Origin of the sequence: Mycobacterium fragae (assembly GCF_002102185.1) — a bacterium.
GTDB classification, from domain to species: Bacteria; Actinomycetota; Actinomycetes; order Mycobacteriales; family Mycobacteriaceae; genus Mycobacterium; species Mycobacterium fragae.
Map to the genome: position 1 here is coordinate 1 of NZ_LQOW01000026.1, position 378137 is coordinate 378137.

The 378137-nt window shown below is 65.6% G+C and carries 383 protein-coding genes, 5 tRNA genes and 7 pseudogenes; 218 read left to right on the forward strand and 177 right to left on the reverse strand.

Going from position 1 to position 378137, the window contains the following annotated elements; translation table 11 throughout:
• Nucleotides 1-71, forward strand: a pseudogene (locus AWC06_RS23035) (WXG100 family type VII secretion target); the annotation flags it as partial.
• Between the two features lie 122 nt (nt 72-193).
• Here the strand turns inward: AWC06_RS23035 and AWC06_RS14355 are convergent.
• On the reverse strand, nt 194-682 hold the full coding sequence (locus AWC06_RS14355) for an inorganic diphosphatase (RefSeq protein ID WP_085198675.1): 489 nt from the start codon (nt 680-682) through the stop codon (nt 194-196).
• A gap of 109 nt (nt 683-791) precedes the next feature.
• Here AWC06_RS14355 and dacB point away from each other — a divergent pair, with 109 nt between their 5' ends.
• The 4 genes from dacB to hpt are packed head-to-tail and all read left to right on the forward strand — an operon-like array spanning nt 792 to nt 4772.
• Nucleotides 792-2177 carry a D-alanyl-D-alanine carboxypeptidase/D-alanyl-D-alanine endopeptidase gene (gene dacB, locus AWC06_RS14360; RefSeq protein WP_139820067.1) on the forward strand — a complete coding sequence of 462 codons (1386 nt, stop codon included), beginning with the start codon at nt 792-794 and terminating at the stop codon, nt 2175-2177.
• Nucleotides 2174-3223 carry a zinc-dependent metalloprotease gene (locus tag AWC06_RS14365; RefSeq protein ID WP_085199009.1) on the forward strand — a complete coding sequence of 350 codons (1050 nt, stop codon included), beginning with the start codon at nt 2174-2176 and terminating at the stop codon, nt 3221-3223. Before dacB ends, AWC06_RS14365 begins: the two co-directional genes overlap by 4 nt.
• Nucleotides 3202-4164 carry a tRNA lysidine(34) synthetase TilS gene (gene tilS / locus AWC06_RS14370; protein ID WP_085198676.1) on the forward strand — a complete coding sequence of 321 codons (963 nt, stop codon included), beginning with the start codon at nt 3202-3204 and terminating at the stop codon, nt 4162-4164. The genes AWC06_RS14365 and tilS overlap by 22 nt, the downstream gene beginning before the upstream one ends.
• 26 nt (nt 4165-4190) lie before the next feature.
• Nucleotides 4191-4772 carry a hypoxanthine phosphoribosyltransferase gene (gene hpt, locus AWC06_RS14375; RefSeq protein WP_085198677.1) on the forward strand — a complete coding sequence of 194 codons (582 nt, stop codon included), beginning with the start codon at nt 4191-4193 and terminating at the stop codon, nt 4770-4772.
• 2 nt (nt 4773-4774) lie between these two features.
• Here the strand turns inward: hpt and AWC06_RS14380 are convergent, their stop codons facing one another.
• The gene (locus tag AWC06_RS14380) at nt 4775-5473 is read right to left on the reverse strand and encodes an SIMPL domain-containing protein (protein WP_085198678.1); all 699 of its coding nucleotides are present in this window, start codon (nt 5471-5473) and stop codon (nt 4775-4777) included.
• Between AWC06_RS14380 and AWC06_RS14385 the strand changes: the two genes are divergently transcribed.
• Nucleotides 5472-6455 (forward strand): SCO6745 family protein, encoded by a 984-nt coding sequence (locus AWC06_RS14385; protein WP_227371201.1) that lies wholly within the window; start codon nt 5472-5474, stop codon nt 6453-6455. The two genes, AWC06_RS14380 and AWC06_RS14385, sit on opposite strands and share 2 nt — an antisense overlap.
• Here AWC06_RS14385 and AWC06_RS14390 read toward each other — a convergent pair.
• Nucleotides 6449-7039, reverse strand: a complete 591-nt coding sequence (locus tag AWC06_RS14390; protein WP_085198679.1) for a TetR/AcrR family transcriptional regulator — start codon at nt 7037-7039, stop codon at nt 6449-6451. The two genes, AWC06_RS14385 and AWC06_RS14390, sit on opposite strands and share 7 nt — an antisense overlap.
• Before the next feature lie 87 nt (nt 7040-7126).
• On the opposite strand from AWC06_RS14390, the gene AWC06_RS14395 reads away from it, so the two are divergent.
• Nucleotides 7127-8041, forward strand: coding sequence for an SDR family oxidoreductase (locus tag AWC06_RS14395; protein ID WP_085198680.1), 915 nt, complete (start codon nt 7127-7129; stop codon nt 8039-8041).
• Nucleotides 8038-8673: a carboxymuconolactone decarboxylase family protein gene (locus AWC06_RS14400; RefSeq protein WP_085198681.1), complete on the forward strand. Its 636-nt coding sequence runs from the start codon at nt 8038-8040 to the stop codon at nt 8671-8673. Before AWC06_RS14395 ends, AWC06_RS14400 begins: the two co-directional genes overlap by 4 nt.
• Here the strand turns inward: AWC06_RS14400 and AWC06_RS14405 are convergent.
• The 3 genes from AWC06_RS14405 to AWC06_RS14415 are packed head-to-tail and all read right to left on the reverse strand — an operon-like array spanning nt 8670 to nt 11865.
• The gene (locus AWC06_RS14405) at nt 8670-9689 is read right to left on the reverse strand and encodes a zinc-binding dehydrogenase (RefSeq protein ID WP_085198682.1); all 1020 of its coding nucleotides are present in this window, start codon (nt 9687-9689) and stop codon (nt 8670-8672) included. The two genes, AWC06_RS14400 and AWC06_RS14405, sit on opposite strands and share 4 nt — an antisense overlap.
• The gene (locus AWC06_RS14410) at nt 9689-10882 is read right to left on the reverse strand and encodes an LLM class flavin-dependent oxidoreductase (RefSeq protein WP_085198683.1); all 1194 of its coding nucleotides are present in this window, start codon (nt 10880-10882) and stop codon (nt 9689-9691) included. The genes AWC06_RS14405 and AWC06_RS14410 overlap by 1 nt, the downstream gene beginning before the upstream one ends.
• Entirely contained in the window at nt 10879-11865 is a 987-nt protein-coding gene (locus AWC06_RS14415) for an alpha/beta fold hydrolase (RefSeq protein ID WP_227371202.1), read from the reverse strand. The genes AWC06_RS14410 and AWC06_RS14415 overlap by 4 nt, the downstream gene beginning before the upstream one ends.
• Before the next feature lie 271 nt (nt 11866-12136).
• On the opposite strand from AWC06_RS14415, the gene ftsH reads away from it, so the two are divergent.
• From ftsH to AWC06_RS14500, 17 genes and pseudogenes are all read left to right on the forward strand, one after another.
• Nucleotides 12137-14470 (forward strand): ATP-dependent zinc metalloprotease FtsH, encoded by a 2334-nt coding sequence (gene ftsH / locus AWC06_RS14420; RefSeq protein WP_085198685.1) that lies wholly within the window; start codon nt 12137-12139, stop codon nt 14468-14470.
• Between the two features lie 15 nt (nt 14471-14485).
• Nucleotides 14486-15103, forward strand: a complete 618-nt coding sequence (gene folE / locus AWC06_RS14425; protein ID WP_085198686.1) for a GTP cyclohydrolase I FolE — start codon at nt 14486-14488, stop codon at nt 15101-15103.
• Nucleotides 15100-15933, forward strand: a complete 834-nt coding sequence (gene folP, locus AWC06_RS14430; protein WP_139820068.1) for a dihydropteroate synthase — start codon at nt 15100-15102, stop codon at nt 15931-15933. Before folE ends, folP begins: the two co-directional genes overlap by 4 nt.
• A complete protein-coding gene (gene folB, locus AWC06_RS14435; protein WP_085198688.1) occupies nt 15926-16327 on the forward strand; it encodes a dihydroneopterin aldolase in 402 nt (133 codons plus the stop codon). Before folP ends, folB begins: the two co-directional genes overlap by 8 nt.
• Nucleotides 16324-16848 carry a 2-amino-4-hydroxy-6-hydroxymethyldihydropteridine diphosphokinase gene (gene folK, locus AWC06_RS14440; protein ID WP_085198689.1) on the forward strand — a complete coding sequence of 175 codons (525 nt, stop codon included), beginning with the start codon at nt 16324-16326 and terminating at the stop codon, nt 16846-16848. Before folB ends, folK begins: the two co-directional genes overlap by 4 nt.
• Entirely contained in the window at nt 16848-17324 is a 477-nt protein-coding gene (locus tag AWC06_RS14445) for a DUF3180 domain-containing protein (RefSeq protein ID WP_085198690.1), read from the forward strand. The genes folK and AWC06_RS14445 overlap by 1 nt, the downstream gene beginning before the upstream one ends.
• 139 nt (nt 17325-17463) lie before the next feature.
• Nucleotides 17464-17920, forward strand: a pseudogene (locus AWC06_RS23985) (DUF6779 domain-containing protein); the annotation flags it as partial.
• 1184 nt (nt 17921-19104) lie between these two features.
• On the forward strand, nt 19105-19992 hold the full coding sequence (locus AWC06_RS14455) for a Rossmann-like and DUF2520 domain-containing protein (protein WP_085198691.1): 888 nt from the start codon (nt 19105-19107) through the stop codon (nt 19990-19992).
• Nucleotides 19989-20924 (forward strand): pantoate--beta-alanine ligase, encoded by a 936-nt coding sequence (gene panC, locus AWC06_RS14460; protein WP_085198692.1) that lies wholly within the window; start codon nt 19989-19991, stop codon nt 20922-20924. Before AWC06_RS14455 ends, panC begins: the two co-directional genes overlap by 4 nt.
• Nucleotides 20924-21331 (forward strand): aspartate 1-decarboxylase, encoded by a 408-nt coding sequence (gene panD / locus AWC06_RS14465; protein ID WP_085198693.1) that lies wholly within the window; start codon nt 20924-20926, stop codon nt 21329-21331. The genes panC and panD overlap by 1 nt, the downstream gene beginning before the upstream one ends.
• A gap of 2 nt (nt 21332-21333) precedes the next feature.
• On the forward strand, nt 21334-22149 hold the full coding sequence (locus AWC06_RS14470) for a type III pantothenate kinase (RefSeq protein ID WP_085198694.1): 816 nt from the start codon (nt 21334-21336) through the stop codon (nt 22147-22149).
• Between the two features lie 116 nt (nt 22150-22265).
• Nucleotides 22266-23765 (forward strand): lysine--tRNA ligase, encoded by a 1500-nt coding sequence (gene lysS / locus AWC06_RS14475; RefSeq protein WP_085198695.1) that lies wholly within the window; start codon nt 22266-22268, stop codon nt 23763-23765.
• A 116-nt stretch (nt 23766-23881) separates the two neighbouring features.
• Nucleotides 23882-24217 carry a histone-like nucleoid-structuring protein Lsr2 gene (lsr2, locus tag AWC06_RS14480; protein WP_085199013.1) on the forward strand — a complete coding sequence of 112 codons (336 nt, stop codon included), beginning with the start codon at nt 23882-23884 and terminating at the stop codon, nt 24215-24217.
• 233 nt (nt 24218-24450) lie between these two features.
• Complete coding sequence (clpC1, locus tag AWC06_RS14485; RefSeq protein WP_085198696.1) at nt 24451-27003, forward strand: ATP-dependent protease ATP-binding subunit ClpC; 2553 nt, start codon at nt 24451-24453, stop codon at nt 27001-27003.
• A gap of 187 nt (nt 27004-27190) precedes the next feature.
• Nucleotides 27191-27406 (forward strand): CbtB domain-containing protein, encoded by a 216-nt coding sequence (locus AWC06_RS14490; protein WP_085198697.1) that lies wholly within the window; start codon nt 27191-27193, stop codon nt 27404-27406.
• Between the two features lie 8 nt (nt 27407-27414).
• Nucleotides 27415-28206 carry a CbtA family protein gene (locus AWC06_RS14495; protein ID WP_085198698.1) on the forward strand — a complete coding sequence of 264 codons (792 nt, stop codon included), beginning with the start codon at nt 27415-27417 and terminating at the stop codon, nt 28204-28206.
• Nucleotides 28203-28757, forward strand: coding sequence for a histidine phosphatase family protein (locus tag AWC06_RS14500; protein ID WP_085198699.1), 555 nt, complete (start codon nt 28203-28205; stop codon nt 28755-28757). The genes AWC06_RS14495 and AWC06_RS14500 overlap by 4 nt, the downstream gene beginning before the upstream one ends.
• On the opposite strand, the gene AWC06_RS14505 is transcribed toward AWC06_RS14500, so the two are convergent.
• On the reverse strand, nt 28754-30121 hold the full coding sequence (locus tag AWC06_RS14505) for a serine hydrolase (RefSeq protein WP_085198700.1): 1368 nt from the start codon (nt 30119-30121) through the stop codon (nt 28754-28756). The genes AWC06_RS14500 and AWC06_RS14505 overlap by 4 nt on opposite strands.
• Nucleotides 30096-30413 carry a mycobilin-forming heme oxygenase MhuD gene (gene mhuD, locus AWC06_RS14510; protein ID WP_085198701.1) on the reverse strand — a complete coding sequence of 106 codons (318 nt, stop codon included), beginning with the start codon at nt 30411-30413 and terminating at the stop codon, nt 30096-30098. The genes AWC06_RS14505 and mhuD overlap by 26 nt, the downstream gene beginning before the upstream one ends.
• 23 nt (nt 30414-30436) lie before the next feature.
• Between mhuD and AWC06_RS14515 the strand changes: the two genes are divergently transcribed.
• A complete protein-coding gene (locus tag AWC06_RS14515; protein WP_085199014.1) occupies nt 30437-31201 on the forward strand; it encodes an alpha/beta fold hydrolase in 765 nt (254 codons plus the stop codon).
• Here the strand turns inward: AWC06_RS14515 and AWC06_RS14520 are convergent.
• A complete protein-coding gene (locus tag AWC06_RS14520; protein ID WP_085198702.1) occupies nt 31181-32083 on the reverse strand; it encodes an HhH-GPD family protein in 903 nt (300 codons plus the stop codon). The genes AWC06_RS14515 and AWC06_RS14520 overlap by 21 nt on opposite strands.
• On the opposite strand from AWC06_RS14520, the gene AWC06_RS14525 reads away from it, so the two are divergent.
• Nucleotides 32082-32705: a carbonic anhydrase gene (locus tag AWC06_RS14525; protein WP_085199015.1), complete on the forward strand. Its 624-nt coding sequence runs from the start codon at nt 32082-32084 to the stop codon at nt 32703-32705. The genes AWC06_RS14520 and AWC06_RS14525 overlap by 2 nt on opposite strands.
• Here AWC06_RS14525 and AWC06_RS14530 read toward each other — a convergent pair.
• Nucleotides 32702-33367 carry a response regulator gene (locus AWC06_RS14530; RefSeq protein WP_085198703.1) on the reverse strand — a complete coding sequence of 222 codons (666 nt, stop codon included), beginning with the start codon at nt 33365-33367 and terminating at the stop codon, nt 32702-32704. The genes AWC06_RS14525 and AWC06_RS14530 overlap by 4 nt on opposite strands.
• 1 nt (nt 33368) lies before the next feature.
• Entirely contained in the window at nt 33369-34565 is a 1197-nt protein-coding gene (locus AWC06_RS14535; protein WP_085198704.1) for a sensor histidine kinase, read from the reverse strand.
• Nucleotides 34566-35119: 554 nt separating this feature from the next.
• Between AWC06_RS14535 and AWC06_RS14540 the strand changes: the two genes are divergently transcribed.
• From AWC06_RS14540 to AWC06_RS14550, 3 genes are read left to right on the forward strand one after another with little or no spacing between them, the layout of a single operon-like run.
• Nucleotides 35120-35461, forward strand: a complete 342-nt coding sequence (locus AWC06_RS14540; RefSeq protein WP_139820070.1) for a hypothetical protein — start codon at nt 35120-35122, stop codon at nt 35459-35461.
• Nucleotides 35454-38309, forward strand: a complete 2856-nt coding sequence (locus AWC06_RS14545; protein WP_085198705.1) for an MMPL/RND family transporter — start codon at nt 35454-35456, stop codon at nt 38307-38309. Before AWC06_RS14540 ends, AWC06_RS14545 begins: the two co-directional genes overlap by 8 nt.
• A 20-nt stretch (nt 38310-38329) precedes the next feature.
• On the forward strand, nt 38330-39133 hold the full coding sequence (locus AWC06_RS14550) for a hypothetical protein (RefSeq protein ID WP_169715358.1): 804 nt from the start codon (nt 38330-38332) through the stop codon (nt 39131-39133).
• On the opposite strand, the gene disA is transcribed toward AWC06_RS14550, so the two are convergent.
• Genes disA through AWC06_RS14565 form a run of 3 tightly spaced genes read right to left on the reverse strand, consistent with a single transcriptional unit; the run spans nt 39130 to nt 42268 of the window.
• Entirely contained in the window at nt 39130-40230 is a 1101-nt protein-coding gene (disA, locus tag AWC06_RS14555; protein WP_085198706.1) for a DNA integrity scanning diadenylate cyclase DisA, read from the reverse strand. The two genes, AWC06_RS14550 and disA, sit on opposite strands and share 4 nt — an antisense overlap.
• A 2-nt stretch (nt 40231-40232) precedes the next feature.
• The gene (radA, locus tag AWC06_RS14560; RefSeq protein ID WP_085198707.1) at nt 40233-41648 is read right to left on the reverse strand and encodes a DNA repair protein RadA; all 1416 of its coding nucleotides are present in this window, start codon (nt 41646-41648) and stop codon (nt 40233-40235) included.
• Between the two features lie 32 nt (nt 41649-41680).
• A complete protein-coding gene (locus AWC06_RS14565; protein WP_085198708.1) occupies nt 41681-42268 on the reverse strand; it encodes a copper chaperone PCu(A)C domain-containing protein in 588 nt (195 codons plus the stop codon).
• Between the two features lie 272 nt (nt 42269-42540).
• Between AWC06_RS14565 and carD the strand changes: the two genes are divergently transcribed.
• Genes carD through AWC06_RS14595 form a run of 6 tightly spaced genes read left to right on the forward strand, consistent with a single transcriptional unit; the run spans nt 42541 to nt 47455 of the window.
• Nucleotides 42541-43029 carry an RNA polymerase-binding transcription factor CarD gene (carD, locus tag AWC06_RS14570; protein ID WP_085198709.1) on the forward strand — a complete coding sequence of 163 codons (489 nt, stop codon included), beginning with the start codon at nt 42541-42543 and terminating at the stop codon, nt 43027-43029.
• 23 nt (nt 43030-43052) lie between these two features.
• Nucleotides 43053-43727 (forward strand): 2-C-methyl-D-erythritol 4-phosphate cytidylyltransferase, encoded by a 675-nt coding sequence (gene ispD, locus AWC06_RS14575; protein WP_085198710.1) that lies wholly within the window; start codon nt 43053-43055, stop codon nt 43725-43727.
• Nucleotides 43724-44200 carry a 2-C-methyl-D-erythritol 2,4-cyclodiphosphate synthase gene (gene ispF, locus AWC06_RS14580; RefSeq protein ID WP_085198711.1) on the forward strand — a complete coding sequence of 159 codons (477 nt, stop codon included), beginning with the start codon at nt 43724-43726 and terminating at the stop codon, nt 44198-44200. The genes ispD and ispF overlap by 4 nt, the downstream gene beginning before the upstream one ends.
• A gap of 22 nt (nt 44201-44222) precedes the next feature.
• On the forward strand, nt 44223-45635 hold the full coding sequence (gene cysS, locus AWC06_RS14585) for a cysteine--tRNA ligase (protein WP_085198712.1): 1413 nt from the start codon (nt 44223-44225) through the stop codon (nt 45633-45635).
• Nucleotides 45625-46557: a 23S rRNA (guanosine(2251)-2'-O)-methyltransferase RlmB gene (rlmB, locus tag AWC06_RS14590; RefSeq protein ID WP_085198713.1), complete on the forward strand. Its 933-nt coding sequence runs from the start codon at nt 45625-45627 to the stop codon at nt 46555-46557. The genes cysS and rlmB overlap by 11 nt, the downstream gene beginning before the upstream one ends.
• 7 nt (nt 46558-46564) lie before the next feature.
• On the forward strand, nt 46565-47455 hold the full coding sequence (locus tag AWC06_RS14595) for a glycerophosphodiester phosphodiesterase family protein (protein WP_085198714.1): 891 nt from the start codon (nt 46565-46567) through the stop codon (nt 47453-47455).
• Here AWC06_RS14595 and AWC06_RS14600 read toward each other — a convergent pair.
• Entirely contained in the window at nt 47452-48693 is a 1242-nt protein-coding gene (locus tag AWC06_RS14600) for an SLC13 family permease (RefSeq protein WP_085198715.1), read from the reverse strand. The two genes, AWC06_RS14595 and AWC06_RS14600, sit on opposite strands and share 4 nt — an antisense overlap.
• 91 nt (nt 48694-48784) lie before the next feature.
• Between AWC06_RS14600 and AWC06_RS14605 the strand changes: the two genes are divergently transcribed.
• A complete protein-coding gene (locus AWC06_RS14605) occupies nt 48785-50044 on the forward strand; it encodes an MFS transporter (protein WP_085198716.1) in 1260 nt (419 codons plus the stop codon).
• Here the strand turns inward: AWC06_RS14605 and AWC06_RS14610 are convergent.
• Complete coding sequence (locus tag AWC06_RS14610) at nt 50041-50961, reverse strand: MBL fold metallo-hydrolase (RefSeq protein WP_085198717.1); 921 nt, start codon at nt 50959-50961, stop codon at nt 50041-50043. The genes AWC06_RS14605 and AWC06_RS14610 overlap by 4 nt on opposite strands.
• Nucleotides 50961-51722, reverse strand: coding sequence for a LamB/YcsF family protein (locus AWC06_RS14615; protein WP_085199017.1), 762 nt, complete (start codon nt 51720-51722; stop codon nt 50961-50963). Before AWC06_RS14615 ends, AWC06_RS14610 begins: the two co-directional genes overlap by 1 nt.
• A 42-nt stretch (nt 51723-51764) precedes the next feature.
• On the opposite strand from AWC06_RS14615, the gene AWC06_RS14620 reads away from it, so the two are divergent.
• Entirely contained in the window at nt 51765-52844 is a 1080-nt protein-coding gene (locus tag AWC06_RS14620; RefSeq protein ID WP_085198718.1) for an Rv3575c family transcriptional regulator, read from the forward strand.
• A 4-nt stretch (nt 52845-52848) separates the two neighbouring features.
• Here AWC06_RS14620 and kstR read toward each other — a convergent pair whose 3' ends face one another.
• On the reverse strand, nt 52849-53454 hold the full coding sequence (gene kstR, locus AWC06_RS14625) for a cholesterol catabolism transcriptional regulator KstR (RefSeq protein WP_169715359.1): 606 nt from the start codon (nt 53452-53454) through the stop codon (nt 52849-52851).
• A 252-nt stretch (nt 53455-53706) separates the two neighbouring features.
• On the opposite strand from kstR, the gene AWC06_RS14630 reads away from it, so the two are divergent.
• A complete protein-coding gene (locus AWC06_RS14630; protein ID WP_085198720.1) occupies nt 53707-55818 on the forward strand; it encodes an acyl-CoA dehydrogenase family protein in 2112 nt (703 codons plus the stop codon).
• Between the two features lie 481 nt (nt 55819-56299).
• On the opposite strand, the gene AWC06_RS14635 is transcribed toward AWC06_RS14630, so the two are convergent.
• The 3 genes from AWC06_RS14635 to AWC06_RS14645 all read right to left on the reverse strand — a co-directional run bounded on the left by AWC06_RS14635 (nt 56300) and on the right by AWC06_RS14645 (nt 58411).
• Complete coding sequence (locus AWC06_RS14635) at nt 56300-56722, reverse strand: hypothetical protein (protein WP_139820071.1); 423 nt, start codon at nt 56720-56722, stop codon at nt 56300-56302.
• Between the two features lie 71 nt (nt 56723-56793).
• The gene (locus AWC06_RS14640) at nt 56794-57324 is read right to left on the reverse strand and encodes a hypothetical protein (RefSeq protein WP_139820072.1); all 531 of its coding nucleotides are present in this window, start codon (nt 57322-57324) and stop codon (nt 56794-56796) included.
• Between the two features lie 22 nt (nt 57325-57346).
• Complete coding sequence (locus tag AWC06_RS14645) at nt 57347-58411, reverse strand: ferredoxin--NADP reductase (RefSeq protein WP_085198722.1); 1065 nt, start codon at nt 58409-58411, stop codon at nt 57347-57349.
• A 149-nt stretch (nt 58412-58560) separates the two neighbouring features.
• On the opposite strand from AWC06_RS14645, the gene hsaA reads away from it, so the two are divergent.
• The 5 genes from hsaA (at nt 58561) to AWC06_RS14670 (ending at nt 62457) form a co-directional block, all read left to right on the forward strand.
• Nucleotides 58561-59745 carry a 3-hydroxy-9,10-secoandrosta-1,3,5(10)-triene-9,17-dione monooxygenase oxygenase subunit gene (gene hsaA, locus AWC06_RS14650; protein ID WP_085198723.1) on the forward strand — a complete coding sequence of 395 codons (1185 nt, stop codon included), beginning with the start codon at nt 58561-58563 and terminating at the stop codon, nt 59743-59745.
• On the forward strand, nt 59745-60617 hold the full coding sequence (gene hsaD, locus AWC06_RS14655) for a 4,5:9,10-diseco-3-hydroxy-5,9,17-trioxoandrosta-1(10),2-diene-4-oate hydrolase (RefSeq protein WP_085198724.1): 873 nt from the start codon (nt 59745-59747) through the stop codon (nt 60615-60617). The genes hsaA and hsaD overlap by 1 nt, the downstream gene beginning before the upstream one ends.
• Entirely contained in the window at nt 60617-61522 is a 906-nt protein-coding gene (hsaC, locus tag AWC06_RS14660) for an iron-dependent extradiol dioxygenase HsaC (protein ID WP_085198725.1), read from the forward strand. The genes hsaD and hsaC overlap by 1 nt, the downstream gene beginning before the upstream one ends.
• Nucleotides 61519-62085 carry a 3-hydroxy-9,10-secoandrosta-1,3,5(10)-triene-9,17-dione monooxygenase reductase subunit gene (gene hsaB / locus AWC06_RS14665; RefSeq protein WP_085198726.1) on the forward strand — a complete coding sequence of 189 codons (567 nt, stop codon included), beginning with the start codon at nt 61519-61521 and terminating at the stop codon, nt 62083-62085. Before hsaC ends, hsaB begins: the two co-directional genes overlap by 4 nt.
• 114 nt (nt 62086-62199) lie before the next feature.
• Nucleotides 62200-62457 carry a hypothetical protein gene (locus AWC06_RS14670; RefSeq protein WP_085198727.1) on the forward strand — a complete coding sequence of 86 codons (258 nt, stop codon included), beginning with the start codon at nt 62200-62202 and terminating at the stop codon, nt 62455-62457.
• Between the two features lie 3 nt (nt 62458-62460).
• On the opposite strand, the gene AWC06_RS14675 is transcribed toward AWC06_RS14670, so the two are convergent.
• Nucleotides 62461-63708: a hypothetical protein gene (locus tag AWC06_RS14675; protein WP_085198728.1), complete on the reverse strand. Its 1248-nt coding sequence runs from the start codon at nt 63706-63708 to the stop codon at nt 62461-62463.
• Between the two features lie 207 nt (nt 63709-63915).
• Here AWC06_RS14675 and AWC06_RS14680 point away from each other — a divergent pair, with 207 nt between their 5' ends.
• From AWC06_RS14680 to AWC06_RS14690, 3 genes are read left to right on the forward strand one after another with little or no spacing between them, the layout of a single operon-like run.
• Nucleotides 63916-65103, forward strand: coding sequence for an FAD-dependent oxidoreductase (locus tag AWC06_RS14680; RefSeq protein WP_085198729.1), 1188 nt, complete (start codon nt 63916-63918; stop codon nt 65101-65103).
• 4 nt (nt 65104-65107) lie between these two features.
• Nucleotides 65108-66199, forward strand: coding sequence for a methyltransferase (locus tag AWC06_RS14685; RefSeq protein WP_085199019.1), 1092 nt, complete (start codon nt 65108-65110; stop codon nt 66197-66199).
• Between the two features lie 14 nt (nt 66200-66213).
• Nucleotides 66214-67038: an arylamine N-acetyltransferase family protein gene (locus AWC06_RS14690; protein ID WP_085198730.1), complete on the forward strand. Its 825-nt coding sequence runs from the start codon at nt 66214-66216 to the stop codon at nt 67036-67038.
• On the opposite strand, the gene AWC06_RS14695 is transcribed toward AWC06_RS14690, so the two are convergent.
• Genes AWC06_RS14695 through fadD3 form a run of 5 tightly spaced genes read right to left on the reverse strand, consistent with a single transcriptional unit; the run spans nt 67035 to nt 72775 of the window.
• Nucleotides 67035-68201, reverse strand: a complete 1167-nt coding sequence (locus tag AWC06_RS14695) for a pyridoxal phosphate-dependent aminotransferase (RefSeq protein ID WP_085198731.1) — start codon at nt 68199-68201, stop codon at nt 67035-67037. The genes AWC06_RS14690 and AWC06_RS14695 overlap by 4 nt on opposite strands.
• 10 nt (nt 68202-68211) lie before the next feature.
• Nucleotides 68212-69171 carry an acyl-CoA dehydrogenase IpdE2 gene (gene ipdE2, locus AWC06_RS14700; protein ID WP_085198732.1) on the reverse strand — a complete coding sequence of 320 codons (960 nt, stop codon included), beginning with the start codon at nt 69169-69171 and terminating at the stop codon, nt 68212-68214.
• The gene (locus AWC06_RS14705; protein ID WP_085198733.1) at nt 69168-70124 is read right to left on the reverse strand and encodes an acyl-CoA dehydrogenase family protein; all 957 of its coding nucleotides are present in this window, start codon (nt 70122-70124) and stop codon (nt 69168-69170) included. Before AWC06_RS14705 ends, ipdE2 begins: the two co-directional genes overlap by 4 nt.
• Complete coding sequence (locus AWC06_RS14710; RefSeq protein WP_085198734.1) at nt 70121-71254, reverse strand: acyl-CoA dehydrogenase family protein; 1134 nt, start codon at nt 71252-71254, stop codon at nt 70121-70123. The genes AWC06_RS14705 and AWC06_RS14710 overlap by 4 nt, the downstream gene beginning before the upstream one ends.
• Nucleotides 71255-72775 (reverse strand): 3-((3aS,4S,7aS)-7a-methyl-1,5-dioxo-octahydro-1H-inden-4-yl)propanoate--CoA ligase FadD3, encoded by a 1521-nt coding sequence (gene fadD3 / locus AWC06_RS14715; protein WP_085198735.1) that lies wholly within the window; start codon nt 72773-72775, stop codon nt 71255-71257.
• Nucleotides 72776-72822: 47 nt separating this feature from the next.
• Here fadD3 and ipdE1 point away from each other — a divergent pair, with 47 nt between their 5' ends.
• The 4 genes from ipdE1 to fadA6 are packed head-to-tail and all read left to right on the forward strand — an operon-like array spanning nt 72823 to nt 76502.
• Nucleotides 72823-73983 (forward strand): acyl-CoA dehydrogenase IpdE1, encoded by a 1161-nt coding sequence (gene ipdE1, locus AWC06_RS14720; protein ID WP_085198736.1) that lies wholly within the window; start codon nt 72823-72825, stop codon nt 73981-73983.
• The gene (gene ipdF / locus AWC06_RS14725; protein WP_085198737.1) at nt 73980-74768 is read left to right on the forward strand and encodes a (5R,7aS)-5-hydroxy-7a-methyl-1-oxo-2,3,5,6,7,7a-hexahydro-1H-indene-carboxyl-CoA reductase; all 789 of its coding nucleotides are present in this window, start codon (nt 73980-73982) and stop codon (nt 74766-74768) included. Before ipdE1 ends, ipdF begins: the two co-directional genes overlap by 4 nt.
• Entirely contained in the window at nt 74765-75343 is a 579-nt protein-coding gene (gene kstR2, locus AWC06_RS14730; RefSeq protein ID WP_085198738.1) for a TetR family transcriptional regulator KstR2, read from the forward strand. The genes ipdF and kstR2 overlap by 4 nt, the downstream gene beginning before the upstream one ends.
• Before the next feature lies 1 nt (nt 75344).
• The gene (fadA6, locus tag AWC06_RS14735) at nt 75345-76502 is read left to right on the forward strand and encodes a steroid 3-ketoacyl-CoA thiolase FadA6 (RefSeq protein WP_085198739.1); all 1158 of its coding nucleotides are present in this window, start codon (nt 75345-75347) and stop codon (nt 76500-76502) included.
• A gap of 87 nt (nt 76503-76589) precedes the next feature.
• On the opposite strand, the gene ipdC is transcribed toward fadA6, so the two are convergent.
• The 4 genes from ipdC to echA20 all read right to left on the reverse strand — a co-directional run bounded on the left by ipdC (nt 76590) and on the right by echA20 (nt 80098).
• Nucleotides 76590-77657: a (3aS,4S,5R,7aS)-5-hydroxy-7a-methyl-1-oxo-octahydro-1H-indene-4-carboxyl-CoA dehydrogenase gene (gene ipdC, locus AWC06_RS14740; RefSeq protein WP_085198740.1), complete on the reverse strand. Its 1068-nt coding sequence runs from the start codon at nt 77655-77657 to the stop codon at nt 76590-76592.
• Between the two features lie 85 nt (nt 77658-77742).
• On the reverse strand, nt 77743-78483 hold the full coding sequence (gene ipdB / locus AWC06_RS14745; protein ID WP_085198741.1) for a cholesterol ring-cleaving hydrolase subunit IpdB: 741 nt from the start codon (nt 78481-78483) through the stop codon (nt 77743-77745).
• Nucleotides 78480-79358 carry a cholesterol ring-cleaving hydrolase subunit IpdA gene (gene ipdA / locus AWC06_RS14750; protein WP_085198742.1) on the reverse strand — a complete coding sequence of 293 codons (879 nt, stop codon included), beginning with the start codon at nt 79356-79358 and terminating at the stop codon, nt 78480-78482. Before ipdA ends, ipdB begins: the two co-directional genes overlap by 4 nt.
• Complete coding sequence (gene echA20, locus AWC06_RS14755; RefSeq protein ID WP_085198743.1) at nt 79355-80098, reverse strand: (7aS)-7a-methyl-1,5-dioxo-2,3,5,6,7,7a-hexahydro-1H-indene-carboxyl-CoA hydrolase; 744 nt, start codon at nt 80096-80098, stop codon at nt 79355-79357. The genes ipdA and echA20 overlap by 4 nt, the downstream gene beginning before the upstream one ends.
• A 64-nt stretch (nt 80099-80162) precedes the next feature.
• Between echA20 and AWC06_RS14760 the strand changes: the two genes are divergently transcribed.
• Nucleotides 80163-80942: an SDR family oxidoreductase gene (locus tag AWC06_RS14760; RefSeq protein ID WP_227370957.1), complete on the forward strand. Its 780-nt coding sequence runs from the start codon at nt 80163-80165 to the stop codon at nt 80940-80942.
• Between the two features lie 14 nt (nt 80943-80956).
• On the forward strand, nt 80957-81862 hold the full coding sequence (locus AWC06_RS14765) for an SDR family oxidoreductase (protein WP_085198744.1): 906 nt from the start codon (nt 80957-80959) through the stop codon (nt 81860-81862).
• On the opposite strand, the gene AWC06_RS14770 is transcribed toward AWC06_RS14765, so the two are convergent.
• The 4 genes from AWC06_RS14770 to AWC06_RS14785 are packed head-to-tail and all read right to left on the reverse strand — an operon-like array spanning nt 81859 to nt 84318.
• Nucleotides 81859-82314 carry a nitroreductase family deazaflavin-dependent oxidoreductase gene (locus AWC06_RS14770; protein ID WP_085198745.1) on the reverse strand — a complete coding sequence of 152 codons (456 nt, stop codon included), beginning with the start codon at nt 82312-82314 and terminating at the stop codon, nt 81859-81861. The genes AWC06_RS14765 and AWC06_RS14770 overlap by 4 nt on opposite strands.
• A 1-nt stretch (nt 82315) precedes the next feature.
• The gene (locus AWC06_RS14775) at nt 82316-82774 is read right to left on the reverse strand and encodes a nitroreductase family deazaflavin-dependent oxidoreductase (RefSeq protein WP_085198746.1); all 459 of its coding nucleotides are present in this window, start codon (nt 82772-82774) and stop codon (nt 82316-82318) included.
• Between the two features lie 9 nt (nt 82775-82783).
• Nucleotides 82784-83158: a DUF8021 domain-containing protein gene (locus AWC06_RS14780; RefSeq protein ID WP_085198747.1), complete on the reverse strand. Its 375-nt coding sequence runs from the start codon at nt 83156-83158 to the stop codon at nt 82784-82786.
• Nucleotides 83158-84318, reverse strand: coding sequence for a steroid 3-ketoacyl-CoA thiolase (locus AWC06_RS14785; protein WP_085198748.1), 1161 nt, complete (start codon nt 84316-84318; stop codon nt 83158-83160). The genes AWC06_RS14780 and AWC06_RS14785 overlap by 1 nt, the downstream gene beginning before the upstream one ends.
• Nucleotides 84319-84437: 119 nt before the next feature.
• Between AWC06_RS14785 and AWC06_RS14790 the strand changes: the two genes are divergently transcribed.
• The 7 genes from AWC06_RS14790 (at nt 84438) to AWC06_RS14820 (ending at nt 91321) form a co-directional block, all read left to right on the forward strand.
• Nucleotides 84438-85703: a cytochrome P450 gene (locus tag AWC06_RS14790; RefSeq protein WP_085198749.1), complete on the forward strand. Its 1266-nt coding sequence runs from the start codon at nt 84438-84440 to the stop codon at nt 85701-85703.
• Nucleotides 85703-86716, forward strand: coding sequence for an acyl-CoA dehydrogenase family protein (locus AWC06_RS14795; RefSeq protein WP_085198750.1), 1014 nt, complete (start codon nt 85703-85705; stop codon nt 86714-86716). The genes AWC06_RS14790 and AWC06_RS14795 overlap by 1 nt, the downstream gene beginning before the upstream one ends.
• Nucleotides 86701-87864: an acyl-CoA dehydrogenase FadE29 gene (fadE29, locus tag AWC06_RS14800; protein ID WP_085198751.1), complete on the forward strand. Its 1164-nt coding sequence runs from the start codon at nt 86701-86703 to the stop codon at nt 87862-87864. The genes AWC06_RS14795 and fadE29 overlap by 16 nt, the downstream gene beginning before the upstream one ends.
• The gene (locus tag AWC06_RS14805; protein WP_085198752.1) at nt 87861-88817 is read left to right on the forward strand and encodes a bifunctional MaoC family dehydratase N-terminal/OB-fold nucleic acid binding domain-containing protein; all 957 of its coding nucleotides are present in this window, start codon (nt 87861-87863) and stop codon (nt 88815-88817) included. The genes fadE29 and AWC06_RS14805 overlap by 4 nt, the downstream gene beginning before the upstream one ends.
• Complete coding sequence (locus tag AWC06_RS14810) at nt 88814-89215, forward strand: MaoC family dehydratase (RefSeq protein ID WP_085198753.1); 402 nt, start codon at nt 88814-88816, stop codon at nt 89213-89215. Before AWC06_RS14805 ends, AWC06_RS14810 begins: the two co-directional genes overlap by 4 nt.
• Entirely contained in the window at nt 89215-90375 is a 1161-nt protein-coding gene (locus AWC06_RS14815) for a lipid-transfer protein (protein WP_085198754.1), read from the forward strand. Before AWC06_RS14810 ends, AWC06_RS14815 begins: the two co-directional genes overlap by 1 nt.
• Nucleotides 90376-90481: 106 nt before the next feature.
• Complete coding sequence (locus AWC06_RS14820) at nt 90482-91321, forward strand: hypothetical protein (protein WP_085198755.1); 840 nt, start codon at nt 90482-90484, stop codon at nt 91319-91321.
• A gap of 59 nt (nt 91322-91380) precedes the next feature.
• Here the strand turns inward: AWC06_RS14820 and AWC06_RS14825 are convergent, their stop codons facing one another.
• Entirely contained in the window at nt 91381-92250 is an 870-nt protein-coding gene (locus tag AWC06_RS14825) for a MaoC family dehydratase (RefSeq protein WP_085198756.1), read from the reverse strand.
• 1 nt (nt 92251) lies between these two features.
• Nucleotides 92252-93910, reverse strand: coding sequence for a 3-oxosteroid 1-dehydrogenase (kstD, locus tag AWC06_RS14830; protein ID WP_085199021.1), 1659 nt, complete (start codon nt 93908-93910; stop codon nt 92252-92254).
• Nucleotides 93911-93982: 72 nt separating this feature from the next.
• Here kstD and AWC06_RS14835 point away from each other — a divergent pair, with 72 nt between their 5' ends.
• From AWC06_RS14835 to AWC06_RS14865, 7 genes are all read left to right on the forward strand, one after another.
• Nucleotides 93983-94768, forward strand: a complete 786-nt coding sequence (locus AWC06_RS14835) for a 2-keto-4-pentenoate hydratase (RefSeq protein ID WP_085198757.1) — start codon at nt 93983-93985, stop codon at nt 94766-94768.
• 20 nt (nt 94769-94788) lie between these two features.
• Complete coding sequence (locus tag AWC06_RS14840) at nt 94789-95703, forward strand: acetaldehyde dehydrogenase (acetylating) (RefSeq protein WP_085198758.1); 915 nt, start codon at nt 94789-94791, stop codon at nt 95701-95703.
• Nucleotides 95700-96755 carry a 4-hydroxy-2-oxovalerate aldolase gene (gene dmpG / locus AWC06_RS14845; RefSeq protein WP_085198759.1) on the forward strand — a complete coding sequence of 352 codons (1056 nt, stop codon included), beginning with the start codon at nt 95700-95702 and terminating at the stop codon, nt 96753-96755. The genes AWC06_RS14840 and dmpG overlap by 4 nt, the downstream gene beginning before the upstream one ends.
• A gap of 18 nt (nt 96756-96773) precedes the next feature.
• On the forward strand, nt 96774-97076 hold the full coding sequence (locus tag AWC06_RS14850) for a hypothetical protein (protein ID WP_085198760.1): 303 nt from the start codon (nt 96774-96776) through the stop codon (nt 97074-97076).
• An 87-nt stretch (nt 97077-97163) separates the two neighbouring features.
• Nucleotides 97164-98303, forward strand: coding sequence for a hypothetical protein (locus AWC06_RS14855; protein WP_085198761.1), 1140 nt, complete (start codon nt 97164-97166; stop codon nt 98301-98303).
• A gap of 2 nt (nt 98304-98305) precedes the next feature.
• Nucleotides 98306-99088: an SDR family oxidoreductase gene (locus tag AWC06_RS14860; protein WP_085199022.1), complete on the forward strand. Its 783-nt coding sequence runs from the start codon at nt 98306-98308 to the stop codon at nt 99086-99088.
• A complete protein-coding gene (locus AWC06_RS14865; RefSeq protein WP_085198762.1) occupies nt 99088-100233 on the forward strand; it encodes a sulfotransferase family protein in 1146 nt (381 codons plus the stop codon). The genes AWC06_RS14860 and AWC06_RS14865 overlap by 1 nt, the downstream gene beginning before the upstream one ends.
• A gap of 25 nt (nt 100234-100258) precedes the next feature.
• On the opposite strand, the gene AWC06_RS14870 is transcribed toward AWC06_RS14865, so the two are convergent.
• From AWC06_RS14870 to AWC06_RS14885, 4 genes are read right to left on the reverse strand one after another with little or no spacing between them, the layout of a single operon-like run.
• Nucleotides 100259-100600 (reverse strand): nitrile hydratase accessory protein, encoded by a 342-nt coding sequence (locus tag AWC06_RS14870; protein ID WP_085198763.1) that lies wholly within the window; start codon nt 100598-100600, stop codon nt 100259-100261.
• Nucleotides 100597-101217 (reverse strand): nitrile hydratase subunit alpha, encoded by a 621-nt coding sequence (nthA, locus tag AWC06_RS14875; protein WP_085198764.1) that lies wholly within the window; start codon nt 101215-101217, stop codon nt 100597-100599. The genes AWC06_RS14870 and nthA overlap by 4 nt, the downstream gene beginning before the upstream one ends.
• Complete coding sequence (gene nthB / locus AWC06_RS14880; protein ID WP_085198765.1) at nt 101214-101942, reverse strand: nitrile hydratase subunit beta; 729 nt, start codon at nt 101940-101942, stop codon at nt 101214-101216. The genes nthA and nthB overlap by 4 nt, the downstream gene beginning before the upstream one ends.
• On the reverse strand, nt 101908-102195 hold the full coding sequence (locus tag AWC06_RS14885; protein ID WP_227370958.1) for a hypothetical protein: 288 nt from the start codon (nt 102193-102195) through the stop codon (nt 101908-101910). Before AWC06_RS14885 ends, nthB begins: the two co-directional genes overlap by 35 nt.
• A gap of 105 nt (nt 102196-102300) precedes the next feature.
• On the opposite strand from AWC06_RS14885, the gene AWC06_RS14890 reads away from it, so the two are divergent.
• Complete coding sequence (locus AWC06_RS14890; RefSeq protein WP_085198767.1) at nt 102301-102885, forward strand: TetR/AcrR family transcriptional regulator; 585 nt, start codon at nt 102301-102303, stop codon at nt 102883-102885.
• Nucleotides 102886-102887: 2 nt separating this feature from the next.
• Here AWC06_RS14890 and AWC06_RS14895 read toward each other — a convergent pair whose 3' ends face one another.
• Both AWC06_RS14895 and AWC06_RS14900 read right to left on the reverse strand, forming a co-directional pair.
• Nucleotides 102888-103352, reverse strand: a complete 465-nt coding sequence (locus AWC06_RS14895) for a hypothetical protein (protein ID WP_085198768.1) — start codon at nt 103350-103352, stop codon at nt 102888-102890.
• Nucleotides 103349-104491, reverse strand: coding sequence for a 3-ketosteroid-9-alpha-monooxygenase, oxygenase component (locus AWC06_RS14900; RefSeq protein WP_085198769.1), 1143 nt, complete (start codon nt 104489-104491; stop codon nt 103349-103351). Before AWC06_RS14900 ends, AWC06_RS14895 begins: the two co-directional genes overlap by 4 nt.
• Nucleotides 104492-104604: 113 nt before the next feature.
• Here AWC06_RS14900 and AWC06_RS14905 point away from each other — a divergent pair, with 113 nt between their 5' ends.
• Nucleotides 104605-105129 carry a gamma carbonic anhydrase family protein gene (locus tag AWC06_RS14905; protein WP_085198770.1) on the forward strand — a complete coding sequence of 175 codons (525 nt, stop codon included), beginning with the start codon at nt 104605-104607 and terminating at the stop codon, nt 105127-105129.
• Between the two features lie 4 nt (nt 105130-105133).
• Here the strand turns inward: AWC06_RS14905 and AWC06_RS14910 are convergent, their stop codons facing one another.
• The 5 genes from AWC06_RS14910 to AWC06_RS14930 are packed head-to-tail and all read right to left on the reverse strand — an operon-like array spanning nt 105134 to nt 109659.
• On the reverse strand, nt 105134-105553 hold the full coding sequence (locus AWC06_RS14910; protein ID WP_085198771.1) for a nuclear transport factor 2 family protein: 420 nt from the start codon (nt 105551-105553) through the stop codon (nt 105134-105136).
• A complete protein-coding gene (locus AWC06_RS14915; RefSeq protein WP_085198772.1) occupies nt 105550-106422 on the reverse strand; it encodes a TIGR03619 family F420-dependent LLM class oxidoreductase in 873 nt (290 codons plus the stop codon). The genes AWC06_RS14910 and AWC06_RS14915 overlap by 4 nt, the downstream gene beginning before the upstream one ends.
• Before the next feature lie 5 nt (nt 106423-106427).
• Entirely contained in the window at nt 106428-107597 is a 1170-nt protein-coding gene (locus AWC06_RS14920; protein WP_085198773.1) for a thiolase domain-containing protein, read from the reverse strand.
• Entirely contained in the window at nt 107597-108661 is a 1065-nt protein-coding gene (locus AWC06_RS14925) for a thiolase domain-containing protein (protein ID WP_085198774.1), read from the reverse strand. Before AWC06_RS14925 ends, AWC06_RS14920 begins: the two co-directional genes overlap by 1 nt.
• An 8-nt stretch (nt 108662-108669) precedes the next feature.
• Nucleotides 108670-109659 carry a Zn-ribbon domain-containing OB-fold protein gene (locus AWC06_RS14930; RefSeq protein WP_085198775.1) on the reverse strand — a complete coding sequence of 330 codons (990 nt, stop codon included), beginning with the start codon at nt 109657-109659 and terminating at the stop codon, nt 108670-108672.
• Between the two features lie 46 nt (nt 109660-109705).
• Between AWC06_RS14930 and AWC06_RS14935 the strand changes: the two genes are divergently transcribed.
• The 3 genes from AWC06_RS14935 to AWC06_RS14945 are packed head-to-tail and all read left to right on the forward strand — an operon-like array spanning nt 109706 to nt 112690.
• Nucleotides 109706-110737, forward strand: coding sequence for an LLM class F420-dependent oxidoreductase (locus tag AWC06_RS14935; protein WP_085198776.1), 1032 nt, complete (start codon nt 109706-109708; stop codon nt 110735-110737).
• Nucleotides 110738-110780: 43 nt separating this feature from the next.
• Entirely contained in the window at nt 110781-111497 is a 717-nt protein-coding gene (locus AWC06_RS14940; RefSeq protein ID WP_085198777.1) for an acetoacetate decarboxylase family protein, read from the forward strand.
• Nucleotides 111494-112690: a cytochrome P450 gene (locus AWC06_RS14945; protein WP_085198778.1), complete on the forward strand. Its 1197-nt coding sequence runs from the start codon at nt 111494-111496 to the stop codon at nt 112688-112690. The genes AWC06_RS14940 and AWC06_RS14945 overlap by 4 nt, the downstream gene beginning before the upstream one ends.
• Nucleotides 112691-112701: 11 nt before the next feature.
• Here the strand turns inward: AWC06_RS14945 and AWC06_RS14950 are convergent, their stop codons facing one another.
• Both AWC06_RS14950 and AWC06_RS14955 read right to left on the reverse strand, forming a co-directional pair.
• On the reverse strand, nt 112702-113541 hold the full coding sequence (locus tag AWC06_RS14950; protein ID WP_085198779.1) for a hypothetical protein: 840 nt from the start codon (nt 113539-113541) through the stop codon (nt 112702-112704).
• 104 nt (nt 113542-113645) lie between these two features.
• Nucleotides 113646-114446, reverse strand: coding sequence for a crotonase/enoyl-CoA hydratase family protein (locus AWC06_RS14955; protein ID WP_085198780.1), 801 nt, complete (start codon nt 114444-114446; stop codon nt 113646-113648).
• Between the two features lie 60 nt (nt 114447-114506).
• On the opposite strand from AWC06_RS14955, the gene AWC06_RS14960 reads away from it, so the two are divergent.
• Genes AWC06_RS14960 through AWC06_RS14975 form a run of 4 tightly spaced genes read left to right on the forward strand, consistent with a single transcriptional unit; the run spans nt 114507 to nt 119464 of the window.
• Nucleotides 114507-116150, forward strand: coding sequence for an acyl-CoA synthetase (locus AWC06_RS14960; RefSeq protein WP_085198781.1), 1644 nt, complete (start codon nt 114507-114509; stop codon nt 116148-116150).
• A gap of 36 nt (nt 116151-116186) precedes the next feature.
• On the forward strand, nt 116187-117023 hold the full coding sequence (locus tag AWC06_RS14965; RefSeq protein WP_085198782.1) for an amidohydrolase family protein: 837 nt from the start codon (nt 116187-116189) through the stop codon (nt 117021-117023).
• On the forward strand, nt 117020-118576 hold the full coding sequence (locus AWC06_RS14970; protein ID WP_085198783.1) for an acetolactate synthase large subunit: 1557 nt from the start codon (nt 117020-117022) through the stop codon (nt 118574-118576). Before AWC06_RS14965 ends, AWC06_RS14970 begins: the two co-directional genes overlap by 4 nt.
• A 21-nt stretch (nt 118577-118597) precedes the next feature.
• Entirely contained in the window at nt 118598-119464 is an 867-nt protein-coding gene (locus AWC06_RS14975) for an amidohydrolase family protein (RefSeq protein WP_085198784.1), read from the forward strand.
• Nucleotides 119465-119495: 31 nt separating this feature from the next.
• On the opposite strand, the gene AWC06_RS14980 is transcribed toward AWC06_RS14975, so the two are convergent.
• The 10 genes and pseudogenes from AWC06_RS14980 to AWC06_RS15025 form a co-directional block, all read right to left on the reverse strand.
• Nucleotides 119496-120002, reverse strand: a complete 507-nt coding sequence (locus tag AWC06_RS14980) for a cupin domain-containing protein (RefSeq protein WP_211281970.1) — start codon at nt 120000-120002, stop codon at nt 119496-119498.
• A 44-nt stretch (nt 120003-120046) separates the two neighbouring features.
• Complete coding sequence (locus AWC06_RS14985) at nt 120047-120892, reverse strand: TauD/TfdA dioxygenase family protein (RefSeq protein WP_085198785.1); 846 nt, start codon at nt 120890-120892, stop codon at nt 120047-120049.
• Between the two features lie 11 nt (nt 120893-120903).
• Nucleotides 120904-121239, reverse strand: coding sequence for a hypothetical protein (locus AWC06_RS14990; RefSeq protein WP_085198786.1), 336 nt, complete (start codon nt 121237-121239; stop codon nt 120904-120906).
• A complete protein-coding gene (locus tag AWC06_RS14995; protein ID WP_085198787.1) occupies nt 121232-122503 on the reverse strand; it encodes an aromatic ring-hydroxylating oxygenase subunit alpha in 1272 nt (423 codons plus the stop codon). The genes AWC06_RS14990 and AWC06_RS14995 overlap by 8 nt, the downstream gene beginning before the upstream one ends.
• 12 nt (nt 122504-122515) lie before the next feature.
• Entirely contained in the window at nt 122516-123259 is a 744-nt protein-coding gene (locus AWC06_RS15000) for an SDR family NAD(P)-dependent oxidoreductase (protein WP_085198788.1), read from the reverse strand.
• A pseudogene (locus tag AWC06_RS15005) lies at nt 123252-123500 on the reverse strand (2Fe-2S iron-sulfur cluster-binding protein); the annotation flags it as partial. The pseudogene AWC06_RS15005 and the gene AWC06_RS15000, both read right to left, overlap by 8 nt.
• A 172-nt stretch (nt 123501-123672) precedes the next feature.
• Nucleotides 123673-124125, reverse strand: coding sequence for a MarR family winged helix-turn-helix transcriptional regulator (locus AWC06_RS15010; protein WP_085198790.1), 453 nt, complete (start codon nt 124123-124125; stop codon nt 123673-123675).
• Nucleotides 124126-124133: 8 nt separating this feature from the next.
• Entirely contained in the window at nt 124134-125372 is a 1239-nt protein-coding gene (locus AWC06_RS15015; protein WP_085198791.1) for a metal-dependent hydrolase family protein, read from the reverse strand.
• Nucleotides 125369-125698, reverse strand: a complete 330-nt coding sequence (locus tag AWC06_RS15020; RefSeq protein ID WP_085198792.1) for a hypothetical protein — start codon at nt 125696-125698, stop codon at nt 125369-125371. Before AWC06_RS15020 ends, AWC06_RS15015 begins: the two co-directional genes overlap by 4 nt.
• Nucleotides 125695-126963: an aromatic ring-hydroxylating oxygenase subunit alpha gene (locus AWC06_RS15025; protein WP_085198793.1), complete on the reverse strand. Its 1269-nt coding sequence runs from the start codon at nt 126961-126963 to the stop codon at nt 125695-125697. Before AWC06_RS15025 ends, AWC06_RS15020 begins: the two co-directional genes overlap by 4 nt.
• A gap of 97 nt (nt 126964-127060) precedes the next feature.
• Here AWC06_RS15025 and AWC06_RS15030 point away from each other — a divergent pair, with 97 nt between their 5' ends.
• Nucleotides 127061-128473 carry an aldehyde dehydrogenase gene (locus AWC06_RS15030; RefSeq protein ID WP_085199024.1) on the forward strand — a complete coding sequence of 471 codons (1413 nt, stop codon included), beginning with the start codon at nt 127061-127063 and terminating at the stop codon, nt 128471-128473.
• Between the two features lie 15 nt (nt 128474-128488).
• Here the strand turns inward: AWC06_RS15030 and fadD17 are convergent, their stop codons facing one another.
• From fadD17 to AWC06_RS15045, 3 genes are read right to left on the reverse strand one after another with little or no spacing between them, the layout of a single operon-like run.
• Nucleotides 128489-129994 carry a long-chain-fatty-acid--CoA ligase FadD17 gene (gene fadD17, locus AWC06_RS15035; RefSeq protein ID WP_085198794.1) on the reverse strand — a complete coding sequence of 502 codons (1506 nt, stop codon included), beginning with the start codon at nt 129992-129994 and terminating at the stop codon, nt 128489-128491.
• Between the two features lie 3 nt (nt 129995-129997).
• Nucleotides 129998-131095, reverse strand: a complete 1098-nt coding sequence (locus tag AWC06_RS15040; RefSeq protein ID WP_085198795.1) for an acyl-CoA dehydrogenase family protein — start codon at nt 131093-131095, stop codon at nt 129998-130000.
• A gap of 9 nt (nt 131096-131104) precedes the next feature.
• Nucleotides 131105-132286, reverse strand: coding sequence for an acyl-CoA dehydrogenase family protein (locus AWC06_RS15045; protein ID WP_085198796.1), 1182 nt, complete (start codon nt 132284-132286; stop codon nt 131105-131107).
• Between the two features lie 202 nt (nt 132287-132488).
• Between AWC06_RS15045 and AWC06_RS15050 the strand changes: the two genes are divergently transcribed.
• The 12 genes from AWC06_RS15050 (at nt 132489) to AWC06_RS15105 (ending at nt 144289) form a co-directional block, all read left to right on the forward strand.
• On the forward strand, nt 132489-132680 hold the full coding sequence (locus AWC06_RS15050; protein ID WP_045377263.1) for a ferredoxin: 192 nt from the start codon (nt 132489-132491) through the stop codon (nt 132678-132680).
• A gap of 13 nt (nt 132681-132693) precedes the next feature.
• Nucleotides 132694-133605 carry a 3-oxoacyl-ACP reductase gene (locus AWC06_RS15055; RefSeq protein WP_085198797.1) on the forward strand — a complete coding sequence of 304 codons (912 nt, stop codon included), beginning with the start codon at nt 132694-132696 and terminating at the stop codon, nt 133603-133605.
• 264 nt (nt 133606-133869) lie between these two features.
• Nucleotides 133870-134634: an MlaE family ABC transporter permease gene (locus AWC06_RS15060; protein ID WP_085199025.1), complete on the forward strand. Its 765-nt coding sequence runs from the start codon at nt 133870-133872 to the stop codon at nt 134632-134634.
• 4 nt (nt 134635-134638) lie between these two features.
• Nucleotides 134639-135481, forward strand: coding sequence for an MlaE family ABC transporter permease (locus AWC06_RS15065; protein WP_085199026.1), 843 nt, complete (start codon nt 134639-134641; stop codon nt 135479-135481).
• Nucleotides 135482-135489: 8 nt separating this feature from the next.
• The gene (locus tag AWC06_RS15070; RefSeq protein WP_085198798.1) at nt 135490-136692 is read left to right on the forward strand and encodes an MCE family protein; all 1203 of its coding nucleotides are present in this window, start codon (nt 135490-135492) and stop codon (nt 136690-136692) included.
• A complete protein-coding gene (locus AWC06_RS15075; protein WP_085198799.1) occupies nt 136692-137738 on the forward strand; it encodes an MCE family protein in 1047 nt (348 codons plus the stop codon). Before AWC06_RS15070 ends, AWC06_RS15075 begins: the two co-directional genes overlap by 1 nt.
• A complete protein-coding gene (locus AWC06_RS15080; protein WP_085198800.1) occupies nt 137728-138804 on the forward strand; it encodes an MCE family protein in 1077 nt (358 codons plus the stop codon). The genes AWC06_RS15075 and AWC06_RS15080 overlap by 11 nt, the downstream gene beginning before the upstream one ends.
• Nucleotides 138801-140216: a virulence factor Mce family protein gene (locus AWC06_RS15085; RefSeq protein WP_085198801.1), complete on the forward strand. Its 1416-nt coding sequence runs from the start codon at nt 138801-138803 to the stop codon at nt 140214-140216. The genes AWC06_RS15080 and AWC06_RS15085 overlap by 4 nt, the downstream gene beginning before the upstream one ends.
• A complete protein-coding gene (locus AWC06_RS15090; RefSeq protein WP_085198802.1) occupies nt 140213-141364 on the forward strand; it encodes an MCE family protein in 1152 nt (383 codons plus the stop codon). The genes AWC06_RS15085 and AWC06_RS15090 overlap by 4 nt, the downstream gene beginning before the upstream one ends.
• Nucleotides 141364-143076: a virulence factor Mce family protein gene (locus AWC06_RS15095; protein WP_085198803.1), complete on the forward strand. Its 1713-nt coding sequence runs from the start codon at nt 141364-141366 to the stop codon at nt 143074-143076. The genes AWC06_RS15090 and AWC06_RS15095 overlap by 1 nt, the downstream gene beginning before the upstream one ends.
• 14 nt (nt 143077-143090) lie before the next feature.
• On the forward strand, nt 143091-143807 hold the full coding sequence (locus tag AWC06_RS15100; RefSeq protein WP_085199027.1) for a mammalian cell entry protein: 717 nt from the start codon (nt 143091-143093) through the stop codon (nt 143805-143807).
• Nucleotides 143807-144289, forward strand: coding sequence for a mammalian cell entry protein (locus AWC06_RS15105; RefSeq protein ID WP_085198804.1), 483 nt, complete (start codon nt 143807-143809; stop codon nt 144287-144289). The genes AWC06_RS15100 and AWC06_RS15105 overlap by 1 nt, the downstream gene beginning before the upstream one ends.
• A gap of 9 nt (nt 144290-144298) precedes the next feature.
• Here AWC06_RS15105 and AWC06_RS15110 read toward each other — a convergent pair whose 3' ends face one another.
• From AWC06_RS15110 to AWC06_RS23310, 3 genes are read right to left on the reverse strand one after another with little or no spacing between them, the layout of a single operon-like run.
• A complete protein-coding gene (locus tag AWC06_RS15110; RefSeq protein WP_085198805.1) occupies nt 144299-144862 on the reverse strand; it encodes a hypothetical protein in 564 nt (187 codons plus the stop codon).
• Nucleotides 144863-144902: 40 nt separating this feature from the next.
• Nucleotides 144903-146336, reverse strand: coding sequence for an alpha,alpha-trehalose-phosphate synthase (UDP-forming) (locus tag AWC06_RS15115; protein ID WP_085198806.1), 1434 nt, complete (start codon nt 146334-146336; stop codon nt 144903-144905).
• Complete coding sequence (locus AWC06_RS23310) at nt 146337-146501, reverse strand: hypothetical protein (RefSeq protein WP_169715360.1); 165 nt, start codon at nt 146499-146501, stop codon at nt 146337-146339.
• Between the two features lie 95 nt (nt 146502-146596).
• On the opposite strand from AWC06_RS23310, the gene AWC06_RS15120 reads away from it, so the two are divergent.
• Both AWC06_RS15120 and AWC06_RS15125 read left to right on the forward strand, forming a co-directional pair.
• Nucleotides 146597-147532, forward strand: a complete 936-nt coding sequence (locus AWC06_RS15120) for an enoyl-CoA hydratase (protein ID WP_085198807.1) — start codon at nt 146597-146599, stop codon at nt 147530-147532.
• Between the two features lie 181 nt (nt 147533-147713).
• Nucleotides 147714-148544 (forward strand): SDR family oxidoreductase, encoded by an 831-nt coding sequence (locus AWC06_RS15125; protein ID WP_085199028.1) that lies wholly within the window; start codon nt 147714-147716, stop codon nt 148542-148544.
• Here AWC06_RS15125 and AWC06_RS15130 read toward each other — a convergent pair.
• Nucleotides 148527-149420 (reverse strand): NAD(P)-dependent oxidoreductase, encoded by an 894-nt coding sequence (locus AWC06_RS15130; RefSeq protein ID WP_085199029.1) that lies wholly within the window; start codon nt 149418-149420, stop codon nt 148527-148529. The two genes, AWC06_RS15125 and AWC06_RS15130, sit on opposite strands and share 18 nt — an antisense overlap.
• Nucleotides 149421-149516: 96 nt before the next feature.
• On the opposite strand from AWC06_RS15130, the gene AWC06_RS15135 reads away from it, so the two are divergent.
• Entirely contained in the window at nt 149517-150791 is a 1275-nt protein-coding gene (locus AWC06_RS15135; protein WP_085199030.1) for an amidohydrolase family protein, read from the forward strand.
• Here AWC06_RS15135 and AWC06_RS15140 read toward each other — a convergent pair.
• Nucleotides 150788-151383 (reverse strand): annotated as a pseudogene (locus AWC06_RS15140) (PaaI family thioesterase). The gene AWC06_RS15135 and the pseudogene AWC06_RS15140 sit on opposite strands and share 4 nt — an antisense overlap.
• Before the next feature lie 100 nt (nt 151384-151483).
• Between AWC06_RS15140 and AWC06_RS15145 the strand changes: the two are divergent.
• Nucleotides 151484-152158, forward strand: a complete 675-nt coding sequence (locus tag AWC06_RS15145; RefSeq protein WP_085198808.1) for a PadR family transcriptional regulator — start codon at nt 151484-151486, stop codon at nt 152156-152158.
• Here AWC06_RS15145 and AWC06_RS15150 read toward each other — a convergent pair whose 3' ends face one another.
• The 5 genes from AWC06_RS15150 to AWC06_RS15170 are packed head-to-tail and all read right to left on the reverse strand — an operon-like array spanning nt 152159 to nt 157309.
• A complete protein-coding gene (locus AWC06_RS15150) occupies nt 152159-153904 on the reverse strand; it encodes a 3-ketosteroid-delta-1-dehydrogenase (RefSeq protein ID WP_211281971.1) in 1746 nt (581 codons plus the stop codon).
• Nucleotides 153873-154949: a hypothetical protein gene (locus AWC06_RS15155; protein ID WP_085198809.1), complete on the reverse strand. Its 1077-nt coding sequence runs from the start codon at nt 154947-154949 to the stop codon at nt 153873-153875. The genes AWC06_RS15150 and AWC06_RS15155 overlap by 32 nt, the downstream gene beginning before the upstream one ends.
• A gap of 47 nt (nt 154950-154996) precedes the next feature.
• Nucleotides 154997-155980: an alpha/beta hydrolase gene (locus AWC06_RS15160; RefSeq protein WP_085198810.1), complete on the reverse strand. Its 984-nt coding sequence runs from the start codon at nt 155978-155980 to the stop codon at nt 154997-154999.
• Nucleotides 155977-156816: an SDR family NAD(P)-dependent oxidoreductase gene (locus AWC06_RS15165; protein WP_211281972.1), complete on the reverse strand. Its 840-nt coding sequence runs from the start codon at nt 156814-156816 to the stop codon at nt 155977-155979. Before AWC06_RS15165 ends, AWC06_RS15160 begins: the two co-directional genes overlap by 4 nt.
• A gap of 4 nt (nt 156817-156820) precedes the next feature.
• On the reverse strand, nt 156821-157309 hold the full coding sequence (locus AWC06_RS15170) for a nuclear transport factor 2 family protein (RefSeq protein ID WP_085198812.1): 489 nt from the start codon (nt 157307-157309) through the stop codon (nt 156821-156823).
• 100 nt (nt 157310-157409) lie between these two features.
• On the opposite strand from AWC06_RS15170, the gene AWC06_RS15175 reads away from it, so the two are divergent.
• Both AWC06_RS15175 and AWC06_RS15180 read left to right on the forward strand, forming a co-directional pair.
• Entirely contained in the window at nt 157410-159338 is a 1929-nt protein-coding gene (locus AWC06_RS15175; RefSeq protein ID WP_085198813.1) for a flavin-containing monooxygenase, read from the forward strand.
• A complete protein-coding gene (locus tag AWC06_RS15180; protein WP_085198814.1) occupies nt 159335-160222 on the forward strand; it encodes an SDR family NAD(P)-dependent oxidoreductase in 888 nt (295 codons plus the stop codon). Before AWC06_RS15175 ends, AWC06_RS15180 begins: the two co-directional genes overlap by 4 nt.
• Here AWC06_RS15180 and AWC06_RS15185 read toward each other — a convergent pair.
• The 7 genes and pseudogenes from AWC06_RS15185 to AWC06_RS15215 all read right to left on the reverse strand — a co-directional run bounded on the left by AWC06_RS15185 (nt 160219) and on the right by AWC06_RS15215 (nt 166669).
• Nucleotides 160219-160845: a Dabb family protein gene (locus AWC06_RS15185; RefSeq protein WP_085198815.1), complete on the reverse strand. Its 627-nt coding sequence runs from the start codon at nt 160843-160845 to the stop codon at nt 160219-160221. The two genes, AWC06_RS15180 and AWC06_RS15185, sit on opposite strands and share 4 nt — an antisense overlap.
• Nucleotides 160838-161185, reverse strand: a complete 348-nt coding sequence (locus AWC06_RS15190) for a hypothetical protein (protein WP_085198816.1) — start codon at nt 161183-161185, stop codon at nt 160838-160840. The genes AWC06_RS15185 and AWC06_RS15190 overlap by 8 nt, the downstream gene beginning before the upstream one ends.
• Nucleotides 161178-162098, reverse strand: a complete 921-nt coding sequence (locus AWC06_RS15195) for an alpha/beta hydrolase (protein WP_085198817.1) — start codon at nt 162096-162098, stop codon at nt 161178-161180. The genes AWC06_RS15190 and AWC06_RS15195 overlap by 8 nt, the downstream gene beginning before the upstream one ends.
• On the reverse strand, nt 162095-162928 hold the full coding sequence (locus AWC06_RS15200) for an IclR family transcriptional regulator (protein WP_085198818.1): 834 nt from the start codon (nt 162926-162928) through the stop codon (nt 162095-162097). The genes AWC06_RS15195 and AWC06_RS15200 overlap by 4 nt, the downstream gene beginning before the upstream one ends.
• Before the next feature lie 173 nt (nt 162929-163101).
• The gene (locus AWC06_RS15205; protein ID WP_085198819.1) at nt 163102-164568 is read right to left on the reverse strand and encodes an FAD-dependent oxidoreductase; all 1467 of its coding nucleotides are present in this window, start codon (nt 164566-164568) and stop codon (nt 163102-163104) included.
• Nucleotides 164565-165472: pseudogene (bphC, locus tag AWC06_RS15210) on the reverse strand (biphenyl-2,3-diol 1,2-dioxygenase). The gene AWC06_RS15205 and the pseudogene bphC overlap by 4 nt, the downstream one beginning before the upstream one ends.
• Nucleotides 165473-165484: 12 nt before the next feature.
• Nucleotides 165485-166669, reverse strand: a complete 1185-nt coding sequence (locus AWC06_RS15215; protein ID WP_085198820.1) for an acyl-CoA dehydrogenase family protein — start codon at nt 166667-166669, stop codon at nt 165485-165487.
• Between the two features lie 177 nt (nt 166670-166846).
• Here AWC06_RS15215 and AWC06_RS15220 point away from each other — a divergent pair, with 177 nt between their 5' ends.
• Genes AWC06_RS15220 through AWC06_RS15235 form a run of 4 tightly spaced genes read left to right on the forward strand, consistent with a single transcriptional unit; the run spans nt 166847 to nt 170908 of the window.
• Nucleotides 166847-168442 carry a flavin-containing monooxygenase gene (locus AWC06_RS15220; RefSeq protein ID WP_227370959.1) on the forward strand — a complete coding sequence of 532 codons (1596 nt, stop codon included), beginning with the start codon at nt 166847-166849 and terminating at the stop codon, nt 168440-168442.
• Nucleotides 168443-168458: 16 nt separating this feature from the next.
• A complete protein-coding gene (locus AWC06_RS15225) occupies nt 168459-169235 on the forward strand; it encodes an SDR family oxidoreductase (RefSeq protein ID WP_085198821.1) in 777 nt (258 codons plus the stop codon).
• Between the two features lie 18 nt (nt 169236-169253).
• Nucleotides 169254-170045, forward strand: coding sequence for an SDR family NAD(P)-dependent oxidoreductase (locus AWC06_RS15230; protein ID WP_085198822.1), 792 nt, complete (start codon nt 169254-169256; stop codon nt 170043-170045).
• Nucleotides 170042-170908, forward strand: a complete 867-nt coding sequence (locus AWC06_RS15235; protein ID WP_085198823.1) for an alpha/beta fold hydrolase — start codon at nt 170042-170044, stop codon at nt 170906-170908. Before AWC06_RS15230 ends, AWC06_RS15235 begins: the two co-directional genes overlap by 4 nt.
• 2 nt (nt 170909-170910) lie before the next feature.
• Here AWC06_RS15235 and AWC06_RS15240 read toward each other — a convergent pair whose 3' ends face one another.
• Complete coding sequence (locus AWC06_RS15240; protein ID WP_085199033.1) at nt 170911-172446, reverse strand: LCP family protein; 1536 nt, start codon at nt 172444-172446, stop codon at nt 170911-170913.
• A gap of 269 nt (nt 172447-172715) precedes the next feature.
• On the opposite strand from AWC06_RS15240, the gene AWC06_RS15245 reads away from it, so the two are divergent.
• From AWC06_RS15245 to AWC06_RS15255, 3 genes are all read left to right on the forward strand, one after another.
• Complete coding sequence (locus tag AWC06_RS15245) at nt 172716-173474, forward strand: DUF732 domain-containing protein (protein ID WP_085198824.1); 759 nt, start codon at nt 172716-172718, stop codon at nt 173472-173474.
• Between the two features lie 192 nt (nt 173475-173666).
• Nucleotides 173667-173957: a WGxxGxxG family protein gene (locus AWC06_RS23890; RefSeq protein WP_085198825.1), complete on the forward strand. Its 291-nt coding sequence runs from the start codon at nt 173667-173669 to the stop codon at nt 173955-173957.
• A gap of 235 nt (nt 173958-174192) precedes the next feature.
• Nucleotides 174193-174268: transfer RNA gene (locus AWC06_RS15255), tRNA-Thr, on the forward strand.
• A 60-nt stretch (nt 174269-174328) separates the two neighbouring features.
• On the opposite strand, the gene AWC06_RS15260 is transcribed toward AWC06_RS15255, so the two are convergent.
• Complete coding sequence (locus AWC06_RS15260) at nt 174329-175048, reverse strand: hypothetical protein (protein ID WP_085198826.1); 720 nt, start codon at nt 175046-175048, stop codon at nt 174329-174331.
• 130 nt (nt 175049-175178) lie between these two features.
• On the opposite strand from AWC06_RS15260, the gene AWC06_RS15265 reads away from it, so the two are divergent.
• On the forward strand, nt 175179-175898 hold the full coding sequence (locus AWC06_RS15265) for a response regulator transcription factor (protein ID WP_085198827.1): 720 nt from the start codon (nt 175179-175181) through the stop codon (nt 175896-175898).
• A gap of 47 nt (nt 175899-175945) precedes the next feature.
• Nucleotides 175946-177379: a sensor histidine kinase gene (locus AWC06_RS15270; protein ID WP_085198828.1), complete on the forward strand. Its 1434-nt coding sequence runs from the start codon at nt 175946-175948 to the stop codon at nt 177377-177379.
• 3 nt (nt 177380-177382) lie between these two features.
• On the opposite strand, the gene AWC06_RS15275 is transcribed toward AWC06_RS15270, so the two are convergent.
• A complete protein-coding gene (locus tag AWC06_RS15275) occupies nt 177383-177787 on the reverse strand; it encodes an HIT family protein (RefSeq protein ID WP_211281973.1) in 405 nt (134 codons plus the stop codon).
• Nucleotides 177788-177938: 151 nt separating this feature from the next.
• Between AWC06_RS15275 and AWC06_RS15280 the strand changes: the two genes are divergently transcribed.
• Nucleotides 177939-178475: a YceI family protein gene (locus tag AWC06_RS15280; protein WP_085198830.1), complete on the forward strand. Its 537-nt coding sequence runs from the start codon at nt 177939-177941 to the stop codon at nt 178473-178475.
• Here the strand turns inward: AWC06_RS15280 and AWC06_RS15285 are convergent.
• The 9 genes from AWC06_RS15285 to AWC06_RS15325 form a co-directional block, all read right to left on the reverse strand.
• Nucleotides 178472-179344, reverse strand: coding sequence for an SDR family NAD(P)-dependent oxidoreductase (locus AWC06_RS15285; protein ID WP_085198831.1), 873 nt, complete (start codon nt 179342-179344; stop codon nt 178472-178474). The genes AWC06_RS15280 and AWC06_RS15285 overlap by 4 nt on opposite strands.
• 17 nt (nt 179345-179361) lie before the next feature.
• Nucleotides 179362-181359, reverse strand: coding sequence for an oxidoreductase (locus AWC06_RS15290; protein WP_085198832.1), 1998 nt, complete (start codon nt 181357-181359; stop codon nt 179362-179364).
• A 77-nt stretch (nt 181360-181436) separates the two neighbouring features.
• Nucleotides 181437-182564 carry an NDMA-dependent alcohol dehydrogenase gene (locus AWC06_RS15295; RefSeq protein ID WP_085198833.1) on the reverse strand — a complete coding sequence of 376 codons (1128 nt, stop codon included), beginning with the start codon at nt 182562-182564 and terminating at the stop codon, nt 181437-181439.
• Nucleotides 182565-182621: 57 nt separating this feature from the next.
• Nucleotides 182622-183164 carry a nuclear transport factor 2-like protein gene (locus tag AWC06_RS15300; protein ID WP_085198834.1) on the reverse strand — a complete coding sequence of 181 codons (543 nt, stop codon included), beginning with the start codon at nt 183162-183164 and terminating at the stop codon, nt 182622-182624.
• Between the two features lie 2 nt (nt 183165-183166).
• Nucleotides 183167-183373, reverse strand: coding sequence for a ferredoxin (locus AWC06_RS15305; RefSeq protein WP_085198835.1), 207 nt, complete (start codon nt 183371-183373; stop codon nt 183167-183169).
• Nucleotide 183374: 1 nt separating this feature from the next.
• Nucleotides 183375-184718, reverse strand: a complete 1344-nt coding sequence (locus tag AWC06_RS15310) for a cytochrome P450 (RefSeq protein ID WP_264479853.1) — start codon at nt 184716-184718, stop codon at nt 183375-183377.
• A gap of 11 nt (nt 184719-184729) precedes the next feature.
• Complete coding sequence (locus AWC06_RS15315) at nt 184730-185548, reverse strand: SDR family oxidoreductase (RefSeq protein WP_085198837.1); 819 nt, start codon at nt 185546-185548, stop codon at nt 184730-184732.
• Nucleotides 185549-186751, reverse strand: coding sequence for a cytochrome P450 (locus tag AWC06_RS15320; RefSeq protein ID WP_085198838.1), 1203 nt, complete (start codon nt 186749-186751; stop codon nt 185549-185551).
• An 82-nt stretch (nt 186752-186833) separates the two neighbouring features.
• Entirely contained in the window at nt 186834-187391 is a 558-nt protein-coding gene (locus AWC06_RS15325) for a TetR/AcrR family transcriptional regulator (protein ID WP_211281977.1), read from the reverse strand.
• Between the two features lie 185 nt (nt 187392-187576).
• Here AWC06_RS15325 and AWC06_RS15330 point away from each other — a divergent pair, with 185 nt between their 5' ends.
• From AWC06_RS15330 to purD, 5 genes are all read left to right on the forward strand, one after another.
• Nucleotides 187577-189043 carry an aldehyde dehydrogenase gene (locus AWC06_RS15330; protein ID WP_085199034.1) on the forward strand — a complete coding sequence of 489 codons (1467 nt, stop codon included), beginning with the start codon at nt 187577-187579 and terminating at the stop codon, nt 189041-189043.
• A gap of 76 nt (nt 189044-189119) precedes the next feature.
• Complete coding sequence (locus AWC06_RS15335; protein WP_085198840.1) at nt 189120-189869, forward strand: SDR family oxidoreductase; 750 nt, start codon at nt 189120-189122, stop codon at nt 189867-189869.
• Entirely contained in the window at nt 189866-190717 is an 852-nt protein-coding gene (locus AWC06_RS15340; RefSeq protein WP_085198841.1) for an NAD(P)-dependent oxidoreductase, read from the forward strand. Before AWC06_RS15335 ends, AWC06_RS15340 begins: the two co-directional genes overlap by 4 nt.
• An 8-nt stretch (nt 190718-190725) precedes the next feature.
• Nucleotides 190726-191163: a carboxymuconolactone decarboxylase family protein gene (locus tag AWC06_RS15345; RefSeq protein WP_085198842.1), complete on the forward strand. Its 438-nt coding sequence runs from the start codon at nt 190726-190728 to the stop codon at nt 191161-191163.
• Between the two features lie 18 nt (nt 191164-191181).
• Nucleotides 191182-192450: a phosphoribosylamine--glycine ligase gene (gene purD, locus AWC06_RS15350; protein WP_085198843.1), complete on the forward strand. Its 1269-nt coding sequence runs from the start codon at nt 191182-191184 to the stop codon at nt 192448-192450.
• Here purD and AWC06_RS15355 read toward each other — a convergent pair.
• Nucleotides 192447-194030, reverse strand: a complete 1584-nt coding sequence (locus AWC06_RS15355; RefSeq protein WP_085198844.1) for a gamma-glutamyltransferase family protein — start codon at nt 194028-194030, stop codon at nt 192447-192449. The two genes, purD and AWC06_RS15355, sit on opposite strands and share 4 nt — an antisense overlap.
• A gap of 3 nt (nt 194031-194033) precedes the next feature.
• Entirely contained in the window at nt 194034-195542 is a 1509-nt protein-coding gene (locus tag AWC06_RS15360) for a FadD7 family fatty acid--CoA ligase (protein ID WP_085198845.1), read from the reverse strand.
• A 42-nt stretch (nt 195543-195584) separates the two neighbouring features.
• Between AWC06_RS15360 and oxc the strand changes: the two genes are divergently transcribed.
• Nucleotides 195585-197303: an oxalyl-CoA decarboxylase gene (gene oxc / locus AWC06_RS15365; RefSeq protein WP_085198846.1), complete on the forward strand. Its 1719-nt coding sequence runs from the start codon at nt 195585-195587 to the stop codon at nt 197301-197303.
• On the opposite strand, the gene AWC06_RS15370 is transcribed toward oxc, so the two are convergent.
• Both AWC06_RS15370 and AWC06_RS15375 read right to left on the reverse strand, forming a co-directional pair.
• Nucleotides 197269-197763, reverse strand: coding sequence for a hypothetical protein (locus AWC06_RS15370; RefSeq protein WP_085198847.1), 495 nt, complete (start codon nt 197761-197763; stop codon nt 197269-197271). The two genes, oxc and AWC06_RS15370, sit on opposite strands and share 35 nt — an antisense overlap.
• Nucleotides 197760-198122 carry a cupin domain-containing protein gene (locus AWC06_RS15375; RefSeq protein ID WP_211281974.1) on the reverse strand — a complete coding sequence of 121 codons (363 nt, stop codon included), beginning with the start codon at nt 198120-198122 and terminating at the stop codon, nt 197760-197762. Before AWC06_RS15375 ends, AWC06_RS15370 begins: the two co-directional genes overlap by 4 nt.
• A 145-nt stretch (nt 198123-198267) precedes the next feature.
• Between AWC06_RS15375 and AWC06_RS15380 the strand changes: the two genes are divergently transcribed.
• Together AWC06_RS15380 and AWC06_RS15385 are read left to right on the forward strand one after the other, a co-directional pair.
• Nucleotides 198268-199017, forward strand: a complete 750-nt coding sequence (locus AWC06_RS15380; protein WP_169715361.1) for a helix-turn-helix domain-containing protein — start codon at nt 198268-198270, stop codon at nt 199015-199017.
• A 69-nt stretch (nt 199018-199086) separates the two neighbouring features.
• Complete coding sequence (locus AWC06_RS15385) at nt 199087-199950, forward strand: alpha/beta fold hydrolase (RefSeq protein WP_085198849.1); 864 nt, start codon at nt 199087-199089, stop codon at nt 199948-199950.
• Here the strand turns inward: AWC06_RS15385 and AWC06_RS15390 are convergent.
• Nucleotides 199922-200467, reverse strand: a complete 546-nt coding sequence (locus tag AWC06_RS15390; RefSeq protein ID WP_085198850.1) for a TetR/AcrR family transcriptional regulator — start codon at nt 200465-200467, stop codon at nt 199922-199924. The two genes, AWC06_RS15385 and AWC06_RS15390, sit on opposite strands and share 29 nt — an antisense overlap.
• Nucleotides 200451-200897: an SRPBCC family protein gene (locus AWC06_RS15395; protein ID WP_085198851.1), complete on the reverse strand. Its 447-nt coding sequence runs from the start codon at nt 200895-200897 to the stop codon at nt 200451-200453. The genes AWC06_RS15390 and AWC06_RS15395 overlap by 17 nt, the downstream gene beginning before the upstream one ends.
• 80 nt (nt 200898-200977) lie before the next feature.
• On the opposite strand from AWC06_RS15395, the gene AWC06_RS15400 reads away from it, so the two are divergent.
• Nucleotides 200978-202153 (forward strand): thiolase family protein, encoded by a 1176-nt coding sequence (locus AWC06_RS15400; protein WP_085198852.1) that lies wholly within the window; start codon nt 200978-200980, stop codon nt 202151-202153.
• On the opposite strand, the gene AWC06_RS15405 is transcribed toward AWC06_RS15400, so the two are convergent.
• A complete protein-coding gene (locus AWC06_RS15405; protein ID WP_372457991.1) occupies nt 202150-202896 on the reverse strand; it encodes a TetR/AcrR family transcriptional regulator in 747 nt (248 codons plus the stop codon). The two genes, AWC06_RS15400 and AWC06_RS15405, sit on opposite strands and share 4 nt — an antisense overlap.
• A gap of 47 nt (nt 202897-202943) precedes the next feature.
• Nucleotides 202944-203855, reverse strand: a complete 912-nt coding sequence (locus AWC06_RS15410) for an alpha/beta hydrolase (protein ID WP_085198854.1) — start codon at nt 203853-203855, stop codon at nt 202944-202946.
• 58 nt (nt 203856-203913) lie between these two features.
• On the opposite strand from AWC06_RS15410, the gene AWC06_RS15415 reads away from it, so the two are divergent.
• Both AWC06_RS15415 and AWC06_RS15420 read left to right on the forward strand, forming a co-directional pair.
• Nucleotides 203914-204543, forward strand: a complete 630-nt coding sequence (locus tag AWC06_RS15415; protein WP_085198855.1) for a TetR/AcrR family transcriptional regulator — start codon at nt 203914-203916, stop codon at nt 204541-204543.
• 38 nt (nt 204544-204581) lie between these two features.
• On the forward strand, nt 204582-205973 hold the full coding sequence (locus AWC06_RS15420; RefSeq protein ID WP_085199037.1) for an APC family permease: 1392 nt from the start codon (nt 204582-204584) through the stop codon (nt 205971-205973).
• Here the strand turns inward: AWC06_RS15420 and AWC06_RS15425 are convergent.
• Nucleotides 205909-206766, reverse strand: coding sequence for a DUF429 domain-containing protein (locus AWC06_RS15425; protein WP_085198856.1), 858 nt, complete (start codon nt 206764-206766; stop codon nt 205909-205911). The genes AWC06_RS15420 and AWC06_RS15425 overlap by 65 nt on opposite strands.
• Before the next feature lie 41 nt (nt 206767-206807).
• Here AWC06_RS15425 and purB point away from each other — a divergent pair, with 41 nt between their 5' ends.
• The 3 genes from purB to AWC06_RS15440 are packed head-to-tail and all read left to right on the forward strand — an operon-like array spanning nt 206808 to nt 210459.
• Complete coding sequence (purB, locus tag AWC06_RS15430; RefSeq protein WP_085199036.1) at nt 206808-208226, forward strand: adenylosuccinate lyase; 1419 nt, start codon at nt 206808-206810, stop codon at nt 208224-208226.
• Nucleotides 208223-209470, forward strand: a complete 1248-nt coding sequence (locus tag AWC06_RS15435; RefSeq protein WP_085198857.1) for a cytochrome P450 — start codon at nt 208223-208225, stop codon at nt 209468-209470. Before purB ends, AWC06_RS15435 begins: the two co-directional genes overlap by 4 nt.
• Nucleotides 209467-210459 carry a tellurite resistance/C4-dicarboxylate transporter family protein gene (locus AWC06_RS15440; RefSeq protein WP_085198858.1) on the forward strand — a complete coding sequence of 331 codons (993 nt, stop codon included), beginning with the start codon at nt 209467-209469 and terminating at the stop codon, nt 210457-210459. Before AWC06_RS15435 ends, AWC06_RS15440 begins: the two co-directional genes overlap by 4 nt.
• Before the next feature lie 7 nt (nt 210460-210466).
• Here the strand turns inward: AWC06_RS15440 and AWC06_RS15445 are convergent, their stop codons facing one another.
• Both AWC06_RS15445 and AWC06_RS15450 read right to left on the reverse strand, forming a co-directional pair.
• On the reverse strand, nt 210467-211324 hold the full coding sequence (locus AWC06_RS15445; RefSeq protein WP_085198859.1) for a type IV toxin-antitoxin system AbiEi family antitoxin domain-containing protein: 858 nt from the start codon (nt 211322-211324) through the stop codon (nt 210467-210469).
• Nucleotides 211325-211385: 61 nt separating this feature from the next.
• A complete protein-coding gene (locus AWC06_RS15450; RefSeq protein WP_085198860.1) occupies nt 211386-212018 on the reverse strand; it encodes a hypothetical protein in 633 nt (210 codons plus the stop codon).
• A gap of 62 nt (nt 212019-212080) precedes the next feature.
• Between AWC06_RS15450 and AWC06_RS15455 the strand changes: the two genes are divergently transcribed.
• Nucleotides 212081-212974 carry a phosphoribosylaminoimidazolesuccinocarboxamide synthase gene (locus AWC06_RS15455; RefSeq protein WP_085198861.1) on the forward strand — a complete coding sequence of 298 codons (894 nt, stop codon included), beginning with the start codon at nt 212081-212083 and terminating at the stop codon, nt 212972-212974.
• On the forward strand, nt 212971-215118 hold the full coding sequence (locus tag AWC06_RS15460) for a S9 family peptidase (RefSeq protein WP_085198862.1): 2148 nt from the start codon (nt 212971-212973) through the stop codon (nt 215116-215118). The genes AWC06_RS15455 and AWC06_RS15460 overlap by 4 nt, the downstream gene beginning before the upstream one ends.
• Here AWC06_RS15460 and AWC06_RS15465 read toward each other — a convergent pair.
• A complete protein-coding gene (locus AWC06_RS15465) occupies nt 215047-215493 on the reverse strand; it encodes a DoxX family protein (RefSeq protein ID WP_085198863.1) in 447 nt (148 codons plus the stop codon). The two genes, AWC06_RS15460 and AWC06_RS15465, sit on opposite strands and share 72 nt — an antisense overlap.
• A gap of 92 nt (nt 215494-215585) precedes the next feature.
• On the opposite strand from AWC06_RS15465, the gene AWC06_RS15470 reads away from it, so the two are divergent.
• Nucleotides 215586-216149, forward strand: coding sequence for a TetR/AcrR family transcriptional regulator (locus AWC06_RS15470; RefSeq protein WP_085198864.1), 564 nt, complete (start codon nt 215586-215588; stop codon nt 216147-216149).
• Here the strand turns inward: AWC06_RS15470 and AWC06_RS15475 are convergent, their stop codons facing one another.
• Nucleotides 216150-217733 (reverse strand): DHA2 family efflux MFS transporter permease subunit, encoded by a 1584-nt coding sequence (locus AWC06_RS15475; protein WP_372457992.1) that lies wholly within the window; start codon nt 217731-217733, stop codon nt 216150-216152.
• 83 nt (nt 217734-217816) lie between these two features.
• On the opposite strand from AWC06_RS15475, the gene AWC06_RS15480 reads away from it, so the two are divergent.
• The 3 genes from AWC06_RS15480 to AWC06_RS15490 all read left to right on the forward strand — a co-directional run bounded on the left by AWC06_RS15480 (nt 217817) and on the right by AWC06_RS15490 (nt 220770).
• Nucleotides 217817-218305, forward strand: coding sequence for a glutathione peroxidase (locus AWC06_RS15480; RefSeq protein ID WP_085198865.1), 489 nt, complete (start codon nt 217817-217819; stop codon nt 218303-218305).
• An 80-nt stretch (nt 218306-218385) separates the two neighbouring features.
• On the forward strand, nt 218386-219090 hold the full coding sequence (locus AWC06_RS15485; RefSeq protein WP_085198866.1) for a DUF2334 domain-containing protein: 705 nt from the start codon (nt 218386-218388) through the stop codon (nt 219088-219090).
• Between the two features lie 27 nt (nt 219091-219117).
• Nucleotides 219118-220770: an FAD-binding dehydrogenase gene (locus tag AWC06_RS15490; protein ID WP_085198867.1), complete on the forward strand. Its 1653-nt coding sequence runs from the start codon at nt 219118-219120 to the stop codon at nt 220768-220770.
• A gap of 14 nt (nt 220771-220784) precedes the next feature.
• Here the strand turns inward: AWC06_RS15490 and AWC06_RS15495 are convergent, their stop codons facing one another.
• Nucleotides 220785-221423 (reverse strand): MBL fold metallo-hydrolase, encoded by a 639-nt coding sequence (locus tag AWC06_RS15495; protein WP_085198868.1) that lies wholly within the window; start codon nt 221421-221423, stop codon nt 220785-220787.
• 32 nt (nt 221424-221455) lie between these two features.
• Here AWC06_RS15495 and AWC06_RS15500 point away from each other — a divergent pair, with 32 nt between their 5' ends.
• From AWC06_RS15500 to purQ, 3 genes are all read left to right on the forward strand, one after another.
• Nucleotides 221456-222130, forward strand: a complete 675-nt coding sequence (locus AWC06_RS15500) for an ATPase (protein WP_085198869.1) — start codon at nt 221456-221458, stop codon at nt 222128-222130.
• A 62-nt stretch (nt 222131-222192) separates the two neighbouring features.
• Complete coding sequence (gene purS / locus AWC06_RS15505) at nt 222193-222432, forward strand: phosphoribosylformylglycinamidine synthase subunit PurS (RefSeq protein WP_085198870.1); 240 nt, start codon at nt 222193-222195, stop codon at nt 222430-222432.
• Nucleotides 222429-223103: a phosphoribosylformylglycinamidine synthase subunit PurQ gene (gene purQ / locus AWC06_RS15510; protein WP_085198871.1), complete on the forward strand. Its 675-nt coding sequence runs from the start codon at nt 222429-222431 to the stop codon at nt 223101-223103. Before purS ends, purQ begins: the two co-directional genes overlap by 4 nt.
• On the opposite strand, the gene AWC06_RS15515 is transcribed toward purQ, so the two are convergent.
• The 10 genes and pseudogenes from AWC06_RS15515 to AWC06_RS15560 all read right to left on the reverse strand — a co-directional run bounded on the left by AWC06_RS15515 (nt 223070) and on the right by AWC06_RS15560 (nt 230987).
• Nucleotides 223070-223696, reverse strand: a complete 627-nt coding sequence (locus AWC06_RS15515; protein ID WP_085198872.1) for a methylated-DNA--[protein]-cysteine S-methyltransferase — start codon at nt 223694-223696, stop codon at nt 223070-223072. The genes purQ and AWC06_RS15515 overlap by 34 nt on opposite strands.
• Entirely contained in the window at nt 223693-224166 is a 474-nt protein-coding gene (locus AWC06_RS15520) for an RNA polymerase sigma factor (RefSeq protein WP_085198873.1), read from the reverse strand. Before AWC06_RS15520 ends, AWC06_RS15515 begins: the two co-directional genes overlap by 4 nt.
• Complete coding sequence (locus tag AWC06_RS15525) at nt 224163-224672, reverse strand: methylated-DNA--[protein]-cysteine S-methyltransferase (protein WP_085198874.1); 510 nt, start codon at nt 224670-224672, stop codon at nt 224163-224165. The genes AWC06_RS15520 and AWC06_RS15525 overlap by 4 nt, the downstream gene beginning before the upstream one ends.
• Nucleotides 224673-224750: 78 nt before the next feature.
• A complete protein-coding gene (locus AWC06_RS15530) occupies nt 224751-225434 on the reverse strand; it encodes a haloacid dehalogenase type II (RefSeq protein WP_085198875.1) in 684 nt (227 codons plus the stop codon).
• 34 nt (nt 225435-225468) lie between these two features.
• The gene (locus AWC06_RS15535) at nt 225469-225900 is read right to left on the reverse strand and encodes a VOC family protein (RefSeq protein WP_085198876.1); all 432 of its coding nucleotides are present in this window, start codon (nt 225898-225900) and stop codon (nt 225469-225471) included.
• Nucleotides 225900-226778 (reverse strand): DUF427 domain-containing protein, encoded by an 879-nt coding sequence (locus AWC06_RS15540; RefSeq protein ID WP_085198877.1) that lies wholly within the window; start codon nt 226776-226778, stop codon nt 225900-225902. The genes AWC06_RS15535 and AWC06_RS15540 overlap by 1 nt, the downstream gene beginning before the upstream one ends.
• Nucleotides 226779-226881: 103 nt before the next feature.
• Nucleotides 226882-227856 (reverse strand): zinc-binding alcohol dehydrogenase family protein, encoded by a 975-nt coding sequence (locus AWC06_RS23895; protein ID WP_169715366.1) that lies wholly within the window; start codon nt 227854-227856, stop codon nt 226882-226884.
• A 402-nt stretch (nt 227857-228258) separates the two neighbouring features.
• Nucleotides 228259-228528 (reverse strand): annotated as a pseudogene (locus AWC06_RS23900) (TMEM175 family protein); the annotation flags it as partial.
• Between the two features lie 104 nt (nt 228529-228632).
• A pseudogene (locus AWC06_RS23990) lies at nt 228633-230044 on the reverse strand (TetR/AcrR family transcriptional regulator).
• Between the two features lie 70 nt (nt 230045-230114).
• Nucleotides 230115-230987: an alpha/beta fold hydrolase gene (locus tag AWC06_RS15560; RefSeq protein WP_085199041.1), complete on the reverse strand. Its 873-nt coding sequence runs from the start codon at nt 230985-230987 to the stop codon at nt 230115-230117.
• 143 nt (nt 230988-231130) lie between these two features.
• On the opposite strand from AWC06_RS15560, the gene AWC06_RS15565 reads away from it, so the two are divergent.
• Nucleotides 231131-232864, forward strand: coding sequence for an MOSC and FAD-binding oxidoreductase domain-containing protein (locus AWC06_RS15565; protein ID WP_085198879.1), 1734 nt, complete (start codon nt 231131-231133; stop codon nt 232862-232864).
• A gap of 79 nt (nt 232865-232943) precedes the next feature.
• Here AWC06_RS15565 and AWC06_RS15570 read toward each other — a convergent pair whose 3' ends face one another.
• From AWC06_RS15570 to AWC06_RS15585, 4 genes are all read right to left on the reverse strand, one after another.
• Nucleotides 232944-234437, reverse strand: a complete 1494-nt coding sequence (locus AWC06_RS15570; RefSeq protein WP_085198880.1) for a dihydrolipoyl dehydrogenase family protein — start codon at nt 234435-234437, stop codon at nt 232944-232946.
• 205 nt (nt 234438-234642) lie between these two features.
• A complete protein-coding gene (locus AWC06_RS15575) occupies nt 234643-235383 on the reverse strand; it encodes an SDR family NAD(P)-dependent oxidoreductase (RefSeq protein WP_085198881.1) in 741 nt (246 codons plus the stop codon).
• Nucleotides 235384-235452: 69 nt separating this feature from the next.
• A complete protein-coding gene (locus AWC06_RS15580) occupies nt 235453-236250 on the reverse strand; it encodes a family 1 encapsulin nanocompartment shell protein (protein ID WP_085198882.1) in 798 nt (265 codons plus the stop codon).
• The gene (locus tag AWC06_RS15585) at nt 236251-237261 is read right to left on the reverse strand and encodes a Dyp-type peroxidase (RefSeq protein WP_085198883.1); all 1011 of its coding nucleotides are present in this window, start codon (nt 237259-237261) and stop codon (nt 236251-236253) included.
• Between the two features lie 48 nt (nt 237262-237309).
• On the opposite strand from AWC06_RS15585, the gene AWC06_RS15590 reads away from it, so the two are divergent.
• Together AWC06_RS15590 and AWC06_RS15595 are read left to right on the forward strand one after the other, a co-directional pair.
• Nucleotides 237310-238578, forward strand: a complete 1269-nt coding sequence (locus AWC06_RS15590; protein ID WP_085198884.1) for a M18 family aminopeptidase — start codon at nt 237310-237312, stop codon at nt 238576-238578.
• A 14-nt stretch (nt 238579-238592) separates the two neighbouring features.
• Nucleotides 238593-238943 carry a VOC family protein gene (locus AWC06_RS15595; RefSeq protein ID WP_085198885.1) on the forward strand — a complete coding sequence of 117 codons (351 nt, stop codon included), beginning with the start codon at nt 238593-238595 and terminating at the stop codon, nt 238941-238943.
• Here the strand turns inward: AWC06_RS15595 and AWC06_RS15600 are convergent.
• Nucleotides 238940-239170: a hypothetical protein gene (locus tag AWC06_RS15600; protein ID WP_085198886.1), complete on the reverse strand. Its 231-nt coding sequence runs from the start codon at nt 239168-239170 to the stop codon at nt 238940-238942. The genes AWC06_RS15595 and AWC06_RS15600 overlap by 4 nt on opposite strands.
• A 104-nt stretch (nt 239171-239274) precedes the next feature.
• Here AWC06_RS15600 and purL point away from each other — a divergent pair, with 104 nt between their 5' ends.
• The 3 genes from purL to AWC06_RS15615 are packed head-to-tail and all read left to right on the forward strand — an operon-like array spanning nt 239275 to nt 243975.
• Nucleotides 239275-241569, forward strand: a complete 2295-nt coding sequence (gene purL / locus AWC06_RS15605) for a phosphoribosylformylglycinamidine synthase subunit PurL (protein ID WP_085198887.1) — start codon at nt 239275-239277, stop codon at nt 241567-241569.
• A gap of 4 nt (nt 241570-241573) precedes the next feature.
• Nucleotides 241574-243340, forward strand: coding sequence for an alpha/beta hydrolase (locus tag AWC06_RS15610; RefSeq protein WP_085198888.1), 1767 nt, complete (start codon nt 241574-241576; stop codon nt 243338-243340).
• The gene (locus tag AWC06_RS15615) at nt 243340-243975 is read left to right on the forward strand and encodes an Rv0804 family intramembrane glutamic endopeptidase (RefSeq protein ID WP_085198889.1); all 636 of its coding nucleotides are present in this window, start codon (nt 243340-243342) and stop codon (nt 243973-243975) included. The genes AWC06_RS15610 and AWC06_RS15615 overlap by 1 nt, the downstream gene beginning before the upstream one ends.
• On the opposite strand, the gene AWC06_RS15620 is transcribed toward AWC06_RS15615, so the two are convergent.
• Entirely contained in the window at nt 243951-244781 is an 831-nt protein-coding gene (locus tag AWC06_RS15620) for an enoyl-CoA hydratase/isomerase family protein (protein WP_169715362.1), read from the reverse strand. The genes AWC06_RS15615 and AWC06_RS15620 overlap by 25 nt on opposite strands.
• A 103-nt stretch (nt 244782-244884) precedes the next feature.
• On the opposite strand from AWC06_RS15620, the gene AWC06_RS15625 reads away from it, so the two are divergent.
• The gene (locus AWC06_RS15625; protein ID WP_169715363.1) at nt 244885-245787 is read left to right on the forward strand and encodes a winged helix-turn-helix transcriptional regulator; all 903 of its coding nucleotides are present in this window, start codon (nt 244885-244887) and stop codon (nt 245785-245787) included.
• Here the strand turns inward: AWC06_RS15625 and AWC06_RS15630 are convergent.
• On the reverse strand, nt 245784-246224 hold the full coding sequence (locus AWC06_RS15630; protein WP_085198892.1) for a PPOX class F420-dependent oxidoreductase: 441 nt from the start codon (nt 246222-246224) through the stop codon (nt 245784-245786). The two genes, AWC06_RS15625 and AWC06_RS15630, sit on opposite strands and share 4 nt — an antisense overlap.
• A gap of 64 nt (nt 246225-246288) precedes the next feature.
• Here AWC06_RS15630 and AWC06_RS15635 point away from each other — a divergent pair, with 64 nt between their 5' ends.
• Entirely contained in the window at nt 246289-246681 is a 393-nt protein-coding gene (locus AWC06_RS15635) for a sterol carrier family protein (protein WP_085198893.1), read from the forward strand.
• Here AWC06_RS15635 and AWC06_RS15640 read toward each other — a convergent pair.
• Entirely contained in the window at nt 246655-247272 is a 618-nt protein-coding gene (locus AWC06_RS15640) for a TetR/AcrR family transcriptional regulator (protein ID WP_085198894.1), read from the reverse strand. The two genes, AWC06_RS15635 and AWC06_RS15640, sit on opposite strands and share 27 nt — an antisense overlap.
• A gap of 61 nt (nt 247273-247333) precedes the next feature.
• Between AWC06_RS15640 and AWC06_RS15645 the strand changes: the two genes are divergently transcribed.
• From AWC06_RS15645 to purM, 3 genes are all read left to right on the forward strand, one after another.
• Nucleotides 247334-248893: a phytoene desaturase family protein gene (locus AWC06_RS15645; RefSeq protein ID WP_085198895.1), complete on the forward strand. Its 1560-nt coding sequence runs from the start codon at nt 247334-247336 to the stop codon at nt 248891-248893.
• A gap of 158 nt (nt 248894-249051) precedes the next feature.
• The gene (gene purF / locus AWC06_RS15650) at nt 249052-250617 is read left to right on the forward strand and encodes an amidophosphoribosyltransferase (RefSeq protein ID WP_085198896.1); all 1566 of its coding nucleotides are present in this window, start codon (nt 249052-249054) and stop codon (nt 250615-250617) included.
• A gap of 36 nt (nt 250618-250653) precedes the next feature.
• Nucleotides 250654-251736, forward strand: a complete 1083-nt coding sequence (gene purM / locus AWC06_RS15655; protein ID WP_085198897.1) for a phosphoribosylformylglycinamidine cyclo-ligase — start codon at nt 250654-250656, stop codon at nt 251734-251736.
• A 9-nt stretch (nt 251737-251745) separates the two neighbouring features.
• Here purM and AWC06_RS15660 read toward each other — a convergent pair whose 3' ends face one another.
• Together AWC06_RS15660 and ygfZ are read right to left on the reverse strand one after the other, a co-directional pair.
• Nucleotides 251746-251937, reverse strand: coding sequence for a DUF3073 domain-containing protein (locus tag AWC06_RS15660; protein WP_085198898.1), 192 nt, complete (start codon nt 251935-251937; stop codon nt 251746-251748).
• 135 nt (nt 251938-252072) lie between these two features.
• Nucleotides 252073-253167, reverse strand: a complete 1095-nt coding sequence (gene ygfZ, locus AWC06_RS15665) for a CAF17-like 4Fe-4S cluster assembly/insertion protein YgfZ (protein ID WP_085198899.1) — start codon at nt 253165-253167, stop codon at nt 252073-252075.
• Nucleotides 253168-253304: 137 nt separating this feature from the next.
• Here ygfZ and AWC06_RS15670 point away from each other — a divergent pair, with 137 nt between their 5' ends.
• The gene (locus tag AWC06_RS15670) at nt 253305-254165 is read left to right on the forward strand and encodes an aminodeoxychorismate lyase (RefSeq protein ID WP_139820085.1); all 861 of its coding nucleotides are present in this window, start codon (nt 253305-253307) and stop codon (nt 254163-254165) included.
• A 262-nt stretch (nt 254166-254427) separates the two neighbouring features.
• On the opposite strand, the gene AWC06_RS15675 is transcribed toward AWC06_RS15670, so the two are convergent.
• From AWC06_RS15675 to lmeA, 8 genes are all read right to left on the reverse strand, one after another.
• The gene (locus AWC06_RS15675) at nt 254428-255975 is read right to left on the reverse strand and encodes a sensor domain-containing protein (protein ID WP_085198900.1); all 1548 of its coding nucleotides are present in this window, start codon (nt 255973-255975) and stop codon (nt 254428-254430) included.
• A gap of 75 nt (nt 255976-256050) precedes the next feature.
• Nucleotides 256051-256728, reverse strand: coding sequence for a heme-binding beta-barrel domain-containing protein (locus tag AWC06_RS15680; protein WP_085198901.1), 678 nt, complete (start codon nt 256726-256728; stop codon nt 256051-256053).
• A gap of 160 nt (nt 256729-256888) precedes the next feature.
• The gene (locus tag AWC06_RS15685) at nt 256889-257191 is read right to left on the reverse strand and encodes a DUF1416 domain-containing protein (RefSeq protein ID WP_085198902.1); all 303 of its coding nucleotides are present in this window, start codon (nt 257189-257191) and stop codon (nt 256889-256891) included.
• A gap of 1 nt (nt 257192) precedes the next feature.
• Nucleotides 257193-258026 carry a sulfurtransferase gene (locus tag AWC06_RS15690; protein WP_085198903.1) on the reverse strand — a complete coding sequence of 278 codons (834 nt, stop codon included), beginning with the start codon at nt 258024-258026 and terminating at the stop codon, nt 257193-257195.
• 21 nt (nt 258027-258047) lie between these two features.
• Entirely contained in the window at nt 258048-258530 is a 483-nt protein-coding gene (locus tag AWC06_RS15695) for a DUF4395 domain-containing protein (RefSeq protein ID WP_085198904.1), read from the reverse strand.
• A gap of 84 nt (nt 258531-258614) precedes the next feature.
• Entirely contained in the window at nt 258615-258713 is a 99-nt protein-coding gene (locus AWC06_RS23995; protein ID WP_372457989.1) for an Ms5788A family Cys-rich leader peptide, read from the reverse strand.
• Between the two features lie 20 nt (nt 258714-258733).
• Entirely contained in the window at nt 258734-259144 is a 411-nt protein-coding gene (locus AWC06_RS15700) for a TlpA family protein disulfide reductase (RefSeq protein WP_085198905.1), read from the reverse strand.
• A complete protein-coding gene (lmeA, locus tag AWC06_RS15705; RefSeq protein ID WP_085198906.1) occupies nt 259141-259947 on the reverse strand; it encodes a mannan chain length control protein LmeA in 807 nt (268 codons plus the stop codon). Before lmeA ends, AWC06_RS15700 begins: the two co-directional genes overlap by 4 nt.
• 216 nt (nt 259948-260163) lie before the next feature.
• Between lmeA and AWC06_RS15710 the strand changes: the two genes are divergently transcribed.
• The 6 genes from AWC06_RS15710 to pstB are packed head-to-tail and all read left to right on the forward strand — an operon-like array spanning nt 260164 to nt 265736.
• Nucleotides 260164-260931: a winged helix-turn-helix transcriptional regulator gene (locus AWC06_RS15710; RefSeq protein ID WP_085198907.1), complete on the forward strand. Its 768-nt coding sequence runs from the start codon at nt 260164-260166 to the stop codon at nt 260929-260931.
• Nucleotides 260928-261863, forward strand: a complete 936-nt coding sequence (gene mshD / locus AWC06_RS15715; RefSeq protein ID WP_085198908.1) for a mycothiol synthase — start codon at nt 260928-260930, stop codon at nt 261861-261863. Before AWC06_RS15710 ends, mshD begins: the two co-directional genes overlap by 4 nt.
• Entirely contained in the window at nt 261860-262957 is a 1098-nt protein-coding gene (gene pstS, locus AWC06_RS15720; RefSeq protein WP_372457990.1) for a phosphate ABC transporter substrate-binding protein PstS, read from the forward strand. Before mshD ends, pstS (AWC06_RS15720) begins: the two co-directional genes overlap by 4 nt.
• A gap of 53 nt (nt 262958-263010) precedes the next feature.
• Entirely contained in the window at nt 263011-264036 is a 1026-nt protein-coding gene (gene pstC / locus AWC06_RS15725) for a phosphate ABC transporter permease subunit PstC (RefSeq protein WP_085198909.1), read from the forward strand.
• Entirely contained in the window at nt 264033-264947 is a 915-nt protein-coding gene (pstA, locus tag AWC06_RS15730; RefSeq protein ID WP_085198910.1) for a phosphate ABC transporter permease PstA, read from the forward strand. The genes pstC (AWC06_RS15725) and pstA (AWC06_RS15730) overlap by 4 nt, the downstream gene beginning before the upstream one ends.
• A 12-nt stretch (nt 264948-264959) precedes the next feature.
• Nucleotides 264960-265736, forward strand: a complete 777-nt coding sequence (gene pstB / locus AWC06_RS15735) for a phosphate ABC transporter ATP-binding protein PstB (RefSeq protein ID WP_085198911.1) — start codon at nt 264960-264962, stop codon at nt 265734-265736.
• A gap of 5 nt (nt 265737-265741) precedes the next feature.
• On the opposite strand, the gene phoU is transcribed toward pstB, so the two are convergent.
• The 5 genes from phoU to AWC06_RS15760 all read right to left on the reverse strand — a co-directional run bounded on the left by phoU (nt 265742) and on the right by AWC06_RS15760 (nt 271695).
• The gene (phoU, locus tag AWC06_RS15740; protein ID WP_085198912.1) at nt 265742-266422 is read right to left on the reverse strand and encodes a phosphate signaling complex protein PhoU; all 681 of its coding nucleotides are present in this window, start codon (nt 266420-266422) and stop codon (nt 265742-265744) included.
• A gap of 99 nt (nt 266423-266521) precedes the next feature.
• Nucleotides 266522-268576 (reverse strand): LCP family protein, encoded by a 2055-nt coding sequence (locus AWC06_RS15745; protein WP_085198913.1) that lies wholly within the window; start codon nt 268574-268576, stop codon nt 266522-266524.
• Nucleotides 268577-268856: 280 nt separating this feature from the next.
• Entirely contained in the window at nt 268857-269990 is a 1134-nt protein-coding gene (gene dusB / locus AWC06_RS15750; protein ID WP_085198914.1) for a tRNA dihydrouridine synthase DusB, read from the reverse strand.
• Between the two features lie 6 nt (nt 269991-269996).
• A complete protein-coding gene (locus AWC06_RS15755) occupies nt 269997-271010 on the reverse strand; it encodes an acyl-ACP desaturase (protein WP_085198915.1) in 1014 nt (337 codons plus the stop codon).
• Between the two features lie 100 nt (nt 271011-271110).
• Nucleotides 271111-271695: a TetR/AcrR family transcriptional regulator gene (locus AWC06_RS15760; protein WP_085198916.1), complete on the reverse strand. Its 585-nt coding sequence runs from the start codon at nt 271693-271695 to the stop codon at nt 271111-271113.
• Nucleotides 271696-271764: 69 nt separating this feature from the next.
• On the opposite strand from AWC06_RS15760, the gene AWC06_RS15765 reads away from it, so the two are divergent.
• Complete coding sequence (locus tag AWC06_RS15765) at nt 271765-272793, forward strand: oxygenase MpaB family protein (protein ID WP_085198917.1); 1029 nt, start codon at nt 271765-271767, stop codon at nt 272791-272793.
• A gap of 6 nt (nt 272794-272799) precedes the next feature.
• On the opposite strand, the gene AWC06_RS15770 is transcribed toward AWC06_RS15765, so the two are convergent.
• Together AWC06_RS15770 and AWC06_RS15775 are read right to left on the reverse strand one after the other, a co-directional pair.
• On the reverse strand, nt 272800-273009 hold the full coding sequence (locus AWC06_RS15770) for a zinc transporter Slc39a7 (protein WP_085198918.1): 210 nt from the start codon (nt 273007-273009) through the stop codon (nt 272800-272802).
• Between the two features lie 5 nt (nt 273010-273014).
• Nucleotides 273015-273404, reverse strand: a complete 390-nt coding sequence (locus tag AWC06_RS15775; protein ID WP_085198919.1) for an ArsR/SmtB family transcription factor — start codon at nt 273402-273404, stop codon at nt 273015-273017.
• A 102-nt stretch (nt 273405-273506) separates the two neighbouring features.
• On the opposite strand from AWC06_RS15775, the gene AWC06_RS15780 reads away from it, so the two are divergent.
• Nucleotides 273507-274403: a class I SAM-dependent methyltransferase gene (locus AWC06_RS15780; protein ID WP_085198920.1), complete on the forward strand. Its 897-nt coding sequence runs from the start codon at nt 273507-273509 to the stop codon at nt 274401-274403.
• A 3-nt stretch (nt 274404-274406) separates the two neighbouring features.
• Here the strand turns inward: AWC06_RS15780 and AWC06_RS15785 are convergent, their stop codons facing one another.
• Nucleotides 274407-275510 carry a F420-dependent hydroxymycolic acid dehydrogenase gene (locus AWC06_RS15785; protein WP_085198921.1) on the reverse strand — a complete coding sequence of 368 codons (1104 nt, stop codon included), beginning with the start codon at nt 275508-275510 and terminating at the stop codon, nt 274407-274409.
• A 64-nt stretch (nt 275511-275574) separates the two neighbouring features.
• Nucleotides 275575-275650 (reverse strand) — tRNA-Lys (locus AWC06_RS15790).
• 123 nt (nt 275651-275773) lie between these two features.
• On the opposite strand from AWC06_RS15790, the gene AWC06_RS15795 reads away from it, so the two are divergent.
• The 5 genes from AWC06_RS15795 to AWC06_RS15815 all read left to right on the forward strand — a co-directional run bounded on the left by AWC06_RS15795 (nt 275774) and on the right by AWC06_RS15815 (nt 277702).
• Nucleotides 275774-275847, forward strand: a tRNA-Glu gene (locus AWC06_RS15795).
• Nucleotides 275848-275883: 36 nt separating this feature from the next.
• Nucleotides 275884-275957, forward strand: a tRNA-Asp gene (locus AWC06_RS15800).
• Nucleotides 275958-275986: 29 nt separating this feature from the next.
• Nucleotides 275987-276063: transfer RNA gene (locus tag AWC06_RS15805), tRNA-Phe, on the forward strand.
• A 58-nt stretch (nt 276064-276121) separates the two neighbouring features.
• A complete protein-coding gene (locus AWC06_RS15810) occupies nt 276122-276814 on the forward strand; it encodes a M15 family metallopeptidase (RefSeq protein ID WP_372458101.1) in 693 nt (230 codons plus the stop codon).
• Between the two features lie 75 nt (nt 276815-276889).
• Nucleotides 276890-277702, forward strand: a complete 813-nt coding sequence (locus tag AWC06_RS15815) for a class I SAM-dependent methyltransferase (RefSeq protein ID WP_085198922.1) — start codon at nt 276890-276892, stop codon at nt 277700-277702.
• Here the strand turns inward: AWC06_RS15815 and AWC06_RS15820 are convergent.
• Nucleotides 277686-279209 (reverse strand): amidase, encoded by a 1524-nt coding sequence (locus tag AWC06_RS15820; protein ID WP_085198923.1) that lies wholly within the window; start codon nt 279207-279209, stop codon nt 277686-277688. The two genes, AWC06_RS15815 and AWC06_RS15820, sit on opposite strands and share 17 nt — an antisense overlap.
• Nucleotides 279210-279307: 98 nt before the next feature.
• On the opposite strand from AWC06_RS15820, the gene AWC06_RS15825 reads away from it, so the two are divergent.
• Genes AWC06_RS15825 through AWC06_RS15840 form a run of 4 tightly spaced genes read left to right on the forward strand, consistent with a single transcriptional unit; the run spans nt 279308 to nt 283271 of the window.
• Nucleotides 279308-280885, forward strand: coding sequence for a methylmalonyl-CoA mutase family protein (locus AWC06_RS15825; protein ID WP_085198924.1), 1578 nt, complete (start codon nt 279308-279310; stop codon nt 280883-280885).
• On the forward strand, nt 280886-281311 hold the full coding sequence (locus tag AWC06_RS15830; protein ID WP_085198925.1) for a cobalamin B12-binding domain-containing protein: 426 nt from the start codon (nt 280886-280888) through the stop codon (nt 281309-281311).
• The gene (locus tag AWC06_RS15835) at nt 281296-282252 is read left to right on the forward strand and encodes an LLM class F420-dependent oxidoreductase (protein ID WP_085198926.1); all 957 of its coding nucleotides are present in this window, start codon (nt 281296-281298) and stop codon (nt 282250-282252) included. Before AWC06_RS15830 ends, AWC06_RS15835 begins: the two co-directional genes overlap by 16 nt.
• Nucleotides 282249-283271, forward strand: a complete 1023-nt coding sequence (locus AWC06_RS15840) for a CaiB/BaiF CoA transferase family protein (RefSeq protein WP_085198927.1) — start codon at nt 282249-282251, stop codon at nt 283269-283271. Before AWC06_RS15835 ends, AWC06_RS15840 begins: the two co-directional genes overlap by 4 nt.
• Here the strand turns inward: AWC06_RS15840 and AWC06_RS15845 are convergent.
• Genes AWC06_RS15845 through AWC06_RS15855 form a run of 3 tightly spaced genes read right to left on the reverse strand, consistent with a single transcriptional unit; the run spans nt 283268 to nt 285684 of the window.
• On the reverse strand, nt 283268-283717 hold the full coding sequence (locus AWC06_RS15845) for a TIGR03618 family F420-dependent PPOX class oxidoreductase (RefSeq protein WP_085198928.1): 450 nt from the start codon (nt 283715-283717) through the stop codon (nt 283268-283270). The two genes, AWC06_RS15840 and AWC06_RS15845, sit on opposite strands and share 4 nt — an antisense overlap.
• Before the next feature lie 2 nt (nt 283718-283719).
• Nucleotides 283720-284673 carry an alpha/beta hydrolase gene (locus tag AWC06_RS15850; RefSeq protein WP_085198929.1) on the reverse strand — a complete coding sequence of 318 codons (954 nt, stop codon included), beginning with the start codon at nt 284671-284673 and terminating at the stop codon, nt 283720-283722.
• Between the two features lie 3 nt (nt 284674-284676).
• On the reverse strand, nt 284677-285684 hold the full coding sequence (locus tag AWC06_RS15855) for a ferredoxin--NADP reductase (RefSeq protein ID WP_085198930.1): 1008 nt from the start codon (nt 285682-285684) through the stop codon (nt 284677-284679).
• A 99-nt stretch (nt 285685-285783) separates the two neighbouring features.
• On the opposite strand from AWC06_RS15855, the gene AWC06_RS15860 reads away from it, so the two are divergent.
• The 4 genes from AWC06_RS15860 (at nt 285784) to AWC06_RS15875 (ending at nt 289970) form a co-directional block, all read left to right on the forward strand.
• Nucleotides 285784-287187, forward strand: coding sequence for a class I adenylate-forming enzyme family protein (locus AWC06_RS15860; protein ID WP_227371045.1), 1404 nt, complete (start codon nt 285784-285786; stop codon nt 287185-287187).
• Nucleotides 287165-288070, forward strand: coding sequence for an acyl-CoA dehydrogenase family protein (locus AWC06_RS15865; protein ID WP_085198932.1), 906 nt, complete (start codon nt 287165-287167; stop codon nt 288068-288070). Before AWC06_RS15860 ends, AWC06_RS15865 begins: the two co-directional genes overlap by 23 nt.
• Nucleotides 288057-289139 (forward strand): acyl-CoA dehydrogenase family protein, encoded by a 1083-nt coding sequence (locus AWC06_RS15870; protein ID WP_085198933.1) that lies wholly within the window; start codon nt 288057-288059, stop codon nt 289137-289139. Before AWC06_RS15865 ends, AWC06_RS15870 begins: the two co-directional genes overlap by 14 nt.
• Before the next feature lie 63 nt (nt 289140-289202).
• A complete protein-coding gene (locus AWC06_RS15875; protein WP_085198934.1) occupies nt 289203-289970 on the forward strand; it encodes an enoyl-CoA hydratase/isomerase family protein in 768 nt (255 codons plus the stop codon).
• A 90-nt stretch (nt 289971-290060) separates the two neighbouring features.
• On the opposite strand, the gene AWC06_RS15880 is transcribed toward AWC06_RS15875, so the two are convergent.
• Nucleotides 290061-290822, reverse strand: coding sequence for an SDR family NAD(P)-dependent oxidoreductase (locus AWC06_RS15880; RefSeq protein ID WP_085198935.1), 762 nt, complete (start codon nt 290820-290822; stop codon nt 290061-290063).
• A 78-nt stretch (nt 290823-290900) separates the two neighbouring features.
• Between AWC06_RS15880 and AWC06_RS15885 the strand changes: the two genes are divergently transcribed.
• Nucleotides 290901-292040, forward strand: coding sequence for a thiolase family protein (locus AWC06_RS15885; protein WP_085198936.1), 1140 nt, complete (start codon nt 290901-290903; stop codon nt 292038-292040).
• Nucleotides 292041-292047: 7 nt separating this feature from the next.
• Nucleotides 292048-292908, forward strand: a complete 861-nt coding sequence (gene meaB, locus AWC06_RS15890) for a methylmalonyl Co-A mutase-associated GTPase MeaB (RefSeq protein ID WP_085198937.1) — start codon at nt 292048-292050, stop codon at nt 292906-292908.
• Here meaB and AWC06_RS15895 read toward each other — a convergent pair.
• The gene (locus tag AWC06_RS15895; protein ID WP_085198938.1) at nt 292875-293510 is read right to left on the reverse strand and encodes a class I SAM-dependent methyltransferase; all 636 of its coding nucleotides are present in this window, start codon (nt 293508-293510) and stop codon (nt 292875-292877) included. The genes meaB and AWC06_RS15895 overlap by 34 nt on opposite strands.
• A 51-nt stretch (nt 293511-293561) precedes the next feature.
• On the opposite strand from AWC06_RS15895, the gene AWC06_RS15900 reads away from it, so the two are divergent.
• Nucleotides 293562-294419: an SDR family oxidoreductase gene (locus AWC06_RS15900; RefSeq protein ID WP_085198939.1), complete on the forward strand. Its 858-nt coding sequence runs from the start codon at nt 293562-293564 to the stop codon at nt 294417-294419.
• A 17-nt stretch (nt 294420-294436) separates the two neighbouring features.
• Here AWC06_RS15900 and AWC06_RS15905 read toward each other — a convergent pair whose 3' ends face one another.
• The 4 genes from AWC06_RS15905 to AWC06_RS15915 all read right to left on the reverse strand — a co-directional run bounded on the left by AWC06_RS15905 (nt 294437) and on the right by AWC06_RS15915 (nt 298502).
• Entirely contained in the window at nt 294437-296023 is a 1587-nt protein-coding gene (locus tag AWC06_RS15905) for a FadR/GntR family transcriptional regulator (RefSeq protein WP_085198940.1), read from the reverse strand.
• Nucleotides 296024-296108: 85 nt separating this feature from the next.
• Nucleotides 296109-297431 (reverse strand): phytoene desaturase family protein, encoded by a 1323-nt coding sequence (locus AWC06_RS15910; protein ID WP_227371046.1) that lies wholly within the window; start codon nt 297429-297431, stop codon nt 296109-296111.
• Nucleotides 297418-297618, reverse strand: a complete 201-nt coding sequence (locus AWC06_RS24000; RefSeq protein ID WP_139820075.1) for a 4Fe-4S binding protein — start codon at nt 297616-297618, stop codon at nt 297418-297420. The genes AWC06_RS15910 and AWC06_RS24000 overlap by 14 nt, the downstream gene beginning before the upstream one ends.
• A gap of 23 nt (nt 297619-297641) precedes the next feature.
• Nucleotides 297642-298502, reverse strand: a complete 861-nt coding sequence (locus tag AWC06_RS15915; protein WP_085198942.1) for a mycofactocin-coupled SDR family oxidoreductase — start codon at nt 298500-298502, stop codon at nt 297642-297644.
• A gap of 88 nt (nt 298503-298590) precedes the next feature.
• Here AWC06_RS15915 and AWC06_RS15920 point away from each other — a divergent pair, with 88 nt between their 5' ends.
• The 7 genes from AWC06_RS15920 to AWC06_RS15950 all read left to right on the forward strand — a co-directional run bounded on the left by AWC06_RS15920 (nt 298591) and on the right by AWC06_RS15950 (nt 303654).
• Entirely contained in the window at nt 298591-299814 is a 1224-nt protein-coding gene (locus AWC06_RS15920; RefSeq protein ID WP_227371047.1) for a cytochrome P450, read from the forward strand.
• Between the two features lie 43 nt (nt 299815-299857).
• Nucleotides 299858-300571, forward strand: a complete 714-nt coding sequence (locus AWC06_RS15925) for a hypothetical protein (protein ID WP_085199047.1) — start codon at nt 299858-299860, stop codon at nt 300569-300571.
• On the forward strand, nt 300568-301404 hold the full coding sequence (locus AWC06_RS15930) for a hypothetical protein (protein WP_085198943.1): 837 nt from the start codon (nt 300568-300570) through the stop codon (nt 301402-301404). Before AWC06_RS15925 ends, AWC06_RS15930 begins: the two co-directional genes overlap by 4 nt.
• Nucleotides 301405-301466: 62 nt before the next feature.
• Complete coding sequence (locus AWC06_RS15935; protein WP_085199046.1) at nt 301467-301988, forward strand: cytochrome c oxidase subunit 3; 522 nt, start codon at nt 301467-301469, stop codon at nt 301986-301988.
• A gap of 3 nt (nt 301989-301991) precedes the next feature.
• Entirely contained in the window at nt 301992-302288 is a 297-nt protein-coding gene (locus AWC06_RS15940; protein WP_085198944.1) for a cytochrome C oxidase subunit IV family protein, read from the forward strand.
• A 29-nt stretch (nt 302289-302317) separates the two neighbouring features.
• Entirely contained in the window at nt 302318-303196 is an 879-nt protein-coding gene (locus AWC06_RS15945) for an SDR family NAD(P)-dependent oxidoreductase (RefSeq protein WP_085198945.1), read from the forward strand.
• Nucleotides 303193-303654 carry a nuclear transport factor 2 family protein gene (locus AWC06_RS15950; protein WP_085198946.1) on the forward strand — a complete coding sequence of 154 codons (462 nt, stop codon included), beginning with the start codon at nt 303193-303195 and terminating at the stop codon, nt 303652-303654. Before AWC06_RS15945 ends, AWC06_RS15950 begins: the two co-directional genes overlap by 4 nt.
• Before the next feature lie 19 nt (nt 303655-303673).
• Here AWC06_RS15950 and AWC06_RS15955 read toward each other — a convergent pair whose 3' ends face one another.
• Nucleotides 303674-304543: an SDR family NAD(P)-dependent oxidoreductase gene (locus tag AWC06_RS15955; protein ID WP_085198947.1), complete on the reverse strand. Its 870-nt coding sequence runs from the start codon at nt 304541-304543 to the stop codon at nt 303674-303676.
• Nucleotides 304540-305805 (reverse strand): cytochrome P450, encoded by a 1266-nt coding sequence (locus tag AWC06_RS15960; protein WP_085199048.1) that lies wholly within the window; start codon nt 305803-305805, stop codon nt 304540-304542. The genes AWC06_RS15955 and AWC06_RS15960 overlap by 4 nt, the downstream gene beginning before the upstream one ends.
• Nucleotides 305806-305990: 185 nt before the next feature.
• Between AWC06_RS15960 and AWC06_RS15965 the strand changes: the two genes are divergently transcribed.
• Both AWC06_RS15965 and AWC06_RS15970 read left to right on the forward strand, forming a co-directional pair.
• The gene (locus AWC06_RS15965) at nt 305991-306989 is read left to right on the forward strand and encodes a zinc-dependent alcohol dehydrogenase (protein WP_264480099.1); all 999 of its coding nucleotides are present in this window, start codon (nt 305991-305993) and stop codon (nt 306987-306989) included.
• A 23-nt stretch (nt 306990-307012) separates the two neighbouring features.
• On the forward strand, nt 307013-307387 hold the full coding sequence (locus AWC06_RS15970; RefSeq protein WP_085198949.1) for a nuclear transport factor 2 family protein: 375 nt from the start codon (nt 307013-307015) through the stop codon (nt 307385-307387).
• Here AWC06_RS15970 and AWC06_RS15975 read toward each other — a convergent pair.
• Both AWC06_RS15975 and AWC06_RS15980 read right to left on the reverse strand, forming a co-directional pair.
• On the reverse strand, nt 307384-308997 hold the full coding sequence (locus tag AWC06_RS15975) for an FAD-dependent oxidoreductase (RefSeq protein WP_085198950.1): 1614 nt from the start codon (nt 308995-308997) through the stop codon (nt 307384-307386). The genes AWC06_RS15970 and AWC06_RS15975 overlap by 4 nt on opposite strands.
• A gap of 11 nt (nt 308998-309008) precedes the next feature.
• Entirely contained in the window at nt 309009-309674 is a 666-nt protein-coding gene (locus AWC06_RS15980; protein WP_227371048.1) for an IclR family transcriptional regulator, read from the reverse strand.
• Nucleotides 309675-309777: 103 nt separating this feature from the next.
• Between AWC06_RS15980 and AWC06_RS15985 the strand changes: the two genes are divergently transcribed.
• The 17 genes from AWC06_RS15985 to AWC06_RS16065 all read left to right on the forward strand — a co-directional run bounded on the left by AWC06_RS15985 (nt 309778) and on the right by AWC06_RS16065 (nt 329286).
• Nucleotides 309778-310644 (forward strand): alpha/beta fold hydrolase, encoded by an 867-nt coding sequence (locus tag AWC06_RS15985; RefSeq protein WP_085198952.1) that lies wholly within the window; start codon nt 309778-309780, stop codon nt 310642-310644.
• Complete coding sequence (locus tag AWC06_RS15990; RefSeq protein ID WP_085198953.1) at nt 310625-312313, forward strand: bifunctional 3-(3-hydroxy-phenyl)propionate/3-hydroxycinnamic acid hydroxylase; 1689 nt, start codon at nt 310625-310627, stop codon at nt 312311-312313. The genes AWC06_RS15985 and AWC06_RS15990 overlap by 20 nt, the downstream gene beginning before the upstream one ends.
• A complete protein-coding gene (locus tag AWC06_RS15995; RefSeq protein ID WP_244899100.1) occupies nt 312261-313181 on the forward strand; it encodes a 3-carboxyethylcatechol 2,3-dioxygenase in 921 nt (306 codons plus the stop codon). The genes AWC06_RS15990 and AWC06_RS15995 overlap by 53 nt, the downstream gene beginning before the upstream one ends.
• Complete coding sequence (locus AWC06_RS16000) at nt 313148-314902, forward strand: FAD-binding protein (RefSeq protein ID WP_372458103.1); 1755 nt, start codon at nt 313148-313150, stop codon at nt 314900-314902. Before AWC06_RS15995 ends, AWC06_RS16000 begins: the two co-directional genes overlap by 34 nt.
• A 5-nt stretch (nt 314903-314907) precedes the next feature.
• Nucleotides 314908-316245, forward strand: a complete 1338-nt coding sequence (locus AWC06_RS16005; RefSeq protein ID WP_085198955.1) for an LLM class flavin-dependent oxidoreductase — start codon at nt 314908-314910, stop codon at nt 316243-316245.
• A gap of 3 nt (nt 316246-316248) precedes the next feature.
• Entirely contained in the window at nt 316249-317079 is an 831-nt protein-coding gene (locus AWC06_RS16010; protein WP_085199050.1) for a coniferyl-alcohol dehydrogenase, read from the forward strand.
• Nucleotides 317067-318056, forward strand: a complete 990-nt coding sequence (locus AWC06_RS16015; protein WP_085198956.1) for a cyclase family protein — start codon at nt 317067-317069, stop codon at nt 318054-318056. The genes AWC06_RS16010 and AWC06_RS16015 overlap by 13 nt, the downstream gene beginning before the upstream one ends.
• A gap of 12 nt (nt 318057-318068) precedes the next feature.
• Entirely contained in the window at nt 318069-318653 is a 585-nt protein-coding gene (locus AWC06_RS16020) for an NADPH-dependent FMN reductase (RefSeq protein ID WP_085198957.1), read from the forward strand.
• Nucleotides 318654-318663: 10 nt separating this feature from the next.
• A complete protein-coding gene (locus tag AWC06_RS16025; protein WP_085198958.1) occupies nt 318664-319482 on the forward strand; it encodes an alpha/beta fold hydrolase in 819 nt (272 codons plus the stop codon).
• A gap of 205 nt (nt 319483-319687) precedes the next feature.
• The gene (locus AWC06_RS16030; protein ID WP_139820087.1) at nt 319688-320404 is read left to right on the forward strand and encodes an MlaE family ABC transporter permease; all 717 of its coding nucleotides are present in this window, start codon (nt 319688-319690) and stop codon (nt 320402-320404) included.
• A gap of 1 nt (nt 320405) precedes the next feature.
• The gene (locus AWC06_RS16035; RefSeq protein WP_085198959.1) at nt 320406-321284 is read left to right on the forward strand and encodes an ABC transporter permease; all 879 of its coding nucleotides are present in this window, start codon (nt 320406-320408) and stop codon (nt 321282-321284) included.
• Between the two features lie 5 nt (nt 321285-321289).
• Nucleotides 321290-322516: an MCE family protein gene (locus AWC06_RS16040; RefSeq protein ID WP_085198960.1), complete on the forward strand. Its 1227-nt coding sequence runs from the start codon at nt 321290-321292 to the stop codon at nt 322514-322516.
• Nucleotides 322513-323553: a virulence factor Mce family protein gene (locus AWC06_RS16045; RefSeq protein WP_085198961.1), complete on the forward strand. Its 1041-nt coding sequence runs from the start codon at nt 322513-322515 to the stop codon at nt 323551-323553. The genes AWC06_RS16040 and AWC06_RS16045 overlap by 4 nt, the downstream gene beginning before the upstream one ends.
• A complete protein-coding gene (locus tag AWC06_RS16050; RefSeq protein WP_085198962.1) occupies nt 323550-325100 on the forward strand; it encodes an MCE family protein in 1551 nt (516 codons plus the stop codon). The genes AWC06_RS16045 and AWC06_RS16050 overlap by 4 nt, the downstream gene beginning before the upstream one ends.
• Nucleotides 325097-326623: a virulence factor Mce family protein gene (locus AWC06_RS16055; RefSeq protein ID WP_085198963.1), complete on the forward strand. Its 1527-nt coding sequence runs from the start codon at nt 325097-325099 to the stop codon at nt 326621-326623. The genes AWC06_RS16050 and AWC06_RS16055 overlap by 4 nt, the downstream gene beginning before the upstream one ends.
• Entirely contained in the window at nt 326620-327732 is a 1113-nt protein-coding gene (locus tag AWC06_RS16060) for a virulence factor Mce family protein (RefSeq protein ID WP_227371049.1), read from the forward strand. The genes AWC06_RS16055 and AWC06_RS16060 overlap by 4 nt, the downstream gene beginning before the upstream one ends.
• Nucleotides 327733-329286, forward strand: a complete 1554-nt coding sequence (locus AWC06_RS16065; RefSeq protein ID WP_085198965.1) for a virulence factor Mce family protein — start codon at nt 327733-327735, stop codon at nt 329284-329286.
• Nucleotides 329287-329348: 62 nt separating this feature from the next.
• On the opposite strand, the gene AWC06_RS16070 is transcribed toward AWC06_RS16065, so the two are convergent.
• From AWC06_RS16070 to AWC06_RS16080, 3 genes are all read right to left on the reverse strand, one after another.
• Nucleotides 329349-330239, reverse strand: a complete 891-nt coding sequence (locus tag AWC06_RS16070; RefSeq protein ID WP_085198966.1) for a metal-dependent hydrolase — start codon at nt 330237-330239, stop codon at nt 329349-329351.
• 22 nt (nt 330240-330261) lie between these two features.
• Nucleotides 330262-331116, reverse strand: a complete 855-nt coding sequence (locus AWC06_RS16075) for a metal-dependent hydrolase (protein WP_085198967.1) — start codon at nt 331114-331116, stop codon at nt 330262-330264.
• A gap of 103 nt (nt 331117-331219) precedes the next feature.
• A complete protein-coding gene (locus AWC06_RS16080; RefSeq protein WP_139820076.1) occupies nt 331220-331912 on the reverse strand; it encodes a TetR/AcrR family transcriptional regulator in 693 nt (230 codons plus the stop codon).
• Nucleotides 331913-332078: 166 nt separating this feature from the next.
• Here AWC06_RS16080 and pstS (AWC06_RS16085) point away from each other — a divergent pair, with 166 nt between their 5' ends.
• A complete protein-coding gene (gene pstS / locus AWC06_RS16085) occupies nt 332079-333191 on the forward strand; it encodes a phosphate ABC transporter substrate-binding protein PstS (protein WP_085198969.1) in 1113 nt (370 codons plus the stop codon).
• A 45-nt stretch (nt 333192-333236) separates the two neighbouring features.
• The gene (locus tag AWC06_RS16090; RefSeq protein WP_085198970.1) at nt 333237-335216 is read left to right on the forward strand and encodes a serine/threonine-protein kinase PknD; all 1980 of its coding nucleotides are present in this window, start codon (nt 333237-333239) and stop codon (nt 335214-335216) included.
• A 15-nt stretch (nt 335217-335231) separates the two neighbouring features.
• Here the strand turns inward: AWC06_RS16090 and pstA (AWC06_RS16095) are convergent, their stop codons facing one another.
• The 3 genes from pstA (AWC06_RS16095) to pstS (AWC06_RS16105) are packed head-to-tail and all read right to left on the reverse strand — an operon-like array spanning nt 335232 to nt 338284.
• A complete protein-coding gene (gene pstA, locus AWC06_RS16095) occupies nt 335232-336137 on the reverse strand; it encodes a phosphate ABC transporter permease PstA (protein WP_085198971.1) in 906 nt (301 codons plus the stop codon).
• Nucleotides 336134-337108: a phosphate ABC transporter permease subunit PstC gene (pstC, locus tag AWC06_RS16100; protein WP_085198972.1), complete on the reverse strand. Its 975-nt coding sequence runs from the start codon at nt 337106-337108 to the stop codon at nt 336134-336136. Before pstC (AWC06_RS16100) ends, pstA (AWC06_RS16095) begins: the two co-directional genes overlap by 4 nt.
• A 48-nt stretch (nt 337109-337156) precedes the next feature.
• The gene (pstS, locus tag AWC06_RS16105) at nt 337157-338284 is read right to left on the reverse strand and encodes a phosphate ABC transporter substrate-binding protein PstS (protein WP_085199052.1); all 1128 of its coding nucleotides are present in this window, start codon (nt 338282-338284) and stop codon (nt 337157-337159) included.
• Nucleotides 338285-338478: 194 nt separating this feature from the next.
• On the opposite strand from pstS (AWC06_RS16105), the gene AWC06_RS16110 reads away from it, so the two are divergent.
• The 10 genes from AWC06_RS16110 to AWC06_RS16155 all read left to right on the forward strand — a co-directional run bounded on the left by AWC06_RS16110 (nt 338479) and on the right by AWC06_RS16155 (nt 349253).
• Nucleotides 338479-339294: an SDR family oxidoreductase gene (locus tag AWC06_RS16110; RefSeq protein ID WP_085198973.1), complete on the forward strand. Its 816-nt coding sequence runs from the start codon at nt 338479-338481 to the stop codon at nt 339292-339294.
• A 45-nt stretch (nt 339295-339339) separates the two neighbouring features.
• Nucleotides 339340-340002, forward strand: coding sequence for a TetR/AcrR family transcriptional regulator (locus AWC06_RS16115; RefSeq protein WP_085198974.1), 663 nt, complete (start codon nt 339340-339342; stop codon nt 340000-340002).
• Nucleotides 339999-340193, forward strand: coding sequence for a ferredoxin (locus AWC06_RS16120; protein ID WP_085198975.1), 195 nt, complete (start codon nt 339999-340001; stop codon nt 340191-340193). Before AWC06_RS16115 ends, AWC06_RS16120 begins: the two co-directional genes overlap by 4 nt.
• Before the next feature lie 3 nt (nt 340194-340196).
• A complete protein-coding gene (locus AWC06_RS16125; RefSeq protein WP_085198976.1) occupies nt 340197-341441 on the forward strand; it encodes a cytochrome P450 in 1245 nt (414 codons plus the stop codon).
• Nucleotides 341442-341619: 178 nt separating this feature from the next.
• Nucleotides 341620-342681, forward strand: coding sequence for an amidohydrolase family protein (locus tag AWC06_RS16130; protein WP_211281979.1), 1062 nt, complete (start codon nt 341620-341622; stop codon nt 342679-342681).
• Between the two features lie 19 nt (nt 342682-342700).
• The gene (locus tag AWC06_RS16135; RefSeq protein WP_085198978.1) at nt 342701-343936 is read left to right on the forward strand and encodes a M24 family metallopeptidase; all 1236 of its coding nucleotides are present in this window, start codon (nt 342701-342703) and stop codon (nt 343934-343936) included.
• Complete coding sequence (locus AWC06_RS16140) at nt 343926-345065, forward strand: M24 family metallopeptidase (protein ID WP_085198979.1); 1140 nt, start codon at nt 343926-343928, stop codon at nt 345063-345065. Before AWC06_RS16135 ends, AWC06_RS16140 begins: the two co-directional genes overlap by 11 nt.
• Nucleotides 345058-346008 (forward strand): enoyl-CoA hydratase/isomerase family protein, encoded by a 951-nt coding sequence (locus AWC06_RS16145; protein ID WP_085198980.1) that lies wholly within the window; start codon nt 345058-345060, stop codon nt 346006-346008. The genes AWC06_RS16140 and AWC06_RS16145 overlap by 8 nt, the downstream gene beginning before the upstream one ends.
• A 3-nt stretch (nt 346009-346011) precedes the next feature.
• Nucleotides 346012-348456: a CaiB/BaiF CoA-transferase family protein gene (locus tag AWC06_RS16150; protein ID WP_227371050.1), complete on the forward strand. Its 2445-nt coding sequence runs from the start codon at nt 346012-346014 to the stop codon at nt 348454-348456.
• Nucleotides 348453-349253, forward strand: coding sequence for an SDR family NAD(P)-dependent oxidoreductase (locus tag AWC06_RS16155; RefSeq protein ID WP_085198981.1), 801 nt, complete (start codon nt 348453-348455; stop codon nt 349251-349253). The genes AWC06_RS16150 and AWC06_RS16155 overlap by 4 nt, the downstream gene beginning before the upstream one ends.
• On the opposite strand, the gene AWC06_RS16160 is transcribed toward AWC06_RS16155, so the two are convergent.
• Nucleotides 349250-350329, reverse strand: coding sequence for an NAD-dependent epimerase/dehydratase family protein (locus AWC06_RS16160; protein ID WP_085199054.1), 1080 nt, complete (start codon nt 350327-350329; stop codon nt 349250-349252). The genes AWC06_RS16155 and AWC06_RS16160 overlap by 4 nt on opposite strands.
• Before the next feature lie 152 nt (nt 350330-350481).
• On the opposite strand from AWC06_RS16160, the gene AWC06_RS16165 reads away from it, so the two are divergent.
• From AWC06_RS16165 to AWC06_RS16175, 3 genes are read left to right on the forward strand one after another with little or no spacing between them, the layout of a single operon-like run.
• A complete protein-coding gene (locus AWC06_RS16165; protein ID WP_085198982.1) occupies nt 350482-351297 on the forward strand; it encodes a lysophospholipid acyltransferase family protein in 816 nt (271 codons plus the stop codon).
• A 4-nt stretch (nt 351298-351301) separates the two neighbouring features.
• Entirely contained in the window at nt 351302-352927 is a 1626-nt protein-coding gene (gene fadD12 / locus AWC06_RS16170) for an acyl-CoA ligase FadD12 (RefSeq protein ID WP_085198983.1), read from the forward strand.
• A complete protein-coding gene (locus tag AWC06_RS16175; RefSeq protein ID WP_085198984.1) occupies nt 352920-354155 on the forward strand; it encodes an alpha/beta hydrolase in 1236 nt (411 codons plus the stop codon). The genes fadD12 and AWC06_RS16175 overlap by 8 nt, the downstream gene beginning before the upstream one ends.
• Here the strand turns inward: AWC06_RS16175 and AWC06_RS16180 are convergent.
• The 5 genes from AWC06_RS16180 to AWC06_RS16200 form a co-directional block, all read right to left on the reverse strand.
• Nucleotides 354152-355588, reverse strand: a complete 1437-nt coding sequence (locus AWC06_RS16180) for a WS/DGAT/MGAT family O-acyltransferase (protein ID WP_085198985.1) — start codon at nt 355586-355588, stop codon at nt 354152-354154. The two genes, AWC06_RS16175 and AWC06_RS16180, sit on opposite strands and share 4 nt — an antisense overlap.
• 71 nt (nt 355589-355659) lie before the next feature.
• The gene (locus AWC06_RS16185) at nt 355660-356487 is read right to left on the reverse strand and encodes an SDR family NAD(P)-dependent oxidoreductase (RefSeq protein WP_085198986.1); all 828 of its coding nucleotides are present in this window, start codon (nt 356485-356487) and stop codon (nt 355660-355662) included.
• A 30-nt stretch (nt 356488-356517) separates the two neighbouring features.
• Nucleotides 356518-357357, reverse strand: a complete 840-nt coding sequence (locus AWC06_RS16190; RefSeq protein WP_085198987.1) for a mycofactocin-coupled SDR family oxidoreductase — start codon at nt 357355-357357, stop codon at nt 356518-356520.
• A 26-nt stretch (nt 357358-357383) separates the two neighbouring features.
• The gene (locus AWC06_RS16195; RefSeq protein WP_085199055.1) at nt 357384-358583 is read right to left on the reverse strand and encodes a cytochrome P450; all 1200 of its coding nucleotides are present in this window, start codon (nt 358581-358583) and stop codon (nt 357384-357386) included.
• Between the two features lie 201 nt (nt 358584-358784).
• Nucleotides 358785-359450, reverse strand: a complete 666-nt coding sequence (locus AWC06_RS16200; protein ID WP_085198988.1) for a TetR/AcrR family transcriptional regulator — start codon at nt 359448-359450, stop codon at nt 358785-358787.
• A 197-nt stretch (nt 359451-359647) separates the two neighbouring features.
• On the opposite strand from AWC06_RS16200, the gene AWC06_RS16205 reads away from it, so the two are divergent.
• The gene (locus AWC06_RS16205) at nt 359648-360823 is read left to right on the forward strand and encodes an acyl-CoA dehydrogenase family protein (RefSeq protein ID WP_085198989.1); all 1176 of its coding nucleotides are present in this window, start codon (nt 359648-359650) and stop codon (nt 360821-360823) included.
• A 16-nt stretch (nt 360824-360839) separates the two neighbouring features.
• On the opposite strand, the gene AWC06_RS16210 is transcribed toward AWC06_RS16205, so the two are convergent.
• The 7 genes from AWC06_RS16210 to AWC06_RS16240 are packed head-to-tail and all read right to left on the reverse strand — an operon-like array spanning nt 360840 to nt 366495.
• On the reverse strand, nt 360840-361607 hold the full coding sequence (locus tag AWC06_RS16210; protein WP_085199056.1) for an acyl-CoA dehydrogenase family protein: 768 nt from the start codon (nt 361605-361607) through the stop codon (nt 360840-360842).
• A 38-nt stretch (nt 361608-361645) separates the two neighbouring features.
• On the reverse strand, nt 361646-362734 hold the full coding sequence (locus AWC06_RS16215; RefSeq protein WP_085198990.1) for an acyl-CoA dehydrogenase family protein: 1089 nt from the start codon (nt 362732-362734) through the stop codon (nt 361646-361648).
• Nucleotides 362731-363162, reverse strand: a complete 432-nt coding sequence (locus tag AWC06_RS16220) for a nuclear transport factor 2 family protein (protein ID WP_085198991.1) — start codon at nt 363160-363162, stop codon at nt 362731-362733. Before AWC06_RS16220 ends, AWC06_RS16215 begins: the two co-directional genes overlap by 4 nt.
• Nucleotides 363134-364360 (reverse strand): metal-dependent hydrolase family protein, encoded by a 1227-nt coding sequence (locus AWC06_RS16225; protein WP_085198992.1) that lies wholly within the window; start codon nt 364358-364360, stop codon nt 363134-363136. Before AWC06_RS16225 ends, AWC06_RS16220 begins: the two co-directional genes overlap by 29 nt.
• Before the next feature lie 3 nt (nt 364361-364363).
• Entirely contained in the window at nt 364364-364699 is a 336-nt protein-coding gene (locus tag AWC06_RS16230; RefSeq protein ID WP_085198993.1) for a hypothetical protein, read from the reverse strand.
• On the reverse strand, nt 364683-365960 hold the full coding sequence (locus AWC06_RS16235) for an aromatic ring-hydroxylating oxygenase subunit alpha (RefSeq protein ID WP_085198994.1): 1278 nt from the start codon (nt 365958-365960) through the stop codon (nt 364683-364685). Before AWC06_RS16235 ends, AWC06_RS16230 begins: the two co-directional genes overlap by 17 nt.
• Before the next feature lie 4 nt (nt 365961-365964).
• Entirely contained in the window at nt 365965-366495 is a 531-nt protein-coding gene (locus AWC06_RS16240) for a carboxymuconolactone decarboxylase family protein (RefSeq protein ID WP_085198995.1), read from the reverse strand.
• Nucleotides 366496-366756: 261 nt separating this feature from the next.
• Between AWC06_RS16240 and AWC06_RS16245 the strand changes: the two genes are divergently transcribed.
• From AWC06_RS16245 to AWC06_RS16300, 12 genes are all read left to right on the forward strand, one after another.
• A complete protein-coding gene (locus AWC06_RS16245; protein ID WP_085198996.1) occupies nt 366757-368055 on the forward strand; it encodes an amidohydrolase family protein in 1299 nt (432 codons plus the stop codon).
• A gap of 122 nt (nt 368056-368177) precedes the next feature.
• On the forward strand, nt 368178-369344 hold the full coding sequence (locus AWC06_RS16250; protein ID WP_085198997.1) for an acyl-CoA dehydrogenase family protein: 1167 nt from the start codon (nt 368178-368180) through the stop codon (nt 369342-369344).
• Nucleotides 369344-370102: an SDR family NAD(P)-dependent oxidoreductase gene (locus tag AWC06_RS16255; RefSeq protein WP_085198998.1), complete on the forward strand. Its 759-nt coding sequence runs from the start codon at nt 369344-369346 to the stop codon at nt 370100-370102. Before AWC06_RS16250 ends, AWC06_RS16255 begins: the two co-directional genes overlap by 1 nt.
• Nucleotides 370102-371298, forward strand: coding sequence for a CaiB/BaiF CoA transferase family protein (locus AWC06_RS16260; RefSeq protein ID WP_085198999.1), 1197 nt, complete (start codon nt 370102-370104; stop codon nt 371296-371298). The genes AWC06_RS16255 and AWC06_RS16260 overlap by 1 nt, the downstream gene beginning before the upstream one ends.
• Nucleotides 371291-372097, forward strand: coding sequence for an enoyl-CoA hydratase/isomerase family protein (locus AWC06_RS16265; protein ID WP_085199000.1), 807 nt, complete (start codon nt 371291-371293; stop codon nt 372095-372097). The genes AWC06_RS16260 and AWC06_RS16265 overlap by 8 nt, the downstream gene beginning before the upstream one ends.
• On the forward strand, nt 372090-373244 hold the full coding sequence (locus AWC06_RS16270) for a thiolase family protein (protein WP_085199001.1): 1155 nt from the start codon (nt 372090-372092) through the stop codon (nt 373242-373244). The genes AWC06_RS16265 and AWC06_RS16270 overlap by 8 nt, the downstream gene beginning before the upstream one ends.
• A 3-nt stretch (nt 373245-373247) precedes the next feature.
• Nucleotides 373248-374408, forward strand: coding sequence for an acyl-CoA dehydrogenase family protein (locus AWC06_RS16275; RefSeq protein WP_085199002.1), 1161 nt, complete (start codon nt 373248-373250; stop codon nt 374406-374408).
• A gap of 94 nt (nt 374409-374502) precedes the next feature.
• Nucleotides 374503-375108: a TetR/AcrR family transcriptional regulator gene (locus tag AWC06_RS16280; RefSeq protein WP_085199003.1), complete on the forward strand. Its 606-nt coding sequence runs from the start codon at nt 374503-374505 to the stop codon at nt 375106-375108.
• The gene (locus AWC06_RS16285; RefSeq protein ID WP_085199004.1) at nt 375105-375611 is read left to right on the forward strand and encodes a hypothetical protein; all 507 of its coding nucleotides are present in this window, start codon (nt 375105-375107) and stop codon (nt 375609-375611) included. The genes AWC06_RS16280 and AWC06_RS16285 overlap by 4 nt, the downstream gene beginning before the upstream one ends.
• A 102-nt stretch (nt 375612-375713) precedes the next feature.
• Nucleotides 375714-377000 carry a cytochrome P450 gene (locus AWC06_RS16290; RefSeq protein WP_085199005.1) on the forward strand — a complete coding sequence of 429 codons (1287 nt, stop codon included), beginning with the start codon at nt 375714-375716 and terminating at the stop codon, nt 376998-377000.
• On the forward strand, nt 376997-377185 hold the full coding sequence (locus AWC06_RS16295; RefSeq protein WP_085199006.1) for a ferredoxin: 189 nt from the start codon (nt 376997-376999) through the stop codon (nt 377183-377185). The genes AWC06_RS16290 and AWC06_RS16295 overlap by 4 nt, the downstream gene beginning before the upstream one ends.
• Before the next feature lie 72 nt (nt 377186-377257).
• The gene (locus AWC06_RS16300) at nt 377258-377494 is read left to right on the forward strand and encodes a DUF1330 domain-containing protein (RefSeq protein ID WP_244899106.1); all 237 of its coding nucleotides are present in this window, start codon (nt 377258-377260) and stop codon (nt 377492-377494) included.
• A gap of 12 nt (nt 377495-377506) precedes the next feature.
• Here the strand turns inward: AWC06_RS16300 and AWC06_RS16305 are convergent, their stop codons facing one another.
• A complete protein-coding gene (locus AWC06_RS16305) occupies nt 377507-377983 on the reverse strand; it encodes an Rv1419 family lectin (protein ID WP_085199008.1) in 477 nt (158 codons plus the stop codon).
• Nucleotides 377984-378137 lie beyond the last annotated feature (154 nt).

The following is a 378137-nucleotide window of genomic DNA, read 5'->3' on the forward strand; positions in this document are numbered from 1 at the left end:
GCACCCATGAGACCAACACCACCTCGATGCTGGCCCGCGACCAAGCCGAAGCCGCCAAATGGGGCGGCTGACCGCAATCGCCTGAACCGAGCTCAGTGCCCGCGTTACGGGCGGCCCGCCGATCTGCCGACTGTGCGAATTCATACGTCCGCAGCGGCGAGTCGCGTATGAAACCGCACAGCCGGCGCCGAGCTCAGTGCCCGCCGGTCTGGAATCGCTCGATTGAGCGCTGCACTTCGGCTTCGGCGTCGGCGCGGCCTACCCAGTTGGCCGTCTTGACGAACTTGCCCGGCTCCAGCGCTTTGTATTGCGAGAAGAAGTGTTTGATGACGTCGAGCTCGAACTCGGGAACGTCATCGATGTCTTTGATGTGATCCCACCGGTGATCACCGGCCGGCACGCAGAGGACCTTGTCGTCGCCGCCGGCCTCATCGGTCATCTGGAACATGCCGACCGGGCGCGCCTCAACCGACACTCCGGGGAACAGCGGCTCAGGCAGCAACACCATTGCGTCGAGTGGGTCACCGTCCTCGCCGAGGGTGTTCTCGATGAACCCGTAGTCGGTCGGGTAGACCATTGAGGTGTACAGGTAGCGATCCAGGCGAACCCTGCCCGTTTCGTGATCGACCTCGTATTTGTTCCGCTGCCCCTTCGGGATCTCGATGATCACTTCGAATTGCACCGTCGCAGCTCCTTCGCCTGGGTGGTCACTGCTCGTCGCTGACACCCTAGCCGCACCGCATAGCGCCGCGGCCGGTTGGGCACAATAGGGCCAGACAGTCAGGAGAGCAATGCGTCCCACTCAGTGGCGGCCGTCCACGCACCTGATCGTGGGAGTGGGCGTGCTGGCGATAATTGCCGCCGTGGTGGCGGGAACTGCCATGCTCACCGCAAGCGGTCGCAGCGCGAGTGGTGTCCAGTCGGCACCGGCGCCGCCGTCGGTCACCGCCAAGCCGGCCATCGTGCCAGTGCCCGCCACTGCCCCGATGCCGACCGCGAGCGGGCTGGCGCGAACCCTGGCCGCCGTGGTGGCCGACCCCAATCTCGGCATGCTCGGCGGACGGGTCACGGATGCGATGACCGCCGAAGAACTCTGGCAGCAGCAGGACACCGTGCCGCTGCGGCCGGCATCGACGAACAAAACGCTCACCACCGCGGCCGCGCTGCTGGCGCTGGACCGCGATGCGCGGGTCACCACCCGCGTCGTCGCCGCAAACCAGCCGGACACCATCATTCTGGTGGGCGGCGGAGATCCGACTCTTTCCGCCGCTCCGCCCGGGCAGGACACCTGGTATCACGGTGCGGCCCGGATCAGCGATCTGGCCGATCAAGTTCGCGGCAGCGGCGTGACGCCGACGGCGGTGCAAGTGGACACCTCACTGTTCAGCGGCCCGACCATGGCACAGGGCTGGGACCCGGGCGACATCGACGGCGGCGATATCGCGCCGATCGAGTCGGTCATGCTCGACGCCGGCCGTATCCAGCCGACCACCGTCGAGTCGCGACGGTCGCTGACTCCGGCCCTGGACGCGGGACGCGCGCTCGCCGAGGCGCTCGGGATCGATCCGAAGCACGTGACCATCGCCGGCCATCCCGCGCCGGCCGGCGCGCGACAGCTGGCCGCCGTCCGGTCGGCGCCGCTGATCCAGCGGCTGAACGAGATGATGAACGCCTCCGACAACGTGATGGCCGAATGCATCGCCCGCGAGGTGGCCGCGGCCATGCACCGCCCGCTGAGCTTCGCCGGAGCCGTCGACGCGGTAACCAACCGATTGGCCACCGCGCACATCGACACCAGCGGCACCGCTTTGCAAGACTCCAGCGGACTGTCGGTCGACGACCGGCTGACGGCCAAGACCCTCGATTCCGTCGTGCAGGCGGCGGCCGGGCCGGATCAGCCGGCGCTGCGGCCGCTCTTGGATGTGTTGCCGATCGCCGGCGGCAGCGGCACGCTGTCCGACCGCTTCCTCGACACCGCCCCCAACACCGGACCGGCTGGCTGGCTGCGGGCCAAAACCGGTTCGCTGACAGCCGTTAACGCGTTAGCTGGAGTGGTGACCGACAGCAGCGGACGGGTGCTGACCTTCGCGCTGATCTCCAACGACGCCGGCCCGACCGGCCGAACGGCGATCGACGCCGTCGCGTCCACCCTATGGTCGTGTGGATGCGCAAGGTGACCTCGTCACCGGAGCTGACCGTCGGGCGCGCTGTCGACTGGCGGTTCGCGGCCACGGTCGGGGAGTGGCTTGCCCGCCCGGGCCCGCCGTCCACCGACTACACCCGAAACCAGGTGGTCGACAACCTGGCCAGCGCCGCCAAGGCGGCCGAACCGCCGGTGCGCGACGTGACCGGTCTGCACACCAACGGCGCGGTGCCCGACGCCCGCATCGTCGACCGGCCGGGGTGGATCCGGGCCGCGGCCGAGTCGATGCGGGTGATGACCGGCGGAACCGACAAGCCGCGCGGGCTGGTCACCGGGCGGGTGACCGGCGCGCAGACCGGCGCGGTGCTGGCGTTCGTCGCATCGGGCATCCTCGGCCAGTACGACCCGTTTAACGACGGCGGCTGTCTGCTGCTCGTGTATCCCAACGTCATCGCGGTCGAACGCCAATTACGGGTCGAGCCTTCCGATTTCCGGCTATGGGTATGCCTGCATGAGGTCACCCACCGGGTGCAGTTCACCGCCAACCCGTGGTTGTCCGGTTACATGTCGCAAGCGCTCGCCGTACTGACCCAGGAAAGCGGCGACGACGTGGCCCAGGTGATGGGCCGGCTCGCCGATTTCGTCCGTGGCCGCGGCGAATCGTCGCGCGACGAGCCCGACGCAAACTCTTCCGGGATTTTGGGATTGCTGCGCGCCGTGCAGTCCGAGCCGCAGCGCCGAGCCCTCGATCAGCTGTTGGTGCTCGGTACCCTGCTCGAGGGTCATGCCGATCACGTCATGGACGCAGTGGGCCCTCTGGTGGTGCCGTCGGTCGAGACCATCCGGCGCCGCTTCGACGAGCGTCGTCACCGCAGGCAACCGCCGCTGCAACGGCTGCTGCGGGCGTTGTTGGGCATCGACGCGAAGTTGAGCCAGTACACCCGCGGCAAGGCATTCGTCGAGCACGTGGTGGACCGGGTCGGGATGGATCGGTTCAACACCATCTGGACCGGTCCGGACACGCTTCCCCTGCCAGCCGAGATCGAAGACCCGCAACGATGGATCGACAGGGTGCTGTAGGCGAGCTGCACGCGGCCGTCGCGGCATTCGCCAAGGAATACCTGGCCACCGCCGACAGCTGGTGCGTGGCGCTCTCCGGCGGCCCGGACTCGTTGGCGCTCACCGCCGTCGCAGCGGACATGCTGCCGACCACGGCGCTGATCGTCGACCATGGTTTGCAGGCCGATTCGGCCGCTGTCGCCGCCACTGCGCAGACGCAGGCCCTCGACCTGGGATGCGTTGCCGCCCAGGTCCTTTGCGTGCAGGTCGGCGGGGACGGCGGTCCGGAGGGCGCCGCGCGCAACGCGCGCTATGGCGCGCTGCAGACCGCGCGTGGCGACCGCCCTGTACTGCTCGCCCACACCCTCGACGATCAGGCCGAAACCGTGTTGCTCGGACTGGGCCGCGGCTCTGGTGCCCGCTCGATGGCCGGGATGCGCCCGTACGATCCGCCGTGGTGCCGGCCGCTGCTGGGCGTCCGGCGCAGCGTGACGCACGCAGCATGCGCAGAGCTGGGGCTCTCCGCCTGGCAGGACCCGCACAACGCGGATCGCCGCTTCACCCGGACCCGGTTACGCCACGAGGTGCTGCCGCTGATGGAAGAGGTGCTGGGCGGCGGCGTCGCCGAGGCGCTGGCTCGCACTGCGACCGCCTTACGCGAGGACACCGAGCTGATCGACGCGCTGATCACCCAGGCGATGACCACCTCGGCCAGCGATGACGGACTCGACACCCGGGCGTTGGCGGCACTGCCAGATCCCTTGCGCCGCGGCGTCATTCGCCGTTGGCTGCTAGCCGGCGGCGCGATCGGCCTGACCGACAAGCAGATCCGCGGGGTGGACCGGCTGATCACCGCCTGGCGTGGCCAGGGCGGGGTGGCGGTCGGGTCCAGGCTGCGCAATACGCGGTTGGTCGCCGGGCGACACCACGGCGTGCTGACGCTACGACGGGAGGCCGTCTAGAGGTCTGCACTCCGGCATGGCACGCTGTGGTCGTGGCGGCTGATTCGGGCGAGCTGTACCCGGGGGACATCAAATCGGTGCTGCTCACCAAGGAGCAGATCCAGACCCGCACCGCCGAGCTCGGTGCTCAGATCGGCGCGGACTACCGCGACCTGGCCGACGGCCAGGACCTGTTGCTGATCACCGTGCTCAAGGGCGCGGTCCTGTTCTGCACGGATCTGGCCCGGGCGATTCCGCTGCCCACCCAGTTCGAGTTCATGGCCGTCGCCTCCTACGGGACGTCGACGTCGTCGTCGGGCGTGGTGCGCATCCTCAAGGACCTCGACCGCGACATCAACGACCGGAACGTGCTGATCGTCGAGGACGTCGTCGACTCGGGGCTGACCCTGTCGTGGTTGTCGCGCAACCTGGCCACCCGGCGGCCGCGGTCGCTGCAAGTGTGCACGCTGCTGCGCAAACCCGACGCCCTGCGAGCCAACGTGGATATCGCCTACGTGGGCTTCGACATCCCCAACGAGTTCGTTGTGGGATACGGCCTGGACTACGACGAGCGCTACCGCGACCTGCCCTACATCGGGACCTTGGACCCGCGCGTCTACCAGGACTGAGGCTACTTCAGCTCCCAGACCGCGGTCACCGAGAAGTTCACCGTCTGCTGGCCGGGCTCCAGCGGAACATTGGCGGGCATCGCCCCGCGCGGTGGCGCGGGAGGCGCGGTCGGCGCGGCGCCCGGCTCCGAGATCGAGATGACCCTGCCCAGCTTGAGCCCGGACAGCTGCGCGTACTGCTCGGCCCGGGCCTTGGCATCGTCGAACGCGCGCGCACGCGCGTCCTTGACCAGCTGCGAGTCGTCGGCGATGGAATAGCCGACCGAATTGATCCGGGTAGCGTCCCCGCCGGCATCGACGATTACGGCCAGCACCCGCGAAGCCGAGTCGGCCGGATGGATCTTGACCCGGATCGAGTTGCTGGCGCGGTACCCGCTGATCGTTCCCTCGGTGCCCAAATACTCGGGCTGCAGGCTGACCTCGGTGGTACTGATGTTTTTGCGGTCCACGCCGGCACCGGACAGCGCGGTGATGACCGATTGCTGACGTTCGTTGGTGCCGTTCATCGCGGTGGTCACGTCGGGCGCGGAGAACTCGATGCCGACGTCGGCGGTCAGCGTGTCTGGCACGCCTTGGACCTGACCCGAGCCGACGACGGTCACCTGGCGTGGATTCTGTCCGACCGGGCCAGGGCCGCTGTCGCATGCGGACAGTGTGGCCGCTGCGGCGACGAGGCCCGTCGCGAGTACGAGGCGCCACATGACTGGCACCCTAGCCGACGTCGACTGTGCGGGTCCTGTAAGCGGATTCGGCGATTTCTTGACCACAACCGACACAATCGACGAGATTCGAGTCATGCCCATCGCCCCGGCAAGAGCGCTCGCCAGCGTGATCGAGCCGTTCGCGGGGCAGGTGTACTTCGCCCCTGAATGCCACGCGGGCTACGCGGCGCTCGGCTTCGGGCCAAGTCCCGGGACGACGGGCGAAGTCGCGATGCCGGACGGCCAGGCATACTTCTGCAGCCGTGGTTCGGTGATGGGACAGGTTCCCGGTGAGGTGGTTGCGGCGGCCTTCGCGGTGTTCAACCCTGCGGTCGTGGTGCCGGCCGTCGACGCCGGTTGGCGGCTGACCGACGCCGCAACGCTCTGCGCGGCTCGAACCGACGGCGCGGTGTGTCAGCTTCGGCGTGTCCTCGGCGCTCGCCCTGACGGCCTCGACCGTGTGTTGGAGTTGCTCCGACGCGCGTCGGAGCAGCTGCCGTTGGCGGGCAAGCCGCTTTTTGCGGGTCTCGTCGGCCAGGGCCTGCCCGGCGAAGCGCTGGCCGACGCCTGGCGTCTCGCCGATGAGCTGCGCGAGTACCGCGGCGATGTCCACGTGAACGTCTGGACCGCAGCTGGTTTCGATGCTGTGGAGATCGGCCTGTTCACCGAGCTCTTTTGGGGATTGCCGCTGCGCAGCTACATACGAACGAGGGCCTGGACCGACGATGACCTCGCCGCGGGTGAGGACCGGCTTCAGTCACGCGGGCTGATCCGCGACGGCTCGTTCACCGATGCCGGCCGGGCAGCTCGGGAGTCGATCGAGGCGGCCACCGACGAGGGGTGCGCGCCGATCATCGCCGCGCTGGGCGACGACCTCGACGAGCTGGTCGGCTTCTTGGCCGAGTGGTCGCGGCAGGTGCAATCAGCGGGCGGCTACCCCGCGAAAGGGCCGCATGATCTTGCTGCGCTCGCGAATCACTGATCAGGCGTGACCGCTGCGTCCAGGTCGCCAGTGAGGTAGTGCTGCAGCACCGGGGTAAGCGTCCGCGCCAGCGTCTCGGCGTCGATCTCCACCACGGCCGGCAGTTCCAGGATGTAGCGGCAGTACGCGAGGCCCAGCACTTGGGTACTCACCATCGCGGCGCGCCGGCGAGCGTCCGGCGCGTCGCCCGTCAGCTCGCGGACGAATTTGAGTAGCTGACCCTCGAAAATGCGCCGGAATTGTTCTGCCGCACCCTTGTTGGTGCCTGCCGAGCGCAGCAACAGGCGGATCAATTCGTCGGACAGTTCGCCTTCCCAGCGAGCGATCAGATGGTGGGCGAGCGTTTCGCCGACGCGGTGCTTTGACAGTTCCGACGGTTGCGGCAGGTGCAGGTTCACATCGACAGCCGCGGCGAACAATCCCTCCTTGCTGCCGTAGTAGCGCATCACCATGGACGGGTCGATGCCGGCCTCCTTGGCCACCGCGCGGATCGTTGTCGCCTCATAGCCCCGGCTGGCCAGCAGCTGCCGTGCCGCTTTCAGGATCGCCGTCCTGGTTGGTTCGGATCGCTGGGTGAACGCCATGCCAACTAACGTAGGCCAACATCGTTGGCAAGCACGAGAAGTTCAAGGCTATTGACTGCCAACAGCTGTTGGCCTACAGTTGTTGGCATGAACACGGAAAGCGTATTGGTGACCGGCACGTCGAGCGGTATCGGGCGTGCCACCGCGTTGGCCCTGGCTGCCGAGGGCTATCGCGTGTTCGCCGGGGTGCGGCGCAACACAGATGGTGAGTCGCTGGTGAACAGCGCTCACCTTCTTCGAGGACAAATCGTCCCGGTCATCCTCGATGTCACGGATGCCGCGTCGATCGCCCACGCGGCGGCCACGGTCGCCCGCGCGGTCGGCAGCCGAGGGCTCGCGGGCTTGGTCAACAACGCCGGCATCGGCATGACCTGGCCGGTCGAAGCCATCCCGCTGGACGAGTTGCGCTGGGCATACGAGGTCAATGTGTTCGGCCAGGTCGCGGTCATCCAAGCATTTCTTCCCCTGCTGCGCGCCGGTGCCGGACGGCTGATCAACATTGGTTCGATCGGCGATCGGCTCAGCCTGCCGTTCGGCGCGCCGCTCATCTCATCGAAGTGGGCGCTGGCGTCTATCACCGAGTCGCTACGACTTGAGCTGCGCCCCTGGGGTATTCACGTCGTTCTGATCGAACCGGCATCCATCCGTACCGAGGCTGTCGACAAGGTCGACGCGGACGCGAAACGCGTGCTCAGCCAGATGAACGACACCGACCGTCGCCTCTATGCCACGGCGTATGAGTCGATGACGACGCGCGCAATGGCGCGGGAGCAGCACGGCAGCGACCCAAGTGTGGTGGCGCGCGTCGTGCTGCGAGCGCTTACCGCTCGTCGGCCCCGCACCCGCTACCTCGTCGGCAAAGACGCCTACCGTCTGGCGTTCATAGCCCGCTGGGTTCCGGATCGGCTATTCGACCGAATCCGTATCAAGCTCTTCGGGCTGCCGGAACGATTCGGCAGCGCGGATCACCAGACCGGCCCAGTGATAGGAGCATTGCGATGAAGTTGGCGAATCAGGAAACGGTCGCAGCGATGGACGCCGACTTCGGGGAAATGGCTGTCCAGGTCGGCCAGCATGCCTGGGGCATCGCTGATCTGACGATGCGAGAACGGGCATTCGTGTTCGTCGCCGCAGACCTATGCGCCCACAACCTCGGTTTCCCATTGTTGACCCATGTCGAAATGGCTCGCTCGCAAGGTGTTTCCGTGGCGTCGATCCGCGAAGCCGTGCGCCACCTCGCGCCGTATGTCGGATATCCGACTGCGGCCGAGGCGCTGATGGCGCTCGCCGAGATCGACGACGGAGACGAGCGTGTCACGCGCGGCGAAGTTTTCGAACTCGACGGGAACACGCTGCAGCGACTCACCAGCCTCGATGCCGACTTCGCCGGCTTCTTCCAGGGGCAGTTCAAGGATCGGTGGGGCCGGGCGGATCTCTCGGTCCGCGAGCGAGCGCTGTGCACGATTGCCACCGACGTCCTCAACGGCACTCTCGACGAGTCGTTTCGCCTGCACGTCGAGCTGGCACTCGGCCACGGTGCCGAGATGGCACAGGTCCGCGCTGTGCTTCTCCTGGTCGCGGAATTCGGGATCGCGAAGGCGTGGCGGGCCTATCGCGCTCTCAACGAGATCTAAGGCGTGACCAGTATCTTGCAGTGCCGCGCGGGGTCGGCCAGGTCGTCGAACGCCTCACCGACGCCGTCCAGACCCACGTCACCGGTGATCACCGGCGCGACGTCGATCTCGCCCTCGGCGAGCGCGCGCAGCGAGGCGGCGAATTCGGTTGGATCATAGGCGAGAACGAACTGCACGTTGATCTCTTTGGCGATGGCGAAGAACGGATGCACGGTGTCGGGCTCCATGCACACGCCGACGATGATCAGCCGGGTGCCGTGTGCGGCCCGCCGCATCACGTCGTCGATGATGCCGGGCACCCCGACAGCCTCGAACACCACCTTCGGAGTAACGCTGTCGAACGGCGAGGCCTGCGCCGGATCGATGGTCTCGTGCGCCCCCATCGCGGTGGCTAGTTCCCGTCGCTTCGGTGAAAAGTCTGCCGCAGCAATGGTTTCGACGCCGCGGGCGCGCAGTGAAGCGATCACGGCGATGCCTATCGGACCGCAGCCGAGCACCAGCGCCGTCTCGCCGCGCTGGATTCCGGACTTGTTGACGGCGTGCAGCCCGACCGCCATCGGTTCGGTCAACGCCGCGTGTTTGGGGTCCAGCCCGTTGGGGATCGGCAACAGGAACGGCGCCGAGAGCAGCATGCGTTCGGCGTAGCCGCCTACGGTGTTGTTGCTGTAGACGATCGGTTCCACGCCTTTGGCGGACATCAGCACGGGAACCGAGGTCACCAGGGTTCCCGGTGGATGGGTGTCGGTGTCGGGGCCGGCTTCGAGCACCTCGGCGCTGAATTCGTGACCCATGAACACGTCGTTGCTCAAATCGACGTGCATGGCGCCGCCGCCGAAACTGCTTGCCATCTCATCGCTCAGCGACAACACTTCGGCGCCGTGGGCGGCGAAATGCAGATCTGAGCCGCAGATTCCACAGGACCGCACGGCGACCAAGACCTGGCCCGGTTCGGGGATGGGGTCGGGTACGTCGTCTCGGTAAACCATCCGGCCGCCACGTAGCACCGCGGCGCGCATCAGTTGTTCTCGCTTTCCATCTTGAGTTCGTCGGTGTGTTCGGTGATCGCCTTGACGACGGCCTCACCGGCACGGCCCAGCAGTTGCTCACGCATGCCCTTGGCCCACTCGTGCGATGCACGTGGCGCTTCCAGCTGACCCTTGAAATGCGGAATCACCTTGCGGGCGAACAAATCATAGGAGTGATAGGTTGCCTCCGGCGATGCCCAGTCGTGGCCGAGCAACAAGAACGTGCCGAATCCGCCCGACCGGTCCACCAGATCCTCGATGTAGCCGATCGCGTCGTCGGGTGTGCCGATGCAGCAATTGCCCTTGGCGGCATAGTCTTCGACGAACTCGCGGGGTGATTGCGCGCCCTCGACCAGGTTGGCCAGCGGCACGAAGCCGGCTGCACCGAAGTACTTCGCGAAGTCTTGCAGGCCGTAGATGCAATCGTCGATCGCCTGCTCGCGGCTGTCGGCCAGATGCACGATGCCCAGCACCCGCCAGCCCGCGCGGTCCGGCTCGTCGTGCCCGGCCTTTTCCGCTTGCTCGCGCACCACCTCCCAGGTGTTCTCCAACGCCGCATAGCCTCCGGGCACCGACATCGACAGCGAAAGCAGCGACGTACCCAGCTTGCCCGCCAGTCGCGGGCCGGACGGTGAAATCATTGCCGCCGTGGAGATTTCCGGATACGGCCAGGTGTAAGGACGGATGTGCAACTGCGCGTCGCGAAGCGTGAACCAGTTGGAGTGGCGGTTGATCCGCTCACCGGGTGCGGCGCGGAACAGCGCCAGGATCGCCTCGAGCGACTCCTGCATCATTTGTCGCTGCTCGACCGGATCGATGCCCATCATGTAAGCGTCCGACGGCAGCGCCCCCGGACCGGTGCCGAACATCACTCGCCCGCGGGTCAGATGGTCCAACAGCACCCAGCGGTCGGCCACCATCAGCGGATGGTGATAGGGCAGCGAGACGACCCCGGTGCCAAGCCGGATGTGTTTGGTCCGCTCGGCGGCGGCGGCGATGAACACCTCCGGGCAGGCGATCAGCTCGTAGCCGCCGGAGTGATGTTCGCCGAACCAGGCCTCGTCGAACCCGAGACGATCGAGTGCCACCACTCGCTCCATGTCGTATTCGAGTGCGACCGTGGGCGATTGGCCGGTCGGGTGAAACGGGGTGATGAAAACCCCGAAGTTCAGCGGGCGATTCATGACAGCTCTCCACCTGACTTCAAACCACACAAGAAGTCCAGCAGCGCCTGGTTGACCTCCTCCGGGCGTTCCTGCTGCAGCCAGTGTCCGGCGCCCTCGATGATCACTTCGCGGTAGGGGCCGGTCACCACCTCGGCCGCCCGCTCACGGCGCATGAATCCCAGCACCGGGTCGTCGGCGCCGGCGACGAACAGCGCCGGCACGGTGATCGTCGGGGCCACCGCGTCAGCGAGGAGCTCCCAGTTGCGGTCCAGGTTGCGATACCAGTTCAGCCCGCCGGTGAAGCCCGTGCGCGAGAACTCGGCGACGTAGTGGTCGAGCTCCTCGGCGCTGATCCAGCTCGGCAGGCCGTCGGGCTCGGGCAGTCGCTCGACGAACCCTTCCGGTCCCGGTCTGGCCATCCGCAGGCCGGCAGCGCGGTCGTGACCTGTCAGGCCGCCCATCATGCGCCGAATGGTCTTGGCCGGGTCGGCGCCGAGCTCGGCGTCGGCCACGCCGGGCTCCTGAAAATAGAGCATGTAGAAGAAGTGCTCACCGAAGGCCTTCCGAAATGCCTCCGTCGGCGGCACTTGTGCGCGCGGTACCGGCGGGACACTCAAACCGACCACACCCGCCACCCGGTCGGGGTGCAGTTGCGCGGAACTCCACGCCACCGGGGCACCCCAGTCGTGACCGACGATCACCGCCCGCTCGGCGTCGACGTCGTCGAGCAAGCCGATCACGTCGGCGGACAGCTCGGCGATGTTGTAATCCGCGATGTCCTCGGGCCGGGTCGACCGGCCATAGCCGCGCTGGTCCGGAGCCAGCACGTGGTAGCCGGCGGCCGCCAGGACCGGAATCTGGTGGCGCCAGGAATAGGCGAGTTCGGGAAAGCCGTGGCACAACACCACGACGGGCGCGCCGGGCTGGCCGGCTTCGACGGTATGCAGCTGCACACCATTGGTATCGATGATGCGTTCGGTGATGGGAACGGTGTCAGGCACGGTCTCACCAAAGCACACGCTGGGTTCCGCCGAAAGGAGTAGTCAGCGAAGCGGGCGGGAACCGTCATTCGTTGGTCATGACGACGACCCTGTGCCCGGCTCCGCCGAGCTGGCGACCCTCACCCGGCAAGATGGTGGCGGCCCGTCCCCCGCAAGCGGGAGGTGCCCCCAGCGCCCGGCTCCGCCGACCTGGCGACCGCCACGAGCGGTAACCTGGACTATTCCAACTGCGTGTATCGGGAAGGACCTGGCCGACCACGGCCGATGATTGATGAACCGGAAAAACGTGATCCGCACACTCACGGCGATCGCTGTGGTGTTGCTGCTTGGGTGGTCATTCTTCTACTTCAGTGACGACACGCGCGGCTACAAGCCGGTCGACACCTCGGTGGCGGTGACCCAAATCAAGAGCGGCAACGTCAAGAGCGCGCAGATCGATGATCGTGAGCAACAGCTGCGGCTGACGCTGAAGAGCGGCAACAGCGGCACCGACGGGTCCGACAAGATCATCACCAAATACCCGAGCGGCTACGCCGTACCGCTGTTCGACTCGTTGAGCAGCAAGGACGCCCAGGTCAGCACCGTCGTCAACCAAGGCAACATCCTTGGCTCGCTGCTGATCTACGTGCTGCCGCTGCTGCTCCTGGTCGGCCTGTTCATGATGTTCTCCCGCATGCAGGGCGGCGCCCGGATGGGCTTCGGCTTCGGCAAATCACGGGCCAAGCAGCTTTCCAAAGACATGCCCAAGACCACCTTCAACGACGTCGCCGGCGTCGACGAAGCCGTCGAGGAGCTCTACGAGATCAAGGATTTCCTGTGTAACCCGTCGCGGTATCAGGCGCTCGGGGCCAAGATCCCCAAGGGCGTGCTGCTCTACGGGCCGCCCGGAACCGGCAAGACGCTTCTGGCTCGCGCGGTCGCAGGCGAAGCGGGTGTGCCGTTCTTCACGATCTCGGGCTCCGATTTCGTCGAGATGTTCGTCGGCGTGGGTGCCTCCCGGGTGCGGGATCTGTTCGATCAGGCTAAGCAGAACAGCCCGTGCATCATCTTCGTCGACGAGATCGACGCGGTGGGCCGCCAGCGCGGCGCCGGGCTGGGTGGTGGCCACGACGAACGCGAGCAGACCCTGAACCAGTTGCTGGTCGAGATGGATGGGTTCGATCCGCGGGCCGGTGTCATCTTGATCGCCGCCACCAACCGGCCGGACATCCTCGACCCGGCGCTGCTGCGGCCAGGGCGCTTCGACCGCCAGATCCCGGTGTCCAACCCCGACATCAACGGCCGCAAGGCGATCCTGCGGGTGCATGCGAAGGGCAAGCCGATGGGCCCCGACGCCGACCTGGACGGGCTGGCCAAGCGCACCGTCGGAATGACCGGCGCCGATCTGGCCAACGTCATCAACGAGGCCGCGCTGCTCACCGCCCGCGAGAACGGCACCATCATCACCGGCCCCGCCCTCGAGGAGGCGGTCGACCGGGTGATCGGCGGGCCGCGCCGCAAGGGCCGGGTCATCAGCGAGCTGGAGAAGAAGATCACCGCTTACCACGAGGGCGGGCACGCCCTGGCGGCTTGGGCGATGCCGGACATCGAGCCGATATACAAGGTCACCATCCTGGCCCGCGGGCGCACCGGTGGGCACGCGGTATCGGTACCCGAGGACGACAAGGGCCTGATGACCCGTTCGGAGATGATCTCCCGACTTGTTTTCGCGATGGGCGGGCGCGCGGCCGAGGAACTCGTGTTTCGCGAGCCGACGACGGGCGCGGTCTCGGATATCGAGCAGGCCACCAAGATCGCGCGTGCGATGGTCACCGAATTCGGGATGAGTTCCAAGCTCGGCGCGGTCAAATACGGCACCGAACACGGTGATCCGTTCCTGGGACGCACGATAGGCACCCAGCCCGACTACTCGCACGAGGTCGCCCGCGACATCGATGAAGAGATCCGCAAGCTGATCGAGGCGGCCCACACCGAGGCGTGGGAGATTCTCACCGAATACCGCGACGTGCTCGATGCCCTGGCCGGTGAGCTTCTGGAAAAGGAAACCCTGCACCGACCCGAGCTGGAGGCGATCTTCGGCGACGTCGAAAAGCGGCCCCGGCTCACCATGTTCGACGACTTCGGCGGCCGCATTCCGTCGGACAAGCCGCCCATCAAGACGCCCGGTGAGCTGGCCATCGAGCGCGGCGAGCCGTGGCCCCAGCCGGCGCCGGAGCCGACCTTCAAAGCCGCCATCGCGGCGGCGACGCGGGACGCCGCGCAGGCCGAAGCCGATCGAGCCACCAATGGCGCCAACGGTTCTCACGTCGCGCCGGGCGGTCCCAATGAGGATCGTGGCGTTCCACCGCAGCGCCCGACCCAGCCCGACTACGGCGCGCCGGCCGGTTGGCACGCTCCCGGATGGCCACCGCCGCAACAACCCCCGGGCTACTGGTACCCGCCGCAATCCCCGACGCCGCCGCCGCACTATGCGGGCCACCCGGGTCAGCCGTATCCGCCGTATCCGCCGTACCCGCCACCCGCTGCGCCCGCACCGGAGGGGGGCCAGCCCGCCGATCCACCGAGCGGTGACCCGAGCCGGTCCAACCCGCCCGCGCACGGCTGAACGAACGGGGCTTCAATGGCTTCAACCGCACGGCCGAATTCCCGAACAGTGACCTTGCGCACCCCGGTTTTCGACCAGGCGCGCGCCGAGGCCGCGATCCGCGAGTTGCTCTACGCGATCGGAGAGGACCCGGATCGGCACGGGTTGGAGGACACCCCGGCCCGGGTCGCACGGACCTATCGCGAGATGTTCGCCGGTCTCTACACCGACCCGGACAGCGTGCTGGACACCACGTTCGACGAACAGCATGACGAGTTGGTGATGATCAAGGACATTCCCTTGTACTCCACCTGCGAACACCATCTGGTGGCGTTTCACGGTGTGGCGCACGTAGGTTACATCCCCGGACACGACGGCCGAGTGACCGGATTGTCCAAGATTGCACGTTTGGTCGATCTGTACGCCAAGCGGCCACAGGTGCAGGAGCGGCTTACCGCGCAGATCGCAGACGCACTGATGCGCAAGCTCGATCCGCGGGGGGTCATCGTCGTGGTCGAAGCCGAACACCTGTGCATGTCCATGCGCGGTGTCCGTAAGCCGGGCGCGGTCACCACGACGTCGGCTGTACGCGGACAATTCAAGTCCGACAGTGCATCTCGAGCCGAAGCGCTGGAACTGATCTTGCGCAAGTGAGCACCGCACGCGTTCAAGTCATGGGGGTGGTGAACGTCACCGATGACTCGTTCTCGGATGGCGGGCGCTACCTGGACGCTGATCGCGCCGTCGAGCATGGCCTGGAATTGACCGCCGAGGGTGCGACGATCATCGACGTCGGAGGCGAGTCGACTCGACCTGGCGCGGTCCGGGTCGACGCGCGCGTTGAGACTGCCCGCGTCGTGCCTGTCGTCAAAGCGCTTGCTTCACAAGGTATTACAGTCAGCATCGACACGATGCACGCCGCTGTGGCGCGGGTGGCACTGGAAAATGGCGCCAAGATTGTCAATGACGTGTCCGGCGGGCGCGCCGATAAGGCCATGGCCCCGCTGCTCGTCGAGGCCGGTGTGCCGTGGGTGCTGATGCACTGGCGGTCGGTATCGGCTGAGCGTCCGCACGAGGTGCCGCACTACCGCGATGTCGTGGCCGAAGTGCGCGCCGACCTGCTCGCCGGCGTCGACGACGCAGTGGCCGCGGGCGTGGATCCCGCGAAGGTGATCATCGATCCCGGTCTCGGATTCGCCAAGACGGCCCAGCACAATTGGGTGTTACTGCACGCGCTGCCGGAGCTGGTGGCCACCGGTGTCCCGGTGCTGCTGGGAGCTTCTCGCAAACGGTTCCTGGGAACGCTGCTGGCCGGTCCCGACGGCGCCGTGCGACCACCCGACGGACGTGAGACCGCTACCGCGGTGGTCTCCGCGCTGGCCGCGCTGCACGGCGCCTGGGGTGTGCGGGTGCACAACGTGCGTGCCTCGGTCGACGCGCTCAAGGTGGTGACCGCTTGGAGCCAAGGGGTGGCGGATGGCTGATCGAATCGAGTTGCGCGGCTTGACCGTTCGCGGTCGGCACGGAGTATTCGAGCACGAACGCGCGCAGGGCCAGGACTTCGTCGTCGACATCACCGTCTGGATTGACCTGGTCGACGCCGCCACCAGCGACGACTTGGCAGACACCTATGACTATGGGGCACTCGCTCAGCGGGCGGCCGATATCGTAGCCGGGCCGGCGCGCAACCTCATCGAAACCGTCGCCGGCGAGATCGCCGAGGATGTGATGAACGACAAGCGAGTTCACGCGGTCGAAGTGACAGTGCACAAACCGCAGGCCCCGATTCCGCACACCTTCGCCGATGTGGCGGTGGTGGCACGCCGGTCACGGCGCGGCGGCCGTGGTTCCGTGATTCCCGCCGGAGGCGCCCGGTGAGTCGCGTGGTGCTGTCCATCGGATCGAACCTTGGTGACCGACTGGCCCGGTTGCAGTCAGTGGTCGACCGGCTGGGCGGTTCGGTGCGGGCGATCTCGCCGGTCTATGAGACGGCGGCGTGGGGTGGTGTCGAACAGGGCCCGTTTCTCAACGCGGTGGTGATCGCCGAGGACGCCGCGCTCGACGGGCACGGCTGGTTGCGTTGCGCTCAAGAGATGGAGCGAGCGGCCGATCGGGTGCGCGGCCAGCGCTGGGGTCCGCGCACCCTCGACGTGGACCTGATCAGCTGTTACGACGACGGCACGGAGGTGTTTTCCCTGGGCGACGGTCTGACGCTGCCGCATCCGCTGGCCCATCTGCGGGCCTTCGTGTTGGTTCCATGGCTGGCGGTCGACCCCGATGCCCAGCTGACGGTGGCCGGCGGTAAGCGGCCGGTCGTCAAGCTGCTGGCCGAATTGGATCCGGCCGATCGCGCTGGTGTCCGGATGACCGATCTGGTGCTCAAGCCGCAGGCCGGCTGATGGGGCCGACGAGGAAGCGTGACCTCACGGCGGCGGTCGTCGGCACCGCTGTGGTCGGGTACCTGCTCGTCGTCCTGTTGTACCGCTGGTTTCCACCGATCACGGTGTGGACGGGGTTGTCGCTGCTTGCGGTTGCCATCGCCGAGGCGCTGTGGGGCCGCTACATCCGGGCCAAAATCAGCGACGGCGAGATTGGCGACGGGCCGGGCTGGCTGCATCCGCTCGCGGTGGCCCGCAGCCTGGTGATCGCCAAGGCGTCGGCATGGGTCGGTGCACTGGTTACCGGCTGGTGGATCGGCGTGCTGGTGTACCTGCTGCCGCGGCGGTCGTGGCAGCGGGTGGCCGGCGAGGACACCGCCGGCACAGCGGTCGCGGCGGTAAGCGCGCTGGCTTTGGTGGTCGCCGCGCTGTGGCTGCAACATTGCTGCAAGTCGCCGCAGGATCCGACCGAGCACGGGGAGGGCGCCGAAAGTTAGCTTCGCGCGGCGACATCCCTGACGCGAGCACCCCGGATCGGGGCCTTCCGCTTGCCGGGAGACGCGGACAATCGGTCCAGGTGAGAATCGCCGGAGTACGGCGACACGCGCAATGACCTCGGCCCGGTACAGTCGGGCCATGACCGTTCTGTCCCGCGGCGCTCGGGTCCGGCGCGGCGGCCGCAGGCCGGGTTGGCTCCTGCTGACGGCGTTGCTGGTCCTCGCCATCGCGGCGAGTTCCGCACTCGTTTTCACCAACCGCGTGGAGCTTCTCAAGCTCGCCGTGATCCTGGCGCTGTGGGCCGCGGTGGTCGCTGCATTCGTGTCGGTGATCTATCGCCGGCAAAGCGACGTGGACGCGGCCCGGGCGCGAGACCTCAAGCTGGTTTACGACTTGCAACTGGACCGGGAAATCTCGGCCCGCCGCGAGTATGAGCTGACGGTGGAGTCTCAGCTGCGTCGCGAGCTGGCAACCGAACTGCGTGCCCACGCGGCCGAGGAAGTGGCGGCGTTGCGGGCCGAGCTGGCGGCGCTGCGCACCAATCTGGAGATTCTCTTCGACGCTGAGCTCAACGATCGGCCGGCGTTGGAGACTGAACGCAGGACTGTGCGTGGTTACAGCGACTGGGATCGCGACAACGAAACCGCACGCGAACGCATCAACCGCGTCACCTCCGTGCGAGCTGAAGAGCCCCCCAGGCGGACGGACGACGCGATCATCGACGTGCCCGAGGAACCGCTGGCTCCGCCACCGCGACAGCCCGCGGCCCCGAGCTACGACCCCGCATACTCCTACCAGCCTCCCGAGGCATATCGGACGGCTGAGCGGTGGAGCGCCCCCGATCGGTTCCAGCCTGAGCCGGCGCGGCGTCCCCGCAGTCGCCACGAAGCACCGCCGCCCTACGAGCCGCCACCGCAGCCCGCGCCTCCGCGCTACGAGCCTGCGGCGCAGGAGGTCCCCCGGTACGAGGCGCCACCACCGCCCGAGCCCCCGCGCTACGAGGCACCCCCACAACCCGAGGCGCCGCCGCAATACGAGCCACCCCCGCAATACGAGCCGCGATTCGCACCTCCCCCCACGCCGCCACAGCCGATACCGGAGCAGCCGCAGCCCGGATGGTCGCCACCTACTGAGGCGCCTCGACGTCAGGATTCGGCCAGCGAGTGGCGGCCGATTGGCGCAGAGGGACAGTGGTCGCCCCCGGGAACTCCTGGCAGCAGTTGGATCACCGAGTCCGATGACGCCAGGACCGGGCCGGAGGAGAAGGCGATCTTTGAGCCCCCGCCCGCGCAGCGGCGCGGTCGGCATGCCAGGACCGCCGAGCCGATGCCGGGGCAGGCCGACGAGCCCACATCCGATTGGGGCGATAGCGGTCGCCGCGCGCGGGCCCGTCATTACGCCGAAGACGCCGACTCTGCTTTCGGCGGGTCCGCGACACCGGCGCCCGCAATGTCGCCGGCCCCGCCTCCGACGCCACCGCCACCACCCGCGCCGGCGGACAAAGCCCCGGCGATGTCGCCGCCGGCGGCTCCGGCGGCGCGGCATCGCAGCACCGATTCCTTCGATACCGACGGCCCGCCGACCGGCAGCCAGTCGGTCGCCGACCTGCTGGCGCGGCTACAGGCCACCCCGACCGGAGGTGGCCGGCGTCGCCGCCGCGAGGAGTGAGCAAAGCCACTTCGCGGATTTGAGCGCCGCCACGGTAGAGTCTTGATGACCGTCCGGTACCCGCGCCGCGGGACTGGAACGAACTAACAAACTTGCGAGGCTTCGTCTGCGATGGTGCAGTTCGACGGGCTGCGCCCGGCCCGGCTCAAGGTGGGCGTCATCTCCGCCGGCCGGGTGGGCACCGCCCTGGGGGCCGCCCTGGAGCGCGTCGACCACGTCGTTGTGGCATACAGCGCCGTTTCCCGGGCGTCGCGGCAGCGCGCCGAACGCTGGTTGCCTGACACGCCGGTGTCCCCCGTACCGGATGTTGCCGGCAACGCCGAGCTTCTGCTTTTGGCCGTGCCCGACACCGAACTGGCGGGGCTGGTCTCCGGTTTGGCCGCCACCTCGGCGGTGCGGCCGGGCACTATCGTCGCGCACACCTCGGGTGCCAACGGCATCGGCGTACTGGCACCCCTGACCGACTGCATACCGCTGGCCATCCACCCGGCAATGACATTCACCGGCTCCGACGAGGACATCTCCCGGCTATCGGACACCTGCTTCGGGATCACCGCGGCCGACGAGGTCGGGTACGCGATCGCGCAGTCACTGGTGCTGGAGATCGGCGGCGAGCCGTTCCGGGTCCGAGAAGAGGCGCGCACGTTGTATCACGCCGCCCTGGCCCATGCCGGCAACCACATCGTCACGGTGCTGGCAGACGCAGTGGACGCCCTGCGGGCCGCGTTGCCCGGAGAACTCGGCCTCGACGACCCCGACGGCATTGCGGAACGGGTGCTCGGGCCGTTGGCGCGAGCGGCGCTGGAGAACACGCTTGAGAGCGGGCAGGCCGCGCTCACCGGTCCGGTCGCACGGGGTGACGCGGGCGCCGTCGCCGATCACCTGAACGCGCTGGCCGCAGTCGACCCGCAGTTGGCGGAGGCGTACCGGGTGAACGCCTTGCGCACGGCACAGCGAGCGGATGCTCGCGATGAAGTCTTCGAGGTGTTGGCACGGTGACGATCAACGGTGCGCCGACGTTCACCGCCGGCCAACTCAACGTATATCCGGACCCATGTGATGTCGCCGACGTCAGCCGGGCGCTGCGGCATACCGGCCGGCGGGTGATGCTGGTGCCCACGATGGGCGCCCTGCACGACGGCCATCTTGCCTTGGTCCGCGCCGCCAAACGGGTGCCCGGCGCTGTGGTGGTGGTGTCCATCTTCGTCAACCCGCTACAGTTCGGCGCCGGCGAAGACCTCGACGCTTACCCGCGGATCGTCGACGACGATTTGGCGCTGCTGCGCGGCGAAGGCGTTGAGATCGTGTTCACCCCAAGTGTTTCGGCCATGTACCCGGACGGACGCCGCACCGCCGTGCAGCCCGGACCGCTCGGGTCCGAACTCGAGGGCGCCGCCCGGCCAAGCCATTTCGCCGGCGTGCTGACCGTCGTGCTGAAACTGTTGCAGATCGTGCGGCCCGATCGGGTCTTCTTCGGCGAGAAGGATTATCAGCAGCTCGTCCTGGTACGCCAGATGGTCGCCGACCTCAACGTCGACGTGCGGGTTGTCGGCGTGCCGATTGTGCGTGAATCCGACGGCCTGGCGATGTCTTCGCGCAATCGCTACCTCGCCCCGGCGCAGCGGGAACTGGCGAGCGCTCTGTCGGCGGCGCTGTTGGCAGGCACACATGCCGCGCCGGCCGGTGCGGATGCCGCGCTGGCGGCGGCGCGCGACGTGCTGGCGAAAATCCCCGCGATCGACGTCGACTATCTGGAGGTCCGCGACCCTGCACTGGGGCCCGCTCCGACCAGCGGCTCCGGCCGGTTGTTGGTCGCGGCCCGGCTCGGCACGACCAGGCTTCTCGACAATGTCGCAATCGAAATCGGAACTGCCGTCGGCATCGACGGGCGCGAGGCGACCGGACATTACGAAACATCCTGGAGGAACTGATGTTACGGACAATGCTCAAGTCGAAGATCCACCGGGCAACCGTCACGCAGGCGGATCTGCATTACGTCGGCTCGGTGACCATCGACGCAGACTTGATGGACGCGGCAGACCTGCTCGAGGGCGAGCAGGTGACCATCGTCGACATCGACAACGGGGCTCGGTTGGTCACCTACGCCATCACCGGTCAGCGTGGTAGTGGGGTGATCGGAATCAACGGGGCCGCAGCGCATCTTGTACATCCCGGTGACTTGGTGATCCTGATCGCCTACGCAACCATGGACGACGCCGAAGCCCGCACCTACCAACCGCGGATCGTGTTCGTCGACGCCAATAACCGGCCGACCGACCTCGGCCACGATCCGGCGTTCGTGCCTGACGACGCCGGCGAACTTCTTTCCCCGCGGTAGTCGTGCTCCTCGCGATCGACGTTCGCAACACGCACACCGTCGTCGGGCTGCTCTCCGGCTCCAAAGAGCACGCGAAGGTGGTGCAGCAGTGGCGAATACGCACCGAGTCCGAAATCACCGCCGACGAATTGGCGTTGACCATCGACGGCCTGATCGGGGACGACTCCGAACGGCTCACCGGCGCCGCGGCGCTATCCACTGTTCCGTCGGTGCTGCACGAGGTGCGGATCATGCTCGACCAGTACTGGCCGTCAGTGCCGCACGTGCTGATCGAGCCCGGCGTGCGCACCGGTATCCCGCTGCTGGTCGACAACCCGAAAGAGGTCGGTGCCGATCGAATCGTCAACTGCCTGGCGGCTTTTCAGAAATACGCCACCGCTGCCATCGTGATCGACTTCGGTTCGTCGATCTGCGTGGACGTCGTGTCAGCCAAAGGTGAATTCCTCGGCGGCGCCATCGCGCCCGGCGTTCAGGTCTCGTCCGACGCCGCCGCGGCGCGCTCCGCGGCATTGCGGCGGGTGGAACTGGCCCGGCCGCGTTCGGTGGTCGGCAAAAACACCGTCGAATGCATGCAGGCCGGCGCGGTTTTCGGTTTCGCCGGGCTGGTGGAGGGCTTGGTCCAACGCATCCGCGACGACGTGGACGGTTTCGCCGGCGACGATGTCACGGTGGTGGCCACCGGGCATACCGCTCCGCTGCTGTTGGCCGAACTGGACTCCGTCGACCACTACGACCCGCATTTGACTCTGCACGGGCTGCGGCTGGTCTTCGAACGCAACCGGGACAACCAGCGCGGGCGGCTCAAAACGGCCCGCTGACCGCCGGTCTCCTCAAGTGTGCGTCCTGGGCGCCGACACGCCGACGGGCAGCGCCTTCAGCGCACACTCGAAGCCGTGAACGCACACTCGACGCCCGATCATTAAGCTGGCACGTCGTGAGCGCCGCCGAGTCCGACATTCCCGAGCAGTATCGGATCCGCCGGGACAAGCGGGCTCGGCTGTTGGCGGAGGGCCGCGATCCATACCCCGTGGCCGTCGCGCGCACCCAAACGCTGGCCCAGATCCGGGCCGCCTATCCCGACCTGCCCGCCGATGAGGCCACCGGTGACATCGTCGGCGTCGCCGGCCGGGTCATTTTCATTCGCAATTCGGGCAAATTGTGTTTTGCGACACTTCAAGAGGGCGACGGCACCCAATTGCAGGTGATGCTCAGCCTCGCCAGTGTCGGTCAGGAAGCCCTCGACGCGTGGAAGGCCGACGTCGATATCGGCGACATCGTCTGCGTGCACGGCGAGGTGATCAGTTCACGCCGCGGCGAGCTGTCCGTTCTCGGCGATTCCTGGCAAATGGCGTCGAAGGCGCTGCGGCCGCTGCCCGTCGCCCACAAAGAGTTGAGCGAAGAGTCGCGGGTGCGCCAGCGCTATGTCGATTTGATCGCCCGGCCCCGGGCGCGCGACGTCGCCCGCCAGCGGATCGCCGTCGTCCGCGCAATACGCGCGGGATTGGAGCGGCGCGGCTTTCTCGAAGTCGAGACGCCGATCTTGCAGACTTTGGCCGGCGGCGCAGCGGCCCGACCGTTCGTGACACACTCCAATGCCCTTGACATCGATCTTTACCTGCGCATCGCGCCGGAACTGTTCCTGAAGCGTTGTGTTGTCGGCGGGTTTGACAAGGTCTTCGAACTTAATCGAGTGTTCCGAAACGAAGGCGCCGATTCCACCCATTCCCCGGAATTCTCCATGCTGGAGACCTATCAGGCGTATGGCACCTATGACGATTCCGCCGTTGTCACCCGTGAGCTTATTCAAGAGGTAGCCGACGACGCGATCGGTACCCGAGAACTCCCGATGCCTGACGGCAGTGTCTATGACATCGATGGAGAATGGGCCTCGATACAAATGTATCCGTCCCTTTCTGAAGCGCTCGGGGAAGAGATCACGCCGGAAACGACGGTCGACCGCTTACTCGGCATTGCCGACGCGCTCGGCGTCGAGGTTCCCGCCGACCGCGGTTATGGGCACGGCAAGCTCGTAGAGGAACTGTGGGAGCACACCGTCGGCGCCAAATTGACCGCGCCCACCTTCGTTAGGGACTTTCCTGTAGAGACAACGCCTTTGACCCGCCAGCATCGCAGCATCCCCGGTGTCACGGAGAAGTGGGATCTGTATCTGCACGGGGTCGAGCTCGCCACCGGATACTCGGAATTGATCGACCCGGTGATACAGCGGGAGAGATTCGCCGCACAAGCGCGCGCCGCGGCCGCCGGCGACGACGAGGCGATGGCACTCGATGAGGATTTTCTCGCCGCCCTCGAGTATGCGATGCCGCCGTGCACTGGAACGGGAATGGGTATCGATCGGTTGTTGATGGCATTGACTGGACTGTCAATTAGGGAGACAGTTTTGTTCCCTATTGTCCGGCCGTACACTAACTGAACTACTCTCAGCTTCTTGGTATTGAGAAATGGGTGTAGTTATGGCAGATTGATGCCACGGGGTGGTCGGACTACGTGCACAGTATGTGCACAGGAAGAAAGCGCGAGGGTGAGCCCATGGCAAAGAAAGTAACCGTCACGTTGGTCGATGATTTCGACGGCGAGGGCGCGGCCGATGAAACGGTCGAATTCGGGCTCGACGGCGTGACCTATGAGATTGATCTTTCGGCGAAGAATGCGACGAAACTGCGCGGCGACCTGAAGAAGTGGGTTGAAGCCGGCCGGCGGGTCGGCGGTCGGCGGCGTGGACGGTCGTCGGGCCGGGGCCGCGGCGCGATAGACCGCGAGCAGAGTGCGGCCATCCGGGAATGGGCCCGTCGCAACGGGCACAACGTTTCGACTCGGGGCCGCATCCCCGCCGACGTCATCGACGCATTCCACGCCGCGACCTAATACCGGACGCGCTTTCGCTGGCGGCGAACTGATCGCCTCTCGATGCGGGAAACGTTTCGGAGTATTTCCACGTTGCTCTGTTGCGGCTGGGTTAGCTACAGGTAACTCCGGGCATCTTGGTGTTGCGGGAGCGACGGCGAGGTAGGAACCCCGGCCAGCCGCCCATTACAGTGGATGGCAGGTACGCGACGCCAACCGCTGTACCGATGGTGAGGGAGAGCAGGTAACCACCAATGTTTGAGCGATTTACCGACCGTGCCCGCAGGGTCGTCGTCCTGGCGCAAGAAGAGGCCCGGATGCTCAACCACAACTACATCGGCACTGAGCACATCCTGCTGGGCCTCATCCACGAAGGCGAAGGCGTAGCGGCAAAGTCACTGGAGTCGCTGGGAATCTCGCTGGAAGGCGTTCGCAGCCAGGTCGAGGAGATCATCGGCCAGGGCCAGCAGGCGCCGTCCGGGCACATCCCGTTCACCCCGCGCGCCAAGAAGGTGCTGGAGCTTTCGCTGCGCGAGGCGCTGCAGCTCGGCCACAACTACATCGGCACCGAGCACATCCTGCTCGGCTTGATCCGTGAAGGCGAGGGCGTTGCCGCCCAGGTGTTGGTCAAGCTCGGCGCCGAGCTGACTCGGGTGCGTCAGCAGGTCATCCAGCTGCTGTCCGGCTACCAGGGCAAGGAGACCGCTGAGGCCGGCACAGGTGGTCGGGGCGGCGAATCCGGCAGCCCGTCCACATCGCTGGTGCTCGACCAGTTCGGCCGCAACCTGACGGCTGCCGCAATGGAGGGCAAGCTCGACCCGGTCATCGGCCGCGAGAAGGAAATCGAGCGGGTGATGCAGGTGTTGAGCCGTCGCACCAAAAACAACCCGGTGCTGATCGGCGAGCCCGGCGTCGGCAAGACCGCCGTCGTCGAGGGCCTGGCGCAGAACATCGTGCACGGCGACGTGCCCGAGACGCTGAAGGACAAGCAGCTCTACACGCTGGACCTCGGTTCACTGGTCGCGGGCTCACGGTATCGCGGTGACTTCGAGGAACGCCTGAAGAAGGTGCTCAAGGAGATCAACACCCGCGGCGACATCATCCTGTTCATCGACGAGCTGCACACGCTGGTCGGGGCGGGCGCCGCCGAGGGCGCAATCGACGCCGCGTCGATCCTGAAGCCCAAGCTGGCCCGCGGCGAACTGCAAACCATCGGCGCCACCACGCTCGACGAGTACCGCAAGTACATCGAGAAGGATGCCGCGCTGGAGCGCCGCTTCCAGCCGGTGCAGGTCGGCGAGCCGACGGTGGAGCACACCATCGAGATCCTCAAGGGTCTGCGGGACCGCTACGAGGCGCACCACCGGGTGTCCATCACCGACTCCGCGATCACGGCCGCTGCCAGCCTGGCCGACCGGTACATCAACGACCGGTTCCTGCCGGACAAGGCGATCGACCTGATCGACGAGGCGGGTGCGCGGATGCGGATCCGCCGGATGACGGCTCCGCCAGACCTGCGCGAGTTCGACGAGAAGATCGCCGAAGCGCGCCGCGAGAAGGAGTCCGCGATCGACGCGCAGGACTTCGAGAAGGCGGCCAGCCTCCGCGACCGTGAAAAGCAACTGGTGGCCCAGCGCGCCGAGCGTGAAAAGCAATGGCGCTCTGGTGATCTCGACGTGGTCGCCGAAGTCGACGACGAGCAGATCGCCGAGGTGCTGGGCAACTGGACCGGTATCCCCGTGTTCAAGCTCACCGAGGCCGAGACCACCAGGCTGCTGCGCATGGAAGACGAGATCCACAAGCGCATCATCGGCCAGGAGGACGCGGTCAAGGCCGTCTCCAAGGCGATCCGTCGTACGCGCGCCGGGCTGAAGGACCCCAAGCGTCCGTCTGGTTCGTTCATCTTCGCCGGCCCGTCCGGGGTGGGTAAGACCGAGTTGTCCAAGGCGCTGGCCGAGTTTTTGTTCGGCGACGACGACGCGCTCATCCAGATCGACATGGGCGAGTTCCACGACCGGTTCACCGCGTCGCGGTTGTTCGGCGCACCGCCGGGATACGTCGGCTACGAGGAAGGTGGCCAGCTCACCGAGAAGGTGCGGCGCAAGCCGTTCTCCGTGGTGCTGTTCGACGAAATCGAGAAAGCACACCAGGAGATCTACAACAGCCTGTTGCAGGTGCTCGAGGACGGCCGGCTCACCGACGGGCAGGGTCGCACGGTCGACTTCAAGAACACCGTGCTGATCTTCACGTCCAATCTCGGCACGGCGGACATCTCCAAGGCGGTCGGTCTGGGCTTCACCCAGGGTGGCGGTGCCAACGACTACGAGCGGATGAAGCAGAAGGTCAACGACGAGCTGAAGAAGCACTTCCGCCCGGAGTTCCTCAACCGCATCGACGACATCATCGTCTTCCACCAGCTGACTCGCGAAGAGATCATCCGGATGGTCGAGCTGATGATCAACCGGGTCGAAAAGCAGCTCAAGAGCAAGGACATGGCGCTGGAGCTGACCGACAAGGCCAAGTCGCTGCTCGCCAAGCGCGGCTTCGATCCGGTGCTGGGTGCCCGTCCGTTGCGGCGCACGATCCAGCGCGAGATCGAGGACCAGCTTTCCGAGAAGATCCTGTTCGAGGAGGTCGGGCCGGGCCAGATCGTCACCGTCGACGTGGACAACTGGGACGGTGAGGGCGCCGGCGAGGACGCGAAGTTCACCTTCACCGGTACCCGTAAGCCGGCCGAGCCGGTCGAGCCGGACCTGGCGAAAGCCGGCGCGCATGCCGCCGGCGGCCCAGACACCCCCGCGCAGTAGCACCTAACCTCGCCGAGTGGCCAGTTAATCGCCTGTGCCGGGCAGGCCACGGTCTACACTGACCCGTGTTGTAGACGGGTAGCGGAATCTGGTGAGACTCCAGAACGGTCGCGCCACTGTACACAGTCAGACCCGCGGCCCGTCACCAGCACTCAGCAGGGACGCGTGATCCCAGAAGGAGTCAACTGTGGCCAATCCCCAGACAACTGGTCTCCAGGTCCGGTCTTTAGATCTCTCGGCAGCACGTGCGGCACTTTGGCTGGCGGGTACAGCTTTCCTGGCGTTGTTGGCGCTCTACTTTGTCGGTATCGACCAGGGTGCGGTGTCACTGTTCGGCAGTGACTCACACGTGCACGAATTCGTGCACGACGCACGGCATCTGCTCGGTTTCCCCTGCCACTGAACCGCCGCGTGGAGAAGCGTCTGATCGCGCGCGGTCTCCTCGCGGGGGTGGCCGGCGCAATATTGGCTTTCGTGTTCGCCCGCGTCTTTGCCGAGCCCGTTATCGCGCGCGCAATCGACTATGAGGACGGCCGCGCCCACGCGGCGTCCGCCCAAGGCGTACATGAACACGGCGTTGAGTTGTTCACCCGAGGGGTTCAGGTCAACGCGGGCTTGGGTTTCGGCGTGCTGATTTTCGGTGTAGCGATGGGCGCGCTGTTCGCCGTTCTGTTTTGTGTTGTCTACGGACGTGTGGGAGAGGTTGGGCCGCGGGCACTTTCGGTTCTGCTCGCGGTGGGATCATTCGCCGCGGTATACCTGGTTCCTTTTGTGAAGTATCCGCCCAATCCGCCAGCCGTGGGGCACGCGGACACCATCGGCGAGCGCACGGGTTGGTATCTGCTGATGGTTCTGACATCGGTGGTGCTTGCCGTCGCTGCGGCGTGGCTGGCCCGGGCGCTCGCGAGTCGAGTTGGCGCGTGGAACGCCGGGCTGATCGCGGTTGGGCTCTACACGCTGGTGGTGGCCGTGGTGATGTTCCTGCTGCCGACGGTGGACGAGACACCCGAACCGATCCGAGACGCACAGGGGGTGATCGTGTTCCCCGGGTTTTCCGCCGACGATCTGTACGACTTCAGGCTGGCTGCGCTGGGCACTCAACTGGTGCTGTGGGCGACCATCGGCCTCGTGTTCGCGACGCTCGCGGGGCGACTGCTGGGCGAGCGAGCGGAGAGCGGACGGGCGACGAGTATCGCGGCGTGACCGAAGTCGTCCGGCTGACGTTGGTGTCGCATGCGATGACCGATGCCATGGCAGCCGCGCGATTTCCTGCCGACGAACCGCTCAACGATGTCGGTCGTCGGCAGGCCGCGGCGGCGATTGGCATTGACCTCGACCGAGCAGCCCGGCAACTCGCCGGACCCGAGCAGCGTGCGCAGCAGACCGCGAAGCTGCTGGGTCTGCGGGCGGCGGCGGAACCGCGTTTAGCCGACCTCGAGTACGGACAGTGGTGCGGGGAGGAACTCAGCGATGTCGAGTCCGAAGCGCTGCAGAGCTGGCAGACCGATCCGGCCCAGGCGCCACCCGGGGGCGAATCGATCGTCACCCTGATCGACCGGGTTGCCGGTTGGCTGGATTCATTGACCTCCAACACGTTGCCGACGGTGGCAGTGACGCATCCCGCGGTGATTCGGGCGGCGATCCTGTTTGCACTTGACGCCCCACCGAAATCGTTCTGGCGCCTCGACATTGCGCCAGTCAGTCGCACAGTTATGCATTTCCGAGGGCAAGCCTGGACGCTTCGGTTGCCTTAGCGTTGCACTGGCAGCAGCGCGAACACCTGTTTGACGATCTTCAGCATCCAGCCGGTCACGGTCGGCCCATGGTCGCGCGCCCAATTCAGTTGGAAACTGAGCACCCACGGCTGGCCCGTCCGGTCGACCGCATACCAGCTGAACGTCAGGTCCCCGGGCAGTCCGCCCGCTTTGGCGCCGACGTAGGGCCATTCACGTCGGTCCAGGTCGACACCCGGGACGGCGGCCAAGATCTGCTTGACCGGCGCGGCGGCGCCGACCGCACCGGCCTGAAGCGCCACGTGCACCCGGCAGATGTCCTCAGCGCTGCCATACCATTCCGCGCCGTAACCCGAAGCCGGGGTGTGCGCGCGCTCCGGATCTGGTTGGTAGGCAAGGGAATCAGCGTGTTGGAGCAATTCGGCGCGGGCTTGCGCGGTGGTGGCGTGCTTCCACTGCTCGCGCAGATCCGGCCGCCCCCAGGCGACCGAGAACAACTCGTACATCGTCGGAAACGGCGTCATGGCGGCCGGATCGTGATGGCCCGCGTCGGCCAGCGCTCTTTCCACGGCGTGGGTGCCGACAATCCCGATCAGCATGTCGGTGGCCATGTTGTCGCTGGTGGCGATCATCTTTTCGGCCGCTTTGCGCACCGAAACATGCGCTCCGACAGGCAGTTCCATTCCGGAGCCGACCGCCTTGCCCTTGTCGGTGACCGTCAGCTGATCATCCCAGGACAGCGTGCCGGCCTTTACCGCCTCGGCCACCGCGTAGAGCACGTACAGCTTGAAGATCGACGCCAGCGGTAGCGATTGCGCGGTATTGGTGCCGGCCACCCGGTCGCATTTGCCGTCGTTGACCTTCGCGGCCTGCCAGGAGTAGCGGGCGCCGGTCTTGGTCAACGTGGCGTCGAGATCGCGCCAGGAGGAGATTTTCGGCGTCCGCGTGGTGACGTCGAACCCGTCCACCAGGGTGTTGTCGTCGGTGTGTATCCGCACGGACTGCTGCGCGCCGTAGGAGGAGGTGAGCCGCAGCGTGGCAGTTCCCGCACTGATGTCGACGCCTCTCAGCGTGAACGGCCGGTCCCACCAGAGTTCTTCCATGGTGGCCTCGACCTGTTCGACCATGTCGGGGGCGGCGAGGGTGCGAACGCCGACCGGGCCGATGGGCCAGTCCGAGTTCAGCATGTCGACGGTCTGCTGGGCTCGCAGGCCGGGTGGGGTTCTGATGTCGATCCGTACGCCGGGGTCCGCCGCGTGTGCGGACGGAGTCGGCGGCGGGGCGCAACCGGGAGCCAGGGTGGCGACCAGCGTGGCGGCGGCCGTCAGCGCGGCGACGCGGTGCCCGACCCGGCGCGGATTACGCCTTCTGGCCGGTTCCGGCAACGTCCAACACAACCTCGAATTCCAGCAGCGACGCCCCTGTTGCCACCGGATTGGCCCGGTGGCCGGCGTGGGCCTCGATCGCGGGCCCGGTCGCCCACGCCTGAAAGGCCTCTTCGGACTCCCACTGGGTCACCACGAAGTAGCGGTCTTCGCCCTTGACCGGGCGGAGCAACTGAAAGCCGAGGAAGCCCGGCGAGTTCTCGACGGCGTGCGCGCGATGGGCGAACCGCTTCTCCAATTCGGGGCCCGCGTCCGCGGGTACCTCGATTGCGTTGATCTTCACCACTGGCATGCCGCTAGGCTACCGTGCCGGTCGTGCCCGACGATCTGCTGACCCATCGCGGTGGGCGCGGCGAACCGCTGGTACTGACGCATGGACTGATGGGTCGGGGCAGCACCTGGTCGCGGCAGCTGCCGTGGCTGGCCCGGCTGGGAAGCGTCTACACCTATGACGCGCCCTGGCACCGCGGTCGCGACGTCGCCGACCCCTACCCGATCAGCACCGAACGGTTTGTGGCCGACCTCGGTGACGCGGTAACCGCCCTGGGCAGGCCGGCGCGGCTGGTCGGGCATTCCATGGGCGCGATGCACTCCTGGTGTCTGGCCGCAGAACGCCCCGAACTCGTTTCGGCACTGGTAGTCGAGGACATGGCACCGGACTTCCGCGGTCGCACCACCGGCCCGTGGGAGCCGTGGCTACACCAGTTGCCGGTCGAATTCCATTCTGCCGAACAGGTATTCGGCGAATTCGGTCCAGTCGCAGGACGCTATTTCCTGGAGGCGTTCGACCGGACACCGACGGGCTGGCGGCTGCACGGTCACACCTCACGCTGGATCGAGATCGCGGCCGAGTGGGGCACCCGCGCCTACTGGGACCAGTGGAGGGCGGTACGGGTGCCGGCGCTACTCATCGAGGCAGGCAACTCGGTGACGCCCGCTGGCCAGATGCAGGCGATGCATGAAAAGGGCTATCAGACAACATATTTGCGAGTACCTGAAGCGGGGCATCTGGTTCACGACGAGGCGCCGGAGGTATACCGCGAGGCGGTGGAGTCGTTCTTAACGATGTTCGCCCACTAACGCGAACCTGCCGTCAGATGTCCGGGTCACCAGGCCGTCGGCGAGCAGCGAATCCAGTGCCCGCTCGCGCTGGCTGGTATCCGTCAGCCAGGCCAGGTCCAACTGCGCCCGGGTGACCGGAGTATCGCTGTCCCGCAGTACATCTAGCAGCCGGCCGCGCACCTGGCGGTCGGTTCCGGCGTACGGTTGCGGGCGGCGCGCCGGGCCTGACGCCGGGGGATAGCCCGCCAGCCGCCACCGACACGCGGTAAGCGGGCACAGCCCGCACCGCGGCGCTCGCGCGGTGCACACCGTCGCGCCCAGCTCCATCAGCGCCGCCGAAAACCTGTGCGCTGATCCGTCGTTGGGCAGCAGCGCCGAAACGTCGGCATGGTCGCGGACCGTCGAGGACGCACCGGCGTCGGCGCGACCGTGCACCGCCCTGGCCACGACTCGGCGAACGTTGGTGTCCACCACCGGCACCGGCTGGCGGTAGGCGAAGCACGCCACCGCCCGCGCGGTGTAGCTGCCGACGCCGGGCAGCGTCAGCAGCGTGCCGACGTCGTCGGGAACGACGTCGGCATGGTCGCGGGCGATCACCGTGGCGCACTCGTGCAGGCGTTTGGCCCGCCGCGGATAGCCCAGCTTGCCCCATGCCCGCAGCACATCGGCCGCGCTGGCCGCCGCCGTCGCCGAGGCCGTCGGCCACCGCAGCACCCACTCGCGCCAGATCGGCAGTACCCGGGCCACCGGCGTCTGTTGCAGCATGAATTCGCTGACCAGGATCTGCCACGGGGTGACGCCCGGGTCGCGCCACGGCAGGTCGCGACGCGACCTGTCGTACCAGTCGAGGAGTTCGGCCGGTGAGAGGTTCATCCCCGGGTACGGCAGAATGTGCGCCATGCCCAATACCAGTCCGATAACCGCGTGGAAGGCACTCAAAGAGGGTAACGGGCGGTTCGTCGCCGGCCGGCCCGAGCATCCCAGCCAGAGCATCGAACATCGGGCGAAACTGGCCGAGGGGCAAAAGCCCACCGCGGTGGTGTTCGGCTGCGGGGACAGCAGGGTGGCCGCCGAGATCATCTTCGATCAGGGTCTGGGCGACATGTTCGTGGTCCGGACGGCCGGGCACGTCATCGACTCCGCCGTGCTGGGCTCGATCGAGTTCGGGGTGACGGTGCTCGAGGTGCCGTTGATCGTGGTCCTGGGCCATGACAGCTGCGGTGCGGTCAAGGCGACGCTGGCGGCGCTCGACGAGGGGGTGCTGCCCGGAGGGTATGTGCGTGACGTGGTCGAGCGGGTGACGCCGTCGATCTTGCTGGGCCGCCGCGAGGGGTTGACCCGCGTCGACGAGTTCGAGGCGCGCCATGTGGCCGAGACTGGATCGCAGCTGCTAGGGCGTTCGGCGGCGATCGCCGAACGGGTGGAGGCCGGGTCGCTGGCGATCGTGGGCGTCACCTATCACCTCGCCGACGGTCGCGCGGTGTTGCGCAATCAGATCGGCGACGTCGGGGAGCAGTTTTAGGTTCCGTATCGCGGTGTGACGACGCCGTGGTCGTAGGCGTAGACGATCGCCGCGGCCCGGTCGCGCAGGTCCAGCTTGACGAAGATGCGACCGACATGGCTTTTCACCGTCAGCTCGGAAATGCAGAGTTCGTCGGCGATTTCGGCGTTCGAGCAGCCCTGCCCGATCAGCCTGAGCACGTCGCGCTCGCGTGCCGTCAGCTCTGCCACGGTGTCGGAACGGTGTTCGCCGGCCGCCCGGCGGTAGGTGCTCAGCACCCGTGCGGTGACCGCGGGGTCGAGGTAGCTGTCGCCCTGGGCAACCGCCCGCACCGCGCGGATCAGCTCCTCGGCAGATGAGTCCTTGAGCACGAATCCAGACGCGCCGGCGCGCAGCACGCTGGACAGCAACTCGTCATCGTCGAATGTGGTCAGCGCCAGCACCGGCGGCGAGCCTGCAGCAGCAAGCTTGCGAGTGGCTTCGATGCCGTCGACCCGTTTCATCCGCAGATCCATTACCACCACATCAGGATGGTGTTCGGCCACCGCGGCCGGAACCTCGTCGCCGTCAGCGCATTCCGCGACGACAGTGAATCCGTCTTTGCGGCGAAGAATCCGGCGCAGTCCGGATCGGACCAGGTCCTGGTCGTCGACCAGCAGCACGCTGATATCAGGGATGCCCATGTCAGTGTGCACACCGCCGCGACGGCGGACTCGAATCGGTGAGCGGAATTTCGGCCCGCACCGACCACCCTTCGCTGCATGGGCCGGCGTCGATCGCGCCGCCGAGCAGCTCGACCCGTTGACGCATGCCCGCCAGCCCCCTGCCATCCCGTGACACCGCGCCGACTGCGACCGGCGTTTCGTTGACGATGGACAAAAGCGCCGCGGACGGCGAAATCGCCAGTCTCACAGTTGCTTTGGAGGCAGGAGCGTGTTTGGCGATATTGGCCAGCGATTCCTGGGTGATGCGGTATAGGGCCAGCCCGACCGCCGCCGATACCTGGTCGTGTCGGCCTTCCGTGTGGAGTGTGACCGGCAGCCCCGCCTGGACGAAGTCGTCGATCAGGTCGCTGATATCGGCGATGGCGGGTTCTGGAGCGATTTTCGCCGGACCGACCTCCAGCAGCCCGACAGTTCGCCGGATGTCGGTCATAGCCTGGCGGCCCAGCCGCTCGGCGTCGGTCAGCGCGTTGACCGCATCGTCGACATCGCCGTCTTCTTGTAACGCGTGCCGCGCCCCGGTCACATGCAACAAGGTGACGGAAAGCGAATGCGCGATGACGTCGTGCACCTCACGGGCGATTCGGCGCCGCTCGTCGGCCGCCGCGTGTTCGGCCAGGTGCGTCTGCATCTCCTGTTGCCTGACGATCAACTGTGCCTGTGTCCGCATCAGGTATCCGATCAGCCAGCCCACCGCGACGACGCTCAGATACAGGGCCAGCCCGTCCATGCGGTGCGCCGCCGACGCCGTTGCCAACAGCGCCACCGCCGAACCGAAGGCAAGCGACGCCCACACCACGCCGGCCAGGGCCGCAACGCATCCCACCATCATCACCAAAAGCAGCGGAGAGAAATCGCTCGTGACGGGTGTCGACGTGGCGAACAGCAGGATGACGGCGGCCGTGAACGAGGTCACCCAGACCAAGCCCGGGCTGTATTTGACTCCCGACACGAAGACCAACAGCAACGGCGAAATCCCAACCAGTGCCGCGATCCCGCATGCCGCCAAGTCGGATTCGGGCCGCTGCAGCGTCGAACCGATCAAGACGAACACGGTGACAGAGTCGGTCGCGATGCCGAAGGACCAGGAAAACCCCGGCGGTATCAGCTCACTGCGCTCGCTGATCCGAGCGCGCACATAGTCGACCACGTGCATCATCGACCCATCCTAGAAGGGTTCGACACGGTGCACATCCTGCCGTGGGCGGACCACGACTGCGACCGTAGTAGGACATCGAAAAGGGAACCGCGGCACGACGACGCACGCGTGGAATGTCCTTAGCGTCGTTGACATGCCGTGGACGCACCTGCACAAGCGGACCTTGATGGCCGAGGTAATCGATCGCGCCGCCGAAAACCTTGATGCAAACGGCCATTGCTGCGAGATCGACTGATCGAGGAGGCACCCAAATGGCGGTCATACCAGTCACACGAACCAAGACATACGAGAATGAAGTGGTTTCCGAACCGCTTGTACCGCTCGTCGACATTCGGATACCGCCGGCGCCGGAAGCCATCGCCGAAGAGGACAGCGGTGGAAGCCAAGCCGCCGCACGGCCAACTCTCAGGATTTCGCCGCTTGATCTCCGCGCGCCGCGACACTATCCAGCGCGCTTGGGTTTTCTGGAACCCGCTGCGACGGAACGAGCAATAGATCCGAGTTTTCGGGTAACCAGAAGCGCCGCGACGCCGATAACGACCGCAGTGGCGAAAATGTCCAATCCACGCCTGCTGATGCTCGCCGTCGGGCTCTTGCTGCTGATCGGTGGTCTGTTCGCACTGCGGTACCCCGTCTTTCTCGGCGACTTCGACCAGTGGGGCTTCCAAATCAATTGCGGCAGTGGGCTCGGCAGCGCTTTCAGCCAGGCCATGCTCGCGGACTCGGCCGGAACCCATTTCGCCGATCGATGCGACACTGCCATAGCGGTGCGTCGTGCCTGGAGCATCCCTTTGGCGGTGGCCGGAGGGCTATTCCTCAGCGCACTGCTGATCAGCCCGTCGCGAGCCCGTTCGGTCCGCATGCGGGCCCAGCGCGACGAGCAGACAGTTGCCTGACGTACTCATTCCCGCCGCCCGGTTCATCAGCCGTCACGCCGCAACGATCGTGATCGGGTGGGTCGTCGTGGCTGGGCTGGCCAATGTGCTGGTGCCGCAACTGGAGCGGGTGGTCGCCTCGCACTCCCGGTCCTTCATGCCGATGACCGCGGCAAGCTCGACCGCGTCCACGCGGTCGGCCGAGTTGTTCGGCATCGCACCAAGCAACAACATCAATTATGTTGTGCTGGAACGTGATCAACCGCTAAAGCCCGCCGACCGCCGTTATTACGACGCGCTGGTGTCCGCGTTGCGGGCCGACAACACGCACGTCAACGCGATCACCGACCTGTGGGCGATGCCGCTCACCGAATCCGCCGCAAAGAGCCGTGACGGCCATGCGGTCAACGTGATGCTGCGGCTGTCGGGGATGCTGGGTACCTCGGCAGCCGCCGACTCGGTCGCCGCCGTCCGCCGGACAGCCGCCCGGCTGGCGCCACCGGCGGGGTTGCATGTCTACGTCACCGGGCCGGGTGCCACCATCTCCGACGAGTTCGCCGCGATCGACCGGCAGATGCTGTTGATCACCGCGGCGACGATCGCGGTGATCCTGGTGTTGTTGCTGATCGTCTACCGCTCGCCGGTCGCCGCGGCCATTCCGCTGATCTCGGTTGGCCTGGCGCTGGCCGTCGCCCGGCCGATCGTGGCCTTGTTGGGGGTGCACGGCCTCGTCGAAGTGTCGTTGTTTTCGGTGGCGCTGATCGCGGCAATGCTGCTCGGCGCGGGAACCGATTACGCGATCTTCTTGATCGGTCGCTACCACGAGGGCCGCCGAAGCGGAATCGACTCGGCGGCCGCGCTGCAGCGGGCGTACCGCGGGGTCGCACCGGTCATCGTGGGTTCCGCGCTGACCATGGCGGTGGCGCTTGCCTGCCTCAACCTGGCCAAGGTCGGTATGTTCCGAAGCGTCGGAATGCCGTGTGCGATAGGCATTTTGACCGGCATGCTGGCGGCTCTTACGCTGACTCCGGCGTTGATCGGTTTGGCCGGGCGGCGTGGCTTGCTGGAACCCGGGGGATCGATTGTCGCGCGCCGCTGGCGGCGTATCGGGGTGATCGTCGCGCGCTGGCCCGGCCCGGTTCTGGTGGCCAGCGGCCTACTCGTCCTCGTCCTGGCGTTGCCGCTGGCCGGCCTGCGGCCGGGCTGGGACGAACCGGCGGCCACTCCCGCGGGCACCGATTCCAGTCGCGGTTATCAGGCGATGGACCGGCACTTTCCGGCGAACCAGCTGTTTCCCGATGTGGTGACCGTCGGCGCTGACCACGATCTGCGCAACCCGGAGGGTTTGATTGCCATCGAGCGAATCACCAGCCAGATCATGGCGATACCGGGTGTGCGGATGGTGCAGTCGGCCAGCCGACCGTCTGGCACTGTGCCCGAGGAGGCAACCCTGAGCCACCAGGCGGGACTGCTTGGCAAGCAGTTGGGCGCCGGTATCGATTCACTGATCGAGCGGGTTGCGCGGGTGGGCGACCTGGATGCCATGTTGTCGCGGATGGGGGCGACGCTGGACCAGATGAGCCGCGGATTGGCCGGCAGTGCGGCCGGTCTACGCGAAATCGGCTCGGGCGCTGACGATATGCGTGCCGGCATGGACGGTCTGCAGACCAGTGTTACCACTGTGTCGACGTACCTGGACCCGCTGCGGCGCTTCGTCAAGGACACTGGGGACTGCCCGGCGAACCCGATCTGCTCGGCCGTGCAGCGGGTTGTGGAACCCGTCGACAGTGTCGTCCGCAGCTCTGGCGAATTATCCAGCGGCGCAGTCAAACTGACGTCAGGGTCGGGCGCTGCGACGACAGGCTTGGCAGGGTTGCCGCAGACTCTGCAGTCGATGCGCGACGTGCTCGGTCAGGCGCGTGCGGCGACCGGCGAGCTGCGAAACAGCGTGAGCGCGCTGGGTCCGCAAGTGCGCCAACTCACCGACTACCTGTCCGAACTCGACACCAGTTTCCGCGGCAGTGGTGGCGGCGGCTTCTACCTGCCCTCGCGCGCGTTGTCGGACCCGAGGTACGTCGAAGCGCTGAAAGACTTGATGTCTGCCGACGGGCGGGCGACCTACCTGCTGGTGTTCGGCGACCGGCAGGAGTGGGGCGCCGACGGCGCTCGGCGTACCGAACAGGTCCGGACCGCGGTGGCCGAAGCGACGAAGGAGGGCACGCTGACCCCCACCGGGGTTGATCTGGCCGGGGTCGGGCCGGTGACCAGCGATCTGGAGGTCTTCGTCGCGCACGACTTCAAGTTGCTTGTGGCAGCGACCCTGGCGCTGATCTTCCTGATCGTCGCGGTGATGCTGCGCAGCCCGGTGGCGGCCGCGGTGGTGATGGGCACCGTGATCGTCTCCTACGCCTCGGCGGTGGCCGTCAGCGGCTTGGTGTGCGGACACCTGCTCGGCCAGGAAATGCACTGGGCCGTCGCACCGATCTCGTTCATCGCGCTGGTGGCCGTCGGCGCCGACTACAACCTGTTGCTGGCGATGCGGATTCGGGAAGAGGCCCGCGCGGGCATCGGGATCGGCATCGTGCGTGCCTTCGCCGGCACGGGTGGGGTGGTGACCACGGCCGGGATTGTCTTCGGGATAACGATGTTCGCCCTGATGGCGAGCACCGTGCAGCCCGTCGCGCAGACCGGTCTGACGGTTGGGATCGGACTGCTGCTGGACACCCTGATCGTCCGCACTTTCTTGACGCCGTCGCTGGTGGCGCTGCTGGGACGCTGGTTCTGGTGGCCTCGCATGGTCGTGGAGCGGGTCACCGTCCGCCGGACCAGCCTCGCGACACGCCGAGAATGGTCGGACGCCTTGCGGTGACCTGGGCTTACGGTGTGAACGTGCTGGATCTGGAACCGCATGGCCCGTTGCCGCCGGAGATTTACTGGCGACGCAGGGGGTTAGCACTGGGCATTGCGGTACTCGTGATCGGAATTGTGGTCGCGATCATCGTGGCTGTGTTGAGCGGCAGCGCCGGTGCCAACACCGCCAACCCCGCCGCCACCAACAAGCCCGGCGCGCCGCCCGCGAAGTCACCCATTGTGCAGCCGCAGGTCGAGAAGCCGGTTACGCCGCCGAGCGCGCAGAATCAGGCCCCGACAGAGACCGCGACGGCCGCGGTACAGCCACCGCCGGTGCTCAAGGAAGGCGACGACTGCCCCGACTCCACGTTGGCGGTGAAGGGGCTGACCAACGCGCCGCAGTACGTCATCGGTGACCAGCCGAAATTCACCATGGTCGTAACCAACATCGGGTTGGTCGCCTGCAAGCGTGACGTCGGGGCCGCGGTGCTGGCCGCCTACGTCTACTCGCTGGACAACAAGCGGCTGTGGTCCAACCTGGACTGCGCGCCCTCCAACGAAACCCTGGTCAAGACGTTCGCGCCCGGCGAGCAGGTGACAACCGCGGTGACCTGGACCGGCATGGGGTCGGCGCCGCACTGTCCGCTGCCGCGCCAACCGATCGGACCCGGCACCTACAACCTCGTCGTGCAGCTCGGCAACCTGCGATCCGCAGCAGTCCCATTCATCCTGGCGCCATCCCCGCCGCCGGGCGCCCCGCCGGCGCCGGGCGCACCCCAGCCTGGAGCGCCGGGCCCCGCACAAACCGGCCCGCCGCCCGGTCCGCCGGCACCCGGCGGCTAACTGATCGTCGACTCGGCCAGGTGCGACAGGCCCTCCCGCACCTGCCTGGCCCATATGGCGCCGATCCCTTCGACCGCCTCCAGGTCGCCGGCGCTGGCCGCCAGCAGGCCCTGCAGCGAGCCGAACTCCCGCACCAGCCGATCGACGTGGGCGAACTGCAACCGCGGGATACCGGACATCGCCCGATAGCCGCGCGGACTCATCGCCGAATCCTGGGCTTCTGCCGTCGACGGGTATCCGAAAACCTTTGCCAGAGCGGTGAAGTCGAGGAGCTCGGTGTCGGATAGCGCATCCAGCTCGTCGAGCGTGGCCGCAACCTCGGCCTTGGACAGCGGCTCGGGGTTGGCGTGGTAGTCGCGCACGATCAACTCCCGCGCTGTGTCATTGCCGCCGAGCAGCTCCTCGAGCTGCAGCCGCAACTGTCGTCCATCGGTGCCCAGTTCGACGACTTCGTAGTCGATCACCAGACCGATCCGGCGGACCAGCTCGAGTCGCTGCACCACTGTCATCACGTCACGCAGCGTGACGAAATCCTCGATCTCGGCGGCCGAGAGTTGCCGGCTGACCTCGTCGAGCCGGATTTTGTAGCGTTCGAGCGTCGCGATGGCCTGGTTGGCCCGCGACAGGATGGTGGCCGAGTCGGCCAGCACGTGGCGTTCCCCCGCGACGTAGACGGTCACGATGTTCATCGAATGGCTGACCGAGATCACCGGATAGCCGGTCTGGATAGCGGCCCGCTCGGCCGAGCGGTGCCGGGTCCCGGACTCGTCGGTGGGTATCGACGGGTCGGGCACCAGCTGCACGTTGGCCCGCAGGATCCGGCTGCCGTCGGTGGACAGCACCACGGCGCCGTCCATCTTCGACAGCTCGCGCAGCCTCGTCGGGGCATACCGGACATCCAGGGAGAAGCCGCCGTCGCAGATGGCTTCCACACTGTCGTCGTGACCGAGCACGATCAGCGCACCTGTCCGGCCGCGCAGAATGCGCTCCAGGCCGTCGCGCAGCGCAGTGCCCGGCGCCAGCCGCGCCACGGCCTCACGCAAGGTGGGACGCGGCGCCGGAGCTGCTCCGTTGGTCGCTGCTTTGCCCGCTGCCATCGCTAGTCATTGTGCCTGTGGGGCGCCACCTCCAGTGCGTTTACCACGAAAGATGTGTTGCTGCGGTGCTCGGCGATGTCCAGCATGTGCTCGAGCGCCGTGACGATGGTGGGCGCCTCGAGCGCATGCAACCCCACCGGCAGCGCCCCGCAGCCCGGCGGGATCAGCGCGGTGGTGAACCCTTGCCGGGCTGCTTCGGCCAGTCGGCGGTCCATCCCACTGACCCTGCGCAGATCGCCGGCCAAACCGACTTCGCCGATCATCACCGCGGTGGCCGGCAGCGGCAGGTTGACGTACGCGGATGTCAACGCGATGGCCACCGCCAGGTCCGAGGATGGATCGGTCAACCGCATGCCTCCGACGGTGGACAAGTACACGTCGTTGGCCGCGACCTTCAGGCCGGCGTGTTTTTCCAGTACCGCAGCGATCATCGCCGCGCGGGCATGGTCAATGCCGCTGACGGCCCGTCGTGGTGAGCCGCCCGATGGTGTTGCCAGCAGTGCCTGGACTTCGCCGACCAGCGGCCGCTTGCCGTCGAGGCTCACCGTGATGGCGGTGCCCGGAACCGGGTCGGCCCGCTGGTCGAGGAAGAGCCCAGACGGGTCGGTCACACCTTCGATTCCGTTGTCCTGCAAGAGAAAACAGCCGACCTCGTCGGCCGCTCCGAAACGGTTCTTCACACCACGGACCATGCGCAGCAGCGAGTTGTGGTCGCCTTCGAAATGCAGCACCACGTCGACAAGGTGTTCCAGCGAACGGGGCCCGGCGATGGTGCCGTCCTTGGTGACATGCCCGACGAGGATCAGTGCCACGCCGCTGGCCTTCGCCGCGGCGGTGAGCGCGGTGGTGACTGCGCGCACCTGGGTGACTCCGCCGGCGGTGCCGTCGGCCTCGGTGGTCGACATGGTCTGCACCGAGTCCACGACGACCAGCGTGGGCTGCACCACGTCGATGTGGTTGAGCACGGCGTGCAGGTCGGCCTCGGCGGCCAGGTACAGCTCGTGATGGCTGCAGCCGGTGCGGTCGGCGCGCATCCGGATCTGGCCCCGCGACTCCTCGCCGGACACATACAGCGCGCGCCGGCCGGACTGCGCCCATTCGTGGGCGACCTTGAGCAGCAGCGTGGACTTGCCCACTCCCGGATCGCCGGCCAGCAGGGTCACCGAGCCGGGCAACACCCCGCCGCCCAGCACGCGGTCGAGTTCTGCGACTCCGGTCGGGCAGTGCCGGGCGCCGCGCGGCTCAATGGAACTGATCGGCACCGCAGCCGGCGACGCGACCACCGAGAGCCGAGCCTTGCCGCGAAGCGCAACCTCGTCGACGCTGCCCCAGCTGCCGCACTCCAGGCAGCGTCCCACCCACTTGGCGGTGACATGGCGGCACTCCGAGCAGCGGTACTGCGAACGTGCTTTGGTCACCCGGCGACGGTATCCGCCGGGTACGACAGATCTCAGGAATGTTCGACGGGGGCCGGCGCCTCCGTCTGCCGCGGGGCCAGCCCCGCAGAAATCGGCACCGCCAGGCTGGCGCGGCCGGCCTTCTCGAAATCGAAGGTGAAGTTGTAATTCAGGCCGTTGCTGATCGGCTTCGTCAGCGCCACTGTGGCCTTGGCGTTTGCGGCGGCCTCGACGGCCTCCAGAGCCTTTTTGTCCTGACCGTGCGGAGTCCCGACGAACAGCGTGCCACCGGCGGGCAACCGGGAATCGCCGGTCACCGTCACCGTGCCGATGTCGCTCGTGATGCCGACCAGTCTGTCGGGGACGTCAGGCGACAGGTTGGCGGCCACCAGCACCAGCTCCACGGGCTTGCCCGGCCGCAGGAAGTCACCGGTCTGCGTGGCCTGAATGTGGACGTTGCGCAGTGCCACGTTCTTGATCGTCGTCGAGCTGCCGTCGACGGCCGACGCCTGGATGGCGGTCTGCGAGATCTGACCGGTACCGCACCCGGTGAGAGCGAGCGCGCCGACCAAGCCACCCGCCGCCAGCGCGGCGACCGCCGTCGAGAGCCGGATCGAGTGGCGGTTCTCGAAGCGATTCACTCACAGCCTCCTGCTCGGCGCGCGCGGTTCGACTATGCACAGTAGTAGGTCGGCCCCGCGGGCGGTAGCTGAGGCCGCAGGAGAGGGGCTCAGCGCGGCGCAGTAGGATCTTCGAGTGCCCTGCGCCGGGTTCCCAAAAGATCGCTGCCAAGCACGATTTCGCCACTCTGTCAACCCCCATTCTTCACGTGCGGTGCCCCTGACCTGCACCGTTGCCTCGCACGTGTCGGGGCGCCGTGTTAGCATGGAGAAACGAAAGGGGCTCTAAACAGATGATTTTTAAGGTCGGAGACACCGTTGTCTATCCACACCACGGTGCTGCGTTGATCGAGGCGATCGAAACCCGGACCATCAAAGGGGAACAAAAGGAATATCTCGTCTTGAAGGTGGCGCAGGGAGACCTGACGGTACGGGTGCCCGTCGAGAACGCCGAGTACGTGGGCGTACGCGATGTCGTCGGCCAGGAAGGTCTCGACAAGGTGTTCCAGGTGTTGCGGGCGCCGCACACCGAAGAGCCCACCAACTGGTCCCGCCGCTACAAGGCCAACCTCGAAAAACTCGCCTCCGGTGACGTCAACAAGGTCGCCGAGGTAGTGCGTGACTTGTGGCGCCGTGACCAGGAGCGTGGCCTGTCCGCCGGAGAGAAGCGGATGCTGGCCAAGGCCCGGCAGATTCTGGTCGGGGAGCTGGCGCTGGCCGAAAGCACCGACGACGCCAAGGCGGAGACCATTCTCGACGAGGTTCTGGCCGCCGCATCCTGAATCCCTGAGGCACGGGGGCCGGGGTGACTAGCACGGTCGCGGTAGTCCCGGCCGCTGGCTCGGGGGAGCGATTGGCCGCCGGCGTTCCCAAGGCGTTTTTTCATCTCGATGGCCGCACGCTGGTCGAACGCGCCGTCAGCGGCCTGCTGCAGTCCGGTGTCGTCGACCGCGTCGTGGTGGCGGTGCCGACCGACCGCACCGACCAGGCGAAGCTGATCCTCGGGCATGACGCGACCGTCGTGGCCGGCGGGGCTACCCGCAGCGAGTCGGTTGGGAACGCCTTGATGGCGGCCGGACACCCCGATTTCGTGCTGGTGCATGACGCGGCACGGGCGCTGACGCCGCCCGAGCTGGTCGTGCGGGTGGTCGGGGCGCTACGGGCCGGGCATTCTGCCGTCGTGCCCGTACTCCCGGTGTCCGACACCATCAAGGCCGTCGACGCCAACGGCGTGGTCCTGGGTACCCCCGAGCGGGTCGGCCTGCGAGCGGTGCAGACCCCGCAGGGCTTCGCGACCGAACTACTGCTGCGCGCCTACCAGCGGGCGGGTCAGCTCGGTGGTGCCGATTTCACCGACGACGCGTCCATGGTCGAGAACATCGGCGGCCAGGTGCAGGTGGTCGACGGCGACCCGCTGGCGTTCAAGATCACCACTCGCTTGGACCTGTTGTTGGCGGAAGCGATCGTGAGCCGGGCATGACCAACCGGATCGGCCTGGGCACCGATGTGCATGCAATAGAACGCGGTAGGCCCTGCTGGCTGCTGGGCCTGCTGTTCCCCGACGTCGACGGGTGCGCCGGGCACTCCGATGGCGACGTGGCCGTGCATGCGCTGTGCGACGCGTTGCTGTCGGCGACTGGGCTGGGCGATATCGGCGACGTGTTCGGCGTCGACGACCCCCGCTGGCGCGGCGTGAGCGGGGCCGACATGCTGCGCCACGTCACAGACCTGGTCGCAGGCCAGGGCTATCACGTCGGAAATGCGGCGGTGCAAGTCATCGCCAACGGCCCTAAGATCGGCCCGCGCCGTGCCGAGGCGCAGGAATTGCTTTCCGGCTTACTCGGGGCGCCGGTATCGGTGTCGGCCACCACGTCCGACGGGTTGGGCCTGACCGGGCGCGGCGAAGGCCGCGCCGCCATCGCCACGGCGCTGGTGGTGCGAACTTCCAGCTAGAGCCCCGGTAAGCTGGCACGTCGTGACCGATCGCGCCAAGCTGCGGCTACACGACACGGCAACCGGTGCCGTGCGTGATTTCGTTCCGCTGCGGCCCGGGCATGTCTCCATTTACTTGTGCGGCGCCACCGTGCAAGGTTTGCCGCACATCGGTCATGTGCGCAGCGGGGTGGCCTTCGACATCCTGCGTCGTTGGCTGATGGCGCGGGGCTGCGACGTCGCGTTCATCCGCAACGTCACCGACATCGACGACAAAATCCTCAACAAGGCCGCCGCCGCGGGCCGGCCGTGGTGGGAATGGGCGGCCACCTACGAGCGTGCGTTCACCGCCGCTTACGACGCGCTCGGCGTCTTGCCGCCGTCGGCCGAGCCGCGGGCCACCGGTCACATCACCCAGATGGTCGAGCTGATCGAGCGGTTGATCGAATCCGGCAACGCCTATACCGGTTGCGGCGACGTCTACTTCGACGTGCTGAGTTTCCCCGAGTACGGCCAGCTCTCCGGGCACAAGATCGACGACGTGCATCAAGGTGAGGGCGTCGCTACCGGCAAGCGTGATCAGCGGGACTTCACGCTGTGGAAGGGCGCGAAACCCGGGGAGCCGTCATGGCCCACGCCATGGGGGCGCGGGCGTCCCGGCTGGCACACCGAATGCGTGGCAATGGCTCGCGAGTATCTGGGTGCTGAGTTCGACATCCATTGCGGCGGAATGGATTTGGTATTCCCGCATCACGAGAACGAGATTGCTCAAAGCCACGCGGCCGGCGACAAGTTCGCCCGGTACTGGTTGCACAACGGCTGGGTCACCATGGGCGGCGAGAAGATGAGCAAGTCGCTGGGCAACGTGTTGTCGATTCCGGCGATGTTGCAGCGGGTCCGTCCCGCCGAGTTGCGTTACTACCTGGGCAGCGCGCATTACCGCTCGATGCTGGAGTTCTCCGAGGCCGCGTTGCAGGACGCGGTCAACGCGTACGTCGGGATCGAGGACTTTCTGCATCGGGTGCGCAACCGGGTGGGCGCCGTTGAACCCGGGCAGTGGACGCAGCGGTTCGCCGCCGCCCTCGACGACGACCTGGCGGTGCCGGTCGCGCTCGCGGAGGTGCATCATGCGCGGGCGGACGGCAACCGGGCGCTCGACACCGGCGACCACGAGGGCGCGCTGGCTCAGGCGGCCGCTATCCGCACCATGATGGGCATTCTCGGCTGCGACCCGCTCGACGAGCGCTGGGAGTCCCACGACGAGACCTCGGCCGCGCTGGCGGCCGTCGACGTGCTGGTGCGTGCCGAGCTGCAACGGCGTGAGCGGGCGCGCGAGCAGCGCGACTGGAAGCTCGCCGACGAGATCCGGGATCGGCTCAAAGATGCCGGTATCGAGGTCACCGACACCGCCGACGGCCCGCAGTGGTCGCTCGGAATCCAAGCGGATGGCCGGTAATTCGCGCCGGCGAGGGGCCGTGCGCAAACCTGGCACCAAGAAGGGACCGACCGTCGGCTCCGGCGGCCAACGCCGCCGCGGGCTCGAAGGCCGCGGCGCTACTCCGCCCGCGCACATGCGGCCCCATCATCCGGCAGCCAAGCGGCTCAAGGCGCAACCGCGCCGGCCCGCTAAACGCACTGGCGACGAGGCCGAGACGGTGCTGGGCCGTAACCCAGTACTGGAATGCCTGCGCGCAGGGGTTCCCGCAACCGCGCTCTACGTCGCGCTCGGGGCACAGGCCGACGAGCGACTCGCCGAATCCGTAACGCTGGCAGCCGATTCCGGGATCGCGATCCTCGAAGTTCCGCGCACCGACCTGGACCGGATGACCACCAATGGCCTGCATCAAGGGATCGCTTTACAGGTGCCGCCCTACCAGTATGCCCACCCCGACGACCTGCTCGCCGCCGCCATGGACGCCCCGCCCGCGCTGCTTGTCGCGCTGGACAACATCTCCGATCCGCGAAACCTGGGCGCGATTGTGCGGTCGGTGGCGGCGTTCGCCGGTCACGGGGTGTTGATTCCGCAGCGACGCTCCGCCTCGGTGACGGCGGTGGCCTGGCGGACCAGCGCGGGCGCGGCAGCCCGGATTCCCATCGCCCGGGCTACCAATCTGACTCGGACACTGAAGGATTGGGCTGATCGCGGTTTGCAACTTGTCGGGCTGGATGCCGACGGTGACACCGTCCTCGACGACCTGGACGGCACCGATCCCCTTGTGGTGGTGGTCGGTTCGGAAGGCAAGGGCCTTTCGCGGCTGGTGCGCAAGAACTGCGACGCGGTCGTATCGATTCCGATGGCCGCGCCCGCCGAATCGCTGAACGCGTCGGTGGCAGCGGGCGTGGTGCTCGCCGAAATCGCCCGCCAGCGCAGGCGTTAACGCGGCGATGTCTTCTCGGCTGCGAGTCCTTGTGCTGGCGGCTGTTGTTCTTCTCAGCACTCCGATCCAGGCGGCTGCGCAGCAACCCGGCTTCGACGTGGTGGCCCATCGCGGTGGCGCCACTGCACTCGAAATCGGGGTCAGCACCTTGGAATTCGACATCGGCATCACCAAGGACCGTCAACCGGTGGTATGGCACGACCAGGACCTGCAGCTGCAAAAGTGCGCCGACGTCGGGCCCGCGGAACCCGCCGACCCGCAATATCCGTACGTGGGAAAGCTCGTGCACGACCTCACTTTGGCGCAAATCCGCACGCTTGACTGCGGCGAGCGGATCGCGACCCTTCCGGAGATTTTCGCGCTCACCGACTCGTATCGGGCCGACGTGCGCTACGACATCGAAACCAAAGTGGATCCCGAGCAGCCGTCTGCCACGGCCAGTCCGCAGGAGTTCCTCGACGTGATACTGGCGGCCGCCCGAACGGCCGGCAAGACCGACCGCGTCGAAATACAAAGCTTCGACTGGCGAATACTGCGGATGGTTCGTCAGGCGGAACCGTCCATTCCGGTGGTGGCGCTGTGGAACGAGGAGACGTGGCGACCGGATTCGCCGTGGCTGGCCGGAATCAACCCTGCCGTCGTCGCCGATCCCGTGGTCGCCGCCACCCTCGTCGGTGCCAGCATGCTGTCGCCCGTCTACACATTGGCCGACCCCGCCCTCATCAACCGGGCACATGCATTGGGGCTCAAGGTCATTCCGTGGACGATCAACGATGCCGCCACCATGCGCACCCAGATCGTCGCCGGCGCCGACGGCATCATCACCGACGATCCGGCAACGTTGCGGGCCGTGATGGCCGAACTCGGCATGCCGTTGCCGCCGGCATACCGCCGCTAAATGCCGAGCAGGCGTACACCGGCCCACAACGCCAGCACCGCAGCCACCAGCGCCGCGGGCACCGTGCACAGGCCGAGCCTGGTGTATTCGCCGATGCTGGCCGGAACGCTGTAGCGGCGTAATACCCGACGCCACAACAGATTCGACAACGAGCCCACGTAGGTCAGGTTGGGGCCGATGTTCACCCCGATCAGCACCGCCAGGATCGCCGGCGGCCCGCTTCCCGCCACTAACGGCAGCAACACCAGCGTCGCGGGTAAATTGTTGACGACATTCGCTAGAACGGCGGCGACCACGGCGATACCCAGCAGCGCGGTCAGCCCGGAACCGGACGGCAACACCGTGCCCATCCGATCACCCAGCCCGTTGCGCATGACGGCCTGCACCACGACGCCCAGCGCCAGCACGAACACCAAGAACGGCACGTTCACCGCCCGTACGATCTCCACGACCGAGGTGTGCCGACGGCCCAGGCTGCGCACCGCCATCACCGACGCGCCGGCCAGCGCCGCCCACGCCGGAGCCACACCCGCCGCCTCGGCGATCGCGAACCCGCCTAGCGTCAGCGCCACCACCACCAAGGCGAACACCGGCACTTGCGGCGGCGGCCCGAGCTGGCCGCAATCCGGCTCCACATTGAGATCACGGCGGAAAAACCAGCGGAAGACCACATAGACGGCGGCCACCGCGGCCAGCCACGGCAGCGCCATCACCAATGTGAACTTGAAAAACGACAAGTCCGCGAGGTGGAAGGCCAGCAGGTTGGTCAGGTTGGACACCGGAAGCAGCAGTGAGGCGGCGTTGGCCAGGTGCGCCGTCGCATAGGCGTGCGGACGCACCGGCGCCCGCAGCCACCGGACCGTGGTCAACACCACGGGTGTCAGCAGCACAACGGTGGCATCCAGGCTCAGCACCGCGGTGATGGTGGCGGCGACGACGAACACCTGCCGCAGCAGGCGCTGTGAGCCGACATGGACACGCGCCAACGCCGCCCCGGCGGCCTCGAAAACGCCTTCGTCGTCGCACATCTTGGCCAGCACGAGCACCGCGCCCAGAAATGCGACCACCCTCGAAAGCCCGGCAACCTCCTGGGCCGCCTGGTGGACGGAGATCGCGCCGATCGCTATCAGAAAGGCAGCCGCCGGAACCGCAGCGAACGCCTCCGGCCATCCCCGTGGCCGCGCCACTGCAAATCCAAGAACGACGGCAAGCAGCAGCAGGCTGACGATCAGGGGCAAGGTACTCGGCCGTTTCGGGTCGCTGGTTCTTAGGCGGCCGCCACGTCGGCCGGCAGGCACGGACGGGCGACATCGGTTAACGTACCTGCCCATGCCGAAGTCGGGTGCTGTCGACGAGCTTCCGCGACGAACGGTGCACGCGCTGGATCTGCTGTCGTTCTCGTTGGCCGATGTCCGTGATGGCTTGGGCCCGTACCTGTCCATCTACCTTCTGCTGACCCACCATTGGGACCAGGCCTCGATCGGGTTCGTCATGGCGGTCGGGGGCATCGCCGGGGTCGTCGCGCAGACGCCTGTCGGCGCGCTGGTCGACAAGACGACCGCCAAACGCGCTCTGGTCATCGGCGGTGCGATTGCCGTCGCCACATGCGCATTGGCGATGCCGCTGCTGCCCGGCTTCTTTACTATCTCGTTCCTGCAAGCGGCCACCGGGATCGCCGGCTCGATTTTCAATCCGGCGTTAGCGGCGATCACGCTGGGCATTGTCGGGCCGCGGCTGTTCTCCAGACGCGTCGGACGCAATGAATCCTTCAGGCATGCCGGCACCGCCGCGACCGCCGCCATCGCCGGCAGCCTCGCCTACTTCCTCGGTCCGATAGTGGTCTTTTGGCTGCTGGCCGCGATGGCTGTGCTGAGCGTCGTGGCCACGCTGCGAGTACCGCATGATGCGATCGACCATGACGTCGCGCGCGGAATGGACAGGACGATCGGGGAGCCGCACAGGCAGCCGTCGGGATTCGCCGTGCTGCTGCACAACCGCAGACTGTTGATCTTCGCCGCGGTGGTCTTTACCTTCCACTTGGCCAACGCGGCCATGCTGCCGCTGGTCGGCCAGCAGTTAGCGCTGCACGACAAGGATGTCGGCACGGCGTTGATGTCTGCATGCATCGTCGCCGCGCAGGTCGTCATGGTGCCGGTGGCCTACCTCGTCGGCGCCAACGCCGACGCGTGGGGACGAAAGCCGATCTTCTTGGTCGGATTCGCCGTCTTGACCGTTCGTGCCTTCCTGTACCCGTTATGGGACAACCCGTACTGGCTTGTCGGTGTGCAGTTGCTCGACGGGATCGGCGCCGGCATATTCGGGGCGTTGTTCCCGTTGGTGGTCCAAGATGTCACGCACGGCACTGGCCGGTTCAACGTCAGTCTGGGGGCGATAACCACAGCGTGGGGCGTCGGCGCTGCGGTGTCGAACTTCGTCGCAGGCGCGACCGTGGTCGCCGCCGGTTACGGAGTGGCGTTCATGTCACTCGGAGCGATCGCCGGTGCAGGCTTCGCCATGTACCTGATCGCGATGCCCGAAACGGTGGCGACGAGCGTTGGCGTCGCGGCGCCGAAGCAAAAAGTCCCTTAGCCCCAAGGGTCTTCGCGACGCCACACCGTCGGCATATCCAGGGCGATGCCGTCCTGCTCGGCCAGCTTGCCCAGGACGCCGATCGAGACATCCAAGTCGTCTCCCGCATAGGGCAACGCGCGCAACGGCTTTGACAGCGGCTGGAAGAAGTCGTCCCAATGGATCAACACCACACGGCGCGCACCGACTGTGCGCACCGTCTCCGACCAGTAGTCGACGAGGTACTGCTCGGGCTGAAGCCCGAGCTGGCCCACGCCGAGATAGACGACCTCGGCGCGCTGGCCGGCCAGCGCCCCCTTAACGAAGCCGGCGCTGCCCTGGATCAACATCCGCCGGCCCGTCGGCCTGTGATGCACCAGCGTCGACCACGCATCCCCGCACCGGTAAGCCGACGCCCTGACCGGCGGTACCACCGGCGCGGTGATCTCGCCGGGAAACCGATCGGGTGGGCAGTGGTGCGACTCGATCAGCGTCACCTCGAAGGCGCCCAACACAATTGGCTCTCCCGGGACGGCGACCACCAACCGGTCTTCGGCAAGGCCGTAGCCCCGGCCGACGTTGGCCGCCGATTCGCCCCCGACCAGTTGTGCGCTGGTGCGGTCGGCGACCAGCGCGGAATCCAACGCGTGATCGATGTGCGTGTGGACAGGGATGACCGCCTCCAGACGTGTCACGTTGGCGCGGGCCAGGCACTCGTCCACCCGTGCGGCCGACGGCGCCACCTTGCCCAACGCCACCCGCTTCAGGGAGGGCCGCGAGAAGTAGCCGTCGGTCATCAACGCCGAAGAGCCGTCGTCGAGCAGCAACGTCGATACGCCGATCCACGTCACGGCCAGTGGCGCAGCGGGTTTGGCGGCCGGGACGGTGAACCGGTGCGAATGCCGAGTGATGTCCGGACGCCCGGGCCGCGCCCGCATCAGCAGAACGCCTTCACGTCGATGCCATCGGCCTTGAGCCGATCCCGCACCGCCGATGCGATCTGCACCGCGCCCGGCGAATCGCCATGCACGCAAACCGATTCCGCTTGCACCGCGACCGCTGAACCGTCGACCGCTGCGATGCGGCCGGTGGTCACCATCGCCACCACCCGTTCGGCGATGGCCGACGGATCGTGCAGCACCGCGCCCGGCTCCCGCCGCGAGACCAGCTGGCCGTCCGGGCGGTAGGCGCGGTCGGCGAATGCCTCCGCCACGGTGCGCAAGCGCCGCCGGCGCGCCTCGTCGAAAAACACCGAACCCGCCAGGCCCAGCACCGGCAACGTGGTGTCCACCATGCGTACCGCCTCCGCGACGGCGGCGGCCTGCTCACGGTTGGTCACGATCGTGTTGTACAGGGCGCCATGGGGTTTGACGTAGGAGACGGTGGAGCCGGCGGCGCGGGCGAGCCCCTGCATTGCGCCAATCTGATAGATGACATCGGCGAGCAGGTCCTCGGGCGCGACGTCGATGAAGCGTCGGCCAAACCCGGCCAGGTCGCGATAGCTGACCTGTGCGCCGATGCGCACACCGCGCTCGGCGGCCATCCGGCACACCCGCAGCAGGCCGGCGGGGTCGCCGGCGTGGAAACCGCACGCGACGTTGGCGCTGGTGACGATGCCGAGCATGGCCTCGTCATCACCGAGTTGCCAGACGCCGAAGCCCTCGCCCAGGTCCGCGTTGAGGTCGATTCCGGTTGAGATGGACGCCACGCTGTCACAGTAGGCGCTGTAGCGTCACAGAGCATGTCTAGGAGTCCCACGCCACGGCGGCGGGCGACTCTGGCATCGTTGGCGGCTGAGCTCAAGGTTTCGCGCACAACCATCTCCAATGCCTACAACCGGCCGGATCAGCTCTCGGCGGAGCTGCGGGAACGAGTGCTTGCCACGGCCAAACGGATGGGCTACCCCGGACCCGACCCGGTGGCGCGATCGCTGCGCACCCGCAAGGCCGGTGCGGTCGGTCTGGTGATCACCGAACCGCTCACCTATTCTTTTCGTGACCCGGCGGCGCTGGATTTCGTTGCGGGACTGGCACAGTCGTGCGAAGAGCTCGGTCAGGGGCTCATGCTGGTGGCGGTCGGCCCGAGCCGCAGCGTCGCGGACGGGGCCGCTTCGGTGCTTGCGGCAGGGGTCGACGGCTTCGTGGTGTACTCGGTGGCCGGCGACGATCCGTATCTGCAGGTCGTGCTGCAACGGCGCCTGCCGGTGGTGGTGGTCGACCAACCCAAAGACGTTCCCGGCGCATCCCGGGTCGGCATCGACGACAAAGCGGCGATGCGCACGCTCGCCGACTACGTGCTCGGCCTGGGTCACCGCGAGATCGGGGTGCTCACGATGCGGCTGCGTCGCGACCGTCGGCAGGGTCTGGTTGACCGCAAACGGCTGGCGTCATCGACGTTTCAGGTGCAAAGCGAACGCGTAGCCGGGATCCGCGATGCGATGGCCGCGGTCGGCGCCGACCCGGAATCGTTGACCGTGGTGGAAAGCTCCGAGCACACCCCGGCATCGGGCGGGCAGGCCGCAGAAATCGCGCTGCAGGCCAACCCGCGGATCACTGCGCTGATGTGCACTGCGGACGTGCTGGCGTTGTCGGCCATGGATTACCTGCGCGGCCGCGGCAAGTACGTCCCGGGTCAGATGACGGTCACCGGGTTCGACGGCGTGCCCGAAGCGATCGGCCGTGGGCTGACCACGGTGACGCAGCCGAGTCTGCAGAAGGGCCGCCGCGCCGGCGAGTTGTTGCACGCCGGCAACATCCACCCAGAAGTCGAGGTGTTCGAGACCGAGCTGATCCGCGGGCGCACCGCCGGGCCCCCGGCTTGACCGCTCAGGTCGCTTGGCTCTCCCCGTTGCCGATCAGCAGCCGCACCGCGAGGTCCAGTCGCTTGCTGACGTCGGTGGCCGACGCTCTTCGGGTGAGCCACGCCAACAGGTTGTTCGTCCACACGTCCGAGATCACCCGGGCGATGTGGTACTGGTGCTCGGTCGGTTCGCCGTCGGCCATGGCGCGAGCGAACATCGAGTCGATGAGCTTCTCGACGTGATCGACCTCGCCCGCGGCGGACGCGTCGGCGAAGACGTATGCACGGGTCATGGCCTCGGTCAGCAGCGGGTTGCGCTGCATCGCCCGGTTGAGCTTGCTGACCATGAAGTTCAGCCGCTCGTAGGGCGTTGCGCCGGTCAGTGTGGACCGGTCGGTCTTGGCGTCGATGCGCTCGAACTCCCGGCCCAGCGCCGAGACCAGCAGATGCACCTTCGAGGGGAAATACCGATAGAGCGTGCCCACCGCCACATTCGCGCGGTCGGCCACGGCGCGCATCTGGACTGCCTCGTAGCCGCCCTTGGAGGCGATGGCCATCGTCGCGTCCAGGATGCGTTTGCGACGCTCCCGTTGCGCTTCGGAGCCGAGCTCGGATTCGGCAAGTACCGCCACGTTCATGACCTCACGGGGCTGCGCGTCCGAAGAGCGGCCCGAGTTGGCGTTCGCTGGCCCCGATAGTTGGGGGGACATGTGACGGGCAGCTCCTTCTTCTTCGTTCCCGCTCGAAACGATACGCATGCCGAGCGCGAATTTCCCACCTCCGTGCGGCCGGGACACCGAGGTGTCCTGCTGCGATGGCGTTCGACTTGACGGTCGATCGCTGGCACTATTAGAACACGTTCTAGTCAACCGAGGAGCCTTAACGTGCCAGCCACCATCACCGACGAACAGTTCGCGGCACGTGAGCTGGTGCGCGATTGGGCTGCCGGCGCAGCACCAACCGCCGCTATCCGCGACATCGAGCAGGGCAAGCCCGAGGCGTGGCGGCCGGTTTTCGACGGTCTGGCCGATCTGGGGCTCTTCGGCGTCGCGGTGCCCGAGGACTGCGGCGGCGCCGGCGGCAGCATCGAGGATCTGTGCGCGATGGTCGATGAGGCTGCCAAAGCGCTGGTGCCGGGACCCGTCGCGACCACAGCGCTGGCCACCCTGGTGGTGACCGACCCGCGACTGCGCGCCGCGCTGGCGTCGGGTGAGCGCATCGCCGGGGCGGCGCTGCACGGCGAGCTGGAGTTCGATTCCGCCGCCTCGCTGGCGTCGGGCAGCCTGCCGTGGGTGCTGGGCGCCGACAAGGAGGGCCTGCTGTTGGTACCGGCGGACGGCAGCTGGCTGATCGTCGACGCCTCCGCCGACGAGGTCGTGATCGAACCGCTGGGCGCCACCGACTTTTCCCGGCCGCTGGCGCGGGTAGTGCTGACGTCGGCGCCCGCCACTGTGCTCGACGCATCGCCGGATCGGGTGCGAGACCTGGCCGCGACCGTGCTCGCTGCCGAAGCCGCTGGAATCGCCCGGTGGGCGCTGGATACCGCCGTCGCATACGCCAAGGTGCGCGAGCAGTTCGGCAAGCCGATCGGCAGCTTCCAGGCGATCAAGCACATCTGCGCCGAAATGCTCTGCCGTGCCGAGCAGGTGGCGGTGGCCGCCGCCGATGCTGCCCACGCCGCCGCCGATCCGGATCATCAGCAGTTGTCGATCGCCGCGGCCATCGCAGCAGGCATCGGCATCGACGTGGTCAAGGCCAACGTCAAGGACTGCATCCAGGTGCTAGGCGGCATCGGCATCACCTGGGAGCACGACGCACACCTCTACCTGCGTCGGGCTTATGGCATCGGGCAGTTCCTCGGCGGCTCGGCGCGCTGGCTGCGCCGCACCGCCGAGTTGACCCAGGCGGGTGTGCGTCGGCGCCTCTCCATCGACCTGAGCGAAGTCGCAGACCTGCGGCCGCAGATCGCCGCAGCCGTGGCCGATGTCGCGGCGTTGCCGGAGGACAAGCGCCAGGCGGCGCTGGCCGAGGCGAGGCTCTTGGCGCCGCACTGGCCGGCGCCGTATGGTCGCGGCGCCGGACCGGCCGAGCAGCTGCTGATCGACCAGGAGATGTCGGCTGCCGGTGTGGACCGCCCCGACCTGGTGATCGGGTGGTGGGCCGCGCCGACCATCCTCGAGCACGGCACGCCCGAACAAGTGGAGCGCTTCGTGCCGGCCACCCTGCGCGGCGAAATCTTTTGGTGCCAGCTGTTTTCCGAGCCGGGAGCAGGCTCGGATCTGGCGTCGCTGCGCACCAAGGCGGTGCGAGCCGACGGCGGCTGGAAGCTGACCGGGCAGAAGGTGTGGACATCCTCGGCACACAAGGCGCAGTGGGGCGTATGCCTGGCTCGCACCGATCCGGACGCGCCGAAACACAAAGGCATCACCTACTTTCTGGTCGACATGAGCTCACCGGGCATCATGATTCGGCCGCTGCGGGAGATCAACGGCGCCTCGTTGTTCAACGAGGTCTTTCTCGACGACGTGTTCGTGCCCGACGAGATGGTCGTCGGCACCGTGAACGACGGCTGGCGGCTGGCCCGCACCACGCTGGCCAACGAGCGGGTCGCGATGGCGCAGGGCACCGCGCTCGGCAATCCGATGGAGGAGTTGCTGGCCGCGGTGGCCGAAATGGAACTCGATGTCGCCCAACAGGATCGGCTGGCGCGCTTGATCGTTACCGCGCAAGCCGGCTCGCTGCTCGACCAGCGCATCGCGCAACTCGCCGTCGGCGGTCAAGACCCCGGCGCGGAATCCAGTGTGCGCAAACTCATCGGGGTGCGTTACCGGCAGGCCTTGGCCGAGTACCGGATGGATCTGACCGACGGGGCCGGCGTCGTCGAGGACAAGTCGGTGCACGACTTCCTCAACACCCGCTGCCTGACCATCGCCGGGGGCACCGAGCAGATTCTGCTCACTCTGGCCGCCGAGCGCCTACTCGGTCTGCCGCGCTGACTATCCTCCGCGAGATTGCCGCCATGGTCGTGATTTTCGTTGAATAGCGACCCTGGACGCAATTTCAATGCAGCAGTGGCGCGATAGGCTGACTCGATGAGGCAGGTCATTGTGCTCGAGCGCGGTACGGCGAAGTCCAGTTGGCCGACTGAGGACGTCCTCGGTCTTGGTTCCGGGACAGATGGACTGAAGATGACGTCTGAAAGCAGATTTGCAGGTATAGGCGCTTATTTGTACGGCGAATATACGGTAAGCGGATACTTGGAGTTGAGATCGGATTTCTGAGTCGACTCCAATTGCCCACTCCACGAAATGAAGAGGAGACTTCCGACGGATCCCAGTGCTTCCGGCGGTCTTCCGGATGGCTCGACGCTGACGAGCCGGCCGACTAATAACGGTTCGAGATTGTGCCGCCTGTCCCGTACGGAGGAGACCGCCCCCAGCACTGAGCGCCAACACGCACTTACTCGGTGCAGCGCAACTAGATCGCGGCGAGAATTGTCACCTGAATGCCGACGCCGAAGACCGTGGTCTCGCTGCCGGCTGCGGCGCTGTCCACGCTCACCAGAGCGTCAAATTCGACCCGCACCCTTCCGGCCTCTTCATCGAATCCGGCTTCCACGCCCGTGATCTGCCATGAGTTCAACTTGACGTCGCCATTTGTGGACAACCCGGACAGCGATGCCGTCGCAATGGCCTGGCGAAATTGTTGGACGGTTAGTTGCGGACCCACGTTGACGAAAAACGTCCCCTGTCGTGTCTCGGCGACTCCTGCTGCCGGGGTGGCAGCGATGAGGCTGAATAGCGCCAATCCCGTCGTGACGAAGAGACGATTCGCCCCCGCGGGTCCAGCCACTTGGGCTTCCAAAGTCTGGTCGCTGGTCAGCGTAGCGGCGGTAGCCATGACCTCTCCTTTGCGTGTTCGCACGTGCGCCATCCGTGATCGCGTCAGGCGTGTCGCAGAAGATTCGGCACTCAGGCGAACGTCGTCTGCGCGCAGGTACTGGGCGAGGTCAGGTTGACGCCGGGATAGACCACCTGAATGTGCGTGCAGACAATGACATTCACGTCGGTCTTCGGTTGCCCGGTGTGCCAGTCGGTCGAATCGATCCGGCCGCTCGTCTGGTACTTCTCCGGCGGCCCCTCGCCCATGTAGATGGTGGTGATGACGTCCGTGCCGCCTTGTTTCATCACCCGCTCGTACTGGCCGGTGGCATGGGCGTCGAGGTAGGCCAACCGATTTGTCGATCGGATTTCGGTGGACTGGCGAGCCCATAGTCCGGGCGGAAACCCGGTCACCCCGTCCGGCGTGCGCAAGTCGGCTCCGACGGTGAAGTCGCAGCTGCCCGTCCCGGCATGGCAATCGAGCGTGTTGTGCGTCTCCAGCTGGGTCCCCTCATCGACGGGAAACAGCGTGGTGGCGGTATTGCTCGCCGCCGACGACGTCGGCGCCAGTGCCAGCACGAGCACGACGCCTGCCAATCCGGTCGTCACCCGCTTGATCATCACCAGAACCTAACCCTCGCGGCTATTCGTCGTAAGTGACTTCGACCGAATCGGTTTCCGGCCGGGACTGGCAGGCCAGGATGAGACCGTCGTCGAGGTCCTGCTGCTCCAGGACGTCGTTGACCTCCATGTTCACCTTTCCGCGGCGCAGGCTGCAGGCGCACGCTCCGCAATGGCCTTCCCGGCAGGAGAACGGCGCATCCAGGCCTGCGTCCAACAGCACGTCGAGCAGCTTGGCGCCGCGCGGCCATGACACCGTGTGCGTCTGGCCGTCGAGCTCGACCACCGCGGTGGCCGGCGGCTCGTCACCCTCGTCCTCGACTTTCGCCGCGGCGAACGGATCGCTCTCCAGCGACTTGAACACCTCGAGATGTACTTGGGCCGCAGGCACTTTCAGCGTGTCGAGAGCTTCCCTCGCGGCCTCCATGAAGGGGCCGGGCCCGCAGATGAAGGCCTGCCGGTCGGTGTAGGGGGAGACCAGTTGCGCCAGGGCGGTGGCACTCGGCAACCCCTGCAGCGACTCCAGCCAGTGCACGACGGTCAGCCGGTCGGGGTATTTGGCGGCCAGTTCGCGCAGGGCGTCGCCGAAGATCACCGAGCGGTCGTCGCGGTTCGCGTAGAGCAGTACCACCTGCCCGCTGCCCTCCGACAACGCCGACTTGCAGATCGAGATGATCGGGGTAATGCCGCTGCCGCCGGCGATCAGCAGGAAATCGTCGTCGAGCGTCTTGGGCACGAAGTTGCCCGACGGGGCGAGCACGTGGATCCGCATCCCGGGGTGGGCATGGTCGCACAGCCAGTTCGACGCGTACCCGCGGCCGTCCCGCTTGACGGTGACGGTCAGCGCGTCGTCGGTGAACGGGGAGCTGCACAGCGAATAGCAACGCGCCACCGATCCGGTGCGGTCGCTGGGGACGCGCAGGGTGAGGAACTGGCCCGGGGCATAGCGCAGCCGTTCGGCCGGGATGTCGGCCCCTTCGGGCACCGCGAACACCAGCGAGCGCGCGTCGTCGGTCTCAGCGACGACGTCGGCGATCTCCAGCTCCAGGACGTGGCTGCCAAGCGGCTCGTCCGCGACGGCGTCCATCACCACGGAGCCCCACCTTCCGTCATAACTAGAACAGGTTACAGAAAAGACGCCACCTATCGCTACCAGCCGCAGGAATACCCTGCTCGACACAAATCGGAACGTGTTCTAGTCTCTGTGGTAAGTCGGCACTCCCGGGAGGCAACGCAGTGACGTCCATTGAACAACGTGACGCCCAGTCGGTCTTAGACGGCATAGAGGAGCTGCTGCCCAAGCTGCGGCAGCGGGCTCAGGAGACCGAGGACCTGCGCCGGTTGCCGGACGCCACCGTCAGCGAGCTTCAGGAGATCGGTTTCTTCCGGTTGCTGCAGCCCAAGCAGTGGGATGGGCTGGAATGCGACCCCACGCTGTTCTACGAGGCGGCTCGCCGCCTGGCCAGTGCCTGCGGGTCCACCGGCTGGGTCGGCTCAATCGTCGGCGTCCACAACTGGCACCTGGCATTGTTCGACCAGCAGGCCCAGGAGGAGGTCTGGGGCGAGGACACCAACGTACGCATCTCGTCGTCGTATGCACCGATGGGTGCCGGGGAAGTGGTCGACGGCGGCTACCGCGTCAACGGCTCGTGGAACTGGTCGTCGGGTTGCGACCACGCCACCTGGACCTTTGTCGGCGGTCCGGTGATCAAGGACGGTCGACCCGTGGACTTCGGCAGCTTTTTGATCCCGCGCAGCGAGTACGAGATCGAGGACGTGTGGCACGTCGTCGGGCTGCGCGGAACCGGCAGCAACACGCTTCACGTCAAGAACGTCTTCGTGCCCCGACACCGGTTCCTGTCCTACAAGGCGATGAATGACCACACCGCCGGCGGGCTGCAGACCAACACCGCGCCCGTGTACAAGATGCCTTGGGGCACAATGCATCCCACCACAATCACCGCGCCGATCGTGGGGATGGCGTACGGCGCGTACGAGGCGCACGTCGAACATCAAGGCAAGCGGATCCGCGCGGCGTTCGCCGGCGAGAAGGCCAAGGACGACCCGTTCGCCAAGGTCCGGATCGCCGAGGCGGCCAGCGACATCGACGCGGCGTGGCGGCAGCTGATCGGCAACGTCGGTGACGAATACGCGTTGCTGGCCGCCGGCAAGGAGATTCCGTTCGAGCTGCGCGCCCGCGCCCGCCGTGACCAGGTACGCGCGACTGGCCGCGCGATCGGTTCGGTCGACCGGCTCTTCGAGGCGTCCGGCGCCACTGCGCTGGCCAATACGGCCCCCATTCAGCGGTTCTGGCGCGACGCACACGCCGGCCGGGTGCACGCGGCCAACGATCCGGAGCGTGCGTACGTCATCTTCGGGAACCACGAGTTCGGGTTGCCGCCCGGCGACACCATGGTCTGATGACCACGACTGAGGAGCTGACCTTCGAGTCGACCTCGCGCTATGCGGAAGTCGACGTAGACGGCCCGCTGAAGCTGCACTACCACGAGGCGGGCGTCGGCAACGACCAGACGGTGATACTGCTGCACGGCGGCGGTCCCGGCGCATCGAGCTGGACAAACTTCTCCCGCAATATCGCCGTGCTGGCGCAGCGCTTTCATGTCCTGGCTGTCGACCAGCCCGGCTACGGCCACTCCGACAAGCGCGCCGAGCATGGACAGTTCAACCGTTATGCCGCAGCGGCTCTCAAGGGCCTGTTTGACCATCTCGGCATCGAGCGCGCTCCGGTGGTCGGCAACTCGCTGGGTGGCGGAACCGCGGTCCGGTTCGCACTCGACTACCCCGACCGTGCCGGACGGCTGGTGCTGATGGGCCCCGGCGGGCTCAGTGTCAACCTGTTCTCCCCCGACCCCACCGAGGGGGTCAAACGGCTGAACAAGTTCGCTTTTGAGCCCACGCGCGATAACCTCGAGGCGTTCTTGAAGGTCATGGTCCATGACCGCAAGCTCATCACTCCGGAGTTGGTGGATCAGCGTTTCGAACTGGCCAGCACACCGGAATCTCTGGCCGCGACGATCGCGATGGGAAAGTCGTTCGCCGGAGCCGACTTCGAGGCCGGCATGATGTGGCGCGAGGTGTACCGGCTGCGCCAGCCGGTGCTGCTGATCTGGGGCCGTGAGGACCGGGTCAACCCGTTGGACGGTGCGCTGGTGGCATTGAAGACCATTCCGCGTGTGCAACTGCACGTTTTCGGGCAGTGTGGACACTGGGCGCAGGTGGAGAAGTTCGACGAGTTCAACAGGCTGACCATCGATTTCCTGGGAGGTGCGTGATGAGTATCCGGTCACTGGGTTATCTGCGCATCGAGGCAACCGACGTGGCGGCCTGGCGGGAGTACGGCCTGAAAGTCCTCGGCATGGTCGAGGGCAGCGGAGCATGCGAGGGCGCGCTGTATCTGCGGATGGACGACTTCCCGGCCCGGCTGGTGATCGTGCCCGGTGAGCACGACCGGCTCTCGACAGCCGGCTGGGAATGCGCGAACGCCGAAGGCCTGCAAGAGATCCGGAACCGGCTCGACGTTGAGGGCACGCCGTACAAAGAAGCCACCGCCGCCGAACTGGCAGATCGGCGGGTCGACGAGATGATCCAATTCCAGGATCCGTCGGGTAACTGCTTAGAGGTCTTTCATGGCGCCGCGTTGGAGCACCGCCGGGTCGTCAGCCCCTACGGGCACAAGTTCGTCACCGGCGAGCAAGGCCTGGGGCATGTCGTGCTGTCCACCCGCGACGACGCCGAAGCCCTGCACTTCTACCGCGACGTGCTCGGCTTCAAACTGCGCGACTCCATGCGGATGCCGCCGCAACTCGTCGGTCGTCCTGCCGACGGGGCCCCGGCCTGGCTGCGGTTCTTCGGCTGCAACCCCCGCCACCACAGCCTGGCGTTCCTGCCGATGCCCACCCCGAGCGGCATCGTGCATCTGATGGTCGAGGTGGAGAACTCCGACGACGTCGGGCTCTGCCTGGACCGCGCGCTGCGCCGCAAGGTGCCGATGTCGGCGACGTTGGGCCGGCACGTCAACGACCTCATGCTGTCGTTCTACATGAAGACGCCGGGCGGCTTTGATGTCGAATTCGGTTGTGAGGGCAGGCAAGTCGACGATAACGACTGGATCGCCCGGGAGAGCACAGCGGTGAGCCTGTGGGGCCACGACTTCACGGTAGGTGCCCAGGGACAGTGACCGCGGCGCCGATTGATGCACGCACGTTCCGCAACGTGCTGGGTCAGTTCTGCACCGGGATCACGATCATCACCACCGTGCACGACGACGTCCCGGTCGGCTTTGCGTGTCAGTCGTTCGCCGCGCTGTCACTGGAGCCGCCGCTGGTGCTGTTCTGCCCGACCAAGGTGTCACGCTCGTGGAAGTCCATCGAGGCCAGCGGGAAATTCTGCGTCAACGTGCTGACCGAGAACCAGAAGGACATTTCGGCGCGATTCGGCTCCAAGGAGCAGGACAAGTTCGCCGGAATCGACTGGAGCCCATCGCCGTTGGGGTCACCCGTCATCGACGGGTCACTGGCCTACATCGACTGCACGGTCGCCTCGGTGCATGACGGCGGCGACCACTTCGTGGTGTTCGGTGCGGTGAAATCGCTGTCGGAGGTTCCGATGATCAAGCCGCGGCCGCTGCTGTTCTATCGCGGCGACTACACCGGCATCGAACCCGACAAGACCACGCCGGCGCAGTGGCGCGACGACCTCGAGGCATTCCTCACCACGACCACCCAGGACACCTGGCTTTAGCCCGCCGTGCTACTGATCCGGCGCCGATCGTGCGGTTTCATACACGACACGCCGCGGGCGTATGAAAACGCACACTCGCGGGTACTGTCGGTGGAGTCCCTTAGAGTCGCACACATGTTCGAATCATATGAATTGCCGCAGCCAGACGAGATCAGCGGGTTGGACGAGCTCGGCTTGGTCGATGCGATGGCTGTCGCGGCGCTGATGGAGTCGGCGGCGCTCGAGGTGCGCCTCGCTGCTATCGGAGAGATGTACGCGCGGCTGCGCCCCTCCCCGAACACGCGGCCGAGGCCACCGGGCCCACAGGCCGCGCTTCGGCCCTCGCCGAATCGTCGACGACGCCGGAACCGCAAGAGAAAACGTCGTCGCTAGGGACTACCCGTGCCAGCGGGCCTGGTGGTCGGCGTGCGTCGGCAAGTAGGCGCCTGGTCCGAAGAACTCGTCGTAGAAGTCGGTGTCCAGGTGTTGCGCCTGTAGGTACATCAGCACGTGCACGGTCGGCACGGTGCCGGGCAGCTTGCCGAAGGCGTCGTAGATGTAAGACGCCTCGACGGTGACCACCTCCTGGATCCCCTCCGGAGGCAGCGCGGAGGCGCGCACCTTCGGTGTGTCCGACCATGGCCCCGGGGTGTCGGGGTGAAACGGCCCACCGGGTCCGTACTTCCGCGCGACGAGCTTGTTCACACCAGCCGCCACCGACGGCACGTGCGGCGGACTCAGCGTCTCGAAGTATCCCGGCAGGCCGGTGACATTCGGGAAGGGCCAGCGTTCGTCGTGGTCGGCGATGAAGCCCAAGCCGCCCAAAACCGACAGCCGGTCGAGCCCGTCGTAGGTCCAGCCGCCCAGGCCCATCGCCTGCAGCGCCAGCACGCCGGTGTTGGTGGCGATGGCCAGCTCCGCACTCGCCTCGGTGAGCGTGTACTGCTCGACGAACGACACTGGAATCGGGTCGTCGGCGTGCGGCAGCGCGGAAAACCGTTCCAGGCCGGGGATATTGCGGCCGTTGACGTCATCGACGATCAGGTAGCCGTTGGCCGCGAAGAACCACAGGTTTTCCATCAGGTGCTCGGCGAGGTCCGCCACCGGGAATGCCAGCAGGCTGCCCGGATGGTTGCCAATCCACAGGTTGTGGCCCTCCATGTGCGGTTCCTCGCGGGGCAGTTGGAGCCGAGTGTCCGAAATGCGCACATAGGACTCCGCGGTGTGGCTGATCCACTCCTCGATGCCGTCGAACTGGCGCGGTTGCTCGTCGCGGCTGGGCAACATGAAAGTCCCGGTGTCATCGGTGAAGAACAGCTGGCTGGTGTGGAAGCCAGCGGCCGACGGGAACGTTCGACCGGTCGCGCTGCCGGAGTAGTTGGGCAACGATGGCGCATAGCTGGGGTTATGGGTGATGCCGAAGTGCCAACCGGTGACCCCGCCGGTGACCGAAACCATCAGCGCGCGTTCGACTTCCGACAACGGTTGTACCGGCCGACGGCTGTTGTAGGCCAGCGCTCCGGCCGGTATCCGCCCGCCGACCGGGAATCTCCGCGACCGCCGCCCGGTGATCGCAGCGAACAAGGGGAACTGTGCCACCTCGGCCAGCGCGGCCCGCTCGTGATCGGAGATAGCCAGACTCATGCTGACTTTCTCATCGCCATGACCACATTGTGTCGCGCCGCCGTGAACTTCCCGGCGAGGTTCAGCGTGTTAGCAGTAGGAGGTCTGAGATGAGTCACTTGCTGATGGTCTACCTGGCAGCAGGCGCGCCGTTCGCCGGGCTGGGCTTGGTCAGGCTGCAAGCGCGACTCGAGCGGTGGGACTACCAGCGCCACGCAGAGGACTAGCGTGCGGTCGCTTCGGGTCCTTGTCGTCGGCGCCGGTGTCAGTGGGATATCCGTTGCCCGGGGGCTGTTGCGCGACGGGCACGACGTCACCGTCTTCGACCAGCGACCTGACGTGAAGCCTGGCGGCGGCGCGGTGACCATCTGGTCCAACGGCGCGACGGTTCTACAGCAGCTGGACGTCGATATGGACGGGGCCGGTCAGCTGCTCTCGGCAGTTCAGGTGCTGACATCGACGGGCCGCCGGCTCACCACCCTGGACATAACCGCGATGACGAACCGGCTGGGCGCGCCCGTTCGGATGGTCCCGCGGCGAGTCCTCTTGGAACGCCTGCTGCAAGGCTTTCCGGCCGATCGAATCCGTTGCAACCGCCGCGCGGTGCGAGTGCTCAATCGACATGAAGGGGTGCGGGTCGAGTTCGACGACGGCAGCTCGGCCGAGGGAGATCTGTTGATCGGTGCCGATGGGCTGCACTCGATGGTCCGAGACGTCGTCGGTGCGCGACCCGCGAAGCCGACGGGATGGTGTAGCTGGCAGGGCCTGGCGCCCCTTGCGGACATTGCGGACAGGCGAGTCGCAACGATGATTGTCGGCAAGCACGGGAACCTCGGCCTGTGGCCGGCCGGAGGCTCACATGTGCAGTGGTGGTTTGACTTACCGTGGTCGCCGGGCTTCGTCAGGCCCCAACGTCCGATCGAGATGATCCGTTCCCATTTCGTCGGGTGGTCGGAGGACGTTGATCGCCTACTCGGGACGTTGACCGACGATGACTTGACCCCTTCGCCGTTCCCGCATTTTCGGCATCCGATTCCCCGCGCGGGCCGGGGCGCCGTGACGTTGCTCGGCGATGCCGCACACACGATGCCGCCGACTCTCGCGCAGGGCACCAATCAGGCGCTGCTCGACACGATGGTGTTGTGCAAGGCGCTTTCGGACTTCCGCAACAGAAGTCTCTCGAGCGCCTTGCGGTGGTACGAGGACACCAGGCGACGCAAGGTCAAGGCCGTGTCATGGGTTACCACGCAGCAGGTGTCGCGGCCTGAGCCGGTGCTAAGACCGGTGGCAATGATCTCCGACCGGCTGATGACCTGGGGACTGACGACGTTCCTGAGCTGGGTCAGCCACCGCGGGATCTCAGCGGAGATCAGCCGCAATCTCGGTGCCGCGACGGCCCCCGATCTTGTGGGCTGAGGCGATGTCGACGACGGTAAGGGTTCCGCCCGCCACGCTGGCTCGTGTTGTCGAGTGGACACGTCACTACTTGTATCGCCTCAATCAACGGCTGGCGCCCGCGCCGGCGGCGATGATGGAGATGATCATCGCCACCTGGACGTCACAAGCCGTCACTGTCGCAGCCCAACTCGGCGTCGCGGATGCCCTGGCCGACGGACCGTTGGCGATCGAGGATTTGGCGGGCCGGGTGGGCGCGGACGCGGACGCGCTGAGCCGGCTGCTGCGGGCGTTGATCAGCCGCGGGGTCTTTCGGCGTCGCCGCGACGGCCGCTATGAGCTGAACTCCCTTGCCGACACCTTGCGTTCAGACGCGCCGGTGTCGATGTCGTGGGCGGCGCGGTTCTACGGGTCACAGGAGCAACGCGAACGTTGGACCCTGCTAGTGGATGCCGTCCGGACCGGGACTGCGGTGGTCCCGGCATTGCGCGGCAAGGAAAGCTTCGACTACTTCGCCGAACAGCCCGAGCTCGCTGACCTGTTCAACCGGACCATGACGAGTATTTCGGAGTTGACCGACGCGTCGGTGGTCGCCGGCTACGACTTCAGCGCCTACCCCACGATCGTCGACGTCGGCGGCGGTCAGGGACCATTGCTTGCCGCGATCCTGGCGGCGGCACCAGAATCGCGGGGCGTCCTCTACGACCTGCCGCACGTCGTCGCCGGCGCCCCGAGCATGTTGCGCAAGCACAACGTCGCCGATCGGGTCTGCATCGCGGAGGGGACATTCTTCGACAGCATCCCAGGCGGCGGCGACGCCTACATCCTGAAAAACATCATGCACGACTGGCCCGATGAGAAGGCGGTGCAGATCCTGCGCAACATTCGCGCGGCCGCCGGCCCCCGGGCCACGGTGTTGCTGGTCGAACTGGTCATCCCCGACCACGACCGTGACTTCCCCGGGAAATGGGCGGATCTGGAGATGCTGCTGAACTTGGCGGCCCGCGAACGCACCGCCGCGGAATACGGCGACCTCCTCCGCCAAGCCGGATTCCGGATGACGCGGGTGGTGCGAACCGCCTCACCCCTCAGTGTCGTCGAGGCGCGGGCCGCGTAACCTCAACGACCGATATGACAGTGGATCTGGCCGGATACTTCAATCGAATCAACTATCGCGGGGCTGCCGACCCGACGCTCGATGTGCTACGGGAGCTGGTGACCGCCCACACCACATCGATTCCGTTCGAAAATCTCGACCCGCTGATGGGCGTACCGGTCGACGACCTCAGTCCAAAGGCGCTGAACGACAAGCTGGTTCACCGGCGTCGCGGCGGCTACTGCTACGAGCACAACGGGCTGATGGGTTACGTGTTGAAGGAACTCGGCTTCGGGGTTCGCCGATTCGCCGGGCGCGTGGTGTGGATGCGCGAGCCGAACTCGCCCGTGCCCCCACTGACACACACCCTGTTGGAAGTGACGGTGCCCGGCGACCATGGGCCTTACCTGGTAGACGTCGGTTTCGGCGGCCAGACACCGACATCTCCCATCCACCTGGAGGCCGGCAACGTCCAGCAGACAATGCACGAGCCATACCGTCTCGAGCACTCCCGCGACGGGCTGATCCTGCAGGCCTTGATCCGCGGCGAGTGGCAGCCGCTCTACCAGTTCGCCACCCGGACCGCCCCGCCAATCGATCTGCAGATGGGAAGCTGGTTTGCTTCCACCCATCCGTCGTCGCACTTCGTGACCGGCCTGACCGCCGCGCTGGTCACAGCCGACGAGCGATGGAACCTGGCCGGCCGGAATCTGGCCGTCCACCGTCGCGGAGAATCCGAGAAGATCCGCCTCGACGACGCCGCCTCGGTGATCGCTACGCTGAATGACCGATTCGGCATCAACACCGCAGATGTGGGCGAACGCAGCGCGCTCGAAGCACGTCTCGACGAGGTCTCCTAGCGACGCGGCAGCCACCGCCCGATGCGGCGCAACGCCTCCTCGATGTCGCTGGTCGGCCCGGCGAAAGAGAGCCGGACGAAGGAATCGCCGCGAGTGGTGTCGAAGTCGATGCCCGGCGCGATCGCAACCCCGGTGTCGGCCAACAGCTTTGAACAGAACGCCATTGAGTCTGCGGTGAAATCCGAGACGTCGGCATAGACGTAGAACGCGCCGTCGGTGGGTGCCAGCCGGTCGATACCGATTTCGCGCAGACCATCGAGCAGCATCCGGCGATTGATGGCGTACTGGTGCAGATGCCCGTCGGCTTCTTCGACGGCTTCCGGGGTGAACGCGGCGACCGCGGCATACTGTGACAGCACGGGGGGGCAGATGGTGAAGTTTCCGGTCAGGCGGTCCACTGCGCGGCGCAGCTCGAGCGGAACGAGCAGCCAGCCCAGCCGCCATCCGGTCATTGCGAAGTACTTGGAAAAGCTGTTGACCACCACCGCATCTCGCGATGTCTGCCACGCGCAGCTGGTCTGCGGCGCGCCCTGGTAGATCAGCCCGTGGTAGACCTCGTCACTGACCAGCCGCACGCCGGCGTGCTCACACCAGGACGCGATCGCTGCCAGCTCGTCGGGCGGGATGACTGTCCCGGTCGGGTTGGCCGGGCTGGCCACCACCACTCCCTGCACGGGCGGATCGAGCTCCGCGAGCATCCGTGCTGTGGGCTGGAACCGGGTCTCGGGTCCGCATTCGAGATCGACGACCTCGCACCCGAGCGCGGCCAGAATATTGCGGTAGCAGGGGTATCCGGGACTGCTGACCACCACCCGGTCGCCGACGTCGAAGCAGGCCAGAAACGTCAACAAAAATCCACCCGACGAGCCCGTCGTTATCACCACATCGTCGATATCGACCGTCAGGCCGTGCCGATCCTGATACGACGCCGCAATCGCGGCGCGCAGCTCCGGGATTCCCAGTGCCACCGTGTATCCGAGCTGGTTGAGATGCAGCGCCGCCGCGGCCGCGGCGCGCACCGGCTCGGGGGCGCCCGCACTGGGCTGTCCCGCTGACAGATTCACCAGATCGCCGTGGGTGCGCCGGCGCTCGGCCGCCGCCAGCCAGACGTCCATCACGTAGAACGGCGGGATCCCAGCACGTAGTGCGACGCGGTCGGTCATGTCTGCCAAGCTAGAACACTTCTTCTTCCAGCCGGCGCAGGTGTTCGCGTGCCGGACCGAGCAGCTGCGAACTGCTATGCGCCCGTTTGAAGTACAGCTGCATGTCGTGTTCCCAGGTGATTGCGATACCACCGTGGAGCTGTATGCCTTCGGCGGCCACCCTGTTGAACGCCTCGGTGGCCGCGACCCGGGCGAGTGCTGCCGATGTGGCAGATGGCTCCGCTATCGCGTCGTGCACCACGGCGCGAGCTGCCTGCACCGCCACGTAGAGATCGGCCATCCGGTGCTTGAGCGCCTGGAAGCTACCGATCGGCCGGCCGAACTGCACACGTTCCTTGCTGTAGGCGACGGTCAGGTCCAGACAGCGGGCGGCCGCGCCAATCTGCTCCGCGGCCAGCAGAATCGCCGCGATATCGGCGATACCGGGGTCCGCACCCAGCGGCGCAGTGCTCTGCGGTGTGAGTCGGGCCAGCCGGCGGGTGGGATCCATCGTGGTGACCGGCTCCGCGCCGAACGTGGTCCACCTGGTGAGTTTGCCTGGATGGTCTGGCGAGCTGGCCGCGATGACGATGTCGGCGACGTCGCCGTTGACGACGTAGTCGGGGTCGAAAACCACGGCACCGATCGCCGCGCCTTCCGCCAACGGCCCCAGCGCGTCGGCGTCGGGATCGTCGGCGGCGAGCAGCGCCAGTTCAGCCAGCGTGGTGCCCAGCAGCGGGGTGGGAACCAGCCCGCGGCCAAGCTCTTCCAGGACGACGGCCGCGTCTCCGAGATAGCCGCCGGCACCGCCGTATTCCTCGGGCACCACCAGCGCGGCGGCGCCGACCTGCTCGCACAGCAGTCGCCACAGGGATTCGTCGTAGCCGCGCGCCGATTCCATCGCCGCTCGCACCGCCTCAGGACCGGCATGCTTGGCGACCAGCGCCGCAACGGTCTCGCGCAGCAGCTCCCGTTCGTCAGTTGTGGTCATGTCAATGCCTCCAGTACCCGTCGCCGATGCACGGCCGGCTCGCCCCAGGCCGGTCGTAGCGCCTGCACCCGCAGCAGCCACAGTGACAAGTCGTGTTCGGCGGTGAACCCGATGGCGCCGTGGGTCTGCAGCGCGGAGCGGGCAGCCAGCAACGCCGCGTCAGCAGCCGCAGCCTTGGCCGCACTCACATCGCGAGCGGTGTCGGGGGACTCCGCCGCCAGCGACAGGGCCGCGCCGTACACGAGCGGGCGGGCCAGCTCGACCGAGATGCGCACGTCGGCCAGCTTGTGTTTGATCGCCTGGTACGAGCCGATCACCCGGCCGAACTGTGCGCGTTGCTTTGCGTAGTCGACGGCCGCGTCCAGCAGTGCCTGCCCGGCGCCGACGAGTTGTGCAGCGGTGGCCAGCGCGCCGAACTCGTAGGCGCGCGCAACATCGGCATCCCAGGCCGCGCCGGTGGCCGTCACGTCGAAGAGCCGACGGCTGGGGTCGACGGACTCGTGCTGCTCACTAGCCTGCGCCTCGCTGACCCCTCCTGACTCGGCGATCAACACCAGCCCGGCGGCATCGGCGTCGACCGCTCGCGGCACCTGCGGCGGTAGCGCGACGGTGACGATCAGCTCACCGCCGGCCAGCGCAGCGCACCGTTCGTCGTCTGCCAGCAAAACCGGTGCTACCGCGATGGATTCGGTGATCGGACCGGGCACACACCAGTGTCCCAGCCGCTCCAATGCGACGACGAGGTCGACCGGGTGTGCGTCGAGGCCGTCGAACCGTTCCGGCACCAGTAAAGCGGTGACGCCCAGATCGGCCAGCTGCGCCCACACCTTGCGACCGGGTGCGGTGTCGCCGTTGGCCCATGCGCGCACCGCGCCCGGCACGTCCGCTGCCGCGAGTGCCGCGTCGATGCTCCCCGCGAAATCACGCTGCTGCGCGTCAAGTTCAAAATTCATTTCGTCTTCTCCCGAGGCAGGCCCAGCAGCCGCTCAGCGATGATGTTGCGCTGAATCTCGTTGGTGCCCGCGTAGATCGGGCCGCCTAGCGCGAACAGCAACCCGTCGGTCCACGAGCCGGCCAGCTCGCCGTCGGCGCCACGGATGTCCAGCGCGGCCTGGTGCACCGCGACGTCCAGGTCCGACCAGAACACCTTGGTCACCGACGACTCCGCGCCGAGTTCACCGCCGCCGGCCAGGCGGGTCACCGTGCCGAACGTGTGCAGCCGGTACGCCTGCGCCTTGATCCACGCGTCGGCGACCTGATCGCTGAAAGCGCTGTCGGCGTTGGTCTTCCACAGCTCTGTTAGTCGTTCGGCAGCGGCCAGAAACCGCGCCGGGCTGCGCAGCGACATGCCGCGCTCGTTGCTCGACGTGCTCATCGCGGCCCGCCAACCGTCGTTCACCTGGCCGATCACATCGTTGTCGGGCACGAACACGTCGTCGAGGAAGATCTCGCCGAAACCGGTATCGCCGCCGAGCTGGGCGATCGGTCGTACGGTAATCCCGTCGGCCTTGAGGTCGAACATGAAATACGTCAGGCCGCGATGACGCTCGGCCTCCGGATCGGAGCGGAACAATCCGAAAGCTCTGTCGCCGAACGGCGCCCGCGAACTCCAAATCTTCTGGCCGTTCAGCAGCCAGCCGCCGTCGGTCTTCGTCGCCGTTGATCTCAGCGATGCCAGATCGCTGCCCGACTCGGGCTCCGACCAGGCCTGTGCCCAGATCTCCTCGCCGCTGGCCATTTTCGGCAAGATCCGATCCAGCTGTTCCTCGGTGCCGTGCGCGAACAACGTCGGCGCCAGCATCGAAGTGCCGTTGGCGCTCGCCCGACCGGGCGCGCCGGCGCGAAAGTACTCTTCTTCGAATACGACCCACTGCAACAGGCTGGCGTCGCGGCCGCCGTATTTGCGTGGCCAGGTGATCACCGACAGGCCGGCGTCGTATAGCACTCGGTCCCACCGACGATGCTGCTCGAAACCTTCCGCGGTGTCGTAGGACTTGGTGGGAAACGACTCTTTGTTGGCCGCAAGGAACTCGCGCACTTCGCGCTGGAATTCACGCGTTTCGTCGTCGAAATCAAGGTCCATCTATGGCATCTCTCGCAGTACCGGTTTGACCACCTTGCCGCCCGCATTGCGCGGCAGCGTGTCGACAAACCTCACCGAACGGGGGGCTTTGAAATTCGCCAGGTATTGGCGGGCGTGGGCGATCACCGCCTGCTCGTCGAGCTCGCATCCGGGCCGCGTCACCAGGAACGCCCGGCCGACCTCGCCGAGGCGGTCATCTGGCACGCCGATCACCGCGCAGTCCAGCACACCGTCCAGGCGGGCCAACACCTGCTCGACCTCGGCCGGATAGACGTTGAAGCCGCCGCAGATGTACATGTCCTTGAGCCGGTCGGTGATCTGCAGATTGCCTGCGGCGTCGAGCTTTCCGATGTCGCCGGTATGCAGCCAGCCGGCGGGATCGATCGCCTCCGCGGTGGCCTGCGGGTCGTCGAGATAGCCGAGCATCACGTTGGGCCCGCGCAACAGCACCTCACCGCGATCGCCGATCCGTAGCTCGAAGTCGGCGATCGGCCGACCGCACGTGGTGGCCACCGTGACGGCGTCGTCGTCGGCGCGGCACATGGTCCCGAAGCCGTTGGATTCGGTGAGGCCGTAGGCGGTCAGCACGATGTCGATGTCGAGCTCGGTCTGCATCCGCTCGACCAATACCACCGGCACCGCGGCCGCACCGGTGACCGCGAACCGCAGCGAGCTCAGGTCGTAGTCGTCACGGGCGGGATGGTCGAGCAGCGATTGGTAGATGGTCGGCGGTCCGGGGAGCACTGTGATCCGGTGCTCGGCTACCGCGCGCATCGCCTGCTCCGGGTCGAACGTCAGTTGCGGGATCAGGGTCGCGCCGGTCTGCAGGCAGGCCAGGATGCCCGCTTTGTAGCCGAAGTTGTGGAAGAACGGATTGATGCACAGGTAGCGGTCGTCGCTGGTCACCTTGCCGCAGGCCGCCCAGGCCGCCGAACCGGCCAGCGATTGCCGATGCGCACACAGCACACCTTTGCTGCGGCCGGTGGTCCCGGAGGTGAACAGAATGTCGGAGACGTCGTCGGGGTTGACTGCGGCGGCGCGCGCATCGGCGGCCTGTAAGTCACTACCGCCGGCGACGAACTCGTCCCACGTCCCGTCGTCGGCGTCTACCGGGACCCGAACGATGTGACGTAGTTCGGGTAGCGCGCCACGGTCCAAGGCGGTGACCTTGTCCGCGCCGAGGAACTCACCCATTGCCACCAGCAGCGGGGCGCCGGTGCGGGCCAGGATGTCGGTGGCTTCGGCCGCGGTGTATCGGGTGTTCAGCGGCACCACTGCGGCGCCGGCGTAGTGAGTGGCCAAGCATGCGACAACCCAGTGCCAGGTGTTCGGCGACCAGATCGCCACCCGGTCGCCGGCGCCCACACCGAGCTTGATCATCGCCGCCGCGGCTCGGCGCACCTCGTTGCGCAGTCCGGCGAAAGTGAGGGTGCGATCGGGTGTGACCAGCGCATTGTGGTCGGGGAGATCGCGCGCGATGCGGTCCAACACCGCAGGAATGGTCTGCGGCGCGCTCGACATCGACAACTCCTTTAGCAAGCAAGTGCTTGGTAGGTTAGCCTACAGGGGTGCAGGACGTCGAGGAGTTCCGGGCTGAGGTCCGTGACTGGCTGACCGCAAACCTGGTCGGTGAATTCGCCGCGCTCAAGGGTCTCGGCGGGCCGGGTCGCGAACACGAGGCCTTCGAGGAGCGGCTCGCTTGGAACCGGCATCTGGCGAAATCCGGCCTGACCTGTTTGGGCTGGCCGGTCGAGCACGGCGGCCGCGGCCTGTCCGTCGCGCACCGGGTGGCGTTCTACGAGGAATACGCGATCGCCGACGCGCCCGCCAAGGTCAACCACTTCGGGGAGGAACTGCTCGGCCCGACATTGATCCAGTACGGCACGCCCGAGCAGCAGCAGCGGTTCTTGCCGAAGATCCTCGACGTCACCGAGTTGTGGTGCCAGGGCTACTCCGAGCCCGGCGCCGGCAGCGATTTGGCCAACGTGTCCACCACCGCGGTGCTCGACGGCGACCAGTGGGTGATCAACGGGCAGAAGGTGTGGACGTCGCTGGCGCACTGGGCGCAGTGGTGTTTCGTGGTGGCCCGCACCGAGAAGGGCTCCAAGCGGCATGCTGGTTTGTCCTATCTGCTGGTGCCACTGGATCAGCCCGGGGTGCAGATCCGCCCGATCGTGCAGCTGACGGGCGACTCGGAGTTCAACGAGGTGTTCTTCGACGACGCCCGCACCGACGCCGATCTGGTGGTCGGCGCCCCGGGCGACGGGTGGCGGGTCGCCATGGGGACGCTGACCTTCGAGCGTGGCGTGTCCACCCTCGGCCAACAGATCGTCTTCGTGCGCGAGCTGAACGGCGTCGTCGAACTCGCCAAACGCACTGGTGCTGCTGACGATCCGCTGATCCGGGAACGGCTGACCCGGTCTTGGGCAGGCCTGCGGGCGATGCGCTCGTACGCCCTGGCCACCATGGACGTCGAGGGAGGCGGCCAGGCCGCCGGGAAAGATAACGTCTCAAAGCTGTTGTGGGCCAATTGGCATCGGGAGCTCGGTGAGATTGCGATGGATGTGCGGGCCAAGGCGGGCATGGTGTTGGCCGACGGTGATTTCGACGAGTGGCAGCGCCTCTACCTGTTCACGCGGGCCGACACCATCTACGGCGGGTCGAACGAGATTCAGCGCAACATCATCGCCGAGCGGGTGCTCGGCCTGCCCCGGGAGGTCAAGGGATGACGCTCGCCGTCGCACCGAAAGAGGTTGACGGACACGGACTTCTGACCGACAAGGTCGTGATCGTCACGGCGGCGGCCGGCACGGGAATCGGATCGGCCACCGCCCGGCGGGCGCTCGTCGAGGGTGCCGACGTCGTCATCTCCGATCACCACGAACGACGGCTGGGCGAGACGGCTCAAGAGCTGTCCGCGCTCGGGCTGGGCCGGGTGGAGCATGTGCTGTGCGACGTCACCTCCACCGCGCAGGTCGACGCGCTGATCGCTTCTGCGACTGCGCGGATGGGCCGAATCGACGTGCTGGTCAACAACGCCGGGTTGGGCGGCCAAACCTCGGTGGCCGACATGACCGATGAGGAGTGGGACCGCGTCCTGGATGTCACGCTGACGTCGGTGTTCCGTGCTACCCGTGCGGCGCTGCGCTACTTCCGCGACGCCGGCCACGGCGGGGTGATCGTCAACAACGCCAGCGTCCTGGGCTGGCGGGCGCAGCATTCGCAGTCCCACTATGCGGCGGCCAAGGCCGGGGTGATGGCGCTAACCCGGTGCAGCGCAATCGAAGCCGTCGAATACGGAGTGCGGATCAACGCGGTCTCGCCCAGCATCGCCCGGCACAAGTTCTTGGACAAAACCACCTCGGCGGAACTGCTCGATCGGTTGTCGGCAGGCGAGGCGTTCGGACGCGCAGCAGAGCCGTGGGAGGTGGCGGCCACCATTGCGTTTCTGGCCAGCGACTACTCCAGTTACCTGACTGGAGAGGTGATTTCGGTCTCGAGTCAGCACCCATGAACAGACGCGACGAACTTCTGGAACTGGCCGCCGCGATGTTCGCCGAACGCGGCCTGCGGGCGACGACCGTGCGTGATATCGCCGACGGCGCAGGCATCCTGTCCGGCAGCCTCTACCATCACTTCGCCTCCAAGGAGGAGATGGTCGACGAGGTGTTGCGGGGTTTCCTGGACTGGCTGTTCGGCCGCTATCAGGAAATCATTGACACGCAACCAAATCCGCTGGAGCGCCTCAAGGGACTGTTCATGACGTCGTTCGACGCGATCGAGCACCGACATGCCCAGGTCGTCATCTACCAGGATGAGGCGAAGCGGCTGTTGTCGCAGCCCCGCTTCTCCTACATCGAGGACATGAACAAACAGCAGCGCAAGATGTGGGTCGACGTGCTGCACCAGGGCATCGAAGAGGGTTACTTCCGACCGGATCTCGACGTGGACCTGGTTTACCGTTTCATCCGCGACACCACCTGGGTGTCGGTGCGTTGGTATCAACCCGGCGGACCGCTCACCGCGGAGCAGGTGGGTCAGCAGTATCTCGCCATCGTCCTTGGCGGAATCACCAAAGAAGGAGTCTGAAATGGCTGGAGTTTCCCAGGCCTACGTTATCGACGCGGTGCGTACCGCGGTCGGCAAGCGCAATGGATCGCTGGCCGGCGTGCATCCGATCGACCTGGGTGTGGCCGCTTTCCACGGCCTGTTCGACCGTGTCGATGTCGATCCGGCCGCCGTCGATGACGTGATCGTCGGATGCGTGGACGCCCTCGGCGGACAGGCCGGCAACATCGGGCGCAACGCCTGGCTTGCGGCCGGCTACCCCGAGGAGGTGCCCGGTGTCACCGTTGACCGGCAATGTGGATCCAGCCAGCAGGCGATTTCGTTTGGTGCCCAAGCGATTATGTCCGGGACGGCGGATGTGATCCTGGCCGGCGGCATTCAGAACATGAGCCAGATCCCGATCGCCTCGGCCATGGTGGTCGGCAAGGAGTTCGGTTTCACCTCGCCCACCGGCGAATCGAAGAATTGGCTGCATCGTTACGGCGACCAGGAAATCTCGCAGTTCCGCGGCGCGGAGTTGATCGCCGAGCGATGGAACCTGTCCCGCGAGGAGATGGAGCAGTTCGCGCTGACCAGCCATGAGCGCGCGCTCGCAGCGATCAGGGGCGGGCATTTCGACAACGAGATCGTGGCAGTCGGCGATTTCCGGATCGACGAGGGCCCGCGAGAGACGTCGCTGGAGAAGATGGCCGCCCTGAAGACTCTGTCGGAGGGCGGCCGGCTGACCGCGGCGGTGGCGAGCCAGATTTCCGACGGCGCCAGCGCGGTACTGCTGGCCTCCGAGCAGGCGGTCAAGGACCACAAGCTCACCCCGCGGGCCCGCATCCACCACATCAGTGCCCGCGGTGCGGATCCGGTGTTCATGCTGACCGGGCCGATTCCGGCCACCCGCTACGCGCTGGAAAAGACCGGGCTCTCGATCGACGACGTCGACACCGTCGAGATCAACGAGGCCTTCGCGCCGGTCGTGCTGGCGTGGCTCAAGGAGATCAAGGCCGACCCGGAGAAGGTCAACCCCAACGGCGGGGCGATCGCGCTCGGGCATCCGCTGGGCGCCACCGGGGCCAAGCTGTTCACCACCATGCTCAACGAGCTGGAGCGCACCGGCGGCCGGTATGGCCTGCAGACGATGTGCGAGGGCGGCGGCACCGCCAACGTCACCATCATCGAACGACTGTAGGGGCGCTCATCGCGTCGAGTGTGGGGGTTATGCACGGCATTTCGAGGATTTCTGTCCACAACCCACACACTCGGCGTCGGTGAAGGGTTACTCCACCAGCGCGGATGCGGCCTGCAGATGCTTGATGGCGTCGGCGACGATTGTCTGGATCAGCTCGGCGCACGACGGCAGGTCGTCGAGGATGCCGGCCACCTGACCGGAGGCCAGCACCCCGGCCTCGGTATTGCCCTCCACCAGACCGGCTTTCAGCAGCATCGGGGTGTTGGCCGCCATCACTACCTGCGACCAGGTCAGGTCCTTGCCGTGACGCATTGCCAGGCCGTCGGCGATCATCGACCGCCAGGTCATCTGCGACATCTTCTTGAACTTGGCGGCGTTGCGCATCGCAGCAGTGAAGCCCCTTGCCCGCGAACCGCTTTCCAGCTTCTCCACCAGCCCGGTGCGCAACACGCGGTGCGGCATGCCATCGACGCGGGTGGTGACCACGGTGCCGTCCAGAGCCGCCTCCAAATAACGCTGCTTGACTGCGTCGGGCACGGTGGAATCCGAGGTGAGCAGAAACCGGGTACCCATCGCGACACCGGCTGCGCCGTAGCACAATGCGGCGGCCAGCCCCCGCCCGTCGAAGAACCCGCCCGCGGCGACGACGGGGATGTCTGTCTCTTTCAAGGCGTCCAGCACCGACGGCAGCAGCAGGGTCGTCGCGACAGGACCGGTGTGCCCGCCGCCCTCGCCGCCCTGCACGATCACGGCGTCGGCGCCCCACGCCGCCACCTTGCGCGCATGTTTGGCCGCGCCGATCGACGGAATCACCACCAAGCCGGCGTCTTTCAGCCGACTGATCAACTCCTGCTTGGGGGCCAAGGCGAATGATGCCACCCTGACGCCTTCTCGGAGCATCAGATCCACCCGGTCGTCCGCGTCGGCGGCGTCGGCGCGGATGTTCACGCCGAACGGCTTGTCGGTCGCCGCCTTCACCTTGCCGATGGCCGTTGCCAATTCATCTAGCGTCATGGTGGCCGACGCCAGGATGCCCAGCCCTCCAGCGTTGGCGGTGGCGGATACCAGCCGCGCGCCGGCTACCCAGCCCATTCCCGTTTGAACCACCGGGTGCTCGACACCGATCAGCTCGGTCAGCGGCGTGCGCAATTTCATAGCCACCGCCGACGATGCAGTGGGGGCACCCCCAGCCGCGAAGCGGCGAGGGGGACGAAGCGATGAGGAGGAGGCGGAATAATCATTAACGTATCTCTCGGTCGCGCAATGCTTTCGGGTCGATGACTTCGCGGATCAGGCGCAGTTCCTCGTCGGTCGGTAGCCTGGTCTCTTCCGCCTCGCCGAGACCGTGCACCTCGAACGAGGTGGCTTCGCGGACGTCATCGGCGGATACCCCGGGGTGCAGGCTCAGCGCCCGCATCGACCGGTCGGGCGCGGTGAAGTCGAACACGCCGAGGTTGGACACCACGCGATAGACCCCGGTGAACCGGAAGGCGGGATTGTCGGCGTCCACCTTGTCGTATCCGATACCGCAGACCACGTCGACGGCCTCACAGAACACCCGTTTCGAATGGTTGCCGACCCAGTAGCTGGTCGCGTGATTGATCGCGTTGCCGGGTGCACCGCGTACCCCGAACATTTGACGGGTCGGATGCTGTAGCGGCCCAAACGCTGAGATGTTCTGATTGCCAAAGCGGTCAACCTGATTGGCGCCCATCACCACATGCCGCCGTCCCCAGGCCAGCGTCTCGAACACCCGGCCAAAAGGCATCCAGCCCTCGACGGCTCCCGACCCGCCCAGCGCGGGGGTGTCAGCCAACAGCTGGGCCTCGCCGTCGGTGAGCAGGATGTCGGGCGAGAAGGTCAACCGGGCCAGCCGCGCGCCGACAGAGGCCATGTTCGTCATCGGGCTGACCATGATCTCGCCGGCATCGCGGAACAACTCGGCGCAGGCGACGGCGCACACCTCGGCTCGGGTGCTCATGATGATGCTCCAAATTTGCGCACGGCCTCCTGGTAGTCGGCCTCGTTACCGGACAGGTACTCCGCGACGAACCGCTGCCAGCCTTCGTCGGTCGAGGCGGCTTCGGCGTAGTGCCGCTGGAACTTTTCATCGCGCCCGTAATCCGGTGCCGCCGTGGTGAAGTGGGCGCCTCCGGGGGCTTCGACGACGGCGTCGACCATCATCCGATTCACCAGTAGCGCCTGCGGAGGAACCGCCTTGACCAGCTCCTCGGTAGGCACCAGGCGCTCCACCGACAGGTACCGCTGCTCGGCGGCCATCAGGAAGAGGTCATCGAAGTAGGGGTCGATGCCGGTGTAGGCGGCATTACCTTGCGGGTCACCAAGATTGAGATGCACGAAGGCCGCATCGAGGCGCAGCGCCGGCATGGCGATCAGCGTCTCGTGGCCGCCACCCGGAGACGGATACGGTGAGGTGACGGTCTTCAGCTCACCCTCGAAGAAGTCCGGCACCGAACTGCCCAGCCCGGCGCGAATCGGCAAGAACGGCAATCGTTGCGCCGCTGCCTGCAGCCCGCAGCGCAGCATGCCCTCGTCCATTTCCCGGGCTTCGATCGCGCCGCTGGTGCGTGCGCGTGCGAACCAGGGATCGTAGAACGGCGGCGAGTCCAGCGAGACGAAGCCGTAGTACACGCGGCGCACCTTGCCTGCCGAGCACAGCAATCCGATGTCCGGCCCGCCGTAGGTGACCACGGTCAGATCGGTGACTTCGCTGCGCAGGATGGCGCGCACGAACGCCATCGGTTTGCGCCGTGATCCCCAGCCGCCGATCCCGATGGTCATGCCGCTGCGCAAACCGGCGACGGCGTTGTACAGGGTCGTCAACTTGTTGCTCATGACTTCTTCACAAACGCGTCGCGGTGCTCGTCGGAAACCCCGGCGAGGTTGAGTTCGAAGGTAAAGCCCTGTTCCATGCGGTAACTGGTGTTGACCCGCTGCACGTCGATGAAGTTCAGCGCCTCCTTGGCCGCGCGGATAACCCGGGTGTCCTTGGCGGCGATGTCGCGGGCGACCCGTAATGCCGCCTCGTCCAACTCGTCTCGGGGCACTACTTCGTGCACCGAGCCGAAGTGGTGCAGGGTGGCGGCGTCGACGGTGGCCGCCGTGAAGAACAGTCGTCGCATCATGTGCTGTGGCACCAACCGCGACAGATGGGTGGCCGCTCCGAGCGCACCGCGTTCCACTTCGGGCAGTCCGAACGTCGCATCGTCAGAAGCCACGATGACATCGGCGTTGCCAACCAATCCGATGCCGCCGCCGACGCAGAATCCGTTGACCGCGGCGATCACCGGGACCGCGCATTCGTACACCGCCCGAAATGCCTCGAAGCAGCCGCGGTTCGCGTCGATAAGTGCGGTGAAGCCTTCAGTGCGCTGCATCTCCTTGATGTCCACCCCGGCATTGAAGCCGCGGCCCTCGGCCCGCAGGATCACCACGTGGGTGTCGGGATTGCCGCCCGCGGCGGAAAGCGCGTCGGCGAGTTCGAACCAGCCACGCGAGGGTATGGCGTTGACCGGCGGGAAGTCGACCGTGATCGCGACTATGCCCGGTTCGGTGAGTTTCGAGGTGATCGGCATGGCACTTTCCTGAGGACCTGTGGACGATTTACCTAAGCAAGCACTTGCTTGGTACGCTAGCACAGTGACCCGCGCCGAAGGAGACCCCGTGATCAACTTCGGGCTGGCAGGACGGGTGGTGCTGGTAACCGGCGGGGTTCGCGGTGTCGGCGCCGGCATCAGCGCGGTCTTCGCCGAGCAAGGCGCGACGGTGGTGACCTGCGCGAGACGCCCGGTCGAGGGGCTGCCCTACGAGTTCCACAGCTGCGACATCCGCGACGACGACGCGGTCAAGGCGATGATCGACGCGGTGTTCGATCGGCACGGCCGGCTCGACGTCGTGGTCAACAACGCCGGCGGCTCGCCGTATGTGCTGACTGCGGACTCCAGCGCGAAGTTCAACCGCAAGATCATCGAGCTCAACCTGATCGGCGCGCTGTCGGTTTCACAGCACGCCAACGACAAGATGCAAAGCCAGCCGCAGGGCGGGTCGATCGTCAACATCACCAGCGTCAGCGGCCGCCGCCCAACACCGGGTACCGCTGCCTACGGAGCGGCCAAGGCGGGCCTGGAGAGCCTTACCCAGACGCTGGCGGTGGAGTGGGCGCCGAAAGTGCGAGTGAATGCGCTTGTGGTCGGCATGGTGGAGACCGAACAGGCCGACCTGTTCTACGGCGACGCCGCATCGATCGCCGCGATTTCAAAGAACGTGCCGCTCGGCCGACTGGCCAAACCCACCGATGTCGGTTGGCCTGCAGCGTTTTTGGCGTCGGATGCAGCGTCGTACATCAGCGGCGCCACCTTGGAGGTGCATGGCGGCGGCGAACCGCCGCCCTATCTGGGCACAACGAGCGCGATCAAGTAGAGGAGACAACGGATATGGGGTTGCTCGACGGGCGGGTGGTCATCGTCACCGGAGCGGGCGGCGGTATCGGCCGCGCCCATGCGCTTGCCTTCGCGGCCGAAGGTGCACGTGTCGTGGTCAACGACATCGGGGTGGGCCTGGACGGTTCGCCGGCGAGCGGCGGCAGCGCGGCGCAGAGTGTAGTCGACGAAATCACCGCGGCCGGAGGCGAAGCCGTCGCCAACGGGTCCGACGTCTCCGACTGGAATCAAGCGGCGAGCCTCATTCAGACCGCCGTGGGTACCTTCGGCGGACTCGACGTGCTGGTGAACAACGCCGGCATCGTGCGCGACAGGATGATCGCCAACACCAGCGAAGAGGAGTTCGACGCCGTCATCGCCGTGCACCTCAAGGGCCACTTCGCCACGATGCGCCACGCGGCCTCGTACTGGCGCGGTTTGTCCAAGGAGGGGAAAACCGTTGAGGCACGGATCATCAACACCAGTTCCGGTGCCGGCCTGCAGGGCAGCGTCGGGCAGGGGAACTACAGTGCGGCCAAGGCCGGCATCGCGGCGATGACGCTCGTCGCCGCCGCCGAAATGGGTCGTTACGGCGTGACCGTCAACGCGATCGCGCCGTCTGCCCGCACCCGGATGACCGAGACCGTCTTTGCGGAGATGATGGCCAAGCCCGACGAGGGGTTCGACGCGATGGCGCCGGAGAACGTTTCACCGCTGGTGGTGTGGCTGGGCAGCAGCGAGTCAAAAGACGTGACGGGCAAGGTCTTCGAGGTCGAGGGCGGCATCATCCGCGTCGCCGAGGGGTGGGCGCACGGTCCGCAGGTCGACAAGGCCGCGAGGTGGGATCCGGCCGAACTCGGACCCGTCGTCGCAGATCTGCTGGCCAAGGCGCGGCCGCCGGTTCCGGTCTACGGCGCCTAGCCCGCCGGTTCGCAGACCACCAACGGGATCACCCGGTCGGTGGCATCCCGATATCCGCGATAGGGCGGGTACAGCTTGATCAGCGCCGGCCAATAGCGGCGGCGTTCGTCGTCGGTCGCGTCACGGGCGATCAACTTCATCTGCTCGGCACGGATCTGCACTTGCACCTCGGGATTGTCTTTGAGGTTGCGATACCACGCCGGGTTCTCGGCGCGACCGCCGAACGACGCCGGCAAGATCACTCGGTCGCCGTCGCGCAGGTACAGCGTCGGGGTGGTGCGCGCCTCGCCCGACTTGCGACCGGTGGTGGTCAGTAGCGCCGCCGGAAACCACAGCAACCTGGCGCCGAGTCGACCGTTGGTCCGTCGATATACCCAGATATGAGCGCGGGCAAAGTATTTGAGCAGCAGCGCGAGAAAGCGTGAGTTGCGAATCCACCGCCGCTGCGTCACGTCACCGGGCGGGATCGCAGATGACGATCGGGATCTTCCGGTCGGTCCACGACTGGTAGTCGTCGTAGGAGGAGTACATCTGAACCAGTTGCGGCCAATAGTAGGAGCGTTCCTCGTCGGTCGCGTCGCGTGCGACGAGTTCGAGCACCTCTTTTTTGATCTGCACCGAAACCTTGGGATTGGCCTTGAGGTTGAGATACCACATCGGGTTCTTCTCCCGGCCGCCATGGGAAGCCACCACAATCACGCGGTCACCGTCGCGTAGATACAGCAGCGGGCTCACCCGCGGCTGACCGGTCTTGCGGCCCGTGGTGGTCAGCAATGCGACCGGCGCGCCCTGCAGAAACTTATTGCCGATCCTGCCGCCGCTGGCCTTGTACAGCCACGTATTGATGCGCGACATCCATTTGATGATGACGCCGGTGCCCGACGAGTTAAGCGCGCGCGGCGGATTGGCCATCGGTGATCCCTATCGCTGAATGAACGGGCGGAGGTGCGCCCTGATGTGGTGGATCATGCCATCCTCGGCCGGGATCACGAACGTCTCGTCGATGTGCACGCCCACCCGCCGCCCGGCGAGCGACGGCTTGGTGACCAAGTCGAAGCGCGCCCGTACTTCGTCGCCGTCGACGCGGAACCCGGGCGTCGTCGCCGCCGCGATGACCCGATACTGCGGGCCGCGATTCAGGCTGCGGCGCAGATGGTTTCCGGAGAAGCCGGTCTTGATGCCGATCTCGATGCGGGTGCAGTCCGGGGCGAACGGAACCGAGTCGCCGTCGTGGCTGACGAGCGCGTCGATGTAGGACTGGGCCGCGGCGATGCGGTCGTCGTCGGAGACTCCCACTAGATGCGCTCGATAATGGTGCCCGTGGACAGCGCGCCGCCGGCGCACATGGTGATCAGCGCCGTGCTCTGATCGGAACGCTCCAACTCATGCAGCGCGGTGGTGAACAGCCGGCTGCCGGTGCAGCCCACCGGATGGCCCAGCGCGATCGCGCCGCCGTTGACGTTGACGCGCGCCATGTCGGCGTTGTGCACCCGCGCCCAGGACAACACCACCGAGGCGAATGCCTCGTTGATCTCGACGATGTCGATGTCGCCCATCTTCATGCCGGCCTTCTCCAGCACCTTCGCGGTCGACTGCACCGGGCCGTCGAGGTGGTAGTACGGTTCGGCGCCGACCAGTGCCTGGCTGACGATCCGCGCGCGTGGCCGCAAGCCCAGCGCTTTTGCCTTGTCTTCATCCATCCACAGCACCGCCGCCGCGCCGTCGGAGATCTGCGACGACGTGCCCGCGGTGTGGATGCCGCCCTCGAGCACCGGCTTGAGCTGGCTCAAGCCCTCCAGCGTGGTGTCCCGCAGACCCTGGTCGCGGCTCACCATGTGCCGCTCACTGGTGGGCTGCTTCTGGTCGTCGAGCACCGGCGCCTCGATCGGTGAGATCTCGCGGTCGAACCGGCCCTCGTCCCAGGCCTGCTTGGCATGTTGCTGTGAGGCCAGTCCGAACTCGTCAATATCGGCGCGGGTGATGCCGCGACGCTTGGCGATGCGCTCCGCCGCCTCGAACTGGTTCGGCAGGTCGATGTCCCACGACTCCGCCCGCCAGTTGCGGTCGGGACCGGCGTTGGCGCCCAGCCCGACGCGGCTCATCGCCTCGATTCCGCAGGCGATGCCGACGTCGATGGCGCCGGTCGCGATCAGGCCGGCGATCAGGTGGTTGGCTTGCTGTCCGCTGCCGCACTGGCAGTCGACGGTGGTGGCGCCGACGTGTTCGGGCAGGCCTGCGGTCAGCCACGACGTGCGGGTGATGTTGTTCGACTGCTCCGCGTATTGGGTGACGCAGCCGCCGATGAGCTGCTCGACATCGCCGGCGTCGATACCCGCCTTCTGCACCAGCGCCTTCTGCACCGCGCCCAGCAGCTCGGTGGCATGCAGCCCAGACAACCATCCGGCGCGTTTGCCGATGGGGCTACGGGTGGCTTCAACGATTACCGGGTTACCCATGACCGTCAGGCTAGAACACGTTTCATTACTCTGACAAGCGACGATGCTTTAGCGCCTTTTGTCTGCGGTGGAGCCATGTTTTACTGGCACTAGAACACGTTGCATTGAGGAGCGGACTGATGCCCACTTCGAATAGGGCCCCCAACATACCCCCCGGGTTCGACTTCACTGACCCCGACATCTACACCGAGCGGCTGCCGATGGAGGAGTTCGCCGAACTGCGCAGCTCAGCGCCGATCTGGTGGAACGCGCAGGCCCCGGGTAACGGCGGCGGCTTCCACGACGGCGGCTTCTGGGCGATCACCAAACTCAACGACGTCAAGGAGATATCGCGGCGCAGCGACGTCTTCTCCAGTTACGAGAACGGGGTGATCCCGCGGTTCAACAACGACATCGCCCGCGAGGACATCGAGGTCCAACGGTACGTGATGCTGAACATGGACGCCCCGCATCACACCAGGCTGCGCAAGATCATCTCCCGCGGTTTCACGCCGCGCGCTGTGGAACGGCTGCGCGACGAGCTCCACGAGCGCGCGCAGAAGATCGCCAAAGCCGCGGCCGCCGCGGGTTCCGGCGACTTCGTCGAGCAGGTGTCCTGTGAGTTGCCGCTGCAGGCGATCGCGGGTTTGCTGGGTGTGCCCCAGGAGGACCGCGACAAGCTGTTCCGTTGGTCCAACGAAATGACCGGCAACGACGACCCCGAGTACGCCGACATCGACCCCAAGGCGAGCTCGGCCGAGCTGATCATGTACGCGATGAAGATGGCCGAGGAGAAGGCCAAAAACCCCGGCGACGACATCGTGACGCAGCTGATCGAGGCCGACATCGAAGGCGAGAAGCTCTCCGACGACGAGTTCGGCTTCTTCGTGGTGATGCTCGCGGTCGCGGGCAACGAGACCACCCGCAACTCCATCACCCAGGGCATGATGGCGTTCGCCGACCACCCCGATCAGTGGGAGCTCTACAAAAAGGAACGCCCGGAGACCGCCGCCGACGAGATCGTGCGCTGGGCCACCCCCGTCACCTGTTTCCAGCGCACCGCGCTGGAGGACTACGAATTGTCGGGCGTGCAGATCAAGAAGGGCCAGCGGGTGGTGATGTTCTACCGCTCGGCCAACTTCGACGAAGAGGTCTTCGAGGACCCGTACACGTTCAACATTCTGCGCGACCCCAACCCACACGTCGGGTTCGGCGGCACCGGCGCCCACTACTGCATCGGTGCCAACCTGGCGAAGATGACGATCAACCTGATCTTCAACGCGGTCGCCGACAATATGCCGGACCTCAAACCGATTTCGAAGCCTGAGCGGCTGCGGTCCGGGTGGCTCAACGGCATCAAACACTGGCAGGTGGACTACACCGGCAAGTGCCCGGTGGACCACTGATGGACTTCACGCCGGACCCGGCGCAGCAGGCTGTCGCCGATGTCGTCACATCGGTCTTGGACCGAGACAGTACGTGGGAGGCGCTGGTTTCCGGCGGAGTGACGGCGCTGCCGGTACCGGAGCGGTTGGGCGGTGACGGCGTCGGCCTGCCCGAGGTGGCGACGGCGCTGACCGAGATCGGTCGCCACGGCTTCGTCGGCCCCGCACTGGCCACTCTCGGTTTCGGTGCGCTGCCGTTGCTGGACCTGGCCTCCGACGACCAGCAGGACCGCTACCTCGCCGGCCTGGGCAAGGGTTCGGTGCTCACCGCCGCGCTGAACGAACCCGGCACGGCGTTGCCGCCGCGACCCGCGACGACCTTGGCGCACAATCGGCTGTCCGGCAACAAAATCGGTGTCGGCTATGCCGAGAAGGCGGAGTGGATGGTGGTGACCACCGACAGCGCCGTCGTCGTGGTGTCACCCAAGGCCGACGGCGTACACCTGACGAAGACACCGACTTCCAACGGATCCGACGAGTATGTGGCGACGTTCAGCGATGCGGAGGTCGACAGTGTGCTGACGGGAGCGACCGCGCACCGTGTCAACCAACTGGCGTTGGCGGCCGTCGGCGCCTACGCGGCCGGCCTGGTCGCCGGTGCGCTGCGGTTGACCGCCGATTACGTGGCCAACAGACACCAGTTCGGCAAGCCGCTGTCGACCTTCCAGACCGTCGCCGCGCAGCTTGCCGAGGTCTACATCGCGTCGCGGACCATCGATTTGGCGGCGACGTCGGTGATCTGGAGGCTTGCCGAGGGACGTGACGCCGACCAGGATCTGGATGTGCTCGGCTACTGGATTGCCTCGCAGGCGCCGCCCGCGATGCAGACTTGCCACCACCTGCACGGCGGAATGGGCATGGACATCACCTATCCGATGCCGCGGTACTACTCCACGATCAAGGACCTGGCCAGGCTGCTGGGCGGGCCTTCTCATCGCCTGGATCTGGTAGGAGCGCAATGTTCATCGACCTGACTCCGGAGCAGCGCCAGCTGCAAGCCGAAGTGCGGCAATACTTCTCGAATCTGATCTCGCCCGAAGAGCGCAAGGAGATGGAGGCCGACCGGCACGGCAAGGCCTATCGCGCGGTGATCCGCCGGATGGGCCGCGACGGCAAGCTCGGTGTTGGCTGGCCAAAGGAGTTCGGCGGCCACGGTTTCGGTCCGATCGAGCAGCAGATCTTCGTCAACGAAGCCCATCGGGCCGATGTGCCGTTGCCCGCCGTGACGCTGCAGACAGTAGGCCCCACACTGCAGGTTTTCGGCAGCGAGATGCAGAAGAAGAAGTTCCTGCCGGCCATCCTGGCCGGCGAAGTCCACTTCGCGATCGGCTACACCGAGCCGGAGGCCGGAACCGATCTTGCATCGTTGCGCACCACCGCCGTTCGACACGGCGACGAGTACATCGTCAACGGGCAGAAGATCTTCACCACGGGTGCCCACGATGCCGACTACATCTGGTTGGCCTGCCGCACGGACCCGGATGCTGTTAAGCACAAGGGGATTTCGATCCTCATTGTCGACACCAAGGATCCCGGTTACTCCTGGACACCGATCATCCTGTCCGACGGGGCCCACCACACGAATGCCACCTACTACAACGACGTCCGCGTGCCCGCCGACATGCTGGTCGGCGAGGAGAACGGTGGATGGAGGCTGATCACCACCCAGCTCAACAACGAGCGGGTGATGCTCGGTCCGGCAGGTCGGTTCGCCGGCATCTACGATCGCGTGCACGCGTGGGCGTCCAAGCCGGGCGGCGACGGCGTCACACCGATCGACCACGACGACGTCAAGCGAGCGCTTGGCGAGATCCATTCGATCTGGCGGATCAACGAATTGCTGAACTGGCAGGTGGCGGCGGCAGGCGAGGACATCAACGTGGCCGATGCCGCTGCGACGAAAGTATTTGGTACCGAACGAGTTCAGTATGTCGGTCGGCTCGCCGAGGAGATCGTCGGCAAGTACGGTAATCCCGCCGAGCCGGACACCGCTGAGCTGCTGGAGTGGCTGGACTCGCAAACCAAGCGCAACCTCGTGATCACGTTCGGTGGTGGCGTCAACGAAGTCATGCGCGAGATGATCGCCGCGTCGGGCCTGAAAGTTCCGAGGGTGCCTCGATGACCGACATGCACGCCATCCAGGAAAAGGTGGCACAGGTCAAGGCAGCGGGCAAGAGCAAGTCGCGCGCCGGCCGGGATCCGGTGAATCGGCCGATGATTCATCACTGGGTCGACGCGATGGGTGACAAGAACCCGATCTACGTCGACGAGGCGGCCGCTCGGGCGGCGGGGCATCCCGGAATCGTCGCGCCACCGGCCATGATTCAGGTATGGACGATGATGGGGCTCGGCGGAGTCCGCCCCGACGACGACCCGCTGGGACCCATCATCCGGCTGTTCGACGACGCCGGCTATATCGGTGTGGTCGCCACCAACTGCGAGCAGACCTATCACCGGTATCTGCAGCCGGGCGAGGAGGTCAGCGTCAGCGCCGAGCTGACCGATGTGGTCGGCCCCAAGCAGACCGCGCTGGGCGAAGGGTATTTCATCAACCAGCACATCACCTGGCAGGTGGGTGACGAGGACGTCGCCGAAATGAATTGGCGGATCCTCAAGTTCCGGCCGCGTGAGGGCGAGAAGCCGGCAGTGCCGGACGACCTCGATCCGGCAGCGATGATGCGCCCCTCGTCGTCGAAGGACACCCAATTCTTCTGGGACGGTGTGAACGCACACGAATTGCGGATTCAGAAACGCGTCGACGGCAGCCTGCAGCACCCGCCGGTGCCCGCCGTGTGGCAGGACAAAGACGCGCCGATCGACTACATCGTGGCCAGCGGCAAGGGGACCGTGTTCAGCTTTGTGGTGCACCACGCACCGAAGGTGCCCGGACGGACCCTGCCGTTCGTCATCGCGCTGGTCGAACTCGAGGAGGGTGTCCGGATGCTCGGCGAGTTGCGGGGGGCCGATCCCGCAAGTGTGCAGATCGGAATGGCTGTACGCGCAACCTATCTCGACTTTCCCGAGAGTGACGCCGGGCCGGCCTGGACGCTGTATGCCTGGGAGCCCGACGCATGAGCGCACCGGTTGTCGAAGTGGGCACAGTGCTGCCCGAACTCAAGCTCTACGGCGATCCGACGTTCATCGTGTCGACGGCGATCGCAACGCGTGACTACCAGGATGTGCACCACGACCGGGACAAGGCGCAGGCGAAGGGATCCAAGGACATCTTCGTCAACATTCTCACCGACACGGGGTTGGTGGAGCGGTTCATCACCGACTGGGCCGGGCCATCGGCAATCATCAAGTCGATCGGGCTGCGGCTGGGCGTGCCATGGTATGCCTATGACACGGTGACATTCTCCGGCGAGGTCACGGCCATCGAAGATGGCCTGATCACCGTGAAAGTGGTGGGCCGCAACAGCCTTGGCGACCACGTCATCGCAACCGCGACGCTGACGATAGGCGGTGCGTAGTGCTATCGGGTAAAGCCGCGATCGTCGGAATCGGTGCCACCGACTTCTCCAAGGACTCTGGCCGCAGCGAGCTCCGGCTGGCGGCCGAGGCGGTGGCCGACGCCCTCGACGATGCCGGGCTCAGCCCCTCCGACGTCGACGGGCTCACCACGTTCACGATGGACAGCAACACCGAAATCGCCGTCGCCCGCGCGGCCGGAATCAGTGAGCTGAAGTTCTTTTCCAAGATTCACTACGGCGGCGGGGCGGCGTGCGCGATTGTCCAGCAGGCGGCGATGGCCGTCGCCACGGGGGTGGCCGATGTCGTAGTGGCGTACCGGGCGTTCAACGAGCGCTCCGGCATGCGATTCGGCCAGGTGCAGTCCCGGTTGACCGAGAACGCGGATTCCACCGGTGTCGACAATTCGTTCTCCTACCCGCACGGCCTTTCCACGCCGGCCGCGCAAGTGGCGATGATCGCCAAGCGCTACATGCACCTCTCCGGTGCGAGCAGCCGAGACTTCGGCGCCATCTCGGTGGCCGACCGCAAGCACGCCGCCAATAACCCCAAGGCCTACTTTTACGAAAAGCCGATAACCATTGAAGACCACCAGAATTCGCGGTGGATAGCCGAGCCGCTGCGGCTACTGGACTGCTGCCAGGAGACCGACGGCGCGGTGGCGATCGTGGTGACGTCGCCGGAGCGCGCGAAGGACCTCAAGCATCGGCCGGTGATCATCCAGGCGGCGTCGCAGGGCTCCAGCCCCGACCAGTACACGATGGTCAGCTACTACCGGCCCGAGCTCGACGGCCTGCCCGAGATGGGGCTGGTCGGCAAGCAACTCTGGGAGCAGTCCGGCCTGAAGCCAACCGACATCCAGACCGCCATCCTCTACGACCACTTCACTCCGTTCACGCTGATCCAGTTGGAGGAGTTGGGATTCTGCGGCTGGGGCGAGGCGAAGGACTTCATTGCCGACGGGGCAATCGAGATCGGTGGGCGGCTGCCCATCAACACCCATGGCGGGCAGCTCGGCGAGGCCTACATCCACGGCATGAACGGAATCGCCGAGGGCGTGCGCCAATTGCGCGGCACCTCGGTGAACCAGGTACCGGACGTCGAGCATGTGCTCGTCACCGCCGGCACCGGCGTCCCCACGTCGGGCCTCATCCTGGGCTAGCTGGCGCCCTTCGCGCCGAGCGTAACGCCCTGGCGAAATCTCGCCAGAAATCCCGCCCTAGCGTTACGGTCGCGGCCCTGTCAGTACGTGGTTGCACACTATGTGCATGGGGGATCCATTCATCGGAAGCGAGGCGCTCGCTGCAGGCAGGCTGACCCGGCATCAGCTTCGCACTCGATTCGTCGCGCTTCACCAAGACATCTACATTGGCAAAGATGCCGAACTGACGCCAGTGCTTCGGGCGAAGGCGTGCTGGTTGCGATCGCGGCGTCGCGGAATTCTCGCCGGTTACTCGGCGTCCGCCTTGCATGGGGCACGGTGGATCGACTCATGGCGACCAGCGGCGATTATCGACTCCAACCGTCGCCGCGTATCCGGCATCGAGGTGTGGGAGCAGGCAATTGAGCCCGACGAAATCTGCATCATCGACGGGATGCGAGTCACGACGCCCGAGCGCACCGCCCTCGACCTCGCCTGCACGTACCCCGTCGACGAAGCCGTCGCGGCTATCGACTCACTGGCCCGTGCCACTCACCTCAAGCTGGCCGACGTCGACCTCCTTGTCGAGCGCTACACGGGCCGTCGCGGCATCAGGCGCGCCCGCGTCGCGCTGGACCTCGTCGACGCTGGTGCGGAATCGCCGCGGGAAACGTGGTTGCGGCTCATTCTCATTCGTGCGGGCTTTCCCCGTCCGCAGACACAGATCCCCGTTCACAACGAATACGGCGTATTGATCGGGGAGGTCGACACGGGATGGGAGAACATCAAGGTCGCCGCCGAGTACGAGGGGGACCACCATTGGAAGAGCCGTCGGCATTTCGTGAAGGACGTCAGGCGACTCGAGGCATTGACAGAGGCAGGTTGGATCATCGTACGTGTGACAGCGGAAGATACCCAAGCCACCGTCGTACGCCGCGTGGCCGCCGCACGTGGCCGCCGACTGTAACGCTACGGCGGAATCTAATGGGAAATGCCGCCATGGCGTTCCGCTCGGCGGGAAGGGGACTACGTGGGGACCAGCTCGACGCCGCTGAGCACCACGGCGTTCTCGCGCGACGGCGCGACGACGCTGGCCAACAGCCGGCCGTCCTCCTTCCAGACGGCGGCTCGTAACGTCTCGCCGGGATACGCCACACCGGCGAACCGCGCGCCGTAGGAGCCGACGGCGGCGACGTCGGCGTCGAGCAGCGCGTCGACGATGGCCTTGCAGGCCATGCCGTAGGTGCACAGGCCGTGCAGGATGGGACGCGGAAAGCCTGCGGCGGAGGCGAATTCGGGATCAGAGTGTAGCGGGTTGCGGTCGCCGCAGAGCCGGTACAGCAGTGCCTGTTGCGGCAACACGGGCATGTCCAGTTCGAGATCGGGCGCCCGATCCGGCGGGTTCGCCGACGACCCGCCCCCTGAAGGCCCACGCTCACCGCCGAAACCGCCCTCGCCGCGGGCGAATATCGAACGACGCTGGGTCCACAGCGGGTGACCATCCAAATCCGTCACCGTGGTCTCCGACCAGATCACCGCGGCCTTGCCCTTGTCCCAGATATCGGTGAACCGGGTGACGGCCCGGGCGGAGCCAGACGGTGGCAGCGGCGCCGGCGCCGTGACTTGCTCACTGGCGTGCAGGACCTTGCTCAGCTCGATGTCGATGCCGGGAAACTTGACGGTCGGCGGCTTGGTGGCGTGAAAGGTGGCCGCCACGTTGCCGAATGTAGGCAGTACCTGCGGCGTGTCATCGACGAGATAGCGCAGCTCGCGAGGATCCACCGGATCAGCACCGGCACCCAGCGCTAAGTGGTAGAGCTGCACATCGCTGCTGCTCCAGGAGAATTCGAGCGGCTCCAGCTCGGCGGCGAGTGCGGCGTCGACATTGATCGGCATATCAGGCCTCCCCTGCGATGTGCAATGCCGCGAGGTAGCCGAACGTCATCGCCGGGCCGATGGTGCCGCCCGGGCCCGGATAGGTATGTCCCATCACCGGAGCGCTGACATTGCCTGCGGCGTAAAGACCTTCGATGACGCTGCCGTCGTCCCGCAATGCGCGGCCATGGACGTCGGTGCGGATACCTCCCTTTGTGCCCAGGTCGCCGGGCACCATCTTGGCGGCGTAGTACGGCGGGTGGCTGAGCTCGCCGAGGTTGGGGTTGGGCTTGTTGGTCGGGTCGCCGTAATAGCGGTCATAGGCACTCTCGCCGCGGTGATAGTCCTCGTCGACGCCTGAGCGCGCGAAGCCGTTGAACCGCTGCACAGTCGCAACAAACTCATCGACCGGCAGTCCGGCCTTCCCGGCCAGCTCCTCCAAAGTGGACGCCTCGACGATGACGCCCGATTCCAGCCACTTACGCGGAAGGCGTTGTCCGGGCTGCAATCCCGCGAAGATGTAGCGGTCCCGATAGCGCTGGTCGAACACCAGCCAAGCCGGGATGTTCTCGCCCGGACCGGGACCCTGGCCGAATTCGCCGCCGTACATGTGGTGGCACGCCTCGACGTAGGGCATCGATTCGTTCATGAATCGCTTGCCCGACATGTTGACGATGATCGACCCGGGGGAGTTGCGCTCCGACAACGCGAACCACGGCGCACCCACCAGCGGGACCGTCGGGCCCCACCAGGCGTCCTCCATGATGTCGAGGGCAGCGCCGAGCTTTTCCGCGGCGAGGATGCCGTCGCCGGTGTTGGCTTTGGCGCCGACCGTCCACTCGGTGGTGATCGGCGCACGCTGGTATTTGACCCGCATCTGCTCGTTGTGCTCGAACCCTCCGCACCCGAGGATCACCCCGCGCCGAGCCTTGATCAGCTCGCCGTCGTTGACGTAAACGCCGCGCACCGCACCGCCTTCCACGTATAGATCGGTCAGCGCGGTGTTCAGTTGGACCGGAACGCCTGCCTGTCGCAGACCGATCCGCAACGGCCCGATCAGCGCGCGGCCCATGCCGACGAGATGCTTCCCGGTCGCCTTCGCCCACATCGTGCGCGCACCCACCCGTATGCTGCGCAGCACACCCCGGGGATGACGCTTGAGCTGGTTTAGTCGCACGTAATCCTGTTGCATCACAACGACATTGAGGGGCACCTTGCCGTACGGCGGCTCCAGCCCGGCCAGATCGGGCCCGAGCTTTTTGGCGTTGAACGGCTTCGGCTCGATGGAACGCCCGCCGGGCCGCCCGCCCGGGGCCTCGGGATAGTAGTCGGAGTAACCGGGCACCCAGCACATCTTCAGCGGCGTGTGCTTCAACACGAACGACAGCATCTCGGGCCCGCGCTCGAGATAGGCGTCGATGCGTTCCGGTTCGACGATGCCGCCGATGATCCCGTGCAGATAAGTGCGGGCCGCTTCCGGGGTGTCCGTGACGCCGTCACGCCTGAGGACCTCGTTGTTCGGAATCCAGACGCCGCCGCCCGAGCGCGCGGTGGAGCCGCCATAGTGCACAGCCTTCTCGATGACTATTGTCGAGAGACCTCGGTGAGCGGCGGCCAGCGCAGCGACCATGCCGGCGCCGCCGCTCCCGACCACGACGACGTCGAACTCCTGAGCTGTCATGTAGAACACGTTATAGAATTGCCAGGGCTGGGCGCTACTGGCCCGGTCACACCAACGAGGGGACTTCGGCTGATGATCCCGGTTGCCACCCGTGATGTGCTGGCCGCCGACCTCGCGCAGGCCGAGCGGAGCCGCCAGCCGATCGCGCCGCTGACGGCCGCGCACCCCGAGATCGACGTCGTGGACGCCTACGAGATCCAGCTGATCAACATCCGTCAGCGGGTCGCCGAAGGGGCCCGCGTGGTGGGGCACAAGGTGGGCCTGTCGTCGCTGGCGATGCAGCAGATGATGGGCGTCGACGAGCCGGACTACGGCCATCTGCTCGACGAGATGCAGGTGTTCGAGGACATTCCGGTCAAGGCGGACAAATACCTCTATCCGCGGGTAGAGGTCGAAGTCGGTTTCGTCCTGGCCCACGACCTGCCCGGCGCGGACTGCACCGAGGACGACGTGCTCAAGGCGACGGAAGCGTTCGTCCCGGCGATCGAGCTCATCGACACCAGGATCACCGACTGGAAGATCGCGCTGTGCGACACCATCGCCGACAATGCCTCATCGGCCGGCTTCGTGCTCGGCGCGGCGCGGGTGTCGCCCAACGACGTCGACATCAAAGAGATCGACGCCGTTTTGACCCGCAACGGCGAGGTGGTGGCCAAGGGTCGCAGCGACGCGGTGTTGGGCAACCCGGTGACCGCGGTGGCGTGGCTGGCCCGCAAGGTGGAAAGCTTTGGTGTGCGGCTGCGAAAAGGTGACATCGTGCTACCCGGTTCGTGCACCCGGGCCATCGACGCCAGGTCGGGCGACAATTTCGTCGCCGACTTTGCCGGCCTCGGGTCCGTCCGGTTGTCGTTCGAATAATTCGAATAAGAGGAGCGTTCATGCCGTCCAAGGCCTCGGTCGCAATCGTCGGGTCGGGCAATATCAGCACCGACCTGCTGTACAAACTGCGGCGCTCGCAGTGGCTGGAGCCGCGTTGGATGGTCGGCATCGACCCGGAAAGCGAAGGGCTGGCGCGGGCGCGCAAGCTCGGTCTGGAAACCACTCATGAAGGCGTCGACTGGCTACTGGCCCAGCCGGACAAGCCTGACCTGCTGTTCGAGGCGACCAGCGCCTACGTGCACAAAGCGGCAGCGCCGAAATATGCCGACGCCGGCATCCGGGCCATCGACCTGACACCCGCGGCGGTCGGCCCCGCGGTGATTCCGCCGGCGAACCTGAGGGAGCACCTCGACGCGCCGAACGTCAACATGATCACCTGCGGCGGACAGGCCACGATCCCGATCGTCTACGCGGTATCCCGGGTCGTCCAAGTGCCCTACGCCGAGATCGTCGCCTCGGTCGCATCGGTGTCGGCCGGCCCGGGCACCCGGGCCAACATCGACGAGTTCACCAAGACCACCGCCCGCGGCGTGGAGACCATCGGCGGCGCCCAACGCGGCAAGGCGATCATCATCCTCAACCCGGCCGACCCGCCGATGATCATGCGCGACACCATCTTCTGCGCCATCCCCGACGACGCCGACCGCGACGCGATCGCCACATCCATCCACGACGTGGTCGCCGAAGTGCAGACCTACGTGCCGGGCTACCGGTTGCTCAACGAGCCGCAATTCGACGAGCCGTCGCTCAACTCCGGCGGCCAAGCCCTGGTCACCACCTTCATCGAGGTCGAGGGAGCCGGCGATTACCTGCCCCCGTATGCGGGCAACCTGGACATCATGACTGCGGCGGCCACCAAGGTCGGCGAGGAGATCGCCAAGGAAACGCTGTCGGTTGCAGGAGGTACACGATGACCGGCATTTGGGACGTCCGCATCACGGACACCTCACTGCGGGACGGCTCGCACCACAAACGCCACCAGTTCACCAAGGACGAAGTCCACGCCATCGTCACCGCCCTCGACGCCGCCGGCGTGCCGGTCATCGAGGTGACCCACGGCGACGGGCTGGGCGGATCGTCGTTCAACTACGGGTTCTCCAAGACACCCGAGCAAGAGCTGATCAAACTGGCCGCCCAGACCGCTAAAGAGGCCAAGATCGCGTTTTTGATGCTGCCCGGCGTCGGCACCAAAGAGGACATCAAAGAAGCCCAAGACAATGGCGGCTCGATCTGCCGGATCGCCACCCATTGCACCGAAGCCGACGTGTCCATCCAGCACTTTGGCTTGGCCCGCGAGCTGGGCCTGGAAACCGTCGGGTTTTTGATGATGGCGCACACCATCCCACCGGAGAAACTGGCCGCCCAGGCCCGCATCATGGCCGACGCCGGCTGCCAATGCGTCTACGTGGTGGACTCCGCCGGCGCGCTGGTCCTCGAGGGCGTGCGCGACCGGATCGCGGCGCTGGTCGCCGAGCTCGGCGACGACGCCCAGGTCGGGTTCCATGGGCATGAGAACCTCGGCCTGGGGGTGGCCAACTCGGTCGAGGCCGTCCGGGCGGGCGCCAAGCAGATCGACGGGTCGGTGCGCCGGTTCGGGGCCGGGGCGGGCAATGCTCCCGTCGAGGCGCTGATCGGGGTCTTCGACAAGATCGGCGTCAAGACCGGCATCGACTTCTTCGACATCGCCGACGCCGCCGAGGACGTGGTGCGCCCCGCGATGCCGGCCGAATGCCTGCTCGACCGCAACGCGCTGATCATGGGTTACTCCGGTGTGTACTCCAGCTTCCTCAAGCACGCCGTGCGGCAATCCGAACGCTACGGCGTGCCCGCCCACGAGCTGCTGCACCGAGCCGGTCAGCGCAAGTTGATCGGCGGCCAGGAAGACCAGCTCATCGACATCGCGCTGGAAATCAAACGCGAGCACTCAAGCGGCGCCGCACGGCACACACAGGCCACCACAAGCTAGCGCGAGTAGCCTGGCCGCATGAGCGCTTCCAAGACATTCGGCCCACGTCGCCGCGGGCTGTACGGCCTGCTCGCCGGCGGGCTACTCACTGCGACCGCCGCGACGGTGATCGCGCTGCCTGTGGCTAGCGCGGATCCCCCGTGCAACCAGACCGTCGGTAACTCCATCGACCAGTACCTGCAGCGCCATCCTGACCTTCACGCGCAGCTGCAGGCCAGGTCGCAGGCGGAGGGCGGTAACGGCAACGTCATCGATTACCTGAACCGGCATCCGGATGTGCGGCAGCATCTGATCGACCTGTCGCAGCAGTGCGCACTGTAGTGAGTCGGCCTCGTCTTTGAACGCCGCGGCTGGCACGCGGAATGTTCGCCCATTGACGAAAATTAGAACACGTTCTAGCGTCAAGGCGTGTCCGCTGATCCTGTCTCTGGCCCCCTCACCTCCGCGATCGCCGAGGCCGAAGCGCTAGTCGCCGCCGCACCGCACATCGAGACCGAAGCCGACCTGCTCGAAGGACTGCAATACCTTGCCGGCTGTGTGGCCGCCTGCACGCACATCGCGTTCGACTACGAGCGCGATCACCCATTTCTGCTGTCGGGCACCGGACCGTTCACCAAGATGGGCTTGGACAACCCGGACACCCTCTATTTCGGCTGTCGGGTCCAGCCCGACCGGGATTACCTCGTCACCGGCACCCGCGGCACCACCACCGATCTGAGCTTCCAGCTGCTCGGCGGTGAGTACACCGACGACAACGTGCCCGCCAGCCAGGCCGCGTTCGACGACCGTGAACTCGAGATCGCCGCGGACGGCAGCTTCGAATGGCGGTTCAGGCCGACTGCGCCAGGTCAGCTGGTGATCCGCGAGGTCTACGGCGACTGGTCGCAGCGCCGCGGCACGGTGGCTATCCAGCGGCTGGACACCGCGGGCACCGCGCCACCGCCTCTGACCCGCGCCACGATTGAAAAGCGTTACGCCACAGCGGGAAAACAACTTGTCAGCCGGGTCAAGACGTGGCTGCAGTTCCCGCAGTGGTTCTACCTCAACATCCCGGTCAACACCATGGTGGCGCCGCGGCTGACGCCCGGCGGCCTGGCGACGCAGTACTCCTCGGCCGGGCATTTCGAGCTCAAACCCGATCAGGCTCTGGTGATCACGCTGCCGGTGACCGACGCGCCCTACCTCGGTTTCCAGCTGGGCAGCATGTGGTACATCTCGCTGGACTACATCAACCACCAGACCTCGCTGAACGCCACTCAGGCCCAAGCGGATCCGGACGGAAAGATCCGCATCGTCGTCGCCGACCAGAACCCCGGGGTCACCAACTGGGTCGAAACGCTGGGGCATCGCCGCGGATTCCTGCAGTTCCGATGGCAGCGGGTGTCACGTCCGCTCACCGAGGCAGACGGGCCCACTGTCGAACTCGTCGATATTGACACGGTTTCCGCAGTCCTGCCGTACTACCAGGACAACAAGATTTCCGACGACGCCTGGCGTGCGCGAATCGCCCAGCGCCAGAGCCAAATCGCGAACAGAATGCTGGGGTGATGATGTCGGGGTTGCTGGACGGCAAAATTGTGGTGATCAGCGGCGTGGGCCCCGGACTGGGCACCACGCTGGCGCACCGATGTGCGCGTGACGGTGCCGATCTGGTGCTTGCGGCTCGCAGTGCCGATCGCCTCGACGATGTCGCCAAGCAGATCATCGATACCGGGCGACGGGCGGTCGCGGTGCGGACCGACATCACCGACGACGCTCAGGTGAGCAACCTTGTCGACGCCACGCTGGAGGCATACGGCAAGGTCGACGTGCTGGTCAACAACGCGTTCCGGGTGCCGTCGATGAAGCCGTTGGCGGGCACCACATTTCAGCACATCCGGGACGCCATCGAGCTCAGCGCGCTCGGGGCCCTGCGGCTGATTCAGGGCTTCACCCCTGCATTAGCGGAGTCGCAAGGCTCGGTCGTGAACGTCAACTCGATGGTGATCCGCCACTCGCAGGCGAAGTACGGGGCTTACAAGATGGCCAAATCCGCGCTGTTGGCCATGTCGCAGTCGCTGGCAACAGAGCTCGGCGAAAAGGGCATCCGCGTCAACTCCGTTGCGCCCGGGTATATCTGGGGCGACACGCTGCAGGCCTACTTCGAGCACCAGGCCGGCAAGTACGGGACGACAGTGGAGCAGATCTACCAGGCCACTGCGGCGAACTCCGACCTCAAACGGCTGCCCACCGAGGACGAGGTGGCGTCGGCGATTCTTTTCCTGGCCAGCGACCTGTCCAGCGGCATCACCGGGCAGACCCTCGACATCAACTGCGGGGAGTATCACACCTGATGGCCGATCGAACCGATGTCGGCACCGTCGAAGAATTGCACGCATCGGCCAGCAAGCTGATCGGCCTCGACGACTTCGGCAGCGACGACGACAACTACCGCGAAGCCCTGGGCGTCCTGCTGGACTCTTATCGGCGGGAAGCCGGGCTTACTGTGTTGGGCAGCAAGATGAACCGGTTCTTCCTGCGCGGCGCGCTGGTGGCGCGGCTGCTGTCGGAAGCTGCGTGGAAGCAATACCCGCAGCACGCCGACGTCGTCATCGAACGGCCGATCTTCGTGACCGGGCTGGTGCGCACAGGCACAACAGCGCTGCATCGGCTACTCGGCGCCGACCCGGCGCATCAGGGGCTGCACATGTGGCTGGCCGAGTTCCCGCAGCCGCGGCCGCCCCGCGACACCTGGGAGTCGAACCCGCTGTACCGCCAGCTCGATGCGCAATTCACCAGGCACCACGAAGAGAATCCGGGATACACCGGCCTGCACTTCATGGCCGCATACGAGCTGGAGGAATGCTGGCAGCTGCTGCGCCAATCGCTGCATTCGGTGTCCTACGAGACGCTGGCGCATCTACCGAGCTACTCGCAGTGGCTGTCCCGCCAAGACTGGACGCCGTCATATCGGCGGCACCGCAAGAATCTTCAGCTGATCGGACTCAACGACGTCGAAAAGCGTTGGGTGCTGAAGAATCCCAGCCATCTGTTCGCGCTGGATGCGTTGATGGCGACCTATCCGGACGCGTTGGTGGTGCAGACCCATCGGCCGGTCGAGACAATCATGGCCTCGATGTGCTCGTTGGCGCAGCACACCGCGGAAGGGTGGTCGACGACGTTCGTCGGCGCCCAGATCGGCGCTGACTCAATGGAAACCTGGTCGCGTGGACTGGAGCGGTTCAACACAGCACGTGCAAAATATGATCCGGCACAGTTCTACGACGTCGACTACAAGGATCTGATCGCCGACCCGATGGGCACGGTGGCCGCCATCTACCGCTACTTCGGCATCGAATTAACCGACGAAGCCCGGCAGGCCATGAAGGACATCCACGCCGAGAGTCAGACCGGGGCGCGCGCACCCAAGCACACGTATTCGCTTGCCGACTACGGGCTTACCGTCGAAGAAGTCAAAGAGCGTTTCGCCGGACTGTAAGCCGATCAGATCACAGCAGCCGCTGCTAGTGGTGGTGGTCGTGAGCAGCCAGCGCGACTGTTCTGTCGTGAAGTTCGGACTGGGTGAGGAGTCCGCGACGGCACAGGACGTGTTCTAGTGCGGCCAGCCATCGCTGGTAGTAGTCCCACTCTTCTGCGTGCTGCGGCTGGCTCTCCCATTGCCGGATCTCGGCGATAAGTTGTTGGTGGAACTCACGCCAATAGAACCTGCCCGCGTCGGAGAGGGCGACAGCGAGCGTGAAAACCGTGGCTTCCCACGGCGCGGAAAAGATCAATTCGCCGTTGACTCGCGGAAGCGCGGCGTGGCCCGGCGCATCGAATGGCTTCATCATTGCGTGTCGAGTCATGGACGGGTCTTGCTTCCGGCCGGGTCAGCGATGACAGCTGCGCCGACCATCGAATCGCGCGTGATGATAGTTACGAGATCGTCGATGCTCCAGTCCTCGGTGTGGGCGGGCCGCCGCGGTAGCACCATGTACCGAGTTTCCGCGGTCGAGTCCCACACGCGGATTTGAGTCAACGCGGGTAAATGCACTCCGAACTCGGCGAGGACCGTGCGAGGCTCGATCACCACGCGGGCACGGTACTCGGGAGATTTGTACCAGGTCGGGGGCAGCCCGAGCACTGTCCACGGGTAACACGAGCACAGCGTGCAGACGATCATGTTGTGGACATGGTCGGTGTTTTCCATGACGATGAATTCGGTTGGGGCGGTGAGGCCCAATTCCTCCAGGGCGGCGTTGCCATCGGCCAGTAACCGCCTTTTGTATTCGGGGTCGCTCCAGGCTCGGGCTACCACGCGTGCACCATTGAGTGGCCCGACATCGTTTTCGAGCGTCGCCGCAACCGCATCGACTGCCGCGCGTGTAATCAGTCCCTTTTCCAGGAGCAGCGATTCGATCGCGCGGGCGCGCAGGGCAGGATCCGATTGTCCCGCTTCTGCTTGGCGGTCTTGATGATTCATGCCGCGTCCAGGTAGCTTTCCCACAGCCCAAGCTGCACTTTCAGATTGGCCTCGGCCGTATCTCCCCACAGATCGTGACTGTCAAAGCTCACGGTGTAGACGTACTGGGGGTTTTCTCCCATTCCATGTGCGTCGGTGTCGGCAAAGACGGCGGCCGGATGGATCCTGGTGATTCTGCCGCGACGACCGCGCACGTAGCGGGGCAGTCTGGTATGCCCACGGGGATGGATGTTGCGCGCAATGACGTCATCGCCCACAGCGAAACGCGGTGGGTAGTCAACCTGCCGGCGGTTACCCGGTTCACCACCGCGCGTCGGCGGTCCCGGCGTCCCGGCGGGCTGAGCTCCGCCGCTGCTGCTCTGCACGTTTCTGCTGTCTTTCGCGCTAGCGAGTTGCTCAACACGATCGCGGATCTCGTCTCGCTCCAAGAGCATGCGTTGCACCAACGCGTTTTCCAGCCCATCAAGGTGGCGCTCGAAGTAGCTGTCTTGCAAGTAAAGAAGGGGCGGCAGGCTCTCGATGGCATAGCGCAAAACACCACCGCCGCCGAGGTGGCCGGCGACCAGCAACACCATTGTCATGGCTTCCACGCGCCCCTCCCACGGAGCGTGAAACACCGGCTCGTTCTGTGGGCGCGGAATAGTCCCGAAGGATTGCATTCCGCCCTGGTCATGTTGCCCGTTCACCACGTCATTGAATTTCTTGCCGCCCGAACCACACACCATCCGGGGCGCCTATTGCGCCGGCCTTTTCGCGGGCGATCGCCAACTCCGTGGAAACCGCGAATGTCCGCGCCTGGTCGAAATCTGCCATGTCCATCACCACGATGACGGTGTTCGGATCGTCGGCGTCGACGTAGGTCCCGGTTACCACCAAACCGTGCGCACGCCGCACGGCGTCCAACTCGGGATCACGGAACACAGCGTTCCACTGTCCGACACTGTTGACCTTTTGTTTGACGAGCATTACTCCGGCCATTGTGAACCCTCAATCATCAGCGAAATGTCTACATTCGTAGACATACGATGATAGCGCTGTGCCGCTAAGATGTCTACAGCCGTAGACACACTCTTGGAGGGCGCCATGGCGCAACAGGTTGGCGGCGAGCAGCCGCGGTATCGCGACGCTTCGGCTACCCGCAACCGACTATTGGAGGCGGCCAAGCAGCAGTTCTTGCAACGTGGTTATCGAGGCACCTCGTTACGCTCGATCGCCGCCCAGGCCGGCGTGGACGTGATGCTCATCCGCCGCTACTTCGGCTCCAAACAGCAGCTCTTCACTCAGGCGACCGATATCTCGGACAACGTTCCCGCCGCTCGCCGGGCCCCCGATGACGCGGTAGGACAGCTCCTGATCGAACGTGTGCTGCAAGCCCGCCGCGATATCGACGCCCCGCTGTTCGCGCTGCTGCGCTCCAGCGGGGACCCCGAGGTTGTCGCGCGGCTTAACCAGCAGATCGAAACCGGCCTCACTCGCAACCTGTCCGGCCGTATCACCGCCGACCAACCGCGACTTCGCGCCGACATGGTCACCGCTCTGCTGTTGGGCATCGGCGTGCAGCGCGCCCTGCTACAGAAAAAGCCGATGGCCACCGCCCACGACGATGACATCGCGGCCGTGTTTCTCGAGGCCTTCGAAACGATCACCAAACTGCCCCAAGGCCGTTGAGCTCAGCCGTCGCCGGGGGGCGGCGCAGTCGACACCGGGTCCAAACATCCTTCGGCAACGGCATGTTCGATGCTGTCGGCCAGCCTCGGGCAGGACTTGGTGCGCGCGCTGTCCCCACCGGACGCGCGCAGTTCGGCGAAATAGGCGCAGCGCTGCGACGCTTCGGTATTCCACTGCACCGCGGTGTGTCCGGGGCCGAGCTTCTTGACGTTGACCGTGACGTGACAGAACCGGCAGTCCACCGGTTGCAGGCCCGAGGTCAGGTACCGCTCCCGGTCGGCCTGCGTAGCATCCCGCACCGCGGCGGCGCGTTGCGGGTCGTCGGCGAAAGCCGGTGCCTTAGACCAGGATCCGCGGCGTCGCCCCTGGGCGGCGGGTGGTGGCTCGTCATGGCTGTCGTGATCGCCGCGCAGCGCCAACATCGACCGAGCCAGCTGGTCGACGTCGGGCGGCTGCTCGCCTGTCATGCCGTGGGCTGCTCCTCGGCCTGCCGCTTGAGGTTCTCCTCGACCTCCACGTGCCACTTCTCGTTGGCGACCGTGGTATCCACCTCGATCTCGAAGCGGTCGGTCATATCCGGGCTGACGTCGGCGACGTCGACATAGAACTGCTGATACCACCGTCGCATCTGATAGACCGCGCCGTCCTCCTCGACCAGCAAGGGGTTGTCGATGCGGGTCTTGTGCTTCCAGATCTCAACATCCTGTAAAAAGCCCTTGCTGACGCCCTCAGTGAACGTCTTGGCCAGCTTCTCAGTCATCTTCTCGTCCAAGCCCTTTGGCTTTTCGACGATGACGCCCCACTGCAACACAAACGAGTCCTGGGTCACCGGGTAGTGGCAGTTGATCAGGATCGACTCGGCCTTGTAATCGCCGTAGGTGTTGTGCAGCCAGTTGATCATGAACGACGGCCCGAAGTAGGACGCCTCCGAATCCAGGTGCGCCTCACCGTACGTGGTGCCCATGTCGTTGACGTCGGGGCGGCCGACATTATGCAGGTACTGCGAGGCGATGTGGCCCTCGAAGACGTTCTTGAAGTACGTCGGCAAACCGAAATGGATGTAGAAGAAGTGCGCCATGTCGGTGACGTTGTCGATGATGTCGCGGCAGTTGGAGCCCTCGATCAATATCGAGTTCCACCGCCAGTCGGTCCACTCGTCGCTGGCCGCCTCCGGAATCTCGGGGATCCGCACCTCGGGTTGCGGCGGGTTGCCCTCGTGGTCGTGCCAGACGAACAGCAGCCCACCACGCACGTCGGTGTGCCATGAGCGGGTGCGCGCCAGCCGCGGCGTGCGCTTGGCGTAGGGCACCAGCTTGCACTTGCCGTCGCCGCCCCATCGCCAGTCGTGGAATGGGCATGCGATTTCATCGCCCTTGATGGTGCCCTGTGACAGGTTGCCACCCATGTGGCGGCAGTAGCCGTCGAGGACGTGTAGCTCATCGTGAGAGTCGGCGAACACGACGAGATGGGTGCCGAAAGCCTCGATGCCGTGCGGCTGACCGTCCAGGTAGTCCTTGACCGGGCCGAGGCAGTGCCAGCCGCGGGCATACCTGTCGGGCAGGGTGCCGGCGTCGATCTCGCGAATACCGGCCGTCTCGGTAGCCATGACGCCTCCAAGTTCATCAGCTTCTAACTAGAACACGTTACAGTTTTGTACCGGTATCGCGCAACGAGAGCGGCGTTGACGACGGCATACCCGACCTGGGGTATATCTGAACGATGCCGCTGTTTTCATTCGAGGGCCGATCACCGAAGGTCGATCCCACCGCGTTCGTCGCCCCAACCGCCAGCGTGATCGGCGACGTCACGATCGAGGCAGGGGCGTCGGTGTGGTTCAACACCGTCCTGCGCGCCGACTATGCGCCGGTCATCGTGCGTGAGGGCGCCAATGTGCAGGACGGATCGGTGTTGCACGCGCCACCCGGCATTCCGGTCGACATCGGCCCGGGAGCGACGGTGGCGCATATGTGTCTCATCCACGGGGTTCACGTCGGCGCCGAGGCGCTGATCGCCAATCACGCCACCGTGCTCGACGGCGCGGTGATCGGCGCACGCAGCTTGATCGCGGCACATTCACTGGTGGTGGCCGGCACCCAGATTCCAGCCGAAGTGTTGGTGGTGGGATCCCCAGCGAAGGTCAAGGGCCCGATCGCGGGCACCAGCGCCGAGACGTGGGTGAATGTCAACCCCCAGGCGTATCAGGATCTGGCCCGGCGCTATCTGACGGGCCTGGAGCCGATTTAGCGGTCTATACCGGTCGGGCGGTCGCAGCAGCGCGGTCCAATTCCCAATACGCGCGCAGTGCCACCAACTGGCCGTCGTCGTTGGCCTTGTAGGTGAAGACGCCGTCGGCGGTGATTTGGTGTCCGCCCATCGTGATCACGATGTTGCCGACGTTGGCTTCCTCGTTGCCGCACTGGTAGGTGTCGCGGAAGTTGAACTCGATCTTGTCCGTCGGTGCAATCGCCTTGTCCCAGAACGCTGAGATCGCGTCGCGACCGCGGTGCCCTTTGCCTTCCGGATCGAAATGCGACGGCCCGATGGGGTCTTCGACGATGGCATCGTCGGCGAACACCGCCAGCCATGCTTCTTTGTCCCTGGTCTCGACCGCCTCGCGTGAGCGCCGTCCGGCGGCGTGTGCGGGACGCTCGGTCTGTGTCTCTGTCATTTGTCCTGCCATCCGGATTGAATGTATTTGTCGGCGAAGCGTTTCAGCGAGTCCAGCTTGTCCTGCAACGGCGCGTCCGGGCGTCGAACCCACGGCATGACGATGTAGTCGGTGACGCCGATCTCGGCGAGATCGCGGTGCCCGTCGATGCCGAACCGGTCGATGCAGACCGCCTGGTATTCGAACGGCTCGGCGTCTCGGCCGTATTCGGCGCGTAACGCGCTCAGCTTTCCGATGGTGTCGGCCAGCTGGTCGCGGGTCATCATGGCGCTGGTCCAGCCGTCGCCGACCCGGGCGGCACGCTTCAGCGCGACCTCGGTGTGGCCGCCCACGTAGAACGGCACCGGCTGCGACGGAGCAGGGCTCATCTGTAAGCGGTCGAAATCGTAGAATTCGCCGTGGAATTCGACCATGCTGCCGCCCAGCACCAGTTTCATGACCTCGATCATCTCGTCGACACGGGCGCCACGGCGCTGATACGGCACGCCACACCACTCGAATTCCTCAGGCGCCCAGCCGATTCCCACGCCCAGCGCAAAGCGGTTGTTGGTCAGATTCGCCACCGAGCCGACCTGGCGTGCCAGCAGCAACGGATTGCGAGAGCCGAGCTTCATCACGTTCGTGTAGAACCGCAGCTTCGATGTGACCGCGCCCATCGCGCCGGCGGCGATCAGCGGGTCCACGATGGGCGTGTCCGCAGTCCACATCCGCGACCCGTCAGGTGTGTACGGATAGTCGACCGACTGCTTTTCCATGTAGAACAACGAGTCCGGCAGCGCCATCGCATCGAAGCCCACCTCTTCGGCGGTCTTGGCGAGCTCGACCAGCTCGTCGATGGGCGCCATCCAGATACTGCAGGAGTACTTCATCCTCGTCACGGCTTATCGGCCCCCACCACCCACATCGAGTAATACTGCGAACCGCCGCCGTAGGCGTGGCCCAACGCCTTGCGGGCATTCGGCACCTGGTGCGCCCCGGCCTTGCCCATCACCTGAATTGCGGCTTCGGCGAAGCGGATCATGCCCGATGCGCCGATCGGGTTCGACGACAACACCCCGCCGGAAGGGTTCACCGGGAGCCGGCCGCCGATCGCGGTCTCACCGGCCTCCGTGAGCTTCCATCCTTCGCCCTCGGGCATGAACCCGAGGTTTTCCAGCCACATCGGCTCGAACCAGGAAAACGGCACATAGATCTCGGCGGCGTCGATCTCGTCGATCGGGCTGGTGATGCCGGCCGCTTTCCACAATGCTGCCGCACAGTCGCGGCCCGCCTGTGGGTTGACCTGGTCGCGACCCGAGTAGGCCAGCGGTTCGGTGCGCAGCGCGGTCGCATGGATCCAGGCCACCGGATGTCCGTCGGCGACGCGGGCGTCGGCGGTCTGCTCGTCGCCGATGACCAGCGCGCAGGCGCCGTCGGAGGAGGGGCAGGTTTCGTCGTATCGGATGGGATCCCAGAGCATTTGCGACGACATCACCTTCTCCAGCGTGATGTCGGCTTGCTGCAGATGCGCCAGCGGGTTCTTGGCGCCGTTCAGCCGATCCTTGACCGCCACCATCGCGCCGATGTGGGTCGGCGCGCCCGAACGGCGGATGTAGGAGCGTACGTGCGGAGCGAAATAGCCACCGGCGCCCGCTCCGACAGGCTTGGTGAACGGCACCGGAATGCTCAACGCCCACATGGCATTTGACTCCGACTGCTTCTCCCAGGCCATCGCCAGCACGCGGCGATACCTGCCGGACTGCACTAGGCTGGCTGCCACCACACCGGTGGACCCGCCCACCGAGCCGGCGGTGTGCACCCGGATCAGCGGCTTGCCACTAGCTCCCACCGCGTCGGCCATGAACAGTTCGGGCATCATGACGCCCTCGAAAAAGTCCGGCGCCTTGCCCACCACGACGGCGTCGATGTCGTCGAACGTTAAACCGGAATCGGCCAGTGCCTTGTCAATCGCCTCCCGTACGAGGCCGTTCATCGAGACGTCGTGGCGCTTGGCGACGTACTTGGTCTGCCCGGTGCCGAGTACTGCGGCGATTTGCCCGGCCATCAGTTCCAACCTTCCATGACGGCGACCAGGTTCTGCTGCAGCGCCGGTCCGCTGGTCGCATGCGCCAGCACCCGCTGGGCCGATCGGTCCCAGATGTGCTGTGCGGCAAAGCCGATCCGCTCGAGCCCGGCGACGAACATCGGGTTGGCCGCCAGCGGCCCGCCCGAGGGGTTGACCTTCGTCGACGACGGCAGCCCGATGGCCTCGGTGAGGATGAGCTGCTGGTGGGTGAACGGCGCATGCAGCTCCGCGATTTCGATGGAGGCGACGTCACCGTTGGTCGCCGTTCGCGCCGACGTGGCCGTCGACGGCGACACCGTCAGGTCTCGGGCACCCAACACGGGAGTCTCGATGCGATGGTCGATGCCAGTGATCCAGGCAGGGTTTTCCCGGAGTTCGCGGGCCCGGTCGCCAGCCGCCAACACGATCGCGGCTGCCCCGTCGGTGATCGGCGCGATGTCATGGCGACGCAGCGGATCGGCGAAGAACGGTCGCGTCAGCAGTTCGTCGATGCTCTTGGCGGGCTTTTCCGAATCGGTCCGCTGAGCGCAAGCAAACGAATCGAGCGCGACCTGCGCCATCTGCTCAGCCGTCCACTTGCCGGCGTCCAATCCGAAGCGGGCCTGCAAACCCGCCAGCGACACCGAATCCGGCCACAACGGCGCGACGGTGTAGGGGTCGGTCTGCCGCGACAGGATGCGGCGCAGCACCCCGGCCGAGGATTTGCCGAAGCCGTAGACGAGCGCGGTGTCCACCTCACCGGTGAGCAGTTTGATGTACGCCTCGAACAACGCCCAAGCCGCGTCCATCTCGACATGCGACTCGTTGATCGGCGGCACCGCGCCGATCGAGTCGATCGCCGAAATGAACGAAAAAGCGCGTCCAGCAAGGTAATCCGATGACCCAGAGCACCAAAAACCGATATCGGCGCGTGCGATGCCCAGGTCGGAATAGAGCTGGGCGAAACACGGCATCAACATCTCGACGCCGTTGGTGGTGCCGTCGGTGCGGCGTACGTGTGGGGCGTGGGCGAACCCCACCACCGCTACATCACGAGTAGTCATAACAGCCTTTACAGGTGGTGTTTGTAGGTGTCGTAGTCGGCGTCCGGTTCGCCGGTCGGCCGGAAATGGGAGATGTTGTCGATGCCCAGGCCCCATTCCTCACGCGGCTTCCACACCGCTTCGACCCGCATGCCCATCCGCACCTCGGAGGCGTCGATGTCGGTAACCAGGTGCAGGAACGGAATATCGGCTCCGTCGAGCAACACATAGGCCGCCACGTAGGGAGGTTTGATGCGCTGGCCGGCGAACGGGATGTTGATGATCGCGAACGTCGTCACCGTGCCCTTGTCCGGCAGCTCGACGTAGTTGTCGAGGGCCAGGCCGGTGGCGGGGTCGACTTCGCGCGCCGGGAAGTACAGCTTGCCGTCCTCGCCGGTCCGTGCGCCCAGCAGCTTGCCTTCCTGCAGCGCCCGCAGATAGGCGCTTTCCGGATGCGATGCGGTGTGCTGGATCTCCAGCGTGATCGGTGTTTCGATCATCGTCACCGGGTCACGGTCGTCCGGCTGGCCTTCCGGTTCGGTGTCCTCACCCAGCTCGAAGTAGGCGATGTCGGTGATGGCGCCGGCCGGTTCGTCGGCCCAGTGCACGTGCACCCGGGCGCCGGTGCTGATGGCCTCGGCGCTGCCCGCGTCCACGGCGTGCAGCAGCGGGGTGTCGGCGCCGTCGAGCGTGATCAGCGCCCAGGCGAACGGACGGTCCAGCGGCTGGCCTTCCAGTGGGTGCGCTTGCCAGGTCCAGGACTCGACGGTTCCGACGGCCGACACCGGTACCATCTCGCCCAGCGGTTCGTAGGTGACCGGGTCGTATTCGGCCGGCGGCACATGCACCCGGCCATCTGATCCGCGCACTCCGAGGATGCGGCGCTCGCGTAGTGCGGTGAAAAACTTGCCCAGCGTGGGACCGACCGAACGGGTGTAGTCGAAGGACAACGTCAGCGGCGCCGAGAGAGGCGGCTCAGGGTGGTCGATCAGGGACGGGCTGCTTGAGCTTGCTGTCACGCCTTCGAGTAGAACAGGTTCTAAGAATCTGAGCAAGGAGCCGGAGATGAAGCTGGGACTGCAACTGGGATATTGGGGCGCTCAGCCGCCGGAGAATGCCGCCGAGCTGGTGATCGCGGCCGAGGACGCCGGCTTCGACGCGGTGTTCACCGCCGAGGCGTGGGGATCGGACGCCTACACGCCGCTGGCCTGGTGGGGAGCGTCTACCCGGCGGGTGCGGCTGGGCACCTCGGTGGTGCAGCTGTCTGCGCGCACCCCGACCGCGTGCGCGATGGCGGCGCTGACCCTGGACCATCTCTCCGGTGGCCGGCACATGCTGGGGCTGGGCGTCTCGGGTCCGCAGGTGGTAGAGGGCTGGTACGGCCAGTCGTTTCCCAAGCCGCTGGCCCGCACTCGCGAATACATCGACATCGTCCGCCAGGTGCTGGCCCGGGAGAAGCCGGTGACCAGCGACGGCCCGCACTACCCGCTGCCGTTGACCGGCGAGCGGACCACCGGCCTGGGCAAGGCGCTCAAGCCCATCACCCATCCGCTGCGGGCCGACATCCCGATCCTCTTGGGCGCCGAAGGCCCGAAGAACGTCGCGCTGGCCGCTGAGATCTGCGACGGCTGGCTGCCGATCTTCTACGCCCCGCGGCTGGCCGATATGTACAACGAATGGCTCGACGAGGGATTCGCCCGGCCCGGGGCACGGCGCAGCCGTGAGGACTTCGAAATCTGCGCGACCGCGCAGGTGGTGATCACCGACGACCGGGCGGCGGCGTTCGCGGGGATCAAGCCGTATCTGGCGCTCTACATGGGCGGCATGGGCGCCGAGGACACCAACTTCCACGCCGACGTCTACCGCCGGATGGGCTACGCGGAGGTGGTCGACGAGGTCACCAAGCTCTTCCGGTCGAACCAGAAGGACAAGGCGGCCGAGATCATCCCCGACGAGCTCGTCGACGACGCCGTGATCGTCGGCGACTTCGACTACGTGCGTAAGCAGATCACGGTCTGGGAGGCCGCGGGTGTCACGATGATGGTGGTCACCGCGCGCAGCCCGGAGCAGGTCCGCGAGCTCGCAGCGTTGACCTAGACGGGTATTGCCGGACCGATAGAACACGTTCTAGATTGGCCGGATGACAGCCTCGCAGTACACCATCGCAGGCACCGTGTTGACCATGCCGGTGAACATCCGCAAGGCGACCCAGCGCATGGCCGTGTTCTCGGTCGACGCCGACGCCGCGCAACGGACGATCGACTACAGCGGCCTGAAGGTGGCCCGCTTTCTGCCCGGCCGCGCCGCCGTCGCCCTGGTGCTCGCGCACTTCATCGACGGTGACCTCGGCGAGTACCACGAGCTGAGCACCAATGTGATGGTCAATCAGCCCGGGTCCACCGTGTCCGGTTTTCGCGCACTGCAGTCCGCCTTCATCCATCACATGCTGGTCGACCAAAGCTTCACTCTCGAAGCGGGGCGAACGATTTGGGGATTCCCGAAAGTGATGGCTGACTTCAGAATTCGAGAGGCTGACCGGTTCGGCTTCGACGTGACCGTCGACGGCCAGCTCGTGGTCGACATGGAATTCCAACGCGGCCTGCGGGTTCCGTCGGCACTGACCTATCGCGAGCAGCAGTTGCGCTCGTACTCCCATCGCGACGGTCATACATTGGAGACGGGGTTCAGCATGTCCACCGTGGGTTCGCGTTATCGGCCCGGCGGGGTGCGGCTACGACTCGGCGATCACCCCTATGCGAAAGAGCTTGCGTCGCTTGGCTTGCCTAAGCGAGCGATGCTGTCGACTTCGGCTGCCAACGTGCAGATGTCATTCGGTAATGCCCAGGAGATCTCATGACTTCGACCAGACCGGACGTCGATCTCACCGACGGCTCCTTCTACGCGGGCGACTATCGGTCCGTCTACCGCTGGATGCGGGAGAACGAACCCGTCTTCCGCGACCGCAACGGGCTGGCCGCGGCGTCGACGTACCAGGCGGTGATCGAGGCCGAGCGCAACCCGGAGTTGTTCTCCAACGCCGGCGGCATCCGGCCCGACCAAGACCCGATCGAGATGATGATCGAGATGGACGATCCGCAACATCTGTTGCGGCGCAAGCTCGTCAATTCCGGTTTCACCCGCAAGCGCGTGAAAGATCTGGAACCCAAGATCATTTCACTGTGCGACACGCTTATCGACGCGGTCTGCGAACGCGGAGAGTGCGACTTCGTCTGGGACCTGGCCGCGCCGCTGCCGATGGCGGTCATCGGCGACATGCTCGGTGTGCGTCCTGAAGAACGCCAGATGTTCCTGAAGTGGTCCGACGATTTGGTCAGCTTCCTGAGTAGCACTGCGTCGCCAGAGGGTGTCCAGGCCAGCATGGAAGCCTTCGCCGCCTACAACGAATACATGATGGGGATGATCTCGGCCAGGAAAACGCAACCGACCGACGATCTGGTCAGCGTCTTGGTGCACGCCGAGGTCGAGGGGTCGCGCCTGGAGGACCATGAGATCGTCGTCGAGGTTGTGCTGCTACTTGTCGGCGGCGACGAAACCACCCGTCACACGCTGTCCGGCGGCATGAGGCAGCTGCTGCTGCACCCCGATCAGCACAAGCGGCTCGCCGCGGACCTGGGATTGCTGCCGAACGCGATCGAAGAGATGCTGCGCTGGACGGCACCGGTCAAGAACATGGCCCGAACGGTCACCGCTGACAACGAGTTTCACGGCACCCAGCTGCATCAGGGTGAGAAGATGATCCTGTTGTTCGAGTCGGCGAACTTCGACGAAAAGGTATTCGACGATCCGGAGACCTTCAACATCGAGCGCTATCCGAACAATCATCTGGCGTTCGGATTCGGGACGCACTTCTGCCTGGGCAACCAACTCGCCCGGCTCGAGCTGTCGATCATGTTGACCCGACTGCTGCAACGCCTTCCCGATTTGCGGCTGGCGTCGGATGCGGAGCTGCCGCTGCGGCCCGCGAACTTCGTGTCCGGTCTGGAGAAAATGCCGGTCGTGTTCACCCCTAGCGCGCCGGTGGGCAACTAACTCGCCGAGCTTCACGTTCGGCGTTCCCATGCCGATGAGACCCGCCGGATGATGCCGCCTTCCGTATCCTCGGCGGTCACCCGGATGTCGATCCATCCCAACTCCATGACCGCTTCCGCTCGCCTGATGTCGTGGTTGAATTGTCGGCGATCTGTGCGATGGTGGTCACCCTCATAGTCGACGGCCAGTTTGATGTGTTCCCAACCCATATCGACGACGGCCACGAGCTGGCCGTACTGGTCGTAAACCGGGATCTGCGTCTGCGGCGGAGGAAAGCCGGCCCGAATGAGTGACAGCCGCAACCACGTTTCCCGCGGGGATTCGGCACCGGGATCGACGAGCGGCAGCGCGATGCGGGCGTGTCGTATGCCGCGGCGGCCCTTGTAGCGCTCGGCGAGCAATTCGACGTCGGCCATTTTCAGGTGTGTGGCCCGGGCAAGCGCATCGATGGCGGCGACCGCCTTGCCGACGGGATAGCGGCAGGCCAGATCAAGAGCGGTGCGGGCCGGACTGGTGACCGGTATCCCATCGACCATCTGCGCCTCGTCCTCCTCGAAGCGATCCGACCATGTGCGGATGCCATTTGGCGGACGCCGATAGTCGTACAACAGCTCAGCCGGAGCATGATCGTCGACCCACTTGGCACCATGCATCGCTGCCGCTGACTGGCCGGCGATGATTCCGCGGCGACGAGACCACATCCAGGCGGCGCGAGCGCGCAACGCAGCCGTGAGTTCGGTGTCGGCTCGGACATAGACGTCTGGATGGATTGCGACGTATCTGCTTCGCAGCGCGTGTCGCGTCAGCCGACCGCGCGCCAGGGCTTCGCTGCCTATGAATGGTTCCCCCATGCCGGCAGTGTGGCTTCCGGCACCGACAGTGTCGCCAACGTGCATTCAGGGCGGAAAATCCGCGGATTTTCCGCCCTACGTACACGCTCGGCGACAGAGGGAGGTTAGCGGCCCTTGAATTGGGGCTTGCGCTTCTCCTTGAACGCCAGTGGGCCTTCCTTGGCGTCCTCGGACACGAACACCGAGATGCCAAGCTGAGTGTCGATTTTGAAGGCCTCGTTCTCGTGCATGCCTTCGGTTTCCCGGATCGCGCGCAGGATCGCCTGCACGGCGAGCGGGCCGTTAGCCGAGATGACGTCGGCGATCTCCAGCGCCTTGTTCAGCGCCTCGCCGTCGGGAACGACATACCCGATGAGCCCGATCTCCTTGGCCTCCGAGGCGGTGATGTGCCGACCGGTCAGCAGCAGATCGCAGGCCACGGTATAGGGGATCTGCCGTACCAGCCGTACGGCCGACCCGCCCATAGGGTACAGACTCCACTTGGCCTCCGAGATGCCGAACTTGGCGCTCTGGCCGGCGACCCGGATGTCGGTGCCCTGCAGGATCTCGGTGCCGCCGGCGATCGCCGGCCCCTCGACGGCGGCGATCAGCGGCTTGGTCAGCCGGCGACCCTTGAGCAGCGCGTCGATGCGTGACGGGTCATAGCTGCCGTCTTTGAACGAGTCGCCGGGCGGCTTGGCGGTCGCCGCCTTCAGGTCCATGCCCGAGCAGAAGTAACCGCCGGCGCCGGTCAGGATGCAGCAGCGGATGTCGGGATCGTTGTCCACGCGGTCCCACGCCTCGACCATGGTCGAGAGCATCTCGGTGGAAAGCGCGTTGCGGGCCTCGGGCCGGTTCAGTGTCAGGATCAGGGTGTGTCCGCGCTGCTCAATGAGGGCGTCGGCCGTTTTCTCAGACTCGCTCACGAGTGTCCGCCTTCCTGTGCGCTGGCCTCAGACTTGTCAGGAAATGTAACACGTTCTAATTTGGGGTCCGTGGCCCTGAATATTGCCGACCTCGCCGAGCACGCCATCGACGCTGTGCCTGACCGTGTCGCCCTCATCTGCGGCGACGACCAGCTGACGTACGCACAGCTGGAAGAGAAGGCCAACCGCCTGGCTCACTACCTACTGGACCACGGCGTCAAGAAGGACGACAAGGTCGGACTTTACTGTCGCAACCGCAACGAGATCGTGATCGCGATGCTCGGCATCGTGAAGGCCGGGGCCATCCTGGTGAACGTCAACTACCGCTACGTCGAGGGCGAACTGCGCTACCTGTTCGACAACTCGGACATGGTTGCGCTGGTCCACGAGCGCCAGTACTCCGACCGCGTCGCCAACGTGCTGCCCGAAACCCCGAACGTCAAGACCATCCTCGTCGTGGAGGACGGAAGCGACAACGATTACCAGCGTTACGGCGGCGTCGAGTTCTACTCCGCGATCGCGCAGGGTTCACCCGAACGCGACTTCGGCGAACGCAGCGCCGACGACATCTACTTGCTCTACACCGGCGGCACCACCGGCTTCCCGAAGGGTGTGATGTGGCGCCACGAGGACATCTACCGGGTGCTCTTCGGCGGAACCGACTTCGCGACAGGCGAATTCGTCAAGGACGAGTACGACCTGGCCAAGGCCGCCGCCGAGAATCCGCCGATGGTCCGCTATCCGATACCGCCGATGATCCACGGCGCCACCCAGTCGGCGACCTGGATGTCGCTCTTCTCGGGTCAAACCACCGTGCTGGCACCGGAATTCAACGCCGACGAGGTGTGGCGCACCATCCACAAGCACAAGGTCAACCTGCTGTTCTTCACCGGGGACGCGATGGCGCGGCCGCTGCTCGACGCTCTCCAAAAAGAGAATGACTACGACCTGTCGTCGCTGTTCCTGCTCGCCAGCACCGCGGCGCTGTTCTCGCCGAGCATCAAGGAGAAGCTCCTCGAGCTCCTGCCCAACCGGGTCATCACCGATTCGATCGGCTCCTCGGAGACCGGCTTCGGCGGCACCAGCGTCGTCGCCAAGGACGCGCCGCACAGCGGTGGCCCGCGAGTGACCATCGACCATCGCACGGTGGTTCTCGACGACGAGGGCAACGAGGTGAAGCCCGGCTCGGGTGTGCGCGGCTTCATCGCCAAGAAGGGCAACATCCCAGTCGGTTACTACAAGGACGAGAAGAAGACCGCCGAGACCTTCCGCACCATCAACGGCGTCCGATACGCCATCCCCGGGGACTACGCGCAGGTCGAGGCCGACGGAACGGTCACCATGTTGGGCCGCGGCTCGGTATCGATCAACAGCGGTGGCGAAAAGATCTATCCCGAGGAGGTCGAGGCAGCGCTCAAGGCGCACCCCGACGTCTTCGACGCGTTGGTGGTCGGCGTGCCCGATCCCCGTTACGGCCAGCACGTGGCTGCCGTCGTGCAAGCCCGGCCGGGATGCCGGCCGTCGCTGTCGGAGCTGGACAGCTTCGTGCGCTCCGAAATCGCCGGATACAAAGTGCCGCGCAGCCTTTGGCTGGTAGACGAGGTCAAGCGCTCACCGGCCGGCAAGCCCGACTACCGCTGGGCCAAGGAGCAGACCGAGGCGCGGCCGGCCGACGAGGTGCATGCCGCACACGTGACTGCCTAAATCCGAGCGGTCGACTCCGTCTACAGTCGATACGCGATGACGATCGATGTGTGGATGCAGCATCCCACCGCACGGTTCCTTCGCAGCGACATGCTGGCCTCGCTGCGGCGATGGACGGGTGGGGCGATACCTGAGACCGACGTCCCGATCGAGGCAACCATCGCATCCATGGACACGGCCGGCGTCGACCTCGGGCTGCTCAGCGCCTGGCGCGGACCGGGCGGCCAGGACCTCATCTCCAACGATGAGGTCGCGGAATGGATTCGATTGCACCCCAACCGGTTTGCCGGTCTGGTCACCGTCGACCTCGATCGTCCGATGGCGGCCGTGCGCGAGCTGCGCGCTCGCATGCGTGACGGCGGATTCGTGGGGCTGCGAGTGGTTCCCTGGTTGTGGGACGCGCCGCCCACCGATCGGCGCTACTACCCGCTGTTCGCTGAGTGCGTCGAGCTCGGCGTCCCGTTTTGCACCCAGGTCGGTCACACCGGGCCGCTGCGACCGTCGGAGACCGGACGTCCGATTCCCTACATCGACCAGGTCGCCCTCGACTTTCCGGAGCTGGTCATCGTGTGCGGGCACGTCGGCTATCCGTGGACCGAGGAGATGGTCGCGGTCGCTCGTAAGCATGAGAACGTCTACATCGACACGTCTGCCTACACCACCAAGCGGCTGCCGGCGGAGCTCATCCGATTCATGAAAACCGATACCGGGCAGCGGAAAGTGTTGTTCGGCACCAACTACCCGATGATCGCGCATTCGCATGCGCTGGCAGGCCTCGGCGAACTCGGGCTCGATGACGAAGCTCGGCGGGACTATCTGCACGCTAACGCCGAGCGGGTCTTCGGGCTCACGCAAGGGGAGTCGCGGAAATGAACGGTGCCCGTGCGCTGATCAACACTCTGGTCGACGGCGGAGTCGACGTGTGCTTCGCCAACCCCGGTACGTCCGAAATGCACTTCGTGGCTGCGTTGGACGCCGTTCCTCGGATGCGTGGCGTGCTGGCCCTGTTCGAGGGTGTCGCGACCGGGGCGGCCGACGGCTATGCGCGCATCGCGGGCCGGCCCGCCGCGGTGCTGCTGCACCTCGGGCCGGGACTGGGCAACGGTCTGGCCAACCTGCACAACGCCCGTCGCGCGCGGGTGCCGATGGTGGTCGTCGTCGGCGATCACGCCACCTATCACAAGAAGTACGACGCCCCACTGGAATCCGACATCGACGCGCTGGCCGGCAGCGTCTCGGGTTGGGTAAAGCGCACCGGTAGTAGCGGCGATGTCGCCGCGGATGCCGCCGAGGCGATCGCGGCGAGCCGGGCAACCCGGCGGATTTCGACGCTGATCTTGCCGGCCGACGTTTCCTGGACCGACGACGCGCAAATCCCTGACACAGTGTCGCAGCCGACGACGCTGGCCGATGTCGACATGGACGCGGTCGGGTTGGCTGCCAAGGTATTACGGTCGCAAGAACCCTCGGTGATCCTGATCGGCGGCGATGCCACCGGCAGGCCGGGGTTGACGGCGGCCGCCCGCATCGCCGCGGCCACCGGAGCCCGCTGGTACTGCGAGACATTCCCGACGCGGTTGGAGCGCGGCGCCGGTATCCCCGCCGTCGACCGGCTCGCCTACTTCGCCGAGGCCGTCGCGGCCCAACTCGACGGCGCCAAACATCTGGTGCTGGCCGGGGCGGCATCGCCGGTGTCGTTTTTCGCCTACCCGGGCAAACCCAGCGACCTGGTTCCCGAGGGCTGCCAGGTGCATGTGCTCGCCGGCCACACCGGCGCCGCCGATGCGCTGGCAGCGTTGGCCGACGAAGTGGCGCCCGGCACGACCGCCGCCGAGGCCGCGCCGTCACGTCCGCAGTTGCCGACCGGTGCGCTGACCGCCGCCTCGGCGGCCGACGTGATCGGCGCACTCATGCCGGAACAGGCGATCGTCGTCGACGAGTCCAACACGTCGGGCCTGCCGCTGCCGGCGGCCACCGCAGGCGCGCCGGCACACGACTGGCTGACCCTGACCGGCGGGGCCATCGGCTATGGCATCCCAACGGCGGTGGGTGCGGCGGTGGCCGCGCCCGACCGGCCGGTGCTGTGCCTGGAATCCGACGGATCGGCGATGTACACGATTTCGGGACTGTGGACGCAAGCGCGGGAGAACCTCGACGTGACCACCGTGGTCTACAACAACGGCGCCTACGACATCCTGCGGCTCGAGCTGCAGCGGGTCGGCGCGGAGGGCGCGCCCGGGCCGAAAGCTCGCGAACTGCTCGATTTAAAGCATCCCCCAATGGATTTCGCCAAGCTCGCCGAAGGCATGGGGGTCGCGGCGCGCCGAGTCACCACGGCCGAGGAGTTCGCCGACGCCCTGCGCGCCGCTTTCGCCGAAACCGGCCCGCATCTGATCGACGCGGTGGTGCCGTCGATACTGGGCTGAGATGGTAGATCGGAGGATCTGATGGCTGGCAATGCCGGGTTGCCGGTGTTCGACACCATGATCGGCTTTCCTCACGAGGGTTCCGGCCAATACGACTTCATCCGCAAGCAGACCAAGGACCGCGAGTCGCGCGAGACGTTCGAATTCCCGGTCGAGTACATGTTCAAAGACGTGCCGAAAGACCTGCCGACCAGCGATCCCGTCGCGGTGACCGTGCATGAGATGGACCGCTTCGGCATCGAGAAGGGTTTGATCGTCGTCGGCGACGAGACTTCGCGGCTGGCCTTGAAGCGATACCCGGATCGGTTCGTGCCCTCGGGCTCGGTGAGCGATCCCAACGACGTGATGGGGTCGGTTAAAGCCATCCACCGTGCGCACGACGAAATCGGGATCCGCGCCACGTCGGTTTTCCCCGCGGGCACCTTTCCGCAGGTTCCCATCGACGACCCGAAGATGTATCCGATCTACGCTGCCTGCGTCGAGCTCGGCATACCCATCTTCGTGTGCGCCGGTGTGCCCGGGCCGCGGGTGCCGTTCGCCCCGCAGGACGTCGCGCGCATCGACGTCGTGATGTTCGACTTTCCCGACCTGGTCTTCGTGACACGCCACGGGTGTGAGCCGTGGGAGGAGCTGGCGGTCAAGCTAATGCTGAAGTGGCCCAACCTCTATTACTCGACATCGGCGTTCGCGCCCAAGTACTACCCCAAGGCGATCATCGACTACGCCAACACCCGTGGGGCGGACAAGGTGCTCTACGCCGGGTACTTCCCGATGGGGTTGTCGCTGGAGCGAATCTTCACCGAAATGCCCGACGTCCCGCTGCGCGACGAGGTGTGGCCGAAGTTCTTGTATGACAACGCCGCCCGCATTCTGGGTATGAATGGTTGACCGTCGATCACGGGTCGGCATCCGTGGGGTGTCACAGCGTGGGGGGCGGACCCACGATCTCGATGCCGTACGAACTGGCCATTGCCGCAAGGGCGGCCGGATCGGGCGGCAACTCCTCGGGCGGCATCGTGGCGGTGTCCGTGGCAGGAGTTCCGACTGCGAGCGTGAACCTGTCAAAGCCGGCCGGCGTATGCAACGTAAGGAACCGGGCCTGCGGACTGGTCACCACGAACGCATGCGGCAGTTGCCGGGGCAGGAACGCCGCTGCGCCCGCTCCCGCGGCACGCGTTTGGCCGCCGACCTCGATGCGCACTTCGCCGTCGATGACGAAGAATGTCTCCTCGTCGGCTAGGTGACGATGCATCGGACTGCTGTAGCCACGCCCACCCTGGTGTTCGAGAATCGCTAGGCTACCGGCTGTTGCGTCCCCGCCGGCGCGGACGCGGACCAGAGCACCCAGAAACCACACGGCCTGCTGAACATCCGGCGTCATGATCGCCGGGTTACCCGGCGAATGGGCGTCATTCCACACGGTCACGCCTTAATCAGACACCCGGGAACCTGGTCATGTCGACGAATTGGCTACTGGATCGGTTCGTCGCCGAGCACCGTGGTGCGCAGCATCTCTCGCGGCGAGTGTGGTTCATAGGGCGCGGCGCGGTGCAGCACGCCGCGGTTGTCCCAGATGACCGTGTCACCAACCGACCAGCGGTGGCTGTAGACCTTTTCGGGCACGGTGGCGCGGTCGAGCAGTTCGGCCAGCAGTGCGCGGCCCTCGTCGAGGTCCATGCCGGCCACGTAGTCTGCCGACGCGCCAAGCACCAGCGACTTGCGACCGCTGGTATGCGTCCAGACCAGCGGATGTTCGTGGGTGCGGCGCGCCCGCCACCGCGCCAACTGCTCGGAGCTCGGATCGGGGGTGACGCGTCGTTGCGAGGCTTCCAGGGAATGAACGACTTTCAACGAGCCGTAGCGCTGCTTCTCGGCGTCAGTCAACGCGTCATAGGCGGCGTAGGAGCTGGCGAACTCCGTTTCCCCGCCGGATTCGGCGACCTGTACCGCCGATAACACCGTGGCTTTCTGTGGGCATTCGTCGCCATCGGGGGTGCAGCCGTCGATGTGCCAGTCGAACGTGGCGCGCAGATACGCCGCCGACGAGTTCTTCGCCGGGTTCAAGGTGATCGGGTAGATTCCCGCCACCGGGTGATGGCCGTCGGAGGAGTGGTCGACGGCACCGAGCCGGCGGCAAAACGCAACTTGCGCTTCGGGATTGAGATGTAGCCGGGGAAAGACCAGCACACCGTTGTCTTCCAGTGCGTCCAGCACCGCTTGCGCGAGCAGGTCGTCGGTGGCCAGTCGGTCCGGATCGATGCCGGTGACTTCGGCGCCCACCGAAGCGGTGAGCTTGTTGACGGTCAGCAGACTCATCGCGTGTCCTTTCAGGGCACCGGCTCGCTGATGCGGGTCATGACCGCGTCGGCGGCGTCGGTGGGCCTGACCTGATGCATGATCTCCACCGACATCGCGATCATGATCAGCGAATAGATCAGGTGCAGCAGGTTCAGAGCGTCCTCGGGCAGGTCGTCGAGCGAGAACTTGTCGCAGTACTCGATCGCCTCTTCCAGCCGAGGAAAGAACGCGTCGTAGAACTCCCGCATCTCGGCCATGCTGCTGGCCATCCGCCTGTCCCAGCGCTCGGCTTCGGTTGGCAGGCACCAGGTCTCGGCGTACGGCTCCAGCTCGGCGAAGGCGCTGGGCAGCATCGGGTCAGCCATGGCTGGCCCCCACCGGCGTGCGTTCGGCCTGATAGGTGGCCACCCAGTCACCGACCGCCTTGTGCAGATGGCGGACCAGGATTTCCTGGTCATTGAGCGGGAAGTCGTCGATGATCCCGGTTTCCAGCGCGGCCTGGGTGCCACCCAGCATGCCGGCGTCCTGTAGCGCGAACTCTTTGAGCACCACCGCGGCGACTTCGTGTTCGATGCGTTCACGCACGCTGCGAGCGGGGTGAAACGCGGTGTAGGCCTCGAATCGGTGGGTGTTGTGCGACGTCGGCCAATACCGGTAGAGCAGGTACCAGCCGCCGTAGATGAGGATCTCCACGTTCGGGAAGATCTGGAAGTTGCTGATTCCCCAGGGCTCGATGCCGCCCGGGTTGAGCCCGGCAGGTAACTCACCGAGGTCGGGCGTTCGCCACGGGCCGACAAGCCCACTGCGCGTTGCCCGTTCGATCGGATACATGTATTCCGGTGCCAGCAGCCAGCGGCGGGTGCCCGCCGTGGACACCAGACGGTGCGGCCCGTCGATCTGGAAGTGCGCGCACTCGAACCCGGCGTTGGGATCGCGCACCTCGGGGGGAACCTGCTGGGGATGCAGCGAGGGCACGTGGTAGTACTCCTGGAAGGCGTCGGCGAAGATCTTCCAGTTGCTGTTGTTGTCGGCGACCCAGTCATAGCGTTCGGTGAGCTTGTCGAACGGATAGCCGTCCAGGGCGGTGATCATCGGGCCGAGGAATTCCCGCAACGTTTGCCGCGGCTCGGCGTCGAAGTTGACGAAGATGAACCCGTTCCAGACGTCGCAGTGCACCGCGCGCAGACCGTAGGAGTCGCGGTCGAGGTCGAAGAACTCCGACTCCTGCTTGACGAACGTCAGCGCACCGTCGAGGTCGTAGCGCCAGCCGTGGTACTTGCAGGTGAACTGGCGGCACACTCCTTTGGTCTCTTCGTTGGGAAAGTCGTTCCACACCAGTTTGTTTCCGCGGTGACGGCAGACGTTGTGGAACGCGCGGACCGTCTGGTCCTTGCCCTTGACCACGATGATCGATGTGCCCGCCGCCGCAATGTCTTTGGTGAAGTAGCTGCCGACGCGGGGGAGTTCCTCGATGCGGCCTACATTGAGCCAGGCGCGCTTGAAGATAGCTTCTCGTTCGAGCGCATAGAACTCCGGTGATGTGGAATCGCGAAACGAAATCGGGCCGATGCCCAGGTCCGGGTAATGTTCGGTCCAGCTGCCTTCTGCTGGTTTAGGCCATCGCGCCATGCGAACCTCCTGTCACATCACTGCTCCGCCGTTGACGCCGAGTACCTGCCCGGTGATGAAGCCGGCCTCCTCCGAGCACAAAAACCCGACGGCAACCGCGATGTCGGCACCAGTGCCCAAGTGCCCCATCGGGATTCGTCGAGCCAATGTGTCGCTGGACGGCAGCTTGCCCTGCTCCTGGGACTGGTGCTGCATCGGGGTTTCGATGCCCGACGGGGGAATGTTGTTGACGGTGATGCCGGCCGACGCGTATTCGTGCGCCAACGATTTGGTCAACGTGATCACTGCGCCTTTCGAGGCGGCGTAATGGGCCATGCCAGGAGAGCCGCGCTGGGCCGACGACGACGAAATCATCACGATGCGGCCCCAGCCCGCTGCCACCATGTCCGGCAGCGCCACCTGGCAGCAGTGAAACGTCCCGGTGAGATTGACATCGATGATGCGCTGCCACGACTCCGGGGTGATATCGGTGAACGGGGCGAAGTCCACCATGCCCGCGCTGGTGACCAATATGCCCACCGGGCCAATCTCGCTGCGCACCTTGGCGAACGCCTCCTCGACCGCAGGCCGGTCAGTGACATCGACGGCCACGCCGAGCGCGCTAACTCCGCCGGCGCGCAGCTCGTCGGAAACGCGCTGCGCCGCTTCACCGTTGATGTCCAGAACCGCAATCTTGTGTCCGCGACGGCCGAGCTCATGGCAGGTCGCCTCACCCATACCGGACGCACCGCCGGTCACCACCGCAACCCTATTCATAGATCACCCGGACCTCGGGACTGGTCGGAAGCGACTGACAGGTGAGCACCCAGCCCTCGGCGACTTCCTCGTCGGTCAGCGCGTCGTTGTTGAACATCCGCACGCTGCCTTCCACCACGCGGGCCATACACGTTGCGCACGAACCACTTTCACATGACGACGGCGGGTTCAGGCCGGCCAAGCGCGCGGTCTCCAGCAGCGTATTTCCGTCTCGGTAGCTCACCGTGGTGGTCCGTCGGTCGATGCTGAAGGTCACCTTCTCCGTCGTCGGGCCCGTCATGTCGCGCTCCACCGTCTCGGTATCGGCCTCGCGCCCCGTACCCGCGTATCCCATCCCGGCGAGAGTATCAAGTACTTGGCCTTATATCAAGTACTTGACATATCGCTGCCTGTGTGGCGAGCAGCGGCGCTAGTCAGGACTCGGTGTGATCGCTGAACAGTGGGTTGCCGGTGCCCTGCTCGACCACGCGGGCCAACAGATCGTGCAGCAGCCGCTGCTCATCGGCATCGAGGACACCGAACACCCGCTCATGCGCAGCCAGTGCGTCCGCCAGCACGGCGGCGACCACCGCCCGGCCCTGATCGGTGAGGTAGGTCTGCAAGATTCGTCCGTGCTGCGGGTCTTGCTTGCGTTCCACCAGGCCGCGGCGTTCCAGCGCGGTGATCGCCAGCTGCACGCCCTGCGGACTTATCAGCAACCGGCGCGCCAACTCCGCCCCGGATAGCCCCGGCTCATTGGCCAATTGGCGCATCAGGCCGATCTGAGCGGTGGTCACCCCGTGGCTGCTGATCGCGTCGTTCACCGTCTTCAGCGAGAAGTGAAAGGCCTGCTTGAGCAACCACAGGATGTTGTCGGTGAGCTCCATGCTGTGTCCTAAGGCTGCTTGTGGATGTGGCCGTTCTTCATCACGAACCGCACGTCGAGGGTGGTGGCGATGTCGCGCGACGGGTCACCGGGCACCGCGACGACGTCGGCGAGGTAGCCGGGTGCGAGCCGGCCGAGTTCGTGGTCGGCCTCGATGAGTTCGGCGCTGGTCACGGTGGCGGCGCGGATCGCCTGCATCGGTGTCATGCCGCGGTCGACCAGCGCGCAGAGTTCCTTGGCGTTCTGGCCATGCGGGATCGCCGGCGCGTCGGTGCCGCAGGCGATCCGCACCCCGGCGGCAATCGCCTTGGGCAGCATCGCTTTCGCTTGCGGGAACACCTCGGAGGCTTTCTTGCGTAGCTCGGGTGCGACCCGGTCGACGGCCATGGCCTCGGTCAGATAGGTGGTCGACACCAGGAAGGTGCCGTGATCGACCATCATCTGGATGGTGTCATCGGTGGCCAGGAAACCGTGTTCGATGCAGTCGATTCCGGCCTTGATGCAGGCGCGGATGGCGCTGTCACCGATCGCGTGGGCGGCCACCCGGATCCCGGCGCGGTGCGCCTCGTCGGCGATCGCGGCGAACTCCTCGTCGGAGTACTGCTGCGATCCCGGTGACGTGCTGTGCGACATCACTCCGCCGGAGGCGGATACCTTGATTACCTTGGCGCCGTGGCGGATCTGGTAACGCACGCATGCGCGCACATCGGGCACCCCGTTGGCGATGCCTTCGGCCACCGACAGCGGCATGATGCCCGGGGCCAGGCGCTGAAACACCGTCGGATCCAGATGACCGCCATACGGTGTGACCGCATGCCCGGCCGGGACAATTCGGGGGCCGATGTGCCAGCCCGCGTCGATCGCGCGCTGCAGCGCCACATCCAGTAGATAGCCGCCGGTCTTGACCATGAGGCCCAGATTGCGGACGGTGGTGAATCCCGCGTCGAGTGTGGTGCGGGCGTTCACCGCGCCGCGCAGTGTGCGGTATGCCGGGTCGTCTTGGACGCCGTGCATCGGGGTCGGCAAGCCTTCCGGTCCGCCGGGTCCGCCGATGAGCAGGTTGAGTTCCATGTCCATCAGCCCGGGCAGCAGAGTTACGTCGCCGAGGTCGACGTCGAGAGCCGAATCCGACGGTGGCTCAGCCGGATTCACCGAGCTTATCCGGTCGCCGTCCACCACGACCACCGCCGGGGAGCGGACCTCGCCGGCGTCGACGTCCGCCCAGCGGGCGGCCCGCAAAACGATCACGGCACGGGTTCGCAGACGCAATCCAGAGTCGACGCACCGGAATCGGGAACCCGCGGCTGCTTCCAGCATTCGACCGGGAAGGACACCATGATCATCGAATACAGCAGGTGCATCAAGTTCATGACGTCCTCGGGCAGGTCGTCGAGGCTGAACTTGTCGCAGTAGGCCAGCGCGTCTTCCGCGCGTGGGGTGATCGCGTCGTAGAAGGCCTGCATTTCGGCCATCGAGCTGGTGAGCCGCTTGTGGTAGCGCTGCGGTTCGGTTGGCAGACACCAGTCGGAAAACGGCTCCAGGTCAGTGAATTCGGGTGGCAGCTTGCCGGTCATGAGACCCCCACGGTGTGGCGGCGGTAGTCATCGACCCAGGTCGCGGTCTCGTGGTGCAGGTGCCGCAGCAGCACCTCCTGATCGTTGAGCGGGAAGCGGTCGACTGCGCCCGATTCGATCATCGATTGGGTCGCTTCCAGCGTGTTGGCGTCCTGCAGGCCGTATTCCTTGAACGTCACCGCTGCCAGCTCTTGCGCGACCCGCTCTCGGGGAGTGCGCGGCGGCGGGAAATACAGTGTGCCCTCGAAGATGTGGCTGTTATACGCCGTGGGCCAGTAATGGTAAGTCAGATACCAGCCCTGCCCCCAGATGAGGATCACGAAGTTGGGGAAGAGCTGAAACGAGTCCAGCCCCCACGGGTTGCAGTTGGCCGGGTTGACGCCGGCGGGCAGCTCGCCGAGATCGGGGCTGTCCCATGGTCCGAAAAGCCCACTGCGGCAGATGTCTTCGATCGGCTTGCGCATGTCGGCGTCCATTTCCCAGGCCCGCACACCCGAGGTGCTGACCAGCCGATGCGGCCCGTCGATGCGGTAGTGCGGGGCCTCGAAACCGGCCTCCGCCGCCGCCTTGGAATACTGGCTGGGCGACTGGTTCGCGTGCAACACCGGAGCGTGATAGAACTCCTGGAACGCATCCATGTACAGCTTCCAGTTCGCCTTCACTTCCGAGCGGTAACACCACCGCGAGGTCAGCTGGCCGAACGGATAGCCTTCCAGCCCGGTGATCATCGGGCCCAGGAAATCCCGCAGCGACTGCTCGGGCCGGTCGGCGAAGTTGACGAAGATGAAGCCTTCCCACACCTCGCAGTGCACCGGCACCAGTCCGTAGCGTTTCTTGTCCAGGTCGAAGAACTCACCCTCTTGCGGGACGTGGGTCAGGTTGCCGTCCAGGTCGTAACGCCAGGCGTGGTACTTGCAGCGGAACTGGCGGCAGAAGCCGCTGGTCTCCTCGAGCGGCATGTCGTTCCACACCAGCTTGTTGCCGCGGTGTCGGCAGATGTTATGGAAGGCTCTGATCTCGCCGCGGGTGTTGCGGACCACCACGATCGACGTGTTGGCGACCTTAAGCTCCTTGGTGAAGTAGCTGCCATTGCGTGGAAGCTGTTCTGCCCGACCGACATTCAGCCACGCCCGCTTGAAGATTGCCGCCCGCTCGAGCTCGTAGAATTCCGGCGAGATGCAATCCCCGTAGGACACCGGGCCGGTCCCCAGCTCGGGATAATGCTGTGTCCAGCTGCCTTCCGGTGGCTTGGGGAATCGAGCCATGCGCCGACGGTATATGCTCGGAAAGGCAATCGCAAGTAATTGATATTCGGCGGCGGAGGTTGGCGTGCGGCGGCGAGACGAGCTCTTCATCGGTGGAATGTGGACCGCGCCGAGCAGCGATGCCGTCATCGAGGTGATCTCGCCGGCCACTGAAGAACCCGTCGCCCGGGTGGCAGCCGCCGCGCCAGCAGACGTCGACGCCGCGGTCGCCGCTGCGCGGACGGCGTTCGACGACGGGCCATGGCCGCGGCTGGAGCCGGCCGAGCGCATCGCCGCGGTGCGGCGGCTGGCCGGACTGTACGGCGAGCGGCGTTCGGAGATGGCCGAACTCATCACCACCGAGATGGGTGCTCCGATCAGTTTCGCGCAGCGGGCTCAGGTCGGGCTGCCGTGGATGATGATGAACGCGTTCAGTGATCTGGCCGAAGGCTTTCCGTGGCAGGAGACCCGTCGCGGAAGCTACGGCGCCGACATTCGGATCCGGCGGGAGCCGGTCGGTGTGGTCGCCGCGATCGTGCCCTGGAACATGCCGCAGTTCCTCATCGTCACCAAACTGGTGCCCGCGCTGCTGGCCGGATGCACCGTGGTGCTCAAACCGGCACCGGAAACGCCACTCGACGCGTTGCTGTTGGCCGAACTTCTGCAGCAGCTCGAGCTGCCGCCCGGGGTGGTCAGCGTGCTGCCCGGCGGGCGCGAGGTCGGCGCATACCTGGTGGCGCATCCGGGCGTGGACAAGGTGTCGTTCACCGGATCCACCGGCGCGGGTAAACAGGTGGCCACCGCCTGCGCCGCCGACTTGAAACGGGTCAGCCTGGAGCTCGGCGGCAAATCCGCGGCGATCGTGCTCTCCGACGCTGAGCCGGGCGCCGTTGCGGCCGGAATCCGGTCGGCCAGTTTGTCCAACAGCGGCCAGATCTGTAATGCGCTCACCCGAATCCTGGTGCCCGGCAAGCGAAGTGACGAGTTCGTCGACGCGCTTGCCGCCGAGATGCAAACGCTGCGAGTGGGTGACCCGAGCGACTCGGCAACCCAGTTGGGTCCCCTGGTCGCACAGCGGCAACAACAGCGGGTCACCGGCTACATCGAGACGGGTCAGGCCGAGGGCGCGCGTGTGGTCACCGGCGGCACCGGTATGCCCGACGGCCTCGAGCGGGGCTGGTATGTGCGGCCCACCTTGTTCGCCGGCGCCGACAACGCCATGCGCATTGCGCGGGAAGAGATCTTCGGCCCGGTGCTGACCGTTATTGCATACGACGACGAGGACGAGGCGGTGCGCATCGCCAACGATTCCGACTATGGGCTGGCCGGCTCGGTATGGACCGATGACAGCGAGCGCGGGGTGGCGCTGGCAGCCCGCATTCGCAGCGGCACGTTCGGAGTCAACCAGGGCTACACCATGGACCCATGCGCCCCCTTCGGCGGTGTCAAATCCAGCGGCTACGGCCGGGAATTGGGCCGCGAAGGCATCGAGAGCTACCTCGACACAAAGTCGATTTCGGTGGCCGGTTAGCCACGGCGATCGCAGTTAGCGGCGGATCGTGAACACCGGGTCGGCGCAGTCGACGCCCTGCGCCGACAGCTCCCGCTTGAGCACCTTGAACGTCGCAGTGCGCGGCAGCATTCTGCTGACCCGTACGTATGACGGCCACTGCTTCGGGCCGAGATCAGGCTGCTCGCATAGGAATTCGCGGAACTTGTCGGCGTCGAATTCGGCGCCCGGCGCCAGCACCAGCGCCGCCATCACCTGGTCTCCGACGGCCGGGTCGGGCACCGCATACACCGCAACCTCGGTCACGTCGGGGTGGCGCAGCAGCACCCGCTCGATGGGCGCTGTGCCCAGGTTTTCCCCGTCGACTCTTAGCCAATCACCAAGCCGGCCAGTGAAGTACGCGTAGCCGGCCTCGTCGCGGTAGCCCAGGTCGCCGCTGTGATAGACGCCTCCGGCCATCCGCTGCGCATCGGCCTCCGGATCGTTGTAGTAGCCCTCGAAACGACCCGGCCCGCCGACATTCACCAGCTCGCCGATCACTCCCGGCGGGCACGGCTCGCCGGTATCGACGTCGATGATCTCGATCCCATCGGGCAGTGGGCCCAGAGCGCCCGGCGGGGTATCGGGGGTGTGGCTGATCGCCACGCCGCCTTCGGTGGAGCCGAACCCGTCGATGACGACACAGCCGAACCGTCGGGCGAAACGCTCGACATCGGCGGGCGCGCCCTCGTTGCCGTACACCGCCCGCAGTGGGTTGTCGGCGTCGTCCGGCTGCTCCGGAGTAGCCAGTACATACGACAACGGCTTGCCGACATAGTTGGCATATGTGGCGCCGTAGCGGCGGATGTCCGGCAGGAACTGCGAGGCGGAGAACTTGCGCCGCAATACAAGTGAGCCGCGACAGGCCAACGCCACCGACCATCCCACCAGCACCGCGTTCGAATGGAACAGCGGCATCGATGCATAGCAGATGTCGTCCGGGCCGAGACTGAAGCGCTCGGTCATCGTCACGCCGGCGATACCGACCTTGCCCTGGCTGCATTTGACGGCCTTCGGGTCACCGCTGGTGCCCGAGGTGAAAATCAGCATGAACAGGTCATCGGGCCGGGCCGTCCGGAAGCGCACCTGGGCGTCCCGGTGTGCCGCGACCTCGTCGGCCCATTCGGCGGACTCGACGTTGATGTGCTCGATTTCGCCCAGCGTCGCAGCGGAATTCGAGTCGGCAAGCACCAGTTGGCAGTCGGCGTGGGCGATGTCGCGGGCCAGCGCGGTGCCGCGGCGCACCGGGTTGAGCCCTACCGGCACGATGCCGGACATTGCGGCGGCCACCAGCACGGCCGAGAAGAACGGAGTGTTCTCCAGCAGTACGCCGACGTGCGGCCGCTGCGTCGGGTCGAGCCGCCCGCCCAGCGCCGCCGCGACCGCGGCGCCGTGGCGCAGGTGGTCACGCCAGCTGGTGAACGAGTCCTCGAAGTAGACGCCGCGATCGTCGACGTCGACCAGCGGCGCCAGCAGCTTGGTGACGGTGGGTAGATCGCTCACAACTCAGGCGGGGGTATCCGCCAGTTCGCGGCCGATCTTGCGCAGCGCGCCGGTGGCACTGCCCAGCTCGAACTCGGTCTGCTTGGCGGCCAGGAAGTAACGATGCACGGGGTGGTCGATATCGATGCCCACCCCGCCGTGCACGTGAACGATGGTGTGCGCCACCCGATGCCCGGCGTCGGCGGCCCAGAACGCCGCGGTGGCCACCTCGGTGTCGGCCGGCAAATCCTCACTGAGCCGCCAGGCCGCCTGGGTCAGTGTCAACCGCAGTCCCTTGACGTCGATGTAGCCGTCAGCAAGCCGCTGGCCGACCGCCTGGAAGCTGCCGATCGGGCGGTCGAACTGCTCACGGGTGCGTGCGTATTCGGCGGTCAGCTGCAACCCGCGGTCCAGGACGCCGAGCTGAAAGGCGCTGCGGCCCAGGGCGGCATGCGTGGAAATCCAGCCCAGCACTTGGTCGCCGCCGACCTTGCGTGTCTCGTCCAGTTCGACGCCGTCCAGCCGCAGGTGCCCGACGCTGCCCCGGCCGGTGGTCTCCAGCGCCGTCACGGTCACGCCAGGATCCGCAGCTGAAGCCACGAAAACAGCAGTCCCGGAATCGGTTTCGGCCGGGACCAAAAACGCGTCGGCCACCGGACCGTACCCGACCTGGGTGCGTGTTCCGGTCAGCCGGTAGCCGTCGCCGGAACGCGAGGCCTGCACCGGGCCGTCGCCCATCTCGCCGTCGGTCGCGACGGTGAGGATCTTGTCACCGCTCACCGCAGGCGCGCCCCACTCCTGCTGTAACGCTTGCGAGCCGAATCTGGCCAGCGCACCGGCGCCCAGCACCACCGACTCCAGATACGGCACGGCAGCCAGCCCGCGGCCCAGGGCGACCAGCACGGCCGTCTGCTCAAGTACGCCATAACCGCCACCGCCCAACGACTCCGGTGCCGCGGTGGACAGGATATCGGCGTCGATCAGCTTGCGCATCAGGTCGCGGTCGAACCGTTGCTCGAGCCCGTCGAGCTCACGCTGATGCTCCGGCGTACACACCGCGTCCACGATCGTGGTCACCAGATCGCCGAGGTCTTGCGCCGCTTCGGTTGTCGAGAAGTCCATGAGAATCCTTTACCGGTTGGCTCGGGGCAGACCCAGCGCCACCATGCCGATGATGTCGCGTTGGACTTCATTGGTGCCGCCGCCGAAGGTCAGAATCAAGCACGCGCGGTGCATTCGCTCCACCCGGCCGCGCAGCAGTGCGCCCGGTGAATCCTGTCGCACTGTCGCGCCCGTGCCCAGCACCTCCATCAGCAGCCGATACGCCTCGGTGGCGAGTTCGGTGCCGAACACCTTGGCCGCCGACGCGTCCGCCGGCGACGGCGCGGCGTCGTCCGATGACGCCAGCTCCCAGTTGATCAGCTTGAGCACCTCGACCTTGGCGTGTACCCGGGCCAGATTGAGCTGCACCCACTCCGAGTCGATGAGCCGAGCGCCGCTGGCGTCCTTGGTGTTCTGCGCCCATTCGCGAACCTGGTTGAGCGCCATGATGATCGGCTGCGCGGACACCAACGCGACGCGTTCGTGGTTGAGCTGGTTGGTGACCAGCTTCCAGCCGCCGTTCTCCTCACCGACCCGGTTGGCCACCGGCACCCGGACATCGGAGTAATAGGTGGCGCTGGTGTCGGGCCCGGCCATCGTGTGCACCGGCGTCCAGGAGAAGCCCTCGGCGGTCGTCGGCACGATCAGCACCGAAATCCCGCGGTGCTTCTTGGCTTCGGTGTTGGTGCGCACCGCCAGCCATACATAGTCGGCGTACTGGATCAGGCTGGTCCACATCTTCTGGCCGTTGACCACGTAGTCGTCGCCGTCGCGCACCGCAGTGGTCCGCAGGTTGGCCAGGTCGGTGCCGGCGCCGGGTTCGGAGTAGCCGATGGCGAAGTGCAGCTCGCCCGCCGCGATCTTGGGCAGGAAGAACTTCTTCTGCTCCTCGCTGCCGAAGGCCATGATCGTCGGGGCGACGCTGTTGATGGTCAGGAACGGCACCGGGGCCCCGGCGATCGCCGCTTCGTCGGTGAAGATCAGCTGATCCATCGTCGACCGAGCCTGACCGCCGTACTCCTTGGGCCAGCCCAGCGCCAGCCACCCGTCGCGGCCCATCTGCGCCACCGTCTCGCGGTAGACATTGCCGCTGCCGATCTCGCCGGACGTCGAGTTCAGTGCCTCACGCCGCTCAGGGGTGATCAGCTTGGCGAAGTACGACCGCAGCTCGCGACGCAGGTCCTCCTGCTCCGGCGTATAACTGATGCGCATTTCGCCGCCCTCCGGTCTATCTGCCGAGCGTCGAGTTATCGGGCCCAAATTGGCCCATTCCGCCCAACAACTCGACGCTCGACGGGCTTTAAGGCTACCCGTTCACCAACCCTGGTTGTAACACGTTCTAGTCTGGGGGTCCAGCGAGCCGTCGTCGTATGGTGGGTCATACGTCCTGGAGGTCACGTTCAAGGAGGATGCCGTGCGGGTGATAGTGGACCGCGATCGGTGTGAAGGTAACGCGGTATGCATGGGAATCGCGCCGGATATCTTCGAGCTCGACGACGAGGACTACGCGGTGGTGAAGACCGACCCGATTCCCGCCGACCGGGAAGCGCTGGCCGAGCAGGCGATCGCTGAATGCCCGCGCGCTGCCCTCAAACGCGAAGACTAGAGGTATTCATAAATTGACTAGCAGCACGAACGCGACCGATCTGTCCGGAAAGGTCGCGGTGGTCACCGGTGCGGCCGCGGGCCTGGGCCGCGCCGAGGCGATCGGCTTAGCCCGGGCCGGCGCGACCGTCGTCGTCAACGACATCGCCGCGGCGCTGGACGGTTCCGACGTGATCGACGAGATCACCGCCGCCGGTTCCAAGGCCATCGCCGTCACCGGGGACATCAGCCAACGGGCGACCGCCGACGAGTTGGTCAGCTGCGCCGACGGGCTGGGTGGGTTGAGCATCGTCGTGAACAACGCGGGGATCACGCGGGACCGGATGCTGTTCAACATGTCCGACGAAGAATGGGATGCCGTGATCGCCGTGCACCTGCGCGGTCACTTTCTGCTGACTCGCAATGCGGCCACGTATTGGCGCTCCAAGGCCAAGGAATCCGGCGGATCGGTGTACGGACGCATCGTCAACACTTCGTCGGAGGCGGGGCTGGTGGGTCCGGTCGGACAGGCGAACTACGGCGCGGCCAAGGCGGGCATCACGGCACTGACGCTGACGGCGGCGCGGGCGCTGGGCGGCTACGGCGTCTGCGCCAACGTGATCTGCCCGCGGGCGCGAACCGCGATGACTGCCGACGTCTTCGGGGAGGCGCCCGAGCTCGGCGACGGCCAGATCGACCCGCTCTCACCCGAGCACGTCGTCACCCTGGTCCGCTTCCTCGCCTCCCCGGCAGCCGAAAAGGTCAACGGCCAGGTTTTCATCGTCTACGGACCCCGCGTGACGCTGGTGTCGGCGCCGAGTGTGGAGCGCCAGTTCGCTGCCGAAGCACCGGCATGGGACCCGCAGCAGCTCAGCGCAACGCTGCAGGACTACTTTGCTGAGCGTGATCCGGAGCGGACCTTCGCGGCAACCGGGCTGATGGAGTAATACTCCGGTAAACAGGACATTCGTACCGCTGTTCGCAGACTAGAACACGTTTCAGAATGGCCTGCGTCACAATCGCTCTGACCTCGCCAAACTTACTAACTTTTGTCTAATTTGCTGTCCTTTGACACTGCGAACTTGTTCTAGTTACTATGATCCGGCTCTGGCGGAGCAGCGTCTGACGAGAAGGAGATAAACCGGCGGCCGCGGGGGCGGACAGGCTTCGCGGTGGCGTTGCAGACCCCCCAACCCGAGAAGGGAACCAGGTTGATCGAACAGCTTGCGGTTCCGGCCCGGGCCGTGGGCGGGTTCGTCGAAATGTCTTTGGAGACCTTCCGCGCTACCTTCCGCCGTCCTTTTCAGTTCCGCGAGTTCCTCGATCAGACCTGGATGATCGCCCGCGTCTCGCTGATCCCGACCCTACTGGTCGCGATCCCGTTCACCGTGTTGGTGGCGTTCACGCTAAACATCCTGCTGCGCGAGCTCGGCGCCGCCGACTTGTCCGGTGCGGGGACGGCATTCGGAACCATCACCCAGCTCGGACCCGTCGTCACCGTGCTGGTAGTGGCCGGCGCGGGGGCCACCGCAATCTGCGCCGACCTCGGCGCCCGCACCATCCGTGAGGAAATCGACGCCATGCGCGTGCTGGGCATCGACCCGATCCAGCGGCTGGTGGTGCCCAGGGTGCTCGCCTCAACGTTCGTCGCACTCCTGCTCAACGGGTTGGTGTCGGCCATCGGCATCGCCGGCGGCTATGTGTTCTCGGTGCTCTTGCAGGGCGTCAACCCGGGGGCCTTCGTCAACGGTCTGACCGTGCTGACCCACCTTGGGGAGCTGGTCCTCTCCGAAGTCAAGGCGTTGCTGTTCGGTGTCGTCGCCGGCCTGGTCGGCTGCTATCGCGGGCTGACTGTCAAGGGCGGGCCGAAGGGCGTCGGCGTCGCCGTCAACGAGACCGTGGTGTACGCGTTCATCTGCCTGTTCGTGATCAACGTGATCATGACGGCGATCGGTGTCCGAGTACTGGCCCGGTGAGCAAATGAGCTACGACGCCACGCTGCGCTTTCGCCGCTTCTTCTCCCGGTTCGCCGGGCCGGTGGACACCTTCGGCGAGCAGGCCCTGTTCTACGGCGAATCGATGCGCTACATCCCGAATGCGTTCGGCCGCTATCGGAAAGAGACGATCCGGCTGATCGCCGAGATGACGTTGGGCACCGGCGCGCTGGTGCTGATCGGCGGGACCGTCGGCGTCGCAGCGTTTCTGACGCTGGCGTCCGGCGGCGTCATCGCGGTTCAGGGCTACGAGTCGCTGGGCAATATCGGCATCGAGGCGCTGACCGGATTCCTGTCGGCATTTCTCAACGTCCGCATCGTCGCACCGGTGGTGGCGGGTATCGCACTGGCCGCCACCATCGGCGCAGGCACCACCGCCCAGCTGGGCGCGATGCGGGTCGCCGAAGAGATAGATGCAATCGAGTCGATGGCCGTGCACTCGGTGTCTTACCTGGTATCCACCAGGCTGATCGCGGGCCTGATCGCGATCGTCCCGCTGTATTCGCTGGCGGTGCTGGCTTCGTTTTTCGCCGCCCGGTTCACCACGGTGTTCATCAACGGGCAGTCGGCGGGCCTGTATGACCACTACTTCAGCACGTTCCTTATTCCCACCGACCTGTTGTGGTCGTTCCTGCAAGCCATCGTGATGTCGATCGGGGTGATGCTGATCCATACGTACTACGGCTACAACGCTTCTGGCGGCCCGGTCGGTGTCGGTCTGGCGGTGGGCCAGGCGGTGCGGACGTCGCTGATCCTCGTCGTCGTCATCACTTTGTTAATCTCGCTGGCCGTCTACGGCGCCTCCGGTAATTTCAATCTCTCCGGGTAAGGGGGACGATGGCGAGCACCAATGCGCGACGCACACATGTCAGGCTGGCAGCCACGCTGCTGGCCTGTCTGTTGGTGGCGTTCGGGGTGCTGACCTACCTGTCCTACAACGCGGCGTTTACGTCGACCGACACCGTCACCGTCACCGCGCCGCGCGCCGGGCTGGTGATGGAGCGCGACGGCAAGGTCAAATACCGCGGGATTCAGATCGGCAAGGTCAAGAACGTCAGCTACTCCGGCGATCAGGCGCAGCTGACGCTCGCCATCTACAGCGGCGAGATGCGTTTCATTCCCGCCAATGCGGCGGTGCACATCGCCAGCAACACGATTTTCGGCGCCAAGTCGGTGGAGTTCATTCCGCCCAAGTCACCGTCGCCGACCTCGCTGCGTCCGGGTGCCCACGTGCAGGCCTCGGCCGTCTCGCTGGAAGTCAACACGCTGTTTCAGTCCCTGATCGAGCTGTTGCACAAGATCGACCCGATCGAGCTGAACGGGACGCTGAGCGCGTTGGCCGAAGGACTGCGCGGGCACGGCGATGACCTGGGCACGTTGCTGTCCGGCCTGAATACTCTTACGCGGCAGACGAATCCGAAGCTGCCGATGCTGCAACAGGATTTCCAGAAGACCGGAGTTGTGGCCAATATCTACGCCGACGCGGCGCCCGACCTGGTCACCGTGTTCAACAACACGCCGACGATCGCCAGGACCGTCGTGGACCAGCAGGGCAACCTGAATGACACCCTCTTGGCGACGATCGGCTTGTCCAACAACGCCTATGACACGCTGGCGCCGGCCGAGCAGAATTTGATCGACGCCATCAAACGGCTGCGCGCCCCGCTCAAGGTCGCCGGCGACTATTCGCCGGAATTCGGCTGCCTTTTCGCGGGCATCGAGCGGGGCATCGAAGAGTTCGCGCCGCTGCTGGGTGTCAACAAGGCGGGGCTGTTCACGTCGTCGAGTTTCATCCTGGGCGCGCCGTCGTACACGTATCCGGAGAGTTTGCCGATTGTCAACGCCTCCGGCGGCCCGAATTGCCGTGGCCTGCCTGATATCCCGACCAAGCAGACCGGCGGGTCCTGGTTCCGCTCGCCGTTCCTGGTCACCGACAACGCCTACATCCCCTACGAGCCGTTCACTGAGATGCAAGTGGATGCGCCGTCGACACTGCAGTTCCTGTTCCACGGCAGCTTCGCAGAACGGGACGACTTCTGATGGCCGCCTACGAGTCACACCGTTCGATGATGATCAAGGTCGGTATCTTCACCGTGACCATGCTCCTGGTGGCCGTCGGCCTGGTGGTGATCTTCGGTGAGTTCCGGTTCGGCCCGGAGTACACGTACCACGCCGACTTCATCGACGCCACGCGGTTGAAGTCGGGCCAGAAGGTTCGCATCTCCGGGGTGCCGGTCGGTTCGGTCAAAGACGTCAAGCTCACCCCGAACAACAGGGTGGTCGTGACCTTCGGAGTCGACAAGCGCTACACGTTGTACTCCTCGACGCGGGCGGTGATCCGCTACGACAACCTGGTTGGTGACCGGTTCCTCGAAATCACCTCGGGGCCCGGCGAATTGCGCAAGCTGCCACCGGGCGGGACCATCGACCAGCAACACACCCAGCCAGCACTGGACCTCGACGCGCTGCTGGGCGGATTGCGTCCCGTGCTCAAGGGTCTGGACGCCGACAAGGTCAACACGATCAGCAGCTACGTGATCGAGCTGCTGCAGGGCCAAGGCGGCGCACTGTCCAACCTGCTGGCCAACGCGAACGCGTTCGGCTCAACGTTGGGTGCCCGCGATCAGGTGATCGGTGATGTGATCAACAACCTCAACGCGGTGCTGACCACTGTCGACCAGAAGGGCGCGCAGTTCTCGGCCAGCATCGACCGGTTGCAGCAACTGATCACCGGGCTGGCGCAGGGCCGTGACGCGATCGCCGGCGCGATACCGCCGCTCGCATCCACCAGCTCGGATCTGACCGAGCTGCTGAAGCGCTCGCGTCGGCCGCTGCAGGGCAACATCGAGAACATCCGGCCGATCGCTACCGAGCTAGACGACCGGAAAGCCGAGGTGAACAACGACATCGAGCAGCTGGGTGAGGACTACCTGCGGCTGTCAGCGCTCGGTGCCTACGGGGCGTACTTCAACATCTACTTCTGCTCGGTGACGATCAAGATCAACGGACCGGCCGGCAGCGACATCCTGATCCCAATGGGCGGCCAGCCGGATCCCAGCAAGGGGAGGTGCGCTTTTGTCAAATAGCGCAGACCGCAGACAACGTAGCGAGCGAGACCCGCTGCGAACCGGCATCTTCGGCGTGACCCTGGTGGTCCTGATCGTGTTGGTGGCCTTCGGCTACACCGGATTGCCGTTCTGGCCGCAGGGCAGGCCGTACACGGCGTTTTTCACCGACGCCGGCGGCATCAGCCCCGGCAACGACGTCTATGTGTCGGGTATCAAAGTCGGACAGGTGAAGTCGGTGGCGCTGGCCGGTGACGCCGCCAAAGTGTCGTTCACGGTGGACCGCCACGTCGCGGTCGGCAATCAGTCACTGGCTTCGATCCGCACGGACACCATCCTGGGTGAGCGTTCGATCGCGGTGACCCCGGCCGGCAGCGGCACGGCGACCACCATCCCGTTGAACCGGACCACCACACCGTATGCTCTCAACTCCGCGCTGGAGGACCTCGGCCGTAACGCGGGCCATTTGGACAAGCCCGAGTTCGAGAAGTCGCTGCAGGTCCTCACCGACGCGCTGCACGACGCCACGCCTCAGCTGCGCGGCGCGCTGGACGGGGTGACATCGCTGTCGCGCACGCTCAACCGTCGTGACGAGGCGCTGGAAAGCCTTCTGGCACATGCCAAGTCGGTGACCGCGGTGCTGGCCGAGCGGGCCGACCAGGTGAACAAGCTGATCCTCGACGGTAACCAGTTGTTCGCCGCGCTCGATGCGCGTCGCGCCGCGCTGGGCGAGCTGATCGCCGGCATCGACGACGTTTCCCAACAGCTCTCCGGCTTCGTCGCCGACAACCGCAAGGAATTCGGTCCGGCCCTCTCCAAGCTCAACCTGGTGCTGGACAACCTCAACGAGCGGCGCGACTACATCAGCGAGGCACTGAAGCGGCTGCCGCCCTATGCGACCACGCTCGGCGAGGTGGTGGGCTCCGGTCCCGGTTTCAACGTCAACGTGTTCAGCGTGTTGCCGGGACCGTTGATCGCGACGATGTTCGACGCCGTCTTCCAGCCAGGCAAGCTGCCGGACAGCTTCGCGGACTACTTGCGCGGGCTAATCCAGGAGCGGTGGCGGATAAGGCCGCAGTCGCCATGACGCTGTTCTCCGCCATCGAGGAGCGTCACCGCGGCCTGCGGCTGGCGCTGGTCGTCGTGCTTGCCTTATTTATTGCAGCGGGCGCCTATTTGGTGTGGCCTTCGCGGACCGGCAACAAGATCACCGGTTACTTCACCTCCGCTGTCGGGCTCTATCCGGGAGACGAGGTCCGCGTTGTCGGGGTACCGGTGGGCAAGATCGACTCGATCGAACCCCGCGCAGAAGACGTGAAAATCACCATGTCGGTTGACCGGGGCGTCAAGATTCCCCAGGGTGCCCGGGCGGTCATCATGTCGCCCAACCTGGTTGCGGCGCGGTTCATCCAGCTCGCACCCGCCTACACCAGCGGGCCGGTTATGCCCGACGGGGCGAGCATCGACTTGTCGCACACGGCGGTCCCGGTGGAATGGGACGAAGTCAAGTCGGCGCTGAACGACCTGGCCAAGCAGCTGAGTCCGGCGATCGGACAGAAGCAGGGGCCGCTGGGCAAGCTGATCAATCAGGCCGCCGACACCTTCGACGGCAACGGCGACTCATTCCACGCCGCACTGCGCGAACTCTCACAAGCCGCTGGCAGGCTGGGGGATTCGCGCACCGATGTCTTCGGCACAGTCAAGAACCTGCAGGTGCTGGTCAACGCGTTGTCGAAAAGTAACGAACAGATCGTCACGTTCTCCGGACACGTGGCCTCGGTGTCACAGGTGCTCGCCGACAGCTCAACTCATCTCGACCAAACGTTGGCAACGCTCAACCAGGCGCTCACGGACGTCAAAGGCTTTCTGCACGAGAACAACTCGACGCTGATCGGAACGGTCAACAAACTCAACGACTTGACCAAGGTGTTGAGCGACCAAAGCGAGGACATCGAGCAGGTGCTGCACGTCGCGGGGCCGGGGATCGCCAACTTCTACAACATCTACGACCCCGCGCAGGGCACGCTGAACGGCCTTTTGTCGATCCCGGAGTTCTCCAACCCGGTGCAGTTCATCTGCGGCGGCTCCTTCGAAACCGCCGCGGGACTGTCCGCGCCGGACTACTTCAAGCGTGCCGAGATCTGCCGGGAGCGGTTGGGCCCGCCGCTGCGTCGACTGACGGCGAACTACCCGCCGATCATGTTCCACCCGATCAACTCGATCACCGCCTACAAGGGCCAGATCATCTATGACACCCCGGCCACCCAGGCCAAGGCGCAGACACCGATTCCCGAGCTGACCTGGATACCGGCACCCGGCGTTCATCCGCCCAACCCGGCGGATCTGCAGGCGTTGTTGGTCCCGCCCGCCCCGACCAACGCTCCCGGGCCCGGCGCACCCGCGCCGGCGTCGGTGCCGTTCGGTCCGCGGCCCGGTCCGCCGCCGGCCGCGCACGGGCCCGGCGCGCCGCTACCGGCAGAGCAGGGGGCCGGCAGGTGAACCGAATCACGTTGCGCGCCAGTGCTATCGCGGCCGGTGGGATGCTGCTCGCCGGCTGTCAGTTCGGCGGGCTGAACTCCCTCGCGTTGCCCGGCACCGCCGGTCACGGGCGCGGCGCCTACTCGATCACGGTCGACTTGGCCGACGTGGCAACGCTTCCGCAGAACTCCCCGGTGATGATCGACGACGTCACCGTCGGCAGCGTGTCCGGAATCCAGGCGAAGCAGCGCCCGGACGGAAGCTTCTATGCCGCAGTCAAGTTGGCGCTGGACCGCAAGGTGGTATTGCCGGCGAATTCGACGGCCAGGGTGGCACAGACCTCGCTGCTGGGCTCCCAGCATGTCGAGCTGGCCGGCCCGACGAAGCAGCCGCCGGTGGGCAGGCTTTCCGACGGTTCGACCATCCAGGAGTCGCACACCAGCCGTTATCCCACCACCGAAGAGGTTCTTTCGGCGCTCGGTGTAGTGGTCAACAAAGGCAATCTCGGTGCGCTGCAAGAGGTCACCGACGAGACATATAAAGCTGTCGCGGGCCGCGGAAGCCAGTTCACCAACCTGGTCCCACGGCTCGCCGACCTGACTGCAGGCTTGAACAAGCAAGTCAACGACATCATCGCCGCTCTCGACGGGTTGGACCGGTTCTCGACGATCCTGGCGCACAACAAGGACAGCCTCGGGCGAGCACTGGATTCGCTGCCGGATGCACTGCTGGCGCTCAACAAGAACCGCGACAACATCATTCAGGCTTTCGCCGCGCTGAAGAAGGTGGCGACGGTCGCGTCGCATGTGCTGGCGGAAACCAAAGTGGATTTCGCCGAGGACCTCAAAAGCCTCTACTCGGCCACCAAGGCGTTGGCCGACAACCGCAAGAACTTCGTCACATCGCTGCAGCTGTTGCTGACGTTCCCCTTCCCGAACTTCGGCATCAAGCAGGCGGTGCGCGGTGACTACCTCAACGTGTTCACCACCTTCGACCTCACTGTGCGCCGGCTCGGCGAGACGTTCTTCACCACGTCGTGGCCGCTGGACCCGAACATGCTGCACATGCACGACGTCATCACTCCGCCGGACTTCCTGATCGGCGAGATGGCCAACTTGTCTGGGCAGGCCGCTGACCCGTTCAAGATTCCGCCGGGAGGGCAGCACTGATGCTGGACCGCCTGACCAAAGCCCAGCTGGCCATCTTCGGGGTGGTCACCGTGATCACGCTTACCTTGATGGCGATCTTCTACCTGCGGCTGCCGGCCGCGCTGGGCATCGGCACCTACAGAGTGACCGCGGACTTCGTCGCCGGCGGCGGCCTGTACAAGAACGCCAACGTCACCTACCGCGGCGTTGCCGTCGGCCGGGTGGAGTCGCTGGGTCTGAACCCGCACGGCGTCGACGCCGTCATGCGGCTGAACAGTGGCACCGCCGTCCCGTCGAACGTCACCGCCACTGTGAAGAGCGTGTCCGCAATCGGCGAGCAGTACATCGACTTGGTGCCGCCCGACCACCCTGCAGCGACCAAGCTGCACAACGGATCTCGCATCGACCAGCACAACACCGCGATCGGCGAAGACATCGCGACTCTGCTGCGCCAGTCCGAGACGCTCGTCAACAGCGTCGCCGACACCCGGCTTCGGGAGCTGCTGCACGAGACGTTCATCGCGTTCAACGGAACTGGCCCGCAGCTTGCTCGCCTGATCGAATCGTCTCGGTTGCTGGTGGACGAGGCCAACGCCGCCTTTCCGCAGACCTCGCAGTTGATCGATCAGGTGGGACCGTTCCTGCAAGCCCAGATCCGCTCCGGTGACGACATCAGGTCACTGGCCGACGGGCTGGCCCGGTTCACCTCCGAGGTGCGGCAGGCCGACCCGCAGCTACGCGCGCTGCTGGCTGTGGTCCCGCCCGCGGCCGACGAGGCCAACACGGCCTTTACCGGTATCCGCCCGTCGTTCCCGATGCTGGCGGCCAGCCTGGCCAACCTGGGCCGGGTCGGCGTCATCTACCACAAGTCGATCGAGCAGCTGCTGGTCGTGTTGCCGGCGCTGTTCGCGGCGATCACCACTGCCGCCGGCGGTGAACCCCAAGACGAGGGCGCCAAACTGGATTTCAAGATCGACATCGACCCGCCGCCCTGCAACACCGGATTCATTCCGCCGCCGTTGATCAGGACCCCGGCCGACGAGACCGTGCGGGAAATCCCCACCGACATGTACTGCAAGGTGGCTCAGAACGACCCCACCACCGTGCGCGGTGCACGCAACTACCCCTGCCAGGAGTTCCCCGGCAAGCGGGCACCCACCGTGGCGCTCTGCCGCGACCCGCGGGGCTACGTGCCGATCGGCACCAACCCATGGCGCGGACCGCCGATCCCGTACGGCACCCCGGTGACGAACGGGCTGAACATCTTGCCGCCCAACAAGTATCCGTTTATCCCGCCGGGCAGCGACCCGGATCCGGGCGCACCGATCGTGGGGCCGCCCCCACCGGGTGTGGTGCCAGGGCCCGGCCCGGCCCCGAATCAGCCGTTCCCGACGCCGCCGCCACCCAACACCGGCGGGACCGATGGCCGGCAGGCGTGGATACCGCCGGCGCCGTACCCGCCGCAGCCGCCCATGATTCCGTTCCCGAAGGCGGTGCCGGCGCCCCCACCGCCGGTAGGCCTCAACCCGCCGCCGCCATTCCCGCCGCCGGAGAAACCGTGGGGACCCCCGCCCGGGCCGGTGCCGCAGGCCAGCGGTGCGGCCTACACCACGTACGACCAGAGCACCGGGACTTTCCAGGACCCGGCAGGTGGCACTGGTATCTTCGCGCCCGGCAGATCATCGAGCGCCGAGAACTGGGTGGACCTGATGCGCGATCCGAGGCAGTTGTGACGGAGACGGAGCCGATCGCAAGCGCGGCGGAGCCGGGCGCAGCGGGTCGGCGACCAACAAGCCCCGAGCCGACGACGCGACGCGCGCGCCGGCGGGCTTCGCGCGCCGCGGGGCCGACGGGTGCGGAAGCAACCACCAGCACGGTTCGTGTCGAGGCACCGGCCGAGCCGGTCAAGCGGCGAAGCGCGCCGCTCGGTCCGCCGCCGCGACGGCCCGCGAACACCCGCTTGGTGGGATGGATCAGCCTGGCGGTCGCGGTGGTGGGGATTGCCGTGCTGGCCGCGGGGGTGGTCGCGCTGTGGTTGCAGCAGCGGCACGCCGATGCCGCGCAGGCTCGCGACCAGCGTTTCGTCGACACCGCCACCCAGACCGTGGTCAATATGTTCAGTTACACGCCGGACACCATCGATCAGAGCGTCGGCCGCTTCTACGACGGCACCAGCGGGCCGCTGCGGGGCATGCTCAGTTCGAACAACAACGTCGAAAACATCAAGGCGCTGTTCCGCGACACGAATGCGACTTCCGAAGCCGTCATCAACGGCGCCGCGCTGGAGGGCATCGACAGCGTCACCGACAATGCTTCGGTGCTGGTGTCGGTGCGGGTCACGGTGACCGACATCGACGGCGTCAACAAGCCGTCGATGCCCTACCGGATGCGCGTCATCGTGCACGAGGACGACAACGGCCGGATGACCGGCTATGACCTGAAGTATCCGGAGGGAGGCAACTGATGCGGTGGTTGATTGCCGCCGTCGTCGGCCTGCTGACCACCGCCTTCGTCGGGTTGGCCGCGGCCGGGGGCTGGTTCTACTGGGATCGGGTCGAGACCGTCGGCGAGCAGGCGGCGCGGGCGGCGCTGCCAAAACTGGCCAAGGACAAGATCCCCCAAGTGTTCGGCTACGACTACCAGACCGTCGAGCGCAGCCTGTCAGATGCCTATCCGCTGCTGACGCCGCGCTATCGGCAGGAGTTCGAGAAGAGCGCCACCGCGCAGATCATCCCGGAGGCGAAAAAGCGGGAGGTGGTCGTGCAGGCCAGCGTCGTCGGCGTGGGAGTCATGGAAGCCAAACGCAATTCGGCATCGGTGATGGTCTACATGAATCGCACGGTGACCGACAAATCGCGCCAACCGGTCTACGACGGCAGCCGGCTGCGTGTCGACTATCAGCGCGTCGACGGCAAATGGCTGATCAACTACATCACGCCGATCTGATCTGATCGTTCAGCGGCACTGCCCGATCTCGTTGCAGTTCAACGGATAACGCTCGACCGGGGATGGTAGCGGCGACTGGAACGCCAGCGAGAACGGTGTCTTGGTCATCGCCGGCTGCATGCCGCAGACGGGACCGTGGATGCTGGTGTGCGTACCGGCGAGCGTGACGTCATCGAACGCGTAGGTTTCGGTCGACGCCGCGGTGCTGCCGTCCGGGCACATCACGCCATCAGACTTGGAGACCTGGAAGGTCCACAGGTCGCTGGTCAGCCGGGCCCTGCCGCTGTAGTTCGACAGCTTTTCCTGACGGCTGATCACCCGCGGCGTGGTGCTCACGACGTTCAGAGCGCACAGGTCTGCCCAGATGACCGGGTCGGTGAAGTCGGGAATAGCCCGCTGGCGGGAGGGCGCGTCGCACAGCGCCGAGATCTTCCACGTCGTAGTCGGTACCCCCGCTTCGTTGAAGCTGTACATGCCGTCTGGCGGGGGGCCCAGCGCCTTGGCCGGGCTCGCGGATCCCACCGCGACAAGAGCCAAGGCGGCAGCGGCGATCAGGGCGCGGGAGATGATCACCGGGCGATTATCGCAGCGCGTGTGCGGCGACACCACCGGTTCAGGTGTTCTCCGGATGCGCCTCGGCCAGCGCATCGAGGAACGACCGGGCCCAGCGGTCGACGTCATGGGCAAGCACCTGGCGTCGCAGCGCGCGCATCCGCCGCCGCCCCTCCTCAGCGGGCTGGTTGAGCGCCGCCTCGATTGCGTCCTTGACCCGCTCGGTGTCGTGCGGGTTGACCAAATACGCCTGGTGCAGTTCGGCTGCGGCGCCGGTGAATTCGCTCAACACCAGCGCGCCGCCCAGGTCGCTGCGGCAGGCGACGTACTCCTTGGCAACCAGGTTCATACCGTCCCGCAGCGGGGTGACCAGCATGACGTCGGCGGCGACGAAGAACGCGATGAGCTCGTCGCGCGGAACCGGGCGGTGGATGTAGTGCACCACCGCATGGCCGACTTCGCCGTATTCGCCGTTGATGTGGCCGACCTGGCGTTCGATGTCGCTGCGCAGGATCTGGTAACTCTCCACGCGTTCGCGGCTCGGGGTCGCCAGCTGGACCAGCACGGTGTCGTCGCGTTTGGCCCGGCCCTCGGCGAGCAGCTCGGTGAACGCCTTCAGCCGGACGTCGATGCCCTTGGTGTAGTCGAGTCGGTCGACGCCGAGCAGGATCTTGCGGGGATTGCCGAGTTCCGACCGGATCTCGCGGGCCCGCCGGCGGATATTGCGGTCACGTCCCTTGTGGTCGAGGTCGGCGGAGTCGATGGAAATGGGGAATGCGCCCACCCGGACGGTGCGAGACTCCAGCTCGACCTCACCGAACCGCGACCGCACGCCGACAGCCCCGCGGGAGGTGTTCGCGCCAACCAACCGTCGTGACAGAAACAGGAAATTCTGAGCGCCGCCAGCCAGATGGAAGCCCACCAGGTCGGCGCCCAGCAGACCTTCGATGATCTCGGTGCGCCAGGGCAGCTGCATGAACAGCTCGACCGGCGGAAACGGGATGTGTAGAAAGAACCCGATGGTCAGATCGGGCCGCAGCTCGCGCAGCATCTTGGGCACCAGCTGCAGCTGGTAATCCTGCACCCAGACGGTGGCCCCCTTAGCGGCGGCGCGTGAGGTGGCTTTGGCGAACCGGTGGTTGACGTCGACGTAGCGCTCCCACCATTCCCGGTGATAGATCGGTTTGACGATGACGTCGTGATACAGCGGCCACAGGGTGGCGTTGGAGAATCCCTCGTAATAGGAGGCGACGTCGTCGGCGGAGAGCCTTACCGGGTGCAGACGAAGGTCCTCGGCCTCGATCGGCTCCTCGTCGCCGTCAACGATCCCCGGCCAGCCGACCCAGGCCCCGCGCCGACGGCGCAGCAGCGGCTCGAGCGCGGTGACCAGGCCGCCGGGACTGCGTTTCCAGGTGGTACTGCCGTCCGGCAGTCGCTCCATGTCGATCGGCAGTCGATTGGCGACCACCACAAAGTCGGAGTCCCCGGAGGGCATTTAGGTCTCGATTTTCGCCGGTCCAATACCGAGCATCGACAGGAAAACGCGGCATTCATCGGCGTCGTTTGCGTAGGCGGCTACGACACGTCTGGCCTGCCTTGCGGTGCTGTCCGTCAGCGGCTCCACATCGTCAATGTCACGAGGATCAGATTTAGCGGGCATGACATAACTGTATGCGACATGCTCAACCCGCTGACACGCGCGTTACGCGCTGGCCGTAATGTGTAAGCGTCTAACGGCGGCGAATGAGGTGGCGAATGGCAGTCTCCAACGATGCGGGCACCAGCGCTGTCAACGGCGAGTCTGCCGAGCTGGTGGCTTACGAAACGCTCGACGAGGGCCGCATCGCCCGGATCTGGCTCAATCGGCCCGAGGCGCACAACGCCCAGAGCCGCGGCCTGCTGGTTCAACTCGACGAGGCGTTTTGTCGCGCCGAGGCCGACGACGACGTTCGGGTGGTGATTCTGGCCGCACGCGGTAAGAACTTCTCCGCCGGCCACGACCTGGGCTCAGAGTTGGCGTTGGCGGAGCGGGCGCCCGGACCCGGACAGCACCCGACCTTCCGGGGTTACGGCGCCACCCGCGAACCGATCGCGGAGAAAACCTTTCTGCAGGAATGGCACTTTTTCTTCCAGAACACCTGCCGCTGGCGCGATCTGCGGAAAATCACCATTGCCCAAGTCCAGGGCAACGCGATCTCCGCGGGTTTGATGCTGATCTGGGCGTGCGATCTGATTGTCGCCGCCGACAATGCGAAGTTCAGCGACGTGGTCGGTGTCCGGATGGGGATGCCCGGCGTCGAATACTACGCTCACCCTTGGGAATTCGGTCCGCGCAAAGCCAAAGAGCTACTGCTGACCGGTGATTCGCTGGACGCCGACGAGGCATACCGGCTCGGCATGGTGTCCAAGGTCTTTCCGGTTGATGAGCTCGAGGACAAGACGTTGGAGTTCGCCCGGCGCATTGCCGAGCGGCCCACGATGGCGGCGCTGCTGATCAAGGACTCCGTCAACGCCGCGTCCGACGCGATGGGATTCACCGAGGCCCTACGGCACGCGTTCCATGTTCACGAGCTGGGGCACGCGCATTGGGCGGCGCGCAATGAGAACAGGTATCCGGTCGGGCTGCCGCCCGATGTGGAGGACTGGCGCACGGCGAAGCCGTCGAAGCTGGCCCGCCGCGATGTGCCTTAGGGCCGGCCTTAGTCACATCTGTCACGTGAGTCTCTCCGCCAAGGGATGTACGTTGTGCCCGCCTCAGAGCGACTTCTGCTGCTAACCGGATGAGTTGTCGCTCGAAGGCGGGCAAATAGTCGTCCCGCGCTCCCCGGAGCCTGGTGTGGCAGGTGTGACTGTCTATGGTTCGATGGCGACCGTGCATCTTTCGTTCGACGACCGGACCTATCTGGTCACCGGCGGCGGCAGCGGAATCGGCAAGGCGGTGGCCGCCGGCCTGGTCGCCGCCGGCGCCTCAGTGATGATCGTCGGCCGCAACGCCGACCGGCTGGCGTCGGCCGCCGACGAGATCGGGGCCGCCAACGCCAAAGGCGCGATCAGATACGAGCCGGCCGATGTCACCAATGAAGACGAGACCAAGCGGGCCGTCGACGCCGCCGCGGCATGGCACGGCCGGCTGCACGGTGTGGTGCATTGCGCGGGCGGATCGGAGACCATCGGGCCGATCACCCAGATCGACTCCGAGGCGTGGCGACGCACCGTCGACCTCAACGTCAACGGCACCATGTACGTGCTCAAACACGCTGCGCGCGAACTGGTGCGAGGCGGCGGTGGGTCATTCGTCGGTATCTCCTCGATCGCGGCCAGCAACACCCACCGGTGGTTCGGCGCCTACGGCGTCACGAAATCGGCGGTCGACCACCTGCTGATGTTGGCCGCCGACGAGCTGGGTGCGTCCTGGGTGCGGGTCAACGGCATTCGACCCGGGCTGATCCGCACCGATCTGGTCGCCGCGATCACCGAGTCGCCGCAACTGAGCGAGGACTACCGCATCTGCACCCCGTTACCGAGGGTGGGCGAGGTCGAAGACGTCGCGAACATGGCGATGTTCTTGCTCAGCGATGCGGCCGGCTGGGTCACCGGACAAATCATCAACGTCGACGGCGGGCACCTGCTGCGACGTGGCCCGGACTTCACCGCGATGTTGGAGCCGGTGTTCGGCGCCGACGGATTACGCGGGGTGGTCTGACCCGACGCCCGCGTCCCGACGAGCGAGGGTGGCGATCGCCGACCAGTCCAGGTGTGCACCACCGTCAGCCAGCAGCGCGAGGAAACGATCGCGCAACAGGCTGGCCACGGGCATCGGAACGGCCAGTTCCTCGGCGGCGGCCAGGGTCAACCGGATGTCCTTGAGCCCCAGCGTCGCGGTGAACCCGGCCGGCTCGAATTCGCCGCGTGCGATCAGCCCACCGTAGGTCGCATATGCCGGTGCACCGAACAGCGTCGACGTGATGATGTCGATGTAGTGCAACGGATCCACCCCGGCCTTGCCGACCAGCGCGACGGCCTCGCCGAGCGACTCGATGACCGAGGCGATGAGAAAGTTGCCGGACAGCTTCACCAGGTTGGCGGCGGGTTGTTGCTCGGAGACCACGAAGGTCCGCTGCCCGATGGTGTCGAAAACCGGAGCCAACATCTCGAGGGCCGGCGGCGCTCCGGCCGCGATGACGAAAAGCTTTGCGGCAGCGGCAGCTTCGGGCCGACCGAAAACCGGTGCCGCGACATACTGCTGCCCGGCGGCGGTGTGCGCGGCGGTCAGGCGTTTCGACAGCTCCACGCTGATCGTGCTCGACGAGACGTGGGTCGCGTCGGGCGCCAACGAGGCCAGCACGCCCTGGTCGCCGAAGACGACGTCCTCGACGGCGGCGTCGTCGGCCAGCATGGTGATCACGACGTCACCGCCGCAAGCTTCCGCGACAGTGCGCGCCGGTGTTGCGCCCTGCCTGGCCAGCGCGTCCGCCTTGGCTGCGCTGCGGTTGTAGACCGTGACGGTGTTGCCGGCGCTGACGAGGTTGGCGGCCATGCCCTGGCCCATCTTGCCCAGGCCGATGAATCCGATGTCCATGGCTTCCACCATGCCCGCTCAATGAGACGAGGGCTTGCCAGTGGTCGGGTCGAGGCGGAACGCTGGTCTTAACCTGCACTAGCGCTGGAGGACATGATGGCTACAACCTGGGACACGATCGATCGATACGTCGTCATATCCACGGACACCCATGCGGGAGCCGATCTCCACGACTACAAGCCGTATCTGCCCATCCGCCTGCACGACGATTTCGACGCATGGGCCAAGACGTACGTCAGCCCGTTCGACGATCTGATCATCGCCACCGCCGCCAGGAACTGGGACAACGAGCTTCGGATTGCCGACATGGACGCCGACGGGGTGGCTGCCGAGGTGCTGCTGCCCAACACCGTTCCGCCGTTCTTCCCGACCACTCCCAACATCACCATCAGCCTGCCCCGGACCCGCGACGAGTTCGAGAAGCGTTGGGCCGGCGTGCAGGCCCACAATCGCTGGCAAGTCGATTTCTGCTCGCTGGCCCCGGACCGGCGGCGCGGGTTGATTCAGATCTTCCCCAACGATGTCGATCTCGCCTTGGAAGAGATTCGCTGGGGTGCCGGGCAGGACTGCTTCGGCGGAGTGCTCATCCCGCCCGTCTCGCCCGGTGACCCGCAGGTCGCCCCGCTCTTCCATACACGCTACGAACCGATCTGGGCGCTGTGCGCCGAACTAGACCTGACGGTGGTGCAGCACGCGGGCGCTGGAAGTCCGGAGATGCCGATGGACCAGCCGGCATCTAACGCGGTGTTGATCACCGAGATGGCGATTTGGGCCAACCGGACGCTGGGCCACCTGATCCTGGCCGGGGTATTCGAGCGCTATCCGACGCTGCGGTTCGTGCCGACCGAGCAGGGCACCCTGTGGGTGCAGCCACAACTGGCCGTCCTGGACGCGATGGTGCCCACCATGAAGTCCGAAGCCCACAACCGCACCTACGGGATGTTCGGCGGGTCGTCCGTCGACGAGCTGACCATGACCCCGAGCGAATATGCCCAGCGCAACGTCTATCTGGCCAGCGAGCTCGCCCCCTTCGATGCCGCGATGATCGACTTCATGGGAGCCGACCACATCATGTGGGGCAGTGACTATCCCCACGAGGAAGGCTTCACGCCACATTCCAAACTGGCCATCCGCTGGGCGCTGCACGACAAGCCGGAGGAGGTTTGCCGAAAGATATTGGGCGGCAACGCGGGTCGGCTATACCGCTTCGACCTCGATGCGCTGGCATCCGTCGCAGCCAAGATCGGGCCCACGGTCGCCGAGGTGCATACGCCCCTCGAAGACACCGGCTATCGTGCCCCGGCCGCTTTCGGCTACCGGCCATTCGAAGGCGGGCTAGCGCTGAAGCGCCTGGCTCCGGCGCGCAGCTAGCTCTCGCGAGGGTGGATGAACACGCCGTCGGCCTGGACGGTGATGCCCTGTGCGTCGGCAATGTGGCCGACGGCGAACGTCTTGGCGCCCTCCGCGCGGGCGACGCGCGCCTCTGCTCGTAGTGAGCCGAGCGGCGTTCCTCGCAGATAACGCACACAAAGAGTTCCGGTATAGGCGGGCTTTCCGGGCTTATGCGCCGTCGCGCCCAACACGTGATCGAGGATCATCGCGCACACACCGCCATGCACGTGACCGGCGGACCTTCGTAGGCCGCACCGAGTGTGAAGTCGGCCCACACCAGCCCGTCGGTTTCGTGGTGGATCACCAGGGGAGGGGCGACGGGATTGCGCAGGCCGATCATGATGTTGCCCCATGCCATCGGCTGACCGTCGCCGGCCTGCTGCACACCGAATGAGCCCGGCATCAGCGCCTTGCTCAATTCTTCAGTGGCGCAATCAATCTTCGCCTTGGCGGTGGTGAGAGTTGCTGCGTCGACCTGTGTCCTGATGGTGGCATCGATGAGGCGGCGCACCGAATCGGCGAGCGACCCGTATAGCGACGGCAACTTCGCGAGTTCCTCGTTGGAGGTCACGGGAGCAAGCTTGCGCGGTGGGGTGCTCACTCGGCAATGCGGTGTCCCGGCCAGTGGTTAGTCGCCGACACGCGGCTGCTCCCGGTTGTAACCTGGGCAAATGGATGGCAGCAATGCACCGGGAAAGCCGAATCTTGCGGCGACCAGCTGGGCGCTGCTCGGCATGCTGTCTTACGAGTATGAGCTTTCTGGCTATGACATCCGAAAGTGGATCGACTGGAGCATGCGTTTCTACTACGGCAGCCCGGCCTACAGCCAGATCTACTCTGAGCTCAAAAAGCTGGAGCGGCTGGGGCTGGTGACGTCTCGTGTGGAGAACACTGGCGGCACGCGGAACCGCAGGCTGTACAAGATCACTGAAGCCGGCCTGGACGCGGTGACCCGTTGGGCAAACGAGGCGCCGGTCGACCCACCCACGCTCAAGCATGGCCCGTTGCTGCGGGTGACGTTGGGACATCTCACCAGCCCCGCACGGCTGAAGGAGGTGCTGCAGGAACACGTGGCGTATGCCGACGAGATGCACCGCAAGGCCGCGAAGGACGCTCGGTGGGCCGGCGCCGATCCGTCCTGGGCATACGCCCGCGTCGCATTGGAATGGGCGGAGCGGTATTACGCGAATGAGCGGGAACTTGCACTGAAGATGATCAAAGAACTTGACGAGGCTGAAGCCGCCTTCCCCCAGCCCGGGAAAGGTGGCCGGACCAAGATCCCTTGGCCCACACCGGAATTCTGGTATGAGATCGAAAAAAAGGCCGATGCCGAGGAGCCGGACTGATCAGGCCCCCGCGGCATCGCGGGCGGCGACGTAGCCGTACACCAATCCCTGGGCGATGGTGGCGCCGGCGCCGGGATAGGTGGTTCCGAATGCGTTGGCCGCGGTATTCCCGATGGCGTATAAGCCTTTGATCACGCTTCCGTCCTCGCGCAGCACCCGAGCGTGATCGTCGGCTCGCAGACCACCGCAGGTGCCGAGGTCGCTGAGCACCATCTTCACGGCATAGAACGGCCCGTTGTCGAGGGCGCGGAGATTGGGGTTCGGACCGATGGTGGGATCGCCGTAGTACCGGTCGTAAGCACTGCTACCGCGGTGGAAGTCCGGGTCGTATCCGGCGCGCGATAGCTCGTTGAATCGGGCGATCGTTGTCATGAACTGTGATTCGGAAACACCGATCTTGCAGGCGAGTTCGGCGAGGTTATCCGATCGATGAGCGATGCCTGCGTCGTACCATGCCTGTGGAATCGGCGTACGCGGAAACAGTTCGCCGGCAAACACATAGCCGTTGCGGTACTGCTGGTCGAATACGATCCACAGGGATTCGACCGGATTTCCTGAGCGCTCCCGTTGCAGTAGGCACTGCCCGAACGACATGTAATCCGTTGCCTCGTTGACGAACCGGCTGCCGTTCTGGTCGACGATCAACGAGCCCGGCAGCGCTCGTTCGGCCAGCATCACCAATGGGGCTTTGCCCGGTAGCGGCGCGACGGCCGGGAACCACCACGCCTGGTCCATGAGGTCGATTGCGGCACCGACATCTTGAGCGGCGTGGATTGCGTCACCGGTGTTGGTCTCCGCGCCCAGACTCATGTGCTCGCCGAGGGATTCGGACTGAAACTTGCGTCGCATAGCCATGCTGTGGTCGAACCCGCCCGCAGCCAAGACGACGCCGCGCCGCGCGGTGATGGTGACCTCGCGCCCGTTGTGGGCGACCACTGCGCCGGTGACCCGCCCGCCATCGCTCGTCAACCGCTGCAGCTCGGTCTCGATCCAAATCGGGATCCCCGCACGCAGAACACCGGCGAACAGTCCGGCCGCCAGAGCCTGCCCCCCCGCGACATAGCGTCGGCCAAGCAGCAGTCCGCCCACTCCTTGGGCGAGCCGCTTGACGATGGTCGGCAGGCCCCTCCGCGGAACCCGGGCCATCAAGTTCATCCACCGGTAGTCAGCGGTGGTGGTGGGCATGGGGACCTTGGGCTCCATTAGCCCGGGTCGCAGCCGGGACCGATATTCGCCGAGCATCGCGGCGTTGAGCGGTCGGCATTCGCAGGTCCGCCCCGCCGCGGTTCCACCCGGCGCTTCGGGGTGGTAGTCCGAATAGTCCTTGGCCCATGCGAACCGGATCGGTGTGGTGCGTCGCAGCATCTCGACGGTCCCGGTCACGTTACGCAGGTAACCGGCCGATCGTTCGGCCGGCGCCGTGCCTGCAACCACCGAGCGGAGATATATCTCGGCCCGCTCCACGCTGTCGCCGGCACCCTTCTCGTCGAGGATCGGGCTGGCCGGCAACCACAACGCGCCGCCCGAGCGGGCGGTCGAGCCGCCGACATAGGACGACTTCTCAACGATCAAAACCGTCAATCCGCATTCGTGGGCGGCCAGTGCTGCTGCCATTCCAGTGCCCGAGCCAACGACCAGAACGTCGACCACCGTGTCGCCGACCGGCATACCGACAGGGATCGTCGCTGGCGCAGCAGTCGTCACCACGATGACATTAGGCGAGCTGGAATGCGCTGATCGGCGCATCGTCCGGATAGCTCGACGGACCGCCGAGGTCGTAGGCCTCATTGAGGGTGCGGATGAACTCCGGATCATGCAGCGGTTCGTCCGGCATCGCAAGTTCGATGCCTCGAGCGTTGACGTCCTTGACCAAGGTATCGATTGCCTGCTCGATGGTCAGGTCGTCGGAGCCCTCCATGTTCTTCTTGAGCTCGTCGAAGTCAGAGAACACCTCCGCCGACCAGTGCACGAGGAACCGCAGCTGATTGGTGTGATGGCGGGCGATCACCTCGTCGCCGTTCTTGAGCAACCAGTGGTCTCGGTCGTCGGGATCACCGTCGAACACCGTGTCGAAGGCCAACCCAGCTGGAATCTGTTGGTCCAGCGGTCCATTCGCCTCACCGCGGTGCACCATCATCTCGTTCTGCACCACGACGCCGCGGTTGTTGATCGGCGGCAGGACACGCTTGGGCGCCTTCAGCGGCCCCTCAGGCCAATAGGTGAATCCGCTTCCGGCGTCGAGCGAGAACCAGGTGATCACCTGCGCCATCTTGATCAGGTAGTCACCAAACAGGCCGGACTTGCCCATCACGCTGGTGAGCCACGTGGGGGCATTCTCGTGTCGCACGCCGCGGAAGCTCGGCGAATCCAGGTGTCCCGGATCGCGATTCGCGCACGGCCCGTTGATGTTGAACAACATCAACTGCGGTTTGGCGTACTCGGCGTTCCAGTAGTCCTTCGCCATCTCCAGGAATCGCGGGTTGTAGAAGCAATCGTGCAGTTGGGGATATAGCACCGCGCCGTAGTTGGCCAGATACCCGCGAAATGTCGGGGTGAGGAACAGGTCCAGCGAGGGGGTGAACCCGTCGGGAAAGGCGCCGCTCATGGTCGCGATGAGCTCGTCAGCCGAGGCGAAGTGTTGCGCGATGATCAGCTTCCACGGCCCCTCGGTGCGAACGACGTCAAGCAGACGCTCGCGTTGGTCGGCGGTGTAGACGTTGTCGATCTCGCGAGGCGGTGCGGCCGGACGCAACACGTCGGAAAGCTCCATCCGCCGCTCGTCGCTGAGCATCAGCTGTCTCCTCTCCCGGTTATGGGTTGGGGTGATTGTGTGCAGCGTCACGGCTCGGTGGCTGCGTGATGTCCGGTGATCGGGACGTCAAACCTGAGCGGGTTGGCGAACTTCGCCCGCAGCAATGCCCCGATTTCGGCGATGGCGAGCCGCCCGCGCGCAGTCGCGTCAGACCGCATGAGAAACCCGTGGTACATCCCCGGGTAACGGGTGGCGATGGTCTGCACACCCGAGTCGCGCAAGCGTGCCGCGTAACGCTCACCCCAATCCCGGATCGGGTCGCAGCCCCCGGTCACCACGATCGCCGGCGGTAGGCCGGACAGGTCGGTGGCGTAGGCCGGAACGAGGTAGGGGTCGCGAGGCGGCCCCCCGGTGCCGTCGGCGAGGCCGTGCAGGTAATCGATGTCGTCGCGGGTGAGCATCGGCGCATCGGCCAGTGAGGTGATCGACGGTGCGGCCATGTCGCGATCCAGTCCGGGGTACAGCAGCACCTGCGCAAAGATCGGCGGCCCGTCACGGTCACGCGCGGCCAGCGCCACCGCCGCCGCCAGCGACCCGCCCGCACTGTCCCCGATCACCGCCAATCGGGCCGCGTCGACCTCGAGATTATCGGCGTTTCGCGACACCCACTCGAATGCGGTGTAGGCATCGTCGAACTGCGCGGGCGGGGGTGACTCGGGGGCCAGCCGGTAGTCGACGGCCACCACGGTGGCCGCGGAGGCCGATGCCAGTGCCCGCGCCAGCGGTTCGAACGAGTGGTTGGAACCCATGACGAGGCCGCCACCGTGTAGGTATACGAGTACCGGGCCGTTGGAATGCCATGTGGGACGGTAGATCCGGATTGGGATCGGCCCGGCCGGCCCGGTGATGGTGGCGTCGGTGGTGCTGGCCATTTCGGGCATTGCGTCGGGCGGTGGCGCAGACTCGATCGCGGCACGAACGGCAGCCAAGCCCCGTTGGCGCATCGGCGGGATATCGCCGAAGGAGGCCACCCGGGCGGCGGCGTCGGGATCCAACTTGGGTTTCGTCATTTCAGCGCCGGAGGATGTTGTGCAGCAAGCGCGTTCGCTCGTTCTGTCATCGCGGTCGCGACGGACTCCTGGGTGAGCAGGTAGAAGCGGCCCGCGGCGGCCTGTTCAAACACGGTCTCAGCCGCAGCCAACGGATCCATGGCCTGCGCCCTGATGTCGAGCATGGCCGCGCGCTGAGACTCGGCAGCGGTCACGTCGCAGCCGTTATTCGGATCGACTCCGCCCGCTGACTCGAAGATGTTCGATGCCACCGCACCGGGCAGTACGGCCTGCACATGAATGTGGTGGTCGTGCCCGGCCGATTGGACATCCAGACGCAGGCATTCGGTCAACGCGAGCACCGCGTGTTTGCTCATGATGTAGGGCGCCTGCAACGGAATCGCCACGACCCCGCCGACCGACGACAGGTTCCATACCCACGCCTGCTCGTCGGTTGCCATCATCTTCGGCAGAAACGACCGCACGCCGTAGAACACTCCGCTGAGGTTGATGTCGACGACGCGTTGCCAGTTGCCGACGGGCGTGTCCCACAGATAGCCGAACTGTTCCACTCCGGCGTTGTTCACCAATAGGCGCACCGGGCCGACATCCCGGTATGTCTTCTCGGCGAGCTGCTGCACGGCGTCCGGATCGCGCACGTCGCACACGATGTCAACCGCCGAGCCTCCCGCCGCACAGAGTTCGTCGCGCAGTGCGGCGATGGCGCCGGCGTCGATATCGGCCAGAACCACGCTCATACCCAACCGAGCGGCGTGTCGCGCCAGCCCGGCGCCAATCCCGGCGCCGGCTCCCGTGATGACGGCGACGCCGTCAGAGAAAGTTTCGCGAGCAGCCACCGGCCTAGGAAGCAGTACTACCGGCAGCGGTGTCCGCAGTGAGCTCGGACAGCAAGGCCGAATTGGTGGTGTCGAGAACGATGTGCATCTCGGTGAACTCCAGCCCGTTCGAGCCGCGACGCACGGCAACGTCGGCCACCCCGCTGGACACCGCGAACGGCACGAAGTTCGCAATCTGATTCACCAGGATGTAGAACCGCGCGCGGGTCAGGTCACCATCGGTGCCCGTGCGGTGCACGTTGCTGGCGTGGTGGCGCAACGGGTAAGGGCTCTGCTTGCGATGCTCAGACAGCCACGCCAGCACTGTGTCACGGCCATGTAGTTCGGGCGACATCAATTCTTCGAATGGGCTGGCGCCCGAATCACTTCGAGTCAGATAATGCACATTCTCGGCGTAGCGGGTTGCCAACTCGTCGTAATGTGCTTCGTCGTAGTGATACCAGAAGCCAGCTATGAACTCCTGCAGTTCGGACAGCGTGATGTCGTCGGTCATGGCGCGAGTCAACTCCGCTGCGGTCCTGGCAACACCTGTGGTGCCCGGTCAGCGGGACACCGCTGGCTGTAAGTCTCTCGCCGCTTCGATACTCGACGCCATGAGCGTCGCCACGGAATCGACGTCGCCCGTCGACCCGGTCCCTCCTGACCCCGACGAGCTTCGGAAGAACCTGCGTCAGGCCGATCCGGGTGTCCTGGTGGCGGTGCTGGCCCAGCTCACCGGCGACCCATCGGTGATCGATGCCTACGCGCCGAAGATCTCGCACGTCCCCGACCCGCCCGAGCGGGCCGGCGTGACCGACTCCGATACGGCGGAGGCGCTGGTGAACGCAGTCGTCGATGCGCTGAGCCAGCCCCGGCGCGCCGACGCGCTGCCCGCCGACGACCGTGTCCTCTTCGCCCGATTGCTGCCCTTGGCGCTGGGCTGCGAGGTGGACGACGAGCATGTGGACCTGCTGCTCGAGCAGGGCGGCTTCCAGCGGTCGCAGCCGACGTTGCCGCGCACGGTGGCGATCCCCGACACCGTGAAGCTAGCCATCATCGGTGCCGGTATCGCTGGGATCAGCGTCGCTCTGGCAGCCGCCGAGGAGGGCGTGTCCTATCAGATCTTCGACCGCAACGCCGAGGTCGGCGGAACCTGGCTGACCACCACGTACCCGGGCATCGGCGTCGACACGCCGTCGGCGTATTACTCACTGTCGCGTGAGGTGAACGCGGACTGGAGCAGCTACTACCCGCAAGGTGCGGAGTATCAGGCCTATTTGGTGGCCTTGGCCGACAAGCACAAGCTGCGCGAGCACACTCGGTTCCGCACCGAGGTAGATGCGCTGTGGTGGGACGACGATCGCAGGCAGTGGCAGATCCGCTCGGTCGACGCCGACGGGCAGCGCGACGTGAGCTACGCCAGCGTCGTGGTCACCGCGGCCGGCTACCTCAACCGCCCGCGATGGCCCGATGTCAAGGGTCGGGATACGTTCGCGGGCACCAGCATTCACTCTGCTTTGTGGGACTCGTCGCTGGACCTCACCGGCAAGAAGGTGGCGATCATCGGGGCGGGGTGCACCGCCGTGCAGATCGTCGACGCGTGCGTCGACCAAGTGGAGCACCTGACGGTGTTCCAGCGTCAGCCGCACTGGGTGGCACCTCGGAAACGGCTGACCGACGAGGTGCCCGCACATCGGCGTTACCTGGGGCGGCACCTGCCGTACTACGCGAAGTGGAACCGCCTGAAGTCGTATTGGGGAACGGCGGACAACAACCACCCGGTCATCCTGCAGGACCCGGAGTGGGCCAAGGACCATCTATCCATCTCCCCGGCCAACGATGTGCTGCTGCAACTGTGCTTGGAGTACATCGAGCAGACGTTCGGCAAAGACACCGAGCTGGCGAAGAAGGTCACCCCGGACTTCGCCCCGTACGGCAAGCGGATCATCCGCGATCCCGGCGGGTACTACGCGGCGTTGACGCGCGAACACGTCGACGTGGAAGTGAGCGAACCGGCCGAGATCAACGCGAAAGGCATTGTCACCCAAGATGGTCGGCAGATCGACCTCGACGTCATCGTCTATGCCACCGGTTACTACCTGGACTTCCTGTCCACTATCGACATCCGTGGCCGCGACGGTAAGAGGTTGGTCGACGAGTGGGGCGACAGCCCGCGCGCATACCGCGGCGGAACGGTTCCCGGCTTCCCCAACCTGTTCACCATGTCGGCGCCGAACTACAGCCCGGGCCACGGTGCGGGCGCGAATTTCTCGATGGAGGTGCTGGCCCACTACATCATCGAATGCCTGCAGCTGATGGCGCTGCGCGGCGCCACCACCATGGAGGTCACCCAGCAGGCTTACGACGAGTACGTCGCGGCGATCGATGAGGCGATGAGCCGCACCGTGTGGTGCCACACGCCGAACGCGCACACCTACTACCGGTCGGGTTCGGGGCGGGTGGTGGTGGCCACACCGTACCGGCTGGTCGACGTCTGGCATCAGCATCGCGCGCCGATCGAGGAGCACTTCACGCTGCGATGACGCAATTACTCACTGGCAAAACAGCATTGGTGACCGGCAGTAGCCGCGGAATCGGACGCGCGATTGCTCAGCGGTTGGCCGCCGAAGGTGCGACCATCGCGGTCACGGCGCGCGCCCGCACGCCATCGGAGTCCATTCGGGCGGGGGCGTCGACCGCGCTGCCCGGTACCATCGACGAGACCGTCGCCCTGATCGAAGACGCCGGCGGAACGGCGTTCGGACTGACCGCCGACCTCGAGGATGCCGAGTCACGCGACGGGTTGGTCGACGCGGTGGTCGACCGCACCGGCCGCATCGACATCCTGGTCAACAACGCTGGTTTCGCCGACTACGCGGTGGTCGAGGACATGTCGCTGGAGACGTTCGACCGGACCGTCGAGCACTATCTCCGGACACCGTTCGTCCTGACCAAGGCTGCCGTGCCACACATGCGCAAACAGGGCGGTGGGTGGATAGTCAACATCGGCTCGGTCACCGGTGTAGCCCCAATTCGGCCCTACCGGGAATACAACAAGTCTTCCGGCGACGTCGTCTATGCGTCGTGCAAGGCCGCCCTTCATCGCTTTACTCAGGGTGTGGCCGCCGAATTACTCGACGCCAACATCGCCGTCAACTGCGTGAGCCCATCCACTGCGGTCCGCACACCCGGTGCAGCACAACTGATTCCAGAGTCTTTTCCCACCGAGCCGGTCGAGTATCTGGCCGAGACCGTGCTCGCGATGTGCCATCTGCCCGCTGTCAAGCGCACTGGCTTGGTGGCGTTCAGCCTGCACTACTCGTGGTCGCAGCGGCTGCCGGTGCACAGCCTCGACGGTAAAGACGAGCTGCCGCCAGTCGAACCGCCCGCCAACGTTAATCCGAACATCCTGGCCGCGGGGATCTAACTCAGCACCGGGCGGGGCATGGCACAGAAGCTGTGGCACACGCGATCCCGGATGATCACGTCCGGGCATTCCGGGTCGAACCACCGGTCGACGACCGCCCAGTGGATCGGATGCATCAGGTAGGGGCCCATCAAACCGTCGACATCGCTGAACTCCTGCTCGAACACATGAGTCCACTGTGCCGTTCCGATCGCATCGTCGACACGGTTCAGCTGCCACGCCCGGATCGCCGGTATGTAGCGGGGCATCGAGCGCAGCTCGTCTTCGAAGCGTGCGACGGTCCCGGGGTCTGTATCCGGCTGCACGCGCAACAACAGGGTGCGATACACGGTGCCGGCGTCACTGCCGTTGCGCGTCGGGACACCCGAATAAGCAGCTCCGTTGACCCGCGTGATCGAGAGAGCCTCGAGGCTAGCATCGAAAGTGCCTGCCGCCGATAGCCATTGACTTATGGAGTCGAACCTCAAGTGGACCAGGATATCGCCGCCATTACGAGATCCGGGCAGCGTCGGCTCGACGAGCTGGCGACGTGCGCGGGTCGCTTCGGCCGCGGCGCGCACGGACCCGAGGACGTGGTCATGCTCTGTGTCGGAGACGTCGACAAGGCGCGTGACGCTATACATCGCAGAGGCCGTCGACGTCATCGGCGGCCGCGGCGACCGACCGCGACCGTTCCACAACCAGTTCGCCTATCCGGCGCCACCATTCGCCCAGTTCCGGATCCGGCCGGCCCTTCCACGTCATCTCCCACCATGCCTGGACGCTGGGCAGCGTCCAGGTGATGGTGACGGTATTCGGTTGTTCCTCGAGCCAGATCGGGGGACTGACAAGGACGTTGCGCAGCGTCATGCCGCGGGAGCGGGCACCGGGCGCATATTCGGCGAGGTATGTGTCGACGAAATTCCTGGCGCATCCGGGCTTGGTCACCACCCTGTCGATGACGAACACCCGACCGTCAGCCATGGCAATCTGAGCGAAGCAGTCGGGTCAGTTCCAGGCACGCCTGCTTCCGGGCTTCATGCGCGATGTCGAGCATCGGCATCGTCATGAACCCGTGGATGGCCCCGTCGAAGGCGCATCGCGCCGTGGCCACGCCCGCTGCGTCGAGCGCCTGAGCGTAGGCGATGCCCTCGTCGCGAAGCGGATCGTGACCGGCGACGACCACCACTGCTGGCGGTAGTCCTTTCAGGTTCGCCCGCAGAGGCGAGGCGTACGGATGCCCCCGGTCGGGCAGGGCAGGCACGTACTGGTCCCAATACCACTGCAGCGCAGGCTTCGGATTGTAGAAACCCTTGCCGAACAAGCGATACGACTCGTTGTCGAAGTCGGCTGCAATCACCGGATAGAGCAACATCTGACACCTAAGCAGGGGACCGCCGCGGTCGCGCGCCATCAACGCGGTGACAGCGGCCAGGTTTCCTCCCGCGCTGTCCCCGCCCACCACAACGGCTTCCGCGTTGTCGGCCGCCCATCGGGTGACCGCGTAGACGTCCTCAGCTGCGGCCGGCCATGGATTCTCCGGAGCCAGCCGATAGCCCACCGAAATCACAACGGCAGGAAAAAGATTCGCGAGGTCGCGGCACAGCTCGTCGTGGCTGTCGAGATCGCAGAACACGAAACCACCGCCGTGTGCATACACCAGAATCGGCAGGCGACCGTCGTCACCGCGGCAAGGCCGGTAGATACGGACCGGGATCTCGCCGTCGGGGCCCGCAATGGTCTCGTCGCGGACCTCGGCGACGGGCTTGCGTTGCATCGGCGGAACGAACCGGGAACGGATGATCGCCCTGGCCCGAGCGCCGGTCATGGTGTGGACAGGCGGGAAGCCGGCGTCGAGCTGCTCGATCAGCTCGGCGATTTGCGGATCGAGGTTCACGCGTACTGCAAGGCGGGCCGCGACGCCGCGGTCGGGCGCCGGGGCAGCAATGGCCGCAACGGCTGCAGGGTCGGGGCAACCCGCTGTGGGCCGCCCTCGACGTTGCGCCAGATGCCCATCGCGGTCATCCGTACCGGCGCGGCCAGACGTCGATCGAACATCATGCGATTCATCGGACCGCACACCGACACCGCGGCGACGGCCTCGCCGGGGCTGCCGATGGGGGCGGCGACACAGCCGAACCCGAGCAGCGACTCCTCGCGCTCGAACGCGACGCCGTGGGCCCGCACCTTGGCCAGTTCGACTGCAAGTTGCGAGCTGCTGGAGATCGAGTACTTGGTCTTGCGGGCATGCAGATCCACCGCGGCGTCCTCGTCGCGGTAGGCCAGGATCGCCTTGCCGACGGCGGTGCAGTGCGCCGGCTGCCGGCCGCCGACCCGGGTGGGGATCGCACCGATCGTCCGCTCGCCGATCTTCTCGAGGTAGACAACGTCGGAGTCATCCAGCACCGCGAGGTGCACGACGAGTCCGGTGGCGCGGTGCAGTTCGCCCAGCAACGGGGTGGCCGCCCGCACGAGGCGGTCCTGGTGCACCGCCAAGGAGCCCAGCTCCACCAGCCGCATGCCGAGCTCATAGTCGCGGCCACTGCGACGCAGCCAGCGCAGCTGCACCAGGCGGTCGAGCATCCGGTGCGCGGACGAGCGGGGCAAGCCGGTGCGGCGAACGATCTGGGCCAGCGTCAGCCGTCCCGGTCCGTCGAATGCATCGAGGACGAGGGCGATGCGATCGATGACCGCGCTCGGGGTGGTTGTTTCGACAGGCGCTGACATGGGCCCTCCAAGGCCGGGTATATCTGGCTGCTATATGACTGTTAGTAATATAGGTTTATATCACAGCTGTGTGACCGCTGTCACGCGAACGTGAAAGGCCCGCGAGCGTAGCGTCCTGGCGGACTTCAACGCGATATTTCGCCGTAGCGTTACGCTCGCCGGCTCAGCGCAGGTCAGCCCTTGGTTGCTGAGCGACCGGCACGGCGGCCGTAGAAGCTGCCGTCCCCGAGCGAAATGCCGCTGGCGTAACCCCAAGCGGCCAATCCGGCGGTCGAACGGCCCGCGGCGAAGAGGCCGGGGATCGGCTCACCGCTGACGTGCAACACCTCGGCATCCAATGTGGTGGCGAGCCCGCCCAACGTGAAGCCGCCGGTGTTCTCCCGCAGATCGATGGCGCCGACCGGGGAACCGATCGGCTTCACCCATTCGGGCTTCTTGTGCAGGAGTGGATCTTCGCCACGAGCTGCGCTCTCGTTGTAGGCGGCCACGGTCGCCTGCAGCGAATTGGGGGCCAACCCAATGTCGCGTTCCAGGTCGGCAACGGTGTCGGCCACCCAGGTGGGCTGTCGCAACATGAACTGAGGCGACCACGAAGCCATCGCCTCCTCCTGGGCATCGCCGTCGATGATGAGGTAGGCGATGTTGTCCTGCTGGTAGAGGGTGAGCTGCCCGATCCGCCCGGGGTAGGTGTCCTCTGGGACATAGCGTTGACCCCGGCCGTTGACCAGAATGCCGCGCACCAACTGTTGCGGGTCGATGAAGATCGCCACCTCGGTAGCGTCCATGTGCGCGAGGTCGGCGCCCAGCGCCTGCGCCATCCGGATGGCCTGCCCATCATGTTGTTCGATCGACGCGGCCGGGCGTCCGGCGATCCGCGGCGCATAGCGCGTCACCATTTCCTCGTTGTAGGCGAAGCTTCCCGTCGCGAGCACCACCCCGGTACGCGCCCGAATCGTCATATCGGTGCCGTATTGGCGGGCGCGGATCCCGACCACTCTGCCGTCGGATTCAATGATCAGGCGCTGAACCCGCACGTCGTAAATCGCCCGCCCGCCCGCCGCCGTGGCCGTCTCGACGAGTGGCTTCATCAGCATGTAGCCGGCGCTGGCTTCGCCCTGCTTCTTGTTCGACATCTGGGGGACGTGCCCACGCGGGGCGGGGTTGGCAATGGTATTGAACGGATAGGAATTTTCGCCGCCGCTGTACATCAACCCCTGGTCGCCCATCGGTTCCCAGCCGGGCTCCGAGAAGAACTCCGCTTTGAACGCCACACCGCAGCCGACGAGCCAGTCGAAGTGGGCGACGCTGCCGGCGCAGTAGTCGGCGATGCGGTTCTCGTCGGCGCCGGGTCCCATCGCCGCGTTGAGGAACGCCGCCATGTTGTCGACGGAATCATCGAAGCCGCAAGCCTTTTGCAGCGCTGTGCCGCCGCCGAGGTAGATGAATCCGCCGGCCATCGCCGCGGCGCCGCCCCAGGATCCGGTGCGCTCCAGCACGAGGACGTCGGCACCGGAGCGGGCCGCTTCGACCGCGGCGGCGGCGCCGGCGACCCCGTAGCCGGCGATGACTACGTCGGCCTCGTAGTCCCACGACGTGATCGACGACGCCGCAACGGGTGTGACATCGGTGTCGGGTGTCATAACCGCATCGCCGCAGGCATCTCGCCGACCCACTGGTGGCCCCAGTAGCTGTCCGCCGTGATTTCCTCTGCGGTGTAATACGTTTCATCGACCCGCATGCCGTCGGTGCCGAATTCGATGTCCCAGTCGCCGGGTGCGCGGACGTAGAACGACACCATCTTGTCGTTGGTGTGGCGCCCGAGGGTGGAGGACAGCTGGAAGCCCTCGGCGTTGACACGGTCCAGTGCCTGACCCACGGCGTCGAGGGTGTCGACTTCGACCATGATGTGGACCAGGCGCGGGTCGCGCTGGTGTGCGGCGGGGACAATCGCCAGGCTGTGGTGTCGCTCATTGATACCGAGGAAGCGCACCCGTACCGGGCCAAACTCTTTGGGCAAAGGTACCCGGAACGCGCCGCGGGAACGGAAACCCAGTACGTCGGTGTAGAAGTCGAACAGCCCGTTGGGATCGGTGGCCGGTACGACGACATGGCCCATTCCCTGATCGCCGGTCACGAATCTCGCGCCGAACGGGGTGACGACGGGGCTGTGGTCGAGCACCGCGCCGTGGAACACCTCGAGCGTGGTGCCGGCGGGGTCCTCGAAGGTGATCACCTCTTCCACCCTGCGGGCCTCGGCCTCGTCGGTGGAGAGCTGCTTGGACGGCACCCCGGCACCGTCGAGGGTGGCCTTGACCCGCTGCAATGCCGGGTGGTCGCGCACTTCCCAGCCGACGGTGAGCACCCGGTCGGACTCGTCGGGCACCACGATGAGCCGGGCGGCGCGCTCGTCCATCCGCAGATACAGCGCCGAAGGATTAGGCCCCTTGCCTTGCGCGAAACCCAGGACGTCGAAAGCGAACTGCCTCCAGCGCTGATGTCGTTGGTCGAAATGGTGATGTAGCCAAGGCTTTTCAGGTCGCTCACTTGTGCATTCTCCTAGATCAGCGCTCGCAGCGGGCCCTCGGGCGGATCGATGCCCAGCGAGCTCAGCGCCGACGCGTGATACACCGTGCCGGGGACATGGATGGCATGCAGGTGGCCGACGTGCACGTCGCGCCAGTAGCGCTGCAGTGGCTTGTCCATACGGGCGGCGTTGCCGCCCGAGCGGGCGAAGATCTCGTCGACGGCCGACACGGCGCGCCACACCGCGCGAACTTGTGTGCGGCGGCCGGCGGCGCGGTCTTCGAACGACACCTCCTTGCCGGCAGCAACAATGTCGTAGATGCGGTCGACGTTCGCGAGCAGCTCCTGGCGGGCGGCGTTGATGTCGGCCGCCGCCTCGCCGATCGCGTACATGACGTAGGGGTCGTCCTTGATCGCGGTTCCGGTGGCGCCGACGCGCTCACGCTGGTAGTCCAGGTGCGCGGCCAGCGCTCCCTCGGCGATGCCGATGGTCGCCGCAGAGATGCCCAACGGGAACATCGTCGACCACGGCATCAGATACAGCGGCTCGGTCATGCCGGCCTCGCGTTGGGCGGTGCCGTCCATCACCTTCGTCGCATCCATCGTCCGGTAGGTCGGGACGAACGCGTCCTTGACGATGATGTCTTTTGAGCCGGTGCCGCGCAGCCCGACGACGTTCCACGAGTCTTCGACGATCTCGTAGTCCTTGCGAGGCAGGATCATGTGCAGCATCTGGGGCGGCATCAGCGGTACACCCTTGTCGTCGCCGAGCATCGCTCCGAGGATGATCCAGTCGCAGTGGTCGGTACCCGAGCTGAACTGCCAGCGGCCGTTGAAGATGTAGCCGCCGTCGACCGGCTTGGCGACACCCTGCGGGGCGTACGGGGACGCCATCCAGGTGTCGACATCGTCGGCCCAGATCTCGGCGGGCACTTTCGGATCGGCATAGGCCAGTTGGTACGGGTGCACGCCCACCACGCCGACGATCCAGCCGGCGGCCGGATCCAGTGCCGCGGTGGCCATCGTCGTCTCGGCCCACTCGCGGGGGTGGACCTCAAACCCTTGGTAACTCTTGGGCTGCAGCAGCCGGATGACGCCGGCGCCTTTCATGATCTTGACCGTCTCGTCGGTGAGCCGGCCGATCCGCTCCGCTTCTGCTGCCTGCTCGCGCAACTGGTCGGCCGTCGCCATGATCCGATCAAGTACCCGCTCGCTCATGTTTGTCGTCCTTACCTGTGGGGGCTTAGTAATGGTCTACCTCAGTCCGTGCCAAACGGAAGGCGATCCCGGTGAGCGGAAAAGTTATTACCAGCTAAGCGGACGAATGCAGCCGCGGCGTCCGGTGACTGGGAAGCAACTCGTTGCGGACGAACACATGGGGCATACGATCCCATCGTGACCCTTGATGCCGTGGTTGTCGGTGCCGGATTCGCCGGCCTGTATGCCTTGCACAAGCTGCGCTCGCAGGGCCTGTCGGTACGCGTGTTCGAAGCGGCCCCTGACATCGGCGGCACCTGGTACTTCAACCGGTATCCCGGGTGCCGCTGTGATGTCGAGAGCGTCGATTACTCCTACTCGTTCTCCGACGAACTGCAGCAGGAGTGGAACTGGACCGAGAAGTATGCGACCCAGCCCGAGATCCTGCGGTACCTCAACTGGGTCACAGACAAACTCAACCTGCGACAGGACATCACCTTCAACACCCGTGTCAGCTCCGTGGTGCTCGATGAGCAAACACTGCACTGGACCGTGACCACAGACAGCGGTGAGATCGTCACCGCCCGGTTCTGCCTGATGGCCACCGGTCCGCTGTCTGCCGCGTTGACACCCGATTTCCCGGGGCTGGACACCTTTGCCGGCGAGGTGTACCACACCGCCCGTTGGCCGCACGAACCTGTCGATTTCACCGGCAAGCGTGTCGCGGTGGTCGGCACCGGATCCTCGGGTATCCAATCGATTCCGGTCATCGCCGAACAGGCGGCACAACTTTATGTATTCCAACGCACGCCCAACTTCAGCATTCCGGCGGGCAACAAGCCGCTGAGCGCCGAGGACATGGCGGAAATCAAGGCGAAATACGCTGACCGGCGCAGACTTTCATGGCGAAGCGGCGGAGGCTCGCCGCATATCGCACATCCGAAAAACACGATGGAGGTATCCGCCGAAGAGCGTCGAGCTGCGTTTGAAAGACGTTGGCAGCTAGGCGGTGTGCTGTTCTCCAAGACCTTCCCGGACCAGATGAGCGACCCGGTCGCGAACGAAGAGGCAAGGAAGTTCTACGAGGAGAAGATTCGTGCCGTCATCGACGATCCACAGACCGCCGACTTGCTGATCCCGAACGACCATCCCATCGGAACCAAGCGTATCTGTACTGACACCAACTATTTTCAGACCTTCAACAAGCCGCATGTCAAGCTGGTCAGCGTGCGCAAAACGCCGATCGTGTCGGTCGACGCGACCGGGATCGATACCACCGATGCCCGTTACGACGTCGACGCGATCGTCTTGGCTACCGGTTTTGACGCGATGACCGGTGCACTGGCAAAGATCGACATCGTCGGCCGCGGCGGGGAGGTGCTGCGCGACGACTGGAAGGACGGTCCGCGGACGTATCTGGGTCTCGGCGTCGACGGTTTCCCCAATCTGTTCATTCTCTCCGGACCGGGGGCGCCGGGCGTGCTGGCCAATATGGTGCTCCACGCCGAAGCGCACGTGAACTGGATCGCCGACTGCATCGCCCACCTGGACGCGCACGGCTACACCGCCATCGAGGCCAGCCCTGAGGCGGTGGACAACTGGATTGCCGAGTGCGCGCAGCGTGCGCAGGCAACGCTTTTCCCGAGGGCGAACTCCTGGTACCTGGGCGCCAACGTTCCCGGCAAGCCGCGGGTGTTCATGTTGTTTACCGGTGGATTCGCTGTCTACAACGAGATCTGTGCCGAGGTGGCCGAGGCGGGCTACAAGGGCTTCAACCTGATCAAGGCGTCCTGATGCCGGACTGCTTGACATGAGCGGTAATTCAGCACAACTGGTCGACAAGGTCGTCATCGTCAGCGGTGGTGCTCGAGGTCTCGGGGCCGCGTTCGCGCGCCACATTGTCTCGCGCGGCGGCAGCGTCGTCGTCGGGGACCTACTCGATGACGTCGGCGAGCAGCTGGCGAACGAGCTTGGGGCACAGGCGCGTTACGTTCACCTGGACGTCACCGATCCCGGGCAGTGGGCGGACGCCGTGCAGTTCAGCATCGCCGAGTTCGGTCTCATCAACGGCCTGGTGAACAATGCCGGTGTGTCGACCGGGCAGTTCATCGAGCACGAGCCAGTCGAGCACTTCCGGGCGGTTCTGGAGGTGAACTTGGTCGGAGTGTTCAACGGTATGCAAGCGGTGATCGCGCCGATGCGTTCGGCGGGCGGTGGCTCGATCGTCAACATCTCTTCTGCGGCCGGGCTGTTCGGTCTGGCGTGTACCGCCGGCTACGGCGCCTCGAAGTGGGGTGTGCGGGGGCTCACGAAGATCGCCGCCGTCGAACTTGGTGGCGACCGTATCCGGGTCAATTCGGTGCATCCCGGTATGACCTATACCCCGATGACCGCACACGTCGGCATCCAGGTCGGCGAAGGCAACTACCCGAACACGCCGATGGGCCGGGTCGGCCTGCCCGAGGAGATCGTCGGCGCCGTGGGCTATCTGCTATCCGACGAGGCCGCCTATGTCACCGGGGCGGAGATCGCCGTGGACGGCGGCTGGACCGCCGGGCCAACCGTCAAATACGTAATGGGCCAGTAGACACCGACGGGAGTTCAGATGAAGCGACTAGAGGGCAATCGGATCCTGGTGACCGGCGCCGCCTCGGGCATCGGGCAAGCCACGACCCTGCGCCTGCTGGACGAGGGCGCTGCGGTCGTCGCCGCCGACATTTCCACCGACGGCCTGGACAAGACCAGGGCCCGCGCCGGAGAGTCCGGCGTCGGCGACCGACTGACCACCTTGGAGATGAATGTCGGGGACGAGAAGTCGGTTATCGACGGTGTGCGCTCGGCGGTGGACACGTTGGGGGGTCTTGATTCGCTGGTCAATGCCGCGGGCATACTGCGCGCCGCGCACACCGAGCAGATGGATTTGCAGCTGTGGAACCAGATCATCGGGGTCAATCTGACCGGGACCTTCCTGGTGGTCCGTGAGGCGCTGCCCACGCTGTTGCAGAGTCCGCGCAGCGCGATCGTGAACTTCAGCTCCACCTCGGCCTCGTTCGCGCATCCCTATATGGCCGCGTACGCGGCGAGCAAGGGCGGGGTCCAATCATTCACCCATGCGCTCGCGCTCGAGTACGCAAGTAAAGGCCTGCGCGCGGTGTGCGTCGCGCCGGGCAGCATCAAGTCCGGAATCACCGATGCCACAGCCGGATACCTACCGCCGGACAGCGATTGGTCGCTGTTGGCCAAACTGTCACCGATCATGCCCACCACGCTGGAATCCAGCGGCGCCGGGATGGCCGATCCTTCCGTCGTCGCCGGCGTCATCGCGATGTTGGTGTCCGAGGACGGCGCGTTCATCACGGGCACCGAGATCCGCATCGACGGCGGGACGCACGCGTGACAGCCGACGTCACCTACGAAGGTACGCTTCGCGAAATCGCCACCGACGCAGGCGTTCTGCGCTATCACGAGGCCGGAGACGGGCCGCCGCTGCTGATGCTGCACGGCTCCGGGCCTGGGGTGACCGGATGGCGCAACTTCCGCGGCGTGGTTGGCACGTTTTCCGAGTTCTTCCGATGCCTGATCCTGGAATTCCCCGGCTTCGGGGTCAGCGACGATTTCGGCGGGCACCCGATGGTCACCGCGTTCGATGCGGTTGTGCGGTTCGTCGACGCGCTCGGCTTGCAGGTTGTCGACATCATCGGCAACTCGATGGGCGGCGGTATTGCGCTCAACTTCGCGATCGCCCATCCCGAGCGGGTGCGCCGTTTGGTGACCATCGGCGGCATTGGCCGCAACGTGTTCAGCCCGGCTCCGGCGGAGGGCATCAGGCTGCTGCAGGAGTTCACCGAAGAGCCCACCCGGGATCGCCTGGTTCGCTGGTTGCATTCGATGGTCTATGACCCGGCGGTGGTAACCGACGAGCTCATCGAGGAACGGTGGACCCATGCCACCGACCCGCAGACGCTGGCCGGGGCGCGCCGGATGTACAGCAGGGAAGCGTTCGCGCAGATGACCAAGGCCATGGAGTCGTCCAAAGGGCCGCCGCCGTGGGCGGTGCTGCATCGGGTCAAGGCACCGACGCTGATCACCTGGGGCCTCGACGATCGGGTCAGTCCGCTGGACATGGCGCTGATCCCGATACGCACCATCCCCAATGCCGAATTGCACGTGTTCGCCAACTGCGGACACTGGACGATGATCGAGGCGAAAGACGCCTTCGAGAGCGTCGTGCTGGCGTTCCTGTTACGTAAAGCTTCCTAGCGTCAGTTCACACAGGGCACGCCGCCGCCGCCGATCGGTGCGCCTTCATCGGGAGGCGGCTCGCTGCTGCTGGTGGTGGTGGTCGCGCTTGATCGCCCGTAGCCGCCGGAAACCGTTGACGCCGTGGTGGTTTCGTCTTCTGCTGGTATAGAGAAGTCGTCGTCGACGATGACTTGGATATGGTCGGCCTTGAGTTTGGGGTCCGGCCGGTCGGGAGCTTCGATGCCGAGCAGTGTGGCCACGCTCTGCGCGTCGGCGTCGGCGCCGGGTCCGTACTTGATCGCCGTGCTGGTGGGTTCGCCGGAGCGGCGGTCGCGCACCGAGCGCACGGTGTAGCCGTCTTTCTTCAGCATGTGCGATACGTCGCTGGCGAGTCCGCTGATGCTGCCGGCGTTGATCACGTCCACGACCGTGTCCGGGTTCGGCGCCGTGGTGGTCATGGTGGTGGCGGGCGAGGTGTCGCCGAAGGCCGCGGCGACCTCGGCCTTGATCGCGGCAGGGTCGACGATGTTGACGTCCTGGCCGTTGATGGTGTCGTAGCGCAGCACGGGCAGTGTCCGGTATTCGACATCGCCGCCGGCCAGCGCACCCATCCGGCGGAACTGGTTTTCATCCCAGCCTCCGGACAACACGACGTCTTTGCGCGCCACCGCCATCAGGCTCTTGAGCCTGCTCAGATCGGTGAACGTGCCCGAATCCTGCAGTTGTCGCATCACTGAGGAGAGAAACGCCTGCTGACGGTGGGTGCGGTCGAGGTCGCCGTTTTCCAGGCCGTGACGCTGACGGACGAATGCCAGCGCCTGCTCGGCGTCGAGCTTCTGGCGTCCGGCGGGGAAGTCGGCGCCGGAATACGAGTCGTACACGGCGTGCTTCAAACACACTTCCACGCCGCCCAAGCTCTTGGTCAGGTCATAGAAACCGGCCAGGTTGATTTCGGCGAAGTAATCGATGGGTACACCGGTCAGGTTGCGCACGGCGCGCAGCGTCGCGGCGCGACCGGCTTCGCGCCCTCGGGTCTCGAGCTCTTTCTGGTTGCTCACTCCCTGATCCATGAGCTTTTGCTCGGTGTAGCTCTTAGTGAGCCCGTACGCCTCTTTGATCTTGATGTGGCTGTAGCCGGGTACGCCGCTGAACGGCACGTAGTCGTCGCGGGGGATCGAGAAGGCGGCCACCCGGTCGTCGGCGCCGACATGGGCGAGGATCAAGGTGTTGGTGTTGTAGCCGCCGTCCTCTGAGTCGCCGGCGTGCAAGTGTTTCAGCACCGCCCAAGGCAGGTCGTTGCCATCCTGATCTTTGCGCGAATCCAGTCCGATGAGCAGGATGTTCATTGCGCCGCCGCTGGATTTCGGGTCGTCGGAACCCAGGGCTTGGGAGACGGTGATGCCGCCCAGCACGCCGTGGGCCATCCACCATCCCGACCCCGTCGCGAGCAGCGCAAGCGCCGCCACCAGCGCCAGGCAACCGCGGAGCGTCGTGTGGCGCCTCCGCACTGCTGCCGATGTGGCGCGGTGGCGGTGTTTGCCGCTGGATCGCTGCAGGTCTCCCACCACAACCTCGACTGTGAATGCCCGCCCCCGGTCGCAAATTCTGCGCGGACAAGATTCAGTGCTTGCCGTCCAGTATGCGGCAGATTGCTGGTCAGCGCGCTATGAGACTGGTAACGGGCCAGCTTGGCGGGCCCGCTAAAGCGGCGTCTAGCAGGGCGAACGCCACGATGGTCACAACAGCAGAAACAGTCCCGCAGTCCCCCTGGCAAGATACGAGGGAACGTGATAACCAAAGCGCCGAGCCGCCCTATGCTCAGTAAATGCGCGATCGCGAGACGATCGACTCAGAACTGCGGCGCATCGCCAGTCTGCGCCGATCGATTCGTGAACAGGGCGGTCAGCCGTCCTACGGACAGGCCGACAAACTGCTCGACGAGCGCTTAGCGGCGGCATCCGGGGCGTTTGAAGCGTGGGACGCCGAGGTTGTCGGCGACGCACCATCGCAGAACAACCGCACGCGGCACCGGCATACGGTTGCGCTACACCGCTTGAGCGTGCTCGCGGCGATGCCGCTATCTCTGGTGGCCGCGGTCGCCGTAGTAGTGGTGATATTCGCGGTCCGCCACCCACACACGGCGGCGCAGCCGACGATCATCCCGCCGTCGGTTGCCCCACCACCGCCAGCTGCCCCACCCAAGCCGCCTGCGCCCCCAGCATCCGCTCCGCCGTTAGCCATCGTCGACCGGGCGTTTATCGACGCGTTGAAACACGATGGCCTGCCGATTCCCAGCCCCGATTACGTGATGAGCCACGGACACGCAGTCTGCGACTTCCTCGCGCACCAACCCAACGTCGCGGATGCCGTTGCCTTCGTACAGCGAACGTCGATATGGGACGCCGATCAAAGCGCCAACTTCACTGCTGGTGCGATCGTCTCGTACTGCCCTCAGTACGAATCCGCAGGCCCGAGTGACGACATGCAGCAGACATTTCAGGATGCGATCTCTAATCTGCAAGCCATCGAAGGTGACCTGCAGGGCATCCACGATGATCTGCAGGGCATCCCGGGCCACGGGTAATGGGCAGAGCCTCCTGTCAGGATTGGACTGAGGACTGCTCGGTTTCGGCTCGGTGCGGTGTGGGTATAGGGCGCAGCGACGCCGAAGATGGACGCCGAAGATTTCTTTCGCGCTCCAGCCGGAAGGACTTCAGCCACTGGTCCAGTTGGCGTCTCCTTCGCTTTCCTACCTACTGACGTTTGGAGATTTGTCATGCGGAAAATCCTTGCTATCACTGCTGCCACTGGGGCGCTCTTGCTCGGTGGTGCTGGTATTGCCAACGCCACTACCCCGAGCACGCCGCCATCGTCGTCGACTACGACGACGGTGGCACAGACCGGCGACGCCGATAACAACAACCACAGCGACAAGACTGGGTTGTGGGGCCTCCTAGGCCTTGCTGGACTGGCTGGACTGGCCGGACTAACGCGGCGCCGCAACGAGGCCAACGCAGGTGCGAGTACCACCGTGCCGGGCACGTGCGGACAAACCCCGCGCGCGTAGCCGATTTGGTCCGACGCCCCCGTCAAGGCGACCTTGCCTGGCGGGGGCGTCGGGACGGAGCCTCCTGTCAGGATTGAACTGACGACCGCTCGCTTACCAAGGCGCTCCGTCCGCGAGCTTCCGCCCGATAGGACGACACCGACCGCACTGGCTCGCACCTGCGCCTTGAGTCGGCGCGCAGCTTCGACGGCATCACCCCGTCGTAGACTCGTCACGGCTCATCGAGCCGGCATCGGCCGCGTTAGCTCAGTTGGTAGAGCGTCGCCCTTGTAAGGCGAATGTCGAGAGTTCGAGTCTCTCACGCGGCTCCAGTCCTGTCGGCGCTGCGGGATAGCGTCGTCTTATGTCGATCACCTGTCTCGGGTGGCCGCTCACTCCGTGCCGGGGCCTGGGCGATCGTGGTCGACGACGCGCTGCGAACGCACCGGGCGCGGCGAGGACCGGCGCGTCGGGCGGCGCGGCAGCAGCGGAATGCGTTCCGCGATGTTGCTCAGCGGGTTGACCACCATGGTCAGCGAGATGACCGCTTCCTGCAGGGTGGCGATGGCAGGCTCCAGCGCCTCCATCCCGGGGGCCAGCCGGCTGAGGGTGTCGGCGAGGTCGGCGAGCTGCTCGAGCGGCCCGTGCCTGGCCGTCAGCTTGTCGATCAGGCCGCCCTTGGCGAGCAGTCGATCGGCCAGCCCATCCTCGGCCACTAGCCGTTCGATCAACCCGTCATCGGCGACCAGCTGGTCCACCAGTCCACCCGGCCTCAGCGCCCGCTCCAGCCCGCCGCCCTCCTCGGTGAGCCGGTCGAGCAGCCCGCCGGGCGCTGTGACCAGGTCGACAACCCCGCCCGGACGCAGCAGCCGGTCGACCGGCCCGTCGGTAGCAAGCGCGCGCCCCAACGGGGCGTCGTGGTCCAGTAACTTGGCCAGCTGATTCGCCCGGGCAAGCGCATCCTCGATGCCACTCTGGGGGCCCACCTCACCCAATGTTCGGTGCGCCAGGCCAAGCGCCGACGTTGCAACGGCCAAACCCGCGTCGGCGGCGGCGAGTCCGACCCGCACCGGCGCGACCGCGAGGCTCACCAGGCTTTTGCCAAGGTTCATCCTGTGAGTCTATGCACGCAGGCATCGCCATACACGGCATCTCCCGGCGATCCCCCGACACATCAAACTCACAGTAATTACACAGGCATCTTGGAGGATGTCGTAAATTAAGTGCGAGGGAATTGACTACATGGCATCGCCAACCGCAGATGAAACCACACCGGAGGCGCGGGTCCTCGTCGTCGACGACGAAACCAACATCGTCGAGCTGCTTTCGGTGAGTCTGAAATTCCAGGGCTTCGAGGTCCATACCGCCACCAATGGTCCGGCGGCGCTGGATTTGGCCCGCGAGGTGAAGCCGGATGCGGTGATCCTCGACGTGATGATGCCCGGCATGGACGGCTTCGGGGTGCTGCGCCGGCTACGAGCCGACGGGATCGACGCGCCCGCACTGTTTCTCACCGCCCGCGACTCGCTGCAGGACAAGATCGCGGGGTTGACCCTTGGCGGCGACGACTACGTCACCAAGCCGTTCAGCTTGGAAGAGGTCGTCGCGCGGTTGCGGGTCATCCTGCGCCGCGCGGGCAAAGGCATCACCGAGCACCGAAATGCCCGGCTGACATTCGCAGACATCGAACTCGACGAGGACACCCATGAGGTGTGGAAGGCCGGCAAGCCGGTGTCGCTGTCGCCGACGGAGTTCACGCTGCTGCGCTACTTCGTGATCAACGCCGGCACCGTGTTGAGCAAACCGAAGATCCTCGACCACGTCTGGCGCTACGACTTCGGCGGCGACGTCAACGTCGTCGAGTCCTACGTCTCGTATCTGCGCCGCAAGATCGACACCGGCGAGAAGCGCCTGCTGCACACCCTGCGCGGTGTGGGATATGTCCTGCGGGAGCCCCGATGAGCATGATTGCGCGGCGGGACAGCGCACCCTAGGCGAAGAATAGGGCGATGCCGAAACGACCTCGGGCAGCACTGCCGTTACGGGTTGGACTGGTCGCCGCCACCCTGCTGCTGGCCGCGTGCGGGCTGCTGGCGTCGGGGATCGCGGTCACCTCGATCCTGCGGCACAGCCTGATCAACCGCGTGGACCAGAACTTGGACGACGCGTCGCGCGGCTGGGCACAGGCACCGCGGGGGATCCCACCGGTCCGTTATCCGGGTCCGAACGCCGACCGCCCGCCGTCGAACTTCTACGTGCGTAGCATCGCCGCGGACGGGCGTACCTGGACGGTCGTCAACGACAGCAACGCCGAGCCTGCGTTGCCCGAGAACAACGACGTGGGTCCCGATCCGACGACCGTCGGATCGGTCGACAATTCCGGCGTGCAATGGCGCGCGGTATCGGTGCGCGGGCCGCGGGGCCGGCTGATCACCGTCGCCTACGACCTTTCCGACATCCAGCACACGGTCCGCGCATTGGTCTGGCTACAACTCGGCATCGGCGCGGCCGTGTTGCTCGTGCTCGGGGCGGCCGGATATGCCGTGGTACATCGCAGTCTGCAGCCACTGATAGAGGTCGAGCAGACGGCCGCCGCGATCGCCGCCGGTCAGCTGGATCGCCGTGTCCCCGAACGTGATTCGCGCACCGAGGTCGGTCGGCTTTCCTCGGCGCTCAACGGGATGCTGGCGCAAATCCAGCGAGCGCTCGCATCGTCTGAATCCTCGGCGGAGAAAGCCCGCACTTCAGAAGAACGGATGCGGCGGTTTATCACCGACGCCAGCCACGAACTGCGTACTCCACTGACCACCATTCGTGGCTTCGCGGAGTTGTATCGCCAGGGCGCTGCGCGCGACACCGAGATGCTGATGTCGCGAATCGAGAGTGAATCGCGGCGGATGGGCACCCTCGTCGAAGATCTGCTGCTGCTGGCCCGGCTAGATGCGCAACGGCCGATCGAGCGGCGCCGGGTGGACTTACTCGCACTGGCCAGTGATGCTGTGCACGACGCACAGGCGATCGCCCCGAACCGCAAGATCACCTTGGATGTGCTCGACGGTCCCGGTACCCCGGAAGTCCTCGGCGACGAGGCCCGGCTTCGTCAGGTGCTGAGCAATCTGATGACCAATGCGATGCAGTACACGCCGGAAGCCGCCGACATCACCGTGCGGGTCGGCACCGAAGGTGACGACGCGGTGTTGGAGGTCATCGACAAAGGTCCCGGCATGAGTCAGCAGGATGCGTCGCGCGTCTTCGAACGGTTCTATCGCACCGACGCATCGCGCACGCGAGCCAGCGGCGGTACCGGGCTGGGCCTGTCGATCGTCGACTCGCTGGTCCAGGCGCACGGCGGCAGCGTCGCGGTGACCACCGCGCCGGGTCAGGGCTGCCGCTTCCGGGTCAGCCTGCCGCGCATCGCCGACGTGCCCGCCCACGTGGGCTGACTCTCACGTCAGCTCGGCGAGGGCTGCCTTGATCTTGGCCTGCGCTTCGTCCAGCGATTGCGCAGATGGATTGCGATCGACGTTGGCAAAGCCGAAATCGCTCAGGCTGCGGGTCGGGAAGACGTGCACGTGGAGGTGAGGAACCTCCAGCCCGGCGATGATGACGCCGGCCCGCGCGGCGTCGAACGCCCGGCAGACGGCCTTGCCGATCAGCTGGGCCACCGCCATGACCCGGGCGAATACCGGTTCGTCGACGTCCTGCCATTGATCGATCTCGGCTCGCGGGACCACCAGCGTGTGCCCTTGCGTCATCGGCTCGATGGTCAAGAATGCGACGATCTCGTCGTCCTCGTACACGAATCGGCCCGGCAGTTCCCCGTTGATGATCTTGGTGAAGACGGTGGGCATGAGCCCAAGCATATGAGCCGCCCAAGCGCCCCTCGCGGTTGGTACGGTCAACACGCCACCGAAGTGGGACTATCGTCTAACGAAAGTGGCGCGTATGCCGACGGGTTGACGGCACTGTGCAATCAACCCGCGCTCACATACAGGAGATGACATGTCTGCTGTTACAACATTTCTCAGCAGCGCCGAATCGGTCGGCGCGTGGAACCTGGTGCCGGAACAGTCGACCATCCGGTTTGAGAACAAGACGATGTGGGGCGCGATGAAAGTCCGTGGCGCGTTCACCGAGTTCAGCGGCGGCGGCCAGATTCAGGACGGTCAAACCGTTTCCGGCCGAATCGAAGTCAAGGCCGCGTCCGTAGACACCGGACTGCACACGCGCGACGAGGACCTGCGTTCGGCGAGTTTCTTCGACGTCGAGAAGTACCCCAACATCACCGTCGTGGTCTCTGGTGGGCAGCCCGCCGGTGATGACACCGTCCGCCTTGATGCCGAGCTGACCGCCAAGGGCATCACAGCGCCAATCCCGCTTCAGGCCCACGTGGAGGTGCTCAGCGACAACGAGGTGTGCCTGACAGCGCATACGACTGTCCAGCGCAAGCAGTTCGCGGTGGAAGGGAACATGTTTGGCATGGTGGGCGCGAAGACGACGCTGAAGGCCAGCCTGGTATTCCGGCGCGCTGCCGCCTAGCTGCGGTTGATCAGCCCGGCCAGTTCGGTCACCGACCAGGGCGGTGCGTCGTGATGGTCGCGGTATCCGATCGGTGTGGGAGCGGGTCGCGGAAAGCGTCCGACGAAACCGCCTGAGGCGACAAAGATTTCGCCGGTCACCCGCTCTGCGAGATCGCTGGCCAGATAGGCGTAGATCGGGGCGACGTAATCCGGTGTCGCTACGTCAAGCGACCCTTGCATGGAGACGTCGTCGAGCAGCCCTCGCCGATTCAGTTCGGTGATGTGGGCTTCATACGCCGCACCGGTGGACAGCCGCGTCTTGGCGCCGGGGCACACCACATTGGCCCGTACCCCGTGCTCTTTGAGTTCTGCGGCAATCGCCAGTGTGAGACTGTTGACCGCACCCTTGCCGGCCGGATACCCGCTGCCGCCGTAGTCACCGAGGAACGCGACCGAGCTCGTGTTGATGATGCTGCCGCCGCCTTGCGCGACCATCTTTGGTGCGGCCGCGCGGCAGGTCGCGAAGACCGTGCCCAGGTGCGCGTCGAGAAGCTCGGCAAACTGCGCGGCGCTGATGTCGAGGATCGACGAACCCGGCGGTTCCGCGATGCCGGCACAGTTCACCAGGATGTGGATGGCACCGAATTCGTCAATACACTTGTCCACCAACGATTCTGCGGCCGACTGGTCGGCCGCTGAACCGGGATGAGCCACGGCGTGGCCGCCGTCCGCGGCAATTTTGTCTGCGGTGGCCCGGGCCGCATCGGCGTCCCGGCCATTGACCACCACACCCGCGCCGTGACGCGCCAGTAAAGCAGCCACGGCCGCGCCGATACCCCGCGACCCGCCGATGACGACGGCGCCGCGGTCGGCTAGCAGTGGACTCACTCGGCCGCTCCTAATCTCTAGACGGCGCAGGCGGCGCGGGCGCCTTCTTCGGTGGCTTTGCGGATCAGGCCCAAGCCGGTGCAGTCGCCGGCGGCGTGCACCTGAGCGTCCGGCACGGCAGTCATCAGGGCATCGAACAACGCGGTGTCGGCTTCGGGTGTGCCGGCTAGGACGACGGTATCGGCCGCCAGCGCACGGGTGCTCCCACCGGCAGGCGTGAATTGCACGCTGTCCGAAGTGATCCGTTCGACTGGGGCGTGGACGTGGACGGTGACACCCAGCCGGTCGAGACGATCCATGTGCTCGGTCCTGCGTTTGTTGCCGACCTCGGGCGCTATCATCTTGCCGCCCTCCAGGATCGACACGAAACGGCCCCGGCCCGCGAGGAATTCGGCAAGTTCGAGGGCGACCAGGTCGCCACCGATGATCGCAACGCGACGGCCAAACGGCATCCACGCCCGAGTGGCTGCCCGCATGAGCGTCGGGCGGATCAGCTGCTGCCTACGCCCGGCGAACATCTCCCGCAGTTTCGGCCCGGTCCGAACGTGCGGTAGCCGGGAGCCGGGGATCTCGGGGACGACGACGCGGCCACCAGTAGCCACGACAACGGCTTCGGGTGCGAGTGTGACCACGTCGCTCGTTGAAACAGCATGGCCTAGCTCGACTTTCGTATCCGAAGCCCTGACTTCGTCACGCAGATATCGAAGGAACGGCTCGTTCTCGGGATGCAGTACCGCCGCCCAGAGCAGCGCACCGCCCAGCTGGCCGTTGCGCTCAAACAAAGTCACCCGGTGCCCGCGTTCGGACGCCACGCGGGCGGCTTCCAAACCGGCGGGCCCGCCGCCGATCACCACCACGTTTTTGGCTCTCGCCGTGCGCATCGTCGCCAATTCGCGTTCCTTGCCGGTGCGCGGATTCACGGCGCAGTCGACGGAGAACCGCAGTTCCATGGCATCGATGCAGTTTTCGCAAGAGATGCATTTGCGAACTCGATGCGCCTGACCGGTCCGCAGCTTGTGGAGCAGGTCAGGGTCGGCGAGCAGTGGGCGGCCCATCGCAATGAAATCAGCGCGGCCGTCGGCCAGGATCTGTTCGGCCCGCTTCGGGTCGTGAATGCGGCCCACCGCGATCACCGGCACGTCGACCACCTCTTTGACTGCCGCCGCTGCACCGACGTTGAGTTCGTCGCCGTCGTCAGACCCGTTGACCATGCCGGTCACCAGCCGGTCGATCACACCCCCGCTGACATGAAAAGCATCGACTCCAGCTGCCACCAGCTGCGGTGCCACTTGCGCCGTTTCGTAAATCGGGCGGCCCCCGGCGACGCGCTCGTATCCGGAAATCCGCAGCGTGATCGGCAGCGCGTCGCCGACTTCGGAGCGAATCGCGGCCAGCGTCTCGAGCACTATCCGGATGCGGCCTCGCACCGAATCCCCCCGGTAGTCATCGGTACGTCGATTGCGTTGCGGGGCAAGGAACGAGCCAAGCAGCATATAACCGTGCGCGGCATGCAGCTTGATGCCGTCGTAGCCCGCTTCGGCGGCCCGGCGCGCCGCGGTCTTGAACAGGTCGAGCACCTCGGTGAGTTGCTGCACGCTGATCTCGGCCGAGGGCCGCCCAGTCAGATACGACGGGATCACGGACGGCCCAAGCGATGTCACACCGTGCATTTCCGGACCCAGGCCGTCCGGACCGGCATGCACGACCTGCGGCTGAATCTTGGCGCCGTGTTCGTGCACCGTCTCCACCAGTGCCCGGTGGGCGTCTACCGCCGCGTCGGTGCCCAGATGCAAACCGCCAGGTGTTTCCGGATGCCGATGGTCAATCCCGGTGGCGCCGACCGTGATCAGGCCGACGCCCCCTTGAGCCCGTGCGGCGAAATAGTCGCGAGTGCGCTGCGAGGGCAGCCCGTCGGGCGTACCGTACATGGTCTCCATCGGCGACATCACCAGGCGGTTGCGCACCGACATGGCGCCGATCCGTCCCGGCTCCAGCAGATGTCGGAAGGTGCTCACCGATACCGCCGACTGGCCACTTATTGCACGCTTTTCGCGTTAACGCGTGTCATAACTGGCCACTCGGCAGCAAAAGATCATCTGTCAGCGTCGGTATAGCGGATGACGCCGCGAATGTTCTTGCCGTCCAGCATGTCCTGGTAGCCGTCGTTGATCTGCTCGAGCTTGTACTGACGGGTGATCATGTCGTCGAGATTGAGCTTGCCCGCCTTGTACATCGCCAGCAATTGCGGGATGTCGTACTGCGGGTTGCCGCCGCCGAAGATGGTGCCCTGCAGGTTCTTCTGCATCAAGGTCAGCATCGCGAGGTTCAGGTTCACCTGATTGTCCAGCAGGCTACCGATAGCGGTCACCACGCACGTGCCGCCCTTGGCGGTCATGATCATGTAGTTTTCGATGTCGGCGCCCTTCAGTTCACCGACCGTGACGATCACCTTCTTGGCCATCAGACCGTAGGTGACCTCCATGATGCCCCCCAGCGCGGATTCGATGTCCGGATAGACATGGGTGGCACCGAATTTCAGTGCCTGGTCGCGCTTCCACTCCACGGGGTCGATAGCGAAGATGTAGCGGGCGCCGGCGTTGACCGCACCCTGCAGCGCGGACATGCCCACGCCGCCGATGCCGACGATGGCGACGTCGTCGCCGGGCCGGATGTCGGCGGTTCGAGTGGCCGAGCCATAGCCGGTCGTCACGCCGCAACCCACCAGGGCGGCCACCTCGAAGGGCACCGACGGGTCGATCTTCACCACCGAACTATTGTGCACGACCATGTACGGCGAGAACGTCCCCAGCAGCGTCATCGGGTAGACGTTCTGACCGCGGGCCTGGATGCGGAACGTCCCGTCGGATACCGCTGCGCCGTTGAGCAGGTCGGCCCCCAAGTCGCAGAGGTTGCGCATACCCGACTGACACGTCGGGCACTTGCCACAGGACGGGATGAACGACAACACGACGTGATCGCCCTCGGCCAAGTCCTCGACTCCAGGACCGACCTCGGTGACGATCCCCGCGCCCTCGTGACCGCCGAGAACCGGGAAACCGCCCATCGGGATGCCGCCGGTCACCAGGTGGTGGTCGGAATGGCACATCCCGGCCGCTTCCATCTGGATCTTGACCTCGTCCTTGCGCGGGTCGCCGATCTCGATTTCCTCGATCGACCATGGCTGGTTGAACTCCCAGATCAGCGCGCCCTTTGTTTTCACCGCGAACCTGCTTTCAACTAGTTGGTGGGGGCCTGAGCGACAGCGTAGTGACGTGGGTCACCACAGCGGAACGGGGGCCTTACCTAGGGGGTAGTAGCCGGGCAGCTTCTCACCGGCGAGGCTGCGCTCGATGCGCTTTTGCATGCCTGCCGACAACTTTCCGTCCTTCATCAGCTGCATGTACAGCGCCTGGACGTGACCGAAGTCGAAGAAGTCGCGCTGCCACTCGATGAGCTGGTCGGCGTTGAGCCGAAACCAGCTGCCGCCGATTCCGTAGATCTCCTGCCGGCCGTCGCCGTCGACGACCACCTGCTTCCAGAAGCCGACGATCTCTCCCTGCTGGTCGTCGATGATGACCTTCTGGTACGGGTACTGCCAGTTCTCCAGGCCCTCCATTTCCCAGCCGAGAGCGATGTCGCGGATCTCGTCGATCCCGACGCACATGACGTCTTCCTTGGGCCCGATGTTCCAGCCGTAGGTGGCGTCGGGAGCGTAGAAGTCGGCCAGCGGCTTCCAGTCGCCCGCTTTCTCGCAGTCCTTGTTGGCCTGTAGCCAGCGCTGCACCCACTCGTCGAGCTCTGAACGCGCAAAGGACGCCATTGTCAGCCTTCTTTCTCTTCGATGGACAAAGCCTGGGTAGGACAGGCCCACACGGCTTGCTCGATCTCCTTGCGGGCTTCCTCGGGCGGCTCGTCGTCGAGGATTTCGACCTGGCCGCGTTTGGGCACCCGGAAATAGTCGGGCGCTTCCAATTCGCACATGGCATGGCCCTGGCACAGATCCAGGTCGGCTTTCACCTTGTAACCCATCTCAGCTCCTGCGGCGGTAGCGCACCTTGGCCGGCTGAGCCAGCTGCACCACCATCTTGGAATGATCGTTGCGGTAGCTCTCCGACGGCTGGGTCATCTCGAATTCGTACTCGCGCAACAACACCGAGAAGATCGCCTTGATCTGCATGGTGGCGAACGCGGCCCCCACGCAGCGGTGCCGGCCCGCGCCGAACGGTATCCAGGTCCACCGGTTGATCAGGTCTTCCTGACGCGGTTCCTGGTAGCGTTCCGGCACGAAGTCGTCCGGGTCGGGGAAGTCTTCGGGGATCCGGTTGGAGATCGCCGGTGAGGCTGCGACGAAATCGCCCTCGTGGATGGGGTAGCCACATACTTCGAATTCGCCCTTGGCCACCCGCATCAGGATGATCAGCGGAGGATGCAGCCGCAGCGTCTCCTTCAGCACGTTCTCCAGCTGCGGAATCTGGCGCAGCGCATGGAAACTCACCGACTGACCGTCCGCGTAGAGTTCTGCGAGCTCCTCGATCACTCGTTCATAGACATCCGGGTGGCGCATCAGCTCTATCAGCGTCCAGGATGCGGTGCCCGAGCTGGTGTGGTGACCGGCGAACATCAGCGAGATGAACATGCCGGTGATCTCGTCGGCGGAAAACCGGGGATTGCCGTCCTCGTCCTTGATCGACACCAGGACATCGAGCATGTCGCGGTCGCCCTTGTCGGCCGGAGGATTGGCGATCCGCTGGTTCATGATCTCTTGAACCAATGCCACCAAGCCTATTCGGGCTTCGTCGCGACGACGGAAGCTTTCGATCGGCAGATACGGGTCGACATAGCACAGCGGGTCGGTGCCGCGTTCGAGTTCGTGGTAGAGGTTGGCGAACCGGAAGTCGAGCTGCTCACGGAACTTCGGACCGATCAGGCATGCGGTCGAGGTGTAGATGGTCAACTCGGCAAAGAAGTCCAGCAGGTCGATTTCGCCGGTGTCGCCCCAATTCTCGATCATCCGGTGCACTTCGCGCTCGATCGTGACGGCGTGACTCTTCATGTGCTCACCACGCAGCGCGGAGTTGTGCAGCATCTCCTTGCGCCGCTCCGGGCTGGCGTCGAACACCACGCCCTTGCCGAAGATCGGCGTCATGAACGGATAGGCCTCGGCCTGGTCGAGATCCTCGTCGGCCGAACGGAAGAAGAACTCGTTTGCTTCCGCCCCGGACAGCAGCACGACTTGCTTGCCTGCCAATTGAAACCAGCCGACGTCGCCGCACTCGTCGCGGACACGTCGCATCAACCCGATCGGGTCGGTGCGGAACTCCTCGAGATGGCCGTGCTCCTGCTCGCCGCCGGATACCCGCCGAACTTCTTTCAGCTCTTGACTTGTCACGACTCCTCCGGATACTTCAGCTGCTTGCGTTCCGCGGGCGCACTGGCCAACGGCGCCTCGGGTTGAATCTCCATCGATGTGATGAACCCGCCGCGCGGCGTTTCGGCGACGAACGCGATCGCCCTGGCCAGGTCGGATGCCCGCAGGAAGTAGTCGTGGCGGGCCTGCCCCCATTTGGCCCAGTCTTCGAGCATCGGACCGATCGACTCGGGCGGCAGGCTCCAGCCCATGCCGGTCTTCGTCGGACCGGGGTGCACTATCGAGGCGCGCACACCTGTGCCTTCGAGTTCCATTTGCAGGTTGGCGACCATCGCCACCAGCGCCGCCTTCGCCGCGCCGTAGGCGCCCATGTGTGGACGCTGACGCAGCGCGACGTCCGACCCGACGAAAATCAGGTCGCCGCGTTGACGTTCCAACATTCCCGGCAACACGGCAGTGGTCAACCGGTTGGCGCCGATGAGATGGATCTGCACCTGCGATTCGAAGACGTCGGTGCTGATCTCATGCAGACGACCGAAGAAGGTGTCGCCGGCGCCGGTGACCAGCAATTCGATGTCGCCGAGTTGCTCGGTTGCCTGGTGCACAAACGATTTGACCGATTCCGGTTCGGTGACATCGAGATGCAGCGCCACGGCCTCACCGCCGTCGGCGCGGATCTGGTCGACGAGCTCCTGACATTTCTCGACGCGGCGGGCGCCCAGCGCGACCGGAAAGCCGCGGCCCGCGAGTTCGACAGCCGTCGCAGCGCCGATGCCCGACGACGCGCCGGCGACGATGGCGGGACGGCGGGCGGGATGTGGTTCGAAGCGGGGCATTTACGCGGTCTCCACGGTCATCGGCAGGGAAGCGAATCCGCGCACGTTACTGGAATGCACACGCACGGCATTCGCCTCGTCCACCTGGTAGTCACGGACTCGACGCAACAGCTCGGTGAGCGCCACCCGCGCCTCCATCCGGGCCAGATGCGCACCCAGGCAAAAGTGCGCGCCGCTACCGAAACTGACCAGCTTCGAGCCGATGTCGCGCCCGATGCGGTAGTCGTCGGGATTGTCGAACACCCGATCGTCGCGGTTGGCTGAGCCCGGCAGCAGCAACAGCACGTCGCCTTCGGGAATCGTGTTGTCGTAGAGCGTGAGCTCTTGCGCCACGGAACGAGCGAGGATTTGGCTGGACGTGTCGTAGCGCAGCGTCTCCTCCACCCACAGCGCAACCCGTGAGTGGTCGGCGAACACACCGGCCAGCTGATCCGGATTGCGCGCCCCCCAATATGCGGCATTGGCAAGCAGTTTGGTGGTGGTCTCGTTGCCCGCTACCACCATCAAAAACAGGAACGCCATGATCTCCTCGTCGGTGAGGCGGTCCCCGTCGATCTCGGCCTCCAACAATGCCGACGTCAAGTCCTCGGACGGCTTCTTGCGGCGTTGGTTGACCATCTCGGCGTAGTAGACCAGCAGATCGGCCGATGCTTGCATCGCTGAGGCCGGTACGTCGGCCAAGCCATCCTCGCGGTGCATCACGCCGTCGGCCAGCTCGCGGATGTGGGCCCGGTCGGGCTCGGGCACGCCCATCAGTTCCGAGATCACGTCCATCGGCAGCTTGCCCGCGAATTCGCTCACGAAATCGAAGGTTTCGTTCTGCAATGCCGCATCCATGTGCATGCATGCCAGCTCGACCACCCGCGGCTCAAGCTCACGGATTCGGCGCGGGGTGAAGCCCTTGGACACCAGCGTGCGCAACCGCAGATGGCCCGGATCGTCCATGGCCAAAAACGACATCACCCGGTTGGCATCCCGGTTGCGCGATACCGGATCCAGGGAAACGCCATAGGCATTCGACAGCGCGGTGCTGTTGCGGAAACCCTGCAACACATCGTTGTGGCGCGACAACGCCCAGAACTTCAACTCATCGTTGCGGTACAGCGGGGCCTCGTCGCGCAGCCGCCGGTAGTACGGATACGGGTCTTCGTGGAAGTCGTAGTCGTAGGGATCGAGCAGCAGCTCGGGCGTCTCGATGGTCATCAGCGCCGCTCCTCCTCATCGCGTCGTCCCCCTCGCCGCTGTGCGGCTGGGGGTGCCCCCACTGCATCGTCGCCGGCGCGGCTCATCGGTCTCTCGTTTCCAGAATCATGCTCACCACGTATGCGAGCCGGTCGGCGATCTGGTGATAGGTGTAGGCCCCGCTGGCGGCGTTGACCAGCGCGCCGAAAAAGGTCATTTCGAGCGCGGCCACGGTGCGGGAATCGGCATCGGGTCCGATGGCTGAGGTGATGCGGCGATGGATCTCGGCACCGATCCGGTCACGCACCTGTCGCACCGCCGGGTCGGCGCCGCCGCCGAGCAACGCCGTCGTGCACGCGGCGGCGACCTCGGGCTCGTCGGCCACCACCAGCGCCAGGTGGCGCAACGCCTTGTCCACCCGCGTCGGCATCGGTTCGTTGACGTCGGTGAAGAACGGGACCTGTCGCACCAGATCCAGGTACACCTCGGCGATCAGGTGGTTCTTCGACGAGAAGTAGGTGTAGGCGGTCGCAGGGGCCACTTTGGCGCGGGCGGCCACGGCGCGCACCGTCAAGTCGGCATAGGACTTCTCCCGCAGCACCTCGACGCCCGCGGCAAGGACCTTGCGGAAGGTCTCTTCCTGCCGACGGTTGCGTGGCATCTCCGTGATCGAGACCACTGCATCACTGGACACTTGTCCAAGTTATCCGACATAGCCGATGCGAGGCAAGCCCGCAGGACAAATACGTAGAAGACGCAGGGCACTTGCCGCGCTGCCCCGCGGCGGCTATGGTTCGACTGGACTATTCCGGACAAGTGTCCACCGTAATGTGGCGGGAGCTGAGGATGGCATTACTGGCCGACGGCGCGAGTGCTCTGCTCATCGACGGCAAGCTGACGAGCGGCAGTGCGGGAACCTTCCCGACGGTCAACCCGGCGACCGAGGAAGTACTCGGGACCGCGGCCGACGCCGACGCCGAAGACGTGGGCCGCGCTGTCGAGGCGGCGCGGCGGGCCTTCGACGAAACCGATTGGTCGCGCAACACCGAATTGCGCGTCCGGTGTGTGCGGCAGCTGCGTGATGCGATGCAAAAGCATATAGAAGAGTTGCGTGAACTGACGATCGCTGAGGTCGGGGCGCCGCGGATGCTCACGGCCATCGCTCAGTTGGAGGGCCCGGTCAACGATCTGGAATTCGCAGCGGACACCGCCGAGTCATATGAGTGGAACCAGGATCTCGGTGAGGCGTCCCCGATGGGCATCCCGACTCGCCGCACCATCGCCAGGGAAGCGGTCGGTGTGGTCGGGGCGATCACCCCGTGGAACTTCCCGCACCAGATCAACCTGGCCAAGCTGGGCCCGGCGTTGGCCGCCGGCAACACCGTCGTGCTCAAACCCGCGCCGGACACTCCCTGGTGTGCGGCGGTGCTGGGCGAGCTGATCGTCGAGCACACTGATTTTCCGCCCGGCGTGATCAACATCGTCACCTCCAGCGACCACGGTGTGGGGGCGTTGTTGGCCAAAGACCCTCGGGTGGACATGATTTCATTCACCGGCTCGACGGCCACCGGCCGCAGCGTGATGGTCGACTCCGCGATGACCATCAAGAAGGTCTTCCTGGAACTCGGCGGCAAGTCTGCGTTCGTCGTGCTCGACGACGCCGACCTGGCCGGTGCCTGCTCGGTGGCGGCGTTCTCGGTGTGCATGCATGCCGGGCAGGGGTGTGCGATCACCACCCGGCTGGTGGTCCCGCGCGCCCGTTACGACGAGGCGGTCGCGACGGCGGCGGCCACCATGTCGTCGATCAAGCCTGGCGATCCCACCGACGCCGGCACCGTGTGTGGTCCCCTGATTTCGGCGCGGCAGCGCGACCGGGTGCAGGGCTACCTGGACCTGGCTGTGGCAGAAGGCGGTTCGTTCGCGTGCGGCGGCGGCCGCCCGGCGGATCGCCCCACCGGATTCTTCATCGAGCCCACCCTGATCACCGGGCTCACGAACGACGCGCGGGTGGCTCGAGAGGAAATCTTCGGGCCGGTGCTCACAGTGATCGCCCACGACGGTGACGACGACGCTGTTCGCATCGCCAACGACTCTCCATACGGGTTGTCCGGCACCGTGTTTGGCGCCGACCCTGAGCGCGCGGCCGCGGTCGCGTCGCGGCTGCGGGTGGGCACCGTCAACGTCAACGGCGGTGTCTGGTATTCGGCAGACGCGCCGTTCGGCGGCTACAAGCAATCCGGCAACGGCCGCGAGATGGGGCTTCTCGGTTTCGAGGAGTATTTGGAAGCCAAGCTTGTCGCCGTTGCCGTCTAACGTGCCGAGTGTGGACTTATGACACGCCACGGCGCGAAAAACGTGCAATAACCCCACATTAGGCGGAGAGGGAGAGATGAGATTCGACGGTAAGGTGGCCATTGTCACCGGAGCGGCGCAAGGCATCGGGCAGGCGTATGCCCAGGCGTTGGCTCGTGAGGGCGCCGCCGTGGTGGTCGCCGACATCAACGCCGACGCGGCGCAGGGCGTGGCCAAGCAGATCGTCGCCGACGGCGGCAAGGCGATTCACCTTCCGGTCGACGTGTCCGATCCGGATTCCGCCAAGGCCATGGCCGATGCCACGGTCGCCGAGTTCGGCGGGATCGACTATCTGGTCAACAATGCCGCGATCTACGGCGGCATGAAAATCGACCTGCTGCTGACGGTGCCGTTCGACTACTACAAGAAGTTCATGAGCGTCAACCTCGACGGCGCGCTGGTGTGCACCCGCGCGGTGTACAAGAAGATGGCCAAGCGGGGCGGCGGCGCGATCGTCAACCAATCATCGACCGCGGCGTGGCTGTACTCCAACTTCTACGGCTTGGCCAAGGTCGGGATCAACGGGCTGACCCAGCAGCTGTCCCGCGAATTGGGCGGGATGAACATCCGTATCAATGCGATCGCGCCGGGCCCGATCGACACCGAGGCCACCAAGACCGTCACACCCGGCGAGCTGGTCAAGGACATGGTCAAGCAGATCCCGTTGTCCCGGATGGGAACTCCGGAGGATCTGGTCGGCATGTGTCTGTTCCTGTTGTCGGACGAGGCTTCGTGGATCACAGGACAGATCTTCAACGTCGACGGCGGACAGATCATCCGATCATGAGCGAGAACATGCGGCTCGGGTACATCGGCCTCGGCAACATGGGCGCACCGATGGCGAAGCGTCTGGTCGACTGGCCGGGCGGCCTCATCGTGTTCGACATCCGCACCGACGCGATGACACCATTGGCCGAAGCCGGCGCCACATTGGCCGACAGCGTGGCCGACGTCGCCGCCGCCGAGCTCATCAGCGTCACGGTGCTCGATGACAAACAGGTGTGCGAGGTGGTAGGCGCTCTCGCACAGAATGCCAAGCCCGGCACCGTGATCGCGATCCACTCCACAATCAGCGACACCACCGCCGTCGATCTTGCCCGCGAATTGCAACCACAAGGCATTCACATCGTCGACGCTCCGGTCAGCGGTGGGGCAGGGGCCGCCGAAAAGGGTGAGCTGGCAACGATGGTGGGCGCCGAGCGCGAGGTATACGAGCGCATCAAACCTGCATTCAAGCAATGGGCCTCGATGGTGATCCACGCCGGTGAGCCGGGCGCCGGGACGCGAATGAAGCTCGCGCGCAACATGTTGACGTTCACCTCGTACGCAGCGGCCTGCGAGGCGATGAAACTGGCCGAGGCTGCCGGGCTGGACCTGCAGGCGCTGGGCCGGGTAGTGCGCCACACCGACGCCCTCACCGGCGGACCGGGGTCGGTGATGGTGCGCGAGGATATGAAACCCATTGAGGCGGACAGCTTTCTGTATCAGCCGTTCCTGCATGCGCGCGAATTGGGCGAGAAGGATCTGAGCCTGGCGCTGGCGTTGGGCAAGACCGTGTCGGTGGACTTGCCGCTGGCAGAGGTGGCTTTTCAGCGGCTGGCTGCCGGACTTGGTGTGCCGCATGCGAACAAATAGGAGAAGCCATGGACGAGTTGCGTCGCAAGGGCCTCGAGAAGATGAACGAGGTCTACGGCTGGGAGATGCCCAATGTTGAGGGTGACGCGTACTTTGACCTGACCGTCGATCACCTCTTCGGCACTATCTGGAGCCGGCCGGGATTGTCGATGCGCGACAAGCGCATCATGACCTTGACGGCCGTGACCGCCGTTGGGAACCGCGACCTGGCCGAGATCCAAATCAATGCCGCACTGCTCAACGAGGAACTCACCGAGACTGAACTCAAGGAGATTGCCGTCTTCCTCACCCACTATCTCGGTTTCCCGCTGGGTTCGGCGCTCAACGGCGCGGTCGACGCCGTCGTGGCAAAGCGCAAGAAGGCCGCGGCAAAGGGGGCCGGAGAGGACAAGAAGGCCAATGTCAAGGATGCGTTGAGGATGCACTCCGGTAACACCCGCGACTAGCAGCTAAAGTGGCGTTTCGTGCGCGTCCTGGTGATCGGCTCCGGTGCCCGCGAACATGCCTTGCTGCTCGCCCTCGGCAACGATCCCCAGGTCGACGCGCTGGCCATCGCCGCCGGCAACGCGGGCACCGCCGTAATCGCCGACCAGCACCAGGTCGACATCACCTCCGGCGATGACGTCGTCGCGGTGGCCCGCGAGGTGCGCGCCGACCTGGTGGTCATCGGCCCGGAGGTCCCGTTGGTGCTCGGCGTGGCCGACACCGTGCGCGAGGCCGGCATCGCGTGTTTCGGGCCCAGCAAGGCCGCGGCACAGATCGAAGGCTCGAAGGCGTTCGCAAAAGACGTGATGGCGGCGGCCGGTGTGCGCACCGCATCGAGCGAGATCGTCGACAACCCAGCACGTTTGGACGCGGCGCTGGACCGGTTCGGACCGCCGGCCGATGAAGCCGCCTGGGTGGTCAAAGACGACCGGCTGGCCGCGGGCAAGGGCGTGGTGGTGACACCGGACCGCGATGCCGCCCGCGCCCATGCTGCCGGGCTGCTCGAAGCGGGGCATCCCGTGCTGCTGGAGTCCTACCTCGACGGCCCCGAGGTGTCGTTGTTCTCCCTTGTCGACGGCCAAACCGTGGTCCCACTGCTGGCCGCCCAAGACTTCAAGCGGGTCGGCGACGGCGACACCGGACCCAACACCGGCGGCATGGGTGCCTATGCGCCGTTGCCGTGGCTACCCAACCACGTCTACCAAGCAATGGTCAGCGAGATCGTCGAACCCGTTGCGGCCGAACTGGTCCGGCGCGGCAGTTCGTTCACCGGGTTGCTCTACGCCGGGCTGGCGATCACCTCTAACGGCCCGGCGGTGATCGAATTCAACTGCCGCTTCGGCGATCCGGAGACGCAATCCGTGCTCGCACTGCTTGATTCACCGCTCGGCCAGCTACTTTACGCCGCAGCCACCGGTGATCTGGCCAGCTTCGGCGAATTGCGTTGGCGCGACGGCGCGGCGGTCACTGTGGTACTGGCGGCCGAGCACTATCCAGGCCGGCCGCGGGTCGGCGATGTAATCGTCGGTTCTGAGGCCGAAGGCGTGCTGCACGCGGGAACGGCCCGGCGCGACGACGGCGCGATCGTGTCATCAGGCGGCCGAGTGCTCTCCGTGGTGGGCACCGGGGCCGATCTCTCGGCGGCTCGCACGGCCGCCTACGACATCCTCAATTCAATCCGGTTGCCCGGCGGCCACTTCCGCACCGACATCGCGCTGGCCGCCGCGGAAAGCAAAATCCGCGTCTAGAAACCTGCGGCCTGGCCGTCCCGGCGGGGGTCGCTCACCGCAAGATAGCCATCATCGAGCCGCCAGATCGCCTGGCAGCTGCCGAACTGGTTGTAGTCATCCACGGTGACAAGCTGATGACCACGCCGATGCAATTCGTCCAGCGTTGACTGCCGAAAACCCTTCTCGCAGTACACTTGCAGGCCGTGCGCCCAACGAAAGCGCGGGCCGTCGCAGGCCGCCTGCGGATTCTGGCCGTGGTCGACGATGCGCGCCGCCACCTGCACATGACCCTGCGGCTGCATCGGACCGCCCATCACCCCGAAACTCATCACCGGAACGCCGCCCTGGGTCATAAAACCCGGGATGATGGTGTGGTAAGGACGCTTGTTGGGCCCTACGCGGTTCGGATGGCCCGGCGTTGCAACGAAATCCGCACCGCGGTTCTGCAAGGCGATACCGGTGCCCGGAACCACCACGCCGGAGCCGAATCCCATGTAGTTCGACTGGATCATCGACACCATCATCCCGGAGGCGTCAGCGGCGGTGAGATAGACGGTTCCTCCGCTCGGTGTCCCGGCGGATGCCGGCTTGGCTCGATTCCGGTCGATCAGCGCCGCCCGCTGCCGCAGATAGTCCTTGTCGAGCAACTGCTCCGGGCGCAGCGGCATGTGGCCGCTGTCGGCGACATAGGCCTGTGCGTCCGCGAAGGCCAGCTTCATGGCTTCGATCTGCAGATGCACACTGTCGGCGGAATCGACTGGGAACGAGGACATGTCGAACTGCTCGAGAATCCCCAGCGCGATCAGGGCGACGATGCCCTGGCCGTTGGGCGGTATCTCGTGGATGGTGTATCCGCGGTAGTCGGCGCTGATGATGCCGACCCAGTCGGCGCGATGGGCAGCCAAGTCGCTGGCTTGCATGACACCGCCATGGGCCTTCGCGTGCGCCTCTAGTTGCGCCGCCAGTTCCCCGCGATAGAACGCCTCGCCGTTGGTTGCGGCGATCTTCTCCAGCGTGGCGGCATGGTCGGGCAGGCTGACCAGCTCACCCGCGTTCGGCGCCCGCCCACCGGGCATGAACGCGTCGGCGAATCCCGGCTGGGCCTCGAACAGCGGCACCTGCTCCGCCCATTGCGCCGCGACTGTCGGCGACAGCACAAAGCCGTTGCGGCCGTACGATATTGCGGGCTCAAAGAGCCGTTCGAACGGCAGCTTGCCGAACTTGGCGTGCAACTCCACCCAGGCCGACACCGCACCAGGAACAGTGACCGAATTCCAGCCGAGCGCAGGAACACCGTTGTCGCCGAAGTATTCCGGCGTCCACGCCGCGGGTGAGCGGCCTGAAGCGTTCAGCCCGTGCAGTTGCCTGCCGTCCCAGACGATGGCGAACGCGTCGGCGCCGATGCCGTTGGAGACCGGTTCCACCACGGTGAGAGTTATCGCGGTGGCGACGGCCGCATCCACCGCGCTGCCACCCTCGGCGAGCATCCGCAGACCCGCCTGCGCGGCAATCGGTTGCGATGTACACACGACGTTCCTGGCCAGCAGCGGCTTGCGCGGCCAGGCATACGGCAGCTTCCAATCGAACGGGACACTCACCGGTCAGTCTCCGGACCCGAACTGCTGCGCCACTGCGCGACGGTCTATCGAGCCTTTGGCGGTATGCGGCAACTCGCCGGTCAGCGTGATGTCGGCCGGCACCTCGAACCGGGCGAGCCGTTCGCTGCAGAATTCGATGAGTTCCGCCGTCGTCGGCGTAGCGGACGGATCGGGCACGATCGCCGCGGCCACGGTCTCCCCGTAGAGCGGGTCCGGGACGCCGAACACGGCCGCCTCCACCACCTTCGGGTGACTGGCCAGCACGCCCTCGACGCGCTCCGGCGATATCTTCTCCCCGCCTCGGTTGATCAGCTCCTTGATCCGGCCGCGTAGCGTCAGCTCGCCCTGGTCCGACAGCGACCCTAAGTCGCCCGTATGCAGCCAGCCGTCGGTGAAAGTGCTTGCCGTCGCCTCTGCATTGCCGAGATAACCCCGCACGACCGTGCGGCCGCGTACCCACACTTCCCCGACAGCACCCGGCGGGAGCGAGTGCCCGTCGTCTCCGACGATCTGGATCTGCGCACCCGTCGAGCGGCCGACGAGGCCGGATGGCAGCTCCGTGTGGTCATCACTGGTGCTGGACACCTGGTGCGTGCACTCGGTCATGCCGTACGCACTCAGCACAGGTGCTGCGAACCTGGCGCGCAGCTCTCGCGCCGTCTCCGGACTCAGCGCCGCGCTACAGCTGCGCAGAAAGCGCAGCGACGGCTGTTCGGTTTCCGTGCGCTGCAAGACAATTTGGTGAATGGTCGGCACCGCGGTGAACCAAGTAGCGTGTGCGGCGCGGACGTCGTCGGAGAAGGTGTGCGCGGAAAACCGCCCCCCGGCGGGAATCAGCACACGTCCACCGGAGGCCAGTGTCGATAGCAACGCGGCGATCAGCCCGTGGCCGTGGAACAGCGGCATCACCGCGACGGTCGCATCATCCGGGCCGAGCCCGTAGGTGCCGACGACGCCGCGGATCGAGCACGCGATGTTGTCATGGGTCCACGGCACCAATTTCGGTGAGCCGGTGGTGCCGCCGGTGAACATGATCAGCGCGTCGTCGGCCCGCAACCCCTCGGGTGTGTCACTCGTCGGCGATGGTGCCGGCGTGGGGTCGAGGTGCACGGCGTTTTCGGTCAGCGAAACTCGCCAACACGGGAATGGCGGCTCCCCGGTCTCGGCTGCGTCGACCAAGACGACCCGCGCCCCCGTCGCGGTGACGCGGGCACGCTGCTCGGCGACGGGCAACGCCGGATCCAACGGGACGGCAACCAGGCCCGCGGCCGAAGCCGCCAGCAACCCGACGACGAACTCCGCGCTACTGGGCGCCCGCAACGCCACCCGGTCGCCGGGTTGCAGTCCGGCTTGCGTCAGCTGCCCGGCCAAGTCGTCGACAAACCGGACGAGGTCACCGTAGGTGATCGGCGTGCGATCGGCAGTGACGACGAGTGCGATCGCCTCCGAGCGGCGCCGCGCCGCCGTCTGAAGCAGATCGGCGATGGATGGGCTCTCGGCTGCGGACGTCATTAATCACACGCTAGTCGTCCGTGCAGATGCCACAGTGGACACATGACCACGTCATCCGCATCCGAGCTGACCGACGGTTTCCACGTCATCGTGGACGCCCTGAAGCTCAACGGAATCGACACCATCTACGGGCTGGTCGGAATCCCGATCACCGATCTCGCGCGTCTTGCCCAGAAATCCGGTATCCGCTTCATCGGTTTCCGGCATGAGACCTCCGCCGGCAACGCCGCGGCCGCCGCCGGGTTTCTCACCCGGCGCCCCGGCGTCTGTCTGACCGTCTCAGCGCCGGGCTTCCTCAACGGCCTGGTTGCGCTGGCGAACGCCACGACGAACTGCTTCCCGATGATCCAGATTTCGGGATCGAGCGAGCGCCCGCTGGTGGACCTACAACGGGGCGACTACGAGGAACTCGACCAGCTCAGCTCGGCCCGGCCGTTCGTGAAGGCGGCATACCGGATCGCGCGGGTGCAGGACATCGGCTTGGGCGTCGCTCGCGCGATTCGCAGCGCGGTCTCCGGGCGTCCGGGTGGGGTATACCTCGACATTCCGGGCACCGTACTGAGTGAGGCCATCGACGCGGCGGCGGCCGCCGGCACGATCTGGCGTGTTGTCGACCCTGCTCCGCCTCAACTGCCGGCCCCCGAGGCGGTCGATCGCGCGTTGGGCATGCTGGCACAGGCACAGCGGCCGCTGATCGTGCTCGGCAAGGGTGCGGCATATGCCCAGGCCGACAATGTGATTCGGACATTCGTCGAAACCACTGGCATTCCCTATCTGCCGATGTCGATGGCCAAGGGGCTGCTGCCGGACTCGCACCCGCAGTGCGTCGCGGCGGCGCGCTCGCTGGCGCTGTCGCGTGCGGACGTGGTGATGCTGGTGGGCGCTCGGCTGAACTGGCTGCTGGGCCATGGCGAGTCACCGCCGTGGTCGGCCGACGCCGAGTTTGTCCAAGTCGATATCGCGGCCGGCGAATTCGACAGCAACCGTCCGATCGCGGCGCCGCTGGCCGGCGACATCGGCTCGGTGATGTCGGCGCTACTCGACCGCATCGATGCACATCGGATTGTCGCGCCGACCGCGTGGACCGATGAGCTGGCCGAGCGCAGGGCCCATAACGACGCCGCCATGCGCAAGCGGCTGGCCGAGGATCCGCACCCGATGCGATTCCACAATGCGCTGCGCGCCGTTCGCGATGTGCTGCAACAGCATCCGGGGGTGTATTTGGTGAACGAGGGTGCCAACGCGTTGGACGTCGCGCGCAACGTGATCGACATGCAGCTGCCGCGCCACCGGCTTGACAGTGGAACATGGGGCGTGATGGGCATCGGCATGGGCTACGCCATCGCCGCCGCGGTTGAGACCGGCGAACCCGTGGTGGCGATCGTGGGTGACAGCGCGTTCGGGTTCAGCGGCCTGGAATTCGAAACGATATGCCGCTACGGGTTACCGGTCACCGTCGTCATCCTCAACAACGGCGGGGTCTATCGCGGTGACGAGCCGCCGGTCAACAGGCGAGTCTCCGGGACCGACCCCGCACCCACGGTGCTGAGCGCCGCCGCTCGTCACGAGTTGATCGCAGAAGCATTCGGCGGCAAGGGTTATCACGTCACGACTCCAACCGAGCTGCAGTCCGCACTGACCGAAGCGCTGGCATCCAACGGGCCGGCGATCATCGATTGCGCACTTGACCCGGCCGCGGGGACCGAGAGCGGACATCTGACCAGTCTCAATCCGAAGAGCGCGTCGGCAACCTCGACCTGAAATCCGTGGCAACGTATCCGAGGGTGGCGGCCAGAACCGCGAACTTGATGAGCGCCGCGATTTGCGCGCGCCGCGCGTGAACCGCAACGCTCGTGTGGTTGAGCACTTTGAGCAGCGAGACTCCCTCCACTGCATCGCCCGCGACGGCGACAGCCACGATGGCGGGCAAGGCTGCCGGATGGCCGCGACGCCGGCGTGCGCGGTCGACGAGTAGCGCCATGAGCGTGCCGTAGGTTGCCATGTATCCGAAGTCGAGCCACGTGGATAACCGTGCGGCCCGCTGACCGTCGCTGCCCCAGCGGGTCATGATTTCCTCTGCTCGAGCCTCACTACCGGCCACCTCAAATGGAATAATCCCGGGACCGCCGGTCGCGCGCATCCGCCGTTCCACCATCAGCATGACTGTTGTGTAGATGACGAAGGCGACGGTAGCTGCCGCGAGACGTTTTGTTGCGGTCATTTCGACACGGCTTCGTGCGCGGTTTCAGCACGCGGGGTGATAGCCACCAGATCGCCCGGTTCCTCGACGGTCAGGCGATGCCACTGCCCGGCAGGCACGACGCAGCAAGTTCCGGGAGACAGCGCCCTGGGCGCGCCCTCTCCGTCGGCGTGATCTCGCATGTGAACGGTGATCGCGCCGGAGAGTAGATACAGCAGTTCGTCGCCGAGCGGGTGTCGCTCCCAGACGTGTGAATGCACCGCGTCGTTGCTGTCGGCGTGAAACGCGGCCACCGTCCACAGGCCCCAGTCGCCGGACACCCCGCGCTGGCGTTCAACGACGGCGCCGCCATCGCGGAGCTCCATCAGGTTGGAGAACATGTCGATTACGCTCAACTCGCCTCCCATGGTGCCTTCGAAGAAGTATGACGTGATCGGGTCGCGATCGCATGTACGGATCCGTCGTAATTCCCAGGCCGATGTACCATTTCGTATGCGTGTCTGGGACTTAGGGCCGGGTCGGCTGATGGTCTCTGGCGCGTTCCGCGACCTTGCCCCCCACCACCATGCGGCGGTTCAGATCGGAGTCGGCACAGGTGGTCCGCTGGTGGTGAGCGGCGCCGAAGGGGGCCAGCGCACTTGCCGACTGGTTGTGATCAGGAGCGGCACCCGGCATGCGGTGCGCTCAGATGCGCGATCCACGGCGCTGACGATCTACCTCGGACTGCAAACGCGGCAAGGCGTCGTGCTGAACTCGTTGAGCCGTGACCGATCGCGACGCAGTGGTGTATGGATCGTCGAAAGCGGTGAAGAGCTCGCCGACGCGACGGGCGCGTTGTTGACCACCAAAGGTCCGCGTGCTGCGGCCGACTTCCTGGTCGGTGAACTTTGCAGTTTGTCGGACGCGGGCTCGGGAAGCGGAGCATCCATTCACCCGCAGTTGCGTCAGGCGATCGACCTCATTTCCAGCAACGTTCCGGCGACCATCGATCTTGTATCAGTCGCTGGCGCGGTGGCGTTGTCGCCGGATTACCTCGGGCGACTCTGCAGACGCCAGACTGGAGCGTCCTTTTCGGCCACCGCCCGATGGGTGCGGCTACTGACCGCGTTTCGCTACCTCTCCAAGGGTGTGCCCATCACCGATGCCGCCCATCTTGCGGGATTTGCCGACGGTTCACATGCCAACCGGGTGTGCTGGGAAATGACCGGTGCGGCCCCGAGCGACTTCGCACGAGCGCTCGCGGCTTCGCGCCTGCCGACGCCGCTGGCCGGCTGAGAAGACGACGGATCTGTACAAGCGAGCGCGAACCGGTCGCTTCATGCTTGAAGCGACCGAGGAGAGCGAATGTTGGACGACTCAGCTACCGCACCGCTTGTCACCGATGCGCGGGATCACCTGGTAAGCGTCGGCGGCAACAACATCCACGTCGTTGAAAATGGTCCAGGCGAGGGGCCGGCGCTGCTGTTGATCCACGGCCATGCGGGTTCGACAGCCTGGTGGGGCCAGATGATTCCGTGGCTGGCCGTCGATCACCGGGTCATTCGCCTCGACCTCCTTGGACACGGTCGATCTGACAAGCCAGCCGACGGCTACACGATGTCGGAACAAGCGCGAGTCGTCGGCTCGGTGCTGACACAGCTGGGTGTGAACCGCGTTATCGCGATCGGACACTCCACCGGAGCTGTGGTTGCGACCGCGCTCGCTGAGCAGCGGCGCGACATCGTGACTGCGTTGGTGCTCATTGATACCGGTCCCAACGTCGACGCTTTTCTCTGGCCGGGCGGTCTTGGCGAGCTGGTGGAGGTTCCGGTGATCGGACGGCTGGTGTGGGCGCTTCGGAACCGGTTCACCATCCGTAAAGCCCTAAGCTCGGCGTTTACCCGTGAGGTCGACATTCCCGTACAGATCATTGACGACGTACGCCGGATGAGGCACCGCACCGTCGCCACCACACCAAAAGAGACCAAGGCATTTCTCGCCCAGCGCAGTCTCCCAGACCGGTTGCGCGAGTTGATGATCCCGACGTTGGTGATTTTCGGAGTGGAGGACCGGCGGTGGCGATCGTCCTCGGCTGGCGAATTCAGTGTCGTGCCGCATGTCAACGTCGAGTTGTTGGCCGGTGTCGGCCACACCCCAATGCTCGAAGATCCCGGCCGTACCGCTGAGCTGATAACGAGCTTCATCCAGACCGGCGGACGAGATCGATGAAGGCCTGGGCCGCCGCGTTCACACCCTTGTCGTCGTCGGTGGCAATCAGATCCAGCAACAGCCCCCGTATGACGGCCAAGCCTAGTCGCGGAAGGGCCGGATCGATTGTGCCATCGGTCATTACGTCGACTTCGTCCAGCCAGGCCCCGATGGCCCCGGGGATCATCCGCGTGTACGGATCCTCACCCTGCGCTCCTCGCGCATAACACTCGAAGAAGAGTCGCTCGAACGGACGCAGCTCAGGCCGTCGGACGTCGTCCCACATCGCGGCCAGCCCTTCGGCCGGCTCGGTTGGCAGGTCGCGCAGAACGTTCCGCTGGCGACGCTCGACCTCCTCGACGATCGCCAGCAGCAGCTCGCTGCGAGAGCCGAAGTGGTGCAGCAGCATTCGGTGGCTGGTGCCTACCGCTTCCGCTACATCGCGCAGCGAGCGGTCCCCGATCCCGCCTGACGCGAACTCCTCGATGAGCGCGTCGAGTAGTTCGCGGCGCCGCTCGACGTCAGGAGACCGAGCCATCAATTCGCAGACGCTGCTCACTTCGCGCCTTCAGGCCCTGCGCTTCGAGTTCGAGATAGCGCCTGGTTATTCCGCGCATGAGTCTGCCCACCAGTGCGCCGACGGGGCCGCGCTGATCGATCTGCTGCCGAACGACGGTGCGGTTGTCGCCGGCGGCGACAACGTCGTGACGGGCAAGGGCTGAGCCACCCGGGGATCGCTGCACCCAGGTCCACGAGGCGCCCGGGACCACCTCGGTGACCTGCCACACGAGCTTGGGCATTCGTGGCTGCTTGATCTCGAACCGCTTGCCGGCCGCGAGACCCGGCCCATCGATGGCGACCAAGCGGGTGACCGATGCGGTCCATTCCGGCCAGCGCTCGACGTCGCTGAAAACATCCCAGACAAGCGAGGCCGGTGCCTCGATCTCGATGCTGCTACCCGTAGTCATGTACCAAATGGTACACGAATACGTAAGGTTCGCCAGTCCCGTTTATCGTTGCCACTACGGTAGTTGATACGGTTGACCCCATGCCCAAGCCCGTCATCGTCAGTGCCGTCCGGACCGCCATCGCGACGTCGTTCAAAGGCTCGTTGGTCAACACGCCTGCCGAGGTGCTCGCGACCACCGTGCTCACCGAAGCAGTCCGGCGGTCCGGGGTCGGGCCGACCGACATCGACGACGTGATCTTCGCCGAATCGCATTACGGCGGCGGCGATTTGGCGCGTTACGCAACGGCGGCCGCGGGCATGGTCTCAGTGCCGGGGCAGGCAGTCAACAGGCACTGCGCGGGCAGCCTCACCGCGGTCGCCAACGCGGCCGCCCAGATCGCCTCGGGCGTCGAGCGTGTGGTCGTCGGCGGGGGAGTGCAATCGCTGTCGATGGGCCCGCTGATGAAGTGGCGCATCCCCGGGCCGAACCTGGAATTCGAGGACCGCTGGATCCCTCCTACCCATGTCGAGGCGCCCGACGCGCCCACCCGGGACATGTCGATCACGGTGGGGTGGAACACCGCCCAGGCGGTCGGGATCACCCGCGAAGAGATGGATGCCTGGGCCCTGCGGTCGCATCAACGCGCCATCGCCGCGATCGACAGCGGCGCGTTCGTCGACGAGATCGTGCCGTTGAAAATCAAAGGCCCCGAAGATGCGTTGCTCGACTTCAGCGTCGACGAACATCCCCGCCGCGACACCAGCATGGAGAAGCTGGCGTCGCTGAAGGTGCTGCACCCCGAGATCGAGGGGTTTTCGATCACCGCCGGCAACAGCAGCGGCACCAATGACGCGGCCGCCGCCCTGGCGCTGGCCGACGACGGTTTTGCCCGATCTTCCGGCTTGAGCGTGCTGGGCTCGGTCAAGACCTGGGCCTCGGCCGGCGTCGACCCGAGGGACACCGGTCTGGGCGCGGTACGGGTGATCGGCAAGGTGCTGGATCGGGCGGGCCTGTCCCCCAACGACGTGACACTGTGGGAGATCAACGAGGCATTCGCCTCGGTCCCGATCGCCGCGTGCCGCGAGTACGGCCTGGACGAGGATCGGGTCAACGTCTACGGCAGCGGATGCAGCCTGGGCCATCCCATCGCGGCGACCGGAGCGCGGATGCTCACCACGCTGGTGCATGAATTGGGCCGCCGCGGCGGCGGGATCGGCGTGGCGGCGATGTGCGCGGGCGGCGGCCAAGGCGGCGCCGTCGTCGTCGAGGTCTAGACCGCTTCCCGACGTGACTCGATGAGTCGGCTGGCGTGATCGAGAATGCAGTTCAGGCCGTAGTCGAAGTTGATGTCGTCGGCCGCGCCGATGCGGTGGCCCTTCGCCGTCAGCTCGGCGATCAGCGGCATGGTGTCCGGATCGATCACCCGACTTCCGCTGCCGTGACGGGGTTCAGCGCCGCCGGACTTGTCCTGCAGCCGTTCCAATACCGCCGAACCGCGGGTGTGAACGGAGATGCTGGCGTAGGTATCGAACGCGTCCTCGGCTGACAGGCCAGCCTCCACCAGCGTTGCCACCGCCTTCTCGAGCTTCTGGAAGGCTTCTACCGTTGCCTCACGCCCGAAGCTGCCGCGGATCAGGATCAAGTCGCAGAGGATCGGATTGCTTCGGAAAGTCTGCCGCATCTTGTGGGCGTGCTTGTAGAGCGAGTCCCGCCAGTCCTCGCCTTCGACGAATGGCGTCGCGAAATCGTATTGGCCCAGGGCGCGATCGGTCATCGCGTTCAGCAGATCGTCCTTCTTCCTGAAGTACCAGTAGATGCTCGTCACGCCGACGTCGAGATGCTTGGCCAAAAGCGGCATGCTCAAGCCGTCAACTGAGACCTGTGCGGCGACTTCGAATGCGCCGTTGATGATTTCGTCGACGCTGATCGATCCGCGTTCTCGCCGCTGCCGCTTGTCCGCGACTGCCTGCCTGGCCAACTGGTTAACCTCCCCGTCTGTAACGCGATATCGTAACAGATATGGTAAGCCTTCTGGTAGCGCTCGCGGTCGACGGGCGAATAGCTTTACGCAGCCAGAAGCGGTGCAATCCAGGTCAGCTCGGCGGGTAGCTGCGCGCTCCAGAAAGACGCGTCGTGCCCGCCCGGGGAAAACCCGCCCGACGGCGGATGGGGCAGCTGAGCCACGAATTGCCGTGTCGCGCTGTAAAACGGATCGCTGTTACCGCAGTCCACCCTGATCGGAATGGAGCCCAATGCGGGCATCCCGAATACCGAGTTCGCAGAAAAGTCATCGGGGCCGTCGAACGCGCCCGGCGCGGCCGCACCGGGGGACATCCACAGCGCCGGGCTCACCGCGCAGATCGCCGCAGTGCGGGCCGGCCCCAGCCGGCCGCCGAGCAGTAATCCGCCGTAGCCGCCCATCGACCAGCCCAGAAACGCCACCCGCGAGGTATCCAGACCCTTTCCATCCAGCATCGGGATGAGCTCGTTCAGCACCATTGCGCCCGAATCCTCGCCGGAACCCCTTTTGTGCCAGTAACTTCCGCCGCCGTCGACGGCAACCACCGCGAACGGCGGCAGGCCGGCGTCCACGGCTTGGGCCAGGCCCTGCTCCACGCCGCCGGCCATCACACTGGCCGCATCACTGCCCTTGCCGTGCAGCGCGATGACCGGCCGCAGTGCCTTGGTCTGACCCGGTGGCCGCGCGATCGCCCAATTGGTGGCGATCCCGCCGCGTGCCGCCGACACGAATGAACCGGTCGTCATTGTCGGAGCTGCCGCGGGCGCCGGAGCCGGCTCGCGTGGCGTCGGCGGTGCGAGCGGCACGCCGCTGCCCGTCATCGTCACCGGTGCGCTCACCGCGGGCCGCGCGGGAAGCAGCCTGTCCAGCGCATAGGCGCCGAGCGCTCCGGCGGCCGCACCGGCGCCGAGGCGCAGCACAGCGCGACGGCTCAAGTCAGGCATGCGGGCCATCATAAGAGGCCCGAAAGGGCTTTGTCCGAAAGGGCAATGCGGCACCAGGTCGACTGGCAGCATGACAGTGGTGACGGCAGCTGTCACTCCCAAGGGTGAACGTCGACGGTTCGCGCTGGTCAGCGCCGCCGCGGAGCTGCTGTGCGAAGGCGGATTCGAGGCCGTCCGGCACCGGGCGGTGGCCCGCCGCGCCGGTCTGCCGCTGGCGTCGACCACCTATTACTTCTCGTCGCTCGACGACCTCATCGCCAGCGCGGTCGCCCATGTCGGGATGCTCGAGGTGGCGCAGCTGCGGGCCAAGGTCGCCAGCCTGTCCCGTCGCCGCCGCGGCCCCGAGACAACCGCCGACGTGCTGGTCGACCTGCTCATCGGTGACGAATCGGGCCCACGGCTCACCGAACAACTGATCTCGCGCTACGAGCGCTACATCGCATGTGCCCGGCTGTCCGCGCTACGCGATATCCAACGGCGCAACCTGCGCCAGCGCGTCGAAGCCATTGCCGACGCGGTCGAGCGGTCCGGACGCTCGGTGCGCCTCGAGCTGATTTCGGCGTTGATTTGCGCGGTCGACGGCGCGGTCGTGTCCGCCTTGGTCGACGACCGACTGGATCCGCGGGTTGCTGCTCGTGCCACAGTGATCGACATCATCGACGTGTTGGCGCCCTTCGACCGTCGACCCGTACAGATTTGACCGAGACGGTCGAGCGGCAGCCACGACTGCGCCGGGTGATGGGACCCGGAATGCTGCTGCTGTTCATCGTCGGTGACATCCTGGGCACCGGCGTGTACGCGCTGATCGGTGACGTGGCGGCCGAAGTCGGTGGCGCAGCATGGGTTCCGTTTCTGCTGGCCTTCCTGATCGCGGCGATGACCGCGCTCAGCTACCTGGAACTGGTCACCAAATACCCGCAGGCGGCAGGGGCGGCGCTGTACGCGCAGAAGGCCTTCGACAACCAGTTCTTCACCTTCGCGGTGGCCTTCGTGGTGATGAGCGCCGCAATCACCTCGGCGTCGACCGCGGCGCGGTTTTTCGCGGCCAACTTCTTTACCGCATTCCATTTCGATTGGGGCACAACAGGCATCGTCGTCATTGCCATGCTGTTCGTTGCGCTGTTGGCCGCGGTGAATCTGCGCGGCGTGGGCGAGAGCGTAAAACTCAACGTCGGACTCACCTGCATCGAGGTCAGCGGGCTGCTTCTGGTGATTTTCGTCGGCCTGTGGGCTGTCGCGGGCAGCGAACACGTCGACTATTCCCGCATGGTCGCCTTCGATACCGGCGACAAGAATCTGTTTTTGGCCCTCACCACCGCGACGTCGTTGGCCTTCTTTGCGATGACCGGTTTCGAGGACTCGGTCAACATGGCCGAAGAAACCAAGAACCCGGTCAAAACCTTTCCGAAGGTTCTGCTGTCGGGGCTGAGCATCACCGGCGTTGTCTACATGATCGTGGCAATCGTGGCCGTCGCACTCGTGCCGGTCCCGGCCCTGAAGGCCAGCGAGACCCCGCTCGTCGAGGTGGTTCAGATCGGGGCGCCCGGCTTGCCGATCAAAGACATACTGCCGTTCATCTCGATGGTGGCGGTCTCCAACACCGCCTTGATCAGCATGCTGATGTCGAGCCGCTTGATCTATGGGATGGCGCGCCAGCGGGTGCTGCCACCGATTCTCGGCACGGTCAGCCCGGCCCGTAGGGCGCCGTGGGTCGCGATCCTGTTCACCACGACAATCGCGCTGGGCCAGATCCTCTATGTCACCGCGTTCGCCAACACCGACGCCATCGAGGTGCTCGGCGGTACGACGTCGCTGCTGTTGCTGGCGGTGTTCGCGACGGTCAACGTCGCGGTGCTGGTGCTGCGCCGCGACGTGCGAGCCCCCCGTAAAAAACTCAGCCACTTCAGGACCCCGACCGCGTTGCCGGTCATCGGCTGTTTGGCTTCTCTGTATCTGGTGACGCCGCTGTCCGGCCGCCCCGGCCAGCAATACCTGTTGGCCGGCATCTTGATCGCGACCGGCGTGGTGCTCTCGGGAGTGACTCTGCTGGTCACCCGTCGGCGCGCTAACCGTCGAGCTGTCGACGGATCGCGGTCAGCATCCGCTGCGCCTCCTCGAGAAGCGCAGTGACCTGCGCGAGACGCTGGCGCAGTTCCTCGTTGTCCGGCGCTGCGGGCGCACGCCGACGTGGTGCAGGCGCCAGATCCGGTGGCAGCGTCGGCGTGATGATGTAGCCGGTCGCGAAGTCGCCGTAGACGGTGACGTCTTCGGGCCGGTGATACCAATACAGCGCGACGTACGCGCAAATCACGGCGTCGACGGGATCTTCGTCTCTGTCCAGCTGCCCGGGTCGCGTCGCGGCGGCAACCCGTTTGCGCAACTCCACCCAGGACACATTGTGATTCACCCGCAGCCGCGGCGTCGCCTTGTCGAGCCCCTCGATCAGGGTCATCAACTGCAGCAGGTCACGCTGCCGATCCTCGAACGCGCCCCGCTTGTACTTCAGGGTCTTCGGTAACCCGAACAACGCGATCGTCGCGGGGTGAGGATAGACCTCGATCGCCCGTCGCATCGACCTCGATGCGGGATCGACGTCGAGACCGAGCGCCGTCGCGATCTGGGCGCCGCGGGGACTGCTGAATTCCGGCTTTTCGGTGTATGCGGGACGAGCTCCCGCCTCGAACCGCTGGAAGTCGTGGTTGAGCGCGGTCTCGCAAGGCCGGTATCCGGTTGGGTTCTTCACGATCAGCGGCGCATCGATCGCCACCAAACAGTCGTCGCTGACATACCGCGCCACCGCATCTTCGATGCTGATGTCGTCTTGCGCGGTCCCGATGTGAAGGAGCCGGCCGCCGGAATCGACAGCTGCCACGCCGGTGTGGTGTTTCTCGCCCCAGGCGAGATCGAGCCCAACGAAGTGCATGCGCCTACTGTGCCTGATCCGTCGCCGTAAGCTGTGTGTTCGTGACGATCCCCAATGTTCTGGCCGGCCGCTACGCCAGCGACGAAATGGTCGCGATCTGGTCGCCGGAAGCCAAAGTGGTCGCCGAGCGGCGGTTATGGCTGGCGGTGCTGCGGGCGCAGGCGGAACTGGGCGTGGACGTGCCCGCGGTGGCGATCGCTGACTACGAACGGGTGCTCGACGACGTCGACCTGGCCTCGATCAGCGCCCGCGAGCGGGTGCTGCGCCATGACGTCAAGGCCCGCATTGAGGAATTCAACGCGCTGGCCGGCCACGAGCAGGTGCACAAGGGCATGACCAGCCGCGATCTCACCGAGAACGTGGAGCAGCTGCAGATCCGCCGGTCGCTGGAACTGGTGTTCTCCCACGGCGTCGCGGTGGTGGCCCGGCTGGCCGAGCGAGCCGTGAACTACCGCGATCTGGTGATGGCCGGGCGCAGTCACAATGTCGCCGCGCAGCCCACCACGTTGGGCAAGCGCTTCGCCAGCGCGGCGCAGGAGACCCTGCTCGCGTTGACCCGGCTACGAGAGTTGATCGACCAGTATCCGCTGCGCGGCATCAAAGGACCGATGGGCACCGCACAGGACATGCTCGACCTGCTCGGCGGTGATGCCGCGAAGTTTGCCGAACTCGAGCGGCGCGTCGCGGACTTCCTGGGATTCACAACGGTTTTGAGCAGCGTCGGGCAGGTATATCCGCGTTCCCTGGACCACGATGTGGTCTCCGCGTTGGTGCAGCTGGGCGCCGGGCCGTCATCGCTGGCGCACAGCATCCGGCTGATGGCCGGGCACGACCTGGTCACCGAGGGTTTCGCGCCGGGCCAGGTGGGCTCGTCGGCGATGCCACACAAGATGAATACTCGCAGTTGCGAGCGGATCAACGGGCTGCAGGTGGTCCTGCGCGGCTACGCGTCGATGGTCGCCGAACTGGCCGGGGCGCAGTGGAATGAGGGCGACGTGTCGTGCTCGGTGGTGCGCCGGGTGGCGTTGCCGGACAGCTTCTTCGCCGTCGACGGGCAGATCGAGACGATGCTGACGGTGCTCGACGAGTTCGGCGCCTACCCCGCGGTCATCCAGCGCGAGCTGGAGCGCTACCTGCCATTTCTGGCCACCACCAAAGTGTTGATCGCCGCGGTGCGTGCCGGTTTGGGCCGAGAGGCCGCGCACGAGGTGATCCGTGAGCACGCCGTGGCGGCCGCGCTGGCGATGCGGGAACACGGCACCGAGCCCGACCTTTTGGACCGGCTTGCGGCCGACCCCCGGCTGCCGCTGGACCGGGCCGCACTCGACGCCGCACTGGCCGACAAGCAGGCATTCGTCGGAGCCGCCGGCGACCAGATCGACGCGGTGGCCGCCGCGGTGGACGCACTGGTCGCCCGCTATCCGGATGCCGCCAAGTACACGCCGGGGGAGATCCTGTGACTCTGGCCGGCGCGCTTTCAAGCATCGACTTCACCGATCTGGACAACTTCGCCAACGGTTTTCCGCACGACTTGTTCGCCCTGCATCGGCGTGAGGCGCCGGTGTACTGGCACAAACCGACCGACAACACCCCCGACGGAGAGGGCTTCTGGTCCGTCGCCACCTACCCGGAAACCATTGAGGTGCTGCGTGATCCGGTGACGTACTCGTCGGTCACCGGGGGGAAGCGACCGTTCGGCGGAACGCTGCTGCAGGACCTGGCCATCGCGGGCCAGGTGCTCAACATGATGGACGACCCGCGGCACTCGAAGATCCGGCGACTCGTCAGCTCGGGGCTGACACCGCGGATGATTCGGCGAGTCGAAGACGACCTGCGGGCCCGGGCGCGACGGCTGCTGGGCGCCGTGGTGCCGGGCGATCCGTTCGACTTCCTGGTTGACATCGCCGCCGAACTGCCGATGCAGATGATCTGCATCTTGCTGGGAGTGCCTGAATCCGAACGACATTGGCTGTTCGAGGCCATCGAGCCGCAGTTCGACTTCGGCGGTTCGCGCAAGGCGTCGCTTTCGCAGCTGTCTGTCGAAGAGGCCAGCTCGCGGATGTACACGTACGGCCAGGAGTTGATTGCATCGAAGCGTGCCGAACCGACCGACGACATGTTGTCGGTAGTGGCGAACGCCATGCTCGACGATGCAGAAGAGCCGGCCCTGTCGGATCTCGAGGTGTACCTGTTTTTCAGCCTGCTGTTCAGCGCCGGGGCCGAGACGACGCGCAACGCGGTCGGTGGCGGGCTGCTGGCCCTGGCCGAGCACCCGGAGCAATTGCGTGCGCTGCGTGACGATCTCGACATGCTGCCGACCGCAGTCGAGGAGATGGTTCGGTGGACCTCGCCCTCGCCGTCCAAGCGGCGCACGGCCACCCGCGACGTCACGCTGGGCGGACAGGCGATCCAAGCGGGACAGAAGGTCCAGATCTGGGAGGGCTCGGCCAACCGAGATGCCAGCGTGTTCGACCGTGCCGACGAGTTCGACATCCGCCGTAAACCCAACCCGCATCTGGGCTTTGGCCAGGGCGTGCACTACTGCCTGGGCGCCAACCTGGCTCGGCTGGAGCTACGGGTCCTATTCGAGGAACTGCTCTCGCGCTTCGGTTCCGTGCGCGTCGTGCAGCCCGTCGAATGGACTCGCAGCAACCGGCACACCGGCATCCGGCATCTGGTCGTCGAGTTGCTCGGCGATTCGTGAAGATTCGGCTCTCCGATATCGAGCCGACGCCGGATGTATTCGCCGCGGTGATGGCTACCGGCATCCTGTCGATCGCCGCGCGTAATCACCACTACACCACGCTCAGCGACACGCTGGGCGTCGTGGCCTCGGTCGGACTCGTGGTCCTCGTTGTGGTTGTCATTGTCGCCGCCGTCGCGAAAAGCCGAATGGTGTTCTGGGACTTCAGAGATCCCGATGTCGGGCTGCGGTTGTTCACGTTCGTGGCCGCGTGCGCGGTGCTCGACAGCCGGTTGTCGTCCAATGTGGTGGTGCTGTGGATACTCGGCGTTGTTGCGCTGGCTGCTTGGCTGATCTTGATAGCGCTCACCGCACGCAATATGTGGGCGCACCGCTGGGTGTCGTTGCGAGACCATGCTCACGGCGCGTGGGAGCTGGCCAGTGTGGGCACCTCGGGCTTGGCCATCGTGATGGCGGAGGCGTCCTACTACATCGGTCACCGTTGGTGGCTCGTGGTCGCGGTGCCGATCTGGTTGGCGGCGATCGGTACCTACGCCCTGATGACCTGGCTGATCCTGTGGCGCGCCATCGCCGAGCGGCAGGACCGCGACGGCATCGAGCCCGACAGCTGGATCATGATGGGCGGCCTGGCGATTGCGACGCTGGCCGGCGATCATCTCGAACCGCAGCTCTCCGGATGGCTGGCCGCGGCGGTGCAGGCAGTAACCGTGGTGACCTGGGTGGCGGCCACGCTGTGGATACCGCCGCTGATCTACTTCGGGCTCCACCGCATCAGCCGCCGGCCTGAGGTGCTGCAGTTCGCCGGGGTCTGGTGGTCGCTGGTGTTCCCGCTGGGCATGTATTCCGCGGCCACCCACGCCATGGCCGACGAACTCGGTGTGCGGGCGATGCAGACGGTGTCGTTGGTTTTCTTCTGGAACGCCTTCGCGGTGTGGCTGATTGTGGTGGTCGCCGGTCTTCTGCGATTTCGGCGCGCTTTCTTGCGCTGAGCGACCATTATCGCGCCGAAATCGCAGAACGGATCTGGGCGAGGACTCGCTGCGGATACTCGACGAGGTCCAGCCAGGTGAAACGCAGTACGTGCCAGCCAAGCAGGGAGATAGCGTTCTGTCGCTCTCGGTCCTGCTGAAAATCTTCCCTGTCGCTATGGAAGGCCCAGCTGTCGACTTCAATGGCGACCTTGGCTTCCGGGAATGCGACATCGACGCGGTATCGGCCGACCGGATAATTGGCGACCCATCCCGTAATGCCCGCATCGCGCAGTAACTTCACGAGCAGCCGCTCGGCGTGCGAGCGCGCCCCGTCGCTGGCTGCTTGCAGCATCCGCCGAGCGGCCGGCGAGCCGTAGCGTCCTTTGTTGCGTAGGTGTGCACGCCATAGCTCAGGCAACTCCGCGCAGCGTTGCAGCGCTCGGTCCATGACCGCGGGGCCGCCGCCGCGGCGCGCCGCCGCTTCCACCACCGTCAACGCGAGGCCGGTAACCCGTAACCCTCTGCGTTCCACGATGTCGGCCGGCGCGAGGTCGCGCCGTCTGACCCGGATGCCCCGACGTGCCCGACCATGCGAATTCCGGGGCATGGTCACCTCGATGATCGTCGGCGTGAACGTGACAAGCTCATGCCACCAAGCGGCGGTCAGGCCGCTCGCCACGGCTTTTTGACCGTAACTCCACACTGCCGCCCGGATCCGCGTAGCGGTGGTAAACGGTCGGTCGTCGACGAAGTACACACCCGGGCCACAGCGACGCCAGTGTCCGGATCGCAACCGTCGGCTGATCGCAGCGTCGCTCAGTCCGCAGCCGGTGGCCTGCGAACGGGTGATCAGGCCGTCCTGACGGCGCAGAAAATCGTCCACATTAGACGGACGCAGTCGTCACGTCTCGCGTTGCAAGCGATTTCGGCGCGATTATCGTCGCTCAGCGCACAGATCCGCGCCGAAATCCCCGGATGCCCGCCGACCGCACCTCGATCCCGGCCAATCCATGGATGGCCTCGGCATCCTCACGGCGCCATGCACCGACCGGGTCGGCGCTCACGGCGGTGAGCCGGCGCAGCGGCCGGTTGGCCAACGCCCGCAGCGCCAGCAGCTGTTCGCCGGCCGGTGTGGTGGCGAGGGCGGTGACTGTCCATTTGCGTCGGAAAAACCGCAGCCGCAGCACCAACCAGGGCACCACCAGCGCGAGGGCCGGCGGCGCGGCAACCGCCATGGCAAGCACCACCGCCAGCCAGGTCGCGGTGGTGTCCAGGTTGTGCCCGGCACCGGCGATGTCGAGGGCCGCCTTACTGGCCGCGGTGAGCGGCTTGCTGACAGCATCGCCCACCAGCGGGATGCGATCAGCGCTATGGCCGGCCGACTCGAGGTTGTGGGCGACGCCGCTCGCACCGTGATCGAGTTGGTGTCCCACCCCGGCGATGGTGGATACCGCGTGGTGTACGGCCAAACCGACGAGCACCCACACAAACGTCCATATGACGACGGCGACGTCGCTGAACAACTGGGCCAGCAGCCGGCCGGGGGTAGCGGCGTAGGGGACAATGCGCGATCTCATAGCCCCGATCCCAGCACAGCAGACCTTCCAGGTCTGCATTGTCGCCCGGCTACGCTGGCCCGGTGCGTCCCGCTCTATCCGACTATCGGCACCTGGCCAGCGGCAAGGTCCGTGAGCTCTACCGCGTCGACGACAAGCACCTGTTGTTTGTCGCGACCGATCGGATTTCGGCGTTCGACTATGTGCTCGACAGCACGATTCCCGACAAAGGCCGCATTCTGACCGCGATGAGCGTGTTCTTCTTCGACTTCGTCGAGGCGCCCAACCACCTGGCCGGCCCGGCCGACGATCCGCGCATCCCCGACGAGGTCCTCGGTCGCGCGCTGGTGGTGCGAGAGCTCCAGATGCTCCCGGTGGAATGTGTTGCCCGCGGCTACCTGACCGGCTCCGGGTTGTTGGACTACCAGAAGACCGGCAAACTCTGTGGTATCCCGTTGCCGCCAGGGCTGGTCGAGGCCAGCAAGTTCTCCACACCGCTGTTCACCCCGGCGACGAAAGCCGAACTGGGACAGCATGATGAGAACATCCCGTTCGCCCGGGTGATCGAGATGCTGGGTGCGGTCCGCGCCAATCAGTTGCGAGATCGTACGCTGCAGATCTATGTGCAGGCCGCCGATCACGCACTGCGGAGGGGAATCATCATCGCCGACACCAAATTCGAGTTCGGGATCGACGCCCACGACAACCTGGTGCTCGCCGACGAAGTCTTCACACCCGACTCCTCGCGGTACTGGCCGGCCGACGAATACCGGGCCGGGGTGGTGCAGACGAGTTTCGACAAGCAGTTCGTCCGTAACTGGCTGACCAGTCCCGAGTCCGGCTGGGACCGCGCTGGATCGGTGCCTCCGCCGCCGCTGCCGCAGAGCATCATCGACGCCACCCGCGCCCGCTATATCGAGGCCTACGAACGTATTTCCGGGCGATCGTTCGACGACTGGATCGGGCCACGGGCATGAGCGACTCGATCAAGCCGCCAGTCGCCAAACGGGTGGAGAGCCGGCGAGAGTTTCACGGCGACGTCTTCCTCGATCCGTACGAATGGCTGCGTGACAAGTCCAACCCGGAAGTGACCGCGCACCTGGAAGCCGAGAATGACTACGCCGACCGGACCACTGCCCGGCTTGAGCCGTTGCGGCAGAAGATTTTCGACGAGATCAAGGCACGGACCAAGGAAACCGACCTATCGGTGCCGATCCGGCGCGGTGACTGGTGGTACTACGCCCGCAGCTTCGAGGGAAAGCAATATGGTGTCCAATGCCGTTGCCCGGTAACTGACCCCGATGACTGGCATCCGCCGATCTTCGACGAGCACACCGAGATCCCCGGCGAACAGGTGCTGCTCGACGAGAACGTCGAAGCCGAGGGCCACGAGTTCTTTTCGCTGGGCGCAGCCAGTGTCAGCCCCGACGGCAATGTGCTTGCGTACTCCGTCGACGTGGTCGGCGATGAACGGTATACGTTGCGGTTCAAAGACCTACGCACCTTCGAGCAGTACCCAGATGAGATAGTCGGCATCGGCGCGGGCGCGACCTGGGCCACCGACAACAAAACCGTCTACTACACCACGCTGGACGCGGCTTGGCGACCGGATGCGGTGTGGCGGCATCGGCTCGCCTCAGGTTTGCCGGCCGAGAAGGTGTATCACGAACCCGATGAGCGGTTCTGGCTTGCGGTGGGGCGCACCCGCAGCGACGCGTACATACTGATCGTGTCGGGGTCGGCCATCACCTCGGAGATTCGCTACGCGGACGCTGCCGATCCGCACGCGGAATTCGCTACCGTGTTGCCCCGTCGTGACGGCGTGGAGTATTCGGTGGAACACGCGGTCGTCGGCGGCGAAGACCGATTTTTGATACTGCACAACGACGGCGCGGTGAACTTCACGCTGGTCGAGGCTCCGGTCGGCGACCCCGCCGCGCAACGCATCCTGATCGGCCACCGGGACGACGTCCGGCTCGACGCCGTCGACGCCTTCGCCGGACATCTGGTGGTCAGCTACCGCCGTGAGGCGCTGCCGCGAATCCAGCTGTGGCCCATCGAGGGCGACGTCTATGGACGGCCCGAAGAGATCACTTTCGAGTCCGAGTTGATGTCAACAGGGCTGGGTGCCAACCCGAACTGGGACTCACCCAAGCTGCGGATCGGTGCGGGTTCATTTGTCACCCCCGTACAGATCTACGACTTGGACCTGATCAGCGGCGAGCGCACACTTCTGCGTGAGCAGCCGGTGCTCGGCGACTACCGCCGCGAGGACTACGTCGAACGTCGCGATTGGGCATACGGATCCGACGGCGCCCGGATTCCGATCTCGATCGTGCACCGCGTCGACATTGAATTTCCCGCCCCGGCCCTGCTTTACGGCTACGGCGCATACGAGATTTGCGAGGACCCACGCTTCTCCATTCCCAGGCTGTCGCTGCTGGACCGCGGGATGGTTTTCGTCATCGCGCATGTCCGCGGCGGTGGCGAGATGGGCCGCCTGTGGTACGAGCACGGCAAGCTGTTGGAGAAGAAGAACACCTTCACCGACTTCGTCGCTGTCGCAAACCATCTGGTGAATTCCGGGCTGACTGGGCCAGAGCAGCTGGTGGCACAGGGTGGCAGCGCGGGCGGCTTGCTGATGGGTGCGGTCGCCAACCTGGCACCCGATCTCTTCGCCGGAATCCTGGCGCAAGTACCGTTCGTCGACCCGCTCACCACCATTTTGGATCCATCGCTGCCGCTGACCGTTACCGAGTGGGATGAATGGGGGAACCCGTTGAAAGATCGCGACGTCTACCACTACGTGAAGTCGTATTCACCGTACGAGAACGTCGCCGCCCGAAAGTATCCACCGATTCTTGCGATGACTTCCCTCAACGACACCCGGGTGTACTACGTCGAGCCTGCGAAGTGGGTTGCGGCGTTGCGGCACAGCAAAACCGACGGTAATCCCGTGCTGTTGAAGACTCAGATGGCTGCCGGCCACGGTGGTATCAGCGGGCGCTACGAGCGCTGGAAAGAGGTGGCGTTCCAATACGCCTGGGTGTTAGCTGCTGCCGATCGCGACCACTATGGCAGCGGCCAGGTAGACGATCTCCTCAGCGGTGCGCAGGGGTAGCTGCGTCGTCATCGACTTGGGCGGATCCGGCATCCGCGCCGCGTAGACGTTGGCCGGAAACATCCCCAGCATCAATAGCAGCAGGCAAACGGCTGCCGGAGTGCGGGTGACCGGAAGCAGCAGGCCGACGGCGCCAAGGAACTCCAGTACGCCGGTGATGGTGACCAGCAGACCTCGCGCCGGCAGCTGCGGCGGCACGATCGCAATCAAGTCGCCGCGCAGCGGCGCCACGAAGTGGGCGACCGCGGTCAGGACGAACATCGCCGCCAGCCCGACGGCGATCGCTTTGATCCAGCCGTCCACATAGTGGACGCCGAGCCAGCCGACGATCCGGGCGACGATGCTTCCCGCCACCAAGGTGATCAACGGAGCCATCTCCGCCTCCAATCTAGACGATGACAAGTTTTGTACCGACCAGCGTAAGCGCGGAACTAGTCAGTGTCAAGTTAGTCCGCTATGCTGGGGTTATGACTCGACCGACCTACCACCACGGCCACCTGCGGGCGGCCATCCTGACCGAGGCGGCGCGGCTGGTGGCCGAACGGGGCGCCGACCGGGTGTCACTGCGCGAGTTGGCCCGGGAGGCGGGCGTATCGCATGCCGCGCCTGCGCACCACTTCAGCGACCGGCGGGGCCTGTTCACCGCGCTGGCCGCGCAAGGGTTCGAGCTACTGGCCGCCGCGCTGAACAATGCCCGCCCCAGATTCCTCGATGCCGCGCTGGCGTACGTGCGGTTTGCCATCGACCATCCCGGCCACTACCGGGTTATGTTCGACAAGTCGCTGCTCGACGCCTCCAACCCCGACCTGGCCGCCGCCGAGGCGGCTGCCGGCGCTGAGCTTTCCCGGGGGGTGGCGTCGCTGGGCGACCGACACGCCAAAGCCGATCCCGCCGGTGCGGAGCTGGCGGCTTGGTCGCTGGTGCACGGGTTTTCGATGCTGTGGCTCAATGACGCGGTGGACGCTCGCACAAAGGCCGCCGATCCGATGGCCAGCGTGGAGCGGATCGCGACGATGCTGTTCGACGACTGATCAGGCAATCATTGGCGGCTGGTCGGCCGCAACCGGTCTCTTGGGCAGAAACGCCGCCGGGATGACCGCCAACATCGCCAGCACAGCAGCCACCACAAACACCGCGGTGTAAGCGTGTGACAAGTCGTGCAAAACGTTACTCATGAAGTCGGGGGGGAGGGCCCGCCCGGGATATGGCGTCGGGGCAGGCACCACCCCATGTCGCGCAGCGCCCTGTTGCAGCATCGCGAGTTTGTTTGCCGCGGAGATGTTTTTGCTGTGATTGAACTCGTTGGTCAGGATTACCGACATCAATGCCGAGCTGATCGCCCCGGCCACTTGGAGATTGACGTTGATCAGCGCCGAACCCCGCGCGATCTGATGCCGAGCCAGCGACTGCACCGCGGCCGCCGCCAGCGGCATCGTCGTGCAACCCAGGCCCATGCCCATCAACACCAGCCCCACCAGCAGAACCGGTAAGTAGCTCGCCTGGGTCCAGACGCCGTATCCAAAGGTGGCCATACCCGCGGCGATCAGGCTGACGCCGACGAGCACGATCTTGTCCGGACCACGCCTGTCCAACAACGTACCGGCAATCGGCATGGCCACCATTGCGCCGAGCCGCTCGGGCATCATATGGATCCCGGACTGCAGCGGCGTTTGATGCAGCAGCTGTTGAAAACAGCTCGGGATAAGCAGCCCAGCGCCGAAAAGCGCTGCCGCGGAAAGCAACATCGCCATGTTGGCGGCGGTGACTTCCCGGTTCTTGAACAGCCGCAGGTCGATCAGTGGGTGGTCTGCACGGTACAACGCGTGCAACACGAACGCGGTGATCAGCACCAGACCGATGGCTGCCGGCATCCACACATGGCGGTCGGCCACCGTGCCGCGGCCGGGTATGGATGACACGCCGTACAGCAACGTCGCCAGGCCGGGCGAGAGCAGCAGCATGCCGACGAAGTCGAATGCCTCCGACGGTGTCCCACGATCCCGGGGGAAGACGATCGCCGCCAGGATGAATGCGGTTACGCCGATCGGCAGATTGATCCGGAAGATCCACTCCCAGCTGTAAGTATCGATCAGCCAGCCGCCCAGAATCGGCCCGCAGACCGGGCCGAGCAGCATCGGTATCCCCAGCACCGCCATCAGCCGGCCGATCCGTTTCGGACCTGCCTCGCGGGTCAGGATCGTGAACGCAAGCGGCATCAGCATGCCGCCGCCGAGGCCCTGCACCACCCGAAATGCGATGAGAAGCGTAATATTTGGCGCCATCGCGCATAGCAACGAGCCGGCGGTGAACGCCAGCAGTGAGCCCATGAACAGCCGCTTGGTGCCGAATCGGTCGGCCGCCCAACCGGCCAGTGGGATCACGGTGGCCAGCGCGAGCGTGTAGCCGGTCATCGTCCAGGCGACGACGGCCTGAGTGGACGCGAACTCGGCGATGAAGGTGCGCTGGGCGACACCCACAACCGTGCTGTCCATGATCGCCATCACCATGGCAAGGACGGCCACGCCGGCTATCCGGAGCAGGCGGGCGTCGAGCGTGTCCGGATAGGTCGATTCGTCGTCGGTCACCCGCTGCTCCCGGCGGTACGGGGTATCCACGTGATCGACCACGGGATCAGCCTAAACGACAAACTAGATAGCCCATTGAGCTACTTTGCCCTGGGCAAGTAACGTCTGGGGTCATGACCGTGACCGAAATCGCGTTGACCACCCTCGATGGCCGTCCGATGTCGCTGGCCGATTACGGCGATCGCGCCGTGCTGGTCGTCAACGTGGCCTCCAAATGCGGGCTGACACCGCAGTACAGTGCGCTGGAAAAGCTTGCCCGGAACTACGCCGAGCGCGGGCTGACGGTGCTCGGAGTTCCGTGCAACCAGTTCATGGGTCAGGAGCCCGGCACCGCCGAAGAGATCCAGAACTTCTGTTCCACGACCTATGGTGTGACGTTTCCACTGTTAGCCAAGACCGAGGTCAACGGGCCGGGCCGGCATCCGCTGTATGCGGAACTGACCAAGACACCCGACGCGGGCGGACAGGCCGGCGACGTGCAATGGAACTTCGAGAAGTTTTTGATCGCCCCTGGTGGAACAGTGGTCAACCGGTTTCGCCCCCGAACGGTGCCCGACGCGCCCGAGGTCATCGCCGCGATCGAGGCCGTGTTGCCGAATTAGCTGGTCGCAACGACCGGCTCGATGCCTGGTGTCTGCATGGATGTCACCATTTGGACACCTGGCATCGTCAAAATTGTGGTGTGTCTGGGAAATTGATCGTCTCGGTCTCCGAGATCGGTGAACGCACCCTCGCCGACGTCGACGCCTTCTGCGCGGAGATGGACGCCAGGGCGGTGCCGGTGTCGTTGCTGGTGGCGCCGCGCCTCAAAGGCGGCTACCGGCTTGACCGTGATCCGCGCACCATCGAGTGGTTGGCTGACCGCCGCGCCGGTGGTGACGCCATCGTGCTGCACGGCTACGACCAGGCCGCCACCAAAAAGCGCCGCGGCGAGTTCGCGGCCCTGCCGGCGCATGAGGCCAATCTGCGGCTGATGGCCGCCGACCGCGTGCTCGAGCACGTCGGACTGCGCACCCGGCTGTTCGCGGCACCGCGCTGGAATGTCTCGCACGGCACAGTCAAGGCATTGCCGCGCAATGGTTTTCGACTGCTGGCCGACCTGCACGGAATCACCGACTTGGTCCGGGACACCACTGTGCGTGCCCGGGTGTTGGGCATCGGCGAAGGCTTCCTGTCCGAGCCGTGGTGGTGCCGGATGCTGGTGCTCTCGGCCGAACGCGTCGCCCGACGTGGTGGCATCGTCCGGGTCGCGGTGGCAGCCCATCATCTGCGTAAGCCTGGGCCGCTACAAGCGATGCTGGACGCGGTCGACCTCGCGCAGATGCATGGCTGCACACCGACCGTCTACCAGTGGCGGGCCGATCACGCGGTGCTCGACGCCGCCTGATCACTGAGGTCGCTACTGTGTAGCGCCATGAGTGATACCCGAGCTGATGTCATCGTCGTCGGGGCGGGCCTGGCCGGCCTGGTGGCCGCCTGCGAGGTGGTGGACCGCGGTCTGCGGGTGCTGATCGTCGATCAGGAGAACAGCGCGAACTTCGGGGGGCAGGCCTTCTGGTCGTTCGGCGGGTTGTTCTTCGTCGACAGCCCCGAACAGCGCCGCCTGGGTATCCGGGACAGTCATGAGCTCGCCCTTCAGGATTGGTTGGGTACCGCGGCGTTTGACCGGCCCGAGGACTACTGGCCGAAGCAATGGGCCCATGCCTACGTCGATTTCGCGGCGGGCGAGAAACGAAGTTGGCTGCGGTCCCGAGGCCTGCGAATCTTTCCTCTGGTGGGTTGGGCCGAGCGCGGAGGTTATGACGCGCGCGGGCACGGCAATTCGGTGCCCCGGTTTCACATCACGTGGGGCACAGGGCCGGCGTTGGTGGATATTTTCGCGCGCCGGCTGCTGGGCCGGTCGACGGTGCATTTCGCGCACCGCCACCGGGTGGACGAGCTGATCGTCGAGGGCGAGGCGGTGACCGGGGTTCGGGGTAGCGTGCTGGAGCCTTCGGAGGAACCGCGCGGTGTGCCGTCGTCCCGGAAAGTGGTGGCGGAGTTCGAGTTCCACGCACCGGCGGTAGTCGTCACCAGCGGTGGTATCGGCGGCAACCATGACATGGTGCGGGCCAACTGGCCTCAGCGGATGGGCCGGGTCCCGGAGCAACTGCTCAGCGGGGTTCCGGCCCACGTCGACGGGCGGATGATAGGTATCGCCGAGAAGGCCGGCGCCCGGGTGATCAACCGCGACCGGATGTGGCATTACACGGAGGGCATCACCAACTATGACCCTGTCTGGCCGCGGCATGGCATCCGGATCATTCCGGGGCCGTCTTCACTGTGGCTGGACGCCAACGGCAAGCGCCTGCCGGCGCCGCTGTATCCGGGCTTCGACACGCTCGGCACGCTGGAGTACATCGCCAGGTCGGGCCAGGACTACACCTGGTTCGTGTTGAACGCCAAGATCATTGAGAAGGAATTCGCGTTGTCCGGCCAGGAACAGAACCCTGATCTGACCGGCCGCAGTGTGCGTGAGTTGCTGCGCAATCGGGCGCGGTCGGGTGCACCGAGCCCGGTACAGGCGTTCGTCGATCGTGGCGTCGACTTCGTCAGCGCCGACTCGTTGCGCGAGTTGGTGTCCGCGATGAACAAGGCGCCCGGTGTGCTGCCACTGGACTACGCGACGGTGGCAGAGGAGGTCACCGCCCGCGACCGCGAAGTGGCCAACCGCTTCACCAAGGACAGCCAGATCACGGCGATCCGCGCTGCCCGCGGCTACCTGGGTGACCGACTCGGCCGAGTGGTGGCCCCGCACCGTCTGGCGGATCCCAAAGCGGGCCCGATGATCGCTGTCAAGTTACACATCCTGACACGAAAGACGTTGGGCGGGTTGGAGACTGACTTGGACTCACGCGTGCTGAAGGCCGATGGCACCCCGTTTGACGGGCTCTATGCCGCCGGCGAGGTGGCCGGTTTCGGCGGCGGCGGGGTACATGGTTACCGGGCCCTGGAGGGGACCTTCCTGGGCGGATGCATCTTCTCCGGTCGCGCCGCCGGCCGCGGCGCCGCCGGCGACATCGCCTAGTTCGGCTCCCGCGGTCAGAAGGTGACCGCGCTTTCTTCGGGCAGCACTTGGAAGTCGGTGTCGGTCATCTCGCTGAGCCGGCCGTAATAGATACCGCGGGCATCGGGAGCGATGATGCCCTGGTGGATGGGCACGGCGCGGGCCGGCGCCACCGCCCGCAAGTAGTCGACTGCCTCGGAGATCTTCATCCAGGGCGCCGCCGCGGGAGTGGCCAACACGTCCACCGGTTCGTCCGGGACAAACAGCGCGTCGCCGGGATGCATGAACCGCGCCGCATGGTCGCCGTCACCCACCAGGTACGAGATGTTATCCACCACTGGGATTTCCGGGTGGATGACGGCGTGACGGCCGCCCAGCGCGCGGATGGTCAGTTCGCCGACCGACAGCTCGTCGCCGACTTGCACCGGCCGGCAGGGTTCACCGAGTTGAGCGGCCGTCTGCGGGTCCGCATAGAGCGCAGCGTCCGGATTGGCCTCGCGTAGCGCGGGCAGTCGCGCCTGGTCCACGTGATCGGGGTGCTGATGGGTGATCATGATCGCGGACAGGCCGGCGATGCCCTCAAAACCGTGCGAGAAATTTCCCGGGTCGAACAAGACGGTGGTGTGGCCGAAGTCGGCGAGTAGACAGGAATGGCCGAAATGCGTGAGTTGCATGTCTACGATTGTGCGCTCAGGGGGTACCTGCAATGCGCGTAGTCCTGGCCACGATGTTGGTAGCAAGCGGCCTGGTGGCCGCGCGGGTGTCGGCGGTCGTCGCTCACGCCGATCCCGAGACCTGCCCGCCGGTATGCGACCGGATCCCGGACACGGCATGGATCGCCCCGTCGGCAATACCGCTGAACTCGACGTACCGCTGGCCGTCGTTGGCGGGGGCGGCGGTGCCGATGACCGGGACGACGTCACCGCGGTTCCGGTTCGAGGAGGTGTGTGCCGCCCCGGCGTTCGCCCAGGACACTCGCAACTCCGCGGTCGCGTCCCGCGCGACGGTGGCCAATCCGCAGGGACAATGGCAGCTGCAGGCCCAAATCCTGCACTGGCGCGGCGACACCTGGCTCGGCGGCCAGCTCGCATCCTCAGTTTTCAATGCTGCCGTCGCCGCCCTGCGCGGTTGCCAGCGCGGGGCGCCGGCCCAGTCCCCGTCGGTCACCACTGACGAGCCCAATCGGCTGGCCGCGGTGATCAGCGGCCCGGTGGTCATGCACACCTACCTGGTCTCGCACCCGCAGAGCAGCACACTCAGCGAACTGACACTGTGGTCGTCGGGGCCTCCCTCGGTGCCGTGGCCGGTGATCTCCGACTCCGGAGTCCTGGACGCAATGACGGGACCGGTATGTGCGGCCTACATCGCCTCGTGTCCGTAAGGCGACCTGGTCCGCTATCGGTAGAGTTGGCGCCGAAGCAGCAGATCACAGGAGGAGCGCCGGTGGCCCGGGTGGTAGTGCATGTGATGCCCAAGGCCGAGATTCTCGACCCGCAGGGTCAGGCGATTGTCGGCGCACTGAGTCGGCTAGGGCATGCCGGCGTCTCAGATGTACGGCAGGGCAAGCGTTTTGAGCTCGAAGTAGACGACAGTGTCGACGATTCTCAGCTTGCCGAGATCGCCGAATCTTTGTTGGCCAACACCGTGATCGAAGACTGGACCGTGAGCCGGGAACCGCAGTGACGGCACGTATAGGCGTCATCACCTTTCCGGGCACGCTGGACGACGTCGACGCCGCCCGCGCGGCGCGCTCCGTCGGCGCCGAGGCCGTCAGCCTGTGGCACGCCGATGCCGACCTCAAGGGTGTCGATGCGGTGGTGGTGCCTGGCGGGTTTTCCTACGGCGACTACCTGCGGGCCGGCGCCATCGCCCGGTTCGCACCAGTGATGGATGAAGTGATTGCCGCCGCCGGTCGCGGACTGCCGGTATTGGGTATTTGCAACGGTTTTCAAGTCTTGTGTGAGGCCGGGTTGTTGCCTGGTGCGCTGACCCGAAACGCCGGGCTGCATTTCGTGTGTCGAGACGTGTGGCTGCGGGTCGCGTCGACGGCGACGGCATGGACGTCGCGGTTCGAGCCGGACGCCGACCTGCTGGTCCCGCTGAAGTCCGGCGAGGGCCGCTATGTGGCGTCCGAGCGGGTGCTCGACGAGTTGGAAGGCGAAGGCCGAGTGGTGTTTCGATACCACGACAATGTCAACGGCTCGCTGCGCGACATCGCTGGCATCAGCTCAGCCAACGGGCGCGTCGTCGGGTTGATGCCGCATCCCGAGCATGCCATCGAAGCGCTGACCGGGCCGTCCGACGACGGCCTGGGTTTGTTCTATTCCGCGCTCGATTCTGTTCTGGCCGCATAACCTTCCAGATCGAGCAGCGCCCGCTTGGCAGCGGGGCCGCCCCGGTAGCTGCCAATCCTCCCGTCGGTGCGGATGACCCGATGGCACGGTACCACCACCGGGATGGGGTTGGTGGCGCAGGCCGTCCCGACAGCGCGAACAGCGTTGGGAGAACCGCAAAGTCGTGCCAGGGCGGCATAGCTGGCGGTGGTGCCGTAATCGACGTCGACTGCAAGATGACCCAGCACCGTGCGGCGAAATCCCTTGGACAGCTGCCAATCCAACGGGACATCAAATATGTGGCGGCGTCGGGAGAAATACTCGTCCAGTTGACGTGCAACGGCATCGAGACGTGACGGTGCCCGCAGCAGTCGTGAGCTGATGCGGTCGGCGAGGTCTTGCAGCACCGCGTCGTGTCCTTCGCTGCTGAATGCCACCCGCACCAGCCCGGCCGGTGTCGCGGCGATCAACAGTGGGCCAACAGGTGAGTCGACCGTCCGGTATGCGACGTCGAGCACATCGTGGGTGTCCGCGGCCGCTGCCAGACGTGCGTGCAGACGAGCGATGTCGTCGTCGTCGACCGGATACAGGGCGGAGAAGTCAACCGTGGTCATGATGGGGCTCCAGGTCGGTAGGTGCGTCGCAGCGTCGCGATCCCGTCCGCTGCTGCACGCCGCGCAGCGGAGGTGGTGCTGTCGAGTATCGCGGCGATCTCGGCGTAGGGGAGGCCGGCCAAGTAGTGGTAGGCCACCGCCTGTCGTTGTTTGGTGGGCAAAGCGGCGACCGCGTCGGTCAGGTCGAGCTGATGCTCGGCGCGGTCTCGCGATGGCGGTTCCGGCGGGTCCGGGACCGGTATTGCCCTTCGGGAGGTGGCGCGGATGATGTCGATTGCCTTGCGGTGGGCGATCGTGACCAGCCACGCCTCCAGGTTGGCGTCGGCGGGCAGGTCGGGATACGCCTTCATCGCCGCCAGGAAGGTGTCGGACCAGGCGTCGTCGGCATCGGCGTGGCCGAGGACCGCGCGAGCGACCCGCAGCACCGTCGCGCCGTGCTGGGCGACGACCTTCTCGAACGGCGGCTTCATCCAGGGATGGCCTTCTCCAGCTCGAGCAGGTATCGCTTGCGGTCCAGGCCGCCGGCGTAGCCGGTGAGTTTGCCCGTCGATCCGAGCACTCGATGGCAGGCGATGAAGATCGACAGCGGATTGTGGCCGACAAAACCACCGATGGCGCGTGCGCTGATGCCGCCGCCGACCATGCGAGCCAGTGCGCCGTAGGTCGTGGTCTGGCCGTAGGGGATCTCGGCGAGCAGCCGCCACACACGCCGGGCGCGCTCGCTGCCGCGTGGATCGAGCGGCAGGTTGAATTCCCGGCGCTCGCCGAGGAAGTACTCGGTCAGCTGGACGATGGCCTCATCGAATCCATGATCGTCGCCTGCGTCGACTCGTGGTCCGAACGATGCCGGATCCGGGCGGGTCCAGTGCCCGGGAAAATACAGACCGGTCAGGCCGTGATCGTCGCGCACCAGCGTCAATGGTCCGATCGGTGAGCCGACGATGACATGACGCGCCGAAGCGGTGGCTGACGACATGAGAACTCCTCCGGACATTTCGACTGAATTGCTATCTACTGAAGAAGACGTTTGACGCGCCGGGTTTGTGAGGTCGCCTTACGACGTGCATAGTTGCCGCGCCAAATCGCGCAGATCATTTGCGACGACGGTCGGCTGCGGCAAGCCCTGCACCGGCAGCGCCGCGTTGCCACGCCGGGTGATCAGCGCGCCGGCGAATCCGGCTGATTGCGCGCCGACGGTATCCCACGTGTGGGCAGCGACCATCATGCATTCGGCCGGTGTCACCTTGAGCTGCTCGCATACGTATCGGTAAACGGTGGGCGCGGGCTTGAAGGCGCGGCAGGCATCGACGCTGAACCGTTGCTCGAAGAACTCGGCCAACCCGGCGTGTTCCAGTGCGGTTGGACCGTCGGGGTTGGGCGGCGAGTTCGTCAGAGTGACTAAGCGAAAGCCGTTGTCGCGCAGCGCCCTGAGCCCGTCTTCGACATCGGGGTGCGCCGGCATCGTAAGCATGGCGTCCTTGAGGCTACGCGCGTCGTCGTCGGTGATATCCACGTCGTGGGTCCCGGCGAGCATCCGTAGCACTCCCTGGCCCAGGGTGGGGAAGTCGATGTAGCGGCCCGACAACGTCGTGGTCATCGAGTACATGACGAGTTGACCGAACCATTCGCGCAGTACCCGTGGATCGCCGAAGATGCGTTCGAAAATCGGCGCCATGGAATCGATGTCGATGAGTGTTTCGTTCACATCGAACACCAGAACTGACGGGGCGGCGGTCATCGTCCCATCATCCCCCAGGCCACCGAGCTAGCAGTCAGCTTGGCCGATAGCCTCGCTCCTGCAGCACCCACGCATTGCCGTCGAGATCACGAAAGTCGGCGAAACTCGCATAGTCGGCATGGTCCGGGTCGACGCCGTCGAGGAAGTCGCCGCGCCAGCCACCCTCGGTGTTCTTGTGGCGGATGTCGCTGACACTCACGCCGCGCTCGGTCAGTTCGCGGCGGCCGTTCTCGATGTCGGCCACAACGAGGTACAGGCCACGCACCGAACCGGCCGGCGCATCGGTCAATCCGACGCCGAATTGGATTGAGGTGCTTGACCCTTCCGGCGTGAGCTGAATGACGCGGAAGTCGGGTGTGGGTGCGTAGTCGACGTCGAGGTTGAATCCGACCTGGTCGCGATAGAACCGTAGTGCCTGATCCGGATCCGAGACCGGCAGAATCACGACTTCCAGCGATGCTTTCATCAGTGCTCCTGGTGAGAGCGGTTTTGCAGGATCTCGTCCGGGTCTAGTCCCCGATCAATGCCGTGCGAGACGACAGTCTGGCCGGGTTCGAGGTGCAGCTGGGTGTCGTCGAGGTAGACGTCGATCTTGTCGGGTTCGAATGACACCATGTTGCTCACCCGTCCCACCTCCGGCCAGGCGTGGGTGTAGGACCATGCCGCGCGTTTGTGGTTACCGACGTCGTAGTAGCTGGCGAGTCCCTTGTAAGGGCAGAATGTTTGTCCGTCAACGGATTCCAGCGCAGAGTCATCGACGTCCTCGCGCGGGACATACCAACGCGGTGCGAAACCGGATTCGTAGAGTGCCAGCGGCCGCCTTGTGTCGGCAACTACCCGATCTCCGTCGCGGACTACGAGGTGGCGTGTGGTCGACCGGATGTCAATGCGGTGATAGGCGTCTGTGGCGTGTCCGACGATGCGGTCATCTTCTTCGTAGAAGGCGTCCATTCCACGCCACGCAAACGCCACCCGCCCTTCCAGCGCGGCGGCGTACGACGGTAAGGCGGTGTAGCGCCAGGCGGCGTGGTTGGCCTTGCGGTCCGCCACCCCAACCGCGAACCATGCCACGGTCCCCAGCTCGGGATGCTCGGTGGTCCGGTCCTCCGCGAACAGGATGTTGGGCTGGATGTCCGTTTCTGGGAAGTAGGCCACCGGGTAACGGCCGGGTTCATGCAGGAGCACAACGTCGTCGCTGTCGACGATCCACTGGTCGGCGAAACGCACTCGCATCCGCCGCCGCAGCGGCTCGGCATAGAGGAGCCGCTCTGGCAGCGGCTCCGGTGTGAGGAAATGTCCTACCGACCCCGTGGCCAACGGGCCTTGTTGCCATGCCAAACCCATGCTGGTGTCCTTCCTTCCGAGGCCGCTATGGACTGGGACGCCCAACCCATAATTATGGGCTAGCCGGCCCAGAGGTGTCCAGAGGTTGGTGGCATGGGAGGACTCATTCGATGACGACAACCATCTTTCCGCCAGCTTCACCGGCCTCCATGATCCGGTGTGCTTCACGAATCTGCTCGAAGGAGAAGACTCGGGACGGATGCGCGTCGAGTTGGCCGTTGGCCACCTGCGCTGCGATGTCTTGCAGCGGCACGTCGGACAGCGGGAATCCGGGGCTACCGAACATAAAGCTGCCGAAGAAGGACCAATTCACGCCGCTTGGCATGCGTGCCAGCGGGTTGAAGTCGCCGATCGGGTCCAGGCCGCCAAGCCATCCCGCCAGACAGGCGGTGCCCCCGCGGCGCAGCAAGTCCAGCGAGTCGAGGATGGTGCTGTTGCCGACGAGGTCGAGCACGGCATCGATTTGTTTGGCTTCCGCGATTTGAGCAGCCAGCACAGGTGATTCCAACTCGACTCGTGCGGCGCCCAGTCGCTCGAGCATGGGAGAACGCGCGCGGCTGCGGGTCGTGGCGATGACGCGTGCGCCAGCGGCGACGGACAGTTTGAGCGCGGCCTGGCCCAACGACGATGTCGCCCCGCGTATCACCAGCGTTTGCCCTTTACCGAGTTTGAGGTTGCGGAACAGGCATGTCCATGCGACCGCGTAGGTTTCCGGTAGAGCCGCCAGTTGCGACCACGGCAGCTCGGAGTCGATGCAGGCGACGTTCGCCGCACGTACACGGGTGTATTCGGCGTAGCTGCCGTTGATGGTTCGTCCCAGCCCACCCATGAGTGCGGCCACCTTGGCGCCGACCGCGAACTCGCCGCCCGGGCAGGAGTCGACGGTGCCGACGCATTCGATGCCGCTGACTTCGGCGGCTTCTGGCCATTCCCCTCGGCGCATATGCATTTCGGCGTGGTTGATGCCGAACGCCCGGACTTTGATGACGACCTCGCCGTCCTTGGGTAGCGGTTTGGGGATCTCGGTGTAAACCAGGCTGTCGAGTCCGCCGAACTTCTCCAAGACGATCGCGCGCATGGTTTCCCCGCCTGGTTGCTCCCGCACCACCGCAGGCGCCGTGGCCAGGGAGTCGGGCGGCGGTGATGCCGCAGCTTCTGGACGCGAATCCGCGGTAACGCCAGGGAGATCCGGCCGTAGATAGCCGACCAGGCAGAGACAAATCAATGCCATGGCGATCACCGGCCATTTGAGCGCAACCAGGGCTGCCGCTGCGAACACGCCGATCGTCACAAACGATCTCATCCGCAGCAGCCGGCGCATGCGGCGCGAAATATCCTCATGGGCCGGTCGATCGATCGCTTCCCAACACAGCGCGACGTAGGTGATGTTCACCAGGACGAATACCGCCGCGTAGAGCGCCACCGGTGCAGCCGCCAGCCTGCGATCGGCGATCCACTCGGTCGTGAACGGAATCAGCGACACCGAGAACAGGTGCGCGAAGTTCGACCACACCAGCTGCGGCGTCGCCGCCTCCGCATAGCCGAACAAGTGATGGTGGTTGACCCAGACAATGGCGATGAACACGTAGCTGACGACATAGCTCAGACCCGTAGGCCACTGCGTGAATAAGGCACTGAAGCTGTCGGAGCTTGGCGGGATGAGCTTGAGAACCAGGATCGTGATGAGCACCGCGAACACACCGTCCGAGAAGGCTCTTACCCGGTCCGGACTAGTCTGTCGCGTAGCCACCGCTACTCCCTATCGCTCTAACCTTTGTCCCATGTTGGACCGCCTTCGAATGCTATAGAAGGGGTTTCTCGTGGGTTGGCCGCACGACAACGGCAAGGTATCCGTCAGCCCTTGCGCTTGCGCCGCGAAGACCCGGGTGCGGATCTGTCCGACTTACCCTTTGGGGCGAAGGAACGCACATACTCGACCGCGGCATTGAGCGCCGTGCGCAGCGGTTCTGGGTCGTCGGTGGCATACGTGAGCAAGGCTCCACCCTGGTGCGCGGCAAGCAGCGAAGCCGCGAGGTGTCGCGGGTCGGCATCGGGACGCAGATCGCCGCGGCGGCGCATCGCGATGAGTCCGTTGCGAAATAACCCAAGCCATTGGTCGTAGCCGGCGGCGAGATCGTCGTGGATCTCGGCGTCGGCTTCGATCAGCTCGCCGGCCAGCGAGCCGTAGACGCACCCACCGCGGCGATAGACGGCCTCGACGTCGGCGATGTTGGCGTCGACCCACGCTTGCAGCGCCTCGAAACTGTCCAGGGCAGCCAACTGCGGTTGAGTATGAAATTCCCGCACGTCGTTGCGGCGTGTCGCGATTACCTGGCGGGTCAGATCACGTTTGTTGTGGAAATAGTGCGAGATCTGCGATCCGCTGACGGCTGCTGTATTGCGCACCTCATCGATGCTGGTCCGTGCAACACCGCGCTCGAACATGAGCCGGGCCGCGACGTCAACGATGCGTGCACGAGTCGCGCGTCCCTTGCTGGTGAACCGTGCTGCGGTGTCGTCGGCCACGTTGCCTCCGCCTTCGGCACTGATTAGGCAATGGATTTCGCTGCCGTCGTGGGCTGGGCAGCGTTGCGCCGGCCACGCGGACGTCGCGGTGGGCGTGGGACTCGTTCGGCGGGGTCGGTGGCGAACATGCGTAGGTAGTTGACCGCGAATCGCACCGCATCGGCGTGCGGCCAGTCCTGCCGATATGTGAACGTCAACGTGGCCCCGCCCTGGTGAGCGGTCACGATGACCAAGGCGAGCTTTCGCGGGTCGGCATCAGCGACCAGAATGCCGTGATCCTTCATTTGTTGAATTGACTGCTCCAGCAGTTCAATCCACTGCCGGTAGCCGGCCGCGACGGTGCCGCGGGTGGCGCTGTCGGACTTCACCAACTGTCCAGCGAGCGCGTGGTATGTGGGTGTACCCGAGTACCCGATGCGTCGCAGATAGCGCAGGTTCAGGTCGGCCCAGCGCTCGAAGTCGTCGAACGTGTCAAGCTTTCGAAGCTTGGGTTGGCGGTGAAAGTCGAGCACCACATGGATCTGACGGGCGACGACCGCGCGGATCAGCGCCTGCTTGTCGGTGAAATAGTGGGCAAGCTGCGAGCCGCTTACCGACGCGGCCTTGCGCAGGGCATCCATGTTCAACGCCGACAGGCCGTCGCTGATGATAAGTCCCGCGGCTGTTTTCACGATCCGATCACGGGTGGCCCGGCCCTTGGCGGTCAAGCGCTGGTTCTCTTTCGGATCGGCATGAACCATGGCTGTCAGGTTAACGCCTCGGCGGTGCCAATTATGGGATCTTCAACCCATATGTCGGCACTGCGTCCGGTCAAGCAGTTCCGTGCACTTTGGCGAGGAACGGGCGAATCAACCCAGTCACCTCGTCTAGCGCCGACTCCAGCAGGAAATGTCCTCCCTCGAGCAGATGGATCTCGGCATCGGGTAAATCCTCGGCGAAGGCTTCTGCACCGGCCGGACCGAATATTTCGTCGCCGCGACCCCACACCGCGAGCAACGGCACTTTGCTGGCGCGGAAGTACTCATGCAGCCGCGGGTATAGCGCTGAGTTGCTGGCATAGTCCCGCAGCAATTTGAGTTGCACCTCGTCGTTGCCGGGTCGGGATATCAATGCGTAGTCGTGATACCAGGATTCGGGGTTGACCAGTGTCTCGTCGGGCACTCCGGTGACGTATTGCCAGCGGGTGGCCTCAAGGGTCAGAAACTGCCGGACCGGGGCCTCGGTTTCGGCGGTCTGCTCCGCTTGGTACGCGGTCACGACCTTCCAGAAGCTCTCCACGAAGCCGGCGTCGTAGCCATTGCCATTTTGAGTGATGATCGCGGTGACCGCGGCGGGGTCATCGACGGCAAGCCGCCAGCCGATCGGGGCACCGTAGTCCTGCACGTACATCGCGTATCGATCGATCGCCAATCCGCGCAGCAAGCCTCGTGTCAACCCGGTCAGGGCACCGAAGGTGTAGTCGAATTGCTCTACGGTCGGCGCGTCAGATAGACCGAAGCCCAAGTGATCCGGGGCGATCACGTGGTAGCGGTCGGCCAGTGCGGGAACTAGATCACGGAACATGTACGAGCTGGTTGGAAAGCCGTGCAACAGGACCACTGCGGGCGCATCCGCAGGCCCGGCTTCGCGGAAGAACAGCCGATGTCCGTCGACGGTGAGATAGCGATAGTGCACGGCCGCCATGAGCGATGCCTCCTGTGCGGTTGACCAGTTTTCTGGGTTGTGCATCCCAGTATGTCCCTGTGAGTGTCGGCCGCACAAGGCGTTGACCTACGCTGTGAAGCGTGACTATTCTGGGATAGCTAACCCATTCTGGGGGAGGTTCGATGGCCACGCTGGTTTCGGTGAACGTGGGCATGCCAAAAGACGTGCAGTGGCGTGGTAGGACCGTGTACACCGGGATCTGGAAGACACCGGTCGACGGGCCGGTGATGGCGCGCCGTCTCAACCTCGACGGCGACGGGCAGGGTGACCTCGCTGGACATGGCGGTGAGCAGCGCGCCGTGATGGTCTATCAGGTCGAGTCGTACGACTACTGGAAGACGTATCTGAATCGCGACGATCTGCAGCCCGGTGACTTCGGCGAGAATTTCACGGTGACCGGGCTTGCCGATGGCGAAGTCTGCATCGGCGACCGTTATCGCATCGGCGATGCGGAATTCGAGGTCACCCAGCCGCGGGTGACGTGCTTTCGGGTCGGTATGCGTCTCGGCGAGCCGGAAATGCCCAACCTGCTTGTCTCCCACCATCGTCCGGGCTTCTACTTCCGGGTCATCACCGAAGGGGAGGTTCGAGCCGGCGACGGCATTGTCCGGACTCGCCGGGGCCGCCACGAGCTGAGCGTCGCCGATGTCGACGCCCTGCTGTATCTGCCTGACCGCAATGCCGAGCAGCTACGCAAGGTGGTCGAGGTTCCGGCGTTGAGCCCCGGCTGGCAGCAGTCCTTTCAGGACATGCTGGCAAGCGCAACCGGCGCGGCTGCGACCGCCCCGCCGGTCGCGGTGGAACCGGGATGGCGCGGATTCCGACCGTTGCGCGTGAGTGCCGTACGTCGGGAAAGCCCGACTGTGATGTCGATTCGCCTCGAGGCCGACGACCACACCGCGCTGCCGCCGCCGCTTCCCGGGCAATACCTGACCGTCAGAATTCCCGACACCGGCGAGCCGGCACCAATGCGCAGCTACTCGCTGTCGGGAGATCCGGCGGCGGGGGAGTACCGGATCAGCGTCAAACGCGAGGAGCATGGCCAGGTCAGCCGTTGGTTGCACACCCACATCGAAGCCGGCTCGATTCTCGAAGCCGCCGCCCCACGTGGCGACTTCTACCTCACGGATGCCACTACCCCGGTGGTGCTGATGTCAGCGGGAATCGGGATTACGCCGGTGCTGGCCATGCTGCACGCACTGGCCGTTGCGCACAGCACGCGCCCAATCTGGTGGCTGCACACCACGCGCAACAACGCAACCCATGCGTTCGCCGGCGAGGTCGCTGCGTTGCTGAAGTCGCTTCCGAATGCGCAACAGCATGTCTTCTATACACACGGCGAGAAGTCCGAAGCATTCATCACCTGCGGCCGTCTCGACCGCAAGGCGATTGCCGCGCTGGGTCTCCCAGCTGACGCTGCTGTTTACCTCTGCGGCCCAGCGCAATTCATGACGGACATGCGCGATGCCTGCACCGAGGCGGGAATCGACGCCGGGCAGATCCACACCGAGCTATTCGGTGCCCTGCCGCCGATCAACCCCGGCATCGTCGGACCGCCACAGCGCAAGCGACCACATGCACCTGCGGGCACGCCGGGAACCGGGCCATCGATCACCTTCGCCCGCAGCGGGCTCGCTGTGAACTGGTCACCGGATTACCGCAGCATCCTCGAACTGGCGGAAGCCTGCGACGTACCAACCCGTTTCTCGTGCCGAAGTGGGGTTTGCCACGTGTGTGTCACCGGAGTCGTTGCCGGCACAACCGCATACGTACAGACCCCTTTGGAGGAGCCCGGCGAGGGAGAAGTCCTCATCTGCTCAGCCGCTCCGAGCAGCGACCTCGTCCTCGACCTCTAGTTCGCCAGCGTGCGCAGTTGTACGGCATCTGCGGCGTGTCGGCGTACAAACACGCACACTCGCGCCAAAGCAAACCCGGCTAGGTGCCGGTATCGGAATCCCGGTAGGCCTCAAGGAGTCTCAGCCACACTTCGCTGATCGTTGGGAAGCAGGGCACGGCATGCCACAACCGGTCGATGGGAACCTGGCCGGCGACGGCGATAGTGGCGGAGTAGAGCAGCTCGGCAACGCCGGGACCGACGAATGTCACACCGAGCAGATAGCCGTGATCGAGATCGACCACCATCCGCGCGCGACCGGCGTCGCCATCGGCATAGAGGTAGGCTCCCGTGACGACATCACCGATTTCGACGTCAACGGCACGCACCCGGTGTCCGGCCTGCTGGGCTTGCTCGGCGGTGAGGCCGACGGCGGCGGCTTCGGGGTCAGTGAAGAAGACCTGCGGAACCGCATGATGGTCGGCGGTGGTGGCATGGAGGCCCCATGGGGAGGTGTCTAGCGACCGGCCTGTTGCTCGCGCCCCGATCGCGGCACCGGCGATCCGGGCTTGGTATTTGCCCTCGTGAGTCAGTAAGGCTCGATGATTGACGTCACCACATGCGTAGAGCCACCCTTCGTCGATAGCCCGCACTCGACAGGTGTCGTCGACGTCGAGCCAGCTGCCCGGGCTCAGGCCCAGGGTCTCCAGACCGATATCGTCGGTGAGCGGTGCGCGGCCCGTCGCGAACAGCACCTCGTCGACTTCCAAGTCACTGCCGTCGTCCAATTCCAGAGTCACCGGTCCGTCAGCGCCCAGCCGGCGAAGCCGCGTGACCGACACATCCGTGCGGACGTCTACACCTGAATCGATGAGTCCACGGCCGACGAATTCACCGACGAAGGGTTCCATCCGGGGCAGCAGTTGGGATCCGCGCGCCAGCAGAATGACTGAAGCGCCCAAACCCTGCCAGGCACAGGCCATTTCGACACCAACGCCGCCGGCGCCTACCACTGCAAGCCGGCCCGGCACCGAGCTGCTGTCGGTGGCGTGTCGGTTAGTCCATGGTCGGACTTCGGCGATGCCCGGCAAGCCGGGCAGGGCAGGGCGGCTTCCGGTGCAGATCACGACGGCATGCCGGGCAGTGAGGCCTACAGCGTCGCCGCTGGGCGTGGTGACGGTGACTTTTCGGGGTCCGTCCAATCGCCCGTGGCCGCGTACCAGGGTTGCGCCGATTCCGGCCACCCAATCGGCCTGGCCGGTGTCGTCCCAGTCGGTCACGTAACGGTCGCGGCGTCCGAAGACTCCTTGCGTGCTGATCGAACCCGTGATCGCCTGTCGCGCTCCGTCGACGCGGCCGGCGTCGGCTACGGCGACGACGGGACGCAGCAGCGCCTTACTGGGGACACAGGCCCAGTACGAGCATTCGCCGCCGACGAGTTCGCGCTCGACCACCGCGACACTTAAGCGTTCCGCCCGCGCACGGTCGGCCGCGTTCTGTCCGACCGGTCCGGCACCGAGCACAACCACATCGTAGAAATCGGCGGCTGGATCAGTCGGCTGTGCGATGCCTTGGTCCTGGCGTGGTCCCGCCATCTCGAAAGTCCTTTCAATCTCGTGGTTTTCAATCTCTGCGCGATGGCGAGCTGTCCGGCCAACTCGGGTGGTCGGCGGCGCGCTGCACCCAATGCCACTGCGCGGCCACCTAACATCGGCCTGCCGGTGGAAGCACCCGAAAAAAGGTGCTCATCTGCTCGACTGGCCACTTAGTGAATTGGTCATAGATCTGTGAGCGTCTGCGCTACGGGGAGATTGCCAGCTGTCCGCCGGTCGCGTGCAAGACCTCGCCATTAATGTAGCTGGCCGCCGGCGAGCTAAGAAATGAGACTGCGCTGGCGATTTCGCGAGCCACGGCCGCCCGGCCCAGCGCGGTGGTTGCGGCCAGCGCATCCGTGAGTCCAGGTGTGACGGCGGTACCCGGTGTGTCGGTGGGACCGGCCGCCACCGTGTTCACCCGCACGCCGGACGGGCCGAACTCGTCTGCCCACACGCGGGTCAGCAGCTCGATCCCGGCCTTGGTGGCTCCGTAGATCCCGGCGCCGCGCGCCGGCACGGACGCGGCGAGCGTGCTGAGGTTGACCACAGCGCCCTTCCCCCGCGCGGCCATCGCCGGCACCAGCTTCTGCACCAGGATGTAGGGAGCTCGGAGGTTGAGGTTCACATGCTCATCGAAAACCGCGTCATCGGTGTCTGTTGTGGCACCGAACTTGTAGACGCCGGCGTTGTTGATCAAGATGTCGACCGGGCCCGCCTCGACGGCCAGCCGGCGCACATCATCGGGATTGGCGAGATCGGCAGCGACGAAACGTGCTTTGCCCCCTGAGTTTTGGATCTCCTCGACCACCTTGGCACCGCGTTCGGCGCTGCGCCCGTGCACCACCACATCAGCGCCGAGTTCCGCGAGCTGCAGCGCGATTGCCCGGCCAATCCCGGACGTTGCACCCGTTACCAGGGCGGTGGAACCGGCCAGTGTTGCTTCCATCGGACCTGCCTCTCGGGGAGGGCTTGATTGACTTCCCCGCCAACGACCAGTCTTGCGCCTTTATTCCGGCTACGTGCCAAGGCAAACCGCCGCCTCGGCGGTGTAGCACAGGAACGTCATTGTCTCCTGCAGGTACACCTGCACGGTGTCGGCATCGTGGGACAGGTAACCAATCGCCACGTCGGTACCCAGCTGCAAGTCGAAATCCCCGCCGCGGGTGGTCAGCACGAAGGCGCCGTCGATAGCGGGCGCCCAGATGATGTCGCCGTCTACCAGCCGGCGCAAATGCTCACGGATCGGGTAGCCGTGTTCGGTGGTCTCGCTGACCTTGGTGTAGGAGTCAGCCGACAGCAATACCGAATACGGCCCGTCGACACCGGCCAGGCGCAGTCCCGACAGCGCCTGGGAGATCACATCGGGGAAGTCGCGAACGTCCGCGGGCAACTGCAACGCCTGGTTGGAGCTGCAGCTACGGATGCCCTCAATTGACGCCTCGGGATAGCCTTCGAAAATGGCTCGGTCTTCGACGAAGGCCAGCTTCTTGGCGGCGTCCTTGACGGGATCCCAGTCCGAGTCCTGTGAACCACGCTCCACGTCGTCGATCTCCGAGCGCGAAAGCGTGAATGGAACCCTTAGCCGCACAAGCGGTTTGCTGGCGCGCAAATGCGCAACGACGCCCTCGGTGGGGGCCTTCACATCGGTCAGCCGACCGCTGCCGATTGCCGCCGCCGTCGGTCCGCCCGGCTCGCTCACGTCCACTACCCGCCGACCCGCGATATGGCGTTTGAACGTCCGCGACGCCTCCAATTCGATTTCCGCCCAAGCGGCTTCGGTGATCGGCGCTAGTTCGCGGTAGAGGTTGTTCATCTAAGAATTTCCTTTCAGACTGCCGATCGCCAACGAGCCATCCCGCGATCCGGAATCCACCGCGGGTGCCGCAGCACTCGGCAACGGCGGCGGATCGTCGAGGAAGTCGACGGTGGGAGTGAAGAACATTCCACCGGTGACGGCGGTGGAGAAGTCCAGGATGCGGTCGGTGGTGCCCGGCGGATCGCCGAGGAACATGTTGCGCAGCATCTGCTCGGTCACCCACGGATTGCGCGAATAGCCGATGAAATACGTGCCGAATTCGCCCTTGCCGACCTCGCCGAACGGCATGTTGTGGCGCACGATCTTGAGTTCGTTGCCGTCGTCGTCTTCGACCTTGTTCAGCGTGAGGTGAGAGTTGGCGGGCTTGTCATCGTCGTCGAATTCGATGTCCTCGAGCTTGGTTCGGCCGAACGCGCGTTCTTGCTCGGTGACCGACAACGAGTTCCAGCCCGCCATGTCGTGGACGTACTTCTGCACGTGGACGTAGCAGGAGCCGGCGAAGTCCGGGTCTTCGTCACCGATCTGGGTGGCGCTGACGGCCAATGGCCCGTCGGGGTTCTCGGTGCCGTCGACGAAGCCGAGCAGATCGCGGTTTTCGAAGAACCGGAAGCCGTGCACTTCGTCGACGACGGTCACCGCTCCCGCCATCGCGTCGATCAGCCTGGTGGCCAGCTCGAAGCAGACGTCCATCGTCTCGCCCCGGATATGGAACAACAGGTCGCCGGGCGTGGCGGGGGCGGCGTGCCGCGGACCTTCCAACTCGACGAATGGATGCAATTCAGCGGGCCGCGGGCCGGCGAACAACCGGTCCCACGCGTCGGAGCCGATCGATGCGACCACCGACAGGCGTTTTGCTGGATCGCGGAATCCGATTGCGCGCACCAGCCCCGAGATGTCCGGCAGCGCATCGTGCACCGTCGCTTCGCCGCCCTCGTCGATCGTGACAACCAAGAAGATCGCGGCCGGGGTCAACGGTGCGAGAACCGGCTGCGGTTGCACATCGGGCACGCTTCGACCCTAACGTCCCGGTCGATGCCGTGATGAAAAGATGGGGACATGGCGGCGACGGCAAAGGACCTGTGCGAATTCATCGACGCGTCGCCGTCGCCATTTCACGTCTGCGCCACGGCGGCGGAAAGGCTGCGCGGCAACGGCTACACACAGCTCACCGAAACCGACCTGTGGCCGCGCGCCGGCGGCCGATTCTTCACGGTGCGGGCGGGTTCCTTGCTGGCCTGGGACAGCAGCAGCGACTCGGCTGATCCAGGTCAGCCGTTTCGCATCGTCGGCGGCCATACCGACAGCCCGAACCTGCGGGTCAAACAGCATCCCGACCGTGAGGTCGCCGGATGGCAGATGGTAGCGCTACAGCCGTACGGGGGTGCCTGGCTGAATTCCTGGCTGGACCGCGACTTGGGTATCAGCGGTCGGCTGTCGGTGCGCGACGGCGCCGATATCACCCACCGGCTGGTGCGGATCGACGAGCCGATCCTGCGGGTGCCGCAGCTGGCGATTCACCTGGCCGAGGACCGCAAGTCGGTCACGCTGGACCCGCAACGCCACGTCAACGCGGTGTGGGCCGTCGGGGGGACCCGCCGCTCGTTTCTCGGATATGTCGCCGAGCAGGCCGACGTCGATCCCGGCCAAGTGCTGGGTTTCGACCTGATGACCCACGACCTCACACCGTCGGCGTTGTCCGGGGTGGACGAGCAGTTCGTCAGTGCACCCCGGCTGGACAACCAGGCTTCTTGTTACGCGGGCCTGGAGGCATTCCTCGCCGCTGAACCACGCGGATATCTGCCCGTGTTCGCGCTATTCGACCACGAGGAAGTCGGCTCCACCTCCGATCACGGCGCCAACTCCGAGCTGTTGCTGTCCACGTTGGAACGCATCGTGCTCGCCGGCGGCGCAAGCCGGGAAGACTTCCTGCGCCGGCTGCCGGGATCCACGATGGCTTCTGCCGACATGGCACACGCCACCCACCCGAACTACCCGGACCGGCATGAGCCCGGGCACCTCATCGCGATCAACGGCGGCCCGGTGCTCAAGGTGCAACCGAATCTGCGCTACGCCACCGACGGCCGCACCGCCGCGGCGTTCGCGTTGGCCTGCCAGCAGGCCGGTGTGCCGTTGCAGCGCTACGAACATCGCGCCGACCTGCCCTGCGGGTCGACGATCGGCCCGATGGCATCGGCGCAAACCGGCATCCCGACCGTCGACGTGGGCGCCGCCCAGCTGGCCATGCACTCCGCGCGAGAACTGATGGGCGCCCACGATGTCGCCGCATATTCGGCTGCATTGCAGGCGTTTCTGTCGCCGGGCTGACTTACCATCCGGGTATGGCACTCAAAACGGAGATGGTTACGTTCGACTGCGCTGACCCGGCGAAGCTTGCCCAATGGTGGGCCGAGCAGTTCGACGGAAAAACGCAGGAGCTGATTCCGGGCGAATTCATTGCGGTGATTCGCTCCGAAGGCCCACGGCTGGGCTTTCAGAAGGTGCCCGACCCTACCCCGGGGAAAAACCGGGTGCATCTCGATTTCAGCGCGGCCGACGTCGACGGCGAAGTTTCGCGGCTCAGCGCCGCCGGCGCCACCGAGGTCGGCCGGCACAGCATCGGCGAGAACTTCCGATGGGTGGTGATGGCCGACCCCGGCGGCAACCTGTTCTGTGTGGCCGGGAGTAGCTAGAGCCGCTTGGCGAGCAGGTGCTCGGCGAGCTCGGCGCCCTTACGGCTGTCCGATTGCGCCTTGCGGAACAAGTCGGCCACTTCCTTGTCGCCGTCGCGCTCGGCGTCCTGGATGTAGGTCTCCAGCCGCAGCGCGTTGTCCAGGCACTTCTCGGTGTACCAAATCAGGTTGTAGTTCTTGTCTTTGGTGCCGGTGACATGTCCGGTCTCAGCGGTCCCAGTAGTCATTCGGTCCTCCTGTGGTGATTTCTCGGACTCTGTGCGGCTACCCGTCAGCGCGACATGCAAACGTGCATCCCGGCCCCCTGAACCGCGGAATCTAGACTGTCTCCGTGACGTCTGGGCTCACTCACGCGGTCGATACCGTCGAGCGGGCTGCGGGCACACCTGACCAGCCCCAGCCGTTCCGCGAATTGGGCCTCAAAGACGACGAATACCAGCGGATCCGCGACATCTTGGGCCGCCGGCCCACCGACGCCGAGCTGGCGATGTACTCGGTGATGTGGAGTGAGCATTGCTCCTACAAGTCCTCGAAAGTTCACCTGCGCTACTTCGGTGAGACCACTACCGACGAGATGCGCGCAGGCATGTTGGCCGGCATCGGCGAGAACGCCGGCGTCGTGGACATCGGTGACGGCTGGGCGGTCACCTTCAAGGTGGAGTCGCACAACCACCCCTCCTACGTCGAGCCCTATCAGGGCGCGGCCACCGGGATCGGCGGCATCGTCCGCGACATCATGGCGATGGGCGCCCGCCCGGTCGCGGTGATGGACCAGCTGCGCTTCGGGGCGCCCGACGCACCGGACACCCGCCGGGTGCTGGACGGAGTGGTGCGGGGCATCGGCGGTTACGGCAACTCGCTGGGCCTGCCCAACATCGGCGGCGAGACCGTGTTCGACGCCTGTTACGCCGGTAATCCGTTGGTCAACGCACTATGCGTCGGCGTGCTGCGAACCGAAGATCTCCATCTGGCCTTCGCCTCGGGCACCGGCAACAAGATCATCCTGTTCGGGGCGCGCACCGGGCTCGACGGTATCGGCGGCGTTTCGGTGCTGGCCTCGGACACCTTCGGCGGCGACGAGTCCGGACCTGGCCGCAAGAAGCTGCCGTCGGTGCAAGTCGGCGACCCGTTCATGGAGAAGGTGCTCATCGAGTGCTGTCTGGAGCTCTACGCGTCCGGCCTGGTCGTCGGAATCCAGGATCTGGGCGGAGCCGGAATAGCCTGTGCCACATCGGAGTTGGCGTCTGCCGGCGATGGCGGCATGACCATCGAACTGGACACCGTCCCGTTGCGCACGGCAAACATGACGCCTGCCGAGGTGCTGTGCAGCGAGTCGCAGGAGCGGATGTGCGCGGTGGTCGCCCCGGAGAACGTGGAGGCGTTCCTCGCGGTGTGCCGCAAATGGGAGGTGCTGGCCACGGTGATCGGCGAGGTCACCGACGGCGACCGGCTGCGGATCACTTGGCACGGCGAGACCGTGGTCGATGTCCCGCCGCGTACGGTGGCCCACGAAGGCCCCGTCTACCAGCGCCCGTTGGCCCGACCGGAGTCACAGGACGCGTTGAACTCCGACCGGTCGAGCCGGCTGCCGCGGCCGGTCACCGGTGACGAACTGCGTTCGACTTTGCTTGCGCTGCTGGGCAGTCCGCATCTGTGTAGTCGTGCATTCATCACCGAACAGTACGACCGTTACGTGCGCGGCAACACCGTGTTGGCGGAGCACGCCGATGGCGGAATGCTGCGCGTCGACGAATCGACCGGCCGCGGCATCGCCGTGTCGACCGACGCGTCCGCGCGATACACCATGCTGGATCCCTACATCGGCGCCCAGCTCGCCCTCGCCGAGGCGTACCGCAACGTCGCCGTCACCGGCGCCACCCCGGTAGCCGTCACCAACTGCCTCAACTTCGGCTCACCCGAAGACCCCGGCGTGATGTGGCAGTTCTCCGAGGCGGTGCGAGGTTTGGCCGATGGCTGTGCGGCGCTTGGCGTTCCGGTGACCGGGGGTAACGTCAGCTTCTACAACCAGACCGGGTCGACGGCCATTCTGCCGACGCCAGTAGTCGGCGTGCTCGGCGTGATCGACGATGTGAGCCGGCGTCTTCCCACCTCCTTCGGCACCGAGCCGGGCGAGACGCTGATGCTGCTCGGGGATACCCGCGACGAATTCGACGGATCGATTTGGGCGCAGGTCACCGCCGGCCATCTCGGCGGACTACCGCCCGCGGTCGACCTGGCCCGCGAAAAACTGCTGGCCGATGTGCTGACCGCGGCCTCCCGCGACGGGCTGGTGTCCGCCGCCCACGACCTCTCCGAAGGCGGCCTGGCACAGGCGCTGGTCGAATCGGCGCTCGCGGGCGAAACAGGTTGCCGCATCGTGCTTCCCGAAGACACCGATCCATTCGTGATGCTCTTCTCCGAGTCGGCGGGCCGAGTTCTGGTGGCCGTGCCACGCACCGAGGAAAGCCGGTTCACCTCGATGTGTCAGGCGCGGGGCCTGCCCGCCGCCCGCATCGGCGTCGTCGACCCAGGGTCGGACGCAGTAGAGGTTCAGGGTCTGTTCACCGTATCCCTGGCCGAGCTGCGCAGGACGTCGGAAACCGTGTTGGCGACCCTGTTCGGATGACGGCATGACCACCCCCGTCGACGCCGTCACCGGCGAATCGGTCGGCGGGCCGGCCGAAACCCGCACTCACCATCCGTTGCTGGTGTGGGCATGGAGTCTGCTGCGGCTGAAATTCGTCGGAGTGGCATTCGGCGCGTTGTTCTTCTGCTTGTCGCTGACGCCGTCGTTGCTGCCGCGCGACTGGTTATTTCAGGGGCTGATCGGGGGCATCAACGCCGCCTTCGGCTACGGCCTGGGTGTGGTGCTCGGCAAGGCCGCCTACCGCGTCGTGCTGCGCAGCGCCCGGTGGTGGCCGCCGCCTCCGCGGGTGCTGTTCTGGATGAAGGCCGCAGTCGTCGTGATCGCACCGACGGCGTGTGTGCTGATGCTCATCCCGGCCGCCTCCTGGCAGCGGCAGGTGTCGGCGCTGATGGGCATCGCCGGGCCGACGACGCTGGGCTACCTGCGCACGTTGGTCGTCGCTGCCGCCGTCGGTGCTCTGCTGGTCTCATCGTTCCGGGTGATCATCGACGCCAGCAAGCTGCTCGCCCGGATGCTCATCCGGCGATGGCACTTACACGATGAGGTGGCGCTGTTCATCGGCACCGCGATCGTGGTGGCGTTCCTGGTCGCGCTGTTCGACGGCGTCGTCGTCCGCGGGTTCTTCGCCGGCGCGAACGCGGTCTTCCAGCCCCAGGACGCCGCCACCCGCGCCGGCCTGTCCCAACCGATGCTCCCCGAAAAGTCCGGCAGCCCGGCGTCATTGGCGCCGTGGGACACGCTCGGCTTCCAGGGACGCAACTTCGTCGCCACCGGTCCGCACGCAGCAGAACTCACCCGGCTCAACGGGCGCCCCGCCAAGGAGCCCATCCGGGTGTATGCCGGGCTGCACACGGCCCCCGACGACCAGAGCCGGATGGATGTGCTCGTCGCAGAACTGCGGCGCACCGGCGCATTCACCCGCAAGCTGCTGGTGATCGCCCCGACCACCGGCACCGGCTGGATCGACCCGGTAGCAGCCAGCTCACTGGAAATGATGTACAACGGCGACACCGCGATCGTCGGTCTGCAGTACTCATATCTGCCGAGCTGGATCTCGTTTCTGGCTGACCGGCAGAAGTCCATGAATTCCGGCCGGATGCTGATCGACACCGTCCACGACCAATGGCAGCAACTCCCGCCGGACCACCGACCGAAATTGCTGCTGTACGGAGAAAGCCTGGGTTCGATGGCCGGCCAAGCCGCATTCGGATTCCTACCCGACATCAGCAGGATGGGATTCGATGCGGTGCTGTGGGTGGGGCCGCCACATGAAAGCCCGTTGTGGCATGCGCTGATCGTGCGGCGCGACCCTGGCACCACCGAGGTGCAGCCGCGTTACGACAACGGCCGAACCGTGCGGTTCTCCGAGTCCATCGATCCCGCAGACATCTCCCGGGTGGCGGCACCTCGATGGGATGGCACCCGCGTGCTGTTTCTGCAGCACCCCTCCGATCCGGTGGTCTGGTGGTCACCCGATCTGCTCTTCAGCCGGCCGGCCTGGCTCGTCGAACCGCGCGGCCGAGACCGCACCGCAGCGATGCGCTGGTATCCCGTGGTCACCTTCTGGCAGGTCAGTGCGGACCTGACGGAAGCCGAGGGAGTGCCCGGCGGGCATGGCCACAACTACAGCAACGGCATCTTGGATGGCTGGGTCGCGGTAGCCCCGCCGGACGGCTGGACTGCAGCCGACACCGAGCGCATGCGGGCCGCGCTGAAAATGGCCGAAATCGCTGACGGACCGCAAACATGATGCGGCGCCGAGGTTTTGGCCGCGGATGGAGCCTCGGGCTGGCCGGAGCACTGGTCGGCTGGAGCTTTCTCGGCCCCCGACTACCCGCGCCGTGGCGGATGCCGCTGCAGGCCGGCCTTGCCGGCCTACTCGTCATGTTGACCCAGGCGCCGCTGGGACTGCGCCCGCCGTCGCTATGGCGGGGGTTGCGCCTGGGGCTGGTGGCCGGCTCGGCGGCGGCGACGGGTGTGTTCGCGACGACATCCGTTCCGGCAGTTCGGCTTTCGATGGTTGGCCGCGAGCTGCCGCCGTCGGCGTCGGCCTGGTTGGCCTTACAGATACCGCTGGGCACGGTGTGGGCCGAGGAGGCCGCATTCCGGGCGGCGCTGGCCACCGCCGGTTCCGGCGCTTTCGGGGCGAGGGGCGGACGGATGCTGCAAGCCGCCGCGTTCGGTCTCTCCCACATCGCCGACGCACGGGCGACCGGTGAGCCGGTGCTGCCCACGGTGCTGGCCACCGGCGGCGCGGGCTGGGTATTCGGTTGGCTGGCCGAGCGTTCCGGCAGTTTGGCCGCGCCGATGCTGGCGCACCTGGCGATCAACGAGGCCGGCGCTGCGGCGGCGCTGGCGATTCAGCGACGGCCAGGTATTTCCTGATTTTGCTTGCCGCCTCGGTCTTGCCAAAAGTCCCTCGACAATTCGCGCCGCCGTGCGCGCGCGTCCCGATCGGTGAATTCGGCGATGCCCGTCGTGCCCGAGAACGGCATGATCGGGACTTCGAACGCGAGCGCGCCTGAGACGTGCAGGTCGGCGCTCTTGTTCATGATGAACTTGGTGCGCCGCACCGTCAGCGGATGCTTGCGCAGCATCACCTGGCACAGCGCCTCGACCTCGGCAGTGAGATCCTCGGGGGTCACGACCCGGTTGACGAGGTCGTAGCGCTCCGCGGTTGCAGCGTCGAACAACGCGCCAATCAGGTTCCACTCCTTGGCCTTACGTCGACCGGCGAATCGGGGCAGCCGCGATGTGCCGCCCCAGCCCGGGGTGATGTCCCAGTCGATCTCGGGCATGCCCCATCGGGACCGATCGGTGGCGATGACGAAATCGCACACCAGCGTCAGTTCCAACCCACCGCCCGTGCACACCCCGTCGACCGCGGCGACTGTGATCGGGGTCAGGTCCTCGATGATCTGCACCGTCTCCTGGTACAGCCGCACCTGCCAGTAGGGGTCCTCGGGACCCCAGGTGTTGAACTCGGCGATGTCGTCGCCGGCGCAGAACGTGTCGCCGGCGCCGCGGAGGACGAGAATGCGGCAGTCGCGGTCGCCGCGAACCTGCCGGACGGCTCGGTTCAGTTCATCGGAGAGCACCCGGTCCAGGGCGTTGTGCTTCTCCGGCCGGTTCAGCGTGATGGTCGTGATCGGCCCCGATCGGGCGAATAACAGGTTCTGGTAGTCGGGCATCGTCATTTCCTCCGCCGATGGCAGTAACTTGCATAACGAGACTTTTGTCACCTTAGCCGGTGGCCGTCTCGTTATGCAAGTAATCCTGGATATCCTTGGCGCTATGCGTGAAATCTCCGGGCCGGCCGAGCTGGACTGCTCGGTGTTCGGTGCGGTCGAGACCATCGGCGACGCCTGGTCATGGATGGTGTTGAGCGAGGCGATCATTGGCGGCGTCAGCCGGTTCGACGGATTCCGGCGTCGACTGGGCATCGCGCGGTCGACGCTCAGCGCGCGGCTGTCTCGCCTCTGCGCGAACGGTCTGATGGAGCGCCACGAACAGGAGTACCGACTCACCGAAATGGGGGACGACTTCATCGCGTGCATCATGACCGCGATGGCCTGGGGCGAACGGTGGTGTGACGACTCTGGCGAGGTCCCGGTGCACGCCTCCCACCGGGGATGTGCCGCCCGGATCCACGGTGAACTGCGCTGCGGGCAGTGCCGGGAGTTGGTGCACGCCCGCGACGTGAGGTTTGACCGACGCCCCCGCCCGATGGCCGGGCTGCCGCTGCGGCGTCAACGGACACCGGATCTGCAGCTGTTGCACCGGGTGGGCCCGAGTTCGGTCGCAGCGACGTTGCAGGTGACGGGTGACCGTTGGAGCGCACTGCTGATCCGCGAATCGTTTTACGGGTCAACGCGATTCGATGAGTTCCAGCAGCGTTTGAGCATCGCGACGAACATCCTCACCCAGCGCCTGCGGCGGCTTGTCGAACTTGGCATCCTCACCAAGGCCGCTTACCGGGAGCGGCCCGCCCGCGACGAATACCGGCTGACGGAGAAGGGTCTGGACCTCTATCCGGTGCCGCTATCGATGCTGGCCTGGGGCGACCGCTGGGTCTTCGCCGGCCGGTCTCCGGTGCGGCTCGTGCACGAGAACTGCCGTCGCAAGCTCACACCGATTCTGACCTGTAGCGCGTGCGCCGAACCAATCTCGCGCGCCGACATCTCGTTCTCGGCCTAGTCGGGCGTAGCCGGCACATCGCGGCTATCGACTACCAGCTTGTGCGGCTCGGTCTCGGTGTCGTCGATGCCGAAGCTGATGATGCGGCGCGGGGTGATCCGAATGATCGCGGTGTCGATCGCGTCGCCGTTGGGCTCGGCGCGTCGTTCGTCCGATACGGCCTGTTCGGCGATGCCCCGGATCTCCAGACAGCGCACGCGCCACGGGTTGCGCGACACGATGTCGTCGATCACCAGCGCGACGGTGTTATTGGTGGCCACGTTGCGGAACTTGCGGCTCTTGGACATTCGGTAGCCGTGGATGTCGATGGTGCCGCGGTCCTCGTTGTAGCTGAAGCCGACCGGACTGTTCTGCAGTGTGCCGTCGGGTTGGATGGTGGCCAGCCGGGCGAGCTCGGCAGTCTTCATGTACTCGATTTCGTGCGGTTTGAACGACATGACACCGAGGTTAGGACCTCAACATTAGTTGAGGTCAAGCATTGATGGTGTGCGACCCTTGGGTATGGCCGCCCGTCGCAAAGCCGATCCGGCGAAGACCCGCGAGGCGGTCAGTGCCGTCGAAGCGTGGCTGCGCGACGACACCCGCCCCGAGCCGGACCGCGCCGACCTGGCTACTGCCGTTCGCCTGACCGCGCGGACGTTGGCCGAACAAGCCCCCGGCGCCAGCGTCGAGGTCCGCATTCCGCCTTTCGTTGCCGTCCAATGTGTTTCCGGCCCACGACACACCCGGGGCACACCGCCCAACGTCGTCGAAACCGATCCGCGGACCTGGCTGCTGCTCGCCACTGGGCTGTTGTCGGTCGACGACGCCAGCGCCGCCGGGGCGCTGCAACTTTCGGGCTCGCGCGCCGGCGAGATCCAGGCGTGGCTACCGCTGGTGCGCCTGGCCGGATGAATGTGACAACGGAGCAAGACCGGACCGGATCAGGTCCAGGCTGGCGGCCACCGTCTCACCCAGGTCACCGATGCATCCGTTGCGACCCCAATTCTCCACGGCCGCAACAAGTGCCGCGGCCAACGTGGAGCCGGTCACCTCGGCGACCAAATCGAGGTTGGGTACATGTGAATAGCGCTGCTTGACGAATTCGGTGAGCACCTTGGCGAACGACGACTGCACCACCCGAAGGTGGGCGGCAATACGGTCTGCGCTGATCAACTCCACCCGGGCCATCGCGGCCTGCCGGACCACCTCCAGATCGTGTGGAAACGTTTCGACGCTGGCCCGGACCGCGTCAAACAGCGATTCCGAGGCGGGACGCTGCGCCAACGCCTCCGCCAGCCATTCCAGTTGAGTTTCGTAGTCCTGAAACAGCACCGCTTCCTTGGTCGGGAAATGGCGGAAGAAGGTGCGTTCGGTAACTCCGGCTTCCCGCGCCAGCTCGGTCACCGTCACATTGGCGAAGCCCTTACGCGCGAAACTCGCCAGCGCGACCCGGCGAAGCGCCTCGTGCGTCGAGCGCCGCCGCAGCTCATGACGGTTGGCCATGCCACGAGTATGTCAGTACTGACGTCTTCCAAAGATGTCAGTACTGACATATTCTTGCCGGATGACTGATTACGACGCGATCGTGGTCGGAGCCGGCCACAACGGCCTGACCGCCGCCGCGATCCTGCAACGCACGGGACTGAAGACGGTGTGCCTGGAGGCCAACACCTACTGCGGGGGCATGGCGGCCACCGTCGAGCTGATCGACGGATTCCGCTACGAGATCGCGGGTTCGGTGCAGTTCCCGACCGCCAGCCAGATCACCAAGGACCTCGGCCTCGACGCACTGCCCACAATCGATCCGGACGTGATGTCGATCAACATCGGCGAGGCCGGTGAAGAGCCGATGATCTTCTATCGCGACCCCATTGCGCTGATGGCCCACCTCGGCGAAAAACACGGTGCCGAGGCGATCGCGGGAATGGCCGACTTGATCGCCTGGAGCCAGGGCCCCGCACGGGCGCTCGGCCGCTTCGAGGTGCGCACACCGCCCAAGACGCTCGACGAGATGTACGCCTGTGCGGCAAGCGAAGCCGAACGCCGAGCCATCCACGAAATGCTGTTCGGGTCGGCGATGGACGTGATCGACCGCTACCTCCCCGACAAGGACAAGCATGCCGTGATGCGGGGAATGCTGGCGTTCCTCGCCGTGAACTCGACTTACCGCGGGCCCTACACCCCGGGCAGTGCCACCTGCCTGGCGTTCGCCTTGGCGGTGCCTGACGAGGGCGCCGCGATGATGACCAAGCTCGCGGGGGGCATCGGAGCGCTCACCGAGCATCTGCGGGAACTCTTCGTGGCACACGGCGGCGAGATCCGATTCCGCGCCAAGGTCGAGCAGATTCTGGTTGACGACGAGCGGGTGACCGGGGTGCGGCTGCGTGATGGTACGACGATCACCGCGCCGGTGGTGGTATCCAACCTGTCTCCTGACGTCACCCTCACCGAGCTGCTTTCCCCGGAACACCTTCCGGCAGAACTCATTTCGCGACTATCCGGACGCGACCACCGCGCCTCGTTCGTGCAGATTCACTTCGCGCTCGACGGTCTGCCCGAATTCGCGCCGCCCTACGAGCTGTTGAACGAGCCCGGCATGCAGCAGTCCATCGGAATCTTCGGCTCACCCGAGGAACAGCAACGGCAATGGGAGATGTGCCGGCAGGGCGTCATCCCGGACAATCCCTCATTGGGTATGCAGATTCCGTCCTGCCTGGACGCCGGTCTGGCGCCACCGGGCAAGCACGCCGCGAGCGCGTTCGCCTACGCATTCCCCGTCGAAGTCAGTCGGGATCAGCACGGCCACCTCAAAAACGAGATGGCCCAACGGGTTATCGACAAGATCACCCGCTACGCGCCCAACTTCAAGGACATCGTGATTCGGCACATCACGTTTGCGCCCTACCACATGCAAACCATGTTCGGAGCGCCGTCCGGCGACTTCTGTCACGGCCTGCTGCACCCCGATTTGATGGGACCAAACCGTCCCGGACCAAAGGGGTTCATCGACCTGCCCATTCCGATCGGCGGGCTCTACCTCGCCGGTGCCGGGTGCCACGGCGGGCCGGGCATCACCTTCACCCCCGGCTACAACGCCGGTTATCAGGTACTCGACGATCTGTGACCCTTGTGGCCTATGTGACCGCTGAATCCTGCTGGGAACCGTCTGCGGCCGATGTCCGTTTGTAAGATGCGCAACACGCTCGCCCGATTCGGTGACATGACCGTCGTTTCCGTAGACTCCGTTATGTCACCAACCGCGCCCCAGGGAGCAGCCCCACCGTGACCGGCCAGCAGCCACTTCCTCTCGACACTCACGAAAACCCGCCTGGCGAAGAATGCGGCGTATTCGGCGTCTGGGCTCCCGGGGAGGAAGTCGCCAAGCTCACCTACTACGGTCTGTACGCGCTGCAGCACCGGGGCCAGGAGGCCGCCGGCATTGCCGTCGCCGACGGATCGCAGGTGCTGGTGTTCAAGGACCTCGGCCTGGTCAGCCAGGTTTTCGAGGAGCAGACGCTGGCGGCCATGGAGGGCCACGTTGCCATCGGGCACTGCCGCTACTCCACCACCGGGCAGACCACCTGGGAGAACGCTCAGCCGGTGTTCCGCAACACCTCCGCCGGCACGGGGGTTGCGTTGGGGCACAACGGCAATCTGGTGAACAGCACGGAGCTGGTCGCACGCGCCCGCGCCGCCGGGTTGGTCGCGACGCGCGGCGCCGCTCCTGCCACAACGGACTCCGACATCCTGGGCGCGTTGTTGGCGCACGGCGCAGCTGATTCCAGCCTCGAGCAGGCGGCGCTGGAGCTGCTGCCCACGGTGCGCGGTGCGTTCTGCCTGATCTTCATGGACGAGAACACCCTGTATGCGGCCCGCGATCCGTACGGGGTGCGGCCGCTGTCGCTTGGACGGCTCGACCGCGGCTGGGTGGTGGCCTCGGAAACCGCCGCGCTCGACATTGTCGGGGCTTCGTTCGTCCGCGACATCGAACCGGGCGAGCTGCTGGCCATCGACGCCGACGGCGTGCGGTCGATCCGGTTCGCCAACCCCCGCCCGAAAGGCTGCGTTTTCGAGTACGTCTATCTGGCGCGGCCAGACAGCACGATCGCCGGCCGGTCGGTGCACGCCACGCGGCTCGAGATCGGTCGTCGGCTGGCCCGTGAGTGCCCGATCGACGCCGACATGGTGATCGGCGTTCCCGAGTCAGGCACCCCCGCCGCGGTCGGCTATGCGCAAGAGTCCGGCATCCCGTTCGGGCAGGGCCTGATGAAGAATGCCTACGTCGGGCGAACTTTCATTCAGCCGTCGCAGACCATCCGCCAACTCGGGATCCGGCTGAAGCTCAACCCGCTCAAGGAAGTCATCCGCGGCAAGCGGCTCATCGTCGTCGACGACTCCATCGTGCGGGGCAACACTCAGCGCGCGCTGGTGCGGATGCTTCGCGAGGCCGGCGCCGTCGAGGTGCATGTGCGGATCGCCTCACCGCCGGTGAAATGGCCCTGCTTCTACGGCATCGACTTCCCGTCGCCGGCGGAGCTGATCGCCAACGCCGTCGAAGACGAGGACGAGATGCTCGAAGCAGTGCGGCATGCCATCAACGCCGACACGCTCGGATACATCTCGCTGCGTGGCCTGGTCGCCGCGACCGAGCAACCCACCTCGCGGCTGTGCACGGCCTGCTACGACGGCAAGTATCCGATCGAGCTGCCCGGCGAGACGGCACTGGGCAAGAACGTCATCGAGCACATGCTGGCCACCACCGCACGTGGAGCCGGTGTGCAACCCGACATTGCGGCCCCAGACGTGTCCCCGGAGGAGGAGCAGGCCGCGGTGCTGCGCCATCCGTAGCCCGTCGGTCGGCGAGGACCGGTAGCCTTTATCGCGATGACCGCGCGCGCAAAAGACCCGGGTTCCCACGGCGTCACCTATGCATCGGCCGGAGTGGACATCGAAGCCGGTGAGCGCGCCGTAGAACTGTTCAAGCCGCTCGCGTCGAAGGCCACCCGGCCTGAGGTGCGCAGCAAGCTGGGCGGATTCGCGGGGTTGTTCGCGCTTCGGCGCGACTACCGCGAACCGCTGCTCGCGGCCTCGAGCGACGGCGTGGGCACCAAACTGGCGGTCGCGCAGGCGATGGACAAGCACGACACCGTCGGACTGGACCTGGTCGCGATGGTGGTCGACGACCTGGTGGTCTGCGGCGCCGAGCCGCTGTTCCTGCTGGACTACATTGCTTTGGGCCGGATAGTGCCCGAACGGCTCAACGCGATCGTCGCCGGGATCGCCGACGGGTGCATGCGCGCGGGATGCGCGCTGCTGGGCGGCGAGACGGCCGAACACCCCGGGCTAATCGAACCAGACCACTACGACCTGTCGGCGACGGCAGTGGGTGTGATCGAGGCTGACGACGTGCTGGGACCGGAGCGCGTCAAGCCCGGCGACGTCATCATCGCGATGGGGTCCTCCGGTCTGCATTCCAATGGATACTCGCTGGTCCGTGCCGTCCTGCTGGACATCGACCGGATGAACCTGGCCGGCTATGTCGAGGAGTTCGGCCGCACGCTGGGCGAAGAGCTACTCGAGCCCACTCGCATCTACGCCAAGGATTGTCTGGCACTGGCCGCCGAAACCCATGTCCGCACGTTCTGCCACATCACCGGCGGGGGGTTGGCCGGCAACCTGGAACGGGTCATCCCGCACGGGCTGGTCGCCGAGGTCGACCGCGGCACCTGGACGCCGGCGCCGGTATTCACGATGATCGCGCAGCGCGGCCGGGTCACCCGTGCGGAAATGGAGAAGACGTTCAACATGGGGGTGGGCATGGTCGCCGTCGTCGCGCCGGAGGATACCGACCGCGCGCTGGCCATCCTCACTGCCCGGCATTTGGACTGCTGGGTGCTGGGAACGGTCAACAAAGGCGGGAAGGGCAGCCCGCGAGCGAAGCTCGTGGGGCAACACCCGCGGTTTTAGAGAGCTGGTTTAGCGGCGCCAGTCGTCGTCATCGCTCCACGGGTCATCCGACAGTCGGCCGTCGCCGTCGAAATCGCTGGAGTCATCGGCACCCGACCCGGACAGCTCGCGCTGAAGCCGCTCGAAATCGGTCTGCGGGGAGCTGTACTTCAGTTCTCGAGCAACCTTGGTCTGCTTCGCCTTAGCCCGGCCGCGGCCCATGGGGGAACCCCCTCGCGCAATAACGGAGCGGCCCAATGAGAAGGCGGCTCCGATCTTTGTCTTTATTGTCCTGTCGACAGCTTACCGTGCGTCCGCTGGTTGCGTGCTGGTGCGCCCTGCTCGACCCCGGCACGGTCAGCGGACCGTTCCCCGCAAGCGCTCCACGGCCACTCGTCCAGCACCCGGCATGTCGAGCGCCGGCAGGGAATCGGCGTCGATAACCGCGGCCACCTGCGCATCACCGCCGGTAACCAGAGCGGTGTCGGCGGGCAGTCCGCGTTTGAGCAACGCCAGCGCCACCGGGCCGAAGTCGATGTGCTCGACCACGGTTCCAAGCCTGCCGACCGCACGACCGCCGGCCAGCACCGCATCGCCCGTGGACGGCCGGTCCACCGAGCCGTCCAGGTGCAACAACGCCAGCATCCGCGGCGGTTTGCCCAGGTTGTGCACCCGAGCCACTGTCTCCTGCCCGCGATAGCAGCCCTTGTCGAGGTGAACGGCTCCTACTCCGGGGCCCCCGATCCAGCCCACCTCGTGCGGGATGGTGCGCTCATCGGTGTCGACCCCGAGCCGGGGGCGCACTGCCGCCACCCGGTGGGCTTCATACGTCCACACCCCTGCCGAGCGGACGCCTGCCATGGTCAAACGACGGTGCCACTCACTGGACTCTGTGCGCTCGATGAGCAGGTCCAGCTCGAACTGGCCCTGCCGCGCGCTAGTCATTCGCCGGACAAAGCCACCGCCGTCCAATGGCACCGCGGTCATCTCGGCGGGCAAAGCGTCGAGTCCCAGCGCGTCGAGCACCGGCCGTTCAGCCAGTCGCGGCCCCAGCAGCGACAGCACCGTAAGCTCGGCGGCCGCCGGGGTGACCTCCGACCAGAACACCATCTTGCGCAGGTAGTCCAGCAGTGGGTCGCCCCGCCACGGCTCGGTGTCGAGATAGGTGACACCGCCCAGCTCGGTCTGGATCCAGTGATCCTCGACCCGGCCCTGCCCGTCGAGGCTGAGGTTCTGTGTGCTGGCGCCGTCGGGAAGCTCGCTGACGTGCTGCGTGGAGATGGTGTGCAGCCAGGTCTGCCGGTCGGCACCGGTCAGTGTGAGCACAGAACGGTGTGACCGATCCACCAGCACGGCGTCGGCCTCGGCGGCGCGCTGCTCGCCCAGCGGATCGCCATAGTGCCAGGCGACGCCGGCGTCGGGCCCGGTATCAGGGGCGGGAACTGCGGACACATCCCAACTCTACGGCCCGCTACCCGGCTGCAATGACTCGCGAATGTGATGCCAGCGTCACACTCGGCGACGAGCGTGAGTCCAGCTTCACGTTCGTGGACGGGTTAGGCTTTTCGACCATGACGAGCCACTCGGGCGTGGTCGTCACGCTCGACGGCGAGATTCATCCGCCGGGGACGCCACTACTGTTCGCCGACGACCTCGCCGCGGTGCGCGGCGACGGCGTATTCGAAACCCTGCTCGTGCGCGACGGCGGTGCCTGCCTGGTCGAGGCGCATCTGGAGCGGCTGAGCTACTCGGCAAGACTGATGGATCTGCCGGAGCCCGATTTGCCGGCCTGGCGGCGTGCGATCGACGTGGCGGTTCAGCAGTGGGCTGGGGGCACCGCCGACGAGGGTGCGATGCGGCTGGTCTACAGCCGTGGCCGGGAACGCGACACCGTGCCCACCGCTTACGTGACGGTCAACCCGGTTGCTGACCGCGTGGCCACTGCGCGTCGCGACGGGGTGGCGGCGGTGACGCTGTCCCGCGAACTGCCCTCTGATGGCGGGGGCGCGATGCCCTGGCTGCTGGCCGGCGCCAAGACCCTGTCGTACGCCGTCAATATGGCCGCGCTGCGGCACGCCGCGCGGCAAGGCGCGGGTGATGTCATCTTCATCAGCTCGGACGGTTACGTTCTGGAAGGCCCCCGCTCGACCGTGGTGATCGCCACCGAGATCGGTGGGGCGACTGGCTTGCTCACTCCGCCGCCCTGGTACCCGATTCTGCGCGGAACCACCCAACAGGCACTCTTCGAGGTCGCGCGGGCCAAGGGCTACGACTGCGACTACCGCGCCCTACGTGTGTCGGATCTTTTTGCTGCCCAAGGGATTTGGTTGGTCTCCAGCATGACGCTGGCCGCGCGCGTGCATACCCTCAACGGCCACGCGCTGCCGCGCGCCCCGATGGCGGCGGAATTCGCCGAATTGGTCGACGCCGCCATTGTCAGCGATCGCTGAATTCAGTTGTCTCCCGTGCCGGTGGGCGGGTACGGTCGGCCGTACACAGGGAAGGAGGTGGTCCGCGAAATTGATTGCGTTATGGACATGTGAGGTGGCTGCGCGCTAAGCAGCGCCAGGCTGGAAAGACCCGGCATTATCTGCTGGCGAATTCCCCGCAGCCACCCGGCCCCCGAGCCCCCGGTCTGTCCAACCCGGAACTACGGCTCGGGGGCTGCCCATTTCTGGGCCCAAATACCGCTCGCGGCAGGCGATCTGGGCGCTACGACGTCACGTTGGCAGCCATCTGATCGGCGATCTGGCCGGCTTCGTTGGTGATGTCGGGCGCGCATGCCTGGACATCGATGACCACCTGGGATACCGCGCTCAGCACACGCTGACATACGTGCCCGCCCGCTGCCTGTGTGTGTCGCTGCACAATCCTGGGCGGGGCGCCGTTGACGGGCCCGAAGTTCCACTGGACCGTCTGGTTGCCGTCGGTCACGGTCACCGTTTGGCCACCGCAGGCTGTCCAGTTACCCGCAGATGTCGTCACGAACGCCTGCGCGCTTTGGGCGGACGGAAAATTCACCACCGCTTGGTAAACGCGGTGCGGATCGGTGGTGTCCGCAGTGCGCAATGCCTGGCCGCGCACGCCGGTGTAGCCAGTGTTCTGATACGTCGGGGCTTCGATGGGGTCGAGTGCCCCGAGACAAGCCGGGTTCGACAGTGACCCCTGAGGGGTGCGCATCACCTGGGTGCGCTCGGCGGACTGCATGCTCGGCACGCCCATGATGGTGCTGACGTCTGCTGCGCCGAGCAGAATCGACTCCAGGTCGCCGGACGGTGCGGCGGTCGGCGTCGGTGCCATCTGATTCCGCGCGGGTGGCGGTGTCGGCCGGTGGATGACGAACACCGAAATCAGCACGATTGCAACGATCGCCGACAGCCCGGCGGCGCCCGCGATCACCCAGCGCTTCCGGGATCCCGTGCTCGCATCACCGTCCTGCGACGGCGCGGCGGGCCCCGTGGGCACCCGTGGTCGCGGGGCCGGCGGCTGCGGCTGAGGGGTGGGCGCGGATGGCGGCGGCGTTCTAACCGGCGGGGTGGTGCGGGCGACCGGGTGCTCGTGTTGTGGGCGCGGTCTTGGCGGCGGTGGCTGGGCGGCGGATGACTTCGTATCGACCGACGCCAGCAGGGCGTCGATTTCGGTTCGGGTGCGGTAAGTGACGTCGTGTCGGTCGCGCAGCATGCGCAGCAACCGGGCGATGTCGCGCCGAGCGGTGGGATCGCCGCCGTCCTCATCGAGTCCGGATTTGAGTTCGGCCAGCAGGTGAGTCTGCTGGCGTGGGTCGAGCTCTCGTTCGGCGAGCGTGCTGGACAGGCGCATCAGGTAGGCGAACGGCACCGGCGGCTCGTCTGGCAGCGGTGAGGGTAACGGCGGGTTCTGGGCCGCCAGTGTGTGCACCGCGGTGACCAACTGGATGCCGCTGTCAACGGTCGGGTTGCGGTAATCGATAATCTGCAGCGCGGCAAGGGGATTGGCCCGCATGCTGTCGACTGCGCCGATCTGGACGGGAAGGATCGGTCGCTGCAGGGCCTGCGCATAGCGCAGCTCGGCCTGGCAGGGCTTGGACTGCAGCGAGTGATTCGACAGCGCGAAGATAAAAACCTCACACGAGCGGATCTGCTCCAAGATTGCGTTCCACCAGGTTTCGCCTCCGCCGAGATCCTCGTCGAACCAAACCTGTTGGCGGGCCCGGCGAAGCGCGGTCGTCAGCGCTTCGATGGCCGATCGGTCTTGGCTCGAGTAGCTGACGAATAGCCCCATTCGCACTCTCTCCTAGGGCACAGTGGGCTAACAGGGCAAATCTGTGATGCGACGATAGCGCATCCGCCGGACGTGCTAGCCGGCGAACCGCGAAAGCCGCGCCGACAGATGCGGTACCAACCCGCCGTCGGCATCCACGCGTTCTTCGACGTAAGCCAGATCGCCACCCTCGACGATGCCGTAGAGCCGCTTGGCGCCGCCGACCAGCACGCCCGATCTACTGCGTGCCAGCGCGTCGGTGACCAACTCCCACGACGACTGGGTGCGCGGCGACCCGTAGAACAGTTCGACATAACCGGCGGAGTGCGCCAGCAGCAGCTCGATCGCCTGTGATTCGGTGGGGTCGTTGGGGTCGTTGACGAACCGCCAGTAGCCGGTTTCACGCAAGCCGGGGCCTTGGTAGTCGCCGGCCTCGGTGATTCGCCACGACCGGGCCTCCCAGTTCAGGTAGTCCCCGCCGTCGTGCGATACCACGATCTGCTGGCCGAACCGGTAGTCGCCGTCGCTTCCGCGCCCCTCTCCTTCACCGCGCCACACCCCCACCAAGGGGAGCAACGCAAGCAGGGCATTGTGCAGGTTGGCGCCTTCCCGCAGGTTTGCGGTATCCGCGGGGGCGGGCAGGTCGTCGAAGACCGGGATGTTGCGTGCTGCAGTCACTTTCGCGCGTTCGGCGGCCGCCGCGACTGCACGGTCTCCGGAAGTGGGGGAACGAAGCGGTCCGGCGGGCCTGTCGGGGCGTTCGGCCTCAGTCACGAGTCGTCGGTGATCAGTCGATAGAGCGCATACAACGCAAACCATGCGATCACGACGACGGCCGCGACCAGCATGATCTCGAAGAACAGCACCACGGCGACAAGTCTAGTCGCCGGCGCCGGCGCGCCATCCGCCGTCACGACGCGAGGCGCCGCGAGGGTCAGGCGATCTTGACGTCGACCTCGTGGATACCGGCGCCGGACGGCGTGATCACCGCGTCACCGTTGCCGGCCGCCGACAGCGCGCGCAGCGTCCAGGATCCCGGTGCGGCGAAGAACCGGAAGTCACCGGTGGCGGACGCGACGACCTCCGCGGTGAACTCGTCGGACTCGTCCAGCAGGCGCACGAAGGCGCCGCCGACTGCCTGGCCGGAGCCGTCCACGACGCGGCCGGTGATCACCGTCTCCTTCTCCAGGTCGACGCCGGCCGGCAACGTCTGTCCTTGCTTCGGTGCAGAGCACATATCAGCTTCCCAACTCGATCGGGGCCCCCACCAGGGAGCCGTATTCCGTCCAACTGCCGTCGTAGTTCTTGACATTCCTGTGGCCGAGCAATTCCTGCAAAACGAACCAGGTGTGCGATGACCGTTCGCCGATTCGGCAGTAGGCGATGGTCTCCTTCGATCCGTCCAAACCGGCCTCGGCGTACAACTTGGCCAGGTCCTCGTCGGATTTGAAGGTGCCGTCCTCGTTGGCGGCCTTGCTCCATGGCACGTTGATCGCGCCGGGGATGTGGCCGGGCCGCTGGCTTTGCTCCTGGGGCAGGTGCGCCGGCGCCAGGATCTTGCCGGAGAACTCGTCCGGTGAACGGACGTCGACCAGGTTCTTGACGTTGATGGCGGCGAGGACCTCGTCGCGGAATGCCCGGATGCTGTTGTCGGGCTGCTTGGCGGTGTAGCTGGTGGTCGGGCGGTTCACCTTGTCGGTGGATAGCGAACGGCCGTCGAGCTCCCACTTCTTGCGGCCGCCGTCGAGCAGCTTGACCTTCTCGTGGCCGTACAGCTTGAAGTACCAGTACGCGTAGGCGGCGAACCAGTTGTTGTTGCCTCCGTAGAGGATCACGGTGTCGTCGTTGGAGATGCCGCGGTCACTCAGCAGCTTGGAGAACTGCTGGGCGTCGACGAAGTCACGCCGGACCGGGTCTTGCAGATCGGCGCGCCAGTCCAGCTTGACGGCGCCGGCGATGTGGCCGCCGTCGTAGGCGCTGGTGTCTTCGTCGACCTCGACGAAGACGACGCCAGGGGTGTCGAGATTGCTCTCGGCCCAGTCAGCGGAGACCAGGACGTCGGAGCGTGCCATGAGGAGTTTCCTTTCGGTTGCTCAGCGGGAAGGTGCGGGGGTGCGCAGGCGGGCGACAAGGGGGTAGAGCTGGCAGCCCAGGCAGATGCCGAAGGCCGCATTGAGGAAGGCCGCGGCCAGCGCGGCCGCGGTGGCGATGATGCCGAGCAGCGTAAGGCCGGCGGCGAATCCCACCACGCCGATGGCCGCGAAGATGAAGCCGACCAGTTGGGCGAACTTCAGCGGGGCCACCGGCTCCCGCTCGCGGACCGGGCCCAGCCGCGGCGCCACGGCCCTGGCGAACACCAGGCCGTAGGGATGCCGTTGCGGCCCGCCCACCGCGCCGATGGCGAACACGACGGCCTGCAGCGCCAGAATCACGGCGGCGGCCGGCGCGCTGACCCCGGAGGCGAGCAGCACGATCACCAGGACCGCGGTGGTGATCCAGGCGACGAATCGGGGACCGCGAACATCGACCTGGCCGATAGTGCCGGTGGTCGTCCCGGTGGTCTTGGTACTCGACACGGTTCTCCTAGCTGCTTCGGTTGCACGGGAAGGGGGGCACGCCAGAATGGCTGCTCCGAGCGCGGCGCGGGGAAGCGCGGCTACTCAGCCACTACAACAACAGCAGCAGCCCGCGATGCGGCACAGATCGACTGCGCGACGCTTGGTGAGCAAGAGCTCGAGGCGGGCGAACACGTCAGACACTTTACCCAATGGCCCGGCCGTCAAGCCAACAGCGGGGTCAGCGCCGAGCGCAGGTCATCGGCTCTCGGCACACCCGCGGTGCGGTACCGTTGGCGACCCTCGGCATCGAAGATGAACGTGGTCGGCAGTGACAGCACCGAAAGACGTCGCGCCGCATATGGATTGGCGTCCAAGTCGATCTCCACGTGTGCCACGTCACCCAGGTCCCCGCAGACCTGATTGACCACTCGTCGCACCCGGGCGCACGGCGAGCACCAGGCGGCGCTGAAATGCACGACGGTCGGCCCGGTGCGGGAAAGGCCGAGGTCGCTGGTGTCCAAGCCGGAGCCGGGATCGGTTGGCCGCATCTGGCCGGCGCGGCGGTTCAGCAGCCACCCGGCGACGGCGGCCAGCGCCAATGCGGCCACGGCCGCCACCACTGCAACGGTCATGACTGGTTAAACCCGTCGAGGGTGACCGTTACTCCCCTGGTGATGCCCTCGATGATGACCTCCGACCCGCGCACCCCCTGGCTCGTCGGCGCCACCCCGAACGGCAGCCTCTGGTCGGGCAGCCGGCTGGTGAACGCGGCCAGCACGGCGGCGCGCTTGTCGTCCGGGACCTTCTGGTTGGCGGTGTCCGGGCCGGTCAGCACGCCGGTGGGGGTGAACACCAGCGTGGTTTGGTCGGGACCGGCCACGGACAGGTCCATTGCGACGCTGACCCGTTTGTCGAAGTGCGCCGATTTCGGCGTGCCGGTGAACACCAGACCGTGGCTGCCGGAGATACCGGATTCGGTGGTGCCGCCGGTGGCGTCGTTGGTTTCCTGCTGCGGTGCCTCGACCATCAGGTCGCGGATGCCCATGTAGCGGCCGAGGTGCAGCGAGTCGATGATGATCCGGCTCTCCAGCTTGCCGACGGGCAGCTTGGCGTTCGGCCGGATCAGCCAGGATGCGTCGGTCAGGTCGATCGAATGCATGGTGGCCTCCAGCGTGGCCTTGCCCACCAGCGGACGGTCCACGGCGCCGGCCTTGATCTCCAGCTCGTCGTAGTGCTGCCGCATCGCCTGCGGGATGACCGGAAACCCGAGGATCGCGACGAACGGATCGAAGCCCAGGTGTGCTGTGTCGCGCAGGGTACGGGCCAGCCGGTACTCGGCGTAAATGGTGGTCCCGAAGTCCACGCCGGCGGCGCCGACGAGCACGACCACGACAGCCAGCAATGCGGCCCCCGCCCCGACCAGCACCTTGCGCACATACGCATTGTCCCGTACCGCCCGCTGGGCACGTCTGGGTCTGCATCGTCGGCGCGCTGGGGTGAATTGCGCGCCTCCTCCTCAGACCGTCCCGGTCTGCATCGTCGGCGCGCTGAGGACCAGGTAGCACGCTATCGTTAGATGACCTGGCCGCTAACTACATACATCTCGCCGTGAAGCTGGGAGACGCCTTTCCCACGACGCTGGAGGGGCTTTTTGGATCTACTGCTGCTGACCGCAGAGCCGCATCCCGATGTGGTTCTGCCGTCGCTGTCGCTGCTCGCCCACACGGTGCGGACGGCGCCGGCCGATGTTTCCTCGCTGCTGGAAGCCGGTAGCGCGGACGTGGTGATCGTCGATGCGCGCATCGACCTGTCGTCTGCGCGTGGGCTGTGCCGGCTGCTGGGCTCGACGGGTCGGTCGATTCCGGCGGTGGCGGTGGTGAGCGAGGGCGGGTTGGTGGCGGTCAATGCCGACTGGGGACTCGACGAGATCCTGCTACCGAGCACCGGACCCGCCGAGATCGACGCACGGCTGCGACTACTTGTCGGCCGCCGCGGCGGGCTTCACGACCAGGAGAGTGTGGGCAAGATCAGCCTCGGTGAGCTGGTGATCGACGAGGGCACCTACACTGCCCGACTGCGCGGACGTCCGCTGGACCTCACCTATAAGGAGTTCGAACTGCTCAAGTACCTCGCCCAGCACGCCGGACGGGTGTTCACCCGCGCGCAGCTGCTGCACGAGGTGTGGGGCTACGACTTCTTCGGCGGCACCCGTACGGTCGACGTGCATGTCCGCCGGCTGCGGGCCAAACTCGGGCCGGAGTACGAGTCGCTGATCGGCACGGTACGCAACGTGGGTTACAAGGCGGTCCGGCCGGCCCGCGGTCGACCGCCGAGCAGCGAGGCCGATACCGCCGATGACAGTGAACCTGACGCCGATAGTCGCCAAGAGCCGCGGTTCGATCCGCTGCGCAGTCAGTGACGCCACTTCAGTGGCACGCGGGCTTGACCGCGGAGGTGCAGCAGCAAGTACGTGAACTCGTGGCGGCGGCAAGCGAATTCGATGGAGTGGCACCTGTCGGCGAGCAGGTCCTGCGGGAGCTCGCGCATCAGCGCACCGAGCACCTACTGATCGCCGGACCGCGCCCGGACAACGGCGGCGACGCGATCATCGGCTACTTGAACCTGTCGTCGTCGCAGGACGATTCGTTCGGCATGGCGGAGTTGGTGGTTCATCCGCGGGCCCGCCGACAAGGTCACGGCGCTAGGTTGATACATGCCGCGTTGTCCAAAACCGGTGGGCGGAACCGGTTCTGGGCGCACGGAACCCTGGAGCCGGCCCGGGCGACGGCATCGGCACTCGGCCTCATACCCGTTCGCGAACTCATCCAGATGCGCCGCTCGCTGAACGACGTCGGACCGCCGGCGCTGCCCGACGGAGTGCGTATCAGGACCTATGCCGGCCCCGCCGACGACGCCGAGTTGCTGCGAGTCAACAACGCGGCATTCGCGGGGCACCCGGAACAAAGCGGCTGGACCGCAGCCGATCTGGACGAGCGGCGCGGCGAACCGTGGTTCGACCCCGACGGGTTATTCCTGGCCTTCGACGAACAGACGGGAAGCCTGCTCGGGTTTCATTGGACCAAGGTGCATCACGATGACGCGGGCCTGGGCGAGGTTTATGTGGTCGGTGTCGACCGCTCAGCGCAAGGCAGCGGACTGGGTGCAGTGCTGACATCGGTCGGGGTGGCATACCTGGCGCGACGGCTGGCCGGCGCGGCTCAACCGACGGTGATGCTCTATGTCGAGTCCGACAACATCGCTGCGGTCAAGACCTATCGACGCCTGGGTTTCACTCAGCACAGTGTCGACACCGCCTATGCTGCGGTCACAGCGGAAAAGCGAGATCGGTGAAGCTCGACACAGCGGCCAGGATGTTGGCGGTGGCGGTGACCGGCCTGATGTTGGCCGGCTGCGGCAGCGACAGCAATATCCAGGGCGCGTCGTCCACCTCGGCGGGCCAGGTGAGCTGTGATGGCAAGCGCGATCTGACCGCTGAGGGCTCCACCGCTCAGCAGAATGCCATCTCGTTGTTCAACAAAGACTGGGGTCAGCGATGTCCGGGCAAGAACCTGGCGTACAACCCGACCGGGTCGGGCGCCGGGCGTGAGCAATTCATCGCCGGCCACGTCGATTTCGCCGGCTCCGACTCGCCCCTGACCGAAGACCAGATCGATCCGGCGACCAAGCGCTGCAACGGAAATCCGGCCTGGCACCTGCCGATGGTGTTCGGACCGATCGCCATCGTCTACCACCTCGACGGCGTCGACCCGCTCGTCGTCAACGCGGAGCTGCTGGCCAAGATCTTCAGTGGCGCGATCACCAACTGGCGCGACCCGGCCCTGATGGCACTCAACCACGGCGTCGCGCTGCCCGACTTCAAGATCACACCGATCTACCGGTCAGACTCCTCGGGTACCACCGACAACTTCCAGAAGTACCTGGCAGCGGCCGCCCCGCAGAGCTGGACCAGGGGCGCGGGCAGCGAGTTTCAGGGCGGCGTGGGCGAAGGTGCGCAAAAATCCGCCGGCGTCATCCAGGCCGTGCAATCCACGTCCGGGGCCATCGGGTACGTCGAGAAGGGCTTCGCCGATCAGGCCCGCGCACCGTACGCCCGCATCGACGACGGCAGCGGCGCGGTGGCGCTTACCGACGACGCGGCTCGCAACGCCATCGACAACGCCGCGTTCGCCGGCAAGGGCAACGACCTGAAACTCGACCTGAAGTCCCTCTACAGCACCCAAGAGGCCGGTGCCTATCCATTGGTCCTGGCCACCTACGAGATCGTGTGCTCAAAGGGCTACGACCCGGCCACCTCCGCCGCGGTCAAGTCGTTTTTGACCGTGGCCACCAGCGACGGCCAGAACGGTCTATCGCCGGCCGGGTATGTTCCGTTACCGGATAAGTTCAAACAACGCCTGGTCACCGCGATCAATGCGGTCCAGTAACCTCCAGCATTTGAGATGGGCTGCAGAGCCGGGAGCGATCGAGGGGAGCACCCGTGACAACGCCGAATCCCGCCGGTGCCGGTTCGGGTGACGTCGTTGCCGCGCCTTCCCTCGAACCGCGGCGGTCGCCCACGCTGCCTTGGGGCAGCAGCAAACCTCGTCTCGGCGACCGGTTGTTTCGCGGACTGTCGGAGGGCTCGGGCGTCCTGATCGTCGTGTTGATCGCGGCGATCGGACTGTTCCTGCTGTGGCGCGCGATCCCGGCCCTGGCGCGCGACAAAGAGAACTTCTTCAGCTACGGCGGCAACTGGGTCACCACCGACACATCGGCGATGCGTTTCGGCATCTTCGACCTGTTGCAGGTGACGGTGTTCGTGGCGCTGTTCGCGCTGATCCTGGCGATGCCGGTCGCGTTGGGTATCGCAATCTTTCTCACCCAGTACTCACCGCGCCGGCTCGCCGCGCCACTGGCCTACATGGTCGACTTGCTTGCCGCGGTCCCGTCGATCATCTACGGGGTATGGGGCTTGTACGTGCTGGCGCCACGGCTGCGACCGGTCGCGACCTGGCTCAACGAGCATCTGGGCGGGTTTTTCCTGTTCGCCACCGGCAACGCGTCGGTGTCCGGTGGCGGCACCATCTTCACCGGCGGGATGGTCGTCGCGGTTATGATTCTGCCGATCATCACCGCGGTCACCCGCGAGGTGTTCGTCCAGACGCCACAAGGCCACATCGAAGCCGCCTTGGCGCTCGGGGCCACCCGGTGGGAAGTGGTCAAGACCGCTGTGCTGCCGTTCGGGCGCTCCGGGTACATCAGCGGCGCCATGCTGGGCCTGGGCCGAGCGCTGGGTGAGACGGTTGCCTTGCTGATCATTCTGCGCGGTACGCAGGCGGCGTTCGGCTGGTCGTTGTTCGACGGCGGCTACACCTTCGCGACGAAAATCGCGGCCACGGCGGCGGAGTTCAACGACCAGTACAAAGCGGGGGCCTACATCGCCGCCGGATTGGTGCTCTTCCTGCTCACCTTTGTCGTCAATGCGCTGGCGCGAGCCGCTGTCGCCGGTAAGGGCACTCGATGACGTCGATCCTGGACCGCCCCGTCAAGGCCCGCACATTCGCGGGAGTCAGCCTGCGTCGGCGGGCCACGAACAAGCTCGCGACCGTGCTGGTGACGCTGTCGGTCGCGCTGGCGCTGGTGCCACTGCTGTGGGTGCTTTACTCGGTGGCCGCCAAGGGTCTCAGCGTCGTCGGCTCCAGCGTGTGGTGGACGCATTCCCAAGCCGGCATGACGGCATTCGTGGCCGGTGGCGGTGCCTATCACGCCATTGTCGGTACGGTCATGCAGGGCCTGGTGTGCGCGGTCATCTCCATCCCGATCGGCGTTTTCGTCGCGATCTACCTGGTCGAATACAGTGGTGAGAGCCGGATGGGCAAGCTGACCACGTTCATGGTGGACATCCTCACCGGCGTGCCCTCGATCGTGGCGGCACTGTTCATCTATGCGCTGTGCGTCGCCACGCTCGGCTTCCCCCGGTCCGGTTTCGCGGTATCGCTGGCGCTGGTGCTGTTGATGCTTCCGGTGATCGTGCGCGCGACCGAGGAGATGCTGCGGATCGTTCCCGTGGACCTGCGCGAGGCCAGCTATGCGCTGGGCGTTCCGAAGTGGAAAACGATCACCAGAATCGTGCTTCCAGCATGCTTGTCGGGCATCATCACGGGCATCATGTTGGCGTTGGCGAGGGTGATGGGTGAGACCGCCCCGCTGCTGATCCTGGTGGGCTACTCACAGGCGATGAATTTCGACATGTTCACCGGTTTCATGGGGACGCTGCCAGGCATGATGTACGACCAGACGTCGGCCGGTGCGGGCTCCAACGCGGTGCCCACCGATCGACTGTGGGGAGCCGCCCTGACGCTGATTCTGCTGATCGCCCTTATTAATGTGGGAGCCAGGGTGGTCGCGAAAGTCTTTGCACCCGAGAAAGTCTAGGCAGGAGTTGCGGTGGCTAAGAGGTTAGACCTCAAGGACGTCAATATTTATTACGGCGCCTTCCACGCGGTCGCCGACGTTTCGCTATCCGTTCTGCCTCGCAGCGTGACGGCGTTCATCGGTCCGTCCGGCTGCGGCAAGACGACCGTGCTGCGCACGCTGAACCGAATGCACGAGGTGATTCCCGGCGCCCGGATGCAGGGCACGGTCCTGCTCGACGACGACGACATCTACGGCCCCGGTATCGATCCCGTCGGTGTGCGTCGCGCCATCGGGATGGTGTTTCAACGGCCGAATCCGTTCCCTACCATGTCGATTCGCGACAACGTGGTGGCGGGCCTGAAGCTGCAGGGTGTCCGCAATCGCAAGGTTCTCGACGACACAGCCGAATACTCGCTGCGGGGCGCCAACCTGTGGGAGGAGGTCAAGGATCGGCTGGACCGGCCGGGCGGGGGGTTGTCCGGTGGTCAGCAGCAGCGGTTGTGTATCGCGCGGGCCATCGCCGTGCAACCCGATGTGCTGCTCATGGACGAGCCCTGCTCGTCGTTGGACCCCATCTCGACGATGGCCATCGAGGATCTGATCGCGGAGTTGAAAAAGGACTACACCATCGTCATCGTCACCCACAACATGCAGCAGGCGGCACGGGTCAGCGACCATACCGCGTTCTTCAACCTGGAGGGCGTCGGAAAGCCGGGCCGGCTGGTGGAGATCGACGACACCGAGAAGATTTTCTCCAACCCCACCCAGAAGGCCACCGAGGACTACATCTCCGGCCGGTTCGGCTAGGTCGACTATGGCCTCGTCGGGCGCTGTTTGGCCACCGCGTCGCCCTCGGGGAATTCACCGGTCGCCTGGAAGATGACCCGACGCGCCACCTCGACGGCGTGGTCGGCGAAGCGTTCGTAAAACCGGCCCAGCAGCGTCACGTCGACGGCGGCGGCCACCCCGTGTTTCCACTCCCGATCCATCAACACGGTGAACAGGTGCCGGTGCAGGTCATCCATCGCGTCGTCTTCTTCGCGGATCCGCGCGGCTTTCTCTGGGTCGCGCGACAGCAGCACCTCCTGGGCGCTGTTACCCAATTCCACTGCGACGCGGCCCATCTCGGCGAAATAGCCGTTGACTTCCTCGGGTAGCGCGTGTTGCGGGTGGCGACGGCGAGCGATCTTGGCGACGTGCAGCGCCAGCGCTCCCATCCGGTCGATGTCGGCGACCATCTGGATGGCGCTCACGATCGAGCGCAAATCGCCGGCGACGGGAGCCTGCAAGGCCAGCAAGACGAAGGCGCTCTCCTCTGCACGGGTGCTGAGTTTCGCGATTCTGTCGTGGTCGGAGATGACCTGTTCGGCCAGCACGAGATCCGCCTGCAGCAGAGCCTGCGTCGCGCGTTCCATCGCGGCGCCGGCCAGGCCACACATCTCGCCAAGCTGCTCGGAAAGCTCGGAAAGTTGTTCCTGGTAGGCGGTTCGCATAGCGACAAGACTACGTTCTCGACGACGCAACCCGCACGAGGCGGGCCATGAACGAGCGATGAATGCGCGTTTTTCTTCTCAATTCGAGCGCCGTTGCGCTTACTCGCAGCTGGTGTCGGCGCCGTTGGTGACGGTCAAGTCCTCGGGAAGCTTGGTCGGGGCACTGCTGGCGCTGCGGTCGATTTCCACGCTGACCGACGAGCCGGTCGGTGGAGGATTGCTGACCTTCGAGAAGTCCGGGCCGAGGACCACCTGTATCACGTGCCCGATTCCAGTGACCCGCTCGACCTTTGAGTTCCCAAAGGCCGCAGCGACAGTGGCGGCGGCCTGCTCGTTGCCCGGTGAGAAAAACACCGTGGTGGACTTGAGCTTGCTCGGATAGTCCTCCGGCGTCATGACCTTGAAGCCGCGCTTTTCCAACTGGTTGGAAGCGGTCGTGGCGAGCCCGGACTTACCGGTCGAGTTCGAAACCTGCACCGTGATCTCCTGCGGTGCAGCCGTCACGGCCCGGACCTGTTCGGGGTGCGCCTCGGTGGCCGGGCTGGCTGGCGGCGTCTTGCTGGTGGTCGATTTGGTCGTCGGGCTCGATGTGGCGTTCAGGTCGTTTTCGCCGGGCAGCGGATCGTCGTTGATGACGGCGTCGAACAGCGCGCGCATATCGGAGGTGCGCGGCGGCTCGTTGCCGTTCTCGTCGGTTTCGCCGGTCGGCACGGTCACGAACGAAACGTGGCCGGCGGATAGCCCCTGCACCGACTGGCCGAGATCGACAAGGTCCTTGGTCTTCACGTTGTCGACATAGCTATCGCCGATGAACATGTTCACGACGTTGTTGAGCTTGCTCATCGAGAAGAACGTGTCCCGCGAGATAAGCGAACGCAGCAGCGAGGACAGGAACAGCTGCTGGCGTTTGATGCGCCCGTAGTCCCCGTTGTTCTCAGTGACGACGTTGCGGGCTCGCACATAACTCAGCGCGGTTTGCCCGTCGATGATCTGGCGTCCGGAGTGAGGGAGCACCGTGCCCAATTCGGCATCCTTTAACGCAGTGGTGCTGCACACCTCGACGCCGCCGAGCGCATCGACCATCTTGGCGAAGCCGGCGAAGTCGATGGCAATGAACCGGTTGATGCTCAGACCGGACAGTTTCTGGATGACCTTCACCAGACACTTCGGGCCGCCGAACGCGAAGGCGGAATTCAGCTTGGTCTCGGTGTAGACGTATTTGGAGCCATAGGTTCCGGTCTGCTCGTCGTAGAGGGGGCCGTAGGCGCCGGTGTCGGGATTCCAGGCTTCGCATTTCATCGGCGTGATCGCCAGATCCCGCGGGAACGACACCGCGACCACGCGCTTACGGTTCGCCGGAATGTTGACCAGCATGATGGTGTCCGATCGGGCGCCGCCGGCGTCCTCGGTGTCACCGGCGCCCATCGCGCTGTTCTCCCCGGCGCGCGAATCGACGCCGACGATCAAGAAGTCCTCGTCGCCGTATTGTGCATTGGGGTCGACGATGTCTCGCGACTCGGGGTCGAGCGCGCTGATGTTGTTGAGCCTGTGGTTTTTTGATGAGCTCCACTGCCACGCCCCGCCGGTGAGCGCCACGGCCGTCGCGGCGATCAACGCCGCCGCGGCGCGTCCGGCCGCGAGCAGCGCCCGGCGCTTGCGTCTCGGCTTCGGTTTGGCTGGTTCGGCAGCTGCGGGCTCGCCGACGACCCGCGACGGCCGCGCCCGCGCCGGGGTTTTCGGTAGCACTGTGGTCTGCGCGGTGTCGGCGCCGGTGGTGCGACGTGCAGGGGGGCTGAGCTCGAGGTCGGGCAGCTCGGTGGCATAGGCGGATGGAGGTGGGACGGCATAGGCGTCATACCCGTCGTACCCGTCGTCGTCTCGGGGGGCGGGCGGGTATGGGGTCGGCTCGGGTGGCTCTATATCCGATGTTGCGTGATGACGGCTCGGCCGGTCCGTCGACGGACGGCCCACCTTGGCGATCAAGTCGGCGACGGTGAGCCCGCCACCGGTATGGCAGCCGGTTGATTCCCGTTCGTCGGCGGCATGTCCGGCCCGCGGTCCAGGTCGTCGTGGAGCCACGACGACCCCTTGTGCGGGTCGTGTGGGCGTGCCGAAGCGCTCCCACGGGGCGGCGGCCCGCGGTCCCGGCGCCATTGCGCTAGGCCCTACATCGTCACCATCAACAGCCGAGGCGTGCGGACGGTCGGGCGCGGCATCAGAAATGCCATAATCGCCGTCACTCATGTCCTACCGGCCTCCGAAACTCTGATGACCTGGCCCCTACACATCTATGTGTTCGTGCGCATACATCAGGGCAGTGCTGGCGGTGGCAACACTGCAAACCGCGCTCCCCCCGAATCCACCGGAGCGCGTTGCAACAAGTTCCACATCGTAGCCAGAGATGGCCAGAAACGCGATGTCGGGATTGTCTCGATCATCCACCCGAATTCATGACGTCGGCGCCGGCCGGCACCGCGCAGTCATCGCGGTCGTCCAGCCAGCCGTCCGGCAACGCCACCCGGGCAGGCGATCCCTGGCGTCCCCGCGGCCCCGTGGCCGTTTCCGGGAAGGGCACGGCGGCGTCGAGCTGCTCGAGCAACGCGTCCAGCTCGTCGAGGGTCTTGACCAGCGCCAATGCCCGTCGAACGTCGGAGCCGGCGGGGAAGCCGTGCAGGTACCAGGCGATGTGCTTGCGGATATCGCGCATACCCTTGTCCTCGCCGAAATGGGAGGCCAGCAGCCGGCCGTGCCGACGGATGACGTCGACGACCTGGCCCAGCGTGGGCGGCGTGGGCGCCGGGCGGCCGGTGAAAGCGGCGGACAGCTCGGCGAACAGCCAGGGCCGGCCCAGGCATCCGCGCCCGATGACCACCCCGTCGCACCCGGTCGCCGCCATCATGGTCAGCGCGTCGCTGGCATCGAAAATGTCGCCGTTGCCGAGCACCGGGATGCTCTGCACATGCTCCTTGAGCTGGGCGATCTGGTCCCAGTCCGCCGCCCCGGAATAGCGTTGCGCGGCGGTGCGGGCGTGCAGCGCGACCGCGGCCGCACCTTCGGCTTCGGCGATGCGACCGGCGTCCAGATGGGTGTGGTGCTCGTCGTCGATGCCGATCCGGAACTTGACGGTTACCGGTATGTCGGTGCCCTCGGTCGCGCGCACCGCGGCGGCGACGATCTGGCCGAACAGCCGCCGCTTGAACGGCAGCGCGGCCCCGCCGCCGCGGCGGGTGACTTTGGGCACCGGGCAGCCGAAATTCATGTCGATGTGGTCGGCCAGGTTCTCGTCGGCGATCATCCTCGCGGCGGCGTACGTGGTCGCGGGGTCGACGGTGTAGAGCTGCAGGGATCGCGGCGACTCGTCGGCGGAGAACGTCGTCATGTGCATGGTGACCGGATGGCGCTCGACTAGGGCACGCGCGGTCACCATCTCGCAGACGTAGAGTCCGCTGACCGTCCCGACCAATGCCTGTTCCAGCTCCCGGCACAGGGTGCGGAATGCGACGTTGGTCACACCCGCCATCGGGGCCAGCACCACCGGGCTGGCGAGCGCGATGGGCCCGATACGCACAGCCGGCTACCGCCGGCTCATCGCCAGCTTGCCTGCGGTCTGATGCAGCTCCAACGCGGTGACTTTCTTGCCTGTGCGGGCTTCGCGCTCGAGTTGACGCTGCTTGGACACCTCGAACTTGTCGCAGGCCACCTCGAGCTCCTTGACCAGCAGGGCGAGGTCGTCGCGCAGTTCGGCGGCTTCACCGGTGAAGTCCTCGCGCTCGAAAATGCGCCACTTCTTCAGTACCGGCATCACGACGTCGTCGAGGTGGATGCGCGGGTCGTACACACCTCCGACGGCGATCATCACGGCCTTGCGGCGGAACTCCGGCACGCTGAACCCGGGCATCTTGAAGTTGCGCAGCACCCGGTGCAACGACTTCATCGCCTTGTTCGGCGCGATCTCCATGCCCGCCTCGCTGACGTCGCGGTAGAAGATCATGTGCAGGTTTTCGTCGTGCGAGATCTTGGCCAGCAGCTGATCGGCGATCGTCTCGTTGCAAGCCCTGCCGGTGTTGCGGTGCGAGATGCGGGTGGCCAGCTCCTGGAACGTGACGTACAGGATCGAGTCGAAGATGTTCTCGCAGAACAGATCACCCTGGTGGTTCTGGCCCGGGCTGAAACCCCGGTTGACCACCTCGAGGCGAAGCAGCTCCAGCTCCACCGGATCGACCGCGCGGGTCACCACCAGATAGTCGCGCAGCGCGATCCCGTGCCGGTTCTCCTCAGCGGTCCAGCGGTTGACCCACTGCCCCCACGCGCCGTCCATACCGAAGCTCATGGCGATCTCGCGGTGATACGAAGGCAGGTTGTCCTCGGTCATCAGGTTCTGGACCATCGCCACCTGCGCGACGTCCGACAGCTTCGACTGCTCGGGATCCCAGTCCTGGCCGCCCAGCGCGTAGAAGTTCTTGCCGTCCGACCAAGGGATGTAGTCGTGCGGGTTCCAGGCCTTGTGCATGCTCAGATGCCGGTTCAGGTTCTTCTCGACGACCGGCTCGAGTTCACGCAAGAGATCCAGGTCTCTCGGATCGGGCACAGCGCCTCCCAGTTATCTGTGTACGTTGGTAGCAGTCAATATATCTGTGTATGGCGGTAGCATTCAAGTTCCGCTCGGGCGAGGCGCGGCGGAAGTTCAGCTAGTGCGCCGCCGCCCGGCTGAGCAGCATCTCGACGCAGAAGTCGATGAACTGCTCCCGGTTAGCCGCCAGCCGGCCATCCAGATACGCGGTGAACAGCGCGGTGAGTGCACCGATCAAGCTGGTGGCGATCATGTTTTGCCGCACAGGATCGCCGATTCGGGTCAGTTTGCGTTGCAGCAGGTCGATGAAGCTGGGCATCCATTCCGCTCCTGAGCGGACCAGCACCGGCTCCACCTCCGGCGCCAGGAGCAGCACCCGCCCGCGCACCGGGTCGTCGACCATCAACGCGACGAATCGCTCGACGGCCTCCCGCGCCGTGGTGGCGGACATCAACGTCGACATGGCGCGGGTGCAGACATCGTCGTAGACAGCGCGCACGAATTCGTCACGGTCGGAAAAGCTTTCGTAAAAGTAACGTTCGGTCAGCCCGGTCTGTCGGCACACCGCGCGGACCGTCACCGCCGGACCGCTTTCCCGGCCAAGCAATCGCACGCCGGCGGCGACGAGTTCGTCGCGGCGCAGGGCCTGGCGATCCTCGAGAGGGACACCGGACCAGCGGCCCCGGCGTTGACCTGACGCCACGTCCCTCCTAAGGTTGAGAGTGACAACGCACGTAGTCAGATTGGCTGACACCGACAGGAAACCACGCTCGTGACTCAAGATACGTCTGAGGCATACCCGCTGACCAGCGCACGCACGGTTGGCGAGCCGGCGAGCGGCGCGGTCGCGACGGGTTGCCCGGTGTCACCGCTGGGGTATGACGCGCCGCCGCGCCCGCTCGGCCCCGATTCGCTGACTTGGAAATACTTCGGTGATTGGCGCGGCATGCTGCAAGGCCCGTGGGCCGGGTCCATGCAGAACATGCACCCCCAGCTCGGTGCGGCGGTCGAAGACCACTCGACGTTCTTCCGGGAGCGCTGGCCGCGGTTGCTGCGATCGCTGTACCCGATCGGCGGCGTGGTTTTCGACGGCGACCGGGCGCCGATGACCGGCGCCGAGGTGCGCGACTACCACGTCGACATCAAGGGAACCGACGGTCAGGGCCGCCGCTATCACGCGCTGAATCCCGATGTCTTCTACTGGGCGCATTCCACGTTCTTCGTCGGGACTTTGCATGTGGCCGAACGGTTCTGTGGGGGTTTGACCGAGGCGCAGAAGCGGCAGCTCTTCGAGGAACATGTTGAGTGGTACCGGATGTACGGCATGAGCATGCGCCCGGTTCCGAAGACATGGGAAGAATTCCAAGTCTATTGGGACCGCATGTGTCGCGAGGTGCTGGAGAACAACTGGGCTGCGCGCGAAGTGCTCAACCTCAAAGAGTTGCCCAAACCTCCGTTCGCGCAATGGATTCCGGATTGGCTGTGGGTTGCTCAGCGAAAGCTGCTGGCGCCGTTCTTCGTCTGGCTGACGGTCGGTCTCTACGATCCGCCGGTGCGCGAGTTGATGGGCTATAGCTGGTCGCGTCGCGACGAGTGGCTACACCGTCGATTCGGTGACGTCGTGCGCCTGGTCTTCGCCCTGGTACCACGGCGCTACCGCAAGCATCCGCGGGCCCGCGCCGGATGGGACCGTGCCGTCGGCCGCATCCCGGCCGATACGCCGCTGGTGCACACGCCCGCGCGAAACCTGCCGCCGCTCGACGAACGGGACAACCCAAAGCACTACTGCCCGAACGTCTGACGTTTGTCAGCTGTGGGCGTGGTTGTGCGCTTCTTCTAGCCCCGCCTGATGCACGTGCTGATGGCTGTGCTCGGTTCCGTCGTCGTGGGTGTGGGCGTGCTCGTGCTCGACGTGCTCATGCTCGTGCGTGGTGTGCGCGTGCGTGTGCGCGACGTCGCCATGCTCGTGTTCGTGCGCGTGCGGCCCTTCGTGCGGGTGGTCGTCGTGGTGCGACATGATCCTTATCTCCTTTGTTGTGCTGTCGTTTCGGTAACCACTTGTAATCCGGGTTCTGTGCGGTGATGCCGCGGAACCCCTGGGCCGGCATGCTCGGCATTGAAGACGGCGTCGGTGACCAGCTGACACACGTGGTCGTTCTCCAGGCTGTAGAAGATCGTGGTGCCCTCGCGTCGGGTGCGCACCAGCCGCGCCATCCGTAGCTTTGCGAGGTGCTGGGAGACCGATGGCGCCGGCTTGCCGACATGCTCGGCGAGTTCGCTGACCGACATCTCGCGGTGGGCGAGCGACCAGAGCACCTGTACCCGGGTGGCGTCGGCCAGCATCCGGAACACCTCGACCACCAGGCTGACCTGGTCGTCCGGCAACCGGATTTCCTCATTACTTGCATGCATACGCAGATAGTAGCGCAACCAGGTGCGCGGGCGTCAAGTCCCGGTGGCCGAGGTAATAACTAGCTCGTCTATATTGTTGGAAACCTTGAGTTAGGAGCTGCCATGCGCGCCGAAAGCGACACCTGGGACCTGGCCACGAGCGTCGGGGCGACGGCGACGATGGTTGCCGCACAGCGGGCCCTGGCTTCCGACCGGCGATTGATCGACGACCCGTTCGCCGCGCCGCTGGTGCGCGCCGTCGGCATTGACGTCTACACCCGGCTGGTGGACGGTCAGATCCCGGTTGGTGGCGACTCCAACTTCGACCCGGACCGAATGGCGAGGGGCATGGCCGTCCGCACCCGGTACTACGACCAGTTCTTCGTCGACGCGACCGACAGCGGCATCCGGCAGGTGGTCATCTTGGCGGCCGGTCTGGACGCGCGGGCCTACCGCTTGCCATGGCCCGCGGGCACGGTGGTCTACGAGGTCGACATGCCCGAGGTCATCGACTTCAAGACGTCGACTCTGCGAAAGCTGGGTGCGGAGCCGACAGCCGAACGGCGGACCGTCGCTGTCGATCTGCGCGACGATTGGCCGGCAGCGCTTCGAGAGGCCGGATTCGAGATTGGCGCGCCCGCGGTGTGGAGCGCCGAGGGCTTGGTGGTCTATTTACCGTCGGATGCTCAGGACGCGCTGTTCGACCACATCACCGCGTTGAGTGCGCCCGGTAGTCGGCTGGCTCTGGAATTAGTGCCCGACACTGCGATTTTCGCCGACGAGCGGTGGCGTGCGCATCACGACCGGATGGCCGAGTTGGGGTTTGACGTCGTCGACTTCAACGAGCTGGTGTACCACGGCGAGCGCAACCACATCATCGAGCACCTGGCGCGGCACGGTTGGCAGGTTTCCCACCGCGCGGTCTCGCAGTTGCATGCGGAGAACGGCTTCGTCTACCCGGACGACGACGTCGCCGCCGCCTTCGCCGACGTGACGTACCTCAGTGCGGTGTTGAGGTAGCGGTCAATGCAGCCGCGGTAGCACGTTGGCGCGGTAGAAGTCGATCGCGGCGACCGGCTCCCGCTGGGCAAAGTGCATGAACGGCGTTGCGCCCGCGTCGAGAACGGCCTGCACCGCTTTGACGTGAGTGGCCGCGTCAGTTCCAGTTGTCCAGCCCTTGATCACCTTGTCGAGCGGATTGCGCTGTGCCGCCTGCTCGATGGCGACGGGGTTGGGCTGATCGACGGCGCCGCCGGTGAACCGCCACAGCTCGGCGGCGTGGTTGATCTCGTTCTGGTCGCCGACGACGGCGAACATCTCGGCCCGCTTGCCCAATGTGGCGGGATCACGGCCCGAAGCTTGCGCCCCCTGATTGAAGGCAGCCACAAGCTTTTGGTTCTTGACGGCGTCGGCCTCCGTGATCCAGCCATCGCCGTACTGTCCGGCCAGGTGTGCGCTTTTGGGGCCGCCCGCGGCCACGAAGATGGGCGGTGGCTTTGCCGGAAAGTCGTAGAGCTTGAGCTGATTCGTCTGAAAATAGCGTCCCTGGAACGAAATTCGTTGGCCGCTCCAGAGTTGGCGGATGAGCTGGATGGCTTCGACCAGGCGGTCGTGGCGTTCCCGGTATGACCCGAACTGCGTGGTGGCCGCCTGCTCGTTGAGTCGCTCGCCGGTTCCGACGCCGAGGAACACCCGCTCGGGGTAGAGCAGCGCCAGCGAAGCGAACGCCTGCGCGACGGTGGTCGGGTGGTAGCGATGGATCGGACATGTCACGCCGGTGCCGAACGGGATGTGTTTGGTTCGTTGGCCCACCAACGCCAACGTGATCCACGGGAACATCGAGTGACCCTCGTTGTCCTGCCACGGCTGGATGTGGTCGCTGGCCCAGAGGTAGCGAAATCCGGCCTGCTCGGCTGCCTGGGCCTGGTCGACGAGCCGGGTGGTGGGGAACTGTTCGTGGGACAACACGAAGCCAACTCCCGGCCCCGAGTGAGGCGGCGGGGCGGCCGATGTGGCCGGGGAGCCGGCGGGATGCCTCGAGCCGCATGCGACCGCTAGTCCGGTGGCCCCCACCATGGTTGCGCCCGCCGCGAGCCGACCGAACGAGCGCCGTGATATTCCTCTCATGGGCCCGGGAGTACCCGCAATCCGCCCCGTCGAGCATCGAGCTCCGCGGAGGTCGACTTGAACGTGGTGCCCCCACCAGGACTCGAACCTGGGACCTGCGGATTAAAAGTCCGTAGCTCTACCAACTGAGCTATAGGGGCGCGAGGCACAGGATACTGCTTGCCCAGCGCAGCGCTCGTTTGAGGATTAGGTCCATGGTGGCCTAAGCTGACGTGGCTCACAACGTAGACATGTTGCGAGTGCCCCGGAGAGATTCGGTTCTGGCCCCCTTCGTCTAGACGGCCTAGGACGCCGCCCTTTCAAGGCGGTAACGCGGGTTCGAATCCCGTAGGGGGTACCGCGACGCGGTTACGCGGAGCAGACAATAGAGCAAGGCCCTGTGGCGCAGTTGGTTAGCGCGCCGCCCTGTCACGGCGGAGGTCGCGGGTTCGAGTCCCGTCAGGGTCGCCGCTCCGGCGAGGCACGTCCTGCCTTCCGGCCAGGTAGCTCAGTCGGTATGAGCGTCCGCCTGAAAAGCGGAAGGTCGGCGGTTCGATCCCGCCCCTGGCCACCACCTATCGATACGGCTCAAAAAGCCGCATGTGTTCGCCTAACTTAGATGTGTGCCCGCAGTGCCCGCCGCGCGTCGGTGCCTGGTCGCCTTGCTCGCCGTGGTGTCCGCCGCGAGCTGGGGTGCACCCGCCAAAGCCGACGTACCTCCGGTGAGCGCGGCAGCCCAAGCGGCGGGATTGGTCGACGTCCGCTCCGTCGTGCCGAGCGCGCTGATCGACCTGCGCTATGCGACGCCGAATAATTTCACCCGCGCGCCGTTGTATCCCGCCGACGCGCGCTGCCTCGTCCACGAATCCCTGGCTCCGGGACTCGCGGCGGCCGAGAAGGCGCTGGCCCAGCGCGGAGAGGTGCTCGTCTTCTGGGACTGCTATCGGCCGCACGATGTTCAGGTCAAAATGTTCGACGCAGTCCCCAATCCCGCCTGGGTGGCCAAACCCGGTCCCTATGCGCGCAGCCACGAGGCGGGCCGTTCGGTGGATGTCACCATCGCAAGTTCGCAACAACAGTGCCCGCCGGGACGGCAGCTGGGTGGCCGCTGCCTTGTCGATATGGGAACCGACTTCGACGACTTCTCGCCGCGTGCGCTTGCCTTCGCCACCGACGGCGTCAGCACATCAGCACAGGCCAACCGGGCGCGGCTGCGCGAGGCGATGAGCGCAGGAGGGCTCGCGGTGTACTCCGGTGAGTGGTGGCATTTCGACGGCCCCGGCGCCGCGGTCGACCGCCCGATCGTCAACGTCCCGGTCGACTGAGTCCCGAAACAGCTATCTCATAATATGAGATGATCGTTTCGTATTCTGGAATCGCGACCGGTAGCATTCGACGCCATGACCGGCGAACGTCAGGCCGTCTACACCCACGGGCATCACGAATCGGTGCTGCGGGCGCATCGCCGGCGCACCGCCGAGAACTCGGCCGGCTACCTGCTGCCCCACTTACGGCCGGGGATGTCGCTGCTCGACGTGGGCTGCGGCCCCGGAACCATCACCGTCGACCTAGCCGCCCGGATCGCGCCGGGACGGGTGACCGCCGTCGAATTGACCGACGAGGCTTTGGATTTGGCCCGCGCGGAAGCGCGGACCCGCGACCAGTCGAATGTGTCGTTTGCGACCTCGGACGTGCAGGCACTCGACTTTCCCGACGACGCCTTCGACGTCGTGCATGCGCATCAGGTATTGCAGCATGTGGCCGACCCGGTGCAGGCGCTGCGGGAGCTACGGCGGGTGTGCGTGCCTGGCGGCATCGTTGCCGTACGAGACGCCGACTACGCGGGATTTATCTGGTTCCCACAGCTTCCGGAGCTGGACCGCTGGCTGGACCTCTACGATCGGGCGGCGCGGGCCAACGGCGGTGAGCCCGATGCCGGGCGGCGCCTGCTGTGCTGGGCCCAGCAAGCGGGATTTGACGACATTACCCCCACGGCCAGCGTGTGGTGCTTTGCGACACCGGATAGCCGCGACAGGTGGGGCCGGATGTGGGCGGACCGCATCGTCGAGTCGGCGCTGGCCCGCCAGCTGGTGGACTCTGGCATGGCCACCGCCACGGAACTCGGCGAGATCTCATCGGCATGGTTGGATTGGGCCGCCGCCCCGGATGGATGGCTGACAATCCCGCACGGCGAGATCATCTGCCGGGCGTAGGGAAACCTCCGCACAACGACTCGAAGGCGTCGGCGACCTTGAGGACGGTTGCGTCGTCAAATCTCTTGCCGATGATCATCATTCCAACCGGAAGCCCGTCGACCAGCCCTGCCGGTATGGAAATCGCGGGGTGGCCGGTGACGTCCAGCGGAGCGGTGTTTCCGGCCATTCCAAGTGCCTGAGCGAGCAGCGTGATGGTGTCTTCGCCGCCGGTCGGCAGCGGCCCGGCAGTACCGGGAACGGTGGGCATTATCAGCACGTCGTACTGCTCGAGGGCATCGTCGTAGGCGGCACGCACGTGCGGTAACAGGTTGCGCGCCTTGGCATATGGCGCGCCACCGCGTGTGCGCAAGCTGTAGTGGCCGCACAGCGCTGTCACCTTGACGATGGTGGAAAGCTGATCCGCCTTCTCGGATCGCCGAGATGCGAAGTAAGCGATCAGTTCCGGGTCGTAGAGTCCTTCTGCGCCAAGGCCGTATCCGTTGCCGTCCAGCATCTGGTAGGTGGCGCCGTCGGTGAAGACCACCGCAAAGACGTGAAGCGCATGCCGGTGCCAGGGCACACTGATTTCGCCGACCGTGCAGCCCAGCTCGGTGAACCGGTGAGCGGCCGCGCGCACCAGCTCGTCGACCTGAGAACCCGGCTGTCCGAAGCCTTCCGAGAGCAGGCCCACCCGCAATCCGGCGATATCGCCGGTCAAAGCCGCACAGTAGTCAACGAATTCGAGCGTGTCGGGCTGGCGCGGGTCGAGGCCGTCGGCTCCGGCAAGCACGGTGAGCATCAGCGCCGCATCGGCGACGGTGCGCGTCATCGGGCCGATGTGATCGATCGTGCGCTCGATCGGAAACGCTCCGGTGTAGGGCACCAGGCCGTGGGTCGGCTTGTGCCCGACGATCCCGCACAGCGACGCGGGAATTCGCACGGATCCGCCCTGGTCGCCACCGAGGGCCAGGTCCACCGCACCGGCCGCGACGAGCGCGCCACTGCCACTGGACGATCCGCCGGCCTCGCGGGTCGGGTCCCACGGATTGCGCACCGGCCCGCTGGCCGAGGTGAAGCTGGAGCAGGAGCAGCAGAGGTCCTCGCAGACGCTCTTGCCGGCGATGACCGCCCCGGCGGCGAGCAGCCGCTCGATCACGGTGGCGTCGACGCTCGGGATGAAACCTTCCAATGCCCGCGATCCGTTCATCATCGGGATCCCGGCCACGGCGATGTTGTCCTTGACCGCCACTCGCCTGCCCGACAGCGGCCCGTCGGCGCCCGAGCTGATCTCGGCGGTCACGTACCAGGCGCCGAGCGGATTGTCGGCCGGCTCGGGGAAGCGATACCGGCGCTTGGGGACCTGCGGACGCGCCACCTCGTCGTACAGCTCGTCGACATGGTCGTAGGCGCTCAGGGTGTATCCGGCGATGGTCGCGAACTCGGCCTGCGCGTCACCGTCGAAATGGAAGCCGAAATGCGCGGCTGCAGCCTCGATGTCCGTCGTCGACGGTCGTGGAATCGCCATGTCTCTCCTCGTCTCTAACCGGGGTCACTTAACCTCATATACCCTGGTCAGGCGAGCGGTATTGGCATTCTCTTTTTTTGCAAGTACGTTATCAACCGATGGATAACCACACCGAGACCGCATCCGGCATCCCGCTACAGCCGGTGTATGGGCCGGGGGACCGTGGTACCGAGCCGCCGCCCCCGGGCGCCTACCCGTTTACCAGGGGCAACTTCGCCAACGGCTACCGCGGCAAGCTGTGGACGTTTCGGCAATACTCCGGCTTCGGTACCCCGGAGGAGTCCAATCGTCGCTACCGCTACCTGCTGGAGCAAGGCGGGACCGGGTTGTCCGTCGCATTCGACCTGCCCACCCAGTGCGGCTTCGATTCCGACGACCCCGAGGTAAGCGACGAGGTCGGCCGGGTCGGCGTGGCGGTGGACTCCCTGGCCGACATGGAGATCCTGTTCGACGGCATCCCGCTCGACAAGATCAGCACCAGCATGACCATCAACGGCACCGCCGCGATCCTGTTGGCGTTCTACGTCGCCGCGGCCGAGCGCAAGGGCGTGCCGCGCGCCAAGCTCACCGGGACGACCCAGAACGACATCCTCAAGGAATATGCATCCCGCGGCACCTGGATCTGGCCGCCGGAGCCGTCGCTGCGGTTGATCGCCGACACCATCGAGTTCTGCGCGGCCGAAGTTCCCAAATTCAATGCAATCTCGGTGGCCGGCGCGCACTTCCGCGACGCCGGGGCCAACGCGGTGCAGGAGATGGCGTTCACCCTCGCCGACGGCGTCACGTATTGCGACACCGTGGTGGAGCGCGGCCGGATGACCATCGACCAATTCGCGCCGCAGATCTCGTTTTACTTCTACACCCATGGCGATTTCTTCGAAGAGATCGCCAAATACCGTGCCGGGCGGCGGCGTTGGGCGACGATCGTGCGGGAACGCTACGGAGCCAAGACGGACAAGGCGTCGATGTTCCGCTTCGGCTGCGTCTGCGGCGGCGCGTCGCTGTATGCCCCACAGGCGCACAACAACGTCGTGCGGGTGGCCTACGAGGCGATGGCCGCCGTTCTGGGCGGCGTGCAATCGATGTTCACCGCGGCCTGGGACGAGCCGTTCGCGCTGCCCACCGAGGAGTCCACCACGCTGGCGTTGCGCACGCAGCAGATCCTGGCGCACGAAACCGGTGTCGCCCGTGTCGCGGACCCGCTCGGCGGCTCCTACTTTGTCGAGGCTCTCACCGACGCCACCGAGGCACGCATCATTGAGATCATGCATGACCTCGAGCAGCACGGCGGAATGGTCCGCGCCATCGAAGACGGCTATCTGCAGGGCCTGATCGCCGACGAGGCATACCGGATCCATCAGGAAATCGAGTCCGGCGAGCGGCCGGTGGTCGGGGTCAACCGGTTCGTCTCGGAGGAGCCGCCGCCGGAGATCGTCACCTACGAGCTCGACGCCGAGGGACGCGACCTTCAGCTCAAGCGGCTTTCCAAGGTGCGTGCCGAAAGGAGTTCGGCCGCAGTAGAGTCCAGCCTTTCGGCGCTGTCCCGCGCCGCCGAGGGAACCGACAACCTCATGCCCAAGCTGATCGATTGCGCCAACGCCTACTGCACGGTCGGTGAAATGGTCTCCGCGCTCAAAGCTGTGTGGGGCGAATTCGAGCAGCCGGTGGTGTATTAGATGGCCGCGCGGATCCTGGTCGCCAAACCCGGCCTCGACGGACACGACCGTGGCGCCAAGATCGTTGCACGCACCTTGCGGGACGCCGGTTTTGAGGTGATCTACACCGGCATCCGGCAGCGCATCGAGGACATCGCATCGATTGCCGTGCAAGAAGATGTGGCCGTCGTCGGCCTGAGCATCCTGTCGGGTGCGCATCTAGCGCTGACCACCCGGACCATCGAGGCGCTACGGTCGGCCGACGCCGCCGACATCGCGGTCGTCGTCGGCGGGACGATACCCGAGCCGGATGTGCCCAAGCTGTTGGCGGCCGGGGCGGCCGCGGTGTTTCCGACCGGGACCCCGCTGGACGTTTTGGTCCGAGAGATCCGCAAGCTGACTGGCAGCCCCGAACCGACTGTGGAGGAACCGTGCGTCTCGGAGTAATGATCGGCGCGGAGCGCGGCGACTCCGCGCGCAAAGTCACCAAGTTGCTCGACGACATCGAGTGGGCCGAGTCCGTCGGCATGGACACCGCGTGGACTCCGCAGGTGCCCAATGACTTCGACGCGTTGACGGCCGTCGCGCTGATGGCACTCCGAACCACCCGGATCGAACTCGGGACTGCCGTGGTGCCGCTACAGGCGCAGCATCCGATTGCGTTGGCGCGTCAGGCATTATCCGTCCACGCCGCCGCCAACGGCCGGCTGGCGCTCGGTGTCGGTCCCTCGCATCACTGGATCATCGGTGACATGCTCGGGCTGCCCTACGAGCGCCCGGCCGCCTTCACCCGCGACTATCTGCAGGTGCTGGCCGCCGCATTCAGCGGTCCGGGACCCGTCGACGTCGAAAACGACAACTTCACGGTGCACAACCCCCTGGATCTCGCCCCGGTGGGCCCGCTGCCCGTGCTCGTCGCGGCGCTCGGGCCGGTGATGCTGGCGCTGGCCGGTGAGCGCGCCGACGGGACGGTGCTGTGGATGGCCGACGAGCGTGCCTGCGCCGAGCACGTCGTCCCGCGGATCACCAAGGCGGCCGACAACGCCGGGCGGCCGGCTCCCCGGATCGTTGCCGGGATACCGGTATGCCTTTGCGCACCAGGCGAAGTCGATGCCGCCCGGGAACGCGCCAACCGGATTCTCGGTGAGGCCGAAGTGTCGCCGAACTACCAGCGCCTGCTCGAGTACGGCGACGCCCGCGATGTCGGCGACATCTGCGCGGCCGGCGACGAGGAGGCCATCCTGGCGCGGTTCCGTCGCTTCGCGGACGCCGGCGTGACCGACTTGTCGGTGCGGTTACTGCCGATCGGCAACAACCGCGACGAGCTGGTCGCCTCCAAACGCCGCACCCGCGAAGTCATCGCGGCGCTGGGCGCCGAAGTGCGATGACCGCGCCGCTGGCCGGGATCCGAATCCTCGAGGTCGGCACCATGCTGGCCGGCCCGTACGCCACGATGCTGCTGGCCGACCTCGGCGCTGAAGTCATCAAGATAGAACCGCCGGGCGGCGAGATCTCCCGCCAGGTCTCCGACAGCTACTTCGCCAGCCTCAACCGCAACAAGAGCAGCGTCTGCCTGGACTTGAACTCGCACGACGGCCAAGCCAGATTGGCTGAGCTCGTCGCGGAATCGCATGCGCTGCTGGTGAATTTGAAACCATCGGCGATCCGCAGGCTCGGACTGACCTACGAGACGCTGCGCCGCTTCAACGATCGCATCGTCTGCGTGGCGATCACCGGTTTCGGGCTTGAGGGCGGCGACCAGCCGGCATTCGACTATGTCATTCAGGCGGCCACCGGGGTGGCCGCGCTCACCGGCGAGCCGGACGGGCCGCCGACGCTGCCCGGCTACTCCTCGGCGGACAACTCCACCGGATTGGCCGCCGCCCTGGGTCTGCTGGCGCAGATCACCGCGGGCCGCGGGGGTCAGGTGGACGTGTCGCTGCGCGACGTGATGCTGTCCCAGCTGAACTACCACGCATCCGCCTACCTCAACGACGGTGTGCAACCCCAACGCCGCCCCTTCGGCGCACACTCGTATTACGTTCCCGCGCAGATGTTCCCCACCGCCCACGGTTATCTTGCGCTGTTCGTCACTCATGACGGATTTTGGAAATCCTTTGCCGGAGAAGCCAACATCGAGGGCTTCGAGACGATGGCGGAGCGGGTGGCCAGGCGCGACGAGGTGCTGGCCGTCGTCACCGCGGCGCTCGCCACCGACACCGCCGCCGGATGGGAAGCGCGGCTGCATCCGTTGGGTGTGCCCGCGGCGGCGGTGCGAACCCTTCCCGAAGCGCTGGACGCGACCCCGGAAATCGTCGTCACCGCAGGTGATTTCCGCCTGGTCGGCAACCCGATCCGCATCGCCGGATATCAGCCGGAGCACCGGCCGCCGCCGAAGCTGGACTAGCCGCCAGGATTCGCGTAGACACGGGTTGGCGAGATGAGCACCGCGGTTCGCCGCTCCTCACGCATCACCCGGTCGTAGGTGTCCCAATCATCGTGGGTTCCGCCGGCCGCGGTGAAGATCTCGCGGAGCAGCAACCGTAGCCGCTCGTCGTCGACATCGGGATGCGGGTCGTCAGGCCCGATCAGCTGCGCCCGGCCCTCGACGGCGGCCCATTGCCAGCCGGCGCGGGCGACGATGGTCGATCGGGGATCGGCGCGCAGATTGCGCAGTTTGCGGGTGCCGCCGATGGCCACCAGCCCGACGACCGGCGCATTGGTCAGTGGGTGCTGCAAAACACCAGCGTTGATCACCGACGACTGGATACTGCCATCACGACGCAAGGTGCTGAACACGCAAAGCCCGTGATCGACCGATATGAGATCAGCGAAGGCGGAAAGCTCGGTCACGATTAGGGTTTCCTTTCAGGCTTGTCAGTCCCGTGCAAGGAAGAACGTCGGCCCCACTGCGCGGTAATCCAGGCGGTGATGAGTTGAACGATCGTGGGGCTGATCGGTTGCCGGACGGCGCGGCGGTAGCCTCGTGGTCCGAGGCGATCGGGGTCGGGTCGCAGCACATGGCTCAGGTCGGCGACGACGTGACCCTCGTAGGGCCCACAAACCAGGTCTTTGATCGCATCGATGTCTTCGGGCGGCACCTGACGGTCGCATTCCCCGGTGATCGCCAGAACGGGCACGCTGATGCGGGCGAGCGCCGGGGTCGGGTCGTAGGTCGCGAATTCGCGGAACCAGAGGGCCGGCATCCGTCTTCCGCGGATGCGCATGACAGCGGCGTCGGACATTCTGATTCGGTCGAGTTGCTTGCGTTGTGTTCGGATCGGGTCGTTGCAGGCGATCCGCCAGACGGCATGCAGCCATCGGGGAATCGTGGGGATGATCATGCGCGCCTGCCAAGTCAGTATCTGTTCACCGGTTCGCGCCGCTGGGCTGAGCAGAACGGCGCCGGCGGCGACCTGCAAGGCAGCCAATTCGATTGCGTGCAAGGCTCCTTCGCTGTGGCCGACCACCAGCAGCGGTAGACCCGACGCCCGAGTGGCGAGCCAGGCCAGTGCCGCGCGGGCATCGGCGAGGTGTTGGCTCATCCCGGTCGAGCGGTAGTCTCCGCCGCTGGCTCCGATCCCGCGTTTGTCGTACCGCAGCGTAGACACGCCGGCATCGGTGAGGGCATCGGCGATCTCCGCAGTCACTCTCAATCGAATCCGCCGGTCGTTCGAATCCCGATCGATCGGGCCGGATCCCCCGATGATCAGCGCGGCCGCCACCGGATCGGGCGTGTCTATGAAGGTTCCCGCCAGCCGGCATCCGTCGCTGTCAAACTCGACCTCCGCGCCGGCCGCACGAGTCATGCCCTATTCGTAATACACCGTGACCGACGGTGTATCGGGTACGCCCTGACACGTCAGGATGTAGCCGTCGGCCACCTCGTCGTCGTCGAGCGCGTCGTTGTTGCGCATGGTGGCACTGCCCTCGGTGAGCCTGGCTATGCAGGTCCCGCAGTTGCCGGCCTCGCAGTTGAACGGCGGCGCCAGTCCGGCCCGCCGCGCGGTCTCCAGCAGCGTTTCGCCGGCGACCTGCGGCACCGACACCTTCTTGCGCTCGAGGTGGATCGTCACCGTCCCGCCCGCTTCGGCCCGGTCGGCCACCCGAGACGCGGCCTCCTTGACCGGCGGTGACGCGTCGAAGTCCTCGACAAGGACGCGTGCCCCATCCGGCAGCGCCGAGCGCACAACGGCCATGAAGCCTTCCGGGCCGCATACGTAGCAGTCGGCATCCTTGTCGGGGCCGACGAACTTTTCGACGGCGTCCGCGTCCAGCAGACCGTGTTCGGCGTCGATGTGACGCTGCAGCAATAGCCGTCCGGGATAGCGCTCGACAAGCTCGTCCATCACCGCCTCGAAAATCACCGCTGACCGATCGCGGTCGCCGCACAGTATCCGCACGGGGCGATCCGTGCTCGCCAGCGCGCTCTTGGCCAACGACAGGATCGGCGTGACACCGCTACCGCCGGCGAAGGCCAGCAACGGCGCCGGCGTCGGGCTCAAGCAAAAGGTCCCGGCGGCCCTGGTCATGGTCAGCTCGTCACCCTCGGCCACGTTGTCGACCATCCAGTTGGAAACCTTGCCCCCAGGTACCCGCTTGACCGTGGTCATCAGCTCGGAGTCGGTCTCGGGTGCGCTCGACATCGAATACGACCGATAGAGCTGTTCGCCGTCGACGGTCACCCGAAATGTGCAGAACTGCCCGGCGCGATAGGGAAACGGCTGGTCATGGGGGGCGAGGACGAAGGTACGAGCATCGGCGGTCTCTTTGATGACCCTGGTCACCGTCGCCTGATGGAAGGTGTGTAGCTCCGCCATTCGCCACCCCCTTTCGCACTTGCGTTCTTCAGTACAGAGAATACTATTCTCTCAAAACGATAGGATATTCTCAATCGTTTGACGGCCGTTAGGAGAATGGTGCCCACCGGTACGGCGCTCGTCTTCGAGGAGCGGGAGTACAGCCTCCCGCAGCTCGAGGCGCTGGCCGGAGGCTTGGCCCGCACGCTGAGCAAGCATGGGGTGACGGCCGGCCAACGGGTGGCGTTGATGGCGTCCACGCGCCCGGAATTCGTCGCGGCGCTACGCGCAATCTGGAAGTTGGGCGCGGCGGTGGTCCTGCTCAGCCCCGCCTGGAAGCGCGACGAAGTCGAGCACGCGTTGGCGTTGACCGATCCTGCTCACGCCGTCGGCGATCACCCGGTGCTGTCGGGGCTGATGCCGATGCTGCATCTCGACGAGCCGATCGCACCCGCTGAACCGACGTCCGGCTCGGCCCCGCCGGAGTCCGATGCGCTGTTGGTGTTCAGCTCGGGCACCACCGGTCTGCCCAAGGCCGTCCGGCACACCCACGCGTCGTTGCACGCCGCCGCGCGGCACTGGCGAGACGCACTGCAATTGACCGCGCGGGATCGCATCCAGATCGCCACCCCGCCGTCGCACGTGCTGGGTCTGCTCAACATCATCACGGCACTGCAGACCGGGGTGCGAATGCGGCTACATCGCCGGTTCGACATCGACGCACTGCTGCAGTGCATCGAGGCGGATCGGATCACCGTCGAGATGGCGGTTGCCCCAATAGCATTGGCCATCGCCTCGCACCCGCGCCTCGAGTCCTATGACCTCTCGTCGCTGCGGTTCATCATGTGGGGCGCAACACCGGTCAGCCAAAGCGTCGCGCAAACCGTCACCCGGCGCACCGGCGTCGGCTGGGTCCCCGCATACGGCACCACCGAGCTGCCGGTCATCGCCTGCAACCCACTCGACGGCGCCCGGCTCGACTCGGTCGGACGGCCGGTGCCCGGCGTGCAGGTGCGGGTGACGTCCTTGCAGATCGGTGAGCCGGTGGGGCCTGGTGATGTGGGGGAGATCCAGGCGCGGGCGGAGTCGTTGATGGCCGGCTATCTGCCCGACGAGGCGACGCGGGATGCGCTGTGCGACGGGTGGTATCGCACCGGCGACGTCGGCTATCTCGACACCGGTGGATGGCTGCGGATCACCGACCGTTCCAAAGAAATGATCAAGGTGCGTGGCTTCCAGGTCTCGCCCGCCGAGATCGAGGCCGTGCTGCACGGTCATCCCGCCGTCGAGGACTGCGCGGTGTTCGGTGTCCCCGACGGAGTCGACGGGGAGGCCGTCGTCGCGGCCGTCGCCACCCGCGCGCCGGTCGACGCGGCCGAACTCACGGCACGGGTGGATGAACGGCTGGCATCCTACAAACGCCTGAGCGGCGTTGTTTTTGTTGCCGAAATACCTCGATTGCCGTCCGGCAAGGTGCTACGCCGAGTGCTGAAGGAGCAATATGGATGTACGGCTGACAGCTGAACAAAAGCAGCTGCGCGACGCCGCCGCCAAGCTGGCCGACGACCTCGGCCCGGGCTCGGTTCAGGATCTGGAAGACGAGAATCGGATCGCCCGGCTGGACAAGCAAATCGAGACGACGGGCTGGCGATCGCTGCGCTCCGACGGCGCCTCCGGTGTCGAGGTGGCGATCGTCGCAGAGGAATTCGGCCGCGGCCTGGTCGACGCGCCGCTTCTCGGGCCGGTCCTTGCCGACGACCTGGCCCGCCACGTCGGTGTCGATGCCCGCGGCTCGACGATCGCCGTCGGTGAGCACGCGACCGACGCGCGCGGCTACCAGCGGGCGCTGTCCCTCAGCGGCACAACGGTTTTAGCCACCGAGCTGGGCGCAGCCCGTGCCGGCGCAGATCTGACCCGAGCCAATGCCGACATCGCCGGAGCAGCGGTTGCCGTCGGCGACGTGGACCCCGACGCCGCCGGGCGATGGCTGGCGCTCGCGCTGGTCACCACGTGTGCCGACCTGGTCGGCACGGCGCGCGGCGCACAGACTCTGGCGTGTGACTACGCGAAAATCCGTGAGCAGTACGGCAACCCGATCGGCTCCTATCAGGCCGTCGCCCACTTGCTGGCCGAAAGCGTGGCCCTCATCGAAGGATCGGTGAGCGTGCTGCGCCATGCGGCATGGGCGGTCGACGAACTCGAGTCGGCCGAGGCGATTCGGGCGGCGCGGGTGGCCAAGCTGTATTGCGCGCGCACCGCGCGCACCGTGTGTGAGACCGCCATACAGGTGCACGGCGGCATCGGGAATACCTGGGAGTGCCTGGCGCACGTCTTCCTGCGGCGTGCACTGACATCCACCGAACTGTGGCCCGTCAAACTCGAGGAGATCGACGTTGGACTTTCGTGATTCGCCCGACGAAGCCGCCTTCCGGGAGCGGCTACGGTCGTGGCTCTCCGTGCACGCCAAGGAGTTTCCGAGCTCGGGCGACGAGTATTGGACCCGGCAGGGCGAATGGCACCGCGCGCTGTATGAGGGCGGCTTCTTCGGCTTGTCCTGGCCGCGCGAGTACGGCGGCCACGAGTTGCCGCCGGTCTACGACGTGATTCTCGACGAGGAGCTGGCGCGCGCCGGCGCTCCGCCGCGGCCCAGCCTCGGCTACCTCGTCGCGGGCCTGAGCCGGCACGGCAGCAAGGAGCTGTGCCGTCGGTTTCTGCCCGGCATGATCAACGGCACCGAGCGGTGGTGCCAGGGCTTCAGTGAGCCCGGCGCCGGCTCGGACCTCGCGTCGCTGACCACCACCGCCACCACCGACGGCGACAACTACGTCGTACACGGACACAAGATCTGGACCAGCTACTCCGACGTCGCCGACTGGTGTCTACTCCTGGCCCGCACCGATCCGGACGCAAAACGCCATCGCGGCATATCGGCGTTCATCATCTCGATGAAACAGCCTGGCGTACAACAGCGTCCGCTGCGGATGATCAACGGAGTCACCACCGAATTCGGCCAGGTGTTCTTCGACGGCGCGACCGTGCCGGCCGACCACATGGTAGGTGCCCCGGGCGAAGGGTGGGCGCTTGCCATGACGGTGGTCGGGCATGAACGCGAACCCTCCACGCTGGGCTATGCCGCCCGCTACGGCAAGCTCGTCCGTGAGCTCGCTGCCCGCAGCGACGGCCCCCCATGCCCGGAATTGGCCTGGGCCGCAGTGCAAACCGAGATGCTCACCCACCACGTCCGGCGGCGGCTGTCCGAACAGCTCGACGGCGTCACACACGGGTCGGACGGATCGCTGGACAAGCTGCTGATGACCTGGGTCGAGCAATCCGTCGGCCACGCCGCGCTGGCCGTCGGCGGCGTCGACGACCCCGGGCTGCTGAGTGCCTACCTGTATAGCCGCGCCCAAAGCGTTATGGGCGGGACATCGCAGATCCAGAAGAACATCATCGCCTCACGAATCTTGGGATTGTAGGAGTGATCGCGAGCGCGGGCGCAGCCCGGGTGAAGCGGGTCACGACCATCGAAGGAGCCTGACGTGTACGACATGCCGACCGAAATCGACGTCCGCGCCGACGGCGCGCTGCGGATCATCACGCTGAACCGGCCGGATTCGCTCAACTCGGTCAACGACGACCTCCACAACGGGCTAGCGCGACTGTGGCAGCGATTGACCGATGACCCCACTGCCCGCGCGGCAGTCATAACCGGGGCCGGCAGGGCGTTTTCGGCCGGCGGCGATTTTGCGTATCTCAAGGAACTGTCGGAAGATGCCGACCTGCGCGCCAAGACCATCCGCGACGGGCGCGAGATCGTGCTGGGCATGGCCCGCTGCCGGGTGCCGGTGGTGGCGGCGGTCAACGGCCCGGCCGTCGGCCTCGGCTGTAGCTTGGTCGCGCTCAGCGACATCGTCTACATCGCCGAAGACGCCTACCTCGCCGATCCGCACGTGCAGGTGGGGCTGGTGGCCGCCGACGGCGGACCGCTGACCTGGCCACTGCACATCAGCCTGCTGCTGGCCAAGGAGTACGCGCTTACCGGCACCCGGATCTCCGCCGAGCGGGCCGTCGAACTGGGGCTGGCCAATCATGTCGTGGCCGACCCGGTGGCCGAGGCGATCGCCTGCGCCAAAAAGATCATGGAACTGCCGCAGCAAGCCGTCGAGAGCACCAAGCGCGTCCTCAATGTCCATCTCGAGCGCGCCGTCCTCGCCACGCTCGACTTCGCTCTAACCGCCGAGAACCAGTCCTTCCAGACTGAGGATTTCCGCACGATCGTCACCAAGCTGAACGCCGGCAAGAACTAGCGCTGCCGCCCCTCTGGCCTCGAGTGTGAAGCTGCGTTCACGTTCGGCGGCCAGCGTGAAGGCTGGCTTCACGCTCGAGGCGTTAAGCGCTCACTTCGGCGGGAACCGCAGCGCGCCGTCCAGGCGGATGACTTCGCCGTTGAGGTAATCACTTTCGACGATGCTCTGCACGAAGGTGGCGTATTCGGCGGGCCGGCCCATCCGCTTGGGGAAGGGAACCTGCGGTCCCCAGTAGGCCTCCAGCTGGTCACCGGCTTTGCCGTAGGCCGGCGTCAGGAACGTGCCGGGAGCGATGGTGACCACGCGGATACCCAGCGGAGACAGATCCCGCGCAGCGACCAGGGTCATCCCGACGACGCCGCCTTTGGCCGCGGCGTAGGGCAGCTGGCCGATCTGCCCCTCGTAGGCGGCGATCGACGCGGTATTGATGATGACGCCGCGGGCGCCGTCGACCGGCTCTTGACGCGCGATGGCCGCGGCGGCCAGGCGCATCACGTTGAACACCCCGGTGAGGTAGACGTCGATGGTGGCCTTGAACCCGTCCAGGTCCAACGGCGTGCCGTCCTTGCCGATCAGCCGGCCCCCGCTCGCCGGACCGCCATGCGCATCCACCGAGATACGAAGCGGGCCAAGCGATTCCGCTTCGGCCAGCGCCGCCTGAACGTCGTCGGTATTGGTGGCGTCGGTGCGCACATAGCGGGCGCCGAGCTCGTTCTCCAGCTCCTTGCCCTTGTCGTCGGCCAGATCCGCGATGACGACCTTGGCGCCGGCGGAGTGCAGCCGGCGCACCGTCGCCTCGCCCAGGCCGCCGGCACCGCCGACGACGATCGCCGAACTACCACTGATCTGCATCGCTGTTTCCCTTCTTGCAACTCTTACTCTCGAACTGAGAGAATAATGTTCTCATAGCGTCGCGAATGGAGATCACCCGTGCCCGAAGCCGTCATCGTGTCCGCCCTGCGCACCCCCATCGGCACCGCCCGCAAGGGCACGCTGCGCGACACCACCGCATACGAACTGGCACATCACGTGGTGTCGGAAGCCTCGGCCAGCCTGGACTCGGCACAGGTCGACGACGTGATCCTGGGCGAGGGTCTCTACGGCGGCGGTGTGCTGGCCCGCCATGCGGCGATCACGGCGGGGCTGCCGTCGGTGCCCGGCCTGGCCAACAACCGGCATTGTGCGGCCGGTCAGGCGGCGGTGCAGAGCGCGGCGGCAAGCGTGCGGGCGGGCATGGATCAGTTGGTCATCGCCGGGGGTGTGAACTCGGCGTCTACTTCGCCGCGGTCGCGGATGCAGGTCGACGGCGAATGGGTCGACTGGTTCCCGCCGACACATCCCGACCGGCCCGACGCGCCGAACATGGACATGTCGATCACTGTCGGGTGGAACGCCGCGGTCAAGGCCGGGATCAGTCGCGAGGAGATGGACGCCTGGGCGCTGAGGTCGCACCGCAACGCGATCGCCGCGATCGACGAGGGCCGCTTCAAGGAGGAGATCGTCCCGATCGAGACGCCGCACGGGCTGTTCGCGGTCGATGAGCATCCCCGCCGCGACACCAGCGTGGAGAAGCTGGCCGCGCTCAAGCCGCTGCACCCGGAGATCGAGGGTTTCTCGATCACCGCCGGCAACTCCTGCGGCGCAAACGACGGCGCCGCGGTGCTGACCATCGCCAGCGACCGGTTGGGCCTGCCCGCGCTGGCGACCGTGCGAGCGTGGGCGTCGGTAGGCGTCGATCCCGCGGCCACCGGCCTGGCGCCCGTCGAGGCGATCCCGAAAGCCCTTGCCCGCGCGAACCTTTCGCTTTCCGATGTTGAGCTGTTCGAAATCAACGAGGCATTCGCCTCGATGTGCGTGGCTACCGTCAAGCTGCTCGACCTGGATCCTGAGCGGGTCAACGTCAGCGGCAGCGGCTGCTCGCTGGGACATCCGGTCGCGGCCACCGGGGCACGGATGCTGGTCACGCTGGTGCATGAACTGCGTCGGCGCGGCGGCGGGTTCGGGGTCGCGGCAATGTGCGCGGGCGGCGGCATGGGTTCGGCCACGGTGATCGAGGTCCCCGCGCCATGATCATTAGATGACCGTCGCCGATCTGATCGACGCCGCGCGTAACGGTTCCATTCGGGCCGCGGGCCGGTTGCTCAGCCTGGTGGAGAGTGAGCGTCGCGACGAGGTGCTGGCCAGCCTGGGCCCGTCGTCGGTGCACGTGGTCGGCGTGACGGGGCCGCCCGGCGCGGGCAAGTCGACGACGATCGCGGCGTTGGTGGGGGCGTATCGGCAGCGGGATCTGCGGGTGGCGGTGCTGGCCGTCGATCCGTCATCGCCTTTCAGCGGCGGGGCGCTGCTAGGCGACCGGATCCGAATGACCAGGCATATCAACGACTCCCACGTCCTGATCCGCTCGGTGGCGACCCGGGGCCATCTGGGCGGGCTGGCCGCCGCCGTGCCCGCCGCCATCCGCCTGCTCGGGGCATTGTGTTACGACGTGATCCTGCTCGAGACGGTCGGCGTGGGCCAGTCCGAGATCGAAATCGCGGCGGTGGCCGACCCGACCGTGGTCATCCTGAATCCCGGTGCCGGCGACGCGGTTCAGGCCGCCAAGGCGGGCCTGCTGGAGGTCGCCGACATCGTGGTGGTCAACAAGGCCGACCGGGACGGCGCCGAGCAGACCGTTCGCGATCTTCGCGCCGAGACCAAGGCCCCGATCGTCAGCCTCGTCGCCGCCAAAGGTGAAGGCCTCTCGGAGTTGATGGAGGCAATCGATGCTCATCACCGTGCGGACAACCCGGCTCGTCGGCTGGCTCGCGCCCGGGCCCAAATTTTGTCCCTGGCGCAAACCCGGCTGCGGACTCACCCGGAACTCGACCGGCTCGCCGAGTCCGTAGCCGACGGGCACGACGATCCCTACACCGCGGCCGAACGGTTGCTAGCCCCTTGAACTATCCAGCGGACATGTCGACGACCGTAGGCGCGCCGGTCGATGCGCACCGCATCAAAGCCGGCCGCACGGCACTGATCGGCAAAGGATTGCGCCTGGCCGTCGGTCCAGCCATGGCTCGCCAGGCCGGTCGCCCCGGCACGCACCACGCGTTCGATCGCCAGGAATTTCCCACCAGGCCCGAGCACTCGTCGCACTTCAGTGAGGCCGGCGGTGACATCTCGCCAGTGATGCACGGTCGCGACCGACCACACCACCGTGGCCCAAGCATCCGGCACCGGCAGATCTTCCACCGCGCCGTGCGACCAGCTAATCGCCGGATGTCCGCGGGTGAAGGTCCGGGCCAGCCGCAACATCACCGGCGCCGGGTCCACGCCGATCACCTGCGCGCCGCGACGCGCGGCCAGCCTTACCGAACTCCCTGGGCCGCAACCGATGTCGACGACGCGGTCGGCGCCCGACACCGAGGCCACCTCGACGGGCAGGCGCGCGCGAGCACGCCCGGTCAGGAGCATGACAAGCCCCGCCGCCAGCCCGGTAAGCCCGGCGAAGCCGGGATGGTCGGCGTGGTGGTTGACGGCCTGATCCTGCGAGTTGTTCATGTGTCCACCTTGCCCGTTCAAGTCAACCTGAAGTCAATGTAGGAGAGGTTTATGACAGCGCGACCGGTCAGCAGCGAGGTTCTGGTCATCATCGGAGCCGGAGGGATGGGGCTGGCCGTCGCGCGTCGGGTCGGGGCGGGCCGCACGATCGTGCTGGCCGACGTGAACAAGGCAGGTCTGGAAACCGCCGCAGCGGCTCTGAGCGGCGACGGCCACCAGGTGCAGACCCGAGAAGTCGACGTCACCTCACGGTCTTCGGTGGCCGCGTTGGCCGAGATGGCCGAGGGGACAGGACGTGTCACCGCTGTCGTTCACACCGCGGGGCTCTCACCGCAACAAGCATCCGCTGAAGCGGTCCTAGCCGTGGATCTGCTGGGCGTTGCGCTCAGCATCGACGAGTTCGGTCGCATCATCGAGCCCGGCGGCGCCGGAGTGGTGATTGCCAGCATGTCCGGCCACATGCAACCCGCGCTCGATCCGGAGATCGAGCGTCAGCTGGCTACCACGCCGGCCGACGAGCTGTTGAGTCTCGACGTGTGCTCGTCGATGCCTCACAGCGGGCTGGCATACGCATTCGCCAAGCGCGCCAATCAAATCCGGGTCGCCGCCGCGGCCAAAGTTTGGGGCGAGCGCGGTGCCCGGATCAACTCCATCAGCCCGGGTGTCATCTCCACCGCGATGGGCCGACAAGAGCTCGGCGGTGAATCCGGCGGGTTCATGCAAGCATTGCTCGACAACGCCGCCCTGCAACGTATCGGCACGCCCGAGGACATCGCTGCGGCCACCGAATTTCTGCTCGGACCTTCGGCCGGGTATATCACCGGCATCGATCTGCTGGTCGACGGGGGAGTCGTTGCCGGAGTTCAAAGCGGCACAATCGATCTCGCTAAAGCACTCGCCGGTCGATGAACCCGCTCCAACGCCGATTAATCCATCAGGTCGACTATCAACCGTTTGCCGAACTCTGAGTCCTCCGTCCAAGCTTCGTTTACCTTCACAATCTGCGCCCAGAGTTGGCTCGCCCGAGCGTAGTCGTGCTCAGATGCCGCAGAAATGAATTGCATGAACAGACCCTTGACCTTCCGGTTGATCTTGTGTACCCACGGCAGGCCGGTGACGTCGGCGGTGATCGCCGGTTCCAGCCCGAGGCGGATCCAGTGCAAGATCTCCGCGATGACGGTGAGGGCGGGATTCTTGACGGCAGAAAACGTTATCCTCTCCGCCTCGCGCCAAGCCGTGACGAACCGCGCGGTGTCTTCCGTGGTTGCGGCTAACTCGGCCTCCGCCTGGTGCAGCGCGTCGATTTGCCTGACGGTGACCCGCGAGGCGATAAGGCCGATTATCGCGGGCTCCATAAGGCGAATTGCGCGAAGGCAGTCGGCCACGGTCGTACGCCTCGCCTCGAGGACGATGCCCGACAACTGCGCTGCGACGCGGGTAGAGGGTGTGCGAACGGCGGCGCCAGCTCGATCGCCGGTTCGCAGGTCGAGCAGATACTCCATCTCCAAAATTCGTAGTGCTTCGCGCAGCGTCGGGCGCGAGATTGCGAACTCATCCGCCAACTCCGCCAACGGAGGCAACCGATCACCCTCGCCGAGCCGGCCTTCGGCGATGCGGGCCCGGATCTCGGTTGCGACGACCAACGCCCGCCGGGGCATCGACTCGCTTACCGCCTGTCCGGCCTGAGCTCGCCAGAGCGGAGTGATGTCGATGGGCCGGCGCCTGATGTTGCGACTGATCAGGAGTCTGCCAGTTGTGAAAAGGTAGTCGCTCCAGGTGTTCTGGGCCAGCGATGCGTCGCGCCGCCGTACAGCGTCGAGAAAGGCGCTGTGGCTGACGATAACTCGTCTAGCAATCCGCTCGGCCGAAACGGCGTCATTACCACCGATCGACGAGTAGACCTGCCCGGCATAGATGTCGCGGAAGACGCCCGCGATGACGGCCAGGGTGCGGTTGCCCGACAGATCGATCACAGCCTGGTCAAACGCCGACATGGCGGTCACGAATGCGAGCGGATCGCCTGCGGCTGCCCGCTCGGCATCGTGCAGCGCGACCAGAGAGTCCAGTGCATCGGGTCCGGCGCGGACGGCAACTTCCTCTGCCGCCGGTGGCTCAATGACCGACCGGGCCTCTTCCAAATGGGCGAGAGTGGTCCCGCGAAGTTGCAGCAGCAGCGCCACATAGCGACCCACCGCCTCCAGACCCGGCCGCCGGACGACTACACCGCCGCCCCGGCCGCGCTTGATCTCGACGAGCTGCTGCGACTCAAGAATCCTCAACGCCTCGCGGAGAGTGTCGCGCGATATTTGCAGCGCCGTGGTGAGTTCGGCCTCCGGCGGCAGCTGCTGGTCGGTGGCGAGCTCACCGCTCAAGATCTGGCGTCGAAGGTCCGCAGCAAGCAAATGCGAAACCTTCTGCGTGTTGCGCCGGGCGACCGGCCGCAAAACCGCGTCGCGAACGGCGCCGTTCGGGCCGGCTTGTTCGACCGACCGCGGCAGTCCCGTTTGCGTCACGACACGTCCTCACCCAATCACGGCCGAGCAGACAGTCGACCGAGTCATCCAGTTTATCGGCAGAGAACCGCTTCTGATTCTGTGATCACTCCAGCGGGCACGGTTGGTAGCGCTGCATAACATCCGCGGTTGCCAGACGAGCGCTCTTAACCGCTGCCGGCGAACCAAACCACCCGAGGGGCGCCGTGGTATCTCCCACCAGATACAAACCCTCAACAGGTGTCTTCAGCGGCAGGCCGTAACCCGAGTGGGTTCCATACTCAGGCCAATCTCCGTGAAAGGTATCGATACGCAAAATCTCCGCACGCTCGTCAAAACCCGGGATGAAGTCTCGCAGATCCTGCAAACACAGCTTTATGTCATCCTCGAAGTCAAAGGGTGGGTAGGCGGACGCGGGGAAGGCGAATCCCGCCAGCAGATGCTTCCCTTCCGGGGCGATATGCGGATTGCCGTTACTGGGCGTCCAGACCAGAAGCATCCGGCGAGCCTCGGTGAGAAGCCGAACCGACGAGCCCTCCATCAAGGCCTCATCGCTGGTGGCCGCCACACGAATGATCGGCACGGACTTGAGGCTTTCCACTTCCTTGACGTATCCCGCCGAGAGACGTTCCGTCCCTACCAGCTCCAGCGTTTGCCTCGGTCCCGCATTGCTGATGACGGCCTGAGCCTGTATTCCGCATTCCTTCCCGCGCCTCGTGACCAATACCCCTGTTGCCCTGCCGTTATCGACGTTGACCCGTAGCGCCGGACAATGCCTCCACACGTCACCGCCCCGCGCCCTGATGGCCTTCACCAAGGCATTGCTCACGGCGCCGCCGCCGTGCAACGGGAATCCACTCGTCTTCAAACCTGCCTTCTCCGTCTCGGCGATCATGCGGAAATACGCTCCGGCGGGAACCTCCGACAGCCTCAATCCGAAGATCGACGTCACCAGACATTGGAAAACAGCGAGCAGGTCGGGGTTGTCCGTGTATTGCATGATCCAGTCGAGGAAGGACATCGAGCTCGACGGTTCGGTCCACGTGACGGCGTTCATCATCGCCTGGAAAACGCGGCCCATCTCCGCCTCGTCTCGACTGGCGTCGCTGATCAGCGTGGCCATGCCTTCGGCAGTGCCGAAGGGATAATCCTTGCCCTTGAGATGACACACGAGTAGCGGATCGACACCACGAAACTCGAAGTCCACGCCGACTTCGCGACACAACGTGCCGTGAACTTCATCCACAACCAGCGATACTCCGGTGTCTATCTTGTAGCCCTGGAAATCTAGGGTGGCGCATCTGCCACCGAAGAAGGGCATCTTCTCAACGACGATGACGCGGTAGCCCGCGTTGCTCAACAGGGCGCCCGCAGCGAGCCCCCCGATACCGCTACCGACGATTGCTATGTCGCACTTATACTGCTGCACAATTGTTTTCCGCCGCGGCTGGGACTTCGGTTATGGCGTTCACCGGGCAGCCGTGCACGCACTTGAGGCAATCTATACACGTGTCGGCAACCTTGATTTCGCCCCACCCGGTCAGACAATCATCGACTGGACAAAGACAAACGCAGATGCCACAGCCGACGCACTTTTCTTCGCTGATTTCAATCATGTTCCTAGAGCGCCTCTTTCCGGTCAGATGTGGTAGTCGTACCACTTGAGGTAGCCGCCACCGTCGACACGCAATTGGATCCCCGTCACAAATCTCGCGTCGTCGGAGGCAAGCCACACGATCGCGTTACTGATGTCCTCGGGTTCGATGAACGAGATCTTCATCGCTTGCTGCACCCCGAATGCAGGCTCCGCATCGGCGCGTGTCGGATGTTCGAGATCTGGCCGGAAGGCCCGATACATCGGCTCGCTTTGGAGCATTGGCGTGTTGCAATTCGTCGGATGGATGACGTTCGCGCGGATACCGCGCGGCGCCAGCTCGGCCGCAAGGTGGTGGACGTACTGAGAGAGCAGGCGTTTTGCGACCACGTATGCTGTACCACCAGGCTCGGCGCCGGGGTTGTCGTTCTTCGAGGTGTCCATCAACGCCGCGGTTGAGCCGGTCGCGATGATCGACGCCCCCTCCGTCAAGTGCGGAAGAGCGATTTGAATCGCATTGATCGTTCCGACCAGGATCGTGTCGATCGAGTCACTCCACGCCTGGAGTGCCGGTTCGCCACCCAGCGCCATGATGCCGGCCTGCGCGATGACGATGTCGAGCCTGCCGAACCGCTCCATCCCCTCCTGCAAGGCAGAACGAAGCTGCCTTGCGTCGCGCACATCTGCTTGCGCCGTCACAATCTCGCGCCCGGTTTTCTCCACCAGCAGGGCCGTCTCCTCGAGGTCCTCTGGACTGCCCAGCGGATAGTTGACGGTCGCGAGGTCATGGCACAGGTCGACCGCGATGACATCGGCGCCTTCCTCGGCCAACCGCACCGCGTGACTGCGGCCTTGTCCGCGAGCGGCACCGGTAACGAAGGCAACTCTGCCGTCGAGGCGTCCCATGGGTTCCCTTTCCTTGACGATGGTCAGTCGAGGCACAGCCTACCAGTAAATAGTTGACTAGGTCGCCTGTCTGCGCTTAGCTGGGGTGGTGGATTTGTCGAGTTCAACTGTCGCGGGCGGCCGCGTCGAATTCGATCCGTACTCGAACGACTTCTTCGATTCCCCGTACGAGACCTACCGCCGCATGCGCGACGAAGCGCCGGTGTACTACAACCCGACGTATGACTTCTACGCCCTGACACGCTACGAGGACGTCGCAGCGGCCTTGAAGGACTTCGATACCTATTCGTCCGCCAAAGGCATCACGCTCGACATGGTCACAGCCGAGGGGAACGAAGTGCCGCCGGGATACATCATCATGATGGATCCACCTGAGCACGAGAAGATGCGCAAGCTGGTCAACCGCGTCTTTACGCCACGCGCGGTCGCGTCGCTGGAACCGATGATTCGAGCGACGATCACCCACTTCGCGCGCAAACTCGATCCGAAGTCATTCGACGCGGTTGCCGACTTCTCTGCGCTCTTCCCTGTCGAGATCATCACGACGATGCTCGGTGTTCCGGCCGAAGACCGCCAGCAGCTCCGGCTCTGGCTTGACAAGGGTTTGGAACGGGAGCCCGGTTCGATGGGGCCGTCGCCCGAGAGCATCGACGCGATGATGAGGTCGGGTACGTATTACTACGAGCTGGTCCAACAGCGCCGTGCCACACCGCACGATGACATGATCAGCCGGCTGATCGAGGCCGAGGTCGTCGAGGACGGCAAGTCCAGGCGACTCGACGACATCGAGATCGCGTCATTTGCCAACCTGCTTGGTGGCGCGGGCGCGGAGACGGTGACCAAGCTCGTCGGCAACGCAGTCGTCGTGTTCGCCGAGAACCCTGAGCAGTGGCAGCAATTGCGGCGCGACCGCAACAAGATGCCTGCGGCGGTCGAGGAACTTCTGCGGTACGAAGGCCCGACCCAGTACCAGGTGCGATCCAGCACGCGTGACGTGACTCTGCACGGCGTGACGATCCCGGCCGGCAGTGCCGTCTTGCTGATCAACGGCTCCGCCAGCCGCGACGAACGGGTCTTCCCCGATCCCGATCGCTTCGACATCGATCGGGTCCGAAAACTCGGCTACAACTTGAACTTCGGCTACGGCATCCACAGCTGCCTGGGCGCCGCCCTCGCCCGGATGGAGGCGCGCATTGCGCTGGAAGCGCTACTAGACCTGATCCCCCGGTACGAGGTCGACCGCGCAGGCCTGCGCCGCGTCAACATGACCAACGTGTGCGGGTGGTCCAACGTTCCGGTGCATGCGCTATGACCCTGGGCTGCACACCGTTCCGCACCAGACGGGATTCGAGGCGATGAGACGCACTGATGGTGAGTGGATCCTCTTTTGGACGTTGCCTGTGATGGTGCTGATCTGGGTCTCTGCGTTTCTCCTGTTTCCCGGTTTCGTCCATCCAATGTCGCCGACGATGTCAGCGGAACAGGTGGCTGCTTTCTATCGCAATCCGGCAAACCTGTCGCGGATTCGGTTCAGCATGATCTTGTTCAATTGGTTTTGCGTTTGCCTGATACCGGTTTTGATGCTGCTGGTGATGCAGATGCGCCGGATGGCTCACCGCACGCCGATCTTGTCCTACTGCATGATCGCGTGTGCGGCCGGCGGTCCCGCGATCTTCTTGATTGCCAACCTGTTCTGGTTGTTGGCTGCGTTTCGCCCGGAACGACCGCCAGAGCTGACGCAGCTGTTCAACGATCTGGCGTGGGTCACGTTCACCATCCAGGTTCCATATCTGATCATGCAAAGCGTGCTGTTGGCCCTGGCGATCTATTGGGACCGCCAGGACCGCCCGGTGTTCAAACCGTGGGTGGCCCACTTCAACCTTGTGATCGCGGCCGCGCTGTTCCCAGCGGCGTTCACCGGGCTGGCGCTGGGCGGGGCCATGGCCTGGGACGGGCTATTGCCGTTTTGGGTGAAGAACACCTCGATTGCCGTCTGGATCGTCGTGATGGGAGTCGTTATCGGCCAGACCATCCGGCGCCAGCGCGTCGAGGATGGGGTGCCCGCGTGAGCGCACCGACGGCGACGTCGACGGCGCTCGAGTCGCCGTCGGACTCGTTGCTTGGCCGGTTCGCCTGGCACTGTCGCAACAATCCCAAGCGCGAGCTGTGGTTCGCCTGGTGGGCGACAGTGGTGTTCTACAACTTTTTCACGGTGTCGTTCTTCATCCTCAGCCATACGCAGCCGCCGGCGAATCCCGGGTTGGACGCCCACGGTGCCACGCAATGGTTCCACCACAACCATTACGGCATACTCGTCGGCTTCGGCATCGTCTTCGCGGTCACCGGCTTGACGACGCCGCAGAATGCGCTGATCGCCTATTCGATGCGCCGCATGTCGGTGAGCCCCGTGTACGGGTACTCCTATCTTGTCCTGTATTCGCTGAGCGCGGTTCCCGGCATGCTGCTGCTGTGTATCACGATGACCGTCGGCGCCATGCGGCCAGACCGCGACCCTGAGCTGCAACAGTGGTTGTTCGACCTCGCGTTCTTGTCCTACGTCGGGACCATGGGTGTGTTTTTGATCGGGTCGTTGGTGTGGATGCTCGCCATCCTGATCGACAAGAACCGGGTGTTCCCAAAGTGGTTCGGTTATCTGAACCTGTGCAACGCGCTCACCGAGGTCGTGGTGTCGCCGGCATGGATCTTTCACCATGGCGTGTTCGCCTGGAACGGGGTGATCGCCTGGTGGATCGACATGGTGGTATTCGGTATTTATACCGGCGTTTTCATAACTCTGCTGCGGCAGCTGATCCTGCGCGAGGATTTCGGCACCGGACCGCTGCCGGAACTCGCCCCGAAACAGAACCTCGATGCGTCCGAACTCGCGAGGGCGGCATCGTGACAGCAACGCAAGTCAAGACCGACACGAACCCCACCGCCCGGTTCATCCCCGGACAGCCCGACATGTGGGTGTTCGTCCTGTTCGAAACCCTGGTATTCACCAGCTATTTCGTTGTCTACTTGCTGTTTCGCGCACACCATCAGCAGGCGTACCTGCAATCGCAGGCTGACTTGGATCTGCGCATCGGGGTGTTCAACACCATCGTGTTGCTGGCAAGTTCCTGGTCGGTGGCTCGGTGTGTGCAGGCATCCCGCGCGGGCAACTTCCGGGCTGCGTTGAAAGATGCCTTCATCACCTTGTTTTTGGGTGTCGCGTTCTTGGTGTTGAAAGTGCTCGAGTGGGGCAAAGAGCTACGGATGGGCAACGGCTTCACCACAAGCGAATTCTTCCAGCACTATTTCTTCCTTACCGGGATTCACGCCCTGCATGTGGTGATCGGGTTTGTTGCCCTCGGTGTCGTCATCTATCAGCTCTCGAGTCCCGCCCGGCGATCCCAGAACCTCGTCGAAACGGGTGCCACGTACTGGCACACCGTCGACTTCCTCTGGGTCCTGATCTTCGCGTTGCTTTACGTGGTGAGGTGATCGGTGAACCTCGCATTCAACAAGAGACTGCTACTTGTCTGGTTGCTCTTGTCCTCGATGACGCTGGGATACCTGTGGCTGGACCACTCCGCCGATCAGGACGGAACGCTAGTGGCCAGCACCGTGGTCACGGTCAGCGTCATCGTGATCGCACTTGTCAAGGTGCGCATCATCTTCCGCGAATTCATGGAAGTCCGACAGGCGCCGACGGCGCTATGCCGGCTCAGCGACGCCTGGGTGGTCCTCATGGCCGCGTGCCTACTGGGCGCCTACTTCATCGGTACGGCCGTCTCCAACTGAATCATCGATCCGCAGGAAGAGAACCAGGCATGCCAGAGCAAAACCAAAGACCGGTTGTCGTCGTGACCGGAGCCAGTCGCGGAATCGGTCGCGGCATCGCGACCGTGATGGGCAGTCACGGCTGCACGGTCTACGTCACGGGCCGTTCGGAACGGACCGGCCAGACCGAAGACCTACCGGGCACCATCTACGAAACCGCCGAGGCCGTAACCGCCGCCGGCGGCAAGGGAATCCCCGTCGTCTGCGACCATGCCGATGATGCCCAAACCAAGGCTGTGTTCGATCAGGTCGCCGACGAGCAGGGCCGCTTGGACATCCTGGTCAACAACGCGGCGAAGGTGATCGACGCCTTGACCGAGCCAGGGCCCTTCTGGGAGAAGCCACTCGAACTCGCAGACGTGATCGACGTCGGCTTGCGCAGCGCCTATGTATGCAGCCACTACGCCGCGCCGATCATGGTCAAACAAAAGCACGGCTTGATCCTTTTCACCGGCAGCCAGGGCGGGCAGTACTACTTCATGGGTCCGGCCTACGGCGCGCACAAGGCGGGGGAGGACAAGTTCGCCGCAGACATGGGCTATGAACTCAAGGACCATGGAGTCGCGGTGGTCTGCATCTGGTGCGGCGGTGTTCTCACCGACAGGACCAAGAGGATCTTCGGCGCAAACCCGGAGCAGTACTCCGGCGTCGAGGAAATGCTGGAGACACCGGAATTCACGGGCCACGTCATGTGGGCCCTCTACAACGACCCGAAGCTCATGGAGCGCAGCGGGCAGTCGTGGATCGGTGCCGAGTTGGCGATCGAGTACGGGATCAAAGATGAGGGCGACCGGCAGCCTCCAAACATGCGGGAGTGGCTGGGCGTCGCCCCGCGCCGGCAGCCGCTGCCCACGGGCGGTTCCGCATGAACCGCGACAAGGTGGCCGACGAACTCGAGATCCGCAATCTCGTCCATCGCTACGCGGACGCGTCCTCCCGCCGCGATGCCGCCGACGTGGCAAGCACTTTCACCGCCGGTTGCGAATGGACGTCCACAGGATTAGGTCATCATCACGGTCGCGATGCCGTCATGGCGTTTTTCACCGAAATGCTCGCGAACTGGAATGTCTTTATCCAGAGCCTTCTTTCCGGGGTTGTCGCTTTCGACACTGCTGACCCCGATAAGGCGAAGGGGCGCTGGTTCGTAGAGGAGACCGGTCAACGTTCCGAGGGCGCCAACTTGGTCGTGTCGGGCGTCTACCACGATGAATATGTTCGCGACGCGGGCGCGTGGCGCATCCGCCGCCGCCAGTACGATCCGTTGCTCGTTCGCGCCGACGACGCCGTCACCACTCTGCCGTATCCTACGGACGTCCCGGCGTTCTGAGCCCTGAGTGACTTGTCAGTTAGTGCGATAGCAGTCGCAGTTCGTGTTCTTCGCCGATAGAACCTTTGTGCACGCCGGCAACAGGCAGATTTCTGCCTGCGACCTCCGGGATCTGCTTTGACACACCAGGGCCCGACGCGAAAAGACCACCGTCCACGACCAGACTTTCTCCGGTGACAAAGGCGGCGTCGTCACTGGCAAGGAACAGGGCGGCAGCGGCAACATGATCACCGGTGCCGGCTTCCGGCCAGGGCTGCTTGCCCGCGAATTCGCGCTCGGTGCCGGAGGTGTCAGAGCCGCCTGCGGCCAACGGCGTTGCAATGAAGCCCGGGCAGATTGCGTTGACGCGAATACGATCAGGTGCCAGCTCGACAGCTGCGGATCGGGTGAGGTTGATGACGGCGGCCTTCGCTGCGGAGTACACCAATGGCCCGGCGTCTCCCGATAGTCCACCCATCGACGACGTGTTGATGATGGCGCCACCGCTGCCGCGCGCCCGCATGACCCGAGCTGCGTGCTTGATGCCGAGGAACACGCCCTTGGCGATAATCGCGAAGGTGTAGTCCCAATCGTCGGCGGTCGTCTCCGTCAGCGGGCCGATTGCACCCGTGATGCCTGCATTGTTGAAAACGATGTCAAGCCCACCGAATTGGTCAACCGCTCTGGCAATCATCGCCTCGACGTCGGCTTCCTTGGCAACGTCGGTGCGGATGAAGTCGACTTGTTCAAAGCCCTGACGGCGCGCTTCAGCGACGGCGGCTTCACCGGTCGCCAAGTTGTAGTCAGCGATGACAACGGCAGCTCCTTCTTGAAGGAACCGCAGAACCGACGCCAACCCAATGCCGCTGGCGCCGCCGGTGATTACACTCACCCGGTCCTTGAGCTTCATGCCACCGGGGTGAATTCAATGTGCAGTTCTTTCAGTCCGCGCGCAAAGAAGGTGGGGTCATATGAGTAGCGGCGTTCACCGGGCAGCCCGTGATGTGGCTCGGATATTTTGATGTCGCTCATCCGTGCCAGCACGCGCTCGAAGGTGACGCAGCCTTCGACGCGCGCAAGAGAAGCGCCGGGACAGCTGTGGGCGCCGCGTCCGAACGCAACGTGCTCACGGACATTCGGCCGCTCGAGGCGGAAGTCATCCGGCTCTTCGAAGCGGGCAGGGTCGCGATTGAATGCGCCCAGCAGCAACATGATCGTGCGGCCGGCAGGCACCGGCACACCGCCGATAGTGGTGGTCTTGCTGGCCAGCCGGAAGTGGCTCTTGATTGGGCTTTCCAAACGCAGCGTTTCCTCGAGAAAGTTCGGAATGAGGCTGCTATCTTCACGCAGCCGTCGCTGTAGCTCTGGGCGCTCGGCGAGTTCACGCATGGCAAAGCTCAGCATTTGCGTCGTGGTTTCTTGACCGGCTGCGAACAGGAAGGTGGCCAGGTGGACGACATCGACGACATCCGGCGTTGATTCGTCGGGATATTTCGCCTGGGCGAGGAAGGTCATCACATCGTTGCGGGGCGTACGCCGACGGTCCTCGACGTACTCGGTGAACCTTTCCTCCAAGAACTCCAACGGATTATGAGCGACTTGCTGCGCTTCCGCCGACGCGCTACGCGACGCGGCCAGCTTCTCCCGGAAAGTGTCATGGTCCTCGGCGGGAACGCCGAGCAGATCTGCGATAACCAGCATCGCGAAGGATCGCGCGTACTGATTGAGGAAGTCGCCCTTTCCCAAGGGGATGAAATTGTCGAGTTGGTTGTCGGCGAGCGACCACATGAACTCTTCGTTCTCCTTGAGCCGCCGCGGGGTCATCAACCTGCTCAGCAAACCCCGCACTTCGGTATGACGCGGCCGGTCAAGAGTAGCCATGTAACCGCTGAACGGCAGCTCGTCTCGATGCTGTGCGATCTGGTCTGTGATGTCATCGCCACTCGGCTCGAAGGGCAACGGGGCGAACGGTCCCAACACCGCATTGCAGGCAGAGAAGCCCTCGAGGTTTTTGTAAACCGACATGGCCGCTTCGTAGCCAGTGACTGCCACGATGCCATTGTTGGGGTCGACGCGAACTGGGCAAACTGAGCGCTGCTCGGCGTAGTACCGGTAGGGGTCGTCGATCAGCGCCTCATTGGTGAAGAACTCATTCGAGTCGAACGGGCTCACCGGCACGCCTCCTTAGGAACTTCCGGCCGCTGTGCAATAAAATAGTTGACTAGGTCGTGTGTATCAGCTTACATCTCGCGCCGAGGAGGTCAAACCGCGGTGCGTTTCCGGCCGGACATAGAGTTCCAAAGACCGCGTGAGCACTAACACAGGTTCGCTGAGAGGAAGTTTTGGTGAAAGTCGCAATGGTCAGCGGGCCGGGGCAGACCCAGGTCGTCGACGCGCCGAAACCGACGGTGGGGCCGAACGATGTCCTGGTGAAGATGCGCGCGTGCGGCATCTGCGGCTCAGACGCGTTGTACATCTCGTTAGGTGGCATGCCGCCACGCATGGGCGAAATGCCGCTCGGCCATGAACCCGCCGGCGAAGTTGTCGAAGTCGGTGATGACGTGCACGGCATATCAGCGGGCGATCACGTTGTGATCAATCCGATGGCCGCGCCGACTGGCATCATCGGCAATGGTGGTCCCACAGGTGCGCTCGCCGACTATCTGCTCATCGAGCAAGCGGTCCGCGGCGAAAGTTTAGAAGTTGTGCCTGAGCACATCCCCTTCGAAGTGGCAGCGCTCAACGAGCCGATGGCGGTAGCGCGGCATGGCGTGAATCAAGCGACGCCGAAACCCTCCGACAAAGTGGTGGTGTTCGGGGCGGGCCCGATCGGGCTCGGCGCGACAATCAGCTTCAAATCGGTTGGGGTGAAACACGTCGTCGTCGTCGACGTGATTCCCTCTCGGCTCGCTAAGGCCCTCAAGGTGGGTGCGGACGCGGTGATCAACTCCGCCGAAGAAGACGTCGCCCAGCGCCTGATTGAAATCCACGGCGCCGGCGAGGCGATGTTCCCTGGAAAAGCGGCATCCGATATCTACCTCGACGCCGCAGGCGTGCCCGCGGTGATCGATACAGCGCTGACGACGGCGAAGCCCGGGGCCAGACTCGCCGTCGTCGCCGTACACAAGGAGCCGGTACCCGTCGACTTCGTCAACATCATGGGGAACGAGATCACCATCGTCGGGTCGATGGGCTATCCGCGAGAGATCTTCGAGGTGACCAAGGACATCATCGCCAATTGGGAGAAGTATGCGGTTATCGTGAGCCACGCCATTCCGTTTGACGACGTAGAGGAAGCGCTGCGGATTGCTGCCACACCTGGAGCCGCCGACAAGGTCGTCGTAACCTTCAGCTGATCACGAGGAAGGACTTGATCCATATGACACGCTCCGCCGATGAACTGATCACCGAGTTCTGCAAGCAGTGGGCATCTCCGAATCCGGACGAGCTGGCCGGATACTTCGCCGAAGATGCTGTGTACCACAATATTCCAATGGATCCGGTGCAAGGACGCCAGGCGATCAAGGAGTTCATCGCCGGATTCACCGCCGCCTTCGACGGGATCGACTTTCAAGTTCACCGGCAGGTCAGCGACGGCACGCTGGTGATGAACGAACGCACCGACGTAATGCACCGCAAGGACGGCGGCGAAATACCACTGCCGGTGATGGGCGTTTTCGAGGTGCAAGATGGCAAGATCGCGGCGTGGCGAGACTACTTCGACATGGCGGCCATCACCAAGGCGTTCAGCTAGTCCACGGACCCGCCCGTCGCCGCGGAGTAACCGGCGCGGAAGCCGAAAACCATTGCCGGGCCGATGGTCCCGCCAGCGCCCCCGTAGGCCCGACCGGTCACCCCGGCCATCGCGTTGCCGGCGGCGAACAGGCCCGGTATCGGAGCGCCCTTGACGTGCAAGACGCGTCCGTCGCGGTCGGTGCGCGGCCCGCCCTTGGTTCCCATCGCGCCCACCGATACGGGGACCGCATGATAGGGCGCGGTGTCGACCGGGCCCAGCGTTTTGCCGGCCAGTGTCGTCGCGCGTTCGTCGCCCCAATACCCGTCGTATGCGCTCGAGCCACGGCCGAAGTCGGGATCCGATCCCTGTCCGACGTTGCGGTTCCAGTTCTCGATCGTGCGGGTGAGCCCGTCGCATGCGATGCCGGTGTTGGCGGCCAGCTCGGCGAGATCGGCCGAGGCGCAGAACCAGTCCGGAACCGGTTCTCCCGGTGCGACCCCCAAAAATCCGTAGCGTTTGAGGTGAAGTGAGTCGAAGACGATCCATGCCGGGTCGTTGACGTAGCCGTCGCGCGGGTCGAGGTAGTGAAAAGCGCCCGCCATCGAGTTGTAATCGCACGCCTCGTTGACGAACCGCCGTCCGGCCCGGTTGACGATGATGCTGCGCGGACGGGTTCGTTCCAGCCGGACGCTGCGGCTGCGCTGCTTGCCGTCGATCGTGTCGCCGGGGATCTGCACGATCGGCACCCACCACGCCTCGCCCATGTTGGCAAGGTCGGCGCCGTGAGCCATCGCCATCCGCAAGCCGTCGCCGGTATTGTGCGGCGGCGACACCGGGCCGTGCATCGGCCCGCGCAGAAAAGCGTTGACCAGCACCGGGTTCCACTCGAAGCCGCCGGTGCCCAGGATGACGCCGCGCCGCGCACGCACGTTTACCTGCTGCCCGGCGCAGTCAATGCGGACTCCGACGATCACGCCATCCTCGCCGAGCAGCTCGTCGGCCCGCGACCCGGTGCGCGGCGTCACGCCCAAGTCCAGCAGTCCCTTCAGCAACCCGGCGATCAGCGCCGTGCCCGCCACGCACAAGTCGGTGGCGCTCTCGTCGACCTCCGCGTGCAACCTGGCCCTGGTCTCGGCGTCGAAACCGACGTTGGACCAATCCGCGGGAAACGACGTGATCCTCGTCCGCCATTCGCCGAGCTGTGCGAGATCGTAGGGGACCGCGCTGAAAGACCGCCCCCCAGAAGGGCGCCCGCCCGGCAGCTCCGGTTTGTAGTCCGGAAAGCCCGTCGCGATCTCGAAACGCAAATCGCTGTGCGCCTCGACGAAGTCGAGCATCGACGGGCCGGTCCGCACGAACGTCTCGACCAGGGCGTCGTCCATCGAACCATGCGACTGCGCACGCAGGTAGCTCAACGCGTCAGCCACCGTCAATTCCCCGTCCGGCGAACGGTTATGTGCGGGGATCCACACCACGCCGCCCGACACCGCCGTCGTGCCGCCGACGGTCGCGGCCTTTTCGTAGACCGCGACCGAGGCGCCGTTGGCGGCGGCCGTCAGCGCGGCGGTGAGGGCCGCAGCGCCGCTGCCCAGCACGACGACGTCGACTTCATGGTCCCAAGCCGGCATCAACAGTCCCTTCAGCTGAGTATCGCCGATAATTCCTTGGCCGCCTTGATGACTGCGTCCTTGCCGCGCATCACGACGTCTTCCCGGTGCGAGATCAGGTTGATACATGTCGGCGGCGACGGGGGCTCGCGGCGGACCGCAACGGCCAGACCGTACGTATTCGGCTCGATCTCTCCGTGGGTGATCACCCAACCTTGCTCGCGGGCAACCGCAACCAGGTCGCGTTCCCCCGAGCGCGGCGGCATGCTCGCCAGCAACGCGATACCGGCGGCGCCGCGATTCAACGGATAGCGGCTGCCCTCGTGGAAGGCCAGTTGGTAGGCGACCTGGGTGGGGACGATCACCGCAACGGCCACCTGCTGGTCGCCCTCGGCGACCAACAGCGACACCGTGGTGCCCAGATCGTCGGCGAGCGCGCGCAGGGTCGGCACACTGAGCTGTCGCACATTGCGGTCGAACGACGCGCCGAGCACCGCCAGGCCCGCAGCCGGACGGTAACGGCCGTCCTCGCCCTTGGCCACGAACCTGAACTGGGTCAGCGTCGCGAGAAGCCGGTAGGCGATTGTCCGATGCACCCCAACCCCGTCGGCGACCTGTTGCACGGTCATTCCCGACGGAGAGTCGGCCACCAGTTGCAGCGCGTTGAGGCCCCTGGCCAGGGTCTGAGAACCGTTCACGGCCTCGTCGCTTCCCTTGACAGGGACCCAGCTGAGAGTGATGCTCTATACATAGTGCACATCGCTGTGCGATTTTAGCACACTGACTACCCGAGAGGAACCGGTGGCCGAGCACGAGAGCGTGTGGAGTGATCTGCAGGGCGTCCCGTTCGAGCAGGGCTACCTGGACGCCGGCGGCGTGCGAACCCGCTATCTGCACGCCGGCGACGCGGATGACAAGCCGGTTCTGATCCTGCTGCACGGATCGGGCGGCCACGCCGAGGCTTACGTCCGCAACCTGGAGGCGCACGCCGAGCACTTCTCGACCTGGTCGATCGACATGCTCGGGCACGGCTACACCGACAAGCCCGGCCATCCGCTGGAGATACCGCACTATGTCGAGCATCTGATGGCGGTCCTCGATGCGATCGGCGCGAAGCGAGCCCACCTGTCCGGCGAATCGCTGGGCGGCTGGGTGGCGGCGCGCGCCGCCGTCGACCATCCCGACAGGGTCGAGCGCCTCGTGCTCAACACCGCCGGCGGCTCGCAGGCCGATCCCGAGGTGATGCAGCGGATCATCACGCTATCCATGGCGGCCGCCGAAAACCCGACCTGGGAAACCGTGCAGGCCCGGATCAAGTGGCTGATGGCGGACAAGTCCAAGGACTACGACGACCTCGTGGCAAGCCGGCAGCGGGTGTACCGACAACCGGATTTCGTCGCCGCGATGCGCGACATCATGGCGTTGCAGGACCCGCAGATCCGGGCGCGAAACCTGCTGGGCCCCAACGAGTACGGGGCGATCACCGCGCCCACGCTGGTGTTGTGGACCAGCGATGACCCGACCGCCGATGTCACCGAGGGCCGCCGCATCGCGTCGATGATCCCCGGCGCGCGATTCGAGGTGATGCCCGGTTGCGGTCACTGGCCGCAATACGAGGACCCCAAGACCTTCAACCGCCTACATCTCGATTTCCTGTTGGGGCGCTGAGGTGACACAAGACGTTGACGTCGTCGTGGTCGGGGCCGGCCCGGTCGGGTTGACGTTGGCCAATATCCTTGGGCTGCAAGGAGTGCGGACCGTGGTGGTCGAGGAGCGCGAGACGCTCATCGACTACCCGCGCGGGGTCGGTCTGGACGACGAGGCGCTGCGCACCTTCCAGGCGATCGGTTTGGTCGACCGCATCCTGCCGCACACTGTGCCGAACCAGATTCTGCGGTTCTTCGACGCCAAGCATCGGCTGCTGGCCGAAATGGCCCCGGCCGACGCCCGTTTCGGCTGGCCCAAACGCAACGGTTTCGTACAGCCGCTGGTCGACGCCGAATTGCTCGGCGGCTTGGACAGATTCGACCACGTCGAGGTGTGGTGGGGCCGTCCGATGATTTCCTGCACCGAGACAGGCGACGCGGTCACCGTCGAGCTCGGCGGCGGAGGTGACACGAGTGTGCGGGCGCGCTACGTCGTTGGCTGTGACGGCGGGCGAAGCGCGACCCGGCGACTGATGGGTGTGTCCTTCGACGGCACCACCTCGCCGACGCGCTGGCTGGTGGTCGACATCGCCAACGATCCGCTCGGTCACCCGAACAGCGAGGTCGGCGCCGACCCGCGGCGCCCGTATGCGTCGATCTCGATAGCGCACGGAATTCGCCGGTTCGAGTTCATGATTCACGCCGACGAGACCGACGAACACGCAGAGGATCCCGCGTTCCTGGCGCGCATGCTGGCGTCGTTCGTCCCCCATCCTGACCGTGTCGAGGTGATCCGGCACCGGATCTACACCCATCACTCGCGGATCGCCGGGGCGTTTCGTCGGGGCCGGCTGCTGCTGGCCGGCGACGCCGCGCATCTGATGCCGGTATGGCAGGGCCAGGGCTACAACAGCGGCATCCGGGACGCGGCGAACCTGGGTTGGAAGCTTGCCGCGGTGGTGACCGGATGCGCCGATGATGCGTTGCTCGACACCTACGACGTGGAACGACGCAAGCACGCCCGGGCAATGATCGATCTCTCGACCATGGTGGGCCGCGTCATCTCGCCGACCAATCGGCGTGTTGCCGTCGCCCGGGATCTCGTGGTGCGATCGGCCTCAATTGTGCCCATGCTCAAGCGGTATGTGCTGGAGATGCGGTTCAAGCCGATGCCGCGCTACGAACACGGGGCCGTCGTGCATACTGCACCGGACTCGCCCGTCGGCACCTTGTTCGTGCAACCCCGCGTCGATACCCGTGAACATCAGAACGTCATGCTCGACGACGTCCTCGGCGACTGGTTCGCGGTACTGTGCTGGAACAACAATCTCCGCGAAATCCTCGGTGCCACAGCGTTTGCAAACTGGAAGGCGCTGGGCGCAAAGTTCGTGGCGGTGCGGCCGCTGGCTCAGTTGCACTGGACCGGACACGACGATCCTGACGTCACGATCGTCGGCGATCGCAGCGGTGACCTGAAGGCCTGGTTCGACGCTCACCAAGAGTCCGTGCTGTTTTTGCGCCCCGATCGTTGCATAGCCGGCGCGTGTATTGCTCAGCTCGCGCCCGAGCTGAGCACTTCGCTTTTCGACGTCCTCACCCTGAGACCAGGAGGAAACCGTGGCGCTAGCACTGTGCTGTATGTCCCACAGCCCCCTACTGAATCTGCCAGGGCCGTCGCAGGACCTCCTTGATGACATCGAAACCGCGATCGCGCAGGCACGAGAGTTCGTCCTCAGCTTCGACCCGGAGCTCGTCGTCATCTTTGCGCCGGACCACTACAACGGCTTCTTCTATAAGCTGATGCCCCCGTTCTGCATTGGCACGGATGCGCAGGGCGTCGGCGACTACGGAACCCACGCCGGGCCGCTCGACGTTCCCGAGGCCATCGCGGTCGGCTGCGCGAAAGTAGTGCTGTCCGCCGGCGTCGACATCGCGATATCGGCGAGCATGGACGTCGACCACGGCACCGTCCAGCCGCTGGAGAAACTGTTCGGTAAAGCGACTGCACGGCCGGTGATTCCGTTCTTCGTCAACTCGGTCGCCACCCCGCTGGGGCCCTTGCGTCGTTGCCGCGCCCTCGGCACTGCCGTCGGCAGCTACCTCGCCACCCTGGGCAAGCGAGTGTTGGTCGTGGGATCCGGTGGCCTGTCCCATGATCCGCCGGTACCGACCCTGGCGACTGCCAATCCGACTGTGGTGGAACGCATTGTGCACGGCCGACCCATGACCTCCGAACAGCGGATGGCCCGCCAGACCGCGGTGATCGAGGCGGCCAGGAGCTTCGCCGACGGGTCAAGCGAGCTGCAACCGCTCAACCCGGCGTGGGATCACCGCTTCCTGGAGATCGTCGACGACGGGAAACTCGAAGACTTGGATCACTGGTCCAACTCATTCATCGCTCACGAGGGCGGCAACTCCGCCCACGAGATCCGCACCTGGGTAGCCGCATTCGCCGCGCTGGCGGCCGCGGGGCCCTATCAGACCGGGGTGCGCTACTACAAAGCGGCCGCCGAGTTGCTCGCCGGATTCGCGGTCCGAACGGCGGTGCCCACGACGTGACCCACCAAGTTGATGTGCTGGTGATCGGCTCGGGCGGCGGCGGTATGACCGCCGCGCTCACCGCCGACGCCTCCGGCCTGGACACTTTGGTCGTCGAAAAGTCCAATTACTTCGGCGGTTCCACTGCGCTGTCCGGCGGTGGGATCTGGGTACCGGGAGCACCGGCACAGCGCCGAGAAGGGTACGCGCCGTCGCCGGACGGCGTCGTCGATTATCTACGGCGCATCACCGATGGTTTGGTCAGCGATGCGCGGATCCGCCAGTACGTCGAGGCGGCGCCGCAGATGATGGAATTCCTCGAGCAGCTCAGCCCATGGTTCGAATTCGTTTGGAAGCCCGGCTACGCCGACTACTACCCGGAGCTGCCCGGCGGATCGGAACTGGGCAGCACGATCAATGTGCCTCCGATCGATCTGCGCACACTGGCGGAGGAGGAGCAGCACCTGCTGCAGCCCCTGGCTCTGGCGCCGCGTGGAATCTGGCTGGGCCCCAAGGAGCTTCGGTCCTTTTATCAAGTGCGCCAGTCCTGGGCAGGCAAGGCCGTTTTGGTGAAGCTGGTGTGGCGGATGGTACGGGCGCGTGTCTTCGGCGATCGAATCGCAGCAATCGGGCAGTCGCTGGCAGCACGGCTGCGACTGGCGATGAAGGACCGCGGCATCCCGCTGTGGCTGGAATCCCCGATGACGCAGCTGCTCACCGACGGCAACGGATCAGTCACCGGCGCGGTCGTCGTGAAAGACGGCACAGCACAACAGGTCTGCGCAAGCCGAGGCGTCATCCTGGCATCCGGCGGATTCGACCATGACCTCGCCTGGCGCAAAGAACAGCTGCCGATCGTCGACCACGATTGGAGCTTCGGCAACCCCGCAGCCACCGGCGACGGCATCCGCGCGGGTCAACAGGTGGGCGCCGGCACCGATCTGCTCGACGAGGCCTGGTGGTTCCCGGCCATCCAATGGCCCGACGGCCGTATGCAATTCATGCTCAACGAGCGCATGATGCCGTCACAGTTCATTGTCAACGGCGACGGGAAGCGCTTCATCAACGAGGCCGCGCCGTACATGGACTTCGGCCACGCCATGATCGAGGGACAGAAATCCGGTGTCACGCACATTCCGTGCTGGCTCATCACCGATCACCGCTCGTGGAACCGCTACGTGATCGCCGGGCATCTTCCGCTACCGAAGATTCCCGGCGCGCCGGTCCCCACCGGCCGAAAGCTCCCCGACGCCTGGCTGCAGTCCGGTGTGGTCAAGACGGCGAACAGCTGGGATGAGCTCGCAAGCCAGATCGGGGTTCCGCCGGCCGCACTCCAAGAAACCGCCGCGCGGTTCAACATGCTGGCCCGCAGCGGACACGACGACGACTTCAACAGAGGTGACAGCGTTTACGACAATTACTACGGAGACCCCACCCTGAAAAACCCCAACCTCTATCCGCTTTGCAAACCGCCCTACTACGCCTTCCAAGTCGTCCTCGGCGACCTGGGCACATCAGGTGGTCTGCGCACCGACGAATACGCCCGGGTACTGCGAGCCGACGACACCGTGGTGCGCGGCCTGTATGCCGTCGGTAACACCGCGGCACCGGTGATGGGACGCAGCTACGCCGGTGCCGGCGCGACCATCGGGCCCGCCATGACCTTTGGCTATGTCGCAGCCAAACACATCGCAAACGAAATCAGAACCACTACTACCGAATCGGCGTCACAACGGAGGTAACCGATATGAAAATTTCGCTCTTCTACGAATTTCCACTACCGCGCCCGTGGGCACCCGACGACGAGCACAAGCTTTTCCAGGACGGGCTGGACGAGGTCGAGCTGGCGGACAAGGCCGGCTTCTCCACAGTGTGGCTCACCGAGCACCACTTCCTCGAAGAGTACTGTCATTCCACCGCGCCCGAGATCTTCCTGGCGGCAGCGAGCCAGCGAACCAAGAACATTCGCCTCGGCTTCGGGATCATGCACCTGCCGCCGCCCGTCAACCACCCGGCCCGGGTCGCCGAACGCATCGCCACCCTCGACCTGCTCTCCAGCGGGCGGGTGGAATTCGGCACAGGTGAGTCGTCGTCGGTCGGTGAATTGGGCGGGTTCGGGATCGACCCCGCCGACAAGCGCACCATGTGGGAGGAAGCGTTGGAGGTCGCGATCCGCTGCATGATCGAAGAACCCTTTACCGGGTTCAAAGGCCGCCACGTCGAGATGCCGCCCCGCAACGTGGTTCCCAAGCCGCTGCAGAAGCCGCACCCGCCGGTATGGGTTGCCTGCACCCGGCCCGCCTCGGTGCAGATGGCGGCGCAGAAGTGCATCGGGGCGCTGAGTTTCGCTTACACCGGGCCGGGTCCGCTCACCGAACGCGTCAACGGCTACTACAAGGAACTGGAGGAACGCGGCGCGCCCGTGACGCCGCAGACCAATCCGAACATCCTGGCCATCGGCGGTGACCTGTCGATGATGGTCGCGCCGACCGACGAGCAGGCAGTCGAACGCATCGGGAAGGGCGGCGGATTCTTCGCGTTCGGAATCATGCACTACTACATGACCGGAATCCACACACCCGGGCGGACGGGCGTCTGGAAGCGATATCTCGAAGACATCGAGAAGGATCCGACGATCGCGTACGGGCCCGGCCGCGGGCCGATCGGCAGTCCGGCCACGGTTCGCGAGTTCCTGCGCGGCTACGAGGAGAGCGGGGTCGACGAGCTCATCTTGCTGCTCACCCCGCGCACCCACGAGGCGACGATGGAATCGATCGAGTTGATGGGTAAGCTCGTGCTTCCGGAATTCATCGAGCGCGACGAGAAGGCAAGGGCCGACAAGGCGAAGCGGCTCGAGCCGATCCTGGAAAAGGTCGAGGCGCGCCGGCCGGAATCCCAGGCCCCGGCTTTCGACGAGAGCTATGCCTTCGGCGGTCTGCCCACCGGTCGAGACCACTACACCGCGAACGAGGTGTCCTTGGCGATGGACGAGATGAACGCCGGGATCGAGCAGGCCGCGAAGAAACTCAAGGAAGAAGGATGGGCCAGCAGAAACCCGGATGCCGACAAGCCGAGAACCACATGAATGATGAGACAGATCGAGCAGCTGTGGCGATACGACGGGCGGCGAGCGGTGGTGACCGGATGCTCGTCGGGCATCGGCGCGCAGGTGGTGCAGCAGCTCAGCGCGCTCGGAGCCGACGTGGTCGGATTGGACCTGCGGGGCCCGAGTTTCGACCTCGCCGAGTTTCACGAGCTTGACCTTGCCGAACCCGCGTCAATCGACCGCGCGGTCGCGTCGATCGGCGATCGGGTCGATGCATTGTTCAATGTCGCCGGCGTCTCTTCGGGGATCGGTGATCCGCTGCGGGTGGTCACCATCAATTTCCTCGGCCTACGCCACCTCACCGAAGCGGTGACGCCCACGATGCCGGCCGGGTCCAGCGTGGTGAGCGTGTCCTCGCTCGCGGCCGCCTCCTACCGGGAACATCAAGCAGAAGTAGCCGGCCTGCTGTCTACGCAGACCATGGCCCAGGGGATAGATTGGTGTCGCGCTCATCCCGATGCACTGGCCGATGGGGGTTACCGATTGTCGAAAGAGGCCATCATCCTCTACACGATGAGGAAAACGGTGCCGTTGGGCGCCAAAGGTATTCGCATCAACTGCACCGGCCCGGGCGTGACCGAGACCCCGATCCTCGACCAGCTCCGTGACGCCTACGGCCAGCAGTATCTCGACGACATCCCCAAGCCGCTGGGCCGCAGCGCCGACCCCGCCGAGCAGGCAGCCGTCCTGACCTTCCTGAACAGCCAAGCCGCCAGCTACATCTCGGGCCAAATACTGTGGGTGGACGGCGGAAACGTGGGCGCGGCGATTGCCCGCGAGCTCGACGAAAGGCCGACGTCGTGGCCAGCATGACCGATTTTCGCCGGGTTGCGCGCGACGTCAGCAACTGGGGCCGCTGGGGCGACGACGACGAGCTGGGCACGCTGAATTTCATCTCGTCGGACAAGATCGCCGAAGCAGCCGGCCTGGTCAAGCACGGCAAGGTGTTTCCGCTTGGAGTGGACTTCGGCTCGTCGGGCCCTCAGGGCGCATTCCTATTCCGGCACAACCCGATTCACCTGATGACGGTGGACGGCGGCGACGTGAACGCGCTTGCTCGCTACGGGCCGGAGTGGGCCCGCAACCCGGCCGCAAAAGAACTCGGTAAATACTTCCAGGACAATCCATTCCGTTTCAACGACGACATGATCATCATGCCGCTCCAGGCCGCCACGCAATGGGATGCACTGTCCCACGTCTACTATGAAGACCAGCTCTACAACGGCTTCCCGGCGAGTTCGGTGTCCAGCCTAGGTGCCTTCCACTGCGGCATCGACAAGGTCGACGGCAAAGGCATCACCTCGCGCGGTGTGCTGCTGGACCTCGTTCGCCACCGCGGCGTGGACACCTTTCTGGAACTCGGCAACCCGATCACGCCGGGCGAACTCGACGACGTCGTTCGAGCTCAGGGCGTGACGGTCGGACGGGGCGACATCGTTTTGATCCGGACCGGCTGGTGGGCGCGGTTTCTGGCTACCGGCAACGGAGGTGAGCCGGGCTCGGGTTTGGACTGGCGGTGCGCCGCCTGGCTGCACGACCACGAGATCGCGGCGGTGGCCGCCGACAATCTCATGGTCGAAGACCCGATATCCGGGGTCGAGGGAACATTTTTGCCCATGCACCTGCTCTGTCTGCGGGACATGGGGTTGATGCTCGGCGAGTACTGGGATCTCACCGCACTGGCGGACGACTGTGCGGCCGATGGCATCTACGAGTTTCAGCTGGTCGCCCCTCCGCTCAGGGTTGTTGGTGCGGTGGGCTCTCCGGTGAATCCCATCGCAATCAAGTAGGGAAGGTCGATGATGTCGCAATCCAACGGGCCATTGGTCGTCGGTATCGGCGGCACCCTGAGGTCGAATTCGTCGACCGAACGCGCGCTGCGCCACTGCCTGGAAGCCGTTGAGCGCCAAGGTGGACGCACCAAACTGTATTGCGGCGAGGACATCGAGCTACCGATGTACAATCCGCACGATCCGGCCCGCACGGCCAAAGCAGTCGAGTTGATCAGCGCGTTGCGGCAGGCCGACGCTGTCGTCGTCGCGTCGCCCGGCTACCACGGCGGTGTCTCGGGGCTGGTGAAGAACGCACTGGATTACATCGAGGACATGCGTGACGATTCGCGGGTTTACCTCGACAACAAACCGTGGGGGTGCATCAGTTGCGCCTACGGGTGGCAGGCTGCGGTGGGCATACTGGACCAGCTCCGATCGATCGGTCATGCGCTGCGGGCCTGGCCCACTCCGCTTGGGGTGGCGATCAACTCGGCCGATCAGATCTGGGACGAGGCCGGCCAACTGACCGACGTGACCGTCACGAGTCAGCTTGACCTGCTGGCCTCGCAGGTGTTGACGTTCGCGCGATCAGCCCCGGGCCAGAGCGTCAGGTAGCTGCCGCCCGATGGAGATACGACGCAGGACCGCGGTGGTCGACGGGCTGGTCACCAGCTACCTGGAGTCCGGCGACGGCGAACCGGTGATTCTGCTGCACGGCGGGGAATTCGGGGCCAGCGCCGAAATCGGCTGGGAGCGCAACATCAACGCGCTCGCTGCGCACCATCGCGTGCTGGCCCCCGACATGCTGGGCTTCGGGCACTCGGCCAAAGTCATCGATTTCAACGACGGCCGCGGCATGCGGATCCGCCATGTCGCACGGTTTTGCGCCAAGCTGGGCATCGACTCAGCGCATTTCGTCGGCAACTCGATGGGCGCCATCATGTTGCTCACCGATGCCACGTCGGATTCGCCGGTGTTGCCGATGCGCAGCATGGTGGTCATCTGTGGCGGCGGTGAAATTCAGCGCAACCATCACATGGAGGCGCTGTACGAATACGACGCGACGATGCCGGCCATGCGCCGGATCGTCGAGGCGCTTTTCCATGCTCCGGACTATCCGGCAGACGACGACTATGTGCGGCGCCGCCACGAATCCGCCACGTTGCCCGGCGCGTGGGAGGCGGTCGCCGCGGCTCGCTTTCGCCGGCCCGGCGCCGCGCCGCCGCCCAACCCGTCGAGTAGCCGCGCGTACGAGCGCATCTCGGTCCCGACACTCGTGATCGAGGGCGCCTGCGACAAGCTTCTCCCACTCGGGTGGGCCAAGGAGATCGCCGACCAGATACCCGGCGGCCGGTCGGCTGTGGTCGAGGCAGCCGGGCACTGCCCCCAGATCGAGCAACCGTCGATAGTCAACGAGCTGCTGCTGGACTTCCTTCGTTTTTGACGTCCCCTGAGCCATCCGCCGCACTTTGAGGCGTGTCTCATTGGGATTAGTGTGAATTTTGTTACATAGTGTGGCACATGGGAAACATGTGTTCTCACATTTCGTGGTGCCCGACGCGGTGACGACGGCGACGCCGCCGCGGTTCACCGACTACGTCCGCGACCAACTCGAGCTTCCGCTGGCGTCGGTCGGCGGCTTTGCCCAGATGTGCGTACTGACCGGCAAGGCGCTGTTTCGGGTGCCATTCCACTGGCGCGAGGTCATCTTTCAGTCCTGGTTTCTCATGCGAGTCGCGTTGTTGCCGACGATCGCGGTGTCGATCCCGCTGACCGTGCTCATCGTCTTCACGCTCAACACCCTGCTGTCGGCCTTCGGCGCCGCCGACCTCTCCGGTGCCGGCGCGGCGTTGGGTGCCGTCACCCAGCTGGGGCCGCTGACCACGGTGCTGGTAATAGCCGGCGCCGGGTCGACGGCGATCTGTGCCGACCTGGGTGCGCGCACCATTCGCGAGGAGATCGACGCGATGGAAGTGCTCGGCATCGACCCGATTCAACGGCTGGTGGTGCCGCGAGTGGTCGCGGCAACCATCGTCGCCACGCTGCTGAACGGAACCGTGATCACCATCGGGCTGATCGGCGGGTTTTTCTTCGGCGTTCGCCTCCAAAACGTCTCGGGCGGCGCCTATCTCGCCACCCTGACCCTGGTCACCGGCCTGCCCGAGGTGGTAATTGCCGTGGTCAAGGCGGCGGTATTCGGAGTGATCGCCGGTTTGGTCGGCTGCTACCGCGGCCTGACCACCAAGGGCGGCCCGAAAGGCGTCGGCATCGCGGTCAACGAGACACTGGTGTTGTGCGTGATCGCGTTGTTCGCGGTCAACGTGGTGCTGACCACCATCGGCGTCCGGTTCGGGACGGGACGCTGACATGGCTAACGTTTCCGCCGCCGCGGTTATCAGGGCCCGCTACCCGCGCACCGTCGCCAACCTCGACCACTACGTCGGGGGCACCGCCCGGGCAGTGAACCAGGCCGGGCGGCTGACCCGGTTCGCGCTTGTCAGCGGTTGGTCGATCGGCTGGGCGCTGCGCCGTTATCGCCGGGAGACACTGCGGCTGATTGCCCAAATCGGCATGGGCACAGGCGCGATGGCTGTGGTCGGCGGCACCGCTTCGATCATAGGTTTCACCACGCTGTCCGGCGGCTCGCTGATCGCCATCCAGGGCTTCGCGTCGCTGGGCAACATCGGTGTCGAGGCGTTCACCGGATTTTTCGCCGCACTGGCCAACGTCCGCGTCGTCACGGCCGTCGTCACCGGCGTCGCCTTGGCGGCGACCGTAGGTGCCGGCGCCACAGCGGAATTGGGCGCCATGCGGATCAGCGAAGAGATCGACGCACTCGAGGTGATGGGCATCAAGTCGGTCGCGTTCCTGGTGTCCACCCGTCTGATGGCGGGGCTGGTGGTGGTCGTCCCGTTGTATGCGATGGCGCTCGTCATGTCCTTCCTGTCCGGGCAGACCGTCACAACGCTGTTCTACGGACAGTCGGTGGGCACCTACGAGCACTACTTCCAGACATTTCTGCGTACCGAGGATGTCTTCTGGTCGGGGGCGGAAGTCATTGTGATGGCGGTGATCGTGATGATCACCCACTGCTACTACGGGTACAACGCCAGCGGCGGTCCGGTCGGGGTAGGCGAGGCGGTCGGGCGATCGATGCGATTCTCGTTGGTGTCGACGGTGATCGTGGTTCTGCTGACCTCGCTTGCGCTCTACGGTGTCGATCCGAATTTCAATCTCACGGTGTAGCTGCCATGACGATTCCTCTGAGACAAGAGAAGGAACGCAGGCCGCGAACCTGGCCGGACACCGTCGCAGGTCTGGGGTTGTTGCTGGCGTGCGCTCTGGTGCTTGCGCTGACCTATTGGCAATTTCACGGCGACTTCACGCCCAAGACGCGGCTGACGATGCTGGCCGGGCGGGCGGGTCTGGTGATGGATCGCGGGTCAAAGGTCACCTTCAACGGCGTGAGCATCGGCCGGGTGGCCGACATTTCCGAGGTTGAGCACGACGGCAAGCCGGCCGCCAGGTTCACCCTCGACGTGGACCCGCAGTATGTGCGGCTGATCCCGGACAACGTGACCGCCAAAATTCAGGCGACGACCGTTTTCGGCAACAAGTACGTGTCATTCACATCGCCGAAAAACCCGTCACTGCAGCGGATCACACCCAAACACGTAATCGATGCGATTTCAACGACCACTGAATTCAATACATTGTTCGAGACGCTCACCCAGATCGCGGAGCACGTCGATCCGGTCAAGGTGAACCTGACACTCAGCGCAGCAGCACAGGCGTTGAGCGGATTGGGCGAGAAGTTCGGGGTGTCGATCGTCAACGGCAACGCGATCCTCGATGACGTGAATCAGCGGATGCCGACAATTCGCCACGACATTCAGCAGGTGGCCGCGCTGGCTGACATCTACGCGAATGACGCACCGGATCTCTTTGACGCCCTTGCTCATGCGGTCATCACCGCACGCACACTCAACCGCCAGCAGGCTGACGTGGATGCCGCATTGTTGGCGGCGATGGGCTTCGCCAACACGGCAGCAGACATCTTCACCCGCAGCAAGCCATATCTGGAACGCCTCACCGCCGATCTCGTGCCCACCGCGCGCCTACTCGATACCTACAGCCCCGAAATATTCTGCACACTACGCAACTTCGCCAAACTCGTCCCCAAGATCGCGGCGCTGGAGAGCGGCAACAGTTATTCTGCGCGACTTGGTGTTTCGATCACCGGCGCGGAAAACCCCTACGTCTATCCCGACAATCTGCCACGGGTAAACGGCCGCGGCGGACCTGGCGGCGCGCCGGGCTGCTGGCAACCGATCACCCGTGATCTGTGGCCCGCGCCGTATCTGGTGATGGACAGCGGCAACAGCATTGCGCCGTACAACCATTTCGAGCTCAGCCAGCCGCTCGCCACCGAATACATCTGGGGACGCCAGTACGGGGAGTACACGATCAACCCATGAAGATCAAGGGCACGGTTATTCGACTCGCTGCGATCGCGTCGGTGCAGCTGTTGTTCACCGCGGTCATCGTCATCGTTTTCGGCCAGGTGCGATTCGACCGAACGAACAGCTATTCCGCAGAGTTCAGCAATGCCAGCGGGTTACGGGCCGGCCAATTCGTGCGCGCGTCGGGCGTCGAGGTCGGCAAAGTCAAAAGCGTCGACCTGGTCGACGGGGACAAGCGGATCCGGGTCGAGTTCACCGTCGACCGATCGATACCGCTCTACCAGTCGACGAGCGCACTGATCCGCTATCAGGATCTGATCGGTAACCGTTATCTGGAACTCGATCGCGGCACGGGCGAGAACGCCGATCGGGTCCTTCCGCCCGGCGGGTTCATCCCGCTGTCGCGCACCCAGCCGGCGTTGGATCTCGACGCGCTGATCGGAGGCTTCAAGCCGTTGTTCCGGGCGCTGAATCCGGAGAAGGTCAACAGCATTGCCTCGGCGATCATCACGGTGTTTCAGGGCGAGGGCGGCACCATCAACGACATCCTCGACCAGACAGCGGAACTGACTGCGCATCTGTCCAAACGCGATGATGCCATCGGCGAGGTGATCACCAACTTGAACACCGTGTTGGACACCACGGTCCGACACCGAAAACAGTTCGACGCGACCGTCGACAATTTCGAGAAACTGATCACTGGATTGAAGAACCGGGCCGATCCGCTGGCGGCCGGCACCGCCCACATCAGCAACGCCGCGGGGACCGTCGCCGACCTGCTGGCCGACAACCGAGGCTTGCTGCACGACACCGTGAGCCGCCTGGAGACCATCGCGCAGCCACTCGTCGAACAGCGTGACCAGCTCGAGGACATGCTGGGGAAGCTGCCGGAAGCGTTCAATCGGATCGGTCGCGCCAGCGGTATCTACGGCGACTTTTTCAACTTCTATCTGTGTGACCTGTCGATCACGGTCAACGGGCTGCAACCGGGTGGGCCGGTGCGAACGGTTCGACTCTTCCAGCAGCCGACGGGGAGGTGCACGCGGCAATGAGAGCGCTGGAACCCGCCAACCGGGTGCGCACCGGGGCCTTGGCGATCGTCGTCGCGCTTCTGGTTGTCGGTGTGGGCCAAAGCTTCAGCAGTGTCCCGATGCTGTTCGCCACACCGAGCTACTACGGCCAGTTCTTGGACACCGGCGGCTTGAGCAAGAACGACAAGGTGCGAATCGCCGGCAAGGACGTCGGCATTGTGCAGGGCCTCAAAATCGACGGCAACCACATCGTGATCAAGTTCTCGACCGGCAGCCACACCATCGGCACCGAGAGCCGGCTGGCGATCAAGACCGAGACGATCCTGGGCAAGAAGGTGCTCGAGATCCAACCGCGGGGCACCGAGAAGCTGCGGCCCGGAGGCGTTTTGCCGCTTGGTCAAAGCACTACCCCGTATCAGATTTACGACGCGTTCTTCGACGTCACCAAGGCTGCCGGCGGCTGGGACATCGACACCGTCAAGCAGTCGCTGAATGTGTTGTCGCACACGATCGCTCAGACCTACCCCCACCTGAGCGCCGCGCTCGACGGGGTGGCCAAATTGTCCGACACCGTCGGCAAGCGCGATGAAGAGATCAGGCACCTGCTCACGCAGGCCAGGAAGGTGGCCGGCGTGCTGGGTGATCGCAGCAAGCAGATCAACGCGCTGCTGGTGAACACCCGGGCATTGCTCGCCGCGTTCAACCAGCGTGGGAGGGCCATCGAGGCGCTGCTGCGAAACGTCGCGGCGTTCTCAACCCAGGTGCAGGGGCTGATCAACGACAACCCCAACCTTCACCATCTGCTCGAGCAGCTGCGCACCGTCACCGACATTCTGGTCAAGCACAAAAACGATCTCGTCGCCGTGTTGACCACATTGCGGAACTACACCGCGGCGCTGAGCGAGGCGGTGGGCTCCGGGCCGTACTTCAAAGTGATGGTGGCCAACCTGCTGCCGTATCAGATTTTGCAGCCGTGGGTGGATGCGGCCTTCAAGAAGCGCGGGATCGACCCGGAGGACTTCTGGCGCAGCGCGGGGCTGCCGGCCTTCCGGTTCCCCGACCCCAACGGCACCCGCTTCCCCAACGGCGCGCCGCCGCCCGCGCCGCCGGTGCTGGAGGGCACCCCGGATCACCCGGGGCCCGCCGTGGCTCCCGGCTCACCCTGCTCGTACACCCCGCCGCCGGAGCTGATTCCGCGGCCGGGCAACCCGATGCCATGCGCGGGCGTCGACCAAGGGCAAGGCCCGTTCGGCGTCAACGGCCCGTATCCCCTGTTGCCCGATGTGCTTTCGTCACCGCCGAACCCGAACGGCCTGCCGCCGACCCCGGGCCTTCCGATCGCCGGGCGGCCGGGCGCACCGCCACCTGACCTGCCGGGCATCCCGGCGCCGCTGCCGCCGAATGCGCCGCCGGGAGCACGGACCGAGCATCTGGCACCGGCCGGCCCGACGCCACCGCCGTCGACATTCGCGCCCGGGCTGCCGCCCGGACCGCACGCACCACCCGGACCGGGGCCGCAACTGCCGGCACCGTACATCACACCGGATGGAACCGGAGGTAGCCGATGAGCACCATTTTCGATGTCCACAACGTGCGGTTGCCGAGGCTGTCGCGGGCGTCGGTCATCATCGGGTCACTGGTGTTGATAGCGGGTCTGGTCGCCGCATTCGCGGGCTGGCAGGTCTATCACCGGTTGACGAACACCACCGTGGTCGCCTACTTCCCGCAAGCCGACGCGCTGTATTCGGGGGACAAGGTCGAGATCATGGGCATCCGAGTGGGCGCGATCGACAAGATCGAGCCGGCCGGCGACCAGATGAAGGTGACCTTTCACTACCAGAGCCGGTACAAGGTTCCCGCCGACGCACAGGCAGTGATCCTCAACCCGACCCTGGTGGCGTCGCGGGCTATCCAACTCGTGCCGGCGTATGACGGCGGTCCGGTGCTGCGCAACAACGCGGTGATCCCGATCGAGCGCACCCAAGTGCCGGTGGAGTGGGACGACCTGCGTAACCAATTCACCAACATCATCGACAAACTCGGCCCGACACCGGAGCAGCCCAAGGGGCCATTCGGTGACATCATCGAATCGTTTGCCGACGGGCTCGCCGGTAAGGGCAAGCAGATCAACACCACGCTGGACAGCCTGTCTCAGGTCTTGACCACACTTGACGAGGGCCGTGGCGACTTCTTCGCCGTGCTGCGCAGCCTGGCGTTGTTTGTCAACGCATTACACCAAGACGACCAGCAGTTCGTCGCACTGAACAAGGACCTGGCCCGGTTCACGAATAGCTTGACCAGCTCAGATCAGTCGGCCGCCAACGCGATACAGCAGACCGAGAGCCTACTGAACACCGCCCGTACATTTTTGACTGAGAACCGTGACGTGCTGGCTCACGACATCAACAATCTCGGCGAGGCCACCACCGCGATCGTGCAACCGACCCCCAGGGATGGTTTGGAGACGGCGTTGCACATCCTGCCCACCATGGCCGCCAATGTGCTTGGAATCTATGAGCCGGCGCACGGCAGCCTGACCGGCGTGCCCGCGCTGGTCAACTTCGCCAACCCGATGCAGTTCATCTGCAGCACGATTCAGGCCGGCAGCCGGCTCGGGTATCAGGATTCCGCCGAACTGTGTGCGCAGTACCTGGCCCCGATACTTGATGCGATCAAGTTCAACTACGCGCCGTTCGGGATGAACCTCGTCAGCACCGCCGATACATTGCCCAAGAACATCGCCTACTCCGAGCCTCGTCTGCAGCCGCCGCCGGGATACAAGGACACTACCGTCCCCGGGATCTTCTCGCCGGATACCCCGTGGTCGCACCGCAACTCCGAGCCGGGCTGGATCGTCGCGCCGGGCATGCAAGGAGTCCGGGTTCAGCCGTTCACCGCGAACATGTTGACGCCAGATTCGTTGGCCGAGTTGATGGGTGGTCCGAACATCGCACCTCCGCCGCCGAGGCAGAACATGGCGGGGCCGCCGAATGCCTACGACGAGAACAATCCGCTGCCGCCGCCGTGGTACCCGCAGCCCCTGCCCTCACCGACCGCGGCGGCACCCGCACCGACAGGGGCCGGCTCGTGAAGCGGGCGCTGGCGCTGCTGGTGACGGTCGTCGTCCTGACGTCCTGCGGGAACTGGCGTGGTATCTCCAATGTGCCGCTACCCGGCGGACCCGGCAGCGGACCGGGCTCTTACACCATCTACGTGCAGATACCAAACACCCTGGCGCTCAACGGAAACAGCCGCGTTCTAGTGGCCGACGTCTTTGTCGGCACGGTGCGTGCGATCAACCTGAAAAACTGGGTCGCCACCTTGACGCTTGATCTGGACAAGGGCGTCCGGTTGCCGAAAAACGCCACCGCGAAGATCGGCCAGACCAGCCTGCTGGGTTCTCAGCATGTCGAACTGGCTGCACCACCGAACCCGTCACCGCAGCCGCTGGAGAACGGCGACACCATTCCGCTGAAGAATTCGTCGGCGTATCCCTCCATCGAGCAGACCTTGGCCAGCCTCGCCATGGTGTTGCGCGGCGGCGGGATTCCGAACCTCGAGGTGCTGCAGAACGAGGTCTACAAAATTCTGACCGGCCGGGCCCACCAGATTCGCGACTTCCTGCACAAGCTCGACACCTTTACCGGCAAGCTCAATCAGCAGCGCGGCGACGTGACCCGGGCCATCGATTCCACCAACCGACTGCTGGGCTATGTGGGCGGACGCGCGGACGTCCTTGACCGGGCGCTCACCGAATTCCCCCCACTGATCCGGCATTTCGAAGATCAACGTGATCTCTTCGCCGACACCGTCGATGCGGTGGGCCGGCTCAGCGACGTCGCCGGTCAGACGCTGTCGGCGGCCCGCGGCGACCTGCACCAGGATCTGCAGTCACTGCAGCGGCCGCTGAAGCAACTCGGCCTTGCCGCACCGTATTTGGTGGACGCACTGAAGCTGCTGCTCTCCCCGCCGTTCGATATCAACAGCGTGCCGAAGATTGTACGTGGCGACTACATCAACGTTTCCGGGTCGCTCGACCTCACCTTGAGCACCATCGACAATGCGGTCTTTTCCGGAACCGGCATCTCGGGGATGCTGCGTGCGCTCGAGCAGTCGTGGGGCCGCGATCCCGCAACCATGGTTCCCGACATCCGGTTCACACCCAACCCGGCCGACGCGCCGGTGGAGCGGGGCGAATAAATGCTGACGCGTTTTATCCGCTACCAGTTGGTCGTGTTCGCGATTCTGACGGCGACCGCGCTGATCGCCTTGGGCTGGTATTACCTGCGGATCCCAAGCAAAATCGGTATCGGCCAGTACACCCTGATCGCCGAGCTGCCGGCGTCGGGCGGTTTGTATCGCACGTCGAATGTGACCTATCGCGGGATCCAGATCGGCAAGGTCACCAAGGTCGAGCCGACAGTCAAGGGTGCCCGGGCCACGCTGTCAATCGACGATCGCTACCGCATCCCGATCGACGCCTCGGCCAATGTGCACTCGGTGTCGGCGGTCGGCGAGCAATACCTCGACCTGGTGTCCAAAGGCAATCCCGGACAGTTCTTCTCGCCCGGGCAAACCATCACCAAAGGCACCGTGCCCAGTGAGATCGGCCCGGCGCTCGATGCCGCCAACCGCGGCCTGGCGGTCCTGCCGAAAAACAAGATCGGGTCGCTGCTCGACGAGACCGCACAAGCGGTCGGCGGCCTGGGACCGGCGTTACAACGACTGGTCGACTCGACGCAGACGATCGTCGGCGACTTCAAGACCAACCTCTCCGACGTCGACGACGTCATCGCCAACTCCGCGCCGATTCTGGACAGCCAGGTCGACTCGAGCGATTCGATCGAAGTCTGGGCCCACAACCTGAACACCCTGACCGCGCAGATCTCCCAAAACGACCAGAGCGTGCAGAACATCCTGTCCAAAGCGGCGCCGACCGCCGATCAGGTCAACGAAGTGTTCAGCGACGTCCGCGAGTCGCTGCCGCAGACCATCGCGAACCTGGAGATCGTCGCCGACATGCTCAAGCGCTACAACACAGGCCTCGAACAGTTGATGGTGTTCCTGCCGGAGGTCGGGTCGATCGCGCAGAGCGCGATCGCGTCCTCCCCGGGTTCAGTGCTGATGGACTTCAACCTCTCGATCAACAGTCCGCCACCGTGTCTGACCGGATTTCTGCCGGCATCGCAGTGGCGCTCGCCGGCGGACACCAGCATGGCGCCGCTGCCCACCGGAACGTATTGCAAGATCCCCCAAGACACTCCGGCAAACGTCGTACGCGGAGCACGCAACCTGCCGTGCGTCGATGTCCCGGGCAAGCGTGCCGCGACCCCGGCGGAATGCCGCGACACCAAACCGTACGTTCCATTGGGCACCAACCCCTGGTACGGCGACCCCAACCAGATTCGCAACTGCCCCGCGCCCGGTGCGCGCTGCGACCAGCCGGTCAACGTCGGCGAGGTGATACCGGCTCCGTCGGTCAACAACGGGCTGAACCCGGCGCCCGCCGATCGGGTACCGGGAACGCCTCCTCCGGTCAGCGATCCGCTGCAGCGTCCGGGTTCGGGCACCGTGCAATGCAATGGGCAGCAGCCCAACCCGTGCGTCTACACTCCGGCAAGCCCGGCGGCGATCTACACGCCGTCCAGCGGTGAAGTGCTGGGCCCCGATGGCGTCAAGTACACACTTGGCAATTCGGGCAATATCGGCGACGACGGATGGAAGCAGATGCTCGCACCGACCGGCACGCGTTGAGATTGCGCTGAGGGCTGTGCTTGAACGGATTTCACGACCCTGCGCGCAATTTCAACAAATGCTTACTTGAGATGATCGACCAGAGTGCCGTCGGCGCCAAAGAGTTCCGCACGCCACTGCTCCAGAAGCGCTGTGGTGTCGATGTCGTCAGGGTGAAAGCCCGGTCTCATGTACTTGCGCAGATCCGCCATCACGCCTTTCAGCAGTGGCCCGCGAAACACTCCGATGGTCTGACGCCACACCGTGATCGGGTGCCAGCCGGAACGGTCCGTCATGATGGACAGCATCACGGCGACCGTGGCAACGGGGATGGTGAGCACGTAGGCCACCGCCATCACTGAAATGCGGATCCACTCCGGTCCGCCGACGGCGCGGTAGACGTCGAACGCCACCGACTTGTGTTCCAACTCCTCGATGGCATGCCAGTTGAGCAACTGGCGCACCTCGGGATCGCCTGGGATCGCCTGCATCTCGTCGGATAGCATGCGCTGCGCGAGCGTGGCGGTGTAGTGCTCGGCGGCCGCCGTCCCCGCCAAATGCAGATAGCCCGGCAACCGATTCTCTCCGCGCACGATCAGTTGGTGGCGCCTGCTGTCGTGGTCGAACATGAACAGGCGCACCATCGGATAGCCCATCGCCACCAATTGTTCGTTGAGCCGTCGGTGCTGTTGACCGTGTACCGACTCCTGGCCGATGAACCCGGCGACCCGCTTCTTCAGCACCGGGTCGGTCACATGGTCGGCAAAGCGGCGCACCGAGCGGATGAAACCCTCCTCACCGGGCGGAAAAATCGCCGACAGCAGCGCGGTCAGGTGGCTCAGCACGATGTCGCCCTCAACGAAGTGACGCTTCATCGGTAGCGGATCACCGAACCGAAACCGGATCCGTCGCACCGTGGGATAGGTGCTCGCCGAGACTGTTTCGCTCGTCCGTACCGGCTGTGCAGCTCCCATGACGATTCACTCCTTCGGTGGATTACTTCAGGTGGTCGACGAGAACGCCCTCGGAGCCGAAGAGTTCCGCTCGCCACTGCTCCAGCAGTGCTGTCGTGTCGATGTCGTCGGGATGAAAGCCTGGACGGAGGTATTTCGCGAGTTCGCGTGGCAACCCTTTGAAGAACGGGCCCCGATACAGCGCATACGCTTCGCGGGCTACCCGCACCGGCTGCCGGCGAGCTATCGGGTCGCGCGCCAGCGCAATGATCAAAAGGACGGTGGTCAGCGGAATCATCACGGCCATCATGACCGCCATCACGGTGATTCGGGTGCGCTCGGAACCGCCGACAGTCCGATAGACGTCGAACGCGACCGACTTGTGTTCCAGCTCTTCCAGGGCATGCCAATTCAGCAGGTTCCACACTTCCGCGTCACCCGGAATCGCTTGCACCTCAGGGCTGGACAACACCCGCTCGGCAAGCACTGCGGTGTAGTGCTCGGCGGCTGCGGTCATCGCCAAGTGTCTGCGGCCCCCCAGCCACCGCTCGAACCGCATCCGCTTTTCTTTCAAAGACTCCGAATCCCACCAGCCGATCGGGTAGCCCATTTGGATGAGCTTCTCGTTGAGCCGGCGATGTTCCTGGCCGTGCGTGGATTCCTGACCGATGAAGCCCGCGACCCGTTTCTTCAGCACCGGCTCTTCGATGCGGTCGGAGTATCGGTGGACCGATCGAATGAACGCCTCCTCGCCCGGCGGAAACGCGCCCGACAGCCCGGCCACATAGTGGCTGAACACGATGTCGTTGTTGACGAAGTACTTGCCGTAGCCACTGTCCTCGCCGAATCGGAAGCGGATCCGCCGCGTCTTGGGATAGTGCTGGTGCCCGTTCGTCATGACTGCGACGGCCTTCCTCGAACGTCCAGTATCTAGTACTACTAGTACTAGGTGCCTTGGGTCACAGTACCGCGGGCCGGCAAGAGCCCGCAAGAGTCGCCGACTAGTCCAGCTTCCGCAACTTTTCTTGGGGGTCCATGACCAGACCCCGCGCGGCCGCAGCCGCCGACAACGCACCCCACAGGAAGGTGGTCAGCTCCTCGACGAGCGCATCCTTGCTGATCGTCGGCTCGTTCAGCCAGCGCAGCACACCGAGCGCAACCCCGCCCAGCAACGCGTCGACAACATATTGGAGGTCGTCGCCGTCGGCGCCTCGCTCCCGGAGAATGCTCGCCACCACGTCGGTGGTCGCGTTGGCCAGTGGCCGACCGCCCTCGATCAGAGCCTCGGTCGAGCGGCGCTCGGTGAACTGGGAGCCGACCAAGAAGCGGAACAGATTCGGCCGCTCGTCGACCAGGTCGATATAAGTGGCCACGGCCGAGCGGACCAGCTCCAGCGCGGTACCGGCCTCGCTGAATCGAGGCACCACGCGCTCGAGCACCATGGCTTGCACGCGTTCGCCGACGGCGCTGAACAACGTGTCCTTGTCGGCGAAGAACCGGTAGAGCTTCGGCCGGGGGACGCCGGCGGTCCGCACCACATCGTCGATGGAAAGATCGGGGCCGTATTCCTCGATCGCGCGCAATGTCGCCTCGACCAACTCGGCGCGGACCGCAGCACGGTGCTCGCGCCAGCGATCTGCTCTGGCGTCGCCGGTCAATTCCGGCAAACGCCCACCAACGGCCTCAGTCGACACCAGCCAATGGTATCCACAGCCGTTGCCGCCCAGCGTGTACTCGGTTGACACGCGCCCACGCGCCGCGCCGTTCATCTGTCGTTCACCGCCGAAGTACCGGCTATTAACGGTAAGCTCGGCGTCCGGGTAGCCCAACAGCGACGCATCTGGTCTGCAGAGGAGTTCTGTGAAGTTCAACCGATCTCGCGCCGCGCTGGCCCTGCTGGTCGCCGGCGCGCTGGTGTTGTCGGCATGCGGTGGTAACTCGAAAAGTTCGTCGTCCGGATCAAGCGCCCCATCGGTACCGGTCAACTGCGGCGGCAAGAAGAAACTTCAGGCCGCCGGTTCGACCGCCCAGCAGAACGCAATTGAGCAATTCGTCTATGCCTACATCCGGGCGTGCCCCGGTTACACGTTGGACTACAACGCGAACGGCTCCGGCGCCGGGGTGGAGGCATTCGTCAGCAATGAAACCGATCTCGCGGGTTCCGACAAGCCGCTGGATCCGGCCAAGGGTCAAACCGACCGGGCGCGGGAGCGGTGCGGTTCACCGGCATGGGATCTGCCTGCCGTGTTCGGCCCAATCGCGGTCACCTACAACGTCAACGGCGTCAGTTCGCTGAACCTGGACGGGCCCACGACGGCAAAGATCTTCAACGGGGCGATCACGGTGTGGAACGACCCGGCCATCGCGGGGCTCAACAGCGGCACCAACCTGCCGTCAACCCCCATCAACGTCGTGTTCCGCAGCGACAAGTCCGGCACCACATACAACTTCCAGAAGTACCTCGATGCCGCGTCCAACGGTGCCTGGGGTAAGGGCACCGACGAGATGTTCGACGGCGGCGTCGGGCAGGGCGCCGCCGGAAATGAGGGGGTTTCGGCGGCGCTGAAGGCCACCGATGGGTCGATCGCTTACAACGAGTGGTCTTTCGCGGTGGGCCACCAGCTGGACATGGCGCAGATCATCACGTCGGCGGGTCCGGATCCGGTGACCATCACCACCGACTCGGTCGGCAAGACAATCGCCGGGGCCAAGTTCGCCGGGCAGGGCAATGACCTGGTGGTGGACACGTCGTCGTTCTACAAGCCGACCCAGACCGGTGCCTACCCGATCGTGCTGGCGACATATGAAATTGTCTGCTCGAAGTATCCGGATTCGGCGACCGGCACGGCCGTAAAAGCGTTCATGCAGGCCACAATCGGCGACGGCCAGCAAGGGCTGGACCAATACGGATACATTCCGATGCCGGCCTCGTTCCAATCGAAACTGGCGGCGGCGGTGAATGCTATCTCGTGACGAAAGCGGATTCGCGGTGATGGCCGGGGGAAGGGAGAGTCGACGGTGAGCGGCAGCAACCCGACTTCACGGGCAGGGACGCAGTTCGGGCCCTATCGGCTGCTGCGGCTACTGGGCCGCGGCGGGATGGGCGAGGTCTACGAGGCCGAGGACATGCGCAAGCGTCGGGTCGTCGCGTTGAAGCTGATCTCCCCGGAATTCTCCGGCAACCCGATGTTTCGCGCGCGGATGCAACGTGAGGCCGATGCCGCGGGGCGGCTGACCGATCCACACGTGGTGCCGATCCATGACTACGGCGAAATCGACGGGAAGCTGTATCTGGACATGCGGCTGATCGACGGCACCGACTTGTCCAGCCTGCTCAAACGCACCGGGCCGATGAGTCCGCCGCGGGCGGTGGCCATCGTGCGTCAGGTTGCCTCGGCACTGGACGCCGCGCACGCCATCGGCGTGACGCACCGCGACGTCAAACCGGAAAACATCATCGTCACCGCCGACGACTTCGCGTATCTGGTGGATTTCGGTATCGCCCGCGCCGCCACCGACCCGGGACTGACGCAGACCGGGACCGCGATGGGAACCTACAACTACATGGCCCCGGAGCGGTTTACCGCCGACGAGGTCACCTACCGCGCCGATATCTATTCGCTGGCGTGCGTGTTGGCTGAGTGTTTGACGGGGTCCCCGCCCTATCGGGCGAACAGCATCGAACGAGCGGTGGGCGCGCATCTGACGCAGCCTCCCCCGCGCCCCAGCGAGCTGCGACCGGGGCGGGTTCCGCCGGCGCTGGACCAGGTGATCGCCAAGGGCATGGCCAAAAACCCCGACGAGCGCTACCGCAGCGCCGGCGAGCTGGCCGACGCCGCACACGATGCGCTGACCGCGCCCGAGCAGGATCAGTCCGCGAAGATTTTGGCGCAAAGCGAGGACGCCGCCGCCGCCGAGACGATGGCTCGTCCGGTCGGCTCGGCCAGCGGTCCGCAGAACTGGGGCCCGCCGCCGCCCGGAGGCGTGCCGGGAGGCACCGGTGGCTGGGCCAGCCAACCTCAGTACTCCGCTGGGCCTCCCGGGCCACCGAGCTATAGCCACCCCGCCCGCGTACCGCAGCCCGATTTCACATCGGGTGCCCCCGAGCGCCGCAGCAACCGCAAGTGGTGGATCATCGCGGCGGCGGTCGTGGTGCTGCTCGTCGCCATCTTCGGATACCTGGTGCGGCCCCACCACCCATCCGGGGGGACCCAGGAGGCGTGCGGCCAAAACGTGCTGCCGTTCAACGGGCTCAACTTCCGTCTCTCCCCGGGCGGGGTGGCGGTGAACAGCGCCGGCGACGTGTTCGTCACCAACCAGGGCATGTACGGGCGGGTGGTCAAGTTGGCGCCCGGGTCGAGCACCCCGACGGTGCTGCCGTTCACCGGCCTGTACCAGCCTCAGGATGTGGCGGTCGACTCCGCAGGCACCGTCTACGTCACCGACTTCAACCACAGGGTCGTGACGTTGCCCGCCGGGTCGAACAACCAGAGCGAGCTTCCGTTCACCGGCCTGAGTTATCCCGAGGGCGTCGTGGTGGACAGCGCCGGCAGCGTGTATGTCGCCGACCGGGGCAACAGCCGCGTGCTGAAGCTGCCGCAAGGGGCGAAGGACGCGATAGTGCTGCCGTTCACCGACCTCAAAAACCCGGATGGCGTTGCGGTCGACAGCGCCGGCAACGTCTTCGTCACCGACACCGACAACAACCGGGTGGTGAAGTTGGAGGCCGGGTCCAACACCCAGACCGTGGTGCCGTTCACCGGCCTCAGCGTGCCCTGGGGTATAGCGGTCGACGGTTCCGGCAACCTCTACGTCAGTGAACACGACAGCAGCCAGGTGCTGAAGCTGCCCGCGGGGTCCAGCACCCCGACGCCACTACCACTCACCGGGCTCAACACCCCGTTGCAGCTGGCGGTGGACAACTCCGGGAATGTCTATGTCGCCGACCGCGGCAACAACAGGGTGATCAAGCTCCTCGTCGCGGGATGCCCCAAGTAGGGCATTCGTCCTTCGTTACCGCCGACCGGCGGCAAGGATGCGAATCGCTGCTGCGGCAAGCAGATTGGCACCGGCAACCACGATGATAAGGGTCAGCGCCGCGCCCCAGACGCGCAGGAAGCCGGCGTGTTCGGGATTGTTGAGTTCGGTGTAGATCAACAGCGGCAGCGTCGCCATGTTGCCGTTGAAGATGTCGTAGTTGATGGAGCGGCTGTACCCGACGAGCACCAGCACCGGGGCGGTTTCGCCGACGATGCGCGCGATCGACAAGAAGATACCGGAGATGATGCCGGGCATCGCCGTCGGGATGACGATCCGCAGGATCGTTTTCCATTTCGGAATCCCCAACGCATAGCTGGCTTCTCGTAGTTCGTCTGGGACCAGCTTGAGCATCTCCTCGGTGGAGCGCACCACGATCGGCAACATCAACAACACCAATGCCAGCGACACCGCGAAGCCGCTCTGGTCGAATCCCAAAGTCGCGATCCACAGGGCGAACACGAACAGCGTCGCCACGATAGAGGGCACTCCCGCCAGCACATCGACCATGAAGGTCGTCACCCGCGCCAGCCGATCAGAACCATACTCCGCCAAGTAGATAGCCGTCATCAATCCCAGCGGCACAGCCAATAGGGTGGCCACCCCGGCCTGCACCAGCGTTCCGTACAGCGCGTGGTACACCCCGCCGGCAAACTGCTCCGGCAGGACGCCTCGCAGCGAATGGGTCCACCATCCTGGCTGGACGATCGCGTACCAACCTCGTTTGATCACCACCCATAGCAGCCAGACCAGCGGAACCAGGGCGATGACGAACGAAGTGAGGAAAAGCATTGTCGCAACCTGGTTTTTGATCCGCCGCCGCAGGCTGATGTGGCGAAACGTTCCCACTTTGAGCGGCTCGTTGAGCGTGGTAGCACTCATCCGTTGACCTTTCCGCCAGCGATCGCCCGTGCGGCCGCATTGACGACAAACGTCATGACGAACAGCACAAAGCCCGCGGAAATATAGGCCCCGGTCGGCAGTGCCTCGGTGAATTCGTTGGCGGCGGAGGCGATCTTGGAGGCGAAGGTGTAACCGCCGTCGAACAGTGACCAGTTCCCGGGACGCGCGGCGGCTCTCAAAATGATCAGCATCGCCACGGTTTCACCCAGGGCGCGGCCCAAACCGAGCATCGACGCCGCGACGATGCCGCTACGACCGAACGGCAGCACGGTCATCCGCACGACTTCCCACTTCGTCGCGCCGAGGGCCTGCGCGGCCTCCATCTGTATGACGGGCGTCTGCCGGAACACTTCTCGCGACACCGAGGAGACGATCGGCAGGATCATCACCGCGAGCACCACCCCGGCGGTGAAGATGTTGCCGCCACCGACCATCGACACGTTGCCGTTCTTGAACAGAAACAACCAATTCGCGTGGTGGTTGAGAAACGTTGCGAGCGGCTCCAGTTTGGGCGCCAGCACGAAGATGCCCCACAACCCGAAGATGATCGAGGGCACAGCGGCGAGCAGATCGACCATCACACCGAACGGACGCGACAACTGCGCCGGAGCGTATTGGGTGAGAAACACCGCGATCCCCACCGCGACCGGCACCGCCAACACCAACGCGAACACCGAACTCAGCACCGTGACCATCAGCAGATCGCGGATACCGAACGCCAGGTGCTCGGCGTCCGTGGTATCGAATTGGGCGCTGGTCAAGAAGTTGACGTGGTCCGCGCGCAGGGACGGGATGGCGCGCACCAAAAGGAACACCGCGATCAGCACAATCGCCGTCACGATCGTCGAACCGGCAGCGGCGGCGATCAACTTGAACAGTCGATCCGCCCGCCGTGCCCTGCCGGTATCGGTCGACGTTGGCGCCCGCCTTATCCGCGTCCGATCACCCATGCCGGCAACGGTAACGCGGCCGGATGTGGTGCCACACGCGACCTCGGATCACGCGATGGCGTTGACCGCGGTCGACAACCTCGACTTGAAGGAGTCGGGGATCGGGACGTATCCGTTGTCCGCCAAGCCGTTCTGGCCGGCGCCGATGGTGGACTGCAGGAACGCCTTCACCGCTGTACCGACCTGAGGGTCGGGGTACTTCGAGCAGACGATCTCATAGGTCGCCAGCACGATCGGGTATGCGCCGGCCTGCGTGGGCTTGTAGAACGACATCGTGTCCAGCACAAGGTCGTTGCCCTGCCCCTTGATGGTGGCGCCGGCAATCGTCTTACCGACCGAGTCTGCGCTGATCGCCACCGGCTGCGGTGCCGCGGGTGTGACGATGTGAGCCATGTTCAACTTCCGCTGCTGGGCGAACGACCATTCGTTGTAGGTGACCGCGCCGTCGGTGTTCTGGATGGCCGCCGACGTGCCTTCGTTGCCCGAAGCGCCCTCGCCGACACCGCCGTTGAACGTCTTGCCGGTGCCCTTGCCCCAGGCCCCGTCCGAGGCGGCGTCGAGATATTTCTGGAAGTTGTCCGTGGTTCCCGACTGGTCGCTGCGGAATACCACGTGAATGGGCGTCGGTGGCAGGTTGGTGCCCGCGTTGAGCGCCGCGATCGCCGGGTCATTCCATGTGGTGATGGCGCCGTTGAAGATCTTCGCCGCGGTCGGCCCGTCCAGGTTCAACGTGCTCACGCCTTTGACGTTGTAGGTGACCGCTATCGGGCCGAACACCACCGGCAAATTCCAGGCCGGCGATCCGCAGCGTTGCTGCGCCTTGGCGGCCTCGTCGGAGCTCAGCGGCACATCCGAGCCTCCGAAATCGGTTTGGTTGCCGACGAATTCATTGATCCCGGCGCCGGAACCGTTGGCCGTGTAATTGAGGGTCTGGCCGGAACACGCCTGTTCGAAGGCGTTGACGAAACGGGCCATCGCGTTGGCTTGCGCGGTCGAGCCGCTGGCCTTCAGCGTCTTCTTTCCGCCACAGCTCACCTTCGCCGCAGACGACGAACCGGGGGGCGCGCCTTGCACCGTGGTGTTGTTGGTCGTGTTGGTGTTATTGCCGCACGCGGACAGCACCAGGGCTCCGGTGGCCAGGACCCCCAGCGCGGCGCCAAATCCGTTGAGCTTCAAATCGGTTCCTTTGAACAAGATCAACTCCTTTGCACACTTGCGTCCGGTTGCTGGAGGCCAACCCCGCATGAGCTCACAGGCAACACACAGCCTCACCGTGTTCGAACGTAGCACCAAGCATTCCCGGTTCGGGAGCGATCACACCTAAATCAAGCACTTGACTTAACCATGTTCGCGCCGATTAACTCTTCGATGTGGTCAACGAACTGACCGGCAAAGTCGCGATCGTCACCGGCGGCGCATCGGGCATCGGCGCGGGCATCGTCGCGAAGTTCATCGCGGAGGGCGCACGTGTGGTCATCGCCGACGTCGAGCGCGAGCGCGGCGAAGAGTTTGCTGCCGAGTTGGGCGCCGATGCCGCCTTTAAGTTGACCGACGTCGCCGACCCGGAGCAGGTCAGCGCAGTCGTTGGCCACGCCGTCGAGACGTTCGGCGCCCTCAATGTGATGGTCAACAACGCCGGGGTTTCCAGCAGGATGCATCGCAGCTTCCTCGATGACGACCTCGTCGACTTCCACCGGGTGATGGCGGTCAACGTGTTGGGCGTGATGGCCGGTACTCGTGACGCCGCCCGGCAGATGGCCGGGCGCGGCGGCGGGTCGATCATCAACGTCTCGTCGATTGGCGGCATCCTCGCCGGCGGCGGGGTGATGACCTACCGCGCGTCCAAGGCCGCGGTCATCCAGTTCACCAAATCGGCGGCAATCGAACTGGCGCACTACGACATTCGGGTCAACTGCATCGCACCAGGCAGCATCCCGACACCGCTGCTGGCCTCGTCGGCCTCGGAGAAGAGCGCCACCGAGCTCCAACGATTCGAGCAGACGATCCGCGAGCAGATGCGCGCCGACCGGCCGCTGCAGCGCGAGGGCACTCCCGACGACGTCGCCGAGGCGGCGCTGTATCTGGCCGGCGACCGCTCCCGGTATGTGACCGGGACGGTTTTGCCGATCGATGGTGGAACCTCCGCCGGAAAGCCGATCCGCCGCCGCAGCGAGCGCAAAGATTAAATCAATCACTTGACTTAATTCGTCGGACGGGGTTGACTGGCGCAGGTGACTACCGCGAGGACCGCGCGCAGCGAGCGGGCCAGCACAACGCAGGAGGCGATACTCGCCGCCGCCGAGCGGCTGTTCGCCGAGCATGGAGTGTTCGCGGTATCAAACCGGCAGGTCAGTGAGGCCGCCGGCCAGGGGAACAACGCCGCCGTCGGCTACCACTTCGGCACCAAGACCGATCTGGTGCGGGCAATCGAGCAGAAGCATCGGGTACCGATCGAGCGGCTGCGTGAGCAGATGGTGGCCGAACTCGGCGATGCCCCCGACATGCGGGACTGGGTGGCATGCCTGGTGCGTCCGCTCACCGACCACCTCGCCGCGCTCGGCAACCCCACCTGGTATGCGCGCTTTGCCGCGCAGGCCATGACCGATCCCGCCTACCACAACATCGTCGTCAAAGACGCGCTCAGCTCACCATCGCTGGTGCAGGTGATCGACGGGATCAACCGTTGTCTTCCCGATCTGCCGATCGACGTTCGGGTGGAACGCAACTTGATGGCCCGGAACCTGTTGATGCACACCTGCGCCGACCGTGAGCGCGCACTCGCCAGCGGTGCATCCGTCCCCCGCTCGTCCTGGCAGGCCGCCGGGTCAGGGCTGATCGACGCGATCGTGGGACTATGGCTGGCGCCGGTCACGAAAGAGAAGAAGTTGCGATGAAAGTGACTGTGGACCAAGACAAATGCGCCTCGTCCGGAAACTGCGTGATGAACGCTCCGGAGATCTTCGACCAGCGCGACGACGACGGCGTCGTTGTCCTGCGCAGCGAGAACCCCCCGGCCGATCAGGCTGAAAACGCCCGCAAGGCCGCCGCGGCCTGCCCCGCGCTGGCCATCCATATCGAGGAGTGAGAAGTGTCCGACACCCTCACCGGCGCCGCAACCGAGGCGGTCGCCGACGTGCCGGAATATCCGATGGCCCGGGACAACGGCTGCCCGTTCGCCCCGCCGCCGCAGGTGATGGCGCTGAGCGAGGAGAGGCCGCTGTCCAGAGTCAGGATCTGGGACGGCAGCACACCGTGGCTGATCACCGGCTACGAGGCGGTCCGGACGCTGTTCTCCGATTCCCGCGTCAGCGTCGACGACCGGCGAACGGGTTTCCCGCATTGGAACGAAGGCATGTTGTCGACGGTGCACAAGCGCCCCCGCTCGGTGTTCACCTCCGATGCCGAGGAACACACCCGGTTTCGGCGAATGCTGTCAAAGCCGTTCACCTTCAAGCGGGTCGAAGGCCTGCGGCCGGTGATCCAGCAGGTCACCGACGAACACATCGATGCGATCCTGGCCGGACCACAGCCCGCCGACATCGTCACCGCGCTGGCGCTACCGGTGCCGTCCCTGGTGATCAGCCAGCTGCTCGGGGTGCCGTACCAGGACGCCGAATTCTTCCAGCACCACGCCAACATCGGGCTCGCCCGCTACGCCACTGGAGAGGACACCGCCAAGGGCGCGGCCGGGCTGTCGAAGTATCTCGCGAAACTGGTCGAATCCAAGATGGAAAACCCGGCCGAAGACGCGGTGTCGGACCTGGCCGAACGGGTCAAGGCCGGCGAGATCAGTGTCCGCGAAGCCGCCCAGCTGGGCACCGGCCTGCTGATCGCCGGACACGAGACCACCGCGAACATGATCGGCCTCGGCGTGCTGGCCCTACTGCAGCACCCGGACCAGGCGGCCGTGCTGCGCGATACCGACGACCCCAAGGTCATCGCCAACGCCGTCGAGGAACTGCTGCGCTACCTGTCGATCATCCAAAACGGACAGCGCCGCATCGCCATCGAGGACATCGAGATCGCCGGCGAGGTGATCCGCGCGGGCGAGGGCATCATCATCGACCTCGCGCCGGCGAACTGGGACGGCAATGCTTTTTCCGAACCCGAGCGGCTGTACCTGCATCGCTCGGGCGCCGGCCAGCACGTCGCGTTCGGCTACGGGCGACACCAGTGCGTCGGCCAGCAGCTTGCCCGCGCGGAGCTGCAGATCGTGTTCCACACGCTGCTTCGCCGCATCCCCACGCTGGAACTCGCCGTGCCGATCGAGGACATTCCGTTCAAGCACGACCGGCTCGCGTACGGCGTCTACGAACTGCCGGTGACCTGGTGAATCCCTTCACCGGAGGATCCGGGATGACTACTCTCGAACAGGTGTCGATCCGATTGGAGGATCAATAATGTCGACGCAGACCAACCCCGTTTCGCTCTACCCGCCGGAAGGGTATGGCGCGCCGAAGGATCGACGCGGTCACGCCGACGGGTCCAGCGTCGGCTTGCCCGAGGGAACCGTGGTTTTCTCTGCGGACAACCACATTTCGCTGGCGGATGACATTTTCTACCAGCGTTTCCCGGATGACGTCAAAGACAAAGCACCGCGGATCTGGTACGAGGACGGCGCCTATCAAGTCGGGCGCAAGGGCCAGTCGTTTCTGCCGGGCGATTTCAGCGCGGTGCTGATGCAGTACGACGACCTGCCCGGAGCGGCGAGCACCAATATCGAGGCCCGCATCCAAGAGTTGCACGAGGACGGCGTCGAAAAAGAGTTGGCGTTTCCCAACGCCATTTTGGCGCTCTTCCACTACCCGGACAAGGAACTTCGCGAACTGGCGTTTCGCATCTACAACGAGTACATCGCCGAGCTGCAAGAGCGTTCCGGTGGGCACTTCTACGGCGCCGGGCTGATCAACTGGTGGGATCCGAAGGGCACCCGCCGAACGCTTGCCGAGCTGAAATCATTGGGGCTCAAGACATTCCTGCTTCCGCTGAACCCGGGCAAGGATGACGACGGCAACCCCATCGACTATGCGAGCACGGGCATGACCGCGGTGTGGGACGAGATCGAGGACGCCGGGCTGCCGATCAGCCACCACATCGGCGAAACCCCGCCGAAAAGCCCCTGCGAATTCAACAGCGTCGTCGTCGGCATGATGATCAACATCGACGGGTTCCGGGAAGTGTTCTCCAAATACATCTTCGCCGGAATCCTTGATCGACACCCAAGGCTGAGGATCGGCTGGTTCGAGGGCGGAATCGCCTGGGTGCCATGGGCACTGCAAGACGCCGAGCACCTCGTGGCGTCCTACCAGCACATGTTCAACCGGCCCCTCGAGCACGACGTGCGCTACTACTGGGACAACCACATGAGCGCATCGTTCATGGTCGATCCGCTCGGCCTGCAGTTGATCGACAAGATCGGCATCGGAAAAGTGATGTGGTCGTCCGACTATCCGCACAACGAAAGCACATACGGCTATTCGGAGAAGTCACTGGCCGCTGTCGTCGACGCCGTCGGTCCCGAGGCCGCGGCGCGGATCGTCAGTGGCAACATCACCGAATTCCTGGGCCTGTGAGGGTCTTCAGGGGCGCTCGATGACGACGTTCGTACCGGCACAACCATCTGCGATCGACATTCCGGACATACCGGACCTCGACCGGATGCGACGCCAGACCGGCGCACGACTGCGCTCGGCGATGGCCGATCGCGGCGTCGATGCGCTGATCCTGCTGGGCAACAACAGTGTCGTCTATGCCACCGGGGTGAGCTGGCCCTTGGGCGATGCCGGCCTGTCCCACGTTGAACGCCCGGTGGCGGTGGTGCTCGCCGACGACCCGTGGCCGCACCTGTTCCTCCCGTTCCGCGAAGGTTCCGCATCCGAATCCGGCTTGCCCGCAGACCATCTGCACGGTCCGGTCTACCTGGAATTCGACGAGGGCGTGGACAACTTCGCGCGGGTAGTCGAGGATCTGATCCCCGCCGACGCGGTCGTCGCGGTCGACGAACTCACCGGCGCGATGCGACGGGCACAGCCGCGACTGTTTCGGGCCGGACGTCCCGCCGACGCTGCCCAGGTCGTCGGCGCCGCCAAGCTCATCAAGACACCCGACGAAATGGCCTGTATCCGCAAGGCGTGCCAGATAACCGACGAGGCCATGGTCGACGTGCAGGCCGCGCTGGCACCGGGCATTCGCCAGATCGACCTGTCGGCCGGTTTCGTGCGCCGCGCGTTCGAACTGGGCGCGATGGCCAGCATGCTGGAACCGATCTGGCAGGTGATGCCGCAAAGCAAGGCAGACGGCGTGTGGACCACCCACGGGGATCTGGCGTTGCCGCTGTTGACGACCGAGCGCCAACTCGCCGCCGGTGACGTGCTGTGGACCGACGTCAGCATCACCTATGCCGGTTACTGCTCGGACTTCGGCCGCACCTGGGTGGTCGGTCGCGACCCGACACCGCGCCAGCAATCGCAGTTTCACAGGTGGCGGGAAATCATGGAGGCGGTGCTCGAGGTAACCCGCGCCGGCGCCACCGCCGCCGAGTTGGGCAGAGCAGCCACCAAGGCCAACGGCGGCAGCCGGCCGTGGCTGCCGCATTTCTACCTGGGACACGGCATCGGCGTGAACGCCGCCGAAACACCAATGATCGGAACGGATCTCGGCGATGAGTTCGACGAGAACTTCGTCTTCGAACCGGGCATGGTGCTGGTTTTGGAACCCGTGGTGTGGGAGGACGGCACCGGCGGTTATCGCAGCGAAGAGATCGTCGTCATCACCGAGGAAGGCTGGATCCGCTTGACCGACTACCCCTATGACCCCTATGGGCACTGAGGTTCTGCCCGACGACAAGGCGCTGCGCTCGGGCCGCCGCGAGCGCGCGCTGGCCCAGATGGAGGCGCACGACCTCGACGTGCTGGTCCTGGGGCGACAGGCCAATGTTCGTTACGTCGCCGGCGCACCTCAACTCTGGGTGGCCGGGACCCGGCCGTTCGGGCCGACCTGCGTGGTGGTCCGGGGGACCGGGGCGATCCATCTGCTCAGCACGTGGGACGAGGGCATTCCAGACGACATCCCGCACGAGAACCTCTATGGCATCGCCTGGAATCCGATGAACACCATCTCGGTGTTGCAGGGCATCGACGGTGCCGCTACCGCGAAACGCGTTGGCACCGATGCGCTTTCACCGGGGTTCGCGCAGTTGCTGCCGATGGCCTTTCCCAATGCCGAGTTGGTCGACGGCGAGTTGGCCATGCGCGCCGCCCGGCGTATCAAGACCGCCGAAGAGGTGTCGGCGCTGCGAGAGGCCATCCGGGTGGCCGAAGCCGGCCTTGCCGCGGCGGTCGCTGAGCTACGACCGGGAACCAGCGAGAAGGCTTTGGCCGGTGTGTTGTTGGAGGCGATGACCGCCGGTGGGGTGAGCACCCCGTCGACCCAGGACGCTGCTTGGGTCACATCGCGCGATCACCCGTGGCGGCGGGCCAGTGCAGACGGGCGCGTGCAGCCCGGCGATCTTGTGGCGTTCTCCGCGGGCGTGCTCGCCGGTGGCTATACCGGTGAGGTCGGGCGCACCTGGCCGGTCGGCGACCCCAGAAAAACCGAGGCTGCCGTGGATCTGTATCGCCGATGGGATACGTTGTGGCAGCAGCTCTATGAGGTGTGCCGTCCGGGCGCGCCGGCCACCGACCTGCTGGCTGCATACCAGGCCGCGGGCGAGTCGCTGCCGCCGATGCCGGTCGCGCGGGGCCTGGGCCTGGGATTCGACCCGCCCGTCGTGTCGCAGCACCTACCGGCCACCGCGTCCGAGGAGCGCCTGGACGCGGGTATGGTGCTCGCGGTCACCGGCTACGTCTGGGAACGCGGCGTCGGCGCGGTGTTCGGGCGCGAGGCGGTGCTGATCACCGCCGACGGCCCCGAGCTCCTGACGTCAAGCCCGTCATGGCAAGGCGTGGTCCGTGCCTGACAAGCGACCGCCGCCCGAGGAGATCATCCTCTACGCCAAGGACCCGGCGACCAAGATCGCGACGATCACGTTCAACCGCCCCGAGTACCTCAACGCGCCCACCTCGGCGGCGCGGCTTCGCTATGCCGATCTGCTCCACGCCGCGAACGCGGACGACGATGTCAAAGTGGTGGTCATTCGCGGCGCCGGCGACGACTTCGGTAGCGGCGCAGACCTTCCCGAAGTCATGGAAGGCGCGGACTCATCGGAATTCCGGCTAACCGAATTGCGCGTCGAAGATCACGAAGTTCGGTATCCGCCCAAGGGATCGTTTCGCCATGGCGCAACAATTGGCGCGTGGTACGCCAATTCGCAGGCCGGTAACCGCTCCCTTCAGGAATTCAAGAAGATCAGCATCGTCGAAGCCAAGGGCTACTGCTACGGCTGGCATTTCTACCAGGCGGCCGACGCCGACCTGGTGATCGCGAGCGACGACGCATTGTTCGGTCATCCGTCGTTCCGGTACTTCGGCTGGGGCCCGCGGATGTGGACCTGGGTCCAGACGATGGGGCTGCGGAAGTTCCAGGAAATGGTTTTCACCGGAAGGCCTTTCACCGCGGCCGAGATGTTCCAGTGCAATTTCCTGAACAAGGTCGTGCCACGCGACCAGCTGGAGGCCGTGGTCGACAAATACGCGCTGGCGTGTGCCCGCAACCGTCCCACCGACACCATCTTCATGCAGAAGGCCTTCTTCGAACTGGTCAAGCAGTATCAAGGGGAATATCTGGGCAGCCTGCTCAGCGCGCTTTTCGAGTCGATGGGCGGAGCCGCCACCCCCGACGGTGATGACCTGATGCTCGGCGATGCCATCGACAGCGGGCTCGCCGACGCAGTGAAGGACAACGACAGCAAGTTCCCGCCCGAGTTCCGGTTGAGCAAGTCCAATCGCACGAAGAACGGCTGAGGCGTGGAGCCAGAGAATGGTGCCCTGCACGGCCCCTTGAACGGCTACGCCGTGGTCGACCTTTCCACCGGCATCGCCGGCGCCTACTGCACCAAACTGCTGGCCGACGGCGGCGCACAGGTGATCAAAGTCGAGTCCCCACAAGGCGATCCGCTGCGCAGCTGGTCCGCCTCGGGAGCGGGCATCGAGCCCGGGGCCGACGGCGCCCTGTTCAGCTTTCTGGCCTGCTCCAAGCACAGCGTGGTGGCCGACACGGAGGTCGACGACGACATCGACCTTGTCAACACGCTGCTGGCAGCCGCGGACGCGGTGGTGTGGTCGCGCGGCTCGACGATCGCCGACGCGTTTACGCCCGCCACGCTGCGTCGCTCTCATCCGCACCTGATCGTCACCGCCATCACGCCGTTCGGGCTGGAGGGCCCGTGGGCCGATCGTCCGGCGACCGAGTTCACTCTGCAGGCGTGGTCGGGCGGAGTCATCGGGATCGGACGGGGATCTCCTGACCGTGCACCAGTCTTCGTCGGTGGACAGGTCGGCGAGTACTTCGCCGGCGCGTATGCCAGCGTGGCAACGCTGACCAGCCGCTTTCGTCAGTTAAGCTGCGGCACAGGCGAACTGCTCGATCTGTCCATGCTGGAAACCCAGATCCTGGGCTTGACCTACTACCCGGTCAGCTATTTCGCGATGCTCGGGCGTCCATGGCGGGACGCCCGCAAGGTCACCGTGCCGGGGATCGCCCGCGCCAAAGACGGCCTGGTGGACGTGGGATGTGGAACGGCCCAGCAGTGGTTCGATCTGTGTGCGATGACCGGTCACCAGGAGTGGATCGACGAGGAATCACCGCTGTCGATCACCGAGCTGGCCAATGAGAAGGCCGACGAGATCTATGCCTGGATGCAAGGCCAGACGGTCGACGAGATCCGCGAGCTCGCCACGGCCTTCCGGATCCCCAACGCGCCGGTCGCCAACGGCGCCAACATCACCGGCTTGGACCACTTCGTCGAGCGCCGGTCGTTCGTCGCCAACCCGCGCGACGGATTTTGTCAACCCGACCACCCGTACCGCATGCGGCCGATGCTGCTTGGCCCGCCGCGCCCGGCCCCGCGGCTCGGCGAGCATACCGCGCACTACCGCCAGACCAGGCCGCCTGCACGGCAGCCGTCAGCGGGTAATGGTGCTGCGGATCACATGCCGTTCAACGGTTTACGGGTGCTCGACCTGACGACATTCTGGGCCGGACCCTGCTGCACGCATTTTCTGGCCATGCTCGGCGCCGAGGTGGTCCACGTCGAATCCACCGGCAAACCGGACGGCACCCGGCTGATCGCCGGTGTGCCGACCACCGAAGACCAATGGTGGGAACGCTCGCCGATCTTCTCGGGTCTGAACACCAACAAGAAAGGGTTGACGCTGGACCTGCAGACGTCGACGGGGCGGGAGCTGTTGCGCCGCTTCATCGCAACATCCGACGTCGTCGTGGAGAACTTCACGCCGCGGGTGCTCGACCAGATCGGCCTTGATTTCGCGGCCGTCCAGGCGATACGTCGCGACGCGATTCTGCTGCGCATGCCGGGCTTCGGGTTGGACGGGACGTGGCGTGACAACCCGGCGTTCGCCTACGTCATCGAGGCAGCGGCCGGGCTCAGCTGGCTGACCGGATATCCGGATGACAACCCCTACGAGCCGTATTCGATTGGCGACCCGAACGCCGGCGTGCACGCGATCAACGCGCTGCTGCTCGCCCTGGAACACCGCCGCCGCACCGGGCAAGGAGTATTGGTCGAAGCCGCCATGGTCGACGCGGCACTGAACATCGCCGCGGAGCAGGTCATCGAATATTCCGCCTACGGAGCGCTGCTGCAGCGGGGCGGAAACCGCGGACCAACCGCAGCGCCGCAGAACCTCTACCGGACAGCCGACGTCGACGAATTCGGCCGGCTCGACAGCTGGGTCGCGATCGCGGTGGCCACCGACGAGCAGTGGGTGGCTTTGTGCGAGGCGCTCGGCGGGCCGCAGTGGGCCATCGATACCGCGCTCTCCAGCGCGGCCGGGCGGCGCGCACAGCACGACCTGATCGATGAGAATCTCGGCGCGTGGTGTCGGCACCGCGGCAGCGATGAGATCGTCGGGTGCCTCTGGGATGCCGGCGTCCCGGTGGCGAAAGTCATGCAGCCGCACCGCCAAACCGAGCTTGCGCAACTGGGATTCCGCGGATTCTTCGAAGTCGTCGAGCACCCGGTGAACAATCCGGCTCCACACAGCACGGTGCCGCTGCGGTTTTCCGCCGGACCGGATCGATTCCATCGGCATCCGGCGCCGCTGCTCGGCCAGCACAACCACGAGCTGCTCGCCGAGGTCGGGTTGAGCGAGCAGGAGATCGCCGACCTGGAAGCAGCCGGCGTCATCGGCCGGGCGCCGGTGGGCGCGAGAAAGGCACATGCCCGATGACAATCGGCCCGTCCGACATTCAGCTCACCGGCCGTGTCGCGGTGGTGACCGGCGGGGGAGCCGGGATCGGGCGCGGCATCGCGGCCGGCCTGACCGCGTTCGGCGCCTCGGTGGCGATCTGGGAGCGTGACGCCGAGAGTTGCTCGGCGGCTGCCGAATCGGTTGGCGCCCTGGGCATTGTGACCGATGTGCGCGACAGCAGTCAGGTCGATGCCGCGCTGGAGCGCACCACCGCCGATCTCGGGCCGGTGACGATCCTGGTGAACAATGCGGGCGGCACGTTCTCTTCACCCCTGCTCGATACAAGCGAAAACGGCTGGGACGCGCTCTATAAGGCGAACCTGCGCCACGTGCTGCTGTGCACCCAGCGGGTGGCCCGCAAGTTGGTCGCAGCCGGCCTGCCCGGCAGCGTCATCAACCTGACGTCCATCGAAGGTGTGCGTGCCGCACCGGGTTACGCCGCGTACGCGGCAGCCAAAGCCGGCGTGATCAACTACACCAAGACCGCGGCGTTCGAACTCGCACCGCACGGCATTCGGGTCAACGCGCTGGCGCCGGATGTCACCCTGACCGAAGGGCTGGCGAGCCTCGGAAGCCTCAGCTCAGAGATCGGCCGCGCCATCCCAATGGGCCGGCCCGGCCACGTCGACGAAGTCGCCAGCGCCGCAGTGTTTCTCGCCTCCGATATGGCCAGCTACGTCACCGGCCAGACCATCCACGTCGACGGCGGAACACACGCCGCGGGCGGGTGGTATCACGATCCGCAAACCGGCGAGCCGCGGCTGGGACCCGGCTAACCCACCGATGCGCTCTGCCGGTCCGGGGCGGGTTCCGCCAGCGCGGAGCGGATGGCGCGCCAGGGATCGGCGTAGCGGCCGGGCATATCACGGTAGGCGGCACGGCGTTTCAGCACCTGGCGGGCCAGGGGAGCCACGACCCGTAGCGGGTAGCGCTTCCACCCCGCGTTGGCGCGCATCTCGGCGACCATGTCGGGCCACGAATGGTGTTGGAAGTTCAACGCCTGTTGTGCCCGGGCAGTGTCCATCCAATCGGTGACGAACCAGTCGTCGTCGCTGTCCGGATTGCCGGGCCGACCGCCCGGCAGCACACCCGCCATGCCTCGAGCGGCGGCCAGCGCCGGTCCGACCTGGCCCTGCCGCAACCTGTGTGACTCATCGCCGGCGATCAGCAATATTTCACGTGCGACGTCTGCGGTAGTAGCCGCCGCGAACGCCGTTGCGACGTCGCGGACGTCGACCGTATGCAATCGGCCGTCGCTGGGCAGCGCGCTCTCGAAAAACAGCGCGTCGGCGTTGAGGGGCATCGCGGCGGGGTCCACACTGAGCACACCTCCGAGCCGCAACACCACCCACTCCAGGGTCGAGGACCGCACATGTTGCTCGGCTTCCGCCTTGTGTTGGCTGTACACGTCACACGGGCGCATCGGAGTGTCGGCGCCGACCAAATCCGTTGCGCGATGGGGGTTGCGGGCGCCGTACACGGCGTTGCTCGAAGCATGGACAAAGCGGGGCGGATTCGGCTGGGCTTCGGAGACGGCCACCAACGTCGCGGTGGCGTCGACATTGACTGCGCGGGCGAGCTCGGGGTTGCGGTAGATCGCCGGGGGAATGATGGCGGCCAGGTGCACGATCACGGCGGGAGCCACCGCGGAAACGAGCAGATCCACTTGTCGAGGGTCGGTGAGGTCGGCCCAGTACGCGTCGGCTCCGGCCGGCAGCTCGCGCGCCGCCCTGCGATTCGCGGGCGTGTCCAGGTCCGCGGCCACCACCCGGCGGCCGTCGGCCGCCAGCTGCCGGACGGTGGCCGACCCGACCAACCCGAACCCTCCCGTGACGAGCACCGTCTCGGACATGCGCGACTCCTTGATGTTGGCCCCCGAGCACCGCCCCACGAGCGGTGAATATGACGTTCTCAATTTCCGAGAGTAGCATATCCGCAGATAAGCGCCCAATCGGTCGCGGTAGCATCAAGCATCGTCCCAACAATCCGCAGGTAGGTGGAACCATGAGCGAACTCGATGTTGAGACGGAGCTCGCCAAGTGGGATCCCCAGTTCACCAAGCGCGTCGCCGACGTCCTTCGGCCCCTCGTGCGGCGATACTTCCGCACCGAGGTGCGCGGACTGGAGAACATTCCGCCCGCCGGAGGTGCGCTGCTGGTTTCCAACCATTCCGGCGGCCAGTTCGCCGCCGACGTCCCGATCCTGGCAGTCGAGTTCTACGAGAAATTCGGCTACGACCGCCCGATTCACACGCTCAGCCACGACATGCTCTTTGTCGGGCCGATCGGATCGGTGTTGCTCAAGACCGGCTTCATCCGGGCTAACCCCGAGAACGCCGCCAATGCATTGCGGTCCGGTCATCTCGTCGTGGTGTTTCCGGGCGGCGACTACGACGCCATGCGGCCCACCGCGCAGCAGAACACGATCGACTTCGCCGAACGCAAAGGGTACGTCAGAACGGCAATCGAAGCAGGCGTGCCGATCGTGCCGGCGGTCTCGATCGGCGGCCAGGAAAACCAGCTGTACCTGATGCGCGGAACGGGACTGGCGAAGCGGCTCGGCCCCATCGCGCGTGCGGCCCGCACAAAGATCGTGCCGCTCTCGTTCGGGTTGCCGTTCGGGCTCAGCCTATTCGGCACATTCCCGCCCAACCTGCCGCTGCCGACCAAGATCGTGACTCAAGTACTCGAGCCGATCGACATCGCCGCCGAGTTCGGGGAGAAACCCGACATCGACGAGGTCGACGCACACGTGCGCGAGGTGATGCAGTCAGCGTTGGACAAATTGGCCGGTGAGCGCCGGTTCCCGATCGTAGGCTGACGCCATGCTCGACCGCATCGGCCAGACCGTCGGCCTGCTCGCCACCCTGCGACGGGCGCGGCTTATCGCGCCGATGCGGCCCGACAAGTACCTTCGGATAGCCGCCGCGATGCGACGCGAAAACATAGCCGCCACATCAGGTTTCGCGTCGGCGGCGCAACGCTGCCCGCAGCGGCCCGGACTCGTTGACGAGCTCGGCACGCTGACTTGGCGCGAACTCGACCAACGCTGCGACGCGTTGGCCGCTGCGTTACAGGCACAGCCGGGCGGACAACCGAAAACCATTGGGGTGATGTGTCGTAACCACCGCGGGTTCATCGAGGCGGTGGTCGCCGCCAACCGCATCGGCTCCGACGTGCTGCTGTTGAACACGTCGTTCGCCGGACCGGCGCTTGCCGAAGTGGTGGCGCGCGAAAACGCCGACACGATGATTTACGACGAGGAGTTCACCGAGATCGTCGACCGCGCGCTGGCCGAGAGGCCCGATGCCACAAGGATCGTGGCCTGGACCGACAACCCGTCGGGCCAGGATGTCACGGTCGAGAAACTAATCCAGGCGCATGCGGGCCACCAACCCAAGCGTGCCACCGAAAAGCCACGGACAGTCCTGCTGACGTCTGGCACCACCGGTACCCCGAAAGGCGCCAGGATGACCAGTGGTGAGGTCGGTGCGCTCAAGTCGATCCTCGACCGAACTCCCTGGCGTGCAGAGGAATCCGTGGTCATCGTCGCGCCGATGTTCCACGCCTGGGGCTTTTCGCAGCTGATTTTCGCTGCCTCGATGGCATGCACAATCGTGACCCGCCGCAAGTTCGATCCCGAGGCCACCCTCGAGCTCGTCGACCGGCACCGGGCCACCGGCTTGGCGGTCGTGCCGGTGATGTTCGACCGCATCATGGATCTGCCCGACCATGTCCGCAAGCGCTACAGCTGCCGGTCGCTGCGGTTCGCCGCCGCCTCGGGGTCGCGGATGCGTCCCGACGTCGTCACCGCGTTCATGGACGAATTCGGCGACGTGATCGTCAACAACTACAACGCGACCGAGGCCGGCTTGATCGCCAGCGCCACACCCGAGGACCTGCGCGCAGCGCCCGATACTGCGGGAAAACCCGCTCCGGGGACCGAAATCCGCATCCTGGACCGGGATTTCAAGCAGGTTCCCACCGGCGAGGTCGGCCAGATCTACGTCCGCAGCGGCACTCTGTTCGAGGGCTACACGTCGGGCGCCACCAAGGATTTCCACGACGGGTTCATGGCCTCCGGTGACATGGGTTATCTCGACGACCAGGGCCGGCTATTTGTGGTGGGCCGAGACGACGAGATGATCGTGTCGGGCGGCGAGAACGTCTACCCGATCGAGGTGGAGAAGACGCTGGCCGCGCACCCCGATGTCGCCGAGGCCGCGGTGCTCGGCGTCGACGACGAACAGTACGGCCAGCGGTTGGCGGCCTTCGTGGTGCTCGCGCCGGACGCTTCGGCCACGCCCGACTCGCTGAAGCAGCATGTGCGGGAGAACCTGGCGAACTACAAGGTTCCCCGCGAGATCTTGGTGCTCGACGAGCTGCCGCGGAGCAGCACCGGCAAGATCCTGCGCAACGAGTTGCGGGCCAAAGTGGCCGCCGATGGCTAGCTCGCGCCCGCTGCTGCGCGCCATTCTGGAATTGGTCAACGCCCTCAACGGTTTTCGGGCACTGAGCCGCAAAGGTTACCTCAGCTCCCTGGTCTTCCAGTTCGGCTGGCCGACCTCGGAGCTGCCGACGCTGTACCTGGTCGCCTCCGTGTTGGACGTGCTGCGTCGCGGGCTGCGCGGAGACTTCAAGGGCCGGCGCGGGTTGGCCGCCATGGCCGTGACCGCAGCGAGTTGGGTCGTCCTGGCGGTGATACGCCGCCGCGTGGTCACGTCAGCTCCCTTTCTGGCCGAGCCGCTGCGCCAAGAACTCGGCGCACGCTACACCGATGCGCTGAAGACCCTGCCGGCGACGCCATCGCCGACGGGGCGGCCAAGCGCATGGCGCACAGCGGTCGCGCGACGCCGATACGTCGACAAGCAAGACACCGTGCGCTACGGACCGCACGGCCGGGCCAATTTGGCCGACGTCTGGCGACGTCGCGATTTGCCGCGCGACGGGAAGGCGCCGGTGCTGGTGCAGGTTCCCGGCGGCGCGTGGGCGATTGGGATGCGCCGCCCGCAGGCCTATCCGCTGATGAGTCATCTGGCCGACCGGGGCTGGATCTGCGTGTCAGTGGCCTACCGGGTCAGTCCCCGTCACACCTGGCCGGCCCACATCGTCGACGTCAAGCGGGCGCTCAGCTGGGTCAAGGAGAACATCGCGTCGTTCGGCGGTGATCCCGACTTCGTCGCGATCACCGGCGGGTCGGCCGGCGGACACCTTGCCTCACTGGCCGCGCTGACCCCGAACGACCCCGCCTTTCAGCCCGGTTTCGAGGACGCCGACACATCGGTCGTCGCGGCGGTGCCGCTGTACGGCCGCTACGACTGGGTCGGCACCCACGGCGAAGGCCGAAGCCAGTTCATGACATTCCTACAGAGGTTCGTGATCAAGCAACGGCTCGACGATCACCGCGACATCTACATCGATGCTTCGCCAATCCGGCGGGTAAGGGCTGACGCACCACCGTTTTTCATCGTGCACGGCCAGGACGACTCGATCATTCCGGTGGGTGAGGCGCGTGAGTTCGTCGCCGCGATGCGCGACGTGTCGAAGTCTCCGGTCGTCTACGCCGAATTGCCGCATACCCAGCACGGTTTCGACATCTTCGGCTCACCGCGCGCCCACCACACCGCCGAGGCGGTAGGCCGGTTTCTGTCCTGGGTGTACGCGACAAGAGGCGGTTAACCCGCTGCGTTGGCCGGGGCCATCGCCGTATCGACGACAGCGGGGTCGCCGGGAAGCCCAGCCGCGCTTCGTATTTCACCGAATGCATGAATCAGCGCGTCGGTCACTTCATGGACATCGTTGAAGGTGCGGTCGTCGGAGAGCACCGAGACATCGAGTTGGTCGACGTAGCTCCACACGGTGATGTTCAAGGCGCTGCCGGCCGAAAGGATGCCCACGGAATAAAATTCGCACACCGGGGCACCAGCGACATTGGCCCGTTTCCGCGGTCCCGGCACGTTCGACACCGCGATGTTCATCGCTCGGTTTTGCACGGCGCGTCTCGATTGCCGTCGAAATAGCGCCGGCGCCAAGGCCGGCGGCAGGTACTCCATCAGTTGGCCCTGCAGCTTCGGGCCCATCAGATCGAGGTCTTCCTTGGCGCGCGCCGTCGACAACGACGTCAGCCGCACCCGTTCCAACGGGTCGTCGATGTGCACCGGCAGCGACACCGAAAGGCCGCTGATCTCGTTGCCGGTGATCCGGTCGGGTGAGCGGTCGGTGCTGACCGGAACCGATGTGAGGATCGGCCGGTCCGCCCTGCCGTCATAGCGCAACAACAACTCCCGTAACGCGCCGGCCGCCATGGCCAGCACGATGTCATTGAATGTCACGTCGATGTGCTTGGCGGTCTTCTTGACGTCGTCGAGCGACAGGGCCGCGGTGGCGAATGTTCTGGTCGGCGAGATCACGTGGTTGAGGAATGTCGGCGGCGGGTTGAAGTTCTTGGCCAGATCCGGGTGCTGGCCGCGCTCCTTTGAACGCCGCCGTACCTGGGACAGACCGCGCACGGTGTCTTGGAGCAGCCCCGGCAACGCCGCGATGTGTTGAACGTGGTCGCGGCCGGCCGCCCGCAGCAGCTCGGACTTCGACGGCGCGACGGGGCGAGGAGGTGGGCGGCGTTCGGCCTGCTCGGATCCGGGCGAGTCGATCATCCGCGAGAGCAGGTTCGCCGAGGCCATGCCGTCGGCCAAGGCGTGATGCACCTTGCCGATGATCGCGAAACGGTTCTCCGCCATCCCTTCGGCGAAGTGAAACTCCCACAACGGGCGGCTGCGGTCCAGTGGGGTGCTGGCGATCTCACCGATGACCGTGTCCAGTTCTCGCCGGCCGCCGGGGCCCGGAACTCGCACCCGACGTAAGTGGTAGTCCAGGTCGACGTCACAGTTCTCCAGCCACATCGGATGATGCAACCGCCAGGGAATCTCGACGAGCTGGTAGCGCAGCGGTTCAAGCAGTTCGAGTCGGCGCGGAAAGACGCGACGAAATGTGTCGAAGCCGAACTCTCCGGGGAAATCGGCGGCGTTGACGATCGCCACCTTCAACGTGTGCGTGTGCAGATTCGGCGTCTCGCTGTACAGGAGCATGGCATCCATGCCGTTGAGTCGCTTCATAACCCACCTCGCCTCTTAGACGATCCCATCACTTCCGAGGTGCTGATCTGGCGAATTCAGGCAATCTCGCCTTAGTGGGCCCACCCCTGCGCGGTCTGGTCGTCGAAGGTGCGGTCGATGCGCTCGAACCTGCGCCGGATCGACGCCCGCGAGGCCTGGTGCGGCAGCACATAGAGCCGGTTGGCGAGGACAGCCTCGACCGTGAGGCGAGCGACGGCTTCGGCGTCGAGGACGACGTTTCCGTCCGCAGGGATTTGCTCCGACACTGCACGCGTCAACGGGACTCCATAGTCGACGCCGCGATGGCGCTCGGAGGCGGCGATGTTGGTTGCGACGAGCATCGGGCAGAGCACCGAGACGCCGATGCCGTCGGCTCTGACCTCGCGGGCCAGCGCTTCGGCGAGCGCAACGACACCGTATTTGGCAACGGAATACGGCCCCAGGCCGACATTCGAAACCAAACCCGCGAACGAGGACGTGAACAGCATGTGCCCGTCCTCGCCCTGCTCGAGCAGCCTGGGCAAGAACGTCTCGACGCCGTGAATCGGACCCCACAGGTCCACGTCGATCACCCACCGCCAGTCGGCGTGCGTCATCTGCGTGATCGGGCCGGATACCGCGATGCCGGCATTGTTGAAGACCACGTGAACGCGGCCCAGCAGGCGGAACGCCTCATCGGCGAGGTGTGCCACCTCGTCCAGGCTGCGGACGTCGCAGACGATGCCGTGCGCGTCGAATCCCTCCGCGCGCAGGCCGCTCACGGCTTCGTCCAGGGCGGGTCCTTCGATGTCTCCCAGCACGACGCCGGCTCCGCGGCGGGCGAGCTCGCGCGCGGTGGCCAAACCGATGCCGCTCGCTCCGCCGGTGATGACCGCTCCACGCCCTTGGAAGGTATCCATGGCGCGAAGCCTAAGCCGTTGACCGCGCGGCTACTTCAGGCAGCCGCCTGCGTCGACGGGAAGAGTCACTCCGGTGACGTAGCGGGACTCGTCGGAGGCGAAGAACAGCACCGCGTTGCTGATGTCCTCCGGCTCCACCCACGGGATCGGCAGCGTGTGGAACATCTGGCAGATCGGAGCCATGTCGTCGGGCCCGGGGTTCTCCAGATCGGGCCGGAACATCTTGAAGGTTCCCTCGTTGTGCAGCATCGGTGTTCTCACATGGGTCGGATGCACCGAGTTGACCCGAATCATGTGCTGCCCCAACTCCACTGCGAAGGACCGCATGATTCCCACCACGCCGTGCTTGGCCGCGACATAGCTGCCGCAGTGGGGGTAGGCCTTCAGCCCGCCCACTGAGCTGGTCAGGATGATCGAACCGCCTCGGCCACCCGCGATCATGTGTGGGACACCGGCTTTCACCGACTTCCAGACGCTCGACAGGTTTACGTCGATCATTTCCTGCCAGTCGTATTCGGTTGTCTTGTCGAGCGTGTCGCCCCCGTTACCAATGCCGGCGTTGGCCACGATGATGTCCAACCGGCCCAACTGCTCGACGCCGCTGTCCACCGCGGCTTTGGTCGCGTCATAGTCGCGCACATCGACCTCGGCGGTGACGATTCTGCGGTTGAGACCCTTGACCAGGTCGGCGGTCTCGGCCAGATCCTCCGGCGTCGACGCCGGGATGGTGGTGTTCTGCACGATCGGTTTGCAGACGTCGACGGCGATGATGTCGGCACCTTCCTGCGCCAATCGCACCGCGTGGCTGCGGCCCTGACCACGGGCCGCGCCGGTGATGAACGCGACCTTGCCTTCGACTCGACCCGTCATCGTTACCTCATTTCCTTGTCAGTGATTCATCCGAGCACCGCCGGCATTGCCTCCCAGCCCCGCACGGTGGACGTCGGGGACAACGTGGCGCCGGTTAGGTCGACGTCCCATTCGGGGAAGCGCTTCAAGATCTCCTCGAGGGCGATCCGGCCCTCCAGGCGGGCCAACGCAGAGCCGAGGCAGTAGTGGGTGCCGACGCTGAAGGCGAGGTGCTGGCGCGGTTCTCGGTGGATGTCGAAAACGTCTCCGTCAGGCGGGAATTGGCGGTGGTCACGGTTGGCCGCCCCGATGAGCATCATCATGACGCTGCCCTGCGGCACGGTCTGGCCGTAGTACTCGACGTCGTGGGTGACATAGCGCGCCACATGGGGAGCCGGCGACTCGAAGCGCAGCAATTCTTCGACCGCCTGGGGGATGAGGGCGGGGTTCTCGACGAGTTCCCGTCGCTGGTCGGGATGTTCGGCCAGCACCTTGCCGGCCCAGCCGATCAGCCGGGTGGTGGTCTCGTTGCCGGCGCCGGAGACCACGCTGACATAAGTGAGCAGCTCGTCACGGGTCAGTCGCCGCGTTGTGCCCTTCTCATCCTCGAACTCGACGTTCAGAAGTTCGGTCATGATGTCGTCGGAGGGATGCTCGGCGCACCAGTCGATGAATTCGGCGAAGAATTCCCCGGTCATGCCGTCGGTGCCCGCCTTCATCGGCTTGCCTGCCTCGGTGCGCAGCTGCGCGTTCGCGAAATCTCGCGCAGCTTCTTGGTAGTCCTCGGGAACCCCGAGCAGCATGCCGATAACCCGCATCGGCATCTGCGCGCCGAGGTCCGCGACGAAGTCGAAACGGCCGGTGCCGACCAGCGGATCCAAACTGCGCGCACAGAATTCGCGGATCTTCGGTTCCAGGTCGTTGACTTTGCGCGGCGTGAACATGCGGGCCAGCAACTTGCGGTGCACGTCGTGGATCGGTGGATCCTCGAAAATGAGCACGCCGGGCGGCATATCGATGTTGGCCTTGATCAGTTCGAGGATTGCGCCCCGCGCGGAACTGAACGTTTCGTAATCGACTATCGCCCGGTCGACGTCGGCGAAGCGGCTCAACGCATAGAAGTCGTGTTGCTCGTTGTAGTACAGCGGTGCTTCTTCGCGCAGCGCTCGGAACGCGAGGTAGGGATCGGCATTGATCTCCACGTCGTACGGGTCGTAATAGACGCCCTGAGGAGCACTGACTGTCACGGGTTTCGCCTCTCGCCGGAACCGCATAGCTGGTAGCGCTGAGCATGCGCTTAGCAACTCTGTCATCAGCCGGCTCCGGGTGTCAACGCCGGATTCGTTTTCGCTACTTAAGATTCTCCGATTAAGAGAACGATGTTCTCACCGAAACCGTGCCCCGTGCGATATGCGAACATGCGGGTTGCATTCTCGCTGAGCGATAACCTACTTCGCGGCGGTGCCGCCGACGAATCCCCGCGAGCAGAAGTCCCACACTTCATCGGCTGTGATGGGATGAACGGTCGCGTCATCGGGGCCGCCGCTGTACTGCGCGATGAACATGACCGTTTGCATGGTCATGGCGGCCATTCGCCGCGGATTGACACCAGCGCGCAGTTCTCCGGCCGCACCTGCCGCCTCCATGAGTTCGGTCAGCAAAGCAATAAGCGGCGCATTAGCGACCTTGACCTCGGCCGGATGAGTGACCAGCAACCGTGGCGCAAAGTCGGTGAACAGGGGTCGTTTGGCGGTCGGATCGGGACGCGAAGCCTCGAACAGCAACTCGATTGCCACCCTCAGCCGGTCGAGAGGGTCGGAGTGGTTGGCCGTGGCGGCGCGGATCTGGTCGGCAGACCGGCTCAACGCGTCTTCGAACAAGGCAAGCAATAGTTCGTGCTTGCCGTCGAACTGCAGGTAGAAGCTCCGCAACGACTGCCGAGAGCGGTCGACCACCTCTTGCACAGTGAAGTCGGTACTGCCCTTTTCAATGATGATGGCCTGGGCCGCATCGAGAAAGCGCTGAACGCGCTGCGCCGCCCGGAGTTTCGCGGTCTTGATCGACCGCTCGACCGCGCGCTGCTTCCAGGCCGGCTCTTCGCTCGGGCTTGTCACGGGCTGCTCAGTCGGTTGCCGCGAGGGGAGAACATGATTGGACTGTACCGGAGAACGTCGTGTCATTGCTGGGCTAGACCCCCTCACGGGACGACGTGTCTGAGATTGTAACTTTCTCTCGACGAGAATACTATTCTCTTACCGCTTTGCTTGGAAGCGTAATGCCGATAGCGGCCCCGATCCGCCCAGGAGTACCCGTGCAGCTGGCCTTCGAAGCCGAGGTCGAGGCGTTCCGCGCCGAGTTCGTGGCATTCCTCGACGAGCATCTGCCGGACGAGGGGCAGATGGTCGAACGCTCTCGTTCCTCGTCGCATATCCCGGCCTGGGCGCGGCGGTGGCAGCGGCTGTTGTTCGATCACGGGTGGCTGCTGCCGGGTAATCCGCCCGAGTTCGGCGGCCGCAATGCGACGGTGTTACAGCAATATGTGCACGCCGAAGAGTTGTCCATGCGGCGAATCCACCACAGTTTCAATCCACAGGGCGTCGGCATCGTCGCCGCATCGATTCTGTCCTTCGGAACCCCGGAGCAGAAGCGGCGCTGGGCGGTGCCGATTCTGCGCGCCGAGATGACCGCCTCGTTGGGAATGAGTGAACCGAGTGCCGGGTCGGATCTGGCATCGCTGCGCACGCGCGCGGTGCTTGACGGCGATCACTTCGTGGTCGATGGGCAGAAGGTGTGGACGTCGGGCGCCCATGACGCCGACGTGATACTGACCTTCGTTCGGACCGATCCCGATGCCCCGAAACACAAGGGCATCAGCGCGTTGCTGATCCCCACCGACACGCCCGGCGTCGTGTGCCGGCCGTTCGCGTCGGCGCCCGATCGTGACGAGCTGGATTTCAACGAGGTGTTCTTCACCGACGTGCGGGTGCCCGCTGAGAATCTGGTGGGCCCGCTGAATCACGGGTGGCGAGTGGCGACCGGCTCGCTGGGACACGAACGCACCATGCTGTGGATGGGATATGCGGACAGGTTGCGTGAGCTGATCGTCGATTTCGGGCCGTCGGGCGTGCTGGAGCGGGACCAATACGCCTCGCTGATCATGGATTACGAGGCGCTGCGCCTGCTCGGGTCGGTGGCGATCGCCCGCGCCGACCGCGGCGACGAGGACGTGCCGGGCCTGTCGGTGCTTAAGCTGCTGGGCTCGGAGGCCGTGCAGACGGCGTCCGAGCACGCGCTGAGTGCGGCGCGAGCTGGTGGGCTGCGTCACCCCGCCGTCACGGGCCCGTTCGCGCCGCTGAACCTCGATTCCCATTACGGCAGTTGGTTCGACCGCTACTTCCGCAGCTTCGCCGCGACCATCGCGGGCGGCACATCAGAAATCCAGCGCAACATCATCGCCGAACGGATTCTCGGCCTGCCGCGAAACTAGCTTGCTAGCTTGCGGTTCAGAGTTGAGCCAGCCGCGGCGCAGATCCCTTGGCCCGCAACCTAGCGCCTGCCTCGCGCGTCAGTTCGCGTGTGCTGCCGAGCATTCCGTCCAAGAGCAATGCACGTTTGACGTGGCGGTGCAGCTCATGCTCGGCGGTGAAGCCGATACCGCCGAGCACTTGCTGGCAGTGGCGGGCGGCGGTCAATGCCGCGTTCCCGGCCGCCGCCTTGGCCAGCAGGAAGCTGAGGTCGTCGGGCTCCGCGGCGGCGGCGAGCAGCACGGCCTCCGCTCCCTCGACGGCGACGAGTGTCTCGGCGAGCTTATGGCGGATCGCCTGGAACGAAGCGACGGCCCGGCCGAATTGCACACGGTCCAAAGCGTGCTGGCGCGCCAGCGCCAGCATCGCTCGGCTTGTGCCCACCAGCCACCAGCCCAGTGCGTGCCGTCCGGCGCCAAGCGGTACCGGGTCTGCCCGCGACACCCGGTGTATCGGCAGGTCGTCGCTCAGGGCAGAAGTCGCCTCGTCGGTACGTTCCCAGACAACCCACGAACCGCCGGCGAACGGCAGCGGGACAATGCCACCGCCGTCACGCCCCGCCGCGCGCAGCACCACATCGTTGAGCACAGGGGCATGGGCGCCGGTTTCGCCGAGCAGCCGAAACACCAACGGAATTGCGGTATCCGGCATCTCGTCGAGCATGTCGAGCCAGCCGAGATCGCTCAGCGCATCGTCGAGCTGGCGGCCCGACACGGCGGTCATGGTCTTCCGTAGGGCGTCCTCCATCAGCTGCAAGGCCTCAGTTCCAATATCCGAGCCCACGCTCACTCCTTGCCCAAATCCAACAGCCGGCGGGCGATGATGTTGCGCTGAATCTCGGCCGTGCCGCCGTAGATCGTTGCCGCGCGCGAGTAGAGGTATTCCGACCGCCAGGGGGTGTCGTCGAGTTCCAGTGACCCGGGCAGCAGGTCGCGCACGGTGTCATAGAGCCGCTGCTCGGCGGTGGCCAGCAACACCTTGTCGATCGAGGTCTCAGGTCCCAGCCGCTCTCCGTCGGCCAACCGGTGCTGGGTCGCGCGGGACCGGCACCGCAGTGTATGCAGCGCGAGATAAGCTGCGCCAAGCTCGAATTCGTCAGGATCCTCGGCTTCTGCGATGAGGTCGTCGAATCGCGAGTAGAGGTAAGCGATCCGCTGCCAAAAACAAGTGGAGCGCTCGTAGGGCAGCAGGTCCATCGCGAGTCGCCAGCCGTCTCCCGGCTTACCGAGCATGCGGCAGGCGGGGATCACCACATCGTCGAAGTACACCTCGCAGAACTCATCCACTCCGTGCATGGTGCGGAGCGGCCGGATGGTGATGCCCGGCGTGTCCAGGTCGACGAAGAACGCCGTGATTCCGTCATATCCCGGCGCGGTGCGGGTGAGCAGGACGCAGCGCGTCGAGTACTGCGCGTAGCTGGTCCACACCTTCTGCCCGTTGACGATCCAATTGTCGCCGTCGGGGGCGGCGCGGGTGGTCAGCGACGCCAGGTCGCTTCCCGAGCCCGGTTCGGAGAAGCCCTGGCACCATTGCTCGCGACCGGAGAGCAGCCGTGGCACCATTTCGGCTGCGAGTTCCGTTGGCGCGTAATCAATCATGGTGGGCGCGAGTACCTCGACCATCGAGTAGGGCCCGGGTTCGGCCAGCCGGCGTCCGACCACCTCCTCACCGACGATCGCCCGAAGTATCGCCGGCCCACCCAGGCCGCCGACCTCCGTAGGCCAGCCGTACCGCATCCACCCGGCTTCATAGAGCGCGCTGTGCAGGCGGGCGAGTTGGCGTATGTGGCCTTCCAGCGAATGGTCAGGTCCGGGGGTCAGATCATGCTCGTCGAGCCAGGCTCGCAGGTCCGCGCGGAACTGCTCGAGCTTCACGGCGCTGGACGGCCTATGGCGTGCGGGCGCCCAGAGTCGTGCACCCCGCTGCGGCGAATGAACGTCATGGCACGGGTTTTCAGCCGCCACCCGTCCGCTGTGCGGGAATAGGTGTCGCGGTAGTAGCCGATCCGCATGTCATGGGTGGCGTGGTCGATGAAGCACAACGGTTGGGTTCCGCTGGCCGAGTCGCCGTCCAACTCCACGACCGCTGTACCGGTGAGAAACAACCCTTTCGGGGCGGCGGCCACCAAGTCCGGGAATCTGTCAAGGGTGTAAGTGTCGCCGAATGCGCTGTAAGTGCCGTCCGGGGTGAAGACCTTGATCAGTCCGTCGATGTCTTCCTGGGTGATCGTCACCGCATAGCGGGCCAATAGCTGCTGGATCTCGACGAGGTCGTCAGTTCTTGTCGGCCGAGTTGTTGACATAGACCCGACCTCCTTTCATCACAAAACCGACCTTCTGGGTAACCCCTATGTCGGACAACGGATCTCCGGGCACAGCGATGACGTCGGCGAGCATGCCCTCCGCAAGCCGACCGCGATCTGTGGCGTCGATCAACTCGGCGGCGGTGACGGTCGCCGCCCGCAGCACTGCCAACGGTGGAAGACCCCAATCGACCAGGGTGACCAGCTCATCGGCGTTGCGGCCGTGTGGAATCGCGGGGGCGTCGGTGCCCAGCGCGATCTTCACCCCGGCTTCATGGGCGGCCACGATCGACGTGCGAGACTTCGGGAACATCTCGGCGGCCTTGGCTTGCAGCTCGGGCGGAGCGTGTGACACGTCCATGCCCTCGGCCAACCGCCGGGTGGTCACCAGAAACGTGCCGTGCTCGACCATCATCGCGATCGCCTCGTCGTCGATCAGGAAGCCGTGCTCGATGCAGTCGATCCCGGCCATCACCGCGTGCTTGACAGCGTCGGCGCCGTGCGTGTGGGCAGCCACCCGCAGCCCACGCCGGTGCGCCTCGTCGACGATCGCGGAAAGCTCCTCGTCTGAATAGTGTTGTGCGCCAGGCGGTCCGGTCAGTGACATCACGCCGCCCGAACAGCACACCTTGATCAGCTGAGCGCCGTGCTTGATCTGATACCGCACCGACTTACGGATCTCGTCGATTCCGTTCGCGATGCCTTCCTCGACCGTCAACTCCAGCGCGTGGGGTGCGAACGCCGCGAACATCGTCGGATCCAGATGCCCGCCGGTCGGGGTGATCGCGTGCCCGGCCGGTACCACCCGCGGGCCCTCGATCCATCCGGCGTCGATGGCCTTCCCCAGTGCGACGTCGAGCAGATAGCCGCCGGTCTTGACGAACAACCCGAGGTTGCGCACCGTGGTGAACCCGGCGCGCAGCGTGCGACGCGCGTTGCCGACCGCACGCAAGACCCGCGTCGGCGGGTCGTCCTGCACCTGGGACAGCCCGGGCTTTTCGCCACGCCCACCCATCAGCAGGTTGACTTCCATGTCCATCAGCCCGGGCAGCAGGATCTGATCGCCGAGATCGAGCACCTCGTCGGCGGCATCCCCGCCGACGCCGACGATCCGGTCCTCCTCGATCCGTAGGACGCCCGGCCGGATGATCTCGCCTGCGTCGACGTCGAGCAGTCCAGCGGCCTTGAGCGTCAGCACCTTTTAGATCACCGGCTCCCTGACCAGCTCGACCCACGCGGCGCCGCTGTCCGGGACCCGCGGCTGCTTCCACGCCTCCACCGGAAACGACACCATGATCAGCGACTGCATCAGGTGCATCAGCGTCCGCGCATCCTCGGGCAGGTCGTCCAACGGGAAATTGTCACAGTAGGCGATGACGTCGTTCATCCGGGGAAATGCGGCGTCGTAGAAAGCCTGCATCTCGCTCATCGAAGATGCCAGCCGTTTGGCGTAGCGCTCGGGTTCGGTGGCCAGGTCCCAATCCAGATACGGCTCGAGATCGGCGAATTCGGCGGGCAGCTTACTTGCGGTGGCCATTGTGGGCGTACTCCTTCACGTAGTCACCGGTCGTCTTGTGCAGATGACGGATCAAGACTTCTTGGTCGCACAGCAGGAACTCTTTGACGGCCCGGGTACCGATCATGGTCTGGGTCGCTTCCAGCGTATTGGCGTCCTGCAGCGCGTACTCCTTGAATGTCACCGCGGCCAACTCCTGGGCCAGGCGTTCCCGCGCGTTGCGCGGTGGAACGAAATACAGCGTGCACTCGAAGATGTGCTTGTCCACAGCGGTAGGCCAGTAGTGGTAGGTCAAAAACCAGCCCGGCTCCCAAATCAACAACATGAAGTTCGGGTAGAAGAGCCACGAGTCGATGCCCCACTGCGGCACCTTCTTCACGTTGACACCCGGGGGCAGCTCCAGGTTCTCGATGATTTCCGGCTTGTCCCAGGGACCGAACAACCCACTGCGCAGCACCTGGTCCATCGGTTTGACCATGGACATGTCCGGGGGCGGTGCCTGACCACCCCAGGTCGACTGGAGGTTGTGTGGCCCGGCCAATTCGTAGTGAAGCGCCTCGTAGCCGAACTTTTGGATCTTGGCGGCTTCTTCCTTGGTGTACTGCCCCTGGTGCAGGATCGGCGCGTGGTAGAACTCGACGAACGCGTCGATGAACAGCTTCCAGTTACTGCCGACCTCGGCCCGGTAGGAGTAGCTCTCGGTCATCTCGTGGAACGGGTAGCCCTCGATGCTCTTGGCCAGCCGACCGAGGTAATCCGTCAACGGCTGCGCGTTGTCGTCGAGGTTGACGAAGATGAACCCTTCCCACACCTCGCAGCGCACCGGCGCGAGCCCGTACTGGCTCTTGTCGACGTCGAAGAACTCGTCCTCCTGCTGGATGAAGGTCAGTTCACCGTCGAGGCTGTAGCGCCAGGCGTGGTACTTGCAGGTGAATTGGCGGCAGGTACCCGAGGTCTCCTCGTGCGGATAGTCGTTCCACACCAGTTTGTTTCCCCGGTGACGGCAGACGTTGTGAAACGCCTTGATCGACCCGTCCTTCGTTTTGACGACGATCACCGAGATGCCCGGCCCGGCCGACGGCAACTCCTTTGTGAAGTAGCTGCCGGTGCGTGGCAGCCGTTCCACCCGGCCGACATTGAGCCAGGTCCGCTTGAAGACCGCCTCGCGCTCGGCTTCGAAAAACGCGGGATCGATCGAGTCGGTGTAGTCGACCGGCCCGGTGCCCAGTTCCGGATAGTTCTCCGTCCAGCTGCCGGCAGCCGGCTTGGTGAAATGCGGCACGGTTTTACCTTTCTGGTTCCACTTCGACGCCAAAGGTGTTCAGGGCCATCGCCAGCGCGGTGTAGCCACCGATCGTGAAGATCAGGTCCATGCGCTGCTGCTCGTCGAGCCGCTCGGACAGGGTGGTCCAGGTCGCATCCGACAGGTTGGTCTTCTCGTCGAGCTCATCGACAGCGGCCAGCGCCGCTCGGTCGAACTCGTCGATCGCTTCGCCGGATTGCGCGGCGGCAATGTCGGCATCGGAGAGGCCGACCCGCTTGCCGAGCGTCACATGGTGGGTCCACTCGTAGGCGCAGCCGCGCCGATGTGCCACCCGCAGGATCACCAGCTCGCGGATGCGGGGCGGCAGCGTCGAGCCATACAGCAGGTAACCGTTGAACCGCAGAAACGCGCGGGTCAGTTTGGGGTGATGCACCAGAGTGGCCAGGAGGTTGCCGGCATCGCGAGGGTTTCGCCGCTCTTCGGGCAGCATGCCGGCGACGGCATCCCGGGCAGCGTCGTCCCAGTGGTCCGCCGGCAACGGGGACAGACGCATACGGCCTCCTCACTGACGAGAATCATATTCTCATATTTGACCAATAGGTTTCCACGATCTGCCGGATTGGTCAATGTCTGCGGCTTCATCTGCGGAAACGCCGTGGTCTCCGGTGGGCCTCAGCGATGCGCAGACGGCACCGTCGCACCCGCAGCGGTACGCTCAAGATGTTGATTCTCGCGATCTGAGAAGATAATTTTCATACCAGGGAACTCACCGGGGGCGCCCGTTGCCGAGGGCTCCAGAAGAGAGGAACGGCCCGTGAACAAGGAAGACTTGATCCTGATCAGTGTCGACGACCACACGGTTGAGCCGCCGGACATGTTCAAGAACCACCTGCCCAAGAAGTACATCGACGATGCGCCTCGGCTGGTGCACAATCCGGATGGCTCGGATACCTGGCAGTTCCGGGACACCGTGATCCCCAACGTGGCGCTGAACGCGGTCGCCGGACGTCCCAAAGAGGAGTACGGGATCGAGCCGACTGGTCTGGACGAGATCCGGCCGGGTTGCTACAACGTCGACGAGCGGATCAAGGACATGAACGCCGGGGGCATCCTTGCTTCGATCTGTTTTCCGTCGTTCCCGGGGTTCGCCGCGCGACTGTTCGCGACCGAGGACCCGGAGTTCTCGGTGGCCCTGGTGCAGGCCTACAACGATTGGCACATCGAAGAGTGGTGTGGAGCGTATCCGGCGCGGTTCATCCCGATGGCGATACCGGTGATCTGGGATGCCGAGGAGTGCGCGAAAGAGGTCCGACGGGTGTCCAAGAAGGGTGTGCATGCGCTCACCTTCACCGAGAACCCGGCTGCGATGGGCTACCCCAGCTTCCACAACGAGTACTGGAATCCGTTGTGGGAGGCCTTGTGTGACACCAACACCGTGATGAACATCCATATCGGATCCTCGGGCAGGCTGGCGATCACTGCGCCCGATGCCCCGATGGACGTGATGATCACGCTGCAGCCGATGAACATCGTGCAGGCCGCCGCGGATCTGTTGTGGTCCAGGCCGATCAAGGAGTACCCGGACCTCAAGATCGCCCTGTCGGAGGGCGGCACCGGGTGGATCCCGTACTTCTTGGAACGGGCCGACCGCACCTTCGAAATGCATTCGACGTGGACGCATCAGAACTTCGGCGGCAAGCTGCCCAGCGAGGTTTTCCGTGAGCACTTCCTGACCTGTTTCATCAGCGACAAGGTGGGCGTCGCGCTGCGCAACATGATCGGCATCGACAACATCTGCTGGGAGGCCGACTACCCGCACAGCGACTCGATGTGGCCGGGCGCGCCCGAGGAGCTCTGGGACGTCTTGTCGGCGAACGACGTGCCGGACGACGAGATCAACAAGATGGCCTACCAGAACGCGATGCGCTGGTACTCGTTCGACCCGTTCACGCACATCACCCGGGAGCAGGCGACCGTGGGCGCGCTGCGCAAGGCCGCCGAGGGCCACGACGTGTCCATCAAGGCGCTCAGCCACCACAAAGACGAAAGGTCGGGTTCGTCGTTCGCGGAATTCGCCGCCAGCGCAAAGGAACTCACCGGCAACAAGGACTGAGGCGCCTCCGGAACGCGACGCCCGTGGCGGTCGCAAGCGCGGCGAAGCCGGGCGCAGCGGGCCGACACCGAACGCCGGCGCCTGAACTGACCAAAGGAGACCCAGCAGTGCCCGGCGGTGGAATGAACTTTGAGCTGACCGACGACCAAGAGCTGATCCGCAAATCGGTCGCCGAGCTGGCGTCGAAGTTCGATGACCACTACTGGATGGAAAAAGATCAGGCGCACGAGTTCCCGTCGGAGTTCTATCAGGCAATAGCCAGCGGCGGCTGGCTCGGTATGACGATCCCCGAGGAATACGGGGGCCACGGGCTCGGCATCACCGAAGCCACCCTGCTGGCCGAAGAGGTGGCCCGCTCGGGCGGAGGAATGAACGCCGCCAGTTCCATTCACCTGTCGATCTTCGGCATGCAGCCGGTGGTGGTGCATGGTTCCGACGAGCTCAAGGCGCGCACGCTACCGAAGGTTGCGACCGGCGAACTGCACGTGTGCTTCGGCGTGACCGAACCCGGCGCCGGCCTGGACACCTCGCGGATCACGACATTCGCCAAGCGAGACGGTGACCACTACGTGGTCAACGGACGAAAGGTGTGGATTTCCAAGGCGCTCGAGTCGCAGAAGATCCTGCTGCTCACCCGCACAAAGCCGTATGCCGAGGTCAGCAAGAAGACCGACGGATTGACGCTGTTCCTCACCGACCTGGACCGCAGCCGGGTGGACGTGCGGCCGATACGCAAGATGGGCCGCAACGCGGTCAGCTCCAACGAGCTGTTCATCGATGACCTGCACATCCCGGTCGAGGATCGGGTCGGCGAGGAGGGCAAGGGCTTTCAGCACATTCTCGACGGGCTGAACCCGGAACGGATGCTGATCGCCGCCGAGGCATTGGGCATCGGGCGGGTCGCTCTGGAGAAGGCCGTGAAGTACGGCAACGAACGCCACGTCTTCGACCGGCCGATCGGCATGAACCAGGGCATTCAATTCCCGCTTGCCGACGCGCTGGCCCGCCTCGACGCCGCCGAGCTGGTGCTGCGCAAAGCCACTTGGCTCTACGACAACGGCAAACCATGCGGCCGCGAGGCGAACACCGCGAAATACCTATGCGCCGACGCGGGTTTCGCCGCCGCGGACCGTGCGTTGCAGACGCACGGCGGCATGGGCTATTCCGAGGAGTATCACGTGTCGCGGTACTTCAGGGAGGCGAGGCTGATGAAGATTGCGCCGGTCAGCCAGGAGATGATCCTGAACTTCCTGGGATCACACGTGCTCGGATTGCCGAGGAGCTATTGATGAGCCGTTACTTCGACTTGTCCGGCCGCTCAGCGCTGGTCACTGGTGCCGCCGGCGGCATCGGCTCCGCTGTGGCCCAGGCTTTGGCCGACGCGGGTGCGGCGGTGCTTGTCACCGACATAGAGAAGGACGCGGCGGCCGCTGTGGCAGAGCGGATTTCGGCATCGGGAGGACGAGCCGAGTCTGCCGGGCTGGACGTGTCGAATCGAGAGTCAGCCGACGCAGCGGCCGCCCAGGCGGCCGCACTTGCCGATGGCAAGTTGCACATCCTGGTCAACAACGCGGGCGTGACACGGCCGGCGATGTTCGAGAAGACCACCCACGAGTCCTTCCGACTGCTGTTCGATGTCCACGTAATGGGCGCATTCAACTGCACACAGGCCGCGCTGCCGCACATTCCCACCGACGGCACCGGCCGCGTCATCAACGTGACATCGGCGGCCGGGCTGACCGGCACCCTGGGTCAAGTCAACTACTCCGCCGCCAAAGCCGGCATCATCGGATTCACCAAATCCCTTGCGCGCGAACTCGCCACCAAGAACATTCTGGTCAACGCGCTGGCGCCGCTGGCCGCCACGCCGATGACGGAAACCATCCGGACCAACGAGAAGTTCGCGGCCAACATGATGAACCGCATCCCGCTCAAGCGGTGGGCGGAACCAGAGGAAGTTGCCGGCGCGTTCGTGTTCCTCGCCTCCGACGCCGCCTCGTATGTCACCGGCCAAGTGTTGCCGGTGGACGGCGGCATGGTGATGTAATGCGTGGATCGAAGGCGCCACTGGCGGGGGTCACCGTGGTGGCGCTGGAGCAGGCGGTTTCCGCCCCGATGTGCACCAGGGTGCTCGCCGATTTCGGGGCACGGGTCATCAAGGTGGAAAACCCGAACGGCGGAGACTTCGCCCGGTACTACGACGACGTCGTCAACGGGCTTGCCGCCCATTTTGTTTGGGCTAACCGGGGTAAGGAGTCGGTGACGCTCGACCTGAAAACCGAAGCCGGACTGGGCATTCTGCATCGGCTGCTCGACCGTGCCGACGTGCTGGTATCCAATCTCGCCCCCGGATCGACCGCTCGGCTCGGCATCGCGCAGGATGACCTGGCGGCGCGTCACCCGGACATGATCGCCGTTGAAATCGACGGGTACGGCGCCGGTGGCCCGCTGTCACACAAACGCGCCTACGACCTGCTCGCCCAGGCGGAATCCGGTGCCTGCGCGGTCACTGGATATCCCGGTGCGCCCGCCAAACCCGGGCCGCCGGTGGCCGACATCAGCACCGGGCTGTATTCGGCGCTGTCGATTCTGGCCCTGCTGTATTCGCGAGACGGCGGGCGTGCTGTGAGCGTCAGCCTGTTCGACACCATGACCGATCTGATGGGTTACCCACTCACCTACGCCGAGCACGCCGGTGTGGACCAGCAGCCCTTGGGCATGAGCTCGCCCGCGGTTGCCCCCTACGGCGCCTATCGGACCGCCGACGGCCAGACCGTCGTGCTGGGCACCACGAATGATGCGGAATGGCAGCGACTTTCGCGTGAGATTCTGCAGCGTGACGACCTGGCGGACGACCAGCGGTTCGCGACCAACGCCGGCCGGGTCGCCCACCGAGACATCCTGGACGAGGCTATCGGAGCCTGGTGCGCGAGTCACGACCTCGAACACGTGCAGAAGACCGCGGATGCCGCCGGGATCGGCAATGCGCGATACAACCTGCCCAGCGAGGTGCTTTCGCATCCGCAGCTGACGGCGCGCGACCGGTGGCGAAACATCGACACCCCGACGGGGGCGATCCGCGCCTTGTTGCCCCCGCCCGTCATCTCCGGCTATCGGCCCCCCATGGGGCCGGTGCCCGGGCTCGGCCAGCACACCGACTCGGTGCTCGCCGAGCTCGGCATCGCGGACGACGAGATCGTCGCGTTGCGCGAGCAGGGCGCCATCGGACCGGCCTATGGCTGACGCGCCCGTGCTGCTGTCCAGCGATCGCGGCGGTGTGCGAACGCTGACGCTGAATCGCCCGCACCGCAAGAACGCAATCAATCGCGAGCTGTGGATCGCATTGGCTGACGCGCTCACCGCAGCGGGAAACGACCGCGACGTGCGAGCTGTCGTGATCACCGGCGCCGGTGGCGCGTTCTGTTCCGGTGCCGACATCTCCGCGGCCGACGACAGTCATCCCGCATACAAGATGCGGCTGCTGACCGATGTGGCGCTCGCGCTTCACGAGCTGCCGGTGCCGACAATCGCCAAAGTGAACGGTGTGGCCGTCGGCGCCGGATGGAACCTGGCGCTGGGCTGCGATCTGGTGGCGGCGACGCCCGAATCGACGTTCTCGCAGATCTTCGCCAAGCGGGGGTTGTCGCTGGATCTCGGCGGCTCGTGGCTCCTGCCGAAAATCGTTGGCCTGCAACAAGCCAAGCGGCTGGCACTGCTCGCCGAGACCATCAACGCCGAGGAAGCCCAGGCGCTGAACCTGGTGACCTGGGTGGTGTCCGCAGCGGAGATCGACACTTTCGTCACCGACGTTGCCGGCAAACTGGTCGCCGGCCCTGCGATCGCGCTGGCGCAAAGCAAGGCGCTGCTGAACGAGGGCGCCGACCGGACATTGCGCGACGCGCTCGCCAACGAAGCCCGTGCGCAGACGGTCAATTTCGCCACGACCGATGCCCGCGAGGCCTACGCCGCGTTCGCCGAGAAGCGGCAACCGTCGTTTACTGGTCGATGGGCGGTATCGAGATCGGAGCAGACAAATGCGTGAAACAGTCATCGTGGCGGCGGTGCGTACGCCGGTCGGAAAGCGCAACGGCGGGTTGTCGACCATTCACGCCGCCGACCTGTCCGCGCTGGTGCTCAACGAACTGCTGCAGCGCACCGGCATAGACCCCGAAATCGTCGACGACGTGGTGTGGGGATGCGTGTCGCAGGTCGGGGACCAATCGAGCAACATCGGCCGTTACGCGGTATTGGCCGCCGGCTGGCCCGAAAGTATCCCGGGCACCACGATCAACCGGGCGTGCGGTTCCAGTCAGCAGGCGTTGGACTTCGCCGTGCAGGCGGTCATGTCGGGGCAGCAGGACGTCGTCGTCGCCGGCGGCGTGGAGGTGATGAGCCGAGTGCCGCTGGGCGCGGCCCGGGCCACCGGGATGCCGTACGGCCCCAAAGTCCTTGAGCGCTATGGCGATTTCTCCTTCAATCAGGGGATCTCGGCGGAGATGATCGCCAAGAAGTGGGGATTTTCCCGCACCCGACTCGACGAGTACTCGGTCCGCTCCCACGAGCTGGCTGCCGCGGCCCAGGACAACGGGGCCTTCACCGATCAGATCGTCCCGGTGTTCCCAACACAGGGAGAGGACGCGGTGGTGAGCCAAGACGAGGGCGTGCGGCGGGGGACCACCGTGGAGAAACTGGCCGCACTCAAGCCGGCGTTCGTCGACGACGGCGTCATCCATGCCGGTAACTCTTCGCAGATCTCCGACGGCGCAGCCGCTCTCCTGGTGACCACGTCGGCCATCGCAGTCGAGCTCGGATTGACGCCCATCGTGCGGTATCGGGCCGGCGCGGTGACGGGGGCGGACCCGGTGCTGATGCTCACGGGACCCATCCCCGCCACCGAGAAGGTGCTGGCCAAGGTCGGCGTCTCCATTGGCGACGTCGGCGTGTTCGAGGTCAACGAGGCGTTCGCGCCGGTACCGCTGGCCTGGCTGGCCGAAACCGGCGCCGACCCGGAAAAGGTCAATCCGCTGGGCGGGGCGATCGCCCTGGGCCACCCGCTCGGCGCGTCGGGCGCGGTGTTGATGACTCGGATGGCACATCACATGCGCGACAACGGAATTCGCTACGGCCTGCAGACCATGTGCGAAGGCGGCGGCACCGCCAACGCCACACTGGTGGAACTGGTGGGCTGACACATGCGTCGAGACCTGTTCACCGGGGACCACGAGGCGTTCCGGGAACTGGCGCGCGACTTTATCGACAAGCAGGTTGTTCCTGCCTACCCAGAGTGGGAAAAGCGCGGGCGGATGCCACGCGAGGTCTTCAAGCAGATGGGTGCACTCGGAATGCTCGGGATGGCGATTCCCGAGGAGCACGGCGGCGCCGGCATGCCCGACTACCGCTACAACGTCGTGCTGCAAGAGGAAGCTGCGCGGGCGCTGGTGACACTGTCGACAGTCCGCACCCAACTTGAGGTGATCCTGCCGTACTTCCTGCACTACGCGAACGAAGAACAGCGCAAGCGCTGGTTTCCGGGCCTGGCCGACGGGACGCTGCTCACGGCCATCGCAATGACCGAACCAGGGACCGGCTCGGACCTCGCGGGTATGCGCACGACGGCCGTACGCAGTGTTGATTCAAAAGGGCCCCACTGGATCGTCAACGGCGCCAAGACATTCATCACCGGTGGCATGCAGGCCGACCTCGTGATCGTCGTCGCCCGCACGTCCACCGACCCCGACAATCGGCGCAAGGGCTTGACGCTGTTCGTCGTGGAGGACGGGATGGAGGGTTTCACCCGCGGTCGCGAACTGGAGAAGATGGGCTGCAAGGTCCAGGACACCGCCGAGCTGTCGTTCGTCGACGTTCGTGTCCCCGTCGAGAACGTTCTCGGCGAGGAGGGTGAGGCGTTCGGCTACCTGGGCCACAACCTGCCGCAGGAACGACTGACGGTCGCGGTCGGATCGGTAGCGCAGGCGCGCTCGGCGATCGGCCTGGCTATTGACTACACCAAGGACCGCAAGGCTTTCGGGACGCCGGTGGCGTCGTTCCAGAACACCAAGTTCGAGCTGGCCGCGTGCTCCACAGAGGTGGAGGCCGGCCAGGCGATGCTGGACCGGGCGGTCGCGCTGCACGTTGAGGGGGAGTTGTCGGCTGCCGACGCGGCTCGAGTGAAGCTGTTCTGCACGGAGATGCAGGCCCGTGTCGTGGATCGTTGCCTGCAGCTCTTCGGCGGTTACGGCTACATGATGGAGTTTCCGATCGCCCGGCTCTACACCGATGCCCGGGTTGCGCGGATCTACGCCGGAACCAGCGAGGTGATGAAGGTGATCATCGCCAAGTCGCTCGGTCTGTGACGGGCGTCAAAACGACCGTGGTTTTGCGACCCTTGTCACAGGCAGTAAACCAACCTACTGTGTGTTCACTAGGTTGGTCCGACGAAGGAGTCCAGTGCCCGAGACGCGGCCGTACGACACGCTCCTGGCCAAGGGCGAGGACCGCAAGCAGCGGATTCTTGCCATCGCGCAGCGGCTGCTGACCCGCAACGGGTGGCGCAACACGACGCTGGCCCAGATCGCCGGCGAGGCCGGCGTCAGCCCCGCCGGACTGCTGCACCACTTCGAATCCAAAGAACAGCTCCTACACGCTGTGCTCGACATCCGCGACGCCGATGACGATGCCCACGCCGACCGGGCGGGGGATCTGATCGCAGAAATCGCAGGCGTCGCCGATCGGTTCCACCGCTCACCCGAACTGATCGGCACATTCACCGTGCTGCTCGCGGAGAACCTCGATCCCGAAGCTCCGCTGCATGATCGCTTGCTTTCCAGATACCAGGATGCGATCGACATCATCACCGAGCTGATCCGGCGCGGTCAGCGGGCCGGCCAGTTTCGCATGGATATGGACGTCACCGTCAAGGCGGTGCAGATCATCGCCTTCATCACCGGAATGGAGACCACATGGTTGCTCAACCCTTCGATACCACTGACCGAGGTCTTCAAGGAGTACGCGGAGTCGTTGGCTCGGGATATGGCGCCGCCGAGTTCGCCATGAGGTACCGCCTCGATGTGGTGGCCGCGGACGTCGTCGATGTGGTGAAGTTCGCCGGTGGTTGGCTATTCGACCGGGCGATGGCCGGATGGGATGTGACGGTCCTGCTGGCCGAGCATCCCGACGAACGGCCGTTGCACATTCTCGGCGCCAAGATCGTCGACCTCGAAGAGGCGTTGGCGGCGATGGACGACCGCCCGTCCCCGCAGACCCTGGCGGCGGCGGCGGATCTGTTCGGCTGCGATTCACGGGTCCGGCAGGGCGTCGTGCAGGCCCTCGACCAGGGCGCCACCGAAGTCACGCTGTGGGGCAAGACGTGGCCCGCCGAGCTGGACGACAGCGTCGGGCTGGTCCAGCACCGGCTGAGCGCCGCGGCCCAGGCGTTCAAGGCCCAGGCCCTGGCGGCCGCGGCGCTGCCCCGGGAGTCGATCGGGGCTGTCGAGACGTTCCGCAGCAGGGTAATGGCTTGCCCATCGGTAGAGGCCGACCTCATTCCGGCCAGCTGACATCGCCCCTGGGCCGCGTTGACGCCGAGGCATCGGCTATGGAAATCTAATACTCATCTCTGAGAGGAACATTCTCATTGGTCGAGATTGGAACGGTGCGAGATGGTGAATGACTTCACCGAGCTGGACTTCTTTCGCGGCAACGAGCTCACCACGGACCCCTACCCCTACTACGAGGCCTTGCGGCAGCAGTGCCCCGTCGCGCGCGAAAACCATCACGGGGTGACGATGGTGACCGGTTGGGACGAGGCCGTCGAAGTGTTGAACGACGCGGAGACATTCTCGTCGTGTATCTCGGTGACGGGCCCGTTTCCCGGCTTCCCAGTGCCGCTCGAGGGCGATGACGTGACCGAGCTGATCGAGCAGCACCGCGACAAGCTGCCGTTCAGTGACCAGCTGCCGACCCTTGACCCGCCGACACACACCAACCACCGCTCCCTGCTGATGCGGCTGATCACACCCAAGCGCCTCAAAGAGAACGAGGACGCCATGTGGGCGCTCGCCGACCAGGCCCTCGACGAGTTCCTGGCGCCAGGGCACGGCGAATTCATCAAGGGCTTCGCCGGCCCGTTCACGCTTCTGGTCATCGCCGACCTGCTGGGCGTGCCCCTCGAAGACCGCGACAAATTCGTGAAAGGTATCCGCGAGCACTCGGGTGGTGGCATCGGGGGCACCGGCAAGGAAGCGCTGGCGCACAGCCCGCTGGAATTCCTCTACGGCCTGTTTTCGGACTATGTCCGGGACCGCCGGCGTGAGCCCCGTGACGACGTGCTGACCGGCCTGGCGACCGCGACCTACCCCGACGGCTCGATTCCTGATGTCGAGGACGTCGCCCGGGTCGCAAGCAACGTGTTCTCGGCGGGACAGGAAACCACCGTGCGGCTGCTCGGTGCCGCGCTGCAGACTATCGGAGAGCGCCCCGACATCCAGGCGCAGCTGCGCAAGGACCGCAGCATGATCCCCAACTTCATCGAAGAGGCGCTGCGCATCGAGAGTCCGGTCAAAGGCGACTTTCGCCTGTCCCGGGTGCCCACAACTGTTGGCGGAGTTGACATTCCCGCGGGCACCACGGTGATGGTGTTGCAAGCTGCGGCCAACCGGGATCCGCGACGGTTCGAGGACCCGACCGCATTCGATCCGGTGCGCAAGAACGCCCGCCAACACCTCGCGTTCGGGCGGGGGATCCACAGTTGTCCCGGCGCGCCGCTCGCACGTGCCGAAACACGCGTTGCCATCGAGCGTTTGCTGGACCGGACCACCGACATCAGGATCTCGGAAAGTATGCATGGCCCGGCCAATAATCGTCGCTACCGGTATGTCCCGACCTATATCCTGCGCGGACTGACCGAGCTGCACCTGGAATTCACGTTGGCACAAGCTTCGAAATGAAAGCCAGAGTTGACGAGGACCGCTGCCGCGGGCACGGGATCTGCACGACGATCTGCCCGTCGGTGTTCGAGTTGAACGACGACGGCTACTCGACGGTTACGGTGCCCGAAGTCCCCGCCGAGTTCGAGGAGGCGGTTCGCGAAGCTGTCAAAGACTGCCCCGAGCAGGCCATCGAAGCAAGTTAACCAGTCGGATAAGGAGATTCAGTGCCAAAGGGGTATGTCATCCTCACCGAGGCCATCAAGGATCCGGAGGGCATGAAGGCCTACGCGCAGGCGGCCGGAGCAGCGATGGGCGGTGTCAACATTCTCGCGGTGGATACTGCGCCGACGGTCCTCGAAGGCAGCTGGCACGGCGACCAGACCGTCGTGCTGGAATTCGAATCGGTCGATGCCGCCCGCACGTGGTACGAGTCCGAGGGCTACCAAGAGGCGGCGAAACTCCGTCAGTCAGCAGCTGACTGCAACGCCGTGATCCTCGCCGGATTCGGCTGAGCCGCAACGGCGTTAGGCAACGCTATCCCATTGCTCGTCGGCTACGTCGGGGATGCAGTGGTAGGCGATCACGGCAGTCCCTGGCTGCGCAACGCCGCCGTAGATGTTGAGGCAAGGGCCTAGCGCACTGGTGAGCTGGCCGTTGGGCTGGGAATTCCAATTCGCGTTGTTCGTATTGGTCTGACAGCTCGACAGCGTCACCGGGGTGCCGTCGGCTGGGTTGGCGATGCTCAGGCAGCTCCCCGGGAAGGCGACGCTCTCGATCTGACCGGCGGAGTTGAAAACCCACCGCTGAGATTGCGACCCGCCGCACGGGTTGACCATCGTGGCGGTGTTGCTTCCGTTCGGGGCGTCCAGGCACCAATTGCCCAGTCGGCTCTTCAGCTGTACCGAATCGGCTGCGCTTGCCACACCACCACCGAGTAGGGCGGCACCCAACACTGCGCCGACTATCGAAAGTGACCGGCGGCCGTCGAACAGCAACCGCATTTCAGCATTTTATCCACGCCGACTGAGCTGCAACAGCCTAGATCGGCCCGAGTTAGATGCTCCCGGGCATACCGCCGATGTCTCCGGCCATGCCGCCACCGATGGGCGCGGGCGGTGGGGGCATGGCCGGAGACATCGGCGGTATGCCCGGGAG

Bases quoted from the DNA above. Each gene is read 5' to 3' on its own strand.
- dacB (WP_139820067.1), top strand. From the start codon at position 792: ATGCGTCCCACTCAGTGGCGGCCGTCCACGCACCTGATCGTGGGAGTG.
- tilS (WP_085198676.1), top strand. From the start codon at position 3,202: ATGGATCGACAGGGTGCTGTAGGCGAGCTGCACGCGGCCGTCGCGGCA.
- AWC06_RS14385 (WP_227371201.1), top strand. From the start codon at position 5,472: ATGACTGGCACCCTAGCCGACGTCGACTGTGCGGGTCCTGTAAGCGGA.
- AWC06_RS14380 (WP_085198678.1), bottom strand. From the start codon at position 5,473: ATGTGGCGCCTCGTACTCGCGACGGGCCTCGTCGCCGCAGCGGCCACA.
- AWC06_RS14390 (WP_085198679.1), bottom strand. From the start codon at position 7,039: ATGGCGTTCACCCAGCGATCCGAACCAACCAGGACGGCGATCCTGAAA.
- AWC06_RS14395 (WP_085198680.1), top strand. From the start codon at position 7,127: ATGAACACGGAAAGCGTATTGGTGACCGGCACGTCGAGCGGTATCGGG.
- AWC06_RS14400 (WP_085198681.1), top strand. From the start codon at position 8,038: ATGAAGTTGGCGAATCAGGAAACGGTCGCAGCGATGGACGCCGACTTC.
- AWC06_RS14405 (WP_085198682.1), bottom strand. From the start codon at position 9,689: ATGCGCGCCGCGGTGCTACGTGGCGGCCGGATGGTTTACCGAGACGAC.
- AWC06_RS14410 (WP_085198683.1), bottom strand. From the start codon at position 10,882: ATGAATCGCCCGCTGAACTTCGGGGTTTTCATCACCCCGTTTCACCCG.
- ftsH (WP_085198685.1), top strand. From the start codon at position 12,137: ATGAACCGGAAAAACGTGATCCGCACACTCACGGCGATCGCTGTGGTG.
- folE (WP_085198686.1), top strand. From the start codon at position 14,486: ATGGCTTCAACCGCACGGCCGAATTCCCGAACAGTGACCTTGCGCACC.
- folB (WP_085198688.1), top strand. From the start codon at position 15,926: ATGGCTGATCGAATCGAGTTGCGCGGCTTGACCGTTCGCGGTCGGCAC.
- AWC06_RS14445 (WP_085198690.1), top strand. From the start codon at position 16,848: ATGGGGCCGACGAGGAAGCGTGACCTCACGGCGGCGGTCGTCGGCACC.
- AWC06_RS14455 (WP_085198691.1), top strand. From the start codon at position 19,105: ATGGTGCAGTTCGACGGGCTGCGCCCGGCCCGGCTCAAGGTGGGCGTC.
- panD (WP_085198693.1), top strand. From the start codon at position 20,924: ATGTTACGGACAATGCTCAAGTCGAAGATCCACCGGGCAACCGTCACG.
- lsr2 (WP_085199013.1), top strand. From the start codon at position 23,882: ATGGCAAAGAAAGTAACCGTCACGTTGGTCGATGATTTCGACGGCGAG.
- clpC1 (WP_085198696.1), top strand. From the start codon at position 24,451: ATGTTTGAGCGATTTACCGACCGTGCCCGCAGGGTCGTCGTCCTGGCG.
- mhuD (WP_085198701.1), bottom strand. From the start codon at position 30,413: ATGCCAGTGGTGAAGATCAACGCAATCGAGGTACCCGCGGACGCGGGC.
- AWC06_RS14525 (WP_085199015.1), top strand. From the start codon at position 32,082: ATGCCCAATACCAGTCCGATAACCGCGTGGAAGGCACTCAAAGAGGGT.
- AWC06_RS14520 (WP_085198702.1), bottom strand. From the start codon at position 32,083: ATGGCGCACATTCTGCCGTACCCGGGGATGAACCTCTCACCGGCCGAA.
- AWC06_RS14530 (WP_085198703.1), bottom strand. From the start codon at position 33,367: ATGGGCATCCCTGATATCAGCGTGCTGCTGGTCGACGACCAGGACCTG.
- AWC06_RS14535 (WP_085198704.1), bottom strand. From the start codon at position 34,565: ATGATGCACGTGGTCGACTATGTGCGCGCTCGGATCAGCGAGCGCAGT.
- AWC06_RS14540 (WP_139820070.1), top strand. From the start codon at position 35,120: ATGTCCAATCCACGCCTGCTGATGCTCGCCGTCGGGCTCTTGCTGCTG.
- disA (WP_085198706.1), bottom strand. From the start codon at position 40,230: ATGGCAGCGGGCAAAGCAGCGACCAACGGAGCAGCTCCGGCGCCGCGT.
- carD (WP_085198709.1), top strand. From the start codon at position 42,541: ATGATTTTTAAGGTCGGAGACACCGTTGTCTATCCACACCACGGTGCT.
- ispF (WP_085198711.1), top strand. From the start codon at position 43,724: ATGACCAACCGGATCGGCCTGGGCACCGATGTGCATGCAATAGAACGC.
- rlmB (WP_085198713.1), top strand. From the start codon at position 45,625: ATGGCCGGTAATTCGCGCCGGCGAGGGGCCGTGCGCAAACCTGGCACC.
- AWC06_RS14595 (WP_085198714.1), top strand. From the start codon at position 46,565: ATGTCTTCTCGGCTGCGAGTCCTTGTGCTGGCGGCTGTTGTTCTTCTC.
- AWC06_RS14605 (WP_085198716.1), top strand. From the start codon at position 48,785: ATGCCGAAGTCGGGTGCTGTCGACGAGCTTCCGCGACGAACGGTGCAC.
- AWC06_RS14610 (WP_085198717.1), bottom strand. From the start codon at position 50,961: ATGCGGGCGCGGCCCGGGCGTCCGGACATCACTCGGCATTCGCACCGG.
- AWC06_RS14620 (WP_085198718.1), top strand. From the start codon at position 51,765: ATGTCTAGGAGTCCCACGCCACGGCGGCGGGCGACTCTGGCATCGTTG.
- AWC06_RS14635 (WP_139820071.1), bottom strand. From the start codon at position 56,722: ATGGCTACCGCCGCTACGCTGACCAGCGACCAGACTTTGGAAGCCCAA.
- AWC06_RS14640 (WP_139820072.1), bottom strand. From the start codon at position 57,324: ATGATCAAGCGGGTGACGACCGGATTGGCAGGCGTCGTGCTCGTGCTG.
- AWC06_RS14645 (WP_085198722.1), bottom strand. From the start codon at position 58,411: ATGGACGCCGTCGCGGACGAGCCGCTTGGCAGCCACGTCCTGGAGCTG.
- hsaD (WP_085198724.1), top strand. From the start codon at position 59,745: ATGACCACGACTGAGGAGCTGACCTTCGAGTCGACCTCGCGCTATGCG.
- hsaC (WP_085198725.1), top strand. From the start codon at position 60,617: ATGAGTATCCGGTCACTGGGTTATCTGCGCATCGAGGCAACCGACGTG.
- AWC06_RS14670 (WP_085198727.1), top strand. From the start codon at position 62,200: ATGTTCGAATCATATGAATTGCCGCAGCCAGACGAGATCAGCGGGTTG.
- AWC06_RS14675 (WP_085198728.1), bottom strand. From the start codon at position 63,708: ATGAGTCTGGCTATCTCCGATCACGAGCGGGCCGCGCTGGCCGAGGTG.
- AWC06_RS14685 (WP_085199019.1), top strand. From the start codon at position 65,108: ATGTCGACGACGGTAAGGGTTCCGCCCGCCACGCTGGCTCGTGTTGTC.
- AWC06_RS14690 (WP_085198730.1), top strand. From the start codon at position 66,214: ATGACAGTGGATCTGGCCGGATACTTCAATCGAATCAACTATCGCGGG.
- AWC06_RS14695 (WP_085198731.1), bottom strand. From the start codon at position 68,201: ATGACCGACCGCGTCGCACTACGTGCTGGGATCCCGCCGTTCTACGTG.
- ipdE2 (WP_085198732.1), bottom strand. From the start codon at position 69,171: ATGACCACAACTGACGAACGGGAGCTGCTGCGCGAGACCGTTGCGGCG.
- AWC06_RS14705 (WP_085198733.1), bottom strand. From the start codon at position 70,124: ATGAATTTTGAACTTGACGCGCAGCAGCGTGATTTCGCGGGGAGCATC.
- AWC06_RS14710 (WP_085198734.1), bottom strand. From the start codon at position 71,254: ATGGACCTTGATTTCGACGACGAAACGCGTGAATTCCAGCGCGAAGTG.
- fadD3 (WP_085198735.1), bottom strand. From the start codon at position 72,775: ATGTCGAGCGCGCCGCAGACCATTCCTGCGGTGTTGGACCGCATCGCG.
- ipdF (WP_085198737.1), top strand. From the start codon at position 73,980: ATGACGCTCGCCGTCGCACCGAAAGAGGTTGACGGACACGGACTTCTG.
- kstR2 (WP_085198738.1), top strand. From the start codon at position 74,765: ATGAACAGACGCGACGAACTTCTGGAACTGGCCGCCGCGATGTTCGCC.
- fadA6 (WP_085198739.1), top strand. From the start codon at position 75,345: ATGGCTGGAGTTTCCCAGGCCTACGTTATCGACGCGGTGCGTACCGCG.
- ipdC (WP_085198740.1), bottom strand. From the start codon at position 77,657: ATGAAATTGCGCACGCCGCTGACCGAGCTGATCGGTGTCGAGCACCCG.
- ipdB (WP_085198741.1), bottom strand. From the start codon at position 78,483: ATGAGCACCCGAGCCGAGGTGTGCGCCGTCGCCTGCGCCGAGTTGTTC.
- ipdA (WP_085198742.1), bottom strand. From the start codon at position 79,358: ATGAGCAACAAGTTGACGACCCTGTACAACGCCGTCGCCGGTTTGCGC.
- echA20 (WP_085198743.1), bottom strand. From the start codon at position 80,098: ATGCCGATCACCTCGAAACTCACCGAACCGGGCATAGTCGCGATCACG.
- AWC06_RS14765 (WP_085198744.1), top strand. From the start codon at position 80,957: ATGGGGTTGCTCGACGGGCGGGTGGTCATCGTCACCGGAGCGGGCGGC.
- AWC06_RS14775 (WP_085198746.1), bottom strand. From the start codon at position 82,774: ATGGCCAATCCGCCGCGCGCGCTTAACTCGTCGGGCACCGGCGTCATC.
- AWC06_RS14785 (WP_085198748.1), bottom strand. From the start codon at position 84,318: ATGGGTAACCCGGTAATCGTTGAAGCCACCCGTAGCCCCATCGGCAAA.
- AWC06_RS14790 (WP_085198749.1), top strand. From the start codon at position 84,438: ATGCCCACTTCGAATAGGGCCCCCAACATACCCCCCGGGTTCGACTTC.
- AWC06_RS14795 (WP_085198750.1), top strand. From the start codon at position 85,703: ATGGACTTCACGCCGGACCCGGCGCAGCAGGCTGTCGCCGATGTCGTC.
- fadE29 (WP_085198751.1), top strand. From the start codon at position 86,701: ATGTTCATCGACCTGACTCCGGAGCAGCGCCAGCTGCAAGCCGAAGTG.
- AWC06_RS14805 (WP_085198752.1), top strand. From the start codon at position 87,861: ATGACCGACATGCACGCCATCCAGGAAAAGGTGGCACAGGTCAAGGCA.
- AWC06_RS14810 (WP_085198753.1), top strand. From the start codon at position 88,814: ATGAGCGCACCGGTTGTCGAAGTGGGCACAGTGCTGCCCGAACTCAAG.
- AWC06_RS14820 (WP_085198755.1), top strand. From the start codon at position 90,482: ATGGGGGATCCATTCATCGGAAGCGAGGCGCTCGCTGCAGGCAGGCTG.
- AWC06_RS14825 (WP_085198756.1), bottom strand. From the start codon at position 92,250: ATGCCGATCAATGTCGACGCCGCACTCGCCGCCGAGCTGGAGCCGCTC.
- kstD (WP_085199021.1), bottom strand. From the start codon at position 93,910: ATGACAGCTCAGGAGTTCGACGTCGTCGTGGTCGGGAGCGGCGGCGCC.
- AWC06_RS14835 (WP_085198757.1), top strand. From the start codon at position 93,983: ATGATCCCGGTTGCCACCCGTGATGTGCTGGCCGCCGACCTCGCGCAG.
- AWC06_RS14840 (WP_085198758.1), top strand. From the start codon at position 94,789: ATGCCGTCCAAGGCCTCGGTCGCAATCGTCGGGTCGGGCAATATCAGC.
- dmpG (WP_085198759.1), top strand. From the start codon at position 95,700: ATGACCGGCATTTGGGACGTCCGCATCACGGACACCTCACTGCGGGAC.
- AWC06_RS14850 (WP_085198760.1), top strand. From the start codon at position 96,774: ATGAGCGCTTCCAAGACATTCGGCCCACGTCGCCGCGGGCTGTACGGC.
- AWC06_RS14860 (WP_085199022.1), top strand. From the start codon at position 98,306: ATGTCGGGGTTGCTGGACGGCAAAATTGTGGTGATCAGCGGCGTGGGC.
- AWC06_RS14865 (WP_085198762.1), top strand. From the start codon at position 99,088: ATGGCCGATCGAACCGATGTCGGCACCGTCGAAGAATTGCACGCATCG.
- AWC06_RS14870 (WP_085198763.1), bottom strand. From the start codon at position 100,600: ATGACTCGACACGCAATGATGAAGCCATTCGATGCGCCGGGCCACGCC.
- nthA (WP_085198764.1), bottom strand. From the start codon at position 101,217: ATGAATCATCAAGACCGCCAAGCAGAAGCGGGACAATCGGATCCTGCC.
- nthB (WP_085198765.1), bottom strand. From the start codon at position 101,942: ATGGTGTGTGGTTCGGGCGGCAAGAAATTCAATGACGTGGTGAACGGG.
- AWC06_RS14885 (WP_227370958.1), bottom strand. From the start codon at position 102,195: ATGGCCGGAGTAATGCTCGTCAAACAAAAGGTCAACAGTGTCGGACAG.
- AWC06_RS14890 (WP_085198767.1), top strand. From the start codon at position 102,301: ATGGCGCAACAGGTTGGCGGCGAGCAGCCGCGGTATCGCGACGCTTCG.
- AWC06_RS14895 (WP_085198768.1), bottom strand. From the start codon at position 103,352: ATGACAGGCGAGCAGCCGCCCGACGTCGACCAGCTGGCTCGGTCGATG.
- AWC06_RS14900 (WP_085198769.1), bottom strand. From the start codon at position 104,491: ATGGCTACCGAGACGGCCGGTATTCGCGAGATCGACGCCGGCACCCTG.
- AWC06_RS14905 (WP_085198770.1), top strand. From the start codon at position 104,605: ATGCCGCTGTTTTCATTCGAGGGCCGATCACCGAAGGTCGATCCCACC.
- AWC06_RS14910 (WP_085198771.1), bottom strand. From the start codon at position 105,553: ATGACAGAGACACAGACCGAGCGTCCCGCACACGCCGCCGGACGGCGC.
- AWC06_RS14915 (WP_085198772.1), bottom strand. From the start codon at position 106,422: ATGAAGTACTCCTGCAGTATCTGGATGGCGCCCATCGACGAGCTGGTC.
- AWC06_RS14920 (WP_085198773.1), bottom strand. From the start codon at position 107,597: ATGGCCGGGCAAATCGCCGCAGTACTCGGCACCGGGCAGACCAAGTAC.
- AWC06_RS14925 (WP_085198774.1), bottom strand. From the start codon at position 108,661: ATGACTACTCGTGATGTAGCGGTGGTGGGGTTCGCCCACGCCCCACAC.
- AWC06_RS14935 (WP_085198776.1), top strand. From the start codon at position 109,706: ATGAAGCTGGGACTGCAACTGGGATATTGGGGCGCTCAGCCGCCGGAG.
- AWC06_RS14940 (WP_085198777.1), top strand. From the start codon at position 110,781: ATGACAGCCTCGCAGTACACCATCGCAGGCACCGTGTTGACCATGCCG.
- AWC06_RS14945 (WP_085198778.1), top strand. From the start codon at position 111,494: ATGACTTCGACCAGACCGGACGTCGATCTCACCGACGGCTCCTTCTAC.
- AWC06_RS14950 (WP_085198779.1), bottom strand. From the start codon at position 113,541: ATGGGGGAACCATTCATAGGCAGCGAAGCCCTGGCGCGCGGTCGGCTG.
- AWC06_RS14965 (WP_085198782.1), top strand. From the start codon at position 116,187: ATGACGATCGATGTGTGGATGCAGCATCCCACCGCACGGTTCCTTCGC.
- AWC06_RS14970 (WP_085198783.1), top strand. From the start codon at position 117,020: ATGAACGGTGCCCGTGCGCTGATCAACACTCTGGTCGACGGCGGAGTC.
- AWC06_RS14975 (WP_085198784.1), top strand. From the start codon at position 118,598: ATGGCTGGCAATGCCGGGTTGCCGGTGTTCGACACCATGATCGGCTTT.
- AWC06_RS14985 (WP_085198785.1), bottom strand. From the start codon at position 120,892: ATGAGTCTGCTGACCGTCAACAAGCTCACCGCTTCGGTGGGCGCCGAA.
- AWC06_RS14990 (WP_085198786.1), bottom strand. From the start codon at position 121,239: ATGGCTGACCCGATGCTGCCCAGCGCCTTCGCCGAGCTGGAGCCGTAC.
- AWC06_RS14995 (WP_085198787.1), bottom strand. From the start codon at position 122,503: ATGGCGCGATGGCCTAAACCAGCAGAAGGCAGCTGGACCGAACATTAC.
- AWC06_RS15000 (WP_085198788.1), bottom strand. From the start codon at position 123,259: ATGAATAGGGTTGCGGTGGTGACCGGCGGTGCGTCCGGTATGGGTGAG.
- AWC06_RS15010 (WP_085198790.1), bottom strand. From the start codon at position 124,125: ATGGAGCTCACCGACAACATCCTGTGGTTGCTCAAGCAGGCCTTTCAC.
- AWC06_RS15020 (WP_085198792.1), bottom strand. From the start codon at position 125,698: ATGACCGGCAAGCTGCCACCCGAATTCACTGACCTGGAGCCGTTTTCC.
- AWC06_RS15025 (WP_085198793.1), bottom strand. From the start codon at position 126,963: ATGGCTCGATTCCCCAAGCCACCGGAAGGCAGCTGGACACAGCATTAT.
- AWC06_RS15030 (WP_085199024.1), top strand. From the start codon at position 127,061: ATGTGGACCGCGCCGAGCAGCGATGCCGTCATCGAGGTGATCTCGCCG.
- AWC06_RS15040 (WP_085198795.1), bottom strand. From the start codon at position 131,095: ATGGACTTCTCGACAACCGAAGCGGCGCAAGACCTCGGCGATCTGGTG.
- AWC06_RS15045 (WP_085198796.1), bottom strand. From the start codon at position 132,286: ATGCGCATCAGTTATACGCCGGAGCAGGAGGACCTGCGTCGCGAGCTG.
- AWC06_RS15065 (WP_085199026.1), top strand. From the start codon at position 134,639: ATGAGCTACGACGCCACGCTGCGCTTTCGCCGCTTCTTCTCCCGGTTC.
- AWC06_RS15070 (WP_085198798.1), top strand. From the start codon at position 135,490: ATGGCGAGCACCAATGCGCGACGCACACATGTCAGGCTGGCAGCCACG.
- AWC06_RS15075 (WP_085198799.1), top strand. From the start codon at position 136,692: ATGGCCGCCTACGAGTCACACCGTTCGATGATGATCAAGGTCGGTATC.
- AWC06_RS15085 (WP_085198801.1), top strand. From the start codon at position 138,801: ATGACGCTGTTCTCCGCCATCGAGGAGCGTCACCGCGGCCTGCGGCTG.
- AWC06_RS15095 (WP_085198803.1), top strand. From the start codon at position 141,364: ATGCTGGACCGCCTGACCAAAGCCCAGCTGGCCATCTTCGGGGTGGTC.
- AWC06_RS15105 (WP_085198804.1), top strand. From the start codon at position 143,807: ATGCGGTGGTTGATTGCCGCCGTCGTCGGCCTGCTGACCACCGCCTTC.
- AWC06_RS15115 (WP_085198806.1), bottom strand. From the start codon at position 146,336: ATGCCCTCCGGGGACTCCGACTTTGTGGTGGTCGCCAATCGACTGCCG.
- AWC06_RS23310 (WP_169715360.1), bottom strand. From the start codon at position 146,501: ATGCCCGCTAAATCTGATCCTCGTGACATTGACGATGTGGAGCCGCTG.
- AWC06_RS15120 (WP_085198807.1), top strand. From the start codon at position 146,597: ATGGCAGTCTCCAACGATGCGGGCACCAGCGCTGTCAACGGCGAGTCT.
- AWC06_RS15130 (WP_085199029.1), bottom strand. From the start codon at position 149,420: ATGGACATCGGATTCATCGGCCTGGGCAAGATGGGCCAGGGCATGGCC.
- AWC06_RS15135 (WP_085199030.1), top strand. From the start codon at position 149,517: ATGGCTACAACCTGGGACACGATCGATCGATACGTCGTCATATCCACG.
- AWC06_RS15145 (WP_085198808.1), top strand. From the start codon at position 151,484: ATGGATGGCAGCAATGCACCGGGAAAGCCGAATCTTGCGGCGACCAGC.
- AWC06_RS15150 (WP_211281971.1), bottom strand. From the start codon at position 153,904: ATGCGCCGATCAGCGCATTCCAGCTCGCCTAATGTCATCGTGGTGACG.
- AWC06_RS15155 (WP_085198809.1), bottom strand. From the start codon at position 154,949: ATGCTCAGCGACGAGCGGCGGATGGAGCTTTCCGACGTGTTGCGTCCG.
- AWC06_RS15160 (WP_085198810.1), bottom strand. From the start codon at position 155,980: ATGACGAAACCCAAGTTGGATCCCGACGCCGCCGCCCGGGTGGCCTCC.
- AWC06_RS15170 (WP_085198812.1), bottom strand. From the start codon at position 157,309: ATGACCGACGACATCACGCTGTCCGAACTGCAGGAGTTCATAGCTGGC.
- AWC06_RS15175 (WP_085198813.1), top strand. From the start codon at position 157,410: ATGAGCGTCGCCACGGAATCGACGTCGCCCGTCGACCCGGTCCCTCCT.
- AWC06_RS15180 (WP_085198814.1), top strand. From the start codon at position 159,335: ATGACGCAATTACTCACTGGCAAAACAGCATTGGTGACCGGCAGTAGC.
- AWC06_RS15185 (WP_085198815.1), bottom strand. From the start codon at position 160,845: ATGTATAGCGTCACGCGCCTTGTCGACGTCTCCGACACAGAGCATGAC.
- AWC06_RS15190 (WP_085198816.1), bottom strand. From the start codon at position 161,185: ATGGCTGACGGTCGGGTGTTCGTCATCGACAGGGTGGTGACCAAGCCC.
- AWC06_RS15200 (WP_085198818.1), bottom strand. From the start codon at position 162,928: ATGTCAGCGCCTGTCGAAACAACCACCCCGAGCGCGGTCATCGATCGC.
- AWC06_RS15205 (WP_085198819.1), bottom strand. From the start codon at position 164,568: ATGACACCCGACACCGATGTCACACCCGTTGCGGCGTCGTCGATCACG.
- AWC06_RS15215 (WP_085198820.1), bottom strand. From the start codon at position 166,669: ATGAGCGAGCGGGTACTTGATCGGATCATGGCGACGGCCGACCAGTTG.
- AWC06_RS15225 (WP_085198821.1), top strand. From the start codon at position 168,459: ATGAGCGGTAATTCAGCACAACTGGTCGACAAGGTCGTCATCGTCAGC.
- AWC06_RS15230 (WP_085198822.1), top strand. From the start codon at position 169,254: ATGAAGCGACTAGAGGGCAATCGGATCCTGGTGACCGGCGCCGCCTCG.
- AWC06_RS15245 (WP_085198824.1), top strand. From the start codon at position 172,716: ATGCGCGATCGCGAGACGATCGACTCAGAACTGCGGCGCATCGCCAGT.
- AWC06_RS23890 (WP_085198825.1), top strand. From the start codon at position 173,667: ATGCGGAAAATCCTTGCTATCACTGCTGCCACTGGGGCGCTCTTGCTC.
- AWC06_RS15260 (WP_085198826.1), bottom strand. From the start codon at position 175,048: ATGAACCTTGGCAAAAGCCTGGTGAGCCTCGCGGTCGCGCCGGTGCGG.
- AWC06_RS15265 (WP_085198827.1), top strand. From the start codon at position 175,179: ATGGCATCGCCAACCGCAGATGAAACCACACCGGAGGCGCGGGTCCTC.
- AWC06_RS15270 (WP_085198828.1), top strand. From the start codon at position 175,946: ATGCCGAAACGACCTCGGGCAGCACTGCCGTTACGGGTTGGACTGGTC.
- AWC06_RS15275 (WP_211281973.1), bottom strand. From the start codon at position 177,787: ATGCCCACCGTCTTCACCAAGATCATCAACGGGGAACTGCCGGGCCGA.
- AWC06_RS15280 (WP_085198830.1), top strand. From the start codon at position 177,939: ATGTCTGCTGTTACAACATTTCTCAGCAGCGCCGAATCGGTCGGCGCG.
- AWC06_RS15300 (WP_085198834.1), bottom strand. From the start codon at position 183,164: ATGGCGTCCTTTGCGCGTTCAGAGCTCGACGAGTGGGTGCAGCGCTGG.
- AWC06_RS15305 (WP_085198835.1), bottom strand. From the start codon at position 183,373: ATGGGTTACAAGGTGAAAGCCGACCTGGATCTGTGCCAGGGCCATGCC.
- AWC06_RS15315 (WP_085198837.1), bottom strand. From the start codon at position 185,548: ATGCCCCGCTTCGAACCACATCCCGCCCGCCGTCCCGCCATCGTCGCC.
- AWC06_RS15320 (WP_085198838.1), bottom strand. From the start codon at position 186,751: ATGACCATCGAGACGCCCGAGCTGCTGCTCGATCCCTACGACTACGAC.
- AWC06_RS15325 (WP_211281977.1), bottom strand. From the start codon at position 187,391: ATGCCACGCAACCGTCGGCAGGAAGAGACCTTCCGCAAGGTCCTTGCC.
- AWC06_RS15330 (WP_085199034.1), top strand. From the start codon at position 187,577: ATGGCATTACTGGCCGACGGCGCGAGTGCTCTGCTCATCGACGGCAAG.
- AWC06_RS15335 (WP_085198840.1), top strand. From the start codon at position 189,120: ATGAGATTCGACGGTAAGGTGGCCATTGTCACCGGAGCGGCGCAAGGC.
- AWC06_RS15340 (WP_085198841.1), top strand. From the start codon at position 189,866: ATGAGCGAGAACATGCGGCTCGGGTACATCGGCCTCGGCAACATGGGC.
- AWC06_RS15345 (WP_085198842.1), top strand. From the start codon at position 190,726: ATGGACGAGTTGCGTCGCAAGGGCCTCGAGAAGATGAACGAGGTCTAC.
- AWC06_RS15360 (WP_085198845.1), bottom strand. From the start codon at position 195,542: ATGACGTCCGCAGCCGAGAGCCCATCCATCGCCGATCTGCTTCAGACG.
- oxc (WP_085198846.1), top strand. From the start codon at position 195,585: ATGACCACGTCATCCGCATCCGAGCTGACCGACGGTTTCCACGTCATC.
- AWC06_RS15370 (WP_085198847.1), bottom strand. From the start codon at position 197,763: ATGACCGCAACAAAACGTCTCGCGGCAGCTACCGTCGCCTTCGTCATC.
- AWC06_RS15375 (WP_211281974.1), bottom strand. From the start codon at position 198,122: ATGTTCTCCAACCTGATGGAGCTCCGCGATGGCGGCGCCGTCGTTGAA.
- AWC06_RS15380 (WP_169715361.1), top strand. From the start codon at position 198,268: ATGGTCTCTGGCGCGTTCCGCGACCTTGCCCCCCACCACCATGCGGCG.
- AWC06_RS15385 (WP_085198849.1), top strand. From the start codon at position 199,087: ATGTTGGACGACTCAGCTACCGCACCGCTTGTCACCGATGCGCGGGAT.
- AWC06_RS15390 (WP_085198850.1), bottom strand. From the start codon at position 200,467: ATGGCTCGGTCTCCTGACGTCGAGCGGCGCCGCGAACTACTCGACGCG.
- AWC06_RS15395 (WP_085198851.1), bottom strand. From the start codon at position 200,897: ATGACTACGGGTAGCAGCATCGAGATCGAGGCACCGGCCTCGCTTGTC.
- AWC06_RS15400 (WP_085198852.1), top strand. From the start codon at position 200,978: ATGCCCAAGCCCGTCATCGTCAGTGCCGTCCGGACCGCCATCGCGACG.
- AWC06_RS15410 (WP_085198854.1), bottom strand. From the start codon at position 203,855: ATGATGGCCCGCATGCCTGACTTGAGCCGTCGCGCTGTGCTGCGCCTC.
- AWC06_RS15415 (WP_085198855.1), top strand. From the start codon at position 203,914: ATGACAGTGGTGACGGCAGCTGTCACTCCCAAGGGTGAACGTCGACGG.
- AWC06_RS15420 (WP_085199037.1), top strand. From the start codon at position 204,582: ATGGGACCCGGAATGCTGCTGCTGTTCATCGTCGGTGACATCCTGGGC.
- AWC06_RS15425 (WP_085198856.1), bottom strand. From the start codon at position 206,766: ATGCACTTCGTTGGGCTCGATCTCGCCTGGGGCGAGAAACACCACACC.
- AWC06_RS15450 (WP_085198860.1), bottom strand. From the start codon at position 212,018: ATGAGATCGCGCATTGTCCCCTACGCCGCTACCCCCGGCCGGCTGCTG.
- AWC06_RS15460 (WP_085198862.1), top strand. From the start codon at position 212,971: ATGAGCGACTCGATCAAGCCGCCAGTCGCCAAACGGGTGGAGAGCCGG.
- AWC06_RS15465 (WP_085198863.1), bottom strand. From the start codon at position 215,493: ATGGCTCCGTTGATCACCTTGGTGGCGGGAAGCATCGTCGCCCGGATC.
- AWC06_RS15470 (WP_085198864.1), top strand. From the start codon at position 215,586: ATGACTCGACCGACCTACCACCACGGCCACCTGCGGGCGGCCATCCTG.
- AWC06_RS15480 (WP_085198865.1), top strand. From the start codon at position 217,817: ATGACCGTGACCGAAATCGCGTTGACCACCCTCGATGGCCGTCCGATG.
- AWC06_RS15490 (WP_085198867.1), top strand. From the start codon at position 219,118: ATGAGTGATACCCGAGCTGATGTCATCGTCGTCGGGGCGGGCCTGGCC.
- AWC06_RS15495 (WP_085198868.1), bottom strand. From the start codon at position 221,423: ATGCAACTCACGCATTTCGGCCATTCCTGTCTACTCGCCGACTTCGGC.
- AWC06_RS15500 (WP_085198869.1), top strand. From the start codon at position 221,456: ATGCGCGTAGTCCTGGCCACGATGTTGGTAGCAAGCGGCCTGGTGGCC.
- AWC06_RS15515 (WP_085198872.1), bottom strand. From the start codon at position 223,696: ATGACCACGGTTGACTTCTCCGCCCTGTATCCGGTCGACGACGACGAC.
- AWC06_RS15520 (WP_085198873.1), bottom strand. From the start codon at position 224,166: ATGAAGCCGCCGTTCGAGAAGGTCGTCGCCCAGCACGGCGCGACGGTG.
- AWC06_RS15525 (WP_085198874.1), bottom strand. From the start codon at position 224,672: ATGTCGTCAGCCACCGCTTCGGCGCGTCATGTCATCGTCGGCTCACCG.
- AWC06_RS15530 (WP_085198875.1), bottom strand. From the start codon at position 225,434: ATGACCGCCGCCCCGTCAGTTCTGGTGTTCGATGTGAACGAAACACTC.
- AWC06_RS15535 (WP_085198876.1), bottom strand. From the start codon at position 225,900: ATGAAAGCATCGCTGGAAGTCGTGATTCTGCCGGTCTCGGATCCGGAT.
- AWC06_RS15540 (WP_085198877.1), bottom strand. From the start codon at position 226,778: ATGGGTTTGGCATGGCAACAAGGCCCGTTGGCCACGGGGTCGGTAGGA.
- AWC06_RS23895 (WP_169715366.1), bottom strand. From the start codon at position 227,856: ATGCGCGCGATCGTCTTGGAGAAGTTCGGCGGACTCGACAGCCTGGTT.
- AWC06_RS15560 (WP_085199041.1), bottom strand. From the start codon at position 230,987: ATGGCGGCCGTGCACTATCGCTATCTCACCGTCGACGGACATCGGCTG.
- AWC06_RS15565 (WP_085198879.1), top strand. From the start codon at position 231,131: ATGGCCACGCTGGTTTCGGTGAACGTGGGCATGCCAAAAGACGTGCAG.
- AWC06_RS15570 (WP_085198880.1), bottom strand. From the start codon at position 234,437: ATGGCGGGACCACGCCAGGACCAAGGCATCGCACAGCCGACTGATCCA.
- AWC06_RS15575 (WP_085198881.1), bottom strand. From the start codon at position 235,383: ATGGAAGCAACACTGGCCGGTTCCACCGCCCTGGTAACGGGTGCAACG.
- AWC06_RS15580 (WP_085198882.1), bottom strand. From the start codon at position 236,250: ATGAACAACCTCTACCGCGAACTAGCGCCGATCACCGAAGCCGCTTGG.
- AWC06_RS15590 (WP_085198884.1), top strand. From the start codon at position 237,310: ATGGCGGCGACGGCAAAGGACCTGTGCGAATTCATCGACGCGTCGCCG.
- AWC06_RS15595 (WP_085198885.1), top strand. From the start codon at position 238,593: ATGGCACTCAAAACGGAGATGGTTACGTTCGACTGCGCTGACCCGGCG.
- AWC06_RS15600 (WP_085198886.1), bottom strand. From the start codon at position 239,170: ATGACTACTGGGACCGCTGAGACCGGACATGTCACCGGCACCAAAGAC.
- AWC06_RS15610 (WP_085198888.1), top strand. From the start codon at position 241,574: ATGACCACCCCCGTCGACGCCGTCACCGGCGAATCGGTCGGCGGGCCG.
- AWC06_RS15615 (WP_085198889.1), top strand. From the start codon at position 243,340: ATGCGGCGCCGAGGTTTTGGCCGCGGATGGAGCCTCGGGCTGGCCGGA.
- AWC06_RS15620 (WP_169715362.1), bottom strand. From the start codon at position 244,781: ATGCCCGACTACCAGAACCTGTTATTCGCCCGATCGGGGCCGATCACG.
- AWC06_RS15625 (WP_169715363.1), top strand. From the start codon at position 244,885: ATGCGTGAAATCTCCGGGCCGGCCGAGCTGGACTGCTCGGTGTTCGGT.
- AWC06_RS15630 (WP_085198892.1), bottom strand. From the start codon at position 246,224: ATGTCGTTCAAACCGCACGAAATCGAGTACATGAAGACTGCCGAGCTC.
- AWC06_RS15635 (WP_085198893.1), top strand. From the start codon at position 246,289: ATGGCCGCCCGTCGCAAAGCCGATCCGGCGAAGACCCGCGAGGCGGTC.
- AWC06_RS15640 (WP_085198894.1), bottom strand. From the start codon at position 247,272: ATGGCCAACCGTCATGAGCTGCGGCGGCGCTCGACGCACGAGGCGCTT.
- AWC06_RS15645 (WP_085198895.1), top strand. From the start codon at position 247,334: ATGACTGATTACGACGCGATCGTGGTCGGAGCCGGCCACAACGGCCTG.
- purM (WP_085198897.1), top strand. From the start codon at position 250,654: ATGACCGCGCGCGCAAAAGACCCGGGTTCCCACGGCGTCACCTATGCA.
- AWC06_RS15660 (WP_085198898.1), bottom strand. From the start codon at position 251,937: ATGGGCCGCGGCCGGGCTAAGGCGAAGCAGACCAAGGTTGCTCGAGAA.
- AWC06_RS15675 (WP_085198900.1), bottom strand. From the start codon at position 255,975: ATGGGGCTATTCGTCAGCTACTCGAGCCAAGACCGATCGGCCATCGAA.
- AWC06_RS15685 (WP_085198902.1), bottom strand. From the start codon at position 257,191: ATGTGCTCTGCACCGAAGCAAGGACAGACGTTGCCGGCCGGCGTCGAC.
- AWC06_RS15690 (WP_085198903.1), bottom strand. From the start codon at position 258,026: ATGGCACGCTCCGACGTCCTGGTCTCCGCTGACTGGGCCGAGAGCAAT.
- AWC06_RS15700 (WP_085198905.1), bottom strand. From the start codon at position 259,144: ATGACCGTTGCAGTGGTGGCGGCCGTGGCCGCATTGGCGCTGGCCGCC.
- pstA (WP_085198910.1), top strand. From the start codon at position 264,033: ATGACGTCGATCCTGGACCGCCCCGTCAAGGCCCGCACATTCGCGGGA.
- phoU (WP_085198912.1), bottom strand. From the start codon at position 266,422: ATGCGAACCGCCTACCAGGAACAACTTTCCGAGCTTTCCGAGCAGCTT.
- AWC06_RS15745 (WP_085198913.1), bottom strand. From the start codon at position 268,576: ATGGCGCCGGGACCGCGGGCCGCCGCCCCGTGGGAGCGCTTCGGCACG.
- AWC06_RS15770 (WP_085198918.1), bottom strand. From the start codon at position 273,009: ATGTCGCACCACGACGACCACCCGCACGAAGGGCCGCACGCGCACGAA.
- AWC06_RS15775 (WP_085198919.1), bottom strand. From the start codon at position 273,404: ATGCATGCAAGTAATGAGGAAATCCGGTTGCCGGACGACCAGGTCAGC.
- AWC06_RS15780 (WP_085198920.1), top strand. From the start codon at position 273,507: ATGCGCGCCGAAAGCGACACCTGGGACCTGGCCACGAGCGTCGGGGCG.
- AWC06_RS15785 (WP_085198921.1), bottom strand. From the start codon at position 275,510: ATGAGAGGAATATCACGGCGCTCGTTCGGTCGGCTCGCGGCGGGCGCA.
- AWC06_RS15815 (WP_085198922.1), top strand. From the start codon at position 276,890: ATGACCGGCGAACGTCAGGCCGTCTACACCCACGGGCATCACGAATCG.
- AWC06_RS15820 (WP_085198923.1), bottom strand. From the start codon at position 279,209: ATGGCGATTCCACGACCGTCGACGACGGACATCGAGGCTGCAGCCGCG.
- AWC06_RS15825 (WP_085198924.1), top strand. From the start codon at position 279,308: ATGGATAACCACACCGAGACCGCATCCGGCATCCCGCTACAGCCGGTG.
- AWC06_RS15830 (WP_085198925.1), top strand. From the start codon at position 280,886: ATGGCCGCGCGGATCCTGGTCGCCAAACCCGGCCTCGACGGACACGAC.
- AWC06_RS15840 (WP_085198927.1), top strand. From the start codon at position 282,249: ATGACCGCGCCGCTGGCCGGGATCCGAATCCTCGAGGTCGGCACCATG.
- AWC06_RS15850 (WP_085198929.1), bottom strand. From the start codon at position 284,673: ATGACTCGTGCGGCCGGCGCGGAGGTCGAGTTTGACAGCGACGGATGC.
- AWC06_RS15855 (WP_085198930.1), bottom strand. From the start codon at position 285,684: ATGGCGGAGCTACACACCTTCCATCAGGCGACGGTGACCAGGGTCATC.
- AWC06_RS15865 (WP_085198932.1), top strand. From the start codon at position 287,165: ATGGATGTACGGCTGACAGCTGAACAAAAGCAGCTGCGCGACGCCGCC.
- AWC06_RS15880 (WP_085198935.1), bottom strand. From the start codon at position 290,822: ATGCAGATCAGTGGTAGTTCGGCGATCGTCGTCGGCGGTGCCGGCGGC.
- meaB (WP_085198937.1), top strand. From the start codon at position 292,048: ATGACCGTCGCCGATCTGATCGACGCCGCGCGTAACGGTTCCATTCGG.
- AWC06_RS15895 (WP_085198938.1), bottom strand. From the start codon at position 293,510: ATGAACAACTCGCAGGATCAGGCCGTCAACCACCACGCCGACCATCCC.
- AWC06_RS15900 (WP_085198939.1), top strand. From the start codon at position 293,562: ATGACAGCGCGACCGGTCAGCAGCGAGGTTCTGGTCATCATCGGAGCC.
- AWC06_RS24000 (WP_139820075.1), bottom strand. From the start codon at position 297,618: ATGATTGAAATCAGCGAAGAAAAGTGCGTCGGCTGTGGCATCTGCGTT.
- AWC06_RS15915 (WP_085198942.1), bottom strand. From the start codon at position 298,502: ATGGGACGCCTCGACGGCAGAGTTGCCTTCGTTACCGGTGCCGCTCGC.
- AWC06_RS15925 (WP_085199047.1), top strand. From the start codon at position 299,858: ATGAGACGCACTGATGGTGAGTGGATCCTCTTTTGGACGTTGCCTGTG.
- AWC06_RS15935 (WP_085199046.1), top strand. From the start codon at position 301,467: ATGTGGGTGTTCGTCCTGTTCGAAACCCTGGTATTCACCAGCTATTTC.
- AWC06_RS15945 (WP_085198945.1), top strand. From the start codon at position 302,318: ATGCCAGAGCAAAACCAAAGACCGGTTGTCGTCGTGACCGGAGCCAGT.
- AWC06_RS15950 (WP_085198946.1), top strand. From the start codon at position 303,193: ATGAACCGCGACAAGGTGGCCGACGAACTCGAGATCCGCAATCTCGTC.
- AWC06_RS15955 (WP_085198947.1), bottom strand. From the start codon at position 304,543: ATGAAGCTCAAGGACCGGGTGAGTGTAATCACCGGCGGCGCCAGCGGC.
- AWC06_RS15965 (WP_264480099.1), top strand. From the start codon at position 305,991: ATGGTCAGCGGGCCGGGGCAGACCCAGGTCGTCGACGCGCCGAAACCG.
- AWC06_RS15970 (WP_085198949.1), top strand. From the start codon at position 307,013: ATGACACGCTCCGCCGATGAACTGATCACCGAGTTCTGCAAGCAGTGG.
- AWC06_RS15975 (WP_085198950.1), bottom strand. From the start codon at position 308,997: ATGCCGGCTTGGGACCATGAAGTCGACGTCGTCGTGCTGGGCAGCGGC.
- AWC06_RS15995 (WP_244899100.1), top strand. From the start codon at position 312,261: ATGTCCCACAGCCCCCTACTGAATCTGCCAGGGCCGTCGCAGGACCTC.
- AWC06_RS16005 (WP_085198955.1), top strand. From the start codon at position 314,908: ATGAAAATTTCGCTCTTCTACGAATTTCCACTACCGCGCCCGTGGGCA.
- AWC06_RS16010 (WP_085199050.1), top strand. From the start codon at position 316,249: ATGAGACAGATCGAGCAGCTGTGGCGATACGACGGGCGGCGAGCGGTG.
- AWC06_RS16020 (WP_085198957.1), top strand. From the start codon at position 318,069: ATGTCGCAATCCAACGGGCCATTGGTCGTCGGTATCGGCGGCACCCTG.
- AWC06_RS16025 (WP_085198958.1), top strand. From the start codon at position 318,664: ATGGAGATACGACGCAGGACCGCGGTGGTCGACGGGCTGGTCACCAGC.
- AWC06_RS16030 (WP_139820087.1), top strand. From the start codon at position 319,688: ATGTGCGTACTGACCGGCAAGGCGCTGTTTCGGGTGCCATTCCACTGG.
- AWC06_RS16035 (WP_085198959.1), top strand. From the start codon at position 320,406: ATGGCTAACGTTTCCGCCGCCGCGGTTATCAGGGCCCGCTACCCGCGC.
- AWC06_RS16040 (WP_085198960.1), top strand. From the start codon at position 321,290: ATGACGATTCCTCTGAGACAAGAGAAGGAACGCAGGCCGCGAACCTGG.
- AWC06_RS16045 (WP_085198961.1), top strand. From the start codon at position 322,513: ATGAAGATCAAGGGCACGGTTATTCGACTCGCTGCGATCGCGTCGGTG.
- AWC06_RS16050 (WP_085198962.1), top strand. From the start codon at position 323,550: ATGAGAGCGCTGGAACCCGCCAACCGGGTGCGCACCGGGGCCTTGGCG.
- AWC06_RS16055 (WP_085198963.1), top strand. From the start codon at position 325,097: ATGAGCACCATTTTCGATGTCCACAACGTGCGGTTGCCGAGGCTGTCG.
- AWC06_RS16065 (WP_085198965.1), top strand. From the start codon at position 327,733: ATGCTGACGCGTTTTATCCGCTACCAGTTGGTCGTGTTCGCGATTCTG.
- AWC06_RS16070 (WP_085198966.1), bottom strand. From the start codon at position 330,239: ATGGGAGCTGCACAGCCGGTACGGACGAGCGAAACAGTCTCGGCGAGC.
- AWC06_RS16075 (WP_085198967.1), bottom strand. From the start codon at position 331,116: ATGACGAACGGGCACCAGCACTATCCCAAGACGCGGCGGATCCGCTTC.
- pstA (WP_085198971.1), bottom strand. From the start codon at position 336,137: ATGAGTGCTACCACGCTCAACGAGCCGCTCAAAGTGGGAACGTTTCGC.
- pstC (WP_085198972.1), bottom strand. From the start codon at position 337,108: ATGGGTGATCGGACGCGGATAAGGCGGGCGCCAACGTCGACCGATACC.
- AWC06_RS16120 (WP_085198975.1), top strand. From the start codon at position 339,999: ATGAAAGTGACTGTGGACCAAGACAAATGCGCCTCGTCCGGAAACTGC.
- AWC06_RS16135 (WP_085198978.1), top strand. From the start codon at position 342,701: ATGACGACGTTCGTACCGGCACAACCATCTGCGATCGACATTCCGGAC.
- AWC06_RS16140 (WP_085198979.1), top strand. From the start codon at position 343,926: ATGGGCACTGAGGTTCTGCCCGACGACAAGGCGCTGCGCTCGGGCCGC.
- AWC06_RS16155 (WP_085198981.1), top strand. From the start codon at position 348,453: ATGACAATCGGCCCGTCCGACATTCAGCTCACCGGCCGTGTCGCGGTG.
- AWC06_RS16160 (WP_085199054.1), bottom strand. From the start codon at position 350,329: ATGTCCGAGACGGTGCTCGTCACGGGAGGGTTCGGGTTGGTCGGGTCG.
- AWC06_RS16165 (WP_085198982.1), top strand. From the start codon at position 350,482: ATGAGCGAACTCGATGTTGAGACGGAGCTCGCCAAGTGGGATCCCCAG.
- fadD12 (WP_085198983.1), top strand. From the start codon at position 351,302: ATGCTCGACCGCATCGGCCAGACCGTCGGCCTGCTCGCCACCCTGCGA.
- AWC06_RS16175 (WP_085198984.1), top strand. From the start codon at position 352,920: ATGGCTAGCTCGCGCCCGCTGCTGCGCGCCATTCTGGAATTGGTCAAC.
- AWC06_RS16180 (WP_085198985.1), bottom strand. From the start codon at position 355,588: ATGAAGCGACTCAACGGCATGGATGCCATGCTCCTGTACAGCGAGACG.
- AWC06_RS16185 (WP_085198986.1), bottom strand. From the start codon at position 356,487: ATGGATACCTTCCAAGGGCGTGGAGCGGTCATCACCGGCGGAGCGAGC.
- AWC06_RS16190 (WP_085198987.1), bottom strand. From the start codon at position 357,357: ATGACGGGTCGAGTCGAAGGCAAGGTCGCGTTCATCACCGGCGCGGCC.
- AWC06_RS16210 (WP_085199056.1), bottom strand. From the start codon at position 361,607: ATGGAGGACGCCCTACGGAAGACCATGACCGCCGTGTCGGGCCGCCAG.
- AWC06_RS16220 (WP_085198991.1), bottom strand. From the start codon at position 363,162: ATGTCAACAACTCGGCCGACAAGAACTGACGACCTCGTCGAGATCCAG.
- AWC06_RS16230 (WP_085198993.1), bottom strand. From the start codon at position 364,699: ATGGCCACCGCAAGTAAGCTGCCCGCCGAATTCGCCGATCTCGAGCCG.
- AWC06_RS16240 (WP_085198995.1), bottom strand. From the start codon at position 366,495: ATGCGTCTGTCCCCGTTGCCGGCGGACCACTGGGACGACGCTGCCCGG.
- AWC06_RS16250 (WP_085198997.1), top strand. From the start codon at position 368,178: ATGAACTTTGAGCTGACCGACGACCAAGAGCTGATCCGCAAATCGGTC.
- AWC06_RS16255 (WP_085198998.1), top strand. From the start codon at position 369,344: ATGAGCCGTTACTTCGACTTGTCCGGCCGCTCAGCGCTGGTCACTGGT.
- AWC06_RS16260 (WP_085198999.1), top strand. From the start codon at position 370,102: ATGCGTGGATCGAAGGCGCCACTGGCGGGGGTCACCGTGGTGGCGCTG.
- AWC06_RS16265 (WP_085199000.1), top strand. From the start codon at position 371,291: ATGGCTGACGCGCCCGTGCTGCTGTCCAGCGATCGCGGCGGTGTGCGA.
- AWC06_RS16270 (WP_085199001.1), top strand. From the start codon at position 372,090: ATGCGTGAAACAGTCATCGTGGCGGCGGTGCGTACGCCGGTCGGAAAG.
- AWC06_RS16275 (WP_085199002.1), top strand. From the start codon at position 373,248: ATGCGTCGAGACCTGTTCACCGGGGACCACGAGGCGTTCCGGGAACTG.
- AWC06_RS16285 (WP_085199004.1), top strand. From the start codon at position 375,105: ATGAGGTACCGCCTCGATGTGGTGGCCGCGGACGTCGTCGATGTGGTG.
- AWC06_RS16290 (WP_085199005.1), top strand. From the start codon at position 375,714: ATGGTGAATGACTTCACCGAGCTGGACTTCTTTCGCGGCAACGAGCTC.
- AWC06_RS16295 (WP_085199006.1), top strand. From the start codon at position 376,997: ATGAAAGCCAGAGTTGACGAGGACCGCTGCCGCGGGCACGGGATCTGC.
- AWC06_RS16300 (WP_244899106.1), top strand. From the start codon at position 377,258: ATGAAGGCCTACGCGCAGGCGGCCGGAGCAGCGATGGGCGGTGTCAAC.
- AWC06_RS16305 (WP_085199008.1), bottom strand. From the start codon at position 377,983: ATGCGGTTGCTGTTCGACGGCCGCCGGTCACTTTCGATAGTCGGCGCA.